Origin of the sequence: Senegalimassilia faecalis, assembly GCF_004135645.1 — a bacterium.
GTDB lineage: Bacteria > Actinomycetota > Coriobacteriia > Coriobacteriales > Eggerthellaceae > Senegalimassilia > Senegalimassilia faecalis.
The window spans coordinates 115343-576715 of record NZ_SDPW01000001.1; the positions used below are offsets into that span (position 1 = coordinate 115343).

The 461373-nt window shown below is 62.2% G+C and carries 383 protein-coding genes, 14 tRNA genes, 3 rRNA genes, 2 other RNA genes, 4 pseudogenes and 1 riboswitch (2 of these 407 only partly in view); of the genes and pseudogenes, 96 read left to right on the plus strand and 310 right to left on the minus strand.

Annotation, left to right across the window (positions count from 1 at the left end; genetic code table 11):
• The 34 genes from dapF to ET524_RS00675 form a co-directional block, all read right to left on the minus strand.
• On the minus strand, window positions 1-250 hold the beginning of the coding sequence (gene dapF, locus ET524_RS00510; RefSeq protein WP_129422878.1) for a diaminopimelate epimerase. The gene continues 671 nt to the left of window position 1, outside the view; 250 of the gene's 921 nt are visible here — the first part of the coding sequence; it begins with the start codon at window positions 248-250; the stop codon falls past the left edge of the window.
• Between the two features lie 30 nt (window positions 251-280).
• On the minus strand, window positions 281-1252 hold the full coding sequence (gene miaA / locus ET524_RS00515; protein ID WP_129422879.1) for a tRNA (adenosine(37)-N6)-dimethylallyltransferase MiaA: 972 nt from the start codon (window positions 1250-1252) through the stop codon (window positions 281-283).
• Window positions 1245-2606, minus strand: a complete 1362-nt coding sequence (miaB, locus tag ET524_RS00520; RefSeq protein ID WP_129422880.1) for a tRNA (N6-isopentenyl adenosine(37)-C2)-methylthiotransferase MiaB — start codon at window positions 2604-2606, stop codon at window positions 1245-1247. Before miaB ends, miaA begins: the two co-directional genes overlap by 8 nt.
• Window positions 2607-2650: 44 nt before the next feature.
• The gene (locus ET524_RS00525) at window positions 2651-2977 is read right to left on the minus strand and encodes a stage V sporulation protein S (protein WP_129422881.1); all 327 of its coding nucleotides are present in this window, start codon (window positions 2975-2977) and stop codon (window positions 2651-2653) included.
• A 111-nt stretch (window positions 2978-3088) separates the two neighbouring features.
• A complete protein-coding gene (locus ET524_RS00530) occupies window positions 3089-4189 on the minus strand; it encodes an ATP-binding protein (protein WP_129422882.1) in 1101 nt (366 codons plus the stop codon).
• 17 nt (window positions 4190-4206) lie between these two features.
• On the minus strand, window positions 4207-5739 hold the full coding sequence (gene rny, locus ET524_RS00535) for a ribonuclease Y (RefSeq protein ID WP_129422883.1): 1533 nt from the start codon (window positions 5737-5739) through the stop codon (window positions 4207-4209).
• Window positions 5740-6033: 294 nt separating this feature from the next.
• Window positions 6034-6576, minus strand: a complete 543-nt coding sequence (locus ET524_RS00540) for a regulatory protein RecX (RefSeq protein WP_161566568.1) — start codon at window positions 6574-6576, stop codon at window positions 6034-6036.
• Between the two features lie 162 nt (window positions 6577-6738).
• Window positions 6739-7797, minus strand: coding sequence for a recombinase RecA (recA, locus tag ET524_RS00545; protein WP_129422885.1), 1059 nt, complete (start codon window positions 7795-7797; stop codon window positions 6739-6741).
• A 267-nt stretch (window positions 7798-8064) separates the two neighbouring features.
• A complete protein-coding gene (gene pgsA / locus ET524_RS11870; RefSeq protein ID WP_129422886.1) occupies window positions 8065-9324 on the minus strand; it encodes a CDP-diacylglycerol--glycerol-3-phosphate 3-phosphatidyltransferase in 1260 nt (419 codons plus the stop codon).
• Between the two features lie 3 nt (window positions 9325-9327).
• The gene (gene rimO, locus ET524_RS00555; RefSeq protein WP_201738580.1) at window positions 9328-10677 is read right to left on the minus strand and encodes a 30S ribosomal protein S12 methylthiotransferase RimO; all 1350 of its coding nucleotides are present in this window, start codon (window positions 10675-10677) and stop codon (window positions 9328-9330) included.
• Window positions 10678-10685: 8 nt separating this feature from the next.
• The gene (locus tag ET524_RS00560) at window positions 10686-11183 is read right to left on the minus strand and encodes a YajQ family cyclic di-GMP-binding protein (RefSeq protein WP_129422887.1); all 498 of its coding nucleotides are present in this window, start codon (window positions 11181-11183) and stop codon (window positions 10686-10688) included.
• 55 nt (window positions 11184-11238) lie between these two features.
• On the minus strand, window positions 11239-12615 hold the full coding sequence (locus tag ET524_RS00565; protein WP_129422888.1) for a helix-turn-helix domain-containing protein: 1377 nt from the start codon (window positions 12613-12615) through the stop codon (window positions 11239-11241).
• A gap of 12 nt (window positions 12616-12627) precedes the next feature.
• Window positions 12628-15132, minus strand: a complete 2505-nt coding sequence (locus ET524_RS00570) for an FtsK/SpoIIIE family DNA translocase (protein WP_129422889.1) — start codon at window positions 15130-15132, stop codon at window positions 12628-12630.
• A 103-nt stretch (window positions 15133-15235) separates the two neighbouring features.
• The gene (locus ET524_RS00575; protein WP_201738807.1) at window positions 15236-16927 is read right to left on the minus strand and encodes a ribonuclease J; all 1692 of its coding nucleotides are present in this window, start codon (window positions 16925-16927) and stop codon (window positions 15236-15238) included.
• A gap of 226 nt (window positions 16928-17153) precedes the next feature.
• Window positions 17154-18044, minus strand: coding sequence for a 4-hydroxy-tetrahydrodipicolinate synthase (gene dapA / locus ET524_RS00580; RefSeq protein WP_129422891.1), 891 nt, complete (start codon window positions 18042-18044; stop codon window positions 17154-17156).
• Between the two features lie 156 nt (window positions 18045-18200).
• Window positions 18201-18968: a 4-hydroxy-tetrahydrodipicolinate reductase gene (gene dapB / locus ET524_RS00585; protein ID WP_129422892.1), complete on the minus strand. Its 768-nt coding sequence runs from the start codon at window positions 18966-18968 to the stop codon at window positions 18201-18203.
• A 112-nt stretch (window positions 18969-19080) separates the two neighbouring features.
• Window positions 19081-21312 (minus strand): polyribonucleotide nucleotidyltransferase, encoded by a 2232-nt coding sequence (locus ET524_RS00590; RefSeq protein WP_129422893.1) that lies wholly within the window; start codon window positions 21310-21312, stop codon window positions 19081-19083.
• 158 nt (window positions 21313-21470) lie between these two features.
• Window positions 21471-21758 (minus strand): 30S ribosomal protein S15, encoded by a 288-nt coding sequence (gene rpsO / locus ET524_RS00595; RefSeq protein ID WP_129422894.1) that lies wholly within the window; start codon window positions 21756-21758, stop codon window positions 21471-21473.
• A 251-nt stretch (window positions 21759-22009) separates the two neighbouring features.
• The gene (locus ET524_RS00600) at window positions 22010-22258 is read right to left on the minus strand and encodes a TIGR03905 family TSCPD domain-containing protein (RefSeq protein ID WP_129422895.1); all 249 of its coding nucleotides are present in this window, start codon (window positions 22256-22258) and stop codon (window positions 22010-22012) included.
• 61 nt (window positions 22259-22319) lie between these two features.
• A complete protein-coding gene (recO, locus tag ET524_RS00605) occupies window positions 22320-23096 on the minus strand; it encodes a DNA repair protein RecO (protein ID WP_129422896.1) in 777 nt (258 codons plus the stop codon).
• Window positions 23097-23098: 2 nt separating this feature from the next.
• Complete coding sequence (locus tag ET524_RS00610; protein ID WP_129422897.1) at window positions 23099-24817, minus strand: PASTA domain-containing protein; 1719 nt, start codon at window positions 24815-24817, stop codon at window positions 23099-23101.
• 98 nt (window positions 24818-24915) lie between these two features.
• Window positions 24916-25866 carry a GTPase Era gene (gene era, locus ET524_RS00615; protein ID WP_129422898.1) on the minus strand — a complete coding sequence of 317 codons (951 nt, stop codon included), beginning with the start codon at window positions 25864-25866 and terminating at the stop codon, window positions 24916-24918.
• 24 nt (window positions 25867-25890) lie between these two features.
• Window positions 25891-26286, minus strand: a complete 396-nt coding sequence (locus tag ET524_RS00620; protein WP_236648220.1) for a diacylglycerol kinase family protein — start codon at window positions 26284-26286, stop codon at window positions 25891-25893.
• Window positions 26287-26316: 30 nt separating this feature from the next.
• Entirely contained in the window at window positions 26317-26781 is a 465-nt protein-coding gene (gene ybeY / locus ET524_RS00625; protein ID WP_129422900.1) for an rRNA maturation RNase YbeY, read from the minus strand.
• Complete coding sequence (locus ET524_RS00630; protein ID WP_129422901.1) at window positions 26765-27754, minus strand: PhoH family protein; 990 nt, start codon at window positions 27752-27754, stop codon at window positions 26765-26767. Before ET524_RS00630 ends, ybeY begins: the two co-directional genes overlap by 17 nt.
• Window positions 27755-27823: 69 nt before the next feature.
• Window positions 27824-29050: a MiaB/RimO family radical SAM methylthiotransferase gene (locus ET524_RS00635; protein WP_129422902.1), complete on the minus strand. Its 1227-nt coding sequence runs from the start codon at window positions 29048-29050 to the stop codon at window positions 27824-27826.
• Window positions 29047-29847: an RsmE family RNA methyltransferase gene (locus ET524_RS00640; protein WP_129422903.1), complete on the minus strand. Its 801-nt coding sequence runs from the start codon at window positions 29845-29847 to the stop codon at window positions 29047-29049. Before ET524_RS00640 ends, ET524_RS00635 begins: the two co-directional genes overlap by 4 nt.
• A gap of 12 nt (window positions 29848-29859) precedes the next feature.
• Window positions 29860-30999 (minus strand): molecular chaperone DnaJ, encoded by a 1140-nt coding sequence (gene dnaJ, locus ET524_RS00645; RefSeq protein WP_129422904.1) that lies wholly within the window; start codon window positions 30997-30999, stop codon window positions 29860-29862.
• A 57-nt stretch (window positions 31000-31056) separates the two neighbouring features.
• The gene (hrcA, locus tag ET524_RS00650) at window positions 31057-32073 is read right to left on the minus strand and encodes a heat-inducible transcriptional repressor HrcA (protein WP_129422905.1); all 1017 of its coding nucleotides are present in this window, start codon (window positions 32071-32073) and stop codon (window positions 31057-31059) included.
• Between the two features lie 149 nt (window positions 32074-32222).
• Window positions 32223-33332, minus strand: a complete 1110-nt coding sequence (hemW, locus tag ET524_RS00655) for a radical SAM family heme chaperone HemW (RefSeq protein ID WP_129422906.1) — start codon at window positions 33330-33332, stop codon at window positions 32223-32225.
• Window positions 33325-34296: a tRNA dihydrouridine synthase DusB gene (gene dusB / locus ET524_RS00660; RefSeq protein WP_201738581.1), complete on the minus strand. Its 972-nt coding sequence runs from the start codon at window positions 34294-34296 to the stop codon at window positions 33325-33327. The genes hemW and dusB overlap by 8 nt, the downstream gene beginning before the upstream one ends.
• Before the next feature lie 117 nt (window positions 34297-34413).
• Window positions 34414-34611, minus strand: a complete 198-nt coding sequence (locus ET524_RS00665) for a hypothetical protein (RefSeq protein ID WP_129422907.1) — start codon at window positions 34609-34611, stop codon at window positions 34414-34416.
• A gap of 12 nt (window positions 34612-34623) precedes the next feature.
• Window positions 34624-36426: a translation elongation factor 4 gene (gene lepA / locus ET524_RS00670; protein WP_129422908.1), complete on the minus strand. Its 1803-nt coding sequence runs from the start codon at window positions 36424-36426 to the stop codon at window positions 34624-34626.
• Window positions 36427-36533: 107 nt separating this feature from the next.
• Window positions 36534-36956: a hypothetical protein gene (locus ET524_RS00675; RefSeq protein ID WP_129422909.1), complete on the minus strand. Its 423-nt coding sequence runs from the start codon at window positions 36954-36956 to the stop codon at window positions 36534-36536.
• 370 nt (window positions 36957-37326) lie between these two features.
• Here ET524_RS00675 and rpsT point away from each other — a divergent pair.
• Window positions 37327-37584: pseudogene (gene rpsT, locus ET524_RS11875) on the plus strand (30S ribosomal protein S20); the annotation flags it as partial.
• A 468-nt stretch (window positions 37585-38052) separates the two neighbouring features.
• Here rpsT and holA read toward each other — a convergent pair.
• The 12 genes from holA to carA all read right to left on the minus strand — a co-directional run bounded on the left by holA (window position 38053) and on the right by carA (window position 52496).
• Window positions 38053-39075 carry a DNA polymerase III subunit delta gene (holA, locus tag ET524_RS00685; RefSeq protein WP_129422911.1) on the minus strand — a complete coding sequence of 341 codons (1023 nt, stop codon included), beginning with the start codon at window positions 39073-39075 and terminating at the stop codon, window positions 38053-38055.
• 9 nt (window positions 39076-39084) lie between these two features.
• Window positions 39085-41499, minus strand: coding sequence for a DNA internalization-related competence protein ComEC/Rec2 (locus ET524_RS00690; RefSeq protein ID WP_201738582.1), 2415 nt, complete (start codon window positions 41497-41499; stop codon window positions 39085-39087).
• Window positions 41487-42158, minus strand: coding sequence for a ComEA family DNA-binding protein (locus ET524_RS00695; protein WP_129422912.1), 672 nt, complete (start codon window positions 42156-42158; stop codon window positions 41487-41489). Before ET524_RS00695 ends, ET524_RS00690 begins: the two co-directional genes overlap by 13 nt.
• Before the next feature lie 263 nt (window positions 42159-42421).
• Window positions 42422-43645, minus strand: coding sequence for a tRNA uracil 4-sulfurtransferase ThiI (thiI, locus tag ET524_RS00700; RefSeq protein WP_129422913.1), 1224 nt, complete (start codon window positions 43643-43645; stop codon window positions 42422-42424).
• Window positions 43646-43864: 219 nt separating this feature from the next.
• Window positions 43865-44125: a DNA-directed RNA polymerase subunit omega gene (locus ET524_RS00705; RefSeq protein ID WP_129422914.1), complete on the minus strand. Its 261-nt coding sequence runs from the start codon at window positions 44123-44125 to the stop codon at window positions 43865-43867.
• A gap of 7 nt (window positions 44126-44132) precedes the next feature.
• Window positions 44133-44705, minus strand: a complete 573-nt coding sequence (gmk, locus tag ET524_RS00710) for a guanylate kinase (RefSeq protein WP_129422915.1) — start codon at window positions 44703-44705, stop codon at window positions 44133-44135.
• A gap of 3 nt (window positions 44706-44708) precedes the next feature.
• Window positions 44709-45017, minus strand: coding sequence for an integration host factor, actinobacterial type (gene mihF / locus ET524_RS00715; protein ID WP_129422916.1), 309 nt, complete (start codon window positions 45015-45017; stop codon window positions 44709-44711).
• A 220-nt stretch (window positions 45018-45237) separates the two neighbouring features.
• Entirely contained in the window at window positions 45238-45966 is a 729-nt protein-coding gene (gene pyrF, locus ET524_RS00720) for an orotidine-5'-phosphate decarboxylase (protein WP_129422917.1), read from the minus strand.
• Window positions 45960-46910, minus strand: a complete 951-nt coding sequence (locus ET524_RS00725) for a dihydroorotate dehydrogenase (protein ID WP_129422918.1) — start codon at window positions 46908-46910, stop codon at window positions 45960-45962. Before ET524_RS00725 ends, pyrF begins: the two co-directional genes overlap by 7 nt.
• The gene (locus ET524_RS00730) at window positions 46911-47717 is read right to left on the minus strand and encodes a dihydroorotate dehydrogenase electron transfer subunit (protein ID WP_129422919.1); all 807 of its coding nucleotides are present in this window, start codon (window positions 47715-47717) and stop codon (window positions 46911-46913) included.
• Window positions 47718-47887: 170 nt separating this feature from the next.
• The gene (gene carB / locus ET524_RS00735; RefSeq protein ID WP_129422920.1) at window positions 47888-51142 is read right to left on the minus strand and encodes a carbamoyl-phosphate synthase large subunit; all 3255 of its coding nucleotides are present in this window, start codon (window positions 51140-51142) and stop codon (window positions 47888-47890) included.
• Complete coding sequence (gene carA / locus ET524_RS00740) at window positions 51135-52496, minus strand: glutamine-hydrolyzing carbamoyl-phosphate synthase small subunit (RefSeq protein WP_129422921.1); 1362 nt, start codon at window positions 52494-52496, stop codon at window positions 51135-51137. Before carA ends, carB begins: the two co-directional genes overlap by 8 nt.
• A 399-nt stretch (window positions 52497-52895) precedes the next feature.
• Here carA and ET524_RS00745 point away from each other — a divergent pair, with 399 nt between their 5' ends.
• Window positions 52896-54023, plus strand: a complete 1128-nt coding sequence (locus ET524_RS00745) for an MFS transporter (protein ID WP_161566569.1) — start codon at window positions 52896-52898, stop codon at window positions 54021-54023.
• 64 nt (window positions 54024-54087) lie between these two features.
• On the plus strand, window positions 54088-54747 hold the full coding sequence (locus ET524_RS00750) for an MFS transporter (protein ID WP_129422923.1): 660 nt from the start codon (window positions 54088-54090) through the stop codon (window positions 54745-54747).
• 250 nt (window positions 54748-54997) lie between these two features.
• Here the strand turns inward: ET524_RS00750 and ET524_RS00755 are convergent, their stop codons facing one another.
• From ET524_RS00755 to ET524_RS00780, 6 genes are all read right to left on the minus strand, one after another.
• Complete coding sequence (locus ET524_RS00755) at window positions 54998-56290, minus strand: dihydroorotase (protein WP_129422924.1); 1293 nt, start codon at window positions 56288-56290, stop codon at window positions 54998-55000.
• The gene (locus tag ET524_RS00760) at window positions 56274-57218 is read right to left on the minus strand and encodes an aspartate carbamoyltransferase catalytic subunit (protein WP_129422925.1); all 945 of its coding nucleotides are present in this window, start codon (window positions 57216-57218) and stop codon (window positions 56274-56276) included. The genes ET524_RS00755 and ET524_RS00760 overlap by 17 nt, the downstream gene beginning before the upstream one ends.
• 3 nt (window positions 57219-57221) lie before the next feature.
• The gene (gene pyrR / locus ET524_RS00765) at window positions 57222-57809 is read right to left on the minus strand and encodes a bifunctional pyr operon transcriptional regulator/uracil phosphoribosyltransferase PyrR (RefSeq protein ID WP_129422926.1); all 588 of its coding nucleotides are present in this window, start codon (window positions 57807-57809) and stop codon (window positions 57222-57224) included.
• A 533-nt stretch (window positions 57810-58342) separates the two neighbouring features.
• Window positions 58343-59614 (minus strand): glycosyltransferase family 4 protein, encoded by a 1272-nt coding sequence (locus tag ET524_RS00770; protein ID WP_161566570.1) that lies wholly within the window; start codon window positions 59612-59614, stop codon window positions 58343-58345.
• A 212-nt stretch (window positions 59615-59826) separates the two neighbouring features.
• Window positions 59827-60978, minus strand: a complete 1152-nt coding sequence (locus tag ET524_RS00775; protein ID WP_236648222.1) for an aminotransferase class V-fold PLP-dependent enzyme — start codon at window positions 60976-60978, stop codon at window positions 59827-59829.
• 136 nt (window positions 60979-61114) lie between these two features.
• The gene (locus tag ET524_RS00780) at window positions 61115-61876 is read right to left on the minus strand and encodes an acyl-CoA dehydratase activase (protein ID WP_129422928.1); all 762 of its coding nucleotides are present in this window, start codon (window positions 61874-61876) and stop codon (window positions 61115-61117) included.
• Window positions 61877-62478: 602 nt separating this feature from the next.
• Between ET524_RS00780 and selD the strand changes: the two genes are divergently transcribed.
• Window positions 62479-63567 (plus strand): selenide, water dikinase SelD, encoded by a 1089-nt coding sequence (selD, locus tag ET524_RS00785; RefSeq protein WP_129422929.1) that lies wholly within the window; start codon window positions 62479-62481, stop codon window positions 63565-63567.
• A 258-nt stretch (window positions 63568-63825) separates the two neighbouring features.
• Here the strand turns inward: selD and ET524_RS12115 are convergent, their stop codons facing one another.
• From ET524_RS12115 to ET524_RS00805, 4 genes are all read right to left on the minus strand, one after another.
• Window positions 63826-64071, minus strand: a complete 246-nt coding sequence (locus ET524_RS12115) for a DUF3343 domain-containing protein (protein WP_129422930.1) — start codon at window positions 64069-64071, stop codon at window positions 63826-63828.
• Window positions 64072-64082: 11 nt separating this feature from the next.
• Window positions 64083-64685 (minus strand): sulfurtransferase-like selenium metabolism protein YedF, encoded by a 603-nt coding sequence (gene yedF / locus ET524_RS00795; RefSeq protein WP_129422931.1) that lies wholly within the window; start codon window positions 64683-64685, stop codon window positions 64083-64085.
• A 190-nt stretch (window positions 64686-64875) separates the two neighbouring features.
• Window positions 64876-66054 (minus strand): double-cubane-cluster-containing anaerobic reductase, encoded by a 1179-nt coding sequence (locus ET524_RS00800; protein ID WP_129422932.1) that lies wholly within the window; start codon window positions 66052-66054, stop codon window positions 64876-64878.
• Window positions 66055-66416: 362 nt separating this feature from the next.
• Window positions 66417-67259, minus strand: coding sequence for a formate/nitrite transporter family protein (locus ET524_RS00805; protein ID WP_236648223.1), 843 nt, complete (start codon window positions 67257-67259; stop codon window positions 66417-66419).
• A gap of 211 nt (window positions 67260-67470) precedes the next feature.
• Between ET524_RS00805 and selA the strand changes: the two genes are divergently transcribed.
• Both selA and selB read left to right on the plus strand, forming a co-directional pair.
• Window positions 67471-68934 (plus strand): L-seryl-tRNA(Sec) selenium transferase, encoded by a 1464-nt coding sequence (selA, locus tag ET524_RS00810; protein ID WP_129422933.1) that lies wholly within the window; start codon window positions 67471-67473, stop codon window positions 68932-68934.
• 6 nt (window positions 68935-68940) lie between these two features.
• Entirely contained in the window at window positions 68941-70884 is a 1944-nt protein-coding gene (gene selB, locus ET524_RS00815; RefSeq protein WP_129422934.1) for a selenocysteine-specific translation elongation factor, read from the plus strand.
• Between the two features lie 152 nt (window positions 70885-71036).
• Here the strand turns inward: selB and ET524_RS11500 are convergent.
• The 8 genes from ET524_RS11500 to dnaG all read right to left on the minus strand — a co-directional run bounded on the left by ET524_RS11500 (window position 71037) and on the right by dnaG (window position 79836).
• Window positions 71037-71133: transfer RNA gene (locus ET524_RS11500), tRNA-Sec, on the minus strand.
• Between the two features lie 104 nt (window positions 71134-71237).
• Entirely contained in the window at window positions 71238-72656 is a 1419-nt protein-coding gene (locus tag ET524_RS00820; RefSeq protein WP_161566571.1) for a serine/threonine protein kinase, read from the minus strand.
• A complete protein-coding gene (locus ET524_RS00825; RefSeq protein ID WP_129422936.1) occupies window positions 72613-73035 on the minus strand; it encodes an XRE family transcriptional regulator in 423 nt (140 codons plus the stop codon). The genes ET524_RS00820 and ET524_RS00825 overlap by 44 nt, the downstream gene beginning before the upstream one ends.
• 90 nt (window positions 73036-73125) lie before the next feature.
• Window positions 73126-73689, minus strand: a complete 564-nt coding sequence (locus tag ET524_RS00830; RefSeq protein ID WP_129422937.1) for an Ltp family lipoprotein — start codon at window positions 73687-73689, stop codon at window positions 73126-73128.
• Window positions 73690-73933: 244 nt separating this feature from the next.
• Entirely contained in the window at window positions 73934-76312 is a 2379-nt protein-coding gene (locus ET524_RS11650; RefSeq protein WP_201738583.1) for an RsmB/NOP family class I SAM-dependent RNA methyltransferase, read from the minus strand.
• Window positions 76305-77264 carry a methionyl-tRNA formyltransferase gene (fmt, locus tag ET524_RS00840; protein WP_129422938.1) on the minus strand — a complete coding sequence of 320 codons (960 nt, stop codon included), beginning with the start codon at window positions 77262-77264 and terminating at the stop codon, window positions 76305-76307. Before fmt ends, ET524_RS11650 begins: the two co-directional genes overlap by 8 nt.
• Window positions 77265-77267: 3 nt before the next feature.
• The gene (gene def / locus ET524_RS00845) at window positions 77268-77801 is read right to left on the minus strand and encodes a peptide deformylase (protein WP_129422939.1); all 534 of its coding nucleotides are present in this window, start codon (window positions 77799-77801) and stop codon (window positions 77268-77270) included.
• Window positions 77802-77964: 163 nt separating this feature from the next.
• Complete coding sequence (dnaG, locus tag ET524_RS00850; protein WP_129422940.1) at window positions 77965-79836, minus strand: DNA primase; 1872 nt, start codon at window positions 79834-79836, stop codon at window positions 77965-77967.
• A 164-nt stretch (window positions 79837-80000) separates the two neighbouring features.
• On the opposite strand from dnaG, the gene ET524_RS00855 reads away from it, so the two are divergent.
• On the plus strand, window positions 80001-81221 hold the full coding sequence (locus ET524_RS00855) for a deoxyguanosinetriphosphate triphosphohydrolase family protein (RefSeq protein WP_201738585.1): 1221 nt from the start codon (window positions 80001-80003) through the stop codon (window positions 81219-81221).
• 120 nt (window positions 81222-81341) lie between these two features.
• Window positions 81342-81896 carry a phosphodiesterase gene (yfcE, locus tag ET524_RS00860; RefSeq protein ID WP_129422942.1) on the plus strand — a complete coding sequence of 185 codons (555 nt, stop codon included), beginning with the start codon at window positions 81342-81344 and terminating at the stop codon, window positions 81894-81896.
• A gap of 20 nt (window positions 81897-81916) precedes the next feature.
• Here yfcE and cydC read toward each other — a convergent pair whose 3' ends face one another.
• The 4 genes from cydC to ET524_RS00880 all read right to left on the minus strand — a co-directional run bounded on the left by cydC (window position 81917) and on the right by ET524_RS00880 (window position 88974).
• Window positions 81917-85399, minus strand: coding sequence for a thiol reductant ABC exporter subunit CydC (gene cydC / locus ET524_RS00865; RefSeq protein WP_129422943.1), 3483 nt, complete (start codon window positions 85397-85399; stop codon window positions 81917-81919).
• A 214-nt stretch (window positions 85400-85613) separates the two neighbouring features.
• The gene (locus tag ET524_RS00870; protein WP_129422944.1) at window positions 85614-86420 is read right to left on the minus strand and encodes a type III pantothenate kinase; all 807 of its coding nucleotides are present in this window, start codon (window positions 86418-86420) and stop codon (window positions 85614-85616) included.
• Complete coding sequence (gene brnQ / locus ET524_RS00875; protein WP_201738586.1) at window positions 86420-87706, minus strand: branched-chain amino acid transport system II carrier protein; 1287 nt, start codon at window positions 87704-87706, stop codon at window positions 86420-86422. The genes ET524_RS00870 and brnQ overlap by 1 nt, the downstream gene beginning before the upstream one ends.
• Window positions 87707-87936: 230 nt before the next feature.
• A complete protein-coding gene (locus tag ET524_RS00880; protein ID WP_129422946.1) occupies window positions 87937-88974 on the minus strand; it encodes a glycosyltransferase family 2 protein in 1038 nt (345 codons plus the stop codon).
• 270 nt (window positions 88975-89244) lie between these two features.
• On the opposite strand from ET524_RS00880, the gene pta reads away from it, so the two are divergent.
• Window positions 89245-90252, plus strand: coding sequence for a phosphate acetyltransferase (gene pta / locus ET524_RS00885; protein ID WP_129422947.1), 1008 nt, complete (start codon window positions 89245-89247; stop codon window positions 90250-90252).
• A 294-nt stretch (window positions 90253-90546) separates the two neighbouring features.
• Here the strand turns inward: pta and ET524_RS00890 are convergent, their stop codons facing one another.
• From ET524_RS00890 to rnd, 5 genes are all read right to left on the minus strand, one after another.
• A complete protein-coding gene (locus tag ET524_RS00890; RefSeq protein ID WP_129422948.1) occupies window positions 90547-91764 on the minus strand; it encodes an acetate/propionate family kinase in 1218 nt (405 codons plus the stop codon).
• A 95-nt stretch (window positions 91765-91859) separates the two neighbouring features.
• Entirely contained in the window at window positions 91860-92117 is a 258-nt protein-coding gene (xseB, locus tag ET524_RS00895; RefSeq protein WP_129422949.1) for an exodeoxyribonuclease VII small subunit, read from the minus strand.
• A 1-nt stretch (window position 92118) separates the two neighbouring features.
• Window positions 92119-93615, minus strand: coding sequence for an exodeoxyribonuclease VII large subunit (gene xseA / locus ET524_RS00900; RefSeq protein WP_129422950.1), 1497 nt, complete (start codon window positions 93613-93615; stop codon window positions 92119-92121).
• Entirely contained in the window at window positions 93605-94267 is a 663-nt protein-coding gene (locus tag ET524_RS00905; protein WP_236648224.1) for a zinc metallopeptidase, read from the minus strand. The genes xseA and ET524_RS00905 overlap by 11 nt, the downstream gene beginning before the upstream one ends.
• Window positions 94268-94461: 194 nt before the next feature.
• Complete coding sequence (gene rnd, locus ET524_RS00910) at window positions 94462-95616, minus strand: ribonuclease D (protein WP_129422951.1); 1155 nt, start codon at window positions 95614-95616, stop codon at window positions 94462-94464.
• Between the two features lie 69 nt (window positions 95617-95685).
• On the opposite strand from rnd, the gene ET524_RS00915 reads away from it, so the two are divergent.
• On the plus strand, window positions 95686-96594 hold the full coding sequence (locus tag ET524_RS00915; RefSeq protein ID WP_129422952.1) for a diacylglycerol/lipid kinase family protein: 909 nt from the start codon (window positions 95686-95688) through the stop codon (window positions 96592-96594).
• A gap of 151 nt (window positions 96595-96745) precedes the next feature.
• On the opposite strand, the gene ET524_RS00920 is transcribed toward ET524_RS00915, so the two are convergent.
• Window positions 96746-97582 carry a TerC family protein gene (locus ET524_RS00920; RefSeq protein ID WP_129422953.1) on the minus strand — a complete coding sequence of 279 codons (837 nt, stop codon included), beginning with the start codon at window positions 97580-97582 and terminating at the stop codon, window positions 96746-96748.
• 316 nt (window positions 97583-97898) lie between these two features.
• Between ET524_RS00920 and ET524_RS00925 the strand changes: the two genes are divergently transcribed.
• Together ET524_RS00925 and ET524_RS00930 are read left to right on the plus strand one after the other, a co-directional pair.
• Entirely contained in the window at window positions 97899-98675 is a 777-nt protein-coding gene (locus tag ET524_RS00925; protein ID WP_129422954.1) for a teichoic acid transporter, read from the plus strand.
• 127 nt (window positions 98676-98802) lie between these two features.
• A complete protein-coding gene (locus ET524_RS00930; RefSeq protein ID WP_129422955.1) occupies window positions 98803-99147 on the plus strand; it encodes a nitrous oxide-stimulated promoter family protein in 345 nt (114 codons plus the stop codon).
• 153 nt (window positions 99148-99300) lie between these two features.
• Here the strand turns inward: ET524_RS00930 and ET524_RS00935 are convergent, their stop codons facing one another.
• From ET524_RS00935 to tig, 11 genes are all read right to left on the minus strand, one after another.
• Window positions 99301-100296, minus strand: a complete 996-nt coding sequence (locus ET524_RS00935) for a tyrosine recombinase (RefSeq protein WP_129422956.1) — start codon at window positions 100294-100296, stop codon at window positions 99301-99303.
• Window positions 100286-101704, minus strand: a complete 1419-nt coding sequence (gene trmFO, locus ET524_RS00940) for a methylenetetrahydrofolate--tRNA-(uracil(54)-C(5))-methyltransferase (FADH(2)-oxidizing) TrmFO (protein ID WP_201738587.1) — start codon at window positions 101702-101704, stop codon at window positions 100286-100288. Before trmFO ends, ET524_RS00935 begins: the two co-directional genes overlap by 11 nt.
• A gap of 20 nt (window positions 101705-101724) precedes the next feature.
• On the minus strand, window positions 101725-102678 hold the full coding sequence (gene dprA, locus ET524_RS00945) for a DNA-processing protein DprA (protein WP_201738588.1): 954 nt from the start codon (window positions 102676-102678) through the stop codon (window positions 101725-101727).
• Window positions 102675-104171, minus strand: a complete 1497-nt coding sequence (locus ET524_RS00950) for a YifB family Mg chelatase-like AAA ATPase (protein ID WP_129422958.1) — start codon at window positions 104169-104171, stop codon at window positions 102675-102677. The genes dprA and ET524_RS00950 overlap by 4 nt, the downstream gene beginning before the upstream one ends.
• Complete coding sequence (locus ET524_RS00955) at window positions 104171-104797, minus strand: YraN family protein (protein WP_161566572.1); 627 nt, start codon at window positions 104795-104797, stop codon at window positions 104171-104173. The genes ET524_RS00950 and ET524_RS00955 overlap by 1 nt, the downstream gene beginning before the upstream one ends.
• 202 nt (window positions 104798-104999) lie before the next feature.
• A complete protein-coding gene (locus tag ET524_RS00960; RefSeq protein WP_129422960.1) occupies window positions 105000-105779 on the minus strand; it encodes a ribonuclease HII in 780 nt (259 codons plus the stop codon).
• Window positions 105780-105858: 79 nt separating this feature from the next.
• A complete protein-coding gene (gene rplS, locus ET524_RS00965; RefSeq protein WP_129422961.1) occupies window positions 105859-106206 on the minus strand; it encodes a 50S ribosomal protein L19 in 348 nt (115 codons plus the stop codon).
• 124 nt (window positions 106207-106330) lie between these two features.
• Window positions 106331-109006: a valine--tRNA ligase gene (locus ET524_RS00970; protein WP_129422962.1), complete on the minus strand. Its 2676-nt coding sequence runs from the start codon at window positions 109004-109006 to the stop codon at window positions 106331-106333.
• Between the two features lies 1 nt (window position 109007).
• The gene (gene clpX, locus ET524_RS00975) at window positions 109008-110351 is read right to left on the minus strand and encodes an ATP-dependent Clp protease ATP-binding subunit ClpX (RefSeq protein ID WP_129422963.1); all 1344 of its coding nucleotides are present in this window, start codon (window positions 110349-110351) and stop codon (window positions 109008-109010) included.
• A gap of 15 nt (window positions 110352-110366) precedes the next feature.
• On the minus strand, window positions 110367-110987 hold the full coding sequence (locus ET524_RS00980; RefSeq protein ID WP_129422964.1) for an ATP-dependent Clp protease proteolytic subunit: 621 nt from the start codon (window positions 110985-110987) through the stop codon (window positions 110367-110369).
• A gap of 179 nt (window positions 110988-111166) precedes the next feature.
• Complete coding sequence (tig, locus tag ET524_RS00985) at window positions 111167-112564, minus strand: trigger factor (protein ID WP_201738589.1); 1398 nt, start codon at window positions 112562-112564, stop codon at window positions 111167-111169.
• 220 nt (window positions 112565-112784) lie between these two features.
• Here tig and ET524_RS00990 point away from each other — a divergent pair, with 220 nt between their 5' ends.
• Window positions 112785-113147 (plus strand): hypothetical protein, encoded by a 363-nt coding sequence (locus ET524_RS00990; protein ID WP_129422966.1) that lies wholly within the window; start codon window positions 112785-112787, stop codon window positions 113145-113147.
• Window positions 113148-113375: 228 nt separating this feature from the next.
• On the opposite strand, the gene sstT is transcribed toward ET524_RS00990, so the two are convergent.
• From sstT to ET524_RS01025, 7 genes are all read right to left on the minus strand, one after another.
• Window positions 113376-114614 (minus strand): serine/threonine transporter SstT, encoded by a 1239-nt coding sequence (gene sstT / locus ET524_RS00995; RefSeq protein ID WP_129422967.1) that lies wholly within the window; start codon window positions 114612-114614, stop codon window positions 113376-113378.
• A 98-nt stretch (window positions 114615-114712) separates the two neighbouring features.
• Window positions 114713-114797: transfer RNA gene (locus tag ET524_RS01000), tRNA-Leu, on the minus strand.
• Window positions 114798-114954: 157 nt separating this feature from the next.
• Window positions 114955-116265 carry an NYN domain-containing protein gene (locus ET524_RS01005; protein ID WP_129422968.1) on the minus strand — a complete coding sequence of 437 codons (1311 nt, stop codon included), beginning with the start codon at window positions 116263-116265 and terminating at the stop codon, window positions 114955-114957.
• Window positions 116266-116629: 364 nt separating this feature from the next.
• Window positions 116630-116705 (minus strand) — tRNA-Lys (locus ET524_RS01010).
• A 41-nt stretch (window positions 116706-116746) separates the two neighbouring features.
• Window positions 116747-116822: transfer RNA gene (locus ET524_RS01015), tRNA-Lys, on the minus strand.
• A 33-nt stretch (window positions 116823-116855) separates the two neighbouring features.
• A tRNA-His gene (locus ET524_RS01020) sits at window positions 116856-116932 on the minus strand.
• Window positions 116933-117019: 87 nt separating this feature from the next.
• Window positions 117020-118687: an FtsX-like permease family protein gene (locus ET524_RS01025; RefSeq protein ID WP_129422969.1), complete on the minus strand. Its 1668-nt coding sequence runs from the start codon at window positions 118685-118687 to the stop codon at window positions 117020-117022.
• Here ET524_RS01025 and ET524_RS01030 point away from each other — a divergent pair.
• Window positions 118670-119731 carry a sensor histidine kinase gene (locus ET524_RS01030; RefSeq protein ID WP_129422970.1) on the plus strand — a complete coding sequence of 354 codons (1062 nt, stop codon included), beginning with the start codon at window positions 118670-118672 and terminating at the stop codon, window positions 119729-119731. The two genes, ET524_RS01025 and ET524_RS01030, sit on opposite strands and share 18 nt — an antisense overlap.
• A gap of 276 nt (window positions 119732-120007) precedes the next feature.
• Complete coding sequence (locus tag ET524_RS01035; RefSeq protein ID WP_129422971.1) at window positions 120008-122065, plus strand: cation:proton antiporter; 2058 nt, start codon at window positions 120008-120010, stop codon at window positions 122063-122065.
• 61 nt (window positions 122066-122126) lie between these two features.
• Here ET524_RS01035 and argS read toward each other — a convergent pair whose 3' ends face one another.
• The 4 genes from argS to arcA form a co-directional block, all read right to left on the minus strand.
• The gene (argS, locus tag ET524_RS01040; protein WP_129422972.1) at window positions 122127-123839 is read right to left on the minus strand and encodes an arginine--tRNA ligase; all 1713 of its coding nucleotides are present in this window, start codon (window positions 123837-123839) and stop codon (window positions 122127-122129) included.
• A gap of 361 nt (window positions 123840-124200) precedes the next feature.
• Complete coding sequence (arcC, locus tag ET524_RS01045) at window positions 124201-125154, minus strand: carbamate kinase (RefSeq protein WP_129422973.1); 954 nt, start codon at window positions 125152-125154, stop codon at window positions 124201-124203.
• 134 nt (window positions 125155-125288) lie between these two features.
• Window positions 125289-126284: an ornithine carbamoyltransferase gene (gene argF, locus ET524_RS01050; RefSeq protein WP_129422974.1), complete on the minus strand. Its 996-nt coding sequence runs from the start codon at window positions 126282-126284 to the stop codon at window positions 125289-125291.
• A 187-nt stretch (window positions 126285-126471) separates the two neighbouring features.
• On the minus strand, window positions 126472-127689 hold the full coding sequence (gene arcA, locus ET524_RS01055) for an arginine deiminase (protein WP_129422975.1): 1218 nt from the start codon (window positions 127687-127689) through the stop codon (window positions 126472-126474).
• Window positions 127690-128235: 546 nt separating this feature from the next.
• Here arcA and ET524_RS01060 point away from each other — a divergent pair.
• Window positions 128236-128311, plus strand: a tRNA-Arg gene (locus tag ET524_RS01060).
• Window positions 128312-128651: 340 nt separating this feature from the next.
• Here ET524_RS01060 and ET524_RS01065 read toward each other — a convergent pair.
• The 4 genes from ET524_RS01065 to murI all read right to left on the minus strand — a co-directional run bounded on the left by ET524_RS01065 (window position 128652) and on the right by murI (window position 130330).
• Window positions 128652-128725, minus strand: a tRNA-Gly gene (locus ET524_RS01065).
• A gap of 3 nt (window positions 128726-128728) precedes the next feature.
• Window positions 128729-128805, minus strand: a tRNA-Pro gene (locus ET524_RS01070).
• Window positions 128806-128839: 34 nt separating this feature from the next.
• Complete coding sequence (gene rdgB / locus ET524_RS01075; protein WP_236648320.1) at window positions 128840-129433, minus strand: RdgB/HAM1 family non-canonical purine NTP pyrophosphatase; 594 nt, start codon at window positions 129431-129433, stop codon at window positions 128840-128842.
• Between the two features lie 21 nt (window positions 129434-129454).
• A complete protein-coding gene (gene murI, locus ET524_RS01080; RefSeq protein WP_129422977.1) occupies window positions 129455-130330 on the minus strand; it encodes a glutamate racemase in 876 nt (291 codons plus the stop codon).
• A 107-nt stretch (window positions 130331-130437) separates the two neighbouring features.
• On the opposite strand from murI, the gene ET524_RS01085 reads away from it, so the two are divergent.
• Window positions 130438-130923, plus strand: coding sequence for an aminoacyl-tRNA deacylase (locus ET524_RS01085; protein WP_129422978.1), 486 nt, complete (start codon window positions 130438-130440; stop codon window positions 130921-130923).
• A 99-nt stretch (window positions 130924-131022) separates the two neighbouring features.
• On the opposite strand, the gene ET524_RS01090 is transcribed toward ET524_RS01085, so the two are convergent.
• The 9 genes from ET524_RS01090 to ET524_RS01130 all read right to left on the minus strand — a co-directional run bounded on the left by ET524_RS01090 (window position 131023) and on the right by ET524_RS01130 (window position 140419).
• Window positions 131023-132636, minus strand: coding sequence for a L,D-transpeptidase family protein (locus ET524_RS01090; protein ID WP_201738590.1), 1614 nt, complete (start codon window positions 132634-132636; stop codon window positions 131023-131025).
• 74 nt (window positions 132637-132710) lie between these two features.
• The gene (locus ET524_RS01095; RefSeq protein ID WP_129422979.1) at window positions 132711-135305 is read right to left on the minus strand and encodes a hybrid sensor histidine kinase/response regulator; all 2595 of its coding nucleotides are present in this window, start codon (window positions 135303-135305) and stop codon (window positions 132711-132713) included.
• Entirely contained in the window at window positions 135298-136104 is an 807-nt protein-coding gene (locus ET524_RS01100; RefSeq protein ID WP_161566573.1) for a substrate-binding periplasmic protein, read from the minus strand. Before ET524_RS01100 ends, ET524_RS01095 begins: the two co-directional genes overlap by 8 nt.
• A gap of 378 nt (window positions 136105-136482) precedes the next feature.
• Window positions 136483-136852: a transfer-messenger RNA gene (ssrA, locus tag ET524_RS01105) on the minus strand.
• Between the two features lie 91 nt (window positions 136853-136943).
• Window positions 136944-137462 carry a hypothetical protein gene (locus tag ET524_RS01110; RefSeq protein ID WP_129422981.1) on the minus strand — a complete coding sequence of 173 codons (519 nt, stop codon included), beginning with the start codon at window positions 137460-137462 and terminating at the stop codon, window positions 136944-136946.
• Entirely contained in the window at window positions 137459-137926 is a 468-nt protein-coding gene (smpB, locus tag ET524_RS01115) for an SsrA-binding protein SmpB (RefSeq protein WP_129422982.1), read from the minus strand. The genes ET524_RS01110 and smpB overlap by 4 nt, the downstream gene beginning before the upstream one ends.
• 3 nt (window positions 137927-137929) lie before the next feature.
• Complete coding sequence (locus ET524_RS01120) at window positions 137930-139042, minus strand: M42 family metallopeptidase (protein ID WP_129422983.1); 1113 nt, start codon at window positions 139040-139042, stop codon at window positions 137930-137932.
• Between the two features lie 139 nt (window positions 139043-139181).
• Window positions 139182-139640 (minus strand): YhcH/YjgK/YiaL family protein, encoded by a 459-nt coding sequence (locus ET524_RS01125; protein WP_129422984.1) that lies wholly within the window; start codon window positions 139638-139640, stop codon window positions 139182-139184.
• A gap of 254 nt (window positions 139641-139894) precedes the next feature.
• Entirely contained in the window at window positions 139895-140419 is a 525-nt protein-coding gene (locus ET524_RS01130) for a DUF523 domain-containing protein (protein ID WP_129422985.1), read from the minus strand.
• Window positions 140420-140603: 184 nt separating this feature from the next.
• Here ET524_RS01130 and ET524_RS01135 point away from each other — a divergent pair, with 184 nt between their 5' ends.
• The gene (locus tag ET524_RS01135) at window positions 140604-140972 is read left to right on the plus strand and encodes a NifB/NifX family molybdenum-iron cluster-binding protein (RefSeq protein ID WP_129422986.1); all 369 of its coding nucleotides are present in this window, start codon (window positions 140604-140606) and stop codon (window positions 140970-140972) included.
• Between the two features lie 127 nt (window positions 140973-141099).
• Window positions 141100-141687 (plus strand): NUDIX hydrolase, encoded by a 588-nt coding sequence (locus tag ET524_RS01140; protein ID WP_129422987.1) that lies wholly within the window; start codon window positions 141100-141102, stop codon window positions 141685-141687.
• Window positions 141688-141733: 46 nt separating this feature from the next.
• Here the strand turns inward: ET524_RS01140 and ET524_RS01145 are convergent, their stop codons facing one another.
• Window positions 141734-142831, minus strand: a complete 1098-nt coding sequence (locus ET524_RS01145; protein WP_129422988.1) for a linear amide C-N hydrolase — start codon at window positions 142829-142831, stop codon at window positions 141734-141736.
• 364 nt (window positions 142832-143195) lie between these two features.
• Here ET524_RS01145 and ET524_RS01150 point away from each other — a divergent pair, with 364 nt between their 5' ends.
• Window positions 143196-146543 (plus strand): DEAD/DEAH box helicase, encoded by a 3348-nt coding sequence (locus ET524_RS01150; RefSeq protein ID WP_129422989.1) that lies wholly within the window; start codon window positions 143196-143198, stop codon window positions 146541-146543.
• Between the two features lie 75 nt (window positions 146544-146618).
• Here ET524_RS01150 and ET524_RS01155 read toward each other — a convergent pair whose 3' ends face one another.
• The 31 genes from ET524_RS01155 to ET524_RS01305 form a co-directional block, all read right to left on the minus strand.
• Complete coding sequence (locus ET524_RS01155) at window positions 146619-149126, minus strand: acetyl-CoA carboxylase carboxyltransferase subunit alpha (protein WP_129422990.1); 2508 nt, start codon at window positions 149124-149126, stop codon at window positions 146619-146621.
• 39 nt (window positions 149127-149165) lie between these two features.
• Entirely contained in the window at window positions 149166-149618 is a 453-nt protein-coding gene (gene fabZ, locus ET524_RS01160; RefSeq protein WP_201738591.1) for a 3-hydroxyacyl-ACP dehydratase FabZ, read from the minus strand.
• Between the two features lie 251 nt (window positions 149619-149869).
• Complete coding sequence (fabF, locus tag ET524_RS01165) at window positions 149870-151150, minus strand: beta-ketoacyl-ACP synthase II (RefSeq protein WP_129422991.1); 1281 nt, start codon at window positions 151148-151150, stop codon at window positions 149870-149872.
• Complete coding sequence (gene fabG / locus ET524_RS01170; RefSeq protein ID WP_129422992.1) at window positions 151147-151911, minus strand: 3-oxoacyl-[acyl-carrier-protein] reductase; 765 nt, start codon at window positions 151909-151911, stop codon at window positions 151147-151149. The genes fabF and fabG overlap by 4 nt, the downstream gene beginning before the upstream one ends.
• Before the next feature lie 3 nt (window positions 151912-151914).
• Window positions 151915-152847 carry an ACP S-malonyltransferase gene (locus ET524_RS01175; protein WP_236648225.1) on the minus strand — a complete coding sequence of 311 codons (933 nt, stop codon included), beginning with the start codon at window positions 152845-152847 and terminating at the stop codon, window positions 151915-151917.
• 13 nt (window positions 152848-152860) lie between these two features.
• A complete protein-coding gene (locus ET524_RS01180; protein ID WP_129422993.1) occupies window positions 152861-153823 on the minus strand; it encodes a nitronate monooxygenase in 963 nt (320 codons plus the stop codon).
• 222 nt (window positions 153824-154045) lie between these two features.
• Complete coding sequence (rnr, locus tag ET524_RS01185; protein WP_129422994.1) at window positions 154046-156019, minus strand: ribonuclease R; 1974 nt, start codon at window positions 156017-156019, stop codon at window positions 154046-154048.
• On the minus strand, window positions 156020-157309 hold the full coding sequence (locus ET524_RS01190) for a S41 family peptidase (protein WP_129422995.1): 1290 nt from the start codon (window positions 157307-157309) through the stop codon (window positions 156020-156022). It lies immediately after the preceding gene.
• A gap of 13 nt (window positions 157310-157322) precedes the next feature.
• Window positions 157323-158231 carry a permease-like cell division protein FtsX gene (gene ftsX / locus ET524_RS01195; protein WP_129422996.1) on the minus strand — a complete coding sequence of 303 codons (909 nt, stop codon included), beginning with the start codon at window positions 158229-158231 and terminating at the stop codon, window positions 157323-157325.
• Complete coding sequence (ftsE, locus tag ET524_RS01200; RefSeq protein WP_129422997.1) at window positions 158224-159066, minus strand: cell division ATP-binding protein FtsE; 843 nt, start codon at window positions 159064-159066, stop codon at window positions 158224-158226. The genes ftsX and ftsE overlap by 8 nt, the downstream gene beginning before the upstream one ends.
• Window positions 159067-159121: 55 nt before the next feature.
• Entirely contained in the window at window positions 159122-160054 is a 933-nt protein-coding gene (locus ET524_RS01205) for a transketolase family protein (protein WP_201738817.1), read from the minus strand.
• A 35-nt stretch (window positions 160055-160089) separates the two neighbouring features.
• Complete coding sequence (locus tag ET524_RS01210; RefSeq protein ID WP_129422999.1) at window positions 160090-160917, minus strand: transketolase; 828 nt, start codon at window positions 160915-160917, stop codon at window positions 160090-160092.
• A 122-nt stretch (window positions 160918-161039) separates the two neighbouring features.
• A complete protein-coding gene (gene prfB, locus ET524_RS01215; RefSeq protein ID WP_129423000.1) occupies window positions 161040-162146 on the minus strand; it encodes a peptide chain release factor 2 in 1107 nt (368 codons plus the stop codon).
• Between the two features lie 238 nt (window positions 162147-162384).
• Window positions 162385-165198 (minus strand): preprotein translocase subunit SecA, encoded by a 2814-nt coding sequence (gene secA, locus ET524_RS01220; RefSeq protein ID WP_129423001.1) that lies wholly within the window; start codon window positions 165196-165198, stop codon window positions 162385-162387.
• Window positions 165199-165364: 166 nt separating this feature from the next.
• On the minus strand, window positions 165365-167749 hold the full coding sequence (locus ET524_RS01225) for an AfsR/SARP family transcriptional regulator (RefSeq protein ID WP_129423002.1): 2385 nt from the start codon (window positions 167747-167749) through the stop codon (window positions 165365-165367).
• Between the two features lie 422 nt (window positions 167750-168171).
• Window positions 168172-168654, minus strand: a complete 483-nt coding sequence (gene rsfS / locus ET524_RS01230) for a ribosome silencing factor (protein ID WP_236648226.1) — start codon at window positions 168652-168654, stop codon at window positions 168172-168174.
• The gene (yqeK, locus tag ET524_RS01235) at window positions 168651-169322 is read right to left on the minus strand and encodes a bis(5'-nucleosyl)-tetraphosphatase (symmetrical) YqeK (protein WP_201738593.1); all 672 of its coding nucleotides are present in this window, start codon (window positions 169320-169322) and stop codon (window positions 168651-168653) included. The genes rsfS and yqeK overlap by 4 nt, the downstream gene beginning before the upstream one ends.
• Window positions 169319-170083: a nicotinate-nucleotide adenylyltransferase gene (gene nadD, locus ET524_RS01240; RefSeq protein WP_236648227.1), complete on the minus strand. Its 765-nt coding sequence runs from the start codon at window positions 170081-170083 to the stop codon at window positions 169319-169321. Before nadD ends, yqeK begins: the two co-directional genes overlap by 4 nt.
• Window positions 170076-171392 (minus strand): glutamate-5-semialdehyde dehydrogenase, encoded by a 1317-nt coding sequence (locus tag ET524_RS01245; protein ID WP_129423003.1) that lies wholly within the window; start codon window positions 171390-171392, stop codon window positions 170076-170078. The genes nadD and ET524_RS01245 overlap by 8 nt, the downstream gene beginning before the upstream one ends.
• A gap of 11 nt (window positions 171393-171403) precedes the next feature.
• Entirely contained in the window at window positions 171404-172546 is a 1143-nt protein-coding gene (gene proB / locus ET524_RS01250) for a glutamate 5-kinase (protein WP_129423004.1), read from the minus strand.
• On the minus strand, window positions 172546-173940 hold the full coding sequence (obgE, locus tag ET524_RS01255) for a GTPase ObgE (protein ID WP_129423005.1): 1395 nt from the start codon (window positions 173938-173940) through the stop codon (window positions 172546-172548). Before obgE ends, proB begins: the two co-directional genes overlap by 1 nt.
• Before the next feature lie 116 nt (window positions 173941-174056).
• The gene (rpmA, locus tag ET524_RS01260; RefSeq protein ID WP_129423006.1) at window positions 174057-174308 is read right to left on the minus strand and encodes a 50S ribosomal protein L27; all 252 of its coding nucleotides are present in this window, start codon (window positions 174306-174308) and stop codon (window positions 174057-174059) included.
• An 18-nt stretch (window positions 174309-174326) separates the two neighbouring features.
• Window positions 174327-174632 carry a 50S ribosomal protein L21 gene (gene rplU / locus ET524_RS01265; protein WP_129423007.1) on the minus strand — a complete coding sequence of 102 codons (306 nt, stop codon included), beginning with the start codon at window positions 174630-174632 and terminating at the stop codon, window positions 174327-174329.
• 229 nt (window positions 174633-174861) lie between these two features.
• Window positions 174862-177492, minus strand: coding sequence for a DNA polymerase I (polA, locus tag ET524_RS01270; RefSeq protein ID WP_129423008.1), 2631 nt, complete (start codon window positions 177490-177492; stop codon window positions 174862-174864).
• A gap of 110 nt (window positions 177493-177602) precedes the next feature.
• Entirely contained in the window at window positions 177603-178274 is a 672-nt protein-coding gene (locus tag ET524_RS01275) for a winged helix family transcriptional regulator (protein ID WP_129423009.1), read from the minus strand.
• Window positions 178275-178312: 38 nt separating this feature from the next.
• Window positions 178313-179656: a glutamine synthetase family protein gene (locus ET524_RS01280; protein WP_129423010.1), complete on the minus strand. Its 1344-nt coding sequence runs from the start codon at window positions 179654-179656 to the stop codon at window positions 178313-178315.
• A gap of 361 nt (window positions 179657-180017) precedes the next feature.
• A complete protein-coding gene (locus ET524_RS01285) occupies window positions 180018-180695 on the minus strand; it encodes a methionine ABC transporter permease (RefSeq protein WP_129423011.1) in 678 nt (225 codons plus the stop codon).
• Window positions 180696-181478: a methionine ABC transporter ATP-binding protein gene (locus tag ET524_RS01290; protein WP_129423012.1), complete on the minus strand. Its 783-nt coding sequence runs from the start codon at window positions 181476-181478 to the stop codon at window positions 180696-180698.
• A gap of 184 nt (window positions 181479-181662) precedes the next feature.
• Window positions 181663-182790 carry a glycosyltransferase family 2 protein gene (locus ET524_RS01295; RefSeq protein WP_129423013.1) on the minus strand — a complete coding sequence of 376 codons (1128 nt, stop codon included), beginning with the start codon at window positions 182788-182790 and terminating at the stop codon, window positions 181663-181665.
• Between the two features lie 5 nt (window positions 182791-182795).
• On the minus strand, window positions 182796-183788 hold the full coding sequence (locus tag ET524_RS01300; protein WP_129423014.1) for a glycosyltransferase family 2 protein: 993 nt from the start codon (window positions 183786-183788) through the stop codon (window positions 182796-182798).
• A 2-nt stretch (window positions 183789-183790) separates the two neighbouring features.
• The gene (locus ET524_RS01305; RefSeq protein WP_129423015.1) at window positions 183791-184804 is read right to left on the minus strand and encodes a glycosyltransferase family 2 protein; all 1014 of its coding nucleotides are present in this window, start codon (window positions 184802-184804) and stop codon (window positions 183791-183793) included.
• 93 nt (window positions 184805-184897) lie between these two features.
• Here ET524_RS01305 and ET524_RS01310 point away from each other — a divergent pair, with 93 nt between their 5' ends.
• The 3 genes from ET524_RS01310 to ET524_RS01320 all read left to right on the plus strand — a co-directional run bounded on the left by ET524_RS01310 (window position 184898) and on the right by ET524_RS01320 (window position 188164).
• Window positions 184898-186193 (plus strand): glycosyltransferase family 4 protein, encoded by a 1296-nt coding sequence (locus ET524_RS01310; protein WP_201738594.1) that lies wholly within the window; start codon window positions 184898-184900, stop codon window positions 186191-186193.
• A gap of 91 nt (window positions 186194-186284) precedes the next feature.
• Window positions 186285-187568: a DegT/DnrJ/EryC1/StrS family aminotransferase gene (locus ET524_RS01315; RefSeq protein WP_129423016.1), complete on the plus strand. Its 1284-nt coding sequence runs from the start codon at window positions 186285-186287 to the stop codon at window positions 187566-187568.
• Window positions 187569-187573: 5 nt separating this feature from the next.
• On the plus strand, window positions 187574-188164 hold the full coding sequence (locus ET524_RS01320) for a sugar transferase (protein ID WP_201738595.1): 591 nt from the start codon (window positions 187574-187576) through the stop codon (window positions 188162-188164).
• Window positions 188165-188244: 80 nt separating this feature from the next.
• Here ET524_RS01320 and trpS read toward each other — a convergent pair whose 3' ends face one another.
• The gene (gene trpS / locus ET524_RS01325) at window positions 188245-189291 is read right to left on the minus strand and encodes a tryptophan--tRNA ligase (RefSeq protein ID WP_408005768.1); all 1047 of its coding nucleotides are present in this window, start codon (window positions 189289-189291) and stop codon (window positions 188245-188247) included.
• 380 nt (window positions 189292-189671) lie between these two features.
• Between trpS and ET524_RS01330 the strand changes: the two genes are divergently transcribed.
• On the plus strand, window positions 189672-190310 hold the full coding sequence (locus ET524_RS01330) for a lactate utilization protein (protein WP_129423019.1): 639 nt from the start codon (window positions 189672-189674) through the stop codon (window positions 190308-190310).
• A gap of 186 nt (window positions 190311-190496) precedes the next feature.
• Here ET524_RS01330 and ET524_RS01335 read toward each other — a convergent pair.
• Window positions 190497-190571 (minus strand) — tRNA-Ile (locus ET524_RS01335).
• Window positions 190572-190576: 5 nt separating this feature from the next.
• On the opposite strand from ET524_RS01335, the gene ET524_RS01340 reads away from it, so the two are divergent.
• Window positions 190577-190759: a hypothetical protein gene (locus tag ET524_RS01340; protein WP_129423020.1), complete on the plus strand. Its 183-nt coding sequence runs from the start codon at window positions 190577-190579 to the stop codon at window positions 190757-190759.
• Here ET524_RS01340 and ET524_RS01345 read toward each other — a convergent pair.
• Window positions 190738-190812: transfer RNA gene (locus ET524_RS01345), tRNA-Val, on the minus strand. The two genes, ET524_RS01340 and ET524_RS01345, sit on opposite strands and share 22 nt — an antisense overlap.
• 192 nt (window positions 190813-191004) lie before the next feature.
• Between ET524_RS01345 and ET524_RS01350 the strand changes: the two genes are divergently transcribed.
• Window positions 191005-191667 carry a YczE/YyaS/YitT family protein gene (locus ET524_RS01350; RefSeq protein ID WP_129423021.1) on the plus strand — a complete coding sequence of 221 codons (663 nt, stop codon included), beginning with the start codon at window positions 191005-191007 and terminating at the stop codon, window positions 191665-191667.
• Between the two features lie 223 nt (window positions 191668-191890).
• Here ET524_RS01350 and rlmKL read toward each other — a convergent pair whose 3' ends face one another.
• The 10 genes from rlmKL to ET524_RS01400 all read right to left on the minus strand — a co-directional run bounded on the left by rlmKL (window position 191891) and on the right by ET524_RS01400 (window position 206399).
• The gene (gene rlmKL / locus ET524_RS01355; RefSeq protein WP_129423022.1) at window positions 191891-194224 is read right to left on the minus strand and encodes a bifunctional 23S rRNA (guanine(2069)-N(7))-methyltransferase RlmK/23S rRNA (guanine(2445)-N(2))-methyltransferase RlmL; all 2334 of its coding nucleotides are present in this window, start codon (window positions 194222-194224) and stop codon (window positions 191891-191893) included.
• Between the two features lie 88 nt (window positions 194225-194312).
• Window positions 194313-195572, minus strand: a complete 1260-nt coding sequence (rpoD, locus tag ET524_RS01360) for an RNA polymerase sigma factor RpoD (protein WP_129423023.1) — start codon at window positions 195570-195572, stop codon at window positions 194313-194315.
• A gap of 366 nt (window positions 195573-195938) precedes the next feature.
• Window positions 195939-198332, minus strand: coding sequence for a replication restart helicase PriA (gene priA, locus ET524_RS01365; protein ID WP_129423024.1), 2394 nt, complete (start codon window positions 198330-198332; stop codon window positions 195939-195941).
• 237 nt (window positions 198333-198569) lie between these two features.
• On the minus strand, window positions 198570-199079 hold the full coding sequence (locus tag ET524_RS01370; protein ID WP_129423025.1) for a PAS domain-containing protein: 510 nt from the start codon (window positions 199077-199079) through the stop codon (window positions 198570-198572).
• Between the two features lie 41 nt (window positions 199080-199120).
• Entirely contained in the window at window positions 199121-200386 is a 1266-nt protein-coding gene (gene metK, locus ET524_RS01375; protein ID WP_129423026.1) for a methionine adenosyltransferase, read from the minus strand.
• 10 nt (window positions 200387-200396) lie between these two features.
• A riboswitch (SAM riboswitch) is annotated at window positions 200397-200492 on the minus strand.
• Window positions 200493-200719: 227 nt separating this feature from the next.
• Window positions 200720-201532: a dimethyl sulfoxide reductase anchor subunit family protein gene (locus tag ET524_RS01380; protein ID WP_161566574.1), complete on the minus strand. Its 813-nt coding sequence runs from the start codon at window positions 201530-201532 to the stop codon at window positions 200720-200722.
• Window positions 201522-202145: a 4Fe-4S dicluster domain-containing protein gene (locus tag ET524_RS01385; protein WP_129423028.1), complete on the minus strand. Its 624-nt coding sequence runs from the start codon at window positions 202143-202145 to the stop codon at window positions 201522-201524. Before ET524_RS01385 ends, ET524_RS01380 begins: the two co-directional genes overlap by 11 nt.
• A complete protein-coding gene (locus ET524_RS01390; protein WP_129423029.1) occupies window positions 202130-205003 on the minus strand; it encodes a molybdopterin-containing oxidoreductase family protein in 2874 nt (957 codons plus the stop codon). Before ET524_RS01390 ends, ET524_RS01385 begins: the two co-directional genes overlap by 16 nt.
• A gap of 38 nt (window positions 205004-205041) precedes the next feature.
• Window positions 205042-205692, minus strand: a complete 651-nt coding sequence (locus tag ET524_RS01395; protein ID WP_129423030.1) for a hypothetical protein — start codon at window positions 205690-205692, stop codon at window positions 205042-205044.
• The gene (locus ET524_RS01400; protein ID WP_161566575.1) at window positions 205692-206399 is read right to left on the minus strand and encodes a TorD/DmsD family molecular chaperone; all 708 of its coding nucleotides are present in this window, start codon (window positions 206397-206399) and stop codon (window positions 205692-205694) included. The genes ET524_RS01395 and ET524_RS01400 overlap by 1 nt, the downstream gene beginning before the upstream one ends.
• A 222-nt stretch (window positions 206400-206621) precedes the next feature.
• Between ET524_RS01400 and ET524_RS01405 the strand changes: the two genes are divergently transcribed.
• Together ET524_RS01405 and ET524_RS01410 are read left to right on the plus strand one after the other, a co-directional pair.
• Entirely contained in the window at window positions 206622-208133 is a 1512-nt protein-coding gene (locus tag ET524_RS01405; protein ID WP_129423032.1) for a helix-turn-helix transcriptional regulator, read from the plus strand.
• A gap of 25 nt (window positions 208134-208158) precedes the next feature.
• The gene (locus ET524_RS01410; protein WP_129423033.1) at window positions 208159-208836 is read left to right on the plus strand and encodes a hypothetical protein; all 678 of its coding nucleotides are present in this window, start codon (window positions 208159-208161) and stop codon (window positions 208834-208836) included.
• On the opposite strand, the pseudogene ET524_RS01415 reads toward ET524_RS01410, so the two are convergent.
• Window positions 208791-209000, minus strand: a pseudogene (locus ET524_RS01415) (methionine adenosyltransferase); the annotation flags it as partial. The gene ET524_RS01410 and the pseudogene ET524_RS01415 sit on opposite strands and share 46 nt — an antisense overlap.
• A gap of 86 nt (window positions 209001-209086) precedes the next feature.
• Entirely contained in the window at window positions 209087-212812 is a 3726-nt protein-coding gene (locus ET524_RS01420) for a hypothetical protein (protein WP_129423034.1), read from the minus strand.
• Between the two features lie 322 nt (window positions 212813-213134).
• On the opposite strand from ET524_RS01420, the gene ET524_RS01425 reads away from it, so the two are divergent.
• The 7 genes from ET524_RS01425 to ET524_RS01455 all read left to right on the plus strand — a co-directional run bounded on the left by ET524_RS01425 (window position 213135) and on the right by ET524_RS01455 (window position 220158).
• On the plus strand, window positions 213135-214520 hold the full coding sequence (locus ET524_RS01425) for an ATP-grasp domain-containing protein (RefSeq protein ID WP_129423035.1): 1386 nt from the start codon (window positions 213135-213137) through the stop codon (window positions 214518-214520).
• Window positions 214521-214643: 123 nt separating this feature from the next.
• Window positions 214644-215372 (plus strand): lipoprotein intramolecular transacylase Lit, encoded by a 729-nt coding sequence (locus ET524_RS01430; protein ID WP_129423036.1) that lies wholly within the window; start codon window positions 214644-214646, stop codon window positions 215370-215372.
• Complete coding sequence (gene gltX / locus ET524_RS01435) at window positions 215365-216858, plus strand: glutamate--tRNA ligase (RefSeq protein WP_129423037.1); 1494 nt, start codon at window positions 215365-215367, stop codon at window positions 216856-216858. The genes ET524_RS01430 and gltX overlap by 8 nt, the downstream gene beginning before the upstream one ends.
• Window positions 216859-217120: 262 nt before the next feature.
• A complete protein-coding gene (locus ET524_RS01440; RefSeq protein WP_129423038.1) occupies window positions 217121-218176 on the plus strand; it encodes a hypothetical protein in 1056 nt (351 codons plus the stop codon).
• Between the two features lie 25 nt (window positions 218177-218201).
• Complete coding sequence (locus ET524_RS01445) at window positions 218202-218603, plus strand: PaaI family thioesterase (RefSeq protein WP_129423039.1); 402 nt, start codon at window positions 218202-218204, stop codon at window positions 218601-218603.
• 75 nt (window positions 218604-218678) lie between these two features.
• A tRNA-Ala gene (locus ET524_RS01450) sits at window positions 218679-218754 on the plus strand.
• A gap of 54 nt (window positions 218755-218808) precedes the next feature.
• Window positions 218809-220158, plus strand: coding sequence for a sodium-dependent transporter (locus ET524_RS01455; protein WP_129423040.1), 1350 nt, complete (start codon window positions 218809-218811; stop codon window positions 220156-220158).
• A 295-nt stretch (window positions 220159-220453) separates the two neighbouring features.
• On the opposite strand, the gene ET524_RS12120 is transcribed toward ET524_RS01455, so the two are convergent.
• The 5 genes and pseudogenes from ET524_RS12120 to ET524_RS01475 form a co-directional block, all read right to left on the minus strand.
• The gene (locus tag ET524_RS12120) at window positions 220454-220762 is read right to left on the minus strand and encodes a cobalamin-dependent protein (RefSeq protein WP_408005797.1); all 309 of its coding nucleotides are present in this window, start codon (window positions 220760-220762) and stop codon (window positions 220454-220456) included.
• Window positions 220763-220838: 76 nt separating this feature from the next.
• Window positions 220839-223049 (minus strand): annotated as a pseudogene (locus ET524_RS11885) (B12-binding domain-containing protein); the annotation flags it as partial.
• Window positions 223042-223737 carry a vitamin B12 dependent methionine synthase gene (locus ET524_RS01465; protein WP_129423041.1) on the minus strand — a complete coding sequence of 232 codons (696 nt, stop codon included), beginning with the start codon at window positions 223735-223737 and terminating at the stop codon, window positions 223042-223044. The gene ET524_RS01465 and the pseudogene ET524_RS11885, both read right to left, overlap by 8 nt.
• Window positions 223738-223778: 41 nt before the next feature.
• Window positions 223779-224654: a methylenetetrahydrofolate reductase gene (locus tag ET524_RS01470; protein WP_129423042.1), complete on the minus strand. Its 876-nt coding sequence runs from the start codon at window positions 224652-224654 to the stop codon at window positions 223779-223781.
• Window positions 224655-224735: 81 nt separating this feature from the next.
• Window positions 224736-225689 carry a hypothetical protein gene (locus ET524_RS01475; protein ID WP_129423043.1) on the minus strand — a complete coding sequence of 318 codons (954 nt, stop codon included), beginning with the start codon at window positions 225687-225689 and terminating at the stop codon, window positions 224736-224738.
• Between the two features lie 651 nt (window positions 225690-226340).
• On the opposite strand from ET524_RS01475, the gene ET524_RS01480 reads away from it, so the two are divergent.
• Together ET524_RS01480 and ET524_RS01485 are read left to right on the plus strand one after the other, a co-directional pair.
• Complete coding sequence (locus ET524_RS01480) at window positions 226341-226664, plus strand: ribbon-helix-helix protein, CopG family (RefSeq protein WP_129423044.1); 324 nt, start codon at window positions 226341-226343, stop codon at window positions 226662-226664.
• An 18-nt stretch (window positions 226665-226682) separates the two neighbouring features.
• A complete protein-coding gene (locus ET524_RS01485; protein ID WP_201738596.1) occupies window positions 226683-227525 on the plus strand; it encodes a metallophosphoesterase family protein in 843 nt (280 codons plus the stop codon).
• A 300-nt stretch (window positions 227526-227825) separates the two neighbouring features.
• Here the strand turns inward: ET524_RS01485 and rrf are convergent.
• The 3 genes from rrf to ET524_RS01500 form a co-directional block, all read right to left on the minus strand.
• A 5S ribosomal RNA gene (gene rrf, locus ET524_RS01490) occupies window positions 227826-227940 on the minus strand.
• Window positions 227941-228064: 124 nt separating this feature from the next.
• Window positions 228065-231043 (minus strand): 23S ribosomal RNA (locus ET524_RS01495).
• A gap of 289 nt (window positions 231044-231332) precedes the next feature.
• Window positions 231333-232845 (minus strand): 16S ribosomal RNA (locus tag ET524_RS01500).
• Together the 16S, 23S and 5S rRNA genes form the textbook arrangement of a ribosomal RNA operon.
• Before the next feature lie 578 nt (window positions 232846-233423).
• On the opposite strand from ET524_RS01500, the gene ET524_RS01505 reads away from it, so the two are divergent.
• The 5 genes from ET524_RS01505 (at window position 233424) to ET524_RS01525 (ending at window position 237039) form a co-directional block, all read left to right on the plus strand.
• Window positions 233424-234839 carry a CCA tRNA nucleotidyltransferase gene (locus ET524_RS01505; protein WP_129423045.1) on the plus strand — a complete coding sequence of 472 codons (1416 nt, stop codon included), beginning with the start codon at window positions 233424-233426 and terminating at the stop codon, window positions 234837-234839.
• A gap of 61 nt (window positions 234840-234900) precedes the next feature.
• Window positions 234901-234974: transfer RNA gene (locus tag ET524_RS01510), tRNA-Gln, on the plus strand.
• Window positions 234975-234995: 21 nt separating this feature from the next.
• Window positions 234996-235072: transfer RNA gene (locus ET524_RS01515), tRNA-Glu, on the plus strand.
• 35 nt (window positions 235073-235107) lie between these two features.
• Window positions 235108-235184 (plus strand) — tRNA-Glu (locus ET524_RS01520).
• A 205-nt stretch (window positions 235185-235389) separates the two neighbouring features.
• On the plus strand, window positions 235390-237039 hold the full coding sequence (locus ET524_RS01525; RefSeq protein ID WP_129423046.1) for an amidohydrolase: 1650 nt from the start codon (window positions 235390-235392) through the stop codon (window positions 237037-237039).
• Window positions 237040-237337: 298 nt separating this feature from the next.
• Here ET524_RS01525 and thiD read toward each other — a convergent pair whose 3' ends face one another.
• The 3 genes from thiD to ET524_RS01540 all read right to left on the minus strand — a co-directional run bounded on the left by thiD (window position 237338) and on the right by ET524_RS01540 (window position 240641).
• A complete protein-coding gene (gene thiD, locus ET524_RS01530; RefSeq protein WP_129423047.1) occupies window positions 237338-238147 on the minus strand; it encodes a bifunctional hydroxymethylpyrimidine kinase/phosphomethylpyrimidine kinase in 810 nt (269 codons plus the stop codon).
• Between the two features lie 384 nt (window positions 238148-238531).
• Entirely contained in the window at window positions 238532-239854 is a 1323-nt protein-coding gene (thiC, locus tag ET524_RS01535) for a phosphomethylpyrimidine synthase ThiC (protein ID WP_129423048.1), read from the minus strand.
• A 127-nt stretch (window positions 239855-239981) separates the two neighbouring features.
• Complete coding sequence (locus ET524_RS01540) at window positions 239982-240641, minus strand: thiamine diphosphokinase (RefSeq protein ID WP_129423049.1); 660 nt, start codon at window positions 240639-240641, stop codon at window positions 239982-239984.
• Window positions 240642-240683: 42 nt separating this feature from the next.
• Here ET524_RS01540 and rnpB point away from each other — a divergent pair.
• Window positions 240684-241030: RNase P RNA component class A (rnpB, locus tag ET524_RS01545), an RNA gene on the plus strand.
• A gap of 419 nt (window positions 241031-241449) precedes the next feature.
• Here rnpB and ET524_RS01550 read toward each other — a convergent pair.
• The 21 genes from ET524_RS01550 to ET524_RS01650 all read right to left on the minus strand — a co-directional run bounded on the left by ET524_RS01550 (window position 241450) and on the right by ET524_RS01650 (window position 265021).
• The gene (locus ET524_RS01550) at window positions 241450-242328 is read right to left on the minus strand and encodes a DivIVA domain-containing protein (RefSeq protein WP_129423050.1); all 879 of its coding nucleotides are present in this window, start codon (window positions 242326-242328) and stop codon (window positions 241450-241452) included.
• Between the two features lie 43 nt (window positions 242329-242371).
• Window positions 242372-242632 carry a YggT family protein gene (locus tag ET524_RS01555; protein ID WP_129423051.1) on the minus strand — a complete coding sequence of 87 codons (261 nt, stop codon included), beginning with the start codon at window positions 242630-242632 and terminating at the stop codon, window positions 242372-242374.
• Window positions 242633-242680: 48 nt separating this feature from the next.
• Window positions 242681-243586 carry a cell division protein SepF gene (locus ET524_RS01560; RefSeq protein ID WP_129423052.1) on the minus strand — a complete coding sequence of 302 codons (906 nt, stop codon included), beginning with the start codon at window positions 243584-243586 and terminating at the stop codon, window positions 242681-242683.
• Between the two features lie 77 nt (window positions 243587-243663).
• A complete protein-coding gene (locus ET524_RS01565) occupies window positions 243664-244365 on the minus strand; it encodes a YggS family pyridoxal phosphate-dependent enzyme (RefSeq protein WP_129423053.1) in 702 nt (233 codons plus the stop codon).
• Between the two features lie 4 nt (window positions 244366-244369).
• A complete protein-coding gene (locus ET524_RS01570; protein WP_129423054.1) occupies window positions 244370-245221 on the minus strand; it encodes a polyphenol oxidase family protein in 852 nt (283 codons plus the stop codon).
• Window positions 245222-245235: 14 nt separating this feature from the next.
• Window positions 245236-246357, minus strand: coding sequence for a cell division protein FtsZ (gene ftsZ / locus ET524_RS01575; protein ID WP_129423055.1), 1122 nt, complete (start codon window positions 246355-246357; stop codon window positions 245236-245238).
• Window positions 246358-246533: 176 nt separating this feature from the next.
• Complete coding sequence (locus tag ET524_RS01580; RefSeq protein ID WP_129423056.1) at window positions 246534-247502, minus strand: cell division protein FtsQ/DivIB; 969 nt, start codon at window positions 247500-247502, stop codon at window positions 246534-246536.
• Window positions 247456-248385, minus strand: coding sequence for a UDP-N-acetylmuramate dehydrogenase (murB, locus tag ET524_RS01585; protein WP_129423057.1), 930 nt, complete (start codon window positions 248383-248385; stop codon window positions 247456-247458). The genes ET524_RS01580 and murB overlap by 47 nt, the downstream gene beginning before the upstream one ends.
• A 3-nt stretch (window positions 248386-248388) precedes the next feature.
• Window positions 248389-249789, minus strand: a complete 1401-nt coding sequence (murC, locus tag ET524_RS01590) for a UDP-N-acetylmuramate--L-alanine ligase (protein WP_129423058.1) — start codon at window positions 249787-249789, stop codon at window positions 248389-248391.
• A 118-nt stretch (window positions 249790-249907) separates the two neighbouring features.
• Window positions 249908-251017, minus strand: a complete 1110-nt coding sequence (gene murG, locus ET524_RS01595; RefSeq protein WP_129423059.1) for an undecaprenyldiphospho-muramoylpentapeptide beta-N-acetylglucosaminyltransferase — start codon at window positions 251015-251017, stop codon at window positions 249908-249910.
• Window positions 251018-251020: 3 nt separating this feature from the next.
• Window positions 251021-252367, minus strand: a complete 1347-nt coding sequence (locus ET524_RS01600; protein ID WP_129423060.1) for an FtsW/RodA/SpoVE family cell cycle protein — start codon at window positions 252365-252367, stop codon at window positions 251021-251023.
• Between the two features lie 12 nt (window positions 252368-252379).
• The gene (murD, locus tag ET524_RS01605) at window positions 252380-253894 is read right to left on the minus strand and encodes a UDP-N-acetylmuramoyl-L-alanine--D-glutamate ligase (RefSeq protein WP_129423061.1); all 1515 of its coding nucleotides are present in this window, start codon (window positions 253892-253894) and stop codon (window positions 252380-252382) included.
• A gap of 1 nt (window position 253895) precedes the next feature.
• Complete coding sequence (gene mraY, locus ET524_RS01610; protein ID WP_129423062.1) at window positions 253896-254933, minus strand: phospho-N-acetylmuramoyl-pentapeptide-transferase; 1038 nt, start codon at window positions 254931-254933, stop codon at window positions 253896-253898.
• Between the two features lie 2 nt (window positions 254934-254935).
• The gene (locus tag ET524_RS01615; RefSeq protein ID WP_129423063.1) at window positions 254936-256417 is read right to left on the minus strand and encodes a UDP-N-acetylmuramoyl-tripeptide--D-alanyl-D-alanine ligase; all 1482 of its coding nucleotides are present in this window, start codon (window positions 256415-256417) and stop codon (window positions 254936-254938) included.
• 3 nt (window positions 256418-256420) lie between these two features.
• A complete protein-coding gene (locus ET524_RS01620; protein ID WP_129423064.1) occupies window positions 256421-257914 on the minus strand; it encodes a UDP-N-acetylmuramoyl-L-alanyl-D-glutamate--2,6-diaminopimelate ligase in 1494 nt (497 codons plus the stop codon).
• Between the two features lie 9 nt (window positions 257915-257923).
• Window positions 257924-259930: a peptidoglycan D,D-transpeptidase FtsI family protein gene (locus ET524_RS01625; protein ID WP_129423065.1), complete on the minus strand. Its 2007-nt coding sequence runs from the start codon at window positions 259928-259930 to the stop codon at window positions 257924-257926.
• Between the two features lie 6 nt (window positions 259931-259936).
• Window positions 259937-260404: an FtsB/FtsL family cell division protein gene (locus tag ET524_RS01630; RefSeq protein WP_129423066.1), complete on the minus strand. Its 468-nt coding sequence runs from the start codon at window positions 260402-260404 to the stop codon at window positions 259937-259939.
• A gap of 90 nt (window positions 260405-260494) precedes the next feature.
• The gene (rsmH, locus tag ET524_RS01635; RefSeq protein WP_236648230.1) at window positions 260495-261454 is read right to left on the minus strand and encodes a 16S rRNA (cytosine(1402)-N(4))-methyltransferase RsmH; all 960 of its coding nucleotides are present in this window, start codon (window positions 261452-261454) and stop codon (window positions 260495-260497) included.
• Between the two features lie 18 nt (window positions 261455-261472).
• A complete protein-coding gene (locus tag ET524_RS01640) occupies window positions 261473-261922 on the minus strand; it encodes a division/cell wall cluster transcriptional repressor MraZ (RefSeq protein WP_129423068.1) in 450 nt (149 codons plus the stop codon).
• A gap of 411 nt (window positions 261923-262333) precedes the next feature.
• Window positions 262334-263251 carry a site-specific tyrosine recombinase XerD gene (gene xerD, locus ET524_RS01645; RefSeq protein WP_201738599.1) on the minus strand — a complete coding sequence of 306 codons (918 nt, stop codon included), beginning with the start codon at window positions 263249-263251 and terminating at the stop codon, window positions 262334-262336.
• Between the two features lie 165 nt (window positions 263252-263416).
• Window positions 263417-265021 (minus strand): CTP synthase, encoded by a 1605-nt coding sequence (locus tag ET524_RS01650; RefSeq protein ID WP_129423069.1) that lies wholly within the window; start codon window positions 265019-265021, stop codon window positions 263417-263419.
• 279 nt (window positions 265022-265300) lie between these two features.
• Between ET524_RS01650 and ET524_RS01655 the strand changes: the two genes are divergently transcribed.
• Window positions 265301-266782, plus strand: a complete 1482-nt coding sequence (locus tag ET524_RS01655) for a DUF1846 domain-containing protein (RefSeq protein ID WP_129423070.1) — start codon at window positions 265301-265303, stop codon at window positions 266780-266782.
• 86 nt (window positions 266783-266868) lie between these two features.
• On the opposite strand, the gene murJ is transcribed toward ET524_RS01655, so the two are convergent.
• The gene (murJ, locus tag ET524_RS01660) at window positions 266869-268554 is read right to left on the minus strand and encodes a murein biosynthesis integral membrane protein MurJ (RefSeq protein WP_129423071.1); all 1686 of its coding nucleotides are present in this window, start codon (window positions 268552-268554) and stop codon (window positions 266869-266871) included.
• Window positions 268555-268618: 64 nt separating this feature from the next.
• Between murJ and ET524_RS01665 the strand changes: the two genes are divergently transcribed.
• Window positions 268619-269503, plus strand: coding sequence for an NAD(+)/NADH kinase (locus ET524_RS01665; protein WP_129423072.1), 885 nt, complete (start codon window positions 268619-268621; stop codon window positions 269501-269503).
• A gap of 171 nt (window positions 269504-269674) precedes the next feature.
• Here the strand turns inward: ET524_RS01665 and ET524_RS11895 are convergent, their stop codons facing one another.
• The 18 genes from ET524_RS11895 to ET524_RS01755 all read right to left on the minus strand — a co-directional run bounded on the left by ET524_RS11895 (window position 269675) and on the right by ET524_RS01755 (window position 289437).
• Window positions 269675-270352 carry a flavin reductase gene (locus tag ET524_RS11895; protein WP_129423073.1) on the minus strand — a complete coding sequence of 226 codons (678 nt, stop codon included), beginning with the start codon at window positions 270350-270352 and terminating at the stop codon, window positions 269675-269677.
• 205 nt (window positions 270353-270557) lie between these two features.
• Window positions 270558-271775, minus strand: coding sequence for a murein hydrolase activator EnvC family protein (locus ET524_RS01675; protein ID WP_129423074.1), 1218 nt, complete (start codon window positions 271773-271775; stop codon window positions 270558-270560).
• A 108-nt stretch (window positions 271776-271883) separates the two neighbouring features.
• The gene (asnB, locus tag ET524_RS01680) at window positions 271884-273752 is read right to left on the minus strand and encodes an asparagine synthase (glutamine-hydrolyzing) (RefSeq protein ID WP_129423075.1); all 1869 of its coding nucleotides are present in this window, start codon (window positions 273750-273752) and stop codon (window positions 271884-271886) included.
• Between the two features lie 18 nt (window positions 273753-273770).
• Entirely contained in the window at window positions 273771-274505 is a 735-nt protein-coding gene (cuyB, locus tag ET524_RS01685) for a cysteate racemase (protein WP_161566576.1), read from the minus strand.
• Between the two features lie 23 nt (window positions 274506-274528).
• On the minus strand, window positions 274529-275767 hold the full coding sequence (locus ET524_RS01690; protein WP_201738600.1) for a carboxylate--amine ligase: 1239 nt from the start codon (window positions 275765-275767) through the stop codon (window positions 274529-274531).
• Window positions 275768-275853: 86 nt separating this feature from the next.
• Window positions 275854-276327 carry a 50S ribosomal protein L31 gene (gene rpmE / locus ET524_RS01695; RefSeq protein ID WP_129423077.1) on the minus strand — a complete coding sequence of 158 codons (474 nt, stop codon included), beginning with the start codon at window positions 276325-276327 and terminating at the stop codon, window positions 275854-275856.
• A gap of 271 nt (window positions 276328-276598) precedes the next feature.
• Window positions 276599-277903 carry a trigger factor gene (locus ET524_RS01700; protein ID WP_129423078.1) on the minus strand — a complete coding sequence of 435 codons (1305 nt, stop codon included), beginning with the start codon at window positions 277901-277903 and terminating at the stop codon, window positions 276599-276601.
• 270 nt (window positions 277904-278173) lie between these two features.
• A complete protein-coding gene (locus ET524_RS01705; RefSeq protein ID WP_129423079.1) occupies window positions 278174-281467 on the minus strand; it encodes an FtsX-like permease family protein in 3294 nt (1097 codons plus the stop codon).
• Between the two features lie 3 nt (window positions 281468-281470).
• Window positions 281471-282172, minus strand: coding sequence for an ABC transporter ATP-binding protein (locus ET524_RS01710; RefSeq protein ID WP_129423080.1), 702 nt, complete (start codon window positions 282170-282172; stop codon window positions 281471-281473).
• A 112-nt stretch (window positions 282173-282284) separates the two neighbouring features.
• Window positions 282285-282572, minus strand: coding sequence for a 50S ribosomal protein L23 (gene rplW / locus ET524_RS01715; RefSeq protein WP_129423081.1), 288 nt, complete (start codon window positions 282570-282572; stop codon window positions 282285-282287).
• Window positions 282572-283198, minus strand: a complete 627-nt coding sequence (gene rplD, locus ET524_RS01720) for a 50S ribosomal protein L4 (RefSeq protein ID WP_129423082.1) — start codon at window positions 283196-283198, stop codon at window positions 282572-282574. Before rplD ends, rplW begins: the two co-directional genes overlap by 1 nt.
• A 31-nt stretch (window positions 283199-283229) precedes the next feature.
• Entirely contained in the window at window positions 283230-283850 is a 621-nt protein-coding gene (gene rplC, locus ET524_RS01725) for a 50S ribosomal protein L3 (RefSeq protein WP_129423083.1), read from the minus strand.
• A gap of 13 nt (window positions 283851-283863) precedes the next feature.
• A complete protein-coding gene (gene rpsJ / locus ET524_RS01730; RefSeq protein ID WP_042433704.1) occupies window positions 283864-284172 on the minus strand; it encodes a 30S ribosomal protein S10 in 309 nt (102 codons plus the stop codon).
• A gap of 38 nt (window positions 284173-284210) precedes the next feature.
• On the minus strand, window positions 284211-286316 hold the full coding sequence (gene fusA / locus ET524_RS01735) for an elongation factor G (protein ID WP_129423084.1): 2106 nt from the start codon (window positions 286314-286316) through the stop codon (window positions 284211-284213).
• Window positions 286317-286329: 13 nt separating this feature from the next.
• Entirely contained in the window at window positions 286330-286800 is a 471-nt protein-coding gene (rpsG, locus tag ET524_RS01740) for a 30S ribosomal protein S7 (protein WP_129423085.1), read from the minus strand.
• A gap of 118 nt (window positions 286801-286918) precedes the next feature.
• Window positions 286919-287290, minus strand: coding sequence for a 30S ribosomal protein S12 (gene rpsL, locus ET524_RS01745; protein WP_129423086.1), 372 nt, complete (start codon window positions 287288-287290; stop codon window positions 286919-286921).
• Window positions 287291-287661: 371 nt separating this feature from the next.
• Window positions 287662-288774, minus strand: a complete 1113-nt coding sequence (locus ET524_RS01750) for a M20/M25/M40 family metallo-hydrolase (RefSeq protein WP_129423087.1) — start codon at window positions 288772-288774, stop codon at window positions 287662-287664.
• Between the two features lie 339 nt (window positions 288775-289113).
• Window positions 289114-289437, minus strand: coding sequence for a hypothetical protein (locus tag ET524_RS01755; RefSeq protein ID WP_129423088.1), 324 nt, complete (start codon window positions 289435-289437; stop codon window positions 289114-289116).
• Between the two features lie 153 nt (window positions 289438-289590).
• On the opposite strand from ET524_RS01755, the gene ET524_RS01760 reads away from it, so the two are divergent.
• Entirely contained in the window at window positions 289591-290463 is an 873-nt protein-coding gene (locus tag ET524_RS01760) for a LysR family transcriptional regulator (protein WP_129423089.1), read from the plus strand.
• Window positions 290464-290742: 279 nt separating this feature from the next.
• Here ET524_RS01760 and ET524_RS01765 read toward each other — a convergent pair whose 3' ends face one another.
• Window positions 290743-291681: a manganese-dependent inorganic pyrophosphatase gene (locus ET524_RS01765; RefSeq protein ID WP_129423090.1), complete on the minus strand. Its 939-nt coding sequence runs from the start codon at window positions 291679-291681 to the stop codon at window positions 290743-290745.
• Between the two features lie 318 nt (window positions 291682-291999).
• Between ET524_RS01765 and sdaAA the strand changes: the two genes are divergently transcribed.
• The gene (gene sdaAA, locus ET524_RS01770; protein WP_129423091.1) at window positions 292000-293628 is read left to right on the plus strand and encodes an L-serine ammonia-lyase, iron-sulfur-dependent, subunit alpha; all 1629 of its coding nucleotides are present in this window, start codon (window positions 292000-292002) and stop codon (window positions 293626-293628) included.
• Between the two features lie 48 nt (window positions 293629-293676).
• Here sdaAA and ET524_RS01775 read toward each other — a convergent pair whose 3' ends face one another.
• The gene (locus ET524_RS01775; RefSeq protein ID WP_129423092.1) at window positions 293677-296262 is read right to left on the minus strand and encodes an ATP-dependent helicase; all 2586 of its coding nucleotides are present in this window, start codon (window positions 296260-296262) and stop codon (window positions 293677-293679) included.
• Window positions 296263-296679: 417 nt separating this feature from the next.
• Between ET524_RS01775 and ET524_RS01780 the strand changes: the two genes are divergently transcribed.
• Complete coding sequence (locus ET524_RS01780) at window positions 296680-296976, plus strand: EFR1 family ferrodoxin (protein WP_129423093.1); 297 nt, start codon at window positions 296680-296682, stop codon at window positions 296974-296976.
• A gap of 149 nt (window positions 296977-297125) precedes the next feature.
• On the opposite strand, the gene aroF is transcribed toward ET524_RS01780, so the two are convergent.
• The 3 genes from aroF to ET524_RS01795 all read right to left on the minus strand — a co-directional run bounded on the left by aroF (window position 297126) and on the right by ET524_RS01795 (window position 299372).
• The gene (gene aroF / locus ET524_RS01785; protein WP_129423094.1) at window positions 297126-297929 is read right to left on the minus strand and encodes a 3-deoxy-7-phosphoheptulonate synthase; all 804 of its coding nucleotides are present in this window, start codon (window positions 297927-297929) and stop codon (window positions 297126-297128) included.
• On the minus strand, window positions 297926-298207 hold the full coding sequence (locus ET524_RS01790; RefSeq protein ID WP_129423095.1) for a chorismate mutase: 282 nt from the start codon (window positions 298205-298207) through the stop codon (window positions 297926-297928). The genes aroF and ET524_RS01790 overlap by 4 nt, the downstream gene beginning before the upstream one ends.
• Before the next feature lie 184 nt (window positions 298208-298391).
• Window positions 298392-299372 (minus strand): undecaprenyl-diphosphate phosphatase, encoded by a 981-nt coding sequence (locus ET524_RS01795; protein ID WP_129423096.1) that lies wholly within the window; start codon window positions 299370-299372, stop codon window positions 298392-298394.
• Between the two features lie 524 nt (window positions 299373-299896).
• Between ET524_RS01795 and guaA the strand changes: the two genes are divergently transcribed.
• The gene (gene guaA, locus ET524_RS01800; protein ID WP_236648231.1) at window positions 299897-301489 is read left to right on the plus strand and encodes a glutamine-hydrolyzing GMP synthase; all 1593 of its coding nucleotides are present in this window, start codon (window positions 299897-299899) and stop codon (window positions 301487-301489) included.
• A 617-nt stretch (window positions 301490-302106) separates the two neighbouring features.
• Here the strand turns inward: guaA and ET524_RS01805 are convergent.
• Window positions 302107-302520: a helix-turn-helix domain-containing protein gene (locus ET524_RS01805; protein ID WP_129423098.1), complete on the minus strand. Its 414-nt coding sequence runs from the start codon at window positions 302518-302520 to the stop codon at window positions 302107-302109.
• Between the two features lie 140 nt (window positions 302521-302660).
• On the opposite strand from ET524_RS01805, the gene ET524_RS01810 reads away from it, so the two are divergent.
• From ET524_RS01810 to ET524_RS01820, 3 genes are read left to right on the plus strand one after another with little or no spacing between them, the layout of a single operon-like run.
• A complete protein-coding gene (locus tag ET524_RS01810) occupies window positions 302661-302864 on the plus strand; it encodes a hypothetical protein (protein ID WP_006681531.1) in 204 nt (67 codons plus the stop codon).
• Window position 302865: 1 nt separating this feature from the next.
• Complete coding sequence (locus tag ET524_RS01815; RefSeq protein ID WP_101677768.1) at window positions 302866-303936, plus strand: site-specific integrase; 1071 nt, start codon at window positions 302866-302868, stop codon at window positions 303934-303936.
• A 5-nt stretch (window positions 303937-303941) separates the two neighbouring features.
• Window positions 303942-304367 (plus strand): plasmid mobilization protein, encoded by a 426-nt coding sequence (locus ET524_RS01820; RefSeq protein ID WP_099432718.1) that lies wholly within the window; start codon window positions 303942-303944, stop codon window positions 304365-304367.
• Between the two features lie 3 nt (window positions 304368-304370).
• Here the strand turns inward: ET524_RS01820 and ET524_RS01825 are convergent, their stop codons facing one another.
• The 8 genes and pseudogenes from ET524_RS01825 to ET524_RS01855 all read right to left on the minus strand — a co-directional run bounded on the left by ET524_RS01825 (window position 304371) and on the right by ET524_RS01855 (window position 316317).
• Window positions 304371-306074, minus strand: coding sequence for a DUF262 domain-containing protein (locus ET524_RS01825; RefSeq protein WP_101677769.1), 1704 nt, complete (start codon window positions 306072-306074; stop codon window positions 304371-304373).
• Window positions 306075-306144: 70 nt separating this feature from the next.
• Window positions 306145-308040 (minus strand): DEAD/DEAH box helicase, encoded by a 1896-nt coding sequence (locus ET524_RS01830; protein WP_129423099.1) that lies wholly within the window; start codon window positions 308038-308040, stop codon window positions 306145-306147.
• Between the two features lie 34 nt (window positions 308041-308074).
• Window positions 308075-309286 carry a hypothetical protein gene (locus ET524_RS01835; protein WP_079535895.1) on the minus strand — a complete coding sequence of 404 codons (1212 nt, stop codon included), beginning with the start codon at window positions 309284-309286 and terminating at the stop codon, window positions 308075-308077.
• On the minus strand, window positions 309273-310451 hold the full coding sequence (locus tag ET524_RS01840) for a hypothetical protein (protein WP_101677771.1): 1179 nt from the start codon (window positions 310449-310451) through the stop codon (window positions 309273-309275). The genes ET524_RS01835 and ET524_RS01840 overlap by 14 nt, the downstream gene beginning before the upstream one ends.
• Window positions 310452-310589: 138 nt before the next feature.
• A complete protein-coding gene (locus ET524_RS01845; RefSeq protein ID WP_129423100.1) occupies window positions 310590-313973 on the minus strand; it encodes a DEAD/DEAH box helicase in 3384 nt (1127 codons plus the stop codon).
• Between the two features lie 2 nt (window positions 313974-313975).
• Window positions 313976-314836 (minus strand): class I SAM-dependent methyltransferase, encoded by an 861-nt coding sequence (locus tag ET524_RS11655; protein WP_371736606.1) that lies wholly within the window; start codon window positions 314834-314836, stop codon window positions 313976-313978.
• A 24-nt stretch (window positions 314837-314860) separates the two neighbouring features.
• Window positions 314861-314935: pseudogene (locus ET524_RS12125) on the minus strand (hypothetical protein); the annotation flags it as partial.
• Window positions 314936-316104: 1169 nt separating this feature from the next.
• Window positions 316105-316317 carry a YlcI/YnfO family protein gene (locus tag ET524_RS01855; RefSeq protein WP_172596416.1) on the minus strand — a complete coding sequence of 71 codons (213 nt, stop codon included), beginning with the start codon at window positions 316315-316317 and terminating at the stop codon, window positions 316105-316107.
• A 1099-nt stretch (window positions 316318-317416) separates the two neighbouring features.
• Here ET524_RS01855 and tet(W) point away from each other — a divergent pair.
• The 3 genes from tet(W) (at window position 317417) to ET524_RS01880 (ending at window position 320515) form a co-directional block, all read left to right on the plus strand.
• On the plus strand, window positions 317417-319336 hold the full coding sequence (gene tet(W) / locus ET524_RS01870) for a tetracycline resistance ribosomal protection protein Tet(W) (RefSeq protein WP_075843486.1): 1920 nt from the start codon (window positions 317417-317419) through the stop codon (window positions 319334-319336).
• Window positions 319222-319536 carry a DUF4368 domain-containing protein gene (locus ET524_RS12220; RefSeq protein WP_430393067.1) on the plus strand — a complete coding sequence of 105 codons (315 nt, stop codon included), beginning with the start codon at window positions 319222-319224 and terminating at the stop codon, window positions 319534-319536. Before tet(W) ends, ET524_RS12220 begins: the two co-directional genes overlap by 115 nt.
• A 616-nt stretch (window positions 319537-320152) precedes the next feature.
• Window positions 320153-320515, plus strand: coding sequence for a YraN family protein (locus ET524_RS01880; protein WP_129423102.1), 363 nt, complete (start codon window positions 320153-320155; stop codon window positions 320513-320515).
• 60 nt (window positions 320516-320575) lie between these two features.
• Here the strand turns inward: ET524_RS01880 and ET524_RS01885 are convergent, their stop codons facing one another.
• Genes ET524_RS01885 through ET524_RS01900 form a run of 4 tightly spaced genes read right to left on the minus strand, consistent with a single transcriptional unit; the run spans window position 320576 to window position 324982 of the window.
• Window positions 320576-321004, minus strand: a complete 429-nt coding sequence (locus tag ET524_RS01885; protein ID WP_129423103.1) for a DUF6262 family protein — start codon at window positions 321002-321004, stop codon at window positions 320576-320578.
• Window positions 320994-322493: a tyrosine-type recombinase/integrase gene (locus tag ET524_RS01890; protein ID WP_129423104.1), complete on the minus strand. Its 1500-nt coding sequence runs from the start codon at window positions 322491-322493 to the stop codon at window positions 320994-320996. The genes ET524_RS01885 and ET524_RS01890 overlap by 11 nt, the downstream gene beginning before the upstream one ends.
• Window positions 322494-323918: a tyrosine-type recombinase/integrase gene (locus ET524_RS01895; protein WP_129423105.1), complete on the minus strand. Its 1425-nt coding sequence runs from the start codon at window positions 323916-323918 to the stop codon at window positions 322494-322496.
• Window positions 323903-324982 (minus strand): tyrosine-type recombinase/integrase, encoded by a 1080-nt coding sequence (locus ET524_RS01900; protein ID WP_129423106.1) that lies wholly within the window; start codon window positions 324980-324982, stop codon window positions 323903-323905. Before ET524_RS01900 ends, ET524_RS01895 begins: the two co-directional genes overlap by 16 nt.
• A gap of 467 nt (window positions 324983-325449) precedes the next feature.
• Between ET524_RS01900 and ET524_RS01905 the strand changes: the two genes are divergently transcribed.
• Entirely contained in the window at window positions 325450-326214 is a 765-nt protein-coding gene (locus ET524_RS01905; RefSeq protein WP_075279298.1) for a ParA family protein, read from the plus strand.
• Window positions 326201-327157 (plus strand): ParB/RepB/Spo0J family partition protein, encoded by a 957-nt coding sequence (locus tag ET524_RS01910; RefSeq protein WP_101677773.1) that lies wholly within the window; start codon window positions 326201-326203, stop codon window positions 327155-327157. Before ET524_RS01905 ends, ET524_RS01910 begins: the two co-directional genes overlap by 14 nt.
• A 147-nt stretch (window positions 327158-327304) precedes the next feature.
• Here ET524_RS01910 and istB (ET524_RS01915) read toward each other — a convergent pair whose 3' ends face one another.
• A complete protein-coding gene (gene istB, locus ET524_RS01915; RefSeq protein WP_129423107.1) occupies window positions 327305-328093 on the minus strand; it encodes an IS21-like element helper ATPase IstB in 789 nt (262 codons plus the stop codon).
• A complete protein-coding gene (istA, locus tag ET524_RS01920; protein WP_118449093.1) occupies window positions 328090-329328 on the minus strand; it encodes an IS21 family transposase in 1239 nt (412 codons plus the stop codon). Before istA (ET524_RS01920) ends, istB (ET524_RS01915) begins: the two co-directional genes overlap by 4 nt.
• A gap of 334 nt (window positions 329329-329662) precedes the next feature.
• On the opposite strand from istA (ET524_RS01920), the gene ET524_RS01925 reads away from it, so the two are divergent.
• From ET524_RS01925 to ET524_RS01935, 3 genes are read left to right on the plus strand one after another with little or no spacing between them, the layout of a single operon-like run.
• The gene (locus ET524_RS01925) at window positions 329663-330109 is read left to right on the plus strand and encodes a CopG family transcriptional regulator (protein ID WP_129423108.1); all 447 of its coding nucleotides are present in this window, start codon (window positions 329663-329665) and stop codon (window positions 330107-330109) included.
• Window positions 330097-331368, plus strand: coding sequence for a relaxase/mobilization nuclease domain-containing protein (locus tag ET524_RS01930; protein ID WP_117205493.1), 1272 nt, complete (start codon window positions 330097-330099; stop codon window positions 331366-331368). Before ET524_RS01925 ends, ET524_RS01930 begins: the two co-directional genes overlap by 13 nt.
• The gene (locus ET524_RS01935) at window positions 331365-331919 is read left to right on the plus strand and encodes a hypothetical protein (protein ID WP_075279302.1); all 555 of its coding nucleotides are present in this window, start codon (window positions 331365-331367) and stop codon (window positions 331917-331919) included. The genes ET524_RS01930 and ET524_RS01935 overlap by 4 nt, the downstream gene beginning before the upstream one ends.
• A gap of 114 nt (window positions 331920-332033) precedes the next feature.
• Here the strand turns inward: ET524_RS01935 and ET524_RS01940 are convergent, their stop codons facing one another.
• The 31 genes from ET524_RS01940 to ET524_RS02090 all read right to left on the minus strand — a co-directional run bounded on the left by ET524_RS01940 (window position 332034) and on the right by ET524_RS02090 (window position 361492).
• Window positions 332034-332501 (minus strand): hypothetical protein, encoded by a 468-nt coding sequence (locus ET524_RS01940; protein ID WP_201738601.1) that lies wholly within the window; start codon window positions 332499-332501, stop codon window positions 332034-332036.
• Window positions 332502-332529: 28 nt separating this feature from the next.
• Complete coding sequence (gene abc-f, locus ET524_RS01945) at window positions 332530-333999, minus strand: ribosomal protection-like ABC-F family protein (protein WP_075279303.1); 1470 nt, start codon at window positions 333997-333999, stop codon at window positions 332530-332532.
• Window positions 334000-334260: 261 nt separating this feature from the next.
• The gene (locus tag ET524_RS01950) at window positions 334261-335547 is read right to left on the minus strand and encodes an MFS transporter (protein ID WP_129423109.1); all 1287 of its coding nucleotides are present in this window, start codon (window positions 335545-335547) and stop codon (window positions 334261-334263) included.
• Between the two features lie 343 nt (window positions 335548-335890).
• Window positions 335891-336487 (minus strand): hypothetical protein, encoded by a 597-nt coding sequence (locus ET524_RS11660; RefSeq protein WP_199408227.1) that lies wholly within the window; start codon window positions 336485-336487, stop codon window positions 335891-335893.
• Between the two features lie 128 nt (window positions 336488-336615).
• Window positions 336616-336870 (minus strand): hypothetical protein, encoded by a 255-nt coding sequence (locus ET524_RS11665; RefSeq protein ID WP_197736875.1) that lies wholly within the window; start codon window positions 336868-336870, stop codon window positions 336616-336618.
• Between the two features lie 11 nt (window positions 336871-336881).
• Entirely contained in the window at window positions 336882-337523 is a 642-nt protein-coding gene (locus ET524_RS01960; protein WP_199408229.1) for a hypothetical protein, read from the minus strand.
• A gap of 238 nt (window positions 337524-337761) precedes the next feature.
• The gene (locus ET524_RS01965) at window positions 337762-338493 is read right to left on the minus strand and encodes a class B sortase (RefSeq protein WP_117655969.1); all 732 of its coding nucleotides are present in this window, start codon (window positions 338491-338493) and stop codon (window positions 337762-337764) included.
• A 72-nt stretch (window positions 338494-338565) separates the two neighbouring features.
• Window positions 338566-341307, minus strand: coding sequence for a VaFE repeat-containing surface-anchored protein (locus tag ET524_RS01970; RefSeq protein WP_117655970.1), 2742 nt, complete (start codon window positions 341305-341307; stop codon window positions 338566-338568).
• Window positions 341308-341319: 12 nt separating this feature from the next.
• A complete protein-coding gene (locus ET524_RS01975) occupies window positions 341320-341778 on the minus strand; it encodes a DNA gyrase (RefSeq protein WP_075279307.1) in 459 nt (152 codons plus the stop codon).
• A gap of 109 nt (window positions 341779-341887) precedes the next feature.
• Window positions 341888-342889, minus strand: coding sequence for a conjugal transfer protein TrbL (locus tag ET524_RS01980; RefSeq protein ID WP_075279308.1), 1002 nt, complete (start codon window positions 342887-342889; stop codon window positions 341888-341890).
• A gap of 2 nt (window positions 342890-342891) precedes the next feature.
• On the minus strand, window positions 342892-343590 hold the full coding sequence (locus tag ET524_RS11670) for a hypothetical protein (RefSeq protein WP_201738602.1): 699 nt from the start codon (window positions 343588-343590) through the stop codon (window positions 342892-342894).
• Between the two features lie 30 nt (window positions 343591-343620).
• Window positions 343621-345222 (minus strand): C40 family peptidase, encoded by a 1602-nt coding sequence (locus ET524_RS01995; RefSeq protein ID WP_201738603.1) that lies wholly within the window; start codon window positions 345220-345222, stop codon window positions 343621-343623.
• Between the two features lie 2 nt (window positions 345223-345224).
• Entirely contained in the window at window positions 345225-347702 is a 2478-nt protein-coding gene (locus ET524_RS02000) for a VirB4-like conjugal transfer ATPase, CD1110 family (protein WP_129423110.1), read from the minus strand.
• Window positions 347671-348078, minus strand: coding sequence for a PrgI family protein (locus tag ET524_RS02005; protein ID WP_236648232.1), 408 nt, complete (start codon window positions 348076-348078; stop codon window positions 347671-347673). Before ET524_RS02005 ends, ET524_RS02000 begins: the two co-directional genes overlap by 32 nt.
• A gap of 30 nt (window positions 348079-348108) precedes the next feature.
• Window positions 348109-348324: a hypothetical protein gene (locus ET524_RS02010; RefSeq protein WP_006234636.1), complete on the minus strand. Its 216-nt coding sequence runs from the start codon at window positions 348322-348324 to the stop codon at window positions 348109-348111.
• Window positions 348325-348409: 85 nt separating this feature from the next.
• Complete coding sequence (locus tag ET524_RS02015; protein WP_129423112.1) at window positions 348410-350227, minus strand: VirD4-like conjugal transfer protein, CD1115 family; 1818 nt, start codon at window positions 350225-350227, stop codon at window positions 348410-348412.
• Complete coding sequence (locus ET524_RS02020) at window positions 350224-350775, minus strand: hypothetical protein (protein WP_129423113.1); 552 nt, start codon at window positions 350773-350775, stop codon at window positions 350224-350226. The genes ET524_RS02015 and ET524_RS02020 overlap by 4 nt, the downstream gene beginning before the upstream one ends.
• 57 nt (window positions 350776-350832) lie before the next feature.
• A complete protein-coding gene (locus ET524_RS02025; protein ID WP_042433154.1) occupies window positions 350833-351366 on the minus strand; it encodes a hypothetical protein in 534 nt (177 codons plus the stop codon).
• 201 nt (window positions 351367-351567) lie between these two features.
• A complete protein-coding gene (locus tag ET524_RS02030) occupies window positions 351568-352356 on the minus strand; it encodes an ATP-binding protein (RefSeq protein ID WP_161566578.1) in 789 nt (262 codons plus the stop codon).
• 14 nt (window positions 352357-352370) lie between these two features.
• On the minus strand, window positions 352371-352886 hold the full coding sequence (locus ET524_RS02035; RefSeq protein ID WP_129423115.1) for a helix-turn-helix domain-containing protein: 516 nt from the start codon (window positions 352884-352886) through the stop codon (window positions 352371-352373).
• Window positions 352887-352891: 5 nt separating this feature from the next.
• Complete coding sequence (locus tag ET524_RS02040; protein ID WP_101677788.1) at window positions 352892-353140, minus strand: helix-turn-helix transcriptional regulator; 249 nt, start codon at window positions 353138-353140, stop codon at window positions 352892-352894.
• Between the two features lie 78 nt (window positions 353141-353218).
• Window positions 353219-353437 (minus strand): helix-turn-helix domain-containing protein, encoded by a 219-nt coding sequence (locus ET524_RS02050; protein WP_129423116.1) that lies wholly within the window; start codon window positions 353435-353437, stop codon window positions 353219-353221.
• Window positions 353438-354321: 884 nt separating this feature from the next.
• A complete protein-coding gene (locus tag ET524_RS02055) occupies window positions 354322-355284 on the minus strand; it encodes an Abi family protein (RefSeq protein WP_075844146.1) in 963 nt (320 codons plus the stop codon).
• Window positions 355285-355397: 113 nt separating this feature from the next.
• On the minus strand, window positions 355398-355676 hold the full coding sequence (locus ET524_RS11505; RefSeq protein WP_152596111.1) for a hypothetical protein: 279 nt from the start codon (window positions 355674-355676) through the stop codon (window positions 355398-355400).
• 303 nt (window positions 355677-355979) lie between these two features.
• Window positions 355980-356417: a DUF6508 domain-containing protein gene (locus ET524_RS02060; protein WP_129423117.1), complete on the minus strand. Its 438-nt coding sequence runs from the start codon at window positions 356415-356417 to the stop codon at window positions 355980-355982.
• On the minus strand, window positions 356410-357495 hold the full coding sequence (gene mcrC, locus ET524_RS02065; protein ID WP_236648233.1) for a 5-methylcytosine-specific restriction endonuclease system specificity protein McrC: 1086 nt from the start codon (window positions 357493-357495) through the stop codon (window positions 356410-356412). The genes ET524_RS02060 and mcrC overlap by 8 nt, the downstream gene beginning before the upstream one ends.
• Entirely contained in the window at window positions 357462-359642 is a 2181-nt protein-coding gene (locus ET524_RS02070) for an AAA family ATPase (protein ID WP_129423118.1), read from the minus strand. The genes mcrC and ET524_RS02070 overlap by 34 nt, the downstream gene beginning before the upstream one ends.
• Entirely contained in the window at window positions 359614-360147 is a 534-nt protein-coding gene (locus ET524_RS02075; RefSeq protein WP_129423119.1) for a hypothetical protein, read from the minus strand. Before ET524_RS02075 ends, ET524_RS02070 begins: the two co-directional genes overlap by 29 nt.
• A 138-nt stretch (window positions 360148-360285) precedes the next feature.
• Window positions 360286-360960: a DUF3800 domain-containing protein gene (locus ET524_RS02080; RefSeq protein WP_129423120.1), complete on the minus strand. Its 675-nt coding sequence runs from the start codon at window positions 360958-360960 to the stop codon at window positions 360286-360288.
• A gap of 64 nt (window positions 360961-361024) precedes the next feature.
• Window positions 361025-361195 (minus strand): hypothetical protein, encoded by a 171-nt coding sequence (locus ET524_RS02085; protein WP_201738604.1) that lies wholly within the window; start codon window positions 361193-361195, stop codon window positions 361025-361027.
• Between the two features lie 78 nt (window positions 361196-361273).
• Window positions 361274-361492 carry a helix-turn-helix domain-containing protein gene (locus ET524_RS02090; protein WP_101677789.1) on the minus strand — a complete coding sequence of 73 codons (219 nt, stop codon included), beginning with the start codon at window positions 361490-361492 and terminating at the stop codon, window positions 361274-361276.
• A gap of 793 nt (window positions 361493-362285) precedes the next feature.
• Between ET524_RS02090 and ET524_RS02095 the strand changes: the two genes are divergently transcribed.
• The 4 genes from ET524_RS02095 (at window position 362286) to ET524_RS02115 (ending at window position 365199) form a co-directional block, all read left to right on the plus strand.
• Window positions 362286-363308 carry an AlbA family DNA-binding domain-containing protein gene (locus ET524_RS02095; RefSeq protein ID WP_129423121.1) on the plus strand — a complete coding sequence of 341 codons (1023 nt, stop codon included), beginning with the start codon at window positions 362286-362288 and terminating at the stop codon, window positions 363306-363308.
• A gap of 4 nt (window positions 363309-363312) precedes the next feature.
• The gene (locus ET524_RS02100; protein ID WP_129423122.1) at window positions 363313-363840 is read left to right on the plus strand and encodes a hypothetical protein; all 528 of its coding nucleotides are present in this window, start codon (window positions 363313-363315) and stop codon (window positions 363838-363840) included.
• A 94-nt stretch (window positions 363841-363934) separates the two neighbouring features.
• The gene (locus ET524_RS02105; protein WP_106629377.1) at window positions 363935-364537 is read left to right on the plus strand and encodes a Type 1 glutamine amidotransferase-like domain-containing protein; all 603 of its coding nucleotides are present in this window, start codon (window positions 363935-363937) and stop codon (window positions 364535-364537) included.
• Window positions 364538-364854: 317 nt separating this feature from the next.
• The gene (locus ET524_RS02115) at window positions 364855-365199 is read left to right on the plus strand and encodes a hypothetical protein (protein ID WP_129423124.1); all 345 of its coding nucleotides are present in this window, start codon (window positions 364855-364857) and stop codon (window positions 365197-365199) included.
• Between the two features lie 520 nt (window positions 365200-365719).
• Here ET524_RS02115 and ET524_RS11675 read toward each other — a convergent pair.
• From ET524_RS11675 to ET524_RS02130, 4 genes are all read right to left on the minus strand, one after another.
• Entirely contained in the window at window positions 365720-365956 is a 237-nt protein-coding gene (locus ET524_RS11675; RefSeq protein ID WP_201738605.1) for a hypothetical protein, read from the minus strand.
• 2 nt (window positions 365957-365958) lie between these two features.
• On the minus strand, window positions 365959-366549 hold the full coding sequence (locus ET524_RS02120) for a class I SAM-dependent methyltransferase (protein ID WP_201738606.1): 591 nt from the start codon (window positions 366547-366549) through the stop codon (window positions 365959-365961).
• A gap of 115 nt (window positions 366550-366664) precedes the next feature.
• Complete coding sequence (locus ET524_RS02125) at window positions 366665-367270, minus strand: class I SAM-dependent methyltransferase (RefSeq protein ID WP_129423125.1); 606 nt, start codon at window positions 367268-367270, stop codon at window positions 366665-366667.
• The gene (locus ET524_RS02130) at window positions 367257-367886 is read right to left on the minus strand and encodes a class I SAM-dependent methyltransferase (protein WP_129423126.1); all 630 of its coding nucleotides are present in this window, start codon (window positions 367884-367886) and stop codon (window positions 367257-367259) included. Before ET524_RS02130 ends, ET524_RS02125 begins: the two co-directional genes overlap by 14 nt.
• Before the next feature lie 925 nt (window positions 367887-368811).
• Here ET524_RS02130 and ET524_RS02140 point away from each other — a divergent pair.
• The gene (locus ET524_RS02140; RefSeq protein ID WP_129423127.1) at window positions 368812-370044 is read left to right on the plus strand and encodes an ATP-binding protein; all 1233 of its coding nucleotides are present in this window, start codon (window positions 368812-368814) and stop codon (window positions 370042-370044) included.
• Between the two features lie 107 nt (window positions 370045-370151).
• On the opposite strand, the gene ET524_RS02145 is transcribed toward ET524_RS02140, so the two are convergent.
• Window positions 370152-370571: a YjdF family protein gene (locus ET524_RS02145; protein ID WP_129423128.1), complete on the minus strand. Its 420-nt coding sequence runs from the start codon at window positions 370569-370571 to the stop codon at window positions 370152-370154.
• 860 nt (window positions 370572-371431) lie between these two features.
• Here ET524_RS02145 and ET524_RS02150 point away from each other — a divergent pair.
• Entirely contained in the window at window positions 371432-372640 is a 1209-nt protein-coding gene (locus ET524_RS02150; RefSeq protein ID WP_201738608.1) for an ATP-binding protein, read from the plus strand.
• A 938-nt stretch (window positions 372641-373578) separates the two neighbouring features.
• Here ET524_RS02150 and ET524_RS02155 read toward each other — a convergent pair.
• The 9 genes from ET524_RS02155 to ET524_RS02190 all read right to left on the minus strand — a co-directional run bounded on the left by ET524_RS02155 (window position 373579) and on the right by ET524_RS02190 (window position 383355).
• Window positions 373579-374358, minus strand: a complete 780-nt coding sequence (locus ET524_RS02155; RefSeq protein ID WP_129423129.1) for a ZIP family metal transporter — start codon at window positions 374356-374358, stop codon at window positions 373579-373581.
• Entirely contained in the window at window positions 374355-375014 is a 660-nt protein-coding gene (locus ET524_RS02160) for an L-2-amino-thiazoline-4-carboxylic acid hydrolase (RefSeq protein WP_129423130.1), read from the minus strand. The genes ET524_RS02155 and ET524_RS02160 overlap by 4 nt, the downstream gene beginning before the upstream one ends.
• Before the next feature lie 116 nt (window positions 375015-375130).
• The gene (locus ET524_RS02165) at window positions 375131-375973 is read right to left on the minus strand and encodes a class I SAM-dependent methyltransferase (protein ID WP_129423131.1); all 843 of its coding nucleotides are present in this window, start codon (window positions 375971-375973) and stop codon (window positions 375131-375133) included.
• A 100-nt stretch (window positions 375974-376073) separates the two neighbouring features.
• Entirely contained in the window at window positions 376074-376223 is a 150-nt protein-coding gene (locus tag ET524_RS11510) for a hypothetical protein (RefSeq protein ID WP_161566579.1), read from the minus strand.
• A 78-nt stretch (window positions 376224-376301) separates the two neighbouring features.
• Complete coding sequence (locus ET524_RS02170; protein WP_129423132.1) at window positions 376302-376907, minus strand: class I SAM-dependent methyltransferase; 606 nt, start codon at window positions 376905-376907, stop codon at window positions 376302-376304.
• A gap of 1 nt (window position 376908) precedes the next feature.
• Window positions 376909-377469: a class I SAM-dependent methyltransferase gene (locus ET524_RS02175; RefSeq protein ID WP_201738609.1), complete on the minus strand. Its 561-nt coding sequence runs from the start codon at window positions 377467-377469 to the stop codon at window positions 376909-376911.
• A 259-nt stretch (window positions 377470-377728) separates the two neighbouring features.
• Window positions 377729-380674, minus strand: a complete 2946-nt coding sequence (locus tag ET524_RS02180) for a PAS domain-containing hybrid sensor histidine kinase/response regulator (RefSeq protein ID WP_201738610.1) — start codon at window positions 380672-380674, stop codon at window positions 377729-377731.
• Window positions 380665-382545: an ABC transporter substrate-binding protein gene (locus ET524_RS02185; RefSeq protein WP_129423133.1), complete on the minus strand. Its 1881-nt coding sequence runs from the start codon at window positions 382543-382545 to the stop codon at window positions 380665-380667. Before ET524_RS02185 ends, ET524_RS02180 begins: the two co-directional genes overlap by 10 nt.
• Window positions 382546-383064: 519 nt before the next feature.
• Complete coding sequence (locus ET524_RS02190) at window positions 383065-383355, minus strand: hypothetical protein (protein WP_129423134.1); 291 nt, start codon at window positions 383353-383355, stop codon at window positions 383065-383067.
• A gap of 101 nt (window positions 383356-383456) precedes the next feature.
• Between ET524_RS02190 and ET524_RS02195 the strand changes: the two genes are divergently transcribed.
• Entirely contained in the window at window positions 383457-384299 is an 843-nt protein-coding gene (locus ET524_RS02195) for a TetR/AcrR family transcriptional regulator (RefSeq protein WP_129423135.1), read from the plus strand.
• 18 nt (window positions 384300-384317) lie between these two features.
• A complete protein-coding gene (locus ET524_RS12130; RefSeq protein ID WP_408005798.1) occupies window positions 384318-384476 on the plus strand; it encodes a Fic family protein in 159 nt (52 codons plus the stop codon).
• Here ET524_RS12130 and ET524_RS11900 read toward each other — a convergent pair.
• Window positions 384449-384700 (minus strand): type 2 periplasmic-binding domain-containing protein, encoded by a 252-nt coding sequence (locus ET524_RS11900; RefSeq protein WP_236648234.1) that lies wholly within the window; start codon window positions 384698-384700, stop codon window positions 384449-384451. The two genes, ET524_RS12130 and ET524_RS11900, sit on opposite strands and share 28 nt — an antisense overlap.
• Between ET524_RS11900 and ET524_RS12135 the strand changes: the two genes are divergently transcribed.
• Both ET524_RS12135 and ET524_RS12140 read left to right on the plus strand, forming a co-directional pair.
• Window positions 384653-384919 (plus strand): EamA family transporter, encoded by a 267-nt coding sequence (locus ET524_RS12135; protein WP_408005799.1) that lies wholly within the window; start codon window positions 384653-384655, stop codon window positions 384917-384919. The two genes, ET524_RS11900 and ET524_RS12135, sit on opposite strands and share 48 nt — an antisense overlap.
• A gap of 11 nt (window positions 384920-384930) precedes the next feature.
• Complete coding sequence (locus ET524_RS12140; RefSeq protein ID WP_408005800.1) at window positions 384931-385092, plus strand: winged helix-turn-helix transcriptional regulator; 162 nt, start codon at window positions 384931-384933, stop codon at window positions 385090-385092.
• Here the strand turns inward: ET524_RS12140 and modD are convergent.
• On the minus strand, window positions 385075-385962 hold the full coding sequence (gene modD, locus ET524_RS02215) for a ModD protein (protein WP_129423138.1): 888 nt from the start codon (window positions 385960-385962) through the stop codon (window positions 385075-385077). The genes ET524_RS12140 and modD overlap by 18 nt on opposite strands.
• A gap of 194 nt (window positions 385963-386156) precedes the next feature.
• Between modD and ET524_RS02220 the strand changes: the two genes are divergently transcribed.
• Window positions 386157-386438, plus strand: a complete 282-nt coding sequence (locus tag ET524_RS02220) for a GMP synthase (glutamine-hydrolyzing) (protein WP_201738612.1) — start codon at window positions 386157-386159, stop codon at window positions 386436-386438.
• Window positions 386439-386725: 287 nt separating this feature from the next.
• On the opposite strand, the gene ET524_RS11680 is transcribed toward ET524_RS02220, so the two are convergent.
• Window positions 386726-387208 (minus strand): hypothetical protein, encoded by a 483-nt coding sequence (locus ET524_RS11680; protein WP_201738613.1) that lies wholly within the window; start codon window positions 387206-387208, stop codon window positions 386726-386728.
• Between the two features lie 299 nt (window positions 387209-387507).
• Between ET524_RS11680 and ET524_RS02230 the strand changes: the two genes are divergently transcribed.
• From ET524_RS02230 to ET524_RS02240, 3 genes are all read left to right on the plus strand, one after another.
• Window positions 387508-388095: a TetR/AcrR family transcriptional regulator gene (locus ET524_RS02230; RefSeq protein ID WP_129423139.1), complete on the plus strand. Its 588-nt coding sequence runs from the start codon at window positions 387508-387510 to the stop codon at window positions 388093-388095.
• An 84-nt stretch (window positions 388096-388179) separates the two neighbouring features.
• Window positions 388180-388434: an EFR1 family ferrodoxin gene (locus ET524_RS12145; RefSeq protein ID WP_129423140.1), complete on the plus strand. Its 255-nt coding sequence runs from the start codon at window positions 388180-388182 to the stop codon at window positions 388432-388434.
• A 112-nt stretch (window positions 388435-388546) separates the two neighbouring features.
• Window positions 388547-389275 (plus strand): GyrI-like domain-containing protein, encoded by a 729-nt coding sequence (locus ET524_RS02240; RefSeq protein WP_456242895.1) that lies wholly within the window; start codon window positions 388547-388549, stop codon window positions 389273-389275.
• A 457-nt stretch (window positions 389276-389732) separates the two neighbouring features.
• On the opposite strand, the gene ET524_RS02245 is transcribed toward ET524_RS02240, so the two are convergent.
• From ET524_RS02245 to ET524_RS02255, 3 genes are read right to left on the minus strand one after another with little or no spacing between them, the layout of a single operon-like run.
• Window positions 389733-390176 carry a radical SAM protein gene (locus ET524_RS02245; protein ID WP_129423142.1) on the minus strand — a complete coding sequence of 148 codons (444 nt, stop codon included), beginning with the start codon at window positions 390174-390176 and terminating at the stop codon, window positions 389733-389735.
• 54 nt (window positions 390177-390230) lie between these two features.
• The gene (locus ET524_RS02250; protein ID WP_129423143.1) at window positions 390231-390512 is read right to left on the minus strand and encodes a hypothetical protein; all 282 of its coding nucleotides are present in this window, start codon (window positions 390510-390512) and stop codon (window positions 390231-390233) included.
• A gap of 49 nt (window positions 390513-390561) precedes the next feature.
• A complete protein-coding gene (locus ET524_RS02255; RefSeq protein ID WP_129423144.1) occupies window positions 390562-391215 on the minus strand; it encodes a TetR/AcrR family transcriptional regulator in 654 nt (217 codons plus the stop codon).
• Window positions 391216-391371: 156 nt separating this feature from the next.
• Between ET524_RS02255 and ET524_RS12030 the strand changes: the two genes are divergently transcribed.
• The 4 genes from ET524_RS12030 (at window position 391372) to ET524_RS02275 (ending at window position 395721) form a co-directional block, all read left to right on the plus strand.
• Window positions 391372-391497 (plus strand): hypothetical protein, encoded by a 126-nt coding sequence (locus tag ET524_RS12030; protein WP_269089542.1) that lies wholly within the window; start codon window positions 391372-391374, stop codon window positions 391495-391497.
• Window positions 391498-392147: 650 nt separating this feature from the next.
• Window positions 392148-393053, plus strand: a complete 906-nt coding sequence (locus tag ET524_RS02265) for an AEC family transporter (protein WP_129423146.1) — start codon at window positions 392148-392150, stop codon at window positions 393051-393053.
• Window positions 393054-393930: 877 nt separating this feature from the next.
• Complete coding sequence (locus tag ET524_RS11685; protein WP_201738614.1) at window positions 393931-394368, plus strand: MarR family winged helix-turn-helix transcriptional regulator; 438 nt, start codon at window positions 393931-393933, stop codon at window positions 394366-394368.
• 3 nt (window positions 394369-394371) lie between these two features.
• The gene (locus ET524_RS02275; RefSeq protein WP_201738615.1) at window positions 394372-395721 is read left to right on the plus strand and encodes an MATE family efflux transporter; all 1350 of its coding nucleotides are present in this window, start codon (window positions 394372-394374) and stop codon (window positions 395719-395721) included.
• A 207-nt stretch (window positions 395722-395928) separates the two neighbouring features.
• Here ET524_RS02275 and ET524_RS02280 read toward each other — a convergent pair whose 3' ends face one another.
• The gene (locus ET524_RS02280) at window positions 395929-396408 is read right to left on the minus strand and encodes a pyridoxamine 5'-phosphate oxidase family protein (protein WP_129423147.1); all 480 of its coding nucleotides are present in this window, start codon (window positions 396406-396408) and stop codon (window positions 395929-395931) included.
• Between the two features lie 182 nt (window positions 396409-396590).
• Here ET524_RS02280 and hypB point away from each other — a divergent pair, with 182 nt between their 5' ends.
• A complete protein-coding gene (gene hypB, locus ET524_RS02285) occupies window positions 396591-397271 on the plus strand; it encodes a hydrogenase nickel incorporation protein HypB (protein WP_129423148.1) in 681 nt (226 codons plus the stop codon).
• A 95-nt stretch (window positions 397272-397366) separates the two neighbouring features.
• Here hypB and ET524_RS02290 read toward each other — a convergent pair whose 3' ends face one another.
• Window positions 397367-398545, minus strand: a complete 1179-nt coding sequence (locus ET524_RS02290) for an MFS transporter (RefSeq protein ID WP_129423149.1) — start codon at window positions 398543-398545, stop codon at window positions 397367-397369.
• 206 nt (window positions 398546-398751) lie between these two features.
• A complete protein-coding gene (locus ET524_RS02295; protein ID WP_201738616.1) occupies window positions 398752-399018 on the minus strand; it encodes a hypothetical protein in 267 nt (88 codons plus the stop codon).
• 211 nt (window positions 399019-399229) lie between these two features.
• Here ET524_RS02295 and ET524_RS02300 point away from each other — a divergent pair, with 211 nt between their 5' ends.
• From ET524_RS02300 to ET524_RS12150, 3 genes are all read left to right on the plus strand, one after another.
• Window positions 399230-399382: a hydrogenase/urease maturation nickel metallochaperone HypA gene (locus ET524_RS02300; RefSeq protein WP_129423150.1), complete on the plus strand. Its 153-nt coding sequence runs from the start codon at window positions 399230-399232 to the stop codon at window positions 399380-399382.
• Window positions 399383-399752: 370 nt separating this feature from the next.
• Complete coding sequence (locus tag ET524_RS02305; RefSeq protein WP_129423151.1) at window positions 399753-400385, plus strand: sensor histidine kinase; 633 nt, start codon at window positions 399753-399755, stop codon at window positions 400383-400385.
• Window positions 400386-400440: 55 nt separating this feature from the next.
• On the plus strand, window positions 400441-400815 hold the full coding sequence (locus ET524_RS12150; protein ID WP_408005801.1) for a response regulator: 375 nt from the start codon (window positions 400441-400443) through the stop codon (window positions 400813-400815).
• A 345-nt stretch (window positions 400816-401160) separates the two neighbouring features.
• Here the strand turns inward: ET524_RS12150 and ET524_RS02315 are convergent, their stop codons facing one another.
• The 6 genes from ET524_RS02315 to ET524_RS02345 all read right to left on the minus strand — a co-directional run bounded on the left by ET524_RS02315 (window position 401161) and on the right by ET524_RS02345 (window position 412721).
• Window positions 401161-402210 carry an inorganic phosphate transporter gene (locus ET524_RS02315; RefSeq protein ID WP_129423153.1) on the minus strand — a complete coding sequence of 350 codons (1050 nt, stop codon included), beginning with the start codon at window positions 402208-402210 and terminating at the stop codon, window positions 401161-401163.
• A 284-nt stretch (window positions 402211-402494) separates the two neighbouring features.
• Window positions 402495-404453 (minus strand): fructose-1,6-bisphosphatase, encoded by a 1959-nt coding sequence (locus tag ET524_RS02320; protein ID WP_129423154.1) that lies wholly within the window; start codon window positions 404451-404453, stop codon window positions 402495-402497.
• Window positions 404454-405094: 641 nt separating this feature from the next.
• A complete protein-coding gene (locus tag ET524_RS02325) occupies window positions 405095-406537 on the minus strand; it encodes a hypothetical protein (protein WP_129423155.1) in 1443 nt (480 codons plus the stop codon).
• A gap of 21 nt (window positions 406538-406558) precedes the next feature.
• On the minus strand, window positions 406559-408916 hold the full coding sequence (gene brxL, locus ET524_RS02330; RefSeq protein ID WP_236648238.1) for a protease Lon-related BREX system protein BrxL: 2358 nt from the start codon (window positions 408914-408916) through the stop codon (window positions 406559-406561).
• Between the two features lie 31 nt (window positions 408917-408947).
• The gene (gene pglZ, locus ET524_RS02340; RefSeq protein WP_161566582.1) at window positions 408948-411656 is read right to left on the minus strand and encodes a BREX-1 system phosphatase PglZ type A; all 2709 of its coding nucleotides are present in this window, start codon (window positions 411654-411656) and stop codon (window positions 408948-408950) included.
• Window positions 411657-411746: 90 nt separating this feature from the next.
• Complete coding sequence (locus ET524_RS02345) at window positions 411747-412721, minus strand: BREX-1 system adenine-specific DNA-methyltransferase PglX (RefSeq protein WP_129423157.1); 975 nt, start codon at window positions 412719-412721, stop codon at window positions 411747-411749.
• A gap of 176 nt (window positions 412722-412897) precedes the next feature.
• Here ET524_RS02345 and ET524_RS02350 point away from each other — a divergent pair, with 176 nt between their 5' ends.
• Window positions 412898-413431, plus strand: coding sequence for a nucleotidyltransferase family protein (locus tag ET524_RS02350; RefSeq protein ID WP_129423158.1), 534 nt, complete (start codon window positions 412898-412900; stop codon window positions 413429-413431).
• A gap of 28 nt (window positions 413432-413459) precedes the next feature.
• On the opposite strand, the gene ET524_RS02355 is transcribed toward ET524_RS02350, so the two are convergent.
• Together ET524_RS02355 and pglX are read right to left on the minus strand one after the other, a co-directional pair.
• Complete coding sequence (locus tag ET524_RS02355; protein ID WP_129423159.1) at window positions 413460-413990, minus strand: hypothetical protein; 531 nt, start codon at window positions 413988-413990, stop codon at window positions 413460-413462.
• A 7-nt stretch (window positions 413991-413997) separates the two neighbouring features.
• Window positions 413998-416064 (minus strand): BREX-1 system adenine-specific DNA-methyltransferase PglX, encoded by a 2067-nt coding sequence (gene pglX, locus ET524_RS02360; RefSeq protein WP_129423160.1) that lies wholly within the window; start codon window positions 416062-416064, stop codon window positions 413998-414000.
• Between the two features lie 168 nt (window positions 416065-416232).
• Between pglX and istA (ET524_RS02365) the strand changes: the two genes are divergently transcribed.
• Complete coding sequence (gene istA / locus ET524_RS02365; protein ID WP_118449093.1) at window positions 416233-417471, plus strand: IS21 family transposase; 1239 nt, start codon at window positions 416233-416235, stop codon at window positions 417469-417471.
• Complete coding sequence (istB, locus tag ET524_RS02370; protein ID WP_129423107.1) at window positions 417468-418256, plus strand: IS21-like element helper ATPase IstB; 789 nt, start codon at window positions 417468-417470, stop codon at window positions 418254-418256. The genes istA (ET524_RS02365) and istB (ET524_RS02370) overlap by 4 nt, the downstream gene beginning before the upstream one ends.
• On the opposite strand, the gene ET524_RS02375 is transcribed toward istB (ET524_RS02370), so the two are convergent.
• The 4 genes from ET524_RS02375 to ET524_RS02390 are packed head-to-tail and all read right to left on the minus strand — an operon-like array spanning window position 418180 to window position 424059.
• Window positions 418180-418803, minus strand: coding sequence for a hypothetical protein (locus tag ET524_RS02375; protein WP_129423161.1), 624 nt, complete (start codon window positions 418801-418803; stop codon window positions 418180-418182). The genes istB (ET524_RS02370) and ET524_RS02375 overlap by 77 nt on opposite strands.
• Before the next feature lie 24 nt (window positions 418804-418827).
• Window positions 418828-422445, minus strand: coding sequence for a BREX system P-loop protein BrxC (brxC, locus tag ET524_RS02380; protein ID WP_129423162.1), 3618 nt, complete (start codon window positions 422443-422445; stop codon window positions 418828-418830).
• Window positions 422446-422454: 9 nt separating this feature from the next.
• Entirely contained in the window at window positions 422455-423087 is a 633-nt protein-coding gene (locus ET524_RS02385; protein ID WP_129423163.1) for a DUF1788 domain-containing protein, read from the minus strand.
• Complete coding sequence (locus ET524_RS02390) at window positions 423088-424059, minus strand: DUF1819 family protein (protein WP_330854442.1); 972 nt, start codon at window positions 424057-424059, stop codon at window positions 423088-423090.
• A 705-nt stretch (window positions 424060-424764) separates the two neighbouring features.
• On the opposite strand from ET524_RS02390, the gene ET524_RS02395 reads away from it, so the two are divergent.
• Genes ET524_RS02395 through ET524_RS02405 form a run of 3 tightly spaced genes read left to right on the plus strand, consistent with a single transcriptional unit; the run spans window position 424765 to window position 426820 of the window.
• Window positions 424765-425259, plus strand: coding sequence for an S-ribosylhomocysteine lyase (locus ET524_RS02395; protein WP_129423165.1), 495 nt, complete (start codon window positions 424765-424767; stop codon window positions 425257-425259).
• Between the two features lie 23 nt (window positions 425260-425282).
• Window positions 425283-425999, plus strand: coding sequence for a 5'-methylthioadenosine/adenosylhomocysteine nucleosidase (locus ET524_RS02400; protein WP_201738617.1), 717 nt, complete (start codon window positions 425283-425285; stop codon window positions 425997-425999).
• A gap of 14 nt (window positions 426000-426013) precedes the next feature.
• Window positions 426014-426820, plus strand: coding sequence for a class I SAM-dependent methyltransferase (locus ET524_RS02405; RefSeq protein WP_129423166.1), 807 nt, complete (start codon window positions 426014-426016; stop codon window positions 426818-426820).
• A 215-nt stretch (window positions 426821-427035) separates the two neighbouring features.
• On the opposite strand, the gene ET524_RS02410 is transcribed toward ET524_RS02405, so the two are convergent.
• Both ET524_RS02410 and ET524_RS02415 read right to left on the minus strand, forming a co-directional pair.
• Window positions 427036-427947, minus strand: coding sequence for a LysR family transcriptional regulator (locus ET524_RS02410; RefSeq protein WP_201738618.1), 912 nt, complete (start codon window positions 427945-427947; stop codon window positions 427036-427038).
• Between the two features lie 549 nt (window positions 427948-428496).
• The gene (locus tag ET524_RS02415; protein ID WP_129423167.1) at window positions 428497-429924 is read right to left on the minus strand and encodes a sodium-dependent transporter; all 1428 of its coding nucleotides are present in this window, start codon (window positions 429922-429924) and stop codon (window positions 428497-428499) included.
• Between the two features lie 332 nt (window positions 429925-430256).
• Between ET524_RS02415 and ET524_RS02420 the strand changes: the two genes are divergently transcribed.
• The 4 genes from ET524_RS02420 (at window position 430257) to ET524_RS02435 (ending at window position 433147) form a co-directional block, all read left to right on the plus strand.
• On the plus strand, window positions 430257-430466 hold the full coding sequence (locus ET524_RS02420; protein WP_129423168.1) for a hypothetical protein: 210 nt from the start codon (window positions 430257-430259) through the stop codon (window positions 430464-430466).
• A gap of 146 nt (window positions 430467-430612) precedes the next feature.
• Window positions 430613-431473, plus strand: a complete 861-nt coding sequence (locus ET524_RS02425; protein ID WP_129423169.1) for a pyridoxamine kinase — start codon at window positions 430613-430615, stop codon at window positions 431471-431473.
• Between the two features lie 177 nt (window positions 431474-431650).
• Window positions 431651-432289 carry a TatD family nuclease-associated radical SAM protein gene (locus tag ET524_RS02430; RefSeq protein WP_129423170.1) on the plus strand — a complete coding sequence of 213 codons (639 nt, stop codon included), beginning with the start codon at window positions 431651-431653 and terminating at the stop codon, window positions 432287-432289.
• 165 nt (window positions 432290-432454) lie between these two features.
• The gene (locus tag ET524_RS02435; protein ID WP_161566584.1) at window positions 432455-433147 is read left to right on the plus strand and encodes a phosphatase PAP2 family protein; all 693 of its coding nucleotides are present in this window, start codon (window positions 432455-432457) and stop codon (window positions 433145-433147) included.
• Window positions 433148-433288: 141 nt separating this feature from the next.
• Here ET524_RS02435 and ET524_RS02440 read toward each other — a convergent pair whose 3' ends face one another.
• The 4 genes from ET524_RS02440 to nifJ form a co-directional block, all read right to left on the minus strand.
• Window positions 433289-433630, minus strand: coding sequence for an arsenate reductase family protein (locus tag ET524_RS02440; RefSeq protein WP_129423172.1), 342 nt, complete (start codon window positions 433628-433630; stop codon window positions 433289-433291).
• Complete coding sequence (locus ET524_RS02445; protein WP_129423173.1) at window positions 433627-437577, minus strand: UvrD-helicase domain-containing protein; 3951 nt, start codon at window positions 437575-437577, stop codon at window positions 433627-433629. Before ET524_RS02445 ends, ET524_RS02440 begins: the two co-directional genes overlap by 4 nt.
• 4 nt (window positions 437578-437581) lie before the next feature.
• Window positions 437582-440365: a PD-(D/E)XK nuclease family protein gene (locus tag ET524_RS02450; RefSeq protein WP_161566585.1), complete on the minus strand. Its 2784-nt coding sequence runs from the start codon at window positions 440363-440365 to the stop codon at window positions 437582-437584.
• Window positions 440366-440523: 158 nt separating this feature from the next.
• Complete coding sequence (nifJ, locus tag ET524_RS02455; protein WP_129423175.1) at window positions 440524-444060, minus strand: pyruvate:ferredoxin (flavodoxin) oxidoreductase; 3537 nt, start codon at window positions 444058-444060, stop codon at window positions 440524-440526.
• A 406-nt stretch (window positions 444061-444466) separates the two neighbouring features.
• On the opposite strand from nifJ, the gene ET524_RS02460 reads away from it, so the two are divergent.
• The 4 genes from ET524_RS02460 to ET524_RS02475 all read left to right on the plus strand — a co-directional run bounded on the left by ET524_RS02460 (window position 444467) and on the right by ET524_RS02475 (window position 450166).
• Window positions 444467-446068, plus strand: coding sequence for an ABC transporter substrate-binding protein (locus ET524_RS02460; RefSeq protein WP_129423176.1), 1602 nt, complete (start codon window positions 444467-444469; stop codon window positions 446066-446068).
• Window positions 446069-446341: 273 nt separating this feature from the next.
• Window positions 446342-447298, plus strand: coding sequence for an ABC transporter permease (locus ET524_RS02465; RefSeq protein WP_129423177.1), 957 nt, complete (start codon window positions 446342-446344; stop codon window positions 447296-447298).
• A gap of 1 nt (window position 447299) precedes the next feature.
• Entirely contained in the window at window positions 447300-449327 is a 2028-nt protein-coding gene (locus ET524_RS02470; RefSeq protein ID WP_129423178.1) for a dipeptide/oligopeptide/nickel ABC transporter permease/ATP-binding protein, read from the plus strand.
• Window positions 449324-450166 (plus strand): ABC transporter ATP-binding protein, encoded by an 843-nt coding sequence (locus tag ET524_RS02475; protein WP_129423179.1) that lies wholly within the window; start codon window positions 449324-449326, stop codon window positions 450164-450166. Before ET524_RS02470 ends, ET524_RS02475 begins: the two co-directional genes overlap by 4 nt.
• A gap of 442 nt (window positions 450167-450608) precedes the next feature.
• On the opposite strand, the gene ET524_RS02480 is transcribed toward ET524_RS02475, so the two are convergent.
• The 11 genes from ET524_RS02480 to rpsE form a co-directional block, all read right to left on the minus strand.
• Window positions 450609-451289 carry an N-acetylmannosamine-6-phosphate 2-epimerase gene (locus tag ET524_RS02480; RefSeq protein ID WP_129423180.1) on the minus strand — a complete coding sequence of 227 codons (681 nt, stop codon included), beginning with the start codon at window positions 451287-451289 and terminating at the stop codon, window positions 450609-450611.
• Between the two features lie 75 nt (window positions 451290-451364).
• Window positions 451365-452318, minus strand: coding sequence for an ROK family protein (locus ET524_RS02485; protein ID WP_129423181.1), 954 nt, complete (start codon window positions 452316-452318; stop codon window positions 451365-451367).
• Between the two features lie 269 nt (window positions 452319-452587).
• Window positions 452588-453532: a dihydrodipicolinate synthase family protein gene (locus ET524_RS02490; protein ID WP_129423182.1), complete on the minus strand. Its 945-nt coding sequence runs from the start codon at window positions 453530-453532 to the stop codon at window positions 452588-452590.
• A gap of 298 nt (window positions 453533-453830) precedes the next feature.
• A complete protein-coding gene (nagA, locus tag ET524_RS02495; protein WP_129423183.1) occupies window positions 453831-454967 on the minus strand; it encodes an N-acetylglucosamine-6-phosphate deacetylase in 1137 nt (378 codons plus the stop codon).
• An 82-nt stretch (window positions 454968-455049) separates the two neighbouring features.
• Complete coding sequence (nagB, locus tag ET524_RS02500) at window positions 455050-455775, minus strand: glucosamine-6-phosphate deaminase (protein WP_129423184.1); 726 nt, start codon at window positions 455773-455775, stop codon at window positions 455050-455052.
• Between the two features lie 85 nt (window positions 455776-455860).
• On the minus strand, window positions 455861-458029 hold the full coding sequence (locus ET524_RS02505) for a hypothetical protein (RefSeq protein ID WP_201738619.1): 2169 nt from the start codon (window positions 458027-458029) through the stop codon (window positions 455861-455863).
• A gap of 94 nt (window positions 458030-458123) precedes the next feature.
• Window positions 458124-458750, minus strand: a complete 627-nt coding sequence (locus ET524_RS02510; protein ID WP_129423186.1) for an adenylate kinase — start codon at window positions 458748-458750, stop codon at window positions 458124-458126.
• A gap of 102 nt (window positions 458751-458852) precedes the next feature.
• Window positions 458853-460133, minus strand: coding sequence for a preprotein translocase subunit SecY (secY, locus tag ET524_RS02515; RefSeq protein ID WP_129423187.1), 1281 nt, complete (start codon window positions 460131-460133; stop codon window positions 458853-458855).
• Window positions 460127-460576 carry a 50S ribosomal protein L15 gene (gene rplO / locus ET524_RS02520; RefSeq protein WP_129423188.1) on the minus strand — a complete coding sequence of 150 codons (450 nt, stop codon included), beginning with the start codon at window positions 460574-460576 and terminating at the stop codon, window positions 460127-460129. Before rplO ends, secY begins: the two co-directional genes overlap by 7 nt.
• 162 nt (window positions 460577-460738) lie before the next feature.
• Window positions 460739-460930: a 50S ribosomal protein L30 gene (gene rpmD, locus ET524_RS02525; protein WP_129423189.1), complete on the minus strand. Its 192-nt coding sequence runs from the start codon at window positions 460928-460930 to the stop codon at window positions 460739-460741.
• 5 nt (window positions 460931-460935) lie between these two features.
• Window positions 460936-461373, minus strand: partial view of a 30S ribosomal protein S5 gene (gene rpsE, locus ET524_RS02530; protein WP_129423190.1) — the 3' portion only. 84 nt of this gene lie beyond the right edge of the window; only the last 438 of its 522 coding nucleotides appear in the window; its start codon lies beyond the right edge, outside the window — the gene reads right to left on this strand; the stop codon is at window positions 460936-460938.

The following is a 461373-nucleotide window of genomic DNA, read 5'->3' on the forward strand; positions in this document are numbered from 1 at the left end:
TTGCGAAGCAACGCACGCCATTGCCGCACATTTGGGCCAACGTGCCATCGGAATTGATGTAATGCATGTAAGCCGCGCATTCGCTGCGCTCTGACGGGCGAACCAGGATGACGCCATCGGCGCCAATGCCGAAATGGCGATCGCACAGCAGGGCAACCTGTTCTTTCGTCAGGTTGATGTCACGCGAAAAATCATCCATAAAGACGAAGTCGTTGCCAAGCCCGTGAAGCTTTACAAAATCAAGTTCCATATAGTTTTCTGCACGCTCCTTGTTCGTGTACTAGTCAGAATTTAGTTTATCAAGCACGGTGAGTGCTTCTGCTGCGAGCGCGTCGGTATCCCCCGAATCTGCGCAAAGCCAGTGAATACGCTTATCTTTGCGAAACCATGTTCTCTGGCGTTTTGCATATCGGCACGTTGCCGTTTTGATGGCTTCTATCGCTTCTTCAAGGCTGCATGCGCCATCGAGTGCGCTGACGATTTCCTTGTAGCCAATTGCCGACGGTGCGGTAACGCCTTCGCGAAAACCATCTTTCAGCAGGCCTTTCACTTCTTCGACTAAACCCTGCTCAATCATGTGGTCAACGCGAGCTTGAATGCGCGTGCGCAAAATGTTCGGCTCAACGGCAAGTCCGATGAATACCGCCGGAACGTATTGCTCGATATGCGCAAGGCGCTCCTTTTGCTGGGCGTAGGAGGTACCGTCTGCAAGCAGCTCGAAAGCTCGTATGACGCGCTTTACGTCGGCTGGTGGGATAACGCTTGCACTTTGCGGGTCGACTTTCTGCAGTTCGCGCCACAACGCTTCGACACCGTGCACGTTCGCGAAGGTGTTCCACTTGTCGCGAATAGCGTTGCCGACTTGCTCCCCTTCGGGAAATTCATAAGCATCGATTGCCGCTCGAACGTAGAATCCAGTCCCGCCAGCTAACACGCTTCGCTTTCCGCGTTTGTCGATATCGCGAAAACAGGTGCGCGCATATGCCTGAAACAGCGCAGCCGAATACGGTTGACCGGGATCTACCAGGTCAAATCCGTGGTGCGGGACAATGCGCTCAGATGCGGGAAGCTTGCCCGTTCCAATATCCATGCCTTTATACACTTGCATGGAATCCGCGCTTACCACTTCCCCGTTAAGACGCGCTGCCAGTTGCTGTGCCATATCGGTTTTGCCCGATGCTGTTGGCCCGACAACGCATATGACGGGGCGTTTGAGCGTGAATGTTCCGGTTGTTTGCTGGGTGCTAGCCATTATCAACGATGGTTCCAGACAGGTACCAGGTTTTGGCTTCGTCAACCTTCACGTTTACGATGGAGCCTTCCAATGCATCTGCAGATACGCCTTCGGGCAGCGGTGCGTGCACCGTTTGATTTTTCGGGCTTTTGCCGGCGATCAGCAGATTGTCGCGCTTCGATGTGCCTTCCACCAAAACGGGAACGGTGCGGCCCAGGTCAAGCTGGTTCTTTTCGTAAGCATGTTTCTGCACGATGTCGACAAGACGATCGAAGCGCTGCTGGATGACCTCGTGCGGCGTGTTGTCGACCATCTTTGCGGCGGGCGTGCCTTCGCGCTTTGAATAGATGAACGTGAATACCTGATGATAGCCAACGGTGTCGACAAGGCGCGCCGTATCCTCGAAATCTTGCTCGGTTTCACCTGGGAAGCCGACGATGATGTCGGTTGACAGGGCGATATCAGGGCAGGCGTCGCGCAGCTTGTCAATGAGCTGCAGGTAATGAGCGGACGTATAGCGCCTGTTCATGGCTTTCAGCACGGCATCAGAGCCCGATTGTGCGGGAAGATGAAGGGCCGGCATAAGCGAGCGCAACTTGCCGAACTTAGCGATTACCTCGTCGGACAGATCCTTTGGATGGCTGGTTGCAAAACGCAGACGTTCGATGCCTGTTTGATCGAGTGCATCGAGGATTTGCGCAAAACGCGGGCTGCCGTACAAGTCGCGGCCGTAGGAGTTCACGTTTTGCCCCAGCAGCGTGATTTCCTTCACGCCTGCTGCGACATAGCGTTCTGCTTCAGCAACGATATCCTCGATGGGACGCGATTTTTCACGGCCGCGTACATAGGGAACGATGCAGTATGTGCAGAAGTTGTTGCAGCCGATGGTGATGGGCAGCCATGCTGCCCAGGAATGCTCGCGTGCCGTGGGCAATTCGGTTGGGAACGACGTGGAAGCGTCAAGCACCTCAACCTGGTGGCCGCCTTCTTCGATAACGCCCTGTAGCAAGCGCGGAAGCGATGCGAGGTTATGCGTGCCGAACACGACATCTAGATGCGGCAGCTTTTTCGTAAGCTCTTCCCCATCACGCTGGCCGATGCAGCCACCAACGGCGATGATGCGCTTCTTTAGAGGGGAGTCATCGCGCAGCGGCACGTTTTTGAGCGAGGCAACCTGGCCATATAGTCGCGTGTCTGCAGCTTCGCGCACGCAGCACGTCATGTACACGAGGATATCGGCTTCTTCAACGGTTTCAACCATCAAGCCGCCGAGACCTTCAAGCATGCCGCTGATGCGTTCGGAGTCGTGCTTGTTCATCTGGCATCCGAACGTGCGAACGCAGAAAGTCATGTTCATGAATGGGGTTTGCATACAGAGGTGTTCCTTGTTGTAATTGTAAAATATTGAGGCTATTACTAGTCTTTAGCTGGCGTTGATACAGTAGTTCCGTGCAGCTGACGCGATTCAACGGCGAAACGGATGGCGGTACGATATTCGCCATCGATAACGATGTCCGCGAATGAGGGAATGCAGGCAATCTCGATGCCGACAGGTGATAAAAAGCCGCGAGAAATGGCGATGGCTTTGACAGCCTGGTTCACAGCACCTGCGCCGACAGCTTGGATTTCCACCGGAACGCCGTCTTTTATCATGCCGGCAATAGCCCCGGCTACCGATGCGGGCGAGGACTTTGAAGAAACTTTCAAGCACCCGGATTCAGGTGCGTCATGTGCCGTGTCCATGCATTTTCCTTTTCGTGTTTCGTTCAGTGTGCGTTTATGCAATCGAGTGAAATGCAGGGTAAATTGTACCCATTCGGTCACCCGTCCGCAACATGATGTGGAGGCGCTGTGCTAGCGCAGCTTTATCAAAGGGATGCTGATGTGCAACGCGTCTTTTGCCACCCGGATGGTTGGTTCCACGTCTTCTTGCAGATAGTAGTCGCGCGCAAGGTTTCTAAACGCGGCTTGGATGTCGTTCGCGAATACGGCGGCGTCGTTTTGCGCAATCTTCAATCCGCGTGCGTCTTTTGCTTCGTGCTTGTTTGAAACCTTGATTGACGGCTGCTCATCCGAGTTTTGCTGCGCCGCTAATGCCGAAGAAATGCGCGCGAGCAAGGGCGCCAACGGGGCGATTTGCCCATCCATGATTCTGCGGGCGGATCGCTCCGACATTTCAAGTCCTAGCTTTGCCGCAACTTCAGCGAACTGCGCCGGATTGGTAGTAGCTGCTAGTCTTTGGCATATGGGAAGGTTGTCGACGCCACCTGCTTGGTTTCGTGCCTCTGCGGTTATCGACGAAAGCCCTAAGGCGTATAGCGAGGCTGCGATATCGGTTGCCGATCCCAGGTACACTTGGCACGTTGCGCGCGATTCGATGGAAAACTCGCAGGCAGTGCGCATGATGTTCTTAGGTCCCCGAACAGATACCGTTCCTGATTCGCCGAGGTCGAATTTGGGAAACGTTGACTGGTCGGTTTTCTCTGAAAGCTTATCCAAGTTCGTTTGGATAACGAAGGCGGAACCGCCTTGTTCTTGGGAGGCGACGATTTCGGCGGATTCGGCATTGACGGCAATGGAATACAGCGCCATGCCTCGCCCATGGATGCCCCATTTGTCCATGTGCATCGAATCGAGTTTCGACGTGACGCGCGGTTCGAACACGAGTTTCCTCATATGAGCCGGCACACCATCGCCGTTGTCGATCATGACGATGCGGCGGTTGTTGCCGTCTCTGGTGCAAGCGACGAAGACAGCAGAGGCGTGGGCGTCGCGAGCGTTGCGCAGCATCTCGATGACGATATCCTCGGTGCAGCGGATGTCTTGCGCTGCTTGGCGTCTTTCGGCTTCCGAAGACCTCAAACGAACGAAGCCACCTCCGAGGTCTGCTTCGACTCGGAGGTGGCTTTCGCCGCAGACGTCTTCTATAAACGAGGCAAGCGTGCCGTCGCTCATATCATTCGCCTTTCTTGCTACTTTGCGATGCCGATTGCGCGACTTTCGCGGATGACAACAACCTTTACCTGACCGGGGTACTGCATCTCGTCTTCGATGCGCTTCGCGATGTCGTGCGCAAGCACGGTGGTTTGAGCTTCGTCGACAACGTCCGGTTCAACCATGACGCGGACTTCGCGGCCGGCTTGGATGGCATACGTGCGCTCGACGCCCTTGTAGGAGTTGGCAATTTCCTCAAGTTTCTCAAGACGCTTGATGTAGGCGTCCAGCGTTTCCTTGCGGGCACCGGGGCGCGCAGCGGAAACGGCGTCAGCGGCCTGCACGAGCACATCGAGTACGCTGTTCGGCTCTACGTCGTTATGGTGCGCTTCGATGGCGTGCACGATGGAAGGCTTCTCGCCGAAACGACGTGCAAGATCAGCGCCGATGACGGCATGACTGCCCTCGACCTCATGGTCAACTGCTTTGCCAAGGTCGTGCAGTAGGCCTGCGCGCTTTGCGGGAACAGGGTCAAGTCCAAGCTCGGAAGCCATGACGCCAGAAAGATAGGCGACCTCCAGCGAGTGGTTCAGCACGTTCTGACCGTAAGACGTGCGATAACGTAGACGGCCGAGCGTGCGCACCAGCTCAGGGTGCAGGTCGTGAATGCCCGTGTCGAATGCAGCCTGCTCGCCAGCCTCCTGCACGCGCTGGTTCACGAGCTTTTCTGCCTTGCCGAACATCTCTTCGATGCGCGCGGGATGGATGCGGCCGTCGGCAATGAGGTTTTCCATGGTGACGCGGCCGATTTCGCGGCGAACCGGGTCGAAGCACGAGATGGTGACGCACTCCGGCGTGTCGTCGATGATGAGGTTCGTGCCCGTGAGCTGCTCGAACGAGCGGATGTTGCGACCCTCGCGTCCGATGATGCGACCCTTGAGGTCACCGGACGGGATATGGATGGCGGAAACGGTGGTTTCAGCCGTGTGGTCGGCGGCAACGCGCTGAATGGCCAGGCTGAGGATGGAGCGAGCCTTCTTGTCGGCCTCGGCTTTCGTGCGCGCTTCAGAATCGCGGATGATGGCGGCAGATTCGTGCGCCACTTCGTCTTTCAGCGTGTCGAGGAGCTCGGTTTTCGCTTCGTCAGCCGTCATGCCGGCTACTTGCTGCAAACGCATACCGATTTCCTGCTCAGATGCATCAAGATCGCGCTGGCGACGCTCAAGCTGGCCCTGCATGGAAGAGATTTGGTGTTCGCGGGAATCGAGCGACTGTTCGCGGCGATCGAGCGATTCTTCACGCTGGTTGACGCGCTGCTCGGCGGCGCGAACCTCCTTCAGACGCTCTTTGTTTTCCGCCTGCGCCTCTTGGCGAAGTCGCAGTGCTTCGTCCTTTGCCTCAACGACTGCTTCACGGCGCAGCGTATCTGCCTGGCGTTTTGCGTCTTCCACGACGTTGTGCGCTTCTTCAGCGGCGCGCTTCGTCGAGGAGTTTGCAAGGTACTTCGTTACGATGAAGCCAACGGCGATGCCCGCGATGGCGCCAACAACAAGCCAGATAATGGATTCCATGCGTTCCCCCTTTCGTATTGGGTTGGATAACAGTAGGTTTCAGGTTTCCATTGCATAAAAAATCCCGGCATGACCGGGCAAGAGCGTACGTGCGCAAAAGAACTGGACGTATATGTTTTTCGTTATATACAAACAGTGCCGCTGCGGGCACATGTGCTCTAGCTTGTTTCCATGATAAAGGTTCGTAAACATTTCGAAAAGGCCTGCACACCAAAAAGCCGGTTTCTCCTGGAGAAACCGGCTGGCATGGCGCTAGAGGAAGCGCCATCGTTATGCGTATGGTTGGTGCTGCTATTAGAATTCGGCTTGTAACGAATTGTCGGTTTCGTGCTCTTCTGACCAAATACGAGCCGCCGAAGCCGACACGGATGCGCCGTAGCCTTTTTGCATGAGCTTGCGGTAGGCGGAGTCGCGAAGTCGCTTCCCTCGGGGTGGTTTCGCGTCAAGGAAAGCCAACGCTCTGGCAAGTTCGTCTGGCCCTGTTTGCCCCTCGGTTGCCTCAAGATAAGCAGTTACGCTGTAAGGGTCGATATCAAACGTTACGAGCTCTGCGGCTATTCCCTGCAACCCACGGCCTTGGGATAAGCGGCTGCGAACAAGCACGTCCGCGAAGCGTTCATCGCTGATAAGGCCGCAGCGCAACGCGCGATCGATGGCGGCTTGCGCAACATGGTAATCGAAGCCGTCTTTTTCAAGCCGTGCTTGCAAAGCCTTGCTTGCATGTTCTCGCATGCAAGCAAGGCGCTCGATCTTGCGAAAGGCTTGCTCTTCGGTAAGGGCTTTCGGCGCATCCTTGCTAGATTTCTGCCCAAGGGAATCGCATTCGTCCGATTGCATGGACGCCATGCGCTTCCGGCTCCCCTGGCTTGGCTGTTTCGCGCGGCTTCTAGACCTGGTTTTACCCTTACTATGCTGTACGTCAGCGCTTGGGGAGTTTTCTATCTGACGGATCCTGCGCTTTAGCTCTTCAATCGAAGGCGCTGCTTCGTGTGGCATGCCTTATCGCTTTCCTTTTGGCTTTGCGACCGGGTTCACCGCGTCGAAGTCTTCCTGCTCGCGCGTAATGATGGGGATGTCGAACGCTTCCCTGACCTTCGTTTCAAGCTCGTCACGCAAATCGGGGTTTTCCTTCAGCGTTTTCTTCGCGGCTTCGCGGCCCTGGCCGAGACGCTCTTCCCCGTAGGTGTACCAAGCGCCAGATTTTTTTGCCACACCTGCTTCTACCGCCATATCGACGATGCATCCCTCACGGGAAATGCCTTCGCCGTACATAAGGTCGAACTCTGCCTGGCGGAACGGCGGGGCCACCTTGTTCTTGACAACTTTCGCACGTACGCGGTTGCCGACGATTTCTCCGTCGCGCTTGATGGAGTCGATACGACGCACGTCGATGCGGACGCTGGAGAAGAACTTGAGTGCGCGGCCACCTGTGGTGGTTTCGGGGTTGCCGAACATCACGCCGATTTTCTCGCGCAACTGGTTGATGAAGATACAGGTGGTGTTCGACTTCGACAGCGAACCTGCAAGCTTGCGCAGCGCTTGGGACATAAGGCGCGCCTGCAGGCCTACCGTGGTGTCGCCGATTTCGCCTTCGATCTCAGCGCGGGGCACCAGCGCCGCAACGGAGTCGATAACGACGCAGTCGATGGCGCCTGAGCGCACGAGCATATCGCAGATTTCAAGCGCCTGTTCGCCGGTGTCGGGCTGAGAGATGAGCACTTCGTCGATGTCGACCCCGAGGTGCGCGGCATATACCGGGTCAAGCGCATGTTCGGCATCGATGAACGCGACCACACCGCCGAGCGCCTGAGCTTCGGCGAGAATCTGCAATGCGAGCGTGGTTTTACCGCTGGACTCAGGTCCATAGACCTCGATGATGCGGCCGCGGGGCACGCCACCAATGCCAAGGGCGGCATCGAGCGGGAGTGCGCCGGTGGGGATGGCGCCGACGTTGAGGTCTTGCCCCCCATCGCCGTACTTCATGATGGCGCCTTTGCCGAACTTCGTTTCGATTTGGTCGGTGGTGACCTTGAGCATCTTGAGTTTTTCGTCGTTCATGCGCGTATGACCTTTCTTCATGCGCTGTGCGAAATGCAGCACGTCTTATTATACGAACGTCTGTTTGCGAGTCAAGCGATTTAGCAAACATCGGTACGGTATTTTCATGGTAGCGTGTAAATCTTGCAGACCTTTTGCCGATAGAGCGAGCGAAAGCACGCGAAACCTTACCGATGTGCACGGCCGCAGCACGTTTCCCCTTGCAAAACAGCTTGCAGCGATGCGCGGTCGCAACATCGCTGCAAGCTTTCATCTTGTTCTGGTTAATTATTTAGAAGCAGAAACGGCGTTTTCCATCAGGCGCAATGCGTGGCGTGTGGTCTGTCGACGTACCTGATTCCTGTCTCCTTCGAAGTGCACGGTTTGCGAGGAGACGTTGCCATTGCACGCAATGCCGAAACATACGGTTCCCACCGGCTTGTTCGGCTCGGCGCCGCCGGGCCCGGCGATTCCGGTAACCGCTACGGCCGCGTCACACCCCAGCGCGCTGCATGCGCCAACTGCCATTTGCTCGGCAACCTGGCAGCTAACCACGCCATGCTTGTCGACGGTTTCTTCGGACACGGAAAGCTCGGATTCCTTGACGGAAACCGCGTAGCTGACAACGCCTCCGCGCATCACGTCGGAACTTCCGGGGACTGCGGTAAGGGCGGCGCTGATCATGCCGCCTGTAAGGCTTTCGGCGGTTCCGATGGTAAGGCCTTGCTGGCGCGCCTGGGAAAGCACGGATGCGGCCAAGCTTTCAAGCTGGCTGTCGGTAACCTCGATGCCTTCGGCTTCCTTGGCTTCGTCGGAGGCCTTCGCGGCCCCGCCGTTGCCCTCTTGTGCAACCTGCTTGCTTTCGGCTTCGTCACGCGAGGCCTTTGCTTTCTTGCCCTTGCGGGGCCCAAGGCCGATAAGATCGCGAGCTTTCGAGATGTAGTCAAGCATGGACACGATGGTAAGCGCAAGCGCCACGAACATGACGGCCCAGCTGAGCACCCACATCATGTCGCAGAACGCATCGATAAGCGTGCCCATCATGTAGCTGTCCTTCACGGTGAACATGACGATGGCGATCATCTGGAACACCGTTTTGAACTTGCCGTACCAGCTGGCCGAAATGACAACGCCTTTGCTTGCCGCCACCATGCGCACGCCCGATACAATGAACTCGCGGGCCACGATGATGAGCGCCACCCAGCTTGGCAGCACGCCTAGCTCGATAAGCGCCAACAGGGCGGCAACCACCAGGATCTTGTCGGCCAGCGGGTCCATGAATTTGCCGAAGTCCGTCACCTCGCCGCGCGAACGCGCAAGGTAGCCGTCAAGCCAATCGGTGCACGAGATAAGCACGAAGATGCCTGCGGCGATGAGGCTTTTCGAGTATTCAGCGATGTCGGGCAGGTTGAACCATTGCGGCCACGGGCTAAGCAGCGCCACCACGAACACGGGCACCAGGCAGATGCGCACAAGCGTCACGATGTTCGCGGGGGTCCACAGGCGCGTGGTGGTTTCCGGCGCGGCCTCGACTTGCAGCTGAGCCATGGGCTATTCGCCTTCCATTTCGTAGAGCAGCGTGTCTGCGATTTTGACGCGGACTACTTCGCCGGGTTTTCCCTGGTCGACATAGGTGACACCGTCGACTTCCGGTGCTTGGCACATGGCGCGGCCGAACAGCTGGCCGTCCTCTTCGGTGCCTTCGACCAGCACGTCGACCGTGCTTCCCACGCGGCTAGCGATCAGCGGCGTGCACACGTCGTCTGCTAGGTCGCGCAGGCGTTGCGCGCGGAAAGCCTTTTCGTCGTCTTCAACCTGGTCGGGCAGGTCGTATGCGCGCGTGCCCTCTTCGCGGGAGTAGGCGAACACGCCGATGTAGTCGCACAGGCCCTCTTCCACGAAATCGCACAGCTCGTCGAAGTCGTCTTCGGTTTCGCCGGGGAATCCTGCGATGAGCGTGGTGCGCAGCGTGACGCCCGGCACCATGTCGCGAACGTGCTCCATGAGCTGCTCGTATTCCTCGCGCGAACCCTTACGGTGCATGGCCTTCAAGATGCGCGGCTGCACGTGCTGCAGCGGGATATCGAAGTAGTTGCAGATGTTGTCGTGGTCGGCAACGGCTGACAGCAGCTCGTCAGTGATGCCCTCAGGCTGGATATACATGATGCGGAACCAGGTATCGGGAAACTCGTCGGCTAGTTTGCCTGCAAGCGTGCCGAGGCTTGACGGTTCGTCAAAGTCTTGGCCCCAACGGCCCGTATCCTGCGCAATGAGCACGACCTCGCGCACGCCTTCGGCCACGCGATCGGCCACATCCTGGCGTACCTGTTCGTAGGGGAAGCTGTGGTAGCGCCCGCGGATATAGGGAATGGTGCAGTACGAGCAGAAGCGGTCGCAGCCGTCGGAAATCTTCACATAGGCAGATACCGCGCGCGTGCCGTCAAGGGCGATGGCGCCTTCGGGCACCGCACCCAGCGTTGCGCTGCGCAGATCTTTCAACACGCTGTCGGTAAGGCCAAGTGCGCCAGCAACGATGGACGAGATGTCGTCTTCTTTGCTGCACGGAACAAACGCGCTTGCTTCCTGCAGCTCGTCTGCCAGCTCTTCACCGTAACGCGCCGGCATGCAACCTGCGACGATAAGCGCCGCACCTGCGGCTACGTTGGGCATGCCCGCAACCTCGAAAATGGCCTCGAGGCTTTCCTCGGTGGCGCTTTGGATGAACGAGCAGGTGTTCACGACGACTGCGTTGGCCGTTTGCGGGTCGTTTGCTATGGCGAAGCCGGCGCGGCGCAGTTGCGATTGCATGCGTTGCGTGTCCACTTCGTTTTTTGCGCACCCCATGGTGACGAACGCGACGGCGGGCGGGTTCGTGCTAGAGAAGTTGGTGTTCGGTTCCACGAAAATCCTTAGCGATAGTTGACGTACTGAAGCGGTTGGCCGTAGTCCTGGCCTTTAAGGAACGCGATGACTTCCTGCAACGTGTCGCGCGAGGCGGACGAAACGCGCAGCTTGTCGCCCTCGATAGCCACTTTGACCTTGAGTTTCGTGCCTTTGATGTCCTTGTTGATTTTGCCGGCGGTTTCTTTGTCGATGCCCTCGACGATGGTGGCAACCTGGCGCACGCTTTGGCCCGTTGCCGCCTGAGGGTCGCCCCACTTCACGGCCGCAAGGTCGATGCCGCGCTTGATGAGCTTGCTGCCGATGATGTCGATGACCTGGCGTGCAACGAAATCGGCGGGCGCCGCCACGGTGATGGTCTTCTTCTGCTTGTCGAGCGTGATCTCGGCGCCGGAGCCTTTCAGGTCGTAGCGCTGCGAGAGCTCCTTTTTAGCCTGCTGGAAGGCATTGTCGACTTCTTGCATATCGACGCTGGATACCACGTCGAAGCTGGATTCTTTCGCCATGTCAGATCCTTTCGGTTTCGTGCTTGTAAGCGTGCTGAAGCGATGCACGCCGAGCTTATTGATAGGTGGTAGAGGTGCCGGTTCCCGTGTTGCTTGAGGTGTCGGCGCCTGTTGACCCCGTGGAGCTTGCCGTGCCCGTTGCATTAACGGCGGTTCCCGTACCCGTTGCAGATTGCGACTGGGTAGAGGTGCCGGTTCCGGAATAGGTGCTGCTAGTGCCTGACGTGCTTGCGGACGTTGACGCGGTGCCGCCCGTAGAAGTTCCGTTCGTGGTTGCGGACGTGGAGCCCGTCGTTGACGTGCCGTTCGAACTTGACGTGTTCGTAAGGCCGTCCACTTTCACGTTCGGGTGGTCTTGCGCCCATTGTGCCAGGTAGTTTTGGAAGTTGACCGTGGCGGTGGGCATGCCCGTGGTGGCGTCGTTAACGAAATCGACTGCTTTGCCGTCCATGGTGACGGTGAAGCCGCTTGACACCCACGAGGCAAGGCTCCACGTGCCGGACACGTCGACCGTTTTGTCTACCGGGCCGGTAAGCATCTCCTCGGTGGCCTGGCCGTCCTGCGTGATGACCACATAGGCCGTCTGGCCGCTTGCCAATTTGTATTGCACCGTCACGCTAGTGGGCGCGGTTTCAGCGGACTGCGTTTGCTGCGACGTGTCGTTCGAGGCAGACTCGCTGGTGCTGCTGCCGTCCGCCGACGTGTCTGTGACGCCGGTGATGGGGACCTTCGCCACGTCTTGCGAGTTCGAAGCGCCCTTGTTGCCGAACAGCAGCGCGATGATGACCACGAGCAGCACCAAGATGACTGCCGCAACGATAACGTACGGCAGGCGTGTTTGGTTTCCGCTGCAGCCCATGTTCTGCGACCCGGAATAGAAATTCGTGAACTGCGCAGCACCGCCGCCACCGACGCGACCTCCGCGGCGGCTTTCGCTCTCGGCGCGCGCTGCGCGGGATGCGAGCGGCTCGTGATATTCGTGCGTGCTGGCGTTCGAGCGGCTGCGGCGCGTGGTGCCGCCTTGCGTGCGGTCCGAGCGGCGCGAGGGCGTGCCGTCGCGGCCTTCCCTGCCCGCGCGCTGGCCTTCGCGCTGCCGCGCGCTTGCCTGGCGTGCCTCGTGGTGGGAAACAGAACGCCGGCCTGAAACGTGCGCAGGCGACTCCGATTCGCCGCGCGTGCGACCGACCTGGTACGCGTACGCTTCGTCAAGGTACATGCGCGTGATGTCGCTGGGGTTAAGCCCCACCAGACGTGCGTAGGCGTTCACCATGTTGCGCGTGTAGCCGCGTGCCGGCAAACGCGAAAAATCGTTGTTTTCGATGGCTCGGAGGATGTCGGGGCGAATGCGCAAGCGACGGGCTGCCGACTGAACGTCGTAGCCTTTTCTTTCGCGAGCTTCGCGCAAGACGGTGCCGAATGAAACCTGCGCCATGTCTTCTCCTTATTAGTTGTCGCCGTCGTGCTGCTCGAACGCTTTCAGCGTTTCAAGCTCCATGGCGTCGACGAGCACTTCTCGAGGCTTGCTGCCGTTTGGCGGACCGACAACGCCTTTGTCTTCAAGCATGTCCATTATACGCCCAGCGCGTGAGTAGCCCACTTTGAGGCGTCGCTGGATATTCGATGTGGAACCCAGGCCGCTTGACACTACCAGGTCGGCTGCTTCCCAGATAAGCGGGTCATCGTCTGCGCACGTACCGCCGCTTGCGTCGGAGGGACACGAGCCAGGCGTGATGAGGTTCGTCGACAGAATCTCCGAATGGTATTCCGGTTCTCCCTGCCCGCGCAGCTGCTCGACTACGGCGTTGATCTCGTCCTCGGACACGTAGCAGCCTTGGATGCGCATGGGCTTGGCGTATTCGGGCTTGCTGAGCAGCAAGTCGCCCAATCCGATGAGGTTTTCGGCGCCGGGCGTGTCTAAAATGACGCGGCTGTCGATGCCGCTGGCCACGTTGAACGCGATGCGGTTCGTGATGTTCGCCTTGATAAGGCCCGTGACGACGTTGGTGGACGGGCGCTGCGTGGCCACGATAAGGTGAATGCCGGCCGCGCGCGCAAGCTGCGCGATGCGGCTGATGGAGAATTCCACTTCCTTGCCAACGTTCATCATGAGGTCGGCAAGCTCGTCGATGATAATGACGATGTAGGGCAGCTCGTCGCCCAGGTCGTTCTCGGGCGGCTGCTCCCCTGCCTCTTCGGCGGCCTTCGCGGCAGCCTGCGCCGCCTGCACTTTGGCGTTGTATTGCCCGATGTTGCGCGCGCCCACTTTCGAGAACACCTTCAGGCGGCGCTCCATCTCGGCAACGCCCCAGCTGAGCGCGCTAGCTGCTTCTTTGGGCTCCGTGACAACGGGTACGTACAGGTGAGGGATGCCGTTGTACGGCGTGAACTCAACGCGCTTCGGGTCGATCATGATGAAGCGCACTTCGGCGGGCGTGGCGCGCACGAGGATCGACATGATCATGGCGTTGATGGACACCGATTTACCCGAGCCGGTGGTGCCGCCGATAAGCAGGTGCGGCATCTTCGCCAGGTCAGACACGATGCAGTGGCCCTCGACGTCTTTGCCGATGGCGATTTGCAGCGGGCCGGGACCGGCGTCTTTGATGACGTCGCCAAGCAGCACGGTTTGGCGCGTGCGGTTCGGCACCTCTATGCCCACGTAGTTCGTGCCGGGAATAGGCGCGAAGATGCGCACGCCCGGCGCGGCCAGCGCCAGCGCGATGTCGTCTTCAAGCGCGGTGACGCGACTGACGCGCACGCCGGCGGGCAGATCGACCTTGAACAGCGTGACCGTCGGGCCGGCAACCCAGCCGACTACCTTCGCCATGATGTTGAAGTCTTCGAGCGTTTCCTGCAGGCATGCACCCGTTTCTTGCAGCTCGGCATCGGTTGCCAGGTCTTTTTCGGGGTTGGTTGATGTGGCAAGCAGATCCATGGGCGGCAGCTCGAAGCCCTGTTCGGGGCGCGGTGTTGCCACGGGTGTGGGAGGCTTCGACGAGGGGCGCGGTGCCGGTGCCACGCCGCGTTCAACCGGCTTGCGGCGGCCGAGCTTGCGCGTCAAGGCTTGCGGCTCCGCTTCGGCGGCGCGCTTCGATTGCTCTTCGGTTAAGGGGCGGGACGCGGCGACGGTGCGCGCTGAGCGCCTGCCCTTCGGCTTGTCGTCATGGTCGAGCACCTGCGTGGGGGCAGATTCGAGTTCGGGGTCTGCAGCACCCACTTTGCGAATGCGGTCGGCCGGTCGGCTGACGCGGGCGAAAGGCGGCGCGGCAACAACGCCGTTTTCAGCCTCGGCGGCCTCTTTACGCTCTTCGGCGTAGGTGCGGAACTTCTGGATGATGCTGGACAGCGAAAACCCGATGATGACCAGGCCGGCGATAATGATGCCGATAAGCACGATGGCGCTGATAACCTGGCCAAACAGCTTCAGTCCACACCAGGCAATGGCCGCGCCGATATAGCCGCCGCGCGCGGTAAGCTCTGCGGGCAGGAACAGACTGTCGGTGGCATCTGGGGTGGTTTCCGGCGTGAACAGCGAAAACAGCGAAAGCGCCGCCACAAACACCAGGGCAAGGCCCAAGCTGACGCGCACGGGGATGCTTTGCTTTTCGACGCGCACAAGGCAGGCGGCCCCGATGGCCACCAGGAAAAACGGCAGCAGGTACGCGCCCAGGCCTAGGCACAGGTGCAGTGCCTGCGACACAAACGACGTTACCACCGCATCGGTGGGAATGACGGCGGCAACGAACAACACGATGCCAAGCAGCGCCACCACCACGCCGGTGATGTCGCGCTTCGTGCGCTCGTCGAAGATGCGAGGTTCCGGCTGCGGCGTCGGTGCGCTTTTTTGAGCGCGTTTCTGCGCAGGGCTGGCCGCTTTCGACTTGCTTTGCGCGGTTTTCTTCGCGGGCGCCTTCTTATTCGATTGTTTGTTCGAGGCAGTTCGGGCCACGCCCTCCCCTTTCGTTCGCGAATCGTGTGCGGTGTACAGCGAAACGAGCACCCGGGCCTGTGCCTTGGGTGCTCGTAAGTGGTGCTACGTATGCAGGGCGCGGCTACACGTCGAGCAGGTTGATGACGGTCATCGGGCGCGTCTTCGTGCGCTCCCACAAGATGGACAGCAACGCATCGCGCGCGGCCTTCTTCAGCTCTTTGCCCGAAGCGCCCTTGGCAAGCGCTTTCGTCATGGCGCTTTTCACGCTTTTCTCGCACTCGGAGGCAAGGTAGGCGTCGTCGCCGCTCGTGATGCCGTGCATTTCCACGGACACGTTGCCCACAACGGCCTTCTTGCGCGAAGAGACGGCCACGGCCACGGCGGCAAAGCCTTGCGAGCCAAGCGCCGTGCGCTCTTCGAGCACCTGCTCGGACGTGTCGCCCACCGACAGACCGTCCACGAACACGATGCCGGACTGCACCGTCTCGCCGTGCTTGACTCCCTTCGTGGACAGCTCAAGGCTTTCGCCGTTTTCGCAGATGAACACGTTTTCAGCAGGCACGCCCACCGCTTCGGCCAAGCGTGCATGAGCGCGCAGGTGCGTGGCCTCGCCGTGCACGGGCATGAACGCCTTCGGCTGCACGATGGTGAGCATGATCTTCAGTTCCTCGGCGGATGCATGGCCGGACACGTGCACGCGGGCGCGAGACTTGTCCCACACGTCGGCGCCGATTTTCGCCAGGCTGTTCACCACTTTCGTGACGGCCTTCTCATTGCCGGGCACGGGCGTTGCCGAGATGATGACGGTGTCGCCGGGCTCCATATCGATGGTTTTATGCTCGCCGGCCGCAATACGTGCAAGCGCGGACAACGGCTCGCCCTGGCTGCCGGTGCACATGATGACCACCTGCTCGGGCGGGATGCCCTTCAGGTCGTACGCGTCGATGATGTCCTGGTCGGAGATCTTCAAATACCCAAGCTTGCGTGCGATATCGGTGTTCTGCACCATGGAGCGGCCCGTTACCACCACTTTGCGGCCGTTGGCCACGGCGGCGTCGCAGATTTGCTGCAAGCGATGGATATGGCTGGCGAACGATGCGACGATGACGCGTCCCTGCGCCTGGGAAATGACGCGCGAAAGCACCTTGCCCACTTCGGCCTCGCTGGGCGTGAACGTGGGGTTCGTGGCGTTCGTGGAGTCCGACATCATAAGGTCGACTCCTTCTTCGGCGAAGCGCGCCAGCGCCCCGAAGTCGGTGTGCACGCCGTCGATGGGCGTTTGGTCGAGCTTGAAGTCGCCTGTGTGCAGCACGTTACCGGCCGGGCTGCGGAAGAATACGCCAACAGCGCCGGGGATGGAGTGGTTCACGGCGAAGAATTCGGCCGTGATGCAACCGAGCTGCACCTTGTCGCCAGGCTTGATTTCCACGAGCTTCGCGTTTTTGATGCGATGTTCCTTGAACTTGCCCTCGATAAGGCCCAGCGTCATCTTCGTGCCGTAAATAGGCACCTGACGATCAAGGTCTTTGATGAGGTACGGAAGCGAACCTGTGTGGTCTTCGTGGCCGTGCGTGATGACGATGCCGCGCAGCTTATCGGCATGCTGCAGCACGTAGGTGTAATCGGGAAGAATCAGGTCGACGCCCGGATGGTTGTCGTCGGGGAACATCAGGCCCGCATCGTCAAGTACCATGTCGCCTTTGCACTCGAACACGGTCATGTTCTTGCCGATGGCGTCAAGGCCGCCAAGCGGGATGATCTTCAGCGTGGCGTTTTTATCTTTCTTAGATGAATCGAACGTGCGTTTTTTCATGGAGCGCGAACGCTTGCGGTGCTCGCCTGCGTTGCCTTCCTTCGAAAGTTTCGGACGCTCCAGGTCAAGCTTTACGTGCTTGACGGATTGCGTCTGCTTGCTGCCACCTTCAGCGCGCACGTCATCATTGCGCTGGGGGCGCTTGTCGTTTTGGCTCATATACTATTTCCTTACTGCCTACGCACGAAGCGGGGCTGCACCCGTGCAGCCCCGCTTCGCCTCCTGGCTAGAGGACGCCGACCTCGCGCATGGTGTGCTCAAGCTCGGCAGACTGCTCAGCCGTGGCATCCACCAGCGGCAGGCGAACGCCGCCGACGGGGAAGCCGGAAAGCTTCAGTGCCTCTTTGACCAGGATGGGGTTCGCTGTCTTGAACAGCCCTTCCATGAGGGGCATGAGACGCTCGTTCGCGGCAGCGGCTTCTTCCCACTTGCCTGCCGCGCACAGATCGACGATCTCCTTCATGCGAGAAGGAGCAACATTGCCGATCGTGGAGATGACGCCCACGCCACCCAATTTCATGATGTCGTAGGTGGCGGAATCGTCGCCGGAGTAGACGCAGAAGCCTTCGGGCGCGCCTTCGACGATTGCCTTCACCTGATCAAGGTCGCCGGAAGCTTCTTTCACGGCGACGATGTTGTCGAATTCGTTTGCAAGGCGCAGCGTGGTTTCGGCCTTCATGTTCACCACGCAGCGGCCGGGGATGTTGTACAGGATGATGGGCAGCTCCACGGAGCCGGCAATAGTGCGGAAGTGCTGGTAGATGCCCTCTTGCGGAGGCTTGTTGTAGTACGGCACGACGCACATGAAGCCGTCGACGCCCAGCTTTGCCACATCGGAGGCGAAGCTCACCGTGTCGGCCGTGCAGTTGTCGCCCACGTTGGCGATAACGGGAATGCGGCCGTCAACAGCGGCGACCACAGCTTTGAACAGCTCGATTTTGCCGGGATAGAACACCGTGGGGCTTTCGCCGGTGGTGCCGTTGATGATAAGCGAGTCGGCGCCGCCCTTCACAAGGCGGTCGGCAAGCTCCTGAGCGCGATCAAGGTCGAGCTCGAGGTTTTCCTTCATGGGCGTGACCATGGCGGGGATCATGCGACCAAAGCGAGGCTGCTCCATCTTATGGCACCTTTCTGTGCAAGCGCGCGACATGATGCCGTGCGCGGTTTCCTGCTTGAATTCAACAGTCTTGTATTATGCCACGGCACCCTTGCGGGCGCCGTGAAGTCTACTAAATTGTCACGTGAGCACGTCGATTACGCTTGTGGCGCGACGTTAGCCCATGAAGTTTTCCAGGCCCACGATAAGGCCTTCTTTGTCGCCGACGCTGCGGATGCCTAAAAGCACGCCGGGCATGTAGGACTCGCGGTCCCAGGAATCGTGACGAATGGTGAGCGTCTGGCCCATGGAGCCGAACACCACTTCCTGGCTAGCCACGTAGCCCATGGAGCGCACGGAATGAACCGGTACGCCGCTGATAAGCGCGCCGCGCGCACCCTCGGCACCGGCGATCTCGGTTTCCTTGCCCGGAGCGGCGCTGACGCGGCCGTCGCGCGCCTGCGAGATGATCTCGGCCGTGCGAACCGCCGTGCCGGACGGCGCGTCCTTCTTGTTGCAATGATGGAACTCCAGCACCTCGGCTTCCGGGAAAAACGGCGCTGCCGCTTTCGCGAACTGCATCATGAGCACGGCGCCCGTTGTGAAGTTCGGGGCATAGAACAGGCACGTGCCTGCGGGGGCCAAGGCCGCCAGCTCCGTGAGCTTGTCGTTGGACAGGCCCGTGGTGCCCACGACGCAGTCGATACCGGTGGGAAGCGCCGCGCGCAAATTGCCTTCCACCACCGAGGGCTGCGTGAAGTCGACGAACACGTCGAACCCGCCTGCGGCTACGGCCTGCTCGACCGTTTCGTACACGGCGAAGGCATCAGATGCCCCGTGGGGGTCGATGCCGCAGGTCACCTGCATGTCATCGGCGGCGGTGACGGCGTTGACGACGGCGGACCCCATGCGTCCGGCGAAGCCGGAAACTGCAACGTTGATCATAAGTGCTCCTTAGTGCTTGGGGCCGGCGGCGATCAGGCGATTACCGCCGGCGCTTGGCGATACCAAAACGGCGGCCTGCGCTAACAGGCCGCCGAAACACTACATCTATGCCCTACTGGACGTCGTGACGACGACGCGGGGTGCGGTTGGCGCGGCCGGGGCGCACGTCGCGCTCGCCGTGGCCTTCGTGCTTGCCGCCCTTGTCGTGGTCGCGGCCGCCGCGCTTCTCGCGCGGAGCCGGAGCGCTGCCTTCGGGGGCATCGGGCTTGTCGAGGCGATCGAGGGAAATCTTGCCCGTCTTCGGGTCAACCTCGAGTACCTGGACCTTCACCACGTCGCCCATGGACAGCACGTCCTCCACCTTGCCGACGCGGCCGTTGGCCACGCGGGAGATGTGCAGCAGGCCGTCTTTGCCCGGCGTCAGCTTGATGAAGGCGCCGAAGTCCTTGATGCCCACGACTTCGCCTTCATAGATTTCGCCGACCTCCGGCTCCTTGACGATGCCCAAGATCATGGCCTTGGCGGCCTCGCCCGCAGGGCCCTCGACGGCAGCGATGTGGATGGTGCCGTCTTCCTGGATGTCGATCTGCGCGCCCGTCTCGTCCTGGATGCCGCGGACAACCTTGCCGCCGGAACCGATGACGTCGCGGATCTTGTCGACCGGGATGTGGATGGTCTCGATGCGCGGAGCGGTGTCGCGCAGGCTTGCGCGCGGCTCGGGCAGCTCGGCCAGCATGGCGTTGAGGATGAACGCTCGGCCTTCGTGGGCTTGCTTCAGCGCGCGGCCAAGGATTTCAGTGGACAGGCCCTTGGCCTTGTTGTCCATCTGAAGGGCCGTGATGCCCTTCGCCGTGCCGCACACCTTGAAGTCCATGTCGCCGAGGAAGTCTTCAAGGCCTTGGATGTCGGACAGAATGACGACGTCGTCGCCTTCCTTGATGAGGCCCATGGCGATGCCGGAAACGGGAGCCTTGATCGGCACGCCGGCGTCCATGAGCGCCAACGTGGAACCGCAGGTGGAAGCCATGGAAGAAGAGCCGTTAGACTCCAGAATCTCGGACACCACGCGGATGGAGTACGGGAACTCGTCCTCGGAGGGGATCACCGGCAGAAGCGCGCGCTCGGCCAGTGCGCCGTGGCCGACTTCGCGGCGCTTCGGGGCGCCCATGCGGCCGGTTTCGCCCGTGCAGTACGGCGGGAAGTTGTACTGGTGCATGTAGCGCTTGCCCTCGGCCGGGTCGATGGTGTCAAGGCGCTGCCACTCGTTGAGCATGCCAAGCGTGGCGATGGAGAGCGCCTGGGTTTGGCCGCGCTGGAACAGGCCGGAGCCGTGCACGCGGGGCAGGTAGCCCGGCACGATGTGCAGCGGGCGAATCTCGTCGGGGCGACGGCCGTCGGCGCGCTCGCCCGTTTCGATGACCATGGCGCGCATGGCGTGCTTCTCAAGCGCCTTGAGGGCGGCGGCGATGTCGGAGCCCCAGGCGGCAAGCTCTTCCTCGCTGAACTGCTCGGCCTTGATGCGGGCCTTCAGCTCCTCGACCTTGCCCATGCGGGCCTGCTTGTCGGCGTCTTTCAGAGCGGCGGACATCTCGTCGAAGAACGGGTTCACTCGCGCGTCGATGGACGGATCGGCCACATGGATGGGCCACTCGACCGGCGTGATGTCGCAGCGGTCGAGGAAGCGCTGCTGGGCGCGACAGAATTCGGCGATGGCCTCCTGGCCGAAGTTCATGGCGCGCAGCATGAGGTCTTCGGTGACCTCGTTCGCGCCGGCTTCCACCATGGAGATGTAGTCGGCCGTGCCGGCGATGGTGAGCTCGAGGTCGGAGGTCTCCTGCTCGGCGTACGTGGGGTTGACGATGAACTCGTCGGTTCCCGGGTTATGGGCGATGCGCACGCAGGCAGCCGGGCCGTCGAACGGGGCGCTGCCAAGCATCAGCGCTGCGCTGGCGCCGCCGACGCAGATGCAATCGGGCGGGTTCTGGCCGTCGCACACCAGCGTGGTGGCAACGATGTGCACCTCGCGCTTGAAGCCGTCCACGAAGCCGGGGCGGATGGGACGGTCGATCATGCGAGCGGTCAGCGTGCCCTTTTCAGACGGACGCGCCTCGCGCTTGAGGTAGCCGCCGGGGATACGGCCGACGGAGTACATCTTCTCCATGAAGTCGACGGTGAGCGGGAAGAAGTCGTAGTTCTTTTCTTCCTTGGAGATGACGGCGGTCACGAGCACGGTGGTGTCGCCCTGCGTGACGAGCACGGCACCGGTGGCCTGCTTAGCCAGTTCGCCCGTTTCGAAGCGGTACGTTTTGCCGAAAAGTTCGAAGGACTCGACGATCTTTTCCATGTGGTGTTCTTTCTTTCTCTTCTGCCTTAACTGCCCTAGTGCAGCTAAGCTTCTTTGGCCTTTCGGTACTTATGGTTCCCTGTGGCCGCGAGCAGGCGCGCCCTTGCACGTCCGACCGCTATGCAAAAGCCCGCGCGGGCTGCGCGGGCTTTCGTTGACTAGATGTTGTCGCGGATGCCGAGCTTCTTGATGAGGGCACGGTAGCGCTCGATGTCGCGTTCCTTGATGTACTTGAGCAGACCGCGACGCTTACCGATGAGCATCATGAGGCCACGACGAGAATGGTTGTCCTTCTTGTGGGTCTTCAGGTGCTCGGTGAGGTTGCGGATGCGCTCGGACAGGATTGCAACCTGCACGTCCGGATTGCCCGTGTCGTGCTCGTTCGCGCCGAATTCGGCGACCAGTTCTGCCGTACGCTCTTTCGAGATGCTGAGTTTGCTAGGCATAGCTTAACTCCACCTTTCCTGCGGGTCTGCCCCGCCTTCCGTGCAGCTTGTGAAAGCTGCGCTCTACGTGCTTTTCGCTGAGATCCATGCAATATGGGAACCAAGTGAAAAGTGTTTGCCGAATGGCAACTTGTCAATTGTATGCGATGACCTGGCGCGTTCGCAAGATGCACCTGAGCGCGTCACAGCATGCGCACATCTTTGCACCGGCCGGCGAAGCGAACGCCGCAGTCGCCGTTGTCCCTGGTGCGCTACTCCGCCGCGCGGGCTGCGCGCAGGCCTTGCACCAGCTGATCGGCGCACGACGTGGAGCGGCGTCCGCACGTGTTGCCTTCGAGCACGCATGCCACCTCGTCGATGTTCTTGCCTTCGATGAGCTTGCTGATGGCCTTAAGGTTACCGTCGCAGCCGCCGACGAAATCGACGTGCTTGATGGTGTCGCCGTCAAGGTCGATGTGGATTTCGCGCGAGCACACGCCGCGGGGTTGGTAGGTATACATGTGTTCTCCTCTCGTCGATGATGCAAGTATGACAGACGCGATAAGGTTCTTTGCGCGTCTCCTAAAACAATCCGCAGGTGAACAGGAACGCCAGCGATTTAAGGTTCGTGGATGCGTGCATGTGGGCCCAGGCCTGGCATAGGCGCAGCACGCCGAAGACGGACGATTGGTCGATATCCGCGTGCGCGATGTCGGAGAAACGCATGCCCAAAAGCGCGCGAGCCCACGATATGGTGGCGGCGTTTATGCGCACGGCGTCGGGCGTGACGCAGGCTTGGCATTCCACGCCGCCTTCGGCATAGGAAAACGCAATGCCCTGCGCTTGGGCGTCAGCCTGTTGCGCGTCGATGGGCTGGCCGCACAGGCAGCAGGAATCCAGCGTGGGGCGCACGCCCGCGAACGCGAACGTTTTCAGCAGGTGCGCGGCTGAGATGGCGGGCGCGTGCAGCGCATCGGCGCCATCGAGGGCACAAAGCGCGGCGCTAGTGCATGCGAACAGCTTCGGGTTCTCCAGATCGGCTTGCGTGATGCGGTCGAGCAGCTCAAGCATGGGGGTTGCCGCCGCAGTGCGCTCGATGCTTTGCCGTAGCGCACCGTTACCCGCGCAGAGGCGCACTTCCTTCACGATATCAAGCGACCTGCCGCGCGCGAAGAGCACGTCGGCTTCTGCGCCGAGTTCCAACCGGGAAGCGAACTGGCTGGATGGCCGGCGCGCCCCTTTTGCCACGGCCCGCAGCTGACTGCCGTTTTGCGCCAACAGCGACAAGATCAGGTCGGTCTCCCCTAGCTTCGTTTTGCGCAGGACGATGACGCGCGCCGTGTAGGTTTGCTGCGCCACCGTTACTGGAACGACACGCTGGTGACGTTGTCGGACGAATCGAACGTGATGGTGCCCGAGACTTGCTTGGAGTCGCCGGAAACGCTCAGCGTTTGCCCCAGCACGGTCACCGAGGTGGAAGCGCGGCCCGTTGCGGTGAACGACACGGTGTTGTCGCCCTGGTACGTGACGCTATCGACCGACGAAACGGTGAACGCCGAGTTATCGGACGCCTTCAGCGTGTTCGAGGCCAGATACGACCGGGCTGCCTGCGTCAACTCGCTTCCGCGCGATTTCGCGATGTTGATGGTGACGACGGTATCGGATGAAGCCTTCGAGCCAGCTTGCGGGTCGCTGCCGAGAAGCGTGCCTTCGGGAACCGTCTCGTTATACGTATAGGTGGAAGCGGCTTGAAGGCCAGCAGCTTCGATGGCGGACACAGCTTCGCGGTACGTCATGCCCGTGATGTCGGGAACGGTGTAGGCTTCGGCAACCGTCAGCGTGATGGCCGTGGAAGCCTTCGCTTTTTCGCCTTCGCCGGGGTCTACCGACAGCACCGTGCCTTCGGCCTCGTCGGAGCGCTTCGTTGTAACGGTAACGTTTTCAAACCCGCTGTCGGCCAGCGCTTTTGCGGCATCGTCTTGGGTTTTGCCCACCACCGCGGGAACAGTGCGCGACGTGGAGACATGGATGACCACTTCGGAGCCCTCTTCCTGGCGCGCGCCGGCGCCTGGATCCATGAGCAGCACCAAGCCTTCCGTGGAATCAGAGGGCACCGTGGTGGCACGCACGGTGAAGCCCTTGTTCTGCAGCAGGTACGTTGCGTCGGACTGCGTCATGCCCGTGACGTCGGGAATGACCTTGCCGCCCCACATCTCGAGATAGTACGTGACCCCCGCAGCGGCTGCTGCGGCAAGGACGAGCACAAGCGCGATGATGATGGCGGCTTTTTTGCCGCGGCCGGCGCTTTCGCGCGCATCGGGGGCTTTGAAGTCTTTCTGCTTCGGCGGCTCGACGCCTTCGATGCGCGGCATCTGCATGGTGTCGCCGGCGCTCCATGCCGATTTCGGCGGTACGTATCCGGGATTCACCAGGAACTCGTCGAAGCCGGACAGGTCTGCCCCCGTTGTTGGGCGTGGCTCGGGCGCGGTCAGCTTCGGTCCAATGACCTGGGTTTTCTCGGCCTCAAGTGCCACGGAGCGCAGTTCGCGGACGTCAAGCACGTGCGTGCGGTCGTTATCCTTGATGTCAAGGTCGCTCAGGGCGTTTCCTAGATCGCACGTTTCGCTTGCCTCGAGAGATGCCGCTTTAGGGGCATCGTCGGATTCGTTGTTGCCGTTTTCAGCGGCGTTGTCATCTGCGCTGCCTTCTGACTCATTGGCATCTTCTTCGGGTTTTGCCTCTTCGACGTCGGAATCTTCGTGCTCGGTTTCCGATTCGACTTCATCGTGAGGCTCGTTGTCTTCGCTTTCGGGCAGCGGAAGCGCATCATCGATTTCGTCCGCGATTTCTTGTTGTGCAACGGGCTCGTCGTCGTTGAATTCGTCGACGGGCTCATAGGAGAACGCGCGCTCGGGCGTGGTCATGCCAATGCCGGATACGCTGATATTCGGCAGGCCCTCAAGGGCTTTGCTGTCGGCCTGAGTTTCTTCGGGGGTGTTATCGGCCGCAAGCCGCGTTCCGCATTCGTCGCAGAACTTCGCTCCTGAACGATTATCCGTATGACAATGAGGACAAATCATGCCGAAACTCCTAGCACAAACCTTGCAATCACAATAGCCCTATTGTAGCGAACGCGGCCGGGTCGACCGCGTTCGCTTTGTCAACATGCGCGAAAGGATTACAACCCTTCGCCGTAGCCGAAACGCCTGATTTGCGTGGCGTCGCGGCGCCAGTTCTTCTTCACCTTCACCATGAGGTCGAGGTATACGCGGGTGCCGAGCAGCTGTTCGAGGTCGGCACGCGCTTCTTGGCCGATGCGCTTGATGGCCTGGCCGCCCTTGCCGATGATGATGCCCTTCTGCGAGTCGCGCTCCACGTAGATGCGTGCCAGAATACGGTTGAGGTTCTTCGCCTTTTCGTACTCCATGTGCTCGATGGTGACGCCGATGGAGTGCGGTACCTCGTCGCGGAACGTGCGCAGGATCTTCTCGCGGATGAACTCGGCCACGATGACCTCGATGGGCTGGTCCGTTTCCATGTCGGCGGGGAACCATGCCGGGCCCTCGGGCAGGAAATACTCCACTTCCTCGATGAACGCGTCCACGTTGTGGCCCGATTCGGAGCTCAGTCCCACCATGGCGTCCCAGTTGGCCAGCTTGTCGGCGGCTTCGGCCTGCGCGTGCAGCTGCTCTTTCGTGACCAGGTCGGATTTCGACAACACGCAGATTTTCTTCGCGTGCTTGCAGTGCGGGCCGTCAAGCTGGGCCGCCACCCACTCGTCACCGCGGCCGACGGGCTTGGAGGCGTCGATGAGCATGGCGATGACGTCGACGTCTTCAAGCGCCTTGAGCGCCGAGGTGTTCAGCTCTTCGCCAAGCGCGTCGTGCGGCTTGTGCAGGCCAGGCGTGTCCACGATGATCATCTGCATGTCGTCGCGCGTGTATACGGCGCGGAAACGGTGGCGCGTGGTTTGCGCCGTGTTCGACGTGATGGCGATTTTCTTGCCCATGATGGTGTTGAGCAACGTGGATTTGCCGGCGTTCGGGCGGCCGATAAGCGTGACGAAGCCGGATTTGAAGCCGTCGCCCGAAGGCGGCGCGGCGTGTCCGAAGTAGGCGTCGAGGTCCATAAGTCTCCTTTGAGGGTTGGGTTGCTAGGAAATGAAAAGCGCCAGCAAGCGCGGGGCGAACACGATGATGCCCACAACCAGCGACGCGATGGCGCCAGCTAGCGCCGCGCCGGCCGCGCAATCTTTCGCCTTGCGTGCCAGCTCGTGGTAGCCGGGGCTTGCCAGGTCCACCACGGCTTCGATGGCGGTGTTAAGCGTTTCAAGCGCGAACATCATGCCGATGCACACGATGACGGCAAGCCACGACGCCGTGTCGATGCGCAACGCGAAGCCGAGTGCGATGGCAACAACGGCGAAGCCGGCGTCGATGCGCAGGTTGCGCTCGCCGCGCACGGCTTCGGCAAGGCCGCGTCCTGCGTTTGCGAACGCAGAGCCAAGCTTGTAGCGCTGGCCCAGCCCTTTCGTGTCGGCAGTGCGCACGAAAGGCTTCGTTTCGTTGGCGGGCATGGCTTAACGGCTGTTCCAGGCTTTGAGGATTTCGTCCTCAAGCGCTTCCATGACCTGCGCTTCCTCTTCCACGATGTGGTCGTAGCCGCACAGGTGCAACAGGCCATGCACGAACAGCAGGCTGATTTCCTGCTCGAACGTGGTGCCGAACTCATGCGTTTGGCGTTCGGCCACATCGGGCGCGATGACCACGTCGCCCAGCTCGTACACGTCGTCGAAGCCTTCTGGCACGATATCGGAAAGCTCGTCTTCCACACCGTCGCATTCGAACGACAGCACGTCGGTGGGGCCAACTTTCCCGCGATACGTTTCGTTGAGGTTCGCGATCTCGTCGTCGGTGACGAAGCTTAGGGACACCTCGGTGTTTTCGGGTTTGTGCTGGTGATTCAGCACGAATTGCGCCAACTCCACCAGCGGCATGTCCTTCAGGTCGTCTTCGCGATAGTCGTAATTAATTTGCACGTCCATGATTTGCCTTCTTCTGCGCGCTGTGCGTTTGCGCGCGATCGTACGCCGAGACGATGGCGGCCACGAGCGTATGGCGCACCACGTCTTTGCCGGAAAACTTGCAGAATGAGATGCCGTCGATATCGCCGAGGATGTCCTCGATGCCTTTAAGGCCCGAAACGCCGTGCGGCAAATCGAGCTGCGTGATATCGCCGGTAATGACCATTTTCGACCCGAAGCCCAAGCGTGTGAGGAACATCTTCATTTGCTCGGGCGTGGTGTTTTGCGCTTCATCGAGGATGACGAAGCTGTCGTTGAGCGTGCGCCCGCGCATAAACGCCAGCGGTGCGATTTCGATGACGTTGCTTTCGATGAGCTGCTGGGCGCGCTGCATGTCGGTCATGTCGAACAGCGCGTCGTACAGCGGGCGGATGTAAGGGTCCACCTTTTCGGAGAGCGTGCCGGGCAGAAAGCCAAGATTCTCCCCCGCTTCCACCACCGGACGCGTAAGGATGATGCGCCCTGCTTCCTTGCGCTTGAGCGCCGCCACGGCCATGGCCATGGCAAGGTACGTTTTGCCCGTGCCCGCAGGGCCGATGCCGAACGTGACGGTGCTGTTGCGAATAGCATCGACATAGTGCTTCTGGCCTGCGGTTTTGGGCCTGATGGCACGGCCGCGGTACGTGAGCAGTATGTCTTCGCGAAGCGCCGTGGGCGAAAACTCCGCGTTGCGCAGAAGCTCGATGGCACGGGCGACGTAGCCCGAGTCGGGGACATCGCCGGCCTCTACGTGCTTGATGAGCTCCGTGAACAAGGCAGTGAGCGATTGGACCTCGATGGGGTCGCCTTCAAGCACGATGGAGTCGCCGCGCACGGTGATACGCGAGTCGAACGCCTCTTCGATTTGGTGCAGCAGGCAATCGCCCGGTCCGACGACCAGCGCCATGTTCACCGATTGCGGCGCGGTCAAGGTGATGTGCGTGTTCTCTGTCATGGGCGCTAGTATAGCACGAGGAATTTCGCGTTTTTGCGGCGCGGCCTGGACGTTCACGGCCTGCACAAGCTAAAGCGTTACGGGCATGAGCGCGCCTGCCTTGACACCTTCGGGAGCCGGCAGCTCGTGGTAGCTTTCCGTCATGGCCACGCCGTTTTCCTCGATGAGCGCCAGCTCTCTGGTGCCGGCTCTGTTTTCTCGATCTTGTTGGCGTAGTTGCTTGGCAAGCGCGCGTAGCGTGCGGGCGCGTTCGGCACGCATTTCGTGCGGAACTTGATCGGTGCGCGCAGCTGCGGGAGTGCCCTCGCGCTGCGAGTACGGGAACACGTGGATTTTCGAGAAGCGGCAGCGTTGCGCCACGTCAAGCGTTTCTTGGAAATCCGCGTCCGTTTCGCCGGGAAAACCGCAGATGATGTCGGTAGACAAAGAAAGCTCGGGAAGCTTTGCATACAGCTTGTTTACCAGCGCCTCGAATTGCTGCGCCGTGTACGGGCGGTTCATCTCGGCAAGCACCTTCGTGGAACCCGATTGCAGCGGCAGATGCAGATGGCGGCAGATGCGACCGTTCGAGCGAGCCATGACGTCGATGAGCTTGTCGGACACGTCGGCCGGTTCGATGCTTGAGATGCGGAAGCGACACGGCGGCTGACCCGGTTCGTGCACGTCGGCGGTGTCGTCGAGCAACGCCTGCATGAGGCCGTCGAGCATAAGGACTTCCCCCTGGCCGCCATCGAAGCGATACGACCCCAGGTTGATGCCGGTCAGCACGATTTCGCGGGCGCCCGCTTCAGCGAGCGCCTTGCATTCTTCGCGCACATCGCCAGCGTTGCGGCTGGTGGCCCGCCCGCGCGCAACGTGCACGATGCAGTACGTGCAAGCGTTGTTGCAGCCGTCCTGTACTTTCACACCCACGCGTGTGCGAAAGCCGTTGCCAACGGCCAGTGCGTGATATCCCGACTTCAAAGGCCCAACCAGCTGGTCAATCACTTCATCGACCTGCAGTTTTCCCGCAACATGCACGCGGCCCGGCGCCATGGCCGTGAACGCATCGGCATCGATGGCCGCTGCGCAGCCGGTTACCACCACGTGAGAAAGGTCGTTCGCGCGCAGGGCATGGCGCACCGCCTTGCGCGTTTTCTTCTCGGCTTCGCCCGTGACGGTGCACGTGTTCACCACCACGATGTTCGCGGCGGCTTCGTCGGTTTCCTGGCAACCGCGTGCGAGCAGGCCCGATGCGAACGCATCGGATTCCACGCGGTTGACCTTGCAGCCAAGATTCACGATGGCGAAGTTCATGCGCGCTCCTTTGCGCCCAGCCCGCCCAGCTCATAGAGCACCAGCGCCGGCGCCACGATGCCGGCGGTTTCCGTGCGCAGGATGGAGCGGCCCAGCGATACCAAGCTTGCGTGCGCGTTGCTCGCCAGAAGTGCCTCCACTTCTTCCGGAGCAAGTCCGCCCTCGGGGCCAACAACCACTGCGATTCGTGCTTCGACCGGGGGTTTTCCTACATTAGCTAGTGCGCTTGCAAGCGCTTCGTGTAGCACGGCCGTGCCCGGAGCCTCTTCCCAGCACACGAGCACCGCGTCGAAACCCGCCAGCGCGGCGCACACCGCGGGCAGCTTCATGGGCTGGTTTACGTGCGCCAAGCGCGTTTGCCCCGACTGCATGGCGGCGCTTTTGGCGATGGCTTGCCAGCGCTCGGTTTTCGCAGTTGCTTTCTTCGCGTCTACTTTCATGATGGAGCGTGCGGCGGCAAACGGTATGAATTCGGCGACGCCCAGTTCGGTGGCATGGCGGATGACGGTTTCCATTTTGTCGCCCTTCGCCAGGCCCTGCACCAAGCAGACGTGCGGCATATCGCTTGCCTGGTCGAGATGGCCGGCAATGCGCACGACGGGCAGCGCCTCGGCAAACGAGACTATTTCGCATTCGAAATAGTCTTGGGCGGCATCGACGACGGCAACATGTTCGCCCGGGGCAAGGCGCAGCACTTTAGCGTGCTTGGCATCATCGCGCGAAAGCGCAAGTGGAAATTCCGCTTGCGCTTCTTTTGCGAGCACCTGAACGTTTAGAAAGAAGTGTGGAAGAGACACGAAGCTCCTTCGCTAGTTGAACTTGTCGCGCAGCTTCTGCAGCGGCGTGCGCGCCTCGGAAACGTCTTCGCCCAGTTCGTGGGCCAACTGCTCAAGCAGCTCGCGCTGCTTTTTCGTAACCTTCTTCGGCACCACCACGGTAACGTGCACGTACATATCGCCGCGAGCATCGCTGCGGAAGCGCGGCATGCCGAAGCCTTTCACGCGCACGATCTGATCGTTCTGCAGGCCCTCGGGGATGCGCACCTTCACCTTTTCGCCCTCGAAGATGCCGTCGACCTCGATTTCAGCACCAAGCGTTGCCTGGACGATGGACACGTTCGCGCGGCAATGCAGGTCGTCCCCGTCGCGTTCGAAGAACTCGTGGGGCTGGATGCGGCACGTGACAATGAGGTCGCCCGAGCGCGCACCGCGAAGGCCTGCCTCGCCGAAGCCGGTCAGGCGCAGCTGCTGGGCATCGCGAATGCCCACGGGCACCTCGACGGTGACGCGCTGACGGTCGGGCACGCGGCCCTGGCCTTCGCACTCGGGGCACGGGTTGTCGATGGTTTTGCCCGTGCCGTTACACTTGCTGCACGTGGTGGCCGTTTGCATGTCGCCCAGGAACGTGTGCTGCACGGTGACCACGCGGCCCTTGCCGCCGCACTCGGGGCAGGACACTTCCTTGCCGTTTTCGCCCAGGCCCGTGCCGTCGCAATCCGGGCAAGGCGCCAGGCGGTCGTAGACGATTTCCTTTTTGGCGCCCGTGGCAACTTCCTCAAGCGTCAGTCGCAGGCCAACGCCCATGTCGCGGCCTTCCGTGCGCTGCTGGCGCGCACCGCCGCCGCCCGCGGCACCGCCGAAGAAGCTGCTGAAGATATCGCCGACGCCGAAGCCGCCGCCGAACAGGTCGTCGAAGTCGACGTAGCCGTTGCCGCCATAGCCGCCGCCCGCGGCGCCCGGGACGGTGCCGAAGCGGTCGTACTGGGCGCGCTTGTTGGCGTCGCTGAGCACATCGTATGCTTCGTTGAGCTCTTTGAACTGGTCTTCTGCGTCGGGAGCTTTGTTTACGTCAGGGTGCAGCTCGCGCGCTTTGCGACGAAACGCCTTCTTGATATCCGCCTCGGTTGCGTCGCGGGAGACGCCGAGAACTTCGTACAAGTCCTTCGCCATGGTGTTTCCGTTCTACCTTTCTTCGGGGCGCGGTACGCTGCCGGCCCCTTGTACCACCTAGTTATCGCCTAACGCGGCGCCAGCGATGCGCACCGCGCGAATTACCTTCGAATAGTCCATGCGCGTGGGGCCGATGACGGCCACGACGCCTGCCGCGTCGCCACGCCCGTAGCGGCTGGCCACCACCGACACGCCCGAAAGCGCTTCGGCATCGTTTTCCGAACCGATGCGCACGCTAGGCGCGCCCGTGCATGTCTGCGCCGCGTTGTCGAGGATGTGCAGCAGCACCGTGTCGTCTTCAAGCACCTGCATGACGGGAAGCAGCGCCTGCGATTGGCTGAACTCGGGTTGCGCAAGCAGCGACGTTACGCCCAGGCTGTGCGCGCGCGACGTGTCGCCCTCGCGCATGCACGAAAGCACCTCGTCAAGCGTCATGCGCACGAGCGGGTTGCGGAACGCCTCGGCCATTCCCTGCCCCAGGCCGTTTTCGATCTCGTGCAGGCTGTTGCCCGAGAACACGTCGCCGAGCAAGTGCTGCACGCGCGCAAGTTCGTCGCTGGGCACCTCTTCGGCGAATTCCATTTGCCGATTGAACACCTGGCCGTCTTCGGTGACCACCACCACAAGCGCCCGGTACGGCGTGAGCGAAATGAGCGAGACTTGCTTGATATGCAGGTCAAGCACCGAAGGGGCAAGCACGATGGACAGGCAATCGGTCAGCTTCGTGAGCGCCGACGACGTTTGTTCCACCAAATCGTCAAGCTCCGATGCGCTTTCGCGCAGCTTGTCTGCCGCCTTCTTGCAGCGCTCGTCCTCTTCTTCGCGGCCTTCCTGAGCAAGCAGGTTGTCGACGAACGCGCGATACCCTTGATCGGTTGGGATACGGCCGGCCGAGGTATGGGGCTGCGCGATGTAGCCGCCGTCTTCAAGCACCGAAAGCTCGTTGCGCACGGTTGCCGCGCTGACGCCGAGCTGGTAGCGCTCGGTCAACGTACGCGAGCCCACCGGCAGAGCGCGCGCCACGTATTCCTCGATCAATGCCGCCAACACTTTTTGACGTCGATCTGAAAGCACGCTTCTCCACCATCCTTTCGCATGTGTACCACTCTTTGGTATTCGGTTTCGTAGCAGATTATATTAGCAGCCCGGCCGGCGGAGTGCTAATACTGCACCGAATTGTAAGAATTGCGAAGACGAAGGCGCCCGCGTGCCCCGATACGTGGTTACGGAGCCAGGTCAAACAGCGCGCCATACAGATCGTTGCCGCACAACCATCCGCGCTCAGTCGGGCGCCAACGGTTGCCCTCGTGTACCGCAAGCCCCTGCTGAGCAAGCTCTTCAAGCACGCGTCGCACGTCGGGCAACTGGCTTTCCGCCTGCGTGATCAGCTCATCGGAAACGCCGCGCGACATGCGCATGCCCAACATGAGGTCTTCCGCGAACATCTCGGCGCGGTTCAGGTCGTCGGTGACCTGTCCGTCTTGCACGCGCATGCGGCGCTGGTCGTTTTGCGTCATGGACGCTGCGCTTTTCCCGATACCCAGGTACGGCACGCCGGTCCAGTAGGCGATGTTGTGCTTGCAGGCATAGCCGGGCTTGGCGTAGCTTGCAACCTCGTAGCGCTGATACCCTGCCGCCTGCAGAAGCCGCGCGGCGACTTGCATATGCTCGGCTTCGACGTCGTCGTTGGGCTCTTCCATCTGGCCTGAGAGCACCATGGCGTCGAATGGCGTATGCGGCTCGATGGTAAGCGGGTAGATGCTCATGTGCGTTACCCCCTGTTCGATAGCCGTCTGCACGCTGTGCTCGAGGGAGGCGGTGGTTTGCCCCGGAATGCCGCACATCAAATCAACGCTGACGTTGTCGAAACGCTCGTGCGCGGCGGCGACGGCGCGCTTGGCCCCCTCGGCGTTATGCGCGCGCCCAAGCGTAGCCAGCACGTTGTCGTCGAAGCTTTGCACGCCGATGGACAGGCGGTTCACGCCGAGTGCCCAGATGTCTCGCACCATGGCGGGCGTGAGGCTTTCGGGGTTCGCTTCCATGGTGCACTCGACGTCGGGTTCAAGGCGCATGGACAGGCTGAGCGTGTACAGCAGCATGGACAGGCGGCTTAAGCCCACGTGCGAGGGCGTGCCGCCGCCTAGGTACACGGTTTCGATGCTGCCAAGTTCCCCTTCGCGGGCTTTGCGGCGGATTTGCAGGCAGAGCTCTTCGATGTATTCGTCGATGAGCGGGCTGTCCTGCTTTACGGCCGATGTGGTGAAATCGCAGTAGGCGCAGCGCTTCACGCAAAACGGCAGATGCACGTACAGGGCGCGGTAGGGATCATGCATGGGCGCCCGCAATCTCTAGCAGCTCGTCGAACACGGCGTCGAAGTCTTCGACGCCTACGCATGCGTTGATTTTCCCGCGCGCCGCCGCGGCTCCGGGAAGCCCGGCCATGTACCACATGGCGTGCTTGCGCATGCGCACGATGTTGCGGCCTTCGCGCTGGGCAAGCAGGCGCGCATGGCGCCGCGCCATGGCGATGCGCTGCTCAACCGTGGGCGCCACGGGCGGGTGCTCACCGGCCAGCGCGGCTTTGGCCTGCGCGAATATCCAGGGGTTTCCCTCGGCCGCGCGAGCGATCATGACGGCGTCGCAGCCAGTTTGCTGCTTGATAGCCGCCGCATCGGCGCCGCACTTCACGTCGCCGTTGCCGATGACGGGGATGCTGACGGCCTGCTTCACGCGCGCAACGGTGCCCCAATCGGAGCTGCCGCGGTACAGCTGCTCGGCAAACCTGCCGTGCACGGCCACCGCGCAGGCGCCCGCCGCTTCCATGCGCCGGGCGAATTCCGGCGCCGTTTCCTGGCCTTGCGCCCACCCTCGGCGAAACTTCACCGTTACGGGGTGGTCAACGGCAGCGCGAACCGCGCTGACGATGCGTGCGGCAAGGTCGGGGTCGCGCATAAGCGCGCTGCCGTCGCCTTTCGTGACGATTTTGCGCGCCGGGCAGCCCATGTTGATGTCAAGATATGCCAGCGAATCCCCCACGGCCTGCTCGATCCACGCCGCCTGCGACGCCATGACGCCAGGCTCGTGGCCGAACAGCTGCACAGCCACCACGTCTTCACCTTGCGCCAGGTCAAGCAAGTGGCGCGTTTTCTCGTTTGCATAGGAAAGGCCCTTCGCGGACACCATTTCCGTGTAGGTCAGATCAGCGCCCTGCTCGCGGCACAGCGTGCGAAACGCCATGTCGGACACGCCGGCCATAGGCGCCAGCAGCAGCTGATGGGATGCGAAAAAATCGTACATACGTCCTATCCTATACCGACCGCACAAGGCGCGGCCGACCGCTTCATGCGCGAATGCCAAAAGGTTGCGAAAGCCGGAGCCCATGGTCTTTCGCAACCCCGGCTCCGGCTTCATGCGCTACAACGATGAGAGGATGCCTACGCCCGACACCAGCGTGAACACCAGCAAGCAGACAAGCGCGACGACCACGACCACGCAACCGCAGCCGGCCGCCTTCGTGCTGCCGCCTTGCGCGCGTTCGAGCTCGGCTTTCGCCTTGTTCTCGTCGAATGCGTCGTCAAGCCAGCTTCCCTCTTCGCGCGAACTTTTGCTCATATGACCCGAGTCCTAATCGTCAACCTTCAAAATGGCCATGAACGCCTCTTGCGGCACTTCCACGTTGCCGATGGCCTTCATGCGCTTCTTGCCTTGCTTCTGCTTTTCCAGCAGCTTTCGCTTGCGGCTGATGTCGCCGCCGTAGCATTTCGCCAGCACGTCTTTGCGCTTGGCTTTCACCGTCTCGCGCGCCAGCACGCGTCCGCCGATAGCGGCCTGGATGGGCACTTCGAACATCTGACGTGGGATGATGTCCTTCAGCTTCTCCGTAAGCACGCGCCCGCGCTCATAGGCTTTGTCGCGGTGCACGATGAAGCTGAGCGCGTCGATGGGCTTGCCGGAAAGCAGGATGTCAAGCTTCACCAGGTTCGACGGCTTGTACCCATCGAAGTCGTAGTCCAGGCTTGCGTAGCCTTTCGTGTTCGACTTCAGCTTGTCGAAATAGTCCATGATCAGCTCGGACAGCGGAATCTCCCACAGCATCTCCACCGTGTGCTGCGACAGGTAGTTCATGGTAACGAACGTGCCGCGGCGCGCCACGGTAAGGTCCATGACGGCGCCCACGTAATCGGGCGGGATGAGGATCTTCGCCTTGAGGTAGGGTTCCTCGATGCGCTCGATCTCGCCTGGGTCGGGCATCTCCTGCGGCGAGTGCAGGCTGATCATCTGGCCGCCTTGGCGGTACACGTGGTACTCCACCGACGGCGCCGTGGCCAGAAGGTCCAGGTTGAACTCGCGCTCCAGGCGTTCCTTCACCACTTCCATGTGCAGCAGGCCCAAAAAGCCTACGCGGAAGCCGAATCCCAGCGCGTGCGATTTTTCCGGTTCCCAGATAAGGGCCGGGTCGTTGAGCGACAGCTTCTCGAGCGCCTCTTTGAGCGGCTCGTACTGGTCGGAGTCGATGGGGAACAGGCCCGTGTACACCATGGGCTTGGCCTCGCGGTAGCCAGGCAGCGGCTCGTCCACGCCGCCTTCGGCCAGCGTGATGGTGTCGCCCACCTTGACGTGCGACAGGTCTTTCAGGCCCGTGACCAGGTATCCTACCTCGCCGACGGAAAGCTCGGGCAGCGGCTCTTCCACGGGGTGGCGCGCACCGACCTCTTCGGCCTGGATGACCTTGCCCGACGCCATAAGGCGCAGCTTCTGGCCTTTGTGCATGGAGCCGTCCACCACGCGCACCAGCGCCACGACGCCGCGGTACGGGTCGAAATAGCTGTCGAAGATGAGCGCGCGCAGCGGTGCGTCGGCGTTGCCTTGCGGCGCGGGGATGTTGTACACCACCGCTTCCAGCAGGTCGTGCACGCCCACGCCCGTTTTGCCGCTTGCCAGCACGGCGTCGTCGGCTGGGATGGCAAGGCCGTCCTCGATTTCGGCCTTCACGCGCTCGGGCTCGGCCGAGGGGAGGTCGATCTTGTTGATAAGCGGGATGATCTCCAGGTTGGCGTTCATGGCCATCATGGCGTTGGCCACCGTTTGCGCCTCGACGCCCTGCGTGGCGTCCACCACCAGCACCGCGCCTTCGCATGCGGCCAGGCTGCGGCTGACCTCGTACGTGAAGTCGACGTGGCCGGGCGTGTCGATGAGGTTGAACTGGTACGTTTCGCCGTCATCAGCCGTGTAGCTGACGCGCACGGCCTGGCTTTTGATGGTGATGCCGCGCTCGCGCTCGATGTCCATGCTGTCAAGCAACTGCGCCTGCATGTCGCGGTGCGCCACCGTGCCCGTCATCTCGAGGATGCGGTCGGACAGCGTGGACTTGCCGTGGTCGATATGGGCGATGATGCTGAAGTTGCGAATATGCGAAGGGTCGGTCATGGCCTCGGCTTTCATATAACGGGCGCGCAGCGACTTTACACGCCGCTGCGCGATTTTGCGTTTCGCTCGATTCTATCAGGGTTGCAGGCGGGCTTGCCGGCCAAGCACTACAATTCCACGTCAGCGGCGCCGGCCGCCTGCGCGCTTACCGTGACCAGCTTCGCCTTCACCTGGCCATCGTTGGTGCACACGGCCCACGTGCCTTCGGGCAGCGTGATGGTGGCCTCACCCCCCGACACGGACTGCGTGGACGTTTGCTCGGGCACGAACTTCGACCCGTCTTCGGAAATGAACGTGGGCTTGCAGACGATCACCTGCGAAGCGTCCGTTTTCACGTGCACCTCGCCAGTGGATTGGGCGGCCGATTCCGGTTGCGCCACGTCATAGGTTTGCTTCTCGTCGGAATGGCACGACGCGCACGCCTTTCCCTGTTCGATGATCTCGTGCTGTTTCGCGCCGCACCCGGCAAGGCCGCACGCGCCGACGGCAAGCGCCGCCGCGCACGCCGCGGCAAGAACCTTCGTCCGCATTATGGAAAACCCCTTTTCTTCCGTTTGCATCGAACGAAAATGTGCATTCCTCTGCACAAGTTTCAAAATGTCTGTGCGCTTGCGCGCAACATGCGGTATTCTATCGCATTGCGTATCCGGCGCGACGTTCGCTCACAAAACGTGAAAGCGAATCCGCAGACAAGGCTGCACGAAGGATAGTCGTAGTGCCGGGTGGCCGATTGGCTTACCTGAACGGGAAAACCTGACCGTTCCGCATATGCATCTTCTTGAAAGGTTTGCGCCTGATGGCGGCATATGCCAATCTGTCATCCGCGCATTTCACTCCTTTTGCCTGCCGGTTTCGCAGGAAGGCCCTGAAGGGCACACCACGTATCGAAGGAGTTTCGAAATGGCAAACATCAAGAGCCAGAAAAAGCGCATCGTAACCAACGAGAAGTCCCGTCAGCGCAATCGCGCCTGCAAGTCCGAGCTGAAGACCGCCGTGCGCGCTGCTCGCGAGGCCGTTGCCGCTGGCGATGCTACCGCCGCTTACGCCAAGGCGCTGTACGCCTGCCGTCTGCTGGACAAGGCCGCTTCCAAGGGCATCATCCACAAGAACCAGGCCGCGAACCGCAAGTCCGGCATCATGAACCTGGTGAACACCATCGTCACCGACGAGGTGCGCGCCGCTTATGTGAAGCCCGAGGCTAAGAAGCAGGAGTCCAACGGCAACAAGAAGGCTGCTCGCAAGGCTGAGCGCGTTGCTGCCATGAAGGCCGCTTCCGAGGCCAAGGCGCTGCGTCGCGCCGAGCAGCTGAAGCAGGAAGCTGCTGCCGCCGAGCGCAAGGCCAAGGCTGCTGCTGAGGCTGCCGCTGCCGAGGCTGAGGCCGGCGAAGGCGAAGAGGCTGCTGAATAGCCTGCTGCTTTAGTTTGAGTGCGAAACGCCCCGGATTTCCGGGGCGTTTTTTGTGTTTGGGGCGGTTGAGATGGGAACTGGCAGGTGCCGGCAGGGAACGTGCGGACATGATATGGGGGCTTGTTGCTTGGTTGGTTTGGTTGCAGCTGCCCTGCTCGACTGGCGTCTTACGCCATTCCTGATTTCTGCGAACGGGAAAGCAGCTGCGGTATTGCTACCTTAGCGCCGTTTGGCGGTGATGCCGACCACCCATTCGCGAAATGCGGCATCGGGGTCTGCGCCGCTTTTCATGGCCTGCTCGGTGTTACGCGCGCTGATGAGCGCGGCGCGCAGCTCGTCTGCGGTAAAGCGGCGAGCGCAGGACACGTGGTCTTTCACTTGCCAATCCTGCTTCGGCCGCGCCTTCTCGTTCGCGATTTTCGCGTAGTCGGTGAGGGCGGCGGCAAGCGCGCGCGGCGTGGTGTTGCCGCGGGCAGCCATGCTTTTCGCGCAGATGAGTTCGCGCAGGCGCGCCGTGCACATGGGCATAAGCGCATGGGGCGACACCGAGCGCATGCGCTGCAAAAGCAGCAGGCAGCGGGCTGTGTCGCGCGCGGCGAACGCGTTCACGAAATCCCACGGCTTTGCCTCGGCCGTGCGGCTGACCAGCTGCAGCACCTCTTGTTCTCCAACGGCAGCCGTGCCGGTGTGAGCCAGCACGATCTTCTTGATTTCGGCATCCAGATGCACGGTGTCTTCGCCGACCAAGCTTACGAGCGTGGCAGCAGCGCCTTCCGAGAACGTGACGCCGTGGCCGACGGCCATGGAACGCACCAGTTTCGGTAGGTCGCGCGCCTTCGGGGGCGCGCAGTCGATGACGGCGGTTTTGCCGTGCTTGGCCACTGCTTTGTACAGTCGCGTGTTCTTCGCCAGCTTTTCGGCTACTAACGCCAGCACCGTGGACTCGCACGGTGCATCAAGATAGGCAACGATCGGCTCGGAATCGGCTTTCTTGAGGTTGTCGACGCCGCGCACCTCCACCAGGCGCACATCGGATGCGAACGGGATGGTGTTGCAGGCGTTCACCACGTCGTCGCCGGTGAATTCCGCGCCTTCGAACACGTCGGAGTTGAACGACAGGTCGCCCATCTTCGACAAGCGTTCGCGCAGGCGTTTCATAACGGCGTCGCGTTTGAGAGCGTCTTCGCCGTTGACGAGATAGACGGGCAGCAGCGCCGCCCCGGTATGTTTCGTATCAGTCATGCGGCCATTCTACCGCAGGCAGCTTACCTCGATGACACGTTCCGTGAATCTGCAGACCACGTCCCCATGCTCGTCGGTGCGCAATATGGTGCTTCCAGCAGCTTGCAGGGCGTCAAGGGTGTTTGCGGCGGGATGGCCATAGCGGTTGTGAGCACCCACCGAGACGAGCGAAATCTCAGGTTGCAAGGTGAGGGCCTGCTCCTCGGTCAGGGCGTTTTTCGATCCGTGGTGCCCTACTTTGTAGAGGTCAACATCTCCAACGCTCCCGTTTTCAATCATGGCCGCAAGCTGGTCGTGCTCGGCGTCGCCCACAAGCAGGCTTCGCCACTCCCCTTGCCCGTCTCCGTTGACGTCCGCATCTGCAAGAAGGCACACGCTGTCGGCGTTGCCGCCTTCGTCGGTGAATGCTGCTGGCCAGATGCAGGTGAGGGTTAAGAACCCCGCAGTTATGGCGTCGCCTTGAGACAACCCTGCTATGTTGCGCTCCCCTACCAGCTGGCAAGCGTTGTTTCGCAGGGTGCCGCACGATGCGCATGCGCAGGTAAGCGCATCGTTTGCTACCAGCACGCGATCGGTTTGCACGGCGCCGCGCAGCGAAGTGAGCGAACCCATGTGGTCGTCGTCGGGATGCGTGATGACGATGGCGTCAAGGTGGGCGATGCGTTGTCGCGCCAGCGCTTCTCGCAGCATGTTGTCCTGGTTACCGGTATCGATGAGGATGGCCTTCCCTTTGCTGCGCACTAGGATGGCATCGCCCTGCCCTACATCAAGCGCAATGATTTCCGTTGCTCCGTTTTGGCCGAAAGCAACAAGCAACGCGCCAACGAGCAAACAGCCGGCAACGCTAGCACAAGCCCATCGAAGGTTGCGGTGCCGGCGCTTCTTCGTGCTTGGCGTTGGCCACCACAGCCACAGCGCCGCAGCGCAAGCGAAGCCTAGCGCCAGCGCGGCACCTAAAGACAAGGTGACGGGTATGCTGGCATACGGGATACACGCCACGGCGTGCGTGACTGAGCGCAGCAACCAGGCTAGCCCGCAGGCCACCGCAGCCATGCACCCTGCGGTGGCAGGAAACGCAAGCGCCACCATGCTGCAAAGGATGCCGGCCGTGCATACCGGCCCGAAGAGCGGGCCTGTTGCCATATTCGCAAGCGGTGCCACCAGGGGAAGCTGGGAAAACAACGCAGCGGACAGGGGCGTTGCTAAAACCGAGGACGCCAACGTCAGCGCTAGGGCTTCGCGCGCAAAAGCGGGTACCCGTGGTGCCAGGCGCTCGATCCAGCGATCGGTGAGCGAGCCGAACAGGACGATGCCCAACGTGGCGAAAGCCGACAGCGCAAACGAAGCCGATAGCGCCGCAAGCGGGTCGAGCGCGATGAGACCCGCCATGCAAACGGATAGCGAAGACAACGAAGAGGCCCGCCGCCGCGCCGTCCAAGACAACAGCCCCGCAATGGTCATCACTGCCGCACGAACAGCGGAAACCGGGACGGCGGTCAGCACAAGGTAGGCGAGCACCAGCGATATTTGCAGTGCCATCGACAGGTTGCGTGGTAGTCCGAGCAGCCGGACGGCCGATGCAACGAATGCGACCATGATAGATAGATGAGCGCCCGATACGGCCACGACGTGCGCTAACCCGCTGACCTGGAAGTCTCGGTATGTTTCCTCGTCAAGTGCGCCGCGCCATCCGCACACCAGCGCGGAGGCAAGTCCGTTGTCGATGCGTTGCGGGTGCGTCAGAAAGGTGATTGCCCGCTGCCGGATTGCGGTTAGCATACCAAGGACGTCTGCTCGTCCAACCTGTTCGCACGTGCGCAGCTTGACGTTTGCCACGGCGCCCTTCTGCCAGCAATACGCTTCACGTGTTTGCGATGGAGCGCTTACGGTGCCGTAGCCTTCGAAAACGTTTCCATACGCTACCGTTGGCGTATCTTTAGGAAACGATACCGTCGCCACAACCGATGTTGAAGAGCTCTCGACGGTAACGCTCGCAAGGCACGATGTTCCAAAAGAGCCGCTCGAGCCGTCTGCAAGCGCAACAATGGAAAGGCGGCCTGACATATTTTCCGCCGCGGTTTGCTGAACGTGCAGCGTGGCGGCTTTTGCGCATCCGAGTGCGCCACCAGCTAGCAATCCGATGGCCAGCATCCAAGCAAGCGCGAGTTTTCGTTTTCGCCACCACAGCAACAGCAGCACAGAGGCTGCAATCCCATTGGCTAGGGCAGCGGCAATGCATGCGATGGCTTCTGCCTGCATAGTCAACGTCAGCGTCGCGGCGCTTCCAGCCCACAGTCCTACGGCAAGCGCCAGCGCTACGGGGATGGTGGGGCGCGCGGGAAACACGTGCGAGGTAAGGTCTTGCTGTTCGAGCGCAAAACCATCGTTGAGCAACTCGCTTTGGGCAATGGCTACCCTACGCATATCGAATCGGCCAGTGAAGCGAACTTCTTGTCCCCTATGCCTGATACGCGCTTGAGGTCTTCGATAGTTGCAAACGCGCCATTCGTCTTCCGATCGTCGACGATGCGCTGAGCTAACGCCGGTCCCACGCCGTTGAGCTGCTGCAATTCGTCTGCCGTAGCGCTGTTGATGTTGACTTTGCCTGGCGCAGCGGAAGAGGTGTTTGCGGAAGCGGCCGATGGGTCGATGCCTTGACCAGGCTGATCGGATGCTGCCTCCGGCACGATAATCTGTTCACCATCGGTCACGACGCGCGCCAAGTTAAGGGCATCGGCTGCCGCCGCATCGGCAAACCCGCCTGCGGCATCAATGGCCTGCTGTACGCGGCTTCCTGCCTGAAGCTCGTACAGGCCTGGCGCGGCAACTGCTCCCCCGACATGCACGAACACGCTTTCCTTAGCCGCTGCTTCGCTGTCCTCGGAAGCCTTTTGCGCCGATGCGTCTTCCTTATGCGAAATGGTGAAATCGCCCGCATTCGAGCCTAAGGCCGAAGCGATGCCGAACCCCGCAAGCGCCAGCACCACCAGCACCGCTGCCGTTATGCCAATCATGACGGGCAGCTTCACGCCACCTATATGCAGTTTTGCGCGCAGCGAATCTGCGTAGCGAACAAAATCCATGCCGAAGGCTCCTTTCTGGTTGCGGAGCCAAGCCTAGCGTACGAACCTTGCAGACCTTATGCCGATATCAGCGCCTATAGCACGCGCAACCTTGCAGCTTTATACGCTTGCCGCGCATCGCAAGCCCCTCCGCAATCACCCATGGCGCACGCCTCGCTATACGCAGGCAGCACGTCTTGTACTCGTTTTCGCAGATAATCGCGCCAAAACAAAAGCCGCCGGCTTATAACCGGCGGCTTAGTCTTCCGATGCGAGGCGTTGCCCTACGCTTGCGCTTTGCGAGATTTCTTCGGCTTGTAGCCCGGGCAGCGGTAGTCGTGCGGCTCGGCGGCGTCCGCAATCTCGGGCACCCATTCGTCGATGGGCAGCAGCGCTTCGGCGGCAAGCACGTCTTCAAGCTGCGCGTGCGTTTCGGGGCTGCGCGGCATGAACAGCGTGCAGCAGTCGGGCGCGTCCTGCGAGGAGATTTCGAACGTGCCGGCCTGCTGGGCCATGTCGATGATCTCAAGCTTGTCGGTGCCGATAAGCGGGCGGAACACGGGCAGCTCGACGGCTGCGTCGGTACAGCGAATGTTGTCAAGCGTTTGCGAGGCAACCTGGCCCAGGCTTTCGCCGGTGACCAGCGCCTTCGCGCCTTCGCGCCTGGCGATTTCCTGCGCTACCTTGAACATAAGGCGGCGATACATGATGACGCGCAGCTGCGGCGGCACCTTCAGCGATATTTCACGCTGGTAGTCGCCGAACGGCACCACGTACACGCGTGCAATGCAACCGGTCTTCTCCAGCACGTGCGCGATATCGTCGACCAGGTACTCGCTGGTGTCGGACGTTTGCGGACGGCCCGAAAAATGGACGCCGATGCACACGGCGCCGCGGCGCGCCATGCGCCACGTGGCCACCGGGGAGTCGATACCGCTTGAAAGCAGGCAGGCCACCTTGCCCGAGCTTCCCACCGGCAAGCCGCCCACGCCGCGTACGCTGCGCGCATATACGTATGCAGCGTTCTGCACAACCTCGACGCCAACAACGACGTCGGGGTTTTTCATCTGCACCTTTTTCTCGGGATGCGCCTCGCACAGCGCCGCGCCGATGATGCGGTTCATGTCCATGGAACCGACTTCGAAATCCGTATGGTTGCGGCGCGCCTGCACCTTGAAGCTGGTGAAGTCGTCCACGTCGGCCATGGCGGCCAGCGCCGCTTCTTCCATCTGCTTTAAATCGCGCTCGCACTTATAGCCCGACGAGACGCGCGCCACGCCCGGAACCTTGCGGATGAACTCGGCGCAGCGCTTTTCCGTTTCCCAATCGGTACCTTCGCGCAAGAACACGCACAGGCGACCCGAGATACGGTGGATGGTGACGATGTCGAAATCGGTGAGCAGCGCCTCAAGGTTTTTCAGCAGGCGCATCTCAAACGTGGAGCGGTTGTGGCCCTTCAGTCCGATCTCGTGATAATGCACCAGGCAGATACGCTGGAATTCAGTCATGACAGGTCCTTCAGGTGAAGCGGCATGCAGGGGCGCGGTTTCGCGAAAAGCACGGCGGCGCGTGCTGCCAAGGGATAAGCGTTCACAGCAAAAGCCCCCTGACACGTTGCCTCTGAACTGGAAGTTCACCGTGCGCTTTCACGCACGTGCTTCCAGGCAGAACAAGGTGCCAGAGGGCTTGACGGCGGGAACCCCGCCGCAATGATTACCAGACGCGGACTAGTGGTTCTGCGCGTCGATGGTTTCGGGGTCGTAGGACACGTCGCCACGAGCGATTTCGGCAAACGCCATGGACAGCGGCTTCTTGTCGGCAGCCTTGGCGATTTCCACGGCCGTTTGCAGCTGGATGGCGCGGTCGCGCTGGCCACGCATCATGTCGTTGATGTCGTGGGCGCGCTTCGACGCCAAAGCGCACAGCAAGAAGCGGTCGTTGTCCGTCTCGTTGAGAAGGTCGGTGATCCTGGGTTCAATGATGCTCATACGGTTTCTAACCTCGCGTTTTCTCGGCTTGTTCGTTGACGTAGGAAACGAGGGCGGCGCACGCCTCGTCCAAATCATCGTTCACAAGCTGTATATCATACTCCATTTTCCGAGAAAGCTCCACCTTTGCAGCGGAAAGACGCTGCTCGATGACCTCCTCGGTTTCGGTTCCGCGGCCGCGCAGGCGCGCTTCAAGCACTTCCATGGAAGGCGGCTCGATGAAAATGAGGTGCGCCTCGGGCACCTTCTCGCGGATTTGGAATGCGCCCTGCACATCGATTTCCAGGATGACCTGCTGGCCAGCCGCCATGTGCTCGGCTACGCTTGCGCGCGGCGTACCATAGCGGTTCGAGCTGTACTCGGCCCACTCAAGCAAGCCGTCGGTATCGATGAGCTGCTGGAATTGCTCGGGCGTTTTGAACTGGTAGTGAACGCCGTCGATCTCGCCTTTGCGCGGCGCGCGCGTGGTTGCCGAAACGGACACCCACGCATCGGGAACCGCCTGCACAAGTCGGGCCACCAAGGTGCCTTTACCAGCACCCGATGGCCCGGAGATGACGAACAGGTTGCCGCGACGCACGAGCTAGCCCAGACGCTCCAGCAGCGCAGACTGCTGGCGCTCGCCCAAACCGCGCAGACGACGGCTTTCAGCGATCTGGAGCTCCCTCATAACCTTCTCGGCCTTGGCCTTGCCGTAGCCGGGCAGCGTCTCGATGAGCGTGGAAACCTTCATACGACCGACGACCGGGTCTTCCTTCATATCGATGACCTGAGCAAGCGTCAGCTTGCCAGCCTTAAGGTCGTCACGAACCTGCGCGCGCTTGATGCGAGCAGCCTTGGCCTTTTCAAGGGCCGCCTGACGATCTTCAGCGCTGAGTTGAGGAATAGCCATCAGTAATCTCCTTCGTGTTCTTCAAGCGTTGCCGTGATACTAGCACGTCACGCGGCAACGACAACCTGTCATTCGAGCAAACCACAAAAAAGTTTTCGCCAAAACACGGCCTGCACCTCGGATTTCTTTGAAACCGAGTGCGCGAGCCGCCATTGTAGGGCAACGACGACGCTTGCGCAAACGCGTAGGCTTCGCGTCATGAACGCGTTACCGAATCTCCCTAATCAAGCTCGGCAACAATGGCGTCGAAGGCGGCGGCGGGGTCTGCGGCCTGCGTGATGGGGCGACCGATGACGATGTGAGATGCGCCGTTGGCGAACGCCTGGGCGGGCGTGGCCACGCGGCTTTGGTCGCCAAGGGCGGCGCCGGCCGGACGCACGCCGGGCGTGACGATGAAGCCTTCGGGGCCCAGCACGTCGCGCAGCATGGCAGCTTCCTGAGGAGACGCCACAACGCCGGAAATGCCGGCGCGTTTTGCCTGCTCAGCAAGCACGTTGACCTGTTCGGCCATGGGACGGGTGACGCCGGTGTCGGCAAGCGCGGCCTGGCTCATGGACGTTAGCACGGTAATGCCGAGAGTGACGGGCACCTCGAATCCGTATTCAGCAGCAGCGCGCTCGGCGCCTTTCTGCGCCGCGCTCATCATGGCCACGCCGCCAACGGTGTGCATGGTCATCATGTCGGCACCAGAAGCTGCGGCCGAATACGCCGCGCCCTCGACCTGGTGCGGAATGTCGTGGAACTTCAGGTCCAAAAACACCTTGAAGCCGCGCTCCTTCAGCGCATACACCACCGCCGGGCCGTTGGCATAGAACAGCGTCATGCCAACCTTCATCCATTTCGCCTTGCCCTGCAGCTTATCGGCCAGGTCGAACGTTTCCTCGATGTCGCAGTCAACGGCTACGATGACGCGGTCGCGCGCGGGGATGTCGGAAAACGAGGTTAGCATTGCAAAGCTCCAATCAGTTCGTTGACGTCTTTGACGCCATGACGCTCGCAGTACTCGGCGATGCCGTCGATGACGTCGATGGTTGCCTGGGGGTTCACGAAGTTCGCGGTGCCAACGGCCACGGCCGTGGCGCCGGCAAGCATGAACTCCACCGCATCGGTGCCGCACGCGATGCCGCCCATGCCCAAAAGCGGAACCTTCACGGTGTTGTGGCACTGCCACACGCAGCGCAGCGCTACGGGCTTGATGGCAGGGCCGGAAAAACCGCAAAGCGGACGCGCTGTGACGGTGCGGCGGCGCTCGGCGTCGATGGCCATGCCCATGAGCGTGTTGATCAGCGAGATGGCGTCGGCTCCGGCAGCCTCGGCGGCGCGCGCGATCTCGGCGATATCGGTGACGTTCGGCGTGAGCTTCACGATAAGCGGGCGCTTCGTGGCGGCGCGGCACATGCTCACCACGCGCTCGACGGACTCGCCGTGCGTGCCGATGGTCATGCCGCCGGCATCGACGTTCGGGCAAGAGATGTTCACCTCGTATGCGTCGACGGGCGCGTCTTCAAGCGCCTCGATGACCTGCACGTATTCGTCGAAGCTGTGACCGGAAACGTTCACGATGGTGGTGGCGCCCACCTCGGCCAGCCACGGCAGCTCGTGGGCCTTCAGGTGCGCCACGCCCGGGTTTTGCAGGCCGATGGAGTTCAACATGCCGCTGGCAACCTCGGCGATGCGAGGGCTGGCGTTGCCCTCCCAACCGTTGAGCGACACTCCCTTCGTGGTGACGGCGCCCAGCGCGCTGACGTCCACGAAGTCGGCGTATTCGCGACCTGCGGCAAACGTGCCCGACGCGGTGGTGACGGGGTTCTTCATGGCAAGCCCGCCCAGGTTCACGGCCATGTTCACGCTGGTAGGAGCGCTGGTTTCGGGAAGCCGCTCGTTTTCGGTCATCTACCACACCACCTTTTCAGCATCGAACACAGGCCCGTCGACGCATGAGCGGCGCTTGCCGTCGACGGTGTCGACGACGCACGACAGGCATGCGCCCACGCCGCACGCCATGCGCTTCTCCATTGAGATCTGGCACGGCACGCCCGCCTGCGCGGCCTGACCGGCCACGATCTTCATAAGCGGCTCGGGGCCGCAGCACGCCACATAGTCGTAGCGTTCGCCGTTAACGCCCGCGTCAAGGGCTTCTTGCGAAAGCGAGGTGCAGAAGCCCGCGCGGCCGAACGACCCGTCGTCGGTAGCCACGGCAACGCTGCCGTTGACGGTTTGCTGGTAGCGCTCAAGCGTCACCAGGGCCGCCTGCGTCTGCGCGCCCAGCACCACGTCCACGTGCACGCCGGCAGCTACCAGTTCCTGGCACAGCATGAACAGAGGGGCTGCGCCCACGCCGCCAGCCACCAGCAGCGCGCGCTTGCAGCCTTCCGGCGCATTCCAACGACGGCCAACGGGCCCGATGAGCTCGCTTTGCGGTTCGGCGTCGGCAGCTTCGGGCGCCAGTCCCGCCAGATGGTTCGTGCCGAATCCGACAGTTTGGTACAGCACGTCAAGCGTGGCGGTAGCAGCATCGGCCGCGTACACCGAAAACGGGCGGCGCAAGATGTGGCCCTCCATGCCGGGAATCTTCATATGCACGAACTGACCGGGTTCGATGGCGGCCGCGATAGCCGGCGCCGAAAGCGTCATGAGATACAGATTCGGGCCCACGCATCCGTTGCTTAGAATGCGCGCCCGCTCGTTCACAAGCGCCACGGGGCTCCTTCCCTCGTTGGATGGCCGCGCCTGCGGCCGGATACATTGCCAGCGATTGTATCATTGCTGCAGCTAGATGACGCAAAGTGGCCCTTGAAACGGCAAACGAACACGAAAAAGGGACGCTTGCAAGCAAGCGTCCCTATAAAGCCTAGCGCAGGGCGGAGCAGTTATGCGGTAGGCGCGGGGTCAAGCGGCAACGTGTGCTGCGGCAAGTCCTGGAGCGCGATGACGGTCAGGCCGTTTTCGCGCGAGGCCTCCATGCCGGCCACCATGGCCTGCGCGCCGGCAAGGTTCGTGACCTGCGTGATGCCGTGTTTCACGGCCTCGGTGCGCAGCTCGTAGCCATCGTTGCGCGTGGCGTGGCCGAACGGCGTGTTGATCATAAGCGCGATCTGGCCGCCCACCAGCATGTCGCGCACGTTCGGCGTGCCCTCGTGGATCTTCTTGACCGTGGTGCAATCGACGCCGGCGGCGCGCAGCGCGCGGGCCGTGCCGTCGGTGGCCACGATGTGGAAGCCCAAGCGCACGATGTCGCGCGCGATGGACACGATGGGGCGCTTGTCGCGGTCGCACACGCTGATGAACACCGTGCCGCCTTCGGGCAGCTTGTAGCTGATGGCCAGCTGCGTTTTCGCATAGGCGCATGGGAAGTTGTACGCGATGCCCATGACCTCGCCCGTCGATTTCATCTCGGGGCCCAGCACCGTGTCGGCGCCCGGGAAACGGCCGAACGGCATGACGACCTCTTTCACGCTGAAGTGGTCGAGGCGACGCTCGTCGGAAGGTAAATCCATGCTGGCAATGCTCTCCCCCGCCATGATGCGCGCCGCGGCCTTCGCCAGCGGCACACCCGTGGCCTTCGACGCGAACGGTACGGTGCGGCTTGCGCGCGGGTTCGCCTCGATCATGTAGATGACCTGGTCTTTGATGGCGAACTGGATGTTGATGAGTCCTACGACGCCCAAACGCAGCGCCAGGCGGCGCGCGATGGCGCGCAGCTGGGCCTGGATGGCGTCGGACAGCGCGAACGGCGGCGTGCAGCAGGCCGAGTCGCCCGAGTGGATGCCGGCCATCTCGATGTGCTCCATGATGGCGCCCACCCATACCTGGTTGCCGTCGCACAGCGCGTCGAGGTCAAGCTCTACGGCGCCTTCCAGGAAGCGGTCAAGGTACACGGGATGGTCGGGCGTGATCCTAGCGGCCTCTGCCATGTACTTTTCAAGCTGCGAGCCGTCGTAAACGATGCCCATACCGCGCCCGCCCAGCACGTAGCTGGGGCGCACGAGCAGCGGGAAGCCGATCTGGTCGGCCACGACGCACGCTTCTTCGAACGTGGACGCCTGGCCGGCAGCCGGGTACGTGATGTTCAGCTCGTCGCAGATGGCGCGGAAGCGGTCGCGGTCTTCGGCCAGGTCGATGGCCTCGGGTTTCGTGCCCATGATGTGCACGCCGGCGTCCTGCAGCGCCGCGGCAAGCTTCAGCGGCGTTTGGCCGCCCAGCGTCACCACCACGCCGTCGGGCTGTTCGACGTCCACGATGTCCATGACATCCTCGAACGTGAGCGGCTCGAAGTACAGCTTGTCGGACGTGTCGTAGTCGGTGGACACCGTTTCGGGGTTGCAGTTCACCATGATGGTTTCGTACCCCGCATCGTGCAGCGCGTAGCTGGCGTGCACGCAGCAGTAGTCGAACTCGATGCCCTGGCCGATGCGGTTCGGGCCGGCGCCCAGAATCATGGCGCGCTTGCGGCCGCGCGCACCCGGCGCCTCGGTTTCGTCGGCGTCGTAGGTTTTGTAATGGTAGGCCGTTTTGCTGGGGAACTCGGCAGCGCACGTGTCAACGGTTTTGAACGCCGGCACCACGCCGAGCAGCTTGCGGCACGTGCGCACCGTCAGCTCATCGGAACCCGTGAGGTGCGCGATTTGCGCATCGGAAAGCCCCATGCGCTTGAGCAGGCGAAACGCGTCGGCATCCAACTCGTCCAGGCGCATGCCGCGCAGGTTTTCCTCCACCACCACGATATCGCGCATGCGGCTGATGAACCACGGGTCGATGCCCGTGGCTTCGTGCACCGCGTCGACCGTCCAGCCGCGGCGCAACGCCTCGGCCATGTAGAAGATGCGATCCTGCGTGGGACGGCCTACCAAGTCGTCAAAGTCGTCCTCGTCGAGGATCTCCTTGCACTTGCCGTCGGCGTTCAGGCCCGCGCGCCCGTTCTCAAGCGAACGCATGGCCTTGCCAAGCGCCTCTTCGAACGTGCGGCCGATGGCCATGATCTCGCCCACGGCCTTCATGCGGGTGGAAAGCGTATCGTCGGTGCCCTGGAACTTCTCGAACGCGAAGCGCGGCACCTTCACCACGCAGTAATCGATGGACGGCTCGAAGCACGCCGGCGTTGCCTTGGTGATGTCGTTGACGATCTCGTCGAGCGTGTAGCCGACGGCCAGACGCGCGGCGGCTTTCGCGATGGGGAAACCGGTGGCTTTCGACGCAAGCGCGGAAGAGCGCGACACGCGCGGGTTCATCTCGATGACCACCATGCGCCCGTTGTGCGGGTTCACAGCGAACTGCACGTTCGAGCCGCCCGTCTCCACGCCCACCTTCTCCAAGATGGCAAGGCTGGCGGCGCGCATGCGCTGGTATTCCACGTCGGAGAGCGTTTGCGCAGGCGCCACGGTGATGGAGTCGCCCGTGTGCACGCCCATGGCGTCGAAGTTCTCGATGGAGCATACGATGATGCCGTTGCCGGCGCGGTCGCGCATGACCTCCATCTCGAACTCTTTCCAGCCTTCGATGGATTCCTCCACCAGCACCTCGCCCGCCGGCGAAAGCTCAAGGCCTTGCGACACGATCAGGCGCAGCTCGTCTTCGGTGTGCGCGATGCCGCCGCCGGCGCCGCCCATGGTGAAGCTGGGGCGCAGCACCACGGGGTACCCAAGCGCCTCGGTGATGGCCAGCGCGTCTTCAACGGAGTACGCGTAGCCGCTGCGCGCCGTTTCGATGCCCAGCTCGACCATGCAGTCGTTGAACAGCTTGCGGTCTTCGCCGCGCTTGATGGCGTCAAGGTCGCAGCCGATCATTTCCACGCCGTACTTGTCCAGCACGCCGGATTCGGCCAGCTCAACGGCGGTGTTCAGACCCGTTTGGCCGCCGAGTGTGGGCAGCAGCGCGTCGGGATGCTCTTTCGCGATGACCTGTTCCACGAACTCGGCCGTGATGGGCTCGATGTAGGTGCGATCGGCCATGGACGGGTCGGTCATGATGGTGGCGGGGTTCGAATTCACCAGCACCACGCGGTAGCCCTCTTCTTTGAGCACCTTGCACGCCTGCGTGCCGGAATAGTCGAACTCGCAGGCCTGACCGATGACGATGGGGCCCGAGCCGATGACGAGAATGGTTTTGATGTCGGTGCGCTTAGGCATTGCAAGCCTCCTCACAAGCGCCCTCGGCGCCGAATTTCCATCCGGCCAAGCGGTCGGCGGCGATGTCGATGTCCAAATAGTCTTCGCGACCCTCCATCAGGCGCGCAAACGCCGTGAACAGGTAGTGCGCGTCGGTGGGGCCAGGGTTGGCCTCGGGATGGTACTGCACGGAAAACGCCGGGATGTCCAGAAACGCGATGCCCTCGGCCGTGCCGTCGTTGAGGTTGACGTGCGTCAGCTGGATGCGGCCGAAGCGTTCGTTTTGCACCACGGGCGCGATGCCGGCGCGCACCCAGAAGCGCAGGTCATCTTCGTGGCCCTTGAAACCGCCGGACAGCTCGGGCACCAGCGGGCCCAAGCTGGGGAACAGCAGGCCGAAGCCGTGGTTTTGCGCCGTGATCTCCACGCGGCGCGTGCGCAGGTTCATGACGGGATGGTTGCCGCCGCGGTGGCCGAACTTCAGCTTCTCGATGTCGGCGCCGGCCGCCTTGCACATCATCTGGTGCCCCAGGCAGATGCCGAAAACGGGCACCTTGCCCAGCAGCTTCTCCACCTGGGAATACGTGCCTTCAACCGCTTCAGGATCGCCCGGGCCGTTGCTGAGAAACACCCCGTCGGGCGCCTGCTGCAGCACGCGCTCGGCCGGCGTGTCCCACGGCACGCACGTCACGTCGCAGCCTGCGCGCACCAGGCCATCAAGGATGGAGCGCTTCACGCCGCAGTCGTAGGCGACCACTTTGAAGCGAGGGGCCGGTGCGGGGGCTTGCGCGAACGCGTGGCTTTCAGGCAGGTCGACAATACCGTGAGTAAACGGCTTAGAGCAAGAAACGGTTGCTGCAAGGTTCTGGCCCACCAAGCTTTCGCTTGCGCGCACCTTTGCCAGCAGGCTTTCCTTGCTGAGGTCAAGCGTGGAGATGATGGCGCGCTGTGCGCCATGGTCGCGTACGTGGCGCACCAAAGCGCGCGTGTCGACGCCTTCGATGGCCACTACGTTGTGCTGTCGCAAGAACTCATGCAAGGAAAGCTTGCTGCGCCAATTGCTGGGCGTGGTGCACATGTCGCGCACCACCAGGCCGCGCAGTGCCGGCGCGGCGGACTGGGCGTCTTCGGGGTTCACGCCGTAATTGCCGATTTGCGGGTACGTCATGGTGATGATCTGCCCGGCGTAGCTGGGGTCGGTGGCCACTTCCAAGTAGCCTTCCAACGACGTGTTGAAGCAGATTTCGCCAAAGGCCTCCCCTGCTGCGGCGCACGCGGTGCCGTAGAACACCGCACCGTCTTCAAGCGCCAGCGCCGCCGGGGCGCCGGCGGCCTTCGACGTGCCGCTTAGCAACTGCTGTGATATCTTGCTCAAGAAGTGCTCCTTTCCATGCATGCAACCGCCAATGAGCTCCATACAGAAAAACCCTCGATCACGAGGGCGTACGTTGTTTTCCGGGTAGCAGCCAACGGCTGCAGCGCTAGCCTTGTCGGTCTCTCCGTACCGCCCTTAAAGGACATGAGTCAAGTATACGGCAGTATCGAGGATTCCCATGCATTTATGCACTATTATTACGATTTGTTAACCAAATATGCAGTGAGCGGTAGCCGCCGAATTGTGCGCCCGCACGAAAACGCCTGGCCAGGCCCTACAATTCAGCGATAATCCGACTGGACTGCATCTATTGTTCAGTAGTACGATGCGCCCATGGAGCAAACGTCATCGACAGATTCACGCCCTCCGGGTGCTTTTCGAGGGGCCATCGTTGCCACGGTGGCCTTGATTTCGGTGTTCGCCGCGGCCAGTGCCCCCATTCCTTTATATGCGCATTGGCAGGCAGAGCTGGGGCTCGCGGCTTCCGATGTTTCCATGACCATCGTCTCGTATCTTATCGGCGTGCTTGCTGTGCTGTTCTTCGCGGGTTCGCTGTCCGATGCGTCCGGCCGGCGGCCTTCCGTAGCGGCTTCGCTGTTGTGCGGCATCGCGGGCTGCTGCTTGTTCGCGGGCCTGGAAAACGGCTTCATGTTGCAAGCTGCTCGATTCGTGCAAGGCGTTTCCTGCGCGCTGGGCATGAGCGCCACGTCGGCATTCGTCATCGATTGCACTTCGGACAACCATCGCACGTTCGGCATGACCATCGCCAGCACGGGGTACCTCATCGGGCTTACCGTAGGATCGCTTGGCATCGGCCTGTTCGCCACGGCTTTAACCGATTATTGGATAGTGTTCATCGTCTTGGTTTTCATCATGGCGGCAACGCTGGCGTTTCTGCCGTTCACGAAGGAGACAGTGGTGAATCGCATCACGTGGCGGCGCGCCGTCAAGCCTATGCTGCAGGTGCCGGCTCACTTGAAAGGCCTGCTGCCTATTGCAGCTGGCGGGTATATTTCCACGTGGTCGGTGGGCTTTTTCTTTCAATCGCTGGCCACCCCGGCTTCTGTGGACTACTTTGGCGCCAACGACCCGCTTATCCCGTCGTTGGTGTTAGCACTGGCCATGGCGCCAAGCGCATTAGGCGGGCCCATATCGGCGCGCGTCGGAACGCGAGCATCCATGGTGTTCGGCCTGGCCGCTACGTTCGCAACCAGCTTGGCGTTGCTTGCCTGTATGGTTGCCGGGCAGCTTGCGCTGTTCTTCGTGCTTGAGGTGCTGTTCGCCGTAGCGTGCGGCATCGTGCTTTCCGCCAGCATGCATATGCTCATCAGCGCATCGACTCCTCAGGAAAACGCCAGCGTTGTTTCGTTGACGAATTTCAGCGGCTATGCAGGTTCTACGATAATCAGCACCGTGGTTACCGCTGTTGCAGATAGCGTGGATCTGGCCTGGGTGTTCGCACTGATTGTTGCGATGGCGGCCGTTTCCGTGGTACCTGGCTGCATAAAGCTAGCGAAAGAGAAATAAGGGGTTGCGCAGCGTTTTCGTGCAATGGCACTCCTGCGTGAAGTGGTTGGGAAAGGCAGTTGCAATGGTCGCCATTATCGCGGCGCTTCCGCTGACGCATGAGACTGTGTCCCACCGCATCACGCTGCGACGCGCCGTGCGGCCGCTTTTGCATGTGCCGAAGAGCATTCGCCCGGTGTTTCCCATCGCTGCGGGTTGCTACATTGCCGCCTGGGGCATCGGCATATTCTTCCAATCGCTGTCCACACCGGCAGCCGTGCAGTATTTCGGGTCAACCGACCCGCTGGTGCCGGCGTTGATCTTGGCGCTGGCCATGGCGCCTAGCGCGGCGGGCGGTCCTATGTCAGCGCGCACGACCATGAAGTTTTCGCTGGTCGGAGGCAGCGTGCTCATGTTCGCAAGCTGTATTGCCTTGTATTCGACGCTTTCAGGCTCGCTGATGATCCCGTTCCTGGTTCTGTGTGCCGTGTTCGCCGTGGCATGCGGCATCATCCTGTCGGCCAGCATGCACATGCTTATCAGCTACAGCGAACCATCGGAAAGCGCCAGCGTGGTTTCGCTCATCAACTTCGCCGGCTACGTGGGCACCACGCTGCTGAGCGTTGCCATGAGCGGCCTGGCCTCCGCCCTGTCGCTTGCAGGCGTTCTGGCGTTCATCACCGTCCTTGGGGGTTTGTTCATGATTCCCGGCACGCTGTGCGGCTTGAAAATGCTGCGGAAGTAGAACCGACCCTCATCACGAGTGAATCCAAGTGATAGCCATTTTCCGATACAAACCATTGCGCAGGAATTGACTGACGATAGTTATACAGCCATTTTTTGTAATCCCAATCCTCCTTCAGCGGCGGACAAAACCTGGCAAACGACCTGTCCCCTTGCCAGGTTTCTGACAAGGGGACAGGTCGTTTGCCATAAAAAAGGCGTGGCTCCGAACTTTTGGAGCCACGCCTTTGCGGTGCGGTTTTCGAGCGTTGTTACTCGACGATCTTGCCATCTTCCATGGTGGCGTAGCCGCCGACGTAGACGTCGGTTGCGCGGCCGGTCAGCTCAGTGCCGATGAAGCCGGAATTTTTGGCCTTGCTGCAGAAGTCCGCAGCGTCGACGGTCCAGGCAACCTCGGGGTCGATGACGGTGAGGTCGGCCACGCTGCCAGCCTCGATGGCCACGCGGTCAACGCCCAGGATGGTGCGCTGGTTGGCGCTCATCAGCTCGACGAGGCGCTCCCACGTGATCTTGCCCGTGGCAACCAGGTTCGTGATGACCAGGCCCAAGCTGGTTTCCAGGCCGATCATGCCGAACGGGGCAAGCTCGAACTCGCGGTCCTTCTCCCATGCCGTGTGCGGCGCGTGGTCGGTGACGATGGCATCCACCGTGCCGTCGATGACGCCCTGGACAAGGGCCTCGGCGTCGGCGGCGGTGCGCAGCGGCGGGTTCACCTTGAGCGACGTGTTGTAGTCATCGCCGATGGCGTCCTCGGTGAGGAACAGGTGATGCGGCGTGACCTCGCACGTGACGGGCAGGCCCTCGGCCTTCGCGGCGCGCACCATGTCAAGGCCGCGCGCGGTGGTGATGTGCTGGATGTGCAGCTTGCAGCCCGTCAGGCGGCACAGCGCGATGTCGCGGGCGATCTGCAGCTCTTCGCCTTCCGCCGGCCAGCCGAGCAGGCCGAGGCGCGTGGAGGCAACACCTTCGTTGACCTGACCTTCGCCCACCAGATCCTCGTCCTGGCAGTGGCTCATGACCACGCGGCCGAACTGGCTGGCGTAATCCATGACGCGGCGCATCATGCCCGCGCCCTGCACGCCGTGACCGTCGTCGGTGAACGCCACGGCGCCGTGAGCGATCATGTCGCCCATCTCGGACAGCGTTTCGCCCTTCAGACCCTGCGAGCAGGAGCCGGACACGTGCACGCGGCACTTGCCCACCTGCGCGGCGATGGACTTCACATACTCTACGGCCACCGCGTTGTCCACGACCGGGTTCGTGTTCGGCATGGCGCACACGGCCGTGAAGCCGCCGTGAGCCGCCGCGCGCGTACCGGAAGCGATGTCTTCCTTCTGCTCGAAGCCCGGCTCGCGCAGGTGCACGTGCATGTCCACCAGGCCCGGGACCACGATCTTGCCGGCCAGGTCGCGCTCGACGCCCTTCTCCATGGTCAGGTTCTGGCCAACCTCCACGATCTTGCCGTCGCGGACGAGGATGTCGGCGGTTTCGTTCAGACCGACCTGCGGGTCGATCACGTGCGCGTTCTTAAGCAGTAATGCCATCTTCGCTCCCTCCAAGCAGCAGGTACAGGGCGGCCATGCGGGTCAGGATACCGGCATAGACCTGGTCGAGAATAACCGAGCGCTCCGGGTGGTCGGCCATGAAGGAGTCAAGCTCCACGCCGCGGTTGATGGGACCCGGGTGGCACACGATGCAGTCGGGGCGCATAAGCTTGTTGCGCTTTTCGGTGAGGCCGTACAGCATGTTGTACTCGCGCAGGCTGGGGTACGGGGCGCCTTCGAGGCGCTCGCGCTGGATGCGCAGCATGTACACGACGTCGAGCTCGGGCAGCACCTCGTCGATGTTGTGCGACACGTGGTCGGCGCCAAGCACCTCGGGGCGCGCGGGCAGCAGCGTCGGCGGTGCGATAACAGTGACTTCGCAGCCCATGATCTTCAGCGCGGGAATCAGGCTGCCGCATACGCGGGAGTGCCCGATGTCGCCGACGACGCCGACCTTAAGGCCGTCGAGGCGACCCTTCGTCTGCCAGATGGTGTACAGGTCAAGTAGGGCCTGCGTGGGATGCTGGTGCTTGCCGTCGCCGGCGTCGATGACGTGCACGCCCGACACGTCGGCGATCTTGCGCGGCACGCCGGCGTGCTTGTCGCGCACGACGATCATGTCAACCTTGTAGGAGCACAGCGTTTCCACGGTGTCGACCAGCGACTCGCCTTTGACGGTGGACGTGGAAGAACCGCCGAAGTTCAGGCTGGAAGCGGAAAGACGCTTTTCGGCCATCTCAAAGCTGGAGCGCGTACGCGTGGACGGCTCGTTGAACATGTTCACGACGGTGAAGCCTTTAAGCGTGGGCACCTGCTTGATGCGGCGCTCGTTGACTTCCTTGAACTTCACGGCCGTTTCCAGGATGGCCATGATGTCATCAGCGGAATACTCCGTGATGTCGATAAGGTGCTTGTGGTTGAAAGACATGCGCTATTCACCTCCGAGCGGGGCTGCGCCGATGTGGGCGCCGGCGGACATTTCCAGAATCTCGACCTCGGATTTGCCGTCCACTTCCTCAAGGAACAGGCGGACGTTTTCCTGGGCTGCGGACGGCACGTTCTTGCCAACGTAATCGGCGCGAATGGGCAGCTCGCGGTGGCCGCGGTCGACGAGCACGGCCAGCTCGACGCGGGCCGGGCGGCCGATGTCCATAAGCGCGTCAAGCGCCGCGCGGATGGTGCGGCCGGTGAACAGCACGTCGTCGACCAGCACGACATCCTTGCCGTCCATGTCGAAATTGATTTCAGTGGAGTGAACCTCGGGGGCGAAATGCGTGGCGAAGTCGTCACGATAGAAGCTGATGTCCAGCTTGCCCAGCGGCACCTTCGTGCCTTCGATTGCCTCGATTTTGTCGGCCAGGCGCTTCGCGAGCAAGTCGCCGCGCGTGACGATGCCGACGAGCGCGAGGTTGTGCGCGCCCTTGTTGGTCTCGAGGATTTGATGCGCGATGCGCGTCAAAGAGCGCTCGATCTCGTCTGCGTTCATGCAGACGTTCTTGACCGTTCCTGCGTCAGTCATACACACCCTTTCTCATGTCGAGTGCGTACAGACAGACACGTCGCGTCAAGCGGAGCCGCCGAGTTTTTCGGCCCGCTCGAACCCTGACGTCATGTCGCGCGAGCATAAAAAACGCCTTTGCGACTGACAAAGGCTTCGACTCTGATCCGCTCTTGTTCAGGCGAGCGTTCCGGGTGTTACCTTGTCGGTCTCTCTGTACCGCATTTAAAGGAACTAAGAGGACTATATGCGCTATTGCGGCGCTATGCAACCCCAAATATCGAAAAATCCAGCCAAGGGACGGATTTTTATGCAGAACAACCAGCTATGGTCGCACGCAGCTGGCGCAGCCGATGCCGATGTCGATGCAAAATCGCTCATGTATGTGATTTAATCCCTTACCCTCTGACGACATGAAATCCAGCAGCGTTCTGACCTGCGAAAACGAAGCGTTGCATTTCGCTAGCGCCTGATGATTTCCAGCAAATCACATACATGAGCGATTTTTGTATCTGCATCGAGGTTTAGGCGCTGCGGATGCGCGATGAGGGTTGTTAGTGCAGCAGATTCACCATGCGGGTGGCTAGCGAATCCCAAGAGACGGCCGTAGTGTCGAAGCCAGTGCCGTGCAGCGGGTGCTTTGCCGCTTCGCGCAGCTGATCGGCCAGCGCGTCGGCCAGGCGCTGTTCGAACGCCGGCAAGTCCTCTTCGACGGGCGTATCGGTGCCGACGATGGTCGGCGGGGCCACGAACGCAACAGGCGCGCCCGGAAGCGAAGTCTCAAGCCAGGGGCGCACGCCGGGAAGCTCGGTGACCACGGCGCGGCAGCCGCTTGCCAGTGCCTCCACGGTGACCAGTGGCAAACCCTCGAAAAACGACGGCAACACGAACACGTGCGACATGTTGTACGCAAGCACCAGATCATCTTGCGACACACGTCCATGGAACAGCACCGGGAAGCTGCACGATTTCGCCACCTCGACGATGCGGTCGTATTGTTCCTGGTCGCTGTATCCGCCCACCAGGCAAAGCTCCACGGTTTCCGGGTCGAACGGCAGCAGGTTGAACGCGCGCACCAAGCTTTCGACGCCTTTCGCGCGGCACAGCTTGCCCACGTACAGCACGCGCAGCGGGTTCGCTGCGCGCAGCGCGGGACTAGGGACGAACTCATGGGCGTTGTAGCCCGTCCCCACCACGCGAACGTTTGCGGGATCGACGTTAAACAGCTCGACGATCTCGGCCTTTTGCGCCTCGTGAAGCGCCATGATGCCGTCAAGGCGCCGCACGGCATCGAAGATGCGGTGGCGCTCAAGCGTATGGTTGCGAAGTTGGCGAAGGTCCGTTGAGTGGCTGATTCCCCAGATGGGACAGGGCCTCTTACCTGATGGCGAATCAGAACGAACCCAACCCGGTGACCAGTTTTCACCGGCTAGTTCGTCCAGCACTTCAGCAGCAACAGAGCACACCAGATACAGGTGATGGCAGATAACGGCATCGGGCTTAAACGCCAGCAGCACCTCGCGGATGCGCTGCGCGAACGCAGACCGAAAAGCATCCACCATGTCGGACGTCATATCGCGATAACGCGTGGCCTCGTACGGCATGACGTCGGACATGCCGCACACAGGAAACGGTAGCGCGTCCGTGCGGAAGCGCACCGGGAAGAATTCCGCCCCAGCAGGCAACTGCGGCACATCGTCTCGGTCGATGCCGGCAATAACAGCCACTTCGTGACCTTGCGCGATCATGGACCGAACGGTTTCGGCAAGGTATACGCCGCTGCCGGTGCTATCGGGCTTTTGGGCGGATATGCAGAGGATTCTCATGACGCTCCTTGGGAGTCGATGTGTTTGATTCACGCGCTTTCGGAAACGCGACAATGATAAGGCCGCAATCAGCATATGCCAGCAAGAAGCGCTCAGCTACGTGGCAGCGATGCCCGCTCGTAAGCGAAGCCCAGGCACCGGTTGACGGCACCTGGGCTTCGAGGGGGGTGCGATAGCAACGGTCGGAAGACCCAATTGTCCGCATGTCTTCGCTACTCGCCAGAAAACTCGCTTGCGAGCTCTTTGGTGGCGGCGATGGCGGCGTCCACATCGGCATCATCGTTCATGGCGCCGAAGCTGAAGCGCACGACGCCTTGGGCTTCGGTGCTCAGCGCCTTGTGCATAAGCGGCGCGCAATGGGCACCGGGCCGCGTGCATATACCGTAGCGCTGCGACAGCGCATCGGACACCACGCCGGAATCAACGTCGCCGATGTTGAGGGCCACGATGCCGCAGCGCTGCCCCGAACCGCCTCCGAGCAATCGCACGCCGCCGACAGCGCTTATCTCGTTGACAAAACGGTTCGCCATAGCAGCAATTCGTTCTGAAACGTTTGCAACGCCCTGGTAAGCCAGCCAGTTGCAACCCGCAGCAAGGCCCGCCAAGCCGTGCGCGTTCGCCGTTCCCGCTTCAAGCGCTTCGGGCATAAAGCGCGGATGGCGTTCGTCGAAGCTGTGGACGCCCGACCCGCCCTCTAGCAGCGGCTCGATCTCAAGGCCGGGGCGCACGATCAGCCCGCCCGTGCCCTGTGGGCCGTACAGGCTTTTATGGCCAGTGAAGCACACGACATCGGCGCCCGTTTCAACAACATTGAGCGGCCAGGCGCCCGCCGTCTGAGCTGCGTCAAGCACGAACAACGCCCCTGCTTCGTGAGCCATGCGCGCCATGCGCGCGACATCGTACACATCACCTGTAACGTTGGACGCATGCGTGGCCGCCACAAGCGATGCCCCTTCGAGTGAACGCTGGTAGTCGTCCCAGTCAAGCGCACCTTCAGGGGCTATGCGCGCTATGCGAACAGTGCAGCCTCGCTCGTCACGCGCACGAAACAACGGCCGCAACACGGAGTTGTGTGAAGCCGCTGTGGTAACGGCGCAACCTCCCTCAGAAAGCAGCCCGTCAATGGCGATGTTGAGCGCCATCGTGGCGTTCATAGCGAACGATACGCTGGCGGCGCCCCAACCGCCCAGCAAGTTGGAAACCGCCTGGCGCGCGCCGAATACCGCCAGAGACGCGTCGAGGGCTGCCTGGTGCGAGCCGCGGCCCGGGCCGCCGAACGAACACATAGCCGCCGTGACGGCATCGATGACAGCTTGCGGCTTGTGCTGCGTGGATGCCGCATTGTCCAAGTAAACCAACGACAATACCTTCCCTTTCCATACTTTGAATCCGCTCGAAACGCGAAACGTCCGCTTGACGCGTATCCGCTAGCTAACAGGCGGGCATTACAACGCCTGCCGCGTTCGTTGCCTTATACCGGTTACAGCCGGTTACCGGTAGCTAAACATCCAGTTCAGCAGCAAGCAATGCCGCGCCAAGCGCACCGGCGAACCTGCCGTTTTCGCACGAGTCAACAGGAGCGGAAAGCTCTTCGGACAAGCGCAAGCGCACGTAGTCGTTCTCGCAAAGGCCGCCGGTAAGGAAATAGCGCGAAGCCGGCACCTGCCCCACCAGCGTGGCCACGCGCGACACCACCGAGTCGATGACGCCGCGCGCGATGTTCTCACGCGGCTCTCCCTTGCCCACCAGCGAGATGACCTCGGATTCCGCAAACACCGTGCACATGTTCGAGATGACGGTGGGTTGCCCCGCTGCAGCCAGGCGCGCCAGTTCCTGTTGGCTGACACCCAAGCGGTCGGCCATGATCTCCAAAAAGCGCCCCGTTCCGGCAGAGCACTTGTCGTTCATCACGAACTTGCGTACCTTGCCGGCGGCAAGGCCAATAGCCTTCGTATCCTGACCGCCCACGTCCACAACGGTTCCATCTTCTGCAAACAGCGCCCAAGCGCCCCGGGCATGGCAGGTGATTTCGGTGACCACCTTGTTCGCGTAAGGAACGGCGATGCGGCCGTAACCGGTTGCCACCACGGGAAGCTCGTTGGCGTCATAGCCGGCCTGTTGCAGCCGTTTAGCCACTTCATCGGCCGCTTCCACGCTGGAGAAACCGGTCGGCATAACCAGCTTCTCCGCAATGTCGCCCGTGTCGTTCGCCACAACCGCTTTCGTGGCCGTAGACCCGATATCAATGCCGATGCCAATCATGTGAACTCCTTGTTGTCTGGATACAGGCGCCCGCCTTGCCTGCGGACGCGACAAAAGCGCGCCGGGCGAACCGGCGCGCGTCATACGTGCGTTACGTCAACGAGTTTAGCAGAAGCGGTCCCGCGAGGCGTCTATCTGACGTTCAAGCTCGACGATGCGCTGAAACGCCAAGCCTTGCGCAGCGGCAAGTGACGATCGGTCATAGGCGTCTCCTTTCGGACGCAGCGCCCCCTGCGCTGTGCGTCCCTCGCCTTGTTACGCGAGCGTAAGGCCGCTCGCCAGCCACATGCCGCTTCGCGGCGTGTTGATAGATTGGGAAATGGGAATACGGAGCAAGCGCAATGCGAACGTTGCCCCTTGCAGAAAACGCCGGATGCAGAATAGCCGGCTGATGCGCTTACCATACCACTCCGCAAGCGCGCAGATAAGAGTTCGGGGCGTTTCACTAAGCCAATTCATGAGGTTTTCGCACTCTAGAATTCCAGAGCGGCAAGACCATACCGCGCGCTCTCAAACGGCTGGTATACTCATCAACGAAAACACGCGCTTGACCGAGCGTTTTCCGCAGGTCAAGCGATTCAAGCTCGCAGGAAAGGCACGCTATGACTGGAAGTGCGCAGTCGAAAAAGGAAAACGACGGCGAACGCATACGCTTGACCACGCTGACCGAAAAAGGCGGTTGAGCGGCGAAGTGGGGTCCGGGCGACCTCTCGGAAATACTGAAAGACATTGCGCCGGCGCTGCCGGACCCGAACATTCTGCTGGGGTTCGATACCGCCGACGACGCCGCCGTATACCAGGTGGATGAAGACAACGCAGCCGTGCTGACGCTGGACTTCTTCACGCCCGTGGTGGACGACCCGTACGAGTTCGGCGCCGTTGCCGCCGCCAATGCGCTGTCCGACGTGTTCGCCATGGGCGGGCGCCCCGTAGCGTGCCTGAACATCCTGGCGTTTCCCAGCTGCTTCGGCACCGATGTGGTTGGCGACGTGCTGCGCGGCGGCGCTGATAAGGTGCGCGAAGCCGGAGCGTTCGTGGTGGGCGGCCATTCCATCGAGGACGATGAGCCGAAGTACGGGCTGTCCGTGTTCGGATTGGTGCATCCAAAGCGCATGATCCGCAACGGCGGCGCGTTGCCGGGCGACGTACTGTATTACACGAAAACGCTGGGGACGGGCATCATGAACGCTGCCTTGCGCGCGAATCTGAAGAGCGAGGACGACTTGCGTCCCGTCATCGACGGCATGATGGAGCTCAACCGCGCCGGTGCCGAGGCTATGCTGGCTTGCGGCGTGCGCGCGGCAACCGATGTGACGGGGTTCGGCCTTGCCGGGCACCTGCACGAGATGCTTGACGCTTCCGGGTGCGCGGCGCGCTTGGATTGGGAGACGTTACCCCTGTTCGACGGCGTGTACGAGCTTTCGTGCGATTATTGCCGCCCCGGAAAGACGTTCGGCATCATCGACTGGGCCGAAGATTTCGTGGAGCAAGGCGGGCTTGACGACTTCGAGTTCGACAACCGCATGGGCGTGCTGTGCGACCCGCAAACCTCGGGCGGCCTGCTGGTGGCCATCCCGTCCGAGCAGGCGCAGAAGTTCGAAGCCGAGTTCCAAAAACGAATGAACCGTCCCCCAACCCGCATCGGTGAATTCACCATCGGCAAACCAGGCCACATTTACATGAACTGGTAGAAGCGAAGCCGCCAAAAGCTACGGAACATACGTCCTTATAGAGTTGGGGTTCGACCACAACAACACTGCAGGTCATCGCTGGTTTCAACCCAATTTCGTAGGGTTGAGCGAAAGCTCAGCCGTTCAAATTCAGCGCCGAAGGCGCGTCACACTATTTTTGCGCGAAAGCGCAATCTATAATTTGTGGCGCGCCTTCGGCGCTTTCTATGAGGTGTCGAGTTTTCGCTCGACGCTACGGATTTGCTTGCTTGTCAACCTCTAGTAGAGGTCCACTATATTGATGGCGGACCAGGATAGGCTCTTTGTTTGCAGCACTTCCTCTAGTTCTTGTTGTTGGTTGGCGGGGGTGCTCCAGGCTAAGCCGCAGCCGGCGGAGATTTCGGAAGGGACGGGAATCATTCGTCCCGGGACCGAGCCGTCGGCTGAGGCGGCCTGCACGGCCATGGCATCGGCCGTGCTATCAAACGTCACCACCGCGTGAGGGGTTTTGCAGCGTGATGGCATTACCGCTCGCTTTACGGGCGCACGACCACGCGGGCGTTGAGCTGCTTCTCAGCGATCACGTACATGTTCGTAACCACGCCAACAGCCAGCTTATCGGAAATACCATAATGGTTCAGGCACGTGCCGCAGCTCATGATCTCCACGCCAGCTTCCGCAAGCTTCTTCAGATCGTCAAGCACTGGGCTTCCCTCAACCGTCAGCTTCACGCCGCCGTTATACGCCAGAATGGTAGCCGGAAGCTCATCCTGCTGCGTAAGGGCGAACACGAACGCCTTCATAAGCGTAGCACCCAGCTCGTCATCGCCGGCGCCCATGCAGTCGCTGGAAAACACAACCACCTTGTCACCTGCGGGGACCAACTCGCCGCAACCGCAATCCTCAGCTTCGCCAGCTGCTGCAGCATCTTTGGTGAACGTAACGGCGAACTCCGCCTCGCCGCGCTCTTCGGACTGCGTGGCAATCTTCAAAGACTTGCCAAGGTTCTCAAGATTGTGCATGGCCGTTTTGTTGTCGACAAGAACCTCAAGCATGCCCTCGCCCATTTCGCTGAGCGCCTTCTTGGCACGCACTACCGGCATAGGACAAGCCTGGCCCTTTGCATCGATCGTTTCCATTGTCTGCTCCTTTCAGCGGCTTTGCCGCACATACGCTGGTTGTTGCTAGCGAGTATAACCCTCTTGCTTATCGAATGGCCTCGAACACGCCTCCGCCCGAAGATTAAAGCCGCGCCGAACGTAATAGTCCACCAATTCATCGCACCTCAAGCACCGGTTACAGCCGGTTAAACACAAGGTGAAAAGCCTGTTACAGCATCTCGATGAACGCACCCAGGCGCGTTTCCACTTGACCGGCGTCGTTCGTGGAATAGTCCGTCTCAAGCTTCATGTACGGAACGCCGGCCTCTTCGCAAGCGCGCTGCACCAGCACAGACTCGATGTTGAACGTATGGCACGCCTGCAACACCACTTCCACGATGCCGTCCACCTTGTACTTGTTCACCATGTCCAGCATGTGCTCGATGCGGCCCGTGTTCGGCGACATGACCGAGCAGTTGATCTGCAGGTAACGGTCGGAAATAGCGCGAAGGATGTCGGGGGCGTCTTCGTCCACAAGCATGCTTTGCGTGCGCTCGCCCGAGCAATCGTCAACGCACACGATGACGCCGCCTGCGCGCTCGGCCGTCATGCCCACCTTCTGGATAACGCCGCCCGTGGGGCAGCCGGTGATCATGAGACGCTTGGCGTCTTTCGACACGGGGCGCTCCCCCGCCTCGTAAGCGCTGCGGCGCTTCGAGGCCAAGTCTTCGAGAATCTGCGCATACTGCTCCACATCGAACGTGAACGTGGCACGCAAAAGCGTGGTCATCAATTCAACGCCGCTCATGGCAGGCGGCTCAAGCTGCTGCAAACCGTACAGGTCGAGCATGGCGCGGCGCACGCGGTTGCGGCGACGAACGGCCTCGCGCAGCTTCTCGTCGGTGATATCAACGTCGAAGCGCTGCTCAAGCTCCTCTTTCAGCAGCTTGCACTCTTCGTACCAGATATCGGGAGCGTAGCTGCGGTTGCGCGCCTGAGGAAGCTGCATGACATGCACGGGTTTGATGTCGGCAAGCAGCTCATACATCTTTTTCTTGCCATCGCACGTGGTTTCGCCAAGGATCATGTCGGAAAAATAGGTGAACGGGCACTTGTTCGTCAGCGCGAAACCGTACGTGCCCTTGATAAGCGGGCAGAGGTTTTTCGGCAGCACCGTTTCGGCATCGGGAATGGTCTCGTTGTTCATGCCGCACAAACCCACGGCGCCGGCGCCTGCTGCATCGACCAGCTCAAGCGGGCTATACGAGCACAGATAGCCGCAAAGCTTGCCGCCATCTTGCTTATAGTTCATGGCGTTGATGAAGCTGGCGCGACGCGCTTCGTCGAACGTCTCGTAAATGCTTGGCAGGTCGGTAGGGACCGCCGGCTCCGCGGAGGGATCGTACATGAAGGCCTCTATTCTATTGCTCGTCTGAAAAGGTGAAACGCAGCCGCGAATACACATAGTAACCGACTCACGCTTCGTGAAAAGTACGCCCAAAGGCAGAAACGGCGCACCTATAACGAACCGAAGTATAGCACCGAGCGCAACGCGCAAGCAGCGAATGCCAAGCCCGTCGCGCGTATCAACAACGTATCTCCTCACTGATAGCAAAGCAGTCGCAGATACGAGCCGTCACGCACGAGAACGGTAGCCATCCTTAGGATTTGCGTTCTTGGAACACCTCGTGTTAAAACAGCCCATGAATGCAAAAGGTCGTTGCACTATACGTGCAACGACCCGATTCGCAGTGGCAGAGAACGCTTGGTTTATTTAACCTTCTTCTGGTTGTAGATGAACCAGTATGCCAAACCAACAACCGCTCCACCGATGATGTTACCGATAGTAGCTGCCGAAATGTTGTAGAAGATGGCGCCCAGATCAAGCGCGCCGACGTTGGCAACCGAAGCGCCGAAACCCATCGTCTTCATGAGCAGCCCGGTGGGCAGGAAAAACATATTAGCAACGCAGTGCTCGAAGCCCGCCGCCACGAAGAAACTGATGGGAAGCAAAATACCCAGCACCTTGTCGGCCACGGTGCGCGCGGAAAAGCCGATCCACACGGCCAGGCACACCATGATGTTGCACATGATGCCCTTGCCCAACAGCATGAACCAGTCGGGCGTGACCTTCGACACGGCCACGGACACCATCACGTCGCCCACGGCGCCGCCGTTCATGCCGCCGACGTTCGCCCAGAAAACAAGCGCCACGGCCAGAAGCGAGCCGGCCAGGTTGCCCAGCCACACGACAACCCAGTTCTTCAGCATGCCGCCCATGGAAATCTTCTTCGAAGCCAGACCGGTGACCATCAGGTTGTTGCCCGTGAACAGCTCGGCGCCGCAGCACAGCACCAAAACCAGGCCCAGGCAGAAGCAGATGCCGCCGACCATGCGCTGAGCCGCGAACGGCATGGTGGAGTCGCCCAAAAACACCATGAAGTACGTGGCACCGAAACCGATGAACGCGCCGGCAAGCATAGCCGACACAAAGCACTTTTCCACGCCCATCTTCGACTTCGTAACGCTGATGCCTTCTGCTTTCGCCAGGGTTTCTGCAGGCGAAAGCTCGTCCGGTTTTAACGTTTTCACATCAGTTTGATCCATGCTCATGTGCCATCTCCTTCGTTGAGGCCATCTCGTCTTAAGAGAAAATCACATAGCATTCTGACATGTTCACGTTATTGCTACCGTTTAAGTTTCGTTTTTGCTCACGAACGGTACCTTTCAAGGTGTCGAACGCCTTCGGAAAGAGATTCTATATACTAGTTAAAATCAATAATTGCCGTCAGTTGCTCGGCTTCACATACCGAAAGAAGGATCCATGCCCGAACCCCGTACCGACCTGCTGCGAGCCTTGCCGCAGGTCGAAGAGCTTATGCAGGCCCCGCCGCTCAAGGCGCTTGAGAACATCATCCCCCGCGCCATGCTGGTCGACTGCGCGCGCGGCGCCATCGACAGCGTGCGTCAAGGCGTGCTTGCAGGAACCGTCGAAGCCGTTGACGGCGAGGCCATCTTGGAGGCCGCCTGCCACAGCGCGCTTGCCACGCTGCGCCCGAGCCTGCGCCGCGTCATCAACGCCACCGGCGTGGTCATCCACACGAACCTTGGCCGAAGCGTGCTGGCCGAATCCGCCGTGCAGGCCGTCGTCGATGCGGCGCGCGGGTATTCCACGCTTGAATACAGCACCCAGCACATGGCGCGCGGCAGCCGTCACGACCATGTGGAGCACCTCATCTGCACGCTAACCGGCGCCGAGGCGGCCATCGCCGTGAACAACAACGCGGCGGCCGTCATGATGGTGCTAGCCGAGTTCGCCGCCGGGCACGAGGCCATCGTCAGCCGCGGCGAGCTGGTGGAGATCGGCGGCAGCTTCCGCGTGCCCGACATCATGGCGCAGTCGAACGCACGCATGGTGGAGGTGGGCGCCACGAACAAGACGCACGCCTTCGATTACGAGCGCGCCATCACGCCCGACACGGCCATGCTGTTGAAGGTGCACCCGTCGAACTACCGCATGATCGGCTTCACCGAAAGCGTGTCGAAAGCCGACCTGCGCCGCATTGCCGACGCCGAAAACGCGCGCCGTCGCGCCGCGGGCAGCTGCGCGCCCGACGTGCTGGTATACGAGGACCAAGGCTCCGGCGCGTTTCTGCATCTCGACGTGTTCGGCGAATACGCCGAGCCGACCGTGCGCGAGTCGCTTTCCGGCGGCTGCGACCTGGTGTCGTTTTCCGGCGACAAACTACTAGGCGGCCCGCAAGCCGGCATCATCGTAGGCAAGAAAGCCTACATCGACCGCCTGAAGAAGCACCCGCTTGCTCGCGCCATGCGCCTGGACAAGATGACGCTTGCGGCGCTTGAGGCCACGCTGCGCCTGTACCTTGACCCGCAGGCGGCCTTGCAGCAGATTCCCACGCTGCGCATGCTCACCGAGGACGCAAGCGTGGTGCACGAGCGCGCCGAAGCGCTCATGCATGCGCTGCGCAAGCACGTTTCCGCACGTCAGGCGCATCTTGACATCGTGGAGGAAACGGGACGCGCAGGCGGCGGGTCGCTTCCCATGTGCGATATCGACACGTATTGCGTGCGCATGGAGTTCAAAGCCGGCAACGCACAGGCCTGCGAAGTGCACCTGCAGCGCAACCGCGAAGTGCCGGTAATCGGGCGCATCAAGCACGAATGCGTGCTGTTCGACGCGCGCACCATCACCGAAAGCGACATCCATGAAATCGCCGAAGCCGTCGGAAGCTACTTCGCGACGCTTCCCGGCGCGAAGGAGGCGTAAAAGCGTATGAGCGAACACGCGAACGCCGCCGTGCCCGACCTGGTGCTGGGCACGGCCGGGCACATCGACCACGGCAAATCCACGCTGGTGCAGACGCTTACCGGCACCGACCCCGACCGCCTGGCCGAAGAGAAGCAGCGCGGCATCACCATCGAGCTGGGGTTCGCGCAGCTGGTGCTGCCCGACGGCACCGCCATGGGCGTGGTGGACGTTCCGGGCCACGAGAAGTTCGTGCGCCAGATGATCGCCGGGTCCACCGGCATCGACGTGGCGCTGCTGTGCATCGCGGCCGACGACGGCATCATGCCGCAAACCGAAGAGCACCTTGCCGTGCTTGAATTGCTTGCCATCCCCACGTGCGTGGTGGCGCTGACGAAGTGCGACCTGGTAGACGACGAATGGGCGGCGTTCATGGCCGACGAGGTGCGCGGGCGGCTGGCCTCGACGCCCTACGCAAACGCCGACGTGGTGCCAGTATCCAGCCGCACGGGAGCAGGCCTCGACGAGCTGCGCGCGGCCATCCAGAAAGCCGCGCATGCTACGGCGCGCCGCGCCGCCTCTAGCACGTTGCGACTTCCCATCGACCGCAGCTTCACCATCAAAGGCGCCGGCACCGTTATCACCGGCACGCTGTGGAGCGGCATTGCCGCCGTTGGCGACGAAGTGGAGATCATGCCCGCCGGCACGCGCACGCGCATCCGCTCCGTGCAGGTGCACGGCAAGCCCGTCGACGCTGCAGCAGCCGGCCATCGCACGGCGCTCAATCTGAACGCCGTGTCCACCGAGCAGGTGCGCCCTGGTGATTTCCTCTGCACGCCCGGAAGCGTGGTGCCTACCGACCACTTCGACGTGGACCTGACGTATTTAGGCACGCCGGGAAACGACAAGCCGCTGGAATCCGGCTCGCGCGTGCACGTTGCCCACGGCACGAAAGAATGCATCGGCCGCGTGCTGCTCATGGACGGCTTGCCGTCCATCGCGCCAGGTCAAAAGGCGACGGCGCAAATTCGCACCGAGGAGGACCTGCCGGTTTCATACGGTGACCGGTTCGTGATTCGCTCGTATTCTCCCGTCCATGTCGTCGGCGGCGGCGTGGTGCTGCGCGCCCACCCGCGCCGCACCACCACCATAAACGAAGGCGACAAGGCGCTGCTTGAAGCCCTGCGATCAGGCGATGAAGCCGCAGCTGTGCAAGCGGCGTTCGCTCAAGCCGAATACCCCGTCAGCGCCGGCGAAATCGCCCAAGCAACCGGGCTTTCCGCGGCACGCGCGGCAAAAGAGCTTGCAGCGCTGGTCGAAGCCCGCAACGCACAGCGCATCAGCACGGGAAACGCGTCTGCCGAGCTGTTCACCACGAAGCGCCAGCTGCAAAAACTTTCGAAGGCCATCGAGAACGCCCTGCTGAAGTTCCATGCCGCAAACCCTGCGGCCACGGGCATCGCGAAAGACGCCCTGCGCCAAAGCGTCATGCCCAAAGCCAGCGCCGAGGCGTTCGCCGCCGTGCTGGCTTCCGCCCAAGCGTCCGGCCAGGCCGTTATGTGCGACGGCCTTGTCAGCCACCCGCAAGCGGGTGCGGGCGCGCGCGTGCTCGAAGAGCAGAACGCGCAGAAGCTGTCCGACATCCTGCGCGAAGCCGGCGTGAAACCGCCGTTTGCAGCAGACCTGTTCGCCCAAGCCGACCTGGCGCCGAAGCAAGCCTATAAAGCGCTTGGCGTGCTGGAGAAGCAAGGCCGCATCGAGAAAGTCAACGACGACCTGTTCTTCGACTCCCAAGCGTTCGCAGCGCTGAAAACTGCCGTGGCCGAACAGCTGGCCGACGGCCCCGCCAGCGCCACCGAGCTCAAAGACGCCATGGGGCTTTCGCGCAAGCATGCTATTCCCGTGCTTGAGCACCTGGACGGCACCGGATTCACGCGCCGCGTCGGAGACGCCCGCGAACTGGTGAAATAGCTTTCAATCGCTAGGGTAAGCAATGCAATACGAACAAGACGACGGTTACGCCGAGCCCGCACCTAAGACGACCGTCAATGCTACATGAGAGTGCGGATGCACGGAATAGCAACCAAACAAAAAGGAGCCCGTTTGGGCTCCTTTGCATTTCTTGGCGGAGATGCGTGCGAATCGAACACACCCGAGACGTTCTGCGCGCCTCACAACGGCTTTGAAGGCCGCGGGAACCACCAGGCCCCACCCATCTCCGAAAAGGCGTAATAGATTGTACCGTAACAGAAGCGTAGCACGAAGTAATTCGATAAACGCACCGACAATTCCGCAAAGAGCGCACGTGAAGGCTTGTTCGCTTGCTATTTGTAGTATGGCAAGACCAGATTTCCCACAAGCGCAACGCCCATGAAACCCACGGCAAACAAGACAACGGCAGCAATGATATGGGCCCGATAGGAACGGCGCCGCACCCTCGGCAGCACTCGATAGACAGGACGCGGATCGAACAACAAAGGCATCGGGCTGATAAACAACAACCAGGTAAAGGCGAAGGTTACAGCTCGAGCAGGTATCGGCAGCAGCGCGGTGTCCCCACTTGTGTTAAATATAGAGTTCACGCAAATCACTGCAAGCAAAACTACCAAAATGATAAGCAAAACATCCCACGAAAAACCCAACCAATAAGGAACTCGCGAAAACAACTTTCGCATGTTCACTTTTACCGAAGATTTCGTCTTGACCGGCGCCGGCATACCCCCCTGGCTGGCAGCGGAAATCGGCTCTTCATGCGGCACCACACAAGCCTCAACACTTTTGCAGCTTATATCAATGCCCACATCATAGGGGTCGCCACAAGCGATAGCATCTGATGACTGTTGCACAACTGCGATAGACGAATCAAACGCCCGAGCCAACGCCTTGACCGACTGGAAGCGGTCGGCAGGGTCAAACGAAACGGCCTGCAGAACAACATCACGCAGTACCGAAGGCACGTTGTGCGTAGCCAGCACTTGAGCGATATGGTTTACTTCAGGCGTCTCTTCGCATAATAGGTAAAACAGCAGCATGCCCAGCGCGTATACATCGCTGCGCTCGTCGGTTTGGCCGTAGCCGAACTGCTCGGGCGGCGCATAGGCACGCGTGCCGAAATGCTTCGTGTCGGTAGTGGCATCCGCATCAAAGGTGCGCGCGATGCCCAGGTCGATGACGAACACCGCATTGCCTTCAACCATGAAGTTTGACGGCTTGATGTCGCGATGGATAAGCGGCGGGTCGAAACGCTCGTGCAGCTCGCAAACGGCATCGCACACCTCAGGAAACAACCGCTTCGCCAGTTCAATGGACGGGTCGCGCTCGTACACCACGTCGGCAAGCGTTTTGCCCGGTACGCATTCCATGACCACTGCATCCTGTTCACCGACGCTGTAGCAATCGAAGATGCGTGGAAGGTGCAGGAAGCGCGCACCTTGGCGCTGCGCATCCAAGATGCGCCGATACGCTCCGCCAAGGCCCGCTTCGCAATCGAAATATTTGCGAATGTACGGGCCTTGTTCCGAGCCGTTTTGACCGACGAAGAACACGCGCTCAGTGCGCTCGAGCTGGCCGTTTTTCAGCACGGCGTCAACGCGATAGCACTCGTCGCGCGCCAGGGAATCAAGTTGTTGCTGGAGTTCGTCATTCATAACTGAAATGGTACCAGAAGTACGCCGGATGCGCGGCTGCGCCGTGGGCGGCTTATTCCGTGATGGTTTGCTCGTGAAACGCGTACAGCTGCTCATCGGCAGCTTGCAGCGTCTCGCCATGGCTGATGCAGAAAATGATGATGGCATCGCGGCGGTCTTTGCAATACAGCTCGTTGTGGCCGCCGGCCCGCAGAATGCGGTTCGTTTCCCGTAGCGTGCAGCTCATAGCGAAGGCAAGCTGCAGCAGCTTATTGCGCGACGGCTTGCGCTGGCCGACGAAAATCTGATAGCCGAACGTGGGGTTCAAGCCCGCCTGGCGCACCACCTCTGGACGCACAAGGCCTTTCTCATCAAGCAATTGCTGCAGGTAGCTGGGCAAATCGCGGCCATGCAACCGATGCTTGCCCGCAAACTTCACCGGGTCGGGCGCGCTCAGCAACTCATCGAGCAAATCTTCCGTCAAAGGTTCCTTCACGCGCCGCTTCCTCTTCCGCTTAATTCCACGTTTACTAAAGTAAACCATGTAGTCTTCTCAATACGATAGCAGAAGAACGGAATAAGACGCTTACAAATTGGCTATTGCATAGTCAGCCTCTTCTTCGGTGAATTTCTCACCATACTCGCTGGTAAGCTGATCGCGAATAGCGGAAGGCGACATGCTCATAGTGTCTTGATAAGACTTTGCTTTCTCAAGCGCATTGGCATTCCAATCAGCCTTTACGTTATCGATAGCGTACTGAGCCGCTTCCGGCGAAAATTGTTCGCCATATTCAGAAGTCAGCTGATCATACACACCCTGCTTCGACATATGCATCAGGTTGGAATAGGATTCAGCTTTTTTCAGCGCGGATTTATACTCCGTTGGAACCGATGCTTCTGCGGCTTTTGGCTCTGCAGTCGTCTCCGATTGCTCTTGCGAAACAGTTGAGTTTTCGGTACTCGAAGCGGTGGATTGTTGCGAGACAGCACTGCTTGTCGTTTGTGAAGATGAGGCGTTCGAACTTGTTGTCTTAGAACCTCCACCAGCACCGCCAACGACAGCCGCAATAACGATGATTGCAAGTACCCAAAACCACACACGTTTATACAGTGGTTTCTTTGCTGCTTTTCCTGAGGTGTCCTCTGCCATAGCGATTCCTTTCCAATAAGTGATTTGACGTGCGAAAACGTATTCCATGGTAGGGAAAGGGCTCTATCATTTCATTAGCTCGCGGCTACGATTTGGGAGGTTTTCCGCCAATGACTCATCTGAGGTCGCGGAATGCTTAAGCACTATTTCAGAGGCGCTGCTTTGTTTAAGAAGATCCAAAAAGCGCCGGCCCAAGCGGACCGGCGCTTTTGTAGAAGAGCGTTAATGGATATGAAGCGAATGACTATTCGTCCTTTTCGTCGCCGGAAGTCTCGGCGGCATCCTCCTGAGTTGCGGCTTCTTCCTCAGCCGTCTGCTCAGCAGGCTCTTCACCCTGCTCGGCGGGGGCGTCGTGCTCGGCTCGGTTTCGGGCTTCGGCTTGCTCGGCCACGATGTCGTCGATGGACACGTGGGCGGCACCGGTGGTCTCAAGCGATTCGATAGCGTCAAGGTCCTCGGCGTCCTCGGCCTGCGCAGCCTCGGCTTCGACCTCGGCCTGCGCGGCTTCAGCAGCGGCGGCCTCGGCCATCTCAGCAGCTTTCGCGGCGGCCTCGGCGGCAGCCTTTGCAGCCTCTTCAACGGCCTTAGCGGCTTCGGCAGCGGCAATCTGCGCGGCCTCGGCGGCAGCGGCCTGCACCAGCTGCTCCACCGGCGCTTCGTCGCGCACCAAGCGCACGGCGAAGTGCGCGTCGGAAGAGCCGGGCGCCAAGCGCGTGGCCAGGGCGTTGCGACCGCACAGCTTGTCAAGCTTGAAGTGCTTGCCCACCGCGCTGTCCAGGAACGCCTTCACCACGCCGGCGTTCTCTTCGCGCGTGACCGTGCACGTGGAGTACGCCAGCATGCCACCGGGCTTGATGTGCGTTGCGGCAGCCTTCAGCATGCCCAGCTGCGTCTTCGCGAAGTTCTCGACATCGCGCTCAGCCATGCGCCAACGGATTTCAGGATGACGGCGCAGCGTGCCCATGCCGGAGCACGGCGCATCAACGAAGACCAGGTCGAACAGGCGCTCGGGCATGACGTTGTCCAGGTCAAGCGCGTTGCCGGTGAATGCCTCGGTGACGTTCACCCCGTAATCTTCGGCGCGCTTCTCAAGCAGGCGCGTCTTGTACGCGTGGTTGTCGATAGTGACGTACTCTTCAATCTGCGAGCCGTACTTGCGGCAGGCGTTCGACTGCAGAAGAATGGTCTTCGTTGCACGGCCAGCGCCAACCTCCAGCACACTGGCAGGCTTCTCATCGGGCAGGATGTTCGCCGCAACCATCTGGGCCGCCGCATCGGACACCAGCATCTTGCCCTGGTCGATCTGACGCTCAAGCGCCGGCACCAAAAGCGCGCGGCTTTCGGGCACGCGCAGGCAGCCCGGAACGTCGATATCGCCAAGGCTGACCGGCTCCGCAACTTCTTCGGCGCGCTCAAACGCCTTCAGCACGTGCTCGTCGGTAACCTTGCACGCGTTCACGGCCACGAACAGCGGCGCAGGCTCGTTCGAAGCGCGCATGAAGTCGATAGCGGCCTGCGGGCCCAGGTCGGCCATAAGCTTGCGCACCATCCATGCGGGGAACGCCTGCGTGCGGGCAAGCGCGTCGATGTCGGTGGCCGGGTTGCCGAACGGGAAGTCCAGGCGCAGGCGCACCACCTTGTGCAGCACGGCGTTGGCCACGCGCGCGGCCGGGCCGGGGCTGAACGACTTCACCATCTCGACGCCCTGGTCAACAGCAGCGTGAGCTTCCTTGCCCAGGAAGATGAGCTCGTACACGGAAATCTGCAGCGCGTCGCGCGTCTCGCGGAACACGTCTTCAGGCGTGTCGAGCGCGCGGTCGATGATCTCGTCGAGCGTGCCGCGGGCGCTGACGGTGCCAAGGGCCAGCAGCGTGGCGAACGCACGGTCCTCAACCGACATGCTGGAATGGTCGATCACTTTCGCGATGACGTCCTGCGCGAATGCCTGGCGCTCGCGCACCGTGCGCACGACCTCAAGCGCGGCAAGGCGCGCCGGCGTGGCGTTGTTCTTGCGCATGCGAGGCGCGGGCTTGTTGCCGCGCGGCGCGCCCTTGCCGCCGCGTTCGGCCTGCTCGGGCTTGCGACGCGGGTCGCGCGTGGTGTTGCGGCCGCGAAAATCGGGCTTCGGCGTGCGCTCGGCATCGCCGTCGCAGCGCGGGCCGCCCTGCGGACGTGCGCCGTTGCGGTCGAAGTCGCGCTTCGGGCCGCGGTTGAAATCGCGCTTGGGGCCGCGATCGTTGCGGTCGCGGTCGCCGCGGTAACCGCCGCGGTTTTCGCCGTCGCGCCCACCTTTGTAGCCGCGGTTATCGCGACGGTCGTCGCGCCCGCGGAAATCGCGCTTCTCGCCGTCGTTGCCGCGCCAATTGCCGCGGCCGCCATCGCGACGCTGGCCGCCGTTGCGGTCGTCGCGTCGACCATAGCCGCCTTCGCGCTTGCCGCCATTGCCGCCGTTGCGGTCATCCCTACGGCCGTAACCGCCTTTGCCGCCCTTGTAGCCGCCGCGGTCATTACCGCCGCGAGACCCCTTGTAGCCGCCGCGATCGTTACCGCCGCGACGATAGTTGCCGTTGCCGCCTTCGCGTCGCTGGTACGACGCCCCTTCGTTGTTGTGCTGATCAGCCACGAGGGCCCTCCCAAATCTTGGTATCGTCCTTTATTCCTTGAATGCCGGCGGCAAACGCCTTGGCCGCCATGGCCTGCTTGCCGTTCGGCTTGATCTCCAAAAGCTCCACTGCCCCGTCGGTGCACCCGATGAACAGGCGCTTTCCCGCGAAGCGAACCTGCCCGGGCACCATGCCCGCCGAAAGCTTCGCCGATTGCTCGTCGGCGACCGCCGGGCGCGCCGACAGCACGGTGACGGGCTTGTCGGCCACCACGGCATGCGCCGGGTGCGCATCGCTTGACGCGCGCACCTTCGCGCACGCCAGCCACACGTCGTCGTCGGGGAACAGGTCAAGCTCGCCCTTCTCGATCTTATGGGCATACGTCACGCGCGTGTCTTCCTGCTCCGTCCACCGGATGCAACCGGCCTCAAGCTGCGACAGCGCCGTAAGCAGCGCATGCGCGCCCAGATCGGCAAGCTGGTCGGTGAGAAGCGCCGCGTTCTTATCGGCCACGTCGATGGACCGGCACACGCAGTAATCGCCCGTGTCAAGGCCTTCCTCCATGCGCATGATGCACACGCCGGCTTCTTCGTCGCCGGCAAGAATGGCGCGCTCGACGGGCGCGGCGCCGCGCCAGCGCGGCAACAGCGAAGCGTGCACGTTCAGGCAGCCAAAACGCGGAACGGCAAGCACCTCGGCGGGCAGCAGCATGCCATACGCGGCAACGCACACCACGTCGGGCTCAAGCGCCGCCAGGGCAGCCTGCTCATCGGCGTCGCGCAACGTGCGCGGGCAGCGCACGGGAATGCCGCGGCGCTCGGCCTCGGCCTTCACCGGGCTTGCCACCAACTGCTTGCCGCGACCGCGCACGGCGTCGGGGCGCGTGTACACGGCCACCACGTGGTGCTGGCTGGCAAGCTCGGCCAAAATGGACGCCGAAAACTCCGGCGTGCCCATGAAAACTACGCGCATAGCCTATCCTTCCACGGAAGTTTCCCCAGGTCGCGCACCGGCAGCCAAAGCCACCTCATACTCCTGCAGAGCTTTAAGGCGAGCCGTAGGTTCGCAGCGCTCGAACATGGTGACGCCATCAAGATGGTCGGTCTCATGCTGCAGGCAGCGGCCCAGAAGCCCGTCGCCCTCGATCTCCCACAGCTGTCCGTCCAGGTCGTAGTAGCGGCAGCGCGCAAACGGCGGACGGGCGATGGGAACGGAGATGCCGGGAATGGAAAGGCAGCCCTCCTCTTCCTCAACGGGGTCGCCTTCGCGTGCGACGATGACGGGGTTGAGCATGACGATGGGGTTGCGCTGCCCGTCTTCTTGGTCGCAATCGATGACGACCATGCGCTTGAGCACGCCCACCTGCGGGGCAGCCAGACCGCACCCGGCGTTTTTGTACATGACGTGCGCCATTTGCTTCGCTAGGCGCTTAAGACTTTTGTCCTTGAAATCGCAGGGCTCGCATACCGTGTTCAGCAGCGGATCGGGCGATTGCACGATTGACAGCATATGCATATCCTTTTGCGGGTGTCTAGGTTCAAAGGGCACATGCCGCGCCCCATTTCAACCTTTGTATTGTGGCACGGCAAGCCCGCCGCCACACCGTGCGCGGGCAAACATCCACAAAACCCCTGCTGAGTACGAATAGCGAACACGCCGATGGGCGCGCGCATCACGAAGCAGATGTCACCCCTTGCGCGTGCGTTTGGCGAAGGTTCACCACCTGCTGCTGCAAAGCTGCAACGGATTCGAACAGGAGTTTATATGTTTCCGGATCGTTTTGCGCTGCAGGCATTTGCGCGCGATAGGCCGCTATCGTGTCTTCCATATCGCCGATGACCAGCTCTTCGGAAAGAAACACGACAAGCTGGGCAGGGTCGGACGCATCAGGCACGCCGCGAGAAAGCAAGTTGCCGGCGCGCGCATCCGCAAGCGTTGCCGCGCCCACGATCTGAGCCGGAGAAACGCCCGGGTTATCGGAAAGCGTTTGCAACATGGAAGCGGAAACCGTGGCGCACAGCGAATCGTGCCACTGCGTGGACGCAAGCGTGTCAGCGTGCGCAAGCGCCAGATCAGGACGCGCAGCACACAGCGCCAGCAATTGCCGCTCGAACTTGCGACGGTTCACCTCGGCCTGCGGGAGACGCCGCCGCGGGGCCTGCGGCTGCTGAGCGGCGGGCTGAGCAGACCCGGGCGCATCCTCATCAAACGTACGCGGCGGCTTGAGCGCGGCAAGTTGTGCCATGACGTCGTCTTCGCGAGCACGCGTGACGCTGGCGATCTGGCGCGCGTAGTCCTTCGCCAACAGCGAGTCCTTGATGGGCGCAAGCACCGACAGCGCGTCGGAAAGCGCGCCGGCGCGGCCCTCGGCGCGCGTGAGGTCCCACTTCGCCAATCTGCGGTCGATGCCGTACTTCAGCAGCGGCTGCGCGGAGTCGATGAGCGCCTTCAGCTCGTCGGCGCCGTGCGCGGCCAGAAACTCCGCGGGGTCAAGGTTGTCGGGCAGCGTGACGGCGAACAGGTCGATGCGCGAGGCGCCGGCCTCGGGCGTCATAGTGGCGTCGATGAATTGCAGCGCGCGGTCGGCTGCACGCTGACCTGCGGCGTCGCCATCGAACAGGTACACGATGCGATTGCGCGCATGGCGCGACAGCACGCGGATGTGCTGACGCGTCAGCGCCGTTCCCAGCGTTGCCACCGCGTTGGTGACGCCCGCCTCGTGCATGGCGATGACGTCGGTATAGCCTTCCGACACCACGGCCACACCGGTTGACGCCATGGTGGCCTTCGCCTTATCAAGCGCATAGAGCATGCGGCCCTTGTGGAACAGCGGCGTTTCCTGGCTGTTCAGGTACTTCGGCTCGCCGGTGCCGATGACGCGCCCGCCGAACGCCACGCATTCGCCCTGCTCGTCGTGGATGGGAAACATCACGCGGTTGTAGAACCTGTCGCGCAGCTTCCTGTCGCCCTGCCCCACCAGCGCCACGTTCGCTTGAATCATCTCTTCGGGCTTGAACCCCATAGCGGCAAGATGGCGAACCAGCTCGCCACGGCCAGGTGCGAACCCCAGCTGCCACTTGTTCGGGATGTCGCCGCCCAGCCCACGCCCGGAAAGGTACGTGCGGGCCGCGTCGGCTTGAGGCGAGTTGCCGCGCATAAGCTGGTTGTGGTAGAACGCCGCCGTTTCCGCGCACACCGCGCGCAGGCGGGCCTTCTGCCCCTGTCCCATGCCGTGGCCGGCGCGCGCCGCGTCGTCGGCGATGTCGACGTGGGCGCGTTCGGCCAGGTAGCGCACGGCTTCAGGAAACGTGACGTCCTGCGACTTCATGATGTAGGCGAACACGTCGCCGCCCTCGCCGCAGCCAAAGCAGTGCCACAGCTGCAGTGCGGGATCGATTTTGCACGACGGCGTTTTCTCGTTGTGGAACGGGCAGCACAGCCAGAAGTCGCGGCCGCGTTGCTTGACCGGCGACCGTTCTCCCATGATGGTGACCAGGTCGCTTGCCTCGCGTACCTTCTGGATGTCCTCGTCGCTGATTGCCATATGCGTGCGTGTCTCCCCAACCGTGCTTGCCGCCAAGCCGCGCCGTAGCTTAAAGCATGCCGGTGCGGCGGAAAATGTTCGCAGCAAGTATACCCCACAGAACCGATGTTCCCCTTCATGGGCTACAATAGCTGCGAAACATCCAAGGCATGGAAAGGATTGCCATGACCGAACCGGGCTACTTGGCGCTTGACCCTGAAATCGCGCAGGCCATCGAAGACGATCGCCGCAGCGGGCGGCTGCATCCACAGCGTTTTCGCGATGAAGATGTGGTGCGGCGCGAGTGCAACCCTCATGACGACGCCACGTTGCTGCGAAGCGCCTTCGCACGCGACATCGACAAGATCGTCAACATTCCCGCCTACAACCGCTACGCCGGCAAAACGCAGGTGTTCAGCCTGGTGGAAAACGACGATATCTGCCGCCGAGGCCTGCATGTGCAGCTGGTCAGCCGCATCGCGCGCAACATCGGGCGCCTGCTAGGGCTGAATTGCGAGCTGATCGAGGCCATCGCGCTGGGGCACGACCTGGGCCACACGCCGTTCGGCCACGCCGGCGAGCGCTTCCTGTCGAAGTGCTACCACGAGCGCACCGGGCGGTATTTCAACCACAACGTGCATTCCGTGCGCGTCATGGACGTGCTGTATCGCCGTAACGTCAGCCTGCAGGTGCTCGACGGCGCGCTGTGCCACAACGGCGAATTCGCGCAGCAAGTATTAAGGCGCGGGGAAACTTCCACGTTCGAGCAGCTTGACGCGAACGTAGATGCGTGTGCAAGCAACGAGGCCGTCATCAAGACGCTGCGCCCGTCGACGCTTGAGGGATGCGTGGTCAGGCTGTCCGACATGATTGCCTACCTGGGAAAAGACCGCGACGATGCCGTTGCCATGGGCGTGCTTGACGGGCTGGACGGGTTCGACACCCGCATCATCGGGCGCGACAACGCGCGCATCATCAACAACCTTACCGTCGACGTGATCAACAACAGCTACGGTCGCAGCCAGATTCGCATGAGCGAGGCCGCGTTCGAAGACGTCAAGCTTGCGAAGCGGCAGAACTACGAGCGCATCTACAACACCGAAGGGTGGCGCGCGGGCAGCGGCAACGTGGTCAGCGAGATGTTCGAGGAAATGTACGAGCGCCTGCTTTCCGACGTGATTGCCGGTGATGAGCGGTCACCGGTATACCTGCACCACGCCGTAAAGCTTGCTGCGCGGTCGCGCAGCATCGATGCGCGCGAATATATGGCGAACACAGAGCCGAACCAGATCGTGGTCGACTATCTGGCATCCATGACCGACCGCTACTTCATGGCGCTGTACCGCCACCTGTTCCCCGAAAGCAAGCAGCACATCATCGCCGAAGGCTACTGCGCCGACCTCTAGCCAAAACCTGGCAAACGACGTGTCCCTTTGTCAGGTTTTTGGGACAGAGGGACAGTCCCTTTGTCCCGGTTTTCGCAATCGAAACGTAACGAATCCTCGAACTGAAAGCGAGAAGCACCCATGAAATTCGTTATTGCATCCGATCTGCACGGAGCTGCGCCTGCCGTGCGCAAGTTAATAGAGCGCATCGAAGCGGAATCACCCGACCGCGTGCTGCTGCTTGGCGACCTGCTGTACCATGGGCCGCGCAACGACCTTCCGGAAGGTTACGCGCCCAAAGAGGTGCTGGCCATGCTCAACGCCATGGCCAGCCGCATCATCGCCGTGCGCGGCAACTGCGACGCCGAAGTCGACCAGATGGTGCTCGACTTCCCCTGCATGGCCGATTGTGCGCAAGTATTTGCCGACGGGCATCTGCTGCACCTGGCGCACGGCCATCTGCCCGGCAACAACCCCGATGACGCCCCTGCTTTGCCCGCAGGCTCGGCGCTGCTGACGGGCCACACGCACGTAAAGCGGTTGGAACAGGTTGACGGCATCCTGTTCGTGAACCCCGGCAGCACCTCCATCCCCAAAGACGGCTCCGCCAGCTACGCCATGTACGAGGACGGGATATTTACCCTGAAAACGCTGGAAGGGGAAACGTTGAAAGAAGGCAGCTGGGGGCAGCAATAGAGATTCGCGCTGCCCTGCCCCTACGACAGCCTGCCGCGCTCCACCGTGTAGGTTACGTCGCAGATGGCGGCGGTTGAGGCTCGGTGGCTTACCAGTACCACGGTGCGGCCCTCGCGGCTTTCGGACAGGGCGCGCAGCACGGCAGCTTCGTTGAGGCTGTCAAGGTTGCTGGTCGGCTCGTCAAGCAGCACGAACGGCGCATCGTGCAAGAACATGCGCGCCAGGCCGATGCGCTGACGCTCGCCTCCCGACAGCGTGTCGCCCAGCTCGCCCACGGGCGTGTCCAGCCCCTGCGGCAAGCGCTCGATCAGCGAAGTCAACGCCGCCTTGCGACAAGCCCCTTTAAGCTGCTCGGCCGTGGCATCTGGACGCGCCAGCAGGATGTTTTCGCCCACGGTGCCTGCAAACAGGTGCGTCTCCTGCGTCATGTAGCCCTCAAGCGACCGCAGGTTGTCGGTGTTCACGCGGCGGATATCGCACCCCGAAACGTCGATGACGCCGCGCGTGGTATCCCAAAAGCGCATGAACAGCTTGCACAGCGTAGACTTGCCCGAACCGCTCTTGCCCGCCAAGTGCACGATAGACCCGAGCTCAATGTCCAGGTTCACGTCCTTGAGCACGGGCACCTCGCCATACGAGAAGTCGACGCGCTTGGCAGCCGCGCCCGTGAACGCAACCAGGTCCTGACCCTCGGAAACTTCCTTCGTTTGCGGCTGCTCGTCAAGCAGGTCAAGCACGCGCGCACCGCTGGCAAGCGTCTGCTGCAGCGTGGAACCCAGGTTCGCCACGGCAATAACCGGGCCGAACGACGACATAAGCGCCGCAATTGTCACGAAAGCCTGGCCAGCGTCAACAACGCCGCTGCTGCACAGCGCGCCCGCCAGCATCACCATGGCCACGTCAAGCGCCAACACCAAGCCGTTCGTGGCCGCCATGGCCCGCGCCGCGCGGCTTTTCAGACGCCGTTCAACGCCTGAAAACGCCGCCATGCGCTCGTCAAGTTCCGCGGAGCGCTCGGACGTGCGCCCAAACTGCAGCGTTTCGCGCAAACCGCGCAGGCTGTCAAGCACGAAGGCGTTCATGGAACCCAGCGCATCGCGCAGCGCGCGCCCGTCGCGACCCGCCGCTTTCGAAGCAGCCCACGGAGCCGCGATGCCCACCAGCGCATACGCGACGAATGCCGCCAGTCCCAGCTGCCACGCCATAGAGCCGATGAACGCCACCATAATGGCCGACACGATGATCGCGATAAGCGCCGGAGAAAGCGTATGTGCGTAGAACACTTCCAGCAGCTCAACATCGGACGTGACCAGCGACACCAAATCGCCCTTCGAACGCCCTTCAAGCTTCGCAGGGGCCAGCGTACGCAGCTTACCGAACACATGGTCGCGCACCAGCGCCAGAATCTTGAACGCCAGATAGTGGTTGCACATCTGCTCGCCGTAATGCAGCGGGCCGCGCACCACGCCACATACCGCGATAAGAGCGATGGCAACCCCCAGCTCCCACGTTTCCGTGAAGCCGGCGATGCTCACCATGGCCTGCGCGCCGATAACCGTCAGGAAAATGGCTGCCAAGAACCCGACCACGCCAAGCGCCACCGCCACCACCATCACGGGCACCAGCGGGCGCACCAGCTTCACCAGGCGCATCATGATCGAGAAGTTCGAGCGATGCCGCACGGGCGCCGCTTCAGGCACAGTCGCCACAGGCTCGTCGTTCGAAGGCGCCGCATATGCTGCAGCGCCGGAAACCGCAGCACTGCGCTGCTCGGCCTGCGCCGCGAAGCGTTCAAGCTCGGCCTGCTGGTTCCACAGCTTCGTGTACGCACCGTCTTCGCGCACACGCAGCTGCTCGTGGGTGCCGTGCTCGGCAACGCGCCCGCCGGAAAGCACGTAGATGCAGTCGGCGGCCGCAACGGCGGCCAAGCGGTGAGAAATCATGATGACCGTGCGCGTTTGCGCCAGCTCATGGATAACGCCGATGATGGCCTCTTCGCTTTCAGCATCCACGTTCGACGTGGCTTCGTCGAAGATGTAGATGGGCGTATCGTGCAGAAGCGCGCGGGCCAAGGCCAAACGCTGGCGCTGCCCGCCGGAAAGGTTGTTGCCCTGCTCGCTAACCGGCGCGTCAAGCCCGCCCGAAGCGCGTACGAAACCGTCGATGCGGCAACGCGAAAGCACCGCCCACAGCTGATCGTCGGTTGCCTGCGGGTCGGCCATCAGTAGATTCGAGCGCACGGTGCCCGAGAACAGGTAGCTGGAAAACGGCACTACCGTTACCGTTTGCGCCACCGACGCGCGCGAAACCTCGGCAAGCGGAATGCCGCCGAGCTCCACGCTGCCCGTATACCCGGCGTTGCGGCCGCACAGGATGCCGGCAAGCGTCGACTTGCCCGAACCGCTTTCGCCAACGATGCCCGTGAAGCTGCCCGCCGGCGCATCGAAATCGACGTCCGAAAGCACCGTGCGCTGCCCGTTGTAGGAATACGACACGCCGCGCACCGACACGCCCGCGTGGGCGGAGTCGACCGAGCGCGTGCCCTGGCGCGGCTCTTCGGCGTCAAGAATGGCGAACATCTTATCGGCCGCCGCCATGCCGTTCATAGCCGTATGGAAAAACGACCCGAGCGTGCGCATGGGAATGAAGAACTCGGCCGACAGGAACACGACGGCAAACGCGGCGAAAAACGGGACGTTGCCCGCAGCATACTGCATCAGCGCAGCGATGATGCCCACGGCTGCGCCGCCGTACGCGAAGATGTCCATGATGGTAACGGAATTCAGCTGCAGGGTAAGCAACCGCATGGTTGCCTTGCGAAACGTTTCCGCCTCGGCATTCATCTGCTGATGCCGCTGCTCGTCGGCGCGGTAGATCTTCAGCGTGGTCAGGCCCTGCAGGTTTTCCAGAAACGCGCCGCCCAAATCGGTGTAGGCGCCCCAGTACTTGCCCATCACGCGCTTGGCGATCTTCTGAACAGCCACGATGGAGATGGGGATAAGCGGCACGCACACCAGCAGCGCCACGGCTGCCGGCAGGCACAACGGCGCCAGGCACGCGAACAGGGTCAGCGGCGCCAGCACCGCATAGAACAGCTGCGGCAGATACTGGCCGAAATAGCTTTCCAGCTGCTCGCAGCCTTCGACGCTGACCTGCACCGCTTCGCTGGTGGCGATATGCTCGGAGTACGACGGCCCCATGCGCACCAGCTTGTCGTACACCTTGCGACGCACGGTGCGCTTCGCCGTCATGGACGCGGCAAGGCCCATGCGCTGCGCCGCCGACAAGCACACCATGCGCACCACGATTGCCGCCGCGCCGGCGCACCCCAGCGTCAAAAGCCACTGGCCTGACGCGTTGCCGCCCATCAGTTGCTCGATGAACAGGCCGATAGTCACCATGATGGCAATGTTGGCCACCAGCGCTATCCACTGCGCAAGCACGTCGCACGCAATGTACTTCATGGCCTGAGGCACCATGGCCGTCAAACGTTTGCTGAACAAAGGACTTCCTTTCAAAACCAAACCGCACGCGCAAATCGCGTAACAAAGGTGACTTTTTAAGGAAATCCTAGCATGAAGCCCCATCGACAACCATGGGAAACCATGAGAAAAAACACTTTGTTATATATAACTTATCAGCATAGGAAACGTATCGCTACGCAAAAGCGGCCGACTCCCGTAGCGGGAACCGCCCGAAAACAGCCTGCCGCGAAAGCTACCGCGACTTGCGGTTCTTCACGCGCAACAGCGCCAAGCCTTTCAGCGTAAGGTGTTGGTCCGCAAGCTCGATGCGCCGCGACAAGCTGGCCATGGCGTGCGCATCGTCGCCCGTAGCCACCACGCGCGTTTTGTACCCGAGTTCGGCCCACACGGCATCGATAAGCCCATCGATGCGCGCCACTTCCCCGATGACGATGCCCGCCTGCATGGCGTCGCGCGTGTTCTTGCCGATAACGCTTTTCGGCGCGCGCAAGTCGATGACAGGCAGCTGAGCCGCGGCCTGCGCCACGGCGCGCGCAGCCAAGCGCAGCCCCGGGGCAATGACGCCACCTTGCACCACGCCCTCTTCGTCGATAACTTCCAAATTGGTGGCCGTGCCGAAATCCACCACGATAAGCGGGAACCCGTACAGGTGCTTTGCCGCCACGCAATCCGCCACGCGATCGGCGCCAAGGTCGGCCGGACTGTTCAAGTGCAGCTTCAAGCCCGATTTCAACCCAGGGCCCACCACCAGCGGCCGCGTGCCGCACAAACGGTGCAGCGCCTCGATCCAGGCATCCGTCAGGCTGGGCACCACCGACGACACGATGGCGTCGCCCACCTCGGCTCCGTCGCAGCGCGCTTGCAGATACGACGACACGCACATAAGCGCCTCATCGGCCGTCAGGCTCTCCGGCGTGGTGACGCTCCACGTTTCCTTGAGCTCCTCGCCTCCCGCCAAGCCAAAATTCGTCACGGAATTGCCGATGTCCACCGTAAGCGCCAGCGCCTGCGCGCCACGCCTTGCCGTCCTTGCCGCCATTACGCCGCCGCCTTATCCGATTTACGCCGCAGGGCCGCGAACGCCAAGGCGCCCACAACACCGCCAAGCACGGCGAACGGCAGCCAGTTGAACCCGAACTCCGTCAACGGCAGCGTCTGCATGACGGGAAGCGCCCCGAACGTATCATCGATGGTGGTCAGCAGGCTGATAACGAACGCGCCGGCCGCCGCACCCTTGATAGGCCACTCCGTACCCATCTTCCTCTTGAACAGCACCATGACCACGCACACTATAAACGGCGGGCACACCACCGAAAGAATGGGTGCGGCGAACGCGATGATGGCGTTCAGCCCCAGGTTGCAGATAGCAAGCGACACCAGCACGCAGACGATGACGCCTACGCGATACGGCACCTTGCCGTGCGTGACGCGCTCGAAATACGACGCCGTGGCGCCCGTCAGGCCAATGGCCGTGGTCAGGCACGCCAGGCCCACGATGACGGCCAGCACGGCCATGCCCGTGTCGCCAAGCAAGTGCTGCACGATGGCCACGATCAGCGTGGAGCGGTCCATGCCTGCGCCGAACGACGTGGCAGACGCGGCGCCCAGAAACGTCAACCCGCCGTAGATAACGGCCAACAGCAGCCCGGCCACCACGCTGGCTCCGGCAATGACCTTCAGCTGATCCTCGCGGCGCGCGTAGCCGGCCGTTCGCGCGGCGTTTTCCATCACAATGGCAAATCCCACGCACGCAAGCACGTCCATAGCCTGATAACCTGCGGAAATGCCGTCCTGCGCCACCGTTGTCGACAGCGGTGCGCCAATATCGCCCAGTGGATGCGCCACGCCCACGACGATAAGCACCGCCACGCACGCCACCAAAAGCGGCGTGAGCACCTTGCCGATGACGGTGACCACGTGCGTTTGCCGAATAGACAGCGCGAGCACCACCGCAAAAAACACAGCGGAGAACGCCAACATGCCCACGCCGTCGCCGAACAGCGGCACGATGGACATCTCGTACGTAGTGGCGGCCGTGCGCGGCTCGGCGATGACCATGCCCGTGCACAGGATGACGGCCGTGTTCAGCACCAAACCGGGCACGCGCCCGATCGACCCCTCAACAGCCGCGTTCGCCCCGCCCGTCGCATTGAGCGCGAAAATGCCCAGGCACGACAACACCACGTCGATAAGCACGAAGCACAGAAATCCCAGCACCCACTCAGTGCCGCTTTCCATGCCAAGATACGGCGGGAATATCAGGTTTCCCGCCCCGAAGAACATGGCAAACAGCGCCAATCCCGTAATAAGCGTATCCTTCTTCACTACTTCTCCTTCGACCGCACACAACATGCCAAAAGCAAACAGTGTGTAACCCGAAAACAAAAAGCCGCAGGTTGCACAAAAGTCAGCGAGGGCGCGTGTGGTGCGTCATATTCGGCTGAAGCAAGTGGGCATAGGCCTTTGGGCCATGCCCGCGCAGCTGAAGTCGAAGATGACGCGCCACACGCGGCCGCAACGTCGAGTAAATTCGCCGGCCGGCAGGCCGGCGAAACCTAATTGAACTTGAAGATCTTCTGGGCTACGTGGTAGCCGGTGATGCCGATGGCTCGACCGGCTTTCGTGGGGATGTTCGTGCCCATGTTCAGCACGCTGCGCCGCACATGGCGATACACGTCGGGGTTGTGCTGCTTGAGGTATGCCCAGATTGCCTCGCGTTCGTCCTCGGCCTCGTCGGTGTTGATCATGCGCAGGAAGATGGAGCAGATGCACATCATCATGGACAGGTAGTTCTCCATGTAGCGCTCCAGGCGCTTCTCGGCCACGCCGGAGGGCAGCTGCACGGCGTCGATCATGATGCGCGTGACGCGCAGCTGCTGATCGATACGGCTCATCATGACCGACTCGTTCACGCTTTGGTCCTCGCGCCCGATGAAGTAGCGGTACATGTCCACGTCAAGGTAGTAGATGGTCTTGACATGCGGCAGCGGCACGTACACGAAGATGTTGTCCACGTAGAACGTGTGCTTGGGAAGCTGCAGCCCCATGCCGCGCAAAAGTTCCGTGCGGTAGATGACCGAATGCATTAGCAGGTACTGGCTGGGGTTGAAATGCCCCACGTCCGCCCAGCCGAACTCACGCCCTTCGGGAAACACGTTGCGGTAATGCATAACGGTGCGCGTGTTCTCGTGCACCTTTTCATACACGTAGTTCGCGATGACCAGGTCGGTGGGAGCCTGACGCCCCACCTGGCTGCGCACGTAGGCCATAACGTCCTCCATGGCGCGACGGTCAAGCCAGTCGTCGGAGTCGACCACCTTGAAGTACAGGCCCGTTGCGTTGGCCAAGCCTGTGTTCACCGCCTGGCCGTGTCCGCCGTTTTCCTGGTGCACCGCCTTGATGACGCCGGGGTGGCGCGCCCGCCACTCATCGGCCTTTTCCGCCGTGTTGTCCTTCGCGGAACCGTCGTCGACGATGATGATCTCGATGTCGTCGGTGCCCTGCGCGCCGCCGCACGCCAAGATGGACTCGATGCATTTGTCCATGTACTCGGCCGAGTTGTAGCACGGAATGGCAAACGAAATGGTTTTCATAGCAAACCTTTCCTATGGGTTCGGCCCGACCGGGCCGTTCGATTCGCATGCGAACGACGGCAGCGCCAAGCGCGTTGCCCCGCAGGACCGCGCATCGCGACGCACGCCGTTTATTTGCTCCGCCAGCCATTTTACCGGTCGCGCAGCATCGCGACGTACTAACATCGGACATTGTGGATAAAATTCAACTGTAACGTTTGGGCATTTTCGCCGAAAAGCCCGACAACGCCGATAGATTGAGGCGCCACATCGCGAAGAAAGGAAACGTGCATGACCTCGTTTTTGGAATCCATGATCGCTCGCGCAAAAGCCGACAAGCAAACCATCGTGCTGGCAGAAGGCGACGACCCGCGCACGCTTGAAGCCGCCGAGACCATCTTGGCGCAAGATGTGGCGAACCTCATCATCCTGGGCGACGTCGAGGGCATCAAGGCATCGGGGCGCAACCTCGAAGGCGCGCAGCTGATCGACCCGCGCACGTCCGAGCTTGCCGCCGAGTTCGCCGACACGTTCTACGAGCTGCGCAAGAACAAGGGCATGACCCCTGAAAAGGCCGCCGAAACGGTGAAGGACGTGCTGTACTTCGGCGTCATGATGGTGAAGACCGGCCGTGCCGACGGCATGGTTGCCGGCGCGTGCCACGCAACCGGCGACGTGCTGCGCCCCAGCCTGCAAATCCTGAAGACAGCCCCGGGCGTAAAGCTGGTCAGCAGCTTCTTCGTCATGGTGGCGCCGAACTGCGAATACGGCCAGGACGGCACGTTCCTGTTCAGCGACTGCGGCCTGGAGATTCAGCCCGACGCCGAGAAGCTTGCCCACATTGCCGTGAACTCCGCGAGGTCGTGGAAGAACCTCATCGGCACCGAGCCGGTGGTGGCCATGCTGTCGCATTCCACGTACGCTTCCGCGAAGAACGACGACCAAGCCAAGGTTGCCCAGGCCGCGGCCATCGCGCGCGAACTTGCCCCCGAGCTGGCGCTTGACGGCGAGCTGCAGGCCGACGCGGCCATGGTGCCTTCCGTGGGTGCCTCGAAGGCTCCCGACAGCAAGGTGGCGGGGCATGCGAACTGCCTGATCTTCCCCGACCTGGACGCGGGCAACATCGGTTACAAGCTGGTGCAACGCCTGGCGCATGCCGAGGCGTTCGGCCCGGTCACGCAGGGCATTGCTGCCCCGGTGAACGACCTGTCGCGCGGCTGCGTGGCCCACGACATCGTCGGCGTCATCGCCATCACGTGCGTGCAGGCGCAGGCGAAGAAGGCGGCGGAAGCGGAATAGCTTTCAGTTGTAGTTGCGCTTGAGGATTGGAAGGCCCTGCAGCGGTTTGCTGCAGGGCCGTTTTTGTTGGGTAGTTCGCGCGAAGCACGTTAGCGTGTTGGTGGATGCCAGCCGTTTTGAGAAATTTTGCGACGCGCCTTTGGCGCTGTTTTGTTGGGGTTGAGCTTTCGCTCAACCCTACGGATTGGTAGAGCATGCAGTTTGCCGCTGCGGGATTTATTCAGCCTGTAGACGCAAAGAAACGGCCTGATATGAGGCCGTTTCTTTTGGTAGGTATTCGCTTTGCTAGTTGGCTTACTGAGCGCTGATTCCTACTTGTTGATCGTGGACGATCTCGTAAGTGTCGCGGGCGATCATGTATTCCTCGTTCGTAGGGATGATGATAATCTGCACGGCGGAATCGTCGGTGGAGATGATGCGCTCGAAGCCGCGATGGCGGTTCTTCTCCTCGTCAAGCACGATTCCCAGCGGCTGCAGGCCGCTGAAGATCATGCGACGCATCTTCTCGCAGTTCTCGCCCACGCCCGCCGTCAACACGATGGCGTCCACGCCGCCCATGACGGCGATGTACTGGCCGATGCACTTCTTCACGGAGTTCGAAAACATGTCGTAGGCCAGCATGGCGCGCTCGTTGCCCTCTTCGGAAGCGGTGCGTACGCTGCGCAGGTCGTTCGACACGCCGGAAATGCCCAAAAGGCCCGACTTCTTGTTCATGAGGTCGTTCATCTCGGCGGCTGAAAGGTTCTCATGCTCCATGATGAACGGCACGATGGCGGGGTCGATGGCGCCGCAGCGCGTGCCCATCATCAAACCGTCAAGCGGCGTGAGGCCCATGGACGTGTCCACGGCAACACCATGGTCGATGGCCGACGCCGAGCAGCCGTTGCCAAGGTGCAGCGTGATAAGCTTCAGGTCCTCAAGCGGTTCGTCAAGCACTACGGCCGCGCGCTCGGAGATGTAGCGGTGCGACGTGCCGTGAGCGCCATATTTGCGGATGGCGTACTTCTCGTACATCTCGTACGGAAGCGGGTACATGTAAGCCTTCGGCGGCAGCGTCTGGAAGAACGACGTGTCGAACACGGCCACCATGGGAATGCCCGGCATGTGCTTCTGGCACGCGCGGATTCCCATAAGCGCGGCGCCGTTGTGCAAAGGCGCCAGCTCAGCCAGCTCGTCGATCTTCGCGATGACGTCGTCGTCGATGAGCACGGAGCGGTCGAAGTACTTGCCGCCCTGCACGATGCGATGACCCACCGCGTCGATTTCGGAAAGCGAAGAAATAGCGGCATCTTCGCCGGACACCAGCGAGTCGAGCACCAGCGCCATAGCGTCGTCGTGGTCGGCCATCTTCGCGTCGATGACCACTTCGTTGTCGTCAAGTCCATGTTTGTGGAACGCTTGGGCGCTGCCAACGCGTTCGCAAATGCCCTTGGCCATGAGCGTATGCGTTTCAACATTGATGAGCTGGTATTTCAGCGATGAAGAACCCGCATTGATAACCAAAACGTTCAACGGCCTGCCTCCTTAGCGTAATTGTTCGAGAAGCCATTGTAGCCGGGTTGCGCGCCTTAAGCTGCAAAGACAAGGCCACGCATCGGCAAGCGGTTCTACGACAGCGTGGTGTCGCGCTGCTCGTCGGAAACTTCAGGCTCAAGCTGCCCCATCAGCACGTCCACCTTCTGCTGCGCATCGCTCAGGCGGCCCTGCAGGGCACGCAGCAGCGCCACGCCGCGCTCGTATTTCGCCAGGCTGTCCTCAAGTTCAAGCGTGTTCGACTCAAGCGTGCCCACGATGCCGTCAAGCTCGGCCATGGCCTCGCGAAACGTCAGCTGCTCGATAGGCTTTTCGTTCTGTACGGGTTCCATATCATGCATCCTTTCGGGAATCGGTTTGCTGGGAAGCGGTAGCGTGCGCCTCGACGCGGCAGGCAAGAACGCCGTCGGAAACGGAAACATCGACGCGGCTGCCAACAGGCGCGGCCGCAACGTGCTTCACCACGGCCCCCTCTTCATTGCGCGCGATGGCGTAGCCGCGTCCAAGCACGGCAAGCGGGGAAAGCGCGTCAAGCTGCGCTGCCGCCACGCCGAACTGCTGGCGATAAGGCTGCGTAAGCGAACCGCCAACGCCGACAAGGCGCTGACGCGCATGCGCAAGGTCGCTCGATAGCGCACGCGTGGCTGCGGGAAGGGCGCGCACCAATCGTTCGCGGTCATGCTCGACAAGCTGCGCGACCGAAGCCACGCCAACAGGCAGCACGCGCGCGAAACGATCTTTCAAGTGCCCAAGCGCCACCGCATCCTCGTTGACGGCGTTCGGCAGCGCCGTGGCCAGGCGTTCCTGCATGCGCGCAACCTGCAGGCGGTCTTTGTCCAGGCTTGCGGGCAGCGCACGGCTCAAACGGTCGGCCGCAACGTCAAGCCCCATGGCGGGTGCCGCTAACAGCGCGTTCGAGTCGCGAAACACCGGATGCGCGGCCGCGCGGCCAAGGCGGGCCGCCGCATGCTCGATGCTGCGCTGCGCACACGCCGACAAGCTGCCGGTCCGTGCCGCGAACAACGCGTCAAGCGACTCGCGCGCGGGGCTGACCTTCTCGGCAGCCGCCGTTGGCGTGGAGGCGCGCAAATCGGCAACCATATCGGCGATAGACGTGTCGGGCTCATGCCCGATGCCGGTGACCACGGGCACGGGGCACTTCACGATCATGCGTGCCAAAAACTCGTCGTTGAACGGCATAAGGTCCTCGTACGAGCCGCCGCCGCGTACCACCAGCACCACTTCGGCGCCCGCGTGCACCACGGCGCGCATGCCCTCAACAATGCCGGCTGGCGCCTGCGGCCCCTCAACGGCCACGCCGGCAAGCAGCACGCGAGCCACGGGAAAACGACGCCGCAGCGTGCGCAGCACATCGTGCACCGCGTCGCCGCGCGGGCTGGTTACCAAGCCGATGGTCAGGGGAAACACCGGAATCGGCAGCTTTCGCGCCGGGTCCATAAGCCCTTCGGCCGAAAGCTTGCGCGCAAGGTTGGCCACCTGCAGGCGCAGGTTGCCCTCGCCGGCAAGCGCCACGGAGAACACGTCGAAGTTCATGCGGCCCTTCGCCGCGTATAACGTGAAACGGCCGGTCAGCTCGACAAGCTGACCGACGCGCATCTGCACGCCTGCGGCGCGGTATCGGTTGTTCCACATCATGCACGGCAGGCTGGCCGACTTGTCCTTCACCGTGAAGTACACGGCTTTGTAGCCGGGCTTGTTCGAAAGCTCGGAAACCTCGCCCACCAGGCGCACGGTAACGCCTTCAAGCGCGCCTTTCGCAAGCGCCATGGCAGCGGAAACGGAAAGCGCCGGCCTTTCGCTATTCGTCATGGGACTGCAGCAGCCACAACAGCTGCAGGATAGACGTAAGCGCAGCGGCAACGTAGGTGAGCGCGCAGGCGCGAAGCACGGAATACGCGCCGGACTGCTCGGCCGACGTGATGCCCTGCGTGGTCAGAAACGCCAGGCCGCGGCGCGACGCATCGAACTCAACTGGCAGCGTGACCAGCTGGAACAGCACGACGACGGCGTACATGATGATGGCAAGCGTGGTAAGGCCCGCCATGTGCATGAAAATGCCGATCATCAGCAGGAACACCCAGGCGTTCGAAGCGAAGTTCACGGCGGGCACCAGCGCGCCGCGAATCCTCATGGGCGCATAGCCCTCGGCGAACTGACAGGCATGGCCCACTTCGTGGCACGCCGTGGCGATAGCCGTGATGGACGTGCCGCCGAACGCGTCGGGGTCAAGTGTGATGGAGTTCGAGCGCGGGTCGAAGTGGTCCTGCTGCGGGCCGCCGCGATGAATCTGCACGCCCGTGACGCCGTTGGCGGCAAGCATGCGCTCGGCCATCTGCGCGCCGGTGATGCGCGTGGAAGCGGGAACGCGCAGGTACTTGTTGATCTGGCGATTCACGTACCACGTGGCGCCCATGCCGATGACCATGGTGACGACGATAAGTGATAGATAGCTCATGCTCATGAGGTAGCTGCAACTCCTTTTTGCGGGTTTGCGCGCCATCCCGGCGCGAAGGGGCGCCACACGCGGCGCCGTAATGTCCAGCAAGCAGTATACCGAAGCGAAACAGTTGGAAAACGCCTTCACAAGGGTTCCCGCGAAACGTTCGCATTCCGTTACCGAACGCGCCGCGCAAGCGCGCGCAGGCCGAGCAGGCGCTACTCTTCCCCGTCGAGGCGCGTGACCTTCAGCTCGTGGCCCTCTAGCGAGAGCATGAGCTTGCCTTCCAGAAGCTCGATAAGCTCTTCACCCACGAGCGCCCGGCGCCAGCCGCGCAGCAAATCGATGCCCTGACGATATCCGCGCGCGACGCGCACCAGGTCGTCGTGGCTGGCCAGCGTGGGAAACGCCACGCCGTTTTCCTTCGCCCGCAAGCGCACCAGCGCGCTCATGAGGTCAAGCGGCGCATCGACGTTCGGCTCGTTCTTGCCGCCGCGATCGGGCTCGGGCCACGTGTTCGGGCTTGCGTCCATGGCGGCTTTCATAAGCGAAGCCACCGTGCGGGCGTCGCGCGTGTTCAGCTTCTCGCGCATGCCGCGCACCATGAACAGGTCGTCGATGGTGCGCGCCTCGCGCTTGCACGCCTCCACGATCTGCTCGTCGGTGATCACCCACTTGCGCGGCACGTTGCGCTTCTGCGCCGTGATCTCGCGCCACGCCGCAACCTCGCGAGCGGCGGCAAGCTGGCGGCGCGAAAGCTGCCCGACGCGCTTGAGCCTGCGATAGCGCTCGCGTTCGTCGGAATCGAAACGCGCCGGATCGCGCATCTCGGCGAACTCGGGGTCAAGCCAATGCAGCCTCCCTTGGCTTTCCAGCTGCTCCTTCATGTGGCGGTACATGCGCGGAAGGTAGATGACGTCGTCGGCGGCGTAATCAAGCTGCGATTCGGACAGCGGGCGGCGCGACCAATCGGTGAACGAGTCCATCTTGCGCAGCGACACGCCGCATTCGGCGCTTACGAGCGCGCCGTAGCCAATCTGCTGCGTGTGCCCAAGCAGCGCCGCGGCAACCTGCGTATCGAACAGGGGGTTCGGCAGCACGCCCACCTCGTGCCACAGGATTTCCAGGTCCTGTCCGCCGGCATGCAAGATTTTCGTGACGTTTTCGTCTTCAAGCAGCGGGGCCAGCACATGCAAGTCCTGAATGGCGAACGGGTCGACGATGACCACCTCGTCATCGGTGGCAAGCTGGATAAGGCACAGCCGCGCATAATACGTCTTCTCACGCAGGAATTCGGTATCGATGGCAAGCACGCTGGAGTTGTGCGCGCGGGCGATAAACGCCTCGAATGTTTCTTGGTTTGCGATGTACACCCGGTAAATCCTCACGATCGCCTACTATCTGCGGTACCATGCAATGATAATGCAAGAAAGGGGGCAGCGGTGAAACTGCTCGTCATAAACAACCTCTCATCGGGCTACGGCGAAGGCGCCGTGTACGATTTCGTCCGCAGCTTCGCCCGCGACGGCGACGAGGTGTGCATGCGTTCCACCGACGGCACCACGCCCGTTGAAACGCTGGTGGAAGGCGCGCAAGACTACGACGCCGTCATCGCCGCGGGCGGGGACGGCACGGTGGCCACGGTGTGCTACCTGCTGGCGAACACGGGCATCCCCGTGCTGCCCTTCCCCGCCGGCACCGCTAACTTGCTGGCATTGAACCTTGCCAGCCCGCTTGAGCCGCACGCATTGGCCAAGATGGTGCGCGGCGGGCAGACGCTTGACTTCGACATGGGCGAGATCACCGTCGGCCAGCGCAAGTTCGGGTTCTCCATCATGGCGGGCGCCGGCTACGACGCCACCATCATGCGCGGCGCGCAGCGCGGAAAGCGCCTGCTCGGGCCCATCGCGTACCTGCAGTCGGCCGTCATGAACGCCATACCGCAGCAATCGAAGTTCACGCTTGACCTTGACGGACGCACCGTGGAAAGCGAAGGCTTGGGCGTGCTGCTGGTGAACTTCTCGAAAATCCAGTTCGACATCACCGTCACGCACGAAAACGAGCCGCGCGACGGCGAATTCGACGTGGTGGTGCTGAAGGCGAAAACGGCTTTCGACCTGATCCCGGCCGTGTTCGCCGGCATCCTCGACCGCGACGGCGAGTTCCCCGACCGCACGGACGCGCTTGAAATTTTCCGCGCGAAGGAGGTTGCCGTCAGCGCCGATCCACCCATGGAAGTGCAGTACGACGGCGAAGCCACAGGGCTTACCACGCCGTTTTCCGCGCGCATCCTGCCCCGCGCCACGCGCCTGTTCATCTCCGACGAAGGCTACGGCCAGTTCGCGAAGTAGGCGAGACGGACTCAGCGACCATAAACATCGCGCGCAGCAAAACGCCCTTGCATCCATCCTGAGTGCAAGGGCGTTTCTGTATCGCACGAAGGCGGCAGCGAGCTTCGTCAAGCCACCGCCTTCGCAACCTGCGATAGCGTTAGCGCAAGGGCTACTCGCCCAACACGTCGCGGTGCAGCTCCTCGTCGGTCATGTTCTGGCGACGCTCGCGCTTCCACTTCGCCAGGTTGCTGCCCCAACGCATTTGAATGAGCTCGAGCACCACGGCGAACACCATGGCGAAGTACACCATGAGCTTCTCCATGTGCATGTCAAGCACCTCGATGCCCGAATTGATGCCGAGCGAATCAAGGAACAGCAGCACACCGATGACGGAGATGAACACCAAGGCCAAGATCTTCATCTCCGTGTGCCTGCTGATAAAATCGGCGATGGCGTCGATGAACACCATCATGATGACGATGGCGAAGATGACCGCCATGACCATGATGATCAGATGCTCCGCCAAGCCCACCGCGGTGATGACCGAGTCGATGGAGAACACCAGGTCCATGACCATGATGGTGACGATAGCCTGGCCCAGGCCGATGCGATGCAGCTGCTTGTGCTCCTCGGAATGCGCGGCCTTCTCCTCGGTCAAGGCCAGCACGTCGCGAAGCTCGTCGATGCCCTTGTAGATCAGGTATGTACCGCCCGCAAGCAGCACCAGGTCGCGCACGTTGAACGCATGTTGGAAAAAGCCCAAGTCCAAAGTGAACAGCGGTTTGGTCATATGCACCAAATAGCTTGCGAAGCACAAGAAGATGCAGCGCGATATCATAGCGCCCAGCAAACCGAGCTTACGACCGATGTGCTGGTGCTCGGGCGCCAGGCGGTTGGTGGTGATGGAGATGAACACGATGTTGTCCACGCCCAGCACCACCTCCAAAAACATCAGCGTCAGCAGGCTGATCCAAGCTTCGGGCGTGGCGAAGATGGAAAGATCCATTGTCATTGCTCCTTTACGTCGTTTCGTCCGATCCAATGCGCGCCGTTGCACACGGCGCGCGGTTTACCCCGTCTCCTCGGATGAGCAGCGCAACAAAAAAGACTCATGGCGCAACGCTTTGAAAACGTTGCGCCATGAGTCTTGCAATTTCAGGTACGCCAGACCGTTGCCGGCCACGATGTTGAACGCACCACAGGTATGTCCTGCCTGCTACTCCCCCATTGGCTTTCCGTAGGCTACCATGAGCCGCTTCGGCGGGCAATGCTATACTGATGTACGTACACAAACCATCGACAAGTCATGCAGAAGGGCTCTCATGTCTTTTTTTCAAAAGCACCCCACCAACTATTCCGTTGAGCAGGGCAATATCCGCTACATGGATGGCTCGCGGCTTTCGCGGCCCATCACCATGCCGCGAGGCCAACAGATCGTCGCGGCCGTGTTCGTGGTTATCGCCGTGTTCATCGGCTTCCGCCTGGCATCCGATGCCATCGGCGCCGTCAGCGCATCGAACGAGCAGAACCAAGCCAGCGTGGAAGAGAACCTTTCGCGCGCCGTTACGTATGACCTGCCCGTGCTCACGCAGCTGGTTGACCTTGACGACCAAACCATTCTCGACACGTTCACAAACGCCGGCTACACCATCTACAACCAAACGACTGAGGGCACCGAAGGCCTTGACCTAGTCAAGCTGCCCGCCGATGTTACGGTTGCCGATGCCGCCGCCATGTATGCGAAGGGCGTCTCCAGCCTTTCCGCATCAAACGCCGCGCTGCTGCTCAACGGCAGCTGGTCGCTGTCGGTTGACCGCAACGACGGTTTGAGCTTCTCGGTGAAGTATGCCGATTTCTCCGCCAGCACCCTTGAGGCCGCCATCGAATCGGCCATCGTGTCGGAGGGCTTCGACCAAACGAACCTGTCAAGTAACGGCGTTGACACCGACGAGGTGGGCAACAAGTTCCAGTCCGGCACCGTCGACATCGACGGCACCACCTACACGTGGCGCGTATCGGCAACGGCGCTTTCCGACAAGTACGACATCAAGGGCTTGCCCGACACCGCCGCATACGTCGGCATTCGCCTGACGGCATAGCGCTTACGCGCGGCTTGACCGCATGCGAAAGCCGAAACGAAACAGCTGTGGAAATGCGCGAGCCGCCCCTTCGAACGGGGCGGCTCATTTGTTATCCTAGGGATTCTTCTCATCGAAAGGATTATCCATGCAAGATTCTCCCAGCACGGCAAAGCGGCGCAAGCGCGAGGAAAAAACGGTATCCCAGATGATCGCGCTGTATTGCGCGGGAAACCACGCGGATGCGCCAAAGACGAGCACGGCCGTGTGCGGCGAACCGGTGTGCGCGCAGTGCGCCGAGCTTGACGCCTATGCGGCGCTGCGCACGCAGCGGTGCCGGAAGATGGACGTGAAAACCAGCTGCGATGCATGCGAGAACCACTGCTACAAGCCCGAGATGCGCGAGAAGATCCGCACCGTCATGCGCTACAGCGGCCCGCGCATGCTCGGCAAACACCCCATCGCCGCCATCCGCCACCTTATCGGGAAATAACGCAACGCACGCCCAAGATGCTCGCTAGTTAGCGAGATTCCCCGTCTTGGCTTGCAGGCGCTTCGAAACCCGTCGAAAGCGCCAACGTTCTGGCAATACCGCGCGAATGCCAAGACGTTGAGCGGATACCATCCAACCGCCCGCCCGGATAATTTACCCGCGTGGATGGGCGCGGCGGTGCTCCGCCCCTAGGCGCTCGGGCGTGGTGTGCGTGTACAGCTGCGTCGTCGAGAGGCTGGCGTGGCCGAGCATCTCCTGCACGCTGCGCAAGTCGGCGCCGCCTGCTAACACATCCGTGGCGAACGTGTGGCGCATGTCGTGCGGCGTGATGGTGGCAGGCAGGCTCGCTGCGCTAAGTGCCTGCTTGAACATCTTGCGCATGGCATCGGTGCCCATTTGGTTTCCCCGCGTAGATACGAAGAAGTACGGGCAGTCCTTGCCCTGCACCAGCTGCGGGCGCCCAAGCAGCGCATACGTGCGCATGCTTGCAAGCGCCAGGTCATGCAGCGGCACGATGCGTTCCTTTCCGCCTTTGCCAAGCACCTTGCACTGTCCGGCTTCGAAATCAACCGCAGTTAGCTCAAGGCCCGACGCCTCGGAAATGCGCGCGCCGCACGCGTACAGAAACTCAAGGATGGCCTGATTGCGCATCTCGGAAGGCGTGCGCAAATCACGCCCCTCCTCGTCAAGACGCTTCGCGTACACGCTTAACAGCTTCACCATGTCTTCAGGGCGAATATGGCGCGGCAGCCGTTGGGGCTGCTTGGGGCCCGAAAGCGCGCTTGCCGGGTCAACGTCCACGATGCCCGCCACGTTAAGCCACTGGAAAAACGTCCGCAACGTCGAGAGTCGCCGGTTCACGGTACTGCGCGCGTATTGCGCCTGCTCAAGCTGACTGAGATACCGGCGCAGCTGCCGGTGCGTAGGATGCAGGGCGTCGACGCCCATGCGCTTCGCCCACGCCGCATAGTCGCCAAGGTCGATGCGATAGGCGCGCAACGTGTTCTCCGAGCCGTTGCGCTCGGCCCGATACGAACCTACGAACCGCTCGATCAGCGCGCCTATCGCCTCTTCCGATGCGTCTTTCTGCACGTCAGGCGCATCGCCTTGCAGCGTATCGCCAGCGGCTTCGGCAGCTTTACGCGTCATCGCGCGCATCTTCAGCGCCTTGCGAGGCCCCATCGCCCGCACACGGAAGCAAGCCGCACGCAGCCAGCTCTTCGCGATAGCGCGCAAGAGCAGCCTGGCCCCGCGCGGCGTAGGCGGCGTAGCGCTCGCGCTTGTTGCGAATACGCTGCGGCAAGGGCTCCATGATGCCGAAGTTCACATGCATGGGCTGATAGTCCACGGTGGCCGGGTCGGTGGCGTACGCCATAAGCGCGCCAAACGCCGTTTGCGCGGGTAGCTTCGGCGCATCGATGCCGCGCAGGCACGACGCAACGGAAAACGCCACGTGCAGACCCGAGCGGACGGCTTCACAGTACCCTTCCGTGCCCGCAAGCTGACCTGCCACGAACACCGGGACTTCCGCGTCAACCGTCGAACGCAGCTGCAGCAGAGGCGTCAGCAGCTGCGGTGCGTTGATGAACGTGTTGCGATGCATGACGCCGTAGCGGGCGAATTCGGCGTTTTCCAAGCCGGGGATCATGCGGAACACGCGCCGCTGCTCGGGAAACGTCAGGTTCGTTTGGAATCCCACCAAGTTGTAGCTTTCGCCATGAGCGTCCTCGGCGCGCAGCTGCAGCGCTGCCCAGGGACGGCGACCCGTTGCCGGGTCGGTAAGACCGACGGGCTTGAGCGTACCGAAACGCGGCGCATCGGCGCCTTTGCGGGCGATCTCCTCGATAGGCTGACACGCCTGGAACAGATCGCGCGTCTCGAAATCGCGCGCGATGACGCGCTCGGCCGCCACCAGCTCTTCGATGAAACGCTCGTATTCTTCGCGCGTAAACGGCGCGTTCAGATAATCGCCCGCGTCGCCCGAGGCATCCTCGTAGCGGCTTTGACGGAACAGTTTGCCGCCATCAAGCGAATCAGCCATGACGATAGGCGCCGCCGCATCATAAAACGCCATGCGGTCGACGCCGGTAAGCTGCTGCAGCGAAGCCGCCAGCGCATCGGAGGTAAGCGGCCCAGACGCAAGCACCACCGCATCGCTGCCCTTGCACGCCTGTTCGATCGAACAGACCTCGGCATGCTCGAGCGTGACGTTCGGGTGCGCGGCGATGCGGTCGGTCACCTCGCGCGCGAACGCTTCGCGGTCAACCGCAAGGGCACCGCCCGCCGCCACGGCATGAGCTTGCGCAGCGGCGAACACGTGCGACCCCAGCGCGGCAAGCTCGGCTTTCAGCATGCCGGCCGCGCTATCGGCTTTCATGCTTTTCAGGCTGTTCGAGCACACCAGCTCGGCGCACAGGCCCGTTTTATGCACGCAGGTTTGCTTTTCGGGGCGCATCTCCACCAAATGGATGGCGAACCCGAGGTCGGCAAGCGTCAATGCCGCTTCGCTGCCGGCAAGGCCGGCGCCGACGATAGTGATATGTTTCGTAGTTTCCATAGCGCACAGCATACCAGAAGCTAGGCGCAATGCCCCCAGCGCCCATCAGGATAACGTGCGAACAGGCCCGCCTTCTCGCCCGCTGCCAAGCGCTCCATCAGCCAGGCGCGCGGCTGCTTTGAGCCGCAATGCTTGCACGCCAGCGAATACAGCTCTTCAAGCCCTAGAGGCTCAGCTGCCAACGCCGCCTCCAAGGGCCCCAACGAGTTGTCGTGCTTCGAACGGCCCTTGGCAACGTCCGACCCCGCGCCCTCTTCCGAAAACGTTTCCTGCTTCAGGCACCCGAACAAGCTGAACAGCACGTCGGAGAACGATTCGTCGTCCACAATGGGCGTGGCCCCTTGGTACAGCAGACGGTTTGCCCCGCGCGAATACGGGGACGTGATGGCCCCGGGCACCACCAGCACATCACGATTTGCCGCAAGCGCCTCGTCAGCCGTGGAAAACGTGCCCGACGGCAAGCCCGCCTCCACGATTAGCGTGGCACGCGCCAGCCCCGCGATAAGCCGATTGCGCGTCCTGAACTGCTGCGGCAGCGGCGGCGCATCCCAGGGGTGTTCCGACACCACAGCGCCGCCTGCCGCCGCGATGCGCTCGAACAGCCCTGCATGTTGCGCGGGATACGGCATGTCGCAGCCGCCGCCGAGAAACGCCACGGTCGGGGCACCTGCGGAAAGCGCCGCCTCATGAGCCGCCGCGTCGCAGCCTTTAGCGCCTCCCGACACGATGGCAACGCCGCGTTTGGCGGCAAGACGCGCAAAACGGCGCGCCAGCCCAAGCCCATACGGCGTGGCCTTGCGCGCACCCACCACCGCAAGGCCCTCTTGCAACGCGTGCGGGTTTCCTAACACATACAGTACCTTCGGCGGCCGCGGAATATCGCGCAATGCCTGCGGAAACAGGGCGTCGCCTGGTCGCAGCACCGTCCGCGCACCTGCCAGCCGATGCACCGGCACCCCTTGCGAACGCGTCATTGCGCACCTCCTTCCCGAACGCGAAAGCCCACCGCTTCGCAGATGTGGTCATGCCCAACCGCAGGCGCTTGCTCCATGTCGGCAATGGTGCGCGCAAGGGCAAGCGTGCGCATGATGGCGCGCCCGCTCATGTGGCTTTTCGTGGCAAGCGATTCGAAAAAAGCGGCGTCGGCGTCGTTCAAGCAGCAAGCGCGCACCAGCGTTTCAGTAGAGGCGCCGCGCTCGTCAAGGCCGGTGTTCGCCCGCCGCCACGACGAGTATTCACGCGCCACCATCACGCCTTCCCGCAGCTGCGCCGAAGAGGTGCCGTGCCCCGTGGCAAGCACCTGGCCAGGATTAATGCGCGCAACATCGATATGCACGTCTATACGATCGAGCACGGGGCCGCCGATGCGGCCCTGGTACGTGCTGATCATGCGCTGCGAACACGTGCAGGCACGCTGCTTGTCGCCGAAATAACCGCACGGGCACGGGTTTGCCGCAGCCACCAACATGAACAGCGCCGGGAACCGCACGCTGCCGTCTGCACGCGTCACCACCACCTCGCCCGCTTCCATGGGTTGGCGAATGCCCTGCAGCACCGATGGCGCGAACTCGGGCAGCTCGTCAAGGAACAGCACGCCGTTGTGCGCAAGCGATATGGCGCCCGGCCGCGGCGGCGACCCGCCGCCCACAAGCCCCGCCAAACTAGCGCTGTGGTGGGGCGCGCAAAACGGGCGCACACCGGACAGCTCAGCGGTGACGTCCTCGCCCGCTACCGAATGAATGACGGCCGACTCAAGCGCTTCTGCACGCGAAAGCGGCGGCAAAATAGATGGCAGGCGCGAAGCCAGCATGGTTTTACCTGACCCCGGAGGCCCCATCATCAGCACGCCGTGCCCGCCCGCAGCGGCAATCTGAAATGCGCGCTTCGCCATATCGTGCCCAGCGATGTCACGAAAATCCTTCTCGAGCGTCACTTGTTCGCCCGCAGGCATGCGCAGGCGGCCGAACTCGCCTTTTCGCAGGTCGCATAAGCTTTCTAAGCAAAGTCGATCAAGGCCTTCCACCTCGCACGCGCCCTCCTCAAGCGCGCTTACCAATGCAAGCCCCATGCGCTTTGCGCACAACGCGTACGCAAGCAAGCCAGGCACCGGGCGCACGGCGCCCTTCAGCGACAACTCGCCCGCGAACAGATAGCCATCCGCAATGCGCGGGTTGATCTGAGCCGTAGCGCACAACAGCCCAACCGCAATAGGCAGGTCGAACCCCGAACCGGTTTTGCGCAGCGCGCCAGGCGCCAGGTTCACCACCACCTTGTGGTTCGGCATGGTAAAGCCGCAGGCTCGCAGCGCAGCCCGCACGCGCTCTCGGGACTCCTGCACCGACGCGTCGCCCATGCCAACGATGGAGAAGCCCGGCATACCGGCCGAGATGCACACCTCAACATCCACAGAAACCGCCGACACGCCGCGCAACGTTGCGGCGCGCACCACGCAAGACGACGTAGCCATCACGCCACCCCAAATGCATCGATATGATGACGAATAAGCGCCGTGCCATCTTGCAACAGCACCGACATGACGTCGAACCGGATATTGATGGAGTCGCTGGCATAATGCTGCGTGAACATCTTGGCGATAAGCTCGTACTTTCGGCGTTTACGCTCGTCAACAGCATCGCTTGGCAGGCCCTTTTCAACGCTGGTGCGCGTTTTCACTTCCACAAACACCAGTTCAGGGCCATCGCGCACGATGATGTCGACTTCCCCGGCCTTGCATGACCAGTTGCGCGCCACCACTTCGTAGCCAAGATCTTGCAGAAAACGGGCCGCTAAATGCTCGCCCTCCGCGCCAACAGCTTTGTTCCGCACGCCGATTTTGTTCTGATTCACCGGCTGAACCGCGCGTGCCGTAACGCGAGCAGGCGGTTTCCGTTTCGGCGGACTGTCGCTGCGCGCCGCCTTGACCGCCACACGCTTCGGCGACACCTGACGTCTGACGGGAGTGCGCGCAGAAGCTCCACAGGCCGTTTTCATTTCTCGAACGGTATCACCAGGGGCATGCGGCCCCCTAGACAGCAAAACCGCCGACGATTCGCTGGCCGCATCCTGTTCAAGCATCCGCTCGCAAGTGGTCATAGCTCTCCTTCCCTCAAAGCTTTGACCAACCTTAGCAAGCAAACCTTGCATACCTTATGCAGCAATCAGCGCCCTTGGCACGCGAAACCTTGCACCGATGCGCTTCCCGCGCACGCTGCCAGCACTCGGCGAGCAGCGGGCAACCTTACGTCGCAGCACGGCGCGAGCGCAGCGCCGTTGTCAAGCAACCGCGACATGCCAGCTAGAACAGCGATTCCTGCGTAAAGGCGTGGCAGAACGACACGCGATGGATGGGACACAACCCCTGCTGCTCGATAGCTTCGATATGCGCCGCGCTTGCATAGCCCTTGTTCGATGCGAAGTCATAGGCTGGAAAGCGTTTCGCGTACTCGCACATAAGGGCATCACGCTCCACCTTCGCCACGATGGACGCAGCCGCAATGGACGCGCACTTGCCGTCGCCCTTCACCACGTTGATCTCGCGCGCGTCAAGATGCAACGGGTTGCCATCAAGCAGAACCACCTCGGGCTGGACGCCCTGCGCCTCGACGGCGGCGATGGCGCGACAAAACGCCGTGGTCAGCGAAGCCGTCATGCCATGTGCGTCGATGTCGCTCGGCTCGATATACTGCACCGTCCACGTAAGCGCCACTTGCTTCACCTGCTCGGCAATCCGCTCGCGCTCTTCTGGCTTCACCTGCTTCGAGTCGTTCAGGCCCGCAATGTGCGGTTCATCGGGCAGCACAACCGCCCCCACTGCAAGCGGGCCCGCCAGCGGGCCGCGCCCCACCTCGTCAAGCCCCACCACAAGCTTTCCGCCCGCGATATCGGCCTGAAACGCATACATGCCCTCCAAACGCTGCTGCTCGGCTTCCAGCGCCGCAAGGCGCTTGCGCGCCGACTCGACGGCCGCGCGTACGCCTTTGCGCGTATCGGCAATAAGCGAGCGTTCCAACACTGCGAATTCAGCCGCATCGGCTTGCTGCAGCTTTTGTTTGATTTCCGCGACCGTCGGTCCCATGACATACCTTTCCCTAAACGAAAAGAACCCCTCGATCCCGAGGGACGAGGGGTTCTGGAGTTGCATTGCCGATGAAGGCTTAGCGGAAGGATTTCTCCTTGATCTTGGCAGCCTTGCCCACCTTGTCGCGCAGGTAGTACAGCTTAGCGCGACGGACATCGCCCTGACGGGTGACTTCGATCTTGTCGATCTTGGGGGAATGCACCGGGAAAGTACGCTCGACACCCACGGAGAAGCTGATCTTGCGGACGGTGAACGTCTCGCGAACGCCATGGCCGTGACGACGGATGACGTCGCCCTGGAACACCTGGATACGCTCACGGTTACCCTCGGTGATGCGGTAGTGAACCTTCACGTTGTCGCCAACGTGGAATTCGGGAAGATCGGACTTGATCTGCTGCTGCTCGATTGCGCGAATGATATCCATTGCCTGTTCCTTCTTATATGTTCAGTAAAACCTTTACTTGTCACTAGACGCGATTGGACAGTATACCGCCCTGCCCCTTCTCGCGCAAGTGTTTAAGCCGCAAGCCTGCGAAATACTTCGCAAACTATCCAAGTTCTGCAAGCTGAGCCTCGATGCGGGCGAGCTGGTCTTTCGCATCGGCAAGCTTGGCGCGGTCCTTCTCGATGATCTCGGGGGCCGCCTTCGACAAAAAGCCCGGGTTCGAAAGCTTCTTGTCAAGCTTGGTCACCTCGCCGGACAGCTTCTTCTGCTCCTTGGCCAGGCGCACGCGCTCGGCCTCGAAGTCGACCATGCCGGTGAGCACGCTGTACACCTCGGCGCCGTCGACGACCACCGCTGCGCTTTCCGCGGGCTTTTCGGCACCGCAGGCCACGGTGAGGTTGCCCACGCGCGCCAGGCTGGTGATCTGAGCCGACAGCTCGTTGAGCACGTCAATGTTCTCGGCCTGGGCGTTCACCACGACGTCAAGCTCCTGCTTGGGGCTGATGCCATAGCGGGCGCGCGTCGAGCGCACCGCGCCCACCACGCCGCACAGCATGCCCACAGCGCGCTCGGCCTCGGGGTTGATCCACGCGGCAAGCGTTTCAGGCTCGGGCCACGCAGCCACCATCAGCGCCGGCTTCTCGTCGGCGGCCTTCGGCAGGTGCTCCCAAATGGCCTCGGTGACAAACGGCATGGCCGGATGCAGCAAGCGCAGGGCGTTGTCCAGCACGAACACGAGGTTGCGCTGCGTTTGCAGGCGCTGATCACCCTGCTCGCGCAGGCTGGCCTTGCAAAACTCGATGTACCAGTCGCAGAACTCGTTCCAGAAGAACCCGTGCAGCTCGCGAGCCACTTCGCCGAACTGATACGCAGAGATGCCGTCGGTGACCACGTTCGACAGACGCGCCAGGCGGCTGAAGATCCAGGCATCGGCCTGCGTGCGAGCCACCGGGGCGCCGGGCGTGAAGCCCTCAAGGTTGCCCAGCACGAAGCGGCTGGCGTTCCAGATCTTCGTGACGAACGCGCGCGCCTGTTCGGTGCGCGGGCTGTCGATAAGCTCGTGCGTCTTCTTGTCGATGTTCGCGTCGAAGCGCACGTCCTGGTTGTTCGTGACGAGCGTCAGCAGGTTGAAGCGCATGGCGTCGGCGCCGTACTTGGCGATAAGGTCCATGGGGTTGACGCCGTTGCCCTTCGACTTCGACATGCGCGTGCCGTCTTTCGCCAGGATGGTGGCGTAGATGACCACGTCGTGGAACGGAATCTCGTCCAGGAAGTACGTCGACGCCATGATCATGCGGGCAACCCACAGCGCGATGATATCGCGCGCGGTCACCAACGCCGTGGTGGGATGATGGCCTTCAAGCAACTCGGGCTTGTCAGGCCAACCCTGCGTGGCGAACGTCCACAGCTGGCTTGAGAACCACGTGTCCAGCACGTCCTCGTCTTGGTGCACGTGATGGCCGCCGCACTTCGGGCACACGTCGGCGTCCTCCATAACGGCGTCTTCCCAACCGCAGTCCTCGCAGTAGAACACCGGGATGCGGTGGCCCCACCACAGCTGGCGGGAGATGCACCAGTCTTTCAGGTTTTCCATCCACGTAAGGTAGGACTGCGTCCAGCGCTCGGGGTGGAATGTGATCTTGCCGGACGTGACGGCCTCGGTGGCCGGGCCCTTCAGCTTGTCCACGGCCACGAACCACTGCTCGGACAGCCACGGCTCCAGCGCGGAGTCGCAGCGGTAGCAGTGCATGACCGAATGGTGATGGTCCTCGATGTGGTCGAGCAGCCCGTGCTCCTCGAACCACGCCACCACGGCTTCGCGGCACTCATCGCGGCTCATGCCGCTGAACTGGCCGTAGCCTTCCACCACGTGCGCCGTCTCGTCGAAGATGTTGATCTTCTCAAGGCCGTGGCGCTCGCCCATGGCGAAATCGTTCGGGTCGTGCGCAGGCGTGACCTTCACGAAGCCCGAGCCGAAGCCGGCGTCGACGTAGAAGTCGGAGAAGATGGGGATCTCGCGGTCGACGATGGGCAGCTTCACCTTCGCGCCGACGAACTTGTCCTTGTCGTGGTCCTTCGGAGATACGGCCACGCCGGTGTCGCCAAGCATGGTTTCAGGACGCGTGGTGGCCACCACGATGTAGTCCTGCCCGTCGATGGGCTCGACCAGCGGGTAGCGCAGGTGCCACAGATGGCCGTCTTCTTCTTTGTATTCGGCCTCGTCGTCGGCAATGGCCGTGGTGCAGTGCGGGCACCAGTTCACGATGCGCTTGCCGCGGTAGATGAGGTCGTCATGGTACCAATCGCAGAACACCTTGCGCACGGCCTTGGCGTAATCCTCGTCCATGGTGAAGTGCGGGTCGGAGAAATCCACGGAGCAGCCCATGCGTTTGATCTGCTCGACGATGTGCCCGCCGTATTCGTGCGTCCAGTCCCAGCACGCATCGATGAACTTCTCGCGGCCGATTTCACGGCGCGAGATGCCCTCGGCGGCCAACTTCTTGTCCACCTTCGTTTGCGTGGCGATGCCCGCATGGTCGGTGCCCAGAATCCAACGCGTGGAGATGCCGCGCATGCGGTTGAAGCGCACGAACGTGTCCTGGATGGTATCGTCCATGGCATGTCCCATGTGCAGCACGCCCGTGACGTTCGGCGGCGGGATAGTGACCGTACAGTCGCCCACGCCCGGGTTGCGGCGGTAATAGTCGCCCGTCAGCCACTTGTCGAGCATGGACTGCTCGATTGACGCGGTATCGTAAGTTTTCGGCATTTCTTCCATGTTAAGCGCTCATCTCCGGTTGCTCGGGAACGGAAACGATCTCAGGGGTGGTCTCCCCCGCGATATCGGTGGCGCGAACCACCACGCGCGAAGCACCTTCGTGCTCCGGCAGGTCGTACATGACATCCTGCAGCACGCGCTCGCAGATGCTGCGCAGGCCGCGGGCGCCCGTGCCGTGCTCGACGGCCTCGTGCGCGATGGCCTGCAGCGCCTCGGGCGTGAACTGAAGCTCGGACTCCTCGAACTCGAACATGCGCCGATACTGCTTGATCAGCGCGTTTTTCGGCTCGGTGAGGATGCGAACAAGGTCTTCCTCGGAAAGCTCGGACAGGCTGGTGATAACCGGGATGCGGCCCACAAACTCGGGGATCATGCCGAACTTGTTCAGGTCCTCGGGAAGCACCTGCGCCAAAAGCGCGGCGTCGGCGTGCTTCTTCGACTCGGGCATGTCGGCGTTGAAGCCCAGGCCGGACTTGCCCACGCGCTCGGCGATGATGTCGGCCAAGCCCACGAACGCGCCGCCCAAGATGAACAGGATGTTCGTGGTGTCGATGTGGATAAGCTCCTGCTGCGGGTGCTTGCGGCCGCCCTGCGGCGGTACGGAAGCCTCCGTGCCTTCGACGATTTTCAGCAGCGACTGCTGCACGCCCTCGCCCGAAACATCGCGCGTGATGGACAGGTTTTCCGCCTTACGCGCGATCTTGTCGATCTCATCGATGTAGATGATGCCGATCTCGGCGCGCTCGATGTTGAAATCGGCGGCCGTGATGAGCTTCAGCAGGATGTTCTCAACGTCTTCGCCCACATAGCCTGCTTCGGTAAGCGTGGTGGCGTCGGCGATGGCAAACGGAACCTGCAGCGTGCGAGCAAGCGTCTGCGCAAGCAGCGTTTTGCCCGAGCCGGTGGGGCCCAGCAACATGATGTTCGACTTCGAAAGCTCGACATCGCCTTCCTTGGCCGACTCACCAAGGCTGATGCGCTTGTAGTGGTTGTACACGGCCACGGAAAGCGCGCGCTTGGCCGCTTCCTGGCCCACCACGTGCTCGGAAAGCTCGGCATACAGCTCGTGCGGCGTGGGAAGCTGAGAAAGCACCATCTCGGGGGAAGGCTCGCCCTGCTCCATCTGCGCCACAACCGGCTCGGCCTGCTGCGGCGCGCCCGGCGCCTGCAGCCCTAAGTCGCGCATCATGGCGTCGGCGCACACGGAGATGCACTCGTCGCAGATATAGATGCCGTTCGGGCCGGAAATCATGGCCGCCACCTGGTGCGGATGCTTGCCGCAGAAGGCGCAGACGATATCTTTCGTGCCTTTACCAGCGAATTGATCGTCGTGTCTATCGTTCATGTTCTCTAACGGTTCCTATTCCGCTTTGGCCATGGCGGCGCGAGACGTGACGATGCGGTCGACCAGGCCGTACTCAAGCGCCTGCTCAGCCGTCATGTAGTTGTCGCGCTCGGTGTCGCGCTGGATGGTCTCAAGGGACTGGCCGGTGTTGTCGGCAAGAATCTTGTTGAGGCGCTGACGCGTCTTCAGCATGAAGTCGGCAACAATGGCGATTTCGGTTTGCTGGCCCTGAGCACCGCCGGAAGGCTGATGGATGAGCACCATGGAGTTCGGCAGGCACAGACGCTTGCCCTTCGCGCCGTTCGAAAGCAGCACGGCGGCCATAGAAGCGCACTCGCCCAGGCAGATGGTGGACACGTCGCACTTGATGAAGTTCATGGTGTCTAGAATGCCCAGACCAGCCGTCACGCTGCCTCCGGGGGAGTTGATGTACAGGCTGATGTCCTTCTCGGGGTCGGCGGACTCCAGGTGCAGCAGCTGCGCCACTACAGAGTTGGCAACCTGATCGTCGATCTGCTCACCCAGGAAGATGATGCGCTCGTTGAGCAAGCGCGAATAGATGTCGTAGCTGCGCTCGCCGCGCGGGGATTGCTCCACCACGTACGGAATCAGAGCAGAATTCGGGTTCAAGCTCATGTATGCCTCGCTTCTCTAGTAAGGCCGCAGCGCGGCCTATCGGTTTCATTGCTATGGTGCGGCATTCGGGCCGCGCGCGCAAGCAAAACGACGCGTTCACGGAGTAACCACAAGCCCGCCCAGGCATACGCGCGCTTGCACGTCGCCTGGGCGGGCCGGATGTCGATCTAGCTTATACGCTATTCGGCGTCGGCTGCCTCGGCGGCAGCCTCTTCCTTCTTAGCGGACTTCTTGGAAGCCTTCTTCTCGGACTTCTTCTCGGGCTTGGCCTCGGAAACCTTGGCCTTGTCCATGAGGTCCTTCACAGCCTTCGTGCGCAGCACGCCCTCGCGGATCATGTACAGCTGGCCAGCCTGACGCCACTCGGCCTCAAGCTTCTTCGGGTCTTCCACGCCGGCGGCAGCGAACTCGTTCGCGACGTCCTCGTCGGTGACCTCGATGCCATAGTGGCGAGCCCATGCGTCAAGCGCCAGATCCTGCTTAGCGGTGTCGGTGGCCTGCTTCTCAAGATCTTCCTTGAACGTCTCGGAGTTCATGCCGAGCATGTTCAGGTAGGCATCGAAAGACATGGCGGAAGCCTGCAGCTGCTGGAACAGCTCCTGGGCCAAGTTGCGGCGGGCGGTTTCGACCAAAGCCGCAGGCGGCTCGATGTCAACGCGCTCGGCCAGAGCATTCAGGCACGCGCGCTCCTTCACGCCCGGAGCCATTGCCTGCTTCTGAGCGGTGATGCCCTCGGCAATGTTGTTACGGAAGTCGGCAACGGTCTCGAAGTTGAACTTCGCCTTGACCCACTCGTCAGTAACTTCGGGCAGCACGCGCTTGCGAACAGCCTTGACCTCAACGTCGAAGTTCAGCTTCTTGTGCTCATCGGCCACGACGCGCAGCAGCTCAGCGGGCTTGTCGCCGATTTCCAGCTCGAACTGAGCGCTTTGGCCCTTCTTCAGGCCAAGCAGCTTCTCGTCGAACTCGGCCGGCAGGATGCCGGAGCCCATCATGTACGGGCGCTCTTCGGTAGTCAGAGACTCGATGACGTTGTCGTTGTCATCGGTGACCTTCATGGCGATGTTCAGCTCGGAGTCGACCTTGACCTTCGTGTTGGCCGGAGCATCCTTCATGTCGGCGTAGTGCTCGCGGAAGTTCTCCACCTGAGCGTCGACGTCCTCTTCCGTGGCGGTTTCGGCCGGAAGCTCGACCTCGACGTTGTCGTAGTTGGACAGCTCGACCTCGGGCTTCACCTCGATGGTGAAGGAGAACTCATAGTCCTTGCCACCCTCGACCAGGCCGGGAGCCTCGGGGAATTCCGGGCGCGGGTTGACGGGGTACAGCTTGTTGTCGTCGATTGCCAGCGGCACGGAGCTGTTCACAGCTTCGTCGGTGACAGCAGCGCGGACGGCGTCCTTGCCCAAGGCATTGTCGATAATCGGGCGCGGGGCCTTGCCCTTGCGGAACCCGGGGAACTGGTACTTGTTGGCATATTCCTTGTACGTCTTCTTGATGCGCGCATCGATATCCGCAGCTTCAAGGGTGACGGTAACCTTCACGCGGTTATCCTCAAGAGCCTCTACTTTAGTTTCCACGTAGCTATCCTCCATCGTTACTTACTCACAGGTGCGATAGCGCACCGACCTGACATTATGGCACATTAGCCGGCTTCAGAAAAGCAAACGCGGCAGGTTCACGAACGTACCACGACAAAACGGTACGCCGCCCGCCACATTCACCTACCAAAACGAACCTGTTCAGGGTATCATAATGTGCATACGTAAACGCACATCAAACGCACTAGAGGACAGCAACATGGCTTCCATTGAACTGAACATCCTTCAAGAACGCGAACTCGGCCGCCTGCTTGACTACGAACGTGCTACGTGCACCGTCGACGGCGAGCTGGTGTACCGCTGCGCATTCCCGCTGCGTCCCGACGACGACCTGCAGCGCGAGCTTATCGAACGCGGCGCGCTGGCCAAGCGCCCCGACGACCGTCGCGGCACCGTGGTGGCCATCACCACCGACGGCTACTCGTACTTCCCCGCCAAGCGTCGCGCCCAGGAAGAGCGCAACCGCGCGAAAACGCACGACACGCGTCTGGTAGCGCTGTCGGCATGTTTTGCGGCCGCATGCGTCATCGTCGGCTTTCTGCTCGGCCGCTTCGTCAGCTAGCGAACGCGCCCGGAGATATTTCCGGCTTGTAAAGCAGCGCCGGCAGTCGCAAACGCGCGACAGTTCACTCGCAACGCCAGCAGCCCTCGCTTGCACCTGAGACGGTCAAGCGAGGGCTGCTGGCGTTTTCGCGCACATGCGTCCCACCATATTCCCGATATCCCCCAACATCAAAAAGGCCGCGCCCACAGGGCGCGGCCTTTCGCCAATCATTGAATGTCGAAGCTGTTACGCATCGGCGCCGGGCTTGAAGTCGCGGCCTTCCTTGCGCCACTGCATGTACTCGGCAGAAGCGGCGAACAGCACGTCGGTGGAAGAGTTGATGGCGGTTTCCACGGAGTCCTGAATAACACCGATCACGAAGCCGATGCCGACGACCTGCATGGCAACATCGTTGCCGATGCCGAACAGGCTGCACGCCAGCGGGATGAGCAGCAGACTACCGCCGGCAACGCCGGAGGCGCCGCAAGCGGAAACGGCGGACAGCGCGCCCAGGATGACGGCCGTGCCAAAGCCAACTTCAACGCCCATGGTATGGGCGGCCATCATGGCCATAAGCGAGATGGTGACGGCCGCGCCGCCCATGTTGATGGTGGCGCCAAGCGGAATGGACACGGAGTAGTTGTCCTTGTTCAGGCCCAGGTTCTTGCACAGCTCCATGTTCACGGGGATGTTAGCCGCAGAGCTGCGGGTAAAAAACGCCGTGACGCCGGAATCCTTGATGCAGCGCCACACCAGCGGGAACGGGTTCTTGCGGAAGCAGATAAACGCCAGAATGGGGTTCGTGACGAACGCGACCGCGGCCATGGACGCCAGCAGCACCACCAGCAGCATGCCGTACTCGGTGAAGATTTCCAGGCCGTTCGTGCCCACCGACGTGTATACCAAGCCCAGGATGCCGAACGGAGCCAGGGAGATGATCCAGCGCACAACCTGCGACACGGCGTCGGAGATGGCGGAGAACACGTCCTTCACGCCGTCCTTCGCATGGCGAAGAGCAATGCCCAGCAAGATAGCCCAAGCCAAAATGCCCAGGTAGTTGGCGTTCGTCAGGGCATCGACGGGGTTCGAAGCGATGGACAGCACCAGCTTCGTGAGCACCGATCCAATGTCGGAGGGAGCAGCAGAGGTGTCTTGAGCCGCGGCCAGCGTCAGGTCAACCGGGAACAGCGAGCTCATAAGCACGGCCACGAACGCCGCGATGAACGTTGCCGCCAGGTACAAGATGACGACCACCTTCATGGCGCCGGCGCCCTTGGCGTTAGCCAGCGCGCTGATGACCAGGAAGAACACGAGGATGGGCGCCACGCCCTTCAAAGCCGACACGAACAGCGTGCCGAGCATCTCAAGCACGTCGTTGCCGGGCCACACCACGCCCAAGATGGCGCCGATGATAAGGCCCACCAAGATGCGCTTGATCAGGCTGATGGAATTCCACTTCCGCCCGATCGCTTTCAAAGTTTCCATTCCCAACGTTCCTTTCCGCCCGCCGCCCTGCTCGAAGGCTTTGCAGGCTTCTGAAAAACAGCTGGGGGGAGCATGCATGCGTGCATACTCCCCCCAGATGGTGCGGGCGAAAGGACTTGAACCTTCACGAGTTTCCCCACCAGAACCTAAATCTGGCGCGTCTGCCAATTCCGCCACGCCCGCACGCGGTCTAACGCGCGAGTTGCGCCCGCCAATCATAGCAAAAGGAGCGCGCCCGGCGAAGCATTGATTCCGCCAGAAAAGCCGTTAACGGTCGATTTAATCGTTTGGAAACAAAACGCGATACGCTATCGAGACGATTCGGGGCGATGCGGCCAGGTTATTCCTCAAGCGTGGCGAAATAAACGTTACCGCGCTTTTCGACTTTGATGTCCCCCAGCGATGCCACGAACTGGCGCATTTGCGAGAAGCCGTGATCGCGCACCTTGAAGTCCTTGAACGTTGCGCGTACCCGCTTCGTCAGCTCGGCCACGCTAACGCCTTCGGCACCTGCGTTGCGCACCGCATCGAACACGACAGATTCGGGCGTTTGCGCGGGCTCGGCTTGCGCAGGCGCGGTTTGCTGCGCAGGCTCGATTGATGCAGGGGCGTCTTGCAGCTCAGGAGCATCTTGCGCCGGGGCTATTTGCGCACGCGAGGTTGGAGGAAGCTCAGCTTCACCGTCGGGCGCATCCTGTTCCGCGGCTGCAGCCTCAGAAGCCACGCCCTGATCGACCGCGACCTGCTGGTCCTGTTCGGGAGTTTCCGCAGCAGCGGACTTCGCGCGACCTCGGCGAGAGCGACCGCGACGCGAGCGCTTCGGCTTCTCGTTCTCTTGTTTCTCGGCAGTATCCTGTTGGGGGTTCGCCTTGCCGTCAGCCGTATCGGCCACTTCGGCGCCAACCGATACCACCTCGGTAAGCTCCACCATAACGCTGGAACCGTCTTTGATGACCTGCACGCTGGCGAACTCCCCCAGCAGCTTCGTAAGCTGGTTCGTGCCGTAGCTGCGCACGTCGAAATCGGGATAGCGCTTCAGCAGGCGGCTTCCCACCTCGCCAAGACCCGTGGCCTTGCCGTTGTTCTGGTTGTCGGTGACGATGTCCACAACGGCGCGCTCGACCTGCTCGACCGCCGGGCCGCTGCCCTGCCCCGCTCCGGCGGCTTGCCCGCGATGGCCGCGGCGGCCGGACTGCTTACCGTCTTCGCCCACCAGCAGCTCAAGCGTGGTGAAGATGTCGCACGCCTTGCGAAACGGCGTGGGCGTTTTCTTCTCGCCCATGCCGATGACCGTCAGGCCGCTTTCGCGGATGCGGCTGGCCAGGCGCGTGAAGTCGCTGTCGCTCGACACGATGCAGAAGCCCTCGACGGAGTTCGTGTACATGATGTCCATGGCGTCGATGATCATGGCCGAGTCCGTGGCGTTTTTGCCGGTGGTGTAGCTGAACTGCTGGATGGGCGTGATGGAATTCTCCAGCAGGGCGTCCTTCCATTTCGCGTGAAGCGTGCTGGTCCAGTCGCCGTAGATGCGCTTGTACGTGATGGTGCCGTACTTCGACAGCTCATCCGTGATGGGCTTGATGTATTTCGCCGACACGTTGTCCGCATCGATGATAAGCGCGAACCGCTTCTCGGACGGTTTGGAATCCATGTGATGCTCCTTATATCATTGGTGCTCGAATGCGAGCGAATGGTTTCTTGACATATTACGCCAGAAACGCCGCAGACAGAAAAGCACCGCAAATGAGGGCGAGATGGCGAATGCAGGTATCCGCGAATTTTTAGCAAAAAGAAAAAGCCCTCATTTCTGAGGGCTTTGCATTCACCTGGTGGACCGTCGGGGACTCGCGTATTCGCTGCGCGAATCCGCACCCCTCCCTCGCAAGCTCGGTCGGGCGTTTCGCTAAAAACGTGCCACTGGCACGTTTTCTTTACGCGAAACCACCTCATCGGTTCGAGTCCCTGAAATGTTTACCGAAAAGAAAAGCCCTCATTGCTGAGGGCCTGATTTCACATGGTGGACCGTCGGGGACTCGAACCCCGGACCTTGGGATTAAGAGTCCCCTGCTCTACCAACTAAGCTAACGGTCCAAAGAAAAGATATGTGAAAGTTCGATAGATGCTGTTTAAAATGGTGGACCGTCGGGGACTCGAACCCCGGACCTTGGGATTAAGAGTCCCCTGCTCTACCAACTAAGCTAACGGTCCAAAGTAAACAAACATCTTGTCAATCTCGCGCGCTGGGGTGGGTGAAGGGATTCGAACCCTCGACCTCCAGAGCCACAATCTGGCGCCCTAACCAACTAGGCCACACCCACCAAGGCGCGAGTAAGTATTATACGCACTTCCCAGATACGCGCAACCCCCTTTTTGAAACTTTTTTCGCCAATGCGAAAACTCGGCCGCTACTCGCGAGTGAAACGCCGGGCGAACAGGTACGTGATGGCGAAGTACGCGCCGTAGACCACCAGGAAGCACGCCGCCACGAACGCCGCGGTTGCGCCGATCTCGAAGCGGCCGAACACCTCCACCACGTCGGCCACCACGTACATCGCACACGCCGAATGGGCAACGGCCAACAACAGCGGAAGCAGGAAGTACACGAGCACTTGCGCAAACAGCGCACGGGAAAGCATGCCCTCAGGCGCGCCGAGCTTGCGTAGCAACCCGTAGCGCTGGGCGTTATCCGACGCCTCGGAAAGCTGCTGGATGGACAGAATGGCTGCACAGGCGATTACCAGCACGAAGCCAAGGTAGATGGCCAAGTACCCTACGATGGTCGAGATGCCCACGTTTTGCTGATAGCAATCAATACGAGATATGTTCCTATCAACCGGCCACGTGTCGGGATTGTCGGAAAGCTGCACGGACGAGAGCGCTTCGCGCAAGCCATCGGCAGCCGCATCGTCTTGGCACGTGATGTTCAGGACGCTTTGCGCGGGAAGGACGCCTTGCGGCAGGTCCGCATCAGCAACTACCAGCATGCCCGAGTTCATGGGAACGGGCGTGGTTTGCAGGCACGCGTCAAGCGCGTGGGAAAGCTTCAGGCTGCGGCCCGCAACGGAGACGCTTGGAGCCTCGTTAGCGGCAGCTTCCCAGAACGGCGTCATCATATCCATGTCGTACACCACGGCGCATTCGCCTGCACCCAGCTGCAGCTGCGGCTTTCCCGCCAGTTCAAGCGCCGCGTTAAGCTGGGAAAGCTTCAGCAGGTACAGCGGCATCTGGCCATAGGCGTCGCCGAGCTCCTTGTTGTCGACCTTGTCCGTCAGCTTAAAGCCAACTGCCTGTTCCATGTCGGCGTAGGTGATCGGGGCATTCTGGTCCCAGTAGACATCCAGCTGCACCTTGTTTGCGGCAGCTAAAGCGTCGGCCGCATCGGGCTTGCCAACCGTGCGCAGACTTTGCCCCAGACCTTCAACCATGTTGTAGTCAAGCGATGCGGCATAGCTTATATAAGGGTTTGCTTCCTCGTCCATCGCATAGACGCCGGACAAATACGATGTCACGCTCATGCCATACGGCGTACCTTTCGACAGCGAAGATTCGGTGGCGTCGCGCAGGCCCAAACCGCTGCACACGCTGGTAAGCGCCAGGAACAACACCATGCACACCACGGTCAGCGAGGCGAACGCCGTGTTCACGCGGCTGGCCAGCTGCTGCACCGTGAACGGCGCCAAGCCGCGCAGGTACAGCGAGGGAATGAGCTTCGCCATGCGCACAAGGAATCCCGACAAGCTGAAGAAGAACAGCGCCGTGCCAGCGCACACCAGCACCACCGACGCTGTGAACTGGGGCGACAGATTCATAAGGCCATTGTCCACCAGCAGCTTGTACGCAATGCCCATCAAGGCCAACGATACAGCGAACAGGGCAAGCGAAACGGGAATGGAGCGCAGCTTCTGCACCTCGACGCGCCTTGAGGCCTGCATAAGATCGATGAGCCTCGTGCGGGAAACAGTGCGCACGTTCAGCGCCGCAGCAAGAGCGAAGATGGCGCCGAACACGCACACGGTTTGCAGAAGCGAGCGCGCCGAAAACGCGAACGCCAGGCCATGATGGCTATCGCCCATTACAAGAGCTTGGACCGCTTCCCCACGTGGATGTGGATTCGCGACGACGGCTACACGCTTGTTTTGGGCGCGCCTGACGACTCGTACGTGTTCTACTCGCTGCAGTTCCCCATCGATCGGTTGCTGGCCTACCCGTTGTACGTGTTGGCCGTGCTGTTCGTGGACGCGCTCATCCTGTTCTGCATGTACGCCGTGGCGCGCAGGCGTGCGCAGCGAGCGGTCAAGCCCGTCACCGAAGCGCTGGACGCGCTGTCGCGCGGGCAGTCGGCCGAGGTGACGTTTGGAGGCGACCTGGCGGAAATCGGCAACCGCTTGACGGACGTGTCGCGCATCATCGAGCGCAAGGACTCGGCGCGGGCGTTGTGGATTCGCGGCGTGTCGCACGATATCCGCACGCCGCTTTCGCTGGTAGTCGGACAGGCCGATGCCATCGCGCGTCGCGATGACGCTCCGGCCGACGTGCGCGAACAGGCGGGCGCCGTCCGCGAGCAGGGCATGAAGATCGCCGCGCTGGTGACCGACCTGAACACGGCGGCGCAGCTAGATTACGACGCGAAACCCGTGCAGACCGAGCGCGTGGCGCTGTCGCGCATCGTGCGCGATGCCTGCGCACGGCATATCAACGAAGGCTTCGATGACGCTTTCCCGCTGACCTGCAACATAGACAAGGCAGCAGCAGACGCCGCTGTTTTAGGCGACGAGCGCCTGCTGACCCGAGCGGCGGAAAACCTGCTGGCGAACGCCCGGTCGCACAACCCGCAAGGATGCGCGGTGCACGTGGCGCTGGAGCCGGCGGGCACGGGGTCCGTGAGCATGCGCGTAGCCGATACGGGCTGCGGCGCTGCGCCCGAGCAGCTTGACGCCATTCGCGCGCGCATCGAGCGAGCACAGCGCACGGGCACGGTTGCCGCGGCGTACGGCGAAGAGCACGGCCTGGGGCTGGTGCTGGTCGACCGCATCGCTCGCGCGCACGGCGGGACGTTTTCCGTGGACGGGTCGCAAGCCGGCTTCACGGCCACGGTAACGCTGCCGCTGGCTCCTTAGGCGCGCTTGCGGGCGCCCTCAACAAGTTGCGGGGAGCTGGGGGGTGGCGCCGGGGTGGAGCTGGCACCACCAAGAGGGACGCCGGAGGCAGGATGAGCGCCTTCAACAAGCGCGGCAACCTGCTTTTTACCATAGGGCTATCCGCCCGTTTTCGTGCCGTCCCCCATCAGGAGAATTTTGAGCAAATGCTCAAAATTCTCTGACCGTTAATCCGATGAAGTCGACCGTTCGGATACAATAAAGGGCAATCCCACTTGCAAAAGGAGATGCCCGCCTATGGAGACATTCCTGCTGATATTGCTTATGCTGGCCGCCGTGCTTGCGTCGTCGGTTATCGACCAGCTTGTGCCGAAGGTGTCTTCACCGCTTATCCAGATTGGATTGGGCCTGGTCATCACCGTGGTTGCAGGCCATCAAATCGACCTGTTGTTCGATCAATCCGAGTTGTTCTTGGTGCTGTTTATCGCACCGCTTCTGTTCCACGAGGCGAAAGAAGCCAACAAAACAGAACTGTGGCGCAACCGCCATTCCATCTTGTCGCTGGCCATCGGGCTGGTGCTGGCCATCATCGTGGGCGTTGGCTTCTTCGTGCACGCCATCGTGCCGTCCATCTCGCTTGCCGCCGCGCTGGCGCTAGGCGCCGCGCTTGGCCCCACCGACCCCATCGCCGTGTCCGCCGCCTCGAAAGACGCCGACATCAGCCCGCGCTGCAAGGCGCTGCTGAAAGGCGAATCGCTTATCAACGACGCTTCGGGCATCGTGGCGTTCCAGTTTGCCATCGCCGCCGCCATGACGGGCGCGTTCTCCCCCGCCAAAGCCATTGGCGAGTTCTTCATCGAATTCGTCGGCGGCATTGCGTTCGGTTTGATTCTTGGCATCATCGGCAACCTGATCGTGCGCCTGGTGCGTTCGTGGGGCCTGGAAAACACGACGTTTCACGTGCTGTTCGAGGTGTTCACGCCGTTCATCGTGTTTTTGGCTGCCGACCAGCTTGGCGGCAGCGGCATCCTGGCCGTGGTTGCCGCCGGCCTGGTGAACGTCATTGCGCCGCGCACGGCCGGGCCGAACGTATCGCGCCTGAACATCGTGTCCACCAGCGTGTGGCGCGTCATTTCGTTCACGCTTAACGGCATCGTGTTCGTGCTGCTGGGCACGCAGCTGCCGCGCGCCATGGAAACCACGTGGAACAACGTGACCATACCGAACTGGAAGCTGCTGCTGTACGTGGTGGCCATCACGGCCATCCTCATTGCCGTGCGCTTCGTGTGGGTGCTTATCATGGAGCGCATCCACCACCGACATGTGGCCCAGCGCAAGGAAAAAGCGGCGAAAGAAACGAACTCCATCCCCGAGCCGCGCAAGACGCTGGCGCACGACATCCGCTCCGCCGCTATCATGACGTTAGGCGGCCCGAAAGGCACCGTCACGCTTGCCGTGATCTTGACGATTCCGCAAGCCATCGCGCAGCGGCAGCTCATCATGTTTCTTGCCTGCGGCGTTATCGTCATGACGCTGCTGTTAGCCACGTTCGTGGTGCCCATCTTGGCACCGCAGAAGCAGCGCGTCAACGACGAGCAGCGCCAACGCGACACCGAAGCGAACCTTGAGGTGCTGCGCGTGGTTATCGAAGAGCTGTCAGGCCGTCAAACGCCCGAGAACCGCGCCGCCACGCAAATCGTCATCCAGCAGTACAACGATCGCATTGGGCGCGTGAAGGAGCTCAACGGCATCGAAGACGAGCCGAACACGAAGCTGCGCTTGAAAACGCTGGCCTGGGAGCGCACGTACGTGCAACAGCTAGTGGACGACGAGCGCGTCGACCGCTACGTAGGCTACCAATACCTGGCGCGCCTTGCCCGCATGGAAGAGCTGATCTTGCACCAGCGCTCGCTGCGCGCCAAGATTCGCCAGCATTGGATTCGCTGGCGCACGTTCGGAAGGCGAAGCCTGCACGAGATCATACACAAGGTGCCCGGTGCCGAACTGAGCGAGAATGCCCAGACCACGCGCCAGCTGCAAATTAAATGCTACGAGCACGTGCTCAGCAAGCTGCATGAAGAGATGGCCGGCGATTCGTCCGCAAACGCCGAGGACATCTCGAAGCTGCTCATCGAGTACCAGCGCCTTTTGCGCACGCTGCGCGCTGCAGCCCCCTCCATCACCACGTTCACGAAGACGCAGGACAAAACCACCGACATCGAACGCATGGCGCTTGAAATCGAGCTTGAGCAGATAGAAACGCGCTACGACGACGGCGAGCTTTCCCGCGCCGCCGCCAAACGCTTGCGCGAGAACGTGAACCTCATGCAGATGGACCTTGAGGATAAGGTGTAGAGAACGAAAGCGGCCGCCCTGTTGGGCGGCCGCTTTCGTTAGCGGTTACTTGTTCGCCAGGTTACATGCGCTCGGGCGCGGACACGCCGATGAGGCTGAGCGTCAGTGCCAGCACGGTGCGGGCGGCGTCGGCCAGGGCCAAACGCGCATTCTGCACGGCAGGCTCTTCGCCGATGATATGGCAGTTCGTATAGAACTGGTGGAACAGACCGGCCAGCTCCTGCGCGTAGTGCGTCAGGCGGAACGGGGCGCGGTCGCGCGCGGCCAGGGCCACCAATTCGCCAAAGTCGTCCATCTTGCGCATGAGCGCAATCTCAGACTCGTGCGTAAGCGGGGAAAGGTCCACGTCTGCCGGAATGACTTTCGCGGCCAGCTCGTCGGCGGACAGGTCCTCGGCGCCTTCGCCGGCGGCCTTGCGCAGCACCGAGCAGATGCGCGCATGAGCATACTGCACGTAGTACACCGGGTTGGAGTTGTCCTTCTTCTTCGCAACCTCGATATCGAAGTCGATGGGCTGGTCGGAAGAACGAGACAGCATGAGGAAGCGCGTTGCGTCAACGCCCACCTCGTCGATGAGCTCGGCGAACGTGACCATCTCGCCCGTACGCTTCGACATACGCACGGCCTCGCCGTCGCGGAACAGGTTCACCAACTGGCCAAGCACCACCTCAAGCGCGCCCGGGTAGCCCCATGCGGCAAGCATGGCCTCGCAGCGCTTGATGTAGCCGTGGTGATCGGCGCCCCACAGGTCGATGAGGTGCTCGAAGCCGCGCTGCATCTTGTTGTAGTGATACGCTACATCGGACATGAAGTACGTGTACTCGCCGTTTTCCTTCAGCAGCACGCGGTCCTTGTCGTCGCCGAAATCCGTGGAGCGGAACCACGTAGCGCCGTCCTTCTCGTACAGGTAGCCCTTCTCATTCATGACAGCCAGCGAACGGGTGACGGCAGATTCGCCGGACTCGTCGGGCACGTACAGGCTGCGCTCGCTGAACCACGTGTCGAACGTGGTACCGAAGTTCGTCAGCGTGTTGCGCGCCAGGTCAAGCATCTCTTTATACGCGATCTCGCGGAAAGCGGCCATGCGCTCTTCGTCGCTGACGCTCTCCCACTTGTTGCCGTCGCGGTCGATGATGTTCTGGGCGATATCCTTCACATAGCCGCCGCCATAGCACTTCTCAGGCATCTCGACGTCATGACCGAGCAGCTGCATGTAACGAACGGACACGGAGTTGCCGAACACGTCCATCTGCACACCATGGTCATTGATGTAGTATTCCTCGGACACGTCGTAGCCAGCGTGGCGCATGACGCGCGCCATGGCATCGCCGAGCGTGGCCCAGCGGCCATGGCCCACATGCATGGGGCCCGTGGGGTTGGCGGACACGTATTCCAGGTTGATCTTGTGGGGAGTGCCCTCGGGAAGCGTGCCCTTGCCGAAATCGCTGCGTTGCTCACGCACGCGAGCGGCAACGGCCTGGAACGCCGAAGGAGCCAGCTTGATGTTGATGAAGCCCGGGCCGGCGATGTCGGTGGAGGCGATCATAGTGTTCTCGGGCAGGTGGTCGACGATGATCTGGGCGATATCGCGCGGAGCCTTGTGCGCCAGCTTTGCGCTGCGCATGGCCACGGTAGAGGCCCAGTCGCCGTTGGACAGGTCGCGAGGACGCTCGAGCGCTGGAGCAGGACGCTCGGCCAGCTCCAGCGAACCGTCTTCGCAAGCCGCGGCGATGGAAGCCGCAAAAAGGTTTTCAAGTTCTTCGCGAATTTGCATAGTGCTAAATCTTCCTTAAGCTTGCTCTGAATACATATAGTTTGGCATCATACCATGTTTTTCCGGATTGGCCCCGCCCGCACCCCCTCAAGGCAACAGGGTCAACAAAACCGCAAAGCTCCCCAGCTGATAGCTGGGGAGCTTGCAGTGTCCGCGCGAGAGAAACGCGTGGACAAGGGCTTAGGAGGTGCGGCAGGGCATGCGCACGCACTGCCGCGAATAATCAGGGGTCCCGCGGCCGGTAAGGGCCGCGGGAGATTCGCATCTGCGAGAGGGGTCTGTCGCAGCGCGTATGCGCACAAAGGCGATGGTTAGGGGGGTCGCCTTTTGCGCAGGAGGCATCACAAGCGCAAGTAATCGCTTACGCGGTGATGACGGTGCCCGTCTTGCCCTCCAGGCCGGCGGCGGCGCACTCGAGCGAGGTGATGAGGGCCTTGCCCTGCGGGTAGGCCTCGACGTACTCGATGCAGGCCTCGACCTTGGGGAGCATCGAGCCGGGGGCGAACTGGCCCTCCTCGATGTACTTGCGGGCCTCGGCGACCGTCATGGAGGAGAGCTCCTGCTGGTCGGGCTTGTTGAAGTTGATGCACACCTTCTCGACGGCGGTCAGGATCACCAGCATGTCGGCGCCGAAGTCGGCGGCCAGCTTGGCCGAGCTGCGGTCCTTGTCGATGACGGCGGGCACGCCCTCGTAGCCGTCCTCGGTCTCGAAGACCGGCACCCCGCCGCCGCCGGTGGACACCACGATGTAGCCGGCGTCCATGAGGTCCTTGACGGCGTCGAACTCGACGATGCGCTGAGGCTTCGGGGAGGCCACCACCTGGCGCCAGCCGCGGCCGGCGTCCTCCTTGAACGTCCAGCCGGTCTCGGCGGCCTTGGCCTTTGCCTCCTCCTCGGTCATGAACGCGCCGACGGGCTTGGTGGGGTTCTGGAACGCCGGGTCGTCCGGGGAGACGACGGTCTGGGTGATGACGTTGGCCGTGGAGCGCATGATGCCGCGGGCCTTGAGGTCGTTCAGGATGGCCTGCGACAGCTGGTAGCCGATGTAGCCCTGGGACATGGCGCCGGCCTCGGGGAACGGCATCTCGGGCGTCTTGCCGTCGTTGGCGGCGGCGTAGGCGAACGCGTTGTTGATCATGCCGACCTGCGGGCCGTTGCCGTGGGACACCACGACGTTGACGCCGTCGCCGACCATGTCGACGATGTGCTTGGCGGTGTTCTTCACCAGCTCGAGCTGCTCCTGCGGCGTGTTGCCCAGGGCGTTGCCGCCCAGGGCGATGACTACGGAAGGACCTTCACCTTTTGCGTAGGGCATGATGTGCCTCCTTTTGGGAATAAAAAAGCCAACCCATGAAAATGGGACGTGAAAACGTCATAGGTTGGCAAGGATTACGTGATGCAATTCGTTCCGCCGCCCAGCGTGGGCGGCGGAACGTGGGATGAAGAGACTTAGCTCAGGGTTGCGTACATAACAGCCTTGATGGTGTGCATACGGTTCTCAGCCTCGTCGAACACCTTGGACTGCTTGGACTCGAACACCTCGTCGGAGACTTCCATCTCGGTGATGCCGAACTGCTCGGCCTTCTGAGCACCGATGGTGGTGTTGGTGTCATGGAAGCTGGGCAGGCAGTGCAGGAAGATAGCCTCGGGCTTGGCCAGGGCCATGACTTCCTTCGTCACGCGATAGGGCTCCAGGTTCTTGATGCGCTCAGCCCAGACCTCGTCCGGCTCGCCCATGGACACCCACACGTCGGTGTAGATGACGTCGGCGCCGGTGCAGCCCTCGGTCACGTCAGCGGTCAGCTTGACGGTGCAGCCGTTCTCGGCAGCGATGGCGCGGCACTCCTCCACCAGGTCGGCGTCGGGCCAGTTGGTCTCGGGGGCGCAAGCGACGAAGTTCATGCCGAGCTTCGCGCACACGACCATCATGGAGCGGGCAACGTTGTTGGCGGCGTCAGCCATGAACACGACGGTGCGGCCCTTCAGGTCATAGTTGAAGTTCTCCTGCATGGTCAGCACGTCGGCCAGCATCTGGGTGGGATGCCACTCGGTGGTCAGGCCGTTCCACACCGGCACGCCAGCGTTGGCAGCCAGGTCCTCGACGTCGGTCTGAGCAAAGCCGCGGAACTCGATGCCGTCATAGAAGCGGCCGAGCACGCGAGCGGTATCCTCGATGGACTCCTTCTTGCCCATCTGGGAGCTGTTGGGGTCAAGGTAGGTGACGCCCATGCCCAGGTCCATAGCGCCAACTTCGAAGGCGCAGCGGGTGCGGGTAGAGGTCTTCTGGAACAGCAGCACGATGTTCTTGCCCTCAAGGTAGCGATGCGGCACGCCGGCACGCTTCATGTCCTTGAAGTTCTTGGACAGCTTCAGCAGGTACTCGATCTCCTCGGTAGAGAAGTCCAAAAGACGCAGGAAATGACGACCGCTCAGGCTTACAGGCATGATGATTCCTTTCGATAGCAAGTTATCAACAACTCTTTATATGCAGGCCGCGCCAAGTTTCGGCCTGCTGTTTTGACCGGGGCACATGCGCACGCGCCCCGGAAAAAACCAAACATAGAACCCGATTGCTCGGGGGGTTGGCGTCCTTTTCAGGAACGCCCATTGTCCGCCAAATCGGACGTTTGCGCTAGTCCTCGCGCCAGATGGGCATGGACATGCAGCGCGGGCCGCCACGGCCGCGGGACAGCTCGGCCGACGGGATCTCGATGACGTCGATGTTGTTCTTACGCAGCAGCGCGTTCGTAACATCGTTGCGCTCGTAGACCACCACGCGACCAGGTGCGATGCACAGGGTGTTCGAGCCGTCGTTCCACTGCTCGCGCTCGGCCGCGATGCGGTCGCCACCTGCGCAGGGAATGAGGGTAACGGGCATGCCGACGTACTTCTCGAGGACTTCCTCAAGCGTGCCGGACGTTTCCTTCACCTTGATGCCCTCGCCTTCCGGTGTGATCTCGAACACGGTGAGCGGGCCCATGATGCCGGGATGGATGGTGAACTTGTCCACGTCGATCTGCGTGAACACGGTGTCCAGGTGCATCATGGCGCGGTTGTTCGGGATGTTGAACGCCAGGATGGTGTCCACCGGCGAGGTTTCGTCCTTAAAGATGTTGTGGGCGATCTCGTCGATAGCGTCGGGCTCGGTGCGCTGGGAGATGCCGATGGCCAGCACATGCTCGTTGATGTTGAGGATATCGCCGCCCTCGATATGGAACGCGCTGTAACGGCTGTAGTACTGCGGCACGTCCTTGAAGTCGGGATGATGCGTGAAGATGTACTCAGCGAAAATGGTCTCGCGGTTGCGAGTGACGGAGTACATGCGGTTGATGGACACACCGTTGCCGATCATCGCGAACGGGTCGCGCGTGAAGTACAGGTTCGGCATGGGGGCCACCACCATCTTGGAGGCCTCGGACACCAGGTCGACCAGGGAGTTGGACTTGTCGGTGTGCAGCTCGGTGAGGTTCACGCCCTCCATGCACTTCAAGACCAGGTCGATGTTCGACTCGTAGTTGTCGTTGAGGTAATCGAAGATGATCTTCTGATAACGCTCGGTGCGAATGCCGGCTTCCTCGATGAACTGCTTGAGGAACTGCTCGCGCAGAGCCGGGTTTGCATCCAGGACCTCAGCCATGAGGTTCTCCAGGTACACGACCTCGACGCCGTTGTCGCGCAGAGCCTGCGCGAAAGCGTCGTGCTCGGCCTGGGCCACCTTCAGGAACGGAATGTCATCGAACAGCAGCTCTTCGAGCGTGTTCGGGGTGAGATTCAGCAGTTCCTTGCCAGGGCGATGCAACAGAACTTTCTTCAAGGGCTTGATCTCGCTCTTGACGTTTACGCCTGCCATAGAACCCTCCTTTATGCTTTATGCATTTTCGGAATTCGGTAATTCGGAACCGCGCGTTGCGCACCGCGCTTCCCAACTGCACGGTCAACTTCTCATGGTTCAAACCAAATTGCAACCTCTATTCGGAAACAAAACGGTACGCTTTTTGCGACCTCGGAAAATGCGGCATTTTTCGGATTGTTTCGAGTCTGTTTCATCACATTTCCTACACTTTTACTTTGCTGAGCTAAAGCGGTTTTATGCACTTGCAAAAATTCTAAAAATGTGAATAAGAGATTTTTATATCCCCCAGCTGAGCAGGGATAATCGCTAGAAATGCATAAAATTGTCAAATAATGCATAACTATTTGCCCGAAATTCTCTCCACAATTCGCTGGAATTAGTGTGGAAATGTTTAGCGACAATAGGTTGTAGGGAAATTCCTATTGGACAGATTCCATTGTTTTGCAGAGGTTAGAAAGGACCATTGCCGAACAACCGCGAAGACTCTGCGACTATCCTGCCCCGCCCCGAGGCGTTTACGGTATAATACCCCTGCTTCAACAAGCGCCCATGGCTCAACGGATAGAGCATCGGACTTCTAATCCGACGGTTGCAGGTTCGAGTCCTGCTGGGCGCGCCAGCATGTACCAGCCGCCTTCTCAGGCGGCTTTTTTATTGCTGCAAGGTCTTGCTGGCGGCTAGGCCGCAGGGTGATTGGGAATGCTCTGAGGCGTTTCGAGGTCAGCTGGTGGGTGAAGGAAATTTGGCGTGCGCTTTCGGCGCTGTTGGATGGATCGAGCGCTACGTTTTCGAATACGATGAGCGATCGCCAGGGACGGGCTTTGACCTATGGGGCTTCGGATGGTATTCGCAGGCGGACGTCAGACATTACTTGCAGCCGTCTGACGTGCATCTTACATACGAGCTGACGCACAAAACAAAAAAGCCAGGACAACTTGTGCCCTGGCCTGCGGTTTTCTTGGAGCGGGTGACGGGAATCGAACCCGCGTTAGAAGCTTGGAAGGCTTCAGTTCTACCATTGAACCACACCCGCAACTGGTCGGGACGACAGGATTCGAACCTGCGACATCCTGCTCCCAAAGCAGGCGCGCTACCAGACTGCGCCACGTCCCGACGTCCAAACAGTTTAATTAGTATACCAGAACTTCTAGCACGTGCCAGACAATTTCGCTCGAAGTTCACGAAGTGCGTTGCCGCGGTGCGAGACGGCGTTCTTCTCCTCGGGTTTCGCCTCCCCGAGCGACCGTTCGAACCCGAACACCTCGGGCAAAAACAGCGGGTCATAGCCGAAGCCGTTTTCACCATGGGCCTCGTGCGCGATGCGGCCCTCTACCGTGCCGCGAGCATCCACTTCGTTGCCGTTCTCGTCCAAAAACACCAGCTGGCACACGAAACGCGCCGTACGGGCCTCGTCAGCAACGTCAGAGAGCGCATCGAGCAGCTTCGCATTGTTCGCCGCGTCATCGCACGGCTCGCCCGCATAGCGCGCGGAGTGCACGCCGGGCGCACCGTCGAGCGGATCCACCTCAAGCCCCGAGTCGTCGGCAAGCACCGGCATGCCGCCGCTTGCCTGTTGAGCCGCATGCGCCTTGATGCGCGCGTTGCCCAGAAACGTTTCGGCATCTTCTGCCGGGTCCGAGCTGACGCCCACCTGCTTGAGCGTTTTGAACTCCCAACCCGGGAAATCAAGCGCCTCGGCAATCTCGGTTGCCTTGTGGGCGTTATTGCTGGCGATAAGCACGGTAGTCAAAGCTATTCCTTCCTATGCAGGCAAATCGAGGTGCGTGACGCGCTCGATGGGTTTGCAGAACGCGCGGCTGCCGAAGCTTTGGAACTCCTCGATGTCGTTGCCGGTGGTGTAAAACTCGTACGTTGCCAAGCGCCCTGCCTGCGCGCGCTGGTGATGGCGGTCAAGGATCTCGGACACGTCACGCGCAGCTTCCTTCGCCGACGAGATGAGCGTGACATCGTGGCCAACCACGCCACCGATAAGGGCCTTCAGCAGCGGAAAGTGCGTGCAGCCGAGCACAAGCGTGTCGATTTCGCAGCGGCGCAGCGGCTCAAGGTAGTCCTTCGCGATTTCCTGAAATGCCGGGCGGATGTAGACCTTCGAGGCAAGCGACGTGTAATTCTCGATGGGACCTTCCGCCATGCGGATGCCCTGCTCGGCGATCTCGACGAAACGCGGCGTTGCCGTGGAGAACACGGTAATGCCGGCATCGATGTGGCGAATGGCCTTCGTGTAGGCGTCGGATTCCACCGTGGCCTTCGTGGCGACGACGCCGACGCGCTTGTTGCGCGTGGCATGGGCCGCGGCGCGGGCGCCGGGCTCCACCACGCCGATGACCGGGATGGGCAGCGTCTGCTGCGCGTGCGCCAGGCCGGCCGCCGTGGCCGTGTTGCAGGCGATGACGATAAGCTTCACGCCCCGGCCCACCAGCCAGCTTGCGATCTGCTGCACAAAGCCGTCGACCTCAGAGAGACTGCGCGGGCCGTACGGGCAGCGGGCCGAATCGCCCACGTACACGATGGACTCGTCCGGCAGCGCCTTGGCGATCTCACGCGCCACCGTCAGCCCGCCGAAGCCGGAGTCGAACACGCCGATAGGCGCGTTATCGAATGTTTCCTTGGTATCCATGCGCTTCAGTATAGCGTATACGCGCGACTTGTTTGGAATGCGCTCCAGCTGCCATAGTTTCTGCTAACCTGAATCAAAATCGAGTCATTCGACAAAAGGAGCTTTGCATGTCGAAAGAAAAGGAGCATAAGACCAACGCCGTGCGCGAGATGGAGGCGGCGCGCGCTGATTTCACGGTTCGCTATTTCGAGTGCCCTGAGGCGCTGTCCGGCATGGAAGTGGCCGCCACGCTGGGGCAAGACCCCGATTGCGTGTTCAAAACGCTGGTGACGCAGGCGAAATCGGGGCAGCACTACGTGTTCATGGTTCCCGTTGCCTGCGAGCTTGACCTGAAGAAGGCCGCGCAAGCCGCCGGGGAAAAGGCCATCACAATGATCAAGTCGCGCGAACTGCTGCCGCTGACCGGCTACATCCACGGCGGGTGCAGCCCCGTGGGCATGAAGAAGCTGTTCCCCACGTTCATCGACGAGACGGCCGAGCTGTACGACCGCATCATGTTCTCCGGCGGGCGCATCGGATGCCAGATAGAGACCCCGCTGCCGGAGCTGCAGCGCGTAGTACCCGTGAAGTGCGCCGACATCACTGTGGTGTAGCACCGTGCGCCAAAGCGACCGCAACGAAAAGGCGGCTTCGTCCAAACAGGGACGAAGCCGCCTTTGCTTTTCCACACAGGGAAGCTGAAGCCGCAGCGCCTATCGGTGCACAACCACCACATCCGCGAGCTGCACAAGGTCGTACAGCTCGGCAGCCTTGTCGCTTGGCAGATTCACGCACCCGTGGCTGCCATACCCGTTGGCGTAGGCCTCGGGATCTTCGAACGCCGAATCGGGCTGCCACCATGCATCGTGCAGACCAACGGTGTTGCCCACGAACGGCATCCAATACTTCACGACCGTATCCTTGTACGTAACGCCATCGTCTTGCAGCGTGTGCAGCGTTTCGTCGGTTTTCTTCAGGTTGATGACGTACACACCTTCGGGCGTGGACTTCTTCTCATCGGGAATGCCGGTGACCACGCCGCTTTCCCACACCACTTTGCCGGAATCGTCATACATATAGGCGTGCTGTTCGGTAAGGTCGACATCAATGTAACGGTTGCCCCAGTCGCGCCCGCCTACGCCGTTGTATACTTCGCAGCTGCGCACATAGGGCACCTCGACCGTTTCCACCAAGCCGTTGTCTACCCCGTCGGTGACCAGGTCCATCAAGCCATCGTGGTCGATTTCCCAACCGTACGTGCCGCCCGACACCGTGCAAACCTTCCCGTCAACGCGCGTGTACGTGCGCGTCGAGCCCACCGTGTCGCACTGATTACCCAGCTCATCGATCCACGACGTCATGGCATCGCGGTCAAGCGTGGCGTCAAGGTTCTCGTCGAGCACGATCCACTGCGAGATAAGCGTTGCGTTCACTTCGGCCGCCACCGATTTCGCCATGGTCAGCGTGATGTCGGCGCCGATCATGGTGTTCGCCTTGTCGGCCGCCTGCTGCAGGCGCGGGTCGCTTGACAGCACCGTAGGCTGCAGCAAGTCGCTATTCGTAAGCGTAACCTTCGGCGTAAGATCGACAAGCGCGGCGTCGGCCGCAGCGATGACCTTAGCGGAGTCGATAGCCGTGCCAACCGACTCTTTCGACACCGCGAATTTGCCGAGCTTCGCATCGAAGGAAACTGCAGCGTCGACCGGCTGTTTCGCCGTTGCGTTAAAGGCGTCGACCGCCTGGGTGACCACTTGCTCTAAGCCGGCATCGTTATAGCTGCTGACCATTGACGCCGTGGCATCGTGCGCGCGCGTGAGTTCAACAGGCCACAGCCATTCGTTCGTTTGCGACAGCGCGTCTTCGACAACCTCGTCGGCATCGAACGCGATGCCAGCATCCTTCGCGGACACCGTCAGCGAGAAACCGTCGCCCTTGATGCTAAGCTCGTAGTCTTTCACCTTGCTGGTAAGCGCGCTTTTCGCCTCGGCGGAAGACATGAGCGAGGTATCAAGGTTACCGATAACGCTGTTCGGCATGAAATGGCAGCCGAAAAACAGCGCGACGCCGCAATACGCGATGGCAAGCAGCGCTATGACAACGCCGAACGTGATGCCAAGCACGCGCCCCACCTTCTTCTTGGGACGACCGTTGCCGACAGGCGGCATAGAGACGCCCGAGGCGCCGAGATGGCTATACTGAGCCGCGCCGGCACCACGCTGAGCACGCGGCTGCTGCGGCACGAAACCAGACTTGCCATCAGGGAAAATGGGAGGGATGTTTTCAGCGGCCACGTGGCGGCCGTGGGATGCTTCGTTTTCGTTCTTCATATCAGTCTCTTTGCATAGGATGCACTTGTGTTATTGTACCAACCCTGCTGCGCTCTTGCGACGGATAGAACGGTTTATCCGTGAAAACCCACGAGCTTGGCGATAGCCGGCAGCAGTTTTGCGACATCAATGGGCTTCGCGAAGTGCGCGTTCATGCCGGCGTCAAGGCTTGCCTGCACGTCGTCGTGGAACGCGTTTGCCGACATGGCGCAGATAGGGACCGTTTTCGCGTCAGGGTGGTCAAGCGCGCGGATGGCGCGCGTGGCCTCCAGGCCGTTTTTGCGCGGCATCATGATATCCATGAACACGATATCGAACGCGCCGGTGCTTGAAGCGGCGAAGATGTCGACCGCCTCCTGCCCGTCCCACGCCCGCGTCACGCGTGCGCCCAGGTCAACAAGCAGGCATTCGGCTATCTCCATGTTCATCTCGTTGTCTTCCACCAGCAACACGTTGGCGCCGCGCAACGAGTCGGGCACGTTGCCGACATCGGAGCGGTCGATGCGGCAGGCCGTGTCGATGGCAAACGACAGCGTCACGCGAAACGTGGTGCCCTGCCCTTTCGCCGACGTCCAGGAGATGGTGCCGCCCATGGCCTCGACGAGCTTCTTCACGATGGACAGGCCCGTGCCGCTGCCTTCGTACACGGTGCGTGCGCCGGGCGCTTCTTGCGCGAACGGCTCGAACATGTGCTGCTGGAACTCCTCGCCCATGCCGATGCCATCGTCGCTGCACGAAAACTCGTATGTTGCCTTCCCCTGCGATGCGCCCTTGAACTGTATCGAAAGCTGCACGGAACCCTTCGGCTTGCCGTATTTCACCGCATTGCCCACCAGGTTCATAAGAACCTGCCCCACGTGGCGGGGGCTGCCAAGCAAATAGGCGCAGTACGCGTCGTCCACGTGCGCGATGCGGCATGTTATGCCCTTCGCGTCGGCCTGCGGCTGGATGACTGCCTTAACCTTGTTGAGCACGTCGTTCAGGTCAAGGCAACGGTGCTCAAGCGCCACTTCGCTGCCTTCAAGTTTCGCCATGTCAAGCACGCTGTCAACAAGCGATGTAAGCGTATCGAGTGAAACGAGCGCCTGTTCCCGGCAATGCTGTTGCAGCGCGGCGTCTTGCGGATGTGCGGCCGCAAGCTGCACATAGCCTTTAGCGCCGTTGATGGGCGTGCGCACGTCGTGGCTGATACGGCGCAGAAACTCGCTTTTCGCGTTGTTCGCGATCTTCGCGGCGCGCGCCTCTTCCAAGATACGCTCCTGGTAATCGGCCTCGCGCTTCTTTTCCTGATCGACGTCCTGCAAAAGCGCCAACACGCGCGCGGGCTGGCCTTCGGCGTCGTAATCGACGACGGTAACCGTCACGCGGCACCAGCGGTTTGCGCCGCCGTGCGTGGCCACGTAGTCGGTGTAGAAGCTTTTGCGCACAGCGCTAGTGTTGCGCTTGCTAAGGTTTTCCCTGATGAACTGGGCCGACATGCGTTTATCAAGCACGCGCCGGTACTCGGGAAGCACCATGGTGCCCAAGAACAGCTTCTTCAGCTCCGTGTACTCGCCCTCCTGCGACACGGCGTCTTCCAACCACGGCGCAAGGTAAATGGTTTGGTAGCGGCTTTCGGCCAAATCGACGCGGAACAGCGTGAAGTAAACGGACTCGAGCGATTTCAGCATCTCGACGGTATGCGTAAGATCGCGGTTGGCATCTTCGAGCTTTTCCTGGTTGCGATACAGCGCGCGGGCGCGCACGAAGAAGAACACGAGGCACAGCAGCAGGTACGCCACCGCCACGATGCCGGCCACGATAAGCGCAACCACGTAGATGGCCGACATGGGGTAATACACGTACAACTCATAGCTGGCCGCTTCGCTGCGATAGCCCCAGCCCATGCCCATGTCCATGCGGACCGGATGCAGGTGCGCGTCATTGGGAGCCGCCGATATGCCCGAAAGCAGCGTGTCGTCGGCCACGTCAAGGTCGCGCAAGGCATCGTTGCTTGACGCACGAACATGCCCGTCTTCGGCGATGGCGTAATTGCCGCCGTCTTCAAGCTGCAAGCCGGAAAGCAGGCTTTCAAGATCGTCTTCCGTGCCGGTAATCAAGCCGGACGGCTGCTCGTAGAAGCCGACGATGAGCCCCGGCGCGTCCTTGCGCGCCACGGCGCACACGTCGTAGAACGCCCCGTCGACCTGCACGCGGTCGGCATACACCTTTTCCGGATAGTCGACGATGTCGGCCACCAAACTGCCCAGCGATGTTTCGGCCCAGCTTGTATCGCGGAACTGGCGCGTGTAGCCCGAAGCCTGCAACTGCATGTCACCGCCGATGACCGAGATGCCCGTCAGGTTCAGATCGCCTACCTGCTGCTCCAGGAACGCGTCGTTGACCGAATCGGGGTTCGATGCAAGGTAAGAGCTGAACTGCTGCATCTCGTACGTAAGGTGGAACAGGCTTTTCGTGCGGTCGGCCGCCATGAGCTTCTCGTAGCTGCCGCATTGCTGCTGCAGCGTGGCGGTAACGTCGCCGGCAAGCGATGACACGACGCCGATGCGCGCCATGCATGCCACGGCAAACGCAATGGCGATAAGCGCGAGGCCGGCCACCACGGCGCGGCGCACGCTGGTATCCCACGCGCGCAGGGTATCGGGGTTCATGGTTTGCTTCTTATTCATGCTCCACCCCGGAAAGCGCTTTCTGGGAATCAAGCCCGTAAGACTGAACGATGGCGGCCGTGGTGCCGTCAAGGCTCATCTGATGCAGGGCATCCCCAAGCGCCGAGCGAACCGCCGTGGAGCTGTTCTGCGGAAACGCGACGCCAAGCGCGGCGCGCAAAAGTTCGCCGTCAAGGAAGCGGTAATCGACGCCCGTGTTTTGCAGGTACCACGCCAGCGTTGCCGCGTGGCCGGCAAGCGCGTCGACGAACTTGTTGCGCAGCGCCGCCGCCATTTCGCTGACATCGGACAGGCAGTAGACGTTTTTCACGGCCGGAACGCCGGCGCGTTCAAGGAAGATGGACTCGGGCTTCGTGGAGGCCTTCACGGCAACGCGCGTGCCCGCCAAGTCGGCAAACGACTGGATAGGGCTGTCGTTGAGCACGGCAACCGCCTGACGGCTGTACAGATACGGGCCAACCCAGGCGTAGCTATCTTCGCGATCGTTCATGGAATAGCAGCTCCACAGGCAATCTACCTGGCCGCTTTCAAGGAATTGGTCGCGATTTTCCCAGTCGACTTGCTTGAACTCGGCGCGCAAGCCCGCGCGCCGGCACGCTTCTTGCGCGATTTCGACGTCGATACCGGCCATGTTGCCGTTGTCGTCGACGAACACAAACGGGCGATACTCGTCATAACCGATGGTAAGTGTTTCGGTTGGTTCGGGCGCCGACTCGCGCTGCTGGCAACCAGTAAGCAGCGAGATGGCCACGGACGAGCACGCGCAAAGCGCCAAGACGCAAAACCGTCGACGAAGCAATGCGACGCCTCCTCCCCCGATAGAGCCGATACAACCTAAAAACAGAATTATAGCGAACTCAAAGGCTGCGCAAGATAGGCGCACACAGCGCGTTCATACGATTCATCGATTGGGAACCGGATGGGCTTGTTCGTTACCGAATGAGGAAAGCGGGCCGGCGGCATGTCGTCGGTAATCTGTCTGCAGCCCGCATCCGTTAACGGATGCGCCGAACGCCCCGTTTTCCTGCAGTTTCGTCCGTTATTTGTCCGTTAATGCCTTCTCGAAGTAGCGGAATTTACCGCGAATTGCTCTGATATACCCCACATGTAGAATATCTATTAAACACGAAAAAGGCCGCCTGAACTGTGAAAACAGAACAGACGGCCGTGAAAAGACTGGTGGAGGCGCGGAGAATCGAACTCCGGTCCATACTACATAATCCCCGAGGCTCTACAAGCTTATTCCGTTGTCGGGATTCGAAGCCTTGCGGTCAACGGACAAACGTAGAGGCTTCTAGTCGGTTCAATCTTTATCGAAGCCATACCGGCCACGTGCTTCGATGCAGTCCCCTAAAATGACATCGCGCCCGAGCCGGGGACAACCCGGGGTTGACGTGCCAGGTGCGAATTAAGCAGCCATGGCGAGCGCCGGAGCGCTCTGAGAGTTGTTCTTGCCAATTAACTTGACGGTACCCCTGTTTTACGTGGCGAGGAGACCACGACCTGCTCCTCAGTTCAAACATACCATGTCGAAACCAGTCGCCCCCGTGAAGTTCGGCGCTCTGCCGAAGCGGGACGCTGCGGTCCACCGTTGTCAATGTGCCGCGCGAGCGTATGCCCTACGCGTAACTTGATATGCTACTTCAAAAGCGAGCTGAAGTCCAATGCGCTTTTGATGTCGTCGAACGCGCCCTTGAACTCGGCCGCCATTTTCACGCCGTCCTTGAAGATGGCGTTCATGTCGTCGGTGGCCTGCTGCACGCCGTCGCGCGTGATGCCAAGGCTGCCGTCGTCGACCACGTCGTACACGTCGTGTTCCGGCTCGTCGTCTTCCACGTACAGGTACTCGGCCTCTTCGCCGTCTTCCATGATGACGAAGCCGATGCGGTTGCCGTCCTCGTCTTCCAGGTAGCGTACGATGTCGTCGTCGGAAAGCTCCAGCTCAACGACCTCGAGGTCCTCGTCGGCGTTTTCTTCGGCGGCATCGGCCTCCTCTTCGGCAGGCTCTTCGGCTTCCGCATCGTCCTGTTCGTCTTCGGCGGCACCGGCCTCTTCGGGCGCTGCAACGGGCTCGGCCGCGATGCCCTCGGCAGCTTCGACCTGCTCGTCGGCGGCTTCAAGCTCTTCCTGGCTTGCGATTACATCCTGCTCGCTCATCGACGGCTCCTTTCCTTCAGTGCGCGCTCGATCTCGCGCTTCGAATCGCGCGCGGCCATGGCGGCGCGCTTGTCGTAGTTCTTCTTGCCGCGGCAAACGGCCAGCTCAACCTTCACGAGCGACTTGTTGTTGAAGTACATCTTCAGCGGTACCAGCGCCATGCCCTTTTCCTTCGTTTGCTGCTCGAGCTTGCGAATCTCGTTTTTGTGCAGCAGCAGCTTGCGCTTACGGTCGGGGTCGGGGTTGGCGATGTTGCCGAACGCGTACGGCGGGATGTGCACGCCGTGCAGCCACACTTCGCCGTGGCGGATAAGCGCGAAGCAATCCGTCAGCTGGCAGTGGTTGTCGCGCAGCGAGCGCACTTCCGTGCCCGTGAGCGCTATGCCGGCCTCGTACGTTTCAAGCACCTCGTAGTCGTGAAGCGCCTTGCGGTTGCGCGCGATGTCGCTGGGCTGCTTCTTCATGCGCTACTCCCCCTCTGGCGCGTCGTCGGCATCGCTGGCGGCGGCAAGACCCGGCACGAACGTGTCAGCATCGCACAGGTCAAGCGCGAACTGCACGAACAGCTTCACGCACGCGTCAAGGTCGTCAAGGCAGATGACCTCGGTGGGCGTGTGCATGTAGCGCAGCGGCACGGACACCAGGCCCGTGGGAATGCCGGCACGCGACACCTGGATGGGCCAGGCGTCGGTTCCCGAATGGCCGGGAAGCGCCTCGACCTGGTACGGGATGCCGGCCGCCTTCGCCGCGGCAACCAGACGCTCGTACACGTACGGGTTCGCGTTCGGGCCGCGGCCGATGACCGGACCGCCGCCGCACTTGATGTCGCCGAACTTCGCATGGCTGATGCCGGGGTAATCGGTTGCGTGCGTGACGTCGAACGCCACGGCAACATCGGGGGCCACGCCAAACGCCGAGGTGGTGGCGCCGCGCGTGCCGATTTCCTCCTGCGTGGTGCACGCGGTCGTGACCGTGCCCGGCGCGCCGCCGGCCGCCGCAAGCTCTTCAAGCACGCGCGTGATCACCCACACGCCGCACTTGTCGTCAAACGCGCGCGACACGCCCATGTGCTTGCCGAAGCGCTCGAAGCCCACGCCGAACGTGATGGGGTCGCCCACGGCCACAAGCCGCTTGACCTTCTTCGCCGGAAGGCCCAGGTCGATGACCAGGTCGGACAGCGGCGTGACCTTGTCGCGCTCGCCTGCGGAAATGAGGTGGATGGGCTTGCGGCCCACCACGCCGCGCAGCGGAACCGCGGCACCCGATGCGTGCACGTCGACGCGCAGACCCGGCAGGATGGCCGCATCGACGCCGCCGATGGCGGCCACGGACAGAAAGCCGTCGTCGGAAACGTTGACCACCATCAGGCCAATCTCGTCCATGTGCGCCGCAAGCATGAGCGAAGGCGCCACGCCGCTGCCGGCGAGGCTTGCGTGCACCGAGCCCATGACGTCGGTTTCCACGCGGTCGGCCACGCCGTCAAGACGATGGCGCACCAGCGCGGCGATGCGCTGCTCGCAGCCCGTCGGCGACGGGGTTTCCAGCAGCGATTTCAGGAATTTGCGATCTTGTTTTCTCATGAGAGTCCTTACCTTTCGCGAAAAGCGCGGCGGGTGCCGTGAGGCGGCATACCCGCAAAACCCGCGCTTTTCCTGGTGAAATGCAAGTCGAATGGGCGCCCGGCCGCTGCCGAGAGCCAGAAAACCCTGCGCACTTGGCTTATGCGCGCACCTTCACGACGATTTTGCGCACGTGGCACGGCTCGGCGCCAAGCGTGCAGCCCGGCTTGTGCGCGTCTTCGGGAGCAAGCACGGCCATGTCGCCGGCGCGCAGCACCACGTCGGTAGTGCGCTCGGGCGTGGCGTACAGGCCGAAGTCGTTGCCTTCGTCGAACGGCTGCGCCTCGTCAAGACCTTCAAGCTGGGCATACTGCAGCAGCTCTTCGCCGGACACCACGAACTGCACGTCGTAGTAGCGGCGATGCGCCTCAAGCTGCTTTTCGGCGGCGGGCACGGTGCCGTACTCCTGCACGTTGGCGAACACGTCGTCGCCGTCGATGTCGTTACGGCCGAGCGGCAGCTCGGAGAGGTTGTCCTGCCGCAAGAACGCGTAGGCCTTCGCGAAGCGTTCGTTGAGGTAGTCGTGTGCGGATGCGTGGTCGATAGTCGTTACCAGCATGTTGTTCCTTTCATTGGGTTGCGGCGCGTTCGGCACCGCGTTGTTTCGCACGAGCGAGTATACACCCCGCAAGCGGCGCGGCGGCGCCGGCAGACATCGCACCACGGCATGCACAGGAGCTGTTCATGGGCAGAAGCGTTTCGGCTGATGAACGAGCAGAGGTAAAGGGTGCATCGACGGGAACTTATCGCGATGAACATGCGTGACGCCCGCCCTCCCCCATATCGCCCAACTACCCGAGCCGCGAAACGGCGCTATGCTCGCGCGCCTTGCTCGCCCGCATTGTGAGCCACCCGAGCGCGACGCAGCGGCTCCAGCAGCCGATCGACCTGCGTTTCGTCGAGCACGTCGACGCCCGCATCGCGCAGAAGCGCTGCGGCCACGCCCCAACCTTCTACCAGCGTGCCGGTAAACGAGCCGTCGTACACCTGGCCGCTGCCGCACGAGGGGCTTTTCGACTTCAGCACGGCCACGCGGCAATCCGCATCGCGCAGCTGCTCCAAACACCGCGACGCGCCCGCATGGAAACGCTGCGTCACGTCGGCGCCGGTGGCGTCCACGACGCGCACCGGGCGCGTGCCCGCCTCGATCTCGCACGGCGGGTGCGGAATGGAAAAGCCGCCGGCCACTTCAGGGCAGATGGGAACCACTTTGCAGTATCGGGCAAGCTGCATGGCCTGCTCACAGGGCTTCGACGTACCGTCGAAGCGGCATGGGCGGCCCAGCAGGCAGGCGCTGACGGCCACCACGGGCGTTATGTCGAGATTCGTTTCGTTCATACCTTCATTGTAACGCGCCAGGTCAAATGGCGAACGCTGCCCTTAATCCTAGCGAAATGCTACTTGTAGACTATCAAAAATCTTTGGGTGCACCACGGCCTTTGTGCTAGAGTTGGGCCTCGTGAGGGCGCGACGGCGTGGGAGGACGGAGCGCGGCAAAGCACGAAAAGAAAGGGCAAACGTCATGAAAGTTGCAATCCCCAGCGAAACCGGCGAAGGCCTGACCAGCGTCCGCAGCGGGCATTTCGGTCACACGCCGTGGTTCACCATCGCCACCATTGAAAACGACGAAGTGGTGAAGGTCGAGTCCGTGAAGAACGTCGACCACGACCAGGTTGGCTGCGGCGGCGTCATCGAGTTCGCCCACAGCCTGGGCATCGACGCCATGATCACCGCCGGCATGGGGCGCCCGCCGTTCATGCGCTTCACGCAGTACGGCGTGGCGGTGTACCTTGAACAGCAAACGCCGATCGTGGGCGACGTGGTGAACAAGTTCATTGCCGGGCAATGCCCGCGCATGGTGCTTGAGAACGCCTGCAACCACCAGCACTAGCGGTTGTTCCGGGCACGTCCGGCGTTGCGCCGCTAGCGGCCAATCACTGCCTTATAATCCAAGCAAGCGAACCGCGACCCGGCCTGCGCCGGGTCGTTTCCGTATCAAGACCATGTTGGGAGCACCAATGGGAATTGCCGAAGATCTGCGCGCGTTTTCGCCGTCATGCGAACAAGAAGCGGCCGACCGCGACTTCATATTGCAGCGCCTTGCCAGCGACCCTGAGGCGTTCGACCGCACGTCGCCGGCGCACATGGCGTGCTCCATATGGACGGTGAACCCCACGTTCACTCAAACGCTGCTGGTGTACCACAACATCTACGACTCGTGGAGTTGGATCGGCGGGCACGCCGACGGGCAGCGCGACCTTGCAGCCGCGGCGCTGCGCGAGCTTGCCGAGGAAACGGGCGTTGCGCACGCGAAACTGGTGCCGTGCGGGCCGGGCAACCTGCTGTCCTGCGAGGTGCTCACCGTCGATGGGCACGAGAAGCGCGGCGCTTACGTCAGCTCGCATCTGCACCTCAACGTCACGTACCTGGCCGTGGCAGACCCGGCCGAGCAAGTGCGCATCAAGGTCGACGAGAACAGCGGCGTGCGCTGGGTGCCGCTTGACGACGCCGTTGCGCTATCAACCGAACCATGGATCCGCGACCGCATCTACCGCAAGCTCATCGCGAAAACGCGCGAATTGGCGCCGAGGTTCGCCATCAACTAGACAACCGGTAACCGATATCAACCGGAATTTGCAGCACCTCGTACATTCAGATGATGTTGCCGTGGATGTCTGCATGGTGGACGTCATCGAAGCGGCGTCGGATGGCTATGTCGGCCGTGAGGTTCTTGTTGTCGAAGACCACCGACCACTGCGTGTTGCTGGTGACGTCTTCAGGGTTGGGCTCTTGCGCGGCGGCGGCCAACGCGCGCCAGGCCGTTACCTGCGCGTCTTCGCCGACCGGCGCGCCGTCAAGCACCGCCTCGATGGCGTCGTAGCGCTCGCGCCCGTGCCCGTAGCGGCCGTTTTTCTGGTTCGGCTTAACCAGCCCCTCGTGCATGACGAAGAAGTTCGTGACCTGGCGGCACGGCGTGACCACTGGCAGGCGCTCGGGGCTGTCGCAATCGTATTCGACCACGCGACCGTCGCCTGAGGCGTCCGTGATGTAGTAATGGTAGTCGCGCCCGCTGGTGGCGAACATATCGTGGGCAAGCAGCAGGTCGACGGCCTCCTGCGTGGTAGCGGCGCGGTCAAGCACCAGGCGAATGACCAGCGGCGTTGACAGCACGGGCTTGCCGGTGACGCGGTGCGTGGGCTTGCTGTCAAGCGTCAGCACGGCGATGGAAACGCCTTTCTCGTTCACGCCGTCAAGGCACACGAACGGCGCAGCCAAGCACGCCAGGCGCGACTTCACGTCCGCGAACGGATTGTTTGCGTGCACGTTGTCAAGCGCGGCGAACGCGATGGACTCGTAGCCGCCCTTCGGCGCGCAGTGCACAAGCATGGCCGACGTGTCCAGCTTGAAGTCGTAGTTGCGGCCCATAAGCACCTGATCGCCGACGTTAAGCGCGAACGCGCTGCAGCCGAATTCGGGCGCCTGCATGTGTGCAGGCAGAAACGGCAGCGCCTCGCGGAAAATGGCGTCGGCCGTGTCCTGGTCGCCGCCGAGGCCACGGTCGATCAAACGGTCGAGGTTATAGGGGTACGTGACGTCCATGGCATACAGGTTGTACGCACCCTCGGCGTGCGTGATCTGGCGAACCGTCGAAAGCGCGTGGGCGCGCGGGCCGTACAGTCCGATGCCGGCGCCGACCGCCGCTCCCGCCGCGCATGCCGCAACCGTGCCGAACACTTCGCCAAGCTTCATAGCAGCCCCTTTCAACGTACGCGCCGCGCGCGTTTGCTTATGGCGGAATTATCGCACACTTCGCCACCCTGCCAACGCCAGCACCAGGCAACGGCACTAATGGGCCGCATCGCCGCACGAACACGGCGGCAACCTCACTGTCAATGCAACGAGGTCAACACATCGAGATGTACCTATCACCGCGATTCACCTTCGCCGTCCGCCTTCCGAAAGCGCGCTCGATTACGTGCCAAGACCTGAAGCCGCTGGCAGCCACGGGGAGACGCTGTGCAATCATCGCCGCCCGGCGGCGGGCGGGCTTGCCAATGTGCGCTAAAATAGACGTTTGCACAACATGAGGTTGTAAGGAAGGAAGCCAGCCGTCATGAACTTGGAAAAGCCCATCGCCTCGCAATGCAACCCGCGCGCGCTTGCGCGTGGGCGTGCCATCGCCGCGTCGGATCGCAACATCCTGACCAAGCAGGTGCGCTACGACGCCGACGAGTCCATCATCAGCGCGTTCGTTGCCTCAAGCAGCGGATGGGACGACCGCTACCGCACGTCGGTGACGCTCGACGAGGATGCCGGCGACGTGGTGGACTACTCGTGCACGTGCCCGGCGTTTCGCGAATACAACGGCATGTGCAAGCACTGCGTGGCGCTGGCGTTGACGTTTTCGGAGCGCCCCGACACGTTCATGGGCTACCAGGCGCACCGCACCGCGCAGTCGTCGGCGTGCATCGCCGAGTTCATGAAGCGCACCGAAGCGCTTGACGCCGAGGACACGCCCGCCGGCTCGGTGCGCCTGCACGCCGAGCTGTCGTTCGGCTACGGCCTGTGGTCGGCGGCGTTTCGCATCTCGGGGCCGGCGGGCACGCCGTATGTGGTGAAGTCGCTCAGCGAGTTCGCCGAGCGCATGCGCCGCGGCGAAGCGTACGCTTACGGCAAGAAGCTGTCGTTCACGCACGCCCCCGCCCTGTTCGACGACCGCTCGCGCGCCGTGGCGCAGTTCATCGAGCGCGCGTGCTCCATGCGCGAGGCGGCCGACGACGGCCCGGCATGGCTGCGCCGCCAAACGGCCCAGGTGGGACGCACGCTGCAGCTTTCGGAAGCCGAAGCGGTGGAGCTGCTCGACCTGCTTGAGGGCGACGTGTTCTCTATCCACGGCGCCGATTTCGCCACGCCAACGGTTGAGCGCGTACGCGTGGTGCGCGAGGACCCCGCCATCTCGCTGGGCCTTGCGCGCGCCGAGCACGGCTGGACCATCGAGCGCGGCGAGCGCATCCGCATCGCCGAGCAGGCGGGGCAGCTGTACGTGTGGCTTGGCAACGACGTGGTGCACCGCTGCTCGGCGGCGTTCGCGCGCTGCGCCGACTTTTTGCGCACCGTGTATGACAGCGACGAGAACACCCTGTTCATTGCCGACGGGGACATGCCGCTGTTCTGCGCGGCGGCGCTGCCGCTTATCGAATCGCAAATGCAGGTCAGCGCGCCGGACGAGATAAACGCCTATCGCCCCGTTCCCTGCAAGCTGGAGTTCTACTTCGACAAATCGGCGAAGCACGTGCACATCGGCGCGCAGGCCGTGTACGACCAGCACCGCTTCGCGCTGCGCGGGCAGGTGCCGAAGGCGGCCGAAGGCGATAAACCCACAGGACCGGCGCCGCTGCGCAACCAGCGCGTTGAGGCGAAGGCATCCGCGCTTATCGAGCGCTTCTTCGGCCCCGAGAGCGCATCCATCGCGCTGTCCGAGGAAGACGCCGTGGCCCGCCTGGTGTTCACAGGGCTTTCCGAGTTCCGCACGCTGGGCGACGTGTTCACCACGCCGGCGTTCGACAGGCTTATCAAAGACGAGAAGCCGCGGTTGAGCCTGGGCGTGTCGCTGTCGGGCAACCTTATCAACCTGACGGTGGATGCCGGCGACTTGGCGCCTGTCGAGCTTGCGGCTATGCTGGCCAGCTACCGAAAGAAAAAGCGCTACCACCGCTTGCGCGGCGGCGCGTTCGTGGACCTGGAGGACTTCGACCTGTCGCAGCTTGACCGGCTGGCGTCCGATCTGGGCATCACGCAGAAAGAGCTTGCAAGCGGCGTGGTGGAGCTGCCGTCGTTTCGCGCGTTTTACCTGGACGAGGAGCAAAACCTTGACCGCGACCGCAGCTTCGCGCAGTACCTGGAAAACTTCCATCGCGTGAACGAGACGAACTACAGCGTTCCCGAAGGGCTGACGGCCACGCTGCGCCCCTACCAGGTGGAGGGCTTCCGCTGGCTTTCGGCGCGCGTGGACGCAGGGTTCGGCGGCATCCTGGCCGACGAGATGGGCCTGGGCAAATCCGTGCAGCTTATCAGCTTGCTGGTAGCGCGGGCGCAGGAGGCGCGCGGCGTGGGGCCCAGCTTGATCGTGTGCCCTTCGTCGCTGGTGTACAACTGGCTGGCCGAGTTCGAGCGGTTCGCGCCGGGGCTTTCCGTTGCCGCCGTGGTGGGCAACGCCGCCGAGCGCAAGGTTATCCGCGGCCGGGCGTTTTCCGCGTACGACGCGCAGCTGGCCGCCGCTGCAGGCACGGCCGATTCCGGCAGCGCGCCTAATGCCGGTGACCAGCTTTCACCGGTTGATGTGTTGGTGACGTCGTACGACCTCGCGCGCATCGACTCGCCCGATTACGCCGGGCGCGAGTTCTACCTGTGCGCGCTTGACGAGGCGCAATACATCAAGAACCCCGCAACGCTGACCACGCGCGCCATCAAGCGCCTCGGCGCGCGGCACCGCTTCGCGCTGACGGGCACGCCCATGGAGAACCGCCTGTCCGAGCTGTGGAGCATCTTCGACTTTCTGATGCCGGGGCTGCTTGGCCCCTACGCGCGGTTCCGCGAGCGCTTCGAGCTGCCCATCGTCGGCGGCGATGAAGACGTGGCCGCGCGCCTGACGGCAGCAACCGGGCCGTTCATTCTGCGCCGCCAGAAGGCCGACGTGCTGACCGACCTGCCCGACAAGCTGGAAAGCGTGGTGTACGCGCCGCTTGAGGGCCAGCAGCTGAAGCTGTACCGCGCCCACGAGCAACACCTGCGTGAAGAGCTGACGCGCCAGCGCCGCGAGCGCAAGGAGCGCCAGGCCAAGCGCGCAGCCGGCGAGCAGGTGTCCAACGTGGAGGTGCTGGCCGAGCTCATGCGCCTGCGGCAGCTGTGCTGCGACCCGCGCCTGGTGTTCGAGAACTACCGCGGGCACGGCGCAAAGCTCGACGCTATCATGGAGCTGGTGTCCTCGGCGCGCGACGGCGGCGAGAAAACGCTGATATTCAGCCAGTTCACCAGCTTCTTGGAGCTGATCGCGCAGCGCCTTGACGAGGCCGATATCACGTACTACACCATCACGGGCTCCACGCCGAAGAAAGACCGCGTGGACATGGTCAACGAGTTCAACAGTAACGACGTGCCCGTGTTCCTGGTGTCGCTGAAAGCCGGCGGCACGGGGTTGAACCTAACGGGCGCCAGCGTGGTCATCCACGCCGATCCGTGGTGGAACGCCGCCGCGCAGCAGCAGGCCACGGACCGCGCGCACCGCATCGGGCAAACGCGCGTGGTAAGCGTGCAGAAGGTTATCGCGAAAGGCACCATCGAGGAGCGCATCCTGCACCTGCAGGAAGAGAAGAGCAAGCTGGCCGACCAGGTCATCGGCGCGGCGGGCATGTCGCTTGCGAGCTTGAGCACCGACGAGCTCATCGACTTGCTTGGGGAGTAAACGCGGCGTCATCACCGCCTGCCAGCAACAAAAGAGCCGGCCCCACAGGGACCGGCTCTTTTCGCATTCGCCGAACTAGAACTTGCGGAAACGCTGGTAGCGCTGTTCAAGCAGCTCTTGCTCGCTTAAGGCGCACAGCTCGTCAAGAGCTTCGCGCACGTATTCGCTAACGTTTCGCTCGGCCGCCTCGGGGTTCTCGTGCGCCGGGCGCGGACCCTCGGACACCACGTCATCGATGATGCCCAGCTCGCAAGACTCGTGCGCGCTCATCTTCATGACGGCCGCCGCCTCGGGCGCGCGCGTGCGGTCCTTCCACAGGATGGACGCAAACCCTTCAGGCGACAGCACGGAGTACACGGCGTGCTCCTGCATGGCCACGCGGTTGGCAACGGCCAGCGCCAGCGCGCCGCCCGACCCGCCTTCGCCCAAAAGCACGGTAACCACCGGCACCTTCAGGCCGGCCATGGCAACCAGGTTGTCGGCGATGGCGTTGCCCTGCCCACGCTCCTCGGCCTCGGTGCCGCAGAAAGCGCCCTGCGTGTCCACCAAGCACACGATAGGACGGCGGAACTTCTCAGCCTGGCGCATAAGGCGCAGCGCCTTACGATACCCCTCGGGCTGCGGGCAACCGAAATTGCGCGCGATGCGCTGCTTGAGGTCGGCGCCCTTTTCCTGGCCGATAACGGTGACGGCGCGCCCGCCGATCCAGCCGACGCCGCCGATGATGGCGCCGTCGTCGGCGAAGCCGCGATCGCCATGCAGCTCGATGAACCCATCGACCATTGCGTTGATATACGCAACTGACGTGGGACGATGCACGTTGCGCGCCAGCTGCACGCTTTGCCACGCGCGGTTTTCCGCCGACATGGTAACTGCTTCCTGCACGAGCGCGGCGTCGTCGGCGTCAAGCGACGAGTCACCTTCAGCATCGAAGCCGCCCTTCGCGATAGCGCGCTCAACGCGACGGCTGACCGACGTGCGGTTCGCATCCGCACGCAGACCCGCCGGAAGCGCATCGTACAACCGATCGCGCACGCGCCCTTTGGCCACGCACGCGGGTTCAGGCTTCAAATCGGTATACATCACGGTGTTGTACGTGCCGGTGCCAGCTTGAAGGTTGTCGCACACGGCCTGATAGCTGACAAGGATGTCGCGGTCGCCGGCGTTGTGCGCCGCGCCCGTGGCCTGCTTCGATGTGGACAGATGCAGCGCCAGCAGATGCGCAAGCGTGGCGCGCAAATCCGGGCGCGGCACGATGGCGTCGATAAGCCCGTGCTCAAGCGCGAACTCCGCCGTCTGGAACCCTTCGGGAAGCTCTTGGCGAATGGTGTCGCGGATGACGCGTTGGCCGGCAAACCCGATAAGCGCGTGCGGCTCGGCCAAGATGATGTCGCCGTCCATGGCAAACGAAGCCGTCACGCCGCCGGTGGTGGGATCGGTAAGCACCGAGATATACGGCAGATGCACCTCGGCGTGGCGCTGGATAGCGCACGACGTCTTCGCCATCTGCATAAGCGACACAAGGCCCTCTTGCATGCGCGCGCCGCCCGAAGCGGTGAAGATGACGACGGGCAGGTGCAGGCGCGTGGCGCGCTCGAACAGGCGCGTGACCTTCTCGCCCACCACGTTGCCCATAGAGCCCATGAAAAACGTTGACTCCATGATGCCGATGGCCAGGCGCAGGCCCGCGATGCAGCCCTCACCCGTGCGCACGCCTTCCTCAAGGCCCGATTTTTCGCGCTGGGCAGCAAGTTTGTCCAGGTAACCCGGGAAATTCAGCGGGTCGGTTTCCTGAAGCCCCTCGTCCCACTCGATGAACGATCCGTCGTCAAGCAGATTGTCGATGCGCTCCGACGACGTCATGCGCAGGTATCCGCCGCAATTCGGGCAGGCGAAGTGCGAAGCGGCCAAACTGGTGCTGTCGAACTTCATGCCGCACTTCGGACACGTCCGCCACGTGCCGCACACGTTTGCCGGCTTGTCCGTGGCGCAAAGCACCCAGCCGAACTGCGGCGAATTGCCCAGCGGGCGAAACACGCGGATGTCATCGGCCGCGGCGCGCGCCAAAAACGTGTCAACCTCGGCAAGCGCCAGAGATTCCTCGCCCAGCAATACCACCGCAGCGCCGCAAGCGCGGGCAGCCTCAAGCACGGCATAGCCGTTGGCAAACAGCGCGTCGCCGCCTTTGCCGGGCAGGCACGCGCGCACATCGGCAGCGCGCAGGTACGCATCGCCGGCACGCTCCTCGGTGTAGGCCGCCGCGGCCACCATGCCGGCATCTTGCACCGCAAGCAGGATCTTCTTCACGGCACGGCCACGGGAAACCACCAGCGCCACAGGCGCATCGGCGGCTTCTTCACGCACGGGCGAAACCACTTCGGCGGCGTCCACATACGTGGACATGTCCGCAGCGTCCAGCGCATTCGGAGCAACGGCAGACTGGGCGCGCGCCTCCACGGCGATGCGCGTCAAACGGTACGCAACAGCCGCATCGTGCGGTTGCGCGCCGCTGCCATCTGTGCGCGAATTGACGAACGAGCCCTCGCTATCGAACGTGATGTACCCTGTTTTCGTGCGTTTCATGATCAAATCCTTCAAGGCGGCATGCCCGCCCGTTACCTGCTATTGCTCGGCTTTCGCCATGACGTATTTCTGCGTGGCCGTGGCCGCAACCTTATCGCCCACGAGCGCCTCCACGTCGGCGACCACCATGCGCGACGAGTTGCGCGTAATGGTTGCCTTCAGCGTCAGCGTGTCGCCCGGCTGCACCTGGTTGCGGAACTTCGCCTTGTCGATGCCGGCGAAAAATCCCAGCACGCCGGGCTCGTCGCGACCCACCAGCGCGCAAAACGACGCCGTCTGCGCCAGCGCCTCCATGATGATGACGCCGGGCAGCACCGGATGGCCGGGGAAATGGCCGGCGAACAGCGGCAGCTTAGGGTCAACGTCAAGCTCGGCCGTAATGGAAACGCCCGGCTCGCACGCAACCACGCGGCTCACCCACACAAATGGATCGCGATGCGGCAGCACCTGCTCGATAACATCGCGCCCACAAGGATAAGAAATGTCCAACATAGAAGAATTCCTAACCAACAAAATCCCAGGTCAAATACCTGAGAAGAACCATCGCTTAACCCGCAACCTCGAATGTACGACCCCCAGGTCGCACCAAAGTCAGCGAGGGTGCCTGCAGTGCCCTAGATTGTGGGGAACGCAAGGGCGCCGCGTACTTTGGTACGCAAGCCCTTGGGTTCGCCGCAAGCTGGGGTGCTGCAGGCGGCCACAGCGTCGAGTAGGTCCGGCTGCCGACAGGCAGACGGAACCACCTAGAACGGCGAAACAGCAAGAACGGCGTTGTGGCCGCCGAAGCCGAGCGAGTTCGACAGCGCTACTTTCTGAGGGTAGTTCTGCAGCGGCTCGGACACCACGTTCACGGGGCACTCGGGGTCGGGCTGGGCAAAACCTGCCGTGGGCGGCACGCACTGATTGGCCACCGAAAGCGCGGTGACCACGGCCTCAACCGCGCCGGCGACACCCAGCGTGTGGCCCAGCGAGCCCTTCACCGACGTGATGGGAATCTTGCGCCCCAGCTCATCGCCAGCAAGCGCGATGAGCGCCGCAGCCTCGGTGGCGTCGTTGGCATGCGTGGACGTGCCATGCGCGTTCACGTGCCCCAGGTCGGCCACGGTGAAACCGCCCTCGTCAAGCGCCTGCTGCATGGCGCGCTGGATGCCCTCGCCAGTGGGGTTCGGCGCCGTCATGTGGTAAGCGTCGCCCGTCGAGCCGAAACCGGTGATCTCGGCGATGGGCTTCGCACCGCGCGCCAGCGCATGCTCCAGCGATTCCAGCACCAGCACCGCGCCGCCTTCGCCCGCCACGAAACCGCTGCGGCGCACGTCGAACGGCATGGACGCCGCCTGCGGGTCCTCGGCATGCGTCAGAGCACCAAGGTTCGTGAAGCCCGCGATGCAGATGGGGTTCACCGATTCCTCGGAGCCGCCGGCAAGCGCCAGGTCGCAATAGCCGTGGCGGATGGAGCGCACGGCCGAGCCGATGTTGTGCGCGCCGGTGGCACACGCGGTGGACACGTCGATGCACTCGCCGCGCATGCCGTAGCGGATGGCGATGTGGCCGGCGGCCATGTTGCCGATCATCGTGGGGATGAACAGCGGGTTCACGCGCTTAGGACCCTTCTCGTCAAGCGTGCGGAAACCCTTTTGCAGCTCGTCGATGCCGCCGATGCCCGCGCCGAACACCACCGCGGCGCGCGTGGGGTCCTCGTCGTCCATGTTGACGCCCGCCTGCGCCATGGCCTCGTCGGCGGCGATGAGCGCGTACTGCACGAAGCGCTCGAAGCGGCGCGCCTCCTTCTTCGTCAAGCCATATTCCGTGGCGTCGAAATCGGGCACCTCGGCCGCGATGCGCACCTCGTAGTCGCTTGCATCGAAGTGCGTGATGGGGCGCACGCAGCAGCGCTTGCCCATGACGGCATCCCACAGCGCCTGAACGCCCACGCCCGCCGGCGTGACGGCGCCCATGCCCGTGATGACGACGCGGTGCGTGCCGTCCGCGCGCCTGACTTGCGTGTTCGCTACCTGCTCGCTCATAGTGCCAAACCTCCGTCAACACAAATGACCTGGCCGGTAATGTAGCCGGCCTCTTCGCTTGCCAAAAAACGCACCAGGTGCGCCACATCGGCCGCCCGCCCGAAGCGCTTGAGCGGAATCTGCGCGCCGATGGCCTCGCGCTGCTTTTCGGACAGCGCGTCGGTCATGTCCGTGGCAATGAACCCGGGGGCCACGGCATTCGCCGTGACGCCGCGCGCCGCCAGCTCGCGCGCGATGGTCTTCGTCAGCCCGATGACGCCGGCCTTCGAAGCCGCATAGTTCACCTGGCCGGCGTTGCCGCCGATGCCCGAGATGCTGCTCATGTTGATGATGCGCCCATAGCGCTGCTTCATCATGATCTGGCCCGCGGCCTTGCAGCACAAAAACGTGCCTTTGAGGTTCACGTTGATGACGTTGTCGAAGTCTTCCTCCTTCATGCGCACCATCAGCCCGTCGTGGGTGATGCCGGCATTGTTCACCAGCACGTCAAGGCGGCCAAACGCCTTATGAGCCACGGAAACCAGCGCGCTGGCCTCATCGGCATTGCCCACGCTGGCCGCCACGGCAAGCGTCTGCACGCCGTATCGCGCCGCAAGCGCATCGGCGTGTTCCTGCAGCGCGGCAAGGCCGCGTTCGCTAGAGCAGTTCAGGCACACGTTGTAGCCGGCCTGCGCAAGCTCGCTGGCAACAGCCAGCCCGATGCCGCGCGAAGAGCCGGTGACCAGCGCGCTTTTGCGCTGGGTATCGTTCGTTTCGCTCATGGGTTACTCCTCATCGGTTGCGCAGCGCGCAACGAAAGACTCGAATGATTCGGCGTCCTGCACGCAGGCGCGCGCGGCGGTGCGATCGATGCGCTTGACCAGGTTCGTCAGCACGCCGCCGAAGCCAACCTCCACGAACGCGGTTTCGCCCTGCGCCACAAGCGCTTGGACGCTTTGCTGAAAACGCACGGGGTGCGTGAGGTGGCGCACCAGGTGCTCGCGCGCATCGGCAGCGCGAAGCGGGCTGGCGTCGGTATTGCAGATAAGCGGCACGGAAGGCTCGGCGAACGCGACGTTGGCCAGGTACGCGTCAAGGCCCTCGGCCGCAGATTGCATAAGCGGGCTGTGGAAGGCGCCGGACGTGGCAAGGCGCGAGAAGCGCTTGCCCGCCACCGCCCACGCGGCCTCAGCGCGCTCCACCGCCGCAACTTCGCCGGAAACAACAATCTGACCAGGGGCGTTGAAGTTCGCCGGCACCAGCACCTGACCTTCGGCGCACGATTGGCACACCTCGGTCACGCTTTGCTCGTCGGCTTTCAGAAACGCGCTCATCACGCCGGGGTGCTGCTCGGCGGCTTCGGCCATAAGGCGCGCACGCTCGGCAACGAAGGCAAACGTGTCGGCATCGGAAAGCATGCCGGAGACGGCAAGCGCGCTGACCTGGCCAAGCGAGAAGCCCAGCACGGCGGAAGGCCGCGCGCCGCGCGCTTCAAGCGCATGCGCGATGCCCACGGACAACGCGCACATAGCCGGTTGGGCGAAGCGCGTATCGTTGAGCTTTTCAGCCGGGGCGTTCAGCATGACGTCGGCCACGTCATAGCCCAGCACATCGGATGCGCACGCCAGCGTTTGCGCCACTTCCGTGACTTCCATAAGCGAAGCGCCCATGCCGGGCTTTTGCGCGCCCTGGCCGGAGAACAAAAAGACGGGATTCACGTTCACGCCCCCTTTATGCGCGCTGCGCGTTGGCGTCGGCCGCTTGCTGCAAGTCGCGTGCGCCGCGAGAGAGCGCCTGCTCCATCAGCTCGTCGATGACCTGGCGCGCCGTCTTGCGCTCGTGCACTAAGGCCGCCACCTGGCCCGCCATCATGGAACCGTTGTCAACATCGCCCTCCACGGCACGGCGAAGGCTGCCGGCGTACATGGCCTCAAGCTCGTCGCCGTTTTTCGCCATGTCGGCCTCAAGCTTGCGCACGTTGCGCGCGAACTTGTTCTTCAGGCAGCGCACCGGATGCCCGCTGCCGCGGCCGGTGACGATGGTGTCAGAATCCTTCGCGGCCAGCACGCGCTCTTTGTAGGCGTCGGCCACCGTGCACTCCTCCACCGTCAGAAAGCGCGTGCCCATCTGGACGCCCTCGGCGCCCAGCGCGAACGCGGCCGCGATGCCGCGCCCATCGGCAATGCCGCCGGCAGCGATGACGGGGATGGACACCGTGTCGCACACCGCCGGCACCAGCGCCATGGTGGTGAGCTCGCCCACATGCCCGCCGCTTTCGGTGCCTTCGGCGACCACGGCATCGGCGCCAAGGCGCTCCATGCGGCGCGCAAGCGCGGTGGTGGCAACTACGGGGATCACCTTGATGCCGGCCTCTTTCCACATGTCCATGTAGTTGGCGGGGCTGCCGGCGCCCGTGGTGACCACGTCGATTTTCAGGTCCACCAGCAGGCGCGCCAACTCGGCGGCGTTGGGATCCATGAGCATGACGTTCGCGCCGAGGGGCTTGTCCGTGACGGCGCGGGCGGCGCGCACCTGCTCCTCGACCCACGACAGCGGAGCGCCGCCGCACGCGATGATGCCAAGCCCGCCCGCCTCGCTGACGGCGCCGGCCAAGCTGGCGTCGGCGATGCGCGCCATAGCACCCTGGATGATGGGCACCTCGATGCCCAGAAGTTCGGTGATGCGAGTATTCATTTCTGTTTTGTTCCTCTTCTTGCGCGGTGCAGACAGCGCACAACATGCGCCCGATTTTCGTACCCGAGTATGTTAGTCCAACGTCGCGACCATGCAACCCGCCGCCACAGCGTTTCACGTTATCTGCGCGTTGCGTTCAAACCCCACACGCATTTGACGTGCGGTTATGAATGCATGAAGATTCACCTGCGTAGTAAAAGAGCCCGATAGCTGAAGAAGGCGTCACTTTTCCAAGCGAAAGTCAAGGCGGCCCGCTTTCGCATCGGCAGCGACCAAAACCACGCGCACGCGCTGCCCCAGACGGAACACTTTGCCGCTGTCCTGCCCCACCAGCTGATAGCGCACCGCATCGCACGCGAAGTACTCGTCGCCCAGATAACGCGCCGCCACCATGCCCTCGGCGGTGTTGTCCAGGCTGACGTACATGCCATACGACGCCACGCCCGACACGGTGGCGTCGAACGCCTCGCCGAGAAAGCCCGCCATGTACTCGATGAGCTTGAGCTCCTGCGACTGGCGCGCCGTCTTCTCGGCAACGCGCTCCATGTCCGAGGCGTGCTCGGCTATCCACGGCAGCGCCGCCACTTCCTGCTCGAATTTTTGCGGGCGCCGCGTCAGCTGCGCGCGTAGCATGCGGTGCACCACCAGGTCGGGATAGCGGCGAATGGGGCTGGTGAAGTGCGTATACGCTTCGCTGGCCAAGCCGAAGTGGCCGTCGCACGTAGGCTTGTACGCGGCGCGCTTCATGGCGCGCAACACCAGCGTCTGCACCAAGTTGCCCTCGAGGCGGCCCTGCGATTCGGAAAGCACGCGCGCGATGGCGTGCGCATCGCCCGCCACGAACCGCTCGGGGCTGATACGAGAGAACCAGCTGAACTCCTGCAGCACGGGAAGCAGCGCCGCCAAGCTATCGGGCGAAGGCTTCTCGTGCACGCGGTACAGCGCAGGGAAACCGCGCTCGCTTAGGTGCTGGGCCACCACCTCGTTCGCCAGGATCATGGCCTCTTCCACCAGCGAAGTTGCCTCGGTTTTGCGGCGCAGGTCAACGCGCACGGGCTTGCCGTCGTCGTCAAGCGCCACGCGGGCTTCCGGGAAGTCGAAATCGAGGCCACCAGCTGCCTGACGCGCTGCGATACGCGCTTTGGCGAACTGCGACAGGAACCGCACGCGCTGCATGATGTCGTCGGGAAGGGCGGCATCGCCGTCAAGCGCCTGCTGCACCTGCCCGTACGTCAGCCGCGCCTGCGAGCGCATAAGCGCCGGGTAGATGTCGTAGCCGACGGCCTTCCAGTCCTGGTCAAGGTACACGTCGCACGTCATGCATCGGCGCGTTTCGTTCGGGTTGAGCGAGCACAGGCCGTTCGAAAGCTGCTCGGGAAGCATGGGGATGACGCGGTCGACCAGATACACGCTGGTGGCGCGGCGGCGAGCGTCAAGATCAAGCGAACTGTTCCACGGCACGTAGTACGACACATCGGCGATGTGCACGCCAAGGCGCCACACGGCACCGTCGCGCAGGAAATCCTGCGCCGGGTCAAGCGAAAGCGCATCGTCGAAGTCTCGCGCATCGGCCGGGTCGATGGTGAACACGCAGCGGTCGCGCACGTCGCGATACCCTGCGGCAAGCGCGCCCACCTCGTCAAGCTGGGCCGCCTGCGCCTCGGCGAGCGCGCCTTCCGAGAACACGGTTTCCAGCTTGTTGCGCGCAACGATGGCGTCAACGGAAATGGTAGCTTCCTCGGCGGTGCCCAGCACCTCTTCGATAACGCCGCACGCTGCTTCGTGGCGCGAAGGGTACGCCGTCATGCGCACGCGCACGAGCGCCCCATCGGGCACATCGGGGAAATCGGCGCGCATGGTGAAAATGTCATAGGAGATGTTGCGGTCTTCAGGCACCACCACGCCGAACGGTTCGGCCACCTCATAGCGGCCCACCACCGTATCGTGCGCGCGGTCGATGACGCGCAGAATGCGTGCAGCGAGGCGCTCTTCGGCAGCGCCTTTCTGCGCACCGTGCGCCGGCAGCGGCGCAATTTCCACCAGATCGCCGTCGAACGCTCCTGCCATCTTCGATTCGGGAATGAAGTATTCGCCTTCGGCCGTACGCACGAAACCGAACGTGCCGCCGTGCACCGTCAGCACGCCATGCGGGTTTGCGCGAGGTCGGCGGCGCGTATGCTTGCGCGTGCGCCCCATCTATTCACGCACCATTGACTGCGCCATTTCCAGCGCGAACGACTTCTGGTTGTCTTCGTCGCTTGACAAGGCAATGGCCACGTCAGGGTTGATGCCCAGGCCGTCGATGTCGTGGCCCAGCGGACTTTTGTAGTATGCCGCGGTGTAACGAAGCGCGCCGCCAAACGACAAATCATGCGTCACCTGCACCGAGCCTTTGCCCAACGTGGTGGCGCCCACCAGCGTAGCGCGCTGGTTGTCCTGCAGCGATGCAGCAATAACCTCAGCAGCAGAAGACGTGTTGCCGTTCACCAACACCACCAGCGGCTTGTCGGTCAGCACCGAGCCCGTAGCGTTTTTCGTGGTCTCGTCAGCGCCCGTGGTGACGATGCGCACGATGGTGCCGCTTTTCACGAAGTAGCTGGAAATGTCCACGGCTTGCGTCAGATAACCGCCGGGGTTGTCGCGCAAGTCAAGCACATAGGCCTGCGCACCCCGCGCGTCCAAGTCGGAGATGGCCTGGCGCACCAGATCGGCCGAGTTCTGCGAAATCTGCCGCAGCTGAATGTAGCCCACCGAATCGGAAAGCTCGGTGGTGACGTTTTTCACGGTAGAGGACGTAACGGTAAGGGTGGTGGTGAATTCCGTGCCCGTTGCATCGTCAAGCGACGCGCCGCGGCGCCACGTGATAACCACCTGCGAACCTTCATCGCGTTTAAGCGCAGCCGTGACCTCGGACGTTGACCACGCGTGGCTGCGATCGCCGTCGATGGCAACCACCACATCGCCCGAACGCACGTCGGCCGCTTGCGCATCGGAGCCTTCGAAGACGTCCACGGCATAGGCGTTGCCGTTGTATTCGTTGAACAGCACGCCCACCCCGTCGCCCGAAGACGCAGCATCCTGGTTGGAGTTCATGGCCGTGCGGCGGCTGGCGTCGTAATAGCGCAGGTACGGGTCCTGCGTAGACAGCGCGAACGCATCGAGCATCTTCGTGGTGGCCGTGTCCAAATCGTACGAATCCAGGCTGTCGTTGTTCACGATGCCTTCCACCTCGTCCACACGCGCCGAAAGCGAATTGTACGTAGTGGGCTGCTGCGAGGCCTTCGCCTTCGCATCGGGGCTGCCGGTAAGCTGCGTGAGACCCAGCGAATCGAGCAAATCAACGTTGCCGCGAACGGCGAAGCCGCCGGCAAACGCGGCGGCTACGACGATGATGCACGAAAACACTTTCGCCAACTTTATGTTGCGGGCCCGCGCCTTGCGCGCAGTGGCCGCTATGGATGACTTCTTGTCGAAATGCCTTGGCACGAAAGCTCCTGTTTTACACCTTCAGATAACGACGCATGGCGAATGCGGAACCAAGCAAGCCGATGACCAAGCCAAACACCGCCAGCATCACATAGAACAGCGCGAATGTGCCGGTAGACAGGTCGATGGGCAGCCACGTCAGCGCGTTTTGCAGCTGCGGCAGCGCCAGGTTGCGCAAAAGCTCAAGCGAACCCACGGCAAGCGCCGCGCCGATGATGGCGTGCAAAGCGCCCTCCATCAAAAACGGCCCGCGGATGAACCCGTTCGACGCGCCCACCAAACGCATGATGGCGATTTCCTTGCGGCGAGCAAGAATAGCCAAGCGAATGGTGTTGTTGATGAACACGAGCGCGATGAAGATGAGCAGCGCGATAAGCGCCACGCCGATGACGCGAACATAGCTGGTAAGCTGGAACAGGCGGTCGACCGTCTTCTCGCCGTAACGCAGCGAGTCAGAAGGATCGGACGGGTTGTCGCAGATCTTCTGGAACGTGGTGTTCGCCTCGATCTGGTTGGCAACGTCCTCGACCAGCTGCGGGTCGGACAGCTCGACGTCGATGGAAGCCGGAAGCGGGTTCTGACCGTCAAGCGACTCGGCAATGTCCGAGCTTGAGGACTTCTTGAAGTTCTCAAGCGCCTGATCTTTGTCCGTGAAGCTGACCGAGGAAACGGCGCTCATGGACTGGATGGCCGACTGCAGCGACTGGATATCGGAGCTGGAGGCGTCGTCGGCGATCCACACCGTGATGTTGACCTCTTGCTCGACGGACTTCACCACGTTGTTCACCACAGAGCCGCCCACCAAAAAGATGCCGATGATCAAAAGCGACAGGAAGATGGTGACGATGGAACCAAGCGCCGTGGAAAGGTTGCGCGTGAAGCCGATCAGCGACTCCTTGAGAAAGTAAAAGAAACTAGACATCGAAACCGTACACCCCTCGATCTTGGTCGCGCGTCAGGTTGCCGCGGTCAAGCGCGATGACGCGACGACGCATGTTGTCCACCATTTCGCGGTCGTGCGTTGCAACGACGACGGTGGTGCCGGTGCGGTTAATACGCTCGAGCAGGTCCATGATGCCGCGAGACGTTTGCGGGTCAAGGTTGCCCGTAGGCTCGTCGCAGATAAGGACCGGAGGACGGTTCACGATGGCGCGGGCAATGGACACGCGCTGCTGCTCGCCACCGGAAAGCTGGTCCGGGCGCTTGTTCAACTTGTCCTGCAGGCCTACAAGGCGCAGCACCTCGGGCACCTGCGTTTTGATGACGTGGCGGGATTTGCCGATTACCTCAAGTGCGAACGCAACGTTTTCGAATACCGTTTTGTTCGGCAGCAACTTGAAGTCCTGGAACACGCAGCCGATGTTGCGGCGCAGGTACGGCACGCGCCAATTGCGCATGCTAGCAAGATCCTCATCGGCGATGTAGATGTGGCCCGACGTGGGCTTCACCTCGCGGATGAGCATGCGGATGAACGTGGTTTTACCGGAACCGGAATGGCCCACCAAAAACACGAACTCGCCTGCGTAGATTTGCAGGGAGATATCGTTGAGTGCGGGCTTGTTAGGCTGGGCCGGGTACACCTTCGACACATGATCGAACGTGATAACAGGTGTACCCGACTGCTGCGGAGTATCATCAATTTCAAGCACCGGAAGCGATGCCGACAGCTGCGACGTCACTTGTCGCGCCGGCGCCGCATGCGCTGCTGCGTGCCGCCCAGGGCGCGCAGGAGCACCTTGGCTCATACTATTCGTCACAGTTTGCTCCATTCATGTAGTGATGTACTGAGACGAACAGATTCTAGCAGAACCCCTAGTTGGCCGTGAGCCTTTTCACAGCTTTGACAATCGCCTTCGAATCCAGGCCGAAGTACGCCATAAGCTCTTCGAACTCGCCTGATTTGCCGAAGCGGTCGTTCATGCCGATGAACTGCATGGGAACGGGATGCTCTTCGACCAGCGCCTGCGCCACGGCTGCGCCAAGGCCGCCGTGCACGCTGTGCTCCTCGGCGACCACGACGCGGCCCGTCTTCTTCGCGGAGGCCACGATGGTCTCACGGTCAAGCGGCTTGACAGAGAACGCGTCGATGACCTCGGCGGAAACACCTTCCGCCGCCAGCTCCTCGGCAGCAGCAAGCGCCTGCTCCACTTCCACGCCGCACGCCACGATGGTGACGTCGGTGCCTTCGCGCAGCACGTAGGCGCGGCCGAGCTCCAGCTCAACGCCATCGGCGTACACGGCAGGCACGGAAGCGCGGCCCATGCGCACGTATACCGGCCCCGGCGTTGCAGCGGCCAGGCGCAGCGCGGCGCAAGCGGCGGCGTAGTCGGCCGGCACGAGCACGCGCATGTTCGGCAGGCCGGCCATAAGCGAGATGTCCTCGAGCATCTGGTGGCTGCCGCCGTCGGGGCCTACGGACACGCCGGCGTGCGTGGGGGCAACCTTCACGTTGAGGTTCGAGTAGCACACGGTGTTGCGGATCTGGTCGTAAGCGCGACCGGTGCCGAACACGGCAAAACTGCCGGTAAAGGCAACGTTGCCGCACGTGGCAAGGCCGGCGGCCACGTCGATCATGTTCTGCTCGGCGATGCCGCAGTTGAACAGGCGGTCGGCATAGCCGGCTTCGGCGAACTTCTTCGTGGTGGTGGAGCCGGTCAGGTCGGCATCAACGGCCACCACGGGCACGCCCTGGCCTGCCAGCTCGGCAAGCGTGACGCCATACGCAGCGCGCGTGGCGCGCTTGATGCGGGACTGTTCTTCGTTTGCAAGCTGTACCACGGCTATGCCTCCTTCTTCGCGGCCTCAAGCTCGGCCACGGCCTGCTCGGTTTGCTCAGCGTTGGGGGCTTTGCCGTGCCAACCGGCCTGGTTTTCCATGAACGACACGCCCTTGCCCTTGATGGTGTTCGCCACCAGCACGTGCGGTTTGCCATCCGCAGCCGTCTTCGCAGCGGTAAGCACAGCAACAAGCGCATCGATGTCGTGGCCGTCGACGGTGCTGGCGTTCCAGCCGAACGCGGCGAACTTCGCCACCATGTCGCCCGGGTCGCACACGTCGGCCGTGTCGCCGTCGATCTGCAGGTGGTTGCGGTCGACGATGGCCACCAGGTTATCGAGGCCCTCGTGAGCAGCCCACATGGCGGCCTCCCACACCTGACCTTCTTCGCACTCGCCGTCGCCTAGCAGGCAGAACACGCGCTGCGGCTTGCCGGCCAGCTTCAGGCCGGCAGCGGCGCCGGCAGCGATGGACAGGCCCTGGCCCAGCGAGCCGGTGGAAACCTCGACGCCCGGGCACAGGTTGCAATCAGGATGGCCCTGCAGGCGCGTGCCAAGCTTGCGCAGCGTGGAGAGCTCTTCACGCGGGAAGTAGCCGGCGTGAGCAAGCACGGCGTACAGCGCCGGCGCCGCATGGCCCTTCGCAAGGATGAAGCGGTCGCGACCCTCCCACTTCGGGTCCTCAGGGTTATGGTCCATCACACCGCCGAAATACAGCGCGGTGAGGATATCGGTGCACGAAAGCGACCCACCGGGGTGTCCGCTTCCCGCCTCCGCGATCATGCGCACGATGTCGATGCGCATGTCGCATGCCCGCAGCTCAAGCTCGGTCATTCCATCGTCCTTTCGTCAGTTTGACGTTTTCCTATCAACAGGGAACGCTCTGGCTGCATTTCAGCCGCGTCCCGCTATCGCAATTGCTTGCCGCAGCCCCGCATGGCGGCCGCGGTGCAGCGCTACTCCTCTTGCGTGGAGACGCGCCACTTGTGGTAGCCCACCACGAACTCGTCGATGTCGCCGCCAAGCACCGCGTCGACGTTGCCCGTTTCCACGCCGCTGCGCACATCTTTGACCAGCTGATACGGGAACAGCACGTAGTTGCGAATCTGGCTGCCGAAGCTGTTCTCCATGCGATCGCCGCGCAGCTCGTCGATCTGTTCGCGGCGCTTCTGCTCCTCGATCTCGTACAGCTTGGCTTTCAGCACGCGCAGGGCGGCTTCTTTGTTCTGCAGCTGGGATTTTTCGTTTTGGCACGTCACCACGATGCCCGTGGGCAGGTGCGTGAGGCGAACGGCCGAGTCGGTGGTGTTGACGCACTGCCCGCCCGGTCCGCTTGAACGGTACACGTCGACGCGCACGTCGTTCATGTCAAGGTTGACCTCGATGTCGTCGGGCAGCACCGGCAGCACCTCAACCGCGGCGAACGTAGTGTGGCGCCGCTGCTTCACGTCGGTGGGGCTGATGCGCACAAGGCGATGCACGCCGTTCTCGCTGCGCAGCATGCCGTAAGCAAGGCGGCCTTCGATTTGCAGCGTGACCTTGTTCAGACCGACGGCCTCGGCGCCGGGCACCAGGTCAAGCACGCGGACCTTCCAACCTTTCAGATCGGCATAGCGCGTGTACATGTTGTACAACATGTCCGTCCAGTCCTGGGCCTCAAGGCCGCCCTGACCGGGGCTTACGGTCAAAATGCAATCACCAGCGTCGAAGCGGCCCGAGAACCAGCTGGTAATCTCAAGCTGGTCGAGCTTCGCGTCAAGCACCTCAAGCGTGGATTGGACCTCTTCGGCGAACGCCGGGTCCTCGCCCGCCAGCTCATGCGCGGCGCGGGCATCGTCAAGCAAGCCTTGCGCGGCGCGATAATCGTCGATGACGTCGCGCAGCGCGCTGGCTTCCTTCGACACGCTTTGCGCATGCGCGGCATCGTCCCAAAACCCGGGCGCGGCGATCTGCGCATCAAGCGCCACCAGCTGCGCCGTTTTATCGTCGATATGCAAAAACGCGTGCGCGTCGGCGACGCGCTGCGCAATCTGCTCGATATCTTTCAGTTCTTTATCAGCCATAGTTTTTTTATAGTAGCAGCAAAGCGCCCCCACTGCCGAGGGCAGGGCGCAAGAGTGCATAGGTTTTTCGCACATGGCAGAAGGCCAACCCCCTGCCGAAAAGCGCGCGAACCCGAACGAGCGCATCACGCCGTCTGCAGCCCTAGCCTTCAGCCTCTTAAACAGAGCAAGCCCCTCCCCCGCCGCAAGGAAAGCGCAGCAAGGGGAAAGGCTCGCATCGGGTTCATTCAGAAGGAACTTACAGGTTCTTTCCGTGGCACTTCTTGAACTTCAAGCCGCTACCGCACGGGCAAGGATCGTTGCGCCCAACGTTGGCGAACGGGTCGTCCTTGTCCTTCACGTAGGTTTGGGCCTTCTGCGGCGCGGGCTTCGGCGCCGGCGCACCGGCCTGGGCGGCGCGCTGCTGCGCCTGATGCTGTGCCACGGCAGACCCGACGCCCGTTTGGCCAAGCGCCTGCTCGGGGTTCGAGTAGCTTATACGTCCCGCAAGCGGGTCAGGCTCGGCCGGCATCTGCGGGGCGTTCTGCTGCACGGCAACCTGCAGGCGCAAAAGCGTGCGCAGATATTCCTCGTACATGGAGTGTGTCAGGTTGCTGAACGCCTTGTACGCCTCGTTCTTATATTCAACCAGCGGGTCGCGCTGGCCAAATGCGCGCAGGCCGATGCCCGTTTTCAGGTAATCCATGTCCTGCAGGTGCGCCATCCAGCGACGGTCGATGATGCGCAGCATGACCTGGGATTCCAGCATGCGCATGATAGGCTCGCCAAGCTCCTGCGTTTTAGCTTCCACCACGCCGTCAAGATACTCATCAAGCGCTTCGCACAGCTGCTCGGGGTCGTCGTCGTGATCGACCTCGGCGGCATGGAAATCCGTTCGGCCTGTCATGTTGGCTACCCAGCTGTCCACGGCCTTGCAATCCCAGTCGTCGGACGGCAGCTTCTCGGGGCAGTTCTCCTCCACCACGGCGGCAACGGCGTCGGCCACGATCTGGGGGATGCGGCCTTCCATGTCCTTACCGTCAAGAATGGCGTTGCGCTCTTCGTAGATGGCCTTGCGCTGCAGGTTCATGACGTCGTCGTATTCCAGCACGTTTTTACGTGCGGCGAAGTGCATGCTTTCAACCTGGCGCTGAGCCGATTCGATGGCCTTCGACACCATGGACGCCTGGATGGGCATGTCGTCAGGCATGTTCGTCTTCTCCATCATGGCGCCGATTTTGTCCATACGCGCGCCGCCGAACAGACGCATCAGGTCGTCTTCAAGCGACAGGTAGAACTGCGTGGTGCCCGGGTCGCCCTGACGACCGGCGCGGCCGCGCAGCTGGTTGTCGATACGGCGCGATTCGTGGCGCTCGGTGCCGATGACGCACAGGCCGCCGGCTTCGAGCACGCGCTGCTGCTCAAGCTTGCACGTAGCCTTGGCTTGGGCAAGCGCCTCTTTGCGCTGACCCTCGGAAGGTGCCGGCAAGCCGCCCTCCTCGGCGGGCTGGGCGCCCGGCTCAAGGTCGGGGTTCAACCCGCGCGCAAGCAGCACATCGTCGGCAAGCACCTCGGGGTTGCCGCCAAGCAAGATGTCGGTACCGCGGCCAGCCATGTTCGTAGCGATGGTGACGGCGCCGACGCGGCCGGCCTGCGCGATGATATGCGCCTCGCGCTCGTGGTTCTTCGCGTTCAGCGTTTCGTGCTTGATGCCGCGCTTGTCAAGCAGGCGCGAGAGCCTCTCGGAGCTTTCGATGGACACCGTGCCGATAAGGCAAGGCTGGCCTGCTTCGTGACGTGCGGCAACGTCGTCGGCCACGGCGTTGAACTTCGCATCGATGGTGCGATAGATCAGGTCGTCCTCGTCGATACGCTTCACTTCCTTGTTCGGCGGAATGGCCACGACGGGCAGCTTGTAGATCTGGCGGAACTCGGCGTCCTCGGTCATGGCGGTACCGGTCATGCCCGAAAGCTTGTCGTACAGGCGGAAGTAGTTCTGCAGCGTGATGGTGGCCAGCGTTTGGTTCTCCTCACGCACTTGCACGTGTTCCTTGGCTTCAAGCGCCTGGTGCAGGCCCTCGGAGTAGCGGCGGCCTTCCATGATGCGGCCCGTGAACTCGTCGACGATCTTCACCTCGCCGTTGACCACCACGTAGTCAACATCGCGGTGGAAAAGGAACTGCGCCTTTAGAGCCTGCTGCAAGTGGTTCGGCAGCTGGCCGGACGGGTCGGCGTAGATGTCGTCGATGCCAAGCATCGTCTCGATTTTCGTGAGGCCCGACTCGGTGGCGTTGATGGTTTTCTTCGCCTCGTCCATCTCGAAGTCTTCATCAAGCTTCAAGGCAGGCATGACGCGCGCGAACTTGTTGTACGTGTCGGCCGCCTGCGTGCCCGCGCCCGAGATGATAAGCGGCGTGCGCGCTTCGTCGATGAGGATGGAGTCAACCTCGTCGACGATGGCGAAATGGTGTCCGCGCTGCACGCGCGCTTCGGCACGCGTGACCATGTTGTCGCGCAGATAGTCGAAGCCGAACTCGGAGTTCGTGCCGTACGTGACGTCGGCCTGATAGGCGCGCTTCTTCATATCGGGGCGCATGCCGTTTTGGATCAGGCCCACGTTCATGCCGAGGAACTGATATATCTTGCCCATCCATTGGCTGTCGCGGCGAGCCAGGTAATCGTTAACGGTGACGATATGGACGTTTTGCCCCGACAGCGCGTTGAGATAGCCGGCCAGCGTGGACACGAGCGTCTTACCTTCGCCCGTGCGCATCTCGGCGATCTGCCCGTCATTGAGCGCCATGCCGCCGATAAGCTGCACGTCGAAGTGACGCATGCCAAGCGTGCGCACCGATGCCTCGCGCACGGCTGCGAACGCTTCGGGCAGCACGTCGGATTCCGTGGCGCCGCCCGCCATGCGCTCGCGCAGCGCTGCGGTGACTGCGCACAGCTCTTCGTCGGATTTTGCCTGCATATCGGGTTCAAGGCTGCCAATCTTCGCGGCAAGGGCTTGGTAATTCTTCAGCTGCTTGCCTTCACCGAACGTCAACAGCTTCGAGAGGAAACCTGCCATATGAGCGCCATTCCTTTCACGGTCGCACCTGCGACTCGTTGTTTTTCGCAATTGTTGTTAACTCTAGCATATCCTTCGATGAGCATGTTCTTTCAGCGCAATCTGTACAGCTTCTACGCACGCGTTACCGGGCCGTTACCGCCAAGACTAGGAAGCAGCGCCCGCATCAGGCAACCTCCTCCTGTGCATCGATGATGCTGTGATACAGACGCATAGTTTCAGCCGAAGGGTCGATACCCAGGTCGTTCGAGAGGAATTTCCGGCACGAGAAGTACGTTTCAAGCGCGGCCGAACGCTGCAGCGAGGCAATCTGCGCGCGCATGACGGCGGCGTACGCGTCTTCGCGAGATTTGTCGCGGGAAAGCGCCGCGCGGGCAAACCACAGCCCTTGGCGCACCTCGCCGGCTTCCACCAGCTTGCCCGATGCCGTGACGAGCGCATCGACCAGGCGCGTGCGGCAATCGCTGCGCAGATCGTCAAGCAGCTCGCAGCCCTCGTCACCCGGCAAAAGATCGCTGGAGAACGAATCCTCTATCTGAGAGAACAGGTGTCCCCACCCGCCGCGGCCAGGACGATTGAACAGCAACGCCCGGCAGACGCGGTCCAGTTCGGCAACATCGCTTGAAAGCAGGCTTGCGTCAAGGCGAATGCCGTATTGGCGCTTGATGAGGTAAGGGCACGTGCCATCCGGCATGCTCAGCGCCGTGCGCAAGCGCGACCAGGTGGCGTAGAAGTTGTTGCGCGCCCGCTCCATGTGCGAGTCGGGCCACAAGAGCTTCATGATGCGGTCGCGAGATAGATCGTGCCCCTGGTTGACCACCAGCAAGGCCAAAAGCGCGCGGACTTTCTCGCGCATAAGCAGGTTCGGGTCGATGCGCCTGTCCCCCATGAACACCTCAAGGCCGCCGAACAGGTTCACCGTCAGGCGAGGCGGCGTTCGCAACGCCATGTCGGAGCCCACAGAAGCACACCTGAACGTATCGGGATGCGTTTTGTCGCGCACAAGACGGCGCTCAAGGGCCGCCGTGCGAGCCGCTTCGCACTGAATGCGCTGTTCAAGCAGCATGCGCTTTCGAGCCGCAGCGGCCACGGCGCAAGCCGCGTCAAGCGGCGGCATGGCAAGCACCCCGTTATCGACCAGCTGCTGAAACGCGGCCGCGGCCAACGCGCAGGGAAGCGACAGCGAGCCGGCATCGCCGAAGCGCGCCGTTGCCTCGCGCGCCACCATAGCGGCAACATCGGCCCATTCCTGTGCGCCGGCATCGGCTTCATCAAGACGGCCGAGCAACAACGCTGCCGCATACAGCGCCGAATCGCTGAGCGCGCGATCCGTTGTCGCATCAAGCCAGGCCCGCGCCAGCTCAACCCCAGAACTTGGCGCATCGAGCGCTTCCACGGCCATAGCGATATCGCGTAGCTCGTCGCCGCATTCCGCCTCGATGCCCACGGCGCACACATCGCGCGCCCGGGCCGCCGCCTGTTCAGACGCCTCACCAACCGAGCAGGCGCATTGCACCGCTTGCACAATCGCCCGCTCCACCACCGATGGCGCGCATGCGATAGCGCGACGGGCAGCCACGCACGCAGCAACGTTTTCACCGAGCAAAGCGCACCGAACCGCCTGTGCCACGTGAGCGCTCGCGGAAAACACCTCGGGCGGCGTTGCGGCATACAGCCCGCGAGCCCGCATCAAGCAGCCAACGCGCTCAAGGTCGCGCGCGTGTTCTTCCAGCCATATCGCCCGCTCGGCGGCAGGCAAGAACAGACGCGCGACTTCGCAGGCACGCTCGGCATTTCCGCTTGCAAGCAGCGTTGATGCCACGTCTGCCGCAAGCTGCGCGGCCCCAACGCCGCCCGCACCTGAAGCGATATCTTCCAACTTGCCGGCAAAAGCCTCGGCAACATCGCCGATGGGAAAACCCGCACAGCGAAACGATCTCTGAGCAACGTCGACGCCCACATAGGCGTGCGCAGCGGCAATGAACGACAAAGCTTCGGCATCCGCGTGCGCAATCCGCTCGACGGAGGAAAGCGGCCCCGAATCGAGGCACAGCAGCACAAACAACACAGCAAGCATCTGGCAGGGCAGCTCTTCGGTCAGCACGCCGCAAAGAAATGCCGCGTTTTTGCCGTCGCCCCAGGCGCAAGCCGGCACGCGACGGGCACGCGGCACACGGTTTGCCGGCGTTTCATCACGCTCGGCAGGCGTGCGCAAAAAGTCGATCTCGTCGTTTGAAAGCAGCAGATCGTTCGCAAACAGCACCATACGGTCGCGTTCAGCCGCAAACGCATCGCACAGCGGCGTGCACGTGACGATAACCTCGCAACCACGATCGAGCAGCGTGTCAAGCAAGGCGCAGAAGGCGTCGACGCGCGCCCCGTCAAGCAACGGCACGTCTTCGAACACGGCAAGAAACGCGGGTTCTGTGGCATCAAGCAAGCCAGAGGCAATGCTTTCGCCATCAAGGTCGCGCAAGAAGCAGGGGCTGGAGCAGTCTAACCAATACACCTGGTTGAACCCGAATACGGTTTCGGCATATTCAAGGACCACGGACGATTTGCCAAACCCCGGCGGCGCTACCAAAAAGCGTGCGACGTTGCGCTCGCGCAGAAGGCGCGAGACCAAAGCGGGACGGGAATAAGCACGGTGCGCTGCAAACTGCGGCGGCCGCTTCCCTCGGCACGCCGATGTTGCAAGATAGGTGAGCATAAGTGAACCAACTTCCCAACAAGTTGGTCAGTCACACGGCCAGTGCACCCTTATAATACCCCCAATATGTTGCGGCCTCCTTACACAGTTTTACCGTTTTGCGAGGTAGAGATGTTGCTCATAGGTGGTTGGTTGCACCAGTTACTACATATTGTGGTTGCAACCATGCGCAAACACCACGTTCACGCGAAAAAAGAAAAGCGCCCTCGCGAATTACCGCGAGGACGCTCTTCAAATGTGCGCTCAACGTCGGCCAACGGCGCCTATTCGCGCCCAACAAGCTTGGCGATGCGCTCGGAATACTGCAGGTCGGTCAAGCCCGCCTCGGCTTCCAGGTCCACGAGCGGCGCATCGTTCCACAGCGCCTCAAGGCGGTAGTACTCGCGCGTTTCAGGCTGGAACACGTGCACGATGAAGCTGCCGTAGTCAAGCAGCGACCACGTGCCGTCGGCCGTGCCCTCGATGTGGAACGGCTTCGCGCCGCCGCGCACGCGGCACTGCTCTTCGATTTCGTCGACGACGGCTTCGACCTGGCGGTTGTTCGACGCCGTGCAGATGACGAAGTATTCGGTGACGCCGATAAGGTCGCCGACCTGCTGCACCATGATGTCGGTGGCCTTCTTCTCGTCTGCAGCCTGCGCGGCGATGATGGCGCACTCGCGCGGACTGAGCAGGTCAGGCTTCTGACGGCCGTACATGTCGACGCCCTGATTGATGTGCGCCTCGTTGTTCATTGCTTCGCTCACTTGTTACCTTTCGTGTGTTGCTGGGCCCGGCGCTTCTTATCGCAGGCCACATAGCTGTTCCAAACAGTTACCGTATCGGGATGAATGCGCTTGCGGCGCTGGACCAGGTTCTCAAGCACATGCTGGAACGTGCTGAGGTACAGCTCCTGCAAATCGACCACGCCAACAAGCTGGCGCAGCGCTTCGATGCCCGGATAATCGCGCGACGGCTCGATAGCGTCGGCCGTGTACACGATCATGTCGAGGTCGGTCATGTGCACGGCGCCGGTGGTGTGCAGCCGGATGGACCGAAGCAGCGCATCAGGAAGCTGCGGGAAGTCGCGCTTGAGCGCTGCCGCCGCCGTAGGCCCGTGCAGCAGGTGCGGCATGTCCATATAGCTTGCAAGCTGCTCCGCTAGGCCAAGTTCGGCCACGCGACGGCGAATGCCCTCGTCATCGTAGCCCTTGTCCCAGTCGTGCAGCAAACCCGCCAAGCGCGCCAGGCCCTCGTCCGCGCCATAGATGCGCGCCATGCGCCCGGCCATCTCCGACACGCCCAGCGAATGCTCGAAGCGCTTCGGCTTCACGCGCTGCGCCAACTCGGCGCGCCGTGCCTGGAAAAACGCATCGCTTAGCACGTCGACGTGCGCATCTTTAACCGTCAAACCCCGGTCACCTTCCTTGCTCACCGCTGCACCGCTTCCTTATCATGAGCACCCGAAACATACAATCGATGTTCGTGAATATAGTCGAGCACCCGCTGCATCGTCAAATAGCGAATAGACTTGCCGGCCGCCACACGGGCGCGCAAATCGCTCGATGAAACGGCCAAGCCCGTGGTTTCAAGCAGGTGAATGCGGAAATTGCCCGCCTGCTCGATAGTGGCGCGTTGCTCCTCGGTAAACACATAACCCGGCCGCGTCACCGCAATGAGGTCCGCCAGGTCGGCGATGGCCGCGCTTTCCCGCCACTTCAGGATGGAGCACACCGCATCGGCGCCCGTGATGAAGTACAGCGAAACGTTTTTTGGGTAGTGCGCGCGCAGCTGCCGCAGCGTGTCAGCCGTGTACGTGACGCCCGGTCGGTCGATCTCGATGCGGCTGACATCGAACGCGGGGTTTGACTCAACGGCCAGCTGGCACATGCGCAAGCGCTGCTCGGCGCTGGTGACGTGGCGCTTCAGCTTGAACGCCGGCATGCCCGCCGGGATGAACACCACCGCGTCAAGGCCGAATGCCTCGCGCGCCTGCTCGGCGCAGGCCAGATGCCCGATGTGCACGGGGTCGAACGTACCGCCCATGATGCCCAGGCGCGCCGGCGCGCCGTCAGCGCCCAGGTTGTCGAAACGATGGCTCACCACCAGCCTGCTGGAGAAGCCAGCCTCATCCGCAGCAGACACCACGCCGCCCACTTCGGAAGCGCATACCTGACCCGCGTTTACCCTAGGCACGAACTTGCCCCGTTCCGCGCAGCACGTACTTGTACGAAGTAAGACCTTCAAGCGCAAACGGCCCGCGCACGTGCAGCTTCTGAGTGGAGATGCCGATTTCGGCGCCAAGACCGAACATGCCGCCATCGGTAAATGCCGTGGAAGCGTTCACGTACACCGCCGCAGCGTCCACTTCGTTCACGAAGCGCTCGATGGCCTGCGCACCTGCAGCGCTGCCCTCGTCCGCCACGATGGCCTCGGAATGCTTCGTGCCGTAACGGTTGATGTGCGCAATAGCCTGGTCAACACCGGAAACACAGCGAACCGCCAGATCAGGGGCCAGGTATTCCGTTCCCCAATCGGACTCGGTAGCACGCTCGATGCGCAACGCAGGGCCAACCGGTAACCGGTCTGCACCGGCAGCAAGCGCCGCCTTGCACGCCAACTCGTCGCCATGGATGTGCACGCCCTTGTCGGCAAGCAAGCCGAGCAGCTCAGGAAGGAAATCCAGCGCCGCCGCTTCATCGACGAGCAGCGTCTCGCACGCGTTGCACACGCCGTAGCGTCGGCACTTCGCGTTCACCACGATGTTGCGCGCGCGGGCGAAATCGGCCGTTTCGTGCACGTACACGTGGCAGTTGCCCGTGCCCGTCTCGATGACCGGAACTTTTGCGCACTCGACGCAGTGGCGAATCAGGCCCGCGCCGCCGCGCGGCACCAGCACGTCGACAATGCCGTGCAGGCTCATGAGCACGTCGGCCGCAGCACGATCGGTGGACTCGATGCTGCCGATGCAGCCCGCCGGCATGCCTGCCGACACCGCCGCGTCGTGCAGCACATGCGCGATGGCGGCACACGACTTCGCTGCAAGCGAGCCGCCGCGCAGCACGCACGCGTTGCCCGATTTCAAGCAGATGCCCGCCGCATCGGCCGTGACGTTCGGCCGCGCCTCATACACCACGGCAACCACGCCGAGCGGAACGCTCACGCGCGTCAGCTGGATGCCGCTTTCAAGCGTCCGCTGTTCCTGCACGCGCCCCAGCGGATCGGGCAGCGCCACCAGCTCCTCAAGCGCGCCGGCCATAGCCTCGATGCGCGCCTCATCGAGCATCAAGCGGTCAAGCAAACTTTCCTGCGTGCCGGCCGCGCGGGCGGCGTCCATGTCCTGCGCATTAGCGGCAAGCACGTCGACGCGGTTCGCACGCAGCGCCGCCGCCATGGCGGCAAGCGCGTTGTTGCGCACGTCGGCGCTTGTTTGCGCAAGCGGCGCCGCCGCAGCCTTCGCCGCCTCGGCGATGGCGCGCACTTCCTGTTCAAGCGAAGCGGTCATGAACTTCCCTCCTATTCGAAAACCACCAGCTCATCGCGGTGGACGATGGGCTTTTCGGCCAGCGCGGCAAGCAGGCGGTTGCGCTCGATGGCCTCGCGCGTCTTCCCGCAGGCAAGCTCCACCTCGTCGGCGGAAAACGCCGTGCGCCCGCGCGCGAACAGATGCCCCGTGCCGTCTTTGATGTCCACGATGTCGCCAGCATCGAAGCGGCCTTCAACGCCGGAAACGCCCACGGACAGCAGCGAACTTCCGCGCTCGATGAGCGCAGCTTTCGCCCCGTCGTCTACCACCACGGCACCTCGCGCCGAATCGCCGAGCGCGATCCACAACTTGCGCGGCGTGATCTCGTGCGGGCGCGCCTTCGCGGAGAAGCGCGTGCCCACCTGCTTGCCGGCCGCCGCGTCCTCCACCACGTTGTCCTGACGACCGTAGCAGATGATGAGCGGGATGCCCGCCACCATAAGCACGCGCGCCGCCTTGATCTTCGTGATCATGCCGCCCGAGCCCACCGTGGAACCCGCGCCGCCGGCCACGGCCAGAATCTCGGGCCCGATCTTGTCCACGTGCTCGATAAGTTTGGCCTGCGGGTTCGTGTTCGGGTTGGCATCGTACAGCCCGTCGATGTCAGACAGGATGACCAGCAAGTCGGCATCGATGAGGCACGCCGCCAGCGCGGCCAACGTGTCGTTGTCGCCGAACTTGATCTGCTCGACGGCAACGGTGTCGTTCTCGTTGATAATGGGCACTACGCCTAGGTCAAGCAGGCGCAAAAGCGTATTGCGCGCGTGCAGATACGCCTGACGGTCGGCTGTATCGCGCCTGGTCAAAAGCACGGTGGACGTAACGATGCCATGGCGGGCGAACACCTCGGCATACGCCGTTGAAAGCGCCGACTGCCCCACCGAGGCCGCCGCCTGCAAGCTGGGCATGTCGGTTGGCCTGCGATGGATGCCCAAGGCTTCAAGGCCGCACGCGATGGCGGCCGACGTGACGATGACCGGCTGCCAGCCCGCATCGCGCACGCGCGCCACCTGATCGGCAAGCTTGCGCAGATAGCCGTAGTCAATGCTGCTCTCAGACGTGGTCAGTGTCGACGACCCGATCTTGATGACCAGGCGCCGCGCACGCGACCCTTGTGCATCCGTTTCGCTCATTAGATATCAAGCTCCTCGAACATGTCCTCCGCCGTTTTCGCGGACTCGAACTCGAACGCACGCCCGACGATGCGAATCTCGTCGCCATCGACGGCGCCCGCCTTCTCAAGCGCCTCTTCCACGCCAACGCGCTTAAGGCGGTGCTGCAAGAACACCACTGCTTCCTCGTTTTCCCAGTCGCACTGCACCACCATGCGCTCGACCTGGGTGCCCGACACGCGGAACACGCCCTCGGAAAGCTTGCGCACGGTGAAGCGCTTGTCGCGCGCCTCGCGCTTGAGCTCCCACACGTGCTCGTACTGCACGTTGGCGGCAGCGGCCTCGCGCGCCTCTTCGCGCAGCTCGTGCACCTTGTGCGCCACGGCGGCTTTCAGGCTGTCCACGCCCTCGCCCGTAAGCGCGCTGATGCAGTACACCTTCGGGTCGATGGGGCTTGGCGCGAACTCGTTGCCGCCGGCGGCGGCCACGGAATCGGCCTTGACCTGGGCGCGCAGGCGCTCAAGCGCCTCTTCGGTGCCGGCAACGTCGATCTTGTTCGCCACGACGATGCGCGGGCGCGCCGCCAGCTCGTCGGCGTACAATGCCAACTCGTTGTTGATGACGCGGTAGTCCTCAAGCGGGTCGCGGCCTTCCCAGTCGCCCGTCAGGTCCACCACGTGCACAATAAGCGCCGTGCGCTCGATGTGGCGCAAAAACTCATGCCCCAGGCCGCGACCTTCGTGCGCGCCCTCGATAAGACCGGGAATATCGGCCACAACGAAGCTCAAATCGCCCGAACGCGCCACGCCCAGATTCGGCACCAGCGTGGTGAACGGGTAGTCGGCGATCTTCGGACGCGCGGCCGAGATCTTCGAGATCAAAGAGCTTTTGCCCGCCGACGGCATGCCCACGAGCGCCGCGTCGGCCATCAGCTTCATCTCAAGCTCCACCCAGCGCTCTTGCGCCGGCTCTCCCAGCTCGGCGAACGCCGGCGCGCGGCGGGTAGACGTGACGAAGTGGATGTTGCCGCGGCCGCCCATGCCGCCTTCGGCCACGGTGATGCGCTCGCCGTCGTGCGTGAGGTCGGCCATAAGCTCGCCCGTTTCCTTCGAATCCTCGAAGTACTCGTGCACCACGGTGCCCACGGGCACCTTGAGCACCAGGTCCTCGCCCGTGGCGCCGTGCATGCGGCTACCCTTGCCGTGCGTGCCGCGTTCGGCCTTGAAATGGTGCTTGAAACGGTAGTCGATCAGCGACGACACGCTGGCATCAGCCTCAAGCACGACGTTGCCGCCGTGTCCGCCGTCGCCGCCGTCAGGACCGCCTTTAGGAACGTGAGCCTCGCGGCGAAACGACATGCAGCCAGCGCCGCCGTCGCCGCCCTTCACGTGAATGCGTACTTTATCGATAAACACGATGTGACCTCCATCGAATGCGAGCATCTTTGTCGCTCGATTGTATATGAAAAGAGCCCCCTGACAGGCAGAGGGCTCTCCGAATGCATAGATGTCACGCAGACGCTGAAGTAATCTTACGCCTCAGGACGAACGTGAACCTTGCGCTTCACGCCACGCGTGAAGTCGACGCGACCGTCGCACAGAGCGAACAGCGTGTCGTCCTTGCCACGACCGACGTTTTCGCCGGGATGGAACTTCGTGCCGCGCTGACGAACGATGATCTGGCCCGTCTTGATCTGCTGACCGGCGAACATCTTCACGCCCAGTCGTTTTGCGTGGGAATCGCGGCCGTTACGGGTAGAACCGAGACCTTTCTTGTGTGCCATGTCATTCCCTCCTTACAATTAAGCGATGGACTTGATTTCAACGCGCGTGAGCTGCTGGCGATGGCCGCGCAGCTTCTTGTAGTTCTTGCGCTTCTTGAACTTGAACACCAGCTGCTTGGGGCCCTTGAACTGCTCAACGACCTCGGCGGTGACCTTCTTGGCGGAAGCCTTGGCCGGATCGGCCTCGACGACGTCGCCATCAACGAAGCAGATTACGGGAAGCTCAACGGTGGCGCCGACTTCGGCATCGAGCTTCTCGATGTTCAGCTTGTCCCCGACGGCAACCTTGTACTGCTTGCCGCCCGTTTTCACGATTGCGTACATGTTTTCTCCTACTTTCGAAATAAACGCAAGGCGATAGCTTAGCAGCGCGACCGTAGCAAGTCAACGAAGTGAACGAATGCACAGTCTCCGCGTATCATCGCACTTATTTCCGCTGTACCTCCACGGGCACAACATTCGATATGATACCAGATGTTGTGGCTACACGCGGCGGCGTTGTGAGTTTCACGTCCACAACGCCGCCCTATCACGAAATGCCCACAACTTCGCGCTAATGCGCCTCGGCCCACGTATCGGCGGCGGAAACGTCGGCCAGAAGCGGTACCTTCAGCTCAACCACGTGCTCCATGACCTCGCGCACCATGTCCTCAAGCGCGGCCACTTCGTCTGCAGGTGCGCTGAAGTCCAGCTCGTCGTGCACCTGCACGAGCAGCCGGGCGCGAAAACCCTCTTCCATCAGGCGCGTTTGCACCTGGCGCATGGCAAGCTTGATGATGTCGGCGGCCGAACCCTGCATAGGGTGGTTCATGGCCGTGCGCTCGCCGAAGCCGCGCGTGTTGCCGTTGGCGGCGTGCAGCTCGGGGATGTGGCGCTTGCGGCCGAACATGGTTTCGGCGTAGCCCTTCGCGCGCGCCTCGGCCACGGTGGCATCCAAGTACTCGCGCACGCCGGGGTGCACGTCGAAGTAGCGGTCGATCATGTCCTTCGCCTCGCCAAACGAGATGCCCAGGCTTTGCGAAAGGCCGAACGCCTGCTGGCCGTACACGATGCCGAAGTTCACGGCCTTCGCGCGGCTGCGCATCTCGGGCGTGACGTCGCAAATGGGCACGCCGAACACGCGCGAGGCCGTGGCGGCATGGAAGTCCGCGCCGCTGGTGAACGCCTCGATGAGGCTGTCGTCGCCCGACAGGTGCGCAAGCAGGCGCAGCTCGATCTGCGAGTAGTCGGCCGACACGAATTTGCAGCCCGGCTCAAGCGGCACGAAGCACTCGCGGATGCGGCGGCCAAACTGCGTGCGCACGGGGATGTTCTGCAGGTTGGGGTCCGACGAGGACAAACGCCCCGTAGTGGTAACCGTCTCGTTGAAGCTGGAGTGCACGCGACCGTCGCCGGCGCGCAGGCGCGGCAGCGCATCGATGTACGTGGACTTAATCTTGGCCAGCTCGCGGTAGCGCAGCACCAGCGCCGGCAGCTCGTGAACCTGGGCCAGCTCCTTGAGCACCTTCGCGTCCGTGGAGTATCCGCGCTGCGTCTTCTTCTTCGCCGGAAGGCCCAGCACCTCGAACAAGATGTGGCCAAGCTGCTTGGGCGAATCGACGTTGAACTCCTCGCCCGCAAGCTCGTAGATTTGCGCGCGCAGGCCTTCAAGCTCCGCGCCCGTAGACGCGCCCAGCTCGGCCAGGCGGTCGGCGTCGATGGCCGCGCCCGTGCGCTCCATGATGGCCAGCACCGCCACCAGCGGCAGGTCGATGTCGAAGTACGCGCGCGCCGAACCCTCGCGCTCAAGCGCGGCGGTAAGCGGCCCCACCAGCACGCGCGCGGCGGCCGCCTGGGCACATGCGCGCTGCTCGTCGGTTTTCGCCTCGGGCAACACGCCACCCACGTAGGCGTCAAGCAGCGCGTCGAACGAATACTCCGACACCGACGAGTTGAGCACGTAACCGGCAAGCCCCAGGTCAAACGCGCGCATGGCCATAAGCTGCGCATCGTCGACCAGCGCGGTTGCCGAGCTGTCCGACGGGTAGATGCGGTGCAGCGCTGCCTTCACGTCAAGCGCGGCGAAGCTTCCCTGCGCCACGAGGCGCGCAAACGGCGCGGCCACCTCTTCACCTTCGAACACGGCGCAGCCGTTCGCGGCGCACACGGCAAGCACCGCGCCGCCGCCGAACAGCGACTCCTGCTCGGGGTCCACGAACGCCACGCCCACCTGTTCGCCCGACTTGATGGCGGCGTCCACCAGCGCCTCAGCCCCCGCGCCGCGCACAACCTCGCCCACCTCGATGGCGGCCGCCTTGCGCTGCGACTCTTCGCCCACCAGCTTCAGCACGCGCGCAAGATGCGCATTGAAGCGATACTTCGAGAACGTCTCGGTGACGGCCTCGGGCGAAAACGACGGGAACGATGCGCCTTCCAAGTCAAGCTCGAAGTCAAGGTCGCGCACGATGGTGGCCACCTTGCGGCTGGTAAACGCCGCTTCGCGGTTTTCGACCATGCGCTCTTTCTGCTTGCCCTTCAGCTCGTCGATGTGCTCGTAGATGCCCTCCAGGTTGCCGTAGGCCGTAAGCAGCTTCGCCGCCGTTTTGTCGCCGACGCCGGGCACGCCGGGGATGTTGTCGGAGCTGTCGCCTTTGAGCCCCAGAAAGTCGGGGAACTGCTCGGGGCCCACGCCGTAGCGGTCGCGCACCTCCGACGGCCCGTAAATGGCCACGTCGGTGATGCCCTTGCGCGTGGTGACCACGTGCGTCAGCTCGGTGCACAGCTGGTAGACGTCCTTATCGCCCGACACCAGAAGCGTGCGGTAGCCCAGCGCCTCGTCGCGCGCCGACACCGTGCCCAAGATGTCGTCGCCTTCCCAGCCCTTCACGCGCACCACGGGGATGTTCATGGACTCAAGCAGCTCTTCGATGATGGGGAACTGCACTTTCAGCGACTCGTCCATGGGCGGGCGCTGCGCCTTATACTGCTCAAGCGCCTCCATGCGAAACGCTGGGCGGCCGGCATCGAACGCGCACACGATGGCATCGGGCTGCGAGATGTCGATGAACTTCAACAGCATGGCGATGAAGCCGAACACGGCGTTGGTGGGCGTGCCGTCCGGCGCGTTCATGGTAAGCGGCACGGCGTGGAACGCGCGATGCATAAGCGAGTTGCCGTCGATGACGGCTACCTTTTTCTCGGGCATGAGTCAGTCCTTTTCGTCGATCAGGTTTGCACCCGAGTGTAACGCAAAAAGCGCCCCGCCGGTCAACGGACGGGACGCTCCAAGGTAAAACCAGCGGCTGCGTGGCGGCTTTACGCGCTCCACAGGTAACCGACGCCGCGCACCGTTTCCAGGTGCTGCGCCAGCTCGGGGCCCAGCTTCGCGCGCACGCGACGCACGTGCACGTCGACGGTGCGGCTGCCGCCGTAGTAGTCGAAGCCCCACACGCGGCGCAAAAGCGCGTCGCGGCTGTACGTGCGGCCGGGGTGCGTGACCAGAAACGCCAGCAGCGCGTATTCCAGGTACGTGAAGTCAAGCGGTTCCCCGCCGACGGTGACCTGGTACGTTGCCAGGTTGATGGTCATGTTGTCGACGGTGACGAAATCGGTGGACGTGCTTTCGTTGCCCGGCCACAAAAGCTGACGAATGCGGGCGGCGCATTCGGCGTTCGTGGCGCCGTGCACCACGAAGTCGCTTTTGACCTGCACGGGAAGGCGGAACTCGGCAAGCTGCTCTTCGTTGACGATGACCAGAAGCGAAGCCGACCCGTCTTCAAGCAGCACGGACTCCACCTGCGAAACGTTGGCAAGCGCATCGGCGCGCGCCTCGTAAATCACCAGGTCATAGGAAGGGTGCTGCGCCAGAAGCTTCTTGAACTGCACCGACGAGCCCGCAGCCACGTCCACATCCAAACCCGAAAGCACCTGCTGGAACTTATGGGCGTTGTCAAGGCTGTCGGCTATGAATATGACCATCTTTCTCATGCGCTTCGCCTTTCTTTCCTAACCCCTGCCACGCCGGTCTACAGAACCGCCAAGTAGCGGCTGCGTTCCCACTCCGACACGTTGGACTGGTACGCGTCCCATTCGGCGCGCTTGGCTTCCACCAGGTAGTTGCAGATGTGCTCGCCGAGCACGTCGTGCATCAGCTTCGACTCGGCGAACAGCTCAACGGCGTCTCCCAGGCTTTCCGGAAGCGTTTGGAAGCCCTGCTTGCGCAGCTCTTGGCGCGACTGCGTGAACAGGTCGCGGTCCTCCACCGGCGCGGGCGGCTCAAGGCCTTCCTCGATGCCCGCAAGGCCAGCGGCCAGCATGACGGAAAACGCCAGATAGGGGTTCGCGCTGGGGTCGGGGCTGCGCAGCTCCAAGCGGCAGGCCACCTCGCGGTTCGGGCGATATCCCGGCACGCGCACCAGCGTGGAGCGGTTCGCGCGCGCCCACGACAGGTAGATGGGCGCTTCCCCGCCGGCAAGCAGGCGCTTGTAGGAGTTCACGCACGGATTCGTGATGAGGGCGAACTCCGGCGCGTACTTCAAGATGCCGGCCAGGAACTGCTTGGCCGTGGTGGACAGGTGGTAGCCCTGCATATCGGCTTCGTCGAAGAACACGTTGTTGCCGTCGAAGTCGAACAGGCTCATGTGCACGTGCATGCCGCTGCCCGGCTCGCCGGACATGGGCTTGGGCATGAACGACGCGTACACGCCGTGCTTCATGGCGATTTCCTTCACCACCAGCTTGTACGTCATGACGGCGTCGGCCATGGACAGCGCGTCGGTGAAGCGCAGGTCGATCTCGTGCTGGCTGGGCCCGTTCTCGTGGTGGCTGTATTCCACGGGGATGCCCATCTTCTCAAGCGTCAGCACGGTGTCGCGGCGCAGGTCGGAGGCGTAGTCAAGGCTGGTAAGGTCGAAGTAGCCGCCGCGGTCCAAAAGCTCGGTTCCGTTGGCGTCCTTAAAGTAGTAGTACTCCACCTCGGGGCCGACGTTGAACACGTAGCCCATGTCCTGGGCACGCGCGACGGTGCGCGCCAGCACGTGGCGCGGGTCGCCCTCGAACGGCTTGCCGTCGGGCGTGCGGATGTTGCAGAACATGCGCGCCACGGCGTTGCTTTCCGGGCGCCACGGCAGCACCTGGAACGTGGAAGCATCGGGGAACGCCAGCATGTCGGATTCCTCGGTGCGACAGAAGCCCTCGATGCAGCTGCCGTCGAAGCCCATGCCGTCGGCGAACGCATCTTCAAGCTCGCTGGGGATAACGGCGAACGACTTCATGTGGCCGAGCACGTCGGTGAACCAGAAGCGCACGAAGTGCACGTCGCGGCTTTTGATGGTTTTCAGGACGAAATCCTGTTCCGGGTTGGAAGCCATGGATGATTCCCCCTTCTATCGCAGCGCCTTTGCACGGCGCAAAAGTTTCACGCAATACCTGAGAATTATACCAAGCCGTGTTGCAGACAGGTTACACGTCAGAAAGCCCGCAGCACGAAAAAGGGGCCGCCATTTGCCAGGCTTTCGCGCACGCCACAAAAATAGCCGCCCCGTAAGGCGGCTATTTTAACCCGTCGCAGATAGCGCTAAAGTCAGCGAGGGCCGCTGCGGTGCGTCGTATTCGCGGGTTCGCGAGGGCGCCGCGCACTTCGGCACGCAAGCTCTCGAGAGCGTGCGAAGACGGCGTGCCACGGCGGCCCACAGCGTCGAGCAAATTCGTTTGCCGGCAGGCAAACGAAACTTAGCGGATGCGCTTGTCGACTTTGCGCGCCACGAAGTCGCCGATGGACTGGAACACCTGCACCAGCACGACGCACAGCACGATGGACGCGATCATCACGTCGCCAAGGTAGCGCTGGTAGCCGTAGCGGATAGCGATGTCGCCGATGCCGCCCGCGCCCACGGCGCCGGCCATGGCCGTGTAGCCGAACAGCGTAATGACGGTGATGGATGCGCCGCGCACCAGCGACGGCAGGCTTTCGCGCAGCATGACCTTCACCACGATCTGCCACGTGTTCGCGCCGAAGCTTTGCGCCGCTTCCACCAGGCCACCGTCAACCTCGGCCAGGCTTTGCTCCACCATGCGGCCAACAAACGGGATGGCCGCCACCGTCAGCGGCACGATGGCGCCGGGAACGCCCAGCGACGTGCCAACCACCAAGCGCGTGAACGGGATGATGGCCACCAGCAGGATGATGAACGGGATGGAGCGGCCGATGTTCACGATCCAGCCGAGCACCGTGTTCAGCGCGCGGTGCGGGCGCAGGCCGTCTTTGGCCGTGACCACCAACAGTACGCCCAGCGGCACGCCGATGACGTATGCGAAGAACGTGGACACGATGGTCATGACAATCGTGTCCCACGTGCCCTGCGCGAACAGCGCGCCGTATTGGGCGATGAAGTTGCTGATGTAATCCATTTACTTCGCCTCCCCCGCTTCGACGTTCTGCTCCGTTTCCACCAGCAAGCTGTCGTTGGAAAGCAGCTCGCGCGTGACGGGGCTTTGCGGATCGGAGAACACCTTCGCCGTGACGCCCTCTTCCACGATGCGGCCCTGGTCGATGACGGCCACGCGGTTGCAGATCTTGCTGGCCACGGGCAGCGAGTGTGTGATGACCACGAGCGTGACGCCCAGGTTGCGGTTGATGTTCTGCAGAAGCTGCAGGATGGACGCCGTGGTGCGCGGGTCAAGGGCGCTGGTGGCCTCGTCGCACAGCATGACCTTCGGGTTGTTCGCCAGCGCGCGGGCGATGGCCACGCGCTGCTGCTGACCGCCGGAAAGCTGGCTGGGATAGCGCTGCGCCAGATCGGCCAGGCCCACCAGCTCAAGCAGCTCGTGGGCGCGCGCCTCGCGAGCTTCCTTCTTCTCGCCGCGCAGCTCAAGCGGGAACGTGACGTTGCGCAGCACCGTGCGCTGCTGGAACAGGCTGAAGTTCTGGAAGATCATGCCCACCTGCGCGCGCAGCTCAAGCAGCGCCTTGCCCGACAGGTTCGTGATGTCGCGGCCGTCGTAGATGATGGAGCCTTCCGTGGGACGCTCGAGCAGGTTGAGGCAGCGCACGAGCGTGGACTTGCCCGCGCCCGATGCGCCGATGATGCCGAACACGTCGCCATCGTTTATGGTGAGGTTCACGTTGCGCAGCGCATGGTGGGCGCGTTCGCCCTCGCCATACGTCTTGCACACGTGTTGCAGTTGAATCATGTCACTTCCGATCGATCGGATGAATATCATCGCGCACCGGGCCAAATCGCGCACGGGCGCAACCTCGTATGATACGGGGGAACAGGCCGAACCGTCAACCCAAAGCAACCGCGAACGGCCTTGCATTATTCCGACGACGCGGCAACGGTTTCGCCGATAACGCCCGGCGCGGCAGCACCGCCATCTACCCGCGCGCAGCGCTTTCCACGCCGATGCCCTTCGCCTTTTCTCCCGCGAACTGCGCGGTGCGGCGCACCAGGTACGCAACGCCCATCGCGCGAAGCGCATGCACGGACTGGGCCGCCAGATGCTTTGCATACGGCAGCGGCGAAATGTTCGGCACGGGAAGGCCGCGCTGCTCGAAGTAGAAGCGCTTCTTCGCCGGAGATAGCTTGCCGCAATGAAGCACGTGCTGCTCGGGGATCATGTCGAACATGCGCTTCGTCATGCGGCGCACCACAGGGTTGTCCCAACCGTCGTCGATGATGGCGCCGTCAAGGTAGTTGAACGCGCGCACCGTATGCGCAAGCCAGATGCCCTCGTCGCGAACGCCCATGTCGTGCATCTCGCTTGTCATGTCCATCCAGCGCACGAACGGCAGCGCGATCTTCTCTTCCGTGGCGTGATGCAACGTAGAGCCGGGCAGGTCGGTGCGATAGCAGTAGAACATCTTGTCCAGATACGCGATCTTGCGGGCACGGCAAAGCGTCTGCACCAAAAACGGGTTGTCCGCCCAGCCGGCGCCAGGATACGGATGGAACCGAATGCCCTGCTCATCCAAGAAAGCGCGGCGGTACAGCGCCGACCAGATGGAAGGATGCCCCTCAAGCAGAATGGGCGCGTCGGCAAGCACGAACGGCGCCTTCGATGTTGGCAGCGCGCGATACAACCCGCCGGGCTTCGTGTACAACGTGCTGGGGTTGTCCCATTCGTGCAGCTCAAGCCAAGGGGTTTTCACCACATCGATAGCGCCGCCAAGCGCATCGACAAGCGCAAGCATATCCTTGAACATGTCCAGCCGCAGATAGTCGTCGGGTTCCACGATGGCGATATATTCGCCGCACGCCATGTCCAGACCCCGATTGCACGTAGCCCCGTAGCCTTCGTTTTGCTTGTCGATGCACACGATGCGCTCATCGGCGTCGGCGTGACGGTGCATGATGGCGCTCGAGCCGTCCTTTGAGCCGTCGTTGAGGCAGATGATTTCGATATCGCGAAACGTTTGCCCCGAAACGCTGTCCAGGCACTCGTCAAGGAATTTCTCCACGTTACAGATAGGGATGATTACCGAGATTCTTGGAGAACGCGTCATGTCGATCACCTTCCCATCATCTTCGCCAAACGCGGGCCGTCGACGCCAAGGTAATGCAACGCAAGCGTCTTGCGATAGCGCGAGCGAACCATGCGCTCGAAGCGCGGGTGGCTGCTTGCAAGCCACGAGTAAAACGCCTTTGCGCGCCGCATGCCGCGCGCGCGATCTTCATCGTAGATAAGCGCGATGTTGAAGTGCGTGTGCAGCGCCAGCCGCACGCGATTGTCCAGGTACTGCGCAATGGGCCCCTGAAAACGACCTTGGTCGGCGAACGCAAGGATATCGCGCACCATAGCCGCGTGGTCCTCGTAGCGCTTGGCGTAGCTTGCGAAAGCCACGGACTGCTCCGCGTTGCCCAACAGGTACTGGTACACTTCCACCGGCGCGAACTGCACCGTAGCGGCATAACACGTTGCCATGACCACATACTGCAGGTCAACGTAGAAAATGCCTTCGTGCAGACGGATGTTGTTGAGCCGCAGAAGCTCGGTTTTCACGGAAAGCGTGTGGATGGTCAAAAACGCTTCGCACGCGCCGTCGCCGCATACGCTAAGGAAGTCGACGACGCCGGGCAGGCGAAAACCCGCCGGAAGATGGCAGTGCGTGCGCGCGTGGGTGGTCATGTCCACTTCGACCTTCTCGTCGACGAACAGGTCGGCGTCCGACGCTTTGAGCAGCTCCACAACACGTACCAAGCCATCGGTGTCAACCCAGTCGTCGCCGTCGACCACGCGAAAATACCGCCCCTGCGCATGGTCGATGCCCGCGTTCACGGCAGAACCGTGGCCGCCGTTTTCCTTCGAGACCAGGCGAAACAGCTGCGGCATGCGCTCGACGTAGCCCTGCGCGATGCGCGCCGTCTCGTCAGTGGACCCGTCATCGACCACGATGACCTCCACGTCGTCAGCCAAGCGCTCATCGGCAAGCGAATCGAGCCCGCGGCGCAGGTATCGCTCGACGTTATAGCAAGGCATGGCTATGGTGAGAACCTTTCCCACAGCTAACCCCTTCCCTTTCCCGTAACCACGTTGTAAATCGCGAATTCCGCCCGCACAAGCGCAGGCACATAGCGAAGCTGCCACGCGACAAGGCGCTTCGATGCCGGCAGGGGCGAAGCGGCAAGCCGCGGATAGTCGCTGACGAAGCGCTGGCGAAGCATGCACAGCGCATCTTGGCCCGCTTGTCCGCTCAGCGCATCGTCGGTAATGCCGAAGCGCGCATATTTCACCAGCATGGAGAAAGCGCCCTTGGCCTGGCGATCGAGCGCAAGCTTTACCAAGCGCTCATCGCCGGCGGCGCGCGCGTAGCCGACCATCAGCTCGTCCGCCTCCAGGATTTGCATGGCGCGCTGCGACAAACCGCCCAAAGAGATGCTGCCCATATTCATAAAGTAATGGTATTCGACCCGGTTGGATTCGGCGGCGCGGCTTGCCAGGGGCAGCACGCGCATGTTGAACACGCGGTCCTCGCACGTCAGACCCACGGGAAACGGCTCGGGGCCAAGCGACTTGACCAGCCGGGCATCGTACAAGCGCGACCACACGGCGTATTCTTCCTGCTCAAGCATTTCGACCGCCGCGCCCACGCCGTCAAGCACGCGCACGACCTCTTCGCGCGGCTGGACAAAAGGCCCTTCGTTCGTGCATATTTCGCGCACGATATGCGCTACCTGGCTTTGGGTGGAAAGCGCCGCTCGGTGCAGCGTTTCAAGCATTGTCGGCTCGAACCAGTCGTCGGCGTCCAAAAACGCCAAGAACCGCCCGCGCGCCAAGGCTATACCGTGATTGCGCGCCGCCGAAAGCCCCTGAGAACGTTCGTGGTGCACAACGCGATAGGCAGGTTTTTGCGCAAGGCGCTCGTCAAGCCATGCGGCAGACCCGTCATCGGAGCCGTCGTTAACGACGATGACTTCAAACGAACGGAAGGTTTGCTGCTCGATGGAGCGCAAACAACGCTGCAAAAACGGCAGCGCGTTGCGCGTCGGCACAATGACGCTGATCTCAACCTCACCCATGCGGCCCCTTCCCGGCGGATTCTTTCTGCAAAACGGTTCGTATTGTACCCGATGGACCGTACAGCCCCACCAACCTTGCTATACTTCCAAACCATGGATACGAAACTCAAACAACACCGTCGCCGCATCGCCGTGGTCACCATGGGCGTGAAGCTTGGCGACGAGACGCGCGGCTACACGCGCTTTAGGTTCTTGTCGGAGCTGCTGGTTTCGCAGGGCTTCGACGTCGATCTGATCACCAGCTCGTTCCAGCACTGGGAAAAGGCGCAGCGCGACACGACGAAGGCGTGCTACCAGGGCCTTCCCTACAACATCGTGTTCATCGACGAGCCGGGCTACACGCGCAACCTTGACCTGCAGCGCATCCACAGCCACCACATCGCGTCGAAGAACATGCGCGAGCATTTCGAGCGCACGCGCGGGCGCTACAGCCTTATCTATGCGGAAATCCCGCCGAACGATGTGGCGCGCACGTGCGCGGAATGCGCCCATGAGCAGGGCATTCCGTTCGTGGCCGATATCAACGACCTGTGGCCGGAGGCCATGCGCATGGTGGTGGACGTGCCCGTGCTCAGCGACATCGCGTTCTACCCGTTCGCCCGCGACGCGCGCCGCGTCTACCAGCTGCTTTCCGGCGCCGTCGGCACGTCCGACGAGTACGCCGCGCGCCCGGCGCGCGACCGCACGGCGCCCTACCCCAAGGTCACGGTATATGTGGGCAACAACCTTGAAGCCTTCGACGAAGGCGCGCGCGAGCACCTTGGCGACGTGGTGAAGCCCGAAGGCGAACTGTGGGCCATCTACGCGGGCACGCTTGGTGCCAGCTACGACGTGGCCACGCTCATCCGCGCGGCGGCCTTGCTTGAGAAGCGGCGCTGCACCCACGCGGCCGCCCGCGCCGCCGACGGGAACGCCAACAAGCATCGGCCGTTCCCGCCCGTGAAGGTGAAGATCTTGGGCGACGGGCCCGACCGCGAGAAGCTTGAAGCCTTAGCGCGCGAGGAAAACGCGCCCGTGGAGTTTTTGGGCTACCAGGACTACGCCAGCATGGCCGCGTGGCTGCGCGCAAGCGACATCACGGTGAACTCGCTGGTGAAAAGCGCGGCGCAAAGCATCGTCACGAAAATCGGCGACTACTTAGCCGCCGGCAAGCCCATGATCAACACCGGCTCGTCGCCGGAATTTCGCGCGAAGGTGACCGCCGACGGCTTCGGACTCAACGTCGAGGCCGAAAGCCCCGAGGCGCTGGCGAACACGCTTGAGGAGCTGGCGCGCAACGCATCGCTGCGCAAGATCATGGGAGCACGCGGACGCGCCGTGGCCGAGCGCGAGTTCGACCAGCGCACGTCGTACCTGGCTATCGTGAATTTGCTGCGCAATTTGCTATAAACGAAAGCGCTTGCGTCATCATCGTTGCAAGCATTTCCCCGCCCGGCCGCCACACGGCGGCTTGCGGCGTTTATATAGAAAAGGAGAAGGCATGTCCGAACAGATTCGCATCCCTTTTTCACCGCCCGATATCACCGAGGCGGAAATCGCCGAGGTTGCCGATGCGCTGCGCAGCGGCTGGATTACCACCGGCCCGAAAACGAAGCAGCTTGAGCGCGAACTGGCCGATTTTTTGGGCACCGAACGCGTGGCGTGCCTGGGTTCTGCCACCGCGGCGCTTGAGTGCGCCCTGCGCGCGCTGGGCATCGGGCCAGGCGACGAGGTTATCACGAGCGCCTACACCTATACCGCCAGCTGCTCGCCCATCTGCCACATAGGCGCCACGCCTGTGCTGTGCGATGTGGCGGCCGGCAGCTATGAGATGGACTATTCCCAGCTCGAACGCCTCGTCACGCCGCGCACGAAAGCAATCATCCCCGTGGATTTGGGCGGCGTCATGTGCGATTACGACGCGCTGCTCACCGCCATCGATGCGTTCGGCGGCGCCTGGTCGCCGGCCAATGCGCGCCAGGAGGCCATCGGCCGCATCGCCGTGGTGTCGGACTCGGCCCACGCGCTGGGCAGCGTGCGCCACGGCAAGCGCGCCGGGCAGGTGGCCGACCTGTCCACGTTCAGCTTCCACGCCGTGAAGAACTTCACCACGGCCGAAGGCGGCGCCGTCACGTGGCGCGCGGGGCTGTTCGATGCCGAAGAGCTGTACCACGAGTTCATGCTCATGTCGCTGCACGGCCAATCGAAAGACGCGCTGGCGAAAACGAAGGCCGGCGCCTGGGAGTACGACGTGGCCTTCCCCGGCTGGAAGTGCAACATGACCGACCTGCAAGCGGGGCTGGGCTTGGCGCAGATGCGCCGCTACCCCGGCATGCTGGCGCGCCGCCGCGCCATGATCGCGCGCTACCAGGACAACCTTGCCGACATGGACCTGTCCATCATGCAGCACTACCGCGCTGCCGACGGCTCCGACGCCAGCCGCGCCGACGATGCCGCCGCGCGCGCCGATGCGACGCAGGAGTCGTCGAGCGGGCACTTGATGCTGGTGCGCTTGAACGGACGCGGGCAGGCATTCCGCAACCGCGTCATCGAGCACATGGCCGAGGCGGGCGTGGCCACGAACGTGCACTATCAGCCGCTGCCGCTGCTGACGGCGTACAAGAACTTGGGCTTTGACATCGCCGATTTCCCGAACGTGTACGCGCAGTTCGAAAACGAGATCACGCTCCCGCTGCACACGAAGCTTACCGACGTGGATATCGACGAGGTGAGCCGCGCGCTGCACGCCGCCTACACGCAAGCCGAAGCGGAGGGCCTGAAGTAATGTACATGCGCTTCGGAAAACGCATCTGCGATATCATCATCGGCCTGGTGGCGCTGCCGTTCGTGCTGCTCATCATCGCCATGCTGGCACCCATCATCAAGCACGAGGACGGCGGTCCGGTGTTCTACAACGCGCCGCGCGTGGGCAAAGACGGCGTGGACTTCAAGATGTACAAGCTGCGCAGCATGCGCGTGAACGCCCCCGACCTGGTCATGGAGGACGGCAGCACGTACAACGGCGCCGACGACCCGCGCATGACGAAGATCGGCGCGTTCATGCGCAAGACCAGCCTTGACGAGATGCCGCAGTTTCTAAACGTGCTCAAAGGCGACATGTCCGTAGTGGGCCCGCGCCCCGACCTGCGCCGCGAAACGGAGTTATACGAAGGCGAAGAGGGCCTGAAGCTTTCCGTGAAACCCGGCATCACCGGCTACGCCGCCGTGTACGGCCGCAACTCGCTGCCCTGGAAAAAGCGCCTGGCGCTTGACGTGTACTACGTGAAGCACGTGAACTTCCTTTTGGACGCGAAGGTGTTCTTCCGCACGTTCGCCACCGTACTCGGCCAAGAAGGCATCTACGTAGAAGGCGAAGAGTAATAAAGAAAGCCGCCCGATGAGGCGGCTTTCTTTATTACTATCAATGCATGTTGTTTCATCGGCCTGCGGCCGATGAAACCCTAATACACCATGCCCATGGCTTCGCGGACTTGAGCGAGCGTTTCGTTGGCAATCTCGTTCGCTTGGCGATTACCTTCGTGCAGCACGTCCTTCACGTAGTCCATATCCTTGAGCAGCTCGCAGCGGCGCTCGCGGATGGGGGCCAAAAACTCGTTCACGCTTTCGGTAACGTACTTCTTCAGCGTACCCGAGCCGCCGTTGCCAATCTCTTCGGCAATTTCCACCTCGCCGCGACCGGTGCACAGCGACGCCGTGGTGATAAGCGCCGACACGCCGGGGCGGTTGTCGGGATCGAACGTGATGAAGCGCTCGGAGTCGGTCTGCGACTTCTTGATGAGCTTCGCCGTTTCCTCGGCCGTGGCCGATAGGCTGATGGCGTTGCCGTAGCTCTTCGACATCTTGCGGCCGTCAAGGCCAGGGATAAGCACGGCGTCGGTAAGCAGGCCGTCGGGCTCGGGGAACACGCGACCGTAGCGCTCGTTGAAGCGGCGCGCGATCTGGCGCGTTTGCTCGATGTGCGGCAGCTGGTCTTTGCCCACCGGCACGATGTTGCCCTTGCAGAACAGGATGTCGCACGCCTGGTGCACGGGATACGTCAGCAGCAGGCCCGTGAGCGCATGGCCCGACGCCTCCTGCTCGGACTTCACCGTGGGGTTGCGCTCAAGCTCGGCTTCGGTGCACAGCGAGAGGAACGGCAGCATAAGCTGGTTCAAGGCCGGCACATGGGAGTGCGTGAAGATGATGGTCTTTTCCGGGTCGATGCCGCAGGCCAGGTAATCGATGACCATGTTGTACACGTTGTCCTGGATGTTGGCCGTGGTGTCGCGGTCGGTGATGACCTGGTAGTCGGCGATGACGATACGCGTGGTGATGCCAAGGTTCTGCAGCGCGACGCGCTCGCGGATGGTGCCGAAGTAATGGCCAAGGTGCAGCCTGCCCGTGGGACGGTCGCCCGTCAACATGCAGTACTTGCCCGGGTTCACAGCCAAGTCAGCGCGGATTTCGTCGCTGCGCTTCTTGCTGGTTTCAAAGCTATCGCCGCTCATAATGCCTCACAATCATATGTTGGCGGATTTCAGTCGTTCGACTAGTATAACCGTTTCCCCGCCGCCCGCGCCCAACCGCCAGCGCAAAACGGCGAAGAAGGGCACGCGGGCGCTAGGCAAACACGCTACCTGGGGCACATCGGCCGATAGGACTTTCCCGTCCGAACCTTATTTCGCCAACCGAAGCAGGCCGCGCAGGTGCTGCCGGTGCACTCGCAGCTAACGCCGGATTGCCCGACCAGCTTCCACCCTGCGCCCCATTCGCAAGAAAGGTTGACGAAGGTGCCGTGTGGACAGCGGCCAGTTCTCGGCAATCGTGGCACAATAAGGTGCAGCAGGGCCACAGGCGCCCGCAAAGACGAGAACTTAAGGAGCAACCCATGGCAGATCCGCGAACCGAAGCGTTCGCCCAAACGGCGAAGACCATCATCAACCAGCTAGAACGCCACGGCATGGAAGGTTATTTCTGCGAGACGTCGGCCGACGCCGTGGAACTGGTGCGCAAGCTGGTGCCCGAGGGCGCGTCTGTTGCATGGGGCGGCACGGCCACGTTCGCGCAAACGGGTGTGAAGGCCATGCTGGAAGCCGGCAACTACCGCATGATCGACCGCTCCGTGGCGAAAACGCCCGAAGAGGCGGAGCAGATCTACCAGCAGCATTTCGCCAGCGACTGCTTCTTCATGAGCACGAACGCCATCACGCGCAAGGGCGAGCTGGTGAACATCGACGGCAACTCCAACCGCCTGGCGTGCCTGCTGTACGGCCCGCGCGAGGTGTACGTGCTGGCAGGCATGAACAAGGTGGTGGAAGACGTTGACGCCGGCATCAAGCGCATCCACACCATGGCCTGCCCGCCGAACGCCGCACGTCTGCACACCGGCACGCCATGCGAGCGCACGGGCGTATGCGGCAACTGCCACGAGGACGGCTGCATGTGCTGCAACATCGTGGTAACGCGCCACAACCGCCACACCGGCCGGATTAAAGTGATCCTCATCGCCGAGGATCTGGGGTACTAGCAAAGCAGCATTGATTGAAGCGCACCGCACAAGAAGCTAGCATCACGCTTCGCTTGAGGGGTGAGCACGGATTTGCAAAACTGCACCCGGTTTATCTTGACCCTGTTCCCATGAACGTGTTTGGCCTATATCCAATGTGCTCTAAGCATGAAAAAGGCCAGGGGGAATCCCCCTGGCCTGGTGTTTTGGTGGGCCCGCCCGGATTCGAACCGAGAACCAAAGGATTATGAGTCCCCTGCTCCACCGTTGAGCTACAGGCCCGTAGCATGTTCGCGCAAAAGCTTGCAGGCGTGCACGCACGCGAAAAAACGCAAACTCAAAAACGCGGCGCACTGCAAACGTCCGGCACCGCACACAGCGCCTTCGCCAACTGGAACACTATTGAAAGAAAAAGGCCGGAATCACTTGATCCCGGCCTTGTCATTCGTGGTGGTCGCTACAGGATTTGAACCTGTGACCCCCGCCGTGTGAAGGCGATGCTCTCCCGCTGAGCCAAGCGACCGAATTGCGTACTCCGTAGCGCGCTCAATATATATTAGAGGAACCCACCCTACCGCGCAACCCCCAATTTTAACTTTTTTGAAAAAGTTTGGTTGCGACCATATGCCTGAATGCCTACAATCGTAGCGGGGTTTGTGCGCGACCATTCATGACGCGGCGCAAAACCCTCCAGCCTCTCATAGAAAGAAGACGCATGAAGCACATGGTAGGACGTTGGTGCCTGCTGGCCATCGGCATCGTGGTGATGGCGGCAGGAATCGTGATCGTGACGAAATCGGCAACCGGCAACACCCCCATCTCATCGACGGGGTACGTGCTGAGCGTGGCCTTCCCCAGCGTTTCCTACGGCGTGTTCATGTTCTTCTGGAATATCGCCCTGCTGCTAGGGCAAGTGGTCATCCTGCGCCGGCACTTCAAGGCACTTGCGCTGCTGCAGATTCCCATCTCCGTACTGTTCAGCTTAAGCATCGACGCGTTCAACGGCGTGCTTTCTTGGCTTGTCCCCGTGAACTACGCGCTATCGCTGATCACGCTGGCCGTGGGCATCGTGACGCTGGCGCTAGGCGTGTCGTGCACCGTGGTGGCCAACGTGACCATGAACTGCGGCGAAGCGCTGGTTGCCGCCATCACCAGCAAAACCGGCTGGAACTTCGGCCACACGAAGGTGGGCTTCGACATCAGCTGCGTCATCATCGCCTGCGTCGTGTCGTTTTCCACCATGGGCACGCTGGTGGGCGTGCGCGAAGGCACGGTGGCCGCGGCCGTCATCACCGGCTTCGTGGTGAACTTCTTCGTGCGCATCATGGGCGGCGCCCGCCCCGCTATCGGTGCCGAGCACGAACAAACCGCCGCGTAGCCAACGCCGAAAACGACCGCCGTTCACGCATGAGCATAGGCAGCGTCAAAAGGCTGGGTTCCTTCACGTGCTAAGCACTTGAAGGAACCCAGCCTTTTGACGCGATTTGCACCTAGTTTATTGCGTTGCAGAAAAACCACAGGGCCCGTCCGAAAGCTGCGAGATGCATTCGGACGGGCCCTTTTCATGCCCTTATGAGCTGCTGTGCAAAGCTTGCTGTGCGCTACTTCACGTGGCGCACCAGGTAGCACTTGTGGATGCGCGGATTGCGCTCGAAGTCGTGCGGGATGGTTTGGGCCGTGATGTCCTCAAGTTCCACGCCGTACTTCTCCAGCTGCTCGAAGTCGGGCTTGAACGAGCGCAGGTTGCAGCTGAACACCGCGATGCCGCCCTTCGTCAAAAGGCGCGACACGCCCACCAGAAGCTCCACGTGGTCGCGCTGCACGTCCCATGTGCGCTTGCCCATGGCCTTCGAGTTGCTGAACGTGGGCGGGTCAACGAAGATGAGGTCGAAGCGACGCGGGTTGCGGCGGCACTGCGTGATCCAGTTCATCACGTCGCCGCGCTCGAACATGTGCTCGGGGCCGGAAAAGCCGTTCTGCTCCATATTGCGCTGCGCCCACTCAAGGTAAGTTTGCGACAGGTCCACCGTGACGGTTTCCACCGCCCCGCCGGCCGCCGCCTGCACCGTGGCCGAACCCGTGTAGGCGAACAGGTTGAGGAAGCGCTTGCCATCGGCCATGGAACGCACCATGGCGCGCGTGTCGCGGTGATCCAAGAACAGCCCCGTGTCCAGGTAGCCTGCCAGGTCCACTTCAAGCAGGCAGCCCGCCTCATCGACGTGCGTGACGTAGTTGCGCTTGCCCGCGCCCTGGTATTGCCCGCCGCCCTTGTCGCGGCAACGCACTTTCGAGAACACGTGGTCGGGGCGCACGCCAAGCACCACCGGCGCCACCGTCAGGATGTCGTCGAAGCGGCGGCGCGCCCTGTCCTCGTCGATGGAACGCGGCGGCGCGTATTCGGCAATGTGCAGGTACGTGTTGCCCTCGGCCTGGCCGGCACCCGTATAGATGTCGATAGCAGCCGCGTAATCGGGCAGGTCGGCGTCGTACACACGATAGCACGTGACACCTTCGCGTCGCGCCCACTTGCGACGCTCTTTTGCCACCTTGCGCAGGCGATCGGCGAACTGCTGCGACGTTTCCTCGAACACCTCGACGGTGTGCTCGGCGCCGCCAGCGCTGTCGGGGATGACGGCCGTGGCCATTTCGGCAGGCGCGCGCATGAACAGCTGCGCCGACACCTCCACGCGCCCGCGGCCGAAGCGCAGCGTGTCGGCCGCATCGACGCCGAAGCGGCCCTGCACGCCCTGGCCGCCCACCACCACATACATGCTGCCCGCCGGGGCCGCCTGCGCGGCCTTCACGAACGCGGCAGCCTCCGCCTGGGCTCGCGCCTCGGACTGGATGCGGTCGCCCGCCGGCATGTTGCTGGCAACCAAGCACGGGCGCTGCGCGTCCTCGGCCGCCGTTTTACCTGCGGAAAGGCGCTCGGCCACGCCACAAGCGCGCCTGGTCATGTCCGCCACCACGTGCGCGTCGCCGGCTTCGATGCTGACCACCTGGCGCAATCCCGCGCGCTTAGCGCGCGTGCGGGCGCGCGCGATGGCCGGGCTTGACGTGCAAGCGCCCACGAAGCGCACGCGCTCCAGGTCGGGACGGTCGGACGCCGAAGTGCTGGCCGTGCCGGCGCCGCCCACCGCCTCCAGGCCTTCCTCGAAACGCTCGTCGGCCTCGTCGAGCAAGCGCTCCCACGCATCCTCGTCAAACGCCGCCCAGCCTTCAAAGCCCCAGCGACTGCGCGCCAAGCCCGGCGCCATGTCGCAGGCCATGCCGGCAGCTTCCACCACCAGCGAGCCGTCGCCGCACGCCGGGTCCACCAACGCCGCCGTCTTGCACGACTCGCCCCACTGCGCCATGGCAAGCGCGCCGGCGGACAGCGCGCACTCAAGCGGCGCGTCCTGACCCGCATCGGGCTCCAAGTAAGCGCGCGCGTACAGCGATTCACCCGACAGGTCCAACGAGATAGTGGCGCGGTTTTCGCGCACGCGCACGTCGATGTTGGCATCGGGATCGGCGCTGTCCACGTTCGGGCGCGCCCCCGTGCGCTCGCGCAGCGCGTCGCAGATGCCGTCTTTGACCTTCAACTCCGTGAAGTGGGTGTTGCGCAGCTCGTCGTTCATGCCGTGCGCGTGCACGGCGATACTGGCGCCCGGAGCGATGACCTCATGCCACGGGATACGGCGGATGCCCTCGTACAGCAGGTTGGCATCGCCGGCGTTCACGCGCCGCACCACCAGCGTGATGCGCGAGGCCAAACGCGACCACAGGCACACGCGCTGCGCCACCGCAGCCGTGCCGTAAAACGACACGCCGCCGTGCAGCGGGCGGATGCGGCGGGCGCGCAGGTGCTTAAGCTCGGCAGCCAAAAACTGCTCGAAGCCCGCCAGGCAGCTGGCAAACAGCTCGTATTCAACTCGTTCATTCGTACTTGTCATTTCGAAGTCTTTCTTGAGGCGTCGAATATTCGGGCGTGCGGCCCTCAACCGAAAAGAAACGCGAGCCGTAAGCGACCCGCGTTTCCATTTAATCTTCCAGGTAATCCTTCAGCTTCGAGCTGCGGGAAGGATGGCGCAGCTTCGCAAGCGTTTTGCTTTCGATCTGGCGAATGCGCTCGCGCGTGACGCCGAACTCGCGCCCGACCTCTTCAAGCGTGCGCGGGTGGCCGTCTTCCAGGCCGAAGCGCAGGCTGATGACCTTGCGTTCGCGCTCGGCCAGGCCGTCAAGCACCTTCGACAGCTGCTCTTGCAACATGCTGAAGCTGGCGGCGTCGGGGGGCACAACGGCGGCGTCGTCCTCGATGAAGTCACCGAGCTGGGAATCCTCTTCCTCGCCGATAGGCGTTTCCAGCGAAACCGGCTCTTGGCTGATCTTCTGGATTTCGCGCACGCGCTCGGCGGGCAGGCCCATCTCCTTGCCGATTTCCTCGGGCGTTGGTTCGCGACCAAGCTCCTGCAGCAGCTGGCGCTGGATGCGCACGAGCTTGTTGATGGTTTCCACCATATGCACCGGGATGCGGATGGTGCGCGCCTGGTCGGCGATGGCGCGCGTGATGGCCTGGCGAATCCACCACGTGGCGTACGTGGAGAACTTGAAGCCCTTCGTGTAGTCGAACTTCTCGACGGCGCGGATCAGGCCCAGGTTGCCTTCCTGGATAAGGTCCAAAAACAGCATGCCGCGGCCAACGTAGCGCTTGGCGATGGATACGACCAGACGCAGGTTCGCCTCGATAAGCTGCTGCTTGGCGTCAAGGCCCACCTGCTCAACGCGGCCCAGGCGGCGCTTTTCGCGGCGATCGAGCTCGCGGCCTTCCTCTTCCGCCTTGTCAAGCTCGGCCGTAGCGGCAACGCCGGCCTCGATCTTCATGGCCAGGTCGATTTCCTCGGCGGCGGTAAGCAGCGGAACCTTGCCGATTTCCTTCAGGTACATGCGCACCGGGTCGCCCGTAAGCATGGTGACGTTGGCGGCTTCGTTGCGCTTGCGAACCGAGCTGCGCGTCTTTTTCGCGCGCACCTTCGGCAGCGACACGTCGGAAGCAGCTTTGAGCTCTTCCTCGGGAATGCCTTCGAGCAGGTCCTCTTCCTCGCCGTCCTCGTTGATGTTCGATTCGGGCTTGTCGTCAGAGGCAACCTCGGTGCTGCTCATATCGGGCTCGACGTCGTCCGCGTCAAGCACGTCCTCGTCCTCCAGCACTTCTTCCTCAACAACCGGCGCGGCCTTTGCGGCAGCTTTTGCGGTTTTTTTCGCTTTGGAAGCAGTTGCTTGGTTCTTCGAAGCTTGAGCCACGTGTTCTTCCTTTCGACAGGATAAATAGCGCCCTTTTACGTTCCGCAAAAAGGGCGCAAAGATGCATCAAATTAAGATAGCATAATTTCCCCGTTTGATAAAGAGACGAACAGGGAGAAGTTCATGCGAACCCGAAGTTTCGGCGTCAGCGCAGCAGGCGAAAGCCTCGCGCGAACACCGCTTGCCACGGCAACGAACGCAACGCCGCAAGCACGAAACGCCCGCCCTGGAAAGCCACGGCGCCAAGCGGCGAGCGTAACGCCGTAAGCACGAGATGTCAGCCCAGGAAAGCCACGGCGCCAAGCAGCGCCGCCAGCGCGAGACGTCGCTGCCGGCAATGCGCCGCGCCCGCAGGCCGCCGCACGCTTACAGCAAGTCGTCGGGGTCCACGTCCACCGCCACGTTCACCCATTTGTCGGGCTTGCGACGCCTGAAGTACGGCAGCAACACGCGCGAGATGTCGGCGTCGGCGGGGCACTTCACCACCACGTGCCAGCGATACGTGTTGCGCAGCTTCGCCAGCACGCACGGCGTAGCGGGCAGCACAGCCCAATCCTGCCCGCCGTAGCTGTGCACGGCTTTGTCCAGGTCGCGCTGGATTTCCTTCGCAAGCGCCTGCACGTCGGGCTCGTGGGCGCCCCACACCAGCACGTTGGCCATGCGCACGTAGGGCGGATATCCCAGCAAGCGGCGCTTCGGCAGCTCGTCGCGCAGAAACAGCGCGCGGTCGTAGCACGCCGCCGCGCGGATGGGCGCGGCGTCCGACTCGTAGGTTTGCACGAGCACGCGGCCGGGCAGCTCGGCGCGCCCGGCACGGCCGGCCACCTGCTCGATAAGGTCGAACGTGCGCTCGTGCGCGCGGTAGTCGGGCAGCTGCAGCTGCGTATCGGCGTTGATGACGCCCACGAGCGTGACGTCGTCGAAGTCAAGGCCCTTCGCGATCATCTGCGTACCCAACAGCACGGCGGCGTCGGCAGCGGCGAACTGCTCGAGCAGGCGCTGGTGCGCGCCTTTGCCGCTGGTGGTGTCGGCGTCCATGCGGATGATGGGCACGTCCGGCCCCACGCCCTCCATGCCGTCGAGCACCACGCGCAGCTCGTCTTCCACGCGCTGCGTCCCCGCACCGAACTTCTTAAGGTAGGGGCTTTTGCACTTCGGGCACACCGACGGCGTGGCCTGGCGGAACCCGCAATGGTGGCAGATAAGGAAGTTGCCGCGCTCGTGGTAGGTCAGCGACGTTTCGCAGTGCGGGCACTTCGGCACGAACCCGCATTCGCGGCACAGCAGAAACTTCGCGAACCCGCGCTGGTTGAGCAGCAGCACCGCTTTGCGCCCGGCCGAAAGCTCTTCCTGCAGCCCGCGCGCAAGCGCCGCCGAGAACATGGAGCGCGACCCTTCGGCGAACTCGCGCGCCATGTCCACCACGCGCACCTCGGGCATGGGGCGGCCGTTGGCGCGCTCGGGCAAAAGCACCTGCTCCCACAGCGGGTTTTTCGCGCACTGGTACAGCGACTCGATGGAAGGCGTGGCGCTGCCGAGCACCACGGCCGCCCCGCTGCGACGGGCCATCCACACCGCCACGTCGCGCGCATGGTAGCGCGGCGCGCTGTCTTGCTTGTAGCTGCCCTCGTGCTCCTCGTCGATGACGATGAGCCCGATGTTGGCAAGCGGCGTGAACAGGGCGCTGCGTGCGCCCACCACCACGCGGGCCGCGCCCGAGTGGATGAAATCCCACTGGTCGAAGCGCTCGCCGGCCGACATGCGCGAATGCATGACGGCCACCGTGTCGCCGAAGCGTCCGCGGAAGCGCCCCACCGTCTGCGGCGTCAGCGAAATCTCAGGCACCAAAACGCACGCGGTGCGCCCCTGCGCCAGCACGCGCTCGATAGCCTGCAGGTACACCTCGGTTTTGCCCGAGCCCGTGACGCCGTCCATCAGCACCACGCGCCCGCAGCCGGCATCGCACGCGCGCTCGATAGCGGAAAGCGCCGCAGCCTGGCCTGCCGTAAGCGCGGGCTTGGCCGAAGGGACGTGCTGCCGGTTGCAATCGGTCACCGACCCTGAAGCCGCGCCCTGCACGCCGCGCATGCGGCGGCGGCGCACCACGCGCACCACGTCTTTGGCCTCAAGCGCCTTGAGTACCGACGACACCGCTCCGAACTGGGCCGCCAGCTCGGCCACGCGCAGCTCGCCGCCGCGCAGCGCCTCGACCACCTGCGCCTGCTTCACCGCGTTCTTGCGCGGCGAAAACGCGGCCAGCGCCGGCCCCGGCACCACCCAGCGATCGTCCACCTCGCCCACGATGGGCTGTTCAAGCCGCCAGCGACCATCACGGCCGCGCACCATGCGCGCCACACCGCCGGGCGGCGTGAACAGGCGCACGCACGCGGAAAGCGGCGCGATGTAGCGCTCGGAAAGCCACTGCGCGCACGCGGCGCCTTCCTCGTCGAAATACGGTCGGCTGACGGCGCGCACGATGGCCTTGAGCTTCGCCGGGTCCACCTCAGCCGGCCAATCAGGCCCGCCCGGCTGGCCGTATTCGCGAATGTCCACCACGAACCCGATGGCCCGCCGGTGACCGAACGGCACCAGCACCGCCGCGCCAACGGCCACGGCGTAGTCGCGCTGCGCATCGGCGCCCTCTTCGTCGCCCGCTCCTTCGCATGCGGCGGCGAACAGCCCCTCTTCGGGAACCGCGTAGGTATAAGGCGCGTCAAGCGCCTGCGTAGGTATGTCCAAGATGACGTGAGCTAGTTTCATAGCAAATCAGTATACCAGCGAATGCGCGGGTTTCGCTCGAAAAGCGAACAAATGAACGCTTTTGCATGCCCTCTCTTTCCGGCGCGGAACGGAACAGACGGCAAAACCAGCGCCATGCCCAGCCAGCCCACCGCCCCGCAAGCACACCGTACAGTCACCGCACAGTCACCGCAAGCAAAAAAGGCGCCACAGGCACAAGCCCACAGCGCCGTTACATCCACGCTCGAAAAACTTCCACTACCCCCAGCACGAGTCGAGCACGCGCGCAAGCTCTTTTTGGCGCTGGGCTTCGTCAACGTTGAAGAACACGCCTACGGCATGGCTGACCGACCCGTCGCTGCGGCGGTTCGCGTTGCCAACGGAGCGGAACCACACGTACCCGTTTCCGCGCACATGTGCGCGATACGTGGCGTCGAAGTGGAAGTCGTGGCGAAGGTCGGTCAGCCAGCTGAACAGCTTGCACTTGAATTCTTCCAAGTCATCGGGGTAGACGATGTCCAGAAACGAATGGCCGTTGAACCGCTTGACGTCATCGGTTCCGTAGCCAAAATGCTTATAAAAAAGCCTGCTGGCGTACGTGACGGTCAGGTTGTCGTCGAGCAATCCCTCGACGACGCCGACCGCATAGTTCGCTTCCAGCAGGCTTTGCACGTGTTGCTTGATCAGGGCATCCAATGCGTCGTAGTCATTGACAACCTTAGTATCGTTGTCAACGGTCAGCTGAACGGCGCGCTTGGCATTACCCATCCGGGCCCTCTTCTCTCACGCAGAGTATGTTAGCCCTCTTGTTATGCCAGATTGCACGCCTTTTTCAAAGCTTCGGCCTTGTCGGTGGCCTCCCAAGTGAACTCGGGAAGCTCGCGACCGAAGTGACCGTAGGCGGCCGTCTTGCGGTAAATGGGGCGACGCAGGTTCAGCTCGTCGATGATGGCGCCGGGGCGCAAGTCGAACACTTCGGAGACGGCGCGTTCGATGTCGGCCACGGGCACGGACTCGGTGCCGAACGTGTCCACCATGATGGACACAGGCTGAGCCATGCCGATGGCGTAGGCAACCTGCACCTCGCAGCGGTGCGCCAAGCCGGCGGCCACCACGTTTTTCGCCACCCAGCGCGCCGCGTAGGCAGCCGAGCGGTCCACCTTCGTGCAGTCCTTGCCGGAAAATGCGCCGCCGCCGTGACGGCCCATGCCGCCGTAGGTGTCGACGATGATCTTTCGGCCGGTCAGGCCGCAGTCGCCCATGGGGCCGCCGATGACGAAGCGGCCGGTGGGGTTGATGTGGATGCCGGCGTCAGGCGCCAGCTCCACGCCCTCGCGCTCGAGAACGGGTCGGATGACGTTCGCTTCGATCTCGGCGCGCAGCTGTTCGGTGGAGATGTCCTCGGAATGCTGCGTGGACACGACCACCTTCTCCACGTTGACGGGCTTGTCGTCCACATAGCGCACGGACACCTGCGTTTTGCCGTCGGGGCGCAGGTAGGGCATGGTGCCGTTCTTGCGCACCTTGGCCAGCTGCTCGGACATGCGTTGTGCCAGGTAGATGGGCATGGGCATGAGCGTGGACGTCTCGTCGCACGCGTAGCCGAACATCATGCCCTGGTCGCCCGCGCCGACCTTCTCGTAGGGGTCGTCGCCGGCCTGGCCGTGCTGGGCCTCGTAGGACTCGTCGACGCCCTGGGCGATGTCGGGGCTTTGGTCGTGGATGGCATTGAGCACGCCGCACGTGTCGCAGTCGAAGCCGTACTTCGCGCGGTCGTAGCCGATCTCGCGCAGCACCTCGCGCGAAAGCGCGGGAACGTCGACGTATGCCTGCGTGCGGATCTCGCCGGCCACGATGATCATGCCCGTGGTGGCCATGGTCTCGCAGGCACAGCGCACCTGCGTGGGGTCTGCCGGCTGGCCCGACGGGGACACGTAGCCCTGCTTGGCAAGCTCGGTTTCCTTCTCCAGGATGGCGTCGAGCACGGCATCGGAGATCTGGTCGCACACCTTGTCGGGATGACCCTCGGTGACGGATTCGGACGTGAACAGGTAAGAATTGTGCGCGTTGGCCATAGATGTTCCTCCTTCATCGTTGTCGGCCGGACCACCTTGGGGCCGCTTGCCCCAGGTTGGTGTCGGGATCAGCGAGCCAACCCTCTCCCCCGACTCTTGATAAACGGATATGCTCGGGCGACCGCGCAAAGGCCGCCCGCGTTTATGCTAGCTGCGAATACTACCACACAGGCAGCATTTGTCACGCCGCCGCGGCCACGCGCGTGGAATCACCATATCTAGGTACGCGCGAAAAGTGCGGAAGGCCCGCCCGGCGCAAACCGGACGGGCCTTCCAAAGGGAAATCCACGCGCAGCAAGTTTAGAGGGGGGGTTGCTGCGGGGACGAATCGGCTTACAGCAAGCCGAAGAAGTTGTTCACCGTCACCGACGCAAGCCACATCGTGCAGCGATACGCGGTGGCGCCAGCCAAGCAGCACACCGCCGCCGCTGCGGCCAGCGAAAGCACCTGCTCAGGCGTTTTCGCCGCCAGCGCGCCCAGCGCCGCAGGAGCCGCGCCGCCAACGATAACGGCCAAGCCCCACACCAAAAGCGCCTGGTCGGCACCGGCACCAGAAACAACGCCGTACGCGGCCGCCGTCAGCGCGGCCACCACGCCGCCGGCCACCAGCAGCTTCGCGAACAGACTGGTGTCGGGCTCTTTGCGCCAGGCCGCCAAGGCCAGGTACAGCGCCACGCCAAGCGGCATGGCCGTGCCCGCATAGCCCAGCGGCAGAAGCGGCGTGTTCCACGCCAGCTGCGACGACATCATGTACGATTCGCCGGCCATGAACGAAAGCAGCACGCCGAACACGGCGCCCAGCACCGCAAACGCCTTGCGTGCACCAGCAGAGGCCTCGCGTACCAGCAGCACGAAGTACACGATGGCGCACACGGCCATAAGCCCGGTCAGCGCTGCCTCCACGAAAATGCCGCTGGTGGGGTGACTGAGCGCCCCCATGATGTGCTCGGGATGCGACAGGTGCGTCACCGACGCGATGCCGCCCGCGCACGCCACCACAGCCGCCACCACGACGGCAAGCTTGTTCGTAGCGCGCGTCTTGCCGGCGAACTCATCGATGGCCACGCATGCCAGCATCCAGCCGCCCGCGCCCGTCAGCACGGTGAACAGGACCAACGACCACTGGATTTCCATCCTACTCACCATCTTTCTGCATATAGCGGCCCGATCCGGCCAAATCCTTCGATTCCTGCCACTGCGCATAGCGCTCGGACAAGATGTAGTGCGTCGCAGGCTTGTTGCCCACGTCGGTCAGCGTGTGAACGGCCGACTTCTCGGCAGCGGCAAGCGCTTTGGACGCATCCGAGGTCGGGTCATCCAGATCGCCGTAGAAGCGCGCCCCACCCGGGCAGTTGTGCACGCACGCCGGCAGGTCACCCTGCGCGGTCAGATGTCCGCACAGCGTGCATTTCTCCACAACGCGCTCTTCTTTGTTCCACGAGCGCACGCCGTAGGGGCAGGCCATCATGCAATACTTGCAGCCGATGCACTTCGCCTTGTCCACCAGCACCACGTTCGTGTCGGGATCGCGGTAGCTTGCGCCCGTCGGGCACACATGCACGCACGGGGCGTTTTCGCATTGCTGGCAGTGCACGGGAAGGAAGTACTGCTGGATGTGCGGGAAGTCGCCGAACGGCCCCACCGTCATCACCTTGTTGTAATACGACCCCAGCGCGATGCCGTTCTCCATTTTGCAGGCAATCTCGCAGCTGAAGCACCCGGAGCATCGGTCCAGGTCAACCACTATAGCGTTACGCATGTCTGAATCACCTCCGTGGGTTCGCTGTACTGCGGCATCCAGGGCTCGAAGTCCTCAGGCTCCGTCCAGGCGCCTTCCGGACCGCTTTCGGCCGGGGCGATTGCCACCTGGTAAGCGCGCAGCGTGTACGTGCCGTTGACGTCGGACAGACGCCCCGTCGACTTCGACAGGCGGTTAACGGTGACCGAGCACCACGATTGGTCGCGCTTGCCTTCCTGGTCCAAGAACTCGGGAAGCCAGAAGCGCTCCATGTACACCTCGCCGGGGCGCACGCCCTTCGTCACGCGCACCTTGCCGCGAATCTCGGCGCGGCGCGAGCGAATCCAGGCCCACTGCCCGTCTTTCACGCCGTACTTCTCGGCGTCGTCGGGATACACCCACACCTCGGGGACGGGGTAGATCTCGCGCAGGTAGGGAACGTTGCGCAGCGTGCCGTGGTGGTACATCGGTAAACGGCCGTTGCTCATCACCAGCGGGTATTCCGTGTCCGTCAGCGGGCTTTCCTCGGGCTCCTCGTAGTACGGAAGCGGGTCGTAACCGTACTTGACCAACGAGTTTGCCGCGTTCGGGTTCTCGACGGGGTTATCAACGAACACCTCGGGGTGCATAGCCCACGGGCTTGCCGACAGGCCAAGCGTGATGTAGCCCTCCGAGTACGGCTCGCACTTGCCCGATGCCGTGCCGAAACCGGTAAGGTAGCCGCAGGCATCGGTTTGCTTGTAGTAGTAATAGGTATGCCAGTCTTCCCAGCTGCAGAACTCGTACGGCGCCTTGTCGCAGAACTCGTCCCACGTCATGCCAAGCCCGGCCACGTGCGCGTTGCGCTCATCGGTGTCGGTCAGCGGCATGGGGATGCCACCGGCGGCGGCCACCATGCCCTTCGTGTCGTAGATGGCCTCGCGGCAGTCCTCGTCGCCAAGCTCCATCATGCGCTTGGTCAGGTCGGACCAAATCATGGCCTCGTTGCGCGTCTCGAACAGGTGCGTGCACTCCTGGCGCGCGAACACCTTGTTCAGAATCTGGATGGGCTGGTTCGACTCAAGCCATTCCAGGATGGGAAGCACGTAGTCGGCCGCCTCGATGGTGAAGCTGGTGGGATACATGTACATGTGCACGATCAGGTCAAGCTGCGGCAGCAGGTTGTAGCAGCGCTCCGTTTCGGCAAGGTTCTGCAGCTTGTTGCCCGAACGCTCCAGCCAGATGCGCGGCTTGTACGGCTTGCCAGTTTCGATGGCGTCCCACACGTACGGGATGACCGACATGGCCCACTGGCCGATGCCGCGATGCTCGGAAAAGCCAAGGCGGTTACGCTCCATGTCGGCGCTGACCAGGCCGTACATGCCGCCAAGTTCATCGGCCATTGCAGGCTTGGGGAAACGCTGCAAAAGCGCACCGGGCTTTTCCACGTCGCCGTTCAGCAGCGAAAGCAGCGCATAGCCCGCCGAAGCCTGGCCGGACTGCGGGTTCTGGTCGGTGGCAACGCCGCCGACGATGCCCGCCGTCTTCGCCTCGCAGAAGATGTCGATGGCCGCCTCGATGTCGGCCGCATCGCACCACGTCACCTCGGCCGTCTTCTCAAGCGTCCACTCGCGCGAACGCTCGTAGGTAAGCTGGAACGCCGTCTTGTAGCCGCTGACGCCGTCGATGGTATAGCCCTCGTCGTTGAACAGCTCAGCTTCCGTTTCCTCGTCGAAGAAGCGGTTGAGCTCCTCTTCGGACTTCGGATACGGCACGGCAACGGGGCCGCCGGTTTTCTTATCCCAGATGACGAAGTACGGGATGCCGCAATAGCCAAGCGCCGGGTTGTCGTTGCTCTTCGCCGTGGCATGACCCGTCAGCGTATCGGTTGCCGTGGCGGCCATCTGCGCGTCGTTTTCCTCTTTCGACACCAAGCCCAGGTCAACGGCGCGAACCGGAATGCCCGTCTTCGGGTCCACCAGGTACGGCAGGTTCGTCCACTTCAGGCAGAAGTCGGCATCGTAGCCGCGCTTCTCGATCATGTACTTCACCCAGCACAGCTGCATAGCAACGTCGGAGCCGGCGCGGATGGGCAGCCACACGTCGGCGCGCGCGGCGTCCACGGTGAAGCGCGGGTCCACCACAACCGTCTTGCAGCCCGCAGCGCGGCGGTCGGCCATGACGCGCCCACCGCCCGGAGGCGTGTCGGCCGCCGGCTGCGCCGCCCAGATGACCACGGCGTCGATGTCGACCTCGGGGTTGTACATCTCGAAGCAGTTCGAGTCGGCCATAGAGCAGTTGCCCGTCATGAAATCTCCGCCGTACATAAGCTTGTACGACACCATGCGCGGCAGGTAGCACTGCGCGCAGCCCGGCTCGAACGTGTTGGGCGACTGGATGGCCGCCGCGAAACGGTTCACGCTCCAGAACTGCGGGTTTCCGCCGCCGCCCGTGGACATGAAGATAGACTCGGGGCCGTATTGCTTCTTGGACTCCCACAGCTTCTGCGCGATCTCGTCGATGGCCTGCTCCCACGTGATGCGCTCCCACTCGTTGCCGCCGCGCTCGCCCACGCGACGCATGGGGTACTTGTTGCGGTTGGGGTTGTACAGCGCCTGGATGCCCGACAGGCCCTTCGCGCACAGGCCGCCATGCGTCGTGCCGTCCTCGGTATTGCCCTCAAGCTTCACCACGCGCCCGTTTTCCACGGTGGCGATGACGGCGCAGCGCGCCACGCAGGCGCGGCACAGCGTCTTCACCTTGCGGGTGCCGCTGCTGGTCACCTTCGCTTCGGCAGCCACCAGGTTGCCCACGTCGATGGTTGCGCCGAGCGCCGCGCCGCTGGCCACAAGGGCCGAGACCTTCGCGAAGCTGCGACGCGTCATTGTCGCTTGTCCCATGAAACCTCCTCCTTTGTTTCTTCTTGGGTTAGCTCGTCTTATTGAAAGACCGCAAGGAAAGCAGCGCCTTCCTTCGTGGTCGTCCAACCGTCCTCCCAGACCAGGCCGGCGCATTGCTCCAGGCGGTCCGTGAAATAGCTGGGGTAGATGGCCGCGGCCGACACGTGGCGCGACCGGGGCGCCGCGGCGCAGATAGCGGCAAGTTCATCGTCTATCTGGCGTTTCGTGCGCTTGGTACCGTTGCAAAACACCAGCAGTCGGCGAAAGCCCTCGGCGTTTTCCGGTTCGTCGGCAAACAGGCGCGCTAAGCGGGCAGACGGACGCAAGCGTTCAAGCACCTTGCCGCCCTTGTCGGTTAGCGTATACGTGGCGCGCGCCATGTCCACGCGCTCCTCTTCGATGTCGGGGTCGTATTCGGGCTCGGGCAGCTGCTCGGCAAGCAGGCCTTCGCGCACCAGCGCGTCTATCAGCGTGCCCATAGACTGGAACATGGTTGCAGCCTGGGGTTTTGCCGCCATGCGGCCCTCAAGGTCGAAGCGGCTGATAGGGTCGGCGCCTTCGCCGCCGGCCGCCGCAAGCGCTTCCAGGTACAGCTCGCGCTTGCCCGGCTCTCGGCGGATAAGCACCACCGCTTGCTCGAGTTCATCGGGCGCGCTCGTTGCTTCTTCGCCTTTCAGCTGCTCGCTCATCACGCCACCTCCTGCTCTGCCGCCGCATCGTCATCCGCGTAGCAGCGCTGCTCCAGGCAAACCCACGCCGCCGTGCACTCGCACAGCCCGCGGTAAAACGGCGTGCGCGCAAGCTGCGCGGCAGCCTGGCAAAACCGCGGAACCCAGTTCGCGATGTGATTCTCGAAAAACGCCCGCACCTGCTCCTGCGCGGCATCGGCCGCTTGCGCATCGCCGGCCCGGCAAGCCGCGGCCTCGGCGTCAAGCAGGTGGGCCACATACTGGAACTCGAACGAGATGTGGTCCTCGGGCATGTTGTAGTCATCGTCAAGCGCAAGCCCAGCGGCTATAAGCGTGCGGAACATGTTGTCGCGCGCGCCTTGCATCAGCAGGTGCTCCTCGCTGGTGTACACGCTTTCAAACGGGCTGACCGGGTCATCGGTCGTCGACCCTGCCCCCAAAAACACGCGAGCGTAATCGCAACGCGACTGCGTCAGCGTGTCGGGGTTTTGCGCAAGCACGTACTTCGCCATCTTGTTCGACCCGCGCGCAAACGCCCGCTCGTCGGCATCGAAATCGTCGGACAGCGGCAGCACCGCCTGTCCGCGCAAACGCTCAAGCAACTCTTCGTCGAGCTCTCGATAGAACAGTCGGCTCAAATACCGCCAAAAGCCGGCGCGCTCGGCGCACGCATCGGCGCGCTCATTTTGCAACTGCGTCGTCTCCACGTCTTGCCCCCTTGTGTGGTCTTGCTGGCGAAGCTTTGCCGCTCCGCCCCTCATCAGCGATTCGCATCCTAGAGGACAAGCGTCTGACCTGGACATACCTATCAATTGACTATTTCGCGGTTACCCTAGTCACTAATTAGGTAAACGCCTTACCCACATATTGACCACGTGAAGGGCGCTCTTTTACAATGCGGCGCGAAGGGTCTTTAGGGGGAATCGAATATGCAGCAGACAAACACTTCGGAAACCGCGCCGGCAGCCACGGGCGCCCAGGAGCTTTTGCGGGGCATCAACACGCATCTGCCCGCCGTGTCCTATCTTGGCTTCGCGTTCTGGTTCGCGTGGAACCTGGTCGCGTTCTCGGGATCGGTGTGGAACACGCAGGCCGATTCGGCCATCCTTATCTCGTATCTGTTCATTGCGCACCTTCTGGCGTCGGTGGCAACGCTCATCGCGCTGGGCACGCGCGGGCAGCGCAGCATGCGCGCGATCGTCTCGCACCGCTTCCTGGCCGCCGGTGCGGCCATCGGATCGGCGGGGACGCTGCTGATGATCTTGGTCGGCGGCGGCTATATCGACAGCCTCGCCACGTTCATCGTCGGCGCCGCGCTTGCCGGCTTCGGCACCACGTTCATGCTCGCGCGCAGCGCCACCATCCTCTGCACCACCTCGCCGCGTCGCTCGTTTCTGTCCATCAGCCTGTGCGCGCTGTTCGCCATCGGCGTCTATTCGTTTATCGAGGGGTACTCGTTCGCCATCGGCGTCATCCTGTTCGTGCTGTTGCCCGTCTTCAGCGCGCTGTCGCTGTCGGTGAAGCGCGACTCGCCGCAAGACCTTGCCCTCATCAACACCATCGGCAAGCTTCCGGCGCGCTTCCGCAACCTGCTCATCGCCATCTTCGTGTACTCGCTGTGCCAAGAGGTGTCGAAAAGCTACATCCTCACCGCCCTGCCCGCCTCGCAATCGATGCTGTGCATGCGCTACGTCATGCTGGCGCTCGTGGTGCTGATGCTGGTCTTCATCGCGCTAGACCTGTCCACGCCGCCCGACAAGTCCATCGCCCACATCTTCTATCCGCTGGCGCTGTGCTTCATCGTGCCGCAGCTGGCCGTTTCGGTGCTGCGGGAAACCTCCCCCGTGCTTGCGGCGGCGACGCTTGACTTCGCCGGCTATGGAACGGATCTGTTCATCTGGGCCATTTGCGCCTACCTGGGCTATCAGATGCGCGGCAACTGCGTGAAGGTGATGTGCTTCGGCACCGCCGCGCTGTCGCTGGGCCTGGCCAGCGGGTCGATAGTCGCCATATTCCTGCTGGACGCCAACATCTCAAGCGCGCATTTTTTGGTGGTGAATCTCACGCTTGCCGCACTGTGCATGCTGGTGACGGTCATCGTGTTCCCCGAGAACAAGCTCAACGACCTCATTCAACCCGTTGAAGAGGAGGAAGACGCCGACGACGTGTCCGTGCGCACGCAGAAGGCCCTGTGGAAGCAGGCGTGCGAAGAGGTTGCCGCCGATGGGCAGCTGACAACGCGCGAGGCGGAGGTGCTGCTGATGCTGGCGAAGGGCATGAGCGCCCAGCAAATCGCCGATGCGCTGGTCATATCCATCCACACCGTGCGCGCGCACGTGCGCAACATCCACGCAAAGCTTGAAGTCAGCAACCGCGCGCAAATCATCGAGCTGGTGGAGCAGAAGCGCGATGGCATTTGCACAGGCGCACCAAGGGCATAGCACACGAACAAATGTTGCATACATTGTGCACAGCGGGAACGCCCGGCGGGTGGCCGCGCGCACGTACATGGACGCGTCCACGGCCATCGTGCACCACCAGGTGGTGTCCACCAGCTTCGTGCCGAAGCTTTACGACGCCGCATCGCGCCAGGTCATGCGCGAGGTCGTTGAAACCACGCACCGCATCCTGTGCAAGGTCATGCAGCATTACCTCGACGACGCCGAGTACCGAAAGATCTTCGACTACGACCCGCGCCTGGCCGAGCTCATCTTGGTGCCGCGCGGCTACGACGCGCTGCTGCCGTTCGCCCGCTTCGACATCTTTTTGGACGAGAGCACCGGCGACGTGGCGTTTTGCGAGTTCAACGGCGACGGCAGCTCGGGCATGAACGAGAACCGCGAGATCACGCACTCCGTGGAGCAAACGGCCACGTTCAAGGAATTCGCCAAGCGTCACCACGTTGAAGCCTGCGAGCTGTTCGACGCGGAAGCCGCGGCCGTTTCACCCTCCCCCGAGACCTGCGAGGCCCTTTCACATGACCTGACTGTTAAACGGAATCGTCGCCTTCAGCAGCGCGCTGCTGTTGGCCGTCATGCTCATCGCCGTCGAGCGCTCGGACGCACGCTTATGGCGGGCGGCGGGTTGGTGCTCGCGGCTTTTTGCGCGCTGGGCGCATGGGCGGCCATGCGTTGTGCCAGGTAGATGGGCATGGGCATGAGCGTGGACGTCTCGTCGCAGGCGTAGCCGAACATCATGCACTGGTCGCCCGCGCCGATCTTCTCGTACGGGTCGTCGCCGGCCTGGCCGTGCTGGGCCTCGTGGGACTCGTCGACGCCCTGCGCGATGTCGGGGCTTTGGTCGTGGATATAGGTACGCGTGCTAACGAATCGAAGCGGGCAGGCGTTGGAAAACCACCCTGCCCGCTTCGCAACAGATGCTGGCGGAACGAATGCTAGCGCGTGAATCGACGCCGGGCCACAGCCGCTATCGCCGCCACCCCCGCCGCGGCAACGGCCGCTACACCGCCCGCAAAGGCAAGCAGCCCGGTCGCATCGCCGGTGGTAGCAAGCCCCGCGGACGAAGCGCCCTTTTGAGCTGCCGAAGAGGCGCTAGCGGCAGACGCGTTCTGCTTATCCAAGCCACCTGGCACGTCGGCGGCACCAGACCCATCGCCATCAGCGGGCTTGTCCGCATCGCCTCCATCGCCGGGCTTGTCGCTATCGCCCGGTGTCGGATCGGGGGTAGGCTCAGGTGCGGGCATGGCCTTCGACAGCCCGTCCATGGCAAGCTGCAAGTTCACCAACGCATCGTTGACCTGCACCTTCGTCGCGTACGTTGCATCAAGCACCTCATGCGCGGCCGCAAGCTTCGCCGCGAAGATCGACCAGGTTTCAGGCGTGTAGTCGGCTTCGGAAAGCGTTTGCGCCTTGGCCACCAGCGCCGCAAGTTCGGCGGTATCGCCAGCCTGCTCGCGCCAGTTGTACGTCAGCACCAGCGCATCGTCATCGCCCTTAGCAAGGCCATCGAAGTCACCGTCAGCAGAGTTGCCGTAAGCAAGCAAAGTCAACTGATAGCCATTGAGCGCCACGATCTGCGCCGCATAGTCGTTCGACGACCCTCCCACAACGTCAAGCGACAAGCGCTCGCCCGCCTTGCTGAACGCGGCGACATACACATCGGAAGCGCCCTTGTTCAGGTCCTTGAAGTCGAAATCGGTGCCGCTCGAATTGCCCAGCACCACATAGCGGTCGTCAAGCTCCACCACGCGCTCGGCCTCGTTGGACTCCGAGCTTTTGAGCGTCTGCACCCACTCCACCGCGCCGGAGGCAGACAGCTTCATGATGTAGCTGTTTTCGTAGCCGCTGGTCACACCGGTAAACGTACCGTCCTGCGACTTCGTGCTGCCAAGCATGACGAAGCCTCCGTCGGAAGTGGCGGCCACGCCGTTAAGGTACTCGTTCGAGCTGCCGCCGTACGTGCGAAGCCACTCGATGGTGCCCTCAGACGCGCTCACCTCGGCTGCGAACAGGTCAAACGTGTTCCCGAAGTGCTCGGCATTGGCGAAATCTCCATTATAGGACGACTTGATACCCGTCACCACGAAATTACCGTTGCCCAAAACGTCCAGGCCGAAATCGGAAGACTCGAGGTTTGTCCCGCCGATGGGACGCGTCCAGGAAAGCGTGCCGTCGGCAGCGTAGCGCGCAACCACCAGGTTGAAGATACCGCGGTTAAGCTCGGTCAAGTCGCCATCGCGCGAAGACGTTTCGTACAAAGCAACGCAACCGCCATCGGGCAGCGCCTTGACCTGCTTGGCCTGGTCATGCCCAGAACCCGAAAGACCGCCCATCCACACCAGGTTGCCTGCAGCATCGAAGCGCGCAACGAAGCTGTCCGTCTGGCCGAACACGCCGTCTTCGCGGGCAAGGGCGGCGAAATCGCCAGCCGGCACGCCGTCAGGGGACGTGTAACCGCCGCACAGCACGAAACCACCATCGGCCGTCGTATCAACGCTAGCGGCGTACGACACGTAGCCGTTTTCCATGCCGCCAAGCTCAAACGTGCTGACGCGCGTGCCATCTGGCGTGCGCACGTCAACGTATGCGCAGGCCGGGCCGCGCTGCAGCCCGTCAAAGTCGCCGTCCTGGCTGTAGGTCTGGCCTACCGTGACCAAATTTCCGTTGGCAAGCACCGTCGCATCGGCCGGATACTCCGCACTCGTTCCGCCCAGCGCGTCCTTCCACGCATACTCGAAATTCGGCAGCTCCACTTTCACCGGCTCGAAGTACGGCGGCACATCGGTCTGCTTCGCCGCGGCAGGGTCGAACTTCAGGCGAACATCGCCCATCGACCCATCAATGTGGATAAGCACGGGATTCTCAAGGCTGGTCAGCTGGATAGTCGTGCTTTTCACGCGCGTGGTGGCGTCGTAGGTGTCGGACAAGGCGTCAACCATAGTGCCGTCGCCCCTGTCATAAGACACGTCGCCCAAGATGGTGGGGCTCACCTCGCTGCCCATGATGGTGGCGCGCGTGAAGTACACCGTTACCGTGTACAATTCGCCGGTCTTCTCAACGTATGCATCGGAGTACAGCATGGGCGCCATCATGGAGTCGACGTCCTCGCCGGCCTTCCACGCCGCCACCGGCACCAGCGAGCGCTCTTCGGCGTGCGTCTGCAGCTTCTCAGCATCAAGGCTGGTCACAAAACCATCCGCCTTGCCGGCAAGGCCCTCAAACATGCCATCGGTAGACTTGGTCGTGCCGCACACCAGCACGTTGTCAACCCCGTCATACGCAATGCCCTCCACGGCGTCGTCATCGTTGCCGCCAAACGACTCCACGCCAAGGCGGGCGCCGTCATCGGACAGGTGCGCTACGAACGCATCCTTTTTCTGGCAAGCATCCGTGCCCGAAAAGTCACCGTCGTTCACCTTGTGGGTGCCTGCAAGCAGGTAGCCTTCCGTCGTGCTGGTCAGCACCGCCTCGCCGGCAACCTCTTCGCTATCTTCGACAAGGTTCGACCATTCAACGTATCCCGTCGCCGAAATCTTCAGCGCAAACGCCGCCGATTTCGCCCCGCTATCGTCGGTTCCCGCCAAATCGCGCGTGCCCAAATCGCCCGAAGCCGATTCCGTGGTGCCCGCGATAACGAAGCCGTTATCGTACGTCGGCGTGCCGTCTTTAACACTTGAAAGCGTGGCCTTGGCATGTGTGACGGCCATGGCCTTATCGGAGCCGTCTCCGCCATACATGCGAAGCCACTCGCGGTTGCCCCGCTCGTCGAACTTGGCGACAACCACGTCGTAGCCACCCTTTGAGCCGACCATATCGCCGTCAGCCGCATTCGAATAGCCAACAGCAAGGTAGCCCGCGTTCACATCAACTTCCGCGCCAAGATTGTCGGCGTCTTTCGCCTTCGCCGCGGAAACAGGAACCACGTCCTCGAACCGTTCGGTGGCCGAGATGCCCGATTCCGTGGCGGTACCGCCGGTGCGGCTGACCCACACCAGGTTCAAATCGTCGTTGTATTTCGCCAAGATGGCATCGGCGTCCGTGCCGGTCTTGCCGGTAGCCTCCATGTCGCCATCGTGCGAGTTCGAGAAGCCCGAAACCACGAATCCGCCGTCGGTCGCATACGTCACCTTCGTAAGGCCGTCTTTGTCGGAACCACCGAACGTAACCGCCTTCACCAACTGACCCTTGGCATCGAACTTGGCGATTAAGCCGTCGTTGCCGCCTTTGTCAAGACCTTCAAGGTTGCCATCGGCCGATTGGGTAGCGCCCACGGCAATAAATCCGCCGTCATCGGTTTCTATAACGCTTGCAAACGAGTCGTTCTTCGAACCGCCCGCAAGCGTATGCCGCAGCTCCTTACCGTCTTGGTCGTAATGGACCAGCGCGGCATCGGACTTGCCGTGCGCCTGCTCGTCAACGTTGTTTTTCGCGCCGTCATACGTGCCAACGGCAACGAACGTGCCGTCAGACAGGCGCAGCGTTTGACCGAGCGTATCGCACCCAAGAGCCGTGCTCGACGCCGTGCCGGCCCCGCCGAACAGGCTCGTCCAATTCACCAGCTGGTCTTCCAACGCGCCAGCAGCTGCCGGCGCGCCGCAAGTCAATGCAGCCGCCAGCGCAACCGATGCGCCCGCCGTCGTGAGCTTATACCGTTTCGACACTTCCATTCCCCTTCAATCGTTTCGTTCCAAGCGGTGTTACCCGTATCTTACCGTTAACTAGGGCGAACAGTATACGAGAAGGTAGCAAAAGTTACCAGATGGTAATTGATGTTTTTAACAGGAATGGTTTGCCGTGCATCATGTTGCGATTCACCGCAGCAAAATGCCTGGTCGACGAACGAACGTCGCTATTATTGTACTTATATAATACAAACATTTGTTGCATATTATGCGCAGTCTACCATGCTTTAAAGTTATCGATATGCCGCGCGTGCTAAACTGGCTGCAATCAACCGAAGCGCCCGAAGGGAAAGGCAGCCGCATGAGCGAAACCACCCAGCCCGTTTTCAAGAACGCCGCGTACACGCAGGAGTACATCGACATCGCGAACAACCTCGACGGCGACGTCCCCGGCCGCCGCGCCGCGCGCGCCTACATGGACGCGTCTACGGCCATCGTGCACCACCAGGTGGTGTCCACCAGCTTCGTGCCGAAGCTTTACGACGCCGCATCGCGCCAGGTCATGCGCGAGGTCGTTGAAACCACGCACCGCATCCTGTGCAAGGTCATGCAGCATTACCTCGACGACGCCGAGTACCGAAAGATCTTCGACTACGACCCGCGCCTGGCCGAGCTCATCTTGGTGCCGCGCGGCTACGACGCGCTGCTGCCGTTCGCCCGCTTCGACATCTTTTTGGACGAGAGCACCGGCGACGTGGCGTTTTGCGAGTTCAACGGCGACGGCAGCTCGGGCATGAACGAGAACCGCGAGATCACGCACTCCGTGGAGCAAACGGCCACGTTCAAGGAATTCGCCAAGCGTCACCACGTTGAAGCCTGCGAGCTGTTCGATGCTTGGGTTTCCGAGTTCATCAACATCTACAACACGTACGAAGGCCGCGTGGAGCACCCGCGGTTCGCCATCTGCGACTACCTGGAAAACGGCGTCGTGGACGAGTTCCACCTGTTCGCGCAGCGCTTCACCGATGCGGGCTACCCCTGCACCGTGTGCGACGTGCGCGACCTCACGTTCGACGGCGAAGCGCTACACGACGCGCAAGGCCAGCCCGTGCACGCCATCTGGCGCCGCTGCGTCACGAACGATGTGCTGGAATATTGGGACCAGTCGCAAGCGCTCGTTGAAGCGGCGAAAGCGCAGAAGGTGGCGCTCATCGGCAGCTTCGCCGGCCACATCGTGCACGACAAGCAGATCTTCGAGGCGCTGTTCAACCCCGCCACGCAGGCGTTTTTGACGCCCGAGGAGATCGCGTTCGTGGAGCGCACCGTGCCGCAGACGCGCTACCTCGATGAGCGCGAGGTCGATCTTGACGCCATCCGCGCCGACAAGGACGCCTGGATCATCAAGCCCACCGACGCCTACGGCGCGGCCGACGTGTACGCCGGCTGCTTCCAAACGCAGGAGCAATGGGACGCGATCGTGGCGAAGTTCGCCAACGGCGCAGCTGGCGCGCCCTTCTTGGTGCAGCGCTACATCACGCCGTACAAAACGCAGATCCTCGTCCCCGACAACGACATCGCGAACCTGTCCGACCAAGAAGTGCAGCGCGAGCCGGTGCTTTACAACAACCTTGAAGGCCTGTACTGCTACAACGGCACGTTCCAGGGCATCTTCAGCCGCCTGGGGCCCTACCCCACCATCAGCAAGCCCATGAAGGGCATCACCTGCGCCACCATCTGGGTGGACTAAGGCCGCTTAAAGCATCATCGCGCAAGAAGCCGCCTTGCTTCCCGCAAGCGATCAAGGCGGCTTCTTGCGCACATCGCCTAAGGGCGTCCGAACCGCAAACGCTCAACGTACCGAAAGAGCCCTATGCAAGCACTCAACAAACTCGTCGCCATTGGCAGCACGGTCTCGCTTGCCGTCACGCTAATAGCGGCCGGCTTCGCCGCCGCCACGGTGCCCGACTGGGCCACCGTGGCGCTCTCGCGCGCCTTCTCGGGCTGCGATCAGCCGCTCACGCCGTTTACGCACGACGAGCTCACGTCTATGGCTGTGGCAGGCAAGCACTACACGTTCGACTCGAACAACGCCGATGAGCTGAACGAGGCCATTGCCGCCGCAAACGCCTCAGCCGAGGCCGACGGCCGCGCCACGGTTATAGGGGAAGCAAGCGAAACCCGTCGCTTGCCCGCCGACGCCATCAGCCACCTCGACGACGTGTACCGGGTAGTCAGCGTGGCAAAACCGGCGCTGGCGGTTATCGCCGTGCTGTGCGTTGCCGGCCTTGCACACGTCGCCGTGCGCATCAACCGTCGCGCCTTAGGGCGCGTGCTCATCGCCGGCGGCGCGTTCGTGCTTGCAGCGTTTGCCGCACTCGGCATCTGGGCGCTTGTCGACTTCTACGGGCTGTTCGGCGTGTTTCACAGCCTGTTCTTCCAAGCGGGAACGTGGACGTTTTCCATAGACAGCCTGCTTATCACCCTGTACCCAACCGCTTTTTGGATGGGCATGGCAGGCATCTGGCTTGCAGTAACGTGCGGGCTGTCTATACTTGCTGTACTTGTTGGTTTTACGTTAGGACATAAGCAACATGACTGAGAACAAACCGGTGCGCGTTCGCTTCGCACCTTCCCCCACGGGCAAGCTGCACGTCGGCGGCGCCCGCACGGCCATCTACAACTGGGCATTCGCTCGCGCTACGGGCGGCACGTTCATCCTGCGCATCGAGGACACCGACCCCGAGCGCTCCACGGAAGAGAACACGCAGGTCATCCTCAACGCCATGAAGTGGCTTGGCCTTGACTGGGACGAAGGCCCCGAGGTTGGCGGGCAGGCCGGCCCCTACTTCCAGACGCAGCGCTTCGACACGTACGCCGCCGCGCTTGAGCGCCTGAAGGAACGTGGCATGGTGTACCCGTGCTTCTGCACGAAAGAAGAGCTTGACGCCAAGCGCGCCAAGGCCGAAGCCGAGGAAGGCGGCTATGCCGGCTACGACCGCACGTGCCGCAACATCTACCCGGCCGAGGCCGCCCGCCGCATCGAGGCTGGCGAGCCGCACGTGTGGCGTCTGAAGGTTCCCACCGACCATGGTCCTATCGAGTTCGAGGACGCCGTCTACGGCCACATGTCCTTCCCCGCCGACGTCATGGACGACATGATCGTCGTGCGCACCGACGGCACGCCCACGTACAACTTCGCCGTGGTGTGCGACGACGCCAATATGGGCATCACGCACGTCATCCGCGGCGACGACCATCTGTCCAACACACCGCGCCAGATCCTCATCTACGAGGCGCTCGGTTACGACGTGCCCATGTTCGCTCACCTGTCCATGATTCTGGGGGCAGACGGCCATAAGCTGTCCAAGCGCCACGGCGCCGCAAGCGTCGAGGAGTTCCGGGACCGCGGCTTCTTGCCTGACACCATGGTGAACTTCCTGGCTCTGCTCGGCTGGAGCCTTGACGGCGAAACCACGCTCATCGACCGCGAAACGCTGTGCAAGTCTTTCACGCTCGACCGCATCACGAAAAAGGACGCCGTGTTCGACGAGACGAAGCTCGAGTGGATGAACGGTCAGTACATCCAGCGCATGGGCGCCGAAGCCTGGGTTGCCGCAGCACGTCCGTGGCTTGTCAAAGCCGGCGCAACCGAAGCCGACATCGACGCACGCCCCGAGTGGTACGCCAAACTGTACCCGCTGGTATCCGAGCGTCTGCAGCGCCTCGACGAGGTGCCGGCGAAGCTCGCCTACATGTTCTGGGGTGCCCAGGTTCCTGAGCTCGACGAGAAATCGGTGAAAAAAGTTCTGCTCAAGGAAGGCGCCCGCGCCGACGAGGCCCTGGCGAACTGCCGCGCCATCCTGGCTGACGAATCCCATGCTTGGGAAGCGGCAGGCCTGGAAGCCGCCTGCCGCGAGCTGGGCGACACCATGGACATGAAGCTGAAGTTCGTGCTGCAGCCGCTGCGCGTAGCCGTGTGCGGCAACATGGTTTCCCCACCGCTGTTCGAGTCCATCGAGTTGCTGCCCCGCGAAGACGTCCTCGCCCGCATCGACCAGGTAACTGCGCAGGTCTTCGGCGTCTAAGGCTTTACGCAAGAGCAAGCGTCTCGACATCGCAGAAATTTAACAGGAACGCCCGCGACAAACCGCGGGCGTTCCTGCATCAAGCCTACCAGAACCATGTGACACCGTGCTCATTGCCCAACGCCCACCGCAGCGCATCGGCACAAAGGCCTATCCGCATCCGTAAGCACGTTCAATCCACCATGCTCCGTTAACAACTTCAGCCACAATGCAGGCCGCGTGCTAAGATAAGCGGCGTCAAACACCGTTAGGAGCACCTCATATGAGCGATTCCGAAAACAAAGAAACCAACTTCAACAACACCTGTCAGCAGGGCAGTCAAACCGCAGGCGAGCAACCGACGACACCCAGCTATCCCGCAAACCAGCCGACATCCTCCAATCCGCAAAACACTGCAGGTGCACCGGCACCGCAACCCTACGCCGCCATTCCGCCTCAACAGCAACCATACGTGGCCGGTCAGGCGCCCCAACAGCCCTATTACGCTGCGCCTCAAAACCCCTACGGCGCCCCGCCAAGCCCCTATGGTGTGCCCGCAGCGCCACAACAGCCGAAGAAGAAGTGGCCCTGGGTCCTGATTGCCTGCGTGCTGGCGTTTTTGCTTGGACTGGGAGGCTGCGTCGGCTGTGCCACCATCAGCATGGTCACCGACTCGCTGCACACCCGCTCCGACTCCATCCATTCCTACGACTACGACGATCCCTACGGGTACGACCCCGCAGACGCGCCCGACTCCGACGCATACGGCAGGTTCACGCTCGGCGATATCCAAGACGCCGCCGGCAACCTTCCCAACCAGGTCCAAGACGGCAAGGCAACCGCAGGCGTCTACGTTGTTGGTCGCGATATCGACGCTGGCGAATATTTCCTGCAAGGAAGCCCCTCCGTTGAAAGCGAGTTCTACCTGTTCGACCCCGAAGGATCGGGCACGTTTAGCCTTGATTGCGCCGTGTCTTACACCGGCAACTACTTTGCCGAACTCGAAAACGGCGAGGTCATCGCGTTCATGCCTAAAATCGGCGATGCCCTGATGGTCCCCTCGGACGAGGCCGATTTCCAACCGCAGCAGCCCTATCAAAGCGGCCTGTACCGCGTTGGCACCGACATCCCCGCCGGAACGTACACGGTCACGGTCAGCCCGAACGCGCCGCACGACGCCTCGCAAGATTACGCCGCATACGTCATGCAGGACCTCGACTTCGACGACGCCTCCATCACCGGCTCCGTGTACCTGCTACGAGGAAGCACCCAAACCATCACCGTGAACGACGGCGACTGGCTTGAACTGTTCGGAACCGTCGCAACCCCGTCGAACTAGCACTGCAACCCTGAAAAGGACGCCCATGCTTCCTGAAAACCCCGCGCTCCAGCAAATCCAAGCTTACTTCGCCAACGACAAATTCGCCACACAAGCCGCTGGGTGCACCATCGTGGAGGGAAGCCGCGGACACGCCGTCTGCGAGATGGTACTAGACGACAAACATCGCAACGCGCAGGGCGGCGTCATGGGAGGCGCCATCTTCACGCTTGCCGACTTCTGCCTAGCCGTTGCCTGCAACATCGACGAGCAACCCACCGTTTCGGTCAGCAACACCATCGAGTTTTTAAGCGGCGCGAAGGGTTCGAAGCTCATAGCCACGTGCGATGCTGACAAATCGGGCCGCAAGCTGGGCTTTTACACCGTCGATGTTGCCGATGACACCGGGCGCAAAGTAGCACGCATGACCGCAACGTGTTTCCGCTAACACGCAACAAAACTTTTCGAAATAGGGTCTTGCGCAAAGCTGGCATTGCCGTATAATAACTTTCGCACCTTGTTCGGGGCCTTAGCTCAGCTGGGAGAGCGCATGGCTGGCAGCCATGAGGTCAGGGGTTCGATCCCCCTAGGCTCCACCAAATTTTCAAGCCGCCTGCATGGGCGGCTTTTTTATTGTCAAGGGAAGGGAAACCATGGCTCAGCAAACAACCAGCGCAAGCTCTGCTCGAGACTCGTTCACCTCACGCACCGCCTTTATCATCGCGTGCATCGGTTCGGCCGTCGGCCTGTCCGGCATCTGGCTGTTCCCCTACCGCGTATCGCAGCTTGGCGGCGCGGCATTTCTCATCCCCTACCTCTTCTTCGTGGTGCTGCTTGGCCTCACCGGCGTCGTCGGCGAGATGTCGTTCGGCCGCGCCATGCAAACCGGCCCCATGGGCGCATTCGGCAAAGCGCTGTCCCTGCGCAACGTCCCCCACGCGAGCGCCATCGGCAAAATCATCGGCATCGTACCGGTGCTTGCCGCACTCGGCATCGCTATCGGATACACCGTGGTGCTCGGCTGGTTTTTGAAATACCTCGTCACCGCAACAACGGGTCAGCTGCTTGTGCAAGACAGCATGGGCGCGTTCTTTGGCGGCATCACCGGCGATTTCGGAAGCGTCGGCTGGCATGCTGCGGCGCTCATCATCACGCTGGCCGTCATGGTGCTGGGCATCTCGCGCGGCATCGAGCGCCTGAACAAGGTCATGATGCCCCTGTTCTTCGTGCTGTTCGTGGTCCTGCTGGTGCGCGTTGCGTTCCTGCCCGGCGCGCTTGACGGCTACGCGTACCTGTTCATGCCCCGCTGGGAGGCGCTCGCGAACCCGCAGACGTGGGTATTGGCGCTTGGGCAGGCGTTCTTCGGCCTGTCCCTGGCCGGCGGCGGCACGCTGGTCTACGGCAGCTACCTCAAGAAGGATGTGAACGTGGTGTCCTCGGCGAAAAACGTCGTCGTGTTCAGCACGCTTGCCGCGGTGTTGTCCGCCATGGTAGTGGTTCCCGCAGTGTTCGCCTTCGGCGCCGACACGCAAGCGGGCCCACCGCTGCTGTTCATCGTGCTGCCCCAGGTCTTCCAGGAAATGCCGTTCGGCAACGTGTTCTGCTTCGTGTTCTTCCTGGCCGTCACGTGCGCCGCCATTACCAGCTTGGTGAACCTGTACGAGCCGCCCATCGAGGCCTTGCAGCAAGAAGCGCACCTGCCGCGCTGGGCAGCGGTCGGCATCGTCGCCGTTGCCTCGTTTGCCGTAGGCGTGTTCATCGAAAACGGCGATGCCGTCAGCGCCTGGATGGACGCCGTCAGCATCTACGCCATCCCGCTGGGCGCCCTTATCGCCGCCGTCATGTTCTTCTGCGTATGCCCGAAGGACTTCGCCACGAAACAGGCCCAAATGGGACGTGAGAAGCCTTTAGGAAAATGGTTCGAAGCCATGGGGCGCTATCTGTTCGTGCCGCTCACGGCCATCGTCATCGTGCTCGGCATCGTGTTAGGCGGCATCGGCTAAAACCACCGAATTCGCCTGTGGCCAGCAAGCCCGGAACAGTACAACCCCCAAAACGCCAAAGAGGCGTGCAAGCACTGCCTGCACGCCTCTTTGCTACGTATACCAAACCAAAACCCTGCAGCGCGCCTGCTCTCTACACCGAGAAGCGTATAGCCCCGCCAGCAGAGAGCCAAGTCCACACCTCATGCGAAAGCAATGCGCCAAAAACCAATAGCCGCGCAAGTTCAAGAACCCCCTTGACGCGACTCACACACGCAAAAGCAGCACGCGCGAAAGCTTCAACGCCTTCCAGCGGCTACTTGCCTTCGGTGAAGAAGCGCTCCGCGATGCGAGCCGATTCCGCAGCGTCCTTCGCGTAGAAGTCCGCGCCGATCTGCTCGGCGTAATCGGACGTCAGCACAGCGCCTCCCACGAACACCTTGCATTCCGGCACACGCTCGTGCAGAAGCATCACGGTCTCCTCCATGGCGCGAACGGTGGTGGTCATAAGCGCCGATAGGCCCACAAGCCTGATGCGCTGCTGCTGCACCACGCGCACCACTTCTTCGGGGTCCACATCGCGCCCCAGGTCAACCACCTGGAACCCGTAGTTTTCCAGCAACATCTTGACGATGTTCTTGCCGATGTCGTGGATGTCGCCCTTCACCGTGGCCACGGCAATGATGTTTGCAGGGCCCTCATCGCCCGACGCATCGCCCACGTGCGCTTTCACCACGTCGAAGCCGGCTTTCACCGCCTCCGCCGATGCCATCAGCTGTGGCAGGAAAAACGCGCCTTTGTCGAACTTCTCACCCACCACGTCAAGCGCCGGCACGAACACGCCGTTCACCAGGTCAAGCGGGTCGTGATTGACCAGCAGCGCCTCGGTAGCCTCGGGCATAGGAGCCTTGCGCCCCGTCATGATCAAGTGCACCATGGCCGCCACACCGTCAGCAGCGTCGCTAAGCGTTTCGGGAATGGCGATGGGGCACTCCCCCGCATCCGCACCTGCCTGGCCAGCGACCTTACCACCATCAGCCGGCGCACCAGCCGAACCAGCCGGAACATCGTACGGATCATTGCCGCCCGCATAGCGTTCGATGAACTCCACGGCGCTAGCGTCCTGGCAATTCAGCACGCGGAACGTATTCACCGTGTCAACGTAGCGCTTAGCCTTCGGGTTCAGAATCGGCATATCAAGACCACAGCCGAAAGCGGCAGCCAAAAACGTCGCATTCACCATGTTGCGCTGCGGCAAGCCGAAGCTGATGTTCGAAACGCCCAGCACGGTGCGCACGCCCAAGCGTTCCTTCACCATCGTGATGGCGCGCAAAATCTCAAGCGCCTCGGACTGGTTCGTTGCGCACGCCATGGTCAAGCAGTCGATAACCACATCGGTGCGCGGAATGCCTATACGCGTCCGTTTCCGCAACGATGCGCTCAGCAACCGCATAGCGCCCCTCGGCCGTTGGCGGGATGCCGCCTTCGTCCAAGGCAAGCCCAATCACCGCGCAGCCGTACTTCTTCACAATCGGCAGTACCGCATCCAAGCTTTCGCGCTTGCCGTTCACGCTGTTGATAAGCGGCTTGCCGGCATAACCGCGCACCGCCGCCTCAACCGCAACCGGGTCAGACGAGTCCACCACCAGCGGCAGCGTAACCGTAGCGGCAAGCTTGTCAACGGCGGCCGCAAGCACAGCGGGCTCATCAAGCTCGGGCAGGCCCACGTTCACGTCAAGCACATCGGCGCCGCATTCCTGCTGCGAAACCGCCTCACCCACAATGTAGTCCAAATCGCCCGCACGCAAAGCCGCCTTCAACTTCGGCTTGCCCGTAGGGTTGATGCGCTCGCCGATCACGGCAATGCGCGGCACGCCCACGGGAAGCACAACAGCCTCCTGAGCGCTGCACAGCACGCATGCAGGCTGATACGGACGCGCTGCAGGTTCGCGGCGCTCGTCAGCCATTTGACGCAGCAAACGCGTATAAGCCGGCGACGTGCCGCAGCATCCGCCGACAATGCTCGCGCCGGCATCCATCATATCGGCCATAGCGGCCGCAAAATCTTCCGGAGAAACATCGAACACGGTCACGCCGTCCTCAACATGCGGCAAGCCGGCATTCGGCTGAACCATAAGCGGACAGCGAACGCGCGCAGCCATATCTTGCGCCGCGCCCAGCAGCTCGGCTGGACCAAGCGAGCAGTTCAAGCCCACGGCGTGCGCGCCCATGCTCGACAGCACCTCGGCGGCAACGGCCGGAGACGTGCCCAAAAACGTACGGCCGTCTTCGCCGAACGTCATAGTCACCAACACCGGCAGGTCGCAGTGCTCCTGCGCCGCCAAAAGCGCGGCCTTCGCCTCGCGCAAGTCGGCCATCGTCTCGATGAGCACCACATCGCAGCCGGCAGCAGCCACCGCTTCAACCTGCTCGACGAACACATCGTAGGCCTCCTGAAACGACATAGTGCCCATCGGCTCGAGCAGCGCACCCGTCGGCCCAATATCGCCGGCAACGTAGGGCGCGCCAGCGGCACGAGCGCACGCGGCGGCGGCCGCATACACATCGGCAACGGAGGCAACACCCTCAAGCTTCAACCGGTTTGCACCGAACGTGTTCGTGGTGATAACCTCAGCCCCAGCTTCGACGTAAGCCGCATGGATAGCGGTAATGTCGTCAGGATGCGAAAAGTTCAGCAGCTCGGGAAGCTCGCCTGCCTCGGCAAGCCCGCGCTCCTGCATCTGCGTGCCCATCGCGCCGTCGATGACCAGATAATCCAGGCCCAGCAACGCGCGCCGAAGGTGCTCATCGGCCACTCGCACACCCGACAGGTCGGGAACCGGCAGCCGCTTCGCCTCATCAAGCCCACGCAAGGCGCCGCGCGCGGCGCCGTCGACAGTTTCGTTAGCCATGGCAGGTAACCCCTCGTTTCCTCAATTCGCAGCAGCCTTTCAGCTGGCACACGCCGCACGCGCTTCGGACCTCAGCGCCCGCGTCCACCTTATCGAACAAGCCCACAACGGCCGTCACGCTTTTCACCGGCACCAGCATGTTCGTTGCCGTAAGCGTTACACCAAGCTTGCGCGTGGCGTCAAGCGCCTTCAAAAACGCCGGCTGCACGTCAAGCGGCAAGTCTCCGTATCCCGGGCTGAAACGCCAATTCGTATGCAAGCCAAGCTCATGAGCCGCCGCAACGATATATCCCTCTACTGCGTTCGCGCAAGCCTCAACCAAAGCCGAAGCGCAAGCGCCGTACATCACACCGTCAGCCGCGCTCAGCGCAGCGTGCTTGCGCATCTCCCGCTCGCTTGCAGCCCCCAGCGTGCACGCCATCAACGCCACCTTGCGCGCCCCACGCAGATGAGCTGCAATGCTTTCGCCCTTCAGCAGCACCGGGCAATCGCGCAGCGCAACCACCGATTCGGCGCCATCCCAGCAACACCGCCGCTCATCGATGTCGTACAACTCCCAAGCATATACCGGCTCAATCGTCGTCTCGCACGCATGCGCCAGCTCGTGAAAACGGGCCAGCAAGGTTTCATCAACCTGCTGGCCCGCGTAGCCCAAATATCCTAATGCCTCATCGCGATTCAACCGCACGCCGCTTCCCCGGCTTGCGGCGAGGCGGCCATAGCGAACCATTATCGCACCAACGCCACCTTCAACGCGCACATGGCAGCACGCGCAATCTCAGGGTTGTTCATCGTGTACACATGCAGGCCGTCAACGCCGTGCTCCTGCAGGTCCGTCAGCTGGCGACACGCGTATTCGATGCCCGCCTGGCGCAAACTTGCCGGATCGTTCTCGTAACGAGCCAGCAGCTTGATGATGGGGCTTGGCAGCGAAGCGCCGCACATGAACACCATGCGCGAAATCTGAGCCTTGCTCATGAACGGCATGATGCCCGCCGTGATAGGCTTCGTGATGCCTGCCGCCTCCGCCTGCTCGCGGAAACGGTAGAAGTACTCGTTGTCGAAGAACAGCTGCGACACGAAAAACTCCGCGCCTGCATCTTCCTTCTGCTTGAGATGCTCAACGTTTAGGCGCATGCTATCGCAGTCGATATGGCCTTCCGGATACGCCGCCGCACCCACGCAGAAGCCGGCCTCGGTCAGGCGAGGAATCAGATCCTTCGCCAGCTTGAAATCGCCCGGCTTATAGCCTTCGGGCAAGTCGCCGCGCAAAGCCAGCACGTTGCGGATGCCGCGCCCTTTCATGTCGGACACAGCCGCCGCGATGGACTCCTCGGAAGCACCCGCGCACGTCAGATGCGCAATCGTAGGCACGGAAAAGTCATCCTGAATCATGGCGGCAATCTCAGCGGTTGCCTGCTTGTTCCCGCTTCCACCAGCCGAATACGTCACGCTGATGAAGCTGGGGTCAAGCTTCGCAAGCTCTTCGGCCATGCTGCGTGCCGACTCCATGCTCAGCTCGCCCTTCGGCGGGAAGATCTCGAACGAGATAGGTTGGGTACCCGCGTTGCGAGCTTGTGTGAAGATGTTTGTAATAGTATTCATAATGCGCTTAATTATAGTGCGTTGCTTCCATTCGTCATCGAGAAAACTCTGTACTCGGTTGCATGTTTTTCCGAATGCAGCTTATCTGCCATCGCGAACGCTCGGCAGTTCGAACACGTTCACGCAATCCCCTGTTTCCGCTTGTCGAAACGCACTGAAGCACACGAGCGTGCGCCACAACTCGGCCTGACGTGCCCGTATGGCCTCCCTGCGCCCAGCTTCCTGCTCCGTTATCCGGCGGCGCGATCCGCCACGTGTATCAAGTTGGCGGCACACCCGCTCGCACAGCTGCACGTATGACCCGAATTCGTACACCTGCGACGGCGTCACCGCCATGCACGCGCGCATCGCACGCTTGCGCCCGCCAGCGCAACCGCTTCCCTTTTGCGCGTTATCGTCACATGCATCCAACACCACCATGGACACCGGCCCCCTTCCGCAACCCGATTCCTTCATCTCAATAGCCACGCTGCTTCTTGTCGAGACGCCTGCAAGTCCAGAGGGCGCAAGATCGCCGTTTTCCGCCGATCGCTGCAGCACAACGTCTCCCGCACCGAATCCGCCAAGGCACGCCGGCAGGCTCAACCCCATAGCCAAGGCCGATTCCGTTGTACTTGCCGACCCCTCGCGAACATACGACAACGCTCGCCGGGCCTTAGCACACCCATACGAGCCCTCCGTTTTCCGCAGATAAGCGCCAATGCGGGACACCGTCGTCAACGGCTCATCATCGCCTTCCCGAATGGCAATGCCGCCATCAACCTGCCCGTCAACGCGATACGACGAGCACAGCGCATAGCCAACGTACACGGCCTCAAGCAGCGAATGCTTGGCCGCGATTTGTCGAAACACCAGCTCCGGAGATGCCGCATAGACGCCGCCAAGCCCCGGAACATCCACACGGACAAAAGACCCCGAAGGATACGCAAGCCCCGACAGATGCGCTTTCACGCTGCCGGAATCTCGCCTTCCGCTCGACCTGCATACCAGCACCTCAAGCGGGTCCACGCCCAGCCGAAGCTCCGAAGCAAGCACTCTGCACTGCACCATCGAAGGAGAGGACAGCGGCAACACGCGAGCCGTGCTAGCCCGCCCCGCAATGCGAGGATTCCGATTCCTCACCAACCAGCGAAACGCCGTATCGTGCGACAAGCACACATTCATCATCCCCATATGCACCCGCTTCCCAATAGATACATCCATTGCCTGATAAGAAGCATGGCATACAAACCTTGCAGACCATATACCGATATAAACGCTGAAAACATGCGAAACCTTGCAGATATCACTGCAGGTGCGCACGCAGACCTTTACGCATAAGCACGAAGTGCCTTGACCTAGCACACGCTGGTCCTTAAGCAACCTAACGCAGCTGATTAAACAGGCATATGCAGATAATTACCTGAACAGCGTAAACATACGCAGAATCTTGATCAGGCGTGCACAGACTACCGAACAGGCGCCACTCACAATTTAATCAGCAGCTCAAACACGCCCAAAAAAATCGCGCCGAGCAAATTGAGCAGCCACGCTAACAAGCCAGGCAACAACCGCTTCAATCCCATTCAACCCGGAAATCGACAAGTAAGAAAATTCTATTGATGCATTACTCGGTAACCGCCTTAAACCGACTATACTGGACATGCTGAATCAGATTGCAAACACACCACAACAGGAGAACGCATCATGGCAGTCGAGCACAGTCAGGACAAACGGCAACTAGCCGCATGGGTCGACCGACAGTTAGCAGAAACGGTTGACAGCGTAGCCGCAAAACGAGGAATCACCCGCACCGCCGCTATCACCGAAGCCCTGCAACGCTACGTCGAAGAAGAAACCAGCGTAGCCCTACAGCTGTCAGGATTCGCCGAAAAACTTGACGCAATACTTGAGCAAAACGAAAAGATGCAGCAAGAGTTCAAAGAGATCAAGCAGCAAAAGCCGAAGGCGCGCAAAACGAAAAGCGCTGCCGCGACGCCCGCCGTTCCCCAAACGCCGTCGCTGTTCTAGCCCGCAAGAGGTGCGCACGTGACCATCTACATCACCGGCGACATACACGCGTCTTACGACATCGAAAAGCTTTCAAGCTCTCACTTCGACGCAACCGGCCTGACAAAGGACGACTACGTCATCATATGCGGGGACTTCGGACTAGTATGGAACAACTCGACCAGCGAGCAATACTGGCTCAGATGGCTTGACGCCAAGCCCTTCACAACACTATTCGTAGACGGCAATCATGAAGGCTTCCATGCATTGAACAACCTTTCAACATGCACGTGGCACGGCGGAATAGCACATAAAGTCAACGACAGCGTCTACCACCTCATGCGGGGCGAGCTATACGATTTAGACGGCATCACCCTATTCGCAATGGGCGGAGCCGCATCCAGCGCCTACGACAAGGAAACGCGCACTGAAGGAATAGGCTGGTTCCCGGAAGAAATCCCAGCACAAGCAGAGCGCGAGCACGCCATAGAAACGCTCGAAAACGCAAATTGGAACGTCGATATCATCATCACGCACTGCGCCCCCACCTCATGCGAGGAAAGCATTGCAGCCGTTACCAACCGCCTAGAACTTCATCCCATGGACGAGTACACCAATTGGCTTGAAACCATACGCCAAAAAGCCTCGTACAGCCAATGGTTCTGCGGCCACTATCACATCGATGCCCAGCTGACGAACAACATCACCGCACTCTACAACAAGATTGCCAAGCTAGAAATCCCCGCCGAAATAGGCCAAACCCAAGAATCCGCTCAGGACGCACTCAACAACGCCTCGATAACGTACAAAATCATCGAGAAGAAACAAGTAGCCATCGAACCAAACGACCCATTCGAAGACCTCGAAGAAGATCCCGAATAGCAAGAATAACTACTCTAGCGATACCCGTCCCAAAACGCGGAAGAGGGCCGCATGCGCGGAGCTGACCCTAAACGTATAAACATTCCGCGCACAGGAAGCCCGCCAAGCGTGGAAGCGGCCCGTGCGCAGATGCCCCCGGAACGCAGAACAGGCCGCGCGCAGCAGGCCCCCGAGCACGGAAGGGGACCCGTGCGCACAGACGCCCTAAAACGCAAGAAGGGCCCGCGGGGGGATCCGATCCCCCCGCGGGCCCCGCCGGCCTCTGCGGCCGCTCGCGCGCATGAAGAAAAGCGCCCTCCGCGAGCGCGACGCCCTGCCCTCCCGCAGCCTTGCGCTGCAGTACTCTCGGCGAAGGCGGGCTTAACTGCCGGGTTCGGGATGGGACCGGGTGATCCCCGCCTCTGTGGTCGCGCTCGCGGGGGGCGCTCCCCCGCGGCTCATGTCTGTGAGCCTGCCCGGGTCCCCTTCCGGGGCGACCCTGGCGGCCGTGCAGCGAAGGAAGCTGCCCGCACATCGACGCCTCGCAAAATCCCTTACGAGGATGCGAAGAGCTCGGGCTATCAGCAGCGCTCGGCTGAGCGGGTCGCCCCGCTTGCACCTGCGCCCTGTCGACCGGGTGTTCTACCCGGGCCCTTACCGGAAAGTGGACTCATCTCGGAGACGGCTTCCCGCTTAGATGCCTTCAGCGGTTATCCGTGCCGGGCGTAGCTAGGCGGCCGTGCCGTTGGTCGACAACCGCTGCACCAGAGGCCCGTCCACCCCGGTCCTCTCGTACTAGGGGCAGACCTCCTCAATCCACTTGCGCCTGCGGAGGATAGGGACCGAACTGTCTCACGACGTTCTGAACCCAGCTCGCGTACCGCTTTAAACGGCGAACAGCCGTACCCTTGGGACCGACTTCAGCCCCAGGATGCGATGAGCCGACATCGAGGTGCCAAACCTTGCCGTCGATGTGGACTCTTGGGCAAGATCAGCCTGTTATCCCCGGAGTACCTTTTATCCGTTGAGCGACGGCCGTTCCACTCTGTGCCGCCGGATCACTAGAGCCTGCTTTCGCACCTGCTCGGCCCGTCCGCCTCGCAGTCAAGCTGGCTTGCACTCTTGCGCTCTCGGGACGGTTGCCGACCGTCCTGAGCCAACCTTTGCGCGCCTCCGTTACTCTTTAGGAGGCGACCGCCCCAGTCAAACTACCCGCCTGGCACGGTCCGCGGCCCCGGTCAGGGCGCCGCGTTAGGCCGCCGGAACGGAGGGGGCAGTATTCCAAGGGCGGCTCCGCCGGGGCTGGCGCCCCGGTTTCGATGCCTCCTGCCTATCCTCTACGCGCCGAGCCAACGGCCAATGCCAAGCTGCAGTGAAGGTTCACGGGGTCTTTCCGTCCTTCCGCAGGTAATTCGCATCTTCACGAATAGTGCAATTTCACCGGGTCCATGGTCGAGACAGCGCCCAAGTCGTTACGCCGTTCGTGCAGGTCGGAACTTACCCGACAAGGAATTTCGCTACCTTAGGACCGTTATAGTTACGGCCGCCGTTTACCGGGGCTTGGCTTCAGCGCTTCGCACGAGTGCTAACGCATCCGCGTAACCTTCCGGCACCGGGCAGGCGTCAGACCCTATACTTCCCCTCGCGGGTTGGCAGAGTCCTGTGTTTTTGGTAAACAGTCGCTTGGGCCGTTTCGCTGCGGCCGCCCAGGGCTCGGGGAGCGTGTCCCTCCACCCCGGGCGGCGCTCCTTCTCCCGAAGTTACGGAGCGGTTATGCCGAGTTCCTTGACCATGGTTCCCCCGATCGCCTCGGTATGCTCTACCCGCCCACCTGTGTCGGTTTTGGTACGGGCGCCTCTGTCCCTGCCTAGGGGTTTTTCCAGGGAGCGTGGGCTCCGCAGCTTCGCCATGCGGCTTCGTCTCGCGTCTCGGCCTTTCCTGCAGGGCGGGTTTGCCTGCCCTGCGGCCTACGCGCTTTCACGGGGGCGTCCAGAACCCCGCCTGCGTACCCTTCTCCGTCGCCCCGTCGGTCTGAATAGCGGTCCAGAGGCGGTACAGGAATGTCCGCCTGTTGCGCATCGGCTACGCCTTCCGGCCTCGCCTTAGCTCCCGACTGACCCTGGGAGGATTAGCCTTCCCCAGGAAACCTTGGGCTTACGGCGGCGGCGTTTCCCGCGCCGCTCTCGTTACTCATGCCAGCATCCTCACTCCCCTGCGCTCCACCGTCGGTCGCCCTCCGGCTTCTCCGCCCAGGGGAAGCTCCCCTACCAATGTGTCTACATTCCGCCGCTTCGGCGCGTCGCTTAGCCCCGTGAATTGTCGGCGCGCCCCCACTCGACCAGTGAGCTGTTACGCACTCTTTGAATGCATGGCTGCTTCTAAGCCAACATCCTGGTTGTCTGGGCAGGGGCACATCCTTTGCCACTCAGCGACGACTTGGGGGCCTTAGCGGGCGGTCTGGGCTGTTTCCCTCTCGAGCACACAGCTTAGCCCACATGCTCTGACTCCCGGCCTTTCCGTCCCGTCGGCATTCGGAGTTTGGTCGGCATCGGTAGGCGGTGAGGCCCCCTCCTCCGTCCAGTGCTCTACCGCCGCGGGAAAACGGCCGGGGCTAGCCCTAAAGCTATTTCGGGGAGAACGAGATATCTCCGGGTTTGATTGGCCTTTCACCCCTACCCACGGGTCATCCCCTCCGTTTTCAACCGAAGTGGGTTCGGCCCTCCACGGGGTCTTACCCCCGCTTCAGCCTGCCCATGGGTAGCTCACCCGGCTTCGCGTCCACCGCGCGCGACTACGTCGCCCGCTTAAAGACTCGCTTTCGCTGCGGCTCGCTTCTATAGCTTAACCTCGCCGCGCGCGGTGACTCGCTGGCTCATTCTACAAAAGGCACGCCGTCACAGCGCGATGGCTGCTCCGGCTGCTCGTGGGCGCGAGGTTTCAGGCGCTGTTTCACTCCCCTCTCGGGGTGCTTTTCACCTTTCCCTCGCGGTACTGGTTCGCTATCGGTCGCGGGAGAGTGTTCAGCCTTGGAGGGTGGTCCCCCCTGCTTCGCGCGGGGTTTCACGTGCCCCGCGCTACTCTGGGAATCGGGAACCCGCTGCCTGCGCCTCTTCGGGTACGGGGCTCTCACCCTGTTCCGCCGGCCTTCCCAGGCCGTTCCCCTGAGGGGCAGGTTTATGACAGCGGGAGGGGGGTGCGGCCCCCTCGCGTCCCGCCCAGCAACCCCGGCGCGGAAGCGCCCGCACGCTGTGACACGCGCGCCGGTTTGGGCTGGCCCGGTTTCGCTCGCCGCTACTCCCGGGATCTCGGTTGATTTCTCTTCCTCGGGGTACTTAGATGTTTCAGTTCCCCCGGTTGCCTCCTGGCGCCCTATTTGATTCAGGCGCCGGTAGCGGGGCATTGCCCCCGCTGGGTTCCCCCATTCGGGAATCCCGGGATCGAAGGCCGTTTGCGCCTCCCCCGGGCTTATCGCAGCTTGCCGCGCCCTTCGTCGACTTCCCGCGCCAAGGCATCCGCCTCGCGCCCTTAACATCTTCCATCCAAGGGATCCTGACTGAATTAGTACAGGTCGTTCAAATCGATAGAGAATACCAGATGAATGATCGTTGCGATCGTGAAGAATCCGAATCGTCTTAATTGGATCGATTCTAAATAATTCGTTCTCGGGGGCCGGGGGGATTGCCCCGGCCCCGCGTCGTTGTGCTTTCGCTTCGCTTCGCTGTTCGGCTGTCAAGGTGCCTCGGGGCGGGAGCCCCGGGAGCCGGATGCTGGATGGAAGAGACTTCCAGTGAGGCAGCGATTCTTTTGATTTTGATTGAATCTCCCTAGAAAGGAGGTGATCCAGCCGCACCTTCCGGTACGGCTACCTTGTTACGACTTCACCCCCCTCACCCTCCACACCTTCGACGCCTCCGCCCCCCGGAGGGGTTCGGCCGGCGGCTTCGGGTGCAGACGACTCGGGTGGTGTGACGGGCGGTGTGTACAAGGCCCGGGAACGTATTCACCGCGGCGTGCTGATCCGCGATTACTAGCAACTCCGGCTTCACGGAGGCGGGTTGCAGCCTCCGATCCGAACTGGGGCCGGCTTTGCGGGATCCGCTCCCCCTCGCGGGGTGGCAACCCTCTGTACCGGCCATTGTAGCACGTGTGCGGCCCAGGGCATAAGGGGCATGATGACTTGACGTCGTCCCCGCCTTCCTCCGGCTTGACGCCGGCGGTCCCCCGCGAGTCCCCAACTGAATGCTGGCAACACGGGGCAGGGGTTGCGCTCGTTGCGGGACTTAACCCAACACCTCACGGCACGAGCTGACGACAGCCATGCACCACCTGTCACCGCTCCTTCCGGCCACGGCGTCTCCGCCGCTTCACGGTGATGTCAAGCCCTGGTAAGGTTCTTCGCGTTGCTTCGAATTAAGCCACATGCTCCGCTGCTTGTGCGGGCCCCCGTCAATTCCTTTGAGTTTTAGCCTTGCGGCCGTACTCCCCAGGCGGGGCGCTTAACGCGTTGGCTGCGGCGCGGAAGATGTTATCCCCCACACCTAGCGCCCATCGTTTACGGCTGGGACTACCAGGGTATCTAATCCTGTTCGCTCCCCCAGCTTTCGCGCCTCAGCGTCAGTTTCGGCCCAGAGAGCTGCCTTCGCCGTCGGTGTTCCTCCCGATATCTGCGCATTCCACCGCTACACCGGGAATTCCGCTCTCCCCTACCGCACTCGAGAGCGCCAGTTCGGGACCCGGCCGGGGGTTGAGCCCTCGGGTTAGAGGTCCCGCTTAGCGCTCCGCCTACGCGCGCTTTACGCCCAATGAATCCGGATAACGCTCGCCCCATACGTATTACCGCGGCTGCTGGCACGTATTTAGCCGGGGCTTCTTCTGCGGGTACCCTCGTTGAAGTGTTCCCCGCTGAAAGCGGTTTACGACGCGGACGCCTTCGTCCCGCACGCGGCGTTGCTGCGTCAGGGTTGCCCCCATTGCGCAAAATTCCCCACTGCTGCCTCCCGTAGGAGTCTGGGCCGTATCTCAGTCCCAATGTGGCCGGTCGGTCTCTCAACCCGGCTACCCGTCGTCGGCACGGTGGGCCTCTGCCCCGCCGTCTACCTGATGGGCCGCGACCCCATCCCCCGCCGCGAAAGCTTTCCCGGGAGCGGCATGCGCCGCTTCCGGAGTACCAGGTATTAATCCCCCTTTCGGGGGGCTGTCCCTGGGCGGGGGGCAGGTCGGTCACGTGTTACTCACCCGTTCGCCGCTTCATGTCCGCCCGGAGGCGGTTTCATCGCTCGACTTGCATGTGTTAGGCACGCCGCCAGCGTTCATCCTGAGCCAGGATCAAACTCTCCGTTGAAGAAGAGCGGGGCCGGTCTCCCGTCCCCGCGATCTTTGGCAAAAAATAAAACTTTAAAAGAAATTGTAAATCCGGGGCAGGCGGGCTCAAAATAGGTAGGCCCTGCCTGCGCTGGCTTCACTGGCTATTGTGATCGTCTCTTGTCCAGTATCCGGTTCTCAAGGTTCCCGCCTGCGGGGTCTCCCCCGCGGCTTTCCCTTCGGAGCAGGCCCGCTTTCGCTTGCCGCCCCTCAAGGCGATGATTTACTTTACGCCTCCCCCGCCGCCTTGGCAAGCCCCCATCTTCGAGATGCTGGGTTCTACACATTTTGCACACATCTGACGTCAGCGAAGCCCGAACTTGGCCTTCGTGCGCCTGAGCTTCCTTGTCCAAGGGCGGTACAGCGCAAGAAGGAAGACACATTGATCTCCGTCTGTCCCCTTGGGCTCTACTTCTTCTTGCACTTCCCGGGCTCCGCTCCGCCTTACCCTTCCCTAGTTCGTTTGTTCTTCCGTCCTTTCATTGTTGAATCTTCTTAGTATGTCGTTGGTTCTTTCGCCTACTATAGGGGTATTACTTTTATGAGGCGGTGATCCTTATGGTTGATTGTTCGCGCATGGTGCTGCCCGAGCGGGCTTGCAGGGTTATGTATGCGCTTGATGCAGCTGGTTATGAGGCATGGGCTGTTGGCGGTTTTGTTCGCGATGCCCTGCTGGGGCGGCCGTGCTCTGATGTTGACATTGCCTGTAGCGCATCTTGGCAGGAGACGAAGCGCGTTTGCGAGCTTGCGGGCATGCGGGCGCACGAAACGGGCACGCAGCATGGAACCGTTACCATTGTTTGCGACGACGAAGCTTTCGAGGTGACGACGTTTCGCTCCGATGGGCGGTATAAGGATGCGCGGCACCCTGACGCCGTGACGTTCGTGCAGACCATCGAGGAGGATTTGGCTCGACGCGACTTCACGATGAATGCGCTGGCCTACCGACCCGACCGAGGGGTGCTTGATCCGTTCGGCGGGCAGGCGGATATGGAGCATGGGGTTATTCGCGCCGTTGGCGATCCTTATGCGCGGTTTTCGGAAGACGCGCTTCGCATTTTGAGGGCTTGCCGCTTCAGCTCGGAGCTTGGGTTTTCGATCGAACCGGCAACATATCAGGGGATGCTGGCCAACAAGGGGTTGCTTTCCCATATCTCGGCGGAGCGTGTGACGCACGAGCTTGAGCGTTTGCTGTTGGGCGTGCATGCCGGCGATGCGCTGCTGGGTTGTGTGGATGCGCTGGCGGCCGTGCTTCCGGAGCTGGTGGCGATGAAGGGGTTTGAACAGCATACCCCCTACCACATTTACGATGTGCTTAGGCACACCGCGCGCGTTATCGACGGGGTGCCGCGGTATCCGTTGGTTCGATGGGCGGCGTTGTTCCACGATATGGGCAAGCCGGCCTGTTTCTTCTTCGACGAGAACGGCACGGGGCATTTTTATGGGCATGCTGCGGTAAGCGTGCCCATTGCGCGCGGCATTATGCAGCGCTTAACGTTTTCCGGGGCGTTTATGGACAAAGTGCTGACGCTGGTTCTCCGGCATGATGATGTGGTGCCGGCGCAGCCGAAGCCGGTGAAGCGCATGCTGGCGCGGTTGGGAGGCGATACCGAGCTGTTCGCGGCGCTGTGCGATCTGAAGCGCGGGGATGCCCGCGGGCAGTCGCCCGTTTACAGCGAGGGGCGTATCGAGCTGGCCGATGGCCTGCAGCGCACGCTTGACGATATCATTGCGGCGAATGAGGCGTTCACGGTGAAATCGCTGGCTATTTCGGGGCGCGATGTTATGCGGCTTGGCGTGCCGCAAGGGCCGCTGGTGGGCAGCGTGCTGAACGAGGTGCTTGAAGCCGTCATTGATGAGCAGGTGCCGAATTCCGCTGATGACCTGGTGAAATTCGTTGAGGCGTTAATTGGCGAGGAAAAATTTCAAAAAAGTTTGCAATTAGGTGTTGACGAAACGAAGCGAGGTGCGTAATATATCAACTCGCGCTTGGCACTACGAACTAGTTCGAAGCACAAGCGCAAAGGTTTGCCACTGGGGTGTCGTCTAATGGCAGGACAGCGGTTTCTGGTACCGTATGTGAGGGTTCGACTCCTTCCACCCCAGCCAATTTTTTGGTGAATCGATTTTGGCTCCGTCGTCTAGCGGTTTAGGACGTCGCCCTCTCAAGGCGAAGGTCGCCGGTTCGAATCCGGTCGGAGCTACCAACTTTTCTGGCCACGTTTTACGCGGCCTTTTTAATGGCTCCGTCGTCTAGCGGTTTAGGACGTCGCCCTCTCAAGGCGAAGGTCGCCGGTTCGAATCCGGTCGGAGCTACCAAAGAGTCAAGCCGAGGTTAACGCCTCGGCTTTTTTTGTTTTCTGCAACGATTGGCTGCAACTGCCGATGCGCGGATTGCGCCGGCCGGATTGTTTCCGTAAGCCCTGGACAGAGCTGGGCGGTTGGTTATATCCTCGCTGCTATTGGCGAAACCGATTATGCGCCGCGCAAAGGGGATGTGCGGCTTTGAAAGGGGTTGATTGCCGTGCGCATCGATCATGTGATTTACTCGTCGAAGCTGTTTACCGGCGAAGGGGACGACGCTGCAGCAAGGGCCGTTGCCATAGCGGGCGACGCCATTGCCTATGTTGGGTCACGCGACGATGCTGTCGCGTTCGCAAAGGAGCACAATGATGCCGGCGGATATGAAGCGGCGCGCGTGACCGATTATGGCGATGCGCTTATCGTGCCGGGATTTCACGATTCGCACGTGCACTTCTTTCATTCGGCCGTGTATTCGTCGCCGTTGGCCACGAACTTCTTGGGCGAAAACGAGGCGGATTGCGTTGAGCGCATGAAGCGATTCGCCGAGGGGCGCCCGACCGGGTGGCTGCTGGCGCAGGGGTGGCGCGAGTATCGCTGGAATCCGCCGGTGCTGCCCTCGAAGCGCTCGCTTGACGAGGCCTTCCCCACCCGACCGGTTGCCCTGTACTCCGGCGACGCGCACACGTTGTGGCTGAACAGCTGCGCGCTGGCCGAGCTGGGGATCACGCGCGACAGCGTGGCGCCGGCGGGCGGCAGCTACGATCGCGATGAGGACGGAGAGCTGACGGGCATCGTGCGCGAAGCTGCCGCCATGGAGTTGATGCCGCGTATTATGAACGCGTTTTCTGACGACGAGATCGCAGATGCTTACCGCGGATTTTTGCGGACGCTGGCGCGCAACGGCATCACGAGCGTGTGCGACATGTCGCTGATGGCCAATCCAGGGCTTGATTTCATCCGCGACGACGTGCACGCGCGCTTGCTTGAGAACGGCGAGTTGACGTGCCGCGTGAACCTGTTCCCCACCCTGCTTGACGATATGTCGAGGTTCGAGTCGATGAACAGGCAATATCGTGGTCCGGTCCTGCGGTGCGCGGGGTTCAAGCAGTTCTTCGACGGCGTGTCGAGCCAGCATACTGCATGGGTGACCGAGCCGTATTCGAACGCGCGTTGCGACGACGATTGCGGACGCGCGACCATCGAGCCGGAGAAGATGCGCAAGCTTGTGATGAAGGCCGCTGAACATGGCCACCCTGTGCGCATCCACACAATCGGCGATGCCGCCATCCACGAGGCGCTGAACATCTTCGAAGCAGCGCGAGAGCGGTTCGGCAGCTTACCGGGACGGCAGCATAACTGCCTGGAGCATCTGGAGAACTTCCTTCCCGGCGATATTGAGCGCTTGGCGCAGTTGGGCGTAGTTGCGGCCGTGCAGCCGCCGCACATGACGCTTGACCCCGGCGGTCCCGAGCGCGATTTGGGACCCGAGCGCGTGCCGTTGATGTGGCCGTTCAAGACGATGCAGGAAGACGGGGCGACGCTGGCGTTCGGCACGGATTCGCCGGTGGTTGACGTGAATTCCATGGGCGTGCTGTATAGCGCGATAACGCGGCAGGATCCGCAGACGCGCGAGCCGCGCGGCGGATGGTTACCTGAGCAGCGCATCAGCCGCGCCGATGCGATTCGCGCATACACCGCTGGCAGCGCCGTGGCCGCGCAGCGTGCGGGGGAAGTCGGCGAGCTGCACCCGGGCATGCTGGCGGACCTTGCCGTGGTGGATACCGATTTGCTGGCATGCGATGCCGAGGACATTCTTGACGCGAAGGTTGTTGCCACCTGGATGGGCGGGACGTGCGTGTACGAGGCGTAAAGGTAAAGTAGCGAAAATGGGAGCGGCCCCGGCGGATTGGTTCGCCGGGGCCGCTTTGCGTTGCTGGTGCGCCTTCGCGGTGGGATGTTGGGAGGTGTAAGTTGCTTTGCAACTTGTGCAGTGCCGTGGGTGCTTTGCTGGTTTGTGAGCGTTTTTGGGGAATGCGGTGACGCGCCTTCGGCGCTTTCTATTTGGGGTTGAGCTTTCGCTCGACGCTACGGGATAGGGTTGCGAATCACCGGGATTCCCCCAGGGTTACGTTGTACGGGAGTCTTTGGTTTTGTCTTTTAAAGGTAAGTTACTGCGCGTAGGGCAGGTGGGGTTTGCCGTGGCACCACATGTGGTTGAGCGGGCCGTTTCCTTGTCCGAGGTTAAGGCCGGTGGACATGGCGCCGCGTACGAAGCCTTTCGCGCGGCGGACGGCTTGCTCGATGGTGTTGCCCTGCGCAAGGCCGCAGGCGATGGCGCTCGAGAGCGTGCAGCCGGTACCATGGGTGTTTTCCGTGTCGATGCGCTTTGCGCGCAGCCAGGAAAGGCTGCCGTCGGGCAACACGAGCAGGTCGTCGGCCGTATCGCTGCGATGGCCGCCTTTGATGAGCACCGCGCCGTTGGTGTTTTGCGCAATGGCTTGCGCGGCGCGCTGTATGGCTTCGTCGTCTTCAACGGGAAAACCGCAGAGCACCTGCGCTTCGGGCATGTTCGGCGTGATGACGGTTGCAAGCGGCACGAGATGCTCGATAAGCGCCGCTACGGCCTGCTCGGCGATAAGGCGCGAGCCGCTTGTTGCGACCATGACGGGATCGAGCACGATATTGCTGGCTTCATGCGCGCGCAGGCGCTCAGCGATAACGGCGATGATGTTCGCGGAGGAGACCATGCCGATCTTCACGGCGTCGGGGCGGATATCCTCGAACACGGCGTCGATTTGGGCGGCAACCACAGCAGGGTCGATATCCTGCACCGCACGTACGCCGCACGTGTTTTGGGCCGTGATGGCGGTGATGGCGGTTTCCGCGAACAGACCGTAGGACTCGATGGTTTTGATATCGGCCTGGATGCCGGCACCGCCGCTGGAATCCGAACCCGCGATGCTAAGAACCGTTTTCATGCAAACCCCTCTTCGGTGATGGATTTTCACACATTGAAGGCCTGAGAGCAGCCTTTGGTTGAACGGGCTTCATTATAGGAGAACTGTGTGTGAAAGGAAGCGAGACGAGTGCGCGCCCGCTAGGATGCCCGAGGAGGTTGTGGTGGTTTCGCTGTTTGCGATGTGTCTGAATATGGTGACGCGCCTTCGGCGCTTTCGATCTGGGATCGAGCTTTCGCTCGACCGTACGATTTTTGTTGAGACGACATCAGCTCAAGCAAGTGAAAGCTTGCCGCGAGGCAGATCTTGCCAGGCATTTGAAGCTATTTGCCCGAACAATGCTTCGAGCACAAAAGGCTCCCGAGCGATGCTCGGGAGCCTTTTGCATTGGCGTGGCGGTTGAGATTATTCGTTATCCAGGTCGATGACGAGGCCGTCCATGATGGTGTTCACCGTGCGGACGGCGCACATCTTGCCGCACATGGTGCAGGTGCCCTCGTTGGCCGGCGGGGCGCTTTCGAAGACCTTGCGCGGGCGCACCGGGTCGATGGCCAGGCCGAATTGCTCTTCCCAGTCCATACGGCGACGGGCGTCGCTCATGCGGTTGTCGCGGTCGCGCGCGCCGGGGACGCCCTTGGCGATATCGGCCGCGTGCGCCGCGATTTTCGTGGCCACAAGGCCGTCGCGCACATCCTGGGCATCGGGCAGGCGCAGGTGCTCAGCGGGCGTGACGTAGCAGAGGAAGTCGGCACCCGTTGATGCGGCAACGGCGCCGCCGATGGCAGCCGTGATATGGTCGTAACCGGGCGCGATGTCGGTGACAAGCGGGCCAAGCACGTAGAACGGCGCGTTGTAGCACAGGCGCTTCTCAAGGCGCATGTTCGCCTCGATCTCGTTGAGGGCCATGTGGCCCGGGCCCTCAACCATGACCTGCACGCCCGCATCCCAGGCGCGCTTCGTGAGCTTGCCGATTTCGATGAGCTCGGAGATTTGCCCTGCGTCGGTGGCATCGTAGTTGCAGCCGGGGCGCATGGCGTCGCCGATGGAGATGGTGACGTCGTGCTCGTGCAGGATTTCCAGCACCTCGTCGTAGTGCTCATAGAAGGGGTTCTCGTTGCCCGTGGCTTCCATCCAGGCGAAGATAAGCGAGCCGCCGCGGCTGACGATGTTCATAAGGCGGCCGGTTTCCTTGAACGACTCGATGGTTCGACGGTTCATGCCGGCATGGATGGTGACGAAGTCCACGCCGTCCTCGGCGTGGCGGCGCACGACGTCGAGGAAGTCCTCGGCCTTGATGGCGATGAGCGCCTTCTCCAAGTAGCCGATGGCATCGTACATGGGCACGGTGCCGATCATGGCCGGCGACTTCTCGATGAGCTTCGTGCGGAACGCCTGCGTTTTACCGCTGTTCGAAAGGTCCATGATAGCTTCGGCACCCAGTTCAAGCGCGATATCGACCTTCTGCCGCTCAACAGCCTCGTCGGCAAGGTCGCCTGAGATGCCGAGGTTGACGTTGACCTTCGTGCGCAGGCCTTCGCCGACGCCTTCGGGCGACAGCGACGTGTGATGGATGTTCGCCGGGATGGCGATGCGGCCAGCGGCAACGCCTTCGCGAATGAATTCCGGGCTGCGGCCTTCCTTTTCCGCCACGACGCGCATGGCAGACGTGATCTGACCGGCGCGGGCGTAGTCGATTTGCGTGATGAGGTTCGACGATGCGTTCGTCATGAATGCTCCCTTCGTTGGCATTACCCATACAGGTTCGGCGGGTCGAAGCGTTGCGGCGCTTCCTCTCAGCCCGCCCGGCGCCGCTGCGCTTGCGAGCTCCCCCGATATGCGATTGATGTGGTGGCTATTATACGCCGGCGGCCTGTTCGGCTGCGGCTGCGAGCGGGTAAAAGACATAAAGCGTGCCCGACTCGACGGCGATGGACGCCTCCTGGCCGATAAGCTCGTTGGAAAGCCCCAGGCTGGTGCGGTTCGTGAGCGGCTCGTCGTCAAGCGAGTACTCCAGGCCGCGTTCGATGACGCCCTCGGCCCGGTCGTTCGCCGCGAAAACGGACACGGTGCCGCGGTCGATGCCCTCGGGGATGGTGAAAGCGTCGGGGCCGGTGATAAGGCGGATGGCAAACGCGTCGGCAATGGCCGTGACGTACGCGCCGCGCTCGGAGAAGCTGGCGAACAGCTGCAGGTTCGCCAGCGTGTGATCGAGCCTGCCGCCGATGCCGCCGTAGACGAACAGCGTGTCGTGGCGGAAGTTCACGGCCTTTTCCATGGCAAGTTCCATGTCGGACTGGTCTTTGTGCTCGGGATAGCGGCTGACGCGCTTCGCCCGCGGCACGTAGCCGAGCGAATCGAAGTCGCCGACGGCCATGTCGGGGACGACGCCCGCCGCCTCAAGCGGGGCGAACCCGCCGTCGACGGCGATGATGCAATCGAATTCACTCGCGCGGTAGCGCCGCATGAAGTCCGCTTCGTTGAAATATGTTGCCCCGACTAATGCACAGGTTGTCATGATGCTCCTTGTCTTGTGTTCGGTATGGTAGAATACCACACGCGAGTGGGCCAGGCGATCGCGCGCCGCGGTTGCGGCGTGAGGAAAGTCCGGGCTCCAAAGGGCAAGATGCCAGCTAACGGCTGGGCGGGGCAACCCGACGGAAAGTGCCACAGAAAAGTAAACTCCCCCGTTCATACGGGAGAAAAGCTGAAACGGTGCGGTAAGAGCGCACCAGCGCGTTGGCAACAACGTGGCTTGGAAAACCCCATCTGGAGCAAGCGCAAATAGGAACGCGACACGGCCGCCCTTCCGTGCGTTCGGGTTGCGTGCTTGAGACGTGCGGCGACGCACGTTCGAGATAAATGGTCGTCCAACGACAGAACCCGGCTTATCGACTCACTCGCCTTTTCGATGGGAAAGCCCCCTGCATCCGTGGATGCAGGGGGCTTTTTGCGTGCGACGAGCCTGAATGCTCACCTAGCAGAGACGTTGCTGCTCGTGATATGAGGGGGAATCTGGTGGCGCGCCTTTGGCGCTTTCTAGTAGGGGTCGAGCTTTCGTTCGACGCTACGGGTTGGATGCGAGGGGGACTTGCGTTTGGCACTCCCCTGCAACCGCGGCGACAGCCGAAACCTTGCGTTGCAATCATTCACCGTTGCAGGTGGCGTGAAAGTCAGCGAGGGCCGCTGTGGTGCGTCGTATTCGGCTGAAGCAAGCGGGCATTGGCCCAAAGGGCCATGCCAGTGAAGCTGAAGTCGAAGACGGCGTGCCACAGCGGCCCACAGCGTCAAGTTAATTCGCCGGCCGACAGGCCGGCGAAACCCATTTAGTCGAGGTCGTCGATTTCGAAGTCGTCGGCAGCGTCGCCGTAGCCGGAGAAGTCTTTCTCGATACCGGCAGCGATAGGTGCGGCGGCAACCGTGGCACCAGCAGCGGGCGCAACAGGCTCGACAACCGGTGCGGGCTTGGAGTCGTACGCATCGGAACCGTCGATGGCCAGCGGCGCCTGCGGTGCGGTCATGGCCGCGGATTCGGACGGCTTGGCCGGAGCTTCGACATGCGTGGCGTAACGACCATGCTGTCCACCGGAAATAAGGGAAGCGGACGGGGCCTTCTCGCCGATTTCGGCCAGCTTGCGCGTGGCGTCGGTGATGTAATCGGACAGGAGGTCGCGATATTCCTCGCGCGCCTCCTCGCGGTCTTCCTCGAGCTTCTTGATGGCGTCCATGACCTTCTGGCGGTCGTTTTCGGCCTTGTCGAGAATGCGATCGGCCTCGTCCTCGGCGTCCTTGATGGTGGCAGCGGCATCGGCCTTGGCGTTCGCGAGGATCTCGTCAGCGGAACGCTGGGCGATGATGAGCGCCTGCGCGATGGCGTTGTCGTCGGCCTTCTTCGCCTCGAGCTGACGTTCGAGCTCGGCGATGCGGGCGTCCTTCTCGGCCAGCACGGACTCGTCGATGGCGGGAGCAGCGGGCGCGGGCGTAGGCTCGGGTTGCGCAGGCTCTTCCTCTTCGATGACGGCCGGGCGGTCGAAGCCAGCGAACGCGTCGTCGCTGACCTGGCCCTGCAGCGAGGCGATCTGCTCGTTCAGCGCATCGATTTCGTCAGCGACATGCTCGAGGAACACGTCCACTTCGTCAACGTCATAGCCCTTGCGGTCAATGGAGAAGCTTTGGTTGTGGATTTCTGCCGAGGTGATAGCCATCTCATATCCCTTCATCAAATGTGCAGGTGCGCCCGGGGCGCAATTAGAACAAGTTTACCAACAAACGTACCCCGAATTGTAGTACAAGCAACGCGATGATGGGCGTAACGTCCACCATACCGCCAATTGGCGGGATGAGGCGCTTGAACAGGTTCAAATACGGGTCGCACACGCGTGCGAGCACGTTGTTGATGTCGGCGAGGATGCCTCGATCGGTCGGAAACCACGACAGCAGCACATACACGAAGATGATCATGCAGTACGCGTCGGACAGCGATACGATGAGGTATTTCAAGCTGAGCACGTGATAACTCCTTGCGAGAGCCGCCGGCAGGGCCGGCGGCGCATCGGTTTACAGAACGCCTTGTGAACGCAGGCTTGCGCGCTCGGATTCGGAAAGCGCCGCGCCGCGCGCGATGACGAACACCTTGTCGGCAATGCAGTCGACGCTGGCATCGAGGGCGCTTGACACGCCGAACGAGAAGTCGAGCACGCGTTTTGCCAGTTCATCGGGCGTTGCTTTCAGGGCAAGCACCACCGCATCGCCCGCTTTGAGCGCCTTGGCCACCTTTTCGACCTCGCCATAGCTGGCGGGCTTGATGACGGTGACCGAGCGCGTGGGGCTGTGCGTGCCCGTGGCCGTGCCCTCGTATGCCTTGTACGGGTCGAACGACGAAACGGCCGGCTTGGGCTTAGCCGTTGCAGTTGCTGCGGCAGCGGAGGGCGCCGCAGTGGCAGCCTCGCTGTTACCCGCCTCGGCAGCCGTGGTGCTGAACAGGGCGTTCAAGCTTTCAGAGCGCTCTTGGCTCGCTGCAGCGGCCGCACGGCCGTTCGGCGTGTTCGCCGGTACGGAGAACGCCGGTTCCACCATGGTGCGGTTGCCGAACGAGCTGGACGTGGACACCTTGCGAGGCGGCAGCGGATCGCGATTGAGGCTGTCGGGCACCGTGGTGTGCGCGCGCACGTCGTCGATGGAGACAAGCTTGGCCGGGCGATACCCGCTGCCTTGCGTCGTCGAGGAGACGCGGGCATGATTGCCGCGCGCCGGGCGCGTGGTGACTGACGAGTACGGGTCGTAGTTCGAGCTGGGCGCATCGTCTGCGTCGTCGTCATAATCGTCGTAGTCGTCGTAGTCGTCGAAATCATTGCGACCGCGGTCGTAACCGCTGTCGTAGCCAGACGTGCCATCGGAAAACCCGAGCTTGGACTTGATGCTGTCAAGCATGCCTTCGGGCTTGTTGAACTTGGGCATTGCCATACCGCTCTCCTGCTTCGTTTCTTTGGGGACGACGGTCGAGCCGTCGCTGCGTGTTCGGTATATGCGAGGCCGCACGCTTAAGCGTCAGGCGCCTCGAACGTGTCGCTGAACAGAGCGCGGCCTATCCGCACCATGGTAGCACCTGCGCAAACGGCCTCGCGCCAGTCCTCGCTCATGCCCATGGAAAGTTCATTGAAGGCAGCCGCTTGTTCAGCGGAAAGCTGTGTTCGAAGCTGGTCGCGCAGCGCGGCCAGACCGTTGAAGCACTCACGCGCCACCGCAAGGTCGCCCTGCGGAGCCATGGTCATAAGGCCGCGCACGCGAATATGCGAAAACTCGACGGCATGCGCAAGCACGTCGGCAACGTCGGCCGGGGCCAAGCCGCTTTTGCTTTCCTCGCCCGACACGTTCACCTCAAGCAGCACGTCTTGCACCTTGCCGACAGCTTGCGCGGCCGCATCGAATTTCGCAAGGTGGCTTTCCTTGTACAGCGAGTGCACGAGCGTGGCGTTCGCCACGATCTCGGGGATTTTGCGCGATTGGATGTTGCCGATGAAATGCCACGTTTCGCCAGGAAGCGCTGCGGCCTTTTCGGCAAGCAGGTCGGGGCGGTTTTCGCCGAAGTCGTGCGCACCGGCGGCAACGGCCGCACGCACGGCTTCGATGCCGACCGTTTTCGAGACGGCGATGACCTTCACATCGCGCGGGTTGCGCCCGCACGAGGCGCAGACGCGGGAAAGCTCGTCGAGCGTGTTCTGGTAATGTTGAGCGAATGGCATGGTATCAGGCCTTTCTGAACGCGACGGCACCATGGCGGCCGCACGTGCCGCCCGATGCGCGATACGAATAATACGCTTGGGGATTGCACTGAGTGCAGATGCCCGCATCGCAGATGCGCGCCGCATCGACGCCGGCGGCAACAAGCGACGTGCGCAACGCGTCGAGCATGCTAACGTGGCGCTGCCCTTTAATGCACGTTGCACCGAACTGGGAGCGGAACGTGTCGGCGACATCTTGACCGACCTCGAAGTGGCAGGCGTGGATGTGCGGCCCGATGTAAACGTTGTAGCCGCCCAAGTTCGCGCGCACCTGATCGGTGCCGCACGCGCCATCGGCTTGCGCAAGGCGCTGGGCGGACAGCACGGCGATGCTGCCGACGACGCCGCGCCAGCCCGCATGAGCCACGACGAAGCGCCCTGTTGGCGACACGATGATGACAGGTGTGCAGTCGGCGAAGCACAGCAGCGCCGCGACGCCCGGAACGGATACCGCCAACGCGTCGGCCCCTGCTTGCGCGCGCTGCTGCGCGGCAACAAGCTGGGCGGCGCTGGCCGATTCAATATCGACGATGATGGTTCCGTGCACCTGGTTGGGAACGATGACGGGGGTATCCGGCGCGCCAAGCGCCTCCATGACGCAGGCGCGGTTCTCCATGACATGATCGAGGTTGTCCTGCACATGCACCCCCAGGTTCAACGACGCGAATGCGCCTTCGCTGACACCGCCCGCGCGGCCGGTAAACGCCACGCGGACACCACACGCATCGAAAAGCGCCTGGTCGGTGAGCATGGAAATGCGACGCGCGCCGCAAGGGCGCGCGTCGAGATGAGGTGCAGGTAACGTGTTGCACACCATATGCAAGCTATCCTTTAGCGCTGGCGCTTCAGGAAGTCGGGGATGTAGTCCTCGTCGGCGAAACGGCCGGGCGTGCTGGTGAGCGTGGAGTACGTGGACGGCTGAGGTGCCGGGGCAGGCTCAGGCGAAGACGTGGATGCGAACAGGTCTTTGCGGGAGAAGTCCATGGAGGACTGCTGCGGCGCGTTGACCTTGAAGCCCGTGGCGATAACGGTAATGCGCACGCTGTCGCCCATGCCCTCGTCGATGATTTGGCCGTAGATGATGTTGGCGTTCTCATCGGCGCACGCCTCGACGGTGCGGGCAGCCTCGTCGACCTCGGTAAGCGTGAGGTCGGGACCGCCGGAGATGGAGAACAACACGCGGGAAGCGCCGGCGATGGAAGCCTCGAGCAGGGCGGAATTCGTGGCCTGCTGCGCGGCGTCGAGCGCGCGGTTTTCGCCGGAGGAGATGCCGATGCCCATCATGGCCGTGCCGGCGTCCTTCATGACGGTGCGGATGTCGGCGAAGTCGAGGTTGATGAGACCCGGAATGGTGATGAGGTCCGTGACGCCCTGGATGCCCTGGCGCAGCGTATCGTCGGCGATGCGGAACGCGTCAAGCATGCTGGTTTTCTTGTCGACGATTTCCAGCAGGCGGTCGTTCGGGATGACGATGAGCGTGTCGACCTTCTGCGACAGCAGATCGATGCCCTGCTCGGCCTGGTTGCGGCGCGTGCGACCCTCAAACGAGAACGGCTTCGTAACGATACCGACCGTCAAAGCGCCGATTTCCTCGCGCGCGATTTCCGCGATGATGGGAGCAGCGCCCGTGCCGGTGCCGCCGCCTTCGCCGGCAGTAACGAAGACCATGTCGGCCTCCGCAAGCGCTTCGCGAATTTCAGCACGGGATTCCTCGGCTGCCTGGCAACCAACCTCAGGGTTGGCGCCGGCGCCCAGGCCGCGCGTGAGCTCTTCGCCAATGTGGATGGTTTTGTCCGCATCCGACATCAGCAGGGCCTGACGGTCCGTGTTGACGGCGATGAACTCGACGCCTTTCACGCCCGCCTCGACCATGCGGTTCACGGCATTCGTGCCGCCGCCGCCGACGCCGACGACCTTGATGACCGCCAGATGCTCGCCCGAATTGTTTGGCATTGTATTCCTCCACACTAATACGCTTGCTGTGAGCTGCGTTTCACACACTCGTGGTTATATTCACGTGGGATTATTTTACACAACGACCGATGGTTTGCAACGCTTCCCACGCATTCGACAACGACATGTTCATAGGATGCGCACCCGAAAGGCCTGATTGCACGGGCGCGTGGCTCCTACAGCGACCGCCACGTGGGACGATCGGGCGTGCGCACGTTGATGTACGTGACGCCTTCGGGGTGCTCCTTGAGGATTTGCAGGCACACGCGCTCTTTCTCGCGGATGTTGTCCGCCGTGCCGAAGACGATGTCGGGACCGTCTTTGATGGTGAGCGTGGTGGACTCCGTTTCCGTGGCCTTCACCGAAGTGACGCGGCCGGCCAGCTCGGTGGTCATGCCAGCCACGATAGCAAGCGCGTTGTTCACGTTCGCATCGGAGCAATACGAGCCGACGGCAGGTTTCGTGCCGTAGGGCACGTCGGTGATGTGCAGCACGTTTTCCGCGTCCTCGTACACTTTTGAGCTGGTGCGACGGCCCGCGTCGGAGTCTTTGGCGGGGATAGGCATGAGCCACATACCGTCGGAGGCGATGGCCCACTGCGTGGAAGACTGCGCGTTTTCTGACGGCACCTCCACCACGGCAGTGATGGTGCGCTCCGTCACGTCGATTTCCAACGTGCTGGGAAATACGCGGCGCACTTTCACGTCGGCAACCCAGGCGTCTTTCATGAGGTTTTCCTTGATGCCGGCCGCATCGACGCGCAGAAGCGTGGTGCCTGCATCGACGCCGGCAAGCTGCTGCATGTCGGAGGCCGTAAGGTGCTCGACGCCTTTGACCGACACGCTTTCGATAGTGAACAGGCTTGAGTTGTACGCGACGGTGGCCGCAATGGCAAGCGCCACGATGACACCGGCAACCACGCCGAGGCGCGCAAGGTAGCGATGATAGGTTTTCTGGGCGCGGGCGGCGCGATCGACCTGCGGCAAGTCACCCACGCGCACCGAGGTGAGGCGCGTGGCGCCGGACCGCTCGTACGTGCGGGCTTGGCGCGGGGCCGCAGGGCGGCGGGTGTTGCCAGCCTGCGCGCGCGAGGCGGGCCTACGCGAACCCGAGGAAGCGGACTTCCGGTTGTAATTCGATGCCATACGCCTCGTATACCTTCGACCTTGCCAAATTGATAAGCTCCAACACATCGCGCGCCGTGGCGTTGCCGCGATTCACGATGAAATTCGCGTGCACCTCGGAGATTTGCGCGTCGCCGGATTGCACGCCTTTGAGGCCAACCGCTTCGATGAGCTGGCCCGCCGAGGCGCCTTCCGGGTTCTTGAACACGCTGCCACAGCTGGGAAGCGTGAGCGGCTGCGTTTTCTTGCGCCGCGTGTGCGAGGCCTCCATTTTACCGCGCAGCAGGTACGGGTCTGCCGGCTTGACGGAAAGCTCGCATTCGACGATGACGTCGTCGGCCGCAAACGAGCTTGAGCGATAGCCCCACGTGATGTCGGAGGCTTCGCGGCGCACAAGCCCCGTGCGCGGAGACAGCGTGGTGACGGACACCACCTGCGAGGCGATGCCCTGCTCGCGCGTGCCGGCGTTCATGCGCAGCGCGCCGCCGACGGTGCCCGGCGTGCCCACGGCAAATTCCAGCCCCGACAGGCAGCGGCGAAACGCTTCCTGCACGACGCTTGACAGCGGCACGCCCGCGCCGACGCAGAACCGGCACGTTTCCTCGTCGAACCGGCAGGCGCGGAAATCGCGCCCGAGCGTGATGACGACGCCGGGAAAGCCTTCGTCTGACACGAGCAGGTTGCTCCCCCGCCCCACGGCCACCCACGGCGTTGTCGTGGCTTGGCAGGCCTGCACGAGGCGCTTGAGCGCGCCGATGCTGGCAACCTGCACGTAGAAGCGCGCCGGCCCGCCGATGCGGTACATGGTGTGCCGGCGCATAGGCTCGTCGGGGTACACGTCGGCTTCGAACGAGCTGTCGACGAGCAGCGCCTCAAGCGGCGAGCATGCGTGACGCGCGGCCATGCGCTACGCCCGCGACTTCAGCGCGTCGATGATCTGCGGGCCCATGGCGGTGACGTCGCCAGCGCCCATGGTGACGACCAGATCGCCCGGCTGCACCTTTTCCAGCAGGTGCGGGACGACATCGATGCGGCGCGGCACGAAATCGGCCTGCGGGTGCCCGTCGTGCTCAAGCACGACGTTGAGGAACGTTTTGCCCGAAACGCCCGGGACCGGTGCTTCGCCGGCCGGATAGACGTCCATGAACGTGACGGAGTCGGCCGCATCGAACGCCGAGCCGAACTCGTCGTGCAGCACGTGGGTGAACAGCGGCGCGCGCGAGTAGCGGTGCGGCTGGAACAGCACGTGCACGTGGTTGTAGCCAAGCTGCGCGGCCGCGTTGATGGTCGCCGCGATTTCGGTGGGATGATGCGCGTAGTCGTCCACGACGGTGACGTCGGCCACTTCGCCTACCAGATCGAAGCGACGGCGCACGCCGGCGAACTGCGCCAGGGCGTCGGCAGACGCCTGCGCGTCGAAGCCGAGCGCCCACAGCAGCGTGATGACGCCCGTGGCGTTCAGCACGTTGTGGCGACCGGGGTTCTGCTTGACCGAACCTGCGACCTGCGTGCCGTCGGGCAGCGCCACCGTGAAGCGGCTGCCGACGCCGTGCGGCTCGTAGGACACGACGCGCGCGTCGCAGGTGTCCTTGAAGCCGTACGTGAACATGCGGCGGCCTTCGGAGCGCGCGATGTCGACGACGTGGCTGTCCTCGCCGCACGCCACGATGACGCCGTCGGCGGGAACAAGGCCCATGAAGTCGTGGAACTTATCGTAGATCTCGTTGAGGTCTTTGTAGTGATCGAGGTGGTCGGCTTCGATGTTCGTGACGAGCACGGCGGCCGGCGAGAGGTGCGTGAACGACTTGTCGGACTCGTCGGCTTCCACGACGTAGTAACGGCCGGATCCGGAATGGGCGTTCGTGCCATAGGAGCGCACGATGCCGCCAATAAGGAACGTGGGGTCGGCGCCGAGCACGTCGAGCGCGCTGGCCAGCATGGAAGACGTGGTGGTTTTGCCGTGCGTGCCGGCAACGGCAAGCGTGTCAAGGCCGACGCCGAGGTGCGCGAGCATCTTGGCGCGGTGCCAGATCTCAAGGCCGCGGCGCTTTGCCTCGATGAGCTCGGGGTTGTTCTCGAGGATGGCCGTGGACACGACGATGATGGGGTTGCCCGCAGGGATGTTCTCGGCTTTCTGGCCGATGAAGATGGTGATGCCGGCCTCGCGCAGCTGCTTGGTGTAGCGGCTGTCCTTGATGTCGGAGCCGGTGACTTCCATGCCCTGGTCGTGGGCCACCTTCGCGATGCCGCTCATGCCGACGCCGCCGACGCCGATGAAGTGCACCTGCTTGATGCGTGCTATGCTCATGTTGGATGCCCCCTGGTATACCGTGCGCAGGCGCGTGATGCGCGCCTGCGATTGCCTGCTTATGCGGGTTCGCGGCTGCGCAGCGTGCGCCCGCGTTCCAAAACCGCCTTATTCTACCCTATCGCGCTTGCCCGGCGCCGGCCGCCTCACAGACTACATCTGCAAGCAACCCCGCCGCATCGCGCGTTTTCGCCGCCGCGGCCGCCGCGGCCATGCGCTGGCGCGCGCTTTCGTCCTCGATAAGCGTGCGCAGGTATTCCGTGAACTGGGCGCCTTCGACATCGGCATCGGCCACGAGAAACGCCGCGCCCGCCTCCACGCACGCGCGCGCGTTCATGGTTTGGTGGTCTTCGGTGGCGTACGGGAACGGCACGAGCAGCGCCGGGATGTGGCGCGCTGAAATTTCCGCAAGCGACGTGGCGCCGGCACGGCTGACGATGGCGTCGGTAGCCGCCATGGCCAGGCCCATCTGGTCGGTGTAGCCGAACAGGTGCCAGCGGCGAGCCTGCTCGGGCGTGAGCGCAAGCTGCTCGGTGACGGCGTCAAGTTCCTTGGGACCCGTGACGTGCACGATGTGCAGGTCGGGATACCCCAGCAGCATGTCCTTGCGCGCGGCGATGGCGCTGTTGAGGTGGCGCGCGCCCAGGCTTCCACCCGTGACCAGCAGCATGCGCGCGTCGGCGGGGATGCCGAACGCTTCGCGGCCTTGCTCTCGCGTGGCCGCGAACACGCTTGCGCGCACGGGGTTGCCCGTGAGCACGACGCGGCTTTTGTCGGAGAGCGCCTCGGCTGCGTGCTGGTACGTGAGGCACACGGCCTTCGCGCGGCGAGCGAGGTACTTGTTCGCCATGCCCATGACGGAGTTCTGCTCGTGCACCACTACGGGGATGCCGCGCTGCTCGGCGGCGCGGGCCACCGGGATGCACACATAGCCGCCGAAGCCGACGACGCAGTCGGGCTTCACCTCGTCGAACCACGCGCGCGCAAGCTTCGTAGACTTCTGGATTTTCATGATGGACTTCGGCAGCGTCATGGGGTGGTTGCGGTTGAAGCCCGCGGCCTCGAACGCCTTGTACGGGATGCCGGCCGCCGGCACCAGACGCGACTCGATGCCCGCGGGCGTGCCCGCGTAGAGCACCTCGTGTCCGCGCGCTTGAAGCTGGTCGGCCAACGCCAAAGCAGGGTTGATATGGCCGGCGGTGCCGCCGCCGGAAAGCACGATACGCATAGCCTACCTCCGTTGAGTTCTGCGGCTGCGCGCCGCGAGCGCCGCGGCGTCGTCGCGGGCGCTCCTTGCGCGTCGCGAGCTTGATGAGCGTGTCCCATCGTCGGTGAAACGCGGACGCTCGTAAGGTTGGTCATCGTCGACGGCGCGCACGACGCGCAGGTTCGCGCGGCGCCGATCGTAAACCGTGGTGGTGTCGGCATATTTGGCAACCGACAGGATAAGGCCGACCATGATGAACGTGGCGATAAGCGAAGAACCGCCCGACGACACGAACGGCAGGGGTTTGCCCGTGGTGGGAACAAGCCCGATGACGCAGCCGATGTTCAAAAACGCCTGGAACACGATCATGATGGTGCAGCTTCCTGCCACCATGGAACCGAAACGCGAGTTTGAGGCGCGCGCGATGCGCAGACCGGCGAACAGCAGCGCCAAGAAAAGCGCGATGACCAACAACGCGCCGATCATGCCAAGCTCTTCGCCGATGATGGAGAACACGAAGTCGGTTTCGGCCTCGGGCAGGTAGTCGAACTTCTCGCGCGAATTGCCCAGCCCCACGCCGAAAATGCCGCCTTCGGCGAACGCGTAGAACGAGTGGATAGTCTGGTAGCCGTCACCATAGCCGTTTTCGCCATCGCCCCAGGGGTTGTACACGACCAGGCGGTCGGTGCGGTAGCCCGTGCCGAACGTTGCCACAAGCGCCAACACGAAGGCGACGCCGAGCAAGAGCAAGATGCTGCGCATGGACACCTCGCCCAGCCACATGACCGACAGGATGCCGATGAAGATGATGATGGTGGTGCCGAGGTCGGACTGCGTTTCGTACAAGAAAGCGATCGGCGCGATAAGCAGCACGATAACTTGACCGATAAGCATCTTGCCCTCAAGCACGCCTTCTTGAGCATCGCTTAAAATGCGCGCTGCCATGAGGACGAACGCGATCTTCGCGAACTCGGAAGGCTGCAGCGAAATGGGCCCGAGCACGAGCCAGCGCTGGGCGCCAAGCGCCGTGGTGCCCATAGCCGCCGTGAGGATAAGCAGGCCGATGGCAATGGCGTACACGATCCAAAGCCCGACGCCCTTCCAAACCTCAGGCGGGGCGAACCGCCACAGCAAAAAGGCGGCGACCACGCCAATGATGGCGAATTTCAGCTGGTCAAACAAATACTCGGCCGGGTTCGCGTCGCTGAGCGTGCCGGCAGAGGCGGCGTCCGAGAGGATGGAAACCTGCGAGGCGGAGTAAATCATGACGAAGCCGATGAGCGTCAGCGCAAGCACCGACAGCACAAGTACGACCTGCGGCCACACCACCGACTCGGCGTCGGAGCGTCGCGAAGCTGCAAAAGATGCCATAGATGCAAGACCCTACGCGCCAAGCGCGGCCGCGCGCGCGGAAACAAGCTGCTTGAACACTTCGCCGCGCTCTTCGAACGAATGGAACTCGTCGAACGAAGCGCACGCCGGGGACAGCAGCACAACGTCGCCGGACGCCGCTTGATCAAGCGCCACGTCGAGCGCATCTTCAAGATGATTCGCGCGCAGCAGCTTGAAGTCGGCTGGGGCCGAAGCCGCCGCGCCATCGAACGCCGCCATGAAGCGGTCGGCCGCGTCGCCGAAGCACACGCACACGCGCGTATGACGATGCGCGGCCGCCACGAGGTCTGCCAGGTCGGTGCCCTTGTCGTCACCGCCGAGCAGCACGACCGGGCGCGTATGGGGAAACGCCGCAAGCGCCTTGAGCGTGGCGTCGACGTTCGTTGCCTTCGAGTCGTTGTAGCACGCCGCGCCGCGCACGGTGCCGCAGGGCTCGATGCGGTGCTCGAGCGGGGCGAACGCGACAAGCGCTTTGGCCACTTCAGCGGCATCGACGCCGCAAGCCAACGCGGCGGAAGCAGCGGCAAGCGCGTTGCCTGCGTTGTGCGAACCCTTGATGAGCAGGTCCGCTTCGTTTACGAGCGCGTGCTCGGTGCCGCGCAGCGCCACCTCAAGCGTGCCGTCAGCGGCAATGAACGCCGCGTTTTCCGCGCCGCAGCGGGCGCGCATGTCGCCCGAGAGGCCCTCGGCCGTGCCCATGGGAACGATAGCGAAGCCGCAGCCGCCTTCGACCTGGCGCAGCTGGCGCACCTTGGCGCGCACGACGTCGTTCGACGCATCCATGACCGCCACGGCACCCGGCACGCTTGCCAGGTTGTCGAGCAGCTTGAACTTCGCGTCGCGGTAGTTTTCAAGCGTATGGTGCCAATGCAGGTGATCGGGCGTGATGTTGAGCATGACGGCCACGTTCGGCGCGAAGCGCTTCGTGGACGCCAGCTGATACGACGACACCTCGGCCACGTACACGTCGGCGGCATTCGCGCCCACGGCGGAAATGCACGTGTCGCCGATGTTGCCGACGGCCGCAGCGCGCAGGCCCGCCGACTTCAGCAGGTGCGCGGTAAGCGCGGTGACCGTGGTTTTGCCGTTCGTGCCGGTGACGGCAACCCAGCGGCTGCTTGCCGCCGATTCGCGCCACGCGAACTCGACTTCGCTGATAACTTCGTTGCTGAGGCGCGCCGCCGCCTGATACAGCTCGGAGAATTCGGAGATGCCCGGGCTTGCGATGGTGAGCTCGAAACGCCCGCCTGCCGCTTCGGCCAGCTGCGCCACGGCGTTCTCGCCGAACGCGACGTGAGCGCCCGCCGCGCGCGCGGTTTGGGCGAACGCGTCGGCATCGGCGCTGTGCGCGCCGCCGAAGATGGCAAGTTCGCTGACGCGCCCGCCCAAAAGCGGCATGAGGTAGTCCACGGCGTCGTGGCCGGACTTGCCTAGTCCGAGCACGAGCACGCGGCCAAGCGTTTCAGGAGCGTATTTTTTGCTTGCGATCGTCGCAACATCGGACATGTTAAGCCACCGCCATCAAAGACTCTGCAAAGTACCAGGCAAAACCGAGCGCGGCAAGCACGCCCGAAACAATCCAGAAGCGCACGACGACCTTCGTCTCAGACCAGCCCTTCTTCTCGAAGTGGTGGTGCAGCGGCGCCATAAGGAAGATGCGCTTGTGGGTTTTCTTGTAGTAGAACACTTGGATCATGACCGACAGGGCCTCGGCCACGAACAGGCCACCGATGATAAGCACGACGAACTCCGTTTTCGTGAACACCGACAGGCAGCCCAGCGCCATGCCAAGCGCCAGCGAACCGGTGTCGCCCATGAAGATGTCGGCCGGGAACGAGTTGAACCACAGAAAGCCGATGCACGCGCCGGCCAGCGCAGCGGCGAAGATGGCGGAATCAAGCATGTCGGAGCGGTAGGCGATAGCCGCCATGACGATCATGACGATCATGACCGTGCCCGCCGCCAAGCCGTCGAGGCCGTCGGTGAGGTTCACGGCGTTGCACAAGCCCATGAGCAGGATGTCGACGAAGATGAGATAGAGCCACGGCACGGCAACCTGGCCGAAGTTCGTGGTGAGCACGCCTAGGTCGAACGTGTAGACAAACGGGATGTCCACCGTAGGCGCGATGCCCATGACGTTGACTGCCACCAGGCCGAACACCGTGGAGATGACGAACTGGCCCACCAGCTTCGCCTTCGGCGTAAGGCCCAGGCTGCGCTCTTTCACCACTTTCTCGGCGTCGTCGATAAGGCCAAGGCAGCCGGTAAGCACCGTGGCGATGAGCAGCGCGAACGTCTCAGGCGTGGGATGGCCCACCACCAGCGCCGTGAGGATGACGGCGATGAGCATGATGACGCCGCCCATGGTAGGCGTGCCCTGCTTCACCAGGTGGCTTTCGGGGCCATCGGCGCGCACCTGCTGGCCGATATGGCTTGATTTCAGGAACTTGATCCACGCGGGCATGAGCGCCATGGTCAGCACGATGGCCACCACGATGCCCACGAACACCAAAAACGTGGGATACGACTCGAAGATATGCAACATGACTACTTAACCAATCCTTCGACCACTCGAGTAAGGCCCATGAAGTGCGAGGCCTTCACCAGCACGGCGTCGCCCGGCGCAAGCTCGGGCGCGATGCTCGAAAGCGCTTCCTGCCAATCTGCAACGGTGACGATAGCGCCTGCCGGCATGCCGGCAGCCTGCGCGCCGGCGGCGATGCGCTGCGCAAGCTGGCCCACGCACACGAGGCTGTCCAGCTTGCAGCCGGCCGCGAACGCGCCCACCTCCTCGTGCAGCGCCGGGGCGAAATCGCCGAGCTCGCCCATGTCGCCGAGCACGGCGATGCGACGGCCCGAAACTTCCAGCGCGGCGAACGTGGAAAGCGATGCGCGCATGGAATCGGGGTTGGCGTTGTACGCGTCGTTGATCACCGTGACGCCCGCCGGCGTATGCAGCACCTCCTGGCGGCCCGACTCGGGCTGGGCTGCGCCAAGCGCGGCCGCCACCTGGTCGGCCGTCATGCCGGCGGCCAAGCCCACGGCCGCCGCCGAGCAGGCGTTCGACACGTTGTGCATGCCGCGCAGCTCAAGGGCGCACGGCACCGAAACCGGCGCGGGCATGCCGGCGAAGTTCGCGGCGTTCAGCGTGAAGCGCGGGCAGCCCTGCGCATCAAGCGCGATGTCGGTTGCCCACACGGCGGGAAGCGCGGCGTCGGCAGCGCTGAGGCTTTCGCGACGCGCGGCCGCCTCGGCCGAGCCGTCGTAGAGCACGCACGTGACGCCGTGCTCATCAAGTTGCGCAAGCTGACGCACGAGCGGCGTCATGTCGTTGGCGGCGTTCACGAAGGCCATGCCGCCTTCGGGCAGCGAAGCGAGCAGCTCCGCCTTCGCGGCCGCGATGTTTTCGCGGCTGCCCAAAAGCTCGATGTGGCTTTCGCCCACGTTCGTGACAAGGCCCCACTGCGGGCGCACGAACGCGCACAGCGCATCAAGCTGGTGCAGGCCGCGCATGCCCATCTCCACGACGACGTTGGCGGTGCCGGCATCTGCGGCAAGCACCGTGTTCGGCACGCCGAGCTCGTTGTTCTGGTTGCCGCGCGTTGCCACGACGCTGCCCGCGGCAGCCAGCACGTCGCGCACCAGGTTTTTCGTGGTGGTTTTGCCCGTGGAGCCGGTGATGCCGATGACGCGGCCGGCCAGGCAGGTGCGCCAGGCGCGGGCAAGCTGCGTGACGGCAGCGGCCGTGTCGGCCACCTCGATGACGCCGGCGCCCGCTTCGCGGCACGCGGCCGCAGCACTTTCGGAAAGCGCATGCTGCGCGAGCACGCACACGGCGCCGGCCGCAACGGCGGCAGCGGCGAAATCGTGCCCGTCGACGCGCTCGCCCGGCAGCGCCACGTACAGCGCGCCTTCGCTGACGGCGCGGGAATCCCACGTCAGGCTGGTGATGCACGCATGCTCATCGGCAGGTGCAACGGCAAACGAGCCGCCCACGGCGCGGGCGGCCTCAATCATCTGAAAACGCATAAATTACTCCGCAGCCCCTTCGCCGAATGCACGCTCAAGCTCCTCGCGGGCGACGACGCGGTCGTCGAACGACAGCACCTTGTCCCCCACCAGCTGATAGTCCTCGTGGCCCTTGCCGGCAACGAGGATGGAATCGCCGGGCTTGGCCAGCGAAATGGCGTGCGCGATGGCGGCGCGGCGGTCGGGTTGCACGTCGTAGCGGCCGGCGCCCTCGGTCATGCCCGCTAGAATGTCGTCGATGATGGCGCCGGGGTCTTCCGTGCGCGGGTTGTCCGACGTGACGACGGCGTGGTCGGCGGCAAGCGCCGCGCGGCCCATGATGGGACGCTTCGACGCGTCGCGGTCGCCGCCGCAGCCGAACACGCAGATGGTGCGGCCGGGCGTGAGCGCCATGATGGACCCAAGCGCCTTCTCAAGCGCGTCAGGCGTGTGCGCGTAGTCGACGAACACCGACACGCCGCCGTCGTGCGGCGTGTGGATGCGCTCGAGGCGGCCGGGAATCTGCGGGGCCTCGCGCAGCGCGTCGATGACCGTTTGCACCGGAAAGCCCAGCTGCAGGCCGATGGCGAACGCGCACATGATGTTCTCGACGTTGAACTTGCCTACAAGCGGGTGGTCGAATTCGCAATACGAGCCGCGCACGTTGAGCGTGACCGACGTGTGCGTGGGATAGTACGCCACGTCTTTCGGGTGGATTTGCGCCGAGCGGTCGAAACCGGTGGTGATGACGTTGTCGCCCGCCTCAGAGCAGCGGCGCAGCAACTCCTTGCCCCACTTGTCGTCGATGCAGATGACGCGACGGGCCGGATAATCTTTCCCGAACAGGCGCGCTTTGGCCTCGAAGTAGGCCTCGAACGTGTGGTGGTAGTCAAGATGGTCCTGCGTGAGGTTCGAGAACGCCGTGACGGCGAACTGCGAGCCAAACGTGCGCTCCAGGTCAAGCGCATGGCTGGACACTTCCATGGCCACCACGTCGCAGCGCGCGTCGCGCATGCGCGCAAGCAGGTGCTGCAGGTCGGGAGACTCGGGCGTGGTGTGGGCCGACTTCTCGTGAACGTCGCCGATGACGGTGCCCACGGTGCCGATGACGCCCGTGCGCTTGCCGGCCACGCGGGCGATGTGCTCCACCAGGTACGTGGTGGTGGTTTTGCCGTTCGTGCCCGTAACGCCCACCAGCTGCAGGTTGCGCGACGGATGGTCGTAGAAGTTCGCCGACACCTCGGCCATGGCCTTGCGCGTGTCGGACACCACCACTTCGGTGACGTCGGTGGCGTCGGCCAGGTACACCTTGCGCTGCACCACAAGCACCTTCGCGCCGTGGTCGATGGCGTCCTGGGCGTACGTGTGGCCGTCGGACGTGAAACCGACGATGCAGAAAAACGCGTCGCCGGGCTTTACCTGGTCGCTTCTGTAAGCGATACCCTCCACCACGTCGTCGGCGTTGCCGATGATGGTGCAGTCCATGCCTTCAAACAGTTCGGTGCAGGTCTTTCCCATATGGATACCTCACTCAGATGTAATGCCAAATCGGTCGATTGCTGAAGTCATTATATCCTTAAAGATTGGCGTGACGACGCGGTTCCCAGGAACCTCATTTGCGCCCACAAAGCACACCAATTTGCTTGACGAATCCGCCAAAAAGCCCGTGAACGCAAGGTTGTAGACGTTTTTGCGGTAGCCGCCGTTTTCCTCGTCGTAGATCTCAGCCGTTGACGTTTTGCCGGCCACGTTGTACCCGTCGATGGCCGCGAGCTTGCCCGTGCCGTCCGTGACGACGGTCTTGAGCATGGACTGCATGTCGCCGATGGCGTCTTTGTTCTCGATGACGTCCTCGGTTTCGTATACGGGCGTGTAGCCGCTTTGCGGCATGCTGAGCAGGAAGTGGGGCACGCACTCGACGCCGCTATTGACGATGGCGCCGTAAAAGCGCGTCATCTGCAGCGGCGTGACCGACACGCCCTGGCCGAACGACACGTTGTACGCCTGCACGGCCGACCACTGCTCAAGCGGGGCAAGCATGCCAAGCGCATCGGTGCCTTCCTCGCCTTCGCCGGGGTAATCGACGCCTGTAGTGGAGTGCAGATTGTACTTCACGATGTGGTTGTACAACTCGTCGAAGCCCATCTGCTCGGTGGCAAGCGAAATGCCGACGTTGGACGACTGGTCTAAGATCTCGCGCAGCGTGAACGTGGCGTCGCCGCGCTCGTGCGCGTCGGAGATGGTGTAGCCGTCGGCCGTGATGGACGCCGGGCAGAACAGCTCGGAATCGGGCGTGAGCGTGCCGGTTTCCAGGATGGCCATGGCGGAGACGGACTTGAAGATGGAGCCGGGCTCGAACAGGTCAGTGACACATTTCAGCTGCATGGCGCCTTCCTTGACCTCGCTGCGATCGGCGGGGTTGAACAGCGGCAGCGACGCCGCGGCGTATATCTCGCCTGTGGAGCCATCCATGAGCACGGCGCTGCCGGACGCGGCCTCAAGGTCTTTGCAGCCGTTCGTCAGGTATTCCTCCACGTCGCGCTGCAGGTTGATGTCGATGGACACGACGATGTCCTGGCCGTCGACGGCGTCGACCTGCTCGTGCACGCCGCCGGGAATGGCCTGGCCCGAGCGGCCGTATTCGGCCTCGTAGTAGCCCGGCGTGCCGGACAGCACGTCGTTGTACTGCTTCTCAAGGCCGCAGATACCGTAGTAGTATTCGCGGTTCTTGTCTTCGTCCACGCCGATGCTGCACGCGCCCACCACCTGGCCGGCCACCTGGCCGTTGGGATACTCGCGGCGGCTTTCCGTGACGAAATGGATGCCGGATTGGACGGTTTGCGCCTGTTCGCCGGCGTCTTTTGCGCGCACGTTCTCCTGCTTCTGCGCTTCGGCCACGCGCTCGGTCACGCGCGACTGCAGATCGTCGCCGACCGACGTGTCGGCCTTGCGCTTGATGACGGAGTAGCGCGTGTTGTTCGCCGTGACCTTCTCCAGGTAGTCCGAGGCCTGGCCGCCAAGGGAATCGGCAAGCAGCTGCGCGGTCATGTTGACATCGGTGACCTCGGTGGGGTCGACGTAGATGGTGGTGGCGTCGACGCTGGTGGCCAGCACCACGCCGTTGCGGTCGTAGATGGTGCCGCGGCGCGGCTCGATGGTCAGGTACGACGTGCGCTGGGCCTGCGCCTGCGCGGAGTAGTCGCCCGCCACGATGACCTGCAGGTACACCAGGCGAAGGAAGAAGACGGCCGCGAAGATGGCGAAGATGGCCAGCGGCCAGAACGCCCGGTTGCTGTCGAAGATGGCAAGCTTGCCCGCAATGCCGGCGGGAGCGGGCGCCTGATGCGTGCGGCGGCCGCGCGACGACTCGCGCGAGCTTGAAGCGCCGTGACGCCCGGAGCGCTGTGCGCTTCGGGCGTCGGATCGGCTTGCGTGTTGGCCCAGTGAACGGCCGGATGTGCTTGTTGTGCGGCGGCCGGCTTGGCGGTCGCGGTTGCCGCTGCTAGAGCGCGGCGGGCGCTGGTAGTTCGACATGCGGTTTTACTCCCCGGCGGTTGCGGCGGTCTCCACGCTGCGGGACAGGGAAAGCGACCCATCGTCGTTGGTGGACACCACGTCTTCGGGCATGGTGATGGTTCCCACTTCCGCAGGGGCTGCCATGCCGAGCTTCTCGGCCTGGCTGCGCACGCGGCTGGAATTGGAAAGCAGGCTCTGCGTCACCTCAAGCGACGAACCCGTGGCGCGGGCGTCGTCGATTTGGCTGGAGAGCTCCTGGGATTGCATGGACGTTGTCACCGTAGCGGCGGCAAGGCCTAGGCGGGCGAACGCCGCGCACGTGAGCACGATGAGCGCAACGGCCACAACCTTCAGGACGAGCGCGGGCGTGATGGCGGAGGCAGGAGCGGACGTGGTGCGGCTACGCTGACCGGGCACGACGGAGATGCGGGTGCGCGGGTGGCTTTCAGGCACGCGTTGCGGGTACAGGGAATAAGCGGGCTGCGCGCTCATGCTCCACCTCCTTTCATCGTTTAAGCTTCGTTTACGGTGGCACGATGCGCGAACGGTAACGTTCGGTTGTCGGTATGTCTTTCGGTTGCGTTACAGCTTTTCTGCAACGCGCAGCTTTGCGCTGCGTGCGCGCGGGTTGCGCGCGATCTCTTCGGCCGTCGGGGTGACCGGCTTTCGAGTGATGACCTTGAGTATCGGCTTTTTGCCGCACATGCACACCGGAAGATCGGGCGGGCACGTGCACCGGTTCGCAAAGCTTTGGAACATGTCCTTGACGATGCGGTCCTCAAGCGAGTGGTAGCTGATGACGCAGATGCGCCCGCCGGGATTCGCCCAGCGGATGGCGGCCTCCAAGCCGCGCTTGAGCACATCAAGCTCGCCGTTCACCTCGATGCGAAGCGCTTGGAACGTGCGCTTGGCGGGATGCCCGCCGGCGCGGCGCGCCGATGCCGGGATGGCCGCCTTGATGACGTCCACCAGCTGGGCGCTTGTTTCAAGCGGGGCCTTCTCGCGCGCGCGGACGATGAAGTCCGCGATGCGGCTTGCCCACTTCTCATCGGAGTAAGCGCGGATGATCCGGGTGAGGTCTGCTGCGTTGTAGGTGTTCACGACCTCTGCTGCGGTTAGGGTGTTTTTCCCCGGGTCCATCCTCATATCAAGCGGGCCGTCCTCCTTGAAGGAGAAGCCCCGTGATGGCGTGTCGATCTGAACGGAGGAGACGCCGATGTCGAACAGGAACGCGTCGACGCCGGGCACCTCTACGCTCAGAAGCGCTTCGTCCATGTTCCCGAAGTTGTTGCGCACCAGCTCCAGCTGCGGGCGCACCTCATCGGGAAGCGATCCGAGTTTGCGGCCGGCCGCGGCAAGCGCCACGTCGTCCTGATCGATCCCGATGAGCGTGCCGCCGCGCCCGATGCGCTGTGCAACTTCAAAGGAATGCCCTGCCCCGCCGAGCGTTGCGTCCACGAATGTCTGCTGCGGTTTAAGGTTCAAGTACTCGAGGCACTCGGGGAGCAGGACCGGTATGTGCTGAAACTCTTGGTTTGCCAATGCGCTCACGCCTTTCGATTAGCCGAACAACAAGCTCAAGTCGATGTCGTCGTCTTGCTCATCGAAGCGCTTTGCGTCCCAGATCTCGAAGTAGCCCGTGTTGCCCAAAACAACGACGTCCTTGTCGATGCCGACGGCGCCTCGCAGCTCGGCCGTGATGCCGATGCGGCCAGCGTTGTCGACGCTGACGTTGTTGGCGCGGCCTTTGAGCTTGCGGCGCAAACCGACGTGAAGCGCGTTCGTGGGATCGTATCCCCCGAACTTGCTTTCGAACACCGAGACGATCCAGTCTTCGAACGCTTGCGGCTCGAAGACGTAGAGGCACTCGTCCTTGGGGTTGCGGGTTACCACCAGGTCTGCCGAAAGGACCTTGCGAAACGCGGCGGGAAGAGACATGCGGCCTTTGGCGTCTACCTTGTGACGGTAGGAGCCGTTCATATCGACTGGTTTGTCGATGTCTTCCGCCATGCCTGCCTTTCGCTGCTTTTCACTTGCTCCGTTCGGTGTTTGGGATTCTACCCCACTTCATCCCACTTCGCAACATCTTGCGCCCCATTTTGGGCGGTTTCACACACCCGTTGACGACCTGTAACATGCCCGAATCATTCGGGAAATGGGTAGTTTTGGGGTGGGTTTCCATATGGTGCGGGGTCCAGGTTTTGAACCACAATATATAGATTTGTAATTCGGCGAAAAGGGGGTGGGATAAAGTGGGAAACCAATTGTGCGGATTCGGTGGCGTGGGGCAAAGTGGGGCGCGTGGGACGAAGTGGGAGAAGGTGCGCGGAAACCCGGCAAAGCGGCGCCGGCGCGCGAAGGCGGTTACCGGTGTTAACCGAGCAGCAAGCCGGTCAACACCGGTGGGAAACGGGTGCCAGCTTATGCGCGCGGGTGGGCGTGCAGGTATTCCTCGCGCAGGTGCGAGCGATCGATGTGCGTGTAGATCTGCGTGGTGGAGATGTCGGAGTGCCCGAGGATGTCTTGGATGACGCGCAGGTCCGCCCCGCCTTCAAGCATGTGCGTGGCGAACGAGTGGCGCAGCGTGTGCGGATGAAGGTTGTCCACCCCGATGGCGCGCCCGGCGCGGGCCACTACCTTGAACACGCTTTGGCGCGTAAGCCTGCCGCCGCGCGCGTTGAGGAACACCGCGTCGGTGGGCTTGGCGTAGGGCTTTTGCAACTGGGTGCGCGCGGTGTCGAGGTATGCGCGAAGCGCGCGGTCGGCCGCGCCCGATATCGGGGAGATGCGCTGCTTGTCGCCCTTGCCGGTGACCAGCAGATAGCCCTGATCAAGCAAAACGTCGGACACGTTTAAGCCCACCAGCTCGCTGACGCGCAGGCCGCAGCCGTAGAGCACCTCGAGCATGGCGAGGTCGCGCACACCGGCGGCCCCTTCGCCATCAAAGGCGTCGAACAGCTTGTTGACCTGGTCGATTGTAAGCACGTCGGGAAGGCGCTCCGGCGTTTTGGGAAGCGGCAGGGCCGCAGCGGGGTTTTCCTGCGTGTAGTCTTCGGCCACGCAAAACCGGTGAAAACCTTTCACCACCGAGATGCGCCTGGACACGGTGGAGGCGGCGAAACCGCACTCGAACAGGTGCGCTTCAAAGGCCACGATGTCGTCGCGCGTGATGGCCGACAGCCGCTCGATGTCGCGCGAGATGAGGAAGTCCTGGTACTTTTGCAGGTCGGCCTCATAGGCCTCGATGGTGCGCGGCGAGCTGCCGCGCTCGATGCGCAGGTAGGCGATGTACTCGGCGGACAGGTCCACGATATCGTCGGTGTCGATGGAGTCGTTCATGCCGACACGCCCTTCCCTTTCGCGATTGCTAGGCTTGCGCCGCACGCTAGCAGATGCGCGGCGCAGCGCCCATGATAACGCGGACGGGGCCGCCCTGCGCAGGCGGCCCCGTCATCTCAACATATTACGTAAACCGGTAACCGGATGGCCCCGAACACCGCGGTGCTACTGTTTGCGGTGCGCAAGCGACGCGGCCACGAAATCGCGGAACAGCGGGTGCGGGCGCGTGGGGCGGCTTTTGAACTCGGGGTGGCCCTGGCTTGCCACGAACCACGGGTGCTCGGGCAGCTCGATCATCTCGACAAGGCGCCCATCAGGCGAAACGCCGGAAATGGTAAGGCCCGCGTCCACAAGGCGGTCGCGGAAGGCGTTGTTCACCTCGTAGCGATGACGATGGCGCTCGTAGATGATTTCCTCGCCGTAGGCCGCATACGCCACCGAGCCGGGCGCAACCTTGCACGGATAGGCGCCCAGGCGCATGGTGCCGCCCTTTTCCTCGACGTCTTCCTGCTCGGGCATCAAATCGATGACCGGGTACTCGGCGTTTTCGTCGAACTCGGCCGACGTGGCGCCGGGCATGTCGGCCACGTCGCGCGCGTATTCGCACACCGCCGCCTGCATGCCCAGGCAGATGCCCAAAAACGGCACGTCGTGGGTGCGGGCGTAGCGAACGGCGCAGATCTTGCCCTCGAAGGCGCGCTGGCCGAAACCGCCGGGCACCAGGATGCCGTCCATGTGGCCGAGCACCTCTTCGACGTTGCGGTCGTTGAGGTCTTCGCCATCGATCAGATGCACGTTGGCGTGGCAGTTGTTGTGCACGCCGGCGTGGTAGAGCGCCTCGATGACCGACAGGTACGCATCGGGCAGGCTGACGTACTTGCCCACGATGGCGATGTCGCACTCGTGGTCGCAGTGCGCGGCGGCGTCAAGGAAGCTTCGCAGCGGCGTGAGGTCGATCTCGCGCTCGGGCAGGCCCAAGCGGGCAAGCACCTTCGTGTCGAACTGCTGGTCGTACAGGCCGAACGGCACCTCGTAGATAGACGGGCTGTCGGTGCAGGCAAGCACCTCTTCGGGACGCACGTCGCAGAACAGGGCGATCTTCTCGCGCACCTTGTCCGTGATCTCGTGGTCAGAACGGCACACGATGAAGTCGGGCTGCACGCCGATGGAGCGCAGCTCTTTGACGGAATGCTGCGTGGGCTTCGTCTTCACCTCGTGCGCGGCGGCGATGTAGGGCACAAGCGTCACGTGCACGAACAGCACGTCGCCGGGGGCCTTCTCCTTCTTGAACTGGCGTGCGGCCTCGATGAACGGCTGCGACTCGATGTCGCCGATGGTGCCGCCGATCTCCGAGATGACGATGTCGGCGCCCGACTGGTCGGCGATGCGGCGCAGGCGTTCCTTGATGGCCTCGGTGACGTGCGGGATGACCTGCACGGTGCCGCCGAGAAAGTCGCCGCGGCGCTCGCGCGCGATAAGGGTTTTGTAGATGGAGCCCTGCGTGAAGTTCGATTCGCGCGAGAGGTTCTCGTCGATGAATCGCTCGTAATGGCCCAGGTCAAGGTCGCCTTCATGGCCGTCTTCGGTCACGAACACCTCGCCATGCTGAAACGGGCTCATCGTGCCGGGGTCGACGTTTAGGTACGGGTCCATCTTCTGCATGGTCACCTTGTAGCCGCGCGCCTTGAGCAGATGCCCCAAAGATGCCGCGGTGATGCCCTTGCCCAGGGATGACACGACGCCGCCCGTCACGAAAATATGCTTGGCCATGGTTCTCCTTCGCGCTTGTGGTTGTGCTTCAACCGCCCTTTGCGCACCCGGCGAACACGCCCGCAGCACGCAAACGGCGAACTCCAAACGTTGGTCTATTGTACGCGCGGGGAAACACCCCCGCAGGCCCGCGCGGCGCGTTTTAACACAGCGGAAACGAAGCCGACACGCCGCGTTCATCCGCATTTCGCGTGTGGACTTGCGCCGGCCCTCGCGCCCGCGCGCGCGTGCTTTATACTGGTTCGGTTCAAGCGTATGTCATGGAAAGGGGTTGCGCCCATGCGCATCGGTTTCGATAACGACAAGTACCTGGCACTGCAGGCCGAGCATATTCGCGAGCGAATCGGCCAGTTCGGCGGCAAGCTGTACCTGGAATTCGGCGGAAAGCTGTTCGACGACTACCACGCCTCGCGCGTGCTTCCGGGTTTCCAGCCCGACAGCAAAATCCGCATGCTGCAGCAGATGGCCTCCGATGTTGAGATCATCATCGCCATCAACGCCAACGACATCGAGAAGAACAAGGTGCGCGGCGACTTGGGCATCACCTACGACGAGGACGTGCTGCGCCTGCTGGACATCTTCCGCACCATGGGCTTTGCCACGGCCGGCGTGGTGATCACGCGCTACGAGAACCAGCCCTCCGCGCAAGCGTTCCGCCATCGCCTGGAAAGCCTGGGCGTGAAAAGCTACCTGCACTACCCCATCGCCGGCTATCCGTACGACACGGCGCGCATCGTGTCGGCGGAAGGCTACGGCAAAAACGAGTTCGTGGAAACCACGCACCCGCTGGTGGTGGTAACGGCCCCCGGCCCCGGCTCGGGCAAGATGGCCACGTGCCTGTCGCAGCTGTACCACGAGCACGAGCGCGGCGTCGAGGCCGGCTACGCGAAGTACGAGACGTTCCCTATTTGGAACCTGCCGCTGAAGCACCCGGTGAACGTGGCGTACGAGGCGGCCACCGTGGACTTGGACGACGCGAACACCATCGACCCGTTCCACCTGGAGGCTTACGGCAAGACCACCGTCAACTACAACCGCGACGTTGAGATCTTCCCCGTGCTGAAGGCCATGATGGAGCGCATCCTGGGCACAAGCCCCTACCAGTCGCCCACCGATATGGGCGTGAACATGGCGGGCATGGCCATCGTCGACGACGAGGCGTGCCGCGAGGCGGCGAAAATGGAGATCGTGCGCCGCTACTTCCAGGCCGCCGTGGACGAGCGCCGCACGGGGCTTCACCACGAGTACGTCGAGCACCTGGAGCTGTTGATGAACCAGGTGGGCGTGGACACGAACTTCTCGCCCGCGCGTTCTGCGGCACTGCTGAAGGCCGAGGCCACCGGTGCGCCCGCCGGCGCCATGGTGCTGCCCGACGGCCGCGTGGTGACGGGCAAGACGTCCGATCTTCTGGGCGCAGCCTCCTCGCTGCTGATGAACGCGCTTAAGGGCGTGGCCGGCGTGGACGAGGACCTGTTCGTCATCTCCGACGAAGTCATCGAGCCCATCTGCGAGCTGAAAACCACCACGCTGCACTCGAAGAACCCGCGCCTGCACTCCGACGAGACGCTGCTGGCGCTTTCGGTGTCAAGCGCCACCGACCCGGTTGCCAAGCAGCTGGTAGACGCAGCCGATCAGCTGCGCGGCTGCGACGCGTTCTTCAGCGTCATCCTCTCGCCCACCGACGAGAAGCTCTACCGCACGCTGGGCATCAACATCTGCTGCGAGCCGAAATACGAGCAGCGCCGCTACTTCCACAAGTAACCCGCGCACTCGCACACCCACGCAACGCACAACGCCCCCGCCGGCACCAAGCCCGCGGGGGCGTTTCCTTTTCATCGAGCGACGGCCTACCGGCCCAGCTTGCCGGCAACTTTGCGGATGAGGGCGTTCACGAAGGCGGCTTCGGGGACGTTGAGTTTGCAGGCAGGCACGAACGTGACGGCAAGCGCCACCAGGCCACCAGCCACCACGTAGGCAAACGCCTGGCCGATCGAGCCGGACAGCGGCGCTGCGAACGCCTGCAGCGCCCACAGCGCGCCCGCACCCGCCAGAGCGCCTGCGCCGCCAAGCACCAGCGCGCACAGTACAGCACGCGCTATCGAACGCAGCCCCAGCCTGCCCATGGTGCGGCGCAGGTACGCGAAGACGCACACGTCGCCCACCAGGTAGAACACCGTCTCGGCAACGGCAATGCTTTCGATGGGGAACACATCGGGGCGCGAGGCGGCAATCATGGTCAGCACCACCTGCGCAGCGCCGGCCACGAAATTGAAGCCCGCGAACACGTGCATCTTGCGCATGGAGCTGCAGATCTTCTGCAGGTACGTGTTGATGGCGTAAAACGGCAAGCCCACGGCAAACACCGCCAGAAACGAGGCAATGGTGTGCACGCTGTCAAGCGAGAACGCGCCGGCGTGATACAGCATGACCAGCGGCAGGCTGAAAACGGCCAGGTACAGCGCGAACGGAATCATGAAGAACAGAATCTGGTTCGTGCCGCCCACGATGCCGCGTTTCATGCCCTCGACGTTGCCGTCGGCCTGCATGTCGGCAAGCTCCGTGAACATGGTGGTGGTGATGGGCACGGCCAAAAACGAGTACGGCAGCGTGAACCACAGGCGCGCGTAGGCAAGCACGCTTGGGCCGTTGTCGGCGAACGCGTACGACGCGGCGTTCTCCACGGACACCACCGCGAACGAGCAGATCATCACCAGCACGGCAGGAACGCCGATGCCCAGCGTCTCGCGCAGCGCCGGATCGCGCAGGTCGATGCGCGGGCGAATGCGGACGCCGTTGCGCTCGAGCGCCGGCAGCTGGATGGCCATCTGCACAAACACGCCCAGCGGATTGCCGACGGCAATGACGTACAGCGCCAGTTCCGGGTTGCTAGGCGCGATAAGCGCGTATCCCAGAAACGTGATGATGACGATGGCGTTGTTCGCAACAGGTGCAATGGCCGACCACAAGTAATCGCGATTGGCATTGAGTAACCCCGACACAATGGCCGAACACCCGTAGAACACAATTTGGATGGCGAAGAACTGGAAGAAGAACACCGCCTGCGTCATCTGCGACTGGTCGGAGTAGAAGCTTTGCGTGTAAATGACCAACGACGGGAACGCCATGCAGAACAGCGACAGCAGCCCCAGCAGCACCACGACAATGGTGAGCAGGTTTGACGCGTACTCGTTGCCGGCCTGCTGCCCCAGGCGCTTTTTCACTGAAACGTACACCGGCAGAAACGCGGTGACCAACATGCCGCCGACCACCAGTTCGTACAGCATGTTCGGCAGGTTGTTCGCCACCTGGTACGAGCTGGAAAGCAGCGTAGAGCCCAGCGCGAAGGCCATAGCCCACGTGCGTACGAAGCCCGTGATGCGCGAAACGATGGTGCAGACGCTGATAAGGGCGGCGTTTCCGCCGATTGAGGCCGTGGAACCTTCCTGCTGGGGGACTTGCGAAGATTCGCTTGCCGGGGACGCGGACTCAGCAGCCGAGCGTGTGTGTCGAGCTCGTGCGAGCTTATCTGACATGAACGTGCGCTTTCTCGTGTTGGATATAATGGCTCATCATAGCAAACCCGGAAAGAGGCCCCGCATGCACATCCTTATCGTGCGTAATAACTCCAACTCGCAGGCGCAAGACGCATCGCTTTTGCTGGTAACGTACCTGGCCACACAAGGAATCGACTACACCGTGGTCGACTCGTCGAAGTTGGCAAGCCCTCTGGCCGCACCCGAGCTTTCCGCGCTGTTCGACCACGGCGTGGACATGGCGGTTGCCCTTGGCGGCGACGGCACCATCCTGCGCACGGCGCGCCAGGTGGGATTTCACGGCACGCCCATCCTGGGCATCAACTACGGACGACTGGGCTTTCTAGCCAATCCGAACGAGTCAGGCGTCATGGAGCCGCTGACAGCCGCGCTTGCAGGCGACGCCACCGAAGAGGCGCGCACAAACCTGTCCATCCACGTGGTATGTGAAGGCGAAGCGGACCCGTTCAACGATGTTGAAGGAGACGACGCCGATGAACCGCGCGAGTTCTTCGCGCTGAACGAAGTGGCCGTGACGCGCGGGGCGAACGGTCGCATCATCGACTTCGGGCTGGACGTTTCAGGGTCGCACCTGGCCACGATGCGCGGCGACGGGCTGGTGGTGGCAAGTGCCACCGGTTCGACGGCCTATGCGCTTTCGGCCGGCGGACCTTTGGTGGCGCCCGGATTCACCGGCTTGGTGGCCGTGCCCATCGCGCCGCACACGCTGCATTCGCGCGCCGTGGTAACAAGCCCGTCCGACGTCATAGAGATGGACTTGTCCGAAAACGCTGACGGCCGCGACGCCACGCTGTTCATCGACGGTGAATTGGTGGAGCTTGACCGACCGCTTCGCCGCCTGTACGTGCGCCGCGGGCCCGTTGCCACCACCCTGTTGCGCTACAAAGACGAAGGCTTCTACAATCACGCCGCGAAAGTATTCTTCTAGATGGTTCCGCTTGCCTGACGGCAAGCGGATTTACTCGACGCTGTGCGGGCCCCAGGCACGCCGCCTTGCCCCTTGTGCAGCATACGGCGCGTACCACAATATGCCTGATGCTGCGGCAGGGCAATTCGACGCACCTGAGGCCCGCTCGCTGACGTTATTTAACCTGCGATTTTACAGTTCCACGCGCTCGAAGAATTCCTTGCCGACGCCGCAGATGGGGCACACGAAATCGTCGGGCAGCTCATCGACGTATTCCATGTGGCCGCAGATGGTGCAGCGCCAGGCAACCTTCGGCGCAGCGCCTGCGCCGCTTGCCGCAGCAACCGGTGCGGGCGCCTCTTCGCCCAAATAGCTGGAAGCCTTCGGCGGGGTTTTACCGCCCTTGACCTGGTGATAGAACGCATACGTCATGGCTTCGGCCGCGCCTTCGACCTTGTGTGCCTCGTCCACTTCGCCGATGAACAGCACATGCGTGCCCAGGTCCAACTCGGTAACCACCTTCGCAGAGAACGTGGCGCACACCTGCTCGGCCACATAGGGCATGCCGGCCGCATCGCGCGCGCTGGCGTGCTGCGCGAACTTGTCGAGTTCGGTTGACGTGTGGAACCCGAACGTGCCGATAAGCTCCATGGTGGCGTCTTCGGACAAGCACGATGCCGTGAAGCGCCCTGCCTCGCGCACGGCCACCGTGGTGGCGTTTTCCTTGTTCAGCGCAACGCTCACCTGCATGGGCGAAGACGTGACCTGGGCAAACGTGTTCACCACGCAGCCGAAATCGCGGTTTTGCGCGTGCGTGCCGATAACGTACATGCCGTAGCTTAGGCTATGGAACGCGGATTTGTCGATCATCAGATGCCCCCTGTCTTTTCGATTTGCTTCCTTAATGATACTAATTCTTGATAGAGAATCAAGCTGCTGTAGCGCCTGCGGCCTTCTTTACCTATTGTGCGGTCGAATACCGCCGTGCAACGGTACCGTTGACGAACCGTTGCACGCCCGTCGACCAGCCAATGAGCGCGCAGCACAAAAAAGGCGGCCCGAAGCCGCCTTTTTGCTAGAAGCTGTAGTAGTTGCGCGGATTGACCGGCGAACCGTTGATCTCGATCTGGAAGTGCAAGTGCGGGCCGGTTGACAAGCCCGTGGTGCCCACGTAGCCGATGACGTCGCCGGCGTTGACGGTTTGCCCCACCGTTGCCGCCGTTTGGCTTTGGTGCATGTAGATGGTGCGCATGCCGTTGCCGTGCGAGATGATGACGGCGTTGCCGCCCGTGCCGTACCAGCCCACGTACGTGACCGTGCCCGGGCCGGCCGCCAAGATAGGCGCGCCCGACGCGGCGCCAAGGTCGATGCCGTTGTGCGAACCGGTGATGGGCGAATAGCCGAACTCGCAGGTGACGCCGTAGTAGCTTGGGCACGGATTCACCCAGCCGCCGATGGCGGACGTGCCGCCACCGCCACCGGTGTAGCTGTTGCCGCTATCCGAATAGCTGCCGCCGCCCGAATAATCATTGATGCCGGCCGATGCCGAATAGCTGGCAGCCACGCGCGCGGCCTCTTCCTCGCGCTGCTTCGCCTCTTCGGCCGACAAGCGCACGGACTCTTCCTGGCCTTGCAGCAAGGCAACTTCCTCCGTCACCTTCGCAAGCTCGGTTTCCATGGTGGATTTCGTGGCCTCGATCTCGTCTTTGGCGGCCTGGGCTGCCGTCATCTCGTCAGCCGCGATCTGCGACTGTTCCTCGAAGCTTGCCTGGGCCTCGGCCGCTTCCGTGCGAACCTGCTTCGATTCGTCGATCAGGTTGGCGTCCTGCTGCGCGATGCGCTGCAGCGTGTCCCACATGTTCACGAAGTCGTCGAACGACGACACGCCCATGAGCACGCCCAGAAACGACATGCTGCCGCCAGATTTGTACATGTCCACGGCGCGCCCGCCAAGGCGCTCCTGCAGCTGCGCCGTGCGATCATCGGCAGCCTCTTTGCGTTGCCGGGCGTCGTCGGCAGCGGCCTGCGCCTCGTCATGCTGCTGCATGGCGGTGTTGTAACGCTGCTGCGCGTCGTTGAGGTTCGTTTGGAGCCCGTCGATTTTCTGGGCAAGCGTATCGGCTTCGGCCTGCTTGGCCACCGAGGACGCAGCCAGCTCATCGGCCTGCGCCGTAAGGTCGTCGGACTCGGCCGCGAACGCCGTGTTCGCGCCCGCTACCGGCGCAAACGCCAGCGACGCAGCAACGACGACGGACAGGGAAAAACGGGAAACCCGTTGCGTGAAATCAAGCATGCACACACCTTTGCGTGGTTTGAGAAAGCTATGGGTACAAAGTTGCCATTCAACTATAGCAAAAGGGGCCCGAAGGCCCCTATGCGCTCCAAACCTATTCCATGGGAACTACGCGCGGCACTGCGCGCGCTCGCCTTCGCCGAAGAACTCCTCGTACCAAACGATGAACGTGTAGAACGACCAGATCTTCTGCATGTTCGACACGCGCCCGGACTTGTGCTCGTCAAGCAGCTCCATCAGCTTTTCCGGCACGAAGAACTCCTGCGCCACCGGGCCTTCGAACGCGTCTTTCACGCGATTGTAGAACTTGTCGTCGCGCAGCCACACGGCCAACGGCGAGGGGAAGCCGAGCTTCTCCTTGTTGTACACGCGCTCGGGCAGATGACGGGCCGCCGCGCGGCGCAGCGCCACTTTCGACTCATCGTTGGCCACGCGGTAGCGTGCCGGAATGGTAAGGGCCAGCTCAAGCACCTCGCGGTCCAAAAACGGCACGCGCAGCTCAAGCGAGTGCGCCATGGACATGCGGTCGGCCTTCAGCAAGATGTCGAACGCCATCCACGTTTGCATGTCGACGTACTGCAGCTGCGACACGGCGTCAAGGCCGGCCACGTGGTCGAAGTAGGGCTTGGAGCCCTCCTGCGGCGTGGGGCCTGTGATCTTGTCGCGCAGGTACTGCTGGCGGTCCTCGTTTTCAAACACGTAGTCGGCTCGGCTGAAGCGCTCCCACGGCTCCATAGCGCCGTGCGTGAGGAAGTGCTTGCCCTTCACCGCCGGCAGCGCGCCGGCAACGGCGCCCGCAACCTTGCGCACGCCGCGCGGGACGCGCTCGCAGTAGCGGCCCAAGTGGTCTTCGGCCAGGTAATTCGGGTAGCCGCCGAATAGCTCGTCGGCACCTTCGCCCGAAAGCACCACCTTCACGTGCTTCGCCGCGTTCTCGGCCAAGAAGTACAGCGGGTTTTCAGCCGGGTTCGGCAACGGCTCGTCCATGTAGTACTGGATGTCGGGCATGGCGTCGAAGAAGTCGTCGGCCGAAATCTTGTTCGCGATGTTTTCCACGCCCAGCTCCTCCGAGAAGCTTTGCGCGTACGACAACTCGCTGTACTGCTCCTCCTCGTAGCCCACGGAGAACGTGCGGATATTCGTACCGGCCGAATACGCGCGCTCCACCGCGTAGCTGGAGTCGACGCCCGACGACAGGAAGCCGCCCACCTCGACGTCGGCGATCATATGCGCGTCCACCGACTTCGTGAACACGTCCTCGATGCGGTCGGCCCACTGCTCAAGCGTCAGGCTTTCGTCGGGCTTGAACGTGTAGTCGTAGTAGCGCTCGGTCACGAAGCTGTCGGCCGTCCACTCGAACCAGCTGCCGGGCATAAGCTTGAACACGTCGCGGAACAGCGTCTTGTTGTCGGGCAGGTATTCGTAGGACAGGTAGTCGGGGATGCGCTCGCGCACCACGGACTTCTTGAACGCCGGATGGTCCAGGAAGCTTTTGATCTCGGAGCCAAACAGGAACGTGGAGCCGGCACGATAGTAGTAATACGGTTTAATGCCGAAGATGTCGCGCGCGCCGAACAGCTTCTTTTCGCGCTTGTCCCAGATGGCGAACGCGAACATGCCGCGCAGGCGGTCGAGCACGCCGCGGCCCCACTGCTCGAAGCCATGCAGGATGGTTTCGGTGTCGCTATGCGTGGCAAACACGTGGCCAGCGGCCACCAGTTCCTCGCGCAGCTCTTGATAGTTGTAGATTTCGCCGTTGAACACGATGACGAGGTTGCCGTCTTCGTTGAACATGGGCTGGCGGCCGCCCTCAAGGTCGATGATGGACAGGCGGCGGTGCGCAAGCGCCACGTCGTCATCGACGTAGTACGTGGCGTCGTCGGGCCCGCGATGGCGGATGCGATCGCCCATCAGCTCGATGACGCGCTGGGCGTCGATGCCGGGGGTGTTGTTGATGAAACCGGTGAAACCGCACATGGTTTGAAAGCTCCCTTGCTATCGTTTCGAAACGGCCGCTGCAAGATCTTTTGCCGGTGCGCCGCACTCCTGCACGCAGCGCCACGCCAGCACGTCGAGCGCGTCGATGACGGTCATGCCCATGACGTGCACGGGGGCGCCGATGCACGACAGCTCCGTGCACCCAAGCACGATGCCGTCGCAACCGCGCTCCAAAAAGCCCGCGCACACCACCTGGAACCGATCGAAGTCGACGGGGCGGCCCGCCTTCACCTCGTCGTAGATGATGCTCATGACGATGCGCTGGGCAGCTTCGGAAGGCTGTTCGAAGCCAAGCCCTTCGCGGGCGAACGCATCCTGGTACACGCCGGCGGCAAGCGCGCCGTCGGTGGCCATGACGCCGACGCGCGTGCAGCCGAGGCTTTTCGCGAACGCGGCCGTTTCGCGCGGCATGTGCAGAAACGACGCGCGCTCAAGCACGCCGGAGATTTCGTCGTAGCGCGAATGGGCCGTGTTGCACGGCGTGCACACCACTTCGCAACCTGCCTGCTCCAAATCGCGCGCAGCCTGCTGCATGACCGGGATAAACGAGGGGGCGCCGGACCGTCCGAGCAGATACGCCGTGCGATCGGGTATCTGCGGGCGGTTCAAGATGGTGATGTCTAGGTGGTCCTGGTCGCGCGCCACATCCGTCAGCTCCACGATGCGCTGGAACAGCCGAACGGTTGCCGCCGGTCCAAGACCGCCGATGATGCCGAGTTTGCGCGTATCCACGCGCCCCCCTTCCCGCACAGACGCTAGTCGTCTATGCCGCGGTGGCCGAAGCACGCCGCATATTGCTTGCGATAATTCCGCTGGTTGACCTGGTAGCTGATCCAGCGGGCCAGCGACTTGTCCTGCGGGCTCCAGTACGACGTGCGCACCTTCCCCGCGCGGATGAGCCGCTCGGCGCGTGCCAAGGCTTCGGGATCGGAAACGTAGGTGCGGATGACGTCGAGCGGGATCATGGTCCACAGCACTTCGTCGTCAAGCGTGGCGACGTCAAGCGGCCTATCTTCGCCGTACACCACGTCGCGCACCAGGTAGCGCGCCAGATTCTTGTTCGAAGCCGTGGTGAAATAACTTGAACGGCCCTGGCGCGGGTTGATCTCGAACAGCTTGAACGAGCCGTCGCGCTTATCGTACTTCAAATCGAAGTTCGAGAATCCTACGTAGCCTATCTCTTCAAGGAAACCCTTGATTCGCTCGTTGATGTCGGCGTTGTAGCCCGTCATGATGGCGCCGTAGCTGCCGATGCCCTCGGGCGTGTGCTCTTCAAGCAGCACGTCGCCAAGCGCCATCATCTTCACCTTGCCGTGGGCGTCCGAGTAGCAGTTCATCACGCGCATGCACGTGTCGTCGCCCGGCACGAAGTCCTGCACAATCATGGCGTCGCGGTACGTGGACGTTTCCGAGTACACGCCCGCCAGGATGCGGCGCATCTCGTCGGCGTTCTGCACGACGAACACCTTCTTCTTGCCCGGATAGTTGCAGTTCCAGTACGCAACGCTGTTCGAGGGCTTCACCACCACAGGGTATTCGAACGGCGGCTCGAAGCCGGCGGCCGTCTCAGGCGTGACCTCGCACGTTTTCGGGAATTCAAGGCCGAACTTCACGCACGTGTCGTAGAAGCGCTCCTTCGTGGACAGCAGCGCGAACTGGTCGGGCGACATGATGTTGAAGCGATACGCGTCGCGCAGCTTGTCCTGGTTGCGCACGAGCATCTTCGTGTAGTTGTCGCCGCACGGCACCAGCACCAGCGTTTGCCCCTTGTGGGCGGCCGCGTAGTCAAGCAGCGTGCGCGTGAACACGTCGTCGTCCTCAAGGTCGGGCTCGGTGACGTCGAACGTCAGGATCTTGCTGTGCTGGCAGATGTGGAACGCGCCCTTGCCGATGGCGCGCGAAGCGGTTCCGAATTCTTCGTAAAACGAACGTGCCATACCGTACGCGTTGGCGTCGCCGCCAAGCAAAACGGGCAGGAAATCGTTTGTTGCCACGTGAATACCTCTTTAATCGGTTGATAATCGAACGAGAGCCCGGAAAACCGGGCTCTCGTTACACAGTCGCTATTGCGTGAGGTACGCTATTCGGCAGCGTTCTCGACCAGGGCGTCGACAGCAGCCTCGTCGGCAGCGGTAGCCTCGGGAGCGGCTTCGGCCTCAGCAGCGGCAGCGGTAGCAGCCTCGAGCTCGGCAGCCTTCTCAGCCTCGGCGGCAGCCTTCTTGGCGTACTCTTCAGCACGCTTGGCCTTAGCGGCGGCCTTAGCCTCGCGCTCGGCCTTCTTGGCGGCCTCGAGCTCAGCAGCCTTAGCGGCGCGCTCGGCCTTCTTGGCGGCCTCGCGAGCAGCCACCTGCTCCTTAGCGGCGCCGAACTTGTCGGCGAAGCGCTGGACGCGTCCGCCGGTGTCGACGAAGCGCTGCTGGCCGGTGTAGAACGGGTGGCACACGTTGCAGATGTCGATCTTCAGCTCAGGCTTCGTAGAACGAGTGGTGAACGTGTTGCCGCAGCTGCACTTGACGGTGCACTCCACGTACTCCGGATGGATTCCTTGTTTCATAGTCTGGTACTCCTTTTACCGTGCCTTGGTTTCCGACCAAGGCGGAAGACAAGCCTTTGCATAATAACACCGAACGCCGCGCCCGGCCAGAGCCAAGCGCGGCGTTCACAGGTTCTACGCTATTGCAACGGTTGTGGAATGCGAGCGAAGAAAGCTTCGCTCTCCCCCTGCGTCTGCCCAACCTTCGAAGCCTGGCGACATCGGGCGATTCCTACCATTTGTCAACAGAAAGCGGGACAAAGGGACTGTCCCTTTGTCCCGCTTGCGGGCGCTATTCGGCGGCAGGCGCGGGCTGCTGGCCTTCGACGACGACGTTGGCGTGCTCGAGCAGCCAGCGGTTCGCCTTCAGGCGGCCGGCCGTTTCGCGCAGCACGAAGCCCTGGCCGTTGCCCTCCATCTGGCGACGCACAGTGGTGGGGTCGGCGGGGTTCATGGCGCGGCATGCGGCCAGGATGTCCTCGTCGGTAAGGTCCATGTTCTCGTGGCGGAACAGCGCGTCAAGCGAGTAGCCCTGCACGAGCATCTGGCGCGCCTGCACCATGAGCATCATGCTGAACTGCTGGATGCCGCCCTGCATGGCCACGAACTCGTCGAACTGCACTCCCTGCTGCGCCAGCGAGCCCTTCACGTTCTGCATGAGCGTCTCGCGCATGGCCTCGTAGACCTCGTCGTCGATCTTGCCCGTAAAGCGGCTGCCCAGCTCGTCGGCGGCCAGGGACAGCTGCATCTCACGGTACTGCGCCTGCTGCTCGGCAAGCAGGCTTTCGCGGATGGAGCCGCGCAGCGCGGCAGCGTCGCGCACCATGGGGATGTTCTTCGTCACCCATTCGTCGGTAAGCTCGGGCACTTCCTTGCACTGGCACTCCAGCACGGTGACGGTGCACTCGATAGGCTCGGCGCCCTCTTCAGCGCCCGGCACGTCGAAGCTGAACGTCTTCGTGTCGCCCTCGGTCATGCCGATGAGGCTCTTCTCGAAGCCTTCGGGCAGAAGGTTCATGCCCATGATGTACGTGCGGCCCTCGGTGGACAGGTACTTGTGCGGCTGGCCGCCCTGCACGGCTTCCACTTTGATGCGCGCGGCGTCGTTCTCGCCAAGCGGATGCGGGTCGCAGCGCACGTACGTGGCGTAGCTTTCGAGCACCTGGCGCACCTGCTGGTCGACCTGCGCCTCGTCGAACTTGAACGCCGGCACGGTGATGGTGACCGGGTCGTAGCTGGTCAGCTCGTACTCGGGCTTCGGCGTGACGCGCAGCTTGAACTCGAACGTTTCGCCACGCTTGATCATGTTGCCCTCAAGGATGGGCTTGGGCGGATAGGCCGGGCACAGGTTGCGCTTGTCCACGGCGAACGGCACCAGGTAGTCGACGGCAAGCTGCTGCGACACCATGTCCAGGTTCACGATGCCAAGCTCTTCCTCGGCCACCTTCTCGGGCGTCTGGCCCGGGCCGACCTGCACGCCCATGTTCGCCAAAAACGAGTAGTGGGCCACGTTGAACGCCTGCGCCACCTCGGCCGTGGCGGCAACGGCCGTCAGCTCGTAGCGGCCGTCAGCAAGCTTCTTTTCGGTAACCTTCATTGGGAATCCCCTTCTGATTGTAAAAACGCACTGAGCGGTATTGTAACGCAAGCGCGCGAAGCGCAACGCGGGCCTTTCGAGCGGTATGCAAGCGTGCGGGGCGCGCACAGCCCGATGCGCGCGGCCCGCCCCATGCGCGCGCCTGGCGCGGCGAAGGCGGTTCGCGGCCTGCCGCACGTCTGGCCGCCTGGCTTGCGCACGCACACTGCGACGCGCGTGCCAAACGGATCCTGCCGCGCTCAGGGCGCAGAGCATTCCGCGCGCCCTTCCCTATTCGTTGGACTTCAGGCTTTCCACCATGTTGATGCGGCGCAGCTTCTTGCGCATGGCCACCGCCACGATAAGCGAGAACAGCAGCGTGAGCGCGAACGCGATGACGAAGCTGGCGGCGTGGATGTCGCGGCCGAACATGACCTGGTCCACTTCGGCCGTGGTGATGACGAAGCCCTCCATGACGACGCCGAGCAGCATGCCCACCACGGCGCCGATGACGGAAAGCAGCATGGTTTCGCGGAAGATGTAGGCGTCCACTTCGCGCGGCGTGAAGCCGAGCACCTTAAGCGTGGCGATTTCGCGAGCTCGCTCGGTGATGTTGATGTTCGTGAGGTTGTACAGCACCACGAACGCCAGCAGCGCCGCGGCCACCACCAGCACCACCACCACGCTGTCGACCGTTTTCAGCATGGTGCGGTAGCTGTCGATCGTCTCGTCGTTGTACGTGACCGTTTTCACGTCGTCAAGCGCCAGCGTATCGTCCGAGAACGCATCGCGGTCGGCGCCGTCGGGCAGACTGGCATACACGGTGGAGAAGCTGGGCGAGCTGCCCATCATGTCCTGGTATACCTGCGCCGTAACGTACGCGTACTGACTGACGTAGTTCTCCATGATGCCGGCTACGCGCACATCGTACGGCTGTCCCACCAGGTTGCCGATGTCGTCCTCGTCGTACAGCTGCACGGTGTCGCCCACGGCCACGCCAAGCTGGCGCGCCAGCTTTTCGCTGATGATGGCCCCTTCGCCGTCAAGCTGCAGCGGCGTTTGCCCCACGCGCGTGCGCATGGTGACGAACTGCTGCAGCGCTGCGGCGTCTTGGGCCACCACGAACTCCACGCGATGCTCGGTGCCCGTGTCGGGCGCGACTGCGATATCGTTGCCCGTGGACACCCACGTGAACGCGTCGGTTTCGCCGTCCACCACCGCGGCCAGGTTGTCCTTGGCGTCCTGGCTAGCTTCAGGGTCCATACGCACGATGGTGTTGAAGTGATAGATCTCGCCGTACTGCTTATCGATGATGTCGTTGATGGCGTTTTGCAGGCCCAGACCCGTCAGCAGCAGCGCCGTGCAGCCTGCAATGCCCACGGTTGCCATGAAGAAGCGCCGCTTGTAGCGGAACAGGTTGCGCGCCGTGACCTTCCAGCTAAACGACATGCGGCGCCACAGCGGGCGGATGCGCTCAAGCAGGATGCGCTTGCCCGCTTTCGGCGCGCGCGGCAGCATCAGCGACGCGGGGCCCTCGCGCAGCGTGGCCGCCGCCGCGAACCATGTGGCCGCCACGGTGATGCCCACGCCCAGACCGGCCGCCGCAGCCGCGATGCCCGAATCGATGGGCGTCGGCGCGCACGGCACCTGGTACATGATGGAGTACGCCTTCATGATGAACCACGGCAGGAACTGGCTGAGCAGCGCGATGCCCACCACGGCGCCGGCGCCTGAAGCCACCACGGCGTAGATGAGGTATTTCGACGTGATGCGCGCGCCCGAATAGCCCAGCGCTTTGAACGTGCCGATGAGCACGCGCTCCTCCTCGACCATACGCGTCATGGTGGTCAGCGAAACCAGGGCCGCCACCAGGAAGAACATGAACGGGAACACCTGGGCTATCTGGTCGATGCGCCCGGCATCGGAGCGGAAGCTTTCAGCGCCAAGGTTCTTCGTGCGGTCAAGCACGTACACGCTGGCGTCTTTGTCGGCGATGGCGTCGATATCAGCCTGCGCGCTTGCCAGCTGCGCTTCGGCGTCGGCGAACTGGGCCTGCGCATCGGCGCGGCGCTCGTCAAGCTGCGCTTGCCCATCCTGATATTCCGCCAGGCCGCTTTCGTATTCCGCGCGGCCCTGCTCATAGCTTTGCTGGCCCGCCGCGTATTGCTGGCGGCCCGAGGCCAGCTGCGCCGCGGCGACGTCAAGCTGCTGCTGCGCGCTATCAAGCTGGGCTTGCGCGGCAGACAGCTGGGCCTGCGCTTGGGCGCGTTGGGCGTCAAGTTCGGCCTGCCCGGCGGCCAACTGGTCGGGAACACCGGCCGTTTGCGCATCGATCTGCGCGATGGCCGCCTCAAGCTGCGCGGCCACGTCGGCCAGCTGCGCGGCGCGCGCCTGCTCAAGCTGCACTTCTAGCTGGCTGCGCTGCGCCATGGCGGCGTTGTACTGCGTCTGGGCTTCGTCAAGCTGCGCCTGGGCCTGCGCCAGCGATTGCTGCGCTTGCGCACGCTGGGCGTCAAGCTGCTGCTGGCCGCTTTCCTGCTGCGCGCGCCCATCGGCCAGCTGCTGCGCGCCCGCATCAAGCTGGGCCTGGCTGCTGGAAAGCTGCGCGGCGGCGCTGGACAGCTGGGCCGCCGCATCGTCAAGCTGCCCGCGCGCGTCGTCTAGCTGGGCCTGCGCATCGTCAAGCTGGGCTTCGGCATCGCGTTTCTGGTCCTCGAACTCGGCGCGCTTGTCGTCAAGTTCGCGCTGCGCGGTTTCCTGCAACCCCGCGATACGGGACGCGGACAAGTCGCCTGCAATCTCGTTCAGGCGCTGCTGCACCTCGTCGACGCGTTGCTGATAGGCGTCGCTTGACCACTGCTGGTCCTTCGCGCCGTCAACGGTGACGAACGCTTCCGTATAAGGGTAATCAGCACTGAACGCGCCGGGTGCCACGTACACGTACGACGTCAGCTCACCCGAACCCAGCGATGTCGAGCCCGTGTTCGTGGAGCACGTGTAGTACGACGAGCGCACGAACCCAGTGACGGTGAAGCGCTTCACGGCGAACACGTCGTCAAGATCGGCAGTGCCCTCAATAAGCTCGACGGTGTCGCCGATGCGCACGTCGTTCGACGACACGGTGTCGGCGGACAGCAGGCATTCGCTATCCGTTTCAGGCCAAGTGCCCGAAACCAGGATGGGCCGATTGATGTAGTCGTTATCAGAAGATTGCACGTGCAGCCCGTCGTCGCACGTACTTGCGCGCGCGGCGTCCATATCAAGCGAATGGTAGCGCAGCGTGTACTGCACGCCGTCCACCGACGAGATGGCGTCCGCCTCGTAAGCTGGCATAACGCCCGACACGCCGTCGACCGCGCGAACCTGATCGATTTCGGAATCCGTCAGGCCCAGCGAGCCCACCACGCGCACATCGCACAGGTTCGTGGCGTCGTAGTACTGCTCGCCCGCCAGGCGCATGTCGGGCCCCGTCATGCGCAGGCCGGCATAGAACCCACAGCCAAGCGCTGCCATAACGGCGATGGCCAGAAAGCGCCCCCACGATTTCGTGATGGAGCGCAGCACCTCTTTCGAAAACGCGCGCATGCCCTACCACTCCAGCGTTTCGGCCGAAGCGGGATGCGGGTTCACCTGCATGCTGGCCACCCGGCCTTCGCGCACATGGATGACGCGGTCGGCAATAGCTGCGAACGCAGAGTTGTGCGTGATAAGCACCACCGTCTTCCCCGTGTTGAGGCACGTGTCTTGCAGAAGCTTCAAGATGGCCTTGCCCGTTTTGAAGTCAAGCGCGCCGGTGGGTTCGTCGGCTAGCAGCAGCTTGGGGTTTTTCGCCAACGCGCGCGCGATGGCCACGCGCTGCTGTTCGCCGCCGGAAAGCTGCGCCGGGAAGTTGTCCATGCGATGCGCCAGGCCCACCTGCGCAAGCACTTCGGCCGCGTCAAGCGGGTGCGGGCAGATCTGGCTTGCCAGCTCAACGTTCTCAAGCGCCGTGAGGTTTTGCACCAGGTTGTAGAACTGGAACACGAATCCAATGTCAAGCCGGCGGTACTGCGTCAGCTGCTTCTCGTTGAACGTGCTGATTTCGCGCCCGTCAAGCACGATAGAGCCCGAGGTGCACGAGTCCATGCCGCCAAGCATGTTCAGCAACGTGGTTTTGCCGGCGCCCGAAGGCCCTACCACCACCACGAACTCGCCGCGTTCGCACGAAAACGTCATGCCGTCGGCGGCGGCCACCTCGACCTCGCCCATCTTGTAGACCTTGCGCACATCATTGAATTCTACGAACGCCATGGCACCCACCCGTTCATTCGCCAGCTGTGTTTATAGCTGATTATACAAAAAAGCGCCCCGGGGGTTCCGGGGCGCTTATCAAGTTAAGCGTAAAGCTTCAGCCAACGGCAGCTTAGTTAGCGCCGAACAGCTCGATGGTATCGCCTTCCTTGAGTGTGACCATAGCCTTCTTCCAGGTACGGGTCAGACCCTTCTGGTAGCGAACGCGCTTCGGCTTCGGCTTGACGTTGAGGGTGTTCACCTTGACCACGGAGACGTTGAAGATGGCCTCGATAGCCTGGCGGATCTCAACCTTGTTGGAGTCCTTGGCCACCTCGAAGGTGTACACGTTGTTCTCCATCTGGTCGTAGCTGTGCTCCGTCACGATAGGACGGATGATGACCTCGCGGGGATCCTTCATTATGCGAGCACCTCCTCGATGCGCTTCAGGGCCTCGGCGGTGAACACCAGCTGCTTGTTGTCGAGCAGCTCGTAGGTGTTGGCCTCGGCGACGGGCAGAACGTTGACCTTCTCCAGGTTGCGGAAGGACAGCCACGTGGTGACGTCCTCGTTGCCGATGACGAGCGTGGTGCGCTGACCCTCAAAGCCCATGGCCTGGATGAACGCCTTGGCGTCCTTCGTGCGGGGCTTCTCGAAGTTGAAGCCGTCCACCACGGTGAACTGGCCGTCGGCCAGCTTCGCGGACAGAGCGGAGCGCATGGCCAGCTTGACTTCCTTGTTGTTCACGCGGAAGGCGTAGCTGCGGGGATGCGGACCGAACACGGTGCCGCCGCCGCGCCACTGAGGGGAGCGGATGGAGCCCTGGCGGGCACGACCGGTGCCCTTCTGGCGCCACGGCTTCTTGCCGCCGCCGCGGACGTTGCCGCGGGTAAGGGTGTTGCTGGTGCCGGCACGCCAAGACGCACGCTGAGCGCGCACAACCTGGTGCATGACGGGCACGTTCGGCTCGATGCCGAACACGGAAGCGGAAAGCTCGGCGTCGCCGGCCTTCTTACCGCTTGCGTCCTTGATCTCGATAGTCGTCATGGTAGTAGAAACTCCTTATAGATAGTCCAGGTTACGCCATGCGCACGCGCACGATGCCGTTCTTGCCGCCGGGGATGGCGCCCTTGACCAGGATCAGGTTCTGCTCCTCGTCGACGCGCATGACGGTCAGGTTCTTCACGGTAACCGTGTCGCAGCCCATGTGACCAGGCATGCGCAGGCCCTTCAGCACGCGGGAAGGCGTGGCGCACATGCCCACGGAACCGGGAGCACGATGGAAGTGAGCACCATGGCCACCCGGACCACCGGCGAAGCCGTAGCGCTTCATAACGCCGGCGAAGCCCTTACCCTTGGAAGTACCGGTGACGTCGACCTTCTTCACGTCGGCGAAAGCCGCCACGGTCTGCTGGTCGCCCGGCTTGTACTCGGCAGCGTCCTCGACGCGAACCTCACGCAGATAGCGGGTCGGCTCGACGCCCTGCTTGGCGAAATGGCCGCCCATGGGCTTGTTAACCTTCTTCGCCTTGATGGCGCCAAAGCCCAGCTGCACAGCCTCGTAGCCGTCGGTGGCCTTCGTCTTGACCTGGCACACCGTGTTCGGCTCGGCCTGGATCACGGTCACGGGGATGAGCTTGTCCTCCTCGTTGAAGATCTGGGTCATGCCGATTTTCTTACCATAAATTGCGTTAATCATTCGTTGACACCCCTTACAGCTTGATCTCGATGTCGACGCCGGCAGGGAGATCCAGACGCATCAGGGAGTCCACCGTGTTCGGGGTGGGCTCGAGGATGTCGATCAGGCGCTTGTGAGTGCGCATCTCGAACTGCTCGCGCGAATCCTTGTCCACATGGGGGCCCTTGACGACGGTGAACAGGTTGCGCTCCGTCGGCAGCGGGATGGGACCGGACACCTTGGCACCCGTCTTCTGAGCGGTATCGACGATGAGCTTCGTGGACTGGTCCACGATCTCATGATCGTATCCCTTGAGGCGGATGCGAATCTTCTGATTAGCCACTTTCATTTCCTCCGTTAAGCTTTCGGACGAGCGACGCCTTAGGCGTTGCCGCCGGCCTTGCTGATAATCTCTGCAGCGACGTTCTTGGGAACCGGCTCATAAGAGTCGAACTGCATGGTGTAGGTTGCGCGGCCCTGCGTACCGGAACGCAGGTCGGTGGCGTAACCGAACATCATGCCCAGCGGCACCTTCGCAGAGATGGCGACGGCACCGGAGCGCTGCTCCTGACCCTGGATCATACCGCGGCGAGACGGGATGTCGCCCATGACGAAGCCCGTGTACTCCTCCGGCGTTTCCACCTCGACGGCCATGACAGGCTCGAGGATGACTGGGTCGGACTTGCGCAGAGCGTCCTTGATGGCCATGGAACCGGCAACCTTAAAGGCAGCTTCCGAAGAGTCGACGTCGTGGTAAGAACCGTCGATGAGCTCGACGCGCACGTCCTCGACCGGGTAGCCAGCCAGAACGCCCGTGTTGAGGGCTTCCTGGATGCCCTTGTCGATGGAAGGAATGTATTCCTTCGGCACGACGCCGCCGACGATCTTGTTCTCGAACTCGTAACCCTTGCCCGGCTCCTGCGGGTACATGTTGATGACCGCATGGCCGTACTGGCCGCGACCGCCGGACTGGCGGACGAACTTGCCCTCGGCGCTAAGCACTTCGTGGCCCGGACGCTCGCGGTAAGCAACCTGCGGCTTACCAACGTTTGCCTCGACCTTGAACTCGCGCATCAGGCGGTCAACGATGATCTCCAGGTGCAGCTCGCCCATGCCGGCGATGATGGTCTGGCCGGTCTCATGGTTGGTGGACACGCGGAACGTCGGGTCCTCCTCGGCCAGCTTCTGCAGCGCGATTTCCATCTTCGTCTGGTCGGCCTTCGTCTTCGGCTCGACGGCGATGTCGATAACCGGGTCGGCGAATTCCATGGACTCCAGGATGATGGGAGCGTTCTCGTCGCACAGGGTGTCACCGGTGGTGGTGTTCTTCAGGCCAACGACGGCAACGATGTCGCCTGCGGAGCAGGAGTCGATGTCGACGCGCTGGTTGGAGTGCATCTGCAGCAGACGGCCGATGCGCTCTTTCTTGTCCTTCGTGGCGTTGACCACGTAGGAGCCAGCATCCAGAGAGCCCGAGTACACGCGCAGGTAGGTGAGCTTACCCACGAACGGGTCGGTCATGATCTTGAACGCCAGGGCGCTGAACGGAGCCTTCGGGTCGGAAGGACGCTCGTCCTCTTCGCCGGTCTCGGGGTTGCTGCCCTTGATGGCCGGAACGTCGATAGGGGCCGGCAGGTAGTCGACAACGGCGTCGAGCAGTTCCTGCACGCCCTTGTTCTTGTAGGCGGAGCCCACGAACACGGGGTTGATCTTGCAGGAGATGACGCCCTTGCGCAGAGCAGCCTTCAGTTCCTCGACGGAGACTTCCTCCTCCATGAGGACCTTCTCCATGAGGTCGTCGTCGCAGTCAGCGGCGGCTTCGACGAGCTCCTGGTGGGCAAGCTCGGCCTCGTCAGCGAACTCGGCCGGGATGGCATCCATAGGCTCGGGGTAGGTCATGCCCTTGTCGTCGGCCTTGAAGTCCCATGCGGTCATGGTAACCAGGTCGATGACGCCCCAGAAGTTGTCCTCAGCGCCCATGGGCAGCTGAGCGGCAACGGCGTTGGCGCCCAGACGATCCTTCATGGTCTGAATGGCGTGGCCGAAGTCAGCGCCAACGCGGTCGTACTTGTTGATGAACGCGATGCGCGGCACGCCGTAACGCTCGGCCTGACGCCAAACGGTCTCGGACTGCGGCTGAACGCCGGCAACGGCGTCGAACACGGCGACGGTACCGTCGAGAACGCGCAGAGAGCGCTCAACCTCGGCGGTGAAGTCCACGTGGCCGGGCGTGTCGATGATCTGGAAGCGGTACGTCTCGTCGTCCTTCTTCCAGAAGCAGGTGGTAGCGGCGGCGGTGATGGTTACGCCACGCTCCTGCTCCTGAACCATCCAGTCCATCGTCGCGGCGCCGTCATGCACCTCGCCGATCTTGTGGGTCTTGCCCGTGTAGTACAGGATGCGCTCAGTAGTAGTGGTCTTACCGGCATCGATGTGGGCCATGATGCCGAAGTTACGGGTGAGCTTCAGGTCGTTAGTCTTAGCCATGTTCCGTCACGCCCTAGAAGCGGTAGTGCGAGAACGCACGGTTGGACTCGGCCATCTTGTACAGGTCCTCGCGCTTCTTCACGGATGCGCCGGTGTTCTCGGCGGCGTCCATGATCTCAGCGGCCAGGCGCTGCTTCATGGTGTGCTCCTTGCGCTTACGGGAGAAGTCGACGATCCAGCGGATGGCCAGCGTGGTGGCGCGACGGGAGTTGACTTCCATGGGCACCTGGTAGGTGGCGCCGCCGACACGCTTCGGCTTGACTTCGAGCGTGGGGCGGACATTGTCCATAGCCTTCTTGAAGACGGCCAGCGGATCTTCGCCCGTCTTGGCCTGAACCAGCTCGAAAGCACCGTAGACGATGCCCTCGGCGGTGGACTTCTTGCCGTCCAGCAGGATCTTGTTAATCAGCTGGGTGACAAGACGGTTGTTGTAGACGGCGTCCGGCTGAACTTCACGGCGGACGGCTGCTGCACGACGCGGCATGTAAAACTCCTTCTTATTCCTGCGCGCTTCTAAGAGACTTTCCTTCTCTCATTAGGCTGCCGCGTTTCCGGCCCTTCCGGTTACGCGTTTCTGCAGCCCGCGCGACTTAGCGGTGAACTTATTTCGGGCGCTTGGCACCGTAGCGGCTGCGAGCCTGCTTGCGCTTGTCAACTGCAGCGCAGTCGAGAGCGGCGCGGATGACCTTGTAACGGACACCAGGAAGGTCCTTAACACGGCCGCCGCGGATGAGCACCATGGAGTGCTCCTGCAGGTTGTGGCCCTCGCCCGGGATGTAGGCGGTAACTTCCATACCGTTGACCAGGCGGACACGGCAGACCTTACGCAGAGCCGAGTTCGGCTTCTTGGGGGTGGTGGTGTACACGCGGGTGCACACGCCACGCTTCTGCGGGTTGCCCTTCAGCGCCGGAGTCTTCGACTTCACGGCAGCCGTTTTGCGGCCCTTGCGGACCAGCTGATTGATGGTAGGCAAAATCTTCTCCTTCGCTCTTGCCTCCGACGGCGTACGAGACCGCCGTCGCATTTCTTCGTCGGCCACTCGTGTGCGTTCAGCTGATGCGCACACGACGACCTTCACCTTTTCAGGCGCGAGTTGGAACTTTAACACCGGGTATAGGGGCTGTCAAACGCCACGCACCCGGGTGTGTCTATTGCTATTGTACTGTGTTTGGGCTGGTCATACAAGGTTTTTTTGACGTGTGAGCCACGTTTTGCACACAAATTCGGAAAAAGTTGTTGCATATTATTCGCCGCCGTGGGTGGGGTTTAGGGAAGCGTGGATTCATGGGCAGCACACCGCAGCGACTTGTGCGATAACCGGGATGGAAACATAGACGAGCTGTATTATTTGCGCGCGCCCAGGATGAGCTGCTCCACCAAGCGCGCCGTGCCTTCGAGGTTTTCCACCGTGATGTACTCGTCGCGCGAATGGTAGTTCGCCATGCCCGTGGCCAGAGTGATGGCGCGCACGCCGCGCCCGGCAAGGATGTTCGCGTCCGCCCCGCCGCCCGAGGCGTGCAGGCGCGGCGTGAGGCCCGCAACGCGCGCAGCGGTAACCACACTCTGCACAAGCGAATCGTGCTCACCGTAGGAAATGGGCAGGTAATCGGTGCGCCACTGGATGTCCACGCTGCCGTGAGCTTGGGCGGCCGCCGTGCGCATGGCGTCGTCCATGGCCGCACGCTCGGCGCGGGCGCGCTCAACCGACGTGGAGCGGCACTCCCCCGACAGCCAACACGTGGCGGGCACGACGTTCGTAGCGCCGTCGCACTCGATGACGCCGACGTTTGCGGTGGTGTGGGCCGACACGCGGCCGAGCGGCATGTGGCACACGGCCTGCGCGGCCATGCGCAGCGCCGAGTTGCCGCGCTCGGGCTCCACACCCGCGTGGGCGGCCTGGCCGTGAAACGTTGCCGTGAACGTGCAGTGGCACGGCGCCGACTGGATGATGGTGCCCGGGTCGCCGTCGGCGTCTAGCACGTAGCAGGGCGCGCCGGCCGGCAACGCCGAGACGTCAAGCGCGCCGGAGCCAAGCAGGTGCAGCTCTTCGCACGTGGTCAGCACCACGCAGATCTCGGGCAGCTGCTCCCCTGTTTCCACCAGGCTGCGCACGGCCTCGAAGATGCCCGCGACGCCCGCTTTATCGTCGGCGGACAGGATAGTGTCACCAGCCGAGCGAATGACGCCGTCTTCGACCACCGGCTCAATGCCCGCGCACGGCTGCACCGTGTCCATGTGGCCGCACAGCACCAGCGCACCCGGCACGTCGCCTGCGCGGCGCGCGATGAGGTTGCCCGTGTCGGAGCCCGTCTGGGCTGCGGAATCGTCGAAGTGCACCGTGAAGCCGAGGGCTTCCAGCTCGATGCGGCACCGCGCGGCTATGGCGCTTTCGTGCCGCGACGGGCTTTCGATGCGCACAAGCTCGCAAAACAGGTTCAACAGGCGGTCGGGTTTCATGGCATCTCCGTTTCCTACAGCGAAAGCCGCGCAAGGCGGCTTTCGGTCATTGGTTTTCGTTACCTATTATATGGTGAGATCGGGCGCGGGCAGGCGCAAGGGCGCGGGCGGCCGGCAAAGATGCGTAAAGCGCATTCCGCATGGGCTATGCAACTGAAACCTGCCGGCACATAAGCGAATTGCGTCTGGCAAGCTTCCGCAGAAGATGAACGCGTGCGGCCACAAGGAAGCAAGCGGTCGGCAAAGATATGCAAGCGCATTCCGATGGGATTCGCAACGCAATGATGCCAGCACGCAAGTGCATTGCGGTCGATAAGCTTCCGCAAAAAGCCCTGCGCGCTATGCGCGAGCTGCGGCCTGGACGTCTTGAGCGTCCTGCTCGCCGCGCAGGCGGTCACGTTCGGCGTCGATGGCGCGGTTGCGGAAGTACACCACCCAGTTCGCGGCGATGCACACCACGTTGATGAAGTACACGGCAAGCACCCAGTTGATGGTGCCCGACACGAACTTCGCCGCAATGCCGGCGAAGTAGCCGAGCGTGATAAGCAGGATGAACTGCCAGCTGGTGCCCGCGGCCGTGCGGGCCTTGAAGTTCTTGTACGCGTTCATCGGCCACGAAAGCCCGAAGCAAATGAGCATGATCGCCTCGAGTGCCTCTGCCATTTCCGTCATCTCCTTGGTGGTATTCTGCAGGTGCGCTGTGGGCGTATGCCCGCGGCGGTTCGTTATGGTAGAACTGTTAACGTTATGATTTAAGCGTTTTCGATAATCTTCGCGTTATCGACACAGAGCAACACGACAGGGGCGAGGCTAAGCATGGAGCTTTTGCAGCTGCGATATTTTCACGAGGTGGCGCAAACGCAGCATATGACGAATTCGGCGAAGCGGCTGGGCGTGGCGCAGCCGGCGCTGACGCAGGCCATCCGGCGGCTGGAGGGCGAGCTTGACGCGAAGCTGTTCGAGCGGCAAGGACGCAACATCCGCTTGACGCCGTGCGGGCAGGCGCTTGAGGATCATATCGCGCCGCTGTTGTCTGGGCTCGAGCAGGTGCCCGACGTGATTGCGCAGGCCAAAGGTGCCGAACGCAACACGGTGCGCGTGGACGTGGAAGCCGCCACGCTTATGACGGTCGACGCCATCGCGGCGTTTCGGGCGGCGTGCCCGCAGACGGCGTTCGTCATCAACCAGGCGAATGCGGCGGCGCGCTGGGACGTGCGCGTAAAGACTGTGCTGGCGGGTGCCGCCGTTGGCGCGAAGGGTGCGCACGCGTTTCGGGAGCGCATCTGCTTGGCGGTGCCGCGCGAGCATGTGAGCGAAAGCGGCAGCGTGGCGCTGGCGGATTTCGCGGGGGCGCCGTTCGTGGCGCTGGCGGGGACGCGCGCGTTTCGCGCCGTGTGCGACGAGCTGTGCAGGCAGGCGGGGTTCGCGCCGAACGTGGTGTTCGAGTCCGACAGCCCCGATGTGGTGCGCAAGTTCATAGCGCTGGGGCTTGGCGTGGGGTTTTGGCCCGAGCACAGCTGGGGCGCGCTTGAGAGCGCGGACGTGGCGCTGGCGCCGATTGCCGACGAGCGCTTCGCACGCGATATCGTGGTGGAGGCGGCGGCGCGCCCGCTGGGGCAAAAGGCCGCCGAGTTCCACGCGTTTCTGCTGGATTTCGTAGGCAGGCGCATGAACGGCGAAGGCGAATAACGGCGGCGTGCGGCTGCTTGACGAGTGTGGGCCGCGATTGAATGGTCGATGCTGTGCGGCGATTGATTGCTGCGGGCGTTCGGGTTGTCCTCGGTTACACAAAATGCGCAACGGCGCGCGAACGATCTTTCGGAAGCACCTTGCCAGCCGGGAAACGCACGCAGCGACCGGATGGGCGTAGCACGAAAGTGTGCACAATAGCTGTTGCCCCTGCTTAAAACGAACGAAGGCCCCGGGCTTTGCGCCTGGGGCCTTCGCGATGATGCCGGTGCAAATCGGTTACAGGGCCAGGATAGGGGCTGCGACCTGCTTCTTGCGGGACAGCACGCCGGGCATCCAGACGGACTTGCCCGTGACGTCGATGTTGAACGCGCGATTCACAAAATCGGTGTCGCCTTCGCAGATGAACTGGCTGCCTTCGGCCAGGATGTCGGTAGCGAAGAACAGCACGAACTGGTAGCCCTTCTCAGCCACGAGCGCCTTGATGGCCTCGCGGATTTCAGGCTCGCGGTCAAGCACGGCCTTGAGGTCGACCGTTTCGTACTGGCCGATGTAGACCTTGTTGCCGTTGGAAAGCTCGAACTCCTTGGCATCGGCGTTCACCAGCTTGTCGACGGGCAGCTCGGCGGGGTTGGAACGGCACTTGAAGATGGACATGCCGTACTCCACCGGGTCCACGCCGACGGCCTCGGCCGTGCGGGCGATGATGTCGCGGTCGAAGTCGGTGGTGGTGGGCGACTTCATGATAACGGTGTCGGTGAGCATGGCACCGAGCAGCAACGCGGCGATGGACTGCGGCAGCTCCACGCCTTCAATCTCGAACTCGCGCGCGACGATGGCCGCGGTGGAGCCGACGGGGCGGGCGTTGAAGCGCAGCGGCTGGGCCGTGACCAGGCCGCCAAGGCGGTGATGGTCGACGATTTCCAGGATTTCGGCGGCGTCAAGGCCGTCGGCGGACTGCAGCGCCTCGTTGTGGTCGACGAGGATGACCTGCTGGCCGGCTTCCACGGACTCGATAAGGCGCGGGGTCTCGATGCCGCGCTCGCCGAGGATCCACTCGGTCTCGGGCGGCAGCGCGCCCAGGCGGACCGCCTCGTACGTGGCGTCGACGCCGTAGCGCTTCGCCAGCTCGTTCTTCAGATACGCGTAGCCAACAGCCGCGCTGATAGCATCGTTGTCGGGATTCTTGTGACCGAACACCAGAATGGGTGCCGCCATGTGATCGCTCCTTACCTTCGCCGACGCGCCGTCGGCGCATCCTTCGTCTTGCTCATAAGCGGCCCTGCGACAAGCGCATGGGGCCAACTCGTTATTATACTGCCCGTTTGCGCACGCGAGCGAAACGAGCGCAAAACGCCCAGGAGCACCCGCCGGCGGCAAGAAACCCGCGAACCGGGCCGGGCCGGTAAATTCATGTAACGCATAGGCGTGGAAGTGGCGGGGAGCGGCTATAGTGTTCGCAAGACGTTGGAGCGCGGCGAGGTTTCTCGGCGCGGGCGCATCATCGCCTTCTTGCAGCGAAGAATAGGAGCGACCATGGAAACGCTGGGGTTGACCGACATCATCGGGCCGGTAATGGTGGGGCCGTCGAGCAGCCACACCGCTGGTGCGCTGCGCATCGCGTACATGGCGCGCAAACTGGCCGGTAGCCTGCCGCGGCGCGTGGAGTTTCGCCTGCTTGGCAGCTTCGCGCACACGCTGACCGGGCACGGCACCGACAAGGCGCTTGTGGCCGGCATGCTGGGCTTTTCGCCCGATGACCTGCGCATTCGCAATTCATTTGCCCACGCGCGCGAAGCGGGGCTTCATTTTGAGTTCACTCCCCTGCCCGACTCGGACGACTACGAGCACCCCAACACCATCGACATGGTCATCGACGGCGCCGACGGCGCGCGCATGTGCGTGCGCGGCGAAAGCGTGGGCGGCGGCGCGGCGGTTATCCGCAAGATCGACGGCGTGGACGTGTACATCACCGGCGAGAACCACTCCATCGTGGTGCAGCAGATCGACGAGCCCGGCGTGCTTGCGCACATTGCCACGTGCTTGAGCGAGCACGGCGTGAACATCGCTACCGCGCGCATGTACCGCGAGCAGCGCGGCGACGTGGCCTACACCGTGCTTGAAACCGACCAGAGCATCAGCGAAGACGCGCGCGAGGCCATCATAGCTAACCCGCTTATCCGCGGCTGCCGCGTCATCCCCGCCGCCACCGTGGCCGGCGAGGCGCCGGCGCCGGTTGATGCCGACGTGCAGGCGCGGGCGCTCGAGGATTTGCGGGCGCTGGATTTCGGCACGGGAAGCGCGCTTTTGGAGCTGTGCCGGGCACGCAAAGCTTCCATTTCCGAGGTGTTCTTCCGCCGCGAGCAGGCCGTTCAGGAAAGCCGTGGGTTCGCCGACGGCACGCAGGCGTACCTTTTGCGCGTGCTGCGCGTCATGAAGGACGCTGCGTTCGGGCCGCTTGACGAGCCGGCGAATTCCATGGGCGGGCTTTTGGGCGGCGAGGCGCAGCGCATGGCGAAGCTGCGCCGGCATGCGCGCAACGTGTGCGGCGAGCCCATATCGTCGGCGGCGGCGTACGCCATGGCCGTGCTGGAAACGAACGCGTCCATGGGCCGCATCGTGGCGGCGCCGACGGCGGGTTCGGCCGGCGTTATCCCCGGCGTGCTGCTGTCGCTGCAAGTCACGAAGGGGTTCACGGACGACGAGCTGGTGCGTGCGCTGGGATGCGCGGCGGCCGTGGGGTACCTGATCACGCGCAACGCCACCGTGGCCGGCGCCGAGGGCGGCTGCCAGGCCGAGATCGGCAGCGCCGCGGCCATGGCGGCGGCGGCGACCGTGGAGCTTGAAGGTGGCACACCCGAGCAGTGCCTGGACGCGGCAGGCAACGCGCTGACGAACATGATGGGGCTGGTGTGCGATCCCGTGGCGGGCCTCGTTGAGGTGCCGTGCCAGAAGCGCAACGCATCAGGTGCGGCAACAGCACTGGTCAGCGCACAGATTTCGCTGGCGAACGTCGGCAACCTGGTTGGGTTCGACCAAACGGTGGAGGCCATGTACAAGGTTGGCCGCAGCCTGCCGTTCGAGTTACGCGAAAGCGCCCTGGGCGGCCTGGCAGCCACGCCCGACGCCTGCACCTGGTGCGAATCCCACATGTGCGGAAAGTAGAGGTTACAAGCAAAACGCCCCTCGTGATTTGCGAGGGGCGCTGGTTTGTTAGTTGATTTTTACGATGGGGGCGTAATCTTTCAGAAGCTTTTTCGTTTGGCCGGATTTGGTGAAGCGGACGTAGAGGGTGTCGCCGTCGACTTTCGTGACTTTGCCGCGGCCGAACGTCTTGTGGTCCACCATGTCGCCGGCGGCAAACGTCATCTTCGCGGCCGCCTTCTTCTCGGCGCCCGGACGCACATACGCTCCCGAAACCGCGCGGCCCGAGCCCATGCCGGAGCCCATGCGACCCGTGCGCGCCTCGCGGCGCTCGCGGTCGGAGCGCCCACCAGGCATGCTGGCGCTTGATCGGCCGAACACGCGCCCGCCGCCGGCCTCCACACCGCTGCCGGATATGCCCTTGCGGCTGCCGCGCTTCTCCCAGCCGGTGCCCGAGAAGCCCTGGCTGCCCACGCCCATGGTTTGGCGCAGCTCGGAGGGAATTTCGTGCACGAAGCGCGACACGGGATTCGACTGTGTTTGGCCGAAAATCTGGCGCGTGTAGGCGCACGTGAGGTACAGCACCTTGCGGGCGCGCGTGATGGCAACGTAGGCCAAGCGGCGCTCCTCCTCGATGCCGGCCGCGTCGCCGACGCTGTTCATGTGTGGGAACAGCGTCTCCTCCATGCCGGCCACGAACACGCAGTCGAACTCCAAGCCCTTGCTGGCGTGCACGGTCATCATGGTGACGGCCTGGCCGTCGTCTTCCATGGTGTCAAGGTCGGTACGCAGGCGCACCCACTCCAAAAAGTCGGCCAGCGAATCGCCGCGCAGCACGCGCACCGGCTCATCGGCAGCAGCCGCCTTCTCTTCACCAACACCTTCCCCACCAGCGGTTACACCGACTACAACCGGCGCGTCATCCGCAAGTTGTCCACCCATAGGCAGCGAAGAGTCAGCGAGGGTTTCCCCAATGCCCGAGCCTTCGTCAGCAGCCGCGGATTGGGTGCGAGGGGAAGCCGCAGCGTCGAGCGCATCCGCCGTTCGTAGAACGGCGGAATGCTGAGGCGCCGCGTAGTCGGCGTCTTCCTCGTCGTGCGTGTCCACGAACTCGTCGACTACCGACAAGAACTCTTGGATGTTCTCGATGCGCCCGCGCGCCTCGTCGGTGTTTTCGGCCTGCAGCGCGCCGATAAGGCCCGACTTATCGATAACGGCCTCGATGAGCTTGCGCAAATCGCCCGAATACGACTGCGCGTCTTTCACCAGTTGCACGAACTCGCCCACGCTGCGACGCGTGGAGGCGCGCAGCTCGGGGTCGGCCGCGGCCAGCTCGGCGCCTTCCATAAACGTCATGCCCATTTCGCGCGCGAACTGCTCGATGCGCTCGATGGTGGACTTGCCGATGCCGCGGCGCGGCGTGTTGATAACCCGCTTGGCCGCGATGTCGTCGGCGGGGTTCACCACCAGCGTGAGGTACGCCATGACGTCGCGGATTTCGGCGCGCTCGAAGAAGCGCGTGCCGCCGACGATGCGGTACGGCACGCCGGCGCGCAGCAGCATGTCTTCAAGCATGCGCGACTGCGCGTTCGTGCGGTAGAACACCGCCACCTGGTTGTAACTGAGGCCCTTCTGGCGCTGTTTCTCGATTTCGCCGGCAATCCAGCGGCCCTCGTCGCGCTCGTCAGTGGCCATGTACACGTGGATTTTCTCGCCGTCTTCCTGGTCGGTGAACAGCTTTTTGGCCTTGCGATGCTGGTTGTTCGCGATGACCGCGTTCGCCGCGGCCAGCACGTTGCCGACGCTGCGGTAGTTCTGCTCCAGCTTCACGGTGGTGCAGCGCGGGTAGTCCTTCTCGAAGTCGAGGATGTTGCGGATGTCAGCGCCGCGCCAGCTGTAAATGGACTGGTCGTCGTCGCCGACCACCATGATGTTGCCGTGCTGCTCGGCCAAAAGGCGCGTGATCTCGTACTGCGCGTGGTTCGTGTCCTGATACTCGTCCACCATGATGTAGCGGAAGCGCAGTTGGTAGGCCTCCAGCACCTCGGGGTGGTTTTTGAGCAACAGATACGCGTACAGCAGCAAATCGTCGAAGTCGAAAGCGTTCGCCTGCTTCAGGCGCTCCTGCAGCCGCTCGTACACGCGCGCAGCCACCTTGCCCACCGGGTCGTTGGCCTCTTTGGCGAACACGCCGGGAGCCTTCAGCTCGTTTTTCGCCGTGGAAATGCGGTTCATGAGCGCGTTTACGGGGAAGCGCTTCGGGTCGATGTCGAGCTCGGCCATGATTTCCTTGTACAGGCGCTTTTGGTCGTCGGTGTCGTAGATGGTGAAACTTTTCGAGAAACCCAGCAGCTCTGCGTCGGCGCGCAGCATGCGCACGCACATGCTGTGGAACGTGGACACCCACATGCCGCGGCTGCGCGGCCCCACCAGGCCTTGCAGACGTTCGCGCATTTCCGCGGCGGCCTTGTTCGTGAACGTGATGGCCAAAATTTCCCACGGCGCCACGTCAAGGTCTTCGAGGATGTGCGCGATGCGGTACGTGAGCACGCGCGTTTTACCTGATCCGGCGCCTGCAAGCACAAGCAGCGGGCCTTCGGTGCATTCGACGGCCGCGCGCTGCGGGCCGTTGAGCGTGGTGATGTCGACGGGCATGTGGGGTTCCTTCGGGCTAAACCGCCGGCCTCGCGGGCTTACGCAGCAGCTGAGCTAGCAGGGCGCGCGGGTGGCGAAGGCGACGGGATGATTCCAATGGTTGCGCCGTGAAGCGCAACGTATGATTCTAGCGCAGCTTGGCAGCAGGTTCACGGCCGCGGCGCACGCATGCACAGCATAGGCAGATAGTGTTCTATTTTCGCAGGACAATAGGTGGCCAAAGCGCAGGCGAAGGGCGCGAAGGAGCGATGCGCCGGCGGCCCGATGCTCCGCACAGGCAGCCATACCGCGCCCGCCCGGACAGCGACGTAAACGCAGATTCCGCAAAGAGCGAAGCGATTGCCGATGCGCCCAACGCTTCCTTAACGAGAGCGAACGCGAAAGCAACAGCGATGCGGTACCATAATCGATGCCGAAATGCGGCAAACCGGGCAAAAGCGCAAGGCGAAGGAGGCGAACATGGGCGCGTGGACGAAAGCGAACAGCACCGACGGGCTGCTGGGCCACGTTGAACTTGACCGCGTGCTCGACACGCAAAACTTCGCCATAAGCGACGCCTGCGTAGGGTGCGGGCGCTGCGAGCGCATCTGCCCCGCCGGCGCCATCGTGATGGACGGCAAGCGCCCCACCTGGCCCGATGCCGAATGTCTTATGTGCTTAGGATGCGTGCGCGCCTGCCCCGCCCGCGCCATCAGCTACGGCGCGCGACAATAAATCCGGGCCGCAGGAGCAAGCAGGGCGACGCCGCGCGGCAGAGCCGGCGCCCCACCCCTCCCTAAACGCACGAAGGCGAACCGGGGAATCCGATTCGCCTTCGAAAAATGCTTCGCAAGCAACGCGCTGCGCGCTATCCGCAAACGCCGCTACACGATCTTCTTGCCAAACACGGCCGCAATCTCGCGCAGCTCTTCGACGAGCACGCGGAACTGGGCCGGAGTCAGCTGCTGCGGGCCGTCGGACAGGGCCGCCGGCGGGTTGGGATGCACCTCGATCATGATGGAGTCGGCGCCCACGGCAACCGCGGCGCGGGCCAAGGACGGCACCAGGTCGCGCACGCCAGCCGGGTGCGACACGTCGACGCAGATGGGCAGCAGGCTTTGCTTGTGGATAACCGGCACCGCGGAGATGTCGAGCGTGAAGCGCGTGGCCGTTTCGAACGTGCGCAGGCCGCGCTCGCATAGCACGACGTTGTCATTGCCCTCCATGGTGATGTAGTCGGTTGCGGCCAGCCACTCGGCGATGGTGCCCGCGAAACCGCGCTTGAACAACACCATCTTGCGCGAGTCCTTCGTGACCTTGCCGATGTTTTTCAGCAGGCTGAAATTCTGGAAGTTGCGCGCGCCCACCTGCAGGCCGTCGACGTAGGAGTGCACCAGCTCGCAGTGCTCGGAGTCCATGACTTCCGTGAGCGTTTTCAGGCCGTACTTCTCGCCGCCGGCCTTCATAATCTTCAGCGCTTCCTCGCCGAGGCCCTGGAAGCTGTGCGGGTTCGTGCGCGGCTTGTAGGCGCCACCGCGAATCCAGGAAAGGCCCAGGTCGTGAATGCATTCGGCAACTTCGAAGAACTGCTCTTCGCTTTCTACCGAGCAAGGACCGGCGTAGATGGTGATCTCGTCGGTGCGGGTGCCGTAATCCGGCAGCTTCGTTTCGATATGCTGTTCGCTCATGCCGACGGAGTCTCCTTCATGACCTTCAGGATAGTGCTGTAAATCTCGCGGAGGTTGTCGTTATAGAGCGGCCCTTCGTTGAAGCTGTCAACCTTCTCGAAAATCTCCTCCTCGCGCTTCGGGTCATACAGACCCATACGCGCACCGGGCTTCAGACCGCGAATGACCAGCGAGTGACCGGCGCGCTTGTTCAGCAGCGCGACGATCTGACGGTCGATTTCGTCGATCTTGGCACGATGTTCCTGGATCTGCTCGAACGAGCTGTTCTGATCAGACATCGGCTTTTCCTTCCATACTTGCAAGTGGTAACGAGCATGGCCGCGCGCGCCGCTTCCCTGCTGCGGCGCGCCGCTTGCGCGACAAGCGGCCCTCGTGTGGCAAACATGATAGCAAAAGAGCCCGGCAAGCTGGGGATATCGCGCCAGATATGTCGGTGAACTTTTCAGGGCGTGGCGGCAGACGTTATGCCAGCACGCCCGCCATCTGCAAGGCGAACACGCCGAGCACCAGCACGCCGACAATGATGCGGTACCAGCCGAACGCCGTGAAGTCGTTGCGCTTGATGTAGCCCATGAGGAATTTGATGGACACGACCGACATAACGAACGCCGAGACGATGCCGACGACGAGCACGACGATCTCGGTTTGCGTCATGACCAGACCGGCCGCCACGAACTTCAGGCATTTCACCAGGCCCCAGCCGAACATGATAGGGATGGCCAGGAAGAACGTGAACTCGGCCGCCGCGGTTCGGCTGCAGCCGCACAGCATGCCGCCGATGATGGTGGCGCCGGAACGCGACGTGCCGGGGATGATGGCCAGCACCTGGAAGCAGCCGATTTTCAGCGCCGTTTTCCAGTCGATGTGGTCGACGTCGGCGATGCGGAACATGCGGCGCTCCGCATCGGCCTCGATGTCGGCGCTAGATGCCGCCGTGGCCGCAAGCGGTTGCATGCGCGCGTGGCGACCGCGCGGCATGGTGGGCTGCGCGCGCTCGGACTCGATGGCGCGGTGACATTCGCCCAGGCGGCGACGGTTGCGGCGCTCGAGCACGATGAACACCACGCCGTACAGGATGAGCATGGCCGCCACGCACACCTTATTGTAGAAGTGGGCGTTCACCCAGTCGTCGAACAGGATGCCGATGACGGCCGCCGGGATGCAACCGATGGCAACCATGCCCCACAAACGCCACGTTGCACACTTCTCATCTGCGGTTTTGCGAGGGCTTACCGGGTTGAGCTTGTGAAAGTACAACGTGAGCACGGCCAGGATGGCGCCGATTTGGATGACGACGAGGAACAGCGCGAGGAATTCCGGCGACACCTGCAGCTGCACGAAGTCGTCGACGATGATCATGTGGCCCGTCGATGAGATGGGCAGCCATTCGGTAACGCCCTCGACAATGCCGATGAGCAGGGATTTCAGCGCTTCGATAATCATATTCCGCCTTTCGCTTGCTTCGTACGCGACAACAACCGCAAGCGGCGCCCAGCGTTGCCGCGGAGCAAGATTTCAGGCCGCAAGAGCGCATCGCGGCTTCCCAGTGTCGCGCGCAAGCCGCTCACGCCGAAGGCTTTTCAGCGGAAACCAGCCCAGGCGCACGAACATTTTACGTGTGCTTGATATTCGGGCCCGCCGTGACCACCGCGGTTGCCCGTTGTGGGCGGTTTAGGCGGCCGCAAGGTCGAAAAATGACGCCACCCCCTGCGTTGTGGGTGGTTTTCGACCATCTCGATCGGCAGCGCCCCTTCTAAACCGCCCACAACGCAGGGGGTGGCGCCCATACCGGCGCCACTATCCAGCCAAACCGCCCACAACCGTCATAGCGTTGTGTTGAAGATGCGCGCGAAACGAGCCGCCACCTGCCGCTATCGTGTAAGATGGGCGAATACGCAAATGCGAAGGGAAAGCGCGGCCGCGTGCGCGGCCGGCGCAGCGCAATAAGAACCGAAAAGGAGCCGCTTGTGAGCACCGCATCGTCCACCACCAGCCAGAAAGTCGCCGTGTTCGACTTCGGCGCGCAATACGGGCAGCTGATCGCCCGCCGCGTGCGCGATTTGCACGTGTACTCCGAAATCGTACCGTGCGACATCACCGCCGACGAGGTGCGCGAGATGGCGCCTGCAGCCATCATCCTGTCCGGCGGCCCGGCCTCCGTCAACGCCGAGGACGCGCCGCGCGTCGACCCTGCCATCTACGAGCTGGGCGTGCCGATCCTGGGCTTTTGCTACGGCCATCAGGTGACCTCCGTCACCTTGGGCGGCAGCGTGTACCATCCCGAGGTGGGCGAATACGGCCCCGCCGAGCTGCACGTCTCCGGCGGCGCGCTGTTCAAGGGCACGCCGGCCGATCAAACCGTGTGGATGAGCCATTTCGATGCCGTGAAGGACGTTCCCTCAGGCTTTTCCGTAGTCGCCTCCACCGACGTGTGCCCCGTGGCCGCCATGGAGTGCCCCGAGCGCAAGATCTACACCACGCAGTTCCACCCCGAGGTCAAGCACACCCAGTTCGGCAACCAGATGCTCAAGAACTTCCTGTTCGACATCTGCGGCCTTGAGCCGAACTGGACCATGGACAACCTGGTGGAAACCCTGACCGCCGACTTCCGCGAGAAGGTCGGCTCCGACCGCGTCATCCTGGCCCTTTCGGGCGGCGTCGACTCCTCCGTGGTGGCCGCGCTGGGCGCTCGCGCCGTCGGCAAGCAGATGACCTGCGTGTTCGTCAACCACGGCCTGCTGCGCAAGGGCGAGCCCGAGCAGGTCGAGGACGTGTTCACCAAGCAGTTCGACGTCGACTTCATCCACGTTCACGCCGAAGAGCGCTACGCCAAGCTGCTCGACGGCGTCACCGACCCCGAGCAGAAGCGCCGCATCATCGGCACGCAGTTCTGGGAGGAGTTCTTCACCGTGGCCCAGCAGCTCGACGGCGTGAAGTACCTGGCCCAGGGCACCATCTACCCCGACATCATCGAGTCCGGCGCGCGCAAGACGGGCGGCAAGGCGGCAACTATCAAAAGCCACCACAACCTCATCCCGTTCCCCGAGGGCGTGCATTTCGATCTGATCGAGCCGCTTGACCACTTCTTCAAGGACGAGGTGCGCGCGCTGGGCACGGCGCTGGGCCTGCCCGATCACATCGTGCATCGCCAGCCGTTCCCCGGCCCTGGCCTGGCCATCCGCATCATCGGCGCGGTTTCCCCTGAGAAGCTTGAGATCTTGAAGAACGCCGACGCCATCGTGCGCGAGGAGCTTGACGCGTACAACCAGCGCCTGTTCGAGGAAACCGGCGAGCGCAATTCCGAGCACAGCTGCTGGCAGTATTTCGCCGTGCTGCCCGACATCAAGTCGGTGGGCGTCATGGGCGATGAGCGCACCTACCAGCGCCCCATCATCCTGCGCGCCGTGGAAAGCTCCGACGCCATGACCGCCGACTGGGCGAAGCTGCCCTACGATCTGCTGGCGAAGATCTCCAGCCGCATCGTGGCCGAGGTGCCTGGCGCCAACCGCGTGTGCTACGACATCACCCCCAAGCCCCCCGCGACGATTGAGTGGGAGTAGTCTGACAGGGTTCTGACCTGTATTTTTGAGTGCCGCACTGTGCTGCTGAGTTTCGTTTTGTACGAGAGTCACGGCAAAGCCGCCAGCGACATTGGTGAGTAAATCCGATTATCGAGCCTCTGTTCCCGCGTCGGAACGGAGGCTTTTTCTTTGGCTATTTACTCCCTTTCACCTGCAATTTCGCGATTTACTCCCCGTGTTTCGAGACGGCAAGGCACGGGGCGGTATTCGGAGGAATGGGAGTAAGGATTTATCCCGAGTGAGTAGACGCGCGATTTTTGTCCCCGAGAACGAAAAGGGGCCGTTTTAGGTCCTTTGAAACTCAAATCGAACTCAATAGGCCTTTTGACGGTCTCTGTGCGGCGTTTTCCCAGGTCGTTAATGGGGAGTAAAGAATCTCACCGTCTCAAGGAAAGCGGGAGTAATCAGGGGAAATGCCGCGGGGTACCGCCGTGTGCCGCCATGTAAGCCACCGCGTCATTTACTCCCCAGGTGCGCCGAAAATGCCTTTGCATGCAATGGGGAGTAAAAACTCAACATACGCAGGCGTGAGCGGCGCTCACCGCCTAGCTTGGCGTCCTGATTCGGTTGCGCTGGTTGCGAAATGCGGGGAGCCGCTACAGCGAGGCTTTCCAGTCCTCGTATTCGTCGGCGTCGATCTCGCCGTTCTCGAGCTGCGCGCGCTTCTCTGCCCACAGCTCGATCGCCGTCGCGGCTTTGGGCGCGTGCGGAGCCTTGGGGTTCAGGGAGAGGCCCGTGCCGTCGGCGGAGGGAACGATGCCGAACGAGTCCTCGAGCCGCACGAGCAGCGACATGAGGTCGCCCGCGGTCTCGACGCCATAGTCCTTGAGGGCGTTGACGGACACGCCGAGCGCCGCGGAGATGGACTCGAGCAGCTCGGGCTTGACGGCGCGGATGCCGCTCTCGTAGTGGCGCACGGCCCCCTCGGTCAGGCCGACGGCCTCGGCGAGTTGAGCCTGCGTCATGCCGCGCGACTTGCGGTACCGCCTTATGTTTTTGCCTACGGACATGCGCCCTCCTCCTGGAATTACGTATCAGCACATCTTATCAGCGTACGTAAATGTACGCAATTCTATTGACAGTACAGATACGTACGTTTACTCTGAATCTGTAAACCGTACGTATTCGTACGCCATTGATTGGAGGAGCCATGGACGAGAAGGTGGCGAAGACGCCGAGGCCGCACATGCTGGACGCCGACGAGGTCGCGGAGCTGCTGAGGATCAAGAAAGGCAGCGCCTACGAGGTGATCAGGAAGATAAACGCCGAGCAGGAGGCGCGCGGGCGCGTGGTTATCCGCGGACGCGTCCGGAGCGACGTCTTCGACGCCCTGTACTTCCCGGAGGTGGACTGACATGCCCGTGTACAAGGATGGCAACAACGGCACGTTCTACGTGCAGTGCTACTACCGCGACGCCCGCGGCTCGAAGCGCCACAAGACGAAGCGCGGCTTCTCCTCCGAGGTGGAGGCCGCAGTGTGGGAGAGCCAGTTCAAGAGCCTTAACGGCGGGGCCATGGACATGACGTTCTCCGAGTTCGTCGAGGTGTACGCCTCCGAGGTGAAGCCGCGCGTACGCGAGCACACGTGGATCACCAAGGAGTACATCATCAACGACAAGCTCGTGCCGTTCTTCGGAGACATGCGCATGTGCGACGTGAGGCCGATCGACCTCATCAGGTGGCAAAACGAGCTCACCGAGCACCGGGACGCCGACGGGAAGCCCTGGGCGCCGACGTACCTGCGCACGGTGAACAACCAACTGAACGCCATCTTCAACCACGCCGAGCGCTACTACGGCCTCACCGACAACCCGGTGCGCAGGGTCGACAAGATAGGCTCGAAGAAGGGCGGCGAGATGCAGTTCTGGACCAAGGACGAGTACCTGAGGTTCAGCGAGGCGGTCATGGACAAGCCGCTGTCGTTCCACGCCTTCGAGCTGCTGTACTGGACGGGCATACGCTGCGGCGAGCTCCTGGCGCTCACGCCGTCCGACTTCATGCTGGATAGCTCGCGGCTGCGCATCAACAAGTCGTACCAGAGCCTCCACGGCGTGGACACCGTGACCGACCCCAAGACGCCCAAGTCCGTGCGCACGATCGTCATGCCCGCCTTCCTTCGCGACGAGATGGCGGACTTCATCGAGATGCGCGACGACGTCGCCCCCGACGAGCGCCTGTTCGCCGTGACCAAGCACTTCCTGGCCCACGAGATGGAGCGCGGGTGCAAGGCGTCGGGCGTGAAGCGCATCCGCATACACGACATACGCCACAGCCACGTGAGCCTGCTGATCGAGATGGGCTTCTCCGCGCTGGCCATCGCCGAGCGCATGGGCCACGAGGCGGTGGACATCACCTACCGCTACGCGCACCTGTTCCCCACGAAGCAGGACGAGATGGCCGCCGCGCTCGATGGAGCGAGGGGGTAAGCAAGATGCCGTGCGAGAACAGCGCCCGCAAGCGCAGCAAGACGATGGCGTTTCGCTGCACGCCCGAGGAGCACAAGCTCATATGCGAGATGGCAGCCTGGAGCGGCATGAGCAGGCAGGACTACATCATCGCCAAGCTCACCGATACCCAGGTCGAGGTGAGGCCCTCTGTAAGCGTGCAGAAGGCGTTGAAGGACTCGATGGCGGAGTTGTCCAAGGAAGTACGGCTGGCGGCCTCCTACGGCGAGCTGAGCGAGTCCCTGCAGCAGAGGATCGAGCTCGTGATGAGGTTCTTCCTGGCGCTCGGCGAGGGGGTTGAGGCACCAGTGACGGAAGCGCCACCGCAAACCTCGCATTTGGAAGAGCCGACAACATCCGTCATGGATGCGGGCTCCGACACCGCAAGCATCTTCGAGATGGGGCGCATGTAAGGTTTAACGCCAGACCTCCAACGCCTTGTCCGCAAGCCATTCGGCGCGATCGGCGATATCGCCCTCGTCCCAAGACTCCTTCTCCAGGGCGCCGGCCATGGTCGCAAGGCCGGCGGCGCAGAGGGCAAGACCGTCCTTGTATCCCTTTCCCTGCTTCTTGGTGGGCCAATCGGCATCGCGGATGGAGGCGTTGAGCGAATGCGTGATGATGGCGAGGTTGCCGAGCGTGAGGAGCTTCCTGTCCCTTCGCGTGGCAGCCTCATCGTCGAGGGCTCCCCATTTGTTGCGCCACTTCTTGGGCATCATGTGTTCGAGGGTGTACTGGTTGAACCCGAGCAGGGCCGTGCTGCTCATGCCTGGGCGAATGGCGCTTTCCAGCAGATAGAGAACGCCCTTGGACTGAAGGTTGTACAGACACGATTCCTCGAACGCCCTTCGAACCTCGTCATCGCCGGGCATGTACGTCGTCGCCTCTTCGTTTGCTTCAAGAGCCTTCCTCAGCGTCTCCGCGTCCTTCACCTCGTTCAGGATCAGCGAGGTGAACAGCCTGTTGTAGTTCTTCGTGGTCGCCTGAACCAGCGTTCGGCGGACGATGTAGCTCTCAAGCAGGGCGAAGACCTCGGATTCCTCGCCCGAAGACTCCGCGTTCTTGCGAACGTAGAGCACGTACGGGATGAGCGTCGAGTTCTTGAGGCCGAATATCAGCACGTTCAGGCGCTCGACGCCGGGAGCGGAGGGGATGTCCGCGTCGCAGTAGCCGGGGTCGAACGTGGACTCGAACACCTCGGCATACGCCTTCATGCTGTCGAGGATCTCGTCCTTGTCTCCGTTGCAGTACCTGCCGATGAAGTCCTTGTAGGACTGGAAGAGGTTGGACGTGCGCGAATAGAAGAGCTTGTCCTCGGTCGTGACGCCGCGCTTCTTGTCCTGAACCAGGATCTGGAGGAACGCGTCGAAGAACAGGTCGACGAGCGTGCGCTTGATGCGCCCGGTAACGACCTCCTGCTCCCAATACTCCCTCTTCTCCGCCGTGGGTTCGAAGACGTCCTCCCAGCACTCCTTGAACGCCTGCTCGTTCTCGCGGTTGAAGAAGTAGTTCTTGAGGAGCTCCGCCGTCGTCAGGCGCACCCCGAGCGAGTTGATGGTGTCGAATATCTGCTGCTCGTCCTCGCCCTCGGTGAGATCGATGCAGACGAACTGGACGTTCGACTTGATCGTGTTCCTGTCGACCTTCTCTGGGTCGATGTTCTTGAGGAAATAGTTGTAGGCAAGGACGATGGACGAGGAGCCCTCGACAGGCTCGCAGCCCGTGGCGCTGACGACCTTCTCGAAATCCTGCCGGTCGTACTTGCCATGTCTCAAGGCGACTTCGCCGGTCTCCAGGACGAAATCTCGCTCGAACAGCCTATCGGCGTCGATTCTCGCGCAGAGTGCCTTGAAGAAGATGACCATGGTCGTGAGGCGCTGCTGGCCGTCGATGACTGTGCGAACCTCGGACACCTCGGACCAAGTGTTGCCGGAGGAGGCTTGCTTCAGGATGATCGAGCCCAGGAAATAAGGTCGCTTCGAAGCCGTGACGAACTCCATGTCGCCGAGGAAGCGCTCCCATTGCTCTTCTCCCCAGACGTACGCCCTTTGGTAGAAAGGTATTTCGAGCAGGCGCGATCCGTTGAACACGCCGCTTATCGTAGATTTTCCTGCATCCATCCTTAAAGCCCTATCTTTCCTTCGCAGTTGTTACTTATGAGCCAATATCGTCAGTGCGCCGTTCGGCCTCTTAGTATTCCAGGCTCTTGGCATCTTCTCCCAGCAGGCGCTCGAAGACGATACGCAGGTCCTCGTCATCGAGGTAGCCGCCCTCAAGGCAGCCGCGGTCGATGGCGTCGAGCATCGTCTGCTCCTTCTCCTTCAAGCGGTCGTAGATCACGGCGTCGAGGGATAGCTCCCTGCCGTCGCGCATGAACTTCTCGCGCATGAAGTAGTAGCGCGTCTTCTGGTCGTCGGGCAGGCCCAGACGGTGTATGCGGTCCTTTGACTGCAGCAGGTGCACCAAGTTGTAGCTGTACTCGAAATACACCGCGTCGTGGCAGACGCTGTGCAGAGAGACCGACTCGGCAAGCGTCTGCGGGTTGGTCACGAGCACCCTGAAGCGCCCCGCGCGGAAGTCGTCCAGAATCTCGCGTCTCTCTTCCTGTGGCGTGGCGCCGTAGATCGCCTCTGCCGGAATCCCCATGGCGGCGAGGTCGCGGCGGAGGTTGCTGATGCTGCGTACGAAGATGCACCATACTATGACGGGGCGGCCTTCGGCGACGATGCGCTCCACGAGCCGCTCGCACGCCACGAGCTTCGAGCTCGGGCGGCTTCGCTCGATGGCCTCGTAGAACGTCTGCGAGAAGTCGACGTAGTCGATATCCGAGTAGTCATCGCCGACCTGGTCGAGCACGTACTCGAGGTCGCCTGGGTCCACTGCAGAGCAGAGCATCTCGGGGTCGCTCTCGAGCTGCAGGGTGCGTATGATCCTCGCGAGCGCGTTGGGGCAAGACGCGTACAGGACTCGCAGCAATGTGTCCTCATCGGGCGTCGCCTCGACCTCCACGATCTCGTCGGGCTCCGGGCGCGGCACGCCGAGCTCGTCCTTGTTCGTTCGGCAGAAGAAGGGCGCCAGGCTGTCGTTGAGGCTTGCCTGGAGGTCCGCATCGGGCGCGCGGAGCTCGCCCGGCTCGTAGCCGAAGAACGTGTCGTAGTCCTCGGGGTACAGGATGTGCAGCAGGTTGTAGATGTCCTGGTAGGTGTTCGGGATGGGCGTTCCCGTAAGGGCGATCACGAACTTCGCGCCGTCGGCCGCCTCGAGCGCGGCTTCCGCGCGCCTGCCGCCGATGGCCTTCACCCGGTGCACCTCGTCGAAGACGAGCAGGGTCTGGTCGGGGATGATGGCATGCAGCTCCCGCACGTAGCCCGAGAGCGACTCGTAGTTGAACGTGAACAGGTTGCACGCGCCGCTGTCGAGCGACAGCGCGTTGCGCCTGCGCTCGGTCGACATCGCCGCTATGGCGGGGTCTCCCAGCGAGAAGCAGCTCAAAGGCAGCTTATCCCCGAAGGTGGCGACCCACTCCTTCTCCCACGACTCGAAGCCGTTCTTGGGGCAAACCACCACGATGCGGCGCGCGAGCCCCAAATGGCGAAGGTAGGCGAACACGCCGAGCACCGTCGCGGTCTTGCCGGCGCCGGGCACCGAGAAGTCGGCCGCGCGCCCAACCGTCGCCATGAAGAAGGCGTCGAGCATCTGCCGGTCGCGCAGGGGACGCACCATCGAGGCGTTCACTACGTCGCGGAACTCCCGGAAGCGCGGCCCCAGCTGGGGGTCGTCGGCGATGCCCTCGGCGGTCTGCGCCTTGATGGCCAACCCCACCTCGGAGCGCTCGCGGATGTAGGTCTCGCCGGCGTTCACGAAGGCGCCGAAGCTCGGGTCAACCGCGACCTCGACGCCGTGGCCGTCGGCCTCCATGATCGCCTCGAGCATGTCCTGGCACTCGCGAAGGCCCATGCCGCCGTCGAGTAGGATGCGGTCGCGATCGGTGCCGTCGACGGCGCTCGCCGGGTAGTACAGCCAGGCGCGCCATGCGGCCGAGGCCATGAACGAGGCGATGTCTTGCCCCTCGATGCGCAGGTACATGCCGGGGCGCGCCTCGTCGTAGCAGACGACGGCCCTAGGCGCGCTCATCGATCTCACCGATCAGCTCTTCCACCTTGTCGGCGACGGCAACGAGGTTGCGGCGCACCTTCTCGAGCTCGTCGGGTCCCAGCACGTCGAGCATCTCGGGAAGGATCTTCTCGAGCTCGGAGAGGCAGTCGGCGGATTTCTTGGCGGGCGTGTCCATGAGCTTGACGCGGCGCACGGTCTCTCTTGCGCGGTCGCCTGCGCGCTTGAAGCCGTCGACGAGGTTGCCGTCCGAGCGCAGCTCGCTCACCTTCTCGCGCGTGAGGGCGTCGGGACCCATCTTCTCGAGGAGCTCGGACATGGCCTGCAGCTCGGCGGCCTTGAAGTCGGCCTCCGCATCCGTGCCTGCCACGCTGCCGAAGTCTCTCACGTATCGGGTGATGTCGCCCTCGGGCTGCACCACCATGTTGGCGAACATGAGTCGTTTGACAAGCTGTTTGTCGCGCCTGTTGTCGTACTTCTTCAGCACGCGGCTGAACTCGCCCAAGGGGCCATCGACCTTGAGGGCGCGGGCGAGGTGGTACTGCTCGGGGGCCTGGCAGAATTCGAGGAACTCCTCCATGTACTGGGCGCGGTCGACGAGTTTTTTCACCTCCGCCTCGGTCATGCCCGTCGCGTTGCCGTACTCCGCAGGGGTTATGAGGTGGTTCTTAACCACGTCGCGGTATACGCCGACGAGGCGGTCGACGGGATCGTACGCCACCTTCTCCTCTTCGCCGATTTGGATGGCGAGCTCGAGCAGCTTGATGCGCTTGGGGTCGCTGCCTGTGGCGTCGTCGAGGATGGCGGCCTCGAACCAGCCCGCCTCGTTGTTCGCCCGCGCGAGGCGGCGGACGCAGGTCAGGCGTCGGTTGCCGTCGATGACGCGTCCGTCGTTGAGCACGATGCCCGGCCTAAGCTGGCCGCGAAGGGCGATGCTCTTCTCGGTCTTCCTGAGCGCGCCGGGGTTGCTCTCGACGATGAAGTCCTCGATGACGCCGTTGTACTCGTCGCGGCCAAGGGCGAGCAGATCCGCGCCCTGCGCGGAGTTGTACTCGCTTACCCAAGTGGCGATGCGGTCGTTCTGGTCGTTGTAGAACAGCAGATCGCACTTGATGCGGTAGATGTCGAAGTCGCGCGTCACGTTGTCGATGGAGTGCTTCTCCTTGCGACCCGTCGGCAGGACGTTGCCAGTCGCGATCCCTTCCTCAAGCAAGCTCATTTCGTGCCTCCTTCTTCCATGCCTCCATGGATGAGTAATATGCGTCCCCGATGTCGTCGTAGTAGACGTCGGAGTTGTAAATGGTCGTCGTCAGAAGCGGTGCCGGGCACGTGATGCCCAGATCGTTCGCGAGCAGTCTCGGCAGGTCATCGCGCTCGATTCCCTCATGGTGGGCGACGATCCACTCGATGAGGTCGGCTGCGGAAAGCCGCCCCTCGCCTCCGGCGACGAACACCTTGGTTCCGGCGAGCGTGCAGCTGCGCAGGAGCCCTCCCGCGTCGAGCAGTCCCTCGTAGAAGTCGTCGGGCATGTCCAGCCCGTACAGCGGATGCGGAGTGGCGCCGCCCGCGCGCAGGCTCGCCACGGTGAAGGGCTCGCCTTCGGGCGCATCCACGCTCACCGCGGGCGCGTACGACTCGATGTCCGCCATGCGCGCGCCTAGCACGTCGTGCAGCCGCGAGAACGAGATGTAGCTGTCGCCCTCGTAGAGAAGTAAGCGGTGGTCCGAAAGCGCCTGGCGCAGCACCTGGCGGAAGGCGGGGTGCTGCCACACGGCGTTCTCGAAGCCGGCGTCGCCCTTCGCGAAAGACGGATGCTCGGCCAGCAGCCGCGTGAAGTGGTCGTTCGGGGTGCTCCCTTCTCGGAAGAGCAAGCCGCGGTCCTCGTAGTAGCCCGCATCCTCGATGCCGCGGTCGAGCGCTTCGGGCGGATCGTCGGGAAACTCGAAGGCGAAGCGCCGACGCACGAGGCCTTCGTCGCAGATGCGGCCGGCAAGCTCCCGGGCAAGGAAGCCCTCGAGGGTGGGTGCCTCGCGCTCGGTGTCGTGCGCTACGGGCACATCCGCACGGGAGGCCGGGGCGCCCGTCGGGCATTCAGCGACCTCGACGCCAAGCCACTCCGAGAAGCTCACGTCCGCGGGCTCGGCGAACAGGTCGAGCCATATCGCGGCGATGCCTGCGCTGAAGCCGTATTCGCGCTCGTAGGCTTTCGCGGCGACGTTTCTGGGCTCGTCCGCATGGCGCTCGGCGAAGGCGCGCACCTGACGGCGGCGGTCGACCTTGCCGAACCCGACAGAGAGGTGGTCGCCCAGGGTGACGCCCTCGTCTGCGTTCCAGAAGACCTGCTTCAGCTCATCGTAGAGAGCGATGGGCGTGGTGATCCCCACGCGCCTTAGCTCATTGCGCGAGACGCGAAAGACTAGACGGGCGCAAAGTTCGGTATCCTCACGCCGTGCCGCACTCACCGCCGCTCGCGCAGCCTCTGCACGCCCATCCTGTTTGCTGTCGACTACTTCCGCCACGCGCTACGCCTCGCCCAGCTTGGGCCCGAAGACGCGCTCGACGTATGCCTCCAGCGTGCCCTCCTTGGCGAGCTCCGCGGCGTCCGCGAGCTCGAAGTTAGAGTCACATCCTTGGCCGACCTCGTCGTGGAAACCCAGGATGAAGTGGGTGGCAATCTCGTAGATAATCTTGGTGGGCGCGATGCCGAACACCTGATGCTCCAGGATGTGGTCCAAACGCTCGCGGTCGTCCGGGAAGGCGGCCTTCATGCCCTCGCTTCGGTACAGGCGCTTGATGATCTCGGTGATGTAGAGGCCAGACTTCATATACAGGTCGGCGAAGGTGTGGCTCGGGTCATCGAAGCAGCCCGGGTTCTCCTTCTCGAAGAGGTCCACCATCTGAACCACGACGTTGCGCGGCGTGAAGATCTGATTGGTCTTCTGGGGCGGCACGTAGTCGAAGATGTCCTCTGTCTGGGACTCGTCGAAGTAATTGGCCAGGCGTTCGCGCAGCTTGATGAACTCGCTCACGGAGTCGTTGAATACGACCTCGTCGAAGAGGTGCCCAACGAAGCGCTTTACCTCGCCGGTCTCGCCATCGGTGTAGTCGCCGCCATCACGCAAAAAGCGGAACTCATCAACGGTGATGCTCGTGACGTCCTGGAAGACGTCAGCGGGGATCACGGTGTCGAAGTTCGCGAGCGTCGTGCCCTCTTCGCCGTAGGCCATGAGGAACGACGGGATGGTACGCGAGAAGCCGCGCAGATGAGCGCGCACCTTGTCCTCGATGCCCTGCTTCTCGTCCTCTTTCTTCGCCGTCTCCACCTCGCGCACCACGGTCTCGCCGGCGCGTTGCACGAGCTCCTCGCGGGAGTCCTCGAGCTTCTGGGCGAGCGTCTGGAACGCCTCCGCTTTCTGCTCGTCATGGCGCTTGTTCACCTCGGCGCGCTCGGTCTCGCTTGTCGCCGCCTTGAGCTCGTCCTTGCGCGACTGCTCGATGCGGCGCGCCTGAATCTGGTAGTCGCCGACCTGGCGGTTGAGTTGGATGTCGGCGTCCGCCTGGACCTTGCGCTCGATCTGCTGCTGCTGGCGCGGCTTGAGCTCGCTGCCGTAGCTCTCCTTGGCGGCCTGTACCAGAGGCGCGGTCACGCTCTGCTTGAAGGCCTCCTTGAGGTTGTCGAGCATCACCCGATCGTCGTCATCGGCCTCGTGGGCTTTCGCGATGTCGTCCATGTGGCCTGAGAATTCGACGGCGATGTCGCCGTAGACCTTCGGCCCGAAGATGTCCGCAGCCTTGCCTACGACCTGCTCGTCGGGAATCTCCACCTCGCCCTCGTCGTTGATGGAGAGCTCGTCGGCCGTGCCCTCATCGATCTCGACCTTGTTCTTCTCGGCGTTCTGTGCCTTGCCCTGCTCGTAGGGATCGAAGCGCTGGATGATCTCCACGACCTCTGCCGGCGCGCGGAAGACGCTCGCGATGTTCTGGAACAGGAAGTTGCTCATAAAGCCGCGCCTGACCACCTCGCGGGCATGGATGCGCCTCGGCACGCTGAGCACCTGCTCGGCGTCGAGCTCGACCATCTGCCCCTCTTCGTCCTCGCCGTAGACGGGGAAGAAGTTCAGCAACTGACGGATATGGCGCTCGCGCGTTTCGACATCGCCGCCGCCGCGCGCGGTCTCGCCGTACAGGTCGTTGGCGAACTGCTCAAAGATAGTAAGCGTGCGCGCCGGGTCGAAGTCGAAGACGTAGGCGTTCTCCTTGCGCGCGTAGTTGCCGCCGCCCAGGTCGAACAGGCACGGGTTCTGGCTGCGGAAGGCCGCCTGCATGTACAGTGCGGGGCTCGCCATGTTCGAGAGCATGAGCACGGCGGTCCACTCCGGCACGGTCACGCCCGTGGTCAGCTGGCCGACCGAAAGGGTGATGGTCCTGTCGTGGTCCTTGATCGCGCGGCGTACCTTGTCGAGCGATTTCTCGTTCTCGTCATCGGCGTCGATCTTGCCGTCGCCAGCAGCGAGTACCACCTCGTAATCCTTGAAGACGGGGTGCGCCTGCAGCTTCTTGGCGAGGGCGCGGGCGGAGTCGACGCGGTTGAGCATCCAGAACGTGTGACGCAGCTCGTCGCGCAGCCCGGGTGTCGAGAACGGGAACTTCTCCTGCGTGGTGAGCGCGTCGAGGAACTTATCCACGTCGGCGTCGTGCACGAAGCCGCCGTTGTGCTTGGTCGAGAAGAACTCGTTGAGGTCGAAGGCGAACTCGGTCTGCTCGCCATCAATCTCCATGCCGCCGCGGGCCTCCTGCTCGACGATGTCGCTCATCTGGTAGGTGAGCAGGTTGAGCTTGGGGAGGTTGGCGTAGGGGTTCGGCTGCTCAGAGTCGGCAGGCCAGTCACGCTTGGCCTGCTGCTCGTCGGCATAGGTCCAGTTGTAGATGGCGTCGTCGGCGAACTTCTCGTTTGCGATGGCCTTGAAGGGCGTGCCAGAGAGGTGCAGCGTGAAGCGGCGCTTGATGTGGTCGAATGCCACGTCGGTCTTGAAGGTGTCCACGCCCTCGTGTGCCTCGTCGATGATGAGCACGTCCCAGGTGAGGTCGGCCACCTCGTCGAGCTTCTGGTACACGCCGCCGAAGCGGATGGAGCCCTTGAGGTCCTGAAGGCTCACGAACTCGATGAACCCCTTGGGGCCTTCCGGGTCGTTGCGGATGGCGCGCAGGTACTCCTCGCGGCTGAGGCAGTAGGGCTTGCCGGTCAGAGCGTCCACGCCGCTGATGAAGCGGTAGCCGCCCTCCAAGCCCACGAACTTCACGTAGTCGTCGTACCAGGAGTTGGCGATGGCAGGGCGGTTGGTGACGATGAGCACCTTCTGCGCGCCGATACTGCGGCACAGGTCGTATGCGGTGAGCGTCTTGCCGAAGCGCGGCTTGGCGTTCCACAGGAACTCGCCGCCGTGCGCGCCGCCCTCGTCCCAATGGGCGCGGGCGAAGGCTCCCGTCTGCTCCACTGCGCGCTGCTGCTCGGCGCGCAGGGTGTAGGAGGCAGCGCCGGGTGCGTCCAGCACGCCGTCGGTGTCGCGGAACCGGTAGAACTGCTGGTGAGACTCCTCGCCGCTAATCTTGAACCATTCCTTCTTGGGTTCGCGCTCGACGCCCTGCTTCTCGAGGTAGGCGTGGAAGTCGGTGTCATGGAACGTGCCCGCACGGTGCTCCCACGTGGCGTTGCCGCTCCACTCCAGATGCCACTGCACGTCGGCGGTGTGCGTTTGCTGTTTGATTCGCTCGCGCACGTCCTGCTCGGTGTAGTCGATCTTGGTCCAGCCGTTGTGGCGGACGATCTCGGGCGTGGTGTAGGCATAGATCTGCGGCACCGCGGGAGCGGTGGTCTCGATGATCTGGGAGATGTCGATGCTCGCCATTGCTAGTCCATCTCCTTCACATGGGATTCGATGAACTGAATCTCCTCGTCGTCGAGGCCGTACTTCGCATAGAGCTGACGGTCGATGTCAGCAACAGACTGCGACCAATCGATGTCGGAGTCAGAAGTAAAGTCCTGTAGGGGGACATACTTCCATTTTGGTGCGGGATTGTGCTGCGTAATCTTCAGAATTCCGAGCATGGTCCGAGCGAACTTCGATTTTATGTATTTGAGGAGAGCCGTAGCTTCCGCTTCGGAATTGAAACTGCCAATGCTTATGAAGGACTGCGTATGCCCTATTAAGGGCCGCCCTATTAAGGGCGTAGAAAGCACTTCTCCAAGCGCGCCCGATCCGTTGGCGGCAGGAACAAGTACTTTCCATTTGTCGAGGTTCGGATGCGGAGCGATATATCTGGCGGAAATGAACTTGTAAGCTCTTCCGGCGCGACCTCTGCCAAAGATTCTGATGCAACTATCTCCGTCGCCAGGCATCTCGTCAAAGAAAACTACATTGTTAAGGTTGTCGAGAACGTTTGTCTTAAGGTCATAGTCGTGGTTCTTGCTCAACAGACCATGGTCGTCGTCAACATAACGAATCTCGGGATGGTCTTCGTGCATGGCTTCAGTGAAGTGGTAGCTATCGGCCGCGAAGATGATATCGCCGAGGGGTTGGATGCCATGTTTTACAACCTTCTCTTTGATGGTACGAAGCTCATCGAAATGTGTGAACACTTCTATCGCACCGAAATCCCGATCAGCATCTCGATAGGTAACGGCAACACCGCCCTTGATGTCGGTATTCGGAAAGGCGCTGGACGCATCCGCTTTATAGCTCATCACTTTGAAATGGGGGTCGTTAAGCATCTTCCTGTTCCAGGCCTTTGGGGTTGAGCCGGCGTCAAATAGGAATCTAGCGGGAGTGACAAGCTCCACCTTGTCGGAAACCTTGAACGCCGAGTCCATAAACTCGTGATAGATGGGCGGTGCATAGGTCTTATTGCCAGAATCTTGTTCCGCCACTGAAAGCTGATATGGGGATTACCGATTACCGCATAGAACTTCTTTCCCATAATTGCTGCCTCACCTTTCAATGCGGCGAACTCGAAGGGCTCGCCGTTCTGCCAGTCGTATATCACGCAGAGGGGAACCGTTTCCCTTGGCTCCTCTTCTTTGGTCTCTTCGGTTGTCTCGTCGGGGAATACGTCATCGAACAGGTCGAAAAGCGACGGTTGCATCGGCTCCGGCTCGGGCTCCTCGAACGTCCCCAGGGTCGACTCCACCTCGGCGCCCATCTTGTTGGTGGGCACGGCGTCTGTGAAGCCGTTCATCTGCCAGAAGTTCCAGGAAACGATCCATGCCGCCTGCTCGAGCTCGTCCTGTTGGGGGCCCGACCCCCAGCGATTGCGGAGATGCTCGACGAACGTCTCGAGCACATTGACGCGAGCAATAAGCAGGTTGTCGCCCTGGTACTCGAAGCCGTACGTCGCGCGCAGCGCGTCGAGGGCCCGGCGCACCCATTCCTTGCGAGTCTTGGTCTTCTCGGTCACAACGCGAAGCTTGCGGTCAAGGAAGCCTACGCGCTCGCTTACGGGTAGCTCGTCTCCCGTCACGGTGTCGTAGCGCGAGCACACAAACGGCGCCTCGCCACACGTGATCTCGAGCCGCGTAGCCTCCACGTATGCGCGCCAGCCGTGTCCCTTTGACTTTGGAAATTCGATTGGATCACTAGTCGGCGTCCATGTATTGGCGCCATCATCCGCAACGATCTCGGTGTTGAAGACATCGCGCCGGCCGAACCAAGCCTCGTCCAAGTCGTTGTTCATCTGATTGCACAGCCATGACGGGGTGAACACCTCGGCGCGGCTCTTGGTGCGCTGGGATTGCTTCTCCTGCTCTTTGGCGATGCGCGGCTTGATGACGCCGGAGTTCATGCCCGTGATCTTCTCGACGGTCATCTCGTCATCGCCCATGTAGCCGTCGCCTAGGGCCTCGTATTCGTTGTCGGCCCATATGATGTTGCGCCCCGTAGTGCGGTCGCACAGCAACGTCTTGAGAATGAAAGTCGGGTATCGGCGGTCGAAGGACTCTATGAAGCCTTCGACCGAGATGTCGTGCATTGGCTCCGTCACGGGCTATTGTCCCTTCTTCGCGAGCTCTTCGATCATGCAAGTGCGCACAAAGGCGGAGAAGCTCATGCCGCGAAGGGCAGCCTCCTCCTTCGCCGCGTCGCGCAGGGTGTCGGGGATGCGCAGGGTCACAGATACCTGGTCGCCGTTTACCAGGAAGCTCCTGATCTCGGTCTCGCCGGGGTTACCCTTGATGAGCTCCTTATAGCCGTTAGACATTCGCGCCTCTATCCCTCGAAATGCAATACAAATGCGTTTTCTGAATTATAACGCAGCGGTACGCCGCGGCACTGGGAATAGGGGGACATCAGCCGCTCGGACACAATGCGACACCGGGCGGCGGAGAAGATCATCCGGCCGGAATCAAGGAACAGTTTCCGGACCGGGTTTCGTTCCTCAGTTATCGCGCGGTTTGACTTTGGCCCGCTCCTCCGCATAGAGGACCTCGTTCTGAGCCTCCAGGATGCGCGCCGCGTCGCCGATGCGCTCGGCACACCTCTCGCTTATAGACCTCAGGGCCAGGACCCCCTCGACGTCGAGCGGGTCCAGCTGGTCGGCGTGAGCCAGGGACTCGAGCAGCTGGTCCAGGCCCCTCGCCAGCCTCCCGGCATCTGCCACCGCGTCGAGCAGTTCGAGGCGCTATATCTTTTCTTCGTAACCCAACATCTGCTTGTCTCCTTCTCTCAATGCTCATGTACGGTAAGGAAGCAAGCAACCGAAAACAAGAGATAGACCGCCAGCACTACACTATTCCGAACCAAAGACCAAAAGATAAGCATTGTGGGAAAATATAAACTTTTGGATTTTCCTACAATGCCAACTACGGCGGAATCCCTCCCACTCCTTATATCTTTCTGTATACATTGAATTTGTATTTAGTAAAATGCAGACAACACCACGGATCGGCTTTTGGTTGGACAATTCCAACCAAACACCACAGCAGACAGCAGAAAACATTCTGAACGCTAGGAAGCCGGTATGATTGTTACATATAAGGGGAAGAAAAATTTCTTTTAGGTACTTGCTTTCCTAAAACTGATGTGATACAATGATTTAGTCCAGAAAAGGAGTAAAAAATATGCGGCAAGGTATTCTTAAATAAAATTTGATAATGGGCGCAAAAATGATTGCCCCTTGCAGGGGCTTAGTTTTTGTACCCAATTTAAGAATACTTTTGCCTTTTTAGTAAATATCGTGACGGACAGCGGCTCATGTAAGCCGTCATACTTCTGTTTGTCCGAAGTCATGATCCCCAGCGGTAAAAGTATTAGCCGCTGGGGATTTTTGCGCCCATTTGGGCCTTGTATGGAGGATAGACATGAACATTATCAATATCGGGATTCTTGCCCATGTAGACGCTGGAAAGACAACCTTGACGGAGAGCCTGCTATATGCCAGCGGAGCCATTTCAGAACCGGGGAGCGTCGAAAAAGGGACAACGAGGACGGACACCATGCTTTTGGAGCGGCAGCGTGGGATTACCATTCAAGCGGCAGTCACTTCCTTCCAGTGGCACAGATGTAAAGTCAACATTGTGGATACGCCCGGCCACATGGATTTTTTGGCGGAGGTGTACCGCTCTTTGGCTGTTTTAGATGGGGCCATCTTGGTGATCTCCGCTAAAGATGGTGTGCAGGCCCAGACCCGTATTCTGTTCCATGCCCTGCGGAAAATGGACATTCCCACCGTTATCTTTATCAATAAGATCGACCAGGCTGGCGTTGATTTGCAGGGCGTGTATCAGTCTGTTCGGGATAAGCTCTCCGCCGATATTATCATCAAGCAGACGGTGTCGCTGTCCCCGGAAATAGTCCTGGAGGAAAATACCGACATAGAAGCATGGGATGCGGTCATCGAAAATAACGATGAATTATTGGAAAAGTATATCGCAGGAGAACCAATCAGCCGGGAAGAACTTGCGCAGGAGGAACAGCGGCGGGTTCAAGACGCCTCCCTGTTCCCGGTCTATCATGGCAGCGCCAAAAAGGGCCTTGGCATTCAACCGTTGATGGATGCGGTGACAGGGCTGTTCCAACCGATTGGGGAACAGGGGAGCGACGCCCTATGCGGCAGCGTTTTCAAGGTGGAGTATACAGATTGTGGCCAGCGGCTCATCTATTTGCGGCTATACAGCGGAACGCTGCGCCTGCGGGATACGGTGGCTCTGGCCGGGAGAGAAAAGCTGAAAATCACAGAGATGCGTATTCCATCCAAAGGGGAAATTGTTCGGACAGACACCGCTTATCCGGGTGAAATTGTTATCCTTCCCAGCGACAGCGTGAGGTTAAACGATGTATTAGGGGACCCAACCCGGCTCCCTCGTAAAAGGTGGCGTGAGGACCCCCTCCCCATGCTGCGGACGTCGATTGCGCCGAAAACGGCAGCGCAAAGAGAACGGCTGCTGGACGCTCTTACGCAACTTGCGGATACTGACCCGCTTTTGCGCTGCGAGGTGGATTCCATCACCCATGAGATCATTCTTTCTTTTTTGGGCCGGGTGCAGTTGGAGGTTGTTTCCGCTTTGCTGTCGGAAAAATACAAGCTTGAAACAGTGGTAAAGGAACCCACCGTCATTTATATGGAGCGGCCGCTCAAAGCAGCCAGCCACACCATCCATATCGAGGTGCCGCCCAACCCGTTTTGGGCATCCATCGGACTGTCTGTTACACCACTCCCGCTTGGCTCCGGTGTACAATACGAGAGCCGGGTTTCGCTGGGATACTTGAACCAGAGTTTTCAAAACGCTGTCAGGGATGGTATCCGTTACGGGCTGGAGCAGGGCTTGTTCGGCTGGAACGTAACGGACTGTAAGATTTGCTTTGAATACGGGCTTTATTACAGTCCGGTCAGCACGCCGGCGGACTTCCGCTCATTGGCCCCGATTGTATTGGAACAGGCATTGAAGGAATCAGGGACGCAACTGCTGGAACCTTATCTCTCCTTCACCCTCTATGCGCCCCGGGAATATCTTTCCAGGGCTTATCATGATGCACCGAAATACTGTGCCACCATCGAAACGGTCCAGGTAAAAAAGGATGAAGTTGTCTTTACTGGCGAGATTCCCGCCCGCTGTATACAGGCATACCGTACTGATCTGGCCTTTTACACCAACGGGCAGAGCGTATGCCTTACAGAACTGAAAGGGTATCAGGCCGCTGTCGGCAAGCCAGTCATCCAGCCCCGCCGTCCAAACAGCCGCCTGGACAAGGTGCGCCATATGTTTCAGAAGGTAATGTAAAGATACCTACCGTCAACGCCGAGAAATTTATGGGCATTGTCCGCAAGCACCTTGCCTTTGAAGAACTGACCCCCACTCTCTTGCGGGAAATGATCGAGAAAATTGTGGTGCATGAGTGCAGCTATGATGAGAACGGCACCCGCAGGCAGGACATTGAGATTTATTACAGCTTTGTCGGCAAGATTGACTTGCCCGAATAACCGCCCGACCTATCCGACACAATGGCCAAGTGTCGGATAGGAACGGCAAAATTTTTTGCACTTCTATTGCTTCTTTATCACACATAAGCAAACGGACGTGTCGCGCAGCACCGTAGCCGTTCCGCGCAACGAAAAGCCTCACCGCCAGCGATCTCGTGCGCACATCGGCCGCAAGCGGCACGGGAGAGGCCGTCCCGATTAGGGTAGCGGCGCCGCGACTCGGAAACGCGCCTCCGTCCTCCACGCGACGTCCCGACGTAACCCTCGCGAGCGCCCCGGCAACCGCCGACGGGCCGCATCCCATGCCCGGAGGGTCTCGGCGCCCATGGCCGGTTCCATGCCGCACGCCTCCGCCCCTCCGACCCGAAACCCGCCCCGGCGCTCCTTGGACGCGCAGGGTCGCACGCCGGCAGGCGGCCCGCAAGGGCCGCGACACTTTTTCGGGTTCTTCGCCCCATGCGCTGCGCGCGCGAACAACGCGAAAAACTGACGTCGGGAGATTTCTACAACCACGTCCGACTTCGCTTCCTCCCTTGCCGGCACGCCCGCGCTGCATGCGACTCACGCGACGCAAGGCACGCCACAGGGGCGGGCCTCAGAGTCTAAGGAGCAAGACATGAACGACATGAAGGAAAAGGCGATGGGCGTGGTCAAGGCCTTCCTCGAGCGCAAGGGCTACGAGATCGTCGACGAGGCCTGGCAGGGGCCCGAGGGTATCGGCGGGATCGACCTCGTGGCGGTGGACGAGGACGGGACCCTGGTGTTCGTCGACGCCACGGCCCGGATCGGGACGGACGGCTTCCCCGAGGCCCACAGGGCGCGCGGGCTGCGCGAGGCGCTGGCGGCGACGTGGCTCGCCGGCAACGGCGACGACTACGCCGACACCCCGGTCCGCTTCGACGAGGTGGCGATGATGGTCGTCAAGGAGAACCGCGCGCTCCTGCGCCACCACGTCAACGCTTGGGGTTCATGTGTCTAAGACGTTTGCCATTTGCGCAAACACGTGCTGGACGCTCGAAAGCGTCCAGCACGTGCCGCCCTAGCGCATTGTGACCACATTCGGGGCCTGTGGAGTCGACCTCGATTTCGCAACTCGCTTGAGTTCCTCGTTCTCCATCCTGAGAAGCTCCATCTCGGCCAGCTGGGCCACGAGCATCAGCTTCTGCTCCTCCAGCTCTCTGACTCTGTCCGCGAGCTCGGTCAGCCGCCGTGAGCCGTCTCCTCGGGATTTCTTTGATGCTCGGTCGGGGACGGCTTCGAGTGCCTGAAGACTCTGGATACGCACCTTGACATAATCATTGCCGTACAAAGACGACCTGCTCAGGCCCGACTCCCTGGCAACGGCGGCGAAGGTTATCCTCTCGCCTCGGCCTTTGAGGGTCTCTATGGCGGCTTCGGCTCTGGTCCTGGTCTCTTCGGCCCTCGATGCGGCGTGCGCCCTGATGCCCTCGGTGTTCCTATTGTTCATTGACCTGCTCCTCCAAATCTCTGACGAGGGGCTCAAGATGAGCGCGCTTCGCGTACTGGCGTTGCCATTCGCGCTCCCGCCCCAGCGCCTTCAGGCGAGACATCTCCTCTTCGATGAGGTCGAGCTCTCGCTTGAGGACGGGGTAGAAGCGCTTCTCGGTCACGTAGTTCGGGCAATTGTAGAAGAAGCAGCTCTCACCCTTCGAGCAGGGGCCGCGGCGCAGGTCGTATAGGCAGACGCCCGTCGGCAGAGGGTTGAAGCTCATGGAGTCCGCAAGGGAGGCAATGACGTCCTCGACGCTCTCCTCGGCCCTGGCCTTGAGCTCTTTGGCCACCGCGGCCCTTATCTGCCTCGCCCGCTTGCCCGCAATCGTGGAGTCGGGCGACAGTATCGCTTTGCCCCATGCGCTGCGCAGGTCCTCTCGGCTGAGCTGAAGGTAGTGCGCCGTCATGTCTATGGAGACGTGGGCGTAGTGTTCCATGATGAACGCCAGAGGGATGCCCTGCATGACCAGCGACCGCACGAACGTGGTCCTGAACATGTGGGGGTGTATGGCGGGCTTGCCGCCGGCATCGGTTATCGACCAGCGCAGGCAGAAGCGCTTCAACCTGTTCGCGACGTCGGACGCCGTCATTCTCTTTACCTTGCCCCTGACGGGCCGCACGAACAGCGGGCCCTCGGAAGCGGGATTTCGCTTCTCGAGCTCCCTCACCGCGTCGACGACAAGGCTGTTGACCAGTATCCTGTGCGGGGTTGGGCCCTGCTTGACGGTCTTTGAGATCAACACCTCCATGGTGTGCATGCCGGCGGGCGCCTGCTCTATGCAGCCCCTCTCTATCGTGACGACCTCGCTGGCTCTTAGCCCTGTCTGGCTGAGGATGATTATCAAGGATTTGCTTATCGTGTCTTCCTCCATGAGGGCGCACTCGAGAACGCGCTCCATGGTGTCGTCCGGTATCACCTTGGTCTTCTTGTGGGGCGGGTCCCCCTTTGGCCACTCGGGCCGGGCCTTTACTGCGGCCATGTTGACGCTTTCGGGAACGTCCCAGCCCCGCAACTGGCCGATTCTTATGATCTCGTCTGCCACTTGGAGAACGTGAACCTGGGTGGCTGGCTCGATTCCGCAGGAGGAAAGCCAGAGGGGCAGGCCAAGTATGTCGTGCTCGTCGAGGTCCGATAGCCTGTCCGCACCCATCACGGTGCAGTATCCGAAGAGCCTCAAGATGTTGCTCCTCATCGACGTCACGGTTGATGCCTTGACGCGTCCGAGCTTCCAGTAGGCGTAGTGCCGCCATACTTCCCGGAGCCCGGGCTCGGCAACGGCGGTGAAGTCTATCTTCCTGCGATGGCCTTGGACCCAGTCGGGCGTAAGGTCCGTCAGGTCCCATACGTCGTCGCGGAACCGAGATCTCCCGACCTCCGGGTTCCACTCGGTCTCGGCTCGCTCGTTCTTCTGCGCCGGCAGGATGTCAATTGCGATGGCCTCCATCTACATCGCCTCCAGTTGCCTTATCAGGGCCTCTAGCAGATCGGCTGTCGCCTGGAGGTGCTGGCGGTAGTGCTCGCCGTAGGCGGCGCCCGCTTCCATGTCGGCCCTGATGCCGGCCAACCGCTCCCTGTGGGCATCCAGAAACTCCGGCGTGGTAACGAACCTCGCGCAGGTCAGGCATCGGCCTGACTGCATGAGCCTGCTGCAGACCTCGCCGTCGCTAAACGGCTTCGCGCAGTACCCATCCGAGAGGAGGGCCTTCGTGTCGCCGTTCTCGGCGAGCCACGCACGCTCATCCGCCGTCAGGGCATCGGTCTGCCTCGCGCCCACCGGCCGCAGCTCGGAGAAGGCCTTCGCCATGGCGGGGTCCTTCACTTTGGCGTAGTAGCCCTTGGTGGTGGAGGCGAAGGCGTGGCCCATAACCTCCTTCACGACGACTAGGTCGACACCCTTGGAAACCATGTCGGTGGCGAGCGTGCGTCTGAAGGAGTGAACGGTGAGGCTGGCGATGCTGCCGTCTTGCTCCCTGATCTCGTGCCTCTCCGCGAACTTCTTGAGCCAGGCCCGCATGAGATGGGACCGTATGCGCTTGCATGCGTACGAGCGGTGGGGGTCCTTGAAGACCATCAGGAAGCCACGGTCCTTCTCCGGCATCTCCCTGCGGGCCTCCTCGGTCAGCTCGGCGATCCGGGAGACGGCTGCGACGCACTGCGGGGACGCCGGGATCGGCTTCCTCTGAACGCCGTTCTTGAGGTCGAACCACTCGATCATGTGCCCGTTGACGGGGTGCTTGCTCACGCAGTCTACCCTGAGATTCTCGAGCTCGCTGGCGCGCATGCCTGTGCTCTCGAGGATGAGTATGGCGTTGCGCAAGATCTCGTTCTTCTCGTTCGGAAGGGCTGTGTTGACTTGGGCGACCACGTCGTCGGACAGGTAATCGATGTCGCGGGTCTGGTTGATGCCGAGGAACTCGCAGCCCTCGTACAGGGCCGTCTGCGCGATGCTCTCGGGCCTGTTCACCTGGAGCCAGCAGACGATGCTCCTGATGTCCTTGAATATGCTGTATTGGCTCCTGTAGCCCAGGGGCCTGCCCTCCCTGTAGGAAATCGCGGACGCAAGGTAGGAGCGGAAGCCATCCATTAGCTGGGGGGTTAGGTCGCGCAGGTCGTCGACGCCGCTCGACTTCAGGTAGTCTGCGAAGTAGCGGGCGTTCCTGCAGTGAGTGGCTACGCTTCTCGCGCTCACGGTCCTGGCCGTGTAGCACGTCCATGCATAGTCTCCGACGGCGCGCCTGACCTGGTCGGGCAGCTGGTCAAGGGTGAACCCGAACCTCTTGCCGCAGGACGCGGATTCCGGCCTCGTCTCGACGAGAACCCATTGGCCGCTCCTCGGCCTGGTCCTCGAGGGGGTCAGCTCTGCGGGCATGACATCACGCTCCTCTCCCAGTAGGATTCCAACGCCTCGCAGGCGCGCTTGCTGGAGAGGTGGGTGTAGCGATCGGTGGTGGACGCGTGGGCATGCCCCAAGAGGAGCTGCCTCACCGCGACGTCGACGCCCGCCTCGGCTAGGTTCGTGTTGAACGTGTGCCTCAGATCGTGGAAGCCGAACGATATGCCCGTCTTCTCGCGTATGCGGGTCAGGGAGTCGTAGGCGGCGTTGTAGGTAAGCTTGCGCCCGCGCCACGGCCCGTGGTCGGCCACGAACAGGAAGTCGTGGTCGGTAGCGATGTCGGCTCTCCCGCCGATTATGTAGGCGTCGATGAGCTCCAGGCACCTGAGCGGGACGTACAGGTCGCGCCGCTTCCCCTTTGACTTGATGTTTTCTACGACGGAGACGGGGGCGAACTGGTCGGGAATGGGTATGGAGCCGATCTGGAGGTCGAGGGCCTCCTGGATCCTGGCGCCGGTCATGTACAGCAGCGAGAGCAGGAGCTTGTCGCGTTCGCTATTGGCGGCGTCCAGTATGGTGGACATCTCCTCGTCGGTGACGATGCGGACGCGCCTGGGGCTCTCTTTGACCTTGAAGACGCCCTGGACGGTCCTGCTGTCTCTGCGAGCGTGGTGGAGCATGCCCTTGTGCATGCCGGGCGGCATAGCCACCGCCTGGGAGAGAACGGGGTTGAGTTCGACGGCCCCCAGTAGCTCGCACCAGCCGTAGAAGCCCTTGAGCGTGCTGAGCATCCTGTTGATGGTCGACCCGCAGCGCACGCTCTCCAGGTAGAGGACGAGGGCGTCGGGGTCATTTGACTGCAAATAGGCCTTGTACTCGTTGATGGTGGAGGGCGTGGCCTCGTCGTAGGCGTAGCCCTTCTGGGAAAGGAAGACCCAGTAGGTTTTGAGGTCCTGGGCGTAGGACGCGAGAGTGCTGGGGGCCCGGTTCTTCAGCCTCAGGAACTCGAGGTACCTGAAGACGGGCCGCACGGGGGCCATGCGGTCGTCCAAGAGGATGACGCGCGGGCTTCCGTGCACGGCGACTGTGTGCAGCTCCATGTTGCTCCTTCCTGTCGTACGGGTGTCTTCGACGCTGGCCCGTCCGTTTGCCCAGGTTGGAGCTGGGGTGACCGCGGCCTTGCGCCTCGGACACAATCTAGAAGATAAGAGCGGGAGCCGCCGCTCGAAGGTATTAATAAAAACACGTTTGAAACATGCCCTGAGCTGGGCATATGAATCAGAAAGACAAGGTGAACGTCATGAACAAAACAACCTACAGATATCACGTCAACTGCTTCGGCGAGATGGAGCCGCTCTCCTAGGCGGCGCGCCCGGCCCCGGGCTCCCGGGGCCGGGTTTCCCCGAAACTCGGCCCCTGTACCACGAAAGCGTACATATCCGTACGTTTTCGTGGTACACTCCGCTTGTCGGACAAATCCGTACGATTTTGTCCCGACGCTCCGAGACTCGGGGCGCGCCGGACCGGATGCGGCGAGGCGCGCCCCACGCTAGAGAGGACGCGACCCATGCGCACGATAGCCATTTCCAACTACAAGGGCGGCGTCGGCAAGACGACGACCGCCGTGAACCTGGCGGCCATCTTCGCCGCCCGGGGCCTTCGGACCCTGCTCGTCGACCTCGACCCGCAGGCGTCGGCCACCGACTTCTTCGGCCTCTACGACCGGGCCGCCTCCGAGCGGCGCACATCGGTCGAGCTGCTCTACGGCGGCGCGCCCGTGGAGGAGATCGCCTACGCCGCCGGGGAGAACCTCGACGTGGTGGCCTCGACCATCGACCTCGTCGACCAGAACGAGATGCTCCTGCGCGAGCAGCGCCTCAAGTTCGCGCTCGACGACGCCTCGGGCTCCTACGACGTCTGCCTCATCGACTGCAGCCCCGTGATGCGCAGGCTCGCCTTCAACGCCTACCTCGCCGCCGCGGAGGGCGGCATGGTCGTCATCCCCGTGAAGCTCGACTCCACCGTGATGCGCGGCACGGCGCTCACCGTGGAGGCGACGCGCTCAATCGCGGACGCCCTGCGCATGCCCACGCCCAGATGGAAGATACTGCGCACCTGCGTGCCCGGCCGCATGACCAACGCCGAGACCACGGGCGCGGCCGTGCTCGACGGGTTCTTCCCAGACGAGCAGTTCGAGACGGTCATACACGCGAGCAGCAAGGTCTGCGAGGGCAGCTGGCAGTGGAAGCCGGTGGCCGCCTTCGAGCCGGGGAGCCGCCCCGCGCGCGACTACGAGGCCCTCGCCGACGAGGTGTACCGTGAGCTCGCCTAGCCAGGTGGCCGCGGGATTCACCATCACGGGGCTCCTCGACGGCGCGTCCCGCACCCGCGGGCGCTACCCGGTGTCCGAGATCGCGGTGGCCGACATCGCCGACCACCCGGCGAACGCCGCGTACTCCATGGACCCGGCCGGCATAGCCGAGCTCGCCGAGTCGATACGCCAGGACGGCCTCACCGACCTGCCGCTGGTGCGCAAGGTCGGAGACGGCTCGTGGCAGATGGTCTCCGGGCACCGCCGCAAGGCCGCCTACGCGCTGCTCGCCAAGGACGACCCCGCCTACGAGAGGATGCCCTGCCGCGTGATAGAGGGCATCGACGACGAGCGGGCGGTGACGCTGCTCCACGCCGCGAACTACTTCACCCGCGCGCTCACCGTGACCGAGCGCGCCGCCGCGACCGAGGCGCTCAGGGGCGACGCCGTGCGCCTGCGCTCCGAGGACCCGTCGCTTTCCGGCATGCGCGTCGACGACGTGAAGGCCGCCATCATCGAGCGGCAGACGGGCCGCAAGGTCTCCGGCAAGACCATCGCGCGCGAGGAGAGGCTTGCCCGCAGGATCGCCGAGGACCTCTCGCCCGAGTGGGCCGCCGAGGCCGACCGAGGCAACCTCAGCGCCGAGGCGGTGCGCTCGCTCGCGGGCATGCCGAAGGAGCGCCAGGCGGAGATGCACGCCGCGATGGAGCCCTGGCGGCGCACCAAGCGGGAGCTCTCCGACTACGTGAGGAGCGAGAGCAAAACGCAGGCCGGCCCCGACGGGCGCATCGCGAAGGCCGCGAGGCTCGTGGCCGACTTCCTCGAGAGCCCGCCCGAGAGCCCGAGCGCTGCCGACCTCTCGCTGCTGCGGGAGATGGCGCTCATGACCGCGCCCTACGCGGAGGCGGGCGCAGGAGCCCGGAAGGTCCGAAGAAGGGCCTCGCATTCGAAATCCAGCAAGTAGCCTATGGCGTCCGACATCGCGTCGGGCGTCCATAGCACTTGGTGTTAGCGTCAATATATTTTTCACCATTTTCACCAACGTATTTTCGCCAATCGCGCCAACGCGGATGCGCCGGATTCGCCAACGCTGATGCGCCGCTTCCGGCGTCTAGGCGCCCTCCTCCTTCCCGTCCTCACCGCCGATGGATACGTCCTTCAGGCGATATGACCGTCCCGTTATCTTGATCATCGCGCAATGGTGGCAAAGCCTGTCGGCCACCGCCGAGGCCGTGACGTTGCTGCCGAACACGTCGCCCCACCTGCCCACCGGCACGTTGGTCGTGACGATGGTCGACCGCTTGAGCGCGTAGCGCCTGTTGACCAGCTGGAACAGCAGGTCGGCGCCCTCCTTGCCGATGTCGAGGTAGCCGAGCTCGTCTATTATCAGCAGGCTGCAGTGCTCGTAGAACCGCATCCTGCGCGCCAGCGCCTCCTTCGCCGAGGCGTGCTTGAGGTCCTCGACCAGCCTCGAGCAGTCGGCGAAGTACACCTGCTTGCGGGCCATCACCGCCTCGTGGCCTATGGCTATCGACAGGTGGGTCTTGCCGACGCCCGGGCTGCCGACGAGCACGACGTTGTCGCCGCGGTCGATGAACTCGAGCGTGGCCAGCTGCTCGACCAGCCCGCGCGGCACGCTCGGCTGGAAGCCCCAGTCGAAGTCGGCCAGCGTCTTTATGTAGGGGAAGTTGGCCATCCTCGTGCGGCGCTCGTCGTCGGCGCGCCGCTTGAGGGCTATCTGGGCGTCGGTGAGCTCGAGCATGGCGTCGACCAGGCTCTTCCTCCCGTCGGCGACGAGCCTGACGTACTCGGGCACCGACGACGCCATGCCCTCGAGCCCCAGCTCCTCGAGGTTGGCCGCCAGGCGGTTGAGGGGGCTGGCCTGCACGGCGGCGCTCACAGCGAGCCCCCTATCGAGTCGAGCAGGCCGAGGTTGGCCGCGGCGGCCGCCTCGATGTCGCCGGCGGCGTCGCCGAACCACCGCTTGCCGGCCATGGCCTCGGCGTAGTGCGCCGGGTCGTAGGCCGGCCCGCCCGCCACGTGCGTCGCCACCAGCTCGCCGCCGACGTAGCAGTCCATCGCGCCGCCGGGCATGCAGACGATGCGGGCGGGCCTGCCGATGCAGCGCCTGGGCACCGACATGGGCTCGCCGTGCGCGCTCACCAGCATCGTGGCCGGCACCCTGGCCACGCGCACCACGTCGCCCATCGCCTCCTCGAGGGCGCGCAGGTTGCCGACGGGCAGCAGCGCGTCCTTCTCCTCCATGAACAGCGCGGAGGGCGGCAGCCCCGTGGTCTCGTTGGGCTCGGAGTTGCTGGCGTCCTCGATCCGCGCGACGATCTCGTCGATATCGTCCCAGCCGTCGAAGTCGCCCTGGTAGGCCATGAGCCGCGACAGGAAGCGGTTCGACGACTCGACCTTGCCCTTCGTCTGGGGGCTGCGCGGGCGGCACAGCTTCAGCTCGAAGCCGGCGGCCTTGGCGAACTCGTATGCGCGCTGGACCTTGAGGCGCCTGCCGCCCTTGATCGTCACCAGGGCGGACATGTTGTCCGTGACCCACTCGCGCGGCACGCCGCCGAGCCTCGCGATCGTGGCGTACATGCACCTGACCAGGTCGTCGGTCGTCCTGGTCCTCGACCGGATGAATATGTGCCTGCGGGAATGGCCCAGCGTCGCCGCGAACACGTTGAACTCGAACAGCTCGCCGTCGCGGTTTGCCATCTTGACGGACTCCTTCCAGTCGAACTGCAGCTGCAGTCCGGGCGGCGTCTCGAAGCGCGGGTGCGGCTCCGGGCCCCCGGAGGCCCCGACGGCGATGCCGTTCTTGCGCATGAACTGGGTGAAGGCGTTGTAGCCGGCCAGGTCCTCGCCGGGATACCTGTGCAGCAGCCACTCGTGGATGCCCTTCTTGGTGACTCCCGGCAGTTGCGCCTTGGCTGCCACCTCCTCGATGTGCGCGTCGAACGAGCCCGCCCTGTCGCCGCGCCCGTCGTGGGGCCGCCCGCCCTCGGCCCTCCAGTACGACGCCACGGTGTGCCTGTCCTTGCCGTAGCGCTTCGCTATGTCGCTGAAGTTGGGCTTTATGCCCGCTTCCCTGTACATGTCCAACTCTCCGATCAGGTTCTTCTCCGCCACGGCCCGCTCCTCCCGAAAGCATCGTTCGCTCGTCGATCGAAGCGTAAGTCCCGGCGTTGGTGGAAATGGTGAAAATGCGTTGGCGCAAATGGCGGGATTGCGTTGGCATGATTGGTTATTGAGCGTTGGTCAAAATGGTTGTTTTTACAGTAGCGCTAACACTTGGGGACCGGGCGGCCTCGGACCCGTCATGCCGCGGGCCGTTGGGGAGCCCGCTTACGCGAGGCCCGGTCCCAGAGGCGGCGCCCGAGCCGGGCCGCCGCCTGCGGGGGATCCCCCGCGCCCCTAGAGAGACGCGCCCGCCGCGCGGCGGGCCCGAGGAAAGGAATCCGCCATGGAAGAGGAAGCCGGCGTCGCCAAAGGCAAGGAGCGCCGCGTCACGTTCCGCATGGAGGGAGGCGACTACGACGCGCTCTGCGAGCGGTGCGAGCGCGCCGGCCTCAGCAAGTCGGAGTACCTGCGTTACCTCGTGCGCATACCGTTGTCGACGGAGGCCAACGCGGGAGACGAGCACCGCATACTCGTGGACCGCAGGGCCCTGTGGGCGATGTCGCGCGAGCTCACGAAGTGGGGCTACCACTACAACCAGGCCGTGCACGCGATGAACCTCATCATCTTCCACGCCCGCCATGGGCGCGTCGACCGCGACCTCGTGGCGGAGAGCGTCCCTACGATCGAGCGCGAGCTCGCCGACGTGAACGCCGCGGCCCGCGAGATGGCGGCCGAGCTCGGGCGCATCGGAGCCGACTCGCTCGTGGAGGGGTCGCCATGCCGATCCTGAAGCCGATAAGCGGCCACGGCGCGACCGGAGGCATCCGCCGCTACCTCGAGAAGGGAGGCCGCGCCCTCGCGCGCGACCTGTTCAACCTGAGCTACGACGAGCGCGACGCCGGCGCGCTGGGAGACGAGGCCAAGGAGGCCTGCGCCTGGGACGCCGAGATGGACGCCACTCGCGCCGCCTTCGGCACGGACGCACCCTGGAGGGGAAAGCCCGCGCGCACGTTCAAGCACTTCGTGCTCTCGCCGGACCCCGGCGACGACATCGACCTGGCTGCGCTGCGCGAGCTCGCGTGCTCGTGGGCGCTCAAGCACTTCGGCGACCACGAGATCGCCATCGTCTACCACGACGACAACGCCCGCGGCATACCCCACGCGCACATCGTAGTGAACAACGCGAACCTCCGCACGGGCTACCGCATGCAGACCCAGCACCCCGAGGACCTCAACCGAGACCTTCAGGACATGGCCCGCGAGCGCGGGCTGTCGGGCCTCTCCAACGACCGGGCGCCAGAATCGCCGTCGAAGGCGCGAGGGCGCGCCGGCGCGGGCGGGCCCAGGAGTCGCAGGAGCGTCTACCTGGGCCGTGCCGAGAAGGAGATCATGCGCTCTGGCGGCTACTCGTGGGTCGGCGACATCCGCGCCCGCGTCGCGCTCGCCAAGACCACGGCGCGCGACGAGGCGGAGTTCCTCGGCATCCTCGACGCCCTGGGCGTGCACGTCGCCGACAACTCGGCCAAGGCGAGGCGGGACGACTGGGTGTTCAGCCTGGCAGAGGAGCCGTCCAAGAAGGTCAGCGGCGAGCGCCTGGGGTTCGTCTACGGCAAGGAGATGCTCCGCCGGCGGTTCGAGCGCGAAGGCGCCTACCGCCCCACGGACGCGAGCACCGCGCGCATCCGCGAGGCCGCCGAGCGGGCCCTCGAGCTCAACGACCTCTCGGAGCTGAGCAGGCTCTCCTCGGCGCTCGAGACCTGCGCGAAGTTCGACGTCGAGTCGATCGAGGAGTTCGGTCTCAGGATGGCGACGCTCGAGCGCCGCGGCCAGGCGGGCGGCGAGGGGTACCGCCGCCTCGAGGCTGCGCGAGCCTACATAGCGGAGAACGGCCTCATGCCCCTCAAGACCCGCTACGGGAACGGCGACAAGCGCGGCGAAGCCGGCGACAACCAGCGCGGCAGCCGGCATGAGGACGAGCAGCAGCGCATCCTCGCCGCCGAGCGGCAGCGGGCCCAGCAGGACCAGCGCAGGGAGAGGGGCCGGAGATGATGGTGAGGATAGAGTACGAGGGCGGCAGGACGACGCTGTTCGACACGCTCTCGTTCACGGAGGGGTCGCCGTTCTCCGGCGCGAACATGCTCACGGAGTTCGAGCTCGAGATGCGTGAGGTGCCCGAGAAGGGGCTTTGGCTCACGGCGAACTGGCACCAGGTGCGCGACGACTGGCGCGCCGACGCGCCCGCGGACGGCATCCCGGCCGCACGCAGGTCCCGCGGATGGCGCTTCATGCTTGCCTCGGAGGCCGAGCTCGGGCGAGCCCGGCGCGTCCTGCTCGACGGCGACGAGGCGTTCGCCCGGGTGCGGGGATACCTGTGCGACGCGGCCGCGATCGGCGCCTGCTACCGCGAGCACGTGGGTCCTCCCTCAAAACCGCTGAAGTCGCAGATAAAGGAGCTGCAGCGCGCGCTGGGGAGGGCGGAGGTCCCGGGCGTGCCCGACGAGCTGGCGAGGCTGCTCGCGCAAGAGAAGGAAGAGGGCGCCGAGGATGGTGCCCGCAAGGTCAAGGAAGATTGGGGTGACGTCGATGAAGAGGCTTGGTAGGTTCCTCAAGGCGGCGCTTAAGGTCACGCTGGGCTTTTTCGTCTGGCTGTTCCGCGCCGTGTTCAAGTGGGTGATGTAGTAAGAGGCGGGCAATTGCCCGCCTCTTTGTCTTTCCTAATCTGTCTGATCGTCGATGAGCCAGCAGTCGGTCCCATCAGTGAGCAGCGTCCTGGCTGACCGGGATACCGCCGCGATGCGTTGGATTTTGCCTTTTCGATCTTCGGCCTCGGACCTCAGCTTCGACTCTCCGGAGCGTAGGCTCGCGCGCATCTCAACCTTAGCTTCGAGGAGTTGCTCTTTTGCAGCGGCTCTGGGGGTCTGAGAGACCAGCCTCTTGAGGGCGTTTCCCTGGGCTCCGCGAGGAAGCGCGATGGGCGTCCCTTTCATGCCCCCGATCTTCATCTCCATGAGCGCTGCGAGGACCTGCCTCTTTTTCAGAAAGCCCTGAGATTTGTCCAGGATCCGCTGTTCTTCGATGAGGGCGCTGCGGTCGTCCATGCTGCCGTCGTAGTACATGCGCGTCATGGCGAGCGCCGACAGGGCCTGGAGGCACCCCCCCCCTTCGAGGCCTTTTGTCTCCATTCTGGGAATATATCCTGCTCATTTAGGGTTATTCGCGCTGAAAGATTTTGACTAGCTTGGTGTCCTTTATTTCGTAAATAATGTCTGCGACGTTCTCGACCAGCCTCTTATCGTGGGAGACGAACACTATCGTTCCGGCATAGGCGCTCATCATCTGCTCGAGGGCTTCGGCGCTCTTGATGTCCAGGTAATTTCCAGGCTCGTCCATGAGCAAGATGTTGTATCTGCCCAGCAGCATCTTCGCGAGCAGCAGCTTGATGACTTCGCCTCCCGAGAGAACGCCAACGTCCTTTGCCAGGTCACGCGGTCCGATTCCCATAGAGGCGAGGACGCTTCGGATTTCGGTCATGCTGTACTCGCAACCATCCTGCATGAACGAGATCGCAGACTGACGGGCGTCGAACTTGTAGCCTGTTTGCTCGAAGTAACCGATCTCTGCCTTGGGAGAGATGTTGATACCGTCGGCGCGTCGAGCGATTGCCTTCAGCAAGCTGGTCTTTCCTGTACCGTTGCCACCGGTGATGGCCACTTTGGCACCGAGCGGTATCTCGAATTTCGCGTGGTCATAGAGCATGCAGTTGCCGAAGCTCAAGCTGAAATCGTCTGCCGAGATGGGAAATTTACTATGCAGTTCCAGGGCCTTGCTTTGGCGGAACCGCACGGTGCGAATGCTGTCGGGGGCCTCAATCCCTTCGAGCGCTTCGAGGCGCTTCTCCATGTCCTTAGCCGCCTGGTACATCCTCTTCTGTTTGGTGCCGGTTGCTTTCTGATGCCCCAATCGACCTGCATACTCGTTGCTTTTCTTTGCGCCCTTCTGCTTGGCGTCGACCTGCCGTGCTTTTTTCCGTTGTTTTTCGATGGCGGCTTCAAGGCGCTCGCGCTCGCGCATCGCCTCTTCGTATCGAGCCGCCTGAACTTTGCGCTCTTCTTCTTTCTGTCGCAGATAGTCGGTGTAGTCACCCCAGAATTCGGAAATACCGCCGTCTTTGAGCTCCCAGATCTTGTCCACTACCTGATCGAGAAAATAACGGTCATGGCTCACAATGAGAAGGGCTCCATCAAATGCCTTGAGTTGTCCGACGAGAAGGCTGATGCCGTCTTGGTCGAGGTGGCTCGTAGGCTCATCAGCAAAGATCGCGCTTGCATGCTGGGAGAGCGCAGAGGCAATCTTGGCGCGTGTTTCCTCTCCGCCGCTCATCGTCTCTTGCGCCACTCCGGCGACGTTGAGACGGGAGAGCATCTCACCACTGTCCTGAGCCGCATCAAGGTCGAGTTCATCGAGTTGGCCGATGAGGGCAATGCTGCCGAAGCGCCTGACGTCGGCGTCCGCAATGGTAAGATTGCCGCTCAGAATTTTAAGCAGGCTGGTTTTGCCTGCGCCATTGTCTCCCACCAAGCCGATGCGATCGTAGGAGTAGATTTCCAACTCTTCGATATCCAGGATATCGCGGCCGGCATATTCCAAAAAGATGTCTTTAGCTTTGACTATGAGTTCCATAGGTTGAACCGCCTTTTGTGTATTAGCCTTTTACTGGAAGCGCAGCCATGCCAAAAAAGATTGCTCACGTCGATTTTTCGCCTTTGCCCAATTGCCGGCGCGAGCGTTTTGACCTTGCGCAAGCCGGCAAATCCGAAAATGATAGTTGGCGACGAATAAGGAGCGCGATGTGGGATGTCGGTGCAATACCTCGTCGTCGCAAGGGCTTGAAGGCTGACGCGTGAACCGATGGCTGCTGCCTCTTTTTTTCGAATACTTGGGCTATTGAATCCGCCCGGTATCTCTTTTCCCCACGTTTCGGACGCTCGGAGCAAGCAGCATAGCCATCGCAAGCAGTACCATGGTCGCTCCAGAGCCGACAAACCATAACGGAGCTCCAAGCAGATCCGCAAAAACGGAGGGGGCCGCGAGGCCCATGGGCATGGCCCACGCCATGATGGTTCCGTAGAGGCCGAAAACGCGGCCTAGGTACTCAGGAGGTATCTGCTCCTGCATAAGGGCAGTCTGGGTTCCCGCGTACAACGGGGAGCATGCGCCCATAAGAAAGCTCACCGGCAGGAAAGCAGCGAACAATGACGGGCCGAGCGATCCGGATACGATTGCGGCAATGCCGAAGCCGGCAATCGCGGCGACCATGGTGAACGACCTATTGCGGAACCCTCCCGTAACCGCCAAGATGCCGGACCCAGCCAGCATGCCTGCAGAAAAAAGGATTTCCGCCAAAGCGGCATCCCCCGTGCTACCGCCAAAATGCCCCAAGGTCATTATTGGGAACAATGCCGCGAGCGGAGAGAACGCGAAAGCGAAGACGAACCCGCACCAAAGAAGGGCGAGCAGCCCCCTGTACCCCCTAGTCAGCTTGTAGCCGTCCGAAATCTCAGAGAAGAGCTCTCGAACCTTATTGGAAAAGGGCAAGCTGCGGTCGGCTTCGTCGAGTCCCCCTGCGTCTATCTGTGCGGCGAGGACGGCTAAAGAAGCGAAAAGCGCTCCCAGCACGTCGAGGACAATCATAGCGGTAATGCCCGCCACGGGATAAATCACTGCTGCAAGCGCGGCGCCAAGAATGTATCCGCCGGACTGAATCGCCTGAGTCACCCCCGATAGGCGAACGAGATGCTCTGGCGGGGCGAGATGGGGCGTGAGAGATTGGGAGGCTGGCGTGTAGAACGAAGTGCCAACTGCACGGAGAAACAGGGCGATGAGAATTAGCCATGCAGGTAAGCTGCCGGCCAACGAGGCAATCGTCAAGGCGGCGCCCACCGCGGCAATGAAGAGGTCGGTGCCGATGAGGACACGTTTCAAAGGCAGTCTGTCGACAAGGGCGCCCGCAAGGATTCCGAACAAAGCAATCGGCAGAAAGCCTGTCAGCGATGCTAAGGAGAGGAGAGAAGACGACCCTGTCGTGAGGGCGAGATGCCAAATAAGACCCATTTGGAGAATCGAACTCGTCAATGTCGAAACGAGCTCCCCGCCCCATACGAAACAAAGCTTGAATTGCCATGAATGGCACAGCAGAGCAGACCTGCCCCGAGAGGTTTCAAATATCATGGTTATGTCCAATCGTGAAATGGCGTGCAGAAAAACAGCGCGACGCCACAACAGCGCCGCTTTCTAGGCGCTCATCCACGTGCGGAAAAGACCAACCACGACACCCCTCCTTTGTTAATTCGGTCTGGCAAACCATGTAATATTAACGAGGCTTGAGTTTGCCTGTCAAGAATCGACCATCGGAAAGGGCAATCCTCTCTGGCCATTCGATTCCTTTTGTATCTATGGCTGCATTTACGTTATGTGGTTATTTATTTCGTTAGAATTCCCAAGCAAAACGCTTTTATGCACCATGTCTGCGCAAGCGAGAAAAGCCATTTCTAAGCCTCGGTCCACGAAAATGTCAACTTGGCTTTTCATTGAGCCGATACTTCCAACACCGCTGAAAACGAACCAAACGCGTAGCTCTTGCGTGTCCGCAACTCGCACCATCAAAGTATGCAAGCATCCTGATGAGCAGGATAGCCTCTGATCGTCTGTATCTCAATTCGGAACAAAGATCCTGGGAAAAAGGGGATGCGGCGCCGAACGCGAACAATGTGTGTACGCTGTCGAGAAATGAGGCGCGCGCCGAGAAACCGGTGGTCCATACTCCACGCCGCACCCCCAACTGAGCCTCGTAGGATTGGACCTCTTTAAGCAACGGTTCGAGGTCTTTTTCGCGCTCAGCGGCGTCCCTGGCCTTGTCTTCGATGCCGGCGAGTTGCTCGGTAATCCAATCGATTACCTGACCGACGTCGTTGTACCTGCCCTCGATCTCGTTTCTTGCCGCCTGTCGTGCCTCGGCGGGCTTTTGGAGGTAATCGTCATGAAGGGCTGCGTAGGTCCTAGCGATGTCCAGGGCGTTTTTGACCTTCGCCCTCTGGTCGCCGGCGATCATGGAGGCGATCGATTCCAGCTTGGCGTCGATGCACTGGAGGCTGTCGCTGATTTCGGTCATGTACGCCTGACCGACAACCATCGCCGCTGCGGCAAGGCCGACGCTGGCGATCTGTGCGGGGCTGACCCCAGCGGCTTTGAGGGAGACGTCGCCGCTCAGGCGACCTTTCGGGTCTCGGACGAGGGCCCTTACCGCTTCCGGATCCTTCTTCGAGGCGACGAGGTCCTTAAAGCTGTAGCCTTCGGGAACCTCGACTTTGTAGAGCTGTTTTCCTCGACGAGGTCTATGACGTCCGAGGCGAGGCCGAGAATGGCGTCCGCCCGCTCTCCGATGCCGACGTTGTTCTCTTTGCCCGCATCGGCGTTCGCGACGAGCCTGATGTTCTCCAAGTCCTCGACGGGAACGACCTCGACGCTGATTGGCGCAAGTTCTTTGTCGCTCATGCTCTTAGCGCCTATCTCGCCTCATCGGAACGCGCCAGGACGTCCCATTTGTTGTACGAGCCCTCGGCCTGAAGATCCCTGACGAGGGCCTCATAGCGGGTCTCGAGGTCTTTCTCCTCACACGGGAAGAGCAGAATCATCATTGGTCTTTTGAACTTGAAGTCAGCGTAGACGTCGATGTTGCCGAAACCGCAAAGCTGTGTGTATATGCTGAAGCCCATGGATTTGCCGCAACCGACATAGACGTCCTCGTAGGCGGAAGGGTCTTTCTCTCGTGCCGATTTCATCGTGACGACGGCGTAGCAGCCGGCGATCGCCATGTACCCATCGCTGAGGTCGGCTTCGCTGGAGACGTTGTTCTCGAAGTTCTCGAAGAAATCTTTTGCGGAGATCGGCGGAAGCGAGCTTGCCACGGCCTTCTTGCGGGATGCCTCGAGTGACTTTTGCTGCTCCTTCTTGTCTTTGATTGCCCGACCCTTTGAAAGGAATGAGTCCCTGGCTTCTCCCAGGCTATCTGCCGCCTGCTTCCCCCTTTGCTGCCCCCAGTCGATCAGAGCGGGCCCGTATTTGTTCACAGCGGGCTCAACGAAGGGCAGAACGTCTTTTCCGATGTCGATGGCCCTTTTGACGTCTTGCAGCTTAATCTTTCCCAATTGCGTACCTCTATTCATGGACAACCGGAAGCTTATCGAGAAGCAGCCGGCAGCGTCTTGTTTCTATCAAGTGCGTAAATTATCTCACCACATGCAAGACCCCTTGCCGAGATATAGCGGCAAGGGGTCGAAGGGCCATATTCGGTTGTAGTTTCGATCTGCAAGTCCTAGTCTCGGTCGTCGTCGCCGGCTGCGCAGCAGGCGTAGGCCGTGAGCGTGAGGAGCCCCATGAGGAGCCCTATTCCGAAGGGCGCGAATCCCATGTTTCCACCTCCTTCGCGTAGACCACGGTGCGGGAGTTGCTCGTCTGGTAGCTGCACGTCACGAAGGCCCAGGCATGCGCGATGTCCGCCGAATCTTCCAGGACGACCTCGCACTGGGACAATTTGTCCCCGAGGTAGGCGTCGAGCTCCGCAGCGCCGGCGAAGTTGGTCCGCTTGCCCTCTGAGCTCGCGTCGACCACGTCAGCCGCGAAGACCTCGAGCTCGATCGCATTCTCGCGGGTGTAGACCCGGATGGTGCGGTGCCCCTCGGCGAAACCGCGCGACGAGTATTGCGCGAGCGGCGCGAACATAGTGCCGTCGGACATGTGGTGCCCGTAGACGATGACGAGCGGGCTCTCGGCGCCCTGCGCGCACCCGGCGTCGATGTAGGGAGCGCCCCACGCTGATCTTTCGCCGCCGGCGTCGTGCGTGAGGTAGAAGTCGGGCGATTCGGGCCGGCCCTGGACGATCGGGTAGTCGACGGTCGTGCCCGGCACGCGCACCCAAGCGACGACGGAGGCGGGAAGGGCGTCCCAGTCGATGCCGCCTCCCGTCTCTTGAGCCTCCATTGCCGCATCCTTTTCCGCAGCAGGCGCCTCGTGCACCCCGTACGGGTTCCTCTCGGGCAGCGGCAGGACGGCGAGCGCCGCCAGCGCCAGCAACGCCACGGCAATGGCGAGTGCCGTGGCGGCTTTCCCTTTGTTCATGTCCTCCCCCGTTCGCAGGGGAGGCCCCGGGCGGGCGCCCAGGGCCTCCGGTTCGGTATCGATGCGGCGCCGCTACTCTTCCGGCTCTTCGGCAGGCTCTTCGGCTGCCGCGTCCTTGCTTGCGCCGGCCGTCTTGCGCTTGCGGTACGCGAGCACTCCGCCCGCGCCCGCCGCAGCTGCTAGAGCGATGCCTGCGGCCACGGCGTAGCCGGTGGCGTCGGGGGCGTCGGCCCCGGTCTTGGCGTAGGGCTCCTCGGGCACCTCGGGCGTGTCGGGGTTGTCCACGACGACGCTCTGCTCGGCGGAGTCGATGTCCTCGTGGGTCGCAACGACGTTGCCGGCGGAGTCCAGGACCTTCTCGAAGACGACGAGCTCGTCTCCCTCGGCCAGGCCCTCGGTGTCGAACTCGAAGGTCACCTCGACGGTGCCGGAGGGCGCCTCTGGCTCGAAGGGCGTGCGCGCGGTCACCTCGTTGCCGTCCTTGTCGAGGAACGGCTCTCCGGTGCCCTTGTCCATGAGCGTGCCCACGGCGATGTAGGTCTCGCCGGGGACGAGGCCCTTGTAGGCCACCGTGTCGACGACCTTTGCCTTGCCGGCCTCGATGACCTGGTCGCCGTCGGCGGCGTCGGCCGCCTGGGTGCCCACCTCGACGGCGACGTGGACGGTCTGGCCCTCGTCGGAGAGGTCCGCGTGCGACGCCACCTCGGCGCCGTCCTTGCGAAGGCTCTCGAACACGACCAGGTCGCGGCCGCCGAGCAGGCTCGCGTCGAAGGAGATCTCTACGTCCTGGCTGCCCGTCGAGAGCGCGGGCGCGAACTCGGCCTTGGCCCCCACGGGCTTGCCCGAGGCATCGGTCACGGGCTCGCCGGTCGCCTTGTCGACGAGGGTTGCCGAGAGCTCGTATTCCTCGCCGGCCTTCAGCCCCTCGTAGGCCACCGCGTCGACGACCTTGGCCTCGGCGTCGGCCGAGACGTCCTTGTCGCCGTCCGCCCCGTCCTTTGCTGTGGTGGAGATGCGCGGGCCCTCCTGGTCGTCAAGGCCCATCCACACGGCCTTGGCCACCGTCGAGTCGCGCTCGATCCAGAAGCTCCTGGTGATGAGCTCGAGGCCCTCGTTGGCCTCGCAGCGCAGCTCGGTCATGGTGTAGGCGCCGTACGGCAGTGCCGCCAGCGAGTCGTCGACCGGCGCCGAGGAGCCGTCCTCGCCGAGCGAGAACCAGATGCCGGCCTTCGGGTCCATGTCGGCGGCAGCAATCGGGCCCTCATGGCCGAGCAGGGCGTCGTTGGCGTTGGTGTCCCTCGAGTGCCTGTTCCAGCTGCTCGCGGTGGACGCGTCGCCGTTGCGGTCCGTCACCAGCACGTGCGTCTCGCCGGTGGCCGCGTTCTCGATGGCGAACGGGACCATGAGGCCGGCGTTGTCGGTCTCGCTCTTCTTGGAGAGCTCGAGGTCGTTGCGCACCACCTGGTCGCGGAACTCGAGCGCGGCGCCGTCCGCGGAGGCGCTCACGATCTCGCCGCCGGTGCGGACCTCGAAGGTGCGGGGCTCGCCGTCGGTCAGTAGGTAGCTCCCGTTCGTCGCCGTCTCCCGCACGTCGTAGGTTCCGTACGGCAGTGCGTCGGCCGCGGTCTGCGCGGTGTAGGCGCCGGCCTCGTCGTTCCATGCGGTGGTCAGCGTGGCCACGGCTTCGCCCGGCTCGTGCCATTCGCCGTCAACGAGGACCTTGTGCGCCGAGCGGTTCGTGACGGTGAACTCGATCCCGTCGAGGCCGGGGTGCTCGCCAGGCGCCTCCTTGTGGCCGCTGCCCGCGAGCGCCTCGGACGCCTGCAGCTCCTTGTCGGACTTGGTCACCTGCACGCCGCCGCGGAAGACCTCGTCGGTCACGGGGTCGCCCGTGAGGTCGCGCACCTCGCCGGCCTTCACGGTGAACGCGACGGAGGCGTCGCTGGCGTCGTAGCCCTCGGGCGCTCCGGACTCGACGATGCGATAATTGCCTGCGGGAAGTGCGTCGGCGCCGGTCGCGGCGACGTGCGATCCGTTCTCGGGCGCGGTCTTGATCGTGGCGCAGACCTCTCCGTCGGCGTAGTACTTGCCGCCGACCAGCACGTACCGGCCGGTCTCGTTAACGACGGAGAAGCTCGCGCCGTCGAGCGAGGCGTCGCCCTGGGGCTCTGCGCCCGCCTCGGAGTCCTCTTTGGCGACCTTGACGCCGCCTGCGGACCAGCTGAAGCTCACGAGCGTCTGTGAGCCGCCGCCGGTCCTGACGCAGAACGCCTCGAACCCGGCGGAGACCCTGCCGGCGCCCGCCTTCATCTTGGCGAAGGTCCCGCCGATCAGCTCGGATTTCGCCCAGGAGGCGAACTCGGCGCTCGTGCCGTGCGTGGCAGCCGACTCGGACCCAGAGTAGGCGTAGGCGATGAGCACATGGCTCGCCGCGGCGTACTTCGCGTCGTCCCAGCCGCCGCCGTCGTACCAGCTGCCCGGGAACATCGACGCGTCGAAGCCGGGAGAGCCGAACGAGTACCAGATCGCCGCTGTCACGTCGTCGCTCGGCACGGGGCTCGTCGAGTAGGAGCCCGGCGCGGGCGTCGGGGACGAGGGCTCGGCGCAGTAGGCGATGTTCCCGTCGGCGCTCATCCACGTGGTGGCGAAGCCGCCGTAGGGGATCTTGCCGCCGACGGACACGTCTACCGTGCTCGGCGCGGCGTAGGCGGGCGAGGCCGCCACGGAGGCGAGCAGCGCCCCCGCCGCCAGGATGAGCGCCATGGCGCATCGGAGGAGCTTTTCCTGCAGGGTGCAGTCTTTCGCTGCGTTCATCTTTCCGCCTCCCTATCTCTCGACGCTTCGCTGTGCGCGGGGCGCCTCGTGCTCGGTAGCGCGGCTCGCCTGGCGGGCGTGCTCGGCGCGCTCCGCGAGGTAGCGCGAGCGCCCTGCGTCAACGGCCTCTTTGAGCTGCGCCGGCATGACCTTCACGGTGTCCTTGACCGCGCGTCCGCCCTCGTCGAGCTCGGGCTGGCCGTCCGGGCCCATCACCGTCTTCCTCAGCCACACCTCGCGGTTCGCGAGCAGCGGTATGTCCCGGAAGTCGGCCCCCTTGAAGCGGCTCTCGTTAACGAACATGGGGCTGAACTCGTAGCCTCCCACGTCCATGCCGTCGACGACGGTGCCCTTGGGAAGGGTCGCCGAGTTGAAGGTCCTGGCCTCGCCGGTCGCGCGGTCGGTGTACTCGATGCCCTCGCGCACGAAGCTCTTGTGCAGCGAGAGGTACACGTTCTTCCTCTCTTCCATGTCTTTCCTCCTTTTCGTTTTCAATCGGTCCTTGTCTTCATCCGCCGGGACGCGTGCCCCGGCGCGGCGCCCCTATCTCATGGCGACCGCCCCCTTCCTCGCTTTTCCGCTAGAAGCCGCTCACGATGTCGCGCGCCCAGGAGCCGCTTTTCACGAGGGCCAGGATGAGCAGCACGCACATGGCCAGGTACTGCAGCGCGTAGGTGAGCCCGTTCGCGACCGCGTCGGCCGGGGTGCCCGTCCCGGGGTTCGCCCCGGTGAGCCCGCCGAGCACGAGCGGGAACGATATGAGCAGCACGAGGATGATGACGCCGGCGATGCAGACCGCCCCGAAGCTCTTCAGGTAGCCAAGGCCTATCTGGCGCGTGGCGTCCATGCCGAGGAACGCCAGCGGGATCGGGGCGAACGCGGCCATGATGTAGAGCTGGAGCGCGCGGGCCCAGCAGACCACGAGGGCGACGACGTAGGCCGCCAGCACCACGACCCAGCTGATGAGGCTCACGACGAGCATGGCGATGAGCGACGGGATGTCGTCGTCGGTGGTGACGACTGACACCTCGGGCAGGTCGAGCGCGCCACCGGCGCCGAAGAGCGCCTCGACTCGGTCGATGGCGAGCCCGCAGACCTCGTAGATCGACGCCATCAGGTCGAAGCTGTTCTGTATGAGGAACAGGAACACGGCGAAGAACACGAGGAGGAACACGACCTCCTTGACGCCGGGAAGGCTCTGGCTGCCGTCCATGCGCTGGGATATCTCGATGAGCTTCAGGGTGAAGACCAGGCCGAGCACCCCGCACCCGATCGGCAGGATGGCAACCTGCCATACGCCCCGGGCGACGTCGTGCATGGTCAGGTCGCTCGAGCTCGTGAGCATGTGCGCGAAGTCGGCCGAGAGGATCCCGTTCGCGCCGATCGACCCGAGCACGCCCGTCTGCGCCTTGAACATCCAGTTGCAGCAGTCGCGCAGAAGGCCGCACAGCCAATCGTTGACGTCCCCGGCTATGTCGGCGTATGCCGGCTGCGCGGGGACGAGCAGGAGCGCGCAGAGGGCGAAGGCGGTCGCGGCGGAGACGGCGAAGACCCTTCGGCGTCGCGATTCAAGCGCCCGCACGGCTACATCGCCTCCAGCGAGCCGCTGCGCGAAACCACGGTGACCACCGTCGAGGCGGGGTCGTCGAGCGTGAAGGTCGTCGACGCGACGTTCCAGGCGTAGTCGAGCCACACCTCCTTGTCCCAGGTGGCTCCCGTCGCCTGCGGGGACACCTTCGCCGCCTTCCCGGCGACGGCCTCCTCGATGGCGGCGACGTCCGCGCCCAGCGCCTCGGAGAGGCGGTCGTCGGTGCCGGTCACGGAGAACGCTCCGTCTTGCGCCTTCTGGGGCACGTAGGCCTGCGTCAGGAGGTCGCAGGCCAGGGTGCGGGCGTCCCCGCCGCCCGAGACCTGGATGAGCGACAGGCCTCCCGCCTTGTCGCCGGTTCCCTTGACGTCGATGGGCACGCTGAGCACGCCGCCGGCCTCGGAGGGCTCCTCGGCCGAGAAGAACCAGGCGCGCTCGGTGCCGTCCGCGCTCTCCACCATGGCGCCCTCGACGATCCGCAGCGTGGCGGTCGGGTCGTCGGCGCCCGTCCACGCGGTGTTCCAGAGCGCCTCGGCGCCCGATGTCGCCTTTCCAGTCTCCGAGCCAGTGCCTTCAGGGGCGCCGGCCATCGCGGGCGGCGCCAGCTCCTGGGGGCTTTCCTGCGGGGCGATGGCGCAGCGCGCCGCGCCCGCGCCGAGCGCCACGGTGAGCGCGCCTGCCGCGACGGCGGCCATGACCCTTGACTTTCCCTGCATTGGTTTCTCCTATCTCGCGGTGAGCGCGCAGCTGAAGCTGCCGATGCCGCTCGCTATGCGGCACACGTCGCCCGTTCGCGGCTCGTGTATGTACCTGTCGTCGCCGATGTAGATGGCAACGTGGCCCGAGCGGTAGAGGATGTCGCCGGGCTTCGCCTCCGAGAGCGGTATGCGCCTGAGCTCCTCGTACTGGGAACCCGTGTAGTGGCTTATGCGGATGCCCGCCTGCGCGTAGCAGTACTGCGTGAGCCCGCTGCAGTCGAGCGCCTTGCCGGGGGTCGAGCCTCCCCACACGTAGGGCACGCCGAGCTGGCTGTACGCCGCCTCGACGATCGCGTTCCCGTTCGCGGCCGGGTCCTTCAGGTCCTCGACCGTCATGGAGTCGAGCCTGTAGAGGCCCCATTGCGCCATGATCGACTTCAGGGACTCGACGTAGGACGAGTCGGTCGCCCAGCCGGCGTCCTTGAGCCCCTCGGCCATCCTGTCCGAGTCGTGCCTCTCGATCGCCTCGCGGATGAGGGCGTTGCCCGAGTAGCGCTCCGCCTGCAGGAAGACCCTGCTGCGGAAGCGGATGCACTTGGCGTCGCCGGCGAAGCGGATGAAGCTCGCCGTGATCTGGGTGTGCTCGCCGGGCACGTACTCCTCGCTGGTGGCCCAGTTCGCCTTGCCGGCCACCTCGGGGCAGCCCGCGTAGCCCGACCACCACTTCATGCCGAAGAGGTTGTGGTCGCGCTCTGCGAGCTGGCTCATGCGGTCGCCCTGGCCGGACTCCTGGATGATCTGCGCGATGGTGCAGCCCGCCGGGTGCCCGTACTCCTCCTGGCACTCGAGCGCCGCCTCGACCATCTCGTAGGTGATGTAGGGCGGCAGCCCCTCGAGGCCCTGCTTGGAGGCTGCGTCGTCCCAGAAGCCGAACAGCGCGCTCAGCAGCTGCGCGACGGCGAGCGCGCAGGCGACGAAGGCCACGATACCGGCCACCGCCCCGAGCAGGGCGGGCGCCGCGCCCGAGACCGCGCCCGCGATCGCGGAGGCGGCGCCCTTCGACCCCGCGGCTCGGGCCGCCTCGCCCGACGCCTGCGCGGCCGCCTGGGCCGCCTGGTGCTTGGCCGGGGCGGTCGCGCCGGCTGCCTCGGGGCCGCGCGCGCCTCCCTTGGGGGCGCCGAGCGCGGTCGCCGCCTTGCGGCTGCCCCGGGCGGCTTTCTTCGCCTTCCTCTGCCGAAGCCCTCCCGCGGCCTTCTTGGCCGCACGCCCCGCGTCGTACATGCCCGAGGCGCCCTCGAGCTCCTCCGAGTCGTCGAATTGGGAGACTGCCTCCCGGGCGATCGCCAGCTTCGCCGCATCGACGCGCGAGCGCATCGCTGCCGCCGCGCGCCGGTTTCCGGCGGGTTGGGACAATTTGTCCCCGAGCCCGCCTTCCGTCGCGTCGGGCCTGGAGGGGCGCTCCTTCGCCGTTGCGGCGGGGCCTCCCGCCTCGTCGGGCGGGCCGGCTCCCTCCGAGACGTTTCCCAGGGCGTCGCGCTCGGTCTCCGCGACGTCGCCCGCGGTGAGCACGTCGCGGCGCCGCGCCCCGACCACCTCGAGCATCCCGCCGCCCTCGCTCGGGCCGGCCATTCCTATTCCTCCGCCTCTCGCGCCGCCCGGCGCATCTCGCGCTCGGCGACCTCTGCGGGCTTGGTGCTCCACAGGTCGTAGAGCGGGCCTTTAGGGAAGTCGTCGGTGATGGGCACGCGGATCCCCGCGCTGATGAGCAGCCCCTCGCCGGGCTTGACGGCGTCGCCGATGTAGCCGCGCTCCGTGGCGGAGAGCTGGAGCATCTCCGCCCACGCGTCGAGGTCGGCGGTGGACTGCTTGTGCAGCAGGAAGAACTCGGAGTTGAGCACCATATCGCGGGCCTCGGCGTTGGCCAGCATGTGGCTCGTGTTCTGGCTGATGCCGGTGCAGATGAGGCCGAACTTGCGCCCCTCGCGCCACAGGCGGGCGAAGTACTCGACCACCGTCGGGTGAGCGAAGAGGCTCTGCACCTCGTCGATGTAGAGCCAGGTGTAGTTGGGGCGCGGCGGCGTGACCATCACGCGGTTGCGCACCATCTCGAGCGCCGTGATCATGCCGAACACGCGCATGTTCTGGCCGAGGCCGTGCATGTCGATGTTGGTGATGCGGTTGTCGAGCGCCACGTTGCTCTGGCCGTTGAAGAAGGAGAACGCGCCCTTCACGTAGCGCTCGTAGCGCAGCGCGATGTCGGCGGCCTCGGGCTCGGGCTGAGCGAGCAGCGCCGCGTGGAAGTCGCCGAGCGTGGGCAGGCGGCCGTCCCTCGCGCACTCCCGGTACGCCTCGCCGACGCAGCGCGCGATGATCGAGCGGTCGCGCTCCGGCAGGCCCTCGCGGCCCTCGGCCATGAGCGCGCTCGAGAGCGCGAGCACCGCGTCGGTCTTGTACGCGAGCTTGGCGGCGTCGGCGCGGTCCGCGACGTCGGCGGTGTCGAGGGGGTTGAGCACCGCCGAGCATCCCGGGGCGAGCTCGACGTTCGCGCCGCCGAGCGCTCCCACGAGGTTGCCGTACTCGCCGGCCGGGTCGAAGATCACGACCTCGTCCTCGGGGTGCGCGAGCACGGTGTTGGTTATCTCGCGCTTGACCGAGAAGCTCTTGCCCGAGCCGGGCTTGCCGCACACGAAGCCCATGGGGCTCGCCAGGCGCTTGCGGTCGCACAGCACCAGGTTCCCGCTCTCCTTGGACTGCCCGTAGTAGCCTCCGCCCGCCTCGTCGAGGCTCTGGCTGGCGAAGGGCATCTGCATGGCCACCTGCCCCGTGGTGAGGTAGCGGCTCACGGTGACGTGGTTGTCCCCGAGCGGGAGCACCGAGTTGAGAGCCTGGCGCTGGCGGAAGTGGAGCGGCTCGAGGCCGATCGTGCAGCCCTGCGCGACGCTCGTCACCTGCTGGACGCGGCGGTCGAGCTCCTCGAGGCTGTCGGCCCAGGTGTAGACGAGGCCCGTGTAGACGAACAGGCGCTCGGACTTGTTGCGCAGGAAGTCGAGCAGCTCCTCGGCCTCCTCCTTCGAGAAGCGCAGCTCGGGCGGCAGGATCTGGTAGTCGTAGCCCTTCTTCACGGCGCTCATCTGCTCGTCGATGATCTCCTTGTCCATCCAGTCGATCTGGCGCTTCACGAGCGCGAGCGCCTCGCTCTGCGCGATGGGCTGCACGTGCAGCGTCACGTTGAGCGGCAGCGGCAGGTCGATGATGGAGGCGAGGTAGGTCTCCTCGATGACCGACCCGAAGCTGCGCACGGCGAGCACCGCGCCGTAGCGCCCGTCGCTGCAAAAGCAGTCGGACCTGCCCTCGGGCTTGAAGTCGAGCGTGGAGGGCATGACGAAGTCCTTCGTGCGCGCGCCAGACGTCGGGGACAATTTGTCCCAGGAGAACTCGAAGCGCGACCCCGGGCGCAGCTGCCCCTGCAAAAGCTCGAGCCTCTCGGCGCCGTCGAGGGCGCGCGACGAGCAGCGTATGCGCGCGAGGGTCTGCTCCACGTCGCCCCGGATGCGCGCGAGCTTGGGCACCGCGGCGTCGACGTCGTCGGCGCCCACGGCGTAGGTCAGGTAGCGGTGGCGCACGAGGTTCGAGACGCCCTCGCGCATCTTGTCGTTGAGGATCCGGTTGTACTCTTCGGCGAGCCCGGCGGTGGCGCGCTCCCCGGGCTCGAAGAAGACCTTGCGGCCGACCTCGTCGGCGGGGATGGGCGCGTTCACGACCTGGAGCTGCACGTGGGAGTCCGCCGGGAAGTAGTTGAACAGCGAGCTCATCACGGTGAAGGCCGTCTCGCGCGCCTCCTTGCGCGCGGACTGGTAGCTGATGTCGGAGAACTCGACCGTCTGGCTGAACACCCCGGGCATCACCTGGGCGATTCCGTCCCTGTACATGGCGTCGTAGCCGACGTAGGCGGCCATCTCGCGCGAGCGGTCGCGCTCCCGGCGGCGCCTCTGCCGCTCGGCCTCCGCGCCCTTCGAGGCGTCCTTGCGCCCGCCCGTGCCGCCGAGGAGCAGCCCGAGGGTGCTCGGGCGCTTCGGCCTATTCTCCTTGTTGGTTCTTGCTCGGCTCATAGAGCTCGGCTCCTTTCTTCCTTGCCCTGCGCCTCGCGCGCCGCCCCGGGCGGCCCGGGCGCGGCGCGCCCTCGGGCAGGCTCCCGGCGAGGCAGGGCTCGTACGCGAGCAGCTGCGGGGAGAGCTCGTGGGCCGCCAAAAGCGGCAGCAGCTCCTCGGCGCGCATGCCGAAGGGACGCCAGAACCCGGCGAGCCAGAACGGCATGCTGCAGAGCATGATCGGGAAGGCCGCGTCCGCGACGTCTGCGTGCAGGCCCAGGTGGACGAAGGCCGCAGCCCCGACGGCGCTGCCGAAGCCGAGCGACACGCATGCGAGCGTGCGCAGGCTCATCTTCCCGACGATCTTCTCCTCGTACTCCCCGATGTCCTTCTGCACCGGTATCCGGAGCGCCATCCGCGACGCCCCCTATGCCGGCAGCCAGGACGTGTCCAGCTGCCCGAAGTAGACCGACGCGGCGATGATGATCGCGCCGCCGGCGATGGTGGATATGGCGGTCGCGATCTGCGGGCCGCCCTGCTGCTCCCTGATGGCCAGGCCGAGCGAGACCGCGCCCCAGACGACCAGGAAGCCGCCGAGGAAGGTCACGCAGCCCGACACGAGCTTGATGACGTTTGCGAGCATGCTGCTCTCCTTTGCTTTCGGTTGACGATGTTCCTTGCTGCTCCTCCCCCCGCGGCGGGGGAGGCCCGCGCCCTCCGCGGCCCCGTCACGAGTTACCTTCCTTCTGCCTGCGGTACTCTGCGAAGTCGAACGGGCCTTGGCGCGCGGCCTCCTCGAGCAGGCGCGAGCGCGGGTGGCGCTCGAGCCGGTACTTCCGGTCCATGAGCGGCATGCACCCGTTCACGAGCACGAGCGCGTCCTCGCGCGGCATGCGCGCCACCTCGGCGGGCTGTATGAGGTCGCGCTCGGAGATGCCGCGGTTCACGGTCCGGGTCCAGCCGGCGCCCCGCGAGTCGCTCTGCGTCTCGCTCGCCACCGTCTGCTTGCCGGCCATCTTGCTGATCTCCTCGTTGGTCTCGTTCGCCTTGCCGCCCAGGTAGAGCAGCGTGTCGCAGGCGTTCACGATGGTCTCGGCGTTGTTGTCGCCGTAGGTCTCCTTCAGCTGCGAGAGCGACTGGGCGATCATCGAGACGGCGATGTTCCTGCTGCGGGTGACGGCGATGGTCCGCTCGAAGTCGGGTATGCGCCCGATGTTGGCGAACTCGTCGAAGACGAAGTGCACCGTCGTGGGCAGCGAGCCGCCGTGCGCCTCGAGCGCCTCGGCGCAAAGCGCGCTCACGGCCGTATCCATGAGCAGGGCGAACAGGAAGTCGAAGGTCGAGTCGGTGTCGCTCATCGACGCGAAGAGCGCGACCTTGGCGCCCTCGTCGCCCATGTGGGCGAGGTCGAGCTCGTCTTTGGAGGTGAGGTCGCGCACGGCGCGGATGGACAGCGGCTTCAGGCGGACGTTGCAGCTCGAGAGCATCGACTTCATGGTGTCGCCGGCGGCCACGCGGAACTCGCGGTAGCTCGCGAGCGCGAAGTCGTCGGGGGGCGCCGGCTCGCGGACCTTGACCCACTCCCACGCGCCGTCCTCCTCGGCGAAGCCGCGCAGCGATCCGCCCTCCGCCGAGGCGCCGCCGCGCCTGACGTAGCGCTCGCCTGTCTCCAGCTCGCGGAACACCATGTCGAGCGGGCTCATGTAGCCCGGGTCGTCGCGGGCGTCGGCGAGCGAGAGCAGCGTGAGCAGCCCGTCGAGGTTCCGGTCGGCGGGCTCGCAGTGCATGACGAGGTAGGCCGTGAGCGCGGTGTAGACCAGCCGCTCGGCCTTCTCCCAGTAGGGGTCGCCCTTGTGGTCGGCCTCGCCCTCGGTGTTGGCGACGATGCCGCGGGCGAAGCGGATGACGCCGGCCTCGTCGCGTATGTAGGCTATGGGGTTGAAGCGCATGGAGCGCGAGAAGTCGATGGTGTCGAACGCGCGGATCTCGTAGCCGAGCTCCGCCAGCGCGCCGCCCATCTCGCGGATGAGCGTGCCCTTCGGGTCGGTCACGAAGAAGCTGGCGTTGGCCTGCAGGAGGTTCGGCTTGACGTAGTAGCGCGTCTTGCCGGTGCCGGGTCCTCCAACCACGAGCACGTTGTCGTTGGTGTCGGTGGAGAGGTCGAACCTGCGGCTCACGAGGCGGATGCGCGCGTTGTCGGTGAGGATGATGTTGTTGTCGGGGTCCTTGGGGTCGCCGAAGGGCGCGATGTCCTTGGGCATGGCCCACCTGGAGCTCCCGTGCTCCTCGCCGTCGCGCCGGGCCCCTTTGGTCCCCAGGGAGCGCGCCCAGGCGAGGAGCACGCCGCACGCGCAGGCGGTCCCGGCGCACAGGGGAAGCGCCTCCGCGGAGAAGACATGTCCCGCGCGGAGCGCCGCGGGGATCGCCGCCATGGCGGCCTCCGGGTCGATGATCGGGTTCGCGCCCGACGCCGCGAGGGCCGCGGCCGCGAAGTCTCCCGCGGCGAACGCCGCCGCGGCCAGAGCGGCCGCCGCCTGCCACCTCATCTCCCGGGCCCCTCGATATGCCGCGGGCCGCGGTCCCGGCCGATGCCCCGGCTGTGGGCCCTCGACGCCTCGCGCGCACGCTCGGCGCGCTCGGCCAGCCGCTCGGGCGCCTGGCGCCCCTCGGCTATCTCGGAGAGCCGCTCCCTTGCGCGCTCGGCGGCCTTTCCCGTCTCTTGCTCGAGCTGGCGGAAGGCCTCGTCGACCTCGGGGGCGTCCTCCACCTTGAAGAGCAGCCAGTCGCGGCCCTCGCCGGGGATGATGTGGTGCTCGACCGACGCGGCGCGCAGCTTGTCGGAGACGACCTCCTTGATCGTCGCGTACTCGGGAAGCCCAGAGAGCTCCTCGAGGCTGAGCTTCGCGTAGGTCGGCACGCCGTCGGCCGCGACGGCCTCGGCGCGCCCGCCGGCGATGGTCCCGCGGATTCCCGCGAGGCGCTCGGAGAGCTCCCTCGCGCTGCGCGCCATTGCCTCGGCGCCGGCCTCCTGGCCGATCCTCAGCATCCAGTCGAGCAGCTTGCCGCCCGCCTCGTCCCCGTAGTCGCTCGCCATCCCGCGCCTCCCTTCCAGTCGAGATGAAAAAGGGGCGCCTTCGCGCCCCGGTCGTCCCTATTCGGCCCCGACGGCCCTCTCGCGCGCCATGGGCGCGCGGGCTTCCTGCCCGGCGTGCGCGCGGCTCGCCTCGCGGGCGGACGCGGCGCGCTGCGCCAGCGGCTCGGGCGCCTTCTCGTGCAGATGGGCCCACTCGCCGCTGCGGCACTGCTCCGGCGTCGCCTCGCACATGTCGCGCATGGCGCGCTCGAACCGCTCGGGCTCCTGGGCGATGGCGCCGAAGCTCCAGCTCTCGAAGCCGGTCCACGCGTCGCCGTCGCGCTTGAGCGTCCACCACTCGTCGCCGCCGTTCACCTGCTGGATGAACGCGAGGTCGCGGTAGCAGAACCCCTGGCGTATGGCCCAGTTGCCCGAGCCGAGCGCCTCGCGGAGCCTGTCGACGCTCTCCGTGCGGGAGAACTCGTAGGGGTACTCCTCGAGGAACGGGTCGTCCTGCCAGTCGAAGCCGCCGACCTTGAGCCAGCCGTTCTCCTGGCACTTCTCCACGAGCCCGTCGTGCTCGCGGCCGGTTATCCTCTCGAAGCCGTCCATGGGCCCTCCGCCTTTCGTTTGTTGCTTGGCGGGCGGCGTCCTCGCGATGGGGGCACGGTGCGAGTCGGAGCAGGCGTGCGTGCCGGCGCGTCGGCGCCGCCCAAGACGTGTATAGCGATTTCGATTGCGGCGGCGACCGAGGATGCCCGCGATGGGTCGAGCTGGGTCGAGCCGTCCGCGCCTCCACGGGAAGCGCACAAGCTAACCGCGCCGGCGCCTGTCCCTTCCGCCCAGGTAGACGGGCCTGCAGGTCTGGGAGATCCTGCTCGCGATCGCCTCTGCCGTTACGCGCTCGCCGCGCCTCGCGAGCCTGTCCGCCAGCGCGCCGGGCGCGTAGTTCGACGTGACGATGGTCGGGCGCATGTCCTCGTAGCGCGCGTCGAGCACGCTGAACACGGTGCCGACGGACCATTCCGTCGCGTCCTCCTTGCCGAGATCGTCGAGCACGAGGACGTCGCACTTGGCGTACCGCGCGACGGCGGCCTCGGTGCCGCCCTCGTCGAACGTGGCCTTCACGCGCTCGAGCATGCCCTTGGCCGTCGTGAAGGCGACGTCGTAGCCGGCCTCGGCGAACAGCCTGGCCATGGCGGAGGCGGCGTGCGTCTTGCCGGCGCCGACGCCCCCGTGTATGTAGAGCCCGGCGCCCCCGTTGCCCGCGAACGAGGCGATGTACTCGGCGAACTCGGGGCGGTCGGCCTCGGCGGCCCAGTAACGCCTGGGGATGCCCGCGCGCAAGAGCGCCTTCTCCCGGCGGGCGGCCTCATCCTTGGCGGCGAGGGCCGCGCGCCTTCGCGCCTCGGCCTCCCGCTCGCGGGCCGCGCCCTCGCACGGGCAGGGGGCGGCGGAGACCCAGGCGACCTTTCCCGCCAGCGCCGCGCCGAGCGGATCGAGGGCGGCGCCGCAGTGCGGGCACGCCCTCGGCTCCGGCTCGTCGAAGGAGAGCCCGGCCGCCCGGGCCTGCTCCAGGGTGATGAGTCCCGCTCGGTCCATCGGGCGCCCCTTCCTTATCTTCTGAAGTCCTTGTTGTCCCTTTTGCTTATTGGGTGGCATATCGTCAGGGGTTTGCCTGACATCTCGTCAGGGGTTCGGGCTGCGAACCCTGACGGTTCGTCACCCTTGTTCGCGGCGAACCCTGTCATTTCGTCACCCTTTCGCGCCGGGAACCCTGACGAACCGTCAGGGGTTGCCAGCGCTCCGGGCGGCAGCCTCTCGCGCACGATGCGGTACCGCTTGGTGGCGTGCCCGCGTGCCGGGGCGTGCATGCCGCACTCCTCGATGAGGCCCCGGTCGAGCAGGTCGCGGATGGCGCGGTGGACGCTGCGCTCCTGCACGTTGAGGAATCGGGCCAGGCCGCCCTTGCTCTCGAAGTAGCCGCACCCGGCGTCGCAGAAGCCGAAGATGCGCGCGTAGACGAGCAGGGGAAGGCCGGAGAGGCCCAGGTCCGCCATCATGAAGTGCCGTACCGTCGTGAACTCGCGCGGGGAGGGGCCGTCGCGCCCCTTCGGGCCTGTGGCCGCCATCGGCGCTAGCCCCTTCTGGGCGAGCCGACGATGCTGTTCCGCTCGACCCATGCGACGAGCTCGTCGTGCAGCACGATGCCGTCGCGCGTCTTGCCGCCGATGTAGCGGATCGGGAACGGGTCGTCGGGGTCCTTGGCGAGCCGGTACATTGCGTCGCGGCTGATGCGCAGCATCGCGCACGCCTCGTCGGCGCCGAATATCGCGTTGGTCGATGCGATGAGCCTCACCTGGCTCCTGCTAATGCTCTTGGTCATGGTCGTCCTCGAGCTCCTTTCGTCTCGAGGCTCCCTCGCGTGCCCGGCCGCGGGCGGCTCCCGGGGCGGTCGCCGCCGTCATTTTCTCCCGCTCCTCGACTCGATGTAGGCGTCCACTGACGCCCTCGACACCAGGAGCTTCCTTCCGAGCCTGTACGAGTCGACCTCGCCCGACCAGATGAGGTCGTACGCCTTGCTTCGGCTCGCCCCCATGTACTCCTGCATCTCGATCACCGTCATCCACTCGTCGCGGCCCCGGTTGCTCTCGGGTGCCGCGCATTTCGTAGCGTGCGCCATGGCTCCTCCAATCTTTCCGCGCGATGCGTCTGCGCGGTCTCGCGTGCGTTTTCGTCTGCGCGACGATTGAACCGCCTGATTGCGGTTGGTGCGCACGACGGGAGCAGAGACGGGTCGAGCTGGGTCGAGCTGGTCGTGCCTTCACGAAATGGCCATGAGCCGCGTGCTTTAGCTGCGAGCTAAGTCCCTGAAAAGTAAAAGGCGCCCATGCGGGCGCCTGCCTAGTAGCTGGAGTTGTTCAGTTTTGGTTGGAATGCTTCTCTTCCGCGGTGCTGTCGTCCGGGGTCCGGCATCTGTCGTTCGCCTCTTTTGTCGTGTTTGATGTTGCGTGTTCTGCGAGCGACCTTGCGCGGGCCTGCCGGCCCGTTGCCCCAGGTGCACCCGGGTAAATGGTACCCACCCGCTGGGACACAGAGACTGCGGGAGGGCCGTCTGGGCAGGCTGGGATGGACGAGCGGGCGTCGACGGCTCGATTAGGGCTTCTCCGTTACCCTGCAGCTGTTCTCGGTCGCCCGAACGACAATATCGCCGAGGTCCGCCACGCCCTCGTCGAGCTGAACGACTTGAGGCCAGACCTCGCGGACATTCTCGCACCGCTCTCGTTGACTAAGTGCCCATCAGGATCGAATCGTTCCGGGCTTGATTCTGGGCTAAGGCAATATTCGCGACAGCGCTCACTTTCCAGTAGATTCGCGTTGTCGTTCCGGGATTTAGGAGAATTTCTCTCAGTGAAATCGGATATACCGCATCCATTATTCCGGGCTTCTCAGTTCTGTCATTGACCCAGGTATCACCCGTCTCCTATAGCGAGTGAATATAAAAATAGGGCAGAGTCGCTTGCGCAAGTCCGCCCCTAAAACCGTGAAGGTTTTGCTATCTGCAGGCTATTCTACCAACCCGAGCGATTCTGTCAACCTGCGAAGGAACTCGAGCGCGGAGCGAGCTGCGGCGTCGGGCCCCTTGTCGGGCAGCGCCTCGGTTTCGCCGTCGGCCCTGGCGAACATCTCGGCGAGCTCGGATGCGGCGCGCGAGCGCGAGGAGCCCTCGGGTACCAGGCCGGAGTGCGCCACGAGCACGGTCGCGACCTCCTGCATGGCCGTGTTCCCCATCCACTTCCTCCTGGTCGCCTTGGGAATTCCCACGGCGGCGACCCTTCGGGAGACGCCGCTGGACGCCGAGCCCCGGGCGGCGCCCCTCTCGGCGAAGCAGTTGATCAGGCACGAGCCGTGCGCGGCGCAGTTGCGGACGGACTTCACGCGCTTGAGATCGTAGTGGGAGGCCTCGAGCCGCCTGTCGCCCCATCGCCTGGCGCAGAAGCGCACGAAGTCGATGAGGGTGCCGAACGAGGTGAGCTCAAGGAAGGCCCAGGCAGGCATGTCGCCGGAGTACTTCGCGTAGAGGCTCGAGCTGTAGGGGCTGCGGCCGCTCATCTTGAGCTCGCGCAGGCGGTACTCCCTGTTTGCAGTGGTAAGCGATGCCATGTAGTCGGCCACGATGGCGTAGCCGTCCTCTCCGCGGTCCTCCATCTCGCGAAGCAGTGTCACCTTCTGGAAATGCTCGATGTCGAGCGTCATGCCGAGCAGGGCGTGGCGCAGCTCCTGGTCGAGCGCCGCGAGCAGGCGCAGCTGGCCGAAGTCGAGGTCTACGTAGCGGCCGTCGCGCGGGCCTCCCTCGTATTTCGAGAAGAGTTTGCGGTAGGATGCGAGCTTGAAGAAGTTGCACTTGTCGCGCAGGTAGTCCGCGGCCTCTTCCTCGGAACACAGCTCGAAGGCTACGCCCTTCTGCTTGAGGTGCTCTATCTGCTGCTCGATCGTGAGGATCGGCTTCCTATCGTGGGGTTCGGCCATGCTCGGTCTCCTGTCATTGATTTGAGAATCCTATTCTACCAGCATGTTTGCCCTGAATCCTGAAGGCCCGTTCGCCAACTCATAAGCAAGCCACCTGAGACTACTCACTTTGTTCACGAATGGCGAAGACCTGCGACCTGGGGTTTTGCAAATGGCGCGCAAGCCACCCGCGTTAATTCACTTGCGATTGCAGCTGGCGGCTTGCAGGCAAAAGGGCGGTTGAGTTTCAAAACGGGCGTTTTCGGCGCCATCGAGCCTCCAAAGGCGACCCGCCGCGCACTTTGGGACAAAAACAAAAACTCAAAGCCCTGAGTTTGAAAAAAGTTTTTGAGGTTGTCCCAACTTTTGTCCCCGAAGCCGACGAAACGCGACATCGCGTCATTCGGCGGCACGCGTTCCGTGTCGATGCCGAAAACTGGGTGTAACTGGAATGACGGGACGGCAGAACCAAAGCCATCGAGTGGGAATAACGGAAAAAGGTAGCGAAACACAAACCAGCAGGTGGAAATCCCTCACGTTCCTGTGAGGGATTTCTTTTTTTGCGAAGTTTGGTGCAAGAATGGTGCAACAGGACGAAGTCCCCGATTCTGTTGCACCACTTTTGGAAAGGTGGTTTTGGAGATGGCGAGAGACACAGTAAGAACTACTCACAGCATCACGATTTTGTACGTTCAAGCTTCGTGATGGCGTCATCTTTATTCATATCGCACTTCATTCCCGTCTCGCCCGTCAACCTCTTTCAACCTCAACAGCCAGCGTCTCATGCTCCCGTCCTCAAAGAAGCCGAGCAATGCTCCATCGCAGAAGCGTTCTGCTCTCACGGCTCCGAGCAGAAGCGCCATCACCGCCTGGCCGTCAAGTTCCGATACATCTGCCCCAGACATTGCTTGGCTGCTCCACTCGAGTCCGTTGCGTTCAAGTATGTCGTGGTAATGCGTGAGCTCGTACTCGGGATGCTCGTCGACGAAGTCGTAGATTGCCTGTTCAACGTCAGCAACCGTCGTTCCGTAATTCACGTAGGGCATCTTGATTGGGTCGTTCATGGTGCCCTTGCTCTCTCGGTCTACAACCCAGTTGCCAAATCCCTCGGCATTCTCAATCGCAGGCAGATGTTTTGTCAGGCTCTCAAACATAAGCCGCCTCTGTTGAGAAATGAGCTTCAGCAATACCGTCGAGCTGCAAACGTATTGTCTCGAAGGGCTGGTTCAGGTCCAATGTCCTCACGCTTATCTGGTTACCGCTCATCTGATACACACCATCAGGCTGCACGTCTTCGTCGGTCTTGGCGTAGAGCAGCATGCCCGACACGCTATGCTGGTCGTGAGTGCTGGCGAGCTCCGCTTCCTTGTTCTTCACGTAGGTGAAGATCTGGTACAGGTTTCCGGAGTGGACGCTTCGCTTGTCGAACTGCTGTTGCGTCGTGTGACTGTAGTACTTCGCGTCGATGATGAGGACGGTCCTGCCTCGTGTGAGCGTTATGTCGGTGTGCATGGCGGGGAGCATATCGCCGAAGCCGTCGTCGAGTGCCCAGCTGATGTACGGCGCCCCTGCGGAAAGCTCTGGGTGCTCACGTCTGTAGTACTCGAGGATGAACTTCTCGTACAGGTGGCTCATTCGCTGCTCGTCGAGGAAGTCCATCATGCGGAGACTCCCGCTCTCCCGCGTCTGGAGAAGGCCCTTCGCGACCAGCCAGCACACGTTCATGAGCATGCGATAAGTCTGGTTGTTCCGGTCGAAGCGCATGTGCCAGTCTTCGCCCGAAAGGTTCACGTCTTCCACGTCCACGAAGTACGGAAGCAGCCGTCTAAGTGCCTTCTTGCGCGCCTTGTCGATGTCCGAGCGAATCAAGAGCATGATCGTCGCCTTGAGGATGCGGTTCATGTGAGTGTCCGTGCTGAACTCGTCGTAGCTGCAAATCAGCTGCCTGCGCAGAATTGAGCGCGTCTTCAAGGACTCGGACAGCTCAATCTTGCCCCTCGGTGAGGAGAGCATATCCTTGCGGTCGATGTACTCTCGGCCAAGACCGCGCTTGAGCTGCAGGCTCACGCCCCGTGACAGTATCTCGGCGAGGAGGTCGGCGGTGTTGTCGAACTCCTCGGCTGCGATGTCGCGGTAGCCCTGCCCTTGCAGCGTCTGGAACGCATAGGCGAGCATGTGGTAGATGTTCTGTATCCGGATCACCGGATTGACCTGCGCAACTTGCCGGCCCACTCGTCGACCTTGGTGGGCTCGTCGAACCAGTACTCGCGCAACATCGGCACGAGCTCGTAGTTGACGATTGCTGAGAGCTTATCGTCCGTCACGTCGTCCGGGGACATGCGGCAGAAGTAGCTATGGCCGATGCAGAAGCCGTCTCCCAGCGACTCGTCGGACGCGATCGCCTCGTTCAGCTTCACGACGCAAGAGATGAGCCTATCGAACTTCTCGCTGGCAAGTCCCTCCTGATAGGCGATGAAGCTCTCCGTGCCGAAGGCGGGACGGAGGTCGAAGAACGCGAAGCGGCGGCGCAGGGCGTAGTCGAGCATGGCGAGCGAGCGGTCCGCTGTGTTCATCATTCCAATGAGGTATACGTTGCTCGGGACGTAGAACAGCTCGTGCGAGTAGAGGAGCTGCAGCGTGTTCCTGGGCCCGCGCTTGTCGTTCTCGATGAGCATGAACAGCTCGCCGAAGATCTTCGAGAGGTTGCCACGGTTGATTTCGTCGATGATGAAGAAGTAGTCGTTGTCAGAATCGTCCTTCGCATTCTTGCAGAAGTTGTAGAACGCGCCCTTCTCGAGGTCGAAGCCCTGCGCGTTCGGACGGAACCCCTCTATGAAGTCCTCGTAGCTGTAGCTCTGGTGGAACTGCACCATCATCACACGCTCGGCGTCCTTCACGCCCATCATGGAGTAGGCCAGGCGCTTTGCGGCGAAGGTCTTGCCCACGCCCGGGGCACCCTGCAGGATGATGTTCTTCTTCGCGCGCAGGGCGTTGACGAGGGCCCTGTAGTGCTCGCCGTCCATGTAGACCTCCGAGAGGAAGTCCTCAGACGTGTACGCTGGGTATTCAACCTCCTCCGTGTCTTCCTCGACTTCGCCGCCCTCGTCCTCGAAGAACGAGTTGAGCTTCTCAACGAGGTCGGGATAGGCGGTGATGTCCGTCAGGGTCTTCACGGCGAGGAGGTTTTCCGTGTGCCACTCTCCTCTGTTCGTCCAGCGTACCCTGCGGATGTTCGGATAGGAGTCGCCATTTTCGTCGAATTGGTAATCCCCCTCAACGATGCCGCGACCAATAATCACGCTGCGGCCCCGCTTAGCAAAGACAACGTCGCCCGGCTTGATTTCGCGCGAGAACTGCCAGAGCGCGAGCGCAGAGTTCTTCTGCGAGTACTTGCTACTGTACAGGGTGCGCAGGTTCTTGCGGATGTCTTCCTTGCTGGCGTATTTCTCGACGTTGCCGAGCTTACTCCAGCCGACGCCCATTACGCCACGTGCGTAGAAGTCATCCCACCTCGCGGCACCGTCTCCCGGGGAGTAGGTCCAGTAATGTGTGGTCTTGACCCCCTCGTCTCCAAGGGAATTTTCTTCCGCCTTCTCGGCTGCAGCCTTCTCGGCGACCTTCCTCTCACGGTTGACGCGCTCAGACTCCACGAAGGCGGCAGCCGTCAGCGAGGGGAAGTCTGCATACGAGCACTCTTCGCTTCCGAGCTCCGACTTGATGGTGTCGCAAATGGCGAGGTAGCGATCTCCGTCATGAACTGGCGAGTCCTTCTCCTTCGGCACTATGCCGGCGATGGTGGTGCCAGCCTTTGCGACGTCGGCCATGAACCAGCGGTTGCGCGAGTCCAGGCTGATGAAGTTGTAGGGCCTCGCCCAGTAGAGGCCCATGGTGAGCTTCCAGCCAAGTGTGAACTGGATGACGGTGGTATCGAATGCCTCGACGAAGGCCTTCCGGGTTTCCTCGTTGTCGTCGGCGGCCAGTGCAAGTTCGGCCTCGAAAACGTGCCAAAGGTTATCGATGTCGTGCTCGCCGCGACGTTCGTCGTTGGCGAAGGCATAGAAGGTCGCGTTGAGGTTGTTGAGCACGGGGATGCCCTCGAAGTCCGTGGGCTGATCTGCCCCAATGTCGAACACCTCGGCGATGCCGGCGATGATCTTTTGCCGGTTTGCGTCTGTGATGCCCTTGTTGAAGAGGCCGAAGACGGTGAACGGATCGATGTCTTGGAGCTCATCTGCCTCAAGCTTAGGGAGACTCATCCCGGTCGATTCATAGACAGTTGCTAGCTTGTTTATCAGATCGTCGCGCCTGTCTCGATAGGTCAGCAGCTTGTCAGATAACTCTTTATAAAAGCTAATCCAAGTAAATTTTGTGCTGGTCATTATAGTCACTGCCTATCTTGTGCCTCTGCCGAGGCGCCTTGCTTTCAATGTCTTTCCATATGCGTCTACATGCGCGACGGGTATCTTCATCGAATCTAAGTATACCAACGAGTATCTCTGCATCAATGTAATCCAATGCTTCGTCGATATTGCGCCCATTTCTTACTACTCCGTCAATTACGCTGATAACGTTTCTTTTTAGCTCGGGATTAATGTTCAATAGACCGGTATTGAGAACATGGATATTGCCAACTTCCTTGGGCAGAATCTCAAGCACACCGCCCCTATAGCTTCTGCCGCAAAGCTCCGTGAATGCGAACGCAATGCTGTTGTAATGGGCTATAATTGCAAGCCCCGGGTCAATGCCACCCCTGAATTTCATCCTATGTATGGTGTCAGTTGATATTGCACCGCACCGATTAAGAACAAGCTTGGGATAGAGATTATTCCGATACAATAATAAAATGCCAGATAGTGGGCACGGTTTAATCGAATCCGTGCCCACTGCTTTATGCGGAGCGATGATGGTGGCCGGTGCTCGCGATATTATTGCTTGCGTTTCGGCTTCCGCTGCTTGAGGCGCGTCTTTTGGGGTTCCTCGCCAGAGGAGAACTGACCGTTCCTTGCGAAACCGCGAGACCAGCTATATCCGCTTGCTGCGGGCTTGCTTGAGCCAGTTCCTCTTGAAAGAGCCGATACCGCCGAAGAACTTGTTGTACGTCTCACCGTTCTCCTTGGCCTCGTACTTGACCAAGGCAAGTTCGATAGTGCAGAGGTAATCCGCCACTTGCTCGAGGCGGTAGTCGGCCATCGAGGTCTTGCGGCGTCGGACGACCCCTTTTGAGAGGACCTTGCCCACCGAGCGGCCGAGCGCCTGCTTGACAATGTCCTGACCGTTGTCGTAACAGACCTTCACATCGTCGAAGGGCTGGAAGAAGCCCAGGTGTTCAATCATGGCGGAGGAGATGTCGCGCCCCATGCGCTCCATTAGCCTTGCCAGGTCTTCAAACTGGCTGCGGCGGTAGACGAACGTGATATAGGAAATGGGAAGTTTGCGGACGAACGAGGAGAAATAGGCGAGCATCACCTTGCGCTGCTCGATGTTAAGAAACTCATAATCCTTGTGCCCGTTCATGAGAGGCTCGGGGTGAAACGGAATGTTTGGGAGGTCGGCCCCGGCAAGCTTGGCCTCATAGCCCGTGACCGCCTCGGCGATGCTGTCTGCCCGGTCGTGGAAGACGAGTGTGAGCAGATAGTAGCGAGCTTTGCCGCCGCGGTCGCCGCTCTCGTCGACGAAGATGCTGAGTTCCTTGGCCAATGGGGACTCCTAATGGAATGGATAAAAAAATAGCCGGGGGACTCCCCCGGCACTTGGAGGTAGCTCAATAAGCCACCAATAACCTTATAACATGCGCTGGCGGTGAATGCAAGGGGGCGAGCCGGTACATGGCGTCGCGGCTGATGCGCAGCATCGCGCACGCCTCGTCGGCGCCGAATATCGCGTTGGTCGATGCGATGAGCCTCACCTGGCTCCTGCTAATGCTCTTGGTCATGGTCGTCCTCGAGCTCCTTTCGTCTCGAGGCTCCCTCGCGTGCCCGGCCGCGGGCGGCTCCCGGGGCGGTCGCCGCCGTCATTTCCTGCCGCTCCTCGACTCGATGTAAGCGTCCACTGACGCCCTCGACACCAGGAGCTTCCTGCCGAGCCTGTACGAGTCGATCTCTCCCGACCAGATGAGGTCGTACGCCTTGTTTCTGCTCGCCCTCATGTACTCCTGCATCTCGATCACCGTCATCCATTCGTCGCGGTCCTGGCTTCCCTCGGGCGCGGCGCATTCGGCTGCGCGTGCCATGGTTCCTCCAATCTTCCCGTGCGGCACCGCGCGAGCACCCCGCACGGCACCGTGTCCCTTTTCGTCTGCACGACGATTGAACCGCCTGATTGCGGTTGGCGTGTCCGACGGGAGCGGAGACGGGTCGAGGTAGGTCGAGCTGGTCGGGTCTTCACGAAACGGCCATGAGCCGCGTGCCTTAGCTCGCGGCTAAGTCCCTGAAAAGTAAAAGGCGCCCATGCGGGCGCCTGCCTAGTAGCTGGAATTGTTCGGTTGTGGTCGGAATGCTCGTATTCCGCGGTGCTGTCGTCCGGGGTCCGGCATCTGTCTTTCGCCTCTTCTGTCGTGTTTGATGTTGCGTGTTATGCGAGCGACCTTGCGCGGGCCTGACGGCCCGTTGCCCCAGGTGCACCCGGATAAATGGTACCCATCCGTTGGGACATGGGCACCGCGGGAGGGGCGTCTGGGCAAACTGGAGCGGACGAGCGGGCATCGGTTTGTCAATCAGTGTGCTTTCTTGCGCAACGCTACAACTGGTTTTCGTTGTTTGAGCTGATAGTTTGCTTGCGCTCACCATGGCAATCAAATGAAAGTGGTAATGATCAATACTTGATTTGACCGGATAGCATAGCGATGATTCTCTAAGTAGCCAAAACGATGGGATAATGTTCAGTATTAACTTAGATGGGAGGACGTCTTTCGACTGATGCGTTGATGAAAGCGTTCTCAACGTATCAGTCGATTGGTGCCACCCACATGAACGAAATGAAGAGGTTGTTTGTCGGGCATAGGGAATCGATAGGATGGCGCATAGATGATCGTAGTAGACGGACGAACCGATAGAGAAAAACTTTTCGAGCTATTAAAGTCTGGCGGTGAATGCAGCGAGCTCGATTTTAAGGAGACGCTAGATTTTTCCAAGAAGATCGATGAGCTCGATTTTGTAAAAGACGCTGTTTCGATGTGCAACCGTTATCCCGGTGGTTACATCGTCATTGGGGTGGACGATGATGGAAATCCATCGGCTAGAGCTGAAGATACCAACTGGACGCAATTTGATGGCGCGGTCTTAACAGACAAAATAAGAAAATATGTTCAGGCGCCTTTGACCGCCATCTCCCAATTACATGAGGTTGATAGACACACATACTGTTTGGTTTGCCTGTTAAGCCTCGAAGACGGGCTTCTCGTTCCTTTTTCAAAGCTCGGACAAACAGTAGATGGCAAAGGTCGTCAAATTGTCGTGTTTCGCGAGGGCGAAATAGTTAGGCGCGACGGAGCTCAGAATCGGCCCATTGAGTATACACAGTGGGCAGAAATATTGAAGCAGCACGATGCTTGCGTGAGGAAAGACGAGAGCAAACGAATGGATATTCTCGTGGACAATATAATCGCCGTTCTTGGAGAGAAGGGCAAAACGCCGCCTCTCGTCTACGGAATGGATGAAGAAGCGCTTGTGCACTCGCTCGAAGCTTGCTTCGAGCAAAAGGAGAATGAGAAGCTTTCTCGCTTCATTTTTCAGGTCGCTGCAGAGTTTCACGATGATGCAGATGCGATCAACGGCCTTGCCGGCATCGGGGCCTATGCCCTTAGCTATTGCAACGACGCGATATTTGAGAAGGCGGCGGATGCTCTCTACGACTGCTACGCCGCAATTGATGATAGTAAGGCGGATTCTGCCTCAAAAAAGCCTAGCTGTGGCGGTTGCTTGTTACGAATTGGGCGCACAGCTGGTTCGCATGAAAAGATGGGACCTAATTGCCCCCTTCGTCAACCGTCAATCTCCATCTCCTTCGCACTTCATATATGCATCCTGGATACGAGACTGCCAGGTTAGGGCCGTGAACGCCGGGCTTTTCAACGAAGCCGGCTCGGGGATGATGATTACAGTTGCCTTAGACAACGCCACGAATCACCCGATTGTGGCACCGGATTGCGGACTAAATATGGGCAGTAACGCTTCGGCGCATGAGAGATACCTCGATCTCCTATGCTCCTTTGACTTCCTTTACTGCTTATGCGTATTTGTTGCAGGGGTGGGCACTGGTCTCGCATATCCCGCCTGTTGCTTCTATTCCGAAAATCGTATCTCTAATGTTGCCTCGCAAATCCTAGGAGGTGATCCAAAGGCACGAAGAGAGCTCCTCCCCGACGATGATGATGACAAGATTGCCATGTGTCTAAGGGAGCTTTATCGGCTTGCGAGCAATGAATCGCTTCAGAAGGATAGCAAATTTTACTGGGGATTCGATCCTTCTCGTGTGCTCAGGAAGTTCTTGCAGGATCATCCCGAGCAATCAGATGAGCAGCCTCCCGACATGTTCAGCTACAACAATCCTGATAGAGACCCTAATAACACGAGCCATTGAGGTCCTTCGTGTGGGAGGTGTTCGGATAAAGTTGATAATCAAGGATATAATTTGAACACGAAATTGAGCAGCAAATATATAAAGGAGAATATGGATGAAGCTGTTTTTATGTTCGCACTTTTCAAGTGTAGGAAGTTTGATAAAAGAAGAAATTGATAACAAAAAAGTCGCATTTATTCCAACAGCATCGCTGCGTGAAGGCTACACCGGTTATGTCGGCTCGGCTCGAAAGCTATTTAATAAACTGGGAGCAGCCGTAACTGAAATTGATATTTCAACGGAGGCTTATTCAACGATACAATCTGTTTTTGAAGATGCGGACGTGATATATTTTACTGGTGGAAATTCTTTCTTTCTTATGGACCAGCTCCGTAAAACGGGAACGGATAAGCTGTTGAAGAAAGAATTGGCAAAGGGAAAACTGATGATCGGTGAATCGGCAGGTGCGATTATATGCGCTCCTACCATCCAATATATTGTACAAATGGATGAAAAGCCGGAGGACTACTCACAAGAAGATGATGCAGGGCTTGATTTGATTGATTTCTATGTTCTTCCGCATTATCTTACAGCACCATTTAAGAAAGTTACCGAGAAAATAATGACTGAGTTTTCGGATTTGAATCTATGCCCAATTAACAACCGTCAGGGAATTGTAATTGATGGTGAAGGTTCAAAGGTTATTTGCAAAGACTAATTTGAAAATTCAAGTTTGTCGAACTGATAAAATCCCTTTAGGAACTAAAGGGCGCACTTCTATACTCTCCTATCGGGAGTATGTGCGTCCTGCGGAGCTTCATTCCCGGTCAGCAGGAGAAACCTGCACGACCGAGAATGTTTCGTCACTTCGTTCCGTCAAGGAAGCTACACTCCCTTGCGACGCTTGTGCGTCTATCCCTTGTGGACTTGCTGTCCGCGAACAGCAAGTGAAAATACAGCGTCAAGGCTTCGCACGTAGCTATCGAATCCGGGATGCTGTCCGATTGGTCGTGCACGACGACGGGCGTACAATAGGTGGAAACCAACAAGAACCTGCCCTCCATGCCAACTCCGCCACCTGACGTGATGGGCGATCCGATTGCTCTTCTGGATTGCCTTGAGAAGAACGCTGGCGGAATCACCGAGCAGGACTCCAAGGGGACTGCATTTCTTCATGTGGTTCCTATTGGCAAACCCCGCCCCCCAGTTGGAAGCCATCTTAGGCATATCAGCCTTGGAGACGATGTTGTGACTCATATCGGCCAGTCTTCGCTCGACGGAGCCGGCGTTTACGTCAGCGCCGAGTTCGGGAGCGCATTGAGGTCATTCGCATTTCCCCATGCATTTGAAAGCGAAACCGTTGAACTCTTGGGTGAATAAGCCGCCTGCGACGATTCTTTCGGTCATCGCTCTTGTGTATCCCTCATGACCTGCGGAAATGCAAGACGTTAAAGCCACTGGCCACGATTCACTTCGCTAAGCAAGCGCCAAAGAGGGAAAACAACCGTTTTGGCATCCCCTTCGAGCGGTTCCGGACCTCAAAGCCTTGCCATTTTTGTCCCCGGGACAAAAATGAAACTGCGGGCTTGCGGTTTCGAAATAGTTTGCGAATTTGCCCCAGGGTTTGTCCCAAACGCGTGCGCGAGGACACGCGGAGGGATTCGGCGGCAAGGTGGACAAAACCGACAACCAAACTAGACCCAATTGGAATGGCGCCGCGACAAACGAGCATGAAAGAGTGAATAGAACAGACGTTCGATATAATATTATAGTATCAGATAGCGGGCACGGTTTCAATCGAATCCGTGCCCGCTGCTGTATGTGTGTCCTTGCGCGCCCAATATGCGCCGTAAAAGCCGTCTTCATCAACGTCAAAGTGAATGCGCTTTATTTTTGCTTCTCAAAATCTTATTTTCACGATTTGCATTTTCATCCCGTTGTCACCGACCCTTGCGAGAAACCGGAAAAAGCCGCTGACAGAAGGATCTCTCAAATCGTTGTAGCCCAGCATATAGCCGCGACTTGTGACCTGCAGACGGCTGCTCCACGTGCCGATTTCCTTGGCGGCATCCGAAACCGCAAAATATGCCCCCACATCCTTGATTTTTGCAGTCTTTAGCCATGTTTTTGCGATCATCTTTACTGCCGTCCGATTGGCAGCATCAAAGACCAGCACACCGCCGGGAAAAGCGTCCGCCATCCCCCGCACCAGTTCCCGGACCTGCTGGGCAGAAAGTAATAGAACACCCCGGAGGCAAAGAACACCGCCCCACCGGAGGCGTCGATTTTGCCGAACCATGCGGCGTCTTTCAAGTCGCAGGGGATATTTTGTTCCCGATCCCCGGCGGGCAGTAGCTGCTGCCGCAAGGCAATCACATCAGGGAAGTCCAGATTGTAGATCTTGCATCTACCGTTGTCACAGGTTCTGCCGGTGTTGTCCAGCCCGCAGCCCAGATTGACCACCGCCGCATTGGGGTGGCCTTTCAGGTAATCCCGCACCTCGAAAGCAAGATCACCCTGCCGCATGGCCACCTCCAGCGCACCGAAGCGCTGCATCAGGCTGCGGGAGTTTTTCTCTGCCTCTGAAAAGTCGTAGTCGATCTGGTCGAGCAGGCGAACCGCTGTTTCGTCCCTGTAAAGGTTCGGGTACAGCTCCGTACACAGCTTTCGGGAATACAGCGGGAGGATCAGCGTCTCCTGCACGGTGTTTTTCTCACTTTTGCATTTCATAGGTTCCTTCCTCAGTGAATAAAAACTGTCATAATTGCCGCCAGCACAGCCGCTATGGCCGTCATGCCTATCGCCATGCGCAGGATGGATGCGAAAATGCCCGTGCTCGATGCCCCTACTTCCGCGCCGTGACGCAGAGCCACTTTCCCTTTTTGCGTATCTGCACCTCGTGAAAGCCCGCCTGCTCCAGACACGCCTTCAATTCAATGTCCTTGTAGATGGTCATGCCGCCGATGATCCGCGTCCACCTCTCGTCCTTGTCCGTATCGCCATTGCTCTCGTTGCAGATAAGAACTGTCCCGCCCGGCTTCAGCGTCCGCCGGACCTCACGGAAGCATCGGGGCAAATCAGGCCAGAAATAGACGGTCTCAAAGGCCGTGGCGGCATCGAAGCAGCTATCCTCAAACGCCATATCCGCCACGCTGCCTTGCAGAACGGCGCAACGCCCCTCCTGAATTGCAGTTCGGTTGAGCTTCCTGGCCTTCTCCACGCTGACGGGCGAATAGTCGATGCCCTTGACGACGCCATGCGGGCATTTTTCCAGCAGCCGTTTTATGTTCGCCCCGCCGCCGCAGCCGCAATCCAGCACCTTGGCGTTTGGCGCAAGTCGTAGAAATCGAAGTCCCCACCGCGCCACAGGGCTGTAGCCCAGGTTCATCATGGCAACCATAAGTTTTCCGCCGAGGCCCACGGGCTTGCGGGTGTTTTCAAAGAACGACATCTAGCCCCTCCGATTTCGTGCATTCCGCATATGTCAACGGGAACGAGGCCTTCAGCACCGCGCTTTTCTGCACCGCCCAGCCGTTTTGACGCAGGAAACGCAGGTATTCCTCGCTTGTCCACCTGCTGTGGAGGGGGAATCCCGCCATGCTCATGAAAAAGGCTTTTGCCTTGCCGGAAACCGAGTTCCCCGCGTGGGTGAAGGTTGGCGCGATGAGCACGCCGTCGTCCTTCAGCACCCGCCTGATTTCTTGCAGGGCCTTTTCCGGATGCGGCACTATATGAAGCGCGTTGGACGCGATCACCACTTCGAAGGACTTCTGTGCATAGGGCAGGCGGAACATATCTTGTACGGAAAAGTGCAGCTTTGCGGATTGATTGTCCTGTTTTGCTTCAAGGATCATCTTTGCAGAGGCGTCCGTAGCCTCGATGTGCGCCGCCGCATTCACGATGCTCTTTGCGATAAGCCCCGTGCCGGTGGCAACCTCCAGCACGGTTTTTTCTTTCACCACCGGCCTGATCAGCCCATACATCTTCTCATACGCCGCCCGGTCGTTTCGCATGAAACGGTCGTACCGACCGGCATTCTTGTCCCAGAAGCCCTTGCGTTCGTGCATGGCTATCGCCCCCCAATCAGTTAGAGCTATCTAACTGTAGCGCATAAATCGCACAGTAAGGGGAGACCAGCTTCAATTTCTCGACAAAGACGCATCTCTCCGGCTTTCGCTTATAGCGGCGCGATTCAGACACTAGGCTGGAGCTGAAGAAGGAGCTTGGCGGACAGGTAGGTCGATACTGGTTCCCGGAACGGTGATCCAGCCAATTACGCCAGGGCTCTAGTCATGCAGGCAAACCCAATCCATGACGGGAAATCGGTCCTTTTCTCCAGCTCGACGTCTTTCGCGCGCGACGGGTTAATGTGACTGGCGGGATTCCCTGCGCGAAGCCGTTGTCGCCACCGCCTCCAGGCGCGGTTCACTCGGCAAGATGGGCGACTACGAGGCCGTGCTCGGCGAGGTCGGAAGATCAGATATGATGCGGGGCGTCTGGTCCTCTTGCGTCTCGGCATCGCCCTATGCGGAAGGCGTCGATTTCGAAGAAGCGGTCGATTCGGCCATCGAGCTCGCAAGGCTTTCGGGGCTTGACGATTTGGACTGATGGAGGCGAGAAGCCCCTCACCGCGCCAATACCAGACGATTGCGCTATAGGCATCTCTCCGACCCTTTAATCACCCCTTTTCAAGCCACCCGCTACGAACCCCGGCGGAAACCAGGGAGTGATTAAGGGAGCGACTTGCGGTTTCGGGAATCAATTGAGTCATTCCCGAAATCGCGAATCAAGGGGCTGATTCGCCCAAGTTGCGCACGAATCAGCCCTTAGGCGGTACGACGCGACACGCATCGGCAGCACTCGGATTGGATTAGTCACTGAGCGGGAATAGTAAATTCCTTGGTTATGGGGGTATAAGTCATACATCTGATAACAAATACCCCAGCAAACCTCTCATTTGATATACTAGCTCTAATGAAGATTGGAGCTAGTATGCGTTTGTTCCCTCGTGAAAACTATCTGAAGAAAATCCGCGGCTTCTACCATGACGATGGGATGATCAAGGTCATCACCGGCGTCCGTCGCTGCGGCAAGTCCTGCCTCATGCAGTGCATCGCCGATGAGCTGAGAGCCGGAGGCGTCGATGACGAGCACATCGTCTTTTTCGACCTGGACCGATACGGGTACCGATCCGTCAAGGCCCCAGAACAGCTCGAGGCCCTCATCGAGCCCCTGCTCGCTATCTCGGGAACGAAGTACCTTTTCATCGACGAGGTGCAAAACGTCGAGGGTTTCGAGGACGTGCTCAACGGGTTTCGCACCGAAGGCGGCTTCTCTATCTTCATCACCGGGTCGAACTCCTACCTGCTTTCAGGCGAACTAGCCACGAAGCTAACCGGGCGCTATATCGAATTCGAGATGCAGACGCTGGACTTTGGCGAGTATTGCCAGATGAAGCGCTTTTTGGGACTGCCCGTGAGCCCGAACCCGGTCGCGGAGTTCGACGCCTACATCCTCGAGGGCGGTTTTCCGAAAGCAATGGATTACCCCCAGCTCGCCGACAAGCGCGCTTACGTTGCCGCGGTAATCCAGGAAATCTTCGAAAAGGACATCCGCAGGCGCGTGAAGATCAAGAACGTCTCCGTGTTCAACCAGGTGCGCGACTACGTCATCAACAACTTCGGCGCCACCACGTCGCTTGCGAACATCCAATCGGACCTCGAGAGCAAGCAGGGCGTGAAGATCAAACGCGAGACGCTCGCGCGATACCTCCAGATCCTCGAAGACGCGAAGATCGTCAGCAAGTGCGCCCGCTTCGACCTGAAGTCGCGAAAATCGCTGCGAGGCGAGCAAAAGTACTACCTGGCAGACCTGAGCTTCTACTTCGCCCTCAACACCGACAACCGCATCAACTACGGGCCCGTGCTGGAGAACATCGTCTATCGCTACGCTCTCGCACAGGGTTGCAAGGTCAGCGTCGGACGCATCGGAAAGCTGGAATGCGACTTCATCCTCAGAAACCCAGAGATGGGCTACGCATACGTTCAGGTGACAATGACCATCATGGCCGACCGGTCCACCGAGGAGCGCGAATACCGGCCCTTCACCCAGATCAAGGACAACTATCCCAAGTACCTGCTTACGCGAAGCGACCCCATCCAGCAGCGCGATGGCATCATCCATGCCAACATTCCCGAGTTCATGCAGGAAGGGAGGACCTTCTGAGCGAGATGGAGATTGGTTGTTGACGAGCGGCGCAATAGATAGCGGCGTCGGCTTCAAGTGGAACTGGCGCCGCTGCTGTATATGGTTTGTCTTGCTGCAAATGGCGATCAATGCCCTCGATGCTTCTGCTTGCGCTTCAACTTCCGCTGCTCGAAGCGCGCCTCCGCCTCATCCGCGCGACGCTGGCTTCTTGCTTGAGCCGATTCCCGCTTCATCGTCTCCTGCTGATTCGCGAGCGCCTGCTGCGCCTTGGGGCTCATCGCCGGCCGTTTAAGGGCTTTCGCTGCCTCGCGGGCGCGTCGCTTGGGGTTCTTCGCGGGCCTGCTCGCCTCGGTCGAATCGTGACCGAAGAACGCGAGCTTCGCCCATTTGCTTGTAACGAGTTGCAGGATCTCCTCATCGGACGGCTCCGCGCCGAAGACGATGCGGGCGGCGCCGTGCCTTCCGTCCTCGACGTGCTCCGCCAGCCCGACCCAAAACTGGCCGTCGTGAAATACGGTCAGGGCGGACGACACGCTGATCTGCATGGCTGGTTCCTCCTTTATGTAGATGACCATGCAGAGAAGGGACAACCAAGGAGGCAGGTTACTGATGCGGACTCCCGCACGCCCACGACTACCCGACGGGGACTGTGTTTTCATCTCTGGTGCCCGCATTGTAGCACGCGCAAATGCGCGCGGACATCGCTGCCGACATGGCGCGACCGGGATTCGCTCCTTCGACGCATCCTGGCGTGTATTGCCTTCTCGGTTTCGGAACTTTAAAACTATTCGAGTTTCGAAACCGAGAAGGAGCGGATGATGACTTGGGTAGACCGCAATAGGTACACTGTGCGACGGCTTTGAAAAAGTCGTAAACAGCATTCATGCACTCAGCGGAGGGGATATCTACCTTACGGGGTCGAACGCCGTCTTCCTGGAGCTGATGAGGCGAGGCTGCGAGACGACGCGGGAAACCGGGGGCAACTGGAATGACGGGACGGCGGAACCAGAAACATTTTGCTCGCTGGACCCCGACGCCTTTGCCGAGGCCGTGGCGCTTGTGGGTGACGGGGGCTTCCTCTGGGCGGGTCCGTGCTGTCCATGCGCGCGCTCGCCCTCGTCGATCCGCGTTCGGTATCCATGGCGACGCCTCTTTCGCCCAATGGACAATAGGATTACCAGGAATCGATGTAAACGCATTTGCATTTGTGCGGAAAAGCTACCCGCAATTGGGGTCCCCAAGGGCTTCCAAAAGCCCTGCCCGTCTCGTGATGATTGCCTAAGCAAGCGCGGTTCTCCGTTTTGACTGATGCAGCAATAGGTCAAAGCGGTATAATTCCCCAAAATCAAAAGATTTTGAATTTTGGGGAATTGCCGATCATTAAGCACTATCAAAGGGGCCAACCGTGAAGCTCATAGAACGTTCGACATACCTTTCGGAGATGATGGAGCTAGTCGACACTCCCGATATCAAGGTCATCACAGGCGTCCGCAGATCTGGCAAGTCGAAGCTCATGGAGGCATTGGCGAAAAAGATTTTGGAGCAGCAGCTCGATGCCAACATCATCCACATCAACTACAACCTGACCGACTTCGAAAGCCTCATGGATTATCGGGCGCTGGAATCCTACGTGGAGGACCACTATGCGCCCGAACATCGAAATTACCTGCTCGTCGACGAGGTGCAGATGTGCGAGTCCTTCGAGAAGGCCATAAATAGCCTGCATGCCAGGGAGAAGTACAGCATATTCGTCACTGGATCGAACGCCTTCCTTCAAAGCAGCGACTTAGCGACCTTGTTCGTGGGCAGGACGTACGAGATTCCCGTTTACCCGTTTTCGTTCAGCGAGTACCTTGAATACTATCCGTCCCAAAACATCTATAGCAGCCTGACCGGCTACATAGCGGAAGGCGGCATGGCGGGCTCGTTCTTATACAAAACGGAAGAGCAGAAGCGCCGCTACATCAACTCCGAAGTTCTGAACGCCCTGGTGGTTCGCGATATCGTCAGCAAGTACAAGGTGAAGAACGAGCAGCTGCTTCATGCTCTTATCGACTACCTTATGGACAACGTCGGGAACCTGACATCGTTGCGCTCCATCGCCGACACCCTCAGGTCAAATAGGACGAAAGCCGACCACAAGACGATTGGCAAATACGTCGATGCGCTATGCAAGGCCTTCGCTTTCTACCGTATTCGTCGCTACGACATCCGTGGGAAAAGATACCTAAGGTCGGAGGATAAATATTACCTTGTCGACCAAGGGTTTCGGTTCGCGCGCCTTGGAACCAAGAACATGGACTACGGCCGCGTGCTGGAAAACATCGTTGCCATCGAGCTCCTGCGCCGCGGCTACGAGGCTTACGTCGGCGTGCTATACAAGAAGGAAATTGACTTCGTTGCGATTAAGCAGGGCGAGAAGCTCTATATCCAGGTTGCGAACGATATATCGGAGGAGCGGACGTTCGAGCGCGAGGTGTCCCCATTATTGGCGATAAAAGACGCATATCCGAAAATTCTGATTGCGCGCACCTATCAGCCTGAATATCAGCACGAGGGAATAAGGATCGTGGACGCTGCCGAATGGTTGAGTAGAGCTATTCCCCAAAAATGAAAAAACTTCAATTTTGGGGAATATGCGCCTTTACGACGGACGTATTTTTGCCATCAAGTGAGGCGATGTAAATTCCAAGTGCGCTCCCAGGCCCGTGATGTGAGTCTTCAATGCGAATTTGGAAGTCAGATTCATGTTTATCACCTCATTTATCACTTCAGTCGATTCTGCCATTGAGGTGATAAATGGGGTGATTAGAACAGTCGATGTTGGACGAATCAGATGCGGTGCGACTCTCCGAGGTACCGGGGAAATCTCAATGATCGGCGTTCATTGCAGCGAGAGGGACCCCGCATTCCTTGCGGGCGAAGGGTCGATTTTCGGAGGCTCGGCGGCTACGAAACGTTAATCGCCTCGGATACCCGTATGTGCGTCTCGTCGTTCGAGCCGATTACATACGGCTACGTCTACGGAGGGGACATCGCCCGATGCTCGGTCGACGACTGCCTGGAGGAAAACCCCGCACCTTGCGATGTTGCGGTTTAACAATCCGCATGCATGCAAAGCATGCTCGAATCACTCGTTTTCAAGCCACTTGCTACGAACCCCGTTGAAAACACGGAATGGCCAAAGGCCCAACCTGTGGTTTCATGAAGCGGTTGAGTCACTCCCAAAACCGCGAATCAAGGCCCTGATTCGCCAAAATCTCACACGAATCAACCCCTTGACGGCATGACAACGGCACGAGATGACAGCACGCGAATTCGCTTAATCACTGAGCGGAAATAACCAGCGACTATTCTGGAGAAGCCGTCCATCACTATTCTCTCGATGACACGAGCCGTCATCAGCAAACAGAATAAGGTAAAGCCACTCAGAGTTTTTGAACTTGGGGAACAAGCAAGGCGCGGTAAACTTATTAGGGTAGCCCGTGGCGTTTATCGCATTCCTGTGTGGCCGCACCAAGAAGCTTGTACGAAGTGAAACAGCATTCTTGTTTATCCTAGCGCCATATCCAGCGCCATCATGATGCTAAAGCCCGCAGCAAAGGCAAGCGTGCCAAGGTTGGAATGTTTGCCTTGGGACATTTCCGGAATCAGCTCCTCTACCACCACATACAGCATGGCTCCTGCGGCAAAGCTCAGCAAATACGGAAGAGCCGGGACAATCAAACTTGCGCCGAGAATGGTCAGCACAGCGCCGATTGGCTCCACGACTCCGGAGAGCACACCGCTAAGAAAAGCCCGTCCCTTGCTCTCCCCCTCCGCACGGAGCGGCATAGATATAATCGCCCCCTCCGGTAAGTTCTGAATGGCGATTCCCAACGACAGAGCAAGCGCTCCTGCCGCTGTGATCTGCGCCGTGCCGGACAGCAGCCCTGCGTAGACCACGCCCACGGCCATTCCCTCCGGGATATTATGCAGCGTCACCGCCAGCACCATCATGGTCGTCTTTTGCAGCCGGCTTTTCGGTCCCTCGGTTTGGTTACTTCTTGCGTGCAGATGGGGAATCAGATGGTCCAGCCCCAGCAAGAATAAAATGCCGATCCAGAAGCCGACAAACGCCGGCAAAAACGCCAGCTTCCCCATCCACGCCACCTGCTCGATGGCCGGGATCAGCAGACTCCAGACGGAGGCCGCCACCATCACTCCCGCAGCAAATCCGATCAGGACGCGCTGCACGGCGTCGCTGAACTGCCTTCGCATAAAGAAAACGCAGGCGGCGCCCAAAGATGTACCCAGAAACGGAATCAGAACGCCATAAACGGTTTGACTCATGCAGTTGGCTGCCTTTCACCCGTATGTCCCTTTTTCTTGTATCCGCAGTCGCAGTAAGGCCCGCCGCTTGCCAGCGTATACTGCCGCACGAAGTCCGTCGCGCCGCTCGCTTCGCTCATGGTGTAGTCAAGGCGACACAGCGCGGGCATTAAATCGTACAGCCCCAGCTCCTTCATCAGCACGCAGATACCGCACTTCGTAAAGCGTCCCTCATAGCCGCTGCCGTCCGGGTATTCAATGAAGTCCATGTTCCACGAATAGGGATTCCGGTCGGCGGCTCTCAGTGCGGCGGCCGCCTTCATGCCCGCGATATCCTTGGGCGTGAACTTCGACTTGCCACTTTGACGGCAGAACCACTTCATTGGCGGCGTCATCATGGCGTTAGCGTAGTAGACGGTCAACCGCTCCACATCCGGGCGCTTCGACATGGAGAGAATGAACGCGCCGATCATCGCGCAGTTCACGAGGTTCATTTTGAAACGGTCGCCTTTTTCAAACTCTGGCAGTTCATGGATAATCGCCTTGTATCTCGGCTTCGCCTTTTTCGTGATGGCTTTTGCAGTGTCCTCATCACAGCCGAATACTACCGTCAACTGCTTTCGAAACGACAGCGCAAACAGTGCCCACATGCCGAAAGGCATTCCAATGTATTTCATCGCACTATATCCTTAAATTCTCCGATTCTTTTCATTTCCCGAAGTGGAATCAATCCGAGTACCAGAACCAGCGGATAACCGGCAGATGCCAGCGATGAGCTTCCATTATTTCCTACTCATTTTCTGCCTTCGAACCCGATCTTCACGATCTGCATCTTCATCATTTCGTCACCGACCCTGGCGAGAAAACGGAAGAAGCCGCTCACGGATGGGTCGCGAAGGTCGTTGTAGCCCAACATATAGCCGCGGCTCGTGACCTTCAAGCGGCTGTCCCATGCGCCGATTTCTTTGGACGCGTCCGAAACGGCGAAATACGCACCCACATCCTTGATCTTCGCACCCTTGAGCCATGTCTTGGCAATCATCTTCACCGCCGTCCGATTCGCAGCGTCAAATACAAGCACACCGCCGGGGAAAGAGTCCGCCATGCGCTGCACCAACGCCTTGACCTGCTCCGTTAGAAAGTAATAGAACACGCCGGAGGCGAAGAATACCGCGCCACCGGACGTATCGATTCTTGTAAACCATTCGGTATCATTCAAATCACAGGGGATGTTCTCCTCCCGTTCTCCGACGGGCAGCAGCTCATTTCGCACGGCAATGACCTCGGGAAAATCCAAATTGTACATCTTGCAGCTGCCGTTGTCGCAGTTTCTTCCGGTGCTGTCCAGCCCGCAGCCCAGATTGACCACCGCTGCATTGGGGTAGCCTTTCAGGTAATCCCGTACCTCAAAGGCAAGGTCGTTCTGCCGCATGGCCACCTCCAACGAACCGAAACGCTGCATCAGGCTGCGGGATTTTTTCTCCGCCTCAGAAAAATCGTAGTCGATCTCGTCAATCAGGCGAACCGCTGTTTCGTCGCGGTAGAGATTCGGGTATAGTGCTGAGCAGACCTTCCGCGCATACAGCGGAATGATCAGCGTTTCCTGTACGGTGTTTTTCTCGATTCTGTATTTCATGGGTATCACTCACTTTCTGATAAGTGGCAGTTTCGGCATGGCCTCTTTGCGCCCCATGGCTTTTCTCCGCGTTTCAATCATCACACGACCGCTTCTGGCCTCATTTCTCCAAAATCTCCGCGATTTTCGCAAAGCCCTCTTTTGACTCCTTGAAAATCGGCAGCATACAGTAGCAATGCACCATCTTCGGGCGAGCAAACACCGTATAGGGGACATTTGCCCATTTGCAGGCTTCCTCATAATCCGGCAAAGTGAACGCCTTTTTCGCGCCGGAGAGCCTATAAGCCCTGTGCAGGATGGATGCAAAAAATGCTCATGCTTGACCTCCTCATTTCCGCGCCGTGATGCACAGCCAACTTTTCTTTTTGTGTATCTGCACCTCGTGAAAGCCCGTCTGCTCCAGATACGCCTTTAATTCAATGTCTTTGTAGATAGTCATGCCACCGATGATCTCCGTCCACTTCTCATCCTTGTCCGTATCGCCGTTGCTTTCGTTGCAGATGAGAAAGGTCCCGCCGGGCTTCAGCACCCGATAGACCTCCCAGAAGCACCGCGGCAAATCAGGCCAGAAATAGACGGTTTCAAAAGCCGTGACCGCATCGAAGGACGCATCCGTAAAATCCATACGTTCCACGCTGCCCTGGCATACGGCGCAGCGTCCATCCCGAATGGCACGCCGATTCAGTTTTTGGGCCTTCTCCACGCTGATGTCGGAATAATCAATACCCTTGACAATCCCCCGCGGGCAGCTCTCCAGCAGCCTTTTTATGTTTGCCCCGCCGCCGCAGCCGCAATCCAGCACTTTGGCATCCGGCACAAGTTCCAAAAAATGAAATCCCCACTGCGCCACGGCACTGTGCCCAACGTTCATCATGGAAACCATGAGTTTCCCGCCAAGGCCCACGGGTTTGCGCGTGTTTTCAAAGAACGACATATCACACCTCCGATTTTGCGCACTCTGCGTAAGCTAGCGGGAACGAGACTTTCAGCACGGTGCTTTTCTGCACCATCCAACCGTTTTCCCGCAGAAATGCCAGATATTCTTCGCTCGCCCACTTGCTGTGCAGCGGAAAGCCCGCTAGCTTCATGAAAAACCCTTTGACCTTTCCGAAGAAAGAGTTATCCGCATGGGTGAAGGTCGGCGCAACCAGAACGCCATCGTCCCTTAGCACCCGGCGAATTTCGGAGAGAGCCTTCTCCGGCTCCGGCACAATATGCAGAGCATTGGCCACAATGATCACGTCAAAGCTTTCGTCGGCATAAGGGAGATGAAACATATCCTGCACGGAGAAATGCAGCTTGGCGGATCGGTTGTCCCGCCGCGCTTCCGCGATCATCTCCGGCGACGCATCCGTAGCCTCGATATGATTGGCGCTGCTCACGATATTTTTCGCAATCAACCCCGTACCGGTAGCCAGCTCCAGCACGATTTTTTGACACACCACAGGACGCAGTAATTCATACAGCTGCGTATAGACCGCCGCATCCTTGCGCATGAAGCGGTCGTATCGCCCAGCTTATTTGTCCCATAAATTTTGACTTTTCTTCATCGCTCTATCCTCACGGCGACATGTTAGGCCGCTATAACTCATATACATGATATTAATGGTTAGATGAGGTTAACCACAACCCTTTTAGTTGCCGTCAATGCTTTTGCGCAAATTAGCCAGCCGCCGGTACAGCTACTCCTTGAGAAACACCACACGCTGTACTTGCGCACAACGGAATCGGGCGCAAATTTCAAAAGTTATTTCGTTACAGGATCTTGCGCATCTCCTGCACAAGGTCGGCAATCACAATGGGCTTGGACAGGAAACCGTTCATGCCGCTTTCCAAGGCGTTGCGGCGGTCCTCATCAAAGGCGTTCGCCGTCATGGCAAGAATGGGAATGCCTGCCAAAGCGGGGTTTCCCAGTTCGCGGATGCGGCGGGTGGCAGCGTATCCGTCCATAATGGGCATCTGCACGTCCATCAGCACCAAATCGTACCGCCCCGGCGCTGCAGTGCTGACCTTTTCCACGGCGATGGCGCCGTTTTCGGCGGTATCGACCTCAAGGCCGTAGGCGTTCAGGATCTCCTCAGCGATCTCGCGGTTCAGCTCGTTATCCTCGGCAAGCAGGATATGCTTGCCCTTGAAGCCGGTGGCATTTTGAGGCAATATGCCCTGTTCCTCCTTCGCCTGTTTCTGCCCGATGGCGGTCATCAGCGTGTCGCGCAAGTCGGACATGAACATCGGCTTGGAGCAGAACGCCGTGACACCGGCTGCCTTTGCCTCCACCTCGATGTCGGACCAGTCATAGGCGGTCAGGATGATAATGGGCGCATCGTCGTGCAGGGCGCGAATCTGGCGGGTCACCTCGATGCCGTTCATGTCCGGCAGGCGCCAGTCGATAATATAGGCTTTGAAGGTGTCGCCCATCTCGAGGGACTGCCGTGCGCGCAGCACGGCCTCCTTGCCGGAAAGCGTCCATTGGGCGCGCATTCCCACCTTGACCAGCATCTTGGTCACGGCGTCGCAGGTGTTGAAGTCGTCGTCCACCACCAGCGCCTTCAGCCCTTCCAGCTCGGCGATTTTTACTTCCTTGCGGTGGTTAGCCTGCGCGCGCAGCGGCACGCGGACGATAAATTCAGAGCCTTTTTCCGGCGCGGACTGCACCTCGATGGTGCCGCCCATCATATCTACGATGTTTTTTGTAATGGCCATACCCAGCCCGGTACCCTGTATTCTGCTTACCGTTGAGGAGCGCTCGCGCTCAAAGGGTTCGAATACCTTTTTGGCAAAATCCGAGTCCATGCCGATGCCGCTGTCTTTGACGCGGAACTCATACTGCTCGCAGCCGCCGACTTTATCGGCAAGCTGGCGCACCCGCACCGTTACCGTGCCGCCCGCGGGGGTGAACTTGATGGCATTGGACAAAAGGTTCATCAGGATCTGATTCAGCCGGGTCTTGTCGCAATAGACGTCCTCGTCGGTAACGTCTATCGCGTCCATATACAATCCCAGCTGCTTTGCGTAGATCTGACCGCTGACGATGGTTTTAATATCGTGCAGCACATCGGACAGATTGACCTCGGTTTCGTCCAGCTGTATTTTTCCGCTTTCGATGCGGCTCATATCCAAGATGTCGTTGATGAGCGAGAGTAGGTGGTTGCCGGAGGCAAGGATCTTGGCAAGGTAGTCCCTCACGCGCTCCTTATCGTTCAGATTGCTGACCGCCAGCGTGGTAAAGCCGATGATGGCGTTCATGGGTGTGCGGATATCATGGGACATGCTGGAAAGGAAGGTGCTCTTGGCGCGGTTGGCGTTTTCGGCGGCGGCAACGGCATCCGAAAGCGCCTGGTTCACCTGCTTGTCGGCGGTGCGGTCGGACAAAACCAGAATGTACTTGGTTTTGCCCTCGACCTCGCTGCCCATGGCAACCACATGGAACCAGCGCCGTTCCCCCGTTTGCTGATGGGTATATTCCATATCCCATTCGCGCTGCTCGCCGCCGGCGAGTCCCGCCAGATAGTTTTTGACAGGTTCGACGGCATCCTTCGGGAGCAGCATGGCCAGCGTACCGACATTTTCGCGCACGCTCTCCTGCGTCAGACCCAGCAAGCGTTCCATGTTCGGGCTAATATAATCTGTCTTGTAGGTTTTTGCATCTAGCATCAAAAAGACATCGTCCACGTTCCGGGACAGCTTCCGGAACAGCTCTTCGCGGTACAAGATTTCGGTATTCTTGCGGCGCAGTTTGACGCGGCCCCTGTTAATAACCAGCAGAATGGCCATGAGCGAAAGACCGCCTGCAATGCCCGCGATAATCTGGACCGTTCTCTGCCAAAGCTGATTCATGCTGGCATTGACGACATCCACGGGGACAAGTTCCACCAAGATCCAGTCCTGGATGCCTGTACTTTCGTACGCCAGATAGTATCTTGTGCCGCCCAGCGTTACCTCATAGTTTCCGCTGGCGCCTTTTGCAAAATCGTCGGCAAGGCCTTGTATCTGCGCCTCGGTGAGGTCGGAATGCTCGCGCAGCACTGCAAGCAGGTTATAGATGCTTTGCTCGCTCTCCGCGATCTTTTCGATCACGACCTGTCCATTCGGGTAGATGGTATAGATGCTGGCAGTTCCGCTGAACGCCGAATTGCCCACGGCTTTCATCACATCGTCGTTGTAACGACTGATGGCAATGGCATCGTAGGAAAATCCGCGGTAGACGCCCTTTGTTTCGGGGCAGATAAACACCAGCGTCGGCTTCTGCCCGGGCAAGGCTGCGTTCATCACAACGTCGTTCTGATCGGCAAGCATCTCGTCAAGGTTGCTCTGCAAACCAAGATAGCCCGTTTCCCCGCGAGGCGTCATATAGTTGCCGTCATAAGAAAGAAAGTAAAATTCGGCAAAGCCAAGCTCCTGCTTTGCGGATTCCAGATACATCTGAACCCCGTCATCGTCGGGGTTGCTGTCCAGAAAGCCGTTCCACAAATGCAGATAGGAGATGTTTTGGTTGGCGATCATGGTCAGCATGCTGTTGGATTTATGCACAACTTCCTCTAAATGCGAGGTGCTCTCTTCGTAGACGGTCTTGGACACAAACGAAAGGTACTGCACGCCAAGGCCGATAAAGCACGTTATCGTCAGCAAAACGGCGGCAGCGGTCAGCCCTTTGCGCGGTAAGTGCCGTGTTCTTTTGGTTTTGCGCTTGTCTACTTCCACGCCGCTTGCTCCAACGTAATGTAGCTTTCCGGCGCGGCAAGCACCACGCCGCCGTCGGAAAGCGCCTTGCTCCAGAGGTCTTTGACCGTGTCCTCCCCGCGCTCAAACGCGTGGGGCTCGTCCTGTTGCAACGGTGCCATCTGCTTTTCCGTTGCCAGGCAGGTCACGGTAACGGTGTCATCGTCTCGCAGGGCCTTTCCGTCGCGGGTAACGCCGGTCAGCTCGTAGCTGCCGCCGTTCTCTTTTACCTGCACGGCAATGCCACTGACCACCGGCAGGGAGCCGCGGTTGAACGGGGTAAAGCCGCCCTCGCACCCTTCTACAAAGGCGCGCAGGGCGTCCTTTAGCTCGGCGCCCGTCATGGTTCGTTGGTACGACAAAAGCCCGTTGGGCATGATCATGGCGCGCGCCGTTGTTTGGGTATAGTCGGCCTGCAGCACGCTGCCGGTAAAGCTGCTGGCGGCTGCCACCAGCACGTCGGTGCCGTAAAGGCCGCGCAGCGTGTTCGCCATAACCGAGAAGGACGCATTGCCGCCGTTTTCGTGGAACACGTTGGAATAGGCGTTTTCGCTGCTCAGCACAGTATCGCCCGTGTCGGGCGTTTCCCCTGACAAAAGACCAGCATTGAACGCGCTGTAGGCTTGCGCGGCGTCATACTTGCCCGTAATCATTTTGGAAACCACATCCTGCGAGATGGCGAAGAAATCGTTGGAGGCGATGCGGATATACATATGGTTTTCTTCCACCACCGAGCGCACATCCTCCATGGTGTCGGACAGGCGGTAGTCGACGTTTTGGCTGTAGCTGAGCAGGTCCTGTCCTTCTGCGAGAATCTGCTCCTGCGCGTCCTGCGACAGCATAACGTTCAAAACCTGCATCGCCTTTGCGCGCCGCGCGTCGTTCTGCTCTAAATCACGGTTCAGCGCCACCTGGAAGTAGGGCGTGGTCATCAGCCACTTTTCACCGTTTTGGCCAAAGAGTGGCAAAAAGGTTGCGTCGATGCCCTGGTCTTGGAACATCTTTACGCCGGCAGAGCTGCCAAAGTACATGGCAAGCTGTCCGTTGCCGAACATCTCGGTCACGTCATCGTAATTGAGCTCTAGATCGGCCGCGGTAAGACCCGTGTCCTGAATGAACTGCTCCATGCGCTCGAAGTTGCCCGGCCACACGGTGTCGTCCAGCCCGACGCGGGCATCGTTGGCGGGGTCGCTATAGGCGGTGCGCCATTTGCGTCCGTCTATGGTCGTAAGCTCGGAGGCAGAAAGCCCCTGCAGCGTTTCCATGCAGGTGTAGTCGTACTCATAATCGGCGGTATAGCCGCGGATGCCCGCTTCCTCAAAGGCCTTGCAGGCTGCGACAAAGCCGGCGTAATCGTTGGGCAGCGGGATACCGTACTGCTCAAATAGGTCGCGGTTGACCACAAGGCCGTGGGAATCGGCGCATACGGGCAGCCAGTTTACGCTGCCGTCCTCATTTTTGAAGTTGTTGAGGTAGGTGTTGTAGATGGCACCAGCCTCGTTGGTGGCGGCAAGGTCCATCAGGCTATCCTTTAAGGGGGCGGCGTCGTGCAGGGAGAAACGGCAGCAGGTGATAATGTCCGGCAAACCGCCGTTTTGCTGCAAGAACTTATAGAAGTCCAAATCGTTGTTGCCGACGATGAACTCAATGTTTACATCCGGCAGCTGCGCCTGCACATAGGGGGCGTACTTCTCGTACAGGTTGGCGGTCCACAGGTATACCTGAATGGTCTCGGAATCCTCCTGCTTCTGCGTCGATTCGGCGCCCTTTTCGGCGCAAGCGCTCAGCAGGGATATACCCAGCACCGTGGCAGCAAGCAGGGCAAAAACCTTGTAAAGCCGTTTCTTCTGCATGCGATCCCTATCCTCACGACCCGAAGACAGCCTGCTCGTATCCGGCAGGCTGTCTGGGCTTTCTCTCCATCAGCGCATTCCTAAGGAAATCAAGTTAATCCTGAATATGCGTTATCGGAATCCTAGCGCTGGTATCATTGCATCTTGGGTCAAACTTCGTTCAAAAGGATACACCCATTCTGTCTCCGGCTTGACCTGTGTCAAGATTTTGGACACGGAATCGGGAGGAATCAGGCCGAAATCGGAAGCTCCTCCGATTTCGGGGCCGTGCGCTCGAACTTTGCAGACCACCCCACCTGGAGGGCACGCGGAGAGAAGCTTGGCCTGGACTATGGAGGATTAAGCAGACCTTCGACCTTGTGCGGAAAAACCACGAGAATGCCAGGCGCTACCCGGACGAACCGAGAGCAGACGAATGTCCCCAAAACAGACTGTTTCGGGGACATAAGGGCCTTACCGAGAAGCCGACGTCGCAAGATCGGCAGCATATCGGAGGCGGGGCGAAGCGGCCCGACCGATTCAGTCCTGCGTGTCGGACAACGGCTTGCTCTTGCACAACGCCATGAGCACTACGCAGATAGCAAGCATTGGCGCGAGCATCAGGTACATCGGGGTAAGCGCCTCGTTGTAGGACAGGTGCACCGCCTGCTGCAACGTGTCGGACAGTCCGCGCACGATCGACGCCATCGCCGTTGAGGTGATGGTCTGGTCGAGCGACCCCACGAACATCGCCATCATCAAAGCTGCAAACACGCAGTTCAACACCTTGCCGCTCAGATGCCCATACGAGCGTCTGCTGTTCTCTTCCATTGCCTCGCTCCCTTCAGGAACCCGTGCGCTCCTTCGCGCCTCATACGTTTTTTACTCGACATTTGATAGTTATTCGACTATCGTCTAGCAATAAGGAGCATATGAAACTAAACCAGGCACGGCAATCTGCGAATCTCGCCTTTCGTCGCGTAATCGACGATTCGCCCGATTCGTCGCATAACCCGCTGCGGAAAAGACCCGCGCATGCAGCGGGCGCCGCCGATCTTTGGAAGGAGAATGGCATGGCAGCCAAACAGCCTGTAGTACCCGCACGCGTTATAGGAACCCGGATGGCGGCAGCCGGAAAGGGCAACGACACGGATTCCACCTCTGAACCCGTACGCAAGAAGGACATGCGCTGGCAACGCACCGAGCGCCACATCATGCAGGTCTTCGGCAACCAGCTGGACCAGCGCCCTCTGAACAAAATCTCCGTCACCCAGCTTGCATCGGAGGCGGAGATCAACAAGGCCACGTTCTATCTGCACTACGCGGATATCTACGAGCTCGCAATCGCTTATGCGCGCGCAAGCGCCGATGAGGTGGTGGATGGCATCGAGCATCCGGGAGCGTTCTTCTCGGATCCAGAGCTTTTCGCACGCGAGTTCGTAGCGGCGCTCGACGGAGAGGAGCGCTTCAAGAAAGGGAGGGCTTTTGTCGACAACGGCCTGAGCTCGGTGTTCGCCGACCGGCTGGCTGCACGCATCTACGAAGTGCTCAGGGGGCAGGAGTCTCCGGAATCCCCCGAGCAATCGCAGATGTTTCTCGTGTTTCTCGTCCACGGCTTGATGGGCCTTCTGCCCCGATATCTGGAAGAAGGCGCCGATCAGGTAGCCCAGATGGCAGCTCTCGTCATAGAAGCGATGAGGGTCGAGATCGTGCAATGCAGCTTCGACGACATCCTTGACTCAGCAAATGCCCGATCTGGAGAAATTCATACATAGTGAGAACGAGATGGACCCATCGTCAAGACTGTGCTTGTCCATTACCAGTTCGAGACCACCCACCCGTTCCTCGACGGCAACGGAAGAATCAGAAGGCTTCTTATCACGCTCTCCCTTATAAATGACGGCGTCCTAAGCGGCGCAATCTTCTATCCCTCGATGTGCGAGCTCATGTAATCGATGAACTTCCTGGTGGCGATGGGCATGGTGTCCCAGCTGCGCCATGCCGCCACCACGTCGCGCGATGGCGCCGCCGCAATCGGAAGCACCTTGATGTCGACGCGGCCGCGCTCGGCGGCATCACGCTTCCCAGCACCCCGACCGAGCTCACGGTCATCATCGCCCTCGCGCTTATCTGCTCGGCTTACGGCTTCATCACCCAGGCCTACGTGCAGCCGCATGTTCCCGCCGAGACCACCGGGTTCGCCTTCTCGCTCGAGCCGGTCTGCTCTGCGGTGTTCTCGTTTTTCCTTGTTGGCGAGGTCTTGACCCCCATCGCCTTCCTAGGTGCGGCGCTCATCATGGCCGGCGTATTCGTCGCCACCATCGAGCCGCCTCGTCTGCATGCCCCGGCCTATCCGCAAGAAGCAATGACAGCGGAACCCGAGCGGGTTTCGTAAGCTGTTCCCCGATCGCGCGCAACGTCCAATCGGAGATGCCGCCAAAGATCGAATACGAGTTGAGCGAAATCGGCCACAAGTTCCAAGACGTGCTAGCGACACTCGAAGTCTGGGGAAACGAGTACATCGAATACTTGAAAAAGCGCACCGGCACCTCAACCTGTTCCCGTTAAGTGCGCAAAAGCGGAGCAACCGCTCCCGTACAGCGCTTCCATGCGCACGCTCATGTCGAGGGGCTTTGCGAAATGCAGGCAGGTGGTGGCCAGGCCGTCCACGCCGGTGGCGGCATACTCGGCGGCATTGCCCAGGTTCACGCCGCCGGCGGCGATGAGCGTCACGTGCGGGTTGATGGCCTTGAGCTGCGGCACCAGCTGCGCAACCTGCTCAGGCGCCACCTTGTCGAGCTGCACGCCGTCGACGCCGGCTTCCACCAGGCGAGCGGCATCTTCGACGCTCGACTCGACGAACAGCTTCTTCTCGCACACCTTCGCCTTAAGCTGCGGCAGGTCGGCAATGAACTTCTCAAGGCCGCCGTAGAAGGTCAGGTGATGCTCGAACACGAGCACCGTCTCGCTCAGCCCCAGGCGATGCGGGAACGCGCCGCCTACCGTAAGCGCCTTGACGTCGAAGGGCTTGGTGCCGGGCATGAGCTTGCGGGTGGAAAGCACCTCGCACAGCGGGTTCACGGCATGCACGGCATCCACCATCTGCCTTGCCTTGGTGGCGAGCGCGCAATAGTACTCGAAGATGTTCAGGCAGATCTTCCAGCCCATATGCAGGCCGGCAGCAGGTCCTTCAACGGTCATGAATACATCGCCGGGCGCGAGCATGCTGCCGCTGGGAAGCGCCTCGACAACCGTGCAGCCGAAACGGCCGAAGATGCGGGCAGTCTCCTCTGTCCCGCAAAGCAGGGCCGCATCGCGCGTGTAGTACTCCATGCGACCTGCCTGCCCGCCGATGCCCAGCACATGCGTGGTCAGATCGATCCCGCTGGGGATGTCGGAGGCGATAAGCTCATCGAGATAGCTGTCCGGGATATACATATGATTCCTCCTTGCACTGCTCAGCGCGTGGTTTTCCTTCATGACGATGATACTGCCTACCGCAACCCGCCCTCGCCGCTGATGATGCCGGGGTCCGGTCGGCGATATGGCGGATGGAGAACAGGTCGAGCATCTCGTCCACGCGCTGAGCGGCCTCCGCCTTCGGAACGCGTGCCATCCTCAGGCCGTAGCCAGTGTTCTCCGCAACCGTCATATTGAGCCTGGCCATCTGGCAGTACTTCGCCGTGGTGCCCGACTTCCGCGCAACCGGCGTGCGCGAAGGCAAGCGCGCCTACGACTGGCCCTGCATCATCCGCTGCATCAACACGGTCGACGTCATGACCGCCGAGGTGCCCGAACTTGACTGGGCGCTGCTCAAGCGCATCACCGCCCGCATCACCGCGGAGGTCCCCCGCATCTGCCGCGTGTGCTACGACCTCACCCCCAAGCCCGTCGGCACGGTGGAGTGGGAATAGATCATACGTAATTGCTAAACGTATAATACCGGTTCAAATACCCCTTATCAGTATTTGATAGGGGGTATTTTTAGTAGTTTGCGGCCAATTTGCGGCTATGATTTGAATCGTGGCCGCAGTTCTCGACGCACTCGATTCCGCTATTCCTGGGTCTTTCCGCCCTCGAAAACCGGGAATTATTTGGTTCACGGATTTTGGTGGCTGTTTCAGCGCCCGCCAGCTGCAGGGAATGCCCCTACCGCTTGCAAATTCGGATATTGAGTTGGGGCCCATGAAGCAGCGCAGACCTAAGCCGCAACCCATTCACGTAGCGCAGCCGACAGCCTTTTGTCGATGTCTTTCCTTGTGGCCTCGCATTCATTCGGATGCTCTTTGGCGGAGCGGAAAAGAAACCGCATGACGAATTTCAGACCGATCGGCAGCGCAATCCTGAGCATAGATTCAGGCAGCACGAAGTGGGTGCCGTACGTGTAAGCAACCGCTTCATAGTCGCAAACGTGCAGGCGGCGCTCGAGGCGCTGCTCCATTAAACGTATCGAACAGCGATCCCATGATGCCGCCCCTTCCTTCCGACACGAATGCCCTTCACCTTCACTGAAGCCAGCATACGAAGCGCAACGTGACAAAAGCGCAACGTCAAGTCGCATCGAGGGACGTCGCATCGCCACCCGACAAAGAGACGGGTCACTTGTCAGGTGCGAGGCAAAGCGGCAGATCATTTGCCGTGTTTGCTCAGCACCGAGAAGTCCAATCAATCCGATAAGCGGCATCTCCTTGGAGCTTCGCTATCTCACACGTCATCCCGCGAAAACCTGACAAACGACTTGCCCCTTGTCAGGTTGCGGATTCCGGTTGAATGGACGATTGCAAAGGCGTGTCCACCGCTGGAATTCTCGAACAGTCTGGTTACTCACATACGACCGTTACTGGTGCATTATTCAGTCATGGACATGCGTCCACGACAAGACTGACAGTCGGCGCAAGGAGCAGCCTGCGCCAATCGCCGCACAAGCACTCGCGCCAAGCGCGAACGATCGATTTCGCCAAGCATCCGGCAAAAGGAAGGGCCATGAAGCTAGACCACGTCGACAAAAGCAAGCGCTTCGCAAAACGCCTGCTCAACGATTTCTCGACAGCGTTGCTAGAGCTCGTGCAGGAAAAGAAGCTTGAAAGCATCACCGTAGCCGAGCTTTGCGCGAAGACAAGCTACCCACGCTCAACGTTCTACAACTACTTCGAGGACATCTACGCGCTGATGGACTATTGCTGGGAATCCATCAGCGCGCAGATGAGACTTAACGAGTTCCGAAGCATCGACCACAGCGATCGAACGCTGGCGCTGTTCGGCAGGGCGTACGACTACCTGGAACAGCACCGAAGCACCGTAGACAAACTGCTTGCGCACAACCGCGCCGACGGCGCTTTGGCGCTTTCGCTAGACCGAGCCATCAGGAAAACGATTTCCGCAATGGTGAACGGGTGCGAGCTGACCTGCAAATATCCTGTGCCCGCCGAGATTATGGCACAGCACTATGGGAACACGGTTCAAATGGTGCTTTCCGCCTGTTTCAGGGACAAGTCCATCGCGAAGCAGGAAGCAATGGCATACCTGGACTTTCTTCTGGGAACGTTAGAGAAAGCGAGCACGCGCGAATAATCTTCTACTTCAGCGCCACGGGAAATTCGCTGCACGCGGCGAAGCAGCTGGCCGCGCCGAACGAGCGGCTTATCTCCATTCCCGATGCAATCGATCGGCAAACGGATATACGACGGCAGAACGCGCCGCACCAGCAACCTGTCCGTGGAGCAAACTTGCATCGGCTGCGGCCTGTGCGCCAAAAAATGCCCCGTTCACGCGATAGAGATGCAGCACAAGCATCTCGTTTGGGTAAAAGACCGGTGCGTCATGTGCCTCGGATGCCTGCATCGCTGCCCCACATTCGCCATCCAATGCGGTCCGAACACCAAACGCCACGGACAATACCTTCATCCGTAAGTTCCAAAACCTGACAAGGGGACAAACGACCTGTCCCCTTGTCAGATGCGTCCCTCCTTGTTAATACATAGTTGTTTTATTACACGTACATTTGTTTGTATTTATGGTATCATTGCAGGAGCGAGGAATCAACCCACCGAAAGACAATTCGCCTTCTTTCGGGATGATCGCGGAAGATGCAAGGCTAAGAGAAGGGAACGTCATGGCATTCGATTTCAAGAAGGAATGCAAGGAACTTTACCGGCCTTCGGTCAAGCCGAACATCGTGACCGTTCCGCCTATGAACTACGTCGCTGTGCGCGGCAAGGGCAATCCCAATGCCGAGGGTGGCGAATACCAGAGCGCTATCCCGTTGCTCTACGCAATTGCCTACACCATCAAGATGTCGAAGAAGGGCACGCGAAACATCGATGGGTACTTCGACTTCGTGGTACCTCCGCTCGAAGGCTTCTGGTGGCAAGAACCTGGCAGCGGCGAAATAGACTACGCGAACAAAGAAGGCTTTCGCTTCATCTCCTGCATTCGTCTTCCCGATTTCGTCACCCCGGAAGTCTTCGATTGGGCCGTCGCGGAAGCCACCGCCAAGAAAAAGCTGGATTTCTCAGCAGTGGAGTTTCTGAAGGTCAACGAGGGATTATGCGTACAGTGCATGCACACGGGTTCCTACGATAACGAGCCGGCAGCCATCGACGCCATGCACGAATTCGCCGCAAAGCAGGGATTCGTGCCGGATTTTTCCGCGCGCCGTTTGCATCACGAAATCTACCTGTCCGACCCACGAAAATGCGCTTCCGAAAAGCTCAAAACAGTTGTGCGCCACCCTATCAGAGCGGCAGAATAGTGCCCCGAGAAAGCCATCCCGACAGCACCGCTGGAGTCATGTTTGATGGCAACTGCACTTATTTGTCCTCGAACCCAAATAGGCAAGCACTTAAAAGCGCATCCTTATAGCTACCTTTCGCAAGGGACCACGGCATTGGGTGCATACTGATCCAGAAGCGAACTCCAGTGCTTCAACGCCGTGCAAATCCTGACAAACGACCTGTCTTCTTGTCAGGTTCGATTTGCGACCGACAAACAATATGCACCTCGTGATTATGCAATGTTGAATCATGCAAGCTTGCATGATTATAGCGCCCGAGAAGTCAGAGGCAAGACGTGCGTAAAAGGCGGCAAACGGCCTCGGCCACCCGTCAGGATTGGTTAAGGCACTTCCAGGGGGCTAAGACGCGGGCGAAGCGTTCAGGCCAGTTGTTGTGGAAGAATTCGCCCCACTCCATGCTTTGACCGTGTGCGGGTCATTCCCACCGCGTCGACGGCGTGGTGGGAATGACCCGCACACGGCCTACGCCCATGTCATCGAGCAGCGCGAGCGACGGCAAGATGCTGTCGCGGTTCTTGCGGTTGATGTTCATCTGCACGCGCGTGGGAAAACCCGCGTCTACGCACAGCTTGATGGCGCACAGGGCATCTTGCTCGGCGCCCTCGCAGCCGCGCATCCAGTCGTGAAAGCCCAGGCCATCGAAGGGGATCTTCATCTCCGGCTTGAACCCGAACGACGCTATGCGCGCGAGCACCTGCGCGGTAAGAAAGCGGCCGTTCGTGTTGATTTCGAACACGATCATGCCGCGCGCATGCACCGCTGCCATGATGTCGAAGAACTGCGGCTGCAGCAAGGGTTCGCCGCCGAACCACACCACGCACACGCCGCGCATGCCATAGCGCGCAAGCTGGTCTCCCACGAAGGCCACCACGTTTGTGAGTGAGTGAGCGTCATAGGTATTGTGGCCTGGGGTTTAGCACCAGTACAGCTGGCGCGGGAACGGGTCGTGATCGTCGCAGCCGCCGGCCACATTGTCCAGCTCGTCGATGGAGTTTTCCTCCTGAGAGCGACGCGTCATCTCGGCGAAGATGCCGCCCGCTTCGTCGTCGGCAAGCTGAATGCCGTAGCCCGCCGCCAGCTCTTTGATGGCCTGCGCGTCAGCCGCCGTGGCAGCCTTGCCTGCAAACTCCGCAACCTGGGCGGGGTCGGCGCCTTCCAGAATCTCCTTGATCTCGCGTGCCGTCTCCTTGCTCATTTCGTCGTGTCTTTCGGTTCGACTATGCGTAAGCGCCCTGCTGCGCGCGTCAGCATTCGCCTTTCATCCAAGCAGAAAGCATTCCCTTGAGTCGCACCAGGTCAGCGGCGTGGTCAGCCGCGGGAGCATCCGTCCACACGATGCCCTGGGCGTAGCGCTCAGCCATGGTCAGCATGGTCAATGCCACAAACGAGTACAGCTCGCCCGCGCCAACGTCCGCCCGCAGCGCGCCGGTCCCCGCCGCGGCCCGGCAGCTGGCAACAAACAGCTGCTCCATGGGCTTGAGGGGGTCAAGGTGTTCGCCAAGCGCGTCTTGCGGCACGTTTTCGCGGCGGATGAACGTTTTGTAGTTGCCGCTGTAGCGCAGCACCTGCGGGCGGCTGCGATACAGCGAGATGATGACGTCGGCGTACGTTTCGAACAGCTGGCAAGGACTCGTGTTGGCCAGCGCAGCCGCGCCCGAGGCGCCCAGGGCGGTTTGCCAGACGTCGCTCCAGATGCGGCCGCTGATGGCCACCGCAAGGTTCACCTTGTTCTGGAAGTATTTGTACATGGTGGATGCGGGGACGCCCGCACGCTCGGCAACAGCGCTTAAGCTGACGGATTCGATGCCGTGGCGGGAAAACAGCTCGAACCCGGCTTCGATAAGCTGACTTTTGCGCTGCTCGGCCTCGCGCCGATCGCGCTCTTCGTTACGCGGCATGCCGCTACCTCCCCGCCGTGTTGTCCTACAAATGCAGTACTACTCCATGATACAGCAAAGCGTGCGCGCCGCGCTTTCCGGCGCCGACATGGTGGTGTTCGCCGCGCCCATCTACTGGTTCGACATTTCCGCGCAGCTCAAGCTGGCCCTAGACGCATGTACGCCTTCGGCGGCTGCGGGTTCAATTTCTCGAAGGTGGCGCTGCTGCTCAACTCGGGCGCCAAGGGCGTCTACGATGCGGCCATCGCGGCGTACAAGGCCATGAACGCGTACCTGAACTAGGAAGATATGGGCATCATCACCATCGGCGGCATGACGGAGAAAGGCGACATGGCCGCAAACCCAAAACTGGCCGAAGCCCGCGCCTTGGGCGAATCGCTGAAGTAAGCGCGTTGCAAGCAGGAAGCCGCTTCCACCGATGCGCGCCGGCGGAAGCGGCGCCAAAGCGCCACCTGCCTGGCAAGAATCCGGCATTTCTGCAGCCGCCGACAAAAACAAGGGCTCTCATGGCAAGAATCCGGCGATTCTGTATCACCATAAGCCCCCAAGCGGTACAGCATCACCGGATTCTTGCCATCATCAAGCGTTTTGCCCTCTTCGACGATACAGGAACCCTAGATTCTTACCCAAAAAGTTGCGTGGATCGAAAGCATCTACAGAAAGCCCGATTTCTAGCCACGGATGATCACGAAAAACAGCGGCGTTAAGAATCGCTTGAGCGAATCCTGGCACCACCTTCACGAACCAAAACCTCACACCAAGCGCGAGGCGGACAATGCAGCCGCAACGCAATTCCAAGCGCATCTCCCTATCGCCAACGTCATCGCCGCACGCCTCTTTTTGACCTGAAGCAAGCTTTAAGGTGTAGGATGCGTTCGTTTGCTTCTATCGAAAGGATGCCCGTGGTCGATCTATCCGCCGCCATTTCGTAGATGGCCGTTCTGCTTATCGTCGTGGTCGTTGGCATTGTTGCCACGAAGCTCGGTTACCTTGACGAGGGAGTACGAGCCAAACTTTCCCAGGTCATCAACAACATCACGTTGCCGTGCATGATCGTGGCGTCGGCCGGCGCGCTTGACGCGTCGGCGCTCGGCGGGCAGATCGCGCTATCGATCGGCCTTGGCTTCGCGGCGTTTCTGGTCATGCTTGCCGCCGGCGTGCTGTGCGGTACCGTGCTGCGCGCGCCGAAAGCCCAGCGCACCGTATACCTGTTCATGAGTATCTGCTCCAACCTAGGCTTTCTGGGAATCCCCGTCATCGCGGCGCTGTACGGCAACGAAACGGTGCTGTTCTCCAGCGTGTTCATCATGGGCCACAGCATTTTGTTCTACAGCGCGGGCTTCGGCCTGCTTGTCGGCGGCCAGGAGCAAGGCGGCGGGCTGCGCAACGCGTTGCGCTCGGTGGTGAACCCCTCGATGGTTGCATCGGCCATCGCGCTGGTGCTGGTGTTCGCGCACATCCAACTGCCGGGGTTCGCGGAAGACTCGCTGAACATGCTCGGCAGGCTGACCGCGCCGCTGGCCATGATGATGGTGGGCGTGATCGTGGCGAACTCGCGCCTGACCGACGTGGTGACCGAATGGCGCATCTACCCGTTCATCGCGCTGCGCCATTTCCTGCTGCCGCTTGGCGTGCATTACGCGCTGGCGCCGTTCGTGAGCGACACCATCATCCTGGGGATTGCTGTGGTGATGCTGGCCATGCCCGTCGGCTCGCTTGCGCCCATATTCGCCGGCATGTACGGCCACGACGCCAAGCTAACGGCGAAAGGCACGATTTTGAGCACCATCGCCTCGTTCGCCTTGATTCCCATCCTGGTAGCGCTGGTGTTGAGCTAGCAAACGAGCTGCCGAGGCCACGAATTCAAACGGATTCGCGGACCCGGACGTGGAGCCATGTCCCACGCTTCCTCATAGCGCTAGCGTTAAGTCCGCAACAAGCCGCCGAAGCCCCGAACTCGCCACCGCCCCACCCTTGCAGCTCTGACGCAAAGCGCGACGAACCGCCGATATCCCAAATTCGCTCGAGTTTGGGACTTAATTCGTATCCGCGAGATAGCCAGCGACCACGCTTCGCATTTTCCCAGGTCAGATTCTTGCCGAATCGACGAGTACGCCGCCTCTTCTCAGCAAGTCCCAAACTCGAGCGAGTTTGTGCAACCGAGCGCCCGAAAACCGCTTTGCCCCACCCCTCCTTCGCAACGCTGGCGTCAAACTAGTTGCAAGCCGGCCGAGGACAAAGCCCAATCGAGCCTGCGCGCCCAAATACTTGATGCCAACACCATCCGCACCCCGCCCTTGAAGTGCTGGTGCAAACTAAGAGCAAACCAACGAGGTACAAACTCAATCGGGCTCATAGAACCGGGCAGAAAAATCAAACTGCCCCTATTCTGGCCCTTGCGCCAGTGCTGGGACCAAGCCTGCTGCAGGCTGCTGAATCAAAAATCGCTCATGTATGTGATTTAATGCCTGTGCGCTCGGTAGCATCCGTTTTGTGTTGACGTTTTCCCAGGTCATAAGACCGCTAACTCCATGGCTAGTCCGCACATTGCTCGCAAATCACATACATGAGCGTTTTTTGGTAACCGGGCGCGTAAAACCTGTCGCAATCGGGTACTCCACGAAACGCACACTGCCTGCGGGTTGACGTTATGCGCGGTTTTGGTATGATTTCGGACTGTTATAGTACGAAATCATACCAAGGACGGTGCAAACCATGGTCGAGGAGCGGCAGAGGCGCCTTAACAACCTGGAAAAAGATATCGACAGCATATTCACGCGGGCGGCCGTGCACGTGGGGCTTTCCGACAGCGCGTTCGACATCCTGTACGCGCTTGAGGCCTACGGCGACGGATGCTCGCAGAAGGACCTGTGCGAGCGCTGCTGGATGGGCAAGCAAACCATCAACTCGTCCATCAAACGGCTGTGCGAGCAAGGCATCCTCGAGAAAACGGCCGGCCCGGGCCGCACGACCACCATCAACCTTACCGCCACCGGCCGCGCGCTGGTGGCCGAGAAGGTGCGACCCGTCATCGAGGCCGAAACGGCCGCCATGCACGCGTTCTCTCCTGCCGAACTTGCGCAAGCGCTTGACCTCCTCAAGCGGTACCGCAACGCGCTTGCAAACGCCCTTGCCGAGAAAGGCCTGGTGTAAGCCATGGCGCAGAATATGGCCCAGCACTTCACCTTCGCCAAGCTTTTGCGCTTCACGCTGCCGTCGGTGGGCATGATGGTGTTCATGTCGCTGTACGTCATGATCGACGGGTTCTTCGTGTCGAACTGGTGCGGCGCCACAGCGCTGGCGGCCGTGAACTTCGCCTACCCCATCCCCGCCATTCTGGGCTCGCTCGGTTTCATGCTGGGAACAGGCGGCAACGCCATCGTGGCCAACACACTGGGCGCAGGCGACCGCAAGCTGGCCAACGAGCGGTTCTCCATGCTGGTGTTCGCCGCGCTCTTCGGCGGCATCGCGTTCGCCATCCTGGGCACGGCGACGCTGCGCCCGCTGCTGGTGGCGCTGGGCGCAAGCGGCCAGATGCTCGAAGACGGCATCGTGTACGGGTCCATCCTGGTCATGAGCGTGCCGTTCACCATTTTGCAGTACCTGTTCCAGGAGCTCATGATGACCGCCGGCAAGCCCGACATGGCGTTCGGCGTCACCGTGGTGGCCGGCGTAGCGAACATCGTGCTCGACGCGGTGCTCATCGTGGGCGCGGGGCTGGGCGTGGCCGGCGCCGCCATCGGCACCATGGCCGGCGAGGCGGCCGGCGCGCTTATCCCGCTCGTGTATTTCATGCGGAAGAACACAAGCAACCTGCGCCTGGTGCGCACGCGCTTCGATTGGCGCACGCTCGGGCGCGCGTGCTGGAACGGCTCGTCGGAGATGGTGTCGAACATCGCGTCGTCGGTGGTGGCCATGGTGTACAACATCCAGCTGCTGGCCTACCTGGGCGAGCCGGGCGTGGCGGCCTACGGCGTCATCATGTACGCGGGCTTCTTGTTCGCGGCGGTGTTTTTAGGGTACTGCACGGGCTGCGCGCCGCTGATGAGCTACCACCTGGGCGCGCGCAACGGCGAAGAGATGGCCAGCTTGTTCCGGAAAAGCCTGCTCATCGTCGGTGTGGCCGGCGTGGGCATGTTCGCGCTGACGCGGGTGCTTGTCACGCCGCTTGCCACGCTGTTCGTGGGCTACGACGCCGGGCTGCTTGAGCTGACGGTGCACGCGGCGCTGCTGTACTCGTTCGCGCTGCTGGTGATGGGCTTCAACGTGTACGGCTCGTCGCTGTTCACCGCCGTGGGAAACGGCCACGTCAGCGCGCTTATCTCGTTCGTGCGCACGTTCATCTGCGAAATCGGCGCCGTGCTGCTGGTGCCGCTGGTGCTTGGCGCCGACGGCATCTGGCTGTCCATCCTGGTAGCCGAAGCCGTAGCCCTGGTACTCACCGCCGCCATGACCTGCTACCTGAAACCGTTCCGCCTAGACGGCGCGCGGAAGAAACGCAAGTAGCTCAACGGACGGGCCCACTCCGCCCGAACGACCGAAAGCGACGAATGGCCCTTCTTCGCAACCACGTCCGCTTTTCCCCGAGCGCAACGTCCTGACTCTTCGCAAAAACAAGCCAGTGGCCAAATGAGCCGACTTCGTCCCATGAAGCCGGCTCATTTTTTCGCTCAAGAGAGCAAACCACACGCCCTTCCGCACGCAGGGCCTTCCCTACTTTTCCTGCACTTGCTTGCCGGTTAGGTGCTCGATGGTGATCTCGTACAGGCAGGTTGCCTTGAGGGAATGGGCCAGTTCTTCGTCGACGGCTTCGGCGCTGGGGTAATACTTCAGCGCGAAGCGGCGCACGTGCTCGGCGGCCCGCGCGGCGTCGTCGATCAACTTGCAGCGCCCGAACACCACGGCGCTTTGCATGTACGGAGCCCAGGGTTCGGCCTGGTCAACGTACTCGTTGCCATACACGGTGAAGCACACCTTGTCGTTGCGGCCAATGGCATCCACCTTGTGCCCGCGCTTCGAGCCGTGCAGGTAGATTTTGCCGGCCTCGGCGTCGTAGAAGTAGTTGACGGGCACGGCGTACGGGTAGCCGTCGTCGCCGGCAACCGCCAGCACGCCGCGCCGCTCGCGCGCCAAAAGCTCGCGCGCCGCCGCGTCGTCGGCGGCGTTGCTTTTCTTCCTGAGAGGTCGGAACATGGGAGCTCCTTAAACCGTTTACGTTTTCGCCGATTGTAGCAAACGCTGCGCCACCCCGCCGACGCCGGCGTTTGCGACACAATTGTTGAAACGTCCCGCCGTGATTGCGAGCGCCCGACCGCCGGGCTATCATGGGACAACGAAGAAACCCGCGCGCCTGTGCGCGCCGCGAAGGAGACATCATGGAACACACCCGCATCATAGAAGTGAAACAGAACATCCTAGCCGCAAACGACGAGGCCGCCGACGCATTCCGCGCCGAGCGTGCCGCCGAAGGCACGTTCTTCGTCGACGTCATGGCAAGCCCCGGCGCCGGCAAGACCACGCTTTTGCTCGCGCTCATCCGCGAGCTGCGCGCCCGGGCCGCCGGCGAGCTGGGCGTCATCGAGGCCGACCTGGAATCCGACGTCGACGCGCTGAAGATCAAAGAAGCCGGCGTGGCGTCGGTGGAGCTGAACACGCGCGGCGTGTGCCACGTGGAAATGCGCATGGTCGAGGCCGCGTTCAAGGCCTTCGAGGGCGACCGCTTCGACTACCTCTTCCTGGAAAACATCGGCAACCTGGTGTGCCCCGCCGACTTCGACACGGGAGCGCACACGCGCATCATGCTGCTGTCGGTGCCCGAGGGCTGGGACAAGGTGATGAAGTACCCGCCCATGTTCGCCGCCGTCGACGCGCTGGTGGTCACGAAGTGCGACTACCTGCCACTGAACGAGGACTTCGACATGGACCGCCTAAAAGAGCACGCGCGCATGCTCAACCCCAACCTGGAGATTTTCGAGACGGACGCCAAACACAACAAGGGCATCGCCGCCCTGGCCGACTGGATGCAAGCCCAGCGCGCCGCAAAAGTGCAGGCATAGCGCTTGGCGCAAAAGACCCGTTGAATCGCAGAAGCCTCCGAACGCAGCAAACGCGTTCGGAGGCTTTCTTGTTGATGGCGAAATGTCGCTTCGCGCTACTTCAGGCGGCGGAAGCGGGACTCATTGGCAAGCACGCCCAGGGAAAACACCAGGCCAGCGGCTGCGCACGCCACCAGAATCCAAATGACGGGCACCAGGCCAACGCCGTCGCCCAGCACGCCCAAAAGCGGCGAGGCGATGCCGCCGACGGCCACGGCCACGCCGAACGAAAGTCCCGAGGCCATGCCCAGGTGCGCCGGCAGATACGACTGCCCCAACGCCACGGCCGGCGGGTTGAACAGGTTCACGCACGGCGCCAGCACCATGACCGCCACCACGCACAGCCACACGTTTCCCGAGGTCACGAACGCAACAAGCGCCAACGCCATCAGCGCGAAGCAACCCACCATCAGCCGCGGCGTGGGAATACGGTGCGAAACCATGCCCGACGCCGCCGTGGCAAACGCACCGCAAACGGAAAACACCGTGATCAGCAGCGACGCGGCGTCTTCGGACGCGCCGAACGTGGCCACCAGGTACAGCGGGAAGAAGCTGGTAACGCCGTAGAACACGATGGAGCGCACCGAAAGCGCGCCGAGCACCACGGAAAACGCGCCCCAACGGTCGCGCACGCCGGCGGCCGCCTGCGCCGCCGCGCGCACGCCGAACGTGCGGAACTTCGGGGTCAGCGCCAGCAGCACCAAGGCGTACGGAATGCAAATGACCAGGTAAACCAGCGTGCCGGCAAGGCCGAACGCCGTGATGGCCGCCACGCTGATCACCGGCCCCAGACAAAAGCCGATCTGCCCGCCCACGGAAAACACCGACATGCTGACCGCTTTGTCGTCACCGCCGGTAAGGTTCGCCAGGCGCGCGCCTTCGGGGTGCAGCATGGCGTTGCCGATGCCCGAGATCATGGCCGCCGCAACCACCAGCCAATACGACTGCAGCACGCCCACCAGCGCCAGGCCGATGCCCGCCAGCGCCACGCCCACCGCCATCAGCCACGGCCGCGCCTTCTTGTCGCCCAGCCACCCGAACAGCGGCTGGATGATGGCCGACGCGCTGTTCGACGCCAGCACCAGCGCCGTGATTTCCGTGTACGAAAAGCCGGACTGGATCACCAGAAACGGCAGCACCGACGCCAGGCCGCCCTGGCAGGCGTCAACGCAAATATGCCCGCCCATCAGGACGAACGGCAACTTATTCGGCAAACGAGAAGCGTTTTTGCTCATGAACCCATCTTCCCTACTCAACGCGCCGGCAGCACGCCAGCGCAACGCGCGCCGTCGCAGCGCACGCAACCTTGAAAACTTATTATTATCGTTCCTATAGCGCCGACGCGCAACACCCGCGCCCCTTCGCCACCCGCAAACGCAAAAACGCCCGCGGGCGCAATGCCAGCGGGCGCTTGGAGGCTCGGCAGTTAAACGCGGACGCGCTAGTCTACCGTCTTGCCGAGGATCTTGTTCGCGGCGTAGATGCCGGAGATGGCGGCGGGCTCCATGCCCAGGCCGTTCACGTCGCCGGCCATGATCAGGCCCGGCGCCAGATTCTGCGGCAGCGCCTCGTGGGCGGCGGTGTACAGGGCGTACCCCCAGTACTTCTTGCCGATGACCTCCCACTCCTCAAAGTACTCGTCGAACTTGTTGCCTTCCTCGAAGTCCACCTCGGTGAAAATCTCGTAGTCGCCGTCGAGGGCGGCCACGAGATGGCCATGCTCAAGGAGTTCTACACGCCGCAGGAGACGCTGTGGTGCACGGACATGCCGCGCAACGAGTTCTTCGACGCCCAATGGTTCGCCGCGCAACGGGCATGATCGACTAGCCTGACGCGCTACACTAAGGGCCAGCATTTCGCTGGCCCTTGCCTTGGGGAGCTAGGGCCCGCAAGAGGCAGGGGAGCTTAAAGGGGTTTCAATGCACGAGATGTCTATCCTTTCGAACGTCATGGACGTCGCGCTGAAGTACGCGAAGGAAAACAACGCGCGCGAAGTGGTGTCGGTAACGCTGGTGGTCGGCGAGCTAGCCGCCTCCCGCCCCTGGATCGCCTACCGCTACAACAAGCGCTAACGGCGCCGTCCGCCCCTCGCCTCTTCCGCCCTAACCCTCAGCGTCGCTCCTTCGCCCCGTCCCTTTCTAGCGCTGCCCCTTCAGCCAGTCGAAGCTGACACGATTTCGAACTTTCCGAATGCCCATACCTTTTCGAGCCGATTTTGGGCAAGAAATCGAACTTTCCGTCGCTCGATCCCGCCCATTTCCCCCGCAAACGGCTCGTTTGGGTAAGAAACTGAGCTTTCCGAGCCCCGAGCGATGTCACAAGGCCCGGAAAGTTCGATTTCTTGCTCAAACGCACGGGTCACCCGCATGCCCCCATGCAATTCCGCCGCCCGAAGTCTGCGCAGGTCGTGACGAATAGTGCACCGGTTCGCTGGTGTGCATCGTGGGCAAATCCATCACGAACAACGCGCTTCTGGGCTACCAGGCAACGGTCACGCGCGCCACGCTCACGCTGGGCGCGGCGCTGCTGGCGCTGGTGGCCGCGCTGGTGTGCAGCGCGTACCGCGCGCAGGTTTCCGCGCAGAAAGCCCAGTTCGAAACGGAGCGGCGCCGCCTGCAGGCCAAATCCATGCACGAGGTTGAAGCCGCAAAGGCCAAGGCGGACGCGGTGAACAAGTCGAAAAGCGAGTTTCTGGCAAACATGTTGCACGACATCCGCGCGCCCATGAACGCCATCGTGGGCCTGACGAAGTTGATGGAGCACGACAAGGACGACCCCGAGAAGATGGACGCGTACCTGCACAAGATCCAAACGTCCAGCCAGCACCTGCTCAGCCTTATCAACGACGTGCTTGACATGAGCAAAACCGAGTCGAGCGAAGTCACGCTTGGCCGCGAGCCCATCAGCCTGGCCGACCAGGTTGCGCAGATCGACAGCATCATCCGCTCGCAGGCCGAAAGCCGCAGCCAAACGTTCACCATCCGCGTGCACGAGCTTACCCACGAGCACTTCATCGGCGATGCCATGCGCCTGCGCCAGCTGCACCATCTATCCCGACGGTCGCACGCTGCTTAAGGCGTTTGCGCAGGTGGAGCCCAGGCAGTTCGACGCCATCCTCATGGACGTGCAGATGCCCGCGATAAACGGCCTCGACGCCACGCGCGAGATTCGCCGCGGCAAGAACCCGCTGGGGCGCACCATCCCCATCATCGCCATGATGGCCAACGCGTTCAGCTCCGACAAGCAAGCCTGCCTTGACGCCGGCATGAACGCCCACGTTGTCCCCACGAAGCAACCGCCACCGCCGCGAAACCAGCCCGCAACCCACTTGCAACCCGCCACCTTGCCAAGTTGGCCCACTTGCCAGCTTGCCCCACTTGTTAGCTTATCAACTCGCCGACTTGCCCACTTGTTAGCTTACCCACTTGCAACCCGCCAAAACCCGCTGCAGCATGCCCGCCATGCGAATCCGCCGCAAGCCAAACGCCCCATCAAGCCACCTTGAAATCAAAAATCGCTCATGTATGTGATTTGCTGAGGATTCGTTGAGTATCCCCCTTTTCCACTGCTCTGTGACCAGGGAAAACGCAACCATCTTTGGCTTGCTACCTCGGCAAGGCAAGTTAAATCACATACATGAGCGATTTTCGTACGCAGCGCCACAGAAAGCAGCACGGAAATTCGGGGAGGTAACAAGCCAGCCCAGATAGCGCATCTCCACGAACAGGCGAGCCCCAATCCTAACGCAAAAAAGCCCGGGCATTTGCCCGGGCCTGGAGCAGCTTGCACTTAAGAGCACTCGCTCTGGGAAATGGCGAACAAAAAGCAAGCCGAAACGCCTGCGCGGCGTCTACGCCAGCATCATGAACAACTTGGCCAGCACGAAACCAATCAGGCCGCATGCGGGGAACGTGATGACCCAGGCCAGCAGCATGTTTTTCGCGATGCTCCAGTTCACGCGCTTGATGGAGCGGCTGGCACCCACGCCCATGATGGCCGACGTGTTGCAGTGGCCCGTGGAAACCGGCATGCCCGTCAAGCTGGCGAACAGCAACGTGAACACCGTGGAGAAGTTCGCGGCCACGCCCTGGTACTTCTCCAGCTTCACCATGTCCATGCCCACGGACTTGATGATGCGCTTGCCGCCCACCACCGTGCCGGCCGAAATGGCCAGCGAGCACGTGATCATGACCCACATGGGGAAACCGCCCGCGTCAGGCGTGGAGCTGCCGAACGACAGTGCGATGCCCAGCATGGCGATGGACATGAACTTCTGGCCGTCCTGCGCGCCGTGCAAAAACGACAGCGCCAACGCGCAGATGTCCTGAATGACGGTGAAGGCGGTGTTGGCCACTTGGCGGTTGACCATCTTGAACACGCGCTCGATGACCTTCGTGAACACCCAGCCCAAAAGAAAGCCTGCCACCAGGGAAAACACCATGCCGTAGATGACTTTTACCCACTCGGAGGGCACAACGCCCGCCCAGCCGTTCATGGCGATGGCGCCGCCGGTGATGCCGGCGATCAGCGAGTGCGACTTCGAGCACGGTATGCCGAAAAACCAGCAGAATATGCCCCATCCGATGGCACCGATCATGGCTGCCACCAGGGCCAATAGCGCCGCGTCGGTATTTCCTGAGAAGTCGACCATGCCGAACATAGTTTTCGCAACGGCCGTGGAGATGAACGTCATGCCCACCAGGCCCACGAAGTTGAACACCGCCGCCAGGCCGATGGCCACGTTCGGCTTCAGGCACCGGGTTGACACCACGGTGGCAATGGCGTTCGGCGCGTCGGTTGCACCGGACACGGCCGTGACGCCGATGATGAGCACCAAAATAACGAACAGGATCGGCTGGGCCATAGCCTGCGCAAGAAAGTCAGCAAACGTTAACGCCATTCAGTTCCCCATAATCTGTAAAAGCCACGTAAGAGCCTCGTCAATTTGACGTATGTTCTACGATACTACACCGAGCCACGCAAGCGCCAGAACCAAACGCATCCGGAAGCACGAAAGACCACGCATCCGCCATGAGCGAACGCGGGCACGGACGCGTTTCTCCACACCTGTCCTCCGCCTGTCGAAACAAAGGCTCAAAACATTGTGCAAGCGAATTTGCAGCATCCCCGAGCAAAAAAGGCCGCGGCCCCGATTGCCGCGGCCTCTCCCCTTTGTCCGCGCCCCTAGCGCACGCCCGGTTCAGCTACTTCGCCGTCTTGGTAGGCTTGCAGCAGGCGTTCCAGCTCGGCCACGCGGCGACGGATGTCGGCGCCGTCGTCGGTGTCGGCCACGCGCGTGCGGTGCGGCACGCGCTCCACCACGCGACGGGAGCTGTGGATGTCAAGCTCTTCCTTCACGGCCGCGGCTGCCGACTTCAACGGCTCGTGAGCAGCCAAAATGAACCCGAACGAGTTGCTGATGAGCGTGTAGCCGGCAATGCCCGTGGTGGGCTGGTACGCCTTCGAGAACCCGCCGTCGATCATGAACACGCGCCCGCCGCACTTCACGGGGTCTTCGCCGTCCTTCACCTTCACCGGCACGTGCCCGCACACGATGTGCGACGTTTCCGGGTCCATGCCGAAGTCGCGGAAGATGCCGGCGATGACCTGCTCGTCGTCGATGAGCGTGTAGAACGGGTTCTTCACTTCCTTGCGCGCGGCCTTGTCGGCGATGAGGTACAGCTCGAACGTGGCCATCTTGCTTTTCGCGAACAGCGGGCTGCCCTCGCCCAGCCACAGGTACCACAGAAGGTCGCGACCGCGGCGGCGCTCGTCGGCGTCGTGGCTGTAGAACGCCGCGCGCACGTAGCGCTCCATCACGTCGTACAGCGCGCGGCCCTTGTACGGCGTGCCGAACACGTTGACTTCCTTCAGGCTGCCGTCGGCGTTGAGCGGCACGCACGCGTGGAACATGAGGTTGCCGTTGCAGATTTTGTACAGGCTGCCCGCCTCCAGGAAGAAGTGCATGTGGCGCTGCAGCTTCTCGCAGCCGGTGAACGCGGCCTCCAGGCGGCACATCACCTCTTCTTCGGCCGGCGTGAGCGCGAACGGGTTTGCCGGGTCCACCGTGGGGAACACGGTGTCGGTAAGCGGGTAGGTGATGCCGTCCACCACCACGGTGCCGGCTTCGTAGTCGATTTTGTCCAGCAGCTTGCGGCTTTCAAGCCCGAACTCGGGATATTCGTCGATGAGCGCGGCCTCCACCTTGAACTGGATGATGGCCATGGCCTTCTGGATTTTCACGTTCATGGTCAGCTCCGACGGCGGCAGGTCGGGGTTGCCCTTCAGCGCGAAGCCGGCGCACGGGTCGTCGCGGTAGGCGTCAAGCGCGAAGCTGGCCAGCGGCAGGATGTTGATGCCGTAAGCGTCTTCCAGGATGGACAGGTTGCCGTAGCGCGCGCAGTTGCGCACCACGTGCGCGATGCAGCCGCGCTGGCCGAGCGCCGCGCCCATCCACACGATGTCGTGGTTGCCCCACTGGATATCCACGTTATGCTGCGCACGCAGCGTCTCCATAATGACATCGGGGTTCGGACCGCGGTCGTAGATGTCGCCGATGATGTGCAGCTGGCTGATGGCCAGGCGCTGGATGAGCTGCCCAAGCGCCTCGATGAGCGCGATGCCGCGGCCCGTGCGCACGGCCGCGTCGATGATGCCGGCGTAGTAGGCTTCCTTGTCCACGCCGTGGTTGTCCTCGTCCATCAGCTCTTCGATGATGTAGGCGAACTCGGCGGGCAGCGCGCGGCGCACGCGGCTGGCGGTGTACTTGCGGGCCGCGCGCTTGCACACGGCCACGAGGCGCGGCACCACCGTGGCGTACCACGCGCGCTCGTCGTCAACGTCGGCCAGGATGAGTTTCGCCTTTTCACGCGGGTAGTAGATGAGCGTGGCCAGCTCGCGCTTGGCGGCTTCGGAAAGCGAGTCGCCGAAGGCCTCGTCCACTTTCAGGCGGATGGAGCCCGAACCGTTGCGCAGGATGTGGCTGAACGCCTCGGACTCGCCGTGGATGTCGGAGCAGAAGAATTCGGTGCCTTTCGGGAGGTTCAGGATGGCGCTGAGGTTGATGACCTCGGCGGCAGCGGCCTCGGTTGTGGGAAACGATTGCGCCAGCAGTTCCAAGTAACGCTTTTCGGTTGCTTCCATGAAAACCTCCTCGGGGCGCCGCGGCGCCAATCGCACAGTGATGCCCACATGGTACCGCGCCCCAAGCGCCCCCGCAGCCAACCGCCCGGCACACGGCACACCCCAGCAGGCGCCCGGCGTCGGAACAGCCGCGCACGCATCCAGCCGGCATCCGTCCAGCCCCGGCAGCATGCGAACCCCGCACAGCCAGCACACCAGCCCTCGCGCGCGCATCCAGCAAGCGCCGGCATACGAACGCCCACCCCGCGCGGCGGCGAACGGGCCGCCAGGGATTCCGTTTTCGGGAGAAGTGGGAGCAAAGTGCGAACAACCCGCTTCCCACTTCCCCCGAAAACGGCGCGGGGTTCTCGGCGAACCCCACAGGCCAGCAATTTTTGTTCCCACTTCCGGCCATTTCAGAACCGCATGACACTTGCCTGCCGACAAACCCCCTTCGCCAATTCCCACATCGCTCCAAAGCGGAATCCCTGGGCAGCGCCTCTTTCCCAGTTCGCAACAATTCGGCACCCTGCGCGCACCACCCCGCAGCCAACCGCCCGACACACGGCGCGCGCGCATCCAGCCAACGACTCGGGCCAGGTGCGCACGCCCGCAGGCGCTCGCGAATCCGCGCGCTACGCGCGTGCGCCCTCTCCTGCGCGCTACGCGTTGTCGTCGGCCAGCAGAGCGCCTAGGGCTTCCTCAAGCTGGGCAATCTGCTCGTCGTCCATGGCTTCGGAAAGCGGCTTGGCTGCTTCGCACACGACGTATTCCACGCGATCGATATAGGAATCCCACGCCCGTTCATCGACCTGAATCGCCTGTTCAGCGAAGGACGAAAGCTTCTTCACGCCATACCAGAAGTGCTCGGCGGGCAGCGCGGGGTCATCATCGAGCACGCCGCCGTAGCGCTGCGCATTGAACGTCTTCATGCGCTCGATGGCGCGGGCGATGTCGTCGCCGCCGCGCTTAGCCTCCTCGTCGACGAAATCGGGAATGCCCTCGGGGCAATCATCATCGTCGCCTTCGTCCTCGTCAGGGTCCGAGCACACGGCCCGGAAAAACGCCGAGAACGCAGAGGGAGCAGCCTCGCCGTATTCCCCATCGCTTCCGAACGCGCAGAACAACCCACCTTGCCGCACGCTTTTCGCATACGTCGCGTACGAAGCCTTCACCTGAAGCAGCAGCTCGGTAAGCTGGGCCACGTCGACAACGCGCACGCAGCGCACCCCGCCGAACGCGGGTACGTCGAACGCAGGCATGCGCCGGCCCGCAACACCCTGCGCCGCCTGATACACCCACTCGTCCAGGCAAGCCCGCACCGCCGCGAGCGCGACATCGATGCGGTTGGCAACCAAGTCTTGCTGGCTTTCCCGCTCAACGCCGCCAAGCACGTCGACCTGCGGCAACCCAAGCGCATCCTGAAACACGCCCACCAGCCGGTCGTCAAGGCCGCCGGGCGCACCGGCCCCCGCGCCGCCAGCAGCCGCCGCGCCGTCAACATCGCCAGCGCCAGCCACGCCACCAACCGGCGCATCCCCCGCACCTGCGTCCGCGTCCGCGCCCTCGGGCACGCACGGCTGGCCCACCTCGACCTCGCGCACGCGCGCAAGCTGCTGTTGCAACGCGCGCGCCGCCGAGTTGAACACCGCCGCGTACCGCTCGCACGAGTCGGACGCGATCTTCGCCTCGATGGCGCCGATGGTCTGCTCCACGCGCTTCAGCAGCAAATCGCACGAGCTCATGGAGCGAAGCGCCTTGTAGCGCCGGTCCATCTGCAGCGACGGCACAATGCCCACCTGCTGATACGCGCGGTGCACGCACCTTGCCTCGTTGCGCCGCACCCATTCCCCCAGCGCGCCCTCCACTAGGCACCGGCGCAGATCGCAGCGCTCCTCATGACGCCGCCACTCGCGAAGCAGCTTCCGCGCCGCATCCGCATCGCGCTGTTGCTGCTCGTCGAAACCCTGGCTCCGACGCGAAGCCTCAAGCGCGGCATCCGCGCCAAACGTCGCGCCAAGCGCCCTGTTCAACGCCGCCTCAAGCGCATCGGCGCCCGTCAGCCCCAAAGCCGCCTCGCCGCGCGCCTCGTCCTCGCCGCCCATAACGTCTCCCTTCGCCACGCTCTACAGCCCCAGCGCCTTCACGGCCGCGTCCACGTAATCGCCCGGCGTGTAGAACACGGGGCTCACGCCCGAAATCAGCTCAGGCGGCACCGTCTGCATGTCCATGATGGACGACGTGGGCAAAAGCACCCGCTTCGCGCCGGCGTTCTTCGCCACGCGCATGATGTCCTCCAGCCCGCGAATGTCGTCGATGGTGCCGGAAATGCGCAGCGCGCCCGGCACCGCCAGAGCGTCTAGCACGGGCTTGTTGCACGCCGCCGAGCACAGGCCCACGAACTCGGCCAACGAAATCTCATCGGACAGCCCCTTGCTTTGCAAGTCGTTGTAGTACAGCAGGAAGTCCTTCGAGCCCGCATGCATGCCGCGGGCCACGCGCGACGCGTTCGTCTCGAACAGCTTGAACGCGGCCTCGACCGAGTCGCGCACGGGACGCACGTTGCCGATGCCCTCGTGGCTGAACTTGCCCTCGCCCATCACGGCCTTGTTCTCCAACTTGTACACCGCGAACTCGCCGCCAAGCGACTTGCCCACGCCGAACACCTGGCCCGCCATCAGCGGCCCGTCGGGAATGAGCGTGCTGTCCGTTTGCTCGGGCACGCCGATCACCTTCGTCTCAGACGGGTTCTCCGCATCCAGATACCCCAGGTTCACGTCGATGAACTCCACGCCGGCCATGATCTTGAGCTGTTCTTTCACGCGGCGGCGCCCCTCGATGGCGTATTCCAGAAGCCAGCGCACGTCCTCCTTGCCCATGTTCTGATCGGGGAACAAAAGCTTGGCCAGGCCGGAAAACGTTTTGCGCACGCCAATCTCGTCGCGCTTGTTGAAATCGCTGTTCAGGCGGAAATACTCATCGATCAGGTGCGTGTAGTCGCGCCGGCGCATCTCCTTGCAGAACTCGCTGAGGCAGTCGGTGATCAGGCCGTAGTGCTCCGTAAGCAAATCCGAGCGCATCTTGGGAATCTCCCAACCAGGCAGGTAATAGTGGATGCGGTCGAAAAACGCCGAGTCGTTGTTGAACTCGATGGGGAACGGGTCGAACAGGTGCGTGGTTTTCAGCACGTTGGCCACCGTGTCGTTGATGTTGCCCTCATACACGATGGACGCGTCGGCGTTCATCTGGTCGCGCCCGCGCGCGAAGCTGCCCGAGGCCATGTAGTCCTTCAGGATCTGCACGGCGTTCTGGTCGCGGAAGCGCATGCCGGCAACCTCGTCGAACGTGATGCAGTCCCAGTGGCTGACCAGCCCCAACCGCGCCGCACCGCGCGCGTTCATGCGCCCGAACAGGTTGGCCGTGGTGGTCTGCCCGCCGGAAAGCAGGATGGCGTAGGGCGAAACCTCCTTGTAGATGTGGCTTTTGCCCGTGCCGCGCGGCCCCAGTTCGCACAGGTTGTAGTTGCGCTCAACCAGCGGCACCATGCGCTCGACGAAATGCATGCGCTCGCGCTCGGTCAGCACGCTGGGCTCGTAGCCCGCCGAGCGCAGCAGCATGTCAAGCCATTCGTCGCGCGTGAAGTATTGGCGCTGCTCGATCATGGACTCCAGGTCAAGGTTCGGCATCTGGATGGGCGTGAGGCTGGCCACCGAAAACGGCGAGTCCTCCGCCCCGCGCTTCTTTCCGACGGCGCGCTTCTTGGGCCGCTCGTCGCCGAACACTTCCATGCCAAAATCGTCTTCGTCAAGGTTCACCCGGCGGTATTCAATGCGCATGATGCACCAAATGCCCCCTTGCAAGATCTTGGAGTAGTTGCGCACGTAATCGGCCGGCATCACGAACGGCTCGATGTTCAGGTTCGTGAAATGCGCCTCGTAGATGTCCTTGTACTCGTCAAGCACGGCCGACACCTTGTCGATGATGGTGTATTGCCCCAGCTCGCGGATCTTCGACTTGATGCGCTCGCTTTCGTCGGGGCGCACGTAGTTGTTCGTGAGGATGGTGCGAATGCGGTCAAGGCCGGCCGCCAGGTCTTCCTCGTTGTCGGTGGAGCAATACATCCCCAGCAGGTATTCCAGCACGAACGTGGGCACGTTCGCCCCGCGCTTCATGAGCGCCGTCAGGTCCTTGCGCACGATTTTGCCGCCGAAGTGCTCCAGCAGCTTGCAGTCAAGCTCGTCAGCCTGAAAGCCCACAGCCCCGGAGGTGCCCGGCATAGCCTCCCCCACGGCCACCGCGAAATCCTCGTCGAGCTGTGCCGCGTCGCCGGCGTCCGCAACCGCGCCGCCGGCGCCCGCCGCCGCAACGCCGGCATCGGCGCCGGCCGCGTCCTGCCACGTGCCGCCCGTCACGGCTTGCTCGTATTCCTCGGAAGGCTGAACTGCAGGAACCTCCCACAAATCGTCATCGTATCCAGTAGGCATGGCCCACCCTTTCTCTCATCAGCGCCGTGCGCTAGAACCCAAAGTCAAGCGGCGCGAACGAAACCTCTATGCGATAAGGCTCGCGCCACGCGATCTGCCCGCTTTGGCGCTCGCGCGCCACCAGCTGATACTCCTCTTTCGCCGAAAAGTTCGAGCCCTTCAGCGTGAACTTCGCCTTCACCACGCGCTGCTGCGGGTTGTCCGACGTTTTGTCGGCATGCGCCTTCTCCACGTTGCTCACCTCATTGCCCGACGAATCGGCGAAGCACAGCTCGTACTCGCACGGCAGCACCTTGCCCACAGCGGGCTCTTCCTGAATAAGGTTCACCGTGAACAGCGAGTTCGTGATGCGGCGCTCGGGCGAAAGCACGCGCAGCGTGGCCGGGCGCGTGTCCTGGAAGTCCTTCGACCTTGCGCCCACGCGCCAGAACGTGACCAGCGGCACGCACAACTCCTGCAGGCTGACGCCGCCGTGCACGTAGCGGCAGGTGCCGCCGGGGCGTTTGATGCGCACGTTGCCCCGCGGCGTGAAGCCCACGAAGCGCCCGCCGTCGACGTCGTCCATGCCCACGCGGATGAACGGGGCCTGCCCGGCGCCGGCGCCGGCGCCGCCCGCGAACTCGGCCGCGTCGTCGGCGCGAACGACCAGGTGGCGCTTGCCGCACACCGTGTCGGCCGCGGGAAGGTCGGTCTTGCCCACGCGCTCGCATTCGTCCAGGTCGTGGCGCGTGTACAAAAAACCGTGGTCGGCGGTTATGGCAACGCGCGCGCCGGGCGCGTCCATGCACACGCGCTTGGCCAGCGCGCACACGTCCTCCACGGCGTCGCTGCAGGCGTCGAACACCGAGTTCTCGGTGGCCAGCTTCTCGCCCGTGGCGTCGATGACGTTGTGGTACAGGTACACCAGCTCGGCTTCCTTCAGTAGGCTTTTGCGCTCGGCCGCGGGCATTTCCAGGTACGTGTCGGCCCGCAAGGCGCGCGCGTGTGGGCGCACAGTACGCAGCACGGCCTCGCGCTGCTCGGTGGTGGCGGTGGGCCTGCCGTCGGCGAACACCTGCCCCGTTTCGAAATCAAGCGAGATGCCCCGGCGCGGCAGCAACGCCGCCATGCCGAATTCGGTGACGGAAGGGTACGCGGCCTGCATGCTGGAAAGCTTCACCATGCCGCCCTTCTCGCGTTCAAGCGTGCGGGCAACCTCGCGCCCCACTTCGAAGCGCAGCGCGTCGGAGATGATGACCACCATGGTTTTCGCGGAACCCTGGCACGACGGCAGCACCTTCCAATAGAAGTCGCGCTGGCAGTCCACGCCTTCCACGTGCCCGCAATCAAGCCACTGCTGCTGCGCGGCGGCCGCCCAGCAACTGTTCGCCTCGGCCAGAAACCAGTTGGAATACAGCCCCTCGGCCCACTGCATGGCAGCGCGCAGGGGTTCTTCCAGGTTCTCGTAGCCGCGCGTGCGGCACGCGCCCGCCGTGCGGCACAGCTTGCGGTACAGCGCGTCCATGCGCCACCAATCCTGCGTGTAGGCTTGCCACACCCGGGCGGGCTGCGCCTCGTGGAAGCCCTGGGCGTGAGCAGCTTTGAACCCGTGCATGTCGGCGATGGCCTCAAGCGCCTCGAAATAGCAGGCCACGCGCGCGTGCCATGCCAGGTTGCAGCGACGGTCCACCGCGGTGCGGGCATCGGCCTCGCGATCGGCGCCCTGCGCGAACGACTCGAACAGCGTTGCCAGAATGGCCTCGTTGATGCAGGGGAACACGTCGCATTCCACGATATCGGCCAGCGGCGCGGCCGCGAAGCGAGCCGCAAGCCCGCATTCGTCCTCCACGCGGCGGCACACCTCGAACAGGTCCTCGGAAGAGAAGCGTGCGTCGCGGTCCCAATCCTTCACCACGGCCAGGCAGTACTGCGCGTTCTGCGAGGAAATGCGGCCTTCAAGCCCCGCAAGCGCGGCAGCGGGGATAGAAAGCGAAGCCGCCGACAGCAGCACGTGCGAAGCCAGCTCGGCGAAGGTGGTAGCGCCGTCAAGCGCGCCCGAAAAGTCGGTGATGCGCTGCACCCAACGCGCCAGAGCCTCGCCGGCGCCGTATTTCGCGAACGTCTCGAACGCCGCCGGCCCGCCGTTGTGCAGAAGCTCGCGCAGATACCCGCGCACCACGAAACCGCCCGTCGCGTCGTCGGGCGAGGCGCCATCGAGCAGCGCGGCCAGCACGCCAAGCTCCACGTCGGCGCCCGACGCCGGCGCCGGGCAGCACTTCGAGAAGCGCCGCACGCGGTCTTTCGCAGCGAAGAACGCACGCATCGCCTCCAGCGCCGCGCGCACGTCGGTGGAATCCTCGGCGTTCAACTCGTCGGCCAGAAGCGACAGGAAGTCGGCCTGGAAATGGTCGGCGAACAGCTCCACGTCGGCCAGCCAATCGCCCTCGATGTCGCCGCGGGCGCGCTGGCGGTACACCAGCAAATCGCTTGCAACGTCGCCGCGCGAAATCAGGCGCTTCACCTCGAACATACCGCCTTCCGCCGCCTTCACGAAGCGCACGGGCCGCGCGAACCCTTCGCCCGCCGGCATAACGGTATCCGTTGCGCCCGCGCCGTCGAAGCCCCGTTCGGCCAGGCCGTCGAACGCGTCCTCGAACTCGCCGGCAGGATCGTTCCAAATCACGATGCGACGTGCAGCCGCAGGCGCAAGCGGCTGCGCGAACCGCGCCTTCAACTGCCCTTCAACATCTATCTTCGCCATATGGCAAACACTCCGTTCCACGGCGCGCCCCAGCGCGCCGAACACTCTTGCAACCCGCATGCGGCGCCGGCAGCCCAGCCAACGCCCGCCCTACTTGATCTTCGCCAGCACGTCTTCGAACTTCGCGTAGTTCGCTTTCACTCCGTCGTCCAGGTCGATGACGATCATCTGGTCGGCCAGGTGGTGCAGGCGCTCCTCGAACGCGATCGTTTCGGCGAGCTGGTCGGAGAGCTTCCGGCGCTGCTTCTCCAGCTTCACGCGCTCGCCCTTCTCAGCGCTGGACAGCTGCTCGTCGATGAAGCTCATCTGTGCGCGGTAGCGTTCCTGCTGCTCGTGCACGTAGTCGGTGCGCACGCGCGCGAGCAAGTCTGGCTGGTAGCGGTGCAGGTACGCAAGCGCCTTGAAGCCGTTTTTCTTGCCTGAGTCGAACAGCCAGTAGATGGGGCGCTTCTTGTAGGTTTGGCAGTGATCCTTGAAGAAGTCCTTCAGGAAATACGCGCGGATGACCTGGCGAGACGTGCCGCGCCCGCCGAGCGCCTCGGCGACGAAGCGCAGGTTCTCCTCGAGCGTTTCGGCACCATAGGCCGCGCGCATGAACTCCACGAAGCGCCCCACGATGTCATCGTCGAAGTACTCGTCGTCAGTGATGGGCAGCACGTTGTCGGCGTCGGGCATGAAGCTGACGCGCGATGCGTCGCCGTCGGCCACCTTCGCAACGTAGTTATCCACCGTGTCGCCCTGGTCGGCCAGCACCAGGCCGTCGCGATCAAGCGAGTAGCGCCCGAACATGCAGCCCACCGCGTAGCTGATAAGGCTTACGATCTCGTCGCGGCGCGTGCGCACGTACTTGTTGCCCTTGTACGACTCGGGGATCTCCTCCGCGGTGTCGAAGATGCGCGCCACGGACACGTACTTGTCCTCCACCTCGATGGGCACCTCGCCCACCATGTGGTAAATCTCCGCGAAGATGCGGTTGAGCTCTTCCTCGTTCGCACGAAGCTGCTCGAACCGCTCGTTCACCTCGGCCTTGCGAGCCTCATACTTATCAGCCAAAAGCGTAGCCATCACGCCGCCTTTCTCATCGTTACCTAAAAACGCGCCCAGGACGCGCCTGCTATTTCCTTTATCCAATCGCCCACTCATGCGAGCGCCCTACCTTTCGTAGCTCCACCCCCGACGTCGCCCTTCCTTGCACGCCGTGCTATAATGCGTATTGCATATGCAATACAAGGAGGCTGACTATGGAAACCGCTGCTGAAAACCGCCTTTCCGTCGCCATGCGCTTGCCAAAGCACGAGGTGCAGATCGTCAACGCGTACGCGAAGGAAAACGGCCTTACCAAAACCGATGCGTTCCTTCACTTCCTTCGGCAAGGAATAGCAAGCGAAAACGAACGCGCCGACAGCGACCGTCTGCGCTCCATCGAGCAGCTGCTGCAGGAGATCCTCCACAAGGTAGATGCTCCGGCAGCGGCTCCCAGCATCACCGATGTGCGGCGATGCGTGGCAGCCGAGGCGGCCAAGTTCCCCGCCATCGAAAAGGTCATCCTCTTCGGCTCGATCGCGCGCGGCGATGCGGGTCCACAAAGCGATGTTGACCTTCGCCTGGTGCTCGACCGGTCGGAGCAGTTCAGCCTGTACGACCTGGCGCACCTGCAAAAAGTCCTAGAGAAGCGCCTTTCCCACGAAGTCGACATCATCACCGCCGATACGCTGAAGAACCAAAACCTAGCCATGGCCATCGAACAAGAAGGGGTAGCGATCTATGAGCGCTAAGGAAAACGACCTCTTGCGAATCAAAAACCTAATCACCCTTCCGCTTCTTACTAAGCAATTTTGCCCATTTCAAAAGAGCGTCCATCTTTATAACAGCCCTTCCTTTCAGCTCTCCATCCGCTCGATTCTCCAAGACCAAATAATGTTCCGGCCCATCAGTCGAAATACGGAAACCACCATGTGCCAGGGCGTTTCGAATCAGATAGAATAGCGCCTCGGTTTTGTTAAGGTCAGACCTCTTGCAATGAACCGCGAATTCAAAAGAGCAGTCATACCCGTTTAACCTGTCAAGCTTTTCAAGCTCTTGTTCAACATTTTTTATCGGGCAATCAACCCAATGCCCTTTTTCAAACAAGCCCGATGACTCCCTCATTTTGGCGTGGAGCGTGGCGTAAGCATGATCCTTCCATCCGAGGTCTTCGAAAGTTTTGCCCTTAACAGAAGCACCGGGGACAGGAGATTCAAAAACGTAAAATTGGACGATATTTTGCAGATCAGGCTCAGATTGCAGCTTAACCCGACTCTTAAAACTCCATTTCCGTTTTCTATTTTTGCCCATAACGCACCTACACCAACGGATTGCGTTTGAAGTCCCAGGAGGTTTCAAACGAGTCCCAGTCGAGTTTGGATAATTTGATGTTGAAGCTGGACAAGTCGTCAATCAACTTCGACTTCCCCCTGTCATCTATCTCTAATAGGGGAAGAGATTTAATATCTCTAACTTGAAGATTCATCGTAGGATTAAGAATGTCGAGATATACTTGGGCAATTGAGCAATTCAGGAATGCGAGACACCAAGTCTCTCGATCACCAAGCTTGCATATTACTGGCCCGGATTTATCCCAAATACAACCGTCATCAATATGGCGAAAACAAGCCCTGCCGGAAGTTAACATTGTGTATGTAATTCCGCCTTGGTACCAATAGCGCTTTGGCAACAAAGTAGATGTCGGATTATCGCAATAATATCCGCATGCATCATCGGACCAATCAATCACGTGGATAAGATTCCCGTACCAACGACGAAATTCACCGCCCTTAGAATAGGGCATCCAACTATGCCCAACTTTACATGAAGTGACCTCCCAGAAAAACCTAAGATAAAGGTCATTATTACCTGTAATGTTTGGACTTCCGGTGTAATCAGAAATAGAATCAACTGAATACCCAGCTATAAAGGCATCGAGCGCAGTCGATGGTAACCAGTAGGCTATGGGGGTGCCGGGGATTTGTTTGAAGGCGTCGGCGTTGCGGCGGTAGAACCAGCCGCAGTCGGGGTTTTGGATGGCCTCGAGCGCTCGCGGCGCCTGGACATTGGCACCGGTAAAATCGGCCAGGCGCACGTAGCCGCCCTCGTAGCTGTCAATGTGAGAGTTGTGGAACGTGAAGGTGCATATAGGCACCGTCGCCCCAGCGAACCCGGAGTACTCCAGCTGAATCAAGGACGTGATTGTCTTCTCGTTAATCAGCTTCACGCGAAGCTTTTCATAGCTGCCAATAAACATCCACACAAACGGGGTCATCATGCCCACTTCGCCATGCTCTTTAGCGAAATCGGTAATGCGCGCGATGAACGACGAGAACAAATCGCTCTTCACGTCGGGATAATGCTTCTTCACCCACTTGCTCATGAAAGGGCCGAAGCTGCTGGACCCCATATACGGAGGGTTGGCCACCACGCAGTGGCAGCGCTCGGCCAGCGCGTCACACACGTCCTTGGCGCAGGCCACCCTTCCGGCAACGTTCGCCGTGAACATGTCGCCACCGGCGGAGCGGGACAGCGCCTCAGCGTCGGCGGCAAGCGCCGCAAGCTCGTCTTCCGTCGGATCCAGCAGGCTGCCCACCTCGTCCAGGTGCGCCAGCGCCTCCAGCAGATGCGGGTGCTTGCGCAGCGCGGCGGTCTCGGGCAGCTCGTCCTCGGCTATAACAACGGGCGCCAGCACGCGCACCTGGGCCCGCACCCCCCTGCCGAAGAAGCGGCGGTCGTGCTCGCGGGCACACATGGCCAGCGCCAGGCTTGCCAGCTGGACAGCGCGCGGGTCAATCTCCAGGCCGCGCAGGTTGTTCTGCAGGATCAGGCTCGGGATGTCGCGCTCGCGGTGGCCGCGCTCCAGGTACATCGCGAACAACAGCTCGAACGCGTACACCAGGATGTGGCCCGAGCCGCACGCCGGGTCGCACAGGGTTATGTCCTCGGGCCCATCGACGGCGATGAAGTCCTCGTGGGCGGCGTCGGGCTCGATATAGTACTCCATCTGCTCGCGCAGGGGGCTTTGCGGGTTGTTCAGCATCCACAGCCTGCCCAGGCTGTTCTGCACCATGTAGCGCACGATCCACTCGGGCGTGAACAGCTGGGTGGCCGCCGGCAGCGTTTCGGGCGTGGCCTTGTCCTTCGACTTGAAGAACGCGTCCTTGGCCTCGGCGTTGTAGTACTGGTACATCCAGCCCAGGATCTCCACGTGCCCCAGCCAGTCGGCCTCGGGGATGCCCTCCACCATGGCCTCGATGACGCCGCCCTTCGCCATGAGGCGGTCGGGCAGCAGCAGCTCCATGGCATCGCCCACCGGCTCGAACACGCCCGGCAGGCACGCGGCCAGCTCGCGGCACTGACACAACAGCAGGTAGCGGAACAGCGCCTCGTGTTAGCGCTACTGTAAAAACAACCATTTTGACCAACGCTCAATAACCAATCATGCCAACGCAATCCCGCCATTTGCGCCAACGCATTTTCACCATTTCCACCAACGCCGGGACTTACGCTTCGATCGACGAGCGAACGATGCTTTCGGGAGGAGCGGGCCGTGGCGGAGAAGAACCTGATCGGAGAGTTGGACATGTACAGGGAAGCGGGCATAAAGCCCAACTTCAGCGACATAGCGAAGCGCTACGGCAAGGACAGGCACACCGTGGCGTCGTACTGGAGGGCCGAGGGCGGGCGGCCCCACGACGGGCGCGGCGACAGGGCGGGCTCGTTCGACGCGCACATCGAGGAGGTGGCAGCCAAGGCGCAACTGCCGGGAGTCACCAAGAAGGGCATCCACGAGTGGCTGCTGCACAGGTATCCCGGCGAGGACCTGGCCGGCTACAACGCCTTCACCCAGTTCATGCGCAAGAACGGCATCGCCGTCGGGGCCTCCGGGGGCCCGGAGCCGCACCCGCGCTTCGAGACGCCGCCCGGACTGCAGCTGCAGTTCGACTGGAAGGAGTCCGTCAAGATGGCAAACCGCGACGGCGAGCTGTTCGAGTTCAACGTGTTCGCGGCGACGCTGGGCCATTCCCGCAGGCACATATTCATCCGGTCGAGGACCAGGACGACCGACGACCTGGTCAGGTGCATGTACGCCACGATCGCGAGGCTCGGCGGCGTGCCGCGCGAGTGGGTCACGGACAACATGTCCGCCCTGGTGACGATCAAGGGCGGCAGGCGCCTCAAGGTCCAGCGCGCATACGAGTTCGCCAAGGCCGCCGGCTTCGAGCTGAAGCTGTGCCGCCCGCGCAGCCCCCAGACGAAGGGCAAGGTCGAGTCGTCGAACCGCTTCCTGTCGCGGCTCATGGCCTACCAGGGCGACTTCGACGGCTGGGACGATATCGACGAGATCGTCGCGCGGATCGAGGACGCCAGCAACTCCGAGCCCAACGAGACCACGGGGCTGCCGCCCTCCGCGCTGTTCATGGAGGAGAAGGACGCGCTGCTGCCCGTCGGCAACCTGCGCGCCCTCGAGGAGGCGATGGGCGACGTGGTGCGCGTGGCCAGGGTGCCGGCCACGATGCTGGTGAGCGCGCACGGCGAGCCCATGTCGGTGCCCAGGCGCTGCATCGGCAGGCCCGCCCGCATCGTCTGCATGCCCGGCGGCGCGATGGACTGCTACGTCGGCGGCGAGCTGGTGGCGACGCACGTGGCGGGCGGGCCGGCCTACGACCCGGCGCACTACGCCGAGGCCATGGCCGGCAAGCGGTGGTTCGGCGACGCCGCCGGCGACATCGAGGCGGCCGCCGCGGCCAACCTCGGCCTGCTCGACTCGATAGGGGGCTCGCTGTGAGCGCCGCCGTGCAGGCCAGCCCCCTCAACCGCCTGGCGGCCAACCTCGAGGAGCTGGGGCTCGAGGGCATGGCGTCGTCGGTGCCCGAGTACGTCAGGCTCGTCGCCGACGGGAGGAAGAGCCTGGTCGACGCCATGCTCGAGCTCACCGACGCCCAGATAGCCCTCAAGCGGCGCGCCGACGACGAGCGCCGCACGAGGATGGCCAACTTCCCCTACATAAAGACGCTGGCCGACTTCGACTGGGGCTTCCAGCCGAGCGTGCCGCGCGGGCTGGTCGAGCAGCTGGCCACGCTCGAGTTCATCGACCGCGGCGACAACGTCGTGCTCGTCGGCAGCCCGGGCGTCGGCAAGACCCACCTGTCGATAGCCATAGGCCACGAGGCGGTGATGGCCCGCAAGCAGGTGTACTTCGCCGACTGCTCGAGGCTGGTCGAGGACCTCAAGCACGCCTCGGCGAAGGAGGCGCTGGCGCGCAGGATGCGGTTCTACGAGCACTGCAGCCTGCTGATAATAGACGAGCTCGGCTACCTCGACATCGGCAAGGAGGGCGCCGACCTGCTGTTCCAGCTGGTCAACAGGCGCTACGCGCTCAAGCGGTCGACCATCGTCACGACCAACGTGCCGGTGGGCAGGTGGGGCGACGTGTTCGGCAGCAACGTCACGGCCTCGGCGGTGGCCGACAGGCTTTGCCACCATTGCGCGATGATCAAGATAACGGGACGGTCATATCGCCTGAAGGACGTATCCATCGGCGGTGAGGACGGGAAGGAGGAGGGCGCCTAGACGCCGGAAGCGGCGCATCAGCGTTGGCGAATCCGGCGCATCCGCGTTGGCGCGATTGGCGAAAATACGTTGGTGAAAATGGTGAAAAATATATTGACGCTAACACCTCGTCGTCGCCGGCCTGCTTCAGCTCCACCACGCGCGCCGGGTCCATGTCCCCGATCTCGACGTCGAGCGCCTGGTCGAGCGCCTGCGAGCCGAGCGCGCCCGCCTCGTCGGAGAACATGCGCGCGCGGCTGGGCAGGTAGTCGCGCAGCTCCATGAAGCGGATGGCCACGATGCGGTTGAACCACGTGTAGGCTGCCTTGTCACGCAGGCGAGCCCAGCCGCGGGCCGCGTCGCCCGCGCCCAGGGCGTCGCGCTGGCGCAGCAGGTCGGCGCGCTGGGCGCGCTCCTGGGGTGACAACGGCACGCCGGCCACGGCATCGAGCTGCTCGGCCGCGTCGGCCTCGGGCGTGACGCCGTATTTCGCCATGCACAGCTCGACGCCGCGCGTCAGCTGCTCGCGCGCGAAGGAGCAGAAGTTCTTGATGGCTGCATCGTTCATAATCGGTCCCCTTTCCGCGTCGGCCTAGATCAGGCTGATAGCGTCGTTGCCTTCCAGGTTTTCCAGCAGCTGTTTTCGCAGATCAGCCAGGTATTCGTCCACCTGAGCCGGCGTTTCCAGCATGGCGCGCTTGCACACCTGTGCGCGGCGCACTTCCTTCACCTGGCGCTTCGGCGCGGCAGGCTTCGCCGTTTCGTACACGTTGCGCACCACGCTGCCGTCGTCGGTTTTGTGCGGCACGCTGATTTCGCGGGCGGCCTTCTGGCGGGCAGCTTCCACCGCCGCGTCGATGCTGCGCTGGGCTGCGGTTGCCTTCTGCTGCAGCTGGAAGCGTAGGGCGTCGATGCTCTGGGCGGTTTGCGCGGCGTGCGCGGTGCTTTTCATGCTTTCCAAGCTGGTTTTTGCCTGGTTGAACGCATCGGCAGCGGCTTCGGGGAATTCGTCCTGCCCCTCGGCATAGGTTTGCAAGCCCGCAAGTTCGGCAGTCAGCGCGTCCAAGAATTCCCGGCGATGCGCCGCAACCACTTCGCCGTGCGCTTTGCGGATGGTTTTATTCAGGTCCGACAGCCGCGGAACGTCCGGCACCGCCGACTGCAGGATCCCCTTCGCACTCGCAATGGCCTGCTGAGCCTCTTCGCTGACGTCCATGGCCGCGCCCTCGGCCGCGACGCTTTCCAGCAAAGCAACCGACTCGTCGAAAATGCGCTGCTGATTGGAGAAGAACTCGTCGACATACTCTTTTTTGTCATCGGCGAAATCAAGCAAATCGTCCTCGGCCTGTTTGAACGCGCGCAGCAGGACCTCGGGGTCGTTTTGCTGATCGCGCACCTGGGTCATGGCGTGCAGGCCGTCTTCAATCACCTGCTGGAAGGGGTACGGGTAAGCGCGCGTGCCGATGTAGTGCTGGCGCATCAGGGCCTGGCACTGCTCGATGCCGTTGTCCAGCTCGGCCTTCACGCGATTCACCAGGCCGTCTTCGTCGGCGGGGATGTCGCGTGCGCCCGTGAACTTGCCCAGGATGTCGCGGCACTTCTTCAGCAGCGCCTCGTTCATTTTCACGCGGCGCTTGATTTCGACCTTGTCGGCGTTTTTACGCAGGTAATTGATCATCTCCCTGTCGGTACACGCCACCGGAGCGCCCGCGAACAGCACCGTTGCCCGCTGGCCCGCAAGCAGGCGCGCCACCGTGGCGGCCACGTCGACCTCGCGCCAGCCGTACGGCTCGGCCTGGAACTTGCGCTGCACGTCGCCCACCGTCGTTTGTTGGTGGATGCGCTCTTGCAGCTGCAGGTGTTCCTCCACCGCGGCGCAGGCTTTCTCATTGCCGCCGCCGAAGCCCTCAAGGCCGTCCTGGCCCGCGCCGCGCAGGATGCGAATGATGTCGCCGTCGCCTTCCACGGAGTCGGTGATGTAGCCGGCCTTGCTGAACACGCTTTCGGCCAGGCGCGCCAGCGCGTCGTCGATCACGCCCTTCGCGTTGGTGGCGCGCACCTTCACCGCATCGCCGTTCACGAAGCAGCGCGCGTGCGCTACGGCGTCTTCCAAAAGCTTCGTAGCCTCTTTCTCGTCGAAGGCCGCCTGGCGTTGCTTGCCCATGATGATCTGCTGCGTGCTCGGCGGCAGCTGGGCCAGGTTCTTCGTGCGCGCATATTTGCGCACCTTGGCCACGCCCAGCAGCACGTCGTAGTAGTCCTTGTCGTTGTCCAGCACCACGATGGCCTGGTTGGCGCTTTTCACCGTCAGCTCGCCATCGATTGCGTTGGACAGGTCATCGTTTGCCAGGGTTATCACGTTCAGCTTCATGTCATGCTGAGCCGTGCCGTATAGCGAGTTGTCCACGTAGCGGTCGATGGGGAAATTGTTCGCCCCGCACGCCAGTTTACTTTGCGTGTATATGCCGCCGAACAGGGATTTCTTGATGCTTTCGATCACCTCGGCCGTATCCACCGACGTTTCGGATATCTCGCGCGCAATGTCTTGCTCTTCGTCGGTGAGAAAGTTGTACGTGTCGCCCTGGCGCGCCACGTAGTTCTCGCGCACCAGACGCGCCAGCGATTCGGTGACCTGCTGACGCAGCGCCATCATGTCCACGTTCATGTCGTCAGCCATCAGGATGGTGATGTTGTTGATGGTGGACTTGATGTAGTCGATATAGCGGATCAGGTACAGCAGCTTCAGCAGGCTTACGTCTTCGGGCTTAAGGCCGCGACCGGCGTCGGCGGCGTCTTGCGCACGCGTGATCACCTGGATGATGCCGTGCTCCAAGTCCTTCGAGATGGTGTCGAAGAAACGCCAAAACGGCACAAGCGCCGTGGTTTGCTGCTCCTGCAGCGCCTGGGCCGATTCCTGGAACGCCGACAGCATGCTGCGCTCGCCCGTGGACATGTGCTTGGCCTTCACGCCGTGCTTGCGCACTTCGGTCATGACGTCGGGCAGCACCTTGAACTGGTAGTTCACGAACGGGTAGCTTTCGCAGAAATCCGTTTGCCCGTCAAAGCCCACTAGGTCACCGCGCGAGCCTTCGAACGTGAACAGGTTCTTCAGCGTGGGGCTTTTCTCGGCATATTCGTTAGCTAGCTCCAAAGTCGCCGCCGGGGTTTTTTCCAACACGCGGCGCTTGATGACCTCGTCCACGCTAGAGCTGGAAAGCGACAGGCGCGTGTTGAAGCGGCCTTGGATTTTCGAGAAGTCGTCGCCCACGATCATGGCCACCTCGTCGATGGCTTCCTGGCTGGTCACCATCACCCACACACGCCCGCCGCAGCGCGCGCCGAATTCCTCCACCAGCGTCTGCAAATTCAGCATCAGGTTTTGGCCTTCGCCGATGAATTGACCAGTTTCGTCTGCCATGAACAGCAGGCGGAACCGACCGCCGTTTTCAGCCGCGCGCGCTTCGCAGTACTTGTTCACCTGGGACACGAAGCTGTCGATGGCGATGACGTCGTCCTCTTCGCCGTCGTACCAATGACGGGCGGCTATCTCGCTCATGCCCAGCACCTTTTGCAGCACTTCCACCATCCCGTCTTCGTAGAAGTCGTAGTCGGTGCGCGCATCCAGCCAGTCCATGCCAGTTACGTTTGCGAACGCTTCACGGAACTCGGCGGTTTTGCCGCGCTTCTCCACGAATTGCTCCAGTTTCGCCACCTTCAGGTTCTCGCCGCAAAAGCCCAGATTCTCGTAGAACACGCGCTCGAACGCGCGAAGCAGCGCCGTTTCCGCCGTGTCGCCGCTTTTCCATTTGCCGCCCTTCGCGTCAATGTCGAACAGCATGGCCTCGGTGGGCACTTCAGCACAGCGGCGCATGTTTTCGTACACCAGGGGGTCTTTCAGCTTGCCATCGAAGTAGTCGATGACGCGCTTGCCGCCCACTTCGCCATTTTCCAGCACGTACGACAGCATTTTCAGGAAGTGCGATTTGCCCGAGCCGAAGAAGCCCGAGATCCACACGCCGATTTTGTCCGTGGGCACGTCCAGCGCGCGGGCGTAGCTTTCGAAGAAGTGCGCAAAGTGGCCTTGCAGCTCGCGCGTTACCACGTATTCGGAAAGCTCCTGCTTCACCGATTCCTCGTCGGACTGCTGGACTTTGATGACGCCGTTGATGGAGCGGTTGATGTCTTTGTCGAAGATGTCGCGAATGTGCATGGTTGGCTCCTAAGAGATGTCGAAAGCGCGGTAGTAATTGCCATCGTCAAGCATGTTGAACAGGGAAAACGACTGCCCGTTGAAGCGGCCCGGATACGCCACCACCACGGGGATGTCGCCGAATGCGACGTGCATGTTGTCAAGCAGCGTGTGCACGCGCAGAAACGGGTAGATTTCGCCCACGCCGGTAAGCAGCAGCACGTCGCCGGGCTGGTGCGGCTCGTAGGCAAGCTCGGCAGCCAGCGCCTCGGGCGTGGCGATGCTGCGCAGGCGTTTCAGCAGGTGGTCGCTGCCGCGACGGGCTTCCTGCTTGGGCACGGCGGCCAGGATGCGCTTTTTCTCCAGCAGGCCCAAAAACGTGTCGTACAGGTTGCGCACTATCAGGTTGCACGGCAGCGCGCCGTTGGCCGATTCCGCTTCTAGCTGCGCGAAGAACTCGCGCGCCCGCAGCTCCAAGCTGGCGTCGTAGCAAAACGTGAAGAAGCCGATTTCGTTGCCCAGGCCGCGGTTGTGCAGGAAGTCGTCTTCGCCCAGGCGGGCACGCAGGGCCTCGCAGCGACGGGCGAAATCGTCCTGCGCGCGGGCGGCTTTCGAGTGCGCTTGCAGTGTGCGCGATGCGTATTGGTAACGCGACGGGACCATTTACATCGCCCCCATTCCGGACAAGCTGCGCGCAAGGTCGGCGTCGCCGTTGGCGCGCATTAGCTCCTCGACTTCGAAGTCAATCAGCAGCGGGGAAAGGTTGCCGGCTTTCACGGAGTCCAGCATGCCCACGCTGACCAGGCAATTCGACAGCGTGGATTCGATGCGCTTCACCGTGGATTCCGTCCACTTCGCCGCCTGCGTGTTTTCCAGCTGGTAGCGGGCGAAAAACGCGTTCATATCGGCCATGGTGAAGCTGTAGTTGAAGCTGCGCAGGCGCTCGGAGATTTCGCCCATCACGAACGCGCGCACCAGCTCGTAGCGCCGCACCATGGCGTAGAAGTCGACTTGTGCGGCGGCGTCGGGCGACCCGTGGGCGATGATTTCTGTGAGCCGGGCGGCGATGCTTTGGGGTTCGGCCGCGCTTGCGGGCGCGGCGGGCGGGATGACTGACTGGCCGGCGTGCGCGACGGGCTGATTGGCGGATGCGGGCGCGGCGGGCTGGCCGGCGGGTCGATTGGCGGCTGCATCGAGTTGGCCAGCTGATTCTGCAGCCGTTGCAGACTGGCCAGCGGACGCAACAGGTGCAGCGAGCTGGTTGGCGGATGTGGCAGGCGAGGCGACCGGCTGGCCGGCGGGTCGATTGGGTACATCATCAGCGTTTTCGAGCGCATCGAGGCGCTGTAAGCACACGCGAGCGCGATCAGCCAGCATGCGCTCGGTGCGGTATTGAAAGAGGTTTTCGCGCTGTACGCGCTGGATTATCTGGTCGTCGGGAACTCCCTGCGTGCGCAGGTCAGCGACGATGCGCAGTTCACGGAGCAGGAATTGCTCACGAGTGAGCGACCCCCCCCGCAGTGTATTTAGGTAGTGCCACGAATAGCTCCTCCTGTTGCGGCGCCGCTTGCTTCGGGCGCCGGCGCTTTCACCATACGTACCAATCCATGATAGCCGTTGCCCGCAATTTGCCAGAGCACAACAGCCGTCGACGCCGGATTATTCGGCATAAGCCATAGTCACCATACCGCCATTCCTAAAGCATTTGTTGTACAACAAATCGCGGCAAGACATGCGAACGTCATGACAGGGATTCCATTTTTGTGCGAAGTGGGAGCAACTGGCTCTTTGATTTCGCAACTGGCTTTTCAATTCCAGGCGAAAGAGGCCATTCGCCCGGAATTGCGTTCCCACTTCTCCGCTTTTCGGAATTCTTCCCCGGCAATATCCAGGTTGTCGAACAGCGGGCTTTCCCACTTCGCCGCCAAAGGAAATCCCTGCAACACTGCTCTTTCCCACTTCGAGCTCAAACGGAATCTATGCAGCACCGTTCATTCCCACTTCGCGCAAATTTGGAACCCGAGGAACAGTAAGCCACAAATTGGCCTCATATTTTGCGCTGAACCATTTACTACTTTGCCCCAGCTTGCAATCACCAGCTTCAAACCCCGCCTGTTGCGGGAGATTTCACGCTTCGGCGCGGCTGGCGGGCGCATCTGCGCCGGACGGGCTACAATAGCTGCGGTTCATCTGCGCCGCGTGCCGAACTTCGGCTTGCGGCGCCCAACGGCGACCCTACGCGCTTTCGTGACACCCACCGCGTTTACCGCATCCGATGCGCGAAACGCACGCTTGCGCAGGCCGTCGACCAGCAACAACAACCTCTGCAAAGGAGCAACTATGGAACGCATCGCTAGCTTTTCCGTTGATCATCGCCTGCTTGAGCCGGGTGTGTACGTGTCCCGCCGCGACGCCGACGAGGCCACCGGCTGCGTGACCACCACATTCGACCTGCGCATGACCGCGCCGAACCGCGAGCCCGTCATGGACACGGCCGCCGTGCACGCCGTCGAGCACCTGGGCGCCACGTTTTTGCGCAACGACCCCGAGTGGTCCAGTCGCGTCATCTACTTCGGCCCCATGGGCTGCCGCACGGGCTTCTACCTGGTGGCGTTCGGCACGCTGGAGTCCGCCGATGTTGCCGACCTGGTGCACCGCATGTTCGCGTTCATCCGCGAATTCGAGGGCGAAATCCCCGGCGCGAAGCCCGAGGAATGCGGCAACTACCACGACAACGACCTGCCGCAGGCCAAGTGGTGGGCGCGCCGCTACCTGGCGAACACGCTCGACGTGCTCGACGACGCCCACACGCACTATCCCGCCCTGCTGGACTAGCCTGCCGAGCAAAGGAACGAAACATGATCCAACCGATTAACAGCATCGGCATCATCGGCGCCATGGATGTCGAAATCGAGCTTATACGCGAGCACATGCGAGAGGTCGGCGCCGTGAAGGTCACGCGCATCGCCGGCATGGAGTTCAACGTGGGCGTCATCGGCGCCACCACCGTCGTGCTGGTTCAGTGCGGCGTGGGCATGGTGAACGCCGCCACGTGCGCGCAGGTGCTGGCCGACCGTTTCGGCGTGGGCGCGCTGCTGAACACCGGCATCGCCGGGTCGCTTGACGCGTCCATCAACATCGGCGACATCGTGGTGGCCACCGACGCCGTCAACCACATCATGGACGTGCGCAACATAGGCTACGCCGCCGGTCAAACGCCTGGCCTGGACACGCTTGCCTTCCCCACCAGCCCCGCACTGTCGAAGGCGGTCATCGCGGCGGCCGGGCGCATCGGCGCCACCGTGCACACCGGGCGCGTGGCCTCGGGCGATCGCTTCGTGCGCGACGACTTCGAGAAACAGCGCATCGTCGAGGACTTCGGCGCGAAGTGCTGCGAGATGGAAGGCGCAGCCATTACGCAAGTCGCCTGGGCAAACGGCGTGCCGGCCGCCATCGTGCGCGCCATCTCCGACAAGGCCGACGGCTCGTCGTCCATCGACTACCCCACGTTCGAAGCGCAAGCCGCCCGCAACAGCGCCGCACTTGTCATCAGCATGCTCGAACAGCGTGGATAGCAGGCACGCTGCACATGGTCAACTCCGCTAACAAACTTCCCACCATTGTCGATCCTGCCGTCAAGCTTGTGCGCGACGAGCGCGGGTTGGCCTTGGTGGGCGACGGCATGGAGCTTCGTTGCGACCTTGCGCGCATGCTGCCGCGCATCAAGCCCGGCAAGTTACAGCACGAGCTGTTGGTGAAAGCGGCGAAGGTGAAGGGCGCAACCGCGCCGCGCGCCATCGATGCTACGGCGGGGCTTGGCGAGGACGCGCTGCTGCTAGCGGCCGCCGGGTTCGACGTGCAGCTATATGAGGCCGACCCCGTCATTGCCGCGCTGCTGGCCGATGGCCTTGAGCGTGCTACCGCAAACGAGCAGCTAGCACCGCTTGTTGCGCGCATGCATCTCACTCAGGGCGACAGCGTTGCCGCCCTGCGCGCGCTGGCCAACGCCAACTGCGAACAGCCAGATTCGGAAGATCCCGCGGCAGGCGAGCTATCCGCAATCCAGCAACCCGTCTATCTGGCTACCAGCGAACGCGAAGCCACCGGCGCGCCGGCGTCCACCGCAGCACCCGACGTTATCTACCTTGACCCCATGTTCCCCGCGCGACAGAAAAGCGCGGCGGTCAAGAAGAAGTTCCAGCTGCTGCACCATCTGGAAGCGCCGTGCGCCAACGAGGAAGAGCTGCTGCTTGCCGCCATTGCCGCAAACCCGCGCAAGGTAATCATCAAGCGCCCCATCAAAGGCCCCTTGCTTGCCGGCATCAAGCCCGGCTATTCCATCAGCGGCAAAGCTGTTCGCTACGACTGCATCACGCCCGCCAGCATCAAGTTGTAGCTTCTCCGTACAACAAATCAAAACACCGCGAAAAGAGCGCTCATACGAGCGCTCTTTTCTTATGTCCAATCCTCTTCGGCCGCCGAAAGTCACATTTTCACCTGCGCATATATATTCCATCTATGTGTATTTACTCTATATCGGTTATTCCTATTCTGACCGCCAAAAAAGAAGGGCTGCCCGCCCGGACAGCCCTTCTCAGCCTCTTTCAGCCCCTAGTTATGCGCGTTCGCATACACCTTCATAGCCACCACGAACAACTCCCCCAACGGGCTTAAACCAAGCCCCCTCGGAAGCACATAGCCAATATGCATGCGTTCACCCGAGCGAATGGGAACCGCCGTGATAGCGCCTCTCTGCAGGAATTCCGGATAAATCCCGCTGGTGATGGTATACGCATCGGAATGCAACATAAAACTGGTGGCGAACCCTCGATCGCTCACCTTCACCGTTTTCGCCGAAGGCGCCCACAGCGGCTCCTCGGAAAACGCCGCCGACTCGTACGACCCCTGCACAAACGACAGCTGCGGATACGGCAGCAAATCCTCAAGCGACACGCTTTCGCACGACGCAAGCGGATGTCCGCAGCGTACGAGCACGTGCGGCACCGCCTCGAACAGCTCGAAGAATTCCAGCTTGTTTCGCTCAAGCAGACGCCCCACTGCGCCTTCGTTCGAACGCGACAGATACATCACCCCCATGTCGCTTTCGCAATTCGCCACATCTTCGATGATCTGCTGCGTTTGCGTCTCGTTCAGCATCAAATCATAGCGACCCGCATACACCTGCTGCATCACGTCCAAAAACGCGCGCTCCACAAACGTGAAATGGTGCGACGACACGGCGAAGCGAATACCCTCGGGCTGATTGCCCCCGTAGCGCCGCTCCAGGTTGTCCATCTGCTGCACCACGCGCCGCGCACGACCCAAAAACTCCAAGCCCTCTTTCGTGGGCGTGGCACCGGTGTTCCCGCGGGTGAATACCGAAAAGCCCAGCTCGCGCTCCACCACCGAAACAGCCTCGGACAAACTGGGCTGCGAAATGGAGAGCACGCGCGAGGCCGCAACCAACGAACCGGTTTCGGCGATGGTCAGCATATACCGCATCTGCTGCAGGGAGATTTTCATGCCACGTCCTTTACGGCCAAAAGCAAACATCTGATGAAGTCGAGTATACGGCATCCTGGTATCATTTCTCGAAGCACCACGGAGCACGCGCGCAAACGTCCCGCGCACGCAAGCTGACTCGACCATTGCACAACCTTGCGTAAAGTTACGGCGTTGCGCCACAACCGCGCAACTCCACGCAAACTGCGCCACCGCACCTGCCAGCGCGCCTACTACTATATAAAGGAGTACCCATGGATCAGATCATGCAATTCGCCGGCCCCGCCATCCCGCTTGTCATCGCCGGCATCGCCCTGGCTGTCATCTCCACGGTCAACAACAAGAAATAGCAAACGCCATCTTGCCGACGCATCAGCAAGATGCCCAACGGCATCGGAGCAAAAGGCCAGCAAGCCAAAACGCCCGCAAGCCCATTGCCGCCAAAACTCAGCACGCAAACACGAAAACGGGAGCGAAGCCAGGCGCACCGGCCAACTTCGCTCCCTTCGCTTGCGAAACACTTATCCGCCACGCTAATCGTGCGCCGCCTGGCCCGCACCAGGACAGCGTTTATGCAAGCCCCAGCCACACGCTTATTTTCGGCGCGTAACCCAGCACGAAAATCACCAGGATCATGGCCGGGATGCCATACTTCAGCCACAGGCGCGTCCAGCGCGGGAAGGCCACGCCTTCGCCCACGTCGGCTTCGGCCAGAAACTTCTCCCAACCCCAACCGCGGCGCGTTGTGCAGAACAGCACGAACAGCAAGCTGCCCAGCGGCAACATGTTGTTCGACACGATGAAGTCCTCGATGGACTGGATATCACCGATCGCCGGGATGGCCACGCCCGACAGCACGTTGAAGCCCAGCGCGCACGGCAGCGACAGTACCAGCACAAGGATGCCGTTGAAAATGACGGCACGGCTGCGCATCATGCCCCACTTGTCCATGGACCAGCTGACCAGGTTCTCGAACACGGCGATGACGGTGGACAGCGACGCGAACGCCATGAACACGAAGAACAGGCAGCCCCACACGTTGCCAAGCGGCATCTGCCCGAACACCACCGGCAGCGTCACGAACACCAGCGACGGCCCCTGATCAGGCGAAACGCCGTACGCGAAGCACGCGGGGAAAATGATGAGGCCCGCCAGGATGGCCACCACGGTGTTCAGCGCCGTCACGGAGATTGCCTCGCCCGTCAGGCTGCGCTCGCGTCCGATGCGCGAACCGAAGATCTCCATGGCCGCAATGCCCAGCGACAGGCTGAAGAACGCCTGGCCCATGGCGGCGTACACGGCCTCGCCGAACGTCGACCACCCGTTCGCGAACAGGCGGCTGAAGTCGGGCACCAGGTAAAACGCGATGCCCTCGGCGGCGCCCGGCAGCGTGACCGCGCGGATGCACAGCGCCAGCATCACCACGAACAGCGTGGCCATCATCACCTTCGTGATGCGCTCGACGCCTTTCTGCAGGCCCAGGCTACACACCAGAAAGCCGATGACCACGGCCACGATCATCCAGCCGATCAGCGCCACCGGGTCGGCCAGCATGCCGTTGAACGCCTCGCCGGCAAACGCGGCATCGGCGCCGTCGAACATACCCGACGCCATCTGCGGGACATACGCCAGCATCCAGCCGCACACCGTGGTGTAGAACATCATCAAGATCATGCAGCCGATGTAGCCCCACCAGCCGAACCAGTGCCACTTGCCCGACGGCTGCAGCTTATCAAACGCGCCGGCGGCCGAGCGCTGGCTGGCGCGTCCGACGGCGAATTCCATCACCATGACGGGCAAGCCCAAAATCACCAGGAAAATAAGGTACAGCAGCACAAACGCCGCGCCACCGTACTCGCCCGTGATGTACGGAAAGCGCCACACGTTGCCCAGACCAATGGCACAGCCGGCGCTGATCAAAATGAAGCCCAAGCGAGACGCGAAATGCTCGCGCGGTGCCGCCCCTCCCGATGCCTCTTGGGGCTTGTTCTCGGCCATAACGAAATCCTTCCCAACAAACGGCCACATTTGACCGCATTTCTCCACCCGAACAACCCGCGCGAAGCAGGTCAGGGCCGCAAAACAAAGCATCGCGCCCACAACATGCGGACGCGACGTTAGATTGTAGCACGAAAGGCTTACACATCACCGCAGCGCAAAAGCCCGGGCCAAATCACGTCCCAAACGCCAAATCGGGCTCCGAACGCCAAACCCTTCCCAGGCGCTGAATCGAGTCCCAAGCGCCAAGCCCGCCCCGAATACTAAATCAGGTTCCGGACACTTCCCGCACCAATCAGGCCGGCACCGTCGAAAGCCTCAAGCCGTTCCGCATGGCGCTGTGCGCCCCCGCGTTCGACGGGGACGACCAAATGCGCAGCACGTGGTCGACGTTTCTGGCGCGCAACGCCGACACGCCCATCGAGTTCGTCGAGGACCCGCGCATCCCCATCTGCTTCGTCACGCGCAACGACCGCGCCGGCGCGCGGCACCGCGTGGTGCAGAACTTCCTGCTGCACGCCATGGACCTGGTAAGCAACTAGCCGCTCGCAACACGCGGCGGCCGGCTCCTTCGCCCCTTCGCCGGTGCCGACGCTCACGCGCCGCGCGTTCATTCCGCGCAGATGCGCGCGGGCGCAACGCCTACCTTTATAATAGGTGCGACCATCCCCGTCGAAGAAAGACGACCGTGAGCACCACCGAACAGCCCGGCGCACCCGCGCCCAACCACAACAATCAGAAGAAAATCGCGCTGGTGAACGACATCACCGGCTTCGGACGCTGCTCAGTGGCCGTACAGCTGCCCGTCATCTCGCAGCTTGGCGTGCAATGCTGCGTGCTGCCCACGTCGGTGCTGTCGAACCACACGGGTTTTCCCAGCTACAGCTTACAAGATTTCACGTCGCACATGCGCGAGCACATTGCGCAGTGGCGCAAGCTGGGCCTGAAGTTCCGCGGCATCTGCACCGGCTTTTTGGGCTCCGAAGAGCAAATCGCCATCGTCAGCAGCTTCATCGACGAGTTCGGCGGACCCGACTGCATCGTGATGGTGGACCCCGTCATGGGCGATGAAGGCCGCCCGTACGGCACGTACACGCCGGCCATGTGCCAGCGCATGGCCGAGCTTACCGCGAAGGCCGACATCATCACGCCGAACCTCACCGAGGCGTGCATTCTGGGTAACATCCCTTACAACAGCGCCATGACCTGCGAAGATGCCGGCAAGCTGGCGCAAGCCCTGTCGGGCGCGGGCCCGGCGCGCGTGGTTATCACGGGCATCGAGCACGCAGGGCAGGTGTCGAACGTGTGCTTCGAGCGCGGACAGGCGCCCTTCACCGTGCAAACCGCCAAGCTTGGCGGGCAGCGCTCGGGCACGGGCGACGTGTTCTCCGCCATCCTTATCGCCGACGCCGTCAACGGCGTGCCGCTGGCCGAATCGGTGGCGAAGGCGTCGCACTTCGTGGGCGAATGCGTGCAGCGCGCCATCGAGCTTGACCTTCCGCACACCGATGGCCTGCCCATAGAGGAAAAGCTTCACGACCTGCGCTAACGTCGCGACGACAACAAGCTTAGCAGCGCCGCGGCCCGAAACGCACAGCAAGCCCTTCGCGGTGTCCGAAAGCCCAGCCGCTTCCCACGGGTGATACCATCAATGCGAAACGTTTTGGCAAGGCGGCCTGGCAAACGCCCTTCGCCGCCGCGCAACAACCATAGAAAGAAGACGAGCATGCCGAAAACGAAAGCCGAAACCATCGTGTACCCCGTGCACCACGGGCTGTACGTCAACCTTACGAACCGCTGCAGCTGCGCCTGCACGTTCTGCATCCGTCAAACCGCCGACGGCGTGGGTCAAGACGGCGAAGGCGGCGAGAACAACCTGTGGCTTGACCACGAGCCCGACTTCGACGAGGTCATGGCCGCGTTCGAAGCGCAGGACATGAGCCGCTACGAAGAGGTGGTGTTCTGCGGCTATGGCGAACCCACGTGCGCGTTCGACCTGCTCAAACGCGTGGCCGCCGAGGTGAAGCGCCGCTGGGAGCTGCCGGTGCGCGTGAACACCAACGGCCAGGGCAGCCTGATCTGCGGCCGCGATATCGCGCCGGAGTTCGAGGGCATCGTGGACACGGTCTCCATCAGCTTGAACACCCCCAACGCCGACGAGTACGCCGCCATCGTGCGCAGCCGCTTCGGCGACGCGGCGTTCCCGGGCATGCTCGACTTCGCCCGCGAAGTGCGCAAGTACGTGCCCAACGTCGTGATGACCACCGTGGAGACGACCATCAGCCACGAGGACGAAGCCGCCTGCCAGCGCATCTGCGACGAACTGGGCGTGCGCTATCGCATCCGCGCCTGGGTGAACTCGTAGAACCCTCAACCCCACCCCGCCATACCGACGACCGAACCTTCAAACCCCGATCGCTTTCTGCAGAATTCCTCGAAATCGTGCACCGCGCGGCCCGGCGCTGCCGCGCGGCTTTACCATCTCTTTACCTTCTCTTTACAAATGAAGGCATTAGATGGGAGTTTCTTCATGCACAACCGCACCACTTCGCGAGCGTCCGTCATTGCAGGCGGCATCTGCGTTGCGCTGTTTGCGCTGCTTACCGTAGCGCTGCTGACGGTCGACCGCCAGCCGATCGCCGGCGACGGCAGCCTTGTCGGCCTAGCAACCTTCAACCTGAACGCTCGGGCATTGCTCGGTCAGCACGACTTGGCCGAAAAGCTGTCGAACATCCTGCTTATCGTTCCCGCCATCTGCGCGCTGGCATTCGCCGTCGTTGGATCGCGTCAGCTTATACAAGGCCGGCACCGCTGGTCGGTCGACCGTGACCTGTGGTTGCTGTTGGCGCTTTACGGCGCCATGCTTGTGCTGTATGTCCTGTTCAATTGCGTATCGCCTAACAATCGGCCCATTCTGGAAGACGGCATGTGCGAGCCGTCGTTTCCCTCATCGCACACGCTTTTGGCCGTCACCATGCTGGGATCTTCCATGATGCAAATCGTGCAGCGCATGCGCGCCGGCGGCTTGCGTTCGGCAGCGCTTATCATTTGCGGCGTTGCCACGGCAGGAATCGTCATTGCCCGCGCCATGGCCGGCGTGCACTGGGCAACCGACATCCTCGGCGGCATCCTGCTAGGCACCGCATTGGTGGCGTTCTACCACGCCATAGCCTTCGCCGCCGAAAACCACAAAGCCGCCCGCGGCAAACACGCTCGCCTCTAGCAACCAAAACCTTCAAAAGCAAAGCGGGCGCGGTCTCAAACAACCGCGTCCCGCTTTTTCGTTTCTATGCTAGCGAACGCGCCGACAAACGCGCCAGCAGCCACCACCGCCAGCCGCGCATTCGCTTGAGAACACGAACCACTATTCCCAGTTCTTCCAGACGTCGGGCTCGTAGCCGACGGTGGCCTTCTTGCCGTTGCGCACCACCGGTTCGCGCAGCACCTGCTGGTTTTCCAGCACCTTCTCGAACTTCTGGTCCGTCGCCAAATACTGCAGCAGCGCCACGGTGTCGCCGTCTTTCGCATCGGGATTGATCAGCTTGTCAAGGCCGCCGACGGCGTTGGCCACCGACTGCAGCTCGCCTTTGCTCATGCCCTTTTCCTTCAGGTCGATGAACTGGAAGCTGATGCGACGCTCCTTGAAGTAGCGCTGGGCCTTCTTCGTGTCGAAGCTTTTCTTCGTGCCGAAAATTTGGATGTTCATGCAAGCGATCCTTCCGTTTGCCGTTGTTGCGAGCACTCATGATACGCCTGCACGACAGCTGTGCGTATGGCGGGCGCATCCGCCGCATCAAAACGATACGACACCGTCTGCGGCTGGGTCTCGTTGCCTGCCCGCGCCTGCTCGACGCGTACGAACACGCACTCCACCTGGGAATACCCCTGCTGCAACACCGCAAGCGCATAGCACGTTGCCTGCAGCAGATGCTTGTTGTGCAGCGCTTCGGCAGATTCTCCAGCCGTCCCGCCGGTCTTGTAGTCCACTACCAACGCCGTACCCGTCGGTGCAGTGGGCACGCCCGGCGCCGCAACGCGGGCAAGCAAGTCGATTTCGCCCTCAAGGAATGCTGGGGCCGCGGCGCTTCCCACCTGCAAGAAGAACGGCACTTCTGCGCGCACATCTTCGCAGGTTGCAACACGTGCAGCCACATCGCTGGCGAACCACCGCTCAAGCGCCACATCCAAGCGGGTATGTTGCGCCGCCGTCAGGCCGCACGAGCGCTCAAGCGCATGCTGACGAGCCGCGTCGGGACGCTCAAGCGCGCACCCCGGACGCCATGCCAGCACCGCCAGCTGCGCCAACCGGTGAAACGCTGTGCCCAAATCCGTTGCAGCGTCAGCATCTTTCGCGGTCAGCGACGCAGCGCCTTGCTTATCTTCAGCATCCCCGAAAACACCGGCGCCGTCATTCCGAGCGTCGCCACAAGCAACGTCCCCGCTCGATGCATCGGCACTTGACGCATTCACGCCCGAATCAACCGCAACCGCCTCGTCCTCATCGCTTTCCACCGACAGATCGTCGAATGCGCCATGCCCCTCGGCAATGGACGAGTAGCTGAACACGCCTGCGCGATCGGGCGCGAACCTCTTCCCGCGCTGCGGCTCGTAAGGCGGCACCGCCAAAATATCGATAGCCGAAGCGGACTGCGCATTACCAGCCCCTTCATCAGGCAAAACGCCATCAATCGCATCTCCATCAGCCGCGCACGCTTCGCGTGCGGAAGCTTTTTCCGCACGCGGCACTGCGCCAACAACGCAAGCAGCTTCAACGCTCTGCGCTGCAGTCGCACTCGCTTCGCCTGCAGCAGCGTTTTCGGCACTCGCCTTCGCGCCACCGCAGGCATCATCGAAACCATGCGCCGCACACGCGGCAGCTTCAGCACCCGCCGCTTGACGCCGCCCCATCAGCTGATCAACGTTTTCCGCCGACGCGTGCACGCATTCAACGCGCGCAGGGCGTTCGCCGCCGAAATCGAACATGCTCACGCCCGGCTCGAAGCAGCAGCCCGCGCCCGCAAGCGCCGACTCCACATCGCCCCAGCAACCTTTCGACAACCCCGTCGGGTTGTCCTTCGTGGCTTTTCCGCGCATGCAAAGCACCAGCGCCTCTTTCGCGCGCGTCAGCGCCACGTACAGCAGACGTCGCGCCTCGGCCGCCTCGCCGCGGTCTTCATGCAGCATGATGGCCGCACGACGGTCGGCCGGCGTTGCCGCACGTGTGACCATTTCGGCCAGCTCGTTTTCATCGAACTCGGAAAACGGCTGATAAGCGTTGCTTTTCGCCACCAGCGACGACGTTTTCTCACGCAGCCGTTCCAGCGTGCGCCCGCCATCAAGCGACACGTACGTGCGCCCCGCAACCGTTGCGCTCTCAAGCGCCGAAGAGCGCGCGGAGTCGTCGCGCAGCTCGGCCACGGCCACAATGGGAAACTCCAGGCCCTTGCTGGCGTGCACCGTCATGATGCGCACGAAATCGCCGCCTTCGGCAGACAGCGCACCCGGCGCCTCTTTTGCCAGCTCAACGCGAAGCGCCAGTTCGACAGCCACACTCGCCGGCCCCTTTGCGCCTTCGGCCTCGATATCGCGCGCCATGCGAATGGCCTTGTACACGTTGCCCGCGCGCGCCACGCCCTCGGGGCCGGCGGCTTCAAGGCGAGCCAGCCACCCCGAGTCGGCCACGATGCCCGCCATGATGTCGGCAAGCGGCACGTTACCCACCTGCTCGGATGCCCGACGCATCAAGTGCGCGCACGCCACCAGCGGCGCCGACACGTCGCGCCCCGCGGCAACCTTACGCTCGACGCTGCGAAACCCCTGGTCAAACGCACGTCTGCGCGGAATGCCGCGCTCCTCGTCGAAGCCGGTGGACAGCTCCAGCAAATCGTCGGCCGAAAGCGCGAACAGCTCGCTCGACAGCACCTCGAACAACGCCGACGTCCATTTCGGGTTCGCCACGGCCTGTGCCAAGCGCACCATCAGCGCCACCTCGGGCGCTCGGTTGAAAATGGAACCGCCCGCCACCACGCACGGCAGCCCTTCGGCACGCAGCGCCGCGGCATAATCGTTCGCACGGCTCATGCCGCCCAGCAGCACCACCATGTCGCTGTACGCATGTCCCGCCGCGGCGTATTCCACGAACGTACGCGCAACGCGCCGCGCCGCAATCGCGGTTGCCTCGTCGGTGGAAACCCCGCGGTACGGCACGCAGGTAACCTGCACCTCAACGCGCGGCCCATCCGGCAAAAACGGCCGCTTGACCTCAGCTTCCGCGCGTCCCGGCGCAAGCGACATGAAGCCAGCGCCGAACACCTGCGGCTGCGCGAACACGCGGTCGCACAGCGCCAACACATCGCGGTGGCTGCGGAAGTTGTCGGGCAGCTCGATGACGCCCTGCGCATTGCGCGCGCGCACGTCCTCCAAATGTCGGCGATACACCGACACGTCCGCCCCGCGGAACCGATAAATGCTCTGCTGCGCGTCGCCAACGGTGCACATGCGCGAGAAGCCCTCGCCCGCCATGCGCTTGATCATGTCCACCTGCAGCTGGTCGGTGTCTTGGAACTCGTCCACCATCACCAGCTTGAAGCGGTTCGCATACGCCGCCTCAATAGCAGGGAAATCGCGAAACGCCCGCGCCGTGAACGCCAGCAGGTCGTTGTTGTCCAAAAGCCCCGCCTCGCGTTTACGGCGCGCAAACGCCTGGGCCACCAGCCGCGCCAGAGCAACCAGCGTGTCCAGGTGCCCCGCAGCCAAGCCCGCCCGCGCCTGAGCAGCGCACGCGAAGTACTGTTCGGCCAGCTCAGCCGCCTGTTCGCCATAGGGCGTGTTCTTGCCGAAATTGCGCCCAGGCACCGGAAAGGCGTTCATGGCCGCAAGTGCGCGCTCGTACGTCAACGCAGCGGCAGCCCCCGATGCTATGAGCTCCTGCGCGCCGTCGAGCGCCTCTTGCGTGGCGCCTAAGAACTTGTCGCGCGTAGCACCCGGCTTCACGCCTTCTGCCAGGCAAAACGCCGTTTGCGCCACGTCGCACAGCTGCGAAAGCAGCGCCACCGGGCCCGTTGCGGCCGGCGGCAACGCCAAGGCCGCCATGCCATCGGGATGCGCCGACGACGCTTCCACCAGCTTGCGCACCATGCCCTCCACCGAAGCCGTGCGCGGCCCCGCAGAGCGCACAGCGAACTCCGAGAACAGCGCATCAAGGCGCGCAGGTTCGATGCCTTGCGCAACCGACACCAAGTCGTCCCGGCCGCCAAGCACCTCTTCAAGCGACGCATCAAGCAGCGTTTTCACCGTTGCCTCGTCTGCCACGGTAAACGCCGGGTCGATGCCCAGCTCAAGCGCGTGCGTGCGCAAAATCCGCGAGCACATGCCGTGAATGGTGGACACCCACGCGTCGTCCACCTTCAACGCCTGCTCGGTCATGCCTCCCGCGCGCAAAGCCCCCTTCACGCGCGATTTAATCTCGCCGGCAGCCTTCGACGTGAACGTGATGGCCAGTACCTGGCCGATATCGTCGATAAAACCGCTTTCCAGCGCATGCACGACGCGCCTGGTCAGCGTATATGTTTTGCCGCTACCCGCTCCCGCGCTCACCGCAAGGGGCGCGTCAAGCGTGTTCACGCACGCCGCCTGCCCAGCAGTCAAAGCCATGAAGCTACCCCTTCCTCTTCGAGCACGATGAAACCGGACACCACTTGCACGCCTCGGGCGTGGCCGGCCGCGGCTCGATATCGCCCGCCAGCATCCTCTCGAGCGCCGCTGCCACCGCTTCTTCCGTCTCGTCCAACACGTCGGCAAACGGCCGATCGGCGCACATGCAATCCTTGTGTTTCATGTTCGGCAAATGCGCGTTTTCCAACACGCGGCCATCGTAAGCGCCCGTAGCCCGCTTCACGCGGCCATAGCACACGTACAGCGCGCCCACAGGATCAAGGCCCAGCGTATGGCGCACCACCTGCGCATAGATAAGCGCCTGCACCTTGCCCAGGTGCCCCTGCTCGCGCACCGCCAGCGCATACGCACCCGACAACGAGCCCTTGTAGTCGATGACCACGCAGCGCCCGTCCCCATCAACGTCGATGCGGTCGGCCGTCCCCAGCAGCTTCTGCCCCGCGTACTCAACCGCGCCGCCGGCCGCCACATCGTATTCCAGATACGCCGGCCAAAACGTAGGCAGCAGCTGCGCTTCGTAGTCCAAGTACGCCATCAGCTTGGCCTCAAGCTCGGCCAGCTCGCGCCGCTCCATCTCGCTGGTGGGAATCAAGCGGTTCACCGACGTGCGCAAATGCGGCTGCAGCGCCTTGTGCCGCGCAAGCACATCGGCCATCAGTTCGCGAGCCTGCGCCATGTTCTCGGCCGTCACCTTGCGCTGCCCCAAATCCTCGGCGAAGTGCTTGTAGAAGCTATGCAGTACGTTGTGCGCAAAATCGCCCATCTCAAGCGGTCCGAAGCCCTCGTCTAAATCGTCAAGCCGCAGCCTTCGCTGCGCGAACCATTTGTACGGGCACTCCAGATAGCTTTCAATCTGCGACGGCGACAGGCACGGCTCGCGCAGCACCTCGCCGCCCTGCAGCACGCGCGGCAACACCACCAGCTGGCGCGCCGCCTCGGACAACGCCCCGGTAACAGGCGCAGCAACACGTGCCGCCACCTGTGGTTTCGCGCCCAGCATGCGGTTTTCGCACAGCGCATCCTCGCCACGCAGCAGCATGCCTTCCTGCAAAGCGGCAGGAAGCGAGTACACGTTGTCGATGTCGTCGGTTGCCGTCAGGTCCGCGCGATAGCAATCGATAAACTCCTCCAGCACCGCGCACGCATACGTCGGTTCCGCCGACGCGTCGTTCAAGCAGCGCTCCAACACCAACTCGCGCAGCGGCGCATGCTCCAGCGCGAAGAACGCCCTGCGCTGCCGCCCCAGCGCCGAATCCGTGCAGCCGATGCCCAGCTTCTCAAGCAGCGAGCTTGCCGCGGTTTCCCGATCTGCCGCAGGATACGCCGCGCTTGTCAGATCCGCAGCCACCAGCACCTCGCACGCACCGCGCCCCAACGCGGCAGCATCCTCTTGGCCGGCAATCAGCACATCAGGGTACGGAAGGCCCGCAGCAGCAACCCCGCGCGGGGCAACGATGCGCGAAACGTCCACCTGCGCGCGTTCGAGCAGCTCAAACGCCGCTGCCGGCGCCAATCCCGCAAGCTTGGCCGCGCTTGCAACACGATCTGCCGCCGAAAGCGCCGCAAGCTGCTCGGCGCGCCATGCCTCCGAACGGTTCGTCATGCGATGCACCGCAGCAACAAGCTCGGCGATGCCTTGCGCATCAAGCTGCGCGGCAACGCGCTCCATCGACGCGAACGTGGAGCTTTCCCGCCCTAGACGCTCGCGCACGGCCTGGCGATCGATCGACCGGTCCGCACGCATGTCGGCATCAAGCGCGAACGCTGCCTTCCTCGAAAGCCCCGAAAACGGCGACAAGGCCCAATCGGCCAGGTCAGCGCGACACCAGCGCTCAACATCGCACGCAGCGATATCGCCATAGCCCGCAATATGCGCCGTCCCCGATTCCGCGCAAGAAAACCGCCGCAGCGAAAGCAGCGCGCGCCCGAAATCAGTGTCGACGAACCGCCGACGCCCGCGCAGCGCAACCGCCAGCCCCTCACGCGAAAGTTCCGGCGCCACCTGCTCGAACAGCAGAGCCGGATTACTCGCAGCAACCACCACCCGAGCCGCAAAAAGCGCATCGTGCTCCACGCCCGCGCGTCCGTCGTCATCAACCGCAGCGCGCACGATGTCAGCCAGCAGCGCCGGCCACGCATATCCACCAGACGGGAACGCGAACCGCACGCGCACGCCTTCCGGAGCGCGCACCGGCCCCTCGTTGCCGCCCGCTGCATGCACCGTCACGTCAAGCGAACCGCACGCAGCGAAAAGCGCCTGTTGAGCAGCGGAAAGCGGTGCAGCATCCTCAAACAGCACCCGCACGGAACGCGCAGGCAACGCAGGCGCAAGTTCAGCCAACACGCAGCCAAATTCCACCAAGCCCAGCTCTTCCAAACGCGCATAATAGGCCGCAGCCAAGCGCAGCACCTGCACCTCGGCAGCCCCCACACCCGCAAGCGCACCTTCGCTAGCAGCAGCAACGGCAGCCTCGAACGCAGGCAACCCCGCCGCCTCGGCAACGCAGGCAGCCGCCACGCGGTCAAGCGCGCAAGCGCAACTTTGCTCGCCGTCGCACAGCACGCGCAGCAACGCCTCGCGCTGCAAGCGCGTGGCAATAGCCCTGCCATCGCCGTACAGCTCCCACAGATCGGCAACCCACGCTTCAAACGTCGACACCGTCACGCCGAACAGCGCATCGCCCCTTGTAGCAGCGGCTTTTCGATACGCCACCGCCTGACCCATGGTCGGCAGCAGCACCACATCATATGCATTCATAGTATCCATGCCCACCATTCTATCGCACACCCAATTGCCCATCTGTACCACGCAAAGGACTCACAGCAACTTTTCCGCCCAATTCCTCTCTCAGCAACCAAAAAGGCCGGCCGCCCTTTCGGACGACCGGCCCTAGCAAGCATCAGCCTACCACGTGCAAGCGAATCCTATTCGCCGTCGTACATGGCCTTCAGGCGCTCCAAGTGCGCATAGCGCTCGATAGCAGCCTGCTCGTTGCGCACGAACAGCTCGCCGGCGCGCTCGGGGAACTCGCGCGTCAAGCGGCTGTAGCGAGCCTCGTTCATGAGGAACTCCTGGTAGCCGCCCGCCGGCTCCTTGCTGTCCAGCGTGAACTTCTTGCCCGCAGCACCCTCGGGGTTGAAGCGGAACAGGTTCCAGTACCCGCAGTCCACGGCCTTCTTCATCTCGGTCTGGCAGTTGGCCATGCCGCCCTTGATGGAGTGCATCTCGCACGGCGAGTACGCGATGATCAGCGACGGGCCATGATACGCCTCGGCCTCGTTGATGGCCTTGAGCGTCTGCGCGGGCTTCGCACCCATGGCAACCTGCGCCACGTACACGTAGCCGTACGCCATGGCAATCTCAGCCAGCGACTTCTTCTTGATGTCCTTGCCCGCAGCAGCGAACTGGGCAACCTGGCCGATGTTGGAAGCCTTCGAAGCCTGGCCACCGGTGTTGGAGTACACCTCGGTGTCGAACACGAAGATGTTGACGTCCTCGCCGGATGCCAGCACGTGGTCGAGTCCGCCGTAGCCGATGTCGTAAGCCCAACCGTCGCCACCGAAGATCCAGATGGACTTCTTGGCCAGGTACTCCTTGTGGTCAAGGATGCGCTGAGCAGCCTCGGCAACCTCGCCTTCACCTGCGGCCACAGCCGGCAGCGCGGCAATCAGCGCATCGGCGGCAGCACGGCTGGCAGCCTTGTCCTCGCGGGCGTCAAGCCACGCCTGGGCAACCTCGGCAGCTTCAGCGCCGGCATCGACGATGACCTGCGCCTCAGCGGCCAGCATGTTGTTCACGGCCTCGTAGCCAAGCAGCATGCCCATGCCGTGCTCGGCGTTGTCCTCGAAAAGGCTGTTCGACCACGCCGGGCCATGGCCCTGCTTGTTGACGGTGTACGGGCTGGTGGCAGCCGGGCCGCCCCAAATGGACGAGCAGCCGGTGGCGTTGGAGATGTACATATGGTCGCCGAACAGCTGCGTGATCAGGCGTGCATACGCCGTCTGAGCGCAGCCCGCGCACGCGCCGCTGAACTCAAGCAGCGGCTGCTTGAACTGGCTGCCGCGCAGCGTGGTGTCCTCGATCTGTGGCTTGTCGGCAACGTCGTTGACGCAGTAGTCGAACACGTCCTGCTGAGCAAGCTCGCCCTCAACGCCCACCATCTCAAGGGCGTCGGCCGGGCAGGCCTTCACGCACACGCCGCAACCCATGCAGTCAAGCGGGCTGATGGCCAGCGTGTACTTAAGATCCTTGACCTTGCCCTTCATAGGCAGCACGGTCATGGCCTCGGGGCCGGCGGCAACTTCCTCGTCGGTCAGGCCGAACGGACGGATGCAGGCATGCGGGCACACGAACGAGCAGCTGTTGCACTCGGTGCAGCTTTCAGCGTTCCACTTCGCCACGCTTACGGACACGCCGCGCTTCTCGTAGGCGGCAGCGCCCTGCTCCCACTGGCCGTCGGCGTAATCGACGAACGTGGAAACCGGCAGCGTGTCGCCGGCCATGCGGCCAACGGGCTGCATAACCTCGCGCACCTGCTTGACCAGCTCGGGGCGGCCCTTCAGCTGTTCGGGCTCGGTGTTGTCAACGGCGTCGGCCCACGAAGCCGGCACGTCAACCTTCACGAACGCCGTGGCGCCCGCGTCGATGGCGCGATGGTTCATGTCCACCACGTCCTGGCCCTTCTTCAGGTAGGACTTCGTGGCGGCGTCCTTCATGTACTTCAGCGCGTCTTCTGCCGGCAGGATGTTGGCCAGCGCGAAGAACGCAGACTGCAGAATGGTGTTCGTACGCTTGCCCATGCCCAGTTCAACGGCCAGGTCGATGGCGTTGATGGTGTACAGCTGCACGTTGTTGGCCGCGATGTAGCGCTTCGCCTCGGCCGATAGATGGTGCTCCAGCTCCTCGGGCGTCCACTGGCAGTTGATCAGGAACGCGCCGCCGGGCTTCACGTCGTTGACGATCGGGAAGTTCTTCGTGATGTAGCTGGGGTTGTGGCACGCCACGAAGTCGGCCTTATTAATATAGTAGCTGCTGCGGATGGGCGCATCGCCGAAGCGCAGGTGGCTGACCGTCACGCCGCCGGTCTTCTTCGAGTCGTACTGGAAGTAGGCCTGCACGTACTTGTCGGTGTGGTCGCCGATGATCTTGACGGAGTTCTTGTTCGCGCCAACGGTGCCGTCGCCGCCAAGGCCCCAGAACTTGCACTCGATGGTGCCCGGTGCCGCCGTGTTCGGCGCAGCCGGGTCCTCGGGAAGCGAAAGGCCCGTCACGTCGTCGACGATGCCGATGGTGAACTCGCTGCGCGGCTCGTCCTTGGCCAGCTCGGTGTAGATGGCGAACACGGACGCGGGCGGCGTGTCCTTGCTGCCCAGGCCGTAGCGACCGCCGGTCACCTTGATGCCGGTGCGGCCTTCCACCATGAGCGCGTTCACCACGTCCAGGTACAGCGGGTCGCGCGCGCCCGGCTCCTTCGTGCGGTCAAGCACGGCAAGCTTCGTGCACGTCTCAGGCAGCGCCTCGGAGAACTTCGCGGTGACGAACGGACGGTACAGGCGCACCTTCACCAGGCCGACCTTCTCGCCCTGGGCCACCAGGTAGTCGATAACTTCCTCGGCAACGTCGCAGATGGAGCCCATGGCCACGATGACGCGGTCGGCGTCGGGCGCGCCGTAGTAGTTGAACAGCTTGTAGTCGGTGCCCAGCTTGGCGTTGACCTTGTCCATGTACTCTTCCACCACGGCCGGCAGCGCGTCGTACACGCCGTTGCACGCCTCGCGGTTCTGGAAGAAGATGTCGCCGTTCTCATGGCTGCCGCGCATGCGCGGACGCTCGGGGTTCAGCGCATGGTCGCGGAACGCCTTCACGGCGTCGAAGTCGCACATATCGGCCAGATCGGCGTAATCCCACACGGCAACTTTCTGCACCTCGTGCGACGTGCGGAAACCGTCGAAGAAGTTCAAAAACGGCACGCGGCCCTTGATGGCGGCCAAGTGCGCCACGGCGGACAGATCCATGACTTCCTGGACGTTGCCCTCGGCCAGCATGGCGAAGCCGGTCTGGCGGCAGGCCATGACGTCGGAGTGGTCGCCGAAGATGTTCAGCGCGTGCGTGGAAACGGTGCGGGCGCTCACGTGGAACACGCTGGGCAGCTGCTCGGCTGCGATCTTGTACATGTTCGGGATCATGAGCAGAAGGCCTTGGGAAGCCGTGTACGTGGTGGTCAGCGCGCCGGCTGCCAGCGAGCCGTGCACCGCGCCCGCCGCGCCGCCTTCGGACTGCATCTCGCACACTTTAACCTTCGTGCCGAAAACGTTCTTCCTACCGGCTGCGGACCACTGGTCGACCAAGTCGGCCATGGGGCTTGAGGGCGTGATCGGGTAAATGCCGGCAACTTCCGTGAACGCATACGAGACGTGCGCTGCGGCGGTGTTGCCGTCCATCGACTTGAATTCTCTCGTCATTTCTTCTCCTAAGCTTGCCCGCAATGTGCGCGGATCGAAAGCATCGTCTGGCCGTACGCTGATGCATATTAACAGTCTTGCGAATCCTGAAAACCCGGGCGGCGTGAAGTTTTGATTTCGGGCCGCCCCGGTTCGGCAAGCGGTCTCGTAGGGTTTCCAACCTACCGTCCACCGGCTGGGTCAACCGTTCGCCCCTTCTATTCAACCGCTCGCCGCGCATCGGCAAAACCCCAGGTCGCCGCTCATGCGGGCATTTGCTTGTAACGGAAAAGTTAAACGTTTACCAGTCCTTTATTTTCCTCGGCTAATCATCCATAATGGTCATCGTTTGCTGTTTGCGCATGTGCGCTTGGGCACATGCCAAGCTCGGGGCAAACCCGCCCCGAATACTGAACGGAGGGAATCCATGGAACAGCAGTCTTCTCTGTCTCGCCGCACTTTCCTGGCAGGCAGCGCCGTGGCCGCCGCAACGGCTGGCCTGGCACTGACCGGTTGCGGCAGCAACAACTCCTCTTCTTCCACCGACACGGCGAAGAAGGATAGCGGCACCGCCGCAGCGGGCGGCACCCTCACCGGTGCATGCGCCTACAGCTCCACGAACGTCAACCCCGTCGGCAACAGCTCCGCTCTGATGCTGGCCGCCACGTGGCACGTGTTCGAGGGCCTCTACGACATGGACCTGCACACCTACAAGACCTACAACGCGCTGGCAGCCGCCAAGCCCACGAAGGTCTCCGACACCGAGTACGAGGTTGCCCTGCGCGACGGCGCCAAGTTCTCCGACGGCACCGACGTCACCGCAGCCGACGTGGTGAACGCCTTCGAGCTGAACATGGCCGACGCCACCTATGGCGCGTTCCTGGAGTTCATCGACTCCGTCGCCAAGAAGGACGACAAGACCGTCACCTTCACGCTGAAGTACCCCTTCGAGAGCCTGCTTGAGGGCCGCCTGTCCGTCGTGAAGATCTTCCCCGCCTCCCAGACCACCGATGACCTGAAGACGGCTCCTATCGGTTCCGGCCCCTGGAAGTACGACAAGGTCAACGGCGACGACCAGGGCTCCATCGAGTTCCTCCCCAACGAGTACTACAACGGTGAGTACAAGGCCACGGCCGACGCCATGCACTGGGACGTGCTGCTTGACGACACCTCCCGCACCACGGCCCTGCAGGAGGGCTCCGTGCAGGTCATGGAGAACGTGCCGGACGCCAACGCCGACCAGCTGACGGCCGCCGGCGCCACCGTCGAGTACATCCAGGGCTTCAACCAGGCCTTCCTCATGTTCAACACGCAGAAGGCCCCCTTCAACGACAAGCGCGTGCGTCAGGCATTCTTCTATGCCATCGACGTTGACAAGCTCATCTCCAACGCCCTGAACGGCCATGCCGCCAAGGTCACGTCCTTCCTGCCCAAGGACCACAAGAACTACCACGAGGCCTCCACGGTCTACACCTACGACAAGGACAAGGCCGCCTCGCTCATCAAGGAAGCCGGCGCCGAGGGCACGTCCCTTGAGCTCATGGTCAACAACAACTGGGTGAAGAACCTGGCTGCTCAGATCAAGAACGACCTGGATGCCATCGGACTGAACGTCACCATCAACGAGACGAAGATCGACTGGGCCAAGCTTGCTCCGTCCGACTCCGAGCTGCCCTACGACGTCATGCTGACGCCGGGCGACCCGACCTGCTTCGGCAACGACCCCGACCTGCTCATGTCCTGGTGGTACGGCGACAACGTGTGGACCAAGGGCCGCAGCTGCTGGCAGAAGGCCGGCGACGGCAAGTGGGAAGAGCTGGCTGCCCTCATGCAGCAGGCTCGCGAGGCCGATTCCTCCAAGCAGCAGGAGCTGTGGAACCAGTGCTTCGACATCATCGCCGAGGAAGCTCCGCTGTACCCGCTGTTCCATCGTGAGCTGGCCACCGGCTATCAGGCCGGCACCATCACCGGTTTCGAGCCCATCGCTACCACCGGTCTGGTGTTCCTGGGCGCTTCCGCCAAGGCGTAGGTCTTTTCGGCAAGCGGCGCAACCAGCCACATTTTCTCGACATGAAGGGCCGTTCCCTGCGGGGAACGGCCCTTTTTCCGTCATGAACGGCATATTCGTGTAAAACTATGCGCGCGTGCTGCGGTGATTGTTTCTTTTACCTATATAAGCGCGTAAATCTCCTATAAAATGCACTGTTGGCTGTTTGCACGCGGGCCGCTTCAAACGCGGTCGGCCGGCGTGCGAGCAGCTGGAAATATTGGACGAGAGTCAAAAGAGCGAAAGGAGGGTCTGGTGAGCAACCTTCTGCGATTGATCGGACGGCGCCTCATTGCGCTGCCCATCATGTTGTTCGGTGTCACCATCCTCGTGTTCCTCATCATGGCGCTTTCCCCTATCGACCAGGCATACCAGGTTCTAGGCGAAAACGCCACGGCGGAACAGGCAGACCAGTACCGCGAAGAGCATGGGCTGAACGACCCCGTGCTTGTGCAGTACGGCAATTACATGGTGGGGTTGTTCCAGGGTGACATGGGCACCTACGGAGCAAGCAACATGTCGGTGTCCGACCGTATCGGTTCGGCGCTGCCCGTTACCCTGCAGCTAACGTTTATGGGCCTGATCATTGCGGTGATCTTCTCCACCATCCTCGGCGTGATATCGGCGTTGTATCGCGACCGATGGCCCGACCAAGTTATACGCGTGTTCTCCATCGCATGCATTGCCACCCCGTCGTTCTGGCTTGCCGTGCTGATGATTCTGTTGTTCTCTTCCATGCTGCACTGGTTGCCGGCATCCGGCGCGCTGCCCGATTTCACCACCGATCCCGGTGGGTGGATCGCGCGTATGGCCATGCCCGCCGTGGCTCTGGCCATCCCGGTTACGGGCCAGATGACGCGCGTTATCCGCACGTCCATGGTTGAGGAACTGGACAAGGACTACGTGCGCACCGCCATCGGCGCCGGCATCCCGAAGAGCATCGTCGTTGCCCGCAACGTGCTGCGCAACGCGCTCATCACGCCGGTCACCGTACTCGGCCTGCGCATCGGCTACCTCATCGGCGGTGCCGTGGTTATCGAGGTCATCTTCAACCTCCCCGGCATGGGCGCTGCCATCATGTCCGGCATCCAGTCGAACTACGTCATGCTTGTTCAGGGCGTTGTTCTGGTGGTTGCCTTCACGTTCATCATCATCAACATCATCGTGGATATGCTTTATATCCTGATCGACCCTCGAATCAGGACGGTGTAGCATGGTTCAACTTCGTGGAAACCTTACTAAGAAGATGGAGGACAACGCCGGCAAGGTGCGCTTCAGGCATCTGAAGGCCATGACCGTCGGGTCCCGCATCTCCCTTATCGTGCTCTTGCTCGTTGCCATGATCGCCGTGCTGGCGAACATCATCGCGCCGCACGACCCCTATGAGATCTTCACCGCCCGCATGGCCCCCGATTCGCAGTTCCTGTTCGGTACTGACGACAAGGGCCGCGACGTGCTGTCGCGCATGATGTACGGCGCGCGCTACTCGCTGGTCATCGGCTTGGGCGCAACCGCGTTCGCCCTTGTGGCCGGTTCCATCGTCGGCGCCATCGCCGCCGTGTCGCGCAAGTGGGTCTCGGAAGTGATCATGCGCATCTGCGACATCATCATGTCCTTCCCCGGCATCGCCCTGGCTGCCACGTTCGTGCTGTCCTTCGGCGCATCCATCCCGTCGCTGATCTTCGCCATCGGCTTTTTGTACATCCCGCAGCTTGCCCGTATCGTGCGCGCAAACATCGTGTCCGAGTACGGTCAGGACTACGTGCGCGCCGTCATCGTCTCCGGTGCCCGCGCACCGTGGATTTTGATGAAGCACGTGGTGCGCAACTGCCTGGCTCCCGTCATGGTGTTCACCATCGTGCTCGTGGCCGACGCCATCGTGTTCGAGGCGTCCCTGTCCTTCATCAGCGCCGGCATCCCCGAGCCTACCCCCACGTGGGGCAACATTCTGGCCGACGCCCGCAACGGCGTGCTGTCCGGTCGTTGGTGGCAGGCGCTGTTCCCGGGCCTGGCCATCATGATCACGGTTCTGTGCCTCAACATCCTGTCCGAGGGCATCACCGACGCCATGGCCGCCGCCCCGAAGGCTCCCGTGGCCGCCGACGACGCCGCCCTCAACGGCGAGCGCGAGGCTGACCGCCTGGTCGCCGACCCCACGCTGGCCTACAAGGCCCAGGCTGCTGAGCTTGAGCGCCGCCTGGCCACGCTGCGCGAGGTTGAGACCAAGCGCACCGACCGCTTCCCGGCGCACACCGACGTGCCGCCTATCTTGGAAGTGAAGGACCTGTGCATCAAGTTCCCGCGCCACGGCGACGTCAACGTCGTCGACCACGTCAGCTTCGTGGTGCGCCCGCGCCAGACCATGGGCCTGGTGGGCGAATCCGGCTGCGGCAAGTCCATCACCAGCCTTACCATCATGGGCCTGCTTGACCCGAAGGCGCAGATTTCCGGCCAGATCATGTACAACGGCCAGAACCTGCTTGACCTGAACCAGAAGCAGATGAACGCCCTGCGCGGCCGCGAGATCGCCATGATCTACCAGGACGCCCTGTCCTCGCTCAACCCGTCCATGCTCATCAAGGCCCAGATGAAGCAGCTCACGAAGCGCGGCGGCACCCGCAGCGCCGAGGAACTGCTTGAGCTGGTGGGCCTTGACCCGAAGCGCACGCTCGACTCCTACCCGCACGAGCTTTCCGGCGGCCAGCGTCAGCGCGTGCTCATCGCCATGGCCCTGACGCGCGACCCGAAGCTCGTCATCGCCGACGAGCCCACCACCGCCCTTGACGTGACGGTGCAGAAGCAGGTTGTCGACCTGCTGAACCGCCTGCAGAAGGAACTCGGCTTCGCCATGGTGTTCGTCAGCCACGACCTGGCGCTGGTGGCCGAGGTGGCCAACTCCATCACGGTCATGTACGCCGGCCAGGTTGTTGAGCAGGGCCCCGTCAAAGACATCCTGTGCAGCCCCATCCACGAGTACACGCGCGGCCTTCTAGGCTCCGTGCTGTCCATCGAGGCGGGCACCGGCCGCCTGCATCAGGTTCCCGGCTCCGTGCCGTCCCCGAAGGACTTCCCCGAGGGCGACCGCTTCACGCCGCGTTCCAGCCACCCGGACAAGGTGTCGCCTATCCGCCCCATGCTCAAGCGCGTGAAGGGCACCGACCACTACTACGCCGAGCTGCCTGACAGCGAGCTGAAGCGTATCGGCATTACGCCGTATCTCGAAGGAGGTGAGCAGGCATGAGCGAAGTGACGAACAACGCTGCTGCCTCAAGCGAGCAGACCCCCATCATCTTCCTGGATGACATCCGCGTCACGTTCAAGACGCGTACCGGCTCTCTGCTGCACCCGAACAAGGTGCAGGCCGTGCGCGGCCTTACGCTGAAGCTGATGCCCGGCGAAACCATCGGTATCGTCGGTGAATCCGGCTGCGGCAAGTCCACCACCGCCAACGTCATGTGCGGCCTGCAGTCGCCCACGTCCGGCAAGGTGTACTTCAAGGGCCAGGACGTCACGAAGCGCACGGCCGACATGCGCAAGACCATCGGCCGCGTCATCTCCGTGGTGTTCCAGGACCCGGCAACGGCCCTGAACGCCCGCATGACCGTGCGCGACCAGCTGGCCGACCCCATGATCGTCCACAAGGTGGGCGACAAGGCTAGCCGTGCGAAGCGCGTCCGCGAGCTTATCGAGATGGTCGGCCTGCCGGAAAGCGTGCTTGACGCGCTGCCCGGTCAGATGTCCGGCGGCCAACGCCAGCGCGTGGCTATCGCCCGTGCGCTTGCGCTCAAGCCCGACGCCATCATCGCCGACGAGCCCACGTCCGCTCTTGACGTGTCCGTGCGCGCTCAGATCCTGAACCTGCTTATGGACCTGAAGAAGGAGCTGGGCCTGTCCATGGTATTCATCAGCCACGACATCCAGACCGTGCGCTACATCTCGGACCGCATCATCGTCATGAACGCGGGCCAGGCCGTCGAGCAAGGCACGGCCGCCGAGGTGTTCAACCACCCGAAGGACGACTACACGCGCCTGCTCCTCGGCGCCGCCCCGTCCCTCCTCCACCCCGACCTGGGCAAATAGCGCTATACACAGCATAGCCTGAAAAGCAATAGTCCCCGCAGCCAACCAGCTGCGGGGACTATTTTTCTCTTCACGTTTATCAAACACCTTACTGCGCCTGCAAACGTTCTGCTTTCGGCACCCCAGTCGCTCAAACAGTCCTGCTCGCACGAAAGCCCCACTGGGGCTTTCGGCTCGTGCGGAACTCGCTTTGTGGGGCACCGAAAGCAGAACGCCCCATACTCGACGTTCCTCTTTTGCATGATAATTTACCTATCCGCCAGGGCGGTCTATCGGGTGTCCAACAAAGCGAGTTCCGCAGCGACTGAAACAGTCCGGTGGACTGTTTCACCAAGCGAGGACTGTCTGAGCGACTTGGACACCCGATAGACCGCCCGTCCGGGATGACTTCCCCTTACACATAAAAAAGCCCCGCACAGGGCGGGGCTTCGCAATCTCGGGTTTACTTGCTTGCGGCTTCCACGAACCAGCTGGTGATGGACGTGGGGTGCGTGATGGCGGTGCCCACCACCACGGCCCAGGCGCCGGCGTCCATGGCGGCCTTCGCATCGGCCGGCGTATGCACGCGGCCTTCGCAGATAACCGGCTTGTCCGGGAACTCGGACACCGCCTGGCGCACCAGCTCCACGTCCGGGCCGTCGGCCATGCCGCAATCGATGGCGGCACCAGGGTGCGACAGCGTTGTGGACGCAATGTCGCAGCCGATGGCGAATGCGTGGCGGATGTCCTCGATGGTGGCGCAGTCGGCCATCACCAGCACGCCCTCTTCCTTCAGCGGCAGCACCGTGTCCTCAAGCGTTTTGCCGTCCGGACGCGGACGATCAGTTGCGTCGACGGCAACGATATCGGCGCCGGCCATAACGCACGCGCGCGCGTGGCGCAGCGTCGGCGTGATGTACACTCCCTCGTGGCCTTCCTTCCAGATGCCGATGACGGGCACCTCCGTGCGGCCCTTGATGGCCGCGATGTCGGACAGGCCCTGGCAGCGGATGCCGCCCGCACCGCCCAGCTCGCACGCACGCGCCATCTGGGCCATCGTTTCCGGATGGCGCAGCGGCTCGCCCATGTACGCCTGGCAGCTGGCGATAACCTTGCCGCGCAATTGTTCGATGATGGGATCCATTTCCCCAACCTTTCCTATCGCGAAAGCGGGCGCGCCTGCGCGGCGCCCGCCCCTATGGTTTACAACCTATCCGTCTTAGCGCTCAAGCTCCAGCGTGTCCAGCAGGTCTTCCGCAGCACCTACCAAAGGCGCATGGTCGCCCAGCTCAGCCGCCAGAATGGGCAGCCCGCGCTGCGCCGGCGGAATCTGACGCTCGAAACCTTCCTGCACGGCCGCACGCCAACGCGTGCCCGCCTTCGGCACCGAACCGCCGATGACCACCATGTCGGGGTCCAACAGGTTCGTGATACTCGCGATGGCCTCGCCTAACGCGATGCCCGCCTGCATGATGATGTGGTGCGCCAGCGGTTCGTCAGCCGCCGCACGACGCGAAATCTCGGCGCCGTCAACAGGCTCGCCGCCCGCTTCCGCATAGCGTGCCTCAATGCCGCTGCCGGAAGCCACCAGCTCCAAGTGCCCGCTGCCACCGCACACGCACGGGATGCCCACGGCCTGCGAGCACGCGATGTGCCCGATTTCGCCCGCGAACCCATGGTTGCCGCGCACCAGCTTGCCGTGCGCGATTAACGCGCCGCCGATACCCGTACCAGCGGCAATCATCATGCACGTCTGCGCACCGCGAGCCGCGCCCCAGCGTGCCTCGCCCAAGCCGTGAGCCTGCACATCGTTCAACACGGACACGGGCACCTCGCAGGATTCCTCCAAACGATCACGCACCGGCTGGCCCGTCCATTCGGGCATAATCTCGTTCGCATAGGCGATTCCGCCTGTTTCGGCGTCCACGCGCCCCGCCGTGCTCACACCGATGCCCAGCACTTCCTCGCGTCGCGCGCGGGCTTCAGCAAGCAAGCTGTTGGCCATGTCGCACACGGTTACCAGCACCGGCCCTCCCCCGCGCTTCGCATCGGTGGGTATCTGACGCTCGTACACCACCTCGGGCGCCTGGCCGGCCTTCGCATAGCGCAGAAGCGCGCCGGCTATTTTGGTGCCGCCGATATCAAGCGCGGCAACAACAACGGGATACTCCATGCACCCCATCCCTTCTCTCGAAAACACACGCACCGAAATGGGACAAAGGGACAGTCCCTTTATCCCATTTCGCACATGCATCAATGGTACCTCAGCGGTTGTCTCCCCGCACCCGCCAGCCCCGAAAGTATGCCCAATCTGCGACAAGCCGAAACAGCAACCTCTTGTAGTGGGACAAAGGGACAGCCCCTTTGTCCCACTACACGCAAGACGCAAAAAGCCGGTGCAGGCCAAATGGCTTGCACCGGCTTTTGAAAGCAACCGATTCGCTACTTGCGGATAGGAGCGTCGGCGTCCATGAGGCCAGCCTTCTTGATGACCTCGACGATGGCCGCCACGTCTTCACCCTCAAGCGCCTGCACGGGCTCGCGCATCTGGTTCGTGTTGAACACGCCCATCTGCCACAGCGCCGTCTTGAACGCGCCCACGCCGGCGCCGAAGCCGACGGTGGCCTTCACGACGCGCGTGAGGAACATGAGGCGAGCCAGGTGATCCTGCAGCTCCTTGACGCGGTTCCAGTCGCCCGCCTGAGCGGCCTTCCACTGCTCCACGTAGCTGTAGGGGTCAAGATTGGCCAGGCCCGGCACGCTGCCGTCAGCGCCAGCCAGGTACGCGCCGTCGACGCACACCTCGTGGCCGGTCAGCAGCTGCAGCGGATGGCCCGCGTCCTCGTTCTCCAGCACCAGCCAACGGAAGCTCACGTCGTCGCCGGAGGAGTCCTTCACGCCCTGCAGCACGCCGTCCTTGCCCAGACGCACCAGCATGGTAGGGTCAAGCTTCGTGTGCACGCACACGGGCAGGTCGTAAGCGAACAGCGGCAGGTCCGTATGCTCGCGGATGGCGCGGAAATGGCGCTCGGTTTCCTTCGGGCCGCCCAGCGCGTAGAACGGAGCGGTGGCAACCAGCGCGTCAACGCCGTAGCCCTTTGCGCGCTTAGCCTGGTCGACCACGCGCAGCGTTTCCATGTCGATGATGCCGGCCAGCACGGGCACGCGATGGTTCACGATAGCCACGGCCTCCTGCAGCACGTGATAGCGCTGCGCGTCGGTGAGGAACGCAACCTCGCCCGAGGAGCCCAGGAAGAACAGGCCGTCGACGCCAGCGTCGATCATGCGGTTGATGGAGCGCTCGAACGCTTCCAGGTCAAGCTGCTTCTTCTCGGTCAGCGGGATGACGACCGGGGGGATTACGCCGTGGAACGGAGAATCGGTCATGATAAGTACCTTGCCTCTTTCTTAGTGAGATGAGCAAACGATATGAGGATAGACGTGCAGGTAACGGTTCGTCAACGTGGGCGGGAAACCCTCACAAACAAAGGATGGACTTGGCCGTACGGTGCAAGAATTTCCGCGAACGGCGCAAGCGGCGGCACCAGTCGCCTCAGGCAAAAAACGCCCCAAAGCCGCCCGCGCAGGAAGCGGACCGATTGGCCCGCTTCTGCCTATTGCCATTATCAACTGGGCTGCGACCCGTCTCCGCGACGCTGAGCACCAGGCACGCCCGCCCCCACGTCTACTTCAGCACGCGGCCGCGAAGCACCACGTGCTTGATGTTCAGGTCGCGGTCGAGCACCACGGCGTCCCCCACGTACCCCGGGGCAATAGCGCCGCGCTCCCCTTCCAGGCCCAGCGCCCGCGCCGGGTTCACGCTGGCGGCCTTCACGGCGCTAATCAGCGGAATGCTCATGCGCTGCACCGCCGTGCGCATGCACGCCATAACGTCGGACACGCTGCCTGCCAGGCTGCCGTTGGCAATAGTGGCGCGGTTGCCGCGCACGGTGAACTGCTGACCGCCCAACTCGTATTCGCCATCGCCCAAACCGCAGGCGCGCAGGCTGTCGCTGATCAAGATCATGCGGTCGTCGCCGAACAGCGCGAACGCCAGGCGTACCATGGCCGGGTGGATGTGCACGCCGTCGGCGATGATCTCGGCCGTCACGTCGTTGCGCTCGGCGCCGGCGGCAATAGGGCCCGGGTCGCGATGATGCAGGCTGGGCATGGCGTTGTACAGGTGCGTCATATGCCGCGCACCCGCATCGAAGGCCGCGCACGCCGTATCGTAGTCCGTGCACGTGTGCGCCACGGAAACGCGCACGTCGTGCGACACGTTGTGGATGAAATCCAAGTTGCCCGGCTGCTCGGGCGCCACGTCAACCAGCTTGATAAGCCCGCGCGCCGCAGCCTGCAAGCGCGCGAATTCCTCAACGGAGGCGCTGCGCACATACGCCGGGTTCTGCGCTCCCACCTTGTCGGGCGCAATGTAGGGGCCTTCCATATTGATGCCCACAATGCCCGCCTCGTCGTCCGCCGTCGCATGCTCGGCCACCGACGCCACAATCGGCGCCAAACGCTCCTCGGGCAGCGTCATGGTGGTCGGGCAAATAGCCGTCACGCCGCGCGACGCCTCGTAGCGCGCAATGGCTGCGATGCCCTCTTGCTCGGCATCGCAGAAATCATGCCCCATAGCGCCGTGGAAGTGCACGTCAATCAGGCCCGGAATCACATAGCAGCCCTGCGCGTCCACGTCGTGCGCGCCGGCCGAGCCCGTTGCACCCGCCGGCTCAACGCGCGCGAAACGGTCGCCTTCCACCACCACGTCGCGCTCGCGGAAGCACTGCCCATCGAACACCATGCCGTTGACAATTCGCATATCCCTTTTGCTCCTTTCAGCAAAAAGGCTTTCCGATGACGGAAAGCCTTGCATTGTGTTTCTTGAAACCGATGAAGCGCCCCTACAGCAAAGAGCCAGCCTCAGCGTCCACCACTACGGTGACGTTGGGATGCAGCTGCAGAATGGACGCCGGCACCTGCGGGGTGACCGGACCGAAGAACGCATCGCGCACAATCTGCGCCTTGTCCTGGCCGCTGGCAACCACCAGGATGGCACGCGCCTTCATGATGGTGCCGATGCCCATGGTGTACGCCTCGCGCGGCACGTCGTCCACGGAATCGAACAGGCGGCTGTTCGCATTGATGGTGCTTTCCGTCAGCTGCACCAGGTGCGTGCGAACCGGGAACTCGTCGCACGGCTCGTTGAAGCCGATGTGGCCGTTGTGGCCCAAGCCCAGCAGCTGCAAATCGATGCCGCCCGCTTCGCTGATAGCCTGCTCGTAGCTTTCGCACGCCGCCTCCGCGTCGGGGTTGGCACCATCAGGCACGCTCGTGGCCTCGGGGTCGATGTCCACGTGGTCGAACAGGTTCTTCTGCATGAAGTAGCGATAGCTCTGGTCGTGCTCGGGAGACAGCCCGCGATACTCGTCAAGGTTGAACGTGGTGGCCTGCTCGAAGCTGATGCGGTCGTTCTGGAAGTCCTCGACCAGGTCGGCGTACAGGCCGATGGGAGTAGAACCCGTGGCCAGGCCCAGCGTAGACGTGGGATCAACCACCAGCTGCGCGGCAATCAGGTCGGCCGCACGGCGGCTCATGTCCTCATACGTCTCTTCAATGAACAGTTGCATGACTACCCTTTCTTGTTGAATCGTCTGAAATATGACTCACCTGTTGAACAGTCTTACGTTATCACGCTTGCGGCGCGTCTGCGCATTACGTCCAGAACAACACCGTTTCAATAATGTCTTGATACGACCAGGGGTAAATATCCGAGAACCAGCCGGTTTCAGGAATGAAGCACACCAGCACGCTGTACAGCACCGAAATGGACACCAGCACCAGCAGCACTTTCATAAGCAGCTGCTGCGTTTGCGTGCCCGGGCGCAGGTTCTCGTTCACAATGAACACCAGCAGCACCACTGCCGCCAAGAACATGAAGCTGAAGTCGGCGAAGTAGCGCTGCAAGATGCCGGCCATCTCCGCGTCCATGAGCGCTACCACCACGCCGCCGAACAGCAGCGCGATGATCACGCCCGCGATGGTGCGCGTGGAACGCGTCTTGAATCGCAGTTCCAAGATGCGCTTGGCAAACGGCAGCACCCACAGGATGGGCAGGCACGCCAGCACGCCGCCAAACGTGATTTCCTTGATGGTTTGCCCCAGGTACGTGGTTTCAAACGGCGCCGCCTGCAGAAACGGGAACACGCCGGTGACGCTGGGCGGCTGCAAAAAATAAGCGAACAGCGCCGGCGCCAAGCGGCCGATATTCCAGCCGCGCTTCGTCATATCGTTCACCGTCAGGTTGTAATTCGCGCCAAAATCGGTGAAGCTGCCGAAACGCGCATGGTTGTACAGCATCAACCCGGCGGCAACCACCACATACGGGGCAACCAGGCAACCGAATTCTACGGCACCGCGACGCGTAAGGATGCGGCGCTTCGTGATGTACTTACGCCAGAACAGCGGGAACGCCACCAGCGACAGCACGATCAGCTGCGGACGGCACCCAACCACCAGCGCCATGCACAAGCTGCCGCCTAAGTACCACCCGCATGGCCGCTCGGAGGCGCGCCCGCGCATCCACAGGTACAGACCCCATACCGAAAACGCCAAGCCAAGCGAAATGGGCAGCGAATAGAACGTCGGGAACTTCAGCAGGTACAGAATGCCGCAGCATATGACCAGCGGTATTTGCAGCAGCAGGTACAGACCAAGGCTGACGCGCTTGAAGTGATAGCGTGCAAAGCGGTCAAGCAGCGCCGAGCAGCCCAGCACGAACATGATGATGGCGATCAGCACGCCGATTGCCGTGGGGAAGTTCGCGCCCGTCAGCAAATAGAACGGCAGGTAGAAGATAAGCACCGGCACCACGCCGAAGTACACGTAGTAGTGCCCATCATGGTATGCCACGTCGAACAGGTATTCCTCGCCCGTTTCCTTCTGTAGCTCATCGCGGGCGCCCTTGTCGTAGGGGTCATCCATGTCCTGCAGCCATCGAGGCGGTTCCTCATCAAGGTACAGCTGGCCGTGCGCCATGGCTTTTGCCAGCTCAGCATATTGCTGCGCATTGTCGCCGCCAACCTTATACGTATTCGCAATGCTCACGCCATCCCACGACCCGGAATTGTACGTGCTGGTAGCAACGCCTACCAAGTTCGACCCCATGAACAGATACGAACTGAGCAGCACCACTTCAAGCGCCACGGCCGTGATGATGGCAGCTTTCGATTTACGGGGGTTCGACACAATGCCGATACGGTACACGGCAGACTTCGGCCGCAAGATATACGCCAGCGCCAGCAGGCCAAGCGTCAAGATGAAACGCGTTTGATTAAAGGTGAACGGTTCGCGCGCGTTGATGGAAACATCGGAAAGCAGCACCGGGTAGCTGATGTCCTCGCCGGTGATGGTGATCTTCAGGTTCGTCACCAAACCCGTGGTGTTCAGGTTGATGAACTCGCTTTGGTCGCACAGCGTGTTCACGTCCACATCGGGGACACCCACGGTATATTCCGTCGAATCGAAATACGTGCTATGCGCTTCGTCGGTGAACTGAATCTTCACCTTCAGCTGCTGAGCAGGCTGCCGGTAATCGAAGTTCAGCCACAGGTTATGCACTTCAGAGTTCAAGTCTTTGAACTCGATGACGTGGTTCACTTCCGTGACGCGATACTGATCGTCGGTGGTTTTCGTAAGCTCAAGACGGTTGTCCAAGTTCGTGGTGTGATACCCCGCCGTGCGGAAGTAGTTGATGTTGAACACGAACGTCTCAAGCAGCACGGCAATAAGCACCAGCACCGCCGCGCTTTTCAGCACGTGCTTGATGGTGGTGCCATGCTCAAGCATGAGCCTGCGGCTCCAATAGGATATGTTGTTGCGCATCGTAGGCATAATGCTTGAATTATACGGGATAACGAAAGGGAGGGGTACCGCTACCCCTCCCTTCTGAAGCAAATATGCACGTTATGCAGCAGATTTACAGGCCCAGCGCCTGCTTAACATCCGCGTACACCACATCAACGTCGCGATCGCCATCGATGGTGACCAGCAGGTCGCAGCCGCGATAGTAATCAATCAGCGGGGCCGTGGACTTCTCGTACACGTCAAGACGATTGCGCACCGTGGCCTCGTTGTCGTCGTCGCGCTGGTACATCTCGCCACCGCAAGCCGGGCACTGCGCGTCAGCGGCGGTGCCGATGTGGCCGCACTCCTTGCACATGCGACGCGAAGTCAGACGCTTCACGATAACCTCGAAGTCAACATCGATGAGCAGCGCTGCGTTCAGCGGGCGCTCAAGCTCGGCAAGCATGGTGTCAAGCGCCACAGCCTGCGTGGTGGTACGCGGGAAACCGTCCAGGATAACGCCCTTTTCGGTGTCGGGCTGCTGGATGCGCTCTTTCATCAGGTCGATGATCAAATCGTCGGGAACAAGTTCGCCGGCGTCCATGAAGCCCTTGGCCTTCACGCCCAGCGGCGTTTGATTCTTAACGGCAGCGCGCAGGATATCACCTGTGGAAATATGGCACAGGCCGCAGTCCTCAACAAGCTTGGCTGCCTGCGTGCCCTTACCGGCGCCCGGGGCGCCCAGCAACACGATGTTCATACGTAGCAATCCTTTCGAGATATGCAGAGATAATGCCATCCCATGATAGCAAAAAGGGAGGGTCGTAAAGACCCTCCCTTCGGTAAAAGCACAACGAGCAAACTACTTGAAGAAGCCGTCGTAATTGTGCATCTTCAACTGGCTTTCAACCTTGCTCATGGTGTCAAGCGCAACACCAATCATGATAAGGATGGACGTGCCGCCAAACGCCTGAATGAGCTGATTGCCGGTGAAGTAGAAGATGATGGTAGGCACCACAGCAATAACCGCGATGAAGATACCACCGGGCAACGTGACGCGATGCAGCACGTTCTTGATGTACGTGACCGTAGCAGAGCCAGGACGTACACCCGGGATAAAGCCACCCTGCTTGCGCAGGTTGTCCGCCGTTTCCTCCGGATTGAACACCATGGAGGTGTAGAAATACGCGAAGAACACGATAAGGACGATGGTCAGAATCCAGTTGACCCAACCCGTGGAAATAGCATCGGCGAACGCCGTCAGCCAACCCACGTTGAACAGCGCCGCAAGCTGAGCCGGAAAGTAGATCAGGCAGCTTGCGAAGATGATCGGGATAACGCCCGCGGCATTCACCTTCAGGGGAATGTACGTGGACTGGCCACCCATCATCTTGCGACCCTGCACGCGCTTGGCGTAGTTCACCGGAATGCGGCGCTGAGCACGCTCGATGAAGATGATCGCCGGGATGCACACCAGCACCACAGCCAGGATGAGCACCGTAATGGCAATGCCCATACCCGTGTCGGTGGTCAGGTTCACCGAAGAGAAGATGGCCGAAGGCACGCGGGACACGATGCTCACGAAGATGATGAGCGACATGCCGTTGCCAACGCCGCGCTGCGTGATAAGCTCGCCCATCCACATGATGAACGCGGTACCCGCCACCAGCGTGAACACGATGAGCACATCGGTAACAACCTCGGGAACCTGGTCGGTGAACACAACGCCGTATTGCGGCGACTTGAACAGCAGCAGATAACCGATGGCGTTGATGAGGCCCAGGGCCAGCGTCAGGTAACGCGTGACCTGCGTGATGCGGCGACGACCGGTTTCTCCCTCTTTCGCCCAGCGGCCCACGGCGGGGATAACGCCCTGCATCAGCTGCATGATGATGGATGCGGTGATGTAAGGCATGATGCCCAGCGAGAAGACCGAGAAGTTCGACAGAGCACCACCGGTGAACAAGTCGAGCATGGTCATGGACACACCGGAATCCTGGAACGTGTTTGCGAACTCATGGAACGGGATGCCCGGTACCGGCACGTAGGCGCCGAAACGATAAAGCGCAAGGATACCCAGCGTAAACAAAATCTTCTTGCGCAGCTCGGGAACCTTAAACGCGTCGATAAGAGAGCTTAGCAAGGCTCTTCGACCTTTCCACCAGCTGCCTCAATCTTCGCCTTAGCGGAGGCAGAAACCTTGTCAACCTTAACCGTCAGAGCCTTGGTGATGTCACCGTCGCCCAGAACCTTCACCAGGGCGTCCTCATGCTTGATAATGCCCTTGGCCTTCAGGGAAGCGCCGTCCACCACGTCGCCAGCCTCGAACTTCTCCTCCAGGCGGGAGACGTTCACGGGCAGGTACTCAACACGGTTGATGTTGCGGAAGCCGGGCAGCTTCGGAAGACGACGAGCCAGAGGAGTCTGGCCGCCCTCGAAGCCGGCGCCCTTGCCGCCACCGGAACGGGACTTCTGACCGTTCATACCACGGCCAGCGGTCTTGCCCTGGCCAGCAGCGTGGCCGCGGCCAACGCGCTTACGGTTCTTGCGGGAGCCTGCAGCAGGCTTCAGATCCTTCAATTCCATTGTTTTTCTCCTTTGAGATAGCTTTCTCCGGGCAGGTACCCGGCGCTGGCAGCTCGCCGCCAGCTAACTTCCAATACAGCCGATTGGCGCGCCGGAATCCGACACGCCAATCGAGAATTCTATCCTATTGAGGATAGTTTGCATAGGTTAAACCTTGCAGCTTTACAGCTCCTCCACCTTTACGAGGTGCTTAACCTTGAAGATCATGCCGCGAACGGACTCGTTGTCCACCTGGTCGATGGAACGGCCGATCTTGCCAAGGCCCAGGGCCTTCAGCGTGGCCAGCTGATCTTTCTTGTAGCCAATGGAGCTTTTCACCTGCGTGATGCGCAGCGTCTTCTTAGCGTCAGACATCAGAGCTACTCCTTCCAGCCGTAGATCTTGGCGACGGAAATGCCACGACGCTCGGAAACGGACTCGGGGGACTGCATTTCCTTCAGGCCCTCGGCGGTTGCCTTAACGACGTTCATGACATTGTCGGTGCCCAAAGACTTCGACAGCACGTTCTCGACGCCAGCCAGCTCCAGGACGGCACGAGCAGCGCCGCCGGCGATAACGCCGGTACCAGGAACAGCAGGCTTGATCAGAACGCGACCAGCACCGTACTCGCCGATGATCTCATGCGGCAGCGTGCGCTCGTCGGTCAGCGGCACGGAGAACATGTTCTTCTTTGCGTCCTCCACGCCCTTCTTGATGGCGGTCGGAACTTCCTGGGACTTGCCCATGCCGACGCCAACATGGCCGTTGCGGTCGCCCACGACCACCAGCGCGGTCAGACCAAAGCGGCGACCACCCTT

Coding starts and splice junctions, on each gene's coding strand:
- ET524_RS02250 (WP_129423143.1), bottom strand. CDS start 390,512: ATGAGCAAGGAGACGGCACGCGAGATCAAGGAGATTCTGGAAGGCGCC.
- ET524_RS02485 (WP_129423181.1), bottom strand. CDS start 452,318: ATGGAGTATCCCGTTGTTGTTGCCGCGCTTGATATCGGCGGCACCAAA.
- ET524_RS01615 (WP_129423063.1), bottom strand. CDS start 256,417: ATGCGTTTTCAGATGATTGAGGCCGCCCGCGCCGTGGGCGGCTCGTTT.
- rpsO (WP_129422894.1), bottom strand. CDS start 21,758: ATGCCTAGCAAACTCAGCATCTCGAAAGAGCGTACGGCAGAACTGGTC.
- ET524_RS01275 (WP_129423009.1), bottom strand. CDS start 178,274: ATGAGAAAGATGGTCATATTCATAGCCGACAGCCTTGACAACGCCCAT.
- ET524_RS00830 (WP_129422937.1), bottom strand. CDS start 73,689: ATGGCAGAGGACACCTCAGGAAAAGCAGCAAAGAAACCACTGTATAAA.
- ET524_RS02055 (WP_075844146.1), bottom strand. CDS start 355,284: ATGGCCGAACCCCACGATAGGAAGCCGATCCTCACGATCGAGCAGCAG.
- ET524_RS11660 (WP_199408227.1), bottom strand. CDS start 336,487: ATGACCGAAATCAGCGACAGCCTCCAGTGCATCGACGCCAAGCTGGAA.
- ET524_RS01445 (WP_129423039.1), top strand. CDS start 218,202: ATGCTTCCTGAAAACCCCGCGCTCCAGCAAATCCAAGCTTACTTCGCC.
- proB (WP_129423004.1), bottom strand. CDS start 172,546: ATGAGCGAAACGGATGCACAAGGGTCGCGTGCGCGGCGCCTGGTCATC.
- ET524_RS02440 (WP_129423172.1), bottom strand. CDS start 433,630: ATGAACATCCAAATTTTCGGCACGAAGAAAAGCTTCGACACGAAGAAG.
- ET524_RS02120 (WP_201738606.1), bottom strand. CDS start 366,549: ATGAAATGCAAAAGTGAGAAAAACACCGTGCAGGAGACGCTGATCCTC.
- ET524_RS02290 (WP_129423149.1), bottom strand. CDS start 398,545: ATGAGCAAAAACGCTTCTCGTTTGCCGAATAAGTTGCCGTTCGTCCTG.
- ET524_RS00880 (WP_129422946.1), bottom strand. CDS start 88,974: ATGAAAACCATTTCGTTTGCCATTCCGTGCTACAACTCGGCCGAGTAC.
- ET524_RS01630 (WP_129423066.1), bottom strand. CDS start 260,404: ATGAGCGCGCAGCCCGCTTATTCCCTGTACCCGCAACGCGTGCCTGAA.
- smpB (WP_129422982.1), bottom strand. CDS start 137,926: ATGAAGAAGCAGCCCAGCGACATCGCGCGCAACCGCAAGGCGCTTCAC.
- ET524_RS02050 (WP_129423116.1), bottom strand. CDS start 353,437: ATGGCGCACGCTACGAAATGCGCGGCACCCGAGAGCAACCGGGGCCGC.
- clpX (WP_129422963.1), bottom strand. CDS start 110,351: ATGAACGATAGACACGACGATCAATTCGCTGGTAAAGGCACGAAAGAT.
- ET524_RS00705 (WP_129422914.1), bottom strand. CDS start 44,125: ATGAGCATCATTGAACCCAGGATCACCGACCTTCTCAACGAGACGGAC.
- sdaAA (WP_129423091.1), top strand. CDS start 292,000: ATGGAAACGCTGGGGTTGACCGACATCATCGGGCCGGTAATGGTGGGG.
- ET524_RS00695 (WP_129422912.1), bottom strand. CDS start 42,158: ATGGATTTTGTTCGCTACGCAGATTCGCTGCGCGCAAAACTGCATATA.
- ET524_RS02265 (WP_129423146.1), top strand. CDS start 392,148: ATGGCCGTTCTGCTTATCGTCGTGGTCGTTGGCATTGTTGCCACGAAG.
- ET524_RS02130 (WP_129423126.1), bottom strand. CDS start 367,886: ATGCACGAACGCAAGGGCTTCTGGGACAAGAATGCCGGTCGGTACGAC.
- ET524_RS02195 (WP_129423135.1), top strand. CDS start 383,457: ATGAAACTAAACCAGGCACGGCAATCTGCGAATCTCGCCTTTCGTCGC.
- ET524_RS02170 (WP_129423132.1), bottom strand. CDS start 376,907: ATGTCGTTCTTTGAAAACACGCGCAAACCCGTGGGCCTTGGCGGGAAA.
- ET524_RS02155 (WP_129423129.1), bottom strand. CDS start 374,358: ATGAGTCAAACCGTTTATGGCGTTCTGATTCCGTTTCTGGGTACATCT.
- rpmD (WP_129423189.1), bottom strand. CDS start 460,930: ATGTCTGACGCTAAGAAGACGCTGCGCATCACGCAGGTGAAAAGCTCC.
- ET524_RS01380 (WP_161566574.1), bottom strand. CDS start 201,532: ATGGTGAGTAGGATGGAAATCCAGTGGTCGTTGGTCCTGTTCACCGTG.
- ET524_RS12220 (WP_430393067.1), top strand. CDS start 319,222: ATGCCTTACAGAACTGAAAGGGTATCAGGCCGCTGTCGGCAAGCCAGT.
- ET524_RS00905 (WP_236648224.1), bottom strand. CDS start 94,267: ATGAGCATGAGCTATCTATCACTTATCGTCGTCACCATGGTCATCGGC.
- ET524_RS02090 (WP_101677789.1), bottom strand. CDS start 361,492: ATGGCACGCGCAGCCGAATGCGCCGCGCCCGAGGGAAGCCAGGACCGC.
- ET524_RS00665 (WP_129422907.1), bottom strand. CDS start 34,611: ATGAGCAAAAGTTCGCGCGAAGAGGGAAGCTGGCTTGACGACGCATTC.
- brxC (WP_129423162.1), bottom strand. CDS start 422,445: ATGCACATTCGCGACATCTTCGACAAAGACATCAACCGCTCCATCAAC.
- ET524_RS01700 (WP_129423078.1), bottom strand. CDS start 277,903: ATGAAGGTTACCGAAAAGAAGCTTGCTGACGGCCGCTACGAGCTGACG.
- ET524_RS02190 (WP_129423134.1), bottom strand. CDS start 383,355: ATGGAAGAGAACAGCAGACGCTCGTATGGGCATCTGAGCGGCAAGGTG.
- ET524_RS01370 (WP_129423025.1), bottom strand. CDS start 199,079: ATGGGTAATGCCAAGCGCGCCGTTCAGCTGACCGTTGACAACGATACT.
- murB (WP_129423057.1), bottom strand. CDS start 248,385: ATGGCCGCGCGTCACGCATGCTCGCCGCTTGAGGCGCTGCTCGTCGAC.
- ET524_RS01600 (WP_129423060.1), bottom strand. CDS start 252,367: ATGGCATCTTTTGCAGCTTCGCGACGCTCCGACGCCGAGTCGGTGGTG.
- ET524_RS01890 (WP_129423104.1), bottom strand. CDS start 322,493: ATGGAGGCCATCGCAATTGACATCCTGCCGGCGCAGAAGAACGAGCGA.
- pglZ (WP_161566582.1), bottom strand. CDS start 411,656: ATGGCGAAGATAGATGTTGAAGGGCAGTTGAAGGCGCGGTTCGCGCAG.
- ET524_RS01625 (WP_129423065.1), bottom strand. CDS start 259,930: ATGTCGAACTACCAGCGCCCGCCGCGCTCTAGCAGCGGCAACCGCGAC.
- ET524_RS02160 (WP_129423130.1), bottom strand. CDS start 375,014: ATGAAATACATTGGAATGCCTTTCGGCATGTGGGCACTGTTTGCGCTG.
- ftsX (WP_129422996.1), bottom strand. CDS start 158,231: ATGTCTAGTTTCTTTTACTTTCTCAAGGAGTCGCTGATCGGCTTCACG.
- ET524_RS02395 (WP_129423165.1), top strand. CDS start 424,765: ATGGAACGCATCGCTAGCTTTTCCGTTGATCATCGCCTGCTTGAGCCG.
- ET524_RS01395 (WP_129423030.1), bottom strand. CDS start 205,692: ATGAGCGAGCAGCTGAAAGGCGAAGAAGCAACGAGCGCGCCCGATGAA.
- ET524_RS11680 (WP_201738613.1), bottom strand. CDS start 387,208: ATGCCGCTTATCGGATTGATTGGACTTCTCGGTGCTGAGCAAACACGG.
- ET524_RS02175 (WP_201738609.1), bottom strand. CDS start 377,469: ATGCGCAAGGATGCGGCGGTCTATACGCAGCTGTATGAATTACTGCGT.
- ET524_RS11670 (WP_201738602.1), bottom strand. CDS start 343,590: ATGGCCGCCGTCGCGGCAGGCGCGCTCACCGTGGCGCTCGGCGCGGGC.
- ET524_RS01110 (WP_129422981.1), bottom strand. CDS start 137,462: ATGAGCGAGCAGGATGTAATCGCAAGCCAGGAAGAGCTTGAAGCCGCC.
- ET524_RS01135 (WP_129422986.1), top strand. CDS start 140,604: ATGAAAGTTGCAATCCCCAGCGAAACCGGCGAAGGCCTGACCAGCGTC.
- aroF (WP_129423094.1), bottom strand. CDS start 297,929: ATGAGCGAACAGCATATCGAAACGAAGCTGCCGGATTACGGCACCCGC.
- ET524_RS00635 (WP_129422902.1), bottom strand. CDS start 29,050: ATGAACTTCGCCATCGTGAATCTTGGCTGCAAGGTCAACCGCGTGGAA.
- ET524_RS02505 (WP_201738619.1), bottom strand. CDS start 458,029: ATGCGCAACAACATATCCTATTGGAGCCGCAGGCTCATGCTTGAGCAT.
- murJ (WP_129423071.1), bottom strand. CDS start 268,554: ATGTCAGATAAGCTCGCACGAGCTCGACACACACGCTCGGCTGCTGAG.
- priA (WP_129423024.1), bottom strand. CDS start 198,332: ATGAAACTAGCTCACGTCATCTTGGACATACCTACGCAGGCGCTTGAC.
- ET524_RS00755 (WP_129422924.1), bottom strand. CDS start 56,290: ATGGCATTACTGCTTAAGAACGCGCACGTGATCGACCCGCAGGTCGGT.
- ET524_RS00935 (WP_129422956.1), bottom strand. CDS start 100,296: ATGACGCGTAAAGCTGCCGAAGCCGCTGGCGATACGCTGCAAGGCGAT.
- ET524_RS01830 (WP_129423099.1), bottom strand. CDS start 308,040: ATGTACCTGCGCATCGAGGGGCAAGACATCGCCTCGTTCATGGCCTCG.
- pgsA (WP_129422886.1), bottom strand. CDS start 9,324: ATGGCTCAGCTGCAAGTCGAGGCCGCGCCGGAAACCACCACGCGCCTG.
- ET524_RS01970 (WP_117655970.1), bottom strand. CDS start 341,307: ATGAACGCAGCGAAAGACTGCACCCTGCAGGAAAAGCTCCTCCGATGC.
- thiD (WP_129423047.1), bottom strand. CDS start 238,147: ATGAAAACGGTTCTTAGCATCGCGGGTTCGGATTCCAGCGGCGGTGCC.
- ET524_RS00675 (WP_129422909.1), bottom strand. CDS start 36,956: ATGCGGACGAAGGTTCTTGCCGCGGCGTGCGCGGCGGCGCTTGCCGTC.
- ET524_RS02025 (WP_042433154.1), bottom strand. CDS start 351,366: ATGGACGGCTTCGAGAGGATAACCGGCCGCGAGCACGACGGGCTCGTG.
- ET524_RS02280 (WP_129423147.1), bottom strand. CDS start 396,408: ATGTTCCGACCTCTCAGGAAGAAAAGCAACGCCGCCGACGACGCGGCG.
- pta (WP_129422947.1), top strand. CDS start 89,245: ATGACCTCGTTTTTGGAATCCATGATCGCTCGCGCAAAAGCCGACAAG.
- ET524_RS02410 (WP_201738618.1), bottom strand. CDS start 427,947: ATGAAAATCTCCCTGCAGCAGATGCGGTATATGCTGACCATCGCCGAA.
- ET524_RS12115 (WP_129422930.1), bottom strand. CDS start 64,071: ATGCCATCACGCTGCAAAACCCCTCACGCGGTGGTGACGTTTGATAGC.
- ET524_RS01305 (WP_129423015.1), bottom strand. CDS start 184,804: ATGGGTGAGGTTGAGATCAGCGTCATTGTGCCGACGCGCAACGCGCTG.
- abc-f (WP_075279303.1), bottom strand. CDS start 333,999: ATGGAACTCATAGTCAAAGCTAAAGACATCTTTTTGGAATATGCCGGC.
- ET524_RS02450 (WP_161566585.1), bottom strand. CDS start 440,365: ATGGATACTATGAATGCATATGATGTGGTGCTGCTGCCGACCATGGGT.
- ET524_RS11895 (WP_129423073.1), bottom strand. CDS start 270,352: ATGATCGACAAATCCGCGTTCCATAGCCTAAGCTACGGCATGTACGTT.
- ET524_RS02460 (WP_129423176.1), top strand. CDS start 444,467: ATGGAACAGCAGTCTTCTCTGTCTCGCCGCACTTTCCTGGCAGGCAGC.
- ET524_RS02105 (WP_106629377.1), top strand. CDS start 363,935: ATGAAGCTGTTTTTATGTTCGCACTTTTCAAGTGTAGGAAGTTTGATA.
- murC (WP_129423058.1), bottom strand. CDS start 249,789: ATGAGCATAGCACGCATCAAGCAGGTGCACTTCATCGGCGTCGGCGGC.
- ET524_RS01825 (WP_101677769.1), bottom strand. CDS start 306,074: ATGGATGCAGGAAAATCTACGATAAGCGGCGTGTTCAACGGATCGCGC.
- ET524_RS01705 (WP_129423079.1), bottom strand. CDS start 281,467: ATGCGCGCGTTTTCGAAAGAGGTGCTGCGCTCCATCACGAAATCGTGG.
- pyrF (WP_129422917.1), bottom strand. CDS start 45,966: ATGCTAACCTCGTTTTCCGACATCCCCGCGCGCGACCGCGTCATCGTA.
- ET524_RS02420 (WP_129423168.1), top strand. CDS start 430,257: ATGGCGCTGTGCGCCCCCGCGTTCGACGGGGACGACCAAATGCGCAGC.
- ET524_RS01440 (WP_129423038.1), top strand. CDS start 217,121: ATGAGCGATTCCGAAAACAAAGAAACCAACTTCAACAACACCTGTCAG.
- ET524_RS01950 (WP_129423109.1), bottom strand. CDS start 335,547: ATGATATTTGAAACCTCTCGGGGCAGGTCTGCTCTGCTGTGCCATTCA.
- ET524_RS00760 (WP_129422925.1), bottom strand. CDS start 57,218: ATGTCTTTCAACCACAAGCACCTTATCGACATCACGGAGTATTCCGCT.
- ET524_RS00925 (WP_129422954.1), top strand. CDS start 97,899: ATGTCTTTTTTTCAAAAGCACCCCACCAACTATTCCGTTGAGCAGGGC.
- ET524_RS01330 (WP_129423019.1), top strand. CDS start 189,672: ATGGCAGATCCGCGAACCGAAGCGTTCGCCCAAACGGCGAAGACCATC.
- ET524_RS01905 (WP_075279298.1), top strand. CDS start 325,450: ATGCGCACGATAGCCATTTCCAACTACAAGGGCGGCGTCGGCAAGACG.
- ET524_RS01130 (WP_129422985.1), bottom strand. CDS start 140,419: ATGAACGAAACGAATCTCGACATAACGCCCGTGGTGGCCGTCAGCGCC.
- ET524_RS01995 (WP_201738603.1), bottom strand. CDS start 345,222: ATGGCCGGCCCGAGCGAGGGCGGCGGGATGCTCGAGGTGGTCGGGGCG.
- ET524_RS00800 (WP_129422932.1), bottom strand. CDS start 66,054: ATGTACGATCCCTCCGCGGAGCCGGCGGTCCCTACCGACCTGCCAAGC.
- dapB (WP_129422892.1), bottom strand. CDS start 18,968: ATGATCAACGTTGCAGTTTCCGGCTTCGCCGGACGCATGGGGTCCGCC.
- ET524_RS01620 (WP_129423064.1), bottom strand. CDS start 257,914: ATGGGAAAGACCTGCACCGAACTGTTTGAAGGCATGGACTGCACCATC.
- ET524_RS02480 (WP_129423180.1), bottom strand. CDS start 451,289: ATGGATCCCATCATCGAACAATTGCGCGGCAAGGTTATCGCCAGCTGC.
- metK (WP_129423026.1), bottom strand. CDS start 200,386: ATGGCCAACGCGCACAATTCTTACCTGTTCACGTCCGAATCCGTCACC.
- ET524_RS00805 (WP_236648223.1), bottom strand. CDS start 67,259: ATGAGCATGGATCAAACTGATGTGAAAACGTTAAAACCGGACGAGCTT.
- ET524_RS12120 (WP_408005797.1), bottom strand. CDS start 220,762: ATGTTGCTGGAAAACTACGGGTTCCAGGTGGTTGACCTGGGGCGCGAT.
- ET524_RS01940 (WP_201738601.1), bottom strand. CDS start 332,501: ATGGAGACAAAAGGCCTCGAAGGGGGGGGGTGCCTCCAGGCCCTGTCG.
- xerD (WP_201738599.1), bottom strand. CDS start 263,251: ATGAACGACTCCATCGACACCGACGATATCGTGGACCTGTCCGCCGAG.
- modD (WP_129423138.1), bottom strand. CDS start 385,962: ATGTATATCCCGGACAGCTATCTCGATGAGCTTATCGCCTCCGACATC.
- ET524_RS02015 (WP_129423112.1), bottom strand. CDS start 350,227: ATGAGGTGGCAGGCGGCGGCCGCTCTGGCCGCGGCGGCGTTCGCCGCG.
- ET524_RS01125 (WP_129422984.1), bottom strand. CDS start 139,640: ATGCTGGTAACGACTATCGACCACGCATCCGCACACGACTACCTCAAC.
- ET524_RS01145 (WP_129422988.1), bottom strand. CDS start 142,831: ATGAAGCTTGGCGAAGTGTTCGGCACGGTTGCGGCATGCGCGGCGGGA.
- ET524_RS01710 (WP_129423080.1), bottom strand. CDS start 282,172: ATGGCGTTCGTAGAATTCAATGATGTGCGCAAGGTCTACAAGATGGGC.
- nifJ (WP_129423175.1), bottom strand. CDS start 444,060: ATGACGAGAGAATTCAAGTCGATGGACGGCAACACCGCCGCAGCGCAC.
- ET524_RS01930 (WP_117205493.1), top strand. CDS start 330,097: ATGCCGATCCTGAAGCCGATAAGCGGCCACGGCGCGACCGGAGGCATC.
- ET524_RS01560 (WP_129423052.1), bottom strand. CDS start 243,586: ATGGCAATGCCCAAGTTCAACAAGCCCGAAGGCATGCTTGACAGCATC.
- rpmE (WP_129423077.1), bottom strand. CDS start 276,327: ATGAAACAAGGAATCCATCCGGAGTACGTGGAGTGCACCGTCAAGTGC.
- rlmKL (WP_129423022.1), bottom strand. CDS start 194,224: ATGACAAGTACGAATGAACGAGTTGAATACGAGCTGTTTGCCAGCTGC.
- selA (WP_129422933.1), top strand. CDS start 67,471: ATGCCCGAACCCCGTACCGACCTGCTGCGAGCCTTGCCGCAGGTCGAA.
- ET524_RS12150 (WP_408005801.1), top strand. CDS start 400,441: ATGCCCGCGATAAACGGCCTCGACGCCACGCGCGAGATTCGCCGCGGC.
- ET524_RS02035 (WP_129423115.1), bottom strand. CDS start 352,886: ATGGCGGCCACAGGCCCGAAGGGGCGCGACGGCCCCTCCCCGCGCGAG.
- ET524_RS02040 (WP_101677788.1), bottom strand. CDS start 353,140: ATGACCAAGAGCATTAGCAGGAGCCAGGTGAGGCTCATCGCATCGACC.
- ET524_RS02030 (WP_161566578.1), bottom strand. CDS start 352,356: ATGGACCGAGCGGGACTCATCACCCTGGAGCAGGCCCGGGCGGCCGGG.
- ET524_RS01780 (WP_129423093.1), top strand. CDS start 296,680: ATGCGGCAAACCGGGCAAAAGCGCAAGGCGAAGGAGGCGAACATGGGC.
- ET524_RS01085 (WP_129422978.1), top strand. CDS start 130,438: ATGTCGAAAGAAAAGGAGCATAAGACCAACGCCGTGCGCGAGATGGAG.
- ET524_RS01975 (WP_075279307.1), bottom strand. CDS start 341,778: ATGGAAGAGAGGAAGAACGTGTACCTCTCGCTGCACAAGAGCTTCGTG.
- ET524_RS12030 (WP_269089542.1), top strand. CDS start 391,372: ATGTACGCCTTCGGCGGCTGCGGGTTCAATTTCTCGAAGGTGGCGCTG.
- ET524_RS00920 (WP_129422953.1), bottom strand. CDS start 97,582: ATGGATCTTTCCATCTTCGCCACGCCCGAAGCTTGGATCAGCCTGCTG.
- carB (WP_129422920.1), bottom strand. CDS start 51,142: ATGCCTAAGCGCACCGACATCAAAACCATTCTCGTCATCGGCTCGGGC.
- ET524_RS01315 (WP_129423016.1), top strand. CDS start 186,285: ATGTCCGAACAGATTCGCATCCCTTTTTCACCGCCCGATATCACCGAG.
- ET524_RS00750 (WP_129422923.1), top strand. CDS start 54,088: ATGGTCGCCATTATCGCGGCGCTTCCGCTGACGCATGAGACTGTGTCC.
- ET524_RS02430 (WP_129423170.1), top strand. CDS start 431,651: ATGCCGAAAACGAAAGCCGAAACCATCGTGTACCCCGTGCACCACGGG.
- ET524_RS01480 (WP_129423044.1), top strand. CDS start 226,341: ATGGCAGTCGAGCACAGTCAGGACAAACGGCAACTAGCCGCATGGGTC.
- dnaG (WP_129422940.1), bottom strand. CDS start 79,836: ATGGCAATCAGCGACGAGGACATCCAGAAGGTACGCGAGGCAAGCGAC.
- argF (WP_129422974.1), bottom strand. CDS start 126,284: ATGCCTGTAAGCCTGAGCGGTCGTCATTTCCTGCGTCTTTTGGACTTC.
- rny (WP_129422883.1), bottom strand. CDS start 5,739: ATGGAATCCATTATCTGGCTTGTTGTTGGCGCCATCGCGGGCATCGCC.
- def (WP_129422939.1), bottom strand. CDS start 77,801: ATGCTGTCAATCGTGCAATCGCCCGATCCGCTGCTGAACACGGTATGC.
- xseA (WP_129422950.1), bottom strand. CDS start 93,615: ATGACGAATAGCGAAAGGCCGGCGCTTTCCGTTTCCGCTGCCATGGCG.
- era (WP_129422898.1), bottom strand. CDS start 25,866: ATGGACCTCGACGCCTACTTCGGACACGCCGCGCCGCCTTCGGGCGAC.
- ET524_RS01795 (WP_129423096.1), bottom strand. CDS start 299,372: ATGATTATCGAAGCGCTGAAATCCCTGCTCATCGGCATTGTCGAGGGC.
- ET524_RS00560 (WP_129422887.1), bottom strand. CDS start 11,183: ATGGCGAAAGAATCCAGCTTCGACGTGGTATCCAGCGTCGATATGCAA.
- ET524_RS00530 (WP_129422882.1), bottom strand. CDS start 4,189: ATGAGCGACGGCACGCTTGCCTCGTTTATAGAAGACGTCTGCGGCGAA.
- dprA (WP_201738588.1), bottom strand. CDS start 102,678: ATGACGCGTTCGCAAGGGGTGCCGGTGCATCGGCTGGCAGGTGCGCGG.
- ET524_RS01280 (WP_129423010.1), bottom strand. CDS start 179,656: ATGGCTTCCAACCCGGAACAGGATTTCGTCCTGAAAACCATCAAAAGC.
- ET524_RS00590 (WP_129422893.1), bottom strand. CDS start 21,312: ATGGAAAAGATCGTCGAGTCCTTCGAACTTTTCGGCAAAACGTACCGC.
- ET524_RS00610 (WP_129422897.1), bottom strand. CDS start 24,817: ATGATTTGTCCTCATTGTCATACGGATAATCGTTCAGGAGCGAAGTTC.
- murG (WP_129423059.1), bottom strand. CDS start 251,017: ATGCGTATCGTGCTTTCCGGCGGCGGCACCGCCGGCCATATCAACCCT.
- ET524_RS01650 (WP_129423069.1), bottom strand. CDS start 265,021: ATGGCCAAGCATATTTTCGTGACGGGCGGCGTCGTGTCATCCCTGGGC.
- ET524_RS02060 (WP_129423117.1), bottom strand. CDS start 356,417: ATGTTTGAGAGCCTGACAAAACATCTGCCTGCGATTGAGAATGCCGAG.
- ET524_RS01180 (WP_129422993.1), bottom strand. CDS start 153,823: ATGAATACTCGCATCACCGAACTTCTGGGCATCGAGGTGCCCATCATC.
- ET524_RS02475 (WP_129423179.1), top strand. CDS start 449,324: ATGAGCGAAGTGACGAACAACGCTGCTGCCTCAAGCGAGCAGACCCCC.
- ET524_RS01340 (WP_129423020.1), top strand. CDS start 190,577: ATGTTCGCGCAAAAGCTTGCAGGCGTGCACGCACGCGAAAAAACGCAA.
- rplC (WP_129423083.1), bottom strand. CDS start 283,850: ATGATTAACGCAATTTATGGTAAGAAAATCGGCATGACCCAGATCTTC.
- ET524_RS02230 (WP_129423139.1), top strand. CDS start 387,508: ATGAAGCTAGACCACGTCGACAAAAGCAAGCGCTTCGCAAAACGCCTG.
- ET524_RS02255 (WP_129423144.1), bottom strand. CDS start 391,215: ATGCCGCGTAACGAAGAGCGCGATCGGCGCGAGGCCGAGCAGCGCAAA.
- argS (WP_129422972.1), bottom strand. CDS start 123,839: ATGCAAATTCGCGAAGAACTTGAAAACCTTTTTGCGGCTTCCATCGCC.
- ET524_RS02350 (WP_129423158.1), top strand. CDS start 412,898: ATGGAAACCGCTGCTGAAAACCGCCTTTCCGTCGCCATGCGCTTGCCA.
- ftsZ (WP_129423055.1), bottom strand. CDS start 246,357: ATGCCAAACAATTCGGGCGAGCATCTGGCGGTCATCAAGGTCGTCGGC.
- ET524_RS02405 (WP_129423166.1), top strand. CDS start 426,014: ATGGTCAACTCCGCTAACAAACTTCCCACCATTGTCGATCCTGCCGTC.
- ET524_RS01095 (WP_129422979.1), bottom strand. CDS start 135,305: ATGAATAAGAAGCAAACCATGAACCCCGATACCCTGCGCGCGTGGGAT.
- ET524_RS01665 (WP_129423072.1), top strand. CDS start 268,619: ATGCACATCCTTATCGTGCGTAATAACTCCAACTCGCAGGCGCAAGAC.
- ET524_RS00870 (WP_129422944.1), bottom strand. CDS start 86,420: ATGGCGGCAAGGACGGCAAGGCGTGGCGCGCAGGCGCTGGCGCTTACG.
- ET524_RS00630 (WP_129422901.1), bottom strand. CDS start 27,754: ATGACAGAGAACACGCACATCACCTTGACCGCGCCGCAATCGGTGAAC.
- ET524_RS01965 (WP_117655969.1), bottom strand. CDS start 338,493: ATGAACAAAGGGAAAGCCGCCACGGCACTCGCCATTGCCGTGGCGTTG.
- ET524_RS02510 (WP_129423186.1), bottom strand. CDS start 458,750: ATGAACATCGTGTTGCTGGGCGCCCCGGGCGCCGGTAAGGGCACGCAG.
- ET524_RS01885 (WP_129423103.1), bottom strand. CDS start 321,004: ATGAACAATAGGAACACCGAGGGCATCAGGGCGCACGCCGCATCGAGG.
- ET524_RS00565 (WP_129422888.1), bottom strand. CDS start 12,615: ATGGCGCAGGTTTCATTCGGCACCGTCTTGCGCGAAGCTCGCGAAAGA.
- ET524_RS01155 (WP_129422990.1), bottom strand. CDS start 149,126: ATGAAACGCACGAAAACAGGGTACATCACGTTCGATAGCGAGGGCTCG.
- ET524_RS01090 (WP_201738590.1), bottom strand. CDS start 132,636: ATGAAGAACGAAAACGAAGCATCCCACGGCCGCCACGTGGCCGCTGAA.
- ET524_RS01570 (WP_129423054.1), bottom strand. CDS start 245,221: ATGGTGTGCAACACGTTACCTGCACCTCATCTCGACGCGCGCCCTTGC.
- trmFO (WP_201738587.1), bottom strand. CDS start 101,704: ATGGAAACTACGAAACATATCACTATCGTCGGCGCCGGCCTTGCCGGC.
- ET524_RS01765 (WP_129423090.1), bottom strand. CDS start 291,681: ATGGCGGCACCCATTCTGGTGTTCGGTCACAAGAATCCCGACAACGAT.
- secA (WP_129423001.1), bottom strand. CDS start 165,198: ATGGCAGGTTTCCTCTCGAAGCTGTTGACGTTCGGTGAAGGCAAGCAG.
- fabG (WP_129422992.1), bottom strand. CDS start 151,911: ATGAGCGAAACGAACGATACCCAGCGCAAAAGCGCGCTGGTCACCGGC.
- ET524_RS01150 (WP_129422989.1), top strand. CDS start 143,196: ATGAACTTGGAAAAGCCCATCGCCTCGCAATGCAACCCGCGCGCGCTT.
- ET524_RS01025 (WP_129422969.1), bottom strand. CDS start 118,687: ATGGGCGATAGCCATCATGGCCTGGCGTTCGCGTTTTCGGCGCGCTCG.
- fabF (WP_129422991.1), bottom strand. CDS start 151,150: ATGAGCGAGCAGGTAGCGAACACGCAAGTCAGGCGCGCGGACGGCACG.
- ET524_RS00950 (WP_129422958.1), bottom strand. CDS start 104,171: ATGGCTACGTCGTCTTGCGTGGTGCGCGCCGCAACGTTGCGCGGCGTG.
- ybeY (WP_129422900.1), bottom strand. CDS start 26,781: ATGGACGTGCAAATTAATTACGACTATCGCGAAGACGACCTGAAGGAC.
- ET524_RS02085 (WP_201738604.1), bottom strand. CDS start 361,195: ATGACCAAGAGCATTAGCAGGAGCCAGGTGAGGCTCATCGCATCGACC.
- miaB (WP_129422880.1), bottom strand. CDS start 2,606: ATGCAAACCCCATTCATGAACATGACTTTCTGCGTTCGCACGTTCGGA.
- ET524_RS01855 (WP_172596416.1), bottom strand. CDS start 316,317: ATGTCTAACGGCTATAAGGAGCTCATCAAGGGTAACCCCGGCGAGACC.
- ET524_RS01005 (WP_129422968.1), bottom strand. CDS start 116,265: ATGGATTCCAAACCGTCCGAGAAGCGGTTCGCGCTTATCATCGATGCG.
- ET524_RS01565 (WP_129423053.1), bottom strand. CDS start 244,365: ATGCCATTCGCTCAACATTACCAGAACACGCTCGACGAGCTTTCCCGC.
- fabZ (WP_201738591.1), bottom strand. CDS start 149,618: ATGTTGGACATTTCTTATCCTTGTGGGCGCGATGTTATCGAGCAGGTG.
- ET524_RS00970 (WP_129422962.1), bottom strand. CDS start 109,006: ATGGAAGAAATGCCGAAAACTTACGATACCGCGTCAATCGAGCAGTCC.
- gltX (WP_129423037.1), top strand. CDS start 215,365: ATGACTGAGAACAAACCGGTGCGCGTTCGCTTCGCACCTTCCCCCACG.
- thiC (WP_129423048.1), bottom strand. CDS start 239,854: ATGACGAACGCATCGTCGAACCTCATCACGCAAATCGACTACGCCCGC.
- ET524_RS00855 (WP_201738585.1), top strand. CDS start 80,001: ATGACCGAACCGGGCTACTTGGCGCTTGACCCTGAAATCGCGCAGGCC.
- rplO (WP_129423188.1), bottom strand. CDS start 460,576: ATGGAATTGAAGGATCTGAAGCCTGCTGCAGGCTCCCGCAAGAACCGT.
- holA (WP_129422911.1), bottom strand. CDS start 39,075: ATGACTGATACGAAACATACCGGGGCGGCGCTGCTGCCCGTCTATCTC.
- ET524_RS01385 (WP_129423028.1), bottom strand. CDS start 202,145: ATGCGTAACGCTATAGTGGTTGACCTGGACCGATGCTCCGGGTGCTTC.
- ET524_RS01540 (WP_129423049.1), bottom strand. CDS start 240,641: ATGACAACCTGTGCATTAGTCGGGGCAACATATTTCAACGAAGCGGAC.
- ET524_RS01030 (WP_129422970.1), top strand. CDS start 118,670: ATGATGGCTATCGCCCATTACAAGAGCTTGGACCGCTTCCCCACGTGG.
- ET524_RS02470 (WP_129423178.1), top strand. CDS start 447,300: ATGGTTCAACTTCGTGGAAACCTTACTAAGAAGATGGAGGACAACGCC.
- nagB (WP_129423184.1), bottom strand. CDS start 455,775: ATGCAACTGTTCATTGAAGAGACGTATGAGGACATGAGCCGCCGTGCG.
- ET524_RS01775 (WP_129423092.1), bottom strand. CDS start 296,262: ATGCCCGTCGACATCACCACGCTCAACGGCCCGCAGCGCGCGGCCGTC.
- ET524_RS01755 (WP_129423088.1), bottom strand. CDS start 289,437: ATGGCAGAGGCACTCGAGGCGATCATGCTCATTTGCTTCGGGCTTTCG.
- ET524_RS11900 (WP_236648234.1), bottom strand. CDS start 384,700: ATGCGGCTGCACGTAGGCCTGGGTGATGAAGCCGTAAGCCGAGCAGAT.
- ET524_RS02095 (WP_129423121.1), top strand. CDS start 362,286: ATGATCGTAGTAGACGGACGAACCGATAGAGAAAAACTTTTCGAGCTA.
- asnB (WP_129423075.1), bottom strand. CDS start 273,752: ATGTGCGGTTTCACCGGTTTCATCAACAACACCCCCGGCATCGACGCC.
- ET524_RS00990 (WP_129422966.1), top strand. CDS start 112,785: ATGGCTTCCATTGAACTGAACATCCTTCAAGAACGCGAACTCGGCCGC.
- ET524_RS11675 (WP_201738605.1), bottom strand. CDS start 365,956: ATGATCGCAAAAACATGGCTAAAGACTGCAAAAATCAAGGATGTGGGG.
- ET524_RS01210 (WP_129422999.1), bottom strand. CDS start 160,917: ATGACCGAGCTTGAGCTGCGGGCATGCGACATGCGCATCGACATCGTG.
- trpS (WP_408005768.1), bottom strand. CDS start 189,291: ATGAGCGGCGATAGCTTTGAAACCAGCAAGAAGCGCAGCGACGAAATC.
- yfcE (WP_129422942.1), top strand. CDS start 81,342: ATGAAATTCGTTATTGCATCCGATCTGCACGGAGCTGCGCCTGCCGTG.
- fusA (WP_129423084.1), bottom strand. CDS start 286,316: ATGGCTAAGACTAACGACCTGAAGCTCACCCGTAACTTCGGCATCATG.
- ET524_RS02400 (WP_201738617.1), top strand. CDS start 425,283: ATGATCCAACCGATTAACAGCATCGGCATCATCGGCGCCATGGATGTC.
- ET524_RS01805 (WP_129423098.1), bottom strand. CDS start 302,520: ATGTCCGTAGGCAAAAACATAAGGCGGTACCGCAAGTCGCGCGGCATG.
- ET524_RS02445 (WP_129423173.1), bottom strand. CDS start 437,577: ATGGCTTTGACTGCTGGGCAGGCGGCGTGCGTGAACACGCTTGACGCG.
- ET524_RS01405 (WP_129423032.1), top strand. CDS start 206,622: ATGCAGCAGACAAACACTTCGGAAACCGCGCCGGCAGCCACGGGCGCC.
- ET524_RS02490 (WP_129423182.1), bottom strand. CDS start 453,532: ATGACCGATTCTCCGTTCCACGGCGTAATCCCCCCGGTCGTCATCCCG.
- arcC (WP_129422973.1), bottom strand. CDS start 125,154: ATGCCCTACGCAAAAGGTGAAGGTCCTTCCGTAGTCATCGCCCTGGGC.
- ET524_RS12145 (WP_129423140.1), top strand. CDS start 388,180: ATGCAATCGATCGGCAAACGGATATACGACGGCAGAACGCGCCGCACC.
- sstT (WP_129422967.1), bottom strand. CDS start 114,614: ATGGAAACTTTGAAAGCGATCGGGCGGAAGTGGAATTCCATCAGCCTG.
- ET524_RS02165 (WP_129423131.1), bottom strand. CDS start 375,973: ATGAAATACAGAATCGAGAAAAACACCGTACAGGAAACGCTGATCATT.
- ET524_RS11655 (WP_371736606.1), bottom strand. CDS start 314,836: ATGCTTAACGACCCCCATTTCAAAGTGATGAGCTATAAAGCGGATGCG.
- dusB (WP_201738581.1), bottom strand. CDS start 34,296: ATGTACGATTTTTTCGCATCCCATCAGCTGCTGCTGGCGCCTATGGCC.
- ET524_RS00780 (WP_129422928.1), bottom strand. CDS start 61,876: ATGATTGGCATCGGCATTGATATCGGGTCTACGGCCACGAAAGCGGTT.
- ET524_RS00575 (WP_201738807.1), bottom strand. CDS start 16,927: ATGAAAAAACGCACGTTCGATTCATCTAAGAAAGATAAAAACGCCACG.
- yedF (WP_129422931.1), bottom strand. CDS start 64,685: ATGGAAACGATCGATGCAAAGGGCCAGGCTTGTCCTATGCCGGTAGTG.
- brxL (WP_236648238.1), bottom strand. CDS start 408,916: ATGCCTACTGGATACGATGACGATTTGTGGGAGGTTCCTGCAGTTCAG.
- recA (WP_129422885.1), bottom strand. CDS start 7,797: ATGAACGACGAAAAACTCAAGATGCTCAAGGTCACCACCGACCAAATC.
- mraY (WP_129423062.1), bottom strand. CDS start 254,933: ATGTTGCATATCTTCGAGTCGTATCCCACGTTTTTGGTGTTCGTGGGC.
- ET524_RS01140 (WP_129422987.1), top strand. CDS start 141,100: ATGGGAATTGCCGAAGATCTGCGCGCGTTTTCGCCGTCATGCGAACAA.
- ET524_RS01820 (WP_099432718.1), top strand. CDS start 303,942: ATGCCGTGCGAGAACAGCGCCCGCAAGCGCAGCAAGACGATGGCGTTT.
- hemW (WP_129422906.1), bottom strand. CDS start 33,332: ATGCATGATCCCTACCGCGCCCTGTACGTGCATCTGCCGTTTTGCGTG.
- ET524_RS01815 (WP_101677768.1), top strand. CDS start 302,866: ATGCCCGTGTACAAGGATGGCAACAACGGCACGTTCTACGTGCAGTGC.
- miaA (WP_129422879.1), bottom strand. CDS start 1,252: ATGGCTAGCACCCAGCAAACAACCGGAACATTCACGCTCAAACGCCCC.
- ET524_RS01295 (WP_129423013.1), bottom strand. CDS start 182,790: ATGACGCGTTCTCCAAGAATCTCGGTAATCATCCCTATCTGTAACGTG.
- arcA (WP_129422975.1), bottom strand. CDS start 127,689: ATGGCAGGCGTAAACGTCAAGAGCGAGATCAAGCCCTTGAAGAAAGTT.
- lepA (WP_129422908.1), bottom strand. CDS start 36,426: ATGACCGACCCTTCGCATATTCGCAACTTCAGCATCATCGCCCATATC.
- ET524_RS00955 (WP_161566572.1), bottom strand. CDS start 104,797: ATGACCACTTGCGAGCGGATGCTTGAACAGGATGCGGCCAGCGAATCG.
- ET524_RS02275 (WP_201738615.1), top strand. CDS start 394,372: ATGGCGCAGAATATGGCCCAGCACTTCACCTTCGCCAAGCTTTTGCGC.
- ET524_RS02345 (WP_129423157.1), bottom strand. CDS start 412,721: ATGGCTACGCTTTTGGCTGATAAGTATGAGGCTCGCAAGGCCGAGGTG.
- hypB (WP_129423148.1), top strand. CDS start 396,591: ATGGAACACACCCGCATCATAGAAGTGAAACAGAACATCCTAGCCGCA.
- ET524_RS02185 (WP_129423133.1), bottom strand. CDS start 382,545: ATGCAGAAGAAACGGCTTTACAAGGTTTTTGCCCTGCTTGCTGCCACG.
- nagA (WP_129423183.1), bottom strand. CDS start 454,967: ATGCGAATTGTCAACGGCATGGTGTTCGATGGGCAGTGCTTCCGCGAG.
- ET524_RS02315 (WP_129423153.1), bottom strand. CDS start 402,210: ATGGCGTTAACGTTTGCTGACTTTCTTGCGCAGGCTATGGCCCAGCCG.
- rnr (WP_129422994.1), bottom strand. CDS start 156,019: ATGGGGCGCACGCGCAAGCATACGCGCCGCCGACCTCGCGCAAACCCG.
- ET524_RS01900 (WP_129423106.1), bottom strand. CDS start 324,982: ATGGAGCTGCACACAGTCGCCGTGCACGGAAGCCCGCGCGTCATCCTC.
- ET524_RS01320 (WP_201738595.1), top strand. CDS start 187,574: ATGCGCTTCGGAAAACGCATCTGCGATATCATCATCGGCCTGGTGGCG.
- ET524_RS02300 (WP_129423150.1), top strand. CDS start 399,230: ATGCACGAGATGTCTATCCTTTCGAACGTCATGGACGTCGCGCTGAAG.
- ET524_RS02320 (WP_129423154.1), bottom strand. CDS start 404,453: ATGGAAGCAACCGAAAAGCGTTACTTGGAACTGCTGGCGCAATCGTTT.
- ET524_RS01470 (WP_129423042.1), bottom strand. CDS start 224,654: ATGAATACTATTACAAACATCTTCACACAAGCTCGCAACGCGGGTACC.
- thiI (WP_129422913.1), bottom strand. CDS start 43,645: ATGACTGAATTCCAGCGTATCTGCCTGGTGCATTATCACGAGATCGGA.
- ET524_RS02125 (WP_129423125.1), bottom strand. CDS start 367,270: ATGTCGTTCTTTGAAAACACCCGCAAGCCCGTGGGCCTCGGCGGAAAA.
- ET524_RS02375 (WP_129423161.1), bottom strand. CDS start 418,803: ATGAACGATGCAGCCATCAAGAACTTCTGCTCCTTCGCGCGCGAGCAG.
- murD (WP_129423061.1), bottom strand. CDS start 253,894: ATGTCCGATGTTGCGACGATCGCAAGCAAAAAATACGCTCCTGAAACG.
- rplW (WP_129423081.1), bottom strand. CDS start 282,572: ATGAAGGATCCCCGCGAGGTCATCATCCGTCCTATCGTGACGGAGCAC.
- rplU (WP_129423007.1), bottom strand. CDS start 174,632: ATGTACGCAATCGTGAAAACGGGCGGCAAGCAGTACAAGGTTGCCGTC.
- ET524_RS02415 (WP_129423167.1), bottom strand. CDS start 429,924: ATGGCCGAGAACAAGCCCCAAGAGGCATCGGGAGGGGCGGCACCGCGC.
- ET524_RS02010 (WP_006234636.1), bottom strand. CDS start 348,324: ATGCTCGCAAACGTCATCAAGCTCGTGTCGGGCTGCGTGACCTTCCTC.
- ET524_RS01640 (WP_129423068.1), bottom strand. CDS start 261,922: ATGGCGGAAGACATCGACAAACCAGTCGATATGAACGGCTCCTACCGT.
- ET524_RS00960 (WP_129422960.1), bottom strand. CDS start 105,779: ATGGGACCGACGGTCGCGGAAATCAAACAAAAGCTGCAGCAAGCCGAT.
- dnaJ (WP_129422904.1), bottom strand. CDS start 30,999: ATGGCGAAGGACTTGTACGAAGTTCTCGGCGTCTCCCGCGACGCAACC.
- ET524_RS01845 (WP_129423100.1), bottom strand. CDS start 313,973: ATGGCGAGCATCGACATCTCCCAGATCATCGAGACCACCGCTCCCGCG.
- ET524_RS01310 (WP_201738594.1), top strand. CDS start 184,898: ATGGATACGAAACTCAAACAACACCGTCGCCGCATCGCCGTGGTCACC.
- ET524_RS01580 (WP_129423056.1), bottom strand. CDS start 247,502: ATGGCATCGAATTACAACCGGAAGTCCGCTTCCTCGGGTTCGCGTAGG.
- ET524_RS02435 (WP_161566584.1), top strand. CDS start 432,455: ATGCACAACCGCACCACTTCGCGAGCGTCCGTCATTGCAGGCGGCATC.
- ET524_RS01430 (WP_129423036.1), top strand. CDS start 214,644: ATGCAAGCACTCAACAAACTCGTCGCCATTGGCAGCACGGTCTCGCTT.
- ET524_RS00980 (WP_129422964.1), bottom strand. CDS start 110,987: ATGAGCTTGAACCCGAATTCTGCTCTGATTCCGTACGTGGTGGAGCAA.
- ET524_RS00525 (WP_129422881.1), bottom strand. CDS start 2,977: ATGGACACGGCACATGACGCACCTGAATCCGGGTGCTTGAAAGTTTCT.
- ET524_RS01790 (WP_129423095.1), bottom strand. CDS start 298,207: ATGTCTGATCAGAACAGCTCGTTCGAGCAGATCCAGGAACATCGTGCC.
- mihF (WP_129422916.1), bottom strand. CDS start 45,017: ATGGCTATTCCTCAACTCAGCGCTGAAGATCGTCAGGCGGCCCTTGAA.
- ET524_RS02070 (WP_129423118.1), bottom strand. CDS start 359,642: ATGACCAGCACAAAATTTACTTGGATTAGCTTTTATAAAGAGTTATCT.
- ET524_RS01760 (WP_129423089.1), top strand. CDS start 289,591: ATGGAGCTTTTGCAGCTGCGATATTTTCACGAGGTGGCGCAAACGCAG.
- selB (WP_129422934.1), top strand. CDS start 68,941: ATGAGCGAACACGCGAACGCCGCCGTGCCCGACCTGGTGCTGGGCACG.
- ET524_RS02000 (WP_129423110.1), bottom strand. CDS start 347,702: ATGAGCCGAGCAAGAACCAACAAGGAGAATAGGCCGAAGCGCCCGAGC.
- ET524_RS11665 (WP_197736875.1), bottom strand. CDS start 336,870: ATGAGCGACAAAGAACTTGCGCCAATCAGCGTCGAGGTCGTTCCCGTC.
- rpmA (WP_129423006.1), bottom strand. CDS start 174,308: ATGGCACACAAGAAAGGTCTCGGTTCTACCCGTAACGGCCGCGATTCC.
- ET524_RS01350 (WP_129423021.1), top strand. CDS start 191,005: ATGAAGCACATGGTAGGACGTTGGTGCCTGCTGGCCATCGGCATCGTG.
- ET524_RS01120 (WP_129422983.1), bottom strand. CDS start 139,042: ATGAGAAAACAAGATCGCAAATTCCTGAAATCGCTGCTGGAAACCCCG.
- ET524_RS01935 (WP_075279302.1), top strand. CDS start 331,365: ATGATGGTGAGGATAGAGTACGAGGGCGGCAGGACGACGCTGTTCGAC.
- ET524_RS01655 (WP_129423070.1), top strand. CDS start 265,301: ATGCGCATCGGTTTCGATAACGACAAGTACCTGGCACTGCAGGCCGAG.
- ET524_RS02020 (WP_129423113.1), bottom strand. CDS start 350,775: ATGGCGAGCGACTACGGGGACGAGGCGGGCGGCAAGCTGCTCGACTGG.
- ET524_RS01895 (WP_129423105.1), bottom strand. CDS start 323,918: ATGCCCGCAGAGCTGACCCCCTCGAGGACCAGGCCGAGGAGCGGCCAA.
- ET524_RS01810 (WP_006681531.1), top strand. CDS start 302,661: ATGGACGAGAAGGTGGCGAAGACGCCGAGGCCGCACATGCTGGACGCC.
- ET524_RS00600 (WP_129422895.1), bottom strand. CDS start 22,258: ATGTATACCTACCAACCCCGCGGCGTGTGCTCGCGCGAAATCCACATC.
- ET524_RS01880 (WP_129423102.1), top strand. CDS start 320,153: ATGAACGACATGAAGGAAAAGGCGATGGGCGTGGTCAAGGCCTTCCTC.
- ET524_RS02140 (WP_129423127.1), top strand. CDS start 368,812: ATGCGTTTGTTCCCTCGTGAAAACTATCTGAAGAAAATCCGCGGCTTC.
- ET524_RS01505 (WP_129423045.1), top strand. CDS start 233,424: ATGGTTGATTGTTCGCGCATGGTGCTGCCCGAGCGGGCTTGCAGGGTT.
- ET524_RS01925 (WP_129423108.1), top strand. CDS start 329,663: ATGGAAGAGGAAGCCGGCGTCGCCAAAGGCAAGGAGCGCCGCGTCACG.
- ET524_RS01835 (WP_079535895.1), bottom strand. CDS start 309,286: ATGAGCTTGCTTGAGGAAGGGATCGCGACTGGCAACGTCCTGCCGACG.
- ET524_RS00690 (WP_201738582.1), bottom strand. CDS start 41,499: ATGCGTAGGGTAGCCATTGCCCAAAGCGAGTTGCTCAACGATGGTTTT.
- ET524_RS01750 (WP_129423087.1), bottom strand. CDS start 288,774: ATGAAACCCGACCGCCTGTTGAACCTGTTTTGCGAGCTTGTGCGCATC.
- ET524_RS01035 (WP_129422971.1), top strand. CDS start 120,008: ATGGAGACATTCCTGCTGATATTGCTTATGCTGGCCGCCGTGCTTGCG.
- ET524_RS01245 (WP_129423003.1), bottom strand. CDS start 171,392: ATGACCGCTTCGCTTGAACAGGAAGTGCGCGCCATCGCCGAGGCGGCG.
- ET524_RS01550 (WP_129423050.1), bottom strand. CDS start 242,328: ATGGCTATCACCTCGGCAGAAATCCACAACCAAAGCTTCTCCATTGAC.
- ET524_RS01390 (WP_129423029.1), bottom strand. CDS start 205,003: ATGGGACAAGCGACAATGACGCGTCGCAGCTTCGCGAAGGTCTCGGCC.
- pyrR (WP_129422926.1), bottom strand. CDS start 57,809: ATGACTGACGCAGGAACGGTCAAGAACGTCTGCATGAACGCAGACGAG.
- fmt (WP_129422938.1), bottom strand. CDS start 77,264: ATGCGCGTAGTTTTCATGGGCACGCCGGAGTTTTCGGCGTCCATTTTG.
- rplS (WP_129422961.1), bottom strand. CDS start 106,206: ATGGATATCATTCGCGCAATCGAGCAGCAGCAGATCAAGTCCGATCTT.
- ET524_RS01675 (WP_129423074.1), bottom strand. CDS start 271,775: ATGCTTGATTTCACGCAACGGGTTTCCCGTTTTTCCCTGTCCGTCGTC.
- ET524_RS01455 (WP_129423040.1), top strand. CDS start 218,809: ATGGCTCAGCAAACAACCAGCGCAAGCTCTGCTCGAGACTCGTTCACC.
- ET524_RS02385 (WP_129423163.1), bottom strand. CDS start 423,087: ATGGTCCCGTCGCGTTACCAATACGCATCGCGCACACTGCAAGCGCAC.
- ET524_RS00770 (WP_161566570.1), bottom strand. CDS start 59,614: ATGAGAATCCTCTGCATATCCGCCCAAAAGCCCGATAGCACCGGCAGC.
- ET524_RS00930 (WP_129422955.1), top strand. CDS start 98,803: ATGCAAGATTCTCCCAGCACGGCAAAGCGGCGCAAGCGCGAGGAAAAA.
- polA (WP_129423008.1), bottom strand. CDS start 177,492: ATGCCCGAGAAAAAGGTAGCCGTCATCGACGGCAACTCGCTTATGCAT.
- ET524_RS00540 (WP_161566568.1), bottom strand. CDS start 6,576: ATGCAATCGGACGAATGCGATTCCCTTGGGCAGAAATCTAGCAAGGAT.
- ET524_RS02355 (WP_129423159.1), bottom strand. CDS start 413,990: ATGGGCAAAAATAGAAAACGGAAATGGAGTTTTAAGAGTCGGGTTAAG.
- ET524_RS02325 (WP_129423155.1), bottom strand. CDS start 406,537: ATGGGCGGCGAGGACGAGGCGCGCGGCGAGGCGGCTTTGGGGCTGACG.
- ET524_RS02145 (WP_129423128.1), bottom strand. CDS start 370,571: ATGCAGATCAGCGTGTCGTCCGCCCTGACCGTATTTCACGACGGCCAG.
- ET524_RS00820 (WP_161566571.1), bottom strand. CDS start 72,656: ATGAGCAGCTGTACGCGTTTCACGAGCAAACCATCACGGAATAAGCCG.
- ET524_RS01290 (WP_129423012.1), bottom strand. CDS start 181,478: ATGATTCAACTGCAACACGTGTGCAAGACGTATGGCGAGGGCGAACGC.
- murI (WP_129422977.1), bottom strand. CDS start 130,330: ATGGATACCAAGGAAACATTCGATAACGCGCCTATCGGCGTGTTCGAC.
- prfB (WP_129423000.1), bottom strand. CDS start 162,146: ATGGCTGATAAAGAACTGAAAGATATCGAGCAGATTGCGCAGCGCGTC.
- dapA (WP_129422891.1), bottom strand. CDS start 18,044: ATGGAGCAGCCTCGCTTTGGTCGCATGATCCCCGCCATGGTCACGCCC.
- ET524_RS11685 (WP_201738614.1), top strand. CDS start 393,931: ATGGTCGAGGAGCGGCAGAGGCGCCTTAACAACCTGGAAAAAGATATC.
- xseB (WP_129422949.1), bottom strand. CDS start 92,117: ATGGAACCCGTACAGAACGAAAAGCCTATCGAGCAGCTGACGTTTCGC.
- ET524_RS01425 (WP_129423035.1), top strand. CDS start 213,135: ATGAGCGAAACCACCCAGCCCGTTTTCAAGAACGCCGCGTACACGCAG.
- rplD (WP_129423082.1), bottom strand. CDS start 283,198: ATGACGACTATCGAGATCAAGGACGCAAGCGGTAAGAAGGCCGGCGAC.
- ET524_RS00725 (WP_129422918.1), bottom strand. CDS start 46,910: ATGACCGAAAACGAGCGGCTTCCCGAAACCAGCGCTCCTACCAGCGTG.
- rpsG (WP_129423085.1), bottom strand. CDS start 286,800: ATGCCGCGTCGTGCAGCAGCCGTCCGCCGTGAAGTTCAGCCGGACGCC.
- ET524_RS01285 (WP_129423011.1), bottom strand. CDS start 180,695: ATGGATTACATCAGCAACTTCATCGCCCAATACGGCGCGCTGTTCGCG.